Consider the following 397,152-nt stretch of genomic DNA (forward strand, 5'->3'; position numbering starts at 1 on the left):
ACCCCACCCGCGACTACCAACCTCAGGCAAACCCCAACACGACGAAACCCCCGAACCCGTAGGTTCGAGGGTTTCCGATGTCGTGCGACATCACACTGTCGGGGTGGCGGGATTTGAACCCACGACCTCTTCGTCCCGAACGAAGCGCGCTGCCAAGCTGCGCTACACCCCGGTGCACGCCGTCGTGCGCGTGCTTGGAAAAGTCTAGCGGACTTCCAAGGTGGTTGTGACCGCCTTTAGGGCCGGGGTACGAGGGTCAGCAGGGTCGCCTCCGGGAAGCAGGCGAAGCGGGCCGGGGCGTAGGGGGAGGTGCCGAGGCCGGCGGAGACGTGGAGCCAGGCCGAGTCGTGGCGGCTGAGGCCCTTGACCCGGGCGCGGTCGATGCCGCAGTTGGTGACCAGGGCGCCGTAGAACGGGATGCAGAGCTGGCCCCCGTGCGTGTGGCCGGCGAGCAGGAGCTGGTAGCCGTCGGCGGCGAAGCGGGTCATGTTGCGGGGCTCTGGGGAGTGCATGACGCCCAGGCGGAGGTCCGCGTCGGCGGGTGCGGGGCCGGCCACGAGGTCGTAGCGGTCGCGGTTGATGTGGGAGTCGTGGATGCCGGCCACGGCCACGTCGAGGTCGCCGACCTTGATGCGGGCCGTGGTGTTGTTCATGTCGAGCCAGCCCTCGGCCGCCATGCCCGCCCCGAGCTCCTCCCAGGGCAGGTTGGGCACGTGCTGGCGGCGGTCGTTCTTGGAGGTGCGCCACAGGTAGCGGGCCGGGTTCTTCGGCTGCGGGGCGTAGAGGTCGTTGCTGCCGTAGACGAACAGGCCAGGGCGCGAGAGCAGGGGCTCCAGGGCGTGCAGGAGCGAGGGCACGGCCTCCGGGTGCGCGAGGGAGTCGCCGGTGTTGACGACGAGGTCGGGCTCCAGGGCGCCCAGGGAGCGGACCCAGTTGATCAGCATCGTCCGGCCTGGCGTCAGGTGCAGGTCGGACAGGTGGAGCACGCGTACGGGCCGCTGACCGCGCTCCAGCACGGGCACGTCGAAACGGCGCAGACGGAACCAGTTGCGCTCCACCACGGAGGCGTAGCCCAGCCCGGCCAGGCCGAGCCCGAGCAGGGACAGGGGCAGTGCGACGGCTTTCCTCACGTACTCATGATGCCCGAGATCCGGCGCGAGGCGACCTGGTGGTCCGCGCAGACGGCAAGATGGAGCGCATGAGCGCATTGAAGGACAAGCTGAAGGCCGATCTGACGGCCTCGCTGAAGAGCCGGGACGAGGTACGCCTCCGGACCATCCGGATGGCCCTGGCCGCGGTGAACGTCGAGGAGGTCGCCGGCAAGCAGGCCCGCGAGCTGAGCGACGACGAAGTCGTCAAGGTCCTCACCAAGGAGGCGAAGAAGCGGCGCGAGGCGGCGGAGGCGTTCGGCAACGCGGGGCGGGCCGAGCAGGCTCAGGCGGAGCTGGACGAGCAGGCGGTGCTGGAGGAGTACCTGCCGGCGCAGCTCTCCGACGAGGAGCTGGCCGCGCTGGTCGACGCGGCCGTCGCCGAGACCGGGGCCTCGGGGCCGCAGGCCATGGGGCAGGTCATGAAGGCCGTGAACCCGAAGGTCGCCGGTCGGGCCGAGGGCGGCCGGGTGGCGGCAGCGGTCCGAGCCAAACTCGCCGCCAACTAGGTCGGTTGAATCCGGATAGGTAGGACGACTCGGCTGGGTCGAGGGGGCCTGCGTCGCGGGCTGACCGCCTGACCTATCGCGCCGTCGGTCAGCGCCGGACGTGTCCCGGTCGGTCGACGCCGCACACGTCGTAGTCGCCGGCTGGTCCCGCACGGTCGTCGCCGCCCCGGCCGATGCCCCACGAACGCACCGCCCCAGAGCGCCTGAGGGCTTCTCTGCGGGCCTGTGGGGCGCTCCTGGTCATCCGCAGGTCGAGGCCTCCCCCCACGCCGTGGGCGGAGGCCTCAGCGGCTTCAGCGGCCGGGTGTGATCGGTCCGGCGTCGCCGGCCGGGGCGATCGGTCCGGCGTCGCCGCCGCGACCGCGGCCGGGGCCGTCACCGAACCGGTCGGGGCCGCGCCCGTCGCGCGGCCCGTCCCCGTTGCCGAAGTCGAAGATGTCGAACGGGTCGCGCGGCCCGTCGCCGTCCTTCTTCTTCTTGGGCGGCTTGGGCGCGCAGTTGTCGGTGCACCCGCCGAACCGCGACCGGTCCACGGAGGCGAACTTGGGCGCCTCGACCCCCTTGAGGGCCTTGAGCATGGAGTCCTTCCAGATGCGCCCGGAGATGGACGAGCCGTACACGTACGGGTAGTACCGGCCGCCGATGGTGATCCCGATCAGCTTGTGGGCCGAGGTGCCGCGCGGGTCGCCCAGGCTGACGGCGGAGGCCAGGTTGGGGGTGTAGCCGGAGAACCAGGCCGACATGTAGTCGTCGGTCGTGCCGGTCTTGCCGGCCGCGTCGCGCCCGATGCCGCCGACGTCCTGCATGGTGCCCTTGGTGAAGACGCCGGACAGGATGCCGTTGACCGCGTCGGCGACCTCCTCCTCCAGCACCTGGGAGCACTTCGGCTTGTACTGCTTGGCCTTGCCGTCCCGGTCCTTGATCTCGGTGATGGCCAGCGGCCTGCAGTACTGGCCGCGCGAGGCGAAGACCGCGTAGGAGCTGGCGATGGTGACGGGGTCGACCTCGTTGACGCCGAGCGTGAACGTCTCGACCTCCTGCAGCTTCTGGCCGTCGGCCCGCTTGACGCCGAGCTTCTTGGCCATCTTGACCACGTCGCAGAGCCCGACCTTCTGCTGCAGCTTGACGAAGAAGGTGTTGACCGAGCCCCAGGTGCCGCTCTCCAGCGTCTTGAAGCCGCCGCCGCCCTCGCTGGAGTTGCGCACGGTGTGGCTCGGGTCGCCGACGTTCTGGCCCTTGCAGTTCTTGAACGAGCTGTAGGAGCCGGCCTTGTACCCGGACGGCGACGGGAAGCCGTCACCGTACTTGAGGCCCTCCTCCAGGGCGGCGGCCAGCGTGTAGACCTTGGCCGTCGAGCCCTGCTGGAACCCGCGGCCGCCACCGTGCGCCCCGTCGGCGACGATGTTGTAGCTCATCTCGTTCTTCTTCTTGCTGCGGCCGAACTTCCGCGAGGCGGCCATCGCCTTGATCTCGCCGGTGCCGGGGACGACCATGGCCTGCGAGGCCACGGGCTTGTCCTTCGAGCTGACGTACTTCTTGATCGCCTTCTCGGCGGCGGCCTGCATGTCGCGGTCGAGCGTGGTCTTGATCTGCAGGCCGCCGCGCTGGAGCAGCTTCCTGCGCTCCTCCTGGTTCTTGCCGAAGTCCTCGTTGTTGAGGATCTCGTACTGGACGTAGAGGCAGAAGTATGGATATTTGCTGGCCTCGCAGCCGCCGGGGACCTTGACGTCCTTCCAGCCCAGCTTCTTCGCCTTGGCGGCGGCGGCCTCCTGGACGGTGATCTTGCCGATCTCGGCCATCCGGTCCAGGACGAGGTTGCGCCGCTCCAGCAGCCGCTTGCGGGCGTCCGCGCCGACGTTGGGGTCGGTCCTGGCCGGGTTCTGCACCGCACCGGCGAGCGTGGCGGCCTCGACCAGGTTGAGCTTGGAGGCGGGCTTGTCGAAGAAGCGCTTGGCCGCCGCCTGCACCCCGTGGGCGCCCGCGCCGAAGTAGGCGATGTTGAGATATTTCTCGAGAATCTGGTTCTTGTCGTACTTCTTCTCGATCGCCATCGCGTACCGCAGCTCGCTCAGCTTGCGCGAGAGGGTGGGGGCGATGGCCGCGGCCTTCTCCTCGGGCGTCTCGGCCGCGTTGACCAGCACCTGCTTGACGTACTGCTGGGTGATCGACGATCCACCCTGCATGACGCCGCCGCTCGTGACATTCTTCACGAGCGCTCTGGCCGTTCCCTCCACATCGATCGGCCCGTGCTGGTAGAAACGGAAGTCCTCGATCGCGATCAGTGCGGTCTGCATGATCGGGGCGACCTGATCGAGGCGGACGACCTGCCGGTTCTCGAAGTAGAACTGCGCGATCTGCTTGCCGTCGGCGTCGAACAGTTCGGTGCGTTCGGGCAGAGGAGGTTCGTCGAGGTTCTCGGGCTTGAGGTTGAGCCCTTCGACCGCGGTCTTGGTGGACATGCCTGCTCCGCCGATCGCCGGCAGAGCCACAGCGGCAGCGAGCACCCCCGCCGCGGCCCCGGCGATGACGAGCCGCAGGACGTTGAGTACGGGGTTAGAGCGATCTTTGCGCTGCGCTTGCACGCTACCAAGGGTACGTCGAAAGACTGACCTATCCGGTAGCACGACACCATTTCGCCTTGACTGACGGGGGTGACTAGTCATTCCCGGTCAAGACTGCTGCGAGAAATTGGTCCTCTGGGGTCTGTCGGCCCGAACGTCTAGTTGCGTACGTTCTCCCTGCGGCAACTGAATACGGAGGCTCGGCGCCCGCGCCCGTCGGCCCCAAATGACGACTGACCACCTAAGGGGAGTGGGGTCGAACAATGTGGATCACGGATTGGACCTCCCGTGCCGCCTGTAAGGGTGCGGATCCGGATGCCCTGTTCGTGCAGGGCGCCGCGCAGAACAGAGCCAAGCTCATCTGCCGGGGTTGCCCGGTCCGTACCGAATGCCTCGCCGATGCACTGGACAATCGCATCGAGTTCGGGGTGTGGGGCGGTATGACCGAACGGGAACGACGTGCGCTGCTTCGACGGCGACCTGACGTGGACTCGTGGCGCGAGCTGCTCGAGTCCGCCAAGGAAGAGTACGAACGAACCAACGAGCTGATCGCGGGCTGACCCCAGCCCGGCGACCGTCGTACGGCCGGCGCCGCACGCCGGCCGTACTTCTATGCGGTCGCCAGCAGAGTCCCGATCTGTCGCAGACCCGACAGGTCGTGGACGTCCTCGGACATGGCGCGAACTTGGACCACGGGCACCGTGGGGTGAGCCGAGACGAAATGCTCCTGCTCGCGGCTCTCACGAGCGGCGAGTTGCATCCGCCCGGCGTGCAGCCGCAGCACGGCGGCGGTGAGCTCGTGCTCGCCCCTCGACTCAAGGTCCTCCGCAGCGGCGGCGCTGCGGGCGGCCGAGAGCGCCGGGGCGGGAGATTCGTGCACCCGGTTGACCACCAGGCCAGCCAGGGGCATGCGCTCCTCAGCCAGGCGCTCGACGAAGTAGGACGCCTCGCGCATCGCGTCGCGCTCGGGCGCGGCCACCACCACGAAGGCCGTGCCCGGGGCTTGGAGCAGCCGGTACGTCATCTCGGCCCGCTGCCTGAACCCGCCGAACACGGCGTCGAGCGCGGACACGAACGTCTGCAGATCCTTGATCACCTGGGCGCCCAGCAGCTTGGTCATCGCCCCGGCCATCAACCCGAACCCGACGTTGAGCAGCCGGAACGCGCTGCGCCCCCCGGCCTTGGCCGGAGCGGTCAGCAGTTTGATGAACCGGCCGTCCAGGAAGCGCCCGAGCCGCTCGGGCGCGTCGAGGAAGTCGAGCGCCGAGCGTGAGGGCGGCGTGTCGACGATGATCAGGTCCCACTCGTCCGAGCGGCGGAGCTGGCCGAGCTTCTCCATCGCCATGTACTCCTGCGTGCCGCTGAAGCTGGACGACAGGGACTGGTAGAAGGGGTTCGACAGGATCTGCCTGGCCCGGACCGGGTCGGCGTGCGCCTCGATGATCTCGTCGAACGTACGCTTCATGTCCAGCATCATGGCGTAGAGCTGGCCGTCGCCCTCGGGCGAGCTGACCAGGCGCGGGGTGTTGTCCAGCTCGGTCAGCCCCATCGACTGCGCCAGCCGTCTGGCCGGGTCGACGGTCAGCACGACCGCGCACCGGCCGCGTTCGGCGGCCCGCAGGCCGAGCGCCGCGGCGGTCGTGGTCTTGCCCACCCCGCCGGCGCCGCAGCAGACGATGATCCTGGTGCCGGGGTCGTCGAGGATCGCGTCGACGTCGAGTCTGGCGGGCTTCTTCACGCTGCTCCCTGGGTGCGCATGCTCTCGGCGAGCTCGTACAGGCCGGCCAGGTCGACGCCGTCGGCGAGGAGGGGCAGCTCGTAGTTCTTCAGCTCCGCCCCGGCCAGCGTCTCTCGCTCGGCGCGCTCCAGCTCGGTGCGGCGGGCGTGCTCGACGACCTCTTCGGCGAGCGCCTCGGCCAGCGCGGTGGCCTGCGCGCCGTCGGCCACGCCGCTCGCCTTGAGCCCGAGCGCGAGCTCGCCGGCGTCGAACCCGCCCTTGACAGCCGTGTCAAGAGTCGCCCGCGGCAGCAGTGACTCGCGCACCATGTTGATGAAGACGCCTCCGGCGGGCAGGCCCGCGGCGCGCAGTTCGGCCAGGCCGTCGAGGGTCTCCTGCACCGGCATCTCCTCCAGGAGGGTGACGAAGTGCACGGCCGTCTCCGGCGACTTGACCACGCCGCTGACCAGGTCGGAGTGGTTCTTGATCGGCCCGACCCTGGCCAGGCCCGCCACCTCCTGGGTGACGTTCAGGAAGCGCGTGATGCGGCCCGTGGGCGGCGCGTCGAGCACGACCGCGTCATAGATCCTGCGGCCGTTCCTGCCGCGCCTGCGCACCGCCTCGGTGGTCTTGCCCGTCACGAGGACGTCGCGGAAGCCGGGGGCCACGGTGGTGGCGAAGTCGACGATGCCCATCTTGGTCAGCGCCCGCCCGGCCCTGCGCATCCCGTAGAACATCTCCATGTATTCGAGCATGGCCTCCTCAGGATCGATGGCCAGCGCGTAGACGTCGCCGCCCGAGGGCGCGACCGCGATCTTGCGCTCCTCGTAGGGGAGCGGCGGCAGGTCGAAGATCTGCGCGATGCCCTGCCGGCCCTCCACCTCCACGAGCAGCACCTTGCGGCCGCCCGAGGCGAGGGCGAGAGCGAGCGCGGCGGCCACGGTCGTCTTGCCGGTGCCGCCCTTGCCGGTGACGACGTGGAGTCGTACGTCGGTCCAGTCCGTGTCCGGAGAGTCCACGTCTCGAGGCTACCGAACGGTCACTTGTCGTAAGCCGACGACCATCCTTTGAGATTGCTCACACTACGCTGATCCTCATGAAGAAATGGGAGTACCTCACGGCCCCCGTGCTGATCCACAACACGAAGATGATTCTCGACAACTTCGGGGCCGACGGCTGGGAGCTGGTTCAGATCGTCCAGGGCGCCACGCCCGAGCAACTCGTCGCCTACTTCAAGAGGGAGAAGCCGTGACGCCCGAGCAGAAGATCGCGGAGCTGGGGTTCACGCTGCCCGAGCCGGTCACGCCGGTGGGCTCCTACCTGCCCACCGTCCGTACGGGCGATCTCGTCTACACCTCCGGCCAGGTGCCGATGCTGGAGGGCAAGCTGCACCAGACCGGCAAGCTCGGCGTCGACCTGGGCGTCGACGAGGGCAGGGCGCAGGCCCGCATCTGCGTGCTCAACGCGCTGGCGGCGCTGAAGGGCGAGCTGGGCGACCTGTCGAAGATACGGCGGATCGTCAAGGTCGTGGTCTTCGTGGCCAGCGCGCCCGGCTTCACCGAGCAGCCCCAGGTGGCCAACGGGGCCAGCGACCTGCTCGCCGAGGTCTTCGGTGACCAGGGCAAGCACGCGCGCAGCGCGGTGGGGGTGGCCGCGCTTCCGCTGGACGCGCCGGTCGAGGTGGAGCTGATCGCCGAAGTCGGCTAAGTGGGCATATGTCACCATGACCGAGTGATGTTCTAGGAGGAGGTCATGTGACTGGATTGCCGCTTCCAGCCGAGCTAGCCGCCCGGGCTCGGGAAGTCCTGGCCGGGCGGGTCCAGCCGGTGCCGGCGCGGGACGCCGCCACGGTGGTGCTCCTGCGCCCGGGACCGGAGGTCTACCTGCTGCGGCGCAAGGCCACGATGGCCTTCGCCGCGGGCGCGTACGTCTTCCCCGGCGGCTCCGTCGACGCCCGCGACACCGACCAGGCCGTCGCCTGGGCCGGGCCGTCCCCGGCCGAGTGGGGCGAGCGCTTCCGCGCCGACGAGCGGCTGGCCAGGGGGCTCGTGTGCGCGGCCGTACGGGAGACGTTCGAGGAGTCGGGCGTGCTGCTGGCGGGCCCTGGGCCCGACTCCGTAGTGGCCGACACGACCGGGGACGACTGGGAGGCCGACCGGCTGGCGCTGATCGACCGCGGCCTCGGCTTCGCCGACTTCCTCGCCCGGCGCGGCCTGGTGCTCCGCTCCGACCTGCTCAAGCCGTGGGCCCACTGGATCACGCCCGAGATCGAGCACCGGCGCTTCGACACCCGGTTCTTCGTCGCCGTGCTGCCCGAGGGCCAGCGCACGCGCGACGTGGGCGGCGAGGCCGACCAGGTCGTCTGGCAGCGGCCCGGCGAGGCGATCGAGCTGGCGCACAAGGGGGAGATCTTCCTGATGCCGCCGACGTACACGACGCTGAGGGAGCTGAGCGGGTACGACGGCGTGGCCGGCGTGCTGGCCGAGCACCGGGAGATCGAGACGATCATGCCGAGGGCCGTGGAGATCGAGGGCGAGATGCGGCTGGTGACGCGATGAGCGGGCCGCGCATGTCGATCGGGCCGGGGACGCGATGAGCGGGCTCGCGCATGTGGATCGGGTTGGTGACGCGATGAGCGGGCGGCCGCGGAAGGAACTGACATGAGCGGGCTGCACATCCCGATCGACACGCCCGACGGATCCCGTACGACGCACGCCGAGAACCTGCTCGCCCCCAACCCGTCGGCGATGACCCTCGACGGCACCAACACCTGGCTGATCGGAGCCGGCGACGAGGTGATCGTCGTGGACCCCGGCCCCGAGGACGAGTCGCACCTGCGCCGCGTGGCCGGCCACCTGGGGGAGCGCCGGGTCACCCAGATCCTGCTCACCCACGGCCATTTCGACCACAGCGGCGGCGCCAAGCGCTTCGCGGGGATGGTGGACGCGCCCGTGCGCGCCCTCGACCCGCGCCACCGGCTGGGCGACGAGGGGCTCGCCGACGGCGACGTGGTTACCGTGGCCGGCCTGGAGATCCACGTGTACGGCACCCCTGGCCACTCGTTCGACTCGCTGTGCTTCTGGCTGCCCGAGGACCGGGCGATGCTGACCGGCGACACGATCCTCGGCAGGGGCACCACGATCATCGCCCGCGACGGCGGCCTGGCCGACTATCTGCGCAGCCTCGACCGCCTGCGGGCGGCGGCCGAGAGCCTGGACGCGCGGGCGCTGCTGCCGGGACACGGCCCGGTGCTGTCCGACCCGATCGGCGCGCTCGACGGCTACATCACGCACCGGCGGCAGCGGCTCGACCAGATCAGGGCGGCCAGGCGGCAGGGAGCGAAGACGCCGCGCCAGATCGTCAAGATCGTCTACGCCGACGTCGACCGCTCGCTCTGGCCCGCCGCCGAGATGTCGGTGGCGGCCCAGCTCGACTATCTGGACCGGTTGTAGAGCCGGTCGATGTCGAGGATCACCACGGCCTTGGCCTCGATCCGCAGCCAGCCGCGCTGGGCGAAGTCGGCCAGCGCCTTGTTGACCGTCTCCCGTGAGGCGCCGACGAGCTGCGCCAGCTCCTCCTGGGTCAGGTCGTGGTGGACCCGCGTGCCGTCGTCGGTCTTGGTGCCGAACCGCTCGGCCAGGTCGAGCAGCTGCTTGGCCACCCGTCCGGGCACGTCGGTGAAGACCAGGTCGGCCAGCACGTCGTTGGTACGCCGCAGCCGCTGCGCGAGCGCGCGCAGCAGGTGGAGCGCCACCTCGGGCCGGCCGGTCAGCCAGGGCCGCAGATCGTCGTGGCCGAGGCCGGCCAGACGCACCTCGGTCAGCGCCGTCGCCGTCGCCGTACGCGGCCGCGGGTCGAACAGCGACAGCTCGCCGAACATCTCGCTCGGCCCCAGCACGCTCAGCAGGTTTTCGCGCCCGTCGGGAGAGGTGCGGGAAAGCTTGATCTTGCCCTCCAGCACGACGTAGAGGCGGTCGCCCGTCTCGTTCTCGTGGAAGAGGGTCTGTCCCTTGGACAGCTGGACCTCGGTGATGCTCGTGCGCAGCGCCGCGGCGCTCTCGCGGTCCAGCGCGGCGAACAGGGGGGCCTTGCCCAGCACATCTTCGGTGTTCACTCTGCCTCCTCTGCTGCCATTGTGACTCACCCCACTCCGGGCGGCACACACAGGTTATGGGAATGCCGGAGTGTTCACGGCATGCCCCGGTGCGTGGCGTCCCGGGGGAAACGTACAGGATGGCCGTGCCTGTTCCGTGACCGGCACCGAACCGTCTCATCCCGCGGTACGCGGCGGTCTCATCCGGCGGTGCGCGGCGGTTTCATCCCGCGGTGCGCAGCAGGCCGTCCACCGAGGCCACCGCCGCGGACATCGAGCGGCTGAGCAGCACGCGCAGCACGTCCACGGACTTGGGGCGGGAGGCGGGGTCGGGGTGGCGGCAGCGCTCGACCGCGATGCGCAGCGCGGGCGTCAGCGCGGCGGTGTCGCCGTGCCCGTCGCCGGTCGCGGCGAAGACCACCAGGTCGGCCCAGTCGCGTACGTCCCGAGCCTCGGGCAGGTCGGCGCCGTCGTCGTCGCCGGTCCGCCAGCCGATGAGCACCTGGCCGCGCGTCCCCAGCGCCACGCTCTCTGGGCTGAGCCGCAGCCCCGCGGTGCCGTGGGCGTGCAGCTTGGCCATGGCCGCCACACAGCTCACGGCCAGCCGGTGCAGCGCCTGACCGCGCAGCGGCCCACCCGTCCTGACGAACTCCGCCAGCGTCGCTCCCTGATCGCCCACGGCCGACCCCCTTCCACGCGTCAGGTTGTACGCCGCTGAAGCCGTCCCGGGTTCAACCGTTCGCCGAAGCTTCTACTCTTGCCGCATGGCGACGAACGCGGCGGGGCGCAAGCCGGAGACCCAGCTCGCACTGGTGCGGCGCGCGCGCAAGATGAACCGCATCCTGGCGGAGACCTACCCTGACGCCCACTGCGAGCTCGACTTCCGCACCCCGCTGGAGTTGCTGATCGCGACCATCCTGTCCGCCCAGTGCACGGACAAGCGGGTCAACATGGTCACCCCCACCCTCTTCGCGAAATATCCCACGGTGGAGGACTATGCCGCCGCCGACCCGTCGGAGATGGAAGAGATCATCCGCTCGACCGGCTTCTTCCGCGCGAAGACCAACAGCATCATCGGCATGGCCAGGGCCGTCCGCGAGCGCTACGGCGGCGAGGTCCCCGGCAAGCTGAAAGACCTGGTCACACTGCCCGGAGTGGGCCGCAAGACGGCCAACGTGGTGCTCGGCAACGCCTTCGACGTGCCGGGACTGACCGTCGACACCCACTTCCAGCGGCTCGTCCGCCGCTTCGGCTGGACCGAGGAGACCGACCCGGTCAAGATCGAGCACATCGTGGCCGAGCTGCTGCCCAGACGTGAGTGGACGATCTTCTCCCATCGGGTGATCTGGCACGGCCGCCGCATCTGCCACGCCCGGCGGCCCGCGTGCGGCGTGTGCCCGCTGGCCGCGCTCTGCCCCTCGTACGGGACCGGCCCCACGGACCCCGTTCAGGCGGAGAAACTCGTCCGGCCGGGACCCTTCTCCTGAACGCGGGAAGTCATCGGGGATCGCGCGTGTTGGAGGATTCGTGACTGAAGTGCCCGACTGGCTGGAGACCCTTGCGGCGCAGGCGCAGCGGATCCGAGTGCCCCGCATCCTCCGGCCACCCGCCGGGCGCGGGCGCTCCGCGGCGGTGCTGATGTTATTCGGCGACGGTCCCCATGGGCCCGACGTGCTGCTGATCCAGCGCAGCACCCGCGGGCGCAGGCACGCCGGCCAGCCGGCCTTCCCTGGCGGCGGCGTCGATCCCGAGGACGCGGGGCCCGTCGAGGCCGCGCTGCGCGAGGCCGAGGAGGAGACCGGCGCCGACCCGCGCGGGGTGCACGTGCTGTGCACGATGCCCGAGCTCTACCTGACCCACAGCGACAACCGGGTCACGCCGGTGATCGCCTGGTGGCGCGAGCCGTCGGCCGTGCACGCCGCCTCGCCCGACGAGGTCGACTCCGTCGAGCGGGTGCCGATCGCCGAGCTGGTCGATCCGGCCAACCGGGTCACGCTCCGGCATCCCAGGGGCACGGCGGGGCCCGCGTTCCGGGTGCGCGGCATGCTGGTGTGGGGGTTCACCGCGATGCTGCTCGACACGGTGCTGCGTGAGGGCGGGCTCGAACAGCCCTGGGACCCCGAGCAGGTCGAGGACCTGCCGCCCGAGGCCGTCGCGCTCGCCGCACGCGGCTGAGCCGGGGGATCCGACAAGCAGCTTGCAGCGCTCAGCGGGCGGATCGCAGCGCCACCCCGAGCGCGGCCCAGCCGGCCACGTCGGCGTCGCTGTCGGAGGCCAGCGTGCGCAGCGTCTCCAGCCCTGCCCGGTCGGGAGGCTCGCCGAGCACGTGCTGGAGCGCGTACGCGGCCCCGTACCTGACCCTCGCGTCCTGATGACCGGCCAGGTCGATCACCGACGGCAGCGAACGCGGGTCGGCCAGATGCCCGAACGCGATCAGCACCGAGTAGAGCACCATCGCGTCGTCCTCGCTGGCGGCCAGAAAGCGCAGCACCGGCAGCGTACGGTCCGCGAACGGCCGCAACATGCCCATGATGTCCACGCCGAGCAGCCGCTCGGCGACCGTGTCCGCGGCGCACAACCGCCGCGCCTCGATGAAGGACTCCAGGTCACTGCGCTGGCGCAGCAAGGAGATCACGTGCCAGCGCAGGGGACCGTCGGGATCGGTGTCGCCCAGAGCAGCCTGGATGAGATCCTGCACTGTTCCCTCGTCCGGCGGCATACCGCTCAAGATAGCCAGCAGGGTGACGCCGTCCTGATCGAAGACGTGCACACTTGACCGTATCGCTGGTTACCTTTGAATCGTGCGCGGTGATCTGCTTGACCTCATTCTGATCGGCCTCGTGATCGCCTTCGGCATCTCGGGTTACCGGCAGGGCTTCATCATCGGGGCGATGAGCTTCGTGGGGTTCGTGGGCGGTGCCGTGCTGGGCGTCTTCATCGCGCCCCCGATCTCCAAGGCCGTCGTCGACGGCGACACGCCGCAGGCGCTGCTGGCCATCGTGATCGTCTTCCTGGCCGCGACCATCGGCCAGTTCGCCTCCTCGACGCTCGGCGCCGTCGTACGCAGCCACGTCACCTGGGAGCCGGCGAAGGTCGCCGACGCGGTGGGCGGCACGTTCGCCAGCGCGCTGTCCGTGCTGGTCATCGCCTGGCTGATCGGCTCGCTGATCGTCTCGACCTCGTTCAACCCGCTGGTCGACCAGGTCAAGAACTCCGCGCTGCTGACCACGGTCGACGACGCCATCCCGCAGGGCGCGCGCAACTGGCAGCAGCCGTTCAAGAAGTTCATCGACCGCTCGGAGTTCCCGCCCGTCTTCGACGCGATCGGCGCGGGGCAGCTCATCGACGTGCAGCCGCCCGACCAGAGCGTGCTCCAGGGGCCCAACCTCAAGCGGGCCCGCCGCGCGATCGTCAAGGTCCAGGGCAACGCGGAGAGCTGCAACAAGCACATCGAGGGCACCGGCTTCGTCTACGCCCCCGGGCGGATCATGACCAACGCCCACGTGGTCGCCGGCGTCACCCGCGACCTGCAGGTCATCGACTCCGAGAACGTCCGCCACAACGCCACCGTGGTGCGCTACAACCCGCGCCGCGACATCGCCGTCCTCTACGTGCCCGGCCTGCGCCTGCCGCAGCTCAGCTTCGACGGCGACGGCAGCCGCGGCGACAGCGCGATCATCGCCGGCTTCCCGAAGGGCAAGGGGTTCACCGCCGAGCCGGCCAGGATCGGCGGCCAGCTCGACGCCGAGGGCCCCGACATCTACCGCGAGAACACCGTGCGCAGGAAGGTCTACGCGATCAGGGGCCAGGTGCTGCCGGGCAACTCCGGTGGGCCGCTGCTCACGGTCAGCGGGCGGGTCTACGGCGTGATCTTCGCCGCCGCGATCAACGAGGAGCAGACCGGCTACGTGCTGACCGCCGAAGAAGTGGCCCCCGACGCCTCGGCGGGCCGCAACGACACCAGCCCGGCCAGCACCCAGGAGTGCGACTAGCCGTTTCCAGTAGGGAGTTTGCCCAGGATGAGCGCGATGGCCTCGCCGGGATCGCTGTCCTGGGTCAGACCTGAGGCCGCCTTGCCGACGGGGTCGTACGCGCCCCCGTACGACTGCGCCCTCGCCGCCCCCCTGCTGAACAGCGTCGCCGCGCCGCGCCCGTTGCCACGCTGCAGATGCGTCAGCCCGACGCAGATCTGCGCGAGCCCCTGCCACAGCTCCCGCTCCTCCTCGGGAGCGCACTTCCAGCGGCCCTCGAACACCTCGTGCGCGTTGAACGGCAAGCCCTCCTCCAGGAAGCGGCGGCCGTCGGCGAGCGCCTGCTCGGTGGTGGGGGCGTACTCGTCGGGGACCCTGGGCAGGCCGGCGGAGCCGTAGGGGAGCGGCCTGCCGTACGCGTCGCGCGGCCTGGCGTTGCGCGGCCGGCCCTCGGGGTCGCGATCTCTCATCGGTCGGGCTCCGGATCGTTCAGCCAGCCGAGCAGCTCGGTGTCGAACACGTCGGGAATCTCCTCATGGGGGAAGTGGCCGGCTCCTTCGAGCAGCCGCCACCGGTAGGGTGCCGCCACGTAGCGGCTCGAACCCTGCGCCGTACGGGGCAGGACGCTCGGGTCGAGCGCTCCGTGCAGGTGAAGAGTGGGGGCCTCGACCTCCGTACGCATCGCCCTGGCGTAGCGGCGGCCGTCGGGACGCAGCTGGGAGCGGCCGAACCAGCGGTGGTACTCCAGCGCCGAGTGCGCCACCGCCGGGATCATGAACGCCTCCCGGTACGTACGCGACTCCTCCGGCTCCGGCCAGCCCGGCCGCGACCAGGTGTCCAGCAGCCGGCCGACCAGCGCCGCGTCATGGCGGGTGAGCCGGCGTTCGGGCAGCAGCGGAAGCTGGAAGCCGAGCCTGCGCCCGCTCACCCTGAGCTGCCCGAAGGGGTCGGTCAGCAGCGCGTTGCGCAGCCGCAACGGATGGGGCGCCGACACGGCGACCAGCCGGCGCACGCACTTGGGGTCGAGCACGGCCATCGTCCAGGCCAGCAGCCCGCCCCAGTCGTGGCCCACCACGATCGCCCCGGTCTCGCCCAGCGCCCTGATCAGCCCGGTCGCGTCGGCGGCCAGCGTGGGCAGGTCGTAGCCGCGCGGCGGCTTGTCGCTGCCGCCGTAGCCGCGCAGGTCGGCCGCCACCGCCCGGAACCCGGCCCCGGCCAGCGAGGTCAGCTGATGCCGCCAGGTCCACCAGAACTGCGGGAACCCGTGCAGCAGCAGCACCAGCGGCCCCGAACCGGCCTCCACGACGTGGAAGCGGGTCCCGCCCGCGTGGACCGCGCGGTGCGTCCACGGCCCCTGGATCTCGACGACCGACTCGTCAGGTGCCATCGCGGGTCACCGGCTCGCGATCCGGGTCGAGCGCGGGCGGCGCCTGCTCGTCGGGCGTGGCGATCTCCTTGAGCCCCTTGATCGACCTGGCGGTGCGCTTCATCCCGGCCAGGCCCTTGAGCCTGCGGATCCCGATGAACACCAGCAGGCCCGCGACCAGCAGGTAGAACACGGTCACGATGAGGAAGGCGAGCCAGGTGGGCATGACCTGGGCCAGCGCGTACGCGATCGTGAACGAGGCGAGGATGAGGCACAGGTGCGCCATGAAGGCGGCGGCGGCGAACAGCCCTCCGGCCATGCCGACCCGCTTGGCGTCGAATCTGAACTCGGCCTTGGCCAGCTCGATCTCCGAGCGGACCAACGACGAGATGTGGCTGCTCGCCTGGGCGACCAGCGAGCCCAGCGATTCTTCTTCCTCGGGAGTCTGCGGCATGAACGTCTCCTATCGGGGCTCGGTGGCCGTGTCAAACATCATCCAGCGCGATGCGGCGGCGTACTGACAGCCAGGCACCGCCGAACTTATCTGGCACGAGTCCCGCCAGCACTCTCAGGACTACCCGATGAGAGGAGATCGCGCCCCGGCTCGACCCGGCGAGCATGACCATGAGGGGGCCGAGGCTTTCCCGGGGAGTGTGTCGTACGTCTCCGGGCACGGCTTCCCAGCGCGCCCCCGGGTATCCAGGAGGCCCCAGGTCCCGATTTTTCGGGACCTGGGGCCTCCTGGGGTGCGTCGCCGGTCGTCAGTCCTCCGACTTGGCGGAGGGGAGCTTCTCCGAGATGAGGTTCATCACCGTGCTGTCGGCCAGCGTGGTGACGTCGCCGATGCTGCGGTTCTCGGCCACGTCGCGCAGGAGGCGCCGCATGATCTTGCCGGAGCGCGTCTTGGGCAGCTCGGGCACCACCAGGATCTGGCGCGGCTTGGCGATCGGGCCGAGCGTCTTGGCCACGTGGTTACGCAGCTCGGCGGCGATGTCGTCGCTCTCCTCGGCAGACCCGCGCAGGATGACGAACGACACGATGGCCTGGCCGGTCACCGGGTCGGTCGCGCCCACGACGGCCGCCTCGGCCACCTTCGGATGGCTGACCAGCGCGCTCTCCACCTCCGTGGTGGAGATGTTGTGGCCGGAGACCAGCATGACGTCGTCCACCCGGCCGAGCAGCCACAGATCGCCGTCGTCGTCCTTCTTGGCGCCGTCGCCGGGGAAGTACATCCCCTCGAAACGGCTCCAGTACGTGTCGATGTAGCGCTGGTCGTCGCCCCAGATGGTGCGCAGCATGGACGGCCACGGCTCGCGTACGACGAGGAAGCCGCCGCCGCCGTTGGGGACGCTGTTGCCCTGGTCGTCGACCACGTCGGCGCTGATGCCCGGCAGCGGGCGCATGGCGGCGCCCGGCTTGGCCGCGGTCACGCCCGGCAGCGGGCTGATCATGATCGCGCCGGTCTCCGTCTGCCACCAGGTGTCCACGACGGGGCAGCGGTCGCCGCCGATGTGCTCGCGGTACCAGACGTACGCCTCGGGGTTGATCGGCTCACCGACGGAGCCCAGGACGCGCAGGCTGGACATGTCGTACTTGGCGGGGATGTCGTCGCCCCACTTCATGAACGTCCGGATCGCCGTCGGCGCCGTGTAGAGCAGCGTGACCTGGTACTTCTGCACGATCTCCCAGAAGCGGCCGCGGTGCGGCGTGTCCGGGGTGCCCTCGTAGATGACGCTGGTGGCGCCGTTGGCCAGCGGGCCGTACACGATGTAGGAGTGACCGGTCACCCAGCCGATGTCGGCCGTGCACCAGTAGATGTCGGTGTCCGGCTTGAGGTCGAAGACCGCGTCGTGAGTGTAGGCCGTCTGCGTCAGGTAGCCGCCGGTCGTGTGCAGGATGCCCTTCGGCCGGCCCGTCGTGCCGCTGGTGTAGAGGATGTACAGCGGGTCCTCGGCGTCGTGGGACTCGGCGGTGTGCTGGTCGCTCTGGCGATCCACCACGTCGTGCCACCACACGTCCTTGTCGCCGGCGGCGACGTCCTGGCCGGTGCGCCGGACGACGAGGACGTGCTCGACCTGCGGGCACTCGGCGACGGCCTCGTCCACGGTCGGCTTGAGCGCCGACGGCTTGCCCCTGCGGTAGCCGCCGTCGGCCGTGATGACCAGCTTGGCGTCGGCGTCGTCGATCCGGCTCTTCAGCGCGGTGGCCGAGAACCCGCCGAACACCACCGAGTGGATCGCCCCGATCCGGGCGCAGGCCAGCATGGCGATCGGCAGCTCGGGGATCATCGGCATGTAGACGGCGACCCGGTCGCCCTTGCGCACGCCCAGCTCCAGCAGGGCGTTGGTGGCCTTGTTCACCTCACGCTGGAGGTCGGCGTAGGTGAGCGTGCGGCTGTCGCCCTCGGGCTCGCCCTCCCAGTGGTAGGCGACCTTGTCGCCGCGCCCCGCCTCGACGTGGCGGTCGACGCAGTTGTAGGCGACGTTGAGCTCGCCGCCGACGAACCACTTGGCGAAGGGGGGATTCCACTCGAGCGTCGTGTCCCAGCGCTTGGTCCAGGTCAGCCGGTCGGCCGCCTGCTCCCAGAAGGCGAGGCGGTCCGCGGCGGCCTCGGCGTACGCGGCCGAGGTCACGTTGGCGGCGGCCGCCAGCTCAGCCGGTGGCGCGAACCGGCGATTCTCCTTCAGCAGGTTGGACAGCGCCTGGGTCTCGTTACCAGCGGGCTCCGGGGCCACCTCATGCTCCTTCTATGGCCAGATTGGACAGGTTCGTGTCCCACTTCACCAGCTCACGGCCTCCGTACACAAGAGGTCTAGACAGGTCTGTACCGTGTGTGCGGGCCGATCGCGATCTTATCCAGGTGAATGACAAACGCTATTGAAACGTTGTCATCTTGAAATGGAGTTATGTCGTGGGGCGCGTTATGGGCGGATGATCGATAGCGCGTACGTGCGAATCCTCCGGTGGTCTTCGGTCCAAATCGCCGTGTCTTTCGTGGTTTTCCGCTTGTCGGGCGGGTGCTTTCCGCGTGGCGGGCGGGCGTTTTGCCGGGTGTCGGGCTGTCGTTTTCGGGGTGGCGGCCCGCGTGCCGATGCCGACACAGACAGCCACCGCCCGTGGCGGTCCGCCCTGCCTTGCCCATGAGTCCGACCCGTAGGCGTTGCCCAGGGCGCCGACCCGTAGGCGTTGTCCAGGGGCCCCGACTCATGGGCCCGACCCATGGGCCCGGCTACCCATGCATCGGTCCCCGGCCTTACCCACGCGTCGGTCCCCTGCCTTACCCCATGCGCCGGTCCCGGCCCTACCCATGGGTAAGGTCAGGTCTCGTGAGTGACCCCTTGGCCGTGATCGCCCAGTTCCCCGGCGTACCGGAAGCGGTGGACGAGGCCCGCCAGGCGGTGGACCGGCTCTACCGCCACCGCGTCCTGCGCCGGGCCAGCCCCGCCGTCTCCACGGAGTCATCCCTGCGCGGGGCCCGCGCCTCCGCGGCCATCGAGGGCGTGGACGTGCCGCTCGACGCGCTGCGCCGCGACGAGGCGCACGACCCGCTCGTCCAGGGGGCGCTGCGGGCCTCGGCGGAGATGGGACGCATGGGCTCGACCTGGCGTGCCGCGCCTCGGCAGGTGCTGGCCAGGCTGCACGCGGTGGCCGCGGCCGGCCTCGCGCCCCAGGAGGAGCTGGGCCGTCCCCGTTCGCTCGACGAGGCCCCCGACCCCCTGTCCCTGGGCCCCGCGCCCGCCGCCGCGGACGCAGCGAGCCGCATGGAGGGCCTGCTCGGCCTGCTGGAACAGCCCACGAAGGCCCCCGCCGTGGTGCTGGCCGCCGTGGTGCACGCCGAGCTGGCGGTACTCAGGCCGTTCGGAACGGCGGACGGGATCGTGGCCCGCTCGGCCGGGCGGCTGACGCTGGTGGAGTACGGGCTCGATCCGAAGTCGCTGGTGGCGGTGGAGGTGGGGCATCTGGAGCTGCCGTATGGGGAGGCGCTGCGGGCATACCTGAGCGGGACGCCGGAGGGCGTGGCGGCCTGGGTACAACACTGTGCCTCTGCGGTAACCCTGGGAGTACGCGAGACGACTGCGATCTGTGAGGCCATGCAGAGGGGCTGACCGGCACTTCACGGCCTGACGCACCCGGGGCTGAACCGCCCCTACCGGAAGAAATCTGACACAGCTGACGGCGTCTCAGTCATGAGACGCCGTCTGCAGTGCATCACACCGGGTTACCAGGCGTGCACCTCAATCCGTCGGAGCGGGTCAAGCCCGTCACGACGCGCCTCCCGCGGCTGGTCGCACGTGGGTGCCCGGCTGATGCACCCGGACAAGTAGTCCGGTGACACCTTTCTACGTCGGATTCGCCCTGATGGGAACCCCTCGGGTCAAGACCTTTACCCACCCGTGGACCCTCGCGTCCTAGCCGGGGTCCTGGCCGCTTCGCTCAGGTCGGTTATCAACCCGTGACGATCACTCTCCGTGATCGCCTTTATGTGATCGTTATGGCGTTACGAAAAAACTTGGCGAAAATACGAGATTGCTCCTCGACGAAACTTGAGTGGATCGGGCAGCATACGTGGGTATCGCCAGTAACTGGAGCGAGCGTGCGGGGGTTGCCTTTGCGAGTCCCTTGCCAGGCTCCGGTGTAGTGATGAAAGCTTTCTTCTGAAACGGGACCGGCTCTACCCCCCCGGAGCCGGACCGATCAGGCGACCCCCGCTCTCCCCCCCGGCGGGGGTCGCCCCTTTTCCCCACCTCCCCGGGCCACGGCCCGCCCCCTACGGCCTGCCTCCCACAGCCGGCTCCTTACGGCCTGGTCGCCAGGTCCTGCTCCCTCCTCCCTACGGCCTGCGCCCTACGGCCGTACGCGTCTCACCGCTCGACAGCCATCGGGTGCCTGCCTGCGCAACCACCATGGCGCGACCTGACGACCTCCCTCCACGAACCCACTTCCTCGCCGCCTCCCACACTTGCTTCCACAGCAACCTTCTCCAGGAACCAGGAGCCAAGGAGCCAAGGGGCTGAGGGCTGAGGGCTGATGAGGCCAGAGGCCACAGAGCCGAGGCCACAGAGCCGAGGACTGAGGACTGAGGGCTGGGCTGGAAGCTGAGGGCTTGAAGGCCGGGAGTTGGCGCTGAGACTGGGAGACCCGCCACTCACGCTCTTGTCGTGGGAGACCCGCCACTCACGCTCTCGTCGTGAGAGGCCGGCTACTCACGCTGTCGTTGTGAGAGGCCGGCTACTCACGACGAGAGCGTGGGAGACCACCCCACTCATGCCGTCGACGCCCAGCGCCATCAGTCGGGTTACTCCCAACCGCGTCAGAGCCGCCTGCCACACCTTGCCCTGCGGGGGTCGTCTCCACGCCCTGCACGCCAGCCCAACTAAGTGCCGAAAGTCAGTCCGGCCGCCCTCGACTTGGCCTCCCTCATCGGCCGGTCCAACACCGCAGCCTGTTACCCGTACCGACTCGCCTGCCATCCCCTGGCCTCGCGTGGGTCGTGTCCAAGCCCTGCGCGTCGGCCAGCCAAGTATCCGCGCGTCAGTCCGGCCGTCATCGGCTGGCCTCTCGAATGGGCCGGTTCAGTGTCACCGCAGCCTGTTGCCCTGTACTGATCCGCCTGCCGCACCCTGGCCCTGTGTCGGTGTCTCTATGATCTGCATGCCAGCCCAGCCAGGTGCCGCACGCCGGTCCGGCCGTCATCGGCTCGGCCTCCCGTATCAGCCGATCCACCGCCACCGCAGCCTGTTGGCCGTACCGACCCGCCTGCCACTGCGCCCCATCGGGTCGTGTCCACGCCCTGCAGGCCGGCCTGCCAGGTGCCCGCGCGTCGGTGCGCCGCCCGTCGGCTTGGTCTCTCGCGTCGGCCGGTCCACCGCCACCGTCGCCTGTAGTCCGTACCGACCCGCCTGCCACTCCCGGTCTCGTGTGGGTCGTGTCCACGCCCTGCACGTCGGCCTGCCAGGTGCCCGCGCGGGCGGCGGCCGTCATCATCGGCGTGGTCTCGCGTCGGCCGGCCAGCGTCACCGCAGCCTGTTACCCGTACCGACCCGCTGACTTGCCACCTGCAGCGATGCGCGCCGGCCTGTCACTCGTGCTGAGGCGCGTCCGGGTCAGGAACCGGCATCGATCCGCACTGAGCCTGTAGCCCGCGCCCGACCTGCTCTGGCTCGCAACCCACATCGACCGGCTGTGACCTGCACCCGCGTGGTCCGCTGTGGCCTGCAACCCGCACCGATCCGCATTGCGCCCGTGAACCGTCCCGACCTGCCCGACTAGCCACCTGCACCGACCTGCCCCCGATCAGCTACTTGTACCGATCCGCCCTGACTTGCTACCCGCCCGTTCCCCGTACCGGCCTGTTCCCCGCACCCACCTGTTCTCCGTACCGGCCCGTTCCCCGCACTCGGCTGCTCCGGCCCGTCAGCCACAGCCTGGAGCCGCCTCCTGCTTCGCGCCCGCCCGCACGTCGTCCTGAGCCCGCTTCCATGCACGATCACCTTCACCCTGCCGCCACCCTCACCCTGCTCCCACCCTCACTCCTGCCGCCAGCTTCAGCCGAGCCGCTGGCTTCTCCCGTGCCGCCCGTTATCCACAGGCCCCACCACCCACCCACCCGTTATCCCCAGAACCGCGTTCGGAGCCCAACCACCTCCCACCCTTCCACCAGAGTTGCCCTCCCGACAGCACCCCGCCACCCACCGACCCATCAACGGACCGACACACCGATCCGCCGATCCGCTGACTCATCCGAGCCACTGACTTACCCACCCCCCTTCAGGCTGCTGGGAGGCCGACCTTGAACCGTCCGTTGGTCATCACCGAAGACCACGCCCTGCTAGACGACCTCGTCCGCATAGCCGCCGCAGCCGGCGCCCAGCTCGACGTGGCCCATGTCCCCGCCCACGCCCGCCCCTTCTGGAACTTGGCCCCACTCGTGGCCATCGGCGCCGACCAGGCAGACGCGGTGGCCGCGACCTCACCCCCGACCCGCGACCAGGTCCTCCTCGTCACCCGAGATCTGGAAGACCAGGACAGCTGGCGAAAATGCGTGGCAGTAGGCGCTCAGTCCGTCATAGCCCTCCCCGCCGACGAACGCAGACTGGTCGACCTGTTCGCGGACGCCATGGACCCCGATCCTCGCTCAGGGTCCGTGATCTGCGTGATCGGCGGCCGGGGCGGAGCCGGCGCCAGCGTGCTCGCCGCCTGCCTGGCCCTGAGAGCCTCGGCCGACCACCTCCGTACCCTCCTCGTGGACGCCGATCGCCTGGGCGGAGGCATAGACGCCCTGCTGGGCCACGAGGAGGCGCCGGGCGCCCGCTGGGGAGACCTGGTGGCCAGGGAGGGCCGGATCAATGCCAGCGCACTGCAGGCGGCGCTCCCCGCGTTCGGCGACCTGGCCGTGCTGTCCTTCCACCGAGGCGAGGTGCCGGCCATCCCGGCCCAAGCCATGCGCTCGGTCCTCGAAGCGGGCAGACGGGGCTTCGACCTCGTCGTGGTCGACCTCCCCCGGCACCTTGACGAGGCCGCCATCGAAGCCCTGACGAGGGCGAAGACCACTCTGACGGTGGCCACGGCCGACGTGCGCGGCGTCCTGTCGACGGTCCAGATCCTGTCCGAGGTACGCAAGCACACCGCCGACGTCCGCGCGGTCCTGCGCCCGGGCGTGGTCGACGACGACACGGTCATGATCTCCCTGGGCATCCCGTCCGCCGGCACCCTCCCCGACCAGCCCCGGCTCACCGCCACCCTCAACCGAGGCGAACTCCCCAGGCTGGGCCCCCGCACCGTACTCGGCGCCCTGTGCACCTCCCTCCTGCGCGACCTGCTCCCGGCGACATGACGACTCCCAGCACCCGCCAAGAGCCCCCCGAAGGCGTCGTCTCGCCGGACCTGGTCGAAGCCGTCCGCATCCGTCTGGCCCGTACCGGCGTGGAACCCAGCGCCGCCCAGGTGGCCGTGGCCCTGCGAGCCGAGAAGTCGGTGTACGGGGACGCGGAGATCCTCGCCGTGGCCCGGGCCCTCTGCGCCGACCTGATCGGCGCGGGACCGCTCGAGCCCCTCCTGGCCCGGCCCGACGTAACGGACGTCCTGGTCAACGGCCCCCGGGAGGTGTGGATCGACGACGGCACCGGCCTGCGCCGCACCTCCGTCGCCTTCGCCGACGACGGAGCCGTCCGCAGGCTGGCACAACGCCTCGCGACCGCCGCCGGCAGACGCCTGGACGACGCCTCCCCTTACGTGGACGCGCGCCTTGCAGGAGGTGTACGCCTGCACGCCGTGCTCCCGCCAGTAGCCTCCGGCGGTACCTGCGTCTCCCTGCGCCTGCCACCACGCCGCACGTTCACCCTGACGGACCTGGTCGCCGCCGGCACCATCGCCCCGGCCGCGATCCCGGTGCTCACGGCCATGGTCACCGCCAGACTGGCCTTCCTGGTAACGGGGGGCACCGGCACAGGAAAAACCACGCTCCTGTCCGCCCTGCTCTCCCTCGCCGACCCAGGCGAGCGCCTCCTCCTGGTGGAGGACTCAGCCGAGCTCCGCCCCCTCCACCCGCACGTCGTCCGCCTGGAAACCCGCCCAGCCAACCTGGAGGGTGCCGGCGGGGTGGAGCTGCGAGATCTCGTACGCCAGGCGCTCCGCATGCGCCCCGACCGCCTGGTGGTCGGAGAGGTGAGAGGCGCCGAGGTGGTGGACCTGCTGGCCGCCCTCAACACCGGCCACGAGGGCGGCTGCGGCACCCTCCACGCCAACACAGCCGCCGACGTACCCCCGCGCCTCGAAGCCCTGGGCTGCGCGGCCGGCCTGACCAGAGAAGCCGTACACAGCCAACTGGCAGCAGCCCTGGACGCGGTCATCCACCTCACCCGCAACCGCGCGGACGGCCGCAGACGCATAGCGGAGATCTGCCTACTCTCCAGAACGCCGTCCGGCCTCGTCGAGTCGATCCCAGCCCTGACCTTCACCACCGCCGGCCACCCCCACCCCGGCCCCGCCTACGACCGCCTGACAACCCAAACCACCACCCACCGGGCTCCGTCCACAACCCGTCCCACGCCTCTCACCACCGCTCCGGCGGTAGGTCGAAAGCTCACACCGCAGCGCTCAGCCGCAACCTTCGCTGCGTACTCCACCCCTGTTGCCCGCTCCAGCGACTCCAACCGAGCCGAGCCCTCATGACCAGCGCATTCCTGGCCGCACTGTCCACAGCCTGCGCCGTCTGGCTGTGGACAGGTCCAACGGTGGCCACCACCCGCTTGAGCAAACTCCTGACGCCCTCACACGACCTCAACCGGCGGCCTCACAACCAATCCCTGTCCAAGCTCCTCACCCGCCCCAGCCCCGCCCGCCGCGCCGAAGCCTGGCGACGAGCCTCGATCGAGCTGTGCCAATCCCTGTCGGCGGAGCTGTCCGCCGGCCGCACTCCAGGCGAAGCCCTCACCAGAGCCATCACGGCGGTGGAGTTCCCCGACCCCGACCTCCTCCGCCCGATCGTCGCCGCAGCCAGGGACGGCGGCGACGTACCAGCAGCCTTGGCCTCGTCAGCCCCACCTCAGGGAGGCGAGGGCCTACGTCAGCTGGCGGCCTGTTGGGAAGTCGGCACCACGGTCGGCGCCGGCATGGCCGCCTTGGTCGACCGGGTAGCGCACACGTTACGAGCGGCCCAAGCCCACCGCCAGGACGTCGCGGCACAACTGGCAGGACCGCGCACGACAGCCAGAATGCTGGCCCTGCTCCCCGCTCTCGGCCTCCTCATGGCAGGAGCCCTGAACATGCATCCCCTGGACTTCCTGTTCGGCAGCCTCCCGGGCTTCATGTGCCTGATCGCAGGCATCGCCCTCGACGCCTGCGGCCTATGGTGGACCAACCGCATGGCCACCCAAGCCCAAACCTGACCCCGCATGACCACCCAAACCAAGGCGACCCCGGTCAAGGCAAAGGCGCGGACCCGCGTTGCTACCCATACCCGGCGTGGAAGTACGTGGCCACCCAAGCCAAGGCGTCGGCCTACTCAAGGCAAGGCGTGGACCCCCATGGCCTCCTTGGCTCAGGCGCGGCCTTGCATGACCACTCAGACCAGGCACGTCCCGACCCTCAACCGTCCTCTGTGTAACCCATATCCGCTCACCAAGAGAGCGAGAGCGCCGAGTCCACGATGATCCAACTGCTGTCCGCTCTATGCGCCGGAATGGCGGCCTGGTTGTGGTTCTCCTCGAAGACCCCCACAGAGCGCCTCGCCCGCCTACACCCACAAACCGACGCCTCCCGAACCCCGGCCACTCCCCACCCCCAACAGCCCCAAAGCCTCAGAAACCAGTCCAACCAGATCCCAGACAGCAACCAGCCCCCTCCCTGGCTCACCACCCAAGGCCCGCGCCGCCGCCCGAGCCGCAAAACCCTGCTCACGGCCACCTGCACCGGTGTGATCTCGGGGCTCCTGATCGGCGGTTACACCGGCGTCATAGCCGTTATCGTCATCACCCCGGCAACGGCCTTCATCCTCCACAAAAAGGAGCCTCAGCAAAGCCACCACGATCGCCGCCGCATCACCACCGACCTGCCCTTCGCCGCAGACCTGATGACCGCCTGCCTACGAGCAGGCCGCCCCGTGAGCGCCGCCACCGAAATCACCGCCACCGCGATAGGCGGCCCTCTCGGCGAACGCCTGACCTGGGTGAGCAGCCAACTACGTCTAGGAGCCGACCCCGAACCAACTTGGGCAGCCCTGGCCGCAGATCCCGCCATGGGCCAACTGTCCCGAGCCATGGGCCGAGCAGCTCAAAGCGGCGCTCCCGTCGCAGACGTCCTGACCCGTCTGGCAGACGACGCCCGCGAAGCAGCCAGAGCCACGTCCGTCGCCGCAGCAAGAAGCGTAGGCGTAAAAGCCGTAGCCCCCTTGGGCCTGTGCTTCCTCCCCGCCTTCGTCCTACTCGGCATCATCCCGGTCATAGCAGGCCTGGCGTCGACCATCACCATCCCCTAACGTCACCCATCCACACACGGGAACTCCCGAACCCCGAACCTCCAGGCCTCGAACCTTCCAGCTCCGCCCCCGAACCCCCGTCCTTCGGATCCCCCGGGCCCCGAAACCCCTGAAGGACAAAACACCCCAGGACGAAACCACTGCGGGGCGGAACGCTCCCAGGACGAGAGTCCGCAGGACCGACACACGCCCTAATCCGGAACACTGTCGATCCACTCCCGCCAAGTACGCCCGCACCGCCCGCTCCTCGGCACCCCACCCCAACATCCCGCCGCACCCGGCACCCGGCACCCGGGCCCCACCAGGCACCCAGGCCCCCAACCGGCACCCAGGCCCCACCCGGCACCCCGCCCCACCCGACACCCGCTCCTAATCAGCACCTTGTTCACCGGCATGGCGTGGGGGGAGGGCTCCGCAGGCCGGCATGGCCCAGGGTGTCGCCGTGTCCACAGGCACCGTGCCCGCCTACCGCACGAGCCGACTCCGAAGCGCGGTTATATCCCCGTCCTCCAGCCCGTGCCCACGCAGATGAGCCTCCACATCCAACCCATCCAGCACACCCAGTAGCGCTGCCCGGGCAGTCGTGTCCTTGCTAGCGAGGATGTCCCGGATCTCCTCGGTCTGGTCATCGATACCGAGCACCTCGAACAGCGGAGGCAGACGCTCAGTGCTCAGCTCGTAATCCGACGCGATGTCAGCAGGCGCCACCCCGGCCAGGGTCAGCAACAACATCACGACGAGCCCGGTGCGGTCACGTCCAAGCCCGCAATGAACGAGCACTCCTCCCGGCCGCGCACGAGCGACGGCCGCGACAGCCGCCACGCACTGCCGCGCCTTCCGTTCGATGAAGACCCGGTAGTAGAGCGGCGAACCATCGAGCCGGTTGTCCCACAGGTAGTTCCAGAACGCGGTGTCCGCGGCATCATCCAGCGGTACGCGCACGGTGGTCAGACCGGTCGGCCGATCCCACTTATCCTCCCGGCGTTCGTCGTCGTTGCGCAGATCAACCACGGTCCGAACTCCGTGCTCGACGAGCGCCGACCACCCCTCCGAAGTCAGCCTCTCCGGGTTGTCCGAACGAACTACGGCCCCACCACGAATAGCGCCGCCCCCGGCCACCGGTATGCCACCAAGATCCCGCACATTGAAGCATCCCTCCCATTCGAGATGCCGTACAACGTCTCCGGAGCCCTCACCTGCAGAAACCGCGCGCAACTCGGGCATTTGCGTGGATTCATTCATGCATTCTGAGACGCGCCGTCGCAGACCTTTGTTGTCTCCCGTCGATCATCACGCAGGACCGATCACGCAGGGCCGGTCGCCAGGGCCGATCACGCAGGGCCGATCACGCAGGGCTGGTCGCCGGGGCTGGTCACCAGGGCCCGGTCATCCAAGGCCGATCGCTCAAGGCCGATTACTCGAAGCGTTCCACCCAAAGCTGCCCACCCAAAGGCGTCCACCAGAAACGGTGACCTTGACCCCCGGGCGAGCGCCACCCAGTTATCCACAACCGAGCACCCCAGTGCCGCACTTATCCACAGAACGCCGCTCGCCTCCCCAGCCTCAACCCGGGTTCGGCGACCCTTGGACTCCCGCCGGACAAGCCGCCGGCCCTTAACACCTGGAGGCAAGATGCAGAGTCCCGCCACCACGCCAGACGACATCGAAGCCACGCCAGACCACGCCTACCTCACCACGTCCGCTCATCCACGCCGCCACTTCATCCGCAGCCCGACAGCCACCCCACCCTCGCGCCCCAACCCGAAGCCCACAACGACACACGCCCAAACACCCGGCCTCATCGCCAAGGCCCACAGACCCCACACAGCCCCTCAAGCCGCCGCCGTCCAAGCCCCAAGGCAAGTGCGACCCTCAGCCGAAACGCATAATCCATCCCAAACCCGCAGGTCACCCTCAGTCCGACAGCAAACACCGATCTCAACGCAAGCCCCAACCCCAGCCTCGGCCCAAATCCTCATCCCAGCGACAGCCAAAGCATCACTTCATGCGTCAGCCAAGCCGCCGGCTCGGACGTCCGCTCGGACCTCGAATCCAGCGTCCACTCAAGCTCCTGTCCAAGCGTCCGCTCAAGCTCCTGTCCAAGCGTCAGCGTCAGCCCCTGATCCCGCATCAGCACCAGTCCACAGCCCTGTGCCCAGCCGGCCCGCCCGAATCACGTGGCCGCGTTTCAGTAAGTGGGTCCACTATGCGGCCGTCAATCGAGAGCGCGGCATGTCCACAGCCGAATACGCGGTAGGAACCATCGCAGCCTGCGCTTTCGCCGCACTCCTCTTCAAAGTCGTAAGCAGCCCTGAAGTGCAGGAAATGCTGACAGCCCTCATCAATCGAGCACTCAACACCACCAAGGAATGACACCCCGCCACACGGGGACCTCCATGAGCGCCAAGCGGACGGCATCGCGAGGTTCGGTCACTGCTGAGACCGCCGCGATGCTGCCCGCGCTCATGGTCGTCCTGGCGGCCGCTCTGTGGGCCATTCAGACGGTCAGCGTCCAACTCGAATGCGTGGACGCTGCTCGCGCCGCCGCCCGAGCCGCAGCCAGGGGTGAGGCACTGGACCAGGTCCACGAACTCGCCCGAGCAACAACGAGCCCGAACGCCCAAGTGGTCATAACCCGCGACACAGAGTTCACGAAGGTGCAGATCACCGTAGAAGTACGCCCCTCCTGGGCCCAGTCCCTCCCGGCAGTCAATGTCTCAGCCACGGCCACCGCGAGCACCGAAACCATGACCCAGCACGGCGATGCTCCCGGCCCCAGGCATGAACTGCCACCCTCGACAGACAGGAGCTGACCATCAAGCAGCACGAACGAGGCTCGGCCACCCTCTGGGGCGTGGCGCTCATGGGCCTGCTGATGGCGATCGCCACGGTGCTCGCCACAGTCGGTTCCGTACGCGTCGCCCGCCACCGCGTCAACGGCGCAGCGGACCTCAGCGCCCTGGCCGCCGCCAAGCTGGCGCTGATCGATCCAGAGAACGCCTGTGGCAGAGCTTCGGCAGTGGCCGCCCAGAACGGCGTCGAGTTAACGCGATGCGCCGTGAACGACGACGTCGCCGATGTCTGGACCGCACTCCCGATCTCACTCCCGTTATTAGGCACCCGCACCCTGACGGGCAGATCACGCGCCGGCCCAGCAGACCCCACCCCAACGTGAGTCCGGCCCATCCACGTACGAGCTGAAAGTGCCGCGCTGTGATCAGTGCGGCACAGGCCAGAAAGCAGAAGTAGCCCTCCGCCGCCCGCCATCGCTAAAGAGGCTTCGACGATCCTGGGCGCTCACGCTGGTTGGCCGAGCTGGCCAAACTCGTGCCGATGTGGGTGAACGGAAGACGGAGATGGAGATCGCGTGCGGGGGAGCACGTCAGTTCGCTGTTGCTGTTGCTGTTGGGACCGGGTCCAGCCGGGCTCGGCCGAGCAGGTCGCTTCAGTCGCCCCGATCCATGTCGGCCAGCTCAGGTAGCGCCAGGAGGGTCGATCGAGCTGAGTCAGGCGGGGCTAGGCCGAGCTGGCCCGAGCCAGAGCAGGTCGGTCCGAGTCACGCAGGGCCAGAAGGGTCGAGCCAAGTCAGGCCGCTCCAGGTCGAGCCAAGACGAGCCGCTACCGGTGGGGATGAGCCAGGCGGGGCTAGGGTCAGGCAGGGTCAGGAGGGCCGATCGAGCCAAGTCAGGCGGGCTAGATCAGGCAGAGCCGGGGAGAGTCGAACGAGCCGAATCTGGCGGGGCCAGGTCAGGCCGGACCGAGTCAGGCTGCTCGAGGCCGAAGCTTAGCCAGCGAGGGCAAGGTCAGGCGGGCCAGACCCGGACGACCCGAGCCAGAGCAGGACCAGGCTGGCCTTGCCCAAGTCAGTTCGGCCCAAGTCAGGTGGACCCGCGCCAGGTGGTCCCGAGTCAGGCGGGCCCGAGTCAGGTGGGCCCGAGTCAGGTGTGGGGCCGAGTCAGGTGTGGGGCCGAGTCAGGTGGGGTGGGGCCGAGTCAGGTCGGCCCAAGCTATGTGGGGCCAGGTCACGCAGGGCCAGAAAACCCGATCGAGCCACGTTAGGCGGGTCGGCCGGACCGGCCCGAGCCAGAGCGGGACCAGGCTGGGCTGGCCCGGACCAGAGCGGGACCAGGCTGGGCTGGCCCGGGCCAGAGCGGACCGGGCCAGAGCGGACCGGCCAGAGCGGGGCGGGCGACCGAGCTCATCATCCGGGTCTCCGCCAGGCCCGCGTCGCCACGAAGGACGCCGACCTGTCAGAGCAGGGCGCGGGCCAGAAAGTTGCCCCCCACGTCATGTGACGAATGGGGCCTACGGGGCTAGGTCGCAATCGAGTCACGACTTCTTGGACGTGGTGTCCAAGAATTGGTTATGTCCCGTAAGGTTCCGCTTACCCTCGGTCCATGCCGTATGTGACAGGGAGTCTGGGAGAGCAGGAACGCAGTCGCTAAGGTGCGGGTCCAGGGACGGTCGGTGACCGTATCGGCCGGCGCACTGCACTTCCGGTCGTCGCGTGAACGCCCCGAGGGTGCTCAGGCGGCGCGAGGCTCTCGTTGGAGGGAAGCGTCGTGACGGTAGTCGGCAGAATGGTGGCCGCAGGGACGATCGCGGTCGGATTCCTCGCCTTTTGCGGTTCCGCCCATGCGGCCGTCGCGACACGACAAACGGGCTCTGCGGGACATGGCGCTAGCGCCGGTTGGGCTCAGTCGGTGTTGCGAGCCGGTGCTCCCGGCATGGCCAACTCGACCTGGCGGGCCGGCTCAGCGGGGCAGATCACCTCGCCCTCTGACGGCCAGGTGGTGTCGAGCTCTTCTGTCACTGTTTCGGCGCGTACGGACCTGATGCAGTTGACGGTGGGGCTGTACGTCGAAGGGCCCTCCACGCCCAGCCAGAAGGTCGCCGCCGGCGGAGCCAACCAGACGATCTCCGGGACGTTCGAGGCCGGTGACGCACCCAACGGCTCCTTCACCGTGATCCTCAAGGGAGAGCTCACCGGGACCAAGTACGCGAGCAGCACGTTCAAGTTGCGCCGGCCCGCCGCGGCACCGGGGAACGTGCACGCGAGCAAGCAGGGGACCGAGAAGGTCGCCGTGACCTGGAGCAAGGGATCCGAGCCCGACCTGCAGTCCTACGAGGTCTCCAGCACCCAGTCCGGCGTCGTCGGGAGGCTGCCTGCCGACAGCGCGTGCTCCGGCTCCTCGTGCAAGGCGGTGCTCGCCGTGCCGGCCAAGGCGGCGGGGCAGAGGGTCGGCTTCACGGTGAAGGCATTCCGAGGGGACGGCGACGGCGGGTCGATCGCCTCCGACGACTCGGCGGCGGCGTACATCGCCTTCCCCGCCGCGCCGTCCGCCCAGCCGACGAAGAAGAAGACGACCGACAGTCGGCAGACGACGAGAAGTAGGGACCCGAGGGGCGTCGAAGCGCTGCCTACCCTGCCCTCCAAGAGACAGGCCGTTCCCTCGGCCAAGCCGACGACCCGCAAGCCGGCGACGACGAAGCTCCCTGGCATCCCCGATGCCGATCCGAACGGGAACCTGCCGATCCCCGAAGCAGACCAGCAGGGTGAGAACGGTGGGCTGGTTCCGGCGGACGCAAAGGGCGGCGACTATTCGGCTCCGGTACAGAGCGACGGCGTGAGGGCCCAGTCGAGTGAGTCGCCGATCGGGAACATCGGGCAGTACGGGCTCTACGTGGCGGGAGGAATCGTCCTGCTTCTGCTCGGCGCCCATGCGGGTGCGTGGGCACGGCGGCGCGCGCTCGCCACGGAAGGGGGCGCTTCCACGCCTCCATCTGCGGCCGCGGCCCAGGCGAGCGCACCGATCGGCGTGGTGTCGCCGGCCGCCAGGGTCGTTACCGGGGCGGAGAGTGCTCAGGCGGTGGGCGGTTCATCGCCGGCGGTGTCGGTGCGGCGTCGGCCCGCCGTCATTCTGGCGGTGGCCAGGACCCGTGTTCCCGAGGCGGATCCGTCCAGAACCGCACGACCGGAGCTGGACCCGGACGCCGACCTCGACGTGAAGACGCCGCTGTCGGCGGCGGCGGGCGTGGAAGCGCCGCAGGACGCTCGGGGACGGCAGCAGGCGGTGGCCGGTGAGCTGCCGTGGGAGATGCATGAGCGTCAATTGGATGCCGCCGACGGGTCGTCGTTGGAGGGTCCGGTGCATGAGGGGGAACGAGTTGATCGTCCGTCCTCCGATGCTCGTAGGCAGGGAGGGGAGACGACTGGTCGTTCGTCGGCCGGTGCTCGTATGCCTGAGGAGGAAACGACCGGTCGATTGTCGTCCGACGACCGTAGGCGAAGGGATGGGGCGGCTGGTCGACTGTCGTCCGATGCTCGTGAGCAGGAGTCGGGGGTTGTTGGGCGGTTGCCGTCCGATGCTCGTGGGCGAGAGCGAGAGCGGGAGCGGGAGCGGGAGCGGGAGCGGGAGCGGGAGCGAGAGCGAGAGCGAGAGCGGGAGCGGGAGCGGGAGCGGGAGCGGGAGCGGGAGGCGGCTGGTGAGGTGCCTTCAGGGGCTGGCGGGCGGCAGGTGAGGACCGTTGGTGAGCCGCCGTACAGCTCTCGGAGGCAGCGTCTGTCGTCGGGCGCTGAACAGTCGTCGAACGGCGGGGAGCCGGCGTCGAACGGAGGGGGCGGAGCGCGGTCGTCGTCATACGGCGAGGGCGTGGCGCGGTCGTCGCATGGGGAGGGATCGGCGCGGTCGTCATACGGCGAGGACGTGATGCGGTCGTCGTATGGCGAGGGGTCGGCTCGTTCGTCGCACGACGGCGAGTCAGGACGGTCGTCGTGCGGTGAGGCGGCGGTGCGGTCGCGTGCGGCGGGTTCGAGGCCGGATGGTGCTCGTCGGTCGGCTCATCTTGCTGACTCGGACTTCTACCTGCCGGGACCGTCGTCGCGGGTCGCGGCTCCGTCGCCGTATGTGGCCGACGCGTTCTCGGTTCATGTCGATGTGGAGCACGTACGGACGACGGATGTGGAGCGTGTACGGACGCGGGACGAGGGGCGGGGAGGGCAGGAGGCGCACGGGGTGGCGGTGCGGCTCGCTCTTCCTCGTTCGGCGGTGACCGATGTGACCGATGTGACCGATGTGCCCGAGTCGGCCGCGGCGGCGCTTCCGGCGCGACTTGAGGAGCGTTGGGACGACTATCTGCCGCCTGCGCCCAGGTCCATGGAGGACAGCGGGTTCTGGGAGCGTCCGCAGCCGGGGGCGGGTGATTTCTGGGCTGCCGATGATGATGCGGCTGAAGGTGATGACAAGGGCGGGTCGCGGAGTTTTGCGGGACGTCGGCATTCAGGGGGCGAGAGTTAGCAGGTCTGCCGGTGTGTGGAGGTGTTGGTCAGGTTTGGAAGGCGTGGGCCTGATCAGGTTTGAGGGCACATCTGAAGTCAGGTTCGTCAAACCTGAACTGCTTCGCTTCGGGCGTAGGTGTGGCCTTCCTTCGCTCTGAAGTCCCTGATGTCCGACAGGTGGCGGTTATGCGCGTAGCCATGGCGATCAGCCGGCCCACCCGGGCTTCGCCGAGGTCGCGACCGGTGTTGGTCATGGGTGACTCGGAAAGCGACGGGCTCTTGTCGGTGTGCTTGGTCCTGGATGTCTGGTCGGGGTGGTCGCGCTTTGGGGTTCATCGAGGAGGCAGGAGGGTGTCGAGGAGGCGGACGGCGCCTCGCTTGTGCAGGGGTTCGTTGCCGTTGCCGCACTTCGGGGACTGGATGCAGGACGGGCAGCCCCGTTCGCACTCGCAGGACAGGATCGCCTCGCGCGTGGCCGTGAGCCAGTCCGTGGCGCGGGCGTAGCCGCGTTCGGCGAAGCCGGCGCCGCCCTCGTGGCCGTCGTACACGAAGACGGTGAGTAGGCCCGTGTCGGCGTGCAGTTCGGTGGAGACGCCGCCGATGTCCCAGCGGTCGCAGGTGGCGAAGAGCGGGAGCAGGCCGATGGAGGCGTGCTCGGCCGCGTGGGCCGCGCCGCCGAGGTCGATGCCGGCTTCGGCGAGTGGGGCCACCGCGGAGGCGGGGAGCGTCCACCAGACCGCTCGGGTGCGGAGGGTGCGGGGCGGCAGTTCCAGGGGCTCGTCGCCGAGCATCTCGCCGGACTGGAGGCGCCGTTTGAGGTACGAGACCACCTGGCGGGTCACCTCGACCTCGCCGAAGTGCAGGGTGCCGGAGCCGAGAGCCGTGGAGCGTTCTGTGGAGAGGATGGAGATGTCGGTGATGTCGCGCGCGAACGTCGTGTAGTCGGGATTCGCGCTGGAGACCAGCGCGACGCCGGCTTCCAGGTCCAGGAGCTCCACCAGGAACGTCTCGCCCTGGTGGAGGTAGATCGCGCCGGTGTGGACCGTCGTGTGCGCGGAAGGCTCGTCCACGCTGCCCAGGAGGCGGCCTGTGGACGACTCCACGACCTGGATGGGGGCGCCCCCGCCGCCGCGGATGTCGGCGAGGTCGGTGGCGCGCTCGCGCCTGGTCCAGAACCAGCCCGCCGGACGCCGCCTGAGCAGGTTCTGCGCCACCAGGTCCGCGAGCACGTTCGGCGTGGTCGGCCCGAAGATCGGCAGATCGTCCTCGGTCAGCGGGATCTCGGCTGCGGCGGCGCAGAGGTGGGGGCCCAGGACGTACGGATTGCCCGGGTCCAGGACGATCGCCTCCACGGGCTGACCGAACAGCGCCTGGGGGTGGTGCACGAGGTAGGTGTCGAGCGGGTCGTCCCTGGCGATCAGTACGGCGAGGGCGTCCTGCCCGTCGCGGCCCGCCCTGCCTGCCTGCTGCCAGAGGGACGCTCGGGTGCCCGGCCAGCCCGCGATCAGGACGGCGTCCAGACCTGAGACGTCGACGCCGAGTTCGAGGGCGTTCGTGGTGGCCAGGCCCATGATGGTGCCCGCGCGCAGGGCCTTCTCCAGGAGGCGGCGGTCTTCGGCGAGGTAGCCGGCTCGGTAGGCGGCGATCTTGTTGGGGAGGTCGGTCAGGTCGGAGTCGAGGCTGGAAGGGGGGTGGGGAGCGTCGGGGATCGCCCAGGTCAGGGGGCTTTGCGGGGTGGTGATGTCTTGCTGGTTCTGCTGGGCTTGCCCGCTGTGAGGGTCGTCGCGCAGGTCTCGCTGACTCTGGGTGCTTTGCGCGCCTTGCGAGTCCTGTGGGCTTTGAAGGTCTTGCGGGTCTTGAAGATCCTGAGGATGCCGCGGGCTTCGGCGGTCCTGAAGGTTCTGCGGGTCCTGAGGATGCCGCGGGCTTCGGCTGTCGCGGGGGTTCTGCGGGTCCTGGGGATCCTGCGGGCTTCGGGGGTCCTGAAGGTGGTCTTGAGGGTCTTCAGGAGTGAGGTCCGGTGCGTCGGAGGCCTGCGTCGGGGTGGGGGCGTTTGTGGGGGTTGGGAGGGGGACGGGCGGTGTGTTGGGGGTGGGGAAGGGCGGGGAGATGGAGAAGGCTACGTCGGCCAGTTTGGCGCGGGCGGACAAGGCGACTGTTTCGGCTCCTCGGCGGGAGCGGATGAAGGCCAGTGTGCGTACGTCGGCGAGGACCAGGTCCGCCAGGAGGTCCGCCGCCTCGGCCGTGGCCGTCCGTCGTACAGGAGCCCCTCCTTCGCCCCGTAGCTCCGTCAGAGGCGGCTCCCACAGCGCGATGGTGGTCGACCCCTTGGGTGAGGCGTCCACCGTCACCTCGTCCATCTCAAGCCCCGTCAGCCTCATCGCGAACGCCCCGGGCTCGCTGGCCGTCGCGGAGGCGAGCAGGAACGTGGGGTGGGAGTTGTAGCGGGCGCAGGCGCGGCGCAGGCGGCGCAGGATCTGGGCCACGTGCGAGCCGAAGACGCCGCGGTAGCCGTGGCACTCGTCCACGACCACCATGCGCAGCCGGCGCAGGAACGACGACCACTGCGCGTGGCGGGGCAGGATGCCGCGGTGCAGCATGTCGGGGTTCGTTAGGACGTAGTTGGCGTGCTGGCGTACCCAGGTGCGTTCCTCGAACGGCGTGTCGCCGTCGAAGCAGGCCGCTCGCACCTGGGTGATGCGCAGTTCGCGCAGGCCGCGGAGCTGGTCTGCGGCCAGGGCCTTGGTCGGCGTCAGGTACAGGACGGTGCCGCCGTCGAGACACGAGGCGATCGCCGGAGTGAGGTACGCCAGGGATTTTCCCGACGCCGTACCCGTGGAAATGATCACGTTTCGGCCACGGAATGCCAGGTCGGCCGCTTCGTACTGATGAGGCCAGAGTCCTGTCACCCCGCGGTTCGCCAAGCGCGTAACAAGTACTTCAGGCGTCCAATCAGGCCATTGGACTTGACCCGCCTGACGTGCTGGAACATGCTCCACATGGGTGACACGCTCGTGACGTGCGGGAACGCCGAGCAGGTGCTGGAGGAGTGGACCTGCCTGTTGTGGGGAGGATCCGGAGGAAGTCACTGTTTCCAGTCTCGCATCGGTGGGCAGAGTCGCCGGGAATCGTGATTTCGTATAGACACAAGCCAGGCGCGTGGTTGAATGCCGCGCGTCAGGGTCGGACAGTCTGGGGCCACGCTCCAGATTGCCAGGCCCGCAAGAGTACTTTCGCAGGCGAGGCGCTGGAGGATCTGTGGATCTGAAGTTGGATCACCGCACCGAAGATCGACTCACCATCGTGGAGGTCGAGGGTGAGATCGATGTCTACACGGCGCCGAGATTGCGTGAGCTTCTCATCGACCTGGTCAACAAGGGCAACTTCCACCTTCTTGTGAACATGGAGAAGGTCGACTTCCTCGACTCCACGGGCCTCGGGGTCCTGGTCGGGGGGCTCAAGCGGGTACGCGCGCACGACGGCTCCCTGGAGCTGGTCTGCACGCAGGAGCGCATCCTCAAGATCTTCCGGATCACCGGTCTGACCAAGGTCTTCGGGATCTACGCTTCGGTCGACGAGGCCAAGGAAGCTCACGGCAAAGACAAGTAGCATGGCTACCGTCGAGCTGACGTTCAGCGCCCTTCCCGCACATGTGCGGACCGCCCGGCTGGTCGCCACGGCGATCGCCCGGCGCACCGGCGTGGAGGAATCCCTGCTGGACGAAGTCAGGCTCGCTGTGGGGGAGGCGTGTTCCCGGGCAGTCGAGGCGCATCGTGCGCACTGTCCGGGCGAGCCCATCCGCATCGAGCTACGTGACGACTCCGGGCGGTTCGAGGTCACGGTCAGTGACCTGGCCCCCAGCGATGAGATCAAGCAGGAACAGCCCCTCGACCTCGGCATGCTCTCCGACTCCTTCATGTCGAACTTCGGCATCGCGGTCATCGAGGGTCTGGCTGATGACGTCGAGGTGTTCCCCAGCCCCAAGGGGACGAACATCCGGATGAGCTGGCCGGCGGCTGTCGGCGTCTGACGAGGTCTGACGGATCGGCCGGGTGGGTCGGGTCGCCTGGGCCGGCCGGTTGGGGTCGGTCGGGTCGCCTGGGTGGTCGGGTCGCTTGGGTCGGTTCTTCGGTTGGATCGGTCAGAGCCGTCAGGTCGGTGGGTGGTCGGCGTTTCATCGCTGGCTGAACATGGTGCCCTTGGGGAGCCGCCTGGGGGTCGGCAGTTGGTTGGGGCAGCGGTTCCATGATCGACTGTTCGGCTGCTCGATTGTTCGGGGCTCTGTGCGTCTGTTGGTCGGGGAGTCGGCTGTTCGGCGGTACTGCGGGCGGTTTCGGGGGGCCTGGTGAGGGTTTCTCCGCGGCGTTCCTACCTCGTCTCGTGACTCTGCTGACGCCGCGTTGGTCTGGTCTTGCGTGGCCGGTTCCGGGTGAGTGGTTTCGGGTGACCGGAGCTGGCGGTTGGTTCGAGTGAGCCGGTTCACGGCGGTTGGTTCCGGGCGGGCTGTTTCGCGCGGGCTTGAGCGAGGTCGAAGGGCTGAGCGAGGGCAGGGCGGACTGGGGCATGTGCGGGGTGAACTGCTGTACGGGGCCGCGCGGGGTCGCGGATGGCAGACACCGGCCTCGGGTGGCGGGCGCCTGGTACAGGGCGGATCACGGCCACGTGTGTAGGCGGCTTGCCTAGGGGTGAGCGGAAGCACTGCGGACACGCGCTCGTGCAGGTTGAGCGGGGTTCAGGGCAGCCTTGCATTGGTACGGGGGCTGAGCCGGGCCGCTGTGGACGCATGCCTCTACGGGGTGAGCGGGCTACCCCGTTAGTGCGTGTACCCGTATGGGGCTGTGCAGGTCGTAGTGGATGCCGTCCTCGTCTGGGTGGGCTCGTACGGGCTGAGTTGGGTGGCTTGCGGACATGCTGCTCGTGTGATCCGCAGCTGTATGCGGGGTGGGGGTTGGCAAGCCGCGAGGGATGGATGGGCGGTGGTTTGGCTCCCTGCGGCCGGCTGTCATGATGTCTGGAATTCTGATGCGTTCTCCTTGGTCGCCACCTTCACCGGGACCGCCACCGTCTTCTCGACGGTTTCGCCCTTGGCGAGTTTGACGGCCGCGTCCACCGCTTCCTGGCCCAGCAGGCGGGGTTGCTGGGCGATGGAGGCGGCCATCGTGCCGGCCTTGACTGCGGCTATGCCGTCCGGGGTGCCGTCGAAGCCGATCACCTTGACCTGCTGCCCGGCCTTGGCACCGAGTGCTTTGATCGCGCCCAGGGCCATTTCGTCGTTCTCGGCGAAGACGCCTGTCACGTCGGGGTGTGACTGGATGAGGTTGGTCATCACGTCCAGGCCCTTGGTGCGGTCGAAGTCGGCCGGCTGCTTGGCCACGACCTTGATCCCCGGGTAGGCGGCGATGCCTTCGGTGAAGCCCTGGCCTCGGTCGCGGGAGGCGGAGGTGCCGGGGGTGCCCTGGAGGACGACCACGGTGCCCTTCTCGCCGAGTTGCTTGGCCAGCTCCTGCGCGGCCAGTTTTCCGCCCGCCACGTTGTCGGAGGCGACGGTCTGGGCCACCTCGGCTCCGTTGACGCCTCGGTCTGCGGCGACCACCGGGATGCGTACCCGTTCGGCCGCCTTGACCGCCGGAGCGGCGGCGTCGGAGTCGACCGGGTTGATGATGACCGCCTTCATGTTCTGGCTGGTGAAGTTCTGGACCTGGTTGACCTGCTGGGAGGCGTCGTTCTGGGCGTCGGTGACGGTCAGTTTGGCCCCGAGCTTGGCGGCCTGGGCCTGGGCGCCGTCACGGAGCTGGACGAAGTACGGGTTGTTGAGCGTCGACACCGACATGCCGATCTTGATGTCGCCCGCGCCCGCGCCTGGGGAGGCGGTGGAGCCGTCTCCACCCCCGGAGGTGCCGCACGCCGCCAGGCCCAGGGTGAGGCATAGGGCGGATAGGGAGAGCATGGTCAGGCGGAGTACGCCTCGATGGGTCCCTGGTTGTACGCCCAGAGAGGGCGCGGGGTGGTCGAGCGCGGGCTTGTGGAGTGCGGGTTGCTCCTGTCGGGGTGTGGCGGGACATGGCACGGCCTGGTGGTGCGCGGGCTGGTGAGATGCAGGCGAGTCGGACACGGGGCGGCAGGGCGCGACCGGGTGGGTCGTGGCCTGCTGGGGTGCGGCAGTTGGATAAGGCGTGGGTGGGTTGGACGCAGGGCGGTGGGAGGCGGCCGGGTCAGGCGCGGGTTCCTGGTATGCGACCAGGTCAGGTGTCAGTTGGTGGCGTTCGGGCTGGCTGGGCGTGAGCTGGTGCAGTGTGGGTTGGCTGGGCGTGGGTGGGTTGGGCGCAAGGTGGTGGGATGGGGCCAGGTCCAACGTCAGGCGGTGGGGTGCGGGCTGGTCCGGTGTGGGCTGGCTGGGTGTGGGTTGGACGGGCGTGGGCTGGCTCAGTGCGGGATTGCCGGGCGTGGGCTGGTTTGGTGCGGGGTGGCTGGTTGTGGGCTGGTTCCGTGTTGGTTGGGTTGGTGTGGGATGGCGCATGACTTTCTCCTAAGTGGTGGTTCGGCGGCGGAGGGTGTCGACGAGGACTGCTAGTGCGATGACGACGCCGATCACGACCTGCTGCCAGAACGCGGACACCGACAGCAGGTTCAGGCCGTTGCGCAGGACGGCCAGGATGAGGGCGCCGACGAACGTGCCCAGTGCGCGGCCCTTGCCGCCGGACAGGCTGGCGCCGCCGATCACCACGGCGGCGATGGCGTCGAGTTCGTAGCCGGCCGCCGCCTGTGGTTGGGCTGAGGCCAGGCGGCTGGCCAGGACGATGCCGGCCACCGCCGCGAAGCCGCCGGACAGTGCGTACGTGACCAGTTGCTGGCGGTCCACCTTGATGCCCGAGAGTCTGGCGGCCTCGGCGTTGCCGCCGATGGCGTACATGGCGCGGCCCGGGTAGGTGCGGTTGAGGATCACGGCCGTGATCACGCCCATGATCACCATGACGATGACGGGGATCGGCAGGTAGAGGCCGAGGGTGTCGCCGAGGTGGGAGACGGTTTCCGGCATCGCGATCGGGCTGCCCTGCGAGACGACCAGGGCCAGGCCGCGGGCGATGCCGAGCATGGCCAGAGTGGCGATGAACGGCGGCAGCTTCCCGTACGCGATCAGTGCCGCGTTGACGAGCCCGCACACGACGCCCACGGCCAGCGAGATCACGGTGGCCAGCGGCCACGGCAGCCCGGCGGTGGTGGCGGTCCAGGCCAGCGTGATCGCCGACAGTGCCGCCACCGAGCCGACGGACAGGTCGATGCCGCCGGTCACGATCACGAACGTGGAGCCGAATGCCAGGATCGCGGTGACGGCGGCCTGGACGCCCACGTTGAGCAGGTTCGTCACGCTGAGGAAGTCGGACGACAGAAGTGACAGCGCCACGACCAGCACGACGAGCGCCGCCAGCGCACCGTTCTCGGCGAGCCAGGCGGCGGCCGGTGACCGCCGCGCGAGCACGTGTGCGTCAGTGGGCATAGGGTCCCTCCAGCACGAGTACGTGAGCGGATGCGGGAGTCTCCGTCGTGGGTACGTGAGCGGACGCGGGAGTCTCCGTCGTGAGTGCGTGAGCGGGCACGGAATCCTCCGCCTCGGTGGTGGCCGGTGCCGTCACGTCGTTCAACCAGGTGGCGGTCGATGGTCGGTGCGCGAGGGCATGCGTGTCAGTGGGCACGGGAGCCCTCCACCTCCGTGACGGCGAGGGCCATCACGTCGTCCTGGGTGGCCTCGGTGGCGCGGAGTTCGCCGACGAGGCGGCCTCGGGCCATGACCAGGATCCGGTCGCTCATCCCGAGCACCTCCGGCAGGTCGCTGGAGATCATCAGCACCGCGTGCCCCGAGTCGGTGAGGGCGTTGACGAGCTGGTAGATCTCGACCTTGGCCCCGACGTCGATGCCCCGGGTCGGCTCGTCGAGGATGAGGACGTGGGCGTCGGCCACCAGCCACTTGCCGATGACCACTTTCTGCTGGTTGCCGCCGGACAGGGTGCGGACCTCCTGGTCGAGGCCCGTCATGCGGATGCCGAGCCGTTCGGCGACCTGGGCGGCGGCCGTGCGCAGCCGGGTCCGGTCCACGAAGCCGGCGCGGGTGGCGTCGCGCATGGTGACCAGGCCGAGGTTCTCGCCGATGCCGGCGCCCAGGACCAGCCCCTGGCCCTTGCGGTCCTCGGGCACCAGGCCGAGGCCCGCCTCCATGGCGGCGTGCACGTCGCCGGGCGGCAGTCGTTCGCCGCGGACGACGACCTCGCCCGAGTCGTAGCGGTCGGCGCCGAAGACCGCGCGGGCCACCTCGGTGCGGCCCGCGCCCACGAGCCCGGCCACGCCCACCACCTCGCCCGCGCGTACCTCGAACGACACGTCGTCGAACGCGCCCGCGCGGGTCAGCCCGGACACCCGCAGCAGCGGCTCGCCGCGAGGGGACGGACGGCGCGGGTACTGCTGGTCGATGGGCCGGCCGACCATGAGCCCGACGAGTTCGTCGCGGCGGGTGTTCGCCGGGACCTCGGCCACGGACCTGCCGTCGCGCAGTACGGTCACCCGGTCGCCGATCTCGGCGATCTCCTCCAGGTGGTGGGTGATGAAGACGATCGCGACGCCCTCGTCGCGCAGCTGCCGCACGATGGTGAAGAGTTTGGCGACCTCGCTGGTGGTGAGGACGGCGGTGGGCTCGTCCATGATGAGGACGCGGGCGTGCAGCGCCAGGGCCTTGGCGATCTCCAGCATCTGCATGCGGGCGATGCCGAGACGAGCGACCGGGGTGCGCGGGTGCACGTCCACGCCGACCCGGTCGAGCAGCCGGGCGGCGTCGCGTTCCATGCGGGCGACGTCCACGAAGCCGAATCTGCGTGGCGGGCGGCCGAGCGCCAGGTTCTCCGCGACCGTGAGCTGCGGCACCAGGTTGAACTCCTGGTAGATGGTCGCGATGCCGAGCCGCTGGGCGTCGCCGGCCGAGTGCGGGTGCACGAGACGGCCGTCCATGCGGACCAGGCCGCCGTCGGGGCGGTAGGCGCCGGAGAGGATCTTGATGAGGGTGCTCTTGCCGGCGCCGTTCTCGCCGAGGAGGACGTGGACCTCGCCGGTGCGCAGGCTCAGGTCGACGCCGTCGAGCGCGACGACGCCGGGGAAGACCTTACGCAGGCCTTCCGCTCTGAGAACTTCCTCCCCACTCACATAATGTAATTATCCGTTACGGACAGTGGTGAATCATCGGAGAGCCCGCGCCCGGGAGGTGTCGGGCGCGGGCCGTGTTACCGAGGGGTGGTCAGGGCTTGCTGATGCGGACCGCGTCCGCGATGACGTAACCGGTGCCGGACGTCCACCGGCTCACGCCGACGACGTTCTGTGTGCCGGCGTTCAGGGAGAACGTCCCGATGCTGCGCCAGGCCCCGCCTCCGGAGCGCTGGTCGACGTAGACGGTCTGGTTGCCGCCCGCCGTCGCCACGATGTACGGCGCCGAGCTGTTGTATCCGGTGTCGGCCGGGTACCAGACCTCGACCTGGTAGGTGCCGGCGCTGGGGATCGTGGCCGAGTACCAGGCCGGGTCGCTGGCGGAGACCGGGTCGGCGAAGCGGTAGTCGGCGCCGTGGCGCTGGCCGGAGTAGGTGGAGGTGCCCCAGTTGGCGCTGGCGGTGAACTGGCCGGAGGTGGCGTTGTCGACCGTGGTGGTCCACGAGGGGGTGCCGCCGCCACCGGTCACGTAGTTCATGTATGTGGTCCAGTTCCAGTGCGAGCCCGGGTCGGTGTGGGTCGCGCCGGGGACCTCGTTGTGGCCGATGATGCCGGTCCGGTTCTTGGGGATGCCGTACTTGTCGCACAGGGCGCGGGTGAGCGCGGCGGAGGCCCGGTACATGGCGTCGGTGAACCACGAGGCGTCGTTGACGAAGCCCTCGTGCTCGATGCCGATCGAGCGGTTGTTGTAGGAGGAGTTGCCGGCGTGCCAGGCGACGTCCTTGTCGCGCACCATCTGGGTGATGGCGCCGTTGGAGGACTTGACCACGTAGTGCGCGGAGACCTGGGCGCTCGGGTTCTGGAACCAGGAGATGGTGCCGGCGTACGAGCCCTGGGTGACGTGGATGACGACCTTGTCGATGTTGTAGCTGGTCTCCCGGTTGGAGACCCGGTAGTTGCTGGAGCTGGCCGCGACCCAGGCGGCCGGCGGGTAGTCGGGGCTGGCCACGGCGGCCTGGGCGTCCACGCCGCGGGCGTTCAGGTCGCGGGCCTTGGCCAGGTCGCCGCGGTCGGCGGTGACCTCCTGCGGCTTGACCCGCACGCCGCGCAGGTCGATGCCGAGGCCGAGCCCTTCGTAGACGGCGTCGGCGTACAGGCGGGCCAGCTCGGGGGAGGCGGCGTTGCCGTACTGGGCGACGGCCTGGTACCAGCGGCCGGCGTCCTTCCTGGCGCTCTCGTCGAGGCCGAGCTTGTCGGCGTGGGCGCGCAGCACGGCCGCGCCGCCGAGGATGTTGGCCGCGTCGTCCGACTTGAGCTTGTCGGCCGGGAGCCCGGTGAGGTCGGCGGCCCGTTCGAGCGAGTGGTTGGTCGGGTTGCTGACCAGGTGCATCACGCCGTAGCCGCCGCTGGCGCTGGGCTCGCCGGCGTGGCCGTCGAGGTGCGTCTCGGCGTAGGCGAGGGCGACGAGCAGGTCACGGGGTACGTCGTGCGCGGCGGCGGCCTTGGCGAACGCGGCCGGCAGTGCGGGCTCCTTCGCCTGGGACCAGGCGGGCTGGCCGGCGGCGACGAGGATGACGGCGAGGATCGAGGTGGCGAGGGCTGCTAATCGCGTGCGGGCGAGAGTCATGTGAGGTGCTCCTCGTTCACAGGTGACGGGTGCAACTTACGGCAGCTTCTGACTTATGTCGATAATTGACATTAACTCTGAGTTAGGTGAAACTTTTCGCCCTGTCATGTGGCGTCCGAGATTGGGCCCCCGTGAAACTGCTGAAAACTATTGCGCTCGTCGACGAATGCACTGAAACTTCCCTTCGTGACCGCGCTCCTGCGTACCCTCATGGCGGCGCTCACCGCCGCCGCACTCGTCAGCATCGTGGCCCCGTCCCAGCCGACCCCCGCCGCCGCAGCCGCCTGCGCCGTCGATCCCGCCACCCCGAAGCGCCAGCTCAGGGCCATGTGGATCTCGTCGGTGGCCAACATCGACTGGCCCAGCCGCACCGGGCTGAGCGTGGCGGCGCAGCAGGCCGAGTTCCGCGCCTGGCTCGACCTGGCCGTGGCCAAGCGGATGAACGCCGTGGTGGTGCAGGTCAGGCCGACGGCGGACGCGTTCTGGCCCTCGTCGTACGAGCCGTGGTCGCAGTGGCTGACCGGCACCCAGGGCGGCAACCCGGGCTACGACCCGCTGGCCTTCATGGTCGCCGAGGCCCACGCCAGGAACCTGGAGTTCCACGCCTGGTTCAACCCGTACCGGATCGCCAACCACGACGATCCGTCCAGGCTGATCTCCAGCCATCCCGCCCGGCGCAATCCCGGCTGGCGGTTCGCCTACGGCGGCAAGCTCTACTACAACCCGGGCATTCCGGAGGTACGCGACTTCATCGAGGACGCGATCATGGACGCGGTCTCCAGGTACGACGTGGACGGCGTGCACCTCGACGACTACTTCTACCCCTATCCGGTGAGCGGGCAGGCCATTCCCGACGCGGCGGCGTACGCGCAGTACGGCGGCTCGTTCTCCAACGTCGGCGACTGGCGGCGGGAGAACGTCAACCTGCTGGTCCGCGAGCTCGACCAGCGCATCCACGCGGCCAAGTCGCACGTGTCCTTCGGCATCAGCCCGTTCGGCATCTGGCGCAACAACGGCACCGACCCGCTCGGCTCGCGCACGTCGGGGCTGCAGTCGTACGACGCGATCTACGCCGACAGCAGGAAGTGGGTCAAACAGGGCTGGGTGGACTACCTCGCCCCGCAGATCTACTGGCACATGGGCTTCGCCACCGCCCCCTACGAGGTGCTCACCGCCTGGTGGTCCGACGTCGTCCGGGGCACGGGCGTGCAGCTCGTCGTCGGCCAGGCCGCCTACCGCGCCGGCGCCTCGGGGCAGGACGCCGCCTGGCAGGACCCGGCCGAGCTGAGCGACCACCTGACCGACAACCGGCAACATCCCGAGGTCGCCGGCGACATCTTCTTCAGCGCCAAGGACGTCAGGGCCGACCGGATCGGCGCGTTCACCAGGGTCGTCAACGCTCACTACACCAGGCCCGCGCTGCTGCCGGCCCGCGGCACGGCCGCCGCCCCCGCCGCGCCGTCGATCACCTCGGCCACGCGGGGCTCGAACGGCGTCCAGCTCGCCTGGACGGGCTCGGCCACGTCGTACGCGGTCTACCGGGTGGACGGCAGCCCGACGAGCGCCGACCCGTGCTTCTTCGCCGACGCCCGCAACCTGGTCGGGACCACCCGGCAGAAGACGTTCACCGACACCGGCGCCGGCGGATCGGCCTACACCTACTACGTGGCCGCGCTCAACCGCACCCACCAGGAGAGCGCGCCCAGCGCGGGCAAGGCCGTCGGCCAGGGCGGCGGCGGCGCGTTCAGCGTGGTGATCGACAACGCCGGGCCCGGGTTCGCCGCCGGCTCGGCCTGGGGCACCTCCACCTACTCCCCGCAGCTCCACGGCGCCGACTACCGCTTCGCCGAACCCGTCGCGGCGAGCGATCCGGCCTGGTTCAGCGCGGCCGTCCCGAGTGCGGGCGACTATCGGGTGGAGGTGTGGCATCCGGCCGATCCCGGCTACAACAGCGCGACGCCGTACATCGTCGCGGCTTCCGGGGGGAACCGGACGGTCACTCTCGACCAGCGCACGGGGGGTGGCGCCTGGCGCAGCCTGGGCACGTACCGGCTGGACGCGGGCACGTACAACGTGGTCGGGGTGAGCCGCTGGACCGCCACGACCGGGTACGTCATCGCGGACGCCGTCCGGATCACCCGGCTCTGACCGGCTACGAAAGTAGGGGTGGGCACGTACGGCGGGTGATCGTACGATGAGGCCGTGGACGGTGCCCGCCCGCGGCCGATCGACGCGGTCGCGGCCCTGGCCGCGGCGGGTCTGACGCCTGTGGCCGGCTACTCGGGCACGGGCCTGGTGCTCCTGCTGGCAGGGGTGCTGCCGGTGTTCTGGATGCGCCGGGCGCCCCTGGTCGTGGCCTGGATCGGGGCCGGCATCGCGGTCGCCGTGCCCGCCCTGTCGTTGCTCGCGCCGTCCGTCGTGCCCCTTCCGCCACCGGACACGCTGCTCTGGCCGCCCTTGGGGCCGTTCGCCGCCTACGCCGCGGTGGCGTACGCGCGCGACAGCCGCCCGCTCTGCCGCCGGCTGCCGGTGCTCGTGCTGGCCCTCGGCGTCCTTTCCCTGCCCGACCGGTTCGGGCTCGTCGCCAGGTCCGAGGCGGTGATCGCGCTCGCCGTCCTGTACGGCCTGTACGTCTCCGTCAGGGAACGCCTCCGCGCCGAGCTGGCCGAACGCGCACAGCGGATCGAACGCGAGCGCCTGGCCGGCCAGCTGCACGACGTGGTCACCCACCGGATCGGCCGCATCGTGCTCCAGGCCGGCGCGATGGCTCTGGCGGCCGGCGACGAACGCGCCAGGGCGGCGGCCGAGGACATCCGCACGACCGGCTCCGAGACGCTGGAGGAGTTACGCCACATGACCGCGCTGCTGCGGCGGGGCACCGGGGAGGGCTTCGACCTGGGGCTGCCCCTGCCGGACCTGCGGCCCCTGGTGATCGAATCGGCGCAGGCCGGCGTGCCCGTCGAGCTGTCGGTCGAGGGCACGCCCGTGCCGGTGCCCGGGCCGGTGGGGCGCAGCGCGTACCTGGTGGTCGAGGCGGCCCTGGCCAACGTGCGCGAGCACGCGCCGGGGGCGGACGTGCGGGTGCGCGTCCGCTACCCGCCCGGCTACGTGCGGATCGGCGTGCGCAACTCCGCCGGGCGGCCCGGCGCCTGGGTCAGCGTCGCCGGGCCGGGGCCGAGCCTGACCGACCTGCGGCGGCGGGTGGAGGTGGCCGGCGGGACGCTGGAGAGCGGGCCGCTGGAGGACGGCGGCTTCCACGTCGAGGCCACCTTCCCGGCCGCCTGAACCGGTGCGCCGCCCCTTCCCGGCCGCCTGAAGCGGAGGGCGTTCAGGAGCCGTAGATCACCGACAGAAAGCGCACCAGCACGTCCTCTCGCGAGGCGGGCGGCAGCGCGTCCAGCACCGCGTTGACCATCGCCATCTCCGGCTGCCCCGCCCCCGGCCGCAGGTCCACCCCTACCGACGCGCTCAGCTCGGCGAACGACGCGTCGTCGACGGCGTCCAGGTCCAGCCCCGCCACCAGCTCGACCAGCCCTTCCGGCAGCACGACGGGCCCGCGTTCCCTGGCCGCCTCGGCCGACTCGGCGATCACCTTGAGCATGGCCTCCACCCCGGCGAGCGTGACCCCGGTGACCGTGATGTGCAGGTTGGCGGGGATGCCGGCGTACGAGAGCTGGGGCTGCAGGAACCAGCCCCGCGCCCGCGCCTCGTCGGCCAGCACGAACACGTCGACGCCGTCGCCGGCGAAGGCCACCAGCGACGACTCGGGCTCGCCGAGCACCCGCAGCCCGGGGATGGCGGCCAGGCCGGCGCGCAGCCTGGTCGTCGCCTCCAGCGTGGCCCGGCCCAGCTCCGCGTACCCCTGCCGGCCCAGCGCCTGAAGGGTGGCCCAGGCGCCGCCCAGCGGGCCGGCCGACCGGGAGCTCTGCACGGTCGCGTTGATGATCGTGTACCCGGGCCAGGCGGCCGAGGCGAAGTACGCCCGCCGCCGCATCGCGGGATCGGCGAACAGCAGGACCGAGGCCCCCTTGGGCGCGTAGCCGAACTTGTGCAGGTCGCAGGAGATCGAGGTCACCCCGGGCACCGACAGGTCGAACGGCGGCACCGTCGCCCCCGCTTCACGTAACCAGGGCAGCAGCCAGCCGCCCACGCACGCGTCCACGTGGAACGGCACGCCCGCCGCCGACGCCACGGCGGCCACCTCCTCGATCGGGTCGATCACGCCCTGCGGGTAGGACGGCGCGGAGGCGACGACGAGGACGGTGTCCGGGCCGATCGCCGCCGCGACGTCGTCGGCGCGCACCTTGTACGTCGACAGGTCCACCGGCAGGGCGACGACCTCGACCCCGAGGTAGTGCGCCGCCTTGTGGAAGGCCGGATGGGCCGTGACCGGCAGGACCAGGTTGGGGCGGTCGCGTCCGGCCTGGTCGCGGGCCGCCTTGACGGCCAGCATGATCGACTCGGTGCCGCCGCTGGTGAAGATGCCGTGGCCGCCGCCGAGCAGGTCGGCGACCGCGCCGACGACCTGCCGCTCCATCTCGACCACGCTGGGGAACGCGGTCGGGTCGAGGCAGTTGACCTCCAGCATCTCCAGGTAGGCCCGGGTGGCGGCGTCGTTCACCTCGGCCCGCCCGGTGTCGTAGACGTAGGCGGTCACCTGGCCGCCGCGTACGGGCAGGTCGTGCTCCTTGAGCCGGGCGACCTCGGCGAGCAGGTCTTCCGTGGTCCTTCCGGCCGGGGGCAGGTTCACGCGGCCTCCTTCGTTCTCGTGGGGGTGAGCCTTCCGTACCTGACGACGAACGGCAGGCTGATCAGCATGAGCAGGGCGGGCAGCGCGGTGAAGCCGAGCAGCAGCCCGGTCAGCGCGCCGGGCGGCTGCGCGACCGGCGCCTCGGTCGGCGCCGAGGTGAATCCCGACAGGGTCAGCACCAGCGCGAACAGCCCGGGTCCGAGCGCCAGCCCGGCCGTCTCGCCCGCCGTCCACAGGCCGGTGAACGCGCCGGACTGGGCATGGCCCGTACGGGCGGCGTCGGCGTGCACGGTGTCGGGCAGGAGCGACAGCGGCAGCAGTTGCAGCGCCGCGTAACAGACCCCGGCCAGGGCGGTCAGCGCCAGCGTGGCGATCAGCCCGCCCGAGGCGATGGCCGGGATCAGCGCGACCGCGACGCCGCAGAAGCCGACGGAGGCGGCCAGGTAGCAGCGCACCGCCCCGTGCACGCGGGCCAGCCAGGCCCAGCCGGGCACCGCGAGCATGCTCGGCCCGACCAGGCAGACGAACATCACCGACGTCAGCCCGTAGTCGCCCAGCCGGTACGACGCCACGTACGGCGCGCCCGCCAGCATCACCGCCACGGCCAGCGCCTGCGTCACGAAGGCCGCCAGCAGCACGAAGAACGGCCGGTTTCCCCTGGCCAGCCGGAAGGCCGCCACGGGGCCGAGCTGCCTGGGCCCCGGCCTGGACGGCACCCAGCGGGTGGCCAGCGTCGAGCCGGCCAGCGCCGCCGCCATGATCGCGCCGATCGTCACGCCCATCACGGCGTATCCGGCCCGGCCGCCTCCGGCCAGATCGACCACGGCCGGGGCCAGGCCGCCGGCCACGAGGATGCCCACGGTCAGGCACACCACCCGCCAGGACATGATCCTGGTCCGCTCGCCCGGATCGGGCGACATCTCGGCCGGCAGCGCCACGTACGGGACCTGGAAGCAGGCGAAGGCCGTGGCCGCCAGCAGGAACGCCGCCCCGGCCCAGAGCGCCCCTGGAACGTCGCCCGGCACCGCGAACATCAGCGCGAACGCCACCGGCAGCGCGGCCGAGCCGGCCGTCAGCAGGCGCGTCCTGCGGCCGGTCCGCACCGCCTCGCGGTCGCTGGCGGCGCCCACCAGGGGGTTCAGCAGCACGTCCCAGATCTTGGGCGCGACCAGCACGGCGCCCGCCACGGCGGCGGGGACGCCGAGCATGTCGGTCAGGTAGTACAGGAGCAGCAGGCCGGGAACCGCCGAGAACACGCCGGTCCCGACGGAGCCGACGCCGTAACCGAGCAGCCGGCCCCTCCCGAGCCGGCTCACCGCGGGCGCCGGCGCCGGCCGGGCCGGCGGCTCCCGCCGAGCCGCAGCACCAGCCCGCCGAGCCGCAGCACCAGCCCGCCGCGCCGCAGCACCAGCCCGCCGCGCCGCAGCACCAGCCCGCCGCGCCGCAGCACCAGCCCGCCGCGCCGCATCACCGGCCGGTCGGGCCGGATCATCAGCCGGCCGGGCCGCCTCACCTCGGGTCGCCGGGGAGGCCGAGGGTGCGGTGCAGGCTGGCGTGCAGGTGGGCGCGGAAGCGGCGCAGCGCGGCCCGGTCGCCCGAGCCCCTGCGCCGGCCCTCGGCGTCCAGCACCCCGCCCTTGGCGAAGCCGTGCACGGACCAGATCACCGTCCACACGGTGTACTCCAGGTCGACCTCATCGGAGATCAGCCCGGCCTCGACCGCGGGCCGCAGCGCGCCGGTCACGGTGGCGAGCAGCGGCTGCACGTACTGGCGTTCCAGCTCGGTGATGTCGCTGGCGTCGGAGAGCCAGCGGTGCATCCACAGGGCGGGCACCTCGGGGTTGTCCACGCAGAAGTCGAGGTAGTCGTCGGTGAGCCCGTGGATGGCGGCGACCGGGTCGGCGGCGCCGGGCAACCGGGCGAGCGCCGTCTCCAGCGCCGCCTTCTCCGCCTGGTGGGCGCGCTCCATGACGGCCAGGTACAGCTCGCGCTTGCCGCCCACGTGGTAGTTGACGGTGGCGATGTTCAGCCCGGCGGCCTCGGCGATCTGCCGGGTGGAGGTGCCGTCGTAGCCGAGCGCCGCGAACAGGTGTGTGGCCACCTTGAGTATCAGGCCGGCCTGGGTGCTTTCGCCGGGTGTCATACCACCGAAGGTAGTTCGGTCACCCCTTCTCGGTCAATCGCTTGATGGAGACCTCAGGTCCGCGCGAGCTTCCAGGCCGGGCTGTCGAGGAAGTGGTTGTCGAAGCGCTCCTGGGACTCGAGCAGCTCCTCCAGCGTGGCCTCGCCCGTCTTCAGCCGCGCCAGCAGGCGGAAGTGCTCGAAGCGCTCGACACCCGGCGTGATCACGATCAGCAGGTCGGCCTCCGAGCCGGGGGCGGCGGCGAAGGCGTGCGCGACGTCGGGCGGCACCACGGCCACGTCGCCCTGCTCCAGGGTCACCACCTTCTCGCCGGCCAGCACCTGGGCCCGGCCGTCGAGCACGTAGAACAGCTCGGAGGCGGTGGTGTGGGTGTGCGGCACCGCGCCGTCGGCCCCTTCGCCGAGGGTGATGCGCACGGTGCTGAGCGCGCCGCCGGTGGCGCTGGAGTCGAGCAGCATGCGGCCCGTGCTCGGCGGCCCGCCGATGACCTCGGCGTCCACGGAACGGATCACGGCGGCGGTAGTGGGGTCGAAGATCGTCATGGTCTTACTCCTTCGGTACGGCGGCACCGCGCAGCGCGGTGTCCACCAGGCGTTCGGCGTAGGCGCGATCGACCGGCAGCCCGGTGATCAGGACGCGGTAGTAGAGGGCGCCGGCGAGCTGGTCGAACAGGGCCTCGACGTCGAGGTCCGGGCGCAGCTCGCCGCGTTCGACGGCCCGGTGCAGCAGGGCGTGGGCCAGGGCGTTGCGCTCGGCGTACATCCGGCGTTCGAGCGCGCCGACGTCGGGATGGCGGGCGGCGGCGGCGACCAGCTCGGCCACCGTGCCGGCGCCGCGATCGTCGTCGGGTTCGTCCTGGTCGCCGGCCTTGCGGTCGGGCTGATCGCCTGGACGGTCGTCAGGCTGGTCGCCGGCGGGGGCAGCGCCGCCTGCCGGGTCGGAGGCGGCGCCGCCGCGGCCGGCCGCTCGCATGCGGTTGAGACCGGCGGCGATCTTCTCCAGGTACGCGGGCAGGTCGCGGCGGATGTCGCCGCTGTCGGTGATCTCGTCGCCCGCCTGGAGCCTGGCCACCACGGCCAGGGCCAGGTGGTCCTTGGTGGGCCAGCGGCGGTAGAGCGTGGTCTTGGCGACCCCGGCCCGCTCGGCCACCTCGTCCGGCGACAGGCCGGCGTAGCCACGCTGGAGCAACAGCTCGGTGGCCGCGCTGAGCACGCCTTCGTCCACGTCGGCTCTGCGCGGCCGGCCTCGCGGGGTCATGTCACGCCTCTCTTTCGAAACTCGGGTAGCGAAAAAGACGCTACCCCGCGAGAGGCGTATTACGCAACCGGGGTTTCGTAATTAGTCCGGCGCCCAGTACTTCTCCATGATCTGATCGAGCAGCCGCACCACGGGCTGCCAGCTCCCGGGCAGCCGGTAGCGGGAGGCCCTGTGGTGGTCATACGCGAGCGTGTACTTGATGAAGTCCGCTCCCTGCGGCGGCCGCTCCGAGCCGCCGATCCGCAGACTCCGCAGCAGGCCGCGGAGCTTGCGCTGCTCCTTGGCGGTCAGGCACTTGTCGATCGTCGGCCCCGTCCGCCGGCTGAGCCGTACGCACCCGCTGCCGTACACGATCACGCGGTCGTTCAGCCCCGCGAAGCCGCCCTGCTTGCGGAAGTCCACCAGCGCCCGCTTCGGCGCGACCTCCGCCTGCGCCGGGGCCATGGACGTGTTCAGCGCCAGGAGGAGCACGGGCAGGAGCACTATTCGCCAGATCCTCATGCCCCTACGACGTACGCCGGCCGCGATCGGCTCACCGGAACGCGTCCCCTGGGCGTGCGGGGTGTCCCGCGACGCCCAGGGGACTCCCTCACGGCTACCCGCAGCGGGCGCCGTTGAGGTGGAACACCTCGGGATCCGGGTTGGGGCCTGAGGCGTTCGTACCGGTGAAGCCGAACGTCACCGACTTGCCCGGCTTGATCCGGTCGTGGCCGCCCAGCGCCTTCGCCGTCACCACCGAGCCCGACTGCGACAGCGCCGCGCCCCGGCCGTCACGGACGCGCTGGCCGCTCAGGAACGACCAGCGCAGGTCCCAGCCGTCCACGCTGTGCTTGCCGGCGTTCTCGATCACGACCTGCGCGGTGAACGTGTGCGAGCCGTGCGCCGAGTAGCGGACCCGGCAGTCCGAGCGCCCGCCGTCGTCGGTCAGGAAGGCGGAGACCCAGGCCAGCGGGGAGTTCCAGTTGATGGTCAGCTCGTTCGTCGACCACGACTCGATGTCGTCCACGTAGCAGAACTGCGGCTTGCAGCCCTGCAGCAGCCGCTGCGCGAGCGGGTCCTGGATGCTGGAGTTCGGGCCGCCCGACAGCGTGCCGCGCGGCGGGTTGGGCAGCGCGGGGTCGAGCTGGTGGGCGTACCAGCGGCTGTGCTGGTTCTTCGAGGCGACCTCGCCGTAGCCGGTGACGTACGACTGGTTGAGCGCGTTGCGGCCGAGGAGGTAGTCCATGCCCTCCTGTACGGCCGACCGGTACTTCTCCTCGCTGGTCAGGTCGTACGCGGTCGCCATGACGACCATGTTGTTCAGCACCAGGTTGTTGGAGCCCCAGTCGAAGTCGGGCGGGTTGTACGCCAGCCCGTACGGGTGCGCCCGCTGGACCGCCAGATACTTCTCGGCCCCCTCGACCACCGACCTGCGGACCCGGTCCCGGTCCGGCAGCGCGTTCGGCACCGTCGCCAGGTCCAGGCGGCCGAGCTGGGCCGTGTTGCCCCAGTCGAAGCCGCGCTCGCGCCAGATGTCGCCGGTGTGGTGCGGCGAGGCCAGCACGAAGTCCATGAACTCGCGCTCACTCGTGGTCAGGTACAGCTCGGCCGCCGCCCAGTAGAACTCGTCGCTCACGTCGTTGTCGTTGTAGGCGCCGCCGCCGGTGCCGTCGCTCGGGTCGGCGTACCGCTCCGGGTTCGCCCTGGCCGCCACCCACGCCTTGCGCGCCGCCGTCAGGTTCCTGGCGGCGAACGCGGCGTCGTACGGGGCGAACAGGCGGGCCGCCTGCGCCGCCGTCGCGGCCAGGTTCAGCGTCGCGGCGGTGGAGGTGGGGTGCAGCTCGCGCAGCTGCGGGTCCAGGTGCGGCAGCAGCGGAAGGCCGGTCCAGTTCTGGTCGTGGATCTTGTGGTGCGCCATGCCCGCGTACGGCTTGCCGTCCGGCACCTGCATGCTCAGCAGGAACTCCTGCTCCCAGCGGGCCTCGTCCAGGATGTCCGGCCGGCCGTTGCCGCTCTCCGGGATGTTCAGCTGCCGGTCCTTGAACGCGGTCTTGTCGCGCTCGTACGCGGCCATGAGCTGGAAGACCGAGATGCCGCCGTTGACGACGTACTTGCCGTGGTCGCCGGCGTCGTACCAGCCGCCCTTGACGTTCAGGCTGTAGTCGCAGACGCCCGGCTGGCACGGCACGCTCACGTCACCCTGGTTCGGCGCGACGCCGACGTGACCCGCCGGCCGGCCGTAGCCGGGGCGCAGGCGGTCGAGGATCTCGCTGCCGCTGCGCTGGGTGTAGTAGAACTTCAGCGCGTCGGCCGGAAGCTGCTCGTACAGGTCGGCCGCGATGTCGAACGGCCGGCTCGTCTCGCCGTCCGCCGTCACCGTGTACCCCTTGCCCGGCTTGCGGTAGGAGCCGAAGTCGAGCGTGTGCACGTTCTGGCCCGAGCTGGCGTCCACGCCCCTAGGGGTGGTCCTGCCCCGGGCCACGGTCACCTGGCCGGCGTTCTTGAGCTCCCATGCCAGGGCCGTGGTCGCCTCGGTCACGACCGTCGCCTTCTTCGGGCCCGTGGGGAGGTAGCCGACCATGTTCACGCGCACGCGGGGGCCCGTGTCCGGTTCGTACACCTCGGGCTCCGCGCCGCCCTTGAGCGACACGTCGTCCATGCAGAACCTCCAGGGCTCGGCGCTGCCGCCCAGCTGGAAGGCGACCTGGGCGTCGGGCAGCGACACGGGGGGGGTGAACGTGTAGGAGTAGGCGTTGCCCGAGACGCTCATCTCCGGCGCGGCCGACAGATACTGCGTGTAGGGGTCCACGGGGAGCTGGATCAGGGCCCGGCCGACCTTGGCGGGGGTCGCGGTGGCGAAGAACCGGTAGGCGTACGTCTCGCCCGCCACGAGCGGGAGGTCGTTCTGGCCGATGATCACGTCCCACGGGTTGGCGGTGCCGCCGGGGATGTCGGCGCACAGCCGGCCCTCGTCCACCGCGAGGGTGACGTTGCCGGTGCCCCACCAGGGGGCGGTGCCGGTGTCGAAGGTGCCGTTCACGATCTGCTCGGGTCCCTCGTCGGCGGCCTGGGCCGCTGGGGCGGGGGACAGGGCGACCATGGTGAAGAGGGCCAGTAAGGCGGCCCGGCGTCGGGTCATGGAGGTCCTTAGGGGGTGTGGGAGCGCTCCCAATGGAGCGACCCCGATCCTCCATTCCCCTCGCCGCCGCGTCAACGGGCGCGGAACTCCCGGCTGAAACTTTCTCGTGACGGTGACACGCCGCTCCCGGCCGCGATCTCCGGGTGCGGGATGGACGGCTGCCTGGTGGCGGTGCGGGTGAGGTGCCGGATGACCGCTTCGGCCCGGTCCCGGTCGTACGGTGCGGCCAGACGGTCGGCGGCGGCCAGCGCGCGGTAAGCCGCCTTTTCGGCCGGCCCGTTTCTGCCCGCGACGGCCAGCACGAGCGCACGGGCCCAGCCGATCCTGGCCGCCGCCCCCGGATTCCTGGCCTGGTACCTGGACAGGTGGCCGTGGAGCAGTCGCGCGGACGCCCGGTCCGGCGGGCCGGGCAGCGCCCAGAGCAGCTCCGCCAGCCCCGCCCAGCACTCCAGCATGCCGCGCTGCCCCGCCGGCAACCGCCCGGCCAGCACCAGCACCTCGGCCACCACCTTGGCCGGCACCTCCCGCACCGCCACCGCGTCGTCCGTCACCAGGGGCGCGCCGGTCAGGGCACGAGCGCGCGGGCCGAACGCGTCGTCGGGGTGGTGGGTGCGCAGGTGCAGGCGGGCGGTGGCGGTGCGCAGGCGCATGTCCTGAATGGTGCGCATGACCGGCCCGTCCCGCAGCCCGAGCTCCTTCTCCCGGGTACGGCGGCGCTCGGTGGACGCCCGGGCCGCCTCCAGCACCCGCCGGATCCGTTCCGGAGCCATCCCGTCGATCCGCAGCATCGCCTCGACCTGGCCGGTCAGGCACCAGTGCCGGCCGATGTCGTCCCCGCCCACGCGCCTGGCCGCCTGCTCGGCCGTGTCCGCGAACAGCTCGGCCGCCGTTTCGAAGTCCCCCTGCCACAGCGCGGTCTCGGCGAGCATGCCCGTGCAGTTCTCCGCCACGCGCGGCGTCAGCGTCCTGGCGCGGCACTCGGTGAACGAACGCCTGGCGGCCTCGAACGCGCCCGCATGAAGCTGGTCGAGCCCGCGAGCCAGCCGGGCCCGGTGCGCGGCCTCCGCGGCGTGCCCGACCTCGGCCAGGGCGCGGTCCGCCAGCGTGGCGTAGCGGTTGGCGGTCCGGTGCAGGCCGGCGACGCGGGCGATGGTGGCGGCGTTGGCGTGGGCCTCGGCGCGCAGGGCGGGATCCCGGGTCCGTTCGGCGGCGTTGAGCTGGCGTAACGAGGCGGCCAGCATCGTGAGCAGGTCCTGCTGGTGGTAGGCGAGCCTGGCCAGCATGGTCAGCGCCTGCGCGGCCTCCCGCCCACCGTTCTCCCGCCCACCGTCCTCCCGCTCGCGCCCGAGGCTGAGCAGGGGTGGGGTGAGGCGGTGCGCGGTCTGGCGGGTGGCCGCGGTCAGACAGGTGACGATCAGGCCGGTACGCGACTCGGGCAGCGGCTCGCCCAGCGTGTCCAGTGCCGCTCTGGCCAGCCGGGTGGCGTCCAGGTCGTTGGCCAGGTGGTGCTCGCTCGTTCCTGCCATCCACAGGTGCCGGGCCCGGAGCAGCCGGTTCTCGTGCGTGCCGTCGAGGTGCCGGCGCAGGATGGCCCGCGACTCCTCGTACAGGTGCAGCCGCAGGCACAGCGTCCAGTAGCGGTTCAGGAAATCCGGATCACCGGACGCGGCCCAGGCCGGCCTGATGTTGTCCAGCTCCGCTCCGAGCACGGCGGTGACCTCGGTGTCGGAGGCGTCCTGCAACGCGTCCGCGTGCCGGTCGAGCAGGCCGGCGAAGCAGGCGGCGTGACGTCTGCGCGCGGCCAGGAGGTCCGCCGGGCTCAGGCGTTCGGCGGCGAGCTGCTGGATCAGGGGGTGGATCACATACCGGCCGGCGGAGGTCAGCCGGATCATGCTGTGATCCACCAGGCGGACCAGCACGCCGAGGCTGGTGCGGGCCACCTCCAGGGCCGCCTCCAGCGTGCACCCGCCGCCGAACACCGACAGCGCCGCCAGCGCCCGCTGCCCGTCCGGGTCGAGCAGCCGCCACGAGGTCTCGAAGACCGTACGCATGCAGGCGTGCCGAGGCCGGGCGGCGGGCCCGGCGGCCGACAGCAGCCCGGGGTCCGCGCCGAGGCGCCGGGCCAGGGCGGCGCAGGGCACGGCGCGCAGCAGGCCGGCCACCAGCTCGATGGCCAGGGGCAGGCCGCCGGTGGCCGCGCAGATCGCCGCCACCGGGGCCGCCTCGCGATCGGGGTCGAACGCCGGTCGTGCCGCCCGTGCCCGTACCGCGAACAGCGCCTCGGCGGCCGGTCCCGGCAGCCCTTCCACGGTGACCGTCGCCTGGCCGGGCAGGCTCAGCCGCCGCCTGCTCGTGGCGAGCACCCGTACGGAGGGGGCGGCGCGCAGGACGGCGCCGATGACCGCGTCGAAGGCGGGCAGGTGTTCTAGGTTGTCGAGGACCAGCAGGAGCCGCCGGCGGCGGGCGGCGAGGTCGGCCAGGAGCAGGTCCAGGGCGGGACGCGGCGGCGCGAGATCGACGTCCAGGCGACGCGCCAGCGTGGTCACGGCCGCCTCGGCCCGCACCCCGGCGAACGACACGAAGACCGTCTCCCCGGGCGAGCCGTTCCCACCAGGAGAGCCGTTCCCGCCGGGAGAGCCGTTCCCGCCGGCCGTCTTCGCGAGTGAGCCGTTTCCGCCGGCGCCCGGCGGGGTCGTGGGGCCGGCTCGGGGCTTCGAAGTCGCGTCGGTACGGGGATTCGGGGCGGTGGCGGCGATGGCGAGGCGGGTCTTGCCGATGCCGCCGGGCCCGAGCAGCGTGACCAGCCGCTCGCGCGCCAGCAGCGCCCGCAGCGCGCCCACCTCGGCGTCGCGGCCGATCAGCTCCGTGCCGGGCAGAGGCGGGCCGGGCCGGGCCGGAGCGCGGGGCGCCAGCCCCCGCCGCAGCGCCTGGGTCCGCGGCGCGGGGGCGACGCCCAGCTCGTCCGCCAGCCGCCGGCGCAGCTCGTCGTAGCAGGCCAGGGCGGCGGCCCGGTTCCCCGTCCCGGCCAGGGACGCCATGAGCACCCGGTACGCCTCCTCGTCGTACGGATCGAGCCCGGTCATGATGCGCGCCAGCCGCGTCACCTCGTCGGACGCCCCCGACCCCGGCGGCGGGAGCAGCGAGCGCAGCAGCGTACGCATCCGCTGCCGTTCCGCGGCCACCCACTCGCCGAACGCCGGCGCGTCGCAGAACCCGACCCCGTCCATGAAGTCCCCGCGCCACAGCCGCAAGGCCGTGGTCACGGCCGGGGCCCCGGACAACACCCGGTGGTCCACGAAGTACTCGCCGGCCTCGCGGAACCGTACGTGCCCACGGGTGATCTCCAGCCAGCCGCCCACCTCCGCGCGCAACTCGGACAGCGCCAGCCGCAGACTGCCCCTGGCGTTGGCCTCGGGACGCTCGCCCCACAACAGCGTGGCCAGTGCGGAGCGCGGCTGAGGGCCGGTCGTGGTGGCCAGGTAGCAGAGCAGCGCGCGTGTCTTGGCGGAGCGGACGCGCAGGGACGTCCCTCCGACGGACAGGTCCGGTGAGCCGAGCAGGAGCATGGTCAGCGACTGCCTCATAGCCGAGCAGGCTAGGCGCGAGCCGGCCGGATGACTGTTCGAAAAGGCACATACGGGGTGTGTTCTGCGTGACTCACCTGCGCGTTAACGGTGTGCTCACGGTGGCCTGGCCACTCTGATGCCGCGCTCCGCGACCTCCGTGGGGCGTTCGACATCAAGGAGAACAGAGCATGCGCACTCCTCAGCTGATCGCCGCACTCACTCTCGTCGCGGGCCTGGCCGGGCCGGCGGTGGCCGCCGCGCCGGCCTACGCCATGGCGTCCTCGTGCGTCGTGACGCTCTACGACATCGACCTCAGCAACCCCAGAGAGAAGGACGGCGTCGACGAGCTCCGCTTCAAGGTCGACGGGAACTGGTTCCCGCAGAACGGCCACTTCGACATGAGCACCGCGCGGCCGGACGGCGACCCGGCGGACTTCGGCTTCCCGTCGACCATCGTCCAGCGGCAGGAGAACAAGTACTTCGAACTGCGCGAGGTCGACCCGCCGGTCATCACCGGCGGCCAGAACCTGGGCGAGGCATGGGCCTTCGGCTACGACTGCGACAACCTCGGCGTCGGGGACATCCACATCGAGGACACCGTCCTGTCCAGCAACAAGTACGCCTACACGGTCAGGCTCAAGCTGACCGGCCAGTGACCGTCCCTCTCCCGCCGGTCGGCCGCCGCCGAGGTGGCCGATCGGCTCACGGCGTCAGCACCCGTTCCGGCGAGTCGAGCCAGATCGACTGACCGCCCTCAGGGGAGACGGTCATGCCGAACCGCTCGCCCCACGACACCCCGCGGAAGTAGGCGTCCACCAGCTCCTTCAGGGGCCTTTATTGATGGCGTTCGATCTGGGAGTGTTCGAGCGTGGCTCTCACTCTGGCCGGGTGCCCCGTGCACGAGTTGCTTGAGCGGCAGTCCGCCAAGCTGGCCCGGCTGCTCGTGCGTGGGTTCGCCGAGCAGATTCCCGTCTACCGGCGGTTGCCGCAGGAGGAGCTTGACGGGGACATCACGGTCATCACCGAGCACAATCTGCGGCTGATCGCCCGGGTGTTCCGGGATCGGCGGCCGCCGGCCAGGGCTGATCTGGCGCCGTTGCGGGTGTCGGCGGTTCGGCGGGCCCAGGAGGGGGTGCCGCTGGAGGCGCTGCTCGCGGCCTATCACCTGGGGGCGCGGATGGTGTGCGAGCGGCTGTTCGCGCAGGCGCGGCCGGACGATCTGGGTGACGTGCTGGAGGCGAACCGGATCATCCTGCGGTACATGGAGTCCGTGACGGCCGCCGTGTGCACGGCGTACCTGGAGGAGCGGGAGAGTGTGCTCAGCCAGGAGCAGCACGCCATGCACGCCACCGTGGCGGCGCTGCTCGGCGGTGACCGGGCGGCGCTGGCGGGGATCCGGCTGGCGCCGCGCTACCTGGTGCTGGCCATCGCGGTGGGGCGGCATCCGGACGAGGACGGGCCGGGTGGGGCGGTGGCGGGGCGGCGCAAGCTGCACCGGATCAGGAGCGCCCTGCAGCGGCACGTGACCGAGCCCGTGCTGCCCGCGCTGGACACCTCGGGCGGGCTCGTGCTCCTTCCGTTGCAGGAGGCCGGCGATCCGGCGGTCGAGGAGCTGGCGGAGGCGGCGGGCCGGGCGGCGGGCGTGCCCGTGTGGCTGGCGGCCGAGCCGGCGCCGCCGGACGACGTGCCGGCGGCGGCGCGGCTGGCTGAGGAGGTGCTGGAGGTGGCCCGGGTCTTCGAGCAGCCGCCGGGCGCCTACCGGCTGGCCGACGTGCTGCTCGAATACCAGCTGACCCGGTCGAGCCAGGCCACGGCGCTGCTCGCGGGGCTGCTGGACCCGCTGCTCGACAATCCCGACCTGCTGCGGACGCTCACGGCGTACCTGGACACCGGGCTCGACCGGCGGCGCACCGCCGAGCTGCTGCACGTGCATCCGAACACCGTCGACTACCGGCTGCGCCGGGCCGCCACCCTGACGGGGCTCGATCCGATGGATCCGGCCCATCTGCAGCGGATCGGGGCCGCGCTGGCCGCCCGTCGCCTCACCGGATCCCGGTGAGACTGCCGCCCCGGTCGATGTCGGTAGGGCCGCTGCTTCACGGGATCCCGTAAGGCTGCTGCTGGGCTTAGCGGGCGCCGGTGACCGCTGTTGTCACGATGGTGGCGAAGTTGCGCATACCGAGGGCGTTCGGGTGGAAGGGTGCGGCGGGGGCGGCCGGGACGTAGGGCTCGATCCATCGCACGCCGGGCGACGCGCACGGGTCGTGTCCCGCGCTCGGCGTCTGCAGGTCGATGAAGCCCGCTCCGGCCGAGGCGGCCTGTTCGGCCAGCATCTGGTTGAAGTACATCAGCGTGGCCCTGATGTAGTTGGCGTCCGCGCGGATGATCGGGACGCGCGGGTAGCAGCCGTTCTGCCGCGCGTACGTGGCGTAGCCCACCACGAAGATCCGGGCCTGGGGGGCGCGGGCGCGGATGTCGGAGACCAGGGCGGTCAGGCGAGGGCGCAGGGCGTCGGTCGCGACCCGCCACTGATCCTGGCCGCCCGCGTTGTAGTCGTCGTTGCAGGCGTCGCCGATCGGGGGCGGCAGCAGGTTCAGGCAGTCCTCGATGAAGTCGGTCAGCCCGACGTCATTGGCGCCGATCTGGACCGTGACGAGCGTCGTGTTCTGGCTGAGCGCGTCGAGCTGGGGCGCCACGTCGCCGAGTTCGGTGTCCTGCGACTCGTACATGTCGGTGGTCTTGGCGCCCGAGCACGTCACGTCGCGGAGCGTGCTCGCGCCGATGGCCCGTGCGGTCAGGTGGGGGTAGTTGCGGTCGGAGCGCAGGCAGCCGTAGTCGGGGCCGATCTGGTTGGGCACCAGCGGGCCGGCGGCGGCCGAGTCGCCCAGCGCCACGTACACCTCGGCCAGGGCGGCGTGCGCGGGTGGCGGGGTGAGGCTGAGGACCAACCAGGCCGCGGCGAGGACACTGAGCGTTCTCCGCGCCCTTCGCCGGGCCGTGCTCCGGGCCGTTCGTGGCAGGCTGACCGTTCGCGCCATGAGGACTCCTTCGGGCAGAGGGTGGGGGGTGCGGAATCCGTGGGGCGGTCAGTGGCGGAAGGGGCCGGTCACCTCGTACGTGATGCCTCCGGTGCCGGCGGACTCGCCGCTGGTGCCGCGCTGGGAGGAGAAGTAGAGCCGGGTGCCGTCGGGGGAGAAGGCGGGGCCGGTGATCTCCGAGCTCGCGTGCCCGTCGAGGCGCATGATCGGGGCCACGACGCCGTCCGGCGTGATGATGTTGATCTCCATGTTGCCGCCGTCCTCGGCCACGTAGAGATCGCCCGACGGTCGGCCGGTGATGTTGTCGACGCCGTCGAGGGTGCCCGTGCCGTCGTAGATCGCGGTCACGGTCTGGCGGGCGGTGTCGTACGCCCAGACCCTGCGGTCCCCCTTCGCGGTGAAGTAGCAGACGCCGGCGGCGTAGTGGCAGCCCTCGCCGCCGTTGAAGTGCCTGGCCGCGGCGACCTGGTGCCTGGTCTGGCGTTCGAGCACGCCAGGCGAGGGGTCGGGGACCTGGCGCCACTCCACGGCGTCGCCGCCGAGCCCGCAGAGCACGTCGAGCCGGCCGCTGGACAGGTCACCCCAGGTCGTGGGCGTGAAGCGGTAGAAGCAGCCGTCGCTCTCGTCCTCGGTCAGGTAGATCACGCGGTGGTCGGGGTCGCACGCGGCGGCCTCGTGCTTGAAGCGGCCCATGGCCGGGCGGGCGCGGGCCGTCGTGCCGCCGAGCGGGTACGTCTCGTACACGCGGCCGCGGAAGATCTCCTCGCACGACAGCCAGGTCTGCCACGGGGTCGCGCCACCGGCGCAGTTGATGTTCGTGCCGCTGAGGATCCGGTACGCGCGCTCCACGGACCCGTCGGCCCTGAACCTGATCGCCGAGGCGCCGCCGATCAGCGGCACCTCGGAGTTGGAGACGTAGATCCAGCCGGCGCCGTCGGCGAAGCAGGCGCCGCCGTCGGGGGCCGGATGCCACAGTGTGCCGCCGACCAGCCGGCCCGACCTGGCCACGACGCGGCCGGTGAAGCCGGTGGGTAACGCCATGCCGTTGGCGTCGGGGGCGCCGAGCGGCCCGTACGGGCTCGCCCCGGCGGACACCGACGAGATCGACGCCGCCGCCTCGTGCCACACCGCCCCCGAGAACGCCACCGCCACCGGCACGGACACGAGGAAGGTACGGCGGCGCATGGCGGCTCCCCACTGGTCGCGGTTCGATTCGCAGACAAACGATGAGCCATGCTCGTCATTCTGTGAACTGGACCGTGGAGTAAATGTGAGCGGTCAAATCTGTGACGCCTCACAAAAGGCCAGGCGCCACTGTGCGTCAGACGTCGCCCGGCCGCCACATCGGCCAGTACAGTGCGCCGTCCGGCAGCGCGAACGGCTGCCGGGGCTGGTAGCCGTGCCGGGCGTACAGGTCGCGGTTGCGCGGGTCGCTGGCCTCCACGTACGCCGGCGCGCCCGCCAGCCGGGCGTGCTGGTAGCGCAGCAGGGCCGTGCCCAGCCCCTGGTTCTGCCGGTCGGGATGGACCGCCAGGAAGACCAGATGGTGGTACGGCGGCTGCGGCCGGTTCTGCTCGGACAACTGGTCAAGGGTGCGGAAACGGTCGGCCCACTCGCCGGTGGCCTCGCTCAGCCGCCGGTCGTAGTCCGTCGGCGCGGGCAGCTCGGCCGTCCGCTCGAACCACACGGCGACCGCCTGGCCGTCGTCGGCGAGATGGACCTCACCGTGCTCAAGGGCGTGCTCGACGAAGATGCGGTAGTCGGCGGCGAGGATCCGGTGCCGCGAGCGGCGGTCGGGCACGAGGTAGGTCGAGCACCTCAGCCCGGCGAACGCGGTCGCGATCAGCTCGGCGGCGGCCGCTCCCTCGTCGGCCGTGGCCCTGCGGACGGTCACCCGCAGCGCGAAGGGTCCTCCTGATGTGCGGTCGATGACCGGCCATGCTTCGAATGTCTCTTTCACGAGGCCCAGGTCTCCTCTCAATAGTGGTGCGGTGTCCTGGGCGGTGGCCGCCTCGGCGTCCATCCCCACCATCGCAGCGTAAACGGAGCGCGGTCGGGAACGCAGCACGAGGGTCCCGGTCGGGAGCGCAGCACGAGGGTCCGCCCCGGCCGGTCGCGCGGCGTTCGGCACGCGCTCGGCCGCCCGGCTGACGGGTCTCTTACGTGGTTGGGAGATCCACTTGTTCTGGCCTGGGGTAATCGGTGCCCGGGATCACGATCAGGAGGCACCGCGATGGCGGACTTTCCCATTGTTGTCGGTATAAATCGCACGCAGGATGGTTCCATCGCCGTCGCGGTGGGTGAGTCGGGCATGTACAGCCTGCAGAAGGAGCGCGTCAGCCGCCGCGAGCACCACTGGGGCCGCCTCGGTGACCTGCCGGACCGGTACGTGCCCGCGATGCCGCTGCTGAAGGAGCGGGTCGACCTGGTCGTGGAGGGTTACGCCGCCGACACCGAGATCGAGCACGCGGGGGCGTACGAGCAGGAGACCCGCCAGGCCCTCGGCCTCGGGGACGAGACGCCGATCGTGATGGTCTCCTCCCATCTGTCCCACGTCTACGGCGCGTTCCACCCCTCGCCGTTCGCGGAGGCGGCGGGGCTGGTGATCGACGCGCGGGGCAGCCGGGTCGGTGACCTCGTCGAGCAGGTCGAGCTGCCGCCCGACGCGGACGAGGACCTGCTGGAGGTCGCCTCCTACTACCGGTGCACGCGCGGGCGGATCGAGTGCCTGGCCAAGCAGTTCTGGGACGGCGACTGGGCCAGGCCCGCCGGGCTCGGCTGCTTCTACGCGCTGCTGGCCGAGATGACGTGGCCGGGCAGCGAGGGCGACGGGACCAAGGTGATGGAGCTGGCCCCGTTCGGCGACCCGGACGCGCTGGGCCTGCCTGACCTGGACGTACGCGGTCACGAGGTGCACATCCCGCCCGCCTGGACGGACCTGTTCCGGCGGGCCGGCGCGTCAGGGGAGGAGCCGGGAGACGACGTGTTCCGGCGCGCCGGCGCCTTCGGGGGCGACTCGGGCCGCGGGGAGTTCCGGCGGGCCGGTGCTTTCGCGTACGAGCCGGGTGGTGCGGAGTTCCGGCGGGCCGCGAATCTGGCCGCCGCCGGCCGGCGGGCCTTCGAGCGGGCGCTGCTCCAGGTCGTCGCGTGGCTGCACGCCGAGACCGGCCTGGACGCGCTGGCGTTCTCCGGCGGTACGGCGCTGAGCGCCTCGGCCAACGGCCGGCTGATCCGCGAGTCGCCGTTCCGCGAGCTGTTCGTCCCGCCCGCTCCGCACGCCGGCGGCACGGCCGTGGGCTGCGCGCTGTACGGGCTGGCCGCCTGCCTCGGGGTGCGGCCGGCGTTCCGCTGGACGGACGACTTCCTCGGCCCCGACCGGGACGACGACGACATCGAGGCCGCCGTCCGCGGCGTGCCCGGCGACCTGTACGTCGAGCGGCCCGCCGACCTGACGGCGGCCCTGGTGACCTTGCTGGAGAGCGGCCGGGTGGTCGGTTTGTACCAGGGGCGCAGCGAGTCGGGGCCGAGGGCGCTGGGCCACCGCAGCATCCTCGGCGACCCGCGCGACCCCGACCTCCAGGACTACGTCAACTTCGAGGTGAAGGGCCGCGAGTGGTTCCGGCCGCTGGCGCCCGTGGTGCCGGCCGAGCACGCCGAACGGATCTTCGAGCTGGATCGGCCGTCCCCGTTCACGCAGTACGCCGCAGACGTCCGCCCGGAGCACCGTGACCTGCTACCGGGCATCACCCACGTGGACGGCACGGCCACACCCCAGACGGTCGAACGGGAGACCACGCCGTTCCTGCACGCCCTGCTGACCGCCTGGCACGCGCGTACGGGCACGCCGGTGCTGGCCAACGCCACCCTCTCCGGTCCGGGGGAGCCGCCGGCCGAGACACCGGAGCACGCGATCCAGACCCTGCGCGAGACGGGCCTGCACGCGCTCGCGATGCCGCCGTACCTCATCCGCAAACGCGCGGAGCCGCCACTGCCGGGAGCGTGATCGCCGGGTACTGCGCGCGACACGACGGCGCAGGTCAGAGAGGTCTTGGGATTGTCGTCCCGGTCCCGGTACGGTCGATCCCATGCGCGTCTACCGAGCCGGATCCGTGACCCAGCTCACCCTGGCCGCGCTGCTCGCGCTGAGCGCCGGATGCGGCGGCGCGGCCGTGCCCGCCGCCCGTGAGGCGGCGTCGCCCGCGTCCCCGCCGCCGGCCGCCACTCCGGGGCTCCCGCTGGCGGGCAAGACCGTGGTGATCGATCCGGGGCACAACGGCGGCAACGCCTCGCATCCGGAGGAGATCAACCGGCTGGTCGACGTCATCACCGGCCGCAAGCCCTGCAACACCACCGGCACCCAGACCGACGCCGGCTTTCCCGAACACGCCTTCACCTGGGACGTCGCCGGCAAGCTGCGGCCCATCCTGGAGAAGATGGGCGCGAAGGTGGTGCTGACCAGGCCCAACGACAAGGGTGTGGGCCCCTGCGTCACCGAGCGGGCCGCGATCGGCAACGAGGCCAGGGCCGACGCGGTCGTGTCCATCCACGGCGACGGCGCGGCCCCGAGCGGGCACGGGTTCCACGTGATCATGCCGGGGCTGCTGCCCGGCCACAACGACGCCGTGGTGAAGCCCTCGCGCCGGCTCGGCCGGGCCGTCCGCGACGCCTACCGCAAGGGCACGGGCATGCCGTACGCCGACTACGTGGCGCGCAACGGCCTGCAGACCCGGGTCGACCTGGGCGGGCTCAACCTGTCGACGCAGCCGGCGATCTTCATCGAGTGCGGCAACATGCGTAATCCGGGCGACGCCGCCAAGATGTCCAGCCCCGCCTTCCGCAAGCGGATGGCCGCCTCCCTGGCCGACGGGGTCAGGAACTTCCTGAGCTAGCGTACGCGCGCAGGAACGCCGCGACGGCGGCCTGCGCGAGGTGCTCCAGGTCGGCCTCGGTGTAGTGGTCGGCGCCGCCCCAGAACATCGCCTTGTTCACCGGGATCCACAGCAGCAGGCCGACGAAGTGCTGCGCGGCCAGCTCCGGGTCGTCCGTGCGCAGCAGGCCGCGTTCGGCCAGCCGGGCGAAGCTGGCGGCCATGGTGCGCAGCGAGCGTTCGAAGCCCGCCTCGTACCAGGTGCGGCCGAGGTCGGGGAAGCGGTCGGCCTCGGCGACCACCAGCCGGCGCAGCCGCAGCACCTCGGGGCGCATGAGCTCGCCGAGGAAGCGGCGGGCCAGCTCGCCGAGGTCCTTGTCCAGGTCGTCGCTGTCGTCGAGGGTCGCGGTGACCATCTTGGCCAGGCCCTCCACCTGGCCGGTGGTGTCCATGATGATGCTGGTGAACAACTGCTCCTTGTCGGTGAAGTGCTTGTAGACGGTCTGCTTCGACACGGAGGCCAGCGCGGCCACCTCGTCCATGCTGGCGCCCACGTAGCCGTTGCGCAGGAAGACCGGGCGCGCGGCCTCCATGATCTGCCTGCGCTTGCGTGCCGTCCGGGTGTCCTCTTCCGCTGCCATGACCGCCCTCTCGTCGTCCGACGGAGACACAGTACTAGACAGTTCCGTACTGTTGTCAGTACTGTACCGTCTAGTTCCAACGACGAACGGGGATGAGAACACCATGAGTGACCTTCAGCGACAGGTGCAGGAAGCCGCGGACAAGCTGGTCGAGTCCGGCGAGGAGCGCGGGCTCCAGGTAGCCGTCTACCGGGACGGCATTCAGATCGTGGACGTGGTCGCCGGGGTGGCCGACCCCGAGACCGGCCGGCCGGTCACCTCCGACACGCCCTTCTACAACTTCTCGATCGGCAAGGGCGCCACCGCGACCGTCGCGCACGTGCTGGTGGAGAGGGGACTGTTCGGCTATGACACGCCGGTGGCCGAGCTGTGGCCGGAGTTCGCGCGGCACGGCAAGCAGGGCGTCACCGTACGGCACGTGCTCTCGCACACGGCGGGCGTGCCCGGCGTGCCGCTCGACACCACACCCGAGGACATCTGTGACTGGGGCCGGATGACCGCCGCGCTGGAGGAGGCCGAGCTGTGGTGGGAGCCGGGCACCAAGGTCGGCTACCACGCCTACACGTTCGGGTTCCTGGTCGGCGAGATCGTCCGGCGGGCGACGGGTCAGCCCATCTCTCAGGTGCTGAAGGAGCAGGTGGCCGGGCCGCTGGGCGTGGCCGGCGAGCTCTACTTCGGGATGCCCGCGACGGAGCACGCCCGGCTGGCCAGGCTGGAGGACGCTCCCGTGGACATGTCGGCCTTCGGGGAGATGCCGGCGGACCTGCCGATGTTCAAGGCCGGGCCGATGACGCTGATGCCGAGCGCCGAGCTGGGCAGTCGCTCCGACTATCTGTCGGCCGACATCCCGGCGGGCGGCAAGACCTCCGCCAGGGCCATCGCGCGCATGTACGCGGCGCTGCTCGGCGAGGTGGACGGAGTGCGGCTGATCACGCCCGAGCGGCTGCGGGAGGCGACGGCCGTGGTGTCGAGCGGGACGGACGAGGTGTTCGGCATGCCGGTGACGTGGGGGCTGGGGTACGGCATCGGCGGGCCCGCCTCGACGGCGGAGCGGAGCCCGAGCGTGTTCGGGGTGCCTGGCGCGGGCGGCAGCGCGGCCTGGGCCGACACGGCGACCGGCACCGCGTTCGCGCTCACCAAGAACCGGCTCACCAACGACTTCACCGCGGCCGGCCTCTTCGCCGACCTGGTCTCCCGCACGTCCTGACCGAGCTTCGCCGACCTGCTGGTCAGCCGTCGCGGCAGAGCGGTGAGCCGCCGACCACGCAGGCGATGTCGTCGAGCTCGCAGCTCAGCAGGGTGCCGTCCATTCCGAGCACGAGCACGAGGTCGCGCCGGTGGGAATGGGCCAGCACGACCCTGCCGACGACGCCGTTGTCCAAGATCACGGTGGGGCGGCCTGCCGCGTTGTCCATGCCCTCGTGACTCCTCTCAGGTCCGGAACGAGGCCCGCACCGGACCCGTCACCACCAGGATGCACAGGCTCGGGCCCTCCGCGCATCGGTCCGGCGGCTGTATTTCCGGTCCGTCCTGGGGAGGACGTTCGGGCGCCGGACCTCCTGCCTGGTCAACTGCGCGAGAACTTGTTCTATTTCGCCTGTCAGGGCAACTGAAGGAGATCCTCGGTCATCGGCGAGTAATATGACGTCCAAGTTGTTCGCGGCGGAGAGGGCGAAACACCGTGACCGAGCTAGAACGCGTTCCGCCCGGCGTCAACCCGAGGGTACCGAGTTCGGCCAGGGTGTACGACTACCTCCTCGGAGGCAAGGACAACCTGGCGGTCGACCGCGCCGTGGCCGAGAAGCTGCTCGCGGTCGCCCCCGACACCCGCCTCGTGGCCAGGGCCAACCGCCGGTTCCAGATCGAGGCGGTCGGTCATCTGGCCGAACGGGGCGTCAGGCAGTTCGTCGATCTCGGCACCGGCATCCCCACCGCGCCCAGCATCCACGAGACCGTCCGCGCGGTGCACCCCTCCTGCCGGGTGATCTACGTGGACAACGACCCCGTGGTCCGCAGGCACGCCCAGGTGCTGCTGGCCGACGCCCCCGGCGTCGCCGCCGTCGAGGCCGACCTGCGCCGTCCCGCCGAGATCCTGGCCGACCCGCACGTCACCGGGCTGATCGACTTCGACCAGCCGGTGTGCGTGCTCATGGTCGGGGTGCTCCACTTCGTCATGGACCAGGAGGATCCCCTGGGGATCGTGGCGGCCTTCAGGAAGCACATGGTGGCGGGCAGTCATCTGGTGCTCTCGCACGCGATGGCGGAGAGCGCGCCCGAGGCCGTCGCCCAGCTGCGGAAGGCCACGGCCGGTTCGCCGGCGCAGTCCAGTTTCCGCACGAGGGCGGAGGTGCTGCGCTTCTTCGACGGGTTCGAGCTGATCGGGCCTGGGTTCGTACCGGTCCAGGACTGGTGTGCCGATCCCGCCGAGGTGCGGGTGCCCTTCATGGACGCCCCGCCGCATCTGCTCGTGGAGGGCGGGGTCGGCCGGGTCAGAGCTTGATGCTCTGGATGATCTTGATCAGCTCGGTCTGGATGCCCTCGCTGGCGTGCACCGTGACGATGACGCCCCGGCGCTCGACCCATCCCGCGTACCGGCCGGTGCCGAGCGCGCCGTCGCTCCGCCTGACGAGCACCCGGCGCTGGCCGATCTTCATGCCCTTCTTTCCGCTCGTGAACCTGCCCTCCACCAGCGGGACCTTCTTCAGCTGCGTGCCGCTCCCGGCCTTCGGCCAGCACACCACCCGCACCCACAACGACCGGTGCGCGCGGTCGACGTCGTCACGGTCGTCGGACCAGCGGTAGCCGTACTCGGTGAGGCCGTGGTGCTTCGACGCCGTCACCGCGCCGTGGACGAAGCCCTTGGGCAGGTGGCCGACGCGGACCCCTTTGATCGCGGTGGCCCCGTTGGCCGGCCGGTCGGGCTCGGCGGCCCTGAGCGCCTTCGCCAGCGCGGCCTTGGGCGGGGCCGGGCAGGAGGGACGGGTCTCGGCCTGGGCCGGCAGGGCGATCAAGGCGGCGGCGACGGTGCCCGCGGAGAGGGCGGCCAGCAGGCGCGTGTTGTTCATGCCGGATTGGACGTGATCATGCCGGGAAAGGTTCAGTACGACTTCAGTTCGATGTGCGTGGCGTACTTGTCGGTCAGCTTCATCATGATCCCGAGCAGGAACTTCGACTTGAACGTCCAGTTGCGCAGCAACATCTTGGCGCCGCCGCCGGGAGCCAGGAAGGGGCCGGCGTTGCCGTTCTCCGCGATCTTGGCGTACGGGCGCATCTGCCGCTCGTACTCGGCGAAGGCCGCGCGGTGGTCCCCGTTCGCCGCGGCCAGCTCGCCCGCCAGCACGTACGCGCCCACCATGGCCAGGCCGGTGCCGAAACCGCCCAGGGTGTTGCCGTACGCCGCGTCGCCGAGCAGCGCCACCCGGCCCGCGCTGTAGCGGTCGATCCTGACCTGGCTGAGCGAGTCGAGGTAGACGTCCTCGGCCTGGCTCACCGCCTTCATGACCTCCGGGGTACGCCAGCCCATGCCTTCGTACCGCCGCGCCAGGATGGCCTTCTGCTGCTCTGCGTCGTAGCGGTCGTACTCGAGCGGGTCGGAGGCGAACACGAAGAACGCGGTCGCCTTGGTCCCGCCGACCGTGACCATCCGGCCGGGCTCGTTGTACATGGTCGCCGACTGCCCGAAGTCCGCGCCCAGCTCGACCAGGGCGTAGTAGTGGCCGAGGAACTTGACGAAGTCGGCCTCGGGGCCGAAGGCCAGGCGGCGCACGTTGGAGTGGATCCCGTCCGCGCCCACGACCAGGTCGAAGGTGCGGGGGGCGGCGCGTTCGAAGGTGACGTGCACGCCGGCCGGGGTCTCGGTGAGCGAGGTGATCGAGTCGCCGAAGACGTACTCGCAGTGGGGGGCGGTGCGCTCGTAGAGGAGCCTGGACAGGTCGCCGCGCCTGATCTCCAGGTCGCCGCCGGTGAACTCGCCGGGGATGACGGCCAGCACGCGGCCGTTCGCGTCCACGATCTCCTGGTCGGCGCCGCCGGTCTGCAGGCGGCGGACGTCGTCGAGGATGCCCATCCTGGTCAGCACGCTCTCGTGGGTCTCGCCCTTGAAGTCGACGGCCTGGCCGCCCTCGCGCAGGGTCCCGGCCTTCTCCACGACGGTGACCTTGAAGCCGTAGCGGATGAGCCAGTGGGCGAGGGCGGGGCCGCCGATGCTGGCGCCGGAGATGAGGACGTTCACGTTTCGCATGCCAGGAAGCCTCGCCGCACCCGCTGACAACCCGGCGACACCCCGCTGACAGCCCTGCCCCGCGCTGTCAGCGGGCCCTGTCGGCCGGTGGCGCCGCGCCGGGCGGCGGCTACCGGCCGATGACGTCGCGCGTGGCGGCCGTTACCGGCCGGTGGTGGTGCGCAGGACGGTTGTGGCTTCGTCCCTGGTCATGGCCGCGCCGCTCGCGTACGCAGCCGCGAACGCGTCGGGGCCGAGGACGCGGGTGGCCTCGGCGGCGGTGGCGGCGACGTCGCGGTCGCCGACCACGGCCATGCCCCGCACCGCCGCTCCCACCCCGAGCAAGACCGCCGCCTGTGCCGCCGCCCGCCGCCGTTCGACGACCTCATCGCCCCCGTCCCGCTCCACGCCGGCGTCCGCCGTCGGGCCGCCAGGGTCGGGTACGTGGGTCGTGAGGACGTCCTCAGCCAGGCCCTCCGCCTGGTCGGGTACGCGGGCGGTGAGGACGTGCCCGGCCAGGCCCTCCGCCGCCTCGGCCAGGTCGTTGGCCAAGGGCGAGCGCAACGCGATGGCCACGGCCTCGGCGTGCATGCGCGCCGCCCGGTCCCCGTCGCGCTGAGCGGTCGCCAACCGGCCCAGCGCCGTGTGCACCCGTGACGTCGTCCCGCCGGCGGTGAACGTCCCGGCGTCCGAGCCGGACAGCGCCGCCTCAAGCCGCTCGGCCGCCCCGGCGAGGTCGCCCTGGAGCCGCAGCATGTCCCCCAGCTCCAGCCGTACCCAGGCCAGCAGCTCCGGCCGGCCCAGCCGGCGCTCCAGCTCGCCCGCCCGCTCGCAGTCGGCGCGGGCCGCCTCGGCGTTCCCCGACCGCCAGTGCGCGTTGCCGCGTCTGAGCAGGATGTCCGCCAGCTCGTCCAGCGCCCCGAGCTCCGCGACCATGGCGAGCGCCCGGTCCCACAGCTCCATCGCCCGGCCCCAGTCGCCGCGCCAGCTCGCGAGCAGGGCCAGCCAGTCGAGCGCCTGCCCGGTGCCCCAGCGCTCGCCCACCGCGCCGAAGTTCGCCAGCACCTCCTCCATCTCGCCTTCCGCCTCGGCGAGCCGGCCGTCGTGCAGGGCCATGAGGGCCAGGCCGAGCTGTTCGAGTGCCCGGCTCCACGGGTCGGCCCGCGAGATCCGCCGATCCCGCGCCGCCCCCACCCCGCCTCTGGGCGGGCCGGCGATCATGCCCCAGAGCGCCACGCCGAACCGGTGCCGCAGCGGCCGGTCGAGCGCTTCGACGATGGCGCGCGCCCGTTCCCAGTGCGGCGAACCGGCAGCGGGTACGGCGTGCAGCACGGCCAGCACGTACTCCTCGGCCAGCTCGTCCCCCGGCTCGGGGCCGTCGAGCAGGCGTTCGGCGTGCCGGGTGGCCTGGCCGCGCCGCCCGCTCAGCCACCAGTACATGGCCAGCGCCGTCATCAGCCGGAATGCGGTCGGCCTGTCGTGCTCGACTCCCCAGCGCAGCGCCGCCCGCAGATTGGCGTTGTCGGCGGACAGCCGGGCCAGCCACTCCAGCTGCTCGGCTCGGTAGAGGTGGTCGTCGGCGCGCCGGGCGTACTCCAAAAACCAGATTGCGTGCGCCCGCCGCAGCGCCTCCTCCTCACCCGCCTCCGCCAGCCGTCCGGCACAGAACAGGCGGATGGTGTCGAGCATCTGGTAACGCTCGCCGTCGGTCTCGACGAGCGATTTGTCCACCAGATCAGCCAGCACCTCGGCCAGGTCCGCCGCCTCCGGCGCCTCCACCGGCTCCTTCGCCTGAGCTGGCTCCGCCCTTTCCCCAGGCGTTGGCGGGGTGGGTGCGGGCGTGGCGCAGACGTGCTCGATCGCCTCCAGGGTCGCGCCGCCGCTGAACACCGAGAACCGCCTGGCCAGCGCCTGCTCCCCGGCGTCCAGCAGGCTCCAGCTCCACTCCACGACCGCGTGCAGCGTCTGGTGGCGCGCCGCCGCCGTACGGTCGCCGCGCGAGAGCAGCCGGAACCGGCCGTGCTCGGCCAGGCGGTCGGCGATCTCCGCCACGCCGAACGTGCGCACCCGCGCCGCCGCCAGCTCGATGGCGAGGGGCAGGCCGTCGAGCGCCGCGCAGATCCGCAGCACCGCCGCCAGGGTGCCGTCATCGAGCGTGAACCCCTGCCGTACGGCCGCCGCCCGGTCCGCGAACAGCCGGACCGCCGGATAGCCGGCGGGGTCGGCCTCGCCCGGCGGCGGGGTGGGGAGGGGCGCGAGCGGGACCAGCTGCTCGCCGGTGAGGCCGAGCGGCTCCCTGCTGGTGGCCAGGACGCGCAGGCCGGGGCAGCGGGCGAGCAGGCGGCGGGTGAGCGCGGCGGCCCCGGCGATCACGTGTTCGCAGTTGTCCAGGATGAGCAGCACGTCCTGCTCGGCCAGCGCGGCGACCAGGCGGTCCGCGGGGTCGGGCCCGCCGGCGGCGGGCGGCTTGAGTCCCGATTCGCGCAACCCGAGCGCGCCCAGCACAGCCTGAGCGACCTGCGCCACCTGAACGGCCTGAGCCGCCGACGCCGTCTGCGCCGACGCCGTCTGAGCCGGTGCCGCCTGCGCGGTCCCGCCGTCCGCGATCGACAGGTCCACGAACGCCGGACCGCCGTCGCGTGCGGCGCGGGTGGCGGACTCGATGGCGAGGCGGGTCTTGCCGGTGCCGCCCGGCCCGACGATCGTCACCAGCCGGGCCTCGCGCAGCGCGTCCAGGCGGGCCAGCTCCGCCTCGCGGCCCACGAAGCTGGTGAGCTGCGCCGGCGGCGGCACCCGCGCGCTGCTCTCCCGTTCCCCACGCAGGATCTCCAGGTGCAGGGCGGCCAGCTCGGGCGAGGGGTCGGCGCCCAGCTCGTCGGCCAGCAGCCGCCGGCCCTCGTCGAAGACCGCCAGCGCCTCCGCCTGCCGTCCGGCCGCGTGCAGCGCGCGCATCAGCAGCCCGCGCGCCCGCTCCCGCAGCGGCTGCGCGGCCACGAGCTCGCGCAGCCCGCCCACCGGGCTGGCCGAGGGAAGCGACAGCTCGGCCTCGAACAGGTCCTCGGTGGCCGCCAGCCGCAGCTCCTCCAGCCGGACGGCCTGCGGCGGCGCGAACGGCGCCTCGGCCACGTCCGCGAACGCCGGCCCGCGCCACAGCTCCAGGCCCTCTCTGAGCACGGCGGCGGCGGCCGAGTGCCGTCCCGCGGCCAGCAGCCCGCGCCCCTCGCGGGACAGGCGCTCGAACCGGTGCGCGTCCACGCTGTCCCGGTCGACCGCCAGCCGGTAGCCGGAGCCGTGGAACTCGATCAGGTCCGCGGGCAGGTTGCGCCGCAGGCGGGAGACCTGCGCCTGGACGGCGTTGGCCGCGCCGGAAGGGGCCCGGTCGCCGTACTGGCCGTCGATGAGGCGTTCGATGCTGACCAGCCGGCCCGCGTCGAGCAGCAGCATCGCGAGCAGCGCACGCGGACGCGGCCCGCCGACGGCGAGCGGGTCACCGGCGGGCGGCCGGACCACGAGCGGGCCGAGGACACCGAACTGCACGCCCCGATTGTCCCGCACGACACCGGCGGAAAAGGAAACCGCTTTCTGTCTACAGCTGTAGACACCGTCCGGGGTAAGCTGACCGACATCATGGAAAGCACGCTGGGGCTGCGCGAACGCAAGAAGGCCGAGACCCGCCAGGCCGTCCACGAGGCGGCCCTGCGGTTGGTCGTCGAGCACGGGCTCGACGCCGTCACGGTCGAGTCGATCGCCGACGCGGCGAACATCTCGCGGCGGACGTTCTCCAACTACTTCTCCGGCAAGGAGGACGCGCTGCTCTACGGCGAGGAGCAGCGCATCCTGGCCCTGGTGGTGCGGGTGCGGGCGCAGCCGGAGGGGATGCCGGCCTGGCAGGCGCTGCGCGTGGCGATCGAGGAGCTGCAGCGGGAGGAGGGGGAGCCGGAGCGCGAGTGGGCGCTGCGGACCAGGCTGGCCAAGCGGCACCCCTCGCTGCTCGCCCGGCAGCTGGCGAACCACGCCGCCCTGGAACGAGACCTCTCGGCCGCCGTCGCCGAGCGGTTCTGCCCGGTCTCGCCCCAGGTGCTGGCGGCGGCCTTCCTGGTGGGGCTCCGGCTGGCCACGCACGTGTGGACCGAGGAGGAGCAGGCCCGCACGTTGCGCGAGGTCATCGACGAGACACTCGACCAGATCGCCCAGCCGTTCGCCTGACGCACGAGGACCCCTCACCACGAGGACCCGCACCACGAGATCCTCACCACGAGGACCCCCACCACAAAGGGTGAGGGTCCTTCAACGGTCAGGCCGGCAGGTTCCACTTCTGCGGGTCGAGGCCGTTGCAGTCGTAGATCTGCAGCTTGGTGCCGTTGGCGGTGGCGCCGCTGGGCGCGTCGAGGCAGCGGCCCGACTGCGGGTTCAGCAGCGAGCCGTCGGCCTGGGGCACCCACCGCTGGCCGCCGTTGGCGTTGCACTCCCAGAGCTGCACCTTGGTGAAGTTGGCGATGCCGTTGGCGTCGATGTCCAGGCACTTGCCGAAGGCGCGCAGGGTGCCGTCGGGGTGCCTGGACCAGCGCTGGCCGGTGGCGACGCCGCAGTCCCAGAGCTGGGCGGCGTTGCCGTTGGCGTTCGTGTTCGTGTCCACGTCGAGGCACTTGCCGGCGCCGGCCGGGCCGGTGATCTGGCCCGCCCGGCCGGGCAGCGTGCCGATGCCGTACCTGACCTGGCACTGGTTGCCCGTGAGGTGGGTGGCGGCCAGGTAGAGGAAGTCGGTGCCGTTCGCGGAGGGCACGATCGGAGAGCTGTAGCCGGGGCAGGACGGCACGCCGGGGGCGTAACCGCCGGTGGGCGAGATGTGCACCGGCGCCTCGATCTCGGTCCACGCGCCGGCGCCCAGGTCGGTGTTGGCGAACAGGACCTGGCCCGACTCGCCGAGCACGGTCTTGTTACCGGTCGGACCGGCGACGACGCGCTGTCCTGACAGCAGCAGCGTGCCGTTGGCCCCGCCGCCCGGCAGCCAGGCGACGTACGGGGTGTGCAGCAGCTCACGCTGGTCGGACGTGCGCACGAGCGTGCCCGCGCCCGAGCCCCAGGACAGGCCGTTGGAGCTGGTCTTGGTGTAGACCTCGCAGGCGTGGTCGGCGTTGGTGGCGTCCCGGCACAGCTCGTACGCCATCAGGAACGTGCCGTTCGGCAGCGCCGTCACGATCGACATGCCGGGCCTGGCCAGGTTGTCGGCGGGGAAGACGACGTCCTGCGTCATCGTGGCGCTCCACGACTGACCCCCGTCGCCGGAGGTGTAGTGGCCGATGACCTGGTTGTTCGTGGGGGAGTTCGCGGGCCGCTCGTCGGAGATGAAGCAGGCCAGCGTGTTGTTCGGGGTCAGCAGGAACCATGGCTCCCAGATGCCGTGCCCGATGCTGTTCGGCTGGCCGCTGGTCTGGGTGCAGTTCGACAGGTACGTCCACGTCACGCCGTGGTCGGTGCTCTTGAACACCTCGACCTTCTGGGCGGTGAAGTTCCCCTCGGCCCAGGCTGTGCCCGAGGCCAGCAGGTCGCCCTGGTTGAGGCCGTTCGCGGTGCGCGGCACCTCGTACAGGACGGGGGCGCCGAGGTCCCAGCCCGGCGTGTTCGAGGTGATCGTGGAGATGGGGTTCGCCGACCACGTACGCCCGCCGTCGGTGCTGCGGTGGATCGGGAACGACGCGCGCGCGTTGTGTCCCCGGCGGGCGTAGGTGGCCAGCATGGTCTCGTTCGGCGAGCCGTCATGGTCCAGCCGGATCGCCCTCGGGTAGCTGGCGTCGCCCTGGGGGAAGGCGGACAGGTTCGGGGAGTAGAGCACCTGGCCGGCGGGGGCGGCCGAGGCGGTGCCGGCCATCGGGCCGGTCAGCCCGACGAGACAGGCGGCGGTCAGGGCTAAGGCGGACAGGATCCGGGTGGGGGGTGTGAATCGCACTGATTGCTCTCCTCAGGGTTGGTCGGCTGGATCGGTCAGTGCTGGTCTCCGATGACGCGGCCGGTGAAGGTGTCCACGTCCACGGCCGAGCGGGCCACGATCGTGCCGTCGCTGACGAGGGCGACGTGCAGCCGGCCGCTGCTCCACCCGTCCGGCAGCGCGGCGCGGACCTCGGCGGGGCCGCTGAGCAGGAACGGCTTGGCCTCGACCCGAGGCCCCTGGGAGCCCTCGGAGCCCTCGGAAGCGGTGAAGGCGTCCAGGCCGGTGGGGGCGGCGCCGAGCACGGGGGTCCAGGCGGTGCGCAGGTGCCCGCTGACCGGCTCGCTCCCGTGGTGCGAGACCCGGACGGGCACGCTCACCTCGCCCGACTCGCTGAGCAGGTCACGCCCCGGGGCCACGGGGACGACGTCGAGCACGAGCGTGGTCGTGGCGTTCACGTCGGCGGGGGCGACGCCGCCCAGGTCCTTGGCCCGGCGCTCGAAGTCCAGCAGCCCGGCCGACTCGTGCTCGATGTCGTACATCTCGGTGTAGACGTAGCCGGCCACGCGATCGTGGCGGCGCAGCTCCTGGGTCTGCCAGCGCAGCTGCCAGCCCCGCTCGACGGAGGTGAAGCCGGTGCCGTACTCGCTGTTGAGGTTGGGCAGGCCGCGCAGCGGCTGCTCGGGCGTCCCGGCCAGCTTCTTGCGCACGACGAAGCCGGGGCCGAGGCCCACGGGGAAGTCGTCCTGGTCGCCGTTGAGCAGCGCGGCGACGGTCCGGCCCCAGGAGGCGGCGGACTCGTCGTAGTAGTGCCAGTCGAGCAGGTCGGTCTTGACGTGCGTCCAGCCGGAGTTGTCGACCGCGGGCCGGCTCGCGTCGATCGACTTGAGCAGGTCGTACGCCGCGGCCGCCGCCCGCTGCTTGGCCGGGTCGCCGGGGATGTCCCAGTCCAGGCCCCACTCCTCGTTGTACAGGCCCCAGATGACGATCGCGGGGGAGTTGCCGTCCCGCTCGACCATGGGTGCGACCTGCTCCTCGAACGCCGCCACCGAGTCGGCGGAGAAGCGGCCGGTCGCGGCCGGCTCGGCCCACACGAGCATGCCGAGCACGTCGGCGTGGTGGACGAAGCGCGGGTCCTCCAGCTTGAGGTGCTTGCGCACCAGGTTGTAGCCCGCCGCGGCGGCCAGTTCGATGTCCCGGCGCAGCGCGGCGTCGTCGGGCGCGGTGATGCCGGTGCGCGGCCAGTACCCCTGGTCGAGCACGCCGCGGACGAACAGGCGGGCGCCGTTGAGGTAGAGGTCCTCGCCGATCACCTCGATCCGGCGCAGCCCGGTGTAGCCGGCGACGGTGTCGGTGCCGTCGGCCGAGGTGAGGGTGGCGTCCACGTGGTAGAGGTGCGGGTCCTCCGGCGACCACAGGCGCGGCCCGGCCACCGGGATCACGGCCTTGACCCGGCCGTTCTCGACGTCCGCCGTGACGCTCGTGTCCGTGCCGCGCAGGCGCAGCACGAGCGTGGCCCGGGCCGTTCCCGAGACTTCCGCCTCGACCTCGATGGCGTCGAGCCCGGCAGAAGGACGCAGCCGCAGCGCCGACAGGTACGTCTCCGGCCTGGCCTCCATCCAGACGCTCTGCCAGATGCCCGACGACGGGGTGAAGCAGACGCCGTCGAAGTCGTCGCGCGGAATGCTGCGCTGCTTGCCGTGCGCGATCTCCCGCTTGTCCAGCGGGGCGGAGACCCGGACCACGACCTGCTGTGGGCCCGTGCCGTCCAGCGCGTGGGTGACGTCGGCCTCGAACGGGGTGTAGCCGCCCCGGTGGGAGGCCACCTCGACGTCGTTCACGTAGACGGTCGCCTCGTGGTGCACGGCGCCGAAGTGCAGCACGATCCGCTGCCCGGCCCAGCCGGCCGGCACGGTGAAGGAGCGGCGGTACCAGGCCACGGGCAGCCAGTGGGCCTCGATGCCCGACGCGGGGGTCTCCCAGGCGAAGGGCACGGTGATGGTCCGGTCCCAGCCGGGCTCGGTGTCGGCCCGGAAGTCCCAGTCGCCGTTGAGGCTCGACCAGGTGTGCGACCGGTCGAAGTGGGGCCGGGGGTATTCCGCACGCGGCGACATAGTGCTCTCTTTCATGATCGGGGTCAGCCCTTGACGCTGCCCGCGAGGATGCCGTTGATGAAGTGGCGCTGCAGCAGGACGAAGATCACCAGCAGCGGCAGCATGGCGATGCTTCCGGCGGCCAGCAGTTCGCCCCAGACGGTGGCGAAGTCGGCACCGATCCGGTTGCCGGTGACGTTCTGCGCCAGCGTGGACAGCACCACCTGGAGGGTCTGATGGGAGGTGTCGTTGACGGCGACGACCGGCCAGACGAAGTCGTTGTAGACGTTCATGGTGGTCAGCACCGCCAGCGCCGCCAGGCCCGGCCTGATGACGGGCAGCACGACCTTGGCGAAGATGCCGAACTCGCCGGCCCCGTCCACCCGCCCGGCGTCGATGAGCTCGTTCGGGATGGCGGCGATGGTCTGCCGCATCCAGAAGATGCTGAACGCGTCGATGCTGCCCGGCAGGATCAGCGCCTGGTAGGTGTTCACCCAGCCGAGCGCGCTCATCTCCAGCAGCAGCGGGATGATCAGCACCAGCGTCGGCAGCATCAGCGTGAGCAGCACCGTGCCGAAGAGCAGGTTCTTGAACGGGAAGTCGTACTTGGCGAACGCGTAGCCGGCCAGCGGGGCGAAGAACATCGTCATCGCGCCCTTGACCAGCAGCACCAGCGCCGTGTTCGCGAAGCCGGTGCCGATCGGCACGTCGGCGAACATGGCCCGGTAGTTGCCCAGCGTCAGCTCGCCGATGGACAGCGGGCTCGTGATGATCTCCGCGGCGGGCTTGAACGAGGAGCTGAGCGCCCACCAGATCGGGTACAGGAACACGATCGCGAGCAGCGCCAGCACCGCGTACTGCGCGAGGCCCGGTCTGGTGTTGTTCATGACACCTCGTCCTTCGGGCGCAGCAGCCTGACCGACACCAGCGACAGCCCGAAGACGAGCAGGACCAGCAGGAACGAGTTCGCGGCGCCGGTGCCGAGGTCGGAGGCGGTGATGTGGTTGTACAGGTAGAGCCCCGCGGTGGTGGTGGAGCCGTACGGGCCGCCCTGGGTGACCACGTACGGCTCGGCGAACATCTGGAAGACCGCCAGCGTCTGGATGACCACCAGGAAGGCCATGCTCCGCCGCACCAGCGGCACGGTGATCGACCAGAACTGGCGGGCGCGGGAGGCGCCGTCGAGCGCGGCGGCCTCGTACACGCCGCCGGGGACGGCCTGGAGGCCGGCCAGCAGGATGATGATCGCGAACCCGGTGGTCTTCCACAGGAACAGCAGCGCCAGCGTCGGCTTCGACCACGTCGTGGAGGTCAGCCAGGCCACGTCGGGCAGTCCCGCCAGGTTGAGCAGGTAGTTGATCAGGCCGTAGTCCTGGTCGAACACCACGATCCAGACCTGCGCCATGGCCACCAGCGGGGTCACGAACGGCGCGATGAAGGCCACCCGGAAGAACCCGCGCAGCCGCAGCCTGGCGTTGGCCAGCAGCACCGCGCCGCCCAGCCCGGCCACGACCTGGAGCGGCACGATCAGCACCCACATGACGGCGCTGTTGCCGAGCGAGGCCCAGAAGTCCGGGCTGGTCAGCAGGTAGAGGTAGTTGTCGACGCCGACCCAGCGGGCCGCGCCCGCGCCGCGCCAGCGCATGAAGCTGAGCTGCAGGGCATAGATCAGCGGATAGATCCCGAACGCCGCGAAGACCACGAAGAACGGGGCGATGAACAGGTACGGCGAAAGCCGAGTTGACCTCATGAGCGGTCGATCAGGTTCCGCTGGATCTTCTCGGCCGACTCCGAGATCACTTGGTCGGGCGACATCTTGCCTTCCATCAGGCGCTGCATGTTGTTGCCGAGGTAGTCCACCGACTGGGCCCACCACCACGGGATCGGCGTGGCGGCCGGGATGGTGGCGCCGGCCTCGACGGCGACCTTCCACAGGTCCTGGCCGCCGAGCGCCTCGATGGGCTGGAACAGGGGCTTGGCCGGATCGGCCGCCGGGATGTAGCTGGGGATCGAGGTGGACAGGCCGCCGGGGTAGACGTCGTTGGGGCCGTACACGGCGGTGTAGCCCGGCTCCTTGAAGCACAGGAACTCGTACAGCAGCCAGGCCAGCTCGGGGTTCTTGGCCTTGGCCGGGATGACGAAGCTGCTGCCGCCCATCGCGCCGCTGCGCGCGCCGCCGGGCGTCCAGGCGGGCAGCGGCGCGGCGCGCCACTTGCCCTTGGTGGCCTTGAGCAGTTGCTGCGGCGCGAACGACCACCAGATCGCCCACGGCACGAACACCTGCCTGCCGTCGTCGAGCGACTTGACGTCGGCCGGCTCCAGGTAGGGGGCGTGGGTGACCAGGTCGTCCTTGACCGCAGTCTGGATCCAGGTGAAGATCCGCCGGTACTCCTCGGAGTCGAGGCGCAGCTTGCCCTGCGCGTCGGTGAGGCTCGTGCCCTGCTGGCCGGCCAGCATCTCCAGCCAGAGCTGGCTCAGGAACGGCGTCTTCTCCAGGTGGATGGGCCGGGTCTCGGGGTCCTTCTCCTTGACCGTCCTGGCCGCCGTGATGAGGTCGTCGTACGTGGCCAGGCTCGCGGGGTCGACCCCGGCGCTGTCCAGGATGTCTTCGCGGTACCACAGCAGGCCCGGGTCGAGGTCCCACGGGACGCCGTAGATCTTGCCGTCCACGGTGTTCACCGACAGCTTGTACGGCGAGGTCTGGTCCTTGTACGGCGCGATCAGGTCGGTCAGGTCGAAGAGGTGCTCGGCCTGCCCGCCGATCTTGGCGTCGTCCCAGAAGCTGCCGTCGGGCACGTCGGTGCCGCTGATGAGGGTGTTGGCCAGCTTGGCGTCGATGTCGACGGCCTGGTGGTTGACCTTGACGTTCGGGTAGGCCGCGCGGAACTTGGCGATGGCCGCGTCGAAGACCTTGAACAGGTCGCCGGAGCGGTTCCAGATGGTGATCTCGCCCTTGGCCGCCGACGTGGACGCGCTCGGCGCGGCGAGCTTGCTGGGCTGGGTGGCCGTGCCGCCGGGGGCGCACGCGGCGAGGGAGCCGGTGGCGGCGAGCGCGCCGATGCCCAGGGCTCCCTGGAGAAACCCACGACGGCCAAGAGGGGGTGTGGACATGTGCGACTCCTCGCCGGACGGGAAATGACGTTGTGATGGCTCTGCAACGATGCAGACATCATGCATACTTGTCTGCAACGATGCAAGACCGGGTTTAGGATCTTCCCAAGCACGAGCGGTCGGAGGTATAGGAGACGCATGGCCGGTCCAACCCTGCGTGACGTCGCCAAGCGGGCGAACGTGTCCATCCGCACGGTGTCCAACGTGGTGAACGGTTACGCGCCGGTCTCTGACGAGCTGCGCGCCCGGGTGCAGGCGGTGCTCGACGAGCTCGACTACCGTCCCAACCTCATCGCCCGCAATCTCAAACAGGGGCGCACCGGGATGATCGCCCTCGTGGTGCCCGAGCTGGACGTCCCCTACTTCGCCGAGCTGGCCCGCGAGGTGATCACCGCCGCCAGGACGCGCGGTTACGTGGTCATGATCGACCAGACCGACGGCGACGGCGACAGGGAGCGCGAGCTGCTCGGCCGCGACTCGCGGGCCACCATGTTCGACGGTCTGGTGCTCAGCCCGCTGTCGGTCACCGCCGAGGAGCTGCGCGGCCGGGGCAACCGGGTCCCGATCGTGCTGCTCGGCGAGCACATCTTCAACGGCAGCTTCCCCCACGTGGCCATCGACAACGTGGCCGCCGCCCGCGACGCCACCGAGCACCTGCTCCGGCTCGGCCGCCGCCGGGTGGCCGCCATCGGCGACCAGCCGTACGCGACCGGCGAGACCGCCCAGCTCCGCACCGCCGGCTACCGGCAGGCCCACGCCAGGCACGGCCTCGAGGTGGACGAGGCGCTGATCGTGCCCACCACGCACTTCCACCGGCGGCTGGGCGCCGAGGCCATGGAGCGGCTGCTGGCCATGCCCGACCCGCCCGACGCCGTCTTCTGCTACAACGACCTGCTCGCCCTCGGCGCGATCAGGGCGCTGATCAGGGCGGGCCGCCGCATCCCCGAGGACGTCGCCGTGGTGGGTCTCGACGACATCGAGGAGGGCCAGTACAGCACGCCCAGCCTGACCACGGTCGCCCCCGACAAGGGCGAGATCGCCCGCCGGGCGGTGGACACCCTGCTGGAGTCGATCCGCGGCGAAATGGGCGCACCACCCGAGATCGTGGTGCCGCACCGGCTGATCGTCAGAGAGAGCAGCGCGGGCGAGGTTCGGCCGTCGATCTGATCGGGAAGAGTGAGGGGATGCCCGTCGCTCGCCAAGGTGTCCTGCTCGGCGTGGCGGCCTATCTGCTCTGGGGCCTGTCGGCGCTCTACTGGCCGCTGGTTCAGCCGACGGGCGCGATCGAGATCCTGGCCCTGCGCGTGCTCTGGTCACCCGTCGCGGTCGGGCTCCTGCTGGTGGCCACCGGCCGCACCGGGAAGGTGGCCGCCATCCTGCGCCGCCCCCGCGACCTGGGCATGCTCGCCCTGGCCGGCCTGCTCACCTCGGCCAACTGGGCGCTGTTCATCTGGGCCACGACCAACGGCCACGTGGTCGACGCCTCGCTCGGCTACTTCATCACCCCGCTGCTCAGCGTGGCGCTCGGCGTCGTGGTGCTGCGGGAGCGGCTGCGGGCCTGGCAGTGGGCGGCGATCGGCCTGGGGGCGCTCTCCGTCGGCCTGCTCACGGTCGAGTACGGCGGCCTCCCCTGGATCGCGCTCGGCCTGGCCGCCACGTTCGGCGGCTACGGCCTGATCAAGAAGCGGCTCGACGCCGGCGCGGCCGAGGGGCTCATGGTGGAGACCGCCGTGCTGTTCCCCTTCGCCCTGGCCTACACGATCTGGCTCCAGACCTCGGGCCAGGCCACGTTCGGCCACGTGTCGGTGGCCAACACGCTGCTCGGCGTCGGCTCCGGGTTCGTCATGATGGTGCCGATGCTGCTGTTCAACGCGGCGGCCACGCGGATCCCGCTCAGCCTGGTGGGCATGCTGCAGTTCATCGAGCCCGTCGTGCAGTTCCTCCTCGGGGTGCTGGTGTTCCGTGAGGTGATGCCGGCGGCCCGGTGGATGGCGTTCGCGCTGCTGTGGGCCGCGCTGGCGGTGCTCACCGGTGAGGGTCTCAGGAGACGGAGTCGGGCAGCTTCGGCTCGCCGATCTCCACCGCGCTCCGCTCGATCATCTCGAACTGCGTCATCAGCCGTTCGAGATCAGGGGGAGACACCGTGAAGGTGTCGTAGACCGCCTCGCCCGCGGCGGTGTAGCTGAGCTCGTGACCGCACGTGCCGTCCCACAGCCCGCTGATCACGCGCAGGGCGGGCGGCAGGCGCTCGGCCCGCACCTTGAGCACCTTCACGCCGGCGGCCAGCTGCTCGCGGGCCAGCGAGTCCAGCTCGGCCGTCCACTCCTTGTAGATGAACACCCGCCGGATCGTCACGCCCCTGGCCAGCGCGTCGAGCTGGGCCTGCCAGTACTGCCTGCCGACCGGCTCGTTCCACCAGTCGAGGTCCACCGAGGGGACGCTGGTGGCGCACATCGTGTGCTTCGTCTGGCCGATCAGGCGCTGGAAGACCGCGTTGTCGCCGTAGGTGCTGCGGAAGTGGCCGCGCTCCAGGTCGGCGAGCGTGCGCAGGCAGTCCTCGAACGCGGCCCGGCAGGCGTCCACGGCCGGGGTGGCGGCGTATTCGCGCTCGACGTGCTTGGCCGCGCGCAACATGGGGAGCATGAGGTCGGGCAGCCAGGGGATCTTCTCGATCGTGGCCACCATCTGCCCGACCTTCGTCTCGTGGTCCACCCGGCGCTTCTCCCTGAGCAGCGTCTGCACCTGTAACGTGATCACGCCGCCGATCAGCCCGGCGACCAGGGCCAGCCCCTGCGCGGTGTCCTCGCGCACGTAGAAGATCACGCCGAGCAGGACCGACAGGGCGGTGCCGATGATCAGGACGGGGTCGAGGGCGAGCGGATGCGGCTTCTTGCCGGGCCTGGGCATGGAACTCCTGAGGGACGAGCACGACACGACCGGCGGCCCCCGCGTGACGGACCCCGGGAGCCGTCGGTGGATGTACCCGCTTTCCCCCACGTCTGATCAAGCGCGGGCCGGCCGCCGCACGTTCCGCCGCTGAGGAGGCGGGCGCGGGCCGGCCGCGTCGCGTTCAGCCGAGGAGGAGCTTGGCGATGGCCACGACGCCGATGACCACGATCGCCGCGCGCAGGACCGAGGCGGGCAGCCTGCGGCCCAGCCGGGCGCCGAGGAAGCCGCCGGCCGTCGAGCCCAGGGCCACCAGCAGCACCGCGAGCCAGTCCACGTCGGCGACCAGGGCGTACAGGATGGCGGCCGCGCCGTTGACCACGACGACGAGCACGTTCTTGGCCGCGTTGACCCGCTGGAGCTCCTCGTCGATGAGGATGCCCATGAAGCCGATGAGCAGGATGCCCTGGCCGGCGCCGAAATAGCCGCCGTAGGCGCCGGCCGCCAGCGCGCCGAGCCACAACCACGGGCCGCCGTGCGCGCGCCGGGGCCGGGCGGCCAGCAGCCGGTTGAGCCGGGGCTGGATCACGACCAGCGTGCACGACAGCGCGATGAGCACGGTGATGATCACCGTGAACGTGGCCTCGGGCAGGTTGAGCAGCAGCAGGCCACCGGTCAGCGCGCCGGCCAGGGAGGCGGGGGCGAGCCGGAGCAGCCGCTCGCGCTGGCCCTTGAGCTCGGTCCGGTAGCCGATGACACCGCTCAGCCCGCCCGGGACCAGGCCGATGTTGTTGGAGACGTTGGCGGTGATCGGCGGCAGGCCCACCGCGAGCAGCGTGGGGAAGGTGATCAGCGATCCCGAGCCGACCACCGTGTTGATGGCTCCGCCCGCGAGGCCGGCCACGAGCACCGCGACCATTTCCCAGGGTGTCATGTCTGGGCACTTTAGATCATCGTCTTATAGAATAAGATGATTTATCCCGTTATGTGAGATATATCGCTCCCACGCTCAGCCGGAGCGCCCGCCGGTGGCCGGGCGGAGGAGCGCCCGCTTGAGGATCTTGCCGGTCGGGCTCATCGGCAGCTCGTCCACGAACGACAGCCGGCGCGGATACTTGTACGCCGCCACCCGCTCCCGGACGAAGTCGCGCAGTTCCTCCCCGGTCACCGGCGCGCGCAGGGCCACCACGGCCTCGATCTCCTCGCCCAGCCCTGCGTGCGGCACGCCGATCACCGCGGCCTGCCGCACCGCCGGATGCTCGTAGAGCACCTCCTCCACCTCGCGCGGATAGACCGTGTATCCGCCTCTGATGATCACGTCGCGGCGCCGGTCCACCAGGAAGAAGTAGCCGTCCTCGTCCACCCGGCCCAGGTCGCCGGTGTGGAACCAGCCGTCCTGGACGGCCTCGGCGGTGGCCTCGGGGTCGTTCCAGTAGCCCTTCATCACGTTCGGGCCGCGTACCACGATCTCGCCGATCGCGCCGGCGGGCAGCTCGCGGCCGTCCTCGCCGACCACCTTCATCTCGACGTCCCTGATGGGCCAGCCGATCGAGCCGGGCCTGCGGTGCCGGCCGCCCCGGTTGGTCGCGGCCACAGGGGAGGTCTCGCTGAGCCCGTACCCCTCGATGATCTCGCAGCCGAACCTGGCCTCGTACGCGCGCAGCACGTCCAGCGGCAGCGCCGCCCCGCCCGACGCGCAGACCCGCAACATCGACAGGTCGGAGGCGCCGGGATGGTCGAGCAGCGCGATGAACATGGTCGGCACGCCCTGGAAGACCGTCACCCCGTCGCGCCTGACCACCTCCAGCGCCCGGCCCGCCTCGAAGCGGCGCAGCAGCGTCAGCCGCGCGCCCGCGTGCACGGTCGCGTTCAGCGAACAGGTCTGGCCGAACGTGTGGTGGAGCGGCAGCGCCCCCAGCACCACGTCGTCCACGCCGAGCGCGTGCATGCGGGCCACGGTCGCGGCGTTGCCGCCCAGGTTGGCGTGGGTCAGCTCGATGCCCTTCGGTCGGCCGGTGGTGCCCGAGGTGTAGTGGATCACCGCGGTGGCGTCCGCCGCCATGGAGGCGATCTCGCGCTCGGCCGCCACGCCCCGCAGCAGCCGCCGGAACTCGCCCGGCACCACGAAGAAGCAGTCCGCCTTCGTGCCCGCCGAGCCCGCCTCCGCCGTCTCCGCGAACGCGTGCCAGGCGATCAGCAGCGTGGCTCCGCAGTCGCCCAGGTAGGCGGAGATCTCCCGGCGTTTGAGCAGCGGGTCCAGCGGCACCACCACGGCCCCGAGCCGCAGCACCCCGTAGTAGACGACGCCGAACTCGGGCACGTTCGGCAACATGATCGCGACCCGGTCGCCGGGGCCGATCCCGCGGCACCGCAGCAGCCCGGCGAGCCGCGCGCTCAGCTCCTCCAGCGCGCCGTAGGTCAGCTCCGCCTCGTCCAGCGTGAGCACCGCTCTGCCGCCCAGCCGGTCGGCGGCGGCGTGGAGCCGGTCAGCGAGGTTCATGGAAAGAAGGTACGTCCGCTCTCCCGCGCCCCTCATTGGTCGCGGTGCCCAGTCTTTCCCGCCCGGTATTGGTGGGAAGCGTGTCCTGGAGGGCTATGGCGACCAGCAGCTCGACCAGATCGTTGATCGAGCGCAGGCTGCGCCCGGTGCGCTCCTGAATCCGCCGCAGCCGGTATTGCGCGGTGTTGGGGTGGATCTGCAGCCGCTCGGCCGCCATCCGCAGGTTCAGGTCCGCCTCGGCGAACGCCCTGATCGTGGCGGTCAGCACGCCGCCGCGGGCCCGGTCCTCCGACAGCAGCGCGGTGATGCGCGCGTCCACCAGGTTGCGTGCCGTGTCGTCGGCCTTGAGCGCCAGATACTGGAACGGCGTGATCCTGGGCAGCGCCGCCACCCCGCCTTCCTCGGGCAGGAAGTCGAGCGCGGCCCTGGCCTCCTGGTAGGCCTGCGGAAGCTGCGCGGCGCCGGCCGCCACGGTGCTGACGCCCATGGCCAGCCTGATGCCCTCGGCGGTCAGGCCGCGCAGCACGCCCTGCAGCCGGTCGCACAACTCCTCCGCGCCATGAGGGGAGCCGAGCACGGGGATGGCCACGATCTCCGACTGGCGCACGACCGACAGCGTGCGCACGCCGTTCCCGCCGGTCCTGGCGATGGCCGCGCACGCCGCGTGCAGCGCGTCGGCGCCCTGGTCGGGGCCGCTCGGCACCGGGGCGGCCGGCCCGGCGAGCACCGCGAGCACCACCAGCAGCGGCGTGCGGGCGTCCGGTCCCAGGCCGTGCGCCTGCGCCGCGGCCAGCTCCCTGCCCCGGGTGGGCAGGCCGCCGGCCAGCAGGGTCTCCAGCAGATCGCGGCTCTCCCGCACGGCCTCGGCCGCCGCGTACTGCTGGAACTCCATGTACGCGTTCGCCGCGTGCGTGCTGGCGAAGTCGCAGTAGCGCATCAGCGGCGCGGCCAGCGACAGGGCCGCCTCGCGCCCCGCGTACGTGTGCCCGGCCCGCTCGACCACGGCCTCCCAGAACACCTGCTGCCCGACCCTGAAGGCGTTGATGTAGTCGGCCAGCGCCACCCCGGCCCTGGCCCGGCGCATGGCGGCGCGCCGGGTGAAGGAGATGTCCTCGAAGGTGACCGTCCGCTCCTCCAGCAGGACGCCCAGCTTGGCCCGGTAGTGCTTGACCACCTGGTCGCGCACGTCGGTGCGGAAGACCGCGTCCTGCGCCGCGTAGGCGGGGATCTCCTCCAGCATGGTGGCCAGGGCGACGACCGCCAGCGCGGGAAGGTCGCTCAGCAGCTCGGACAGGATTCGGGTGCGTTCCGCGCGGACGGCGGCTGCCACGGTGCTCGAACCGGTGGACATGCCGGGATGATCCATGCCCATGGCCGGGCGGTCAACGGGTCGTAACCGGTCCGAGACCCTCCCTGTGCTCAGCGGACAACTTGCCGGAAACATCTTGGGTCACCGTGCCCAATGCGGCTCCTGACGAGCGGCTCCTACGCTGAGCGCAACTTCAGAACATTGTTCTCCAGGAGGCCGGATGCTGGAGGTGCATGATCTTACCGTTCGCTTCGGCGGCATCACCGCGCTGGACGGCGTGGGGTTCGAGGTGGCGGCCGGCGAGATGGTGGGACTCATCGGGCCGAACGGCGCCGGCAAGACCACCCTGTTCAACTGCCTGACCCGGCGCTACGACGCCGACTCCGGCACCATCGCGTACGAGGGCCGTGACCTCACCGCCGTGGCCCCGTACGCCATCGCCCCGCTCGGCATCGCCAGGACGTTCCAGAATCTGGGCCTGTTCCCGCGCCTGTCGGTGCGCGACAACGTGCTGGTCGGCGCGCATCACCGGGGCCGCGCCGGCTTCCTGTCGGCCGGGCTGCGGCTGCCGGGCGTGCGCCGCGAGGAACGCGAGCTGCGCGCCGACGCGGACGCGGTGCTGGAGCGGCTGGGACTGACCGAGGTGGCCGGCCATCCGGCGACCGGGCTGCCGTTCGGCACCCTCAAACGGGTGGAGCTGGCCCGCGCGCTCATCGGCCGGCCCCGCCTGCTCCTCCTCGACGAGCCGGTGAACGGGCTGAACGCGGCCGAGGTGGAGGAGTTCGCGGGCACGCTCGGCGCGATCCGTTCCGAGCACGACCTGACCGTGATCGTGGTCGAGCACCACATGGGGTTCGTCATGGGGATCTGCGAGCGCATCGTCTGCCTGGACTTCGGCCGCAAGATCGCCGAAGGCCCGCCGGAGGAGGTCCAGCGCGACCCCGCGGTGATCGAGGCGTACCTGGGGACGGCGGCATGAGCGACCTCGTGGTGGCGGACCTGGTCGCCGGCTACGGGGACGCGCGGGTGCTGCACGGCGTGAGCTTCACCGTCCGCGAGGGCGAGGTCTGCGCCATCCTCGGCCCCAACGGCGCCGGCAAGACGACCCTGCTGCGCGCCCTGTCGGGGGTGGTCAGGGTCCGGGGCACGGTCACGCTCGGCGGCACCACGCTGGCCGGCCGCTCACCCGACACGATCGCCAGGCACGGCGTCGCCCACGTGCCCGAGGGCCGGGGCACGTTCATGCCGCTGACCGTCGAGGAGAACCTGCGCCTCGGCGCGTACGTCCGGCGCGGCGGAGCGGAGGTCGAGGAGGACCTCGGCCGCATCTACACCTACTTCCCGGTCCTGAAGACCCGGCTCAAGCAGGCGGCGGGCAGTCTGAGCGGCGGCGAGCAGCAGATGCTCGCCCTCGGCCGCGCCCTCATGCTGCGCCCCCGGCTGCTGCTGCTCGACGAGCCGTCGCTGGGCCTGGCCCCGCTGGTCACCCGGGAGCTGTTCCGCATCGTCCAGGCCATCAACGCAGAGGAGCGGACCACCGTGGTCGTCGTCGAGCAGAACGCCCATCTCGCCCTCGGCATCGCCCAGCAGGCGCACGTCCTGGAGACCGGGCGCATCGTGCTGTCCGGCACGGCCGCGGAGATCAGGGCCGACGAGCAGGTCGCGCAGTCCTACCTCGGGTACCGGGTGTAACGCGATGGCCGGATTCGTGCAGCAGGTCGTCGAGGGGCTCGGCGCGGGCGCCATCTACGCCAGCCTGGCGCTGGCCCTGGTGCTGATCTACCAGTTCACCGGCATCGTCAACTTCGCCCAGGGCGAGCTGGCCATGTTCTCCACCTACATCGCCTGGCAGTGCGTGGCGGCGGGACTGCCGTTCTGGCTGGCCCTGGTGCTGACGCTGGCGGTGTCGTTCGCCGGCGGCATGCTCATCGAACGGGTGATCATCCGGCCGGTCGAGGGAGCTCCCGAGCTCACCATCGTGATCGTCACCGTCGGCCTGTTCATCTTCGTCAACGCGGCGGCCGGGTGGATCTGGACGTTCCTCATCAAGGACTTCCCCAACCCCTTCCCCGGCGGCGCGCTGGAGGCGGCCGGGGTCAGCGTGAGCTTCTCCACGCTCGGCGTGCTCGGCGTGGTGGCGGCGGTCATGGGGCTGCTCTACCTGCTCTTCCAGCACACCAAGATCGGGCTCGGGATGCGCGCCGTGGCCACCAACCCCGCCTCGGCGCGGCTGGTCGGCATCCGCGTCGGCCGGACGCTGGCGCTCGGCTGGGGCCTGGCCGCCACCGTGGGCGCGGTGTCGGGGGTGCTCGTGGCGCCGCTGCTGTTCCTGGAGCCGAACATGATGGGCGGCGTCCTCATCTACGCGTTCGCGGCGGCCACGCTCGGCGGGTTCGACAGCCCCCTCGGGGCGGTCGCCGGCGGGCTCATCGTGGGCGTCGCGGAGACGCTCGCCGGGGCGTACGTCGGCGTCATCGGATCCGACCTCAAGGTGGGGGTGCCGCTGGTGATCATTCTCGGTGTCCTGCTGCTGCGGCCGCAGGGGTTGTTCGGCCGAGCGGTGGTGGAGCGGGCATGAGCGCCACCAAGGTCGTCACCGAGCCGGCTCCCGTGCGCGAGCGACGCCCGCCCGACCCCAGATGGCGGTGGGCCGGGCTGGCCCTGCTGCTCGCCGCCGCCGTCTACGCGCCCTTCCAGCTCGTGCCCTTCCACGTCTTCCAGCTCACGATGGTGCTGGTGTACGCGGTGGCGCTGCTCGGGCTCAACCTGCTCGTCGGGCACGCCGGGCAGATCTCGCTCGGGCACGGCGCGTTCTTCGCCGTGGGGGCGTACTCGGGGGCCATCCTGCTCGACCGCTGGGACCTGCCGTACCCGCTGACCCTGCCCGTGGCGGCCGGGGTGGCGTTCGTGCTGGGGCTGGCGCTCGGCGTGCCCGCGATGCGGCTGCGCGGCCTGTACCTGGCGCTCGTGACGCTGGCCATCGCGATCTTCCTCGTGCCGCTGCTGAAGCGGTTCGAGGCGGTGACCGGCGGCTCCATGGGGCTGACGCTGGCCAAGCCCGCGCCGCCCGGCTGGAGCGGCCTGGCCGAGGACCAGTGGCTGTACTTCCTCACCCTGATCGTCACCGTGGCCGCGTTCCTGCTGGCCGCCGGGCTGCTGCGCTCGCGCGTGGGCCGGGCGCTGCACGCGCTCAGGGACAACGAGACGGCGGCCGAGGTCATGGGCGTGCGCCTGTCGTTCTACAAGACGCTCGCGTTCGCCTGGAGCGCCATGTTCGCCGGTGCGGCGGGCTGCGTCTACACGTGGGTGATCGGCTTCGTCTCGCCCGACTCGTTCACCGTGAACCTGTCGATCACCCTGCTGGCCGGGCTGGTCGTCGGCGGGCTCGGCTCGCTGTCGGGGCCGGTGCTGGGCGGGCTGTTCGTCATGTTCGTGCCGAGCATCTCGCAGGACGTCAACGACGCCGCGCCCGGCGTCATCTTCGGCCTGCTGATCATCGTGGTGATGTACGTGGCCCCGACGGGGCTGGCCGGCCTGGCAGCGCGCCTGGCTGGGCGCTTGGTCAAGAAGATTCCCCGGAAGGAGTAAGAGGTATGCGAGTAACCGCGATCGGCTGCACGGCGTTGCTCCTGCTTGCCGTCGCCGCCTGCGGGGGACGGGACGGCGGCGGTGCCACCACCGGAGGCACGGCCGCGTCGGGCCAGTGTGCTGGACAGCAGACCACCGGCATCACCGACAAGAGCATCAAACTGGGCGGCATCTACCCGCTGTCCGGCCCCGCCTCCGCGTACGGCGACATCCCCAAGGGCATCAAGGCGTACTTCGACTACGTCAACGCCGAGAAGAACGGCATCGGCGGGCGCAAGGTCGAGTTCGTCGTCCGCGACGACGGCTACCAGCCGCCCAAGGCCGTCGAGGAGGCCCGCAGGCTGGTGGAGCAGGAGCAGGTCTTCGCCCTGTTCCAGACGCTCGGCACCCCCTCGACCTCCGCGACCTGGGACTACACCAACCAGCGCAAGGTCCCGCAGATCTTCGTGGCCACCGGCGCCTCCAAGTGGGGCTCCGACACCGCGCATCCGTGGACCATCGGCTGGCAGCCCAACTACATCTCCGAGGCCCGCGTCTACGCGGCCTACCTGAAGAAGGAGAAGCCCGAGGCCAAGGTCGCCGTCCTGTACCAGAACGACGACTTCGGCAAGGACCTGCTCGGCGGCTTCAAGCGGGCGATCGAGGGCTCGCAGGTCAAGGTGGTGGCCGAGCAGAGCTACGAGGTCACCGACCCGAGCGTCGACCCGCAGATGCGCAATCTGGCCGAGTCGAAGGCGGACGTCCTCCTCAACGTCACCACGCCCAAGTTCGGCTCGCAGGCGCTGGCGGCCGACGCCAAGAACACCAAGTGGAACCCGCTGCACATCGTCAACAACGTCGCCGCCTCGATCACCGTGCTGAAGCCGGTCGGGTTCCCGAACGTGCAGGGCGTCGTGTCGTCCACGTACTACAAGGACCCGAACGACCCGACGTGGGCGAGCGACGCCGAGATGACGCTCTACAAGGAGAAGATGAAGCAGTACGCGCCGGGGGCCGACCCCAACGTGCCCTACCACACGTTCGGCTGGGCCGTGGCGAGCAGTTTCCACAAGGCCATGGAGGCGGCCGCGTGCCCGACCCGTGAGGGGCTGCGTGACTCCGTACGCAACCTCAAGGGGGTCCAGGTGGACATGCTGCTGCCCGGGGTCACGCTCGACACGGCGCAGGGCGACGGGTTCCCGATCGAGTCGATGCAGCTCATGACGTTCAAGGGAGAGCGGTGGGAACTGTTCGGCGACGTGATCGACACCCGCAAGGAGTTCGGCCCGCTGACCGGCTGATCTCCTACGGCTTGATGGTGCCGGCTCGGACCAGCCAGTCGACCGCCTCGCGGATGGCCTCCAGGGAGGTGTAGCGGGGGCGGTGCCCGAGCATCCGCTCGGCCTTGGCCATGCTGCAGTGGGGGCTGTGCGCGATGTGGTCGTAGGTCACCTGCGCGTCGTGCTCGGACACCGTCTCCCGCCACCGCTCCCACGGCAGGTACGCCAGCCTGGCCGGCCTGCCGAACCAGCCCGCCACCGCCTCGGCGTACCCGCGCAGCGTCAGGGCGGTGGTGGCGACGGAGTGGAAGCTCTCGCCGACGGCGGCCGAGCGGGCGGCCATGGCGTCCATGAACAGGCGGGCCACGTCGTCGGCGTGCACGTGCTGGACGGTCTCCATGCCCAGGTTGGGCAGCGTGACCTCGGCGCCCTCGGCGAGCGCCTGGAACACGCCGGGATCGACGTTGCCCGCCGGGTTGACCGGCACCCAGCCGGGCCCGGTGATGTGGCCGGGGTGGATGATCGTGGCCGGGAACCCGTCACGCTGGGCCCGGTCGAGCAGGAACGCCTCGATGGCCGCCTTCTGGACGCCGTACTCGCCGAACGGCTCGCGCCTGGCGTCCTCGGTGGTCGGCACCTGCGCGCTCGGGCCGTGCACCCAGACCGTGCCGCAGTGCAGGAAGTGGCGCACCCGCCCGCTGAGCGCGTCGGCCATCGCGCGGGCGCTGCTCTCCGTGAAGCAGATCAGGTCGATCACCACGTCGGCGTCGAGCTCGGCGATCCGCCGCCCGAACGTGCCCTCGGCCTCCTCGGCCTGGCGGTCGGCGGTGACGGTGGCGACCTGCTGCCAGGCGCCGTGGGGGCTGTAGGGCTCGCGCTGCCCCCGGCTGACGTTGACCACCTCGTGGCCGGCGGCGACGAGCCGGGGGATGAGGTACGTGCCGATGTGTCCGCTGCCGCCAATCACCACTACGCGCATGCGAACAGCGTAGACCTCAGGACAGAACGGACGTCAGGCCCATGCTCGGCGCGACCCCCGTGCGCGTGAGCGTGGGGTCGGTCGGGGAACCCGAGCGTCACCCGCGAGCCGCCGGTCAGGCGTGTCCGAGCGCCATCCGCAGCGCGCCCGAGGGGTGGCCGGCGCGCCAGGCCACGTGCTGGTCGGGGCGGACCAGGGCGAGCGGCTCGCCGGGCAGGTCCACCACGCGCAGCGGCACGCCCAGCTCCCGCGCCTCCGCCACCAGCACGTCCGCCCCCGGCGCGCCGCGGTCGCCGACCAGGCTGAACGCGGGCCCGAGCCGGTCGTACAGGGACTCACCCGGCGTGAGCCAGCGGTGCGGCAGGCGCTCGCCGCAGCCGGGCGCGACGATCGGGGAGCCCGCGTAGGTGTAGCCGAGCACCAGGTCCAGGCTGTGGAACTCCCTGTCCTTGGTCCTGCGCACCGCCTCCGCCACGGCCGGGCGCACCCGCTCGAACTCCTCGTCGGGGCCCATCAGCGCCGGATCGGCCAGCTCTGGAGCGAGGGTGGACATGTTCGCGGCGGCGGTCTCGATCGTGTCGGCGGCGATGGGGCGGCGCTCCCTCTCGTACGTGGCCAGCAGCGCCTCCGGCGCCCACCCGCGCAGCACGGCGGCCAGCTTCCAGCCGAGGTTGACCGCGTCCCCGATGCCGGTGTTGAAGCCGTGCCCGCCGTAGGGCGGGTTCTGGTGCGCCGCGTCACCGGCCAGGAACACGCGCCGGCTGGCGTACCGGTCGGCCAGCAACATCCGGGCGGTCCACGGGTCGGTGGCCAGGATCTCCACCTCGATGTCGGCCCCGGCCAGGTTCCGCACCAGCCGGACGGGGTCGGCGTCCTGCTCCCGCACCCCCTGCGCGATGCACCACCAGGTCTCCTTCAGGTCCAGGCGGCCGACCATGCCGGGCTGCTCCGGGTTCAGCACCCAGTAGTGCACGGCGGGGCCGTGCGGCATGCGCTCGGCCAGGCCGGGGGCGCGGAAGACGATGTTGTAGTTGGGCCTGGCGTCCTGGCGGCCCTCGTACCGGGAGCCGATCGCCGCCCTGGTCACGCTGCGCGGGCCGTCGCAGCCGACTACGTACCGGGCGCGTACCTCCTGCTCGGCGCCGTCCGGCGACGCGATCCGCACCGTCACCCCGTCGGCGTCCTCGCGCAGGCCGGTCACCCGCCGCCCGGTCAGCAGCGCGGCACCGACCGCCTCGCGCAGCACCTCCTCGACCAGCGGCTGCGGCGCCTGCTGGCCGGACTCGGCGGCCAGGTCGGAGCCGACCAGGTCGAGGCCGAAACAGCCGCCGATCCTGGTGATCTCCCGGCCGAGCAGGCTGTCCACGAACACCGCCTGGTCCGACCACGACACCGCCAGCGGCGCCCGCGCCCGCAGCGTCTCCGCCAGCCCCCACCTGCGCAGCAGTTCCATCGAGCGGGCCGAGGTGGTCTTCGCGCGGGGGCGCAGCCACGACACCTGCTCGCGCGGCTCGACGACCAGGCATTCGACGCCCTGGTACGCCAGCTCGACGGCGGTGGCCAGGCCGACGGGCCCGCCTCCGGCCACCAGCACCGGTACGGAGTCGGGCACGTGCCGAACCAGGTCCATGGACGTCCTATTCGTCAGGATGATGAGAGGTATATTCCTGACGCCGTACGGCCCGCGTCAATGCGGCCATGATTCTGGTACGACCGCACAACGATTGAAGATCGCAACTAGAGGACCCGGGTCCCGATCAGTAGCGTGCTAGCAAAAACCGGGACCATCCAGGGGACTGCATGAGCGAGACCTCGACGATGCCGCTGCACATGCGGCGGGTGGAGTTCGATCCGGCGCCTGAGCTGGCGGCCGCGCGCGACGAGGAGCGGGTCAAGAGGGTACAGACGGCGTTCGGAGCCGACGCCTGGCTGGTGACGCGGTACGCGGACGTACGCGAGGTGCTGGGCGACGCCGAGCGGTTCAAGGTCGCCCCGCAGACCATCGCGCGGCTGCCGGGAGCGCCGCCGATGACGGAGGAGCAGCTCGCCAAGGTGCGCGCGGGCAACCTGCTCGGCCTCGACCCGCCCGAGCACACCCGGCTGCGCCGGATGCTGACGCCCGAGTTCACCATCCGCCGCATGCGCCGCCTCGAACCGCGCATCGACGCCATCGTCAACGACCACCTCGACGCCATGGAGGCCGCCGGGTCGCCCGCCGACCTGGTGCCGGCGTTCGCGCTGCCGATCCCGGCGCTGGTGATCTGCGAGCTGCTCGGGGTGCCGTACGAGGACCGGGAGGACTTCCAGCGGCGGACCAACAGGATGCTCGACATGAGCGTGCCGGGCGAGGAGCGGATGATGCTCCAGTTCCAGCAGCGCTCCTACATGGAGGGGCTGGTCGCCCGCATCCAGCAGGACCCGGGCGAGGAACTGCTGGGCATGCTCGTCCGCGAGCACGGCGACGACCTGTCGACCGACGAGCTGGTCGGGATCGGCGGGCTGCTGCTGTTCGCCGGGCACGAGACCACCTCCAACATGCTCTCCCTGGGCACGCTCGCCCTGCTGCGCCACCCCGAGCAGCTCGACCTGCTCAGGAAGGAGCCGGAGCGGATCGACGCCACGGTCGAGGAGCTGCTGCGCTGGCTCAGCATCGTCAACTCGGGCACCACCAAGGTCGCGACCGCCGACACGGAGATCGGCGGGCAGCCGATCGCGGAGGGTGACCTGGTCCTCGTCTCCCTGCCCGCCGCCAACCGGGACAAGGGGCTCATCCCCGACGCGGACACGTTCGACCTCACCCGCGGCGCCCCCGGCCACGTCGCCTTCGGCCACGGCGTGCACCACTGCCTGGGCGCCCCGCTGGCCCGCATGGAGCTGCGCACCGCGCTGCCCGCCCTGCTCCGCCGCTTCCCCGGGCTGCGCACCACGGACAACACCCCGCAGTTCCGCACGTCCAGCATCGTGTACGGCATGGCCTCCCTGGAGGTGGCCTGGTGACGCGGACGCTTCGGCGGGCCCGCCCTTAGCGGCGGCACTTCGGGGAACACTGTCAATGTAGGCACGCGGCTCTTAGCGGAGACGGCGATGACAGGCGAAGACGGCCGGCAGCCGACGGTGTCCAGGCGGGACCGGCCCCGGGCCCGCGAGCTCAGCGCACGGGAGCGCGACGAGCAGGGCGGCACGCGCGACCGTGCCGCCACCGAACGCGACGAGGCGGCGCGGCGGCGCGACCTGCGGGCCACCGCCAGGGACGAGGAGGCGCTGCCGCGCGTCCGGCGGCTGGAGCGGCTCCGCCAGGAGAACGACGAGCACGACCGCCGGGTCCACGACCTGCTCTGGGAGGCCGAGCGCCGCGACCGCGCGGCCGAGGAACGCGACCGGGCCGCCGCCGACCGGCACCGGGCGCAGGCCGAGCGGGGCGAGGGCACCGACGAGCTCTGGCGGCTGCTGGCCCTGGACCGTGACTCGGCGGCGGCCGACCGGGAGCGGAACCGGCTCGACCGCGCCGCGATCCGCGCCGAACTTGCCGCCCTGCGCGACGACCGGGTCCAGCTCGAACGCGAGCAGGGACAGGAGCGGCGCGTCGCCGCGCTGGATCGCTCGTCGAGCGCGGACGACCGCCGGGCCAGCGCCCGCGACCGGCAGGACGGCGCCCACGACCGCCACGCCAGCCTGCTCGACCGCCTCGCCAGCGCCCGCGACCGCCGCTACGCCCGCCTGTACCGGTTCCGGACACGGGAGGCCCGGCCGGATTACGCCGGCTACTACGTCAGATGGACCTTCAGCCACGCGCGGACCGACAGAACCCCCTGGCCCCGGTCCCGCTGAGCAGCCCACGTCGGAACGTGAAAGACAGCGGGTGGCCACGGAAACAAGACGGTGCCCGGAAGCGATGAACTGTATGACCTGCCGTCGATGCGCGGGCTCGTGCGCCGAAGACACGGTCGCGGGGCGAGGTACGGGCTGCCCCGTGAGACCTCGGACGATGCCGAGGCAGCTGGGTGAAGTGAGGCGAAGGGGGAATACCTTGGCCGATGACCTGCCTGCTCAAGCTCCTACGGGCGGCTCCGGTGACGACGATGCGGGACGTCGCGCTCGCATTCTCGGAATCGCGGTGGTCTTCACCAGTGTGGCAGGCGTCCTGCAGTGGTTCATCGGCGATGACGCCGGGTTGGTCCGGCGGCTGACGGGCCTGCTCGCGACCGCTGTCGCCGCGCTGTTCACCTTCGTGGCGTGGGAGCGAAGCGTCGCGCGCCGTCGCCGCGCGGCAGTCGGCTTCTGCACCGCCGCGGTGGTCATGACGGGTGTGGCCGCGATAGTCCTGTGGAGTGCGTCCCCACCGGCGGAGTCTCCACCTGCCGCGGCCCCGTCGAAGGATGCGCCCCCACCGTCGCCGCTGGCGATATTCACCCTGGCCGGCGATTTCCCGGCGGCCGTGTCGGACGAATTGGCCAGCTATCAACGACCGATGTACGCCGGGGACCTCGTCGTCACGTCGGACGGGAACCTGCTCGCGACCAGCGGAGCCACCATCGAGCGCATTACGCGGGACCGCGCTGTTGAGCTCGTGGCCGGTCGGCCCTTCGTCCACGGCACCACCGGTGACGGCGGAGCGGCCCTGGACGCGACCTTCGACTCCCCGGCAGGCGTCGCCGTCCGCCCTGACGGAGCCGTCGTCTTGACGGACGACCGGGCTCAGGCGCTCCGGATCGTAAGTGAGGACGGGAAAGTCAGCAGTATCCCGGCGGTCGGCGAGGACGAACTTAAGGCCCCCGGCGGCATCGCTGTGACCGCTGACGGCCGCACTGTGGTGGCGGACTTCGGCGGCCATCGGGTGGTGGCCGTCGACGACGAGGGACGGCTCACCGTGATCGCGGGGACAGGGTTCGCCGGCTTCGGTGGCGACGGCGGGCCGGCAGTGGCCGCACGGTTGAGGGAACCTTCTGATGTCGAGGTTCTTCCTGACGGATCGTTGATCATCGTGGACCAGGGGAACGCTAGGATCCGCCGGGTCTCCGCCGACGGGACGATCGACACCATCGCCGGAGCCGGGCCGAAAAAGGGCCGCCAGGGGAGCGGCCTGCCCGCGACCGCCAGCCGGTTCGGCGGGGCGATGGACGCGGCGGTGCGCCCTGATGGCGGCATCCTCATCGTCGACACGGAGAGCGATTTGTTACGCACGATCGCCGCCGACGGCACCCTGCGGACTCTCGCCGGCGATCGGACCCCGGTGGATCGTGGCGACGGCGGTCCTCCCGAGCAGGCCGGCCTCGCCGATCCGAGCTCGGTCGCCGTCGCGCCCGACGGGGTCGTCTTCGTGGCCACCGCCTCCCGCGTACGCGCGATCGGCCGACCCGAGCACTTCGGCAGGTGGACCGCGACGCCGACCACCGCCCAGAAGGTGGAGAAACCAACGTTCAGCGGCTGGTTGTGGCAAGGACCGGGCATGGCTGATCTACTCCTGCGCTACTTGGCCGAGCATCAGCACGAGACCGTCTATCTGGACGTTCGCATCGAGGCACCGGACAAGAAGATCTCCTCTTACGAGGAAGGCAGTAACACCATCCAGATCCCGGACGCCTGCAGTGCCGGCGGGAGCGGACCCGGCCCCGGGGAACTCGCCTGCGATCAGGACTACCTCACCGTGCACGGTGATCCCGGCGCCTTCGCCTACGAAAGCGGGTGGTTCGTCCTGCGCGGGGACTACCGCTGGCGAGGCTCCTACGGCCCTCGTGGCGATATGGATTCCCACGGCCCGACCCAGGCCTCGATGTACTACGCCCTCGAATCGGCGTGACGGCACCTGCCGCCCTCGGCCGGGCGCGGCAAGCGACTCACTTGCGGTGGCGGAGCGCCGTTCGCACGGCGGTGTAGATGATCAGCCAGAGGATCGCCACGAAGAGCAGGAACTGGATGATTTCAGGGAGACCGAGATTCATGCCCGCATCCTAGGGTTTCCGCGGTTGAGCATCCGTTGATTATCGGTGGAACCAGGCAGGCGGGGTCCTACGCGGCCGGGCGCAGGGTGTAGCCGACGCCGCGGACGGTGTGGATCATCGGCTCGCGCCGGGCGTCGATCTTTCTGCGCAGGTAGGAGATGTACAGCTCGACCACGTTGGCCCGGCCGCCGAAGTCGTAGGACCAGACCCGGTCGAGGATGTGCGCCTTGCTGAGCACCCGGCCGGGGCTGCGCATCAGCAGGCGCAGCAGCTCGTACTCGGTGGGCGAGAGCCGGATGTCCACGCCGTCCCGCCGCGCCCGCCGGGTCCGCTGGTCAAGGGTGAGGTCCCCGACGACGAGTCGGAGAGCGGGCGGGCGGCGCAGCAGGCCGTGCAGCCGGAGGACGACCTCCTCCGCAGTGAACGGTTTCGTCACGTAGTCGCCGGCCCCCGCGCGCAGCCCGGCCAGCCCCTCGTCCAGGCGGTCCGTCGTGGTCAGGTACAGGACGGGCACGCCGGGCAGCCTGACGTCGGCCGCGCCGGGCATGGTGGCGTCGAGCACGACCGCGTCGGGGCGCGCGCACCGGGCCGCGCGGGCGGCCGCGCCGCCGTCGTACGCGCCGCGGACCCGCCACGACGCCTGCCGCGCCAGCGTGGAGCGGAGCCTCGTCAGTGCGGGCTCGCCGGCCACGACGAGGATGTCGGCGGCACCGCCGGGCCGGCGCACGGGCTGGGCGGAAACGTTCGCGCTGGACGTGTGCATGCTCGTGACGATGACGCCCTTGCATGAGCGTTCGATGAACGCCGCTTAGTAATCCGCTGTGAACCGTGACCGGCACCCTCCGCGCCTTCATGACGGGCCGCCCGGCGGGGGCTTTACTCGGAACAATCCACCCCTAGAGTAATCGAATCACTACTCAACGTTACGATGGCGAAGTTCGCTCATCTATCACTCCAGGGGGCTGGAAAATGACTGACGAGACCCGGGCCGGCAAGGTCGGGACCGACACGGCCGAGGAGTCGGCGCTCGACGGTGAGGCCGTTCTGCTGCACTCTCAGGACGACCCGGTGGCCTCCGCCGCCGTCGACGCGGCCGTCGAGACGGAGCTGCTCGACGACGCCCCCGCCCGTCAGGTGGCCGACGCCAGGCGGGAGAGCGAGCGGCAGATCGCCGCGCTCACCCCCAAGGACCAGGAGCGGGTGCAGCGGATCCAGCGTGAGCTGCGCACGATGGGCGCCGACGTCTGGCCGGTGGCCAGGTGGTGGGGTTACGAGATCCACCTGAACGAGTCGGCCGCGCTGCTGGCCGCCGAGCTGCCGCAGCTCATCGGCGAGAGCGCGGGCACCGTGATCGGCTCCTGGCTGGCGCCGATCGTCGAGCGTTCCGTGCGGGCCAGGTCGGAGTGGATCGCCTCGATCGCCCGCCCGTACGGTGTCCGGCTCGTCTCGCCGTGGACCGCGCCCGGCATGCTCGTACCGGCCCGCCAGGACGGCAGGCCCGCCGGTGAGGCCGGCCTGCGCTGGGCGGTGCACGAGCCCGGCGAGGGCTGGAGCCGCGATCAGCGCTTCGTCGACCACTTCGGCGGGTCGAGCCCCGCCCTGGCCCAGTTCCAGGACCGGCTCTTCCTGGCGCACCGCGGCAAGGCGGGCGACTCCAACCTGTGGTGGACGGTCTACGACGCCGAGCAGGGCTGGAGCGACGACGAGCGATTCCCCCGGCACCTCAGCGCCGCGGCCCCGGCGCTGGCCGCGTACGACGGGCAGCTGTTCTGCGTGCACAGGGGCGCCGGTGCGGACGAGTCGCTGTGGTGGACCCGCTGGGACGGGGCTAGCTGGAGCGACGACGAGCGATTCCCGCAGCACTTCAGCCGGACGGCTCCGGCGCTGGCGGCGTACGACGGGCAGCTGTTCTGCGTGCACAGAGGCGCGGGCGCGGACGAGTCGCTGTGGTGGACCCGCTGGGACGGCGCCCGCTGGAGCCAGGACCAGCGGCTGCCTGGCCACTCTTCGCGCTCGAACCCGGCGCTGGCCACCTACCGCGGCCACCTCTACTGCGTGCACCGCGGCGCCGGCGGGGACACGGCGCTGTGGTGGACCCGTTGGGACGGCGGGAAGTGGAGCGCCGACCAGAAGCTGCCCGCGCACCACACCACCGAGGGCCCGGCCCTGACCGTCTACAAGGACCGGCTCTACTGTGTGCACCGCGGCGCCTCCGACCAGAGCCTGTGGTGGAGCAGCTTCAACGGCTCCGGCTGGCTCCCCGACGAGCGGCTGCCCGACCACCACAGCGCCGAGGGCCCGGCCGTCATCGCCTACCGCGACAAGAACGCCACCCGCGACCAGCTCCTGTGCGTGCACCGCGGCGTGCGCTGAACGCCGAGTGCCGGCTCGCGCGGCGAGCCGGCACTCTCCTTCGCCGCTCTACCAGCCGGCCAGCTGCTCCAGGAACCACTCGATCAGCGGTGCCGACACCGCGCTGTGCTCCGTGTCGGTCGTGTCGCAGCAGAACGCGTCCAGCTGCGTCTCGTCCTTGGGCAGGTCGCTGAGGTCCAGGTGCAGGTCGGCCTGCCACTGGTACGGGTCCCTGGCCAGGGCGACCGCGCTGACCGCCGGGACGAAGCAGCTGCTGCGGAAGCGCGGCTCGATCGTCAGCCCCATCGCGTCGGCGAGCCGGCCCCACGCGTCGAGCGTGCCGCCGGGCGCTCCGTCGAACGCCGGGACGTGCGAGGTGGCGCTCGTCCACACCGGGGCGCCGAAGCGCACGGTGCCGATGTTCTGCAGCTCACCCATGTCCGGCTGGAAGCGGGCGACGAGCTGCAGCGCGTCGAGGTTCAGGTCGAAGACCGGGGTGCCGGCGGGCAGGCCGTTGCCGACACCGTGGCCGGTGCCGTTGGCCATGCCCAGCTTGTACGGGCGCATCGGGAACCAGCCCACCCTGCGCAGATCCTCGATCCACTCCTGGCGCAGCGCGTTGTCCGTCACCGGGCCCGAGTAGTCGGCGTTCTGGACCCAGCCCCACAGCTGCTGCTGCGCGGCGGGGCTGCGGATCAGCTCGGCCTGGCCGGGCCCGTCGGAGCGCGGGTCGAGCGCCTCGTGCAGGTAGGCCAGCTGCTGGAGCACCAGCGGGATCCAGGCGCCGAGGTGCGGGCTGTCGTAGGAGAAGTACTTCTCCGTCTGGTGGTCGATGCGCTCGTTCTCCATGCGGGCCAGCGCGTACCTGGTGATCAGGCCACCCATGCTGACGCCGCCCACGACGAGCTGGTCGTCGCCCCAGCGCTCGTCGATGGCGCGCTGCACGGCGGTGACCGCGACGGCGGCGTTGGCCTGGATGGCGATGTGCCGCTGGTCGAAGCCCAGCAGGATGACGTCGATGCCCAGCGTGCTGAGCTGGTCGAGGAAGCCGGGCTTGCCGGGCGCGTACGGCTTGTTGAAGTGCCGCCACAGCTCGTCGAGGTCGCTCGGCCCGTAGTTGAAGCCGTCGGCCAGGATCAGCGGCCTGGTCAGCGCGTCGTGCCCCTCGGCCAGGTGCACGGCGGCGCGGCCGGTGGCCAGGCGGCCGTGGTGCGGGCTGTCGCCGACCAGCTCCCAGACCTGCTCGGGCGGGCGGGCCTGACCGGAGCGCTCCGGCGGGGCGGCGAACCAGACGCCCTGGTGGCCGAGCGCCTCGGCGATCCGCTCGACCTGTTCGGCGGACAGGCTGCTCTCGATCCCGTGGGCTCTGGTCTCGACGTCGATTCTCGGTTCCTGCGGCATTTCGATCCTCTCGCTTGCGGAGGGGCCACCTGGGGCCACTGAGCTCACCATACGGTCACTCTCCGTGATTGATCGCGGACGACACGTGATGCCGCATTAGGGTGTTTTCGCAGGTCAAGCGGGTGTACGGCGGCCCATGACGGTCAGGCCCGACAGGGGCGGGGTTCCTGCTCCCCGCACGGGGGTAGGCGGCTGCGTGGAGGGGCCGACCGGGGAGGAGTCTCGATGTCTTCCATGTCCTTGATCGACAAAGAGTGCGTCCGTCAGCTGCTCGAATCAGGCCATCCCGACGCCACGCTGGTGTTCGTCCGCGGTGACTGCGTGGTGCTGCCCGCATCGGACGTGGACGAGGCGCACAGGGGCCTGGTCATCGCGCGGCGTGACGAGGTGATCGCCCAGTTGCCGGCGGGCGAGCCGACGGAGGACGAGCTCGACCGGCTGGCCATCCGGCTCGACAACGTCGTCCGCGACCTGGGCGCCTGAGAACGGGGGCGTCCGCGGATCGGGTGGGTGGCGGCGGGTGGTCAGGCGCTTTCGAGGTACTGCAGCACGGCCGCCACCCGCCGGTCCGTCCCGTCGGTCGGGGCCAGGTCGAGCTTGGCGAAGATGCTGCGGATGTGCTTGTGCACGGCGCCGTCGGTGACGAACAGCCGCTCGGCGATGGCCGCGTTGCCGAGCCCCTCCGCCATCAGGGCGAGCACGTCGCGCTCGCGCGGGCTCAGCCGTTCCAGCCGGTTGTCCGGGCGGCTGCGGGTCAGCAGTTGCGCGACCACCTCGGGGTCGATGGCGGTGCCGCCGTCGGCCACCCGGTGCAGCGCCGTCAGGAACTCCCCGACCCGGCCGACCCGCTCCTTGAGCAGGTAGCCGAGGCGGGAGCTGCCGTGGGAGAGCAGATCCGTGGCGAACGCCTGCTCGACGTACGCCGACAGCACGAGCACGGCGAGCCCCGGCAGCCGCCGCCTGGCCTCGACGGCGGCCACGATGCCCTCGTCGGTGTGGGTCGGCGGCATGCGTACGTCCACGATGGCGACGTCCGGCTTGTGCGTGTCCACGGCTTCGAGGAACCCGGCGGCGTCGGGGGCGGTGGCCACCACGTCGAGCCCTTCCGCGCGCAGCAGCAGCGCGAGCCCTTCGCGCAGCAGGGCGTCGTCCTCGGCGATCACTATCCGCATGGAAGGCTCACATTCATGGTGGTCGGCCCGCCCGTGGGGCTGGTCAGCGTGAAGGTGCCGTCGAGCGCCTCGGTACGGCGGCGGATCCCGGCCAGCCCGGACCCGCCGTCCTCGACGGCTCCGCCGCGGCCGTCGTCCACGATCTGGATGCGCAGCCGGTCGTCGGTCCGCCGCACGGTCACGGTGGCGCGCCGGGCCTCGCTGTGCTTGGCGATGTTGGTGAGGGCCTCGGCCACCACGAAGTAGGCGGTGGCCTCGACGGAGACCGGGCAGCGCCCCGGCACGTCGGCGTCGACCTCGCACGGCACGGGGCTGGCCGCGGCCAGGCCGCTCAGCGCGTCGGCCAGGCTGCGATCGGCCAGCACCGGGGGCAGGATGCTGCGCACGACCGCGCGCAACTCGGACAGCGCCTGCTCGGCGGCGTCCTGGGCTCGTTCGAGCACGGCGTCGGCAGTGGACGGGTCACGTGCCAGCGCGCGGCGGGCCGCGCCCAGCAGCACGTTGACCGCCACGATCCGGTTCTGGGTGCCGTCGTGCAGGGACCGCTCGATCCGGCGCAGCTCCGCGGCGTGCGCGTCCAGCGCGGCGGCGCGGGTGGCGGTCAGCTGGGCCACCCGCAGGGCCAGGTCGGTGCCGGGGTCGGCGGCCAGCAGCCGGCGGCCGGGCCACGCCTGCAGCCGGGCCATGCCGGGGATGAGGGCCAGGGCGAGCCCGAGCCAGAACAGGCTCATCGGGCTCACCAGGAGTGCGCTCGGCAGGTCGTCGGCCGGCCAGATCTCCAGGATGGCGCCGGCCCGGTCCTCCGGACCGAGCAGCGGCCAGTAGAGCGGGAACACCAGGTCGAGTGCCGCACGGAACGGCAGCGTCAGCCCGATCGCGCCCAGCAGCAGCCCCACCGTGGCGTGCCAGGCCAGCCAGAGCAGCTCGCGGCCGGTGGCGGGCTGCCTGATGGCCGTCCGCCAGTCGGGGGGCACCGGATCCGGGTTGATGATCTCCGGGCCCCAGCGGGACAGCCGGGCCCGCTCCCTGTTGGCGACCGTACGCAGGCCGCGCAGGGAGGTCGGCACCAGGCGCAGGCCCACGCCCGTGAGGCAGAAGGGCAGGACGGCGGCCAGCCCGATCAGCGCGATGAGGGCCAGGGCGCTGGTGCCCATGCCGCCCACGAGGTGTTCCAGCCCGTCGAGGGTGGTGCGGGCGCGGGCGAACACGTCCCACGAACGGGCCCGCCGCCGCCCGGTCGCCGGGTCCTGGGCCTGCATCCGCACCTCCTTCGTCCGCTCAGACCCTAGGACAAGAGGTGCTGCATCGGGCAATCACCGGCCGAAAAGTACAGCTGGCTGTACCTCCGACTGTCCCGCTGCTGGGATCGTCTCGGCTCGCGCCGCTCCGTAGCGTTCTCGGTATGACAAACCGATCAAGGAGGGCATGATGACCGAGCACGGCACTGAGGCCCGTCCCGCCGGCGCCCTCGCCCGCGTACGCCGCCCCGTTCTCTGGCTGCTGCTGGCCGTCTTCGCGGTCTGCAACGCGGTGTCGTCCATCGCGGACGTCAACGTGTTCATCGGGGTCGGGTTCGGCCTGGCCACCCTGGGGTGCGCGGCGGCGCTGATCGCCCAGCACTACGAGACCCGCAGGGGCGGGCGGACCTGAGGACTTGCGGATCGGCCGATCCTGGTGTCGGATGCCGGACGACAAGTACCGATTTCGCCGGAGGGGCCGAGCATGCCGGAGCGCACCGAGGTCGTCGTCATCGGAGCCGGCCCGGCCGGCCTGACCCTGGCCAACCTGCTGCGGCAGGCGGGCGTCGCGTGCGTGGTGCTGGAGCGGCAGAGCCGTTCCCACGTGGAACGGCGTCAGCGCGCCGGCGTGCTCGATCACGCGGCGACGCGCGTCTTCGAGGACTGGGGCCTGGCCGAGAGCGTGCTGGCGGGCACGCACCGGGACTCCACGATGGAGATCAGGGTGGACGGCGAGCCGCGCTTCCTCGACGTGGTCGCGCTGGCCGACGGCAGATCGGGCCGGATCGTCCCGCAGCAGGTCCTCGTCGGCCGGCTCATCGCGGCCTTCGAGGCGGGCGGGGGAGACCTGCGCTTCGACGCCGCCGAGGTGAGCCCGCGCGGGGTCGAGGGTGACGCCCCCGTCGTGTCCTACCGGGATCAGGACGGCACCGTACGCGAGATCGCCTGCTCGTACGTGGCCGGCTGCGACGGCCACCACGGCGTCAGCCGGGCGAGCGTCCCCGAGCAGGCGCTGACCACGTACACCTACGACCACGGCATCGGCTGGTTCACGGTGATGGCCGACGTGCCGCCGCCGCGGCACCCGATGTTCGCGATCCACTCGGCGGGTTTCGCCGCCCACTTCCCGAGGGGGCCGCAGGCCAGCCGCTTCTACCTGGAGTGCGCGCCCGGCGACGCGCTCGACGGCTGGGACGACTCCCGGATCTGGGCCCAGTTACGGCTGCGCCTCGGCGACCCCGGGCTGCCCGAGGGGCCGATCACGGAGAAGGCCGTGGTGGACATGCGCAGTTTCGTCGTCGACCCCATGCGGTACGGGCGCCTCTTCCTGGCCGGGGACGCGGCCCACATCATCACCCCGATGGGCGGCAAGGGCATGAACCTGGCCATCGCCGACGCGGACGTGCTGGCCCACGCGCTGCGGGCGGCGCTGCGCGAGGGGGACGACGGGCCGCTGGAGGCGTACTCGGCCACGTGCCTCAAACGGGTGTGGAACCACCAGGAGTTCTCGCGCTGGCTGACCGAGATGACCCACGAATCCGGTGACGCGACGCTGGCGGGGCCGTTCCGGCGGGAGCTGGCCAGGGCGCGGCTGGAGCGGCTGTTCAGCTCGGGGGCCGCGGCTCGGGCCTTCGCCGACCTGATGGCCGGCGGGTAACATTTCCCCTTCTAGGGTCATGTTGCACTATGTGGGGATATTTGTGGATAAAACCTCTCAAGATCTGCCTGATCAGGAAATCTACATCCGCAAGGAGCTGCAGCGGCTGCGCGACAGCATCGACAACCTCGACGCCGCGCTCGTCCATCTGCTGGCCGAACGCTTCAAGTGCACGCAGGAGGTGGGCCGGCTCAAGGCCGAGTACCAGCTTCCTCCGGCGGACCCCGACCGGGAGGCGGCCCAGATCCGCCGCCTGCGCGCCCTGGCCGAGGAGTCGAAGCTCGACCCCGTCTTCGCCGAGCGCTTCCTAAACTTCATCATCGCCGAGGTCGTCCGGCACCACGAACTGATCGCCAGCAATCACGCCGCGGCCCGCGACAACTGACCCGCGACGCGGGGCCCGCCCCCCGAGCGCCCAGGGGTCCTGAGCATCCCCGGGCCCCGGGCTTCAGACGCGGACCACGGCCTCAGACGCGGACCACGGCTCAGGCGCTGGCCCCGGCCTCAGGCGTTCACCAGGGCGACCTTGACCGCGCGCGGGTCGTCGCCGACGAGGGGGACGGCGAAGACGGCCGTGCGGTCGCGGGCGCCGTACACGACGAAGCGCAACCCGTCCTCGTCCCATGTGTCGCGCACGTCCGAGGTGAGCTGGGCCGAGGCCGAGCAGTAGGCGGGGCTGCGGCGCAGCAGGTGCAGCGACGCCTCCAGCGGAACGCTCCCCGTGGGCGCGAGCGCGAGCGGCCGGCGCAGGCGGATCAGGAGGCGGCGCAGCGGGACGAGCCAGTAGCGGTCCAGCTCCGACGACAGAGCCAGCAGGGCCGCGATCTCCGCCAGGACCACGACCTCCGGCAGGCCGCCCGGCAACGTGACGGCCGGGACGAGGCCGGGCGCCGCCGCGAGCAGCACGGTGATCAGCGCGGCGGCCAGCAGCAGTCCCGCGCGGGCGAAGGACCGCGCGTCCACGGGCTTGGCATGAGTGCCCAGACAGCCGCACGACGCGGTGGGCGCGGCCACGTGGGCGTAGGTGAGATAGGCGAGGAAACCGGCCGACAGCAGCGCGGCGGCGACGCCGTCGAAGAGGTGGGTGGGTGGCAGTAGCAGGGCGGTGGCCACGGCGACTTCGGCCAGGCCGACGAGCCGCAGGACCGGGACCGCGCGCGCCGGGCCGGTGAGCCGGGCCAGAGCGGTCTGGCCGGCCTGTGCCCGCATCCGCCGGCTGAGCAGCTTCATCAGGCCCGCCCAGAGCAGGAAGAAAGCGATCACGTACGGCTGCGACGCGGCGATCCCGTTCATGAACTGCCTCCTAGTGCGGGGAGAAGACCGTTGCGATGTCCACTTCGTTCGTGTCCGGCCGCCAGGCGCCCAGGATCTGCACGTGCTGGCTCACTTTCAGCATCGACAGGTCCTCGGTGGGCGGCGACTCGGAGTGGATGGCCACCGACTTGCCGGCGACGACGTGACACAGCACTTCGTGGCCGTTGTGGTCGAGGTGGAGGGTCTGTCCGGTGATGTTCTTGATGTGACCCTTGATGTTGACGATGTTGAGCCACACGGACTCGGCGGCCAGCATTCCGTCCGGCATGCGCACACCCCTGGCGTACAGGCCGTCGCCCGGCTTGGCCTGGTCGAACGCGACGGGTCCGAGCTTCCACAGGCTCGTGCCGTCCACCACCCTGATGGTGTGGAAGACCAGGTTCGAGCCCAGGACGAGCAGCGTGTTCTCCTTGATCGAGCGGATCCGGCCCTCGGCGAAGTCGGGGTCGGGCGCGCCCGGCTCGACCTTCTGCGCGGGCGCGGGCGCGGTGGCGGCGAACGCCGCCTCGGGCCCCAGTGAGCCCATCGCGGTGGCGGCGACGACGCTCGCGCCTCCGCCGAGCACGGCGGACCTGAGCACATCTCTTCTGCTGCGCATCTGCCCCGCCTCCTCAGGCCGTCGAGATCTCGGCCGGACGCAGGCCGGAGGAGAGGCTGGCGATCTGGCTGTAGGCGGCGGGGGTGAGGTCGATCAGCCGGTTGCTGGCGCAGGTCGCGCCGCAGCAACTGCGCTCGCCGCAGAACAGGTCCGTCTGCGGGCCGCAGTCGGCGATGGCGGTGACGACGCTGCTTCCGCTGCACAGGGCCGTGATCCGGTGCCGGAACCCGCAGGTACGGCGGGACAGGCCGACGCCGCAGCTGTCGGGGCGGGTGATGGCCCAGCAGGCGTCGGAGGTGTTGGGCCAGGCGTGCTGGAGGTTGCCGGAGTTGCAGGTGCCGCAGGCTCCCTTGCCGGTGCTGCTGCACGGGCCCCATGCGGTGCCGCAGCAGAACCAGGAGACCTCTCCTTGGACGGGGCCGAGTAAGTCGGCGGGCGGGTCGGGGGCGGTGCTTCGCGCCATGGCGCGTCCTCCTTGGGTGAGCTCTGGACGATCTCAGCGAGGGGTGTGAAGCTTTCCGACTCGATCTACAACTACCATGTAAGGATTTTTCGTCAATGCCCGATTTTCAGGCGCAGAACTCGGTGATCGTCGCGGCCAGCACGTCCGTGACCAGTTCGACGGAGGCGATCTCGGCCCACTCGGTGTCGGCGTGCGCGCCGCCGCCGTCCACCCCGAAGAGCAGGCACGGGATCCCGGCGCGGGCCAGCAGGGCGCAGTCGGTCCAGAACGGCTCGGCGCGGATCACCGGCGGCCGGCCGAGCGCCCGCTCCACCTGCCGCAGCAGCACCCGGGCGATAGGGGATTCCTGATCGGCCTCGAACGGGTCGCGGTGCAGCCCGCCGCGCAGCTCGTAACGGAAACCGGGGACGGTGGCGGTCAGCCGGTCGAGGATCTCGGCCAGTTCGGCCCGTACGGTCTCGGCGCTCTCACCGGGAACGGTACGCCGCTCGACGGTGATCCGGCACCTGGCCGGATATGTCGATGGGCCCTCCCCGCCCTCGATCAGCGAGGCGTGCACGGTGCCGGGCCCCAGCAGCCGGTGCCCGCCCGAGGCGGCCAGGCGCAGGCCCAGCTCCTCCAGCGCGACGAGGAAGTGACCGGCCTTGGCGATCGCGTCCACGCCCAGGTCGGGGCGCGAGCCGTGGGCGGCCAGGCCCAGCACGTCGATCTCGAACCAGGCGAACCCCTTGTGCGCGAGCGTCACCTCCAGCAGGCTCGGCTCGGTCACGATCGCCGCGTCGGCGGTGAAGCTCTCCAGCACCTCCTCGGTGCCGGAACTGGCGTGCTCCTCGTCGGCCACGCAGGCCACGATGACGTCGCCGCGCAGGGGGCCGGCGGCGGTGGCGCGGGCGGCGGCGGCCATCATCGCGGCCACGCCGCTTTTCATGTCGAAGGCGCCGCGGCCGTGGATCCGGCCGTCCTCGACGCGCGGGGTGAGCGGGTCGCCGTCGTAGGTGCCGTACGCGACCGTGTCCAGATGGCCGTTGAGCATCAGCGACCGCCCGCCGCCGGTGCCGCGCGCCACGGCGACCAGGGACGGGCGGCCGGGCCGTCGTTCGAGACGGTGCAGCTCGAAACCGCGCTCGCCCAGCCACTGCGCGCAGAGGTCGGCCACCGCCGACTCGCCGGCGCCGCCGGGTGAAAGGTCGGGATTGACCGAGTCGACGGCGATGAGACGTTCGAGCAGCGGCAGCGGATCGCCGGAGGGCGGTCCTGCGGGTGACCCGGTGGGGGGTGTGGCGGGTGGTCCTGGGGGTGGGCCGGTGGGCGGTACGTCGGGTGGCACGACGGGCGGCATGGCGGGCCTCCTGGGGGATCCAGGCCCATCATGCCGCACCGCTTCCCGGCGGCCCCGCGCAGCTCAGGTGGCCTGCGAGTTCTGCGCCGTCTGGTAGACGGCCATCGCCTCGTTCCCGAAGAACGGGCCGAACATGAAGTTCGGGGCGAAGTTGTAGGTGAAGCTGTTGAGCGAGTTCAGCCAGCCGAGCCCGGTGGCCGGGTCGAAGCCCTGGAACCACGGCCCGCCGCTGGATCCGCCCGTCATGTTGCAGCGCAGCCCCTGGTCGTTGGTGGAGACGGTGTCGTTGAACGCGCGCCCGCTGCAGTAGATCAGCTCGGAGCCGTCGAACGGATCGGCCGCCGGATAGCCGAAGGCGAAGTTCTGCCGCTGCCTGGGCTGGTTGAACGCCACCCCCTGCCCGCCCACGACGTCGGTCAGCGTGCGGCCGTTCAGCGGCGCGACCACCACCGCGGCCACGTCGAAGTTGATGTCCTCGCGCGCGTTCCACTGCGGCGTGGTGAACATCTCGCTGGCCACCCAGGTGCCGAACGGGCGCCGGCCGTCGTCGAAGGCCGGGACGAACGCCCAGTTGCGGTGCGCCGCGCCGTTCAGCTTCACACAGTGTCCCGCCGTGATCACGACGCTCTCGTTCGCGCTGGTCACGGCCGAGCCCGAGCAGGAGGAGTTGCGGCCGTCGGCGGTGGTGAAGAAGACCCGGCCGGTGGTGCGCACGACGGCGCCGCCGTCGGTCCACTGCAGGCCGGGGCTGTTGGCCACCGCGGCCCGCAGCCTGCCGTTGCTGTCGCCCGTCGTGCCGCGGGTGGCCCACGGTCTGCCCTGGGACGGTGTGCGGGTCCGGACTCCACGCCGGGGCGCGGGCGCCTCCAGCGGTTGCGCGGCGACCATGCGACGCGGGGTCCAGTACTGCGAGACGGACCTGCGCTCCGACCAGGAATCCGTGGCCGACCAGGTGACGGGCCTGCTGGGGTCGGCCTGGGCGGCGCCCGCGGGGACGAGGGAGCCTGCCAGGGCGAGCACGAAAGTGGAGAGCAGGGCGACTCTGCGGTGCATACGTACCTCCTGAAACGCGGAATCTGCCGTAGGGAGGTACGTACGGCGCGATCCATCCGCCTCAACGCATGCACATTTAGATATGGCGACATACCTGTACGAAAGCAGTCGCGCACGGAGGGTAAGTTTCGGTTCGCCGCCCGGAGCCTGTTCTTTCTTTGCCGAATAGGCGTCGATTGATGAAGCTTTTTCACCACTCTTTTCCCGGTACGGGAAATTCGACTACGGCGTGGCGTTGTCATCTCGCTCGCGGCAACTGTAAGCATCGTACCGGTCTGGCGACTATAGGTCGCATGCGGAAAGGAACGGTAATGTTCACCCCACTGAGCGAAATGGCGAAGCCCGCCCTGCGCGGTCTCCTCGCGGCGACTCTGGCGGTCACCATGGCACCGGCGGCGAGTGCCGACTCCAAGGACGACGACCACCACCACCGCACCAGTGACAGAGGCTTCGTCGATCACCACGATGACGACGACGACGGGGGAAGGAACTGCAGGCCACGCACCTTCTTCCGGATCCACCAGATGTCGCCGCGGAACTTCTACCTGCCCCGCACCCGCTACATCGACGGCCCCGGCGGCTCCATGACGGTGTCGGTCACCCGTGAGGCGGAAATCACCGCCTTCCTCGAGACGGAAAACGAGAAGGGCAAGGACTTCTCCAAGACCATCGACACGAAAACCGTCGTCGACCATTTGCGCCGGCTCGGGCTGCCGCACCTGGAAGAGCGTCACATGGTCTTCTCCGGCCATGAATACACCAAGGAAATCAGCGACGGAATGTACGGCAACATGTGGTACCGGGTCTTCGGTTACCGCGTCGGCTGGTCGGCCTGGTCGGTGCTCGGCACCTGTGAGCGCAACAAGGTCGCGGCGGGCATCGCCAGCGTGCCGTCCCGCGTCGAGGGCTGGCGCTACTGGGAGACCAAGCACCCGATGTTCAAGCGCCGCAAGCTGTCCGTCAAGTAGGGGGAGAGGCTGAGGCGCAGGTCAGCGGGGATAGCCGGTGGGTTTCCGGGTAGAGCGTGACTCAGTCCGGTAGTGACCGGACGCGCAGCCGTCCGGTGCGCCGAACCTCACGGACTTCATGAGGGGGAACACCATGGCCATCCAGCGATATCTGGGTCTCACATCGTTCCGACTTCCCATGCTCCGGTTCCCGGAGCCGCCTCCGGGCGGCGAGAACGAGAGCTCCAGCCGCGCGCGGCGCCGTCGCCGTCGCCGCCGCTGAGCCGACAGCGCTGGAGAGGTGAGGGCGTCCGCCCTCACCTCTGGCGTCTCGGCCGATGCCGCTCTCCCGCCGGATGCTTCCGCCATCTCGGCCGGGAGAACGCGGCCGTGTTCTTCGTCAGGAGAACGCCGCCACGGCGATGCCCAGAGCCCGCTGGTTCTGGCCCGAAGCCTTGGCGTCCGTGGAGTTGACCGAGTAGACGAGCGTCCTTTCCAGGTCGCGCGTCGCGCCGACGCCGGCGGAGTAGCCGTAACGGGCTCCGGTCTTGCCGTACGCGACGAGCCCGCCGGGCAGCACCAGCCTCGTCATGCCCGAGGTGTAGACGGCCGGCTGGTCGCACGCGCCGAACATGGTCACGTCCGGCACCGTGAACATCGGCTCCAGCTGGGCCGGCGGCACCACCTTCCCGGAGAACAGCGCCCTGACGAACTTCTCCAGGTCCGCGGCCGTCGAGATCAGGTCGCCCGAGGCCCAGGTCGAGGTGACGCTGGTCTCGGTCATGTTCACCACATACCCGTCGCCGTACGGGACGGCGTCGTCGAAGCCCTCGGGCACGGACTGGTAGCCCTCGTGGTGCGGGCCGCGGACACGGACCGAGGCGCCGGGCAGGTAACTGTCCTTCATGCCCACCGGGCGCAGGATCCGGGTGGTGACCTCGCGCTCGTACGACCTGCCCGTGACCCGCTCGATCAGCAGCCCCGCCACGAACGTGTTGGTGTTGAGATAGTGCTGCGCGGTGCCGGGGGTGAACTCGATCGGGTTACGCACGGCCAGGGCCACGTACTCCTCGGGGGTCCACTTCTTGAACCTGGTCCGGTAGGCGTACTCCAGCGTGCCGGGCACGGCCGGCGCGGGCAGGCCGCTGGTGTGGTCGAGCAGCTGGCCGACGCGCACCTCCGGGTACGAGGCGGGCAGCAGTCCGGGCAGCCGGTCCTGCACCGTGTCGTCGAGCGACAGCCTGCGCTCGGCCACGAGCTGCAGCACCACCGCGGTGGTGAACATCTTGGTCACGCTGCCCGCCCGGAAGCGCGCGCCGGCCGCGGCCTTCCGCTTCGTCGCCAGGTCGGCCACCCCGCGCACCGCCCGCCACGAGCCCTTACGGCCGCCCACCCGGACGATCGCCGCCGTGGCGTCGGCCGCGGGCAACCCGGCGATCGACTCACGCAGCGCCGCCTCGTTGATCGGCGGCACCTGCACCGGCGGGTCGGCCGGCGGGGCACTCGGGTGGGCCGGGCCGGCGGTCGGCGCCGGACATGGCGTCGGTGTGGGCGTCGGTGTGGGCCTGGACGTGGGTGCTGACGTGGGTGCGGACGTGGGTGTGGCGGCCTGGGCGGGTGCTCCGACGAGCAGGGTGGCGAGGGCGAGGCCGGCGGCAGCGGTCTTCATCATGGTGAGCTCCAGGTGCTGTGGGATGCGGCAAGCCTGCTGCGCGCACCCCTCTCCGCGGATCGCCGGTACGAGCCATTCGTGCTCGCCCCCGAGAGGGAGCCGCCGGATCCCTCTCACCGGCGATGCCCTTCCCCCGTCCCGCGAGGAGGATGTCGCACCATGAGCGCTGGATCCGCCTTCCCGGCCGGACGGGCAAAATGGGGCGTTATGACCGAACCGCGGTATGTCACCCGGCTCCGCGGCTGGGTGGCCACGCTGCCCCCGACGCTGGTGGACGGCGCGCTCGCGGCGCTCGTGCTGGCCGCGCAGCTGTGGCCGTTCGTCAGCGCGGACAATCCATGGGGCCGGCCGTGGCACTGGTGGGGCTACACCGTGGTGGTCGCCGCCGCGATCCCGCTGATCTGGCGCCGCCGCGCGCCCGTGGCCGTGCTGCTCGGCGTGCTCGTCCCGACCGGCTGCTACGACTTCGTGGACGAGGTGGTGCGCCAGCCCATCTGGTACGGCAGCCTGGTCGCCTTCTACACCGTGGCGGCCCACAGCGCCCGGTGGATCCGCCGGCTCATGTTCGTCGTCACGATCTCCGGCGGCCTGCTCGTCGTCGGCTCGTCCGAGACCGCGTTGCGGGGAATCGTGCTCTTCGTCGCCGCGTACGCCATCGGCCGGGCCGCGGCCGCCTCCCGCGCGCACACCGCCGCGCTGGAGGAGCGCGCCGCTCAGCTCGCCCGCGAACGCGAGGCCGAGGCGGAGCGGGCCGCCGAGCGGGAGCGGGCCAGGATCGCCCGCGACATGCACGACATCCTCGCCCACGCGGTCAGCGTCATGGTGGTCCAGGCCGAGGCCGGGCCCGTCGCGGTGGCCGCCGCCCCCGACCGGGCCGTGGCCGCCTTCGACGCCATCGCCGCCGCCGGGCGCGACGCCATGGACCAGTTGCGCCGCATGCTGAACGTGCTCAAGGAGGAGCAGGGGCCGCGCGGGCCGCAGCCGACCATCGCCGCGCTGCCCGCCCTGGCCGAGCAGGTCAGGGCCGCCGGGGTGCGGGTGACCTGCTCCACGTCCGGTGAGCCGGGAGCGCTGTCGCCCGACGCGGAGGTGGCCGCGTACCGGATCGCCCAGGAAGCCCTCACCAACATCGTCAAGCACGCGGGCGCCGCCCGCGCCGCCATCTCCCTCGCCTGGCAGGACCACGCACTCATGATCGACATCACCGACGACGGAGGTTCCGCCGCGAGCGGCCGGGACCAGGAGCTGCCCTCAGGGGGCAACGGCCTGATCGGCATCCGCGAGCGCGCCGCGGCCTGCGGCGGCAGCGCGGTGGCCGGCCCGCGCGAGGACGGGCCCGGCTTCCGGGTGCGCGTCGTGCTCCCGCTGGCGGCGTCATGACGCTCCGCGTGGTCGTGGCCGACGACCAGGAGCTGGTACGCGCCGGGTTCAGCATGATCCTGGACGCCCAGCCGGACATCGAGGTCGTCGCCGAGGCGGGGGACGGCGCGCAGGCCGTCGCCGCCGTCCGCGAGCACCGCCCCGACCTGCTCCTGCTCGACATCCGCATGCCCGTCATGGACGGCATCGAGGCGGCCAGGATCGTGTGCGCGGACGGCGGCTGCCGGGTGCTCATGCTGACCACGTTCGACCTGGACGACTACGTCTACGACGCGCTGCGGGCGGGCGCCGCCGGGTTCCTGCTCAAGGACGTGCGCAGGGACGACCTCGTGCACGCCGTACGGGTGGTCGCGGCCGGCGAGTCGCTGCTGGCCCCCTCGGTCACCACGCGACTGATCGCCGACTTCACCTCAAGAGCGCCCAGGCCCGCCGCGCCGCCCTCGGAGCGGCTGGCCGTGCTGACCGGGCGCGAGCGGGAGACGCTGCGGATGATCGCGCGCGGGCTCTCGAACGCGGAGATCGCACGGGAGATGGTGGTCAGCGAGCACACGGTCAAGACGCACGTCAGCAACGTGCTGACCAAGCTAGGGCTGCGCGACCGGGTCCAGGCGGTGATCGTCGCGTACGAGACGGGGCTGGCGATCCCCGGCGAGCTCGCCTGAACCCTTGGGAGTCGGCGGTGGCCGGCGAGCCGGGTTGAGATCTTCACCCGTGGACCTGACCTGGTGATCGGGCTAGGGTCGGATCGCTTCGCGAGACCCGCGAACGATCACGCGACCGACGGGAGTGCGCCATCCACGCCGAACCGATCACCCGCCTGCTCCTGGGGCTGTCCGTCCCGCTCGCCCTCCTCGTGGCGGCGCCACCCGCCCGCGCGGACGTCCCGATGTGCCTGCCCGAGACCCGGGTGTGCGCGGGCCTCGACGACGGCCGCTTCGCCTTCACGATCCGGCCGCGGCCCACCACGCTCGCGGTGGACGCCACGGTCAACGGCACGCCGGTCACCGGCAGCCTCACGCACTTCACCGGCGACGACCACGTCCAGGGCTGGTACGAGCCCTACCCGCCGCTGGTCCCCGGCGACGTGATGTGCCTGGCGATCACCGCGCCGGAGGTGCCGCCGGGGCCGTACTGCGACACCGCGCCCTAGATTTTTTTCCGGCGGTGATGATCGCTCCTGCCAGGGGCGATAAGGCAGGTGTCAGGGCCGGTGCGGCCGGGAGATCGCCTGCTTAGCCGGGATTTACCTGGTGTTGGCCAACCTGGTGTCATCGGGACACTAGGAGATGACATGGACGCGAACGAGCCTCGTACCGGTGGCTGGAGCCAGTTCGGCGACAGGCCGCCCACCACCGGAGGGTTCACCCGGCCGACGAGCCCGTTGCCTCCGCCGCCGATGCCGCCGTCGCCCCCGGCGCCACCCAGGACGGGTTTCGTGCTGACCCGCAAGGCGATCGCCGGCCTCGCCCTGGCCGCCGTCGCCGCGATGTCGGTGGCGGCGCTGGGCGGCGGCGCGGTGGGCGCGTCCCTCGCGGGAGGAAACGGCCCGGCGGTGGTGACCGCCACGCCGGCGAACCCGAGCCCGGTGTTCCACACGGCGGCCGATCAGTACACGGTCGCGGAGGTGGCGGCGAAGGTGCAGCCGTCCGTGGTGATGATCCAGGGGCGGACGAGCGAGGGCTCGGGCGTGGTGCTGTCGGAGGACGGCCGGATCCTGACCAACAACCACGTCGTGTCCGGGCAGAACGCCGGTCTGACCGTGAAGTTCAACGACGGGAAGACGGCCAAGGCCACCGTGCTCGGCACCGACCCGGCCACCGACCTGGCCGTGATCAAGGCCGAGGGCGTCTCGGGGCTGGCCAAGGTGGCGCTCGGCGACAGCGACCAGCTCAAGGTGGGTGACGACGTGCTGGCCATCGGCAGCCCCCTGGGCCTGGACGGGACGGTGACCTCGGGCATCGTCAGCGCGCTCGACCGCACCGTGACCTCGGGTAACGCCCCGAACGAGCAGCAGCTCCCGCCCGGCTGGGGCGGCCGGCAGCAGGGCCAGGAGGAGACCACCACGCTCGGCGGCATGATCCAGACCGACGCCGCGATCAACCCCGGCAACTCCGGCGGCGCCCTGGTGAACGCGGCCGGCGAACTGGTCGGCATCAACAGCGCGGTGGCCGCCGACGGCGTCAACCTGGGCTTCGCCATCCCGGTCAACACCGCCAAGCACGTCTCCGAGCAGCTCATCAGCAAGGGGACGGTGAGCCACGTGTACCTCGGCGTGAGCGTCACCGACGCCGCCGGCGACGTGTCCGGCGCGCTCGTCCGCCAGATCACGGCGGGCAGCCCGGCCGAGAAGGCCGGGCTCAAGGAGGGCGACCTGATCACCAGGATCGGCGCGACGCCGGTCCAGGGCGGCGACACCGTCGTCGGCCAGGTCCGCGGCTACAAGGTCGGCCAGCGGGTCGAGATCACCTACCAGCGTGACGGCAAGGAGAGCACCGTGACCGTCACCATGCAGGAGAAGAAGAACTAGACCGAAGGCTCCCGATCGCCCCCTGCCCGCGCCCCGCGGGCAGGGGGCGATCCGCGTTCGCGTCGGCACTTAGTGCGATGAGCCGCGAAAGGTGAGCGATCGGTGGCGATTAGGCCCTCCTCGATCGGCGTAACTCGGGTTACATTCACGTTACTTTGCCCTCTCTTACACACCCGAGTAAACCGAAGGAGAGAGGCATGCGAGTGAGAACCACGATCGTGGCGTTGACTGCTGCGGCGATCCTCATGCCGCAGGCCGCACTGGCCGCCGGCGCCGGGGCGCCATCAGGCGCCGCGGCCCCGCCGCCCGACAGTCAGTTCCAGAAGGTGACGCTCAACGACAACCCCGGTGAGCCGATGGACCTGGCGGTGTTACCCGATTCGAGGGTCTTACACACCACCAGACCCGGCGAGGTCTGGTTACACGACCCCAAGACGGGCCTCAACACGCTCGCCGCCCGGCTCGACGTCTACCGGCACGACGAGGAGGGCCTGCAGAGCATCGCGCTCAGCCCCGGCTTCGGCAAGGGCTCCAAGAAGGACGACTGGGTCTACCTCTACTACTCGCCGCCGCTCGACACCCCCGTCGACGACCCGGCCACGCCGAACGTCAACGAGGGCGACGCCCCGTTCACCGGGACACCGCAGGACTTCGCGCCGTTCAAGGGCCTGATCCGGCTGTCCCGGTACCGCTGGAGCGGCAGCACCATCGACCTGCGCACCGAGCAGCGCATCCTCGACGTGCCGGTGGATCGCGGGATCTGCTGCCACGTCGGCGGCGACATCGTCTTCGACGCCGCGGGCAACCTGTACCTGTCCACCGGAGACGACACGAACCCGTTCTTCTCCGACGGCTACACCCCGATCGACGAGCGGGCCGACCGCAACCCGGCGTTCGACGCCCAGCGCAGTGCGGGCAACACCAACGACCTGCGCGGCAAGATCCTGCGCATCAAGGTCCGCGACAACGGCTCCTACGCGATCCCGCACGGCAACCTCTTCCGGCCCGGCACGAAGAACACCCGGCCGGAGATCTACGCGATGGGTCTGCGCAACCCGTTCCGCATCGAGCTCAACCGCCGCACCGGTGACCTGTACGTCGGCGACTACTCGCCCGACCAGCAGCAGGCCAACCCGCAGCGCGGCCCGTCGGGGACCGGCAAGTGGACCACGATCCGCAAGGCGGGCAACTACGGCTGGCCCTACTGCGCGACGGCGCGGCTGCCGTACGTGGACTACGACTTCGGCACCGGCGCGTCGGGGGCCACGTTCGACTGCGCAGCCCCGGTCAACGAGTCGCCGCACAACACCGGGCTGCGCCGGCTGCCGCCGGTGACGCAGCCGGACGTCTGGTACTCGTACGGGACGTCGGCCGAGTTCCCCGCCCTGGGCACGGGCGGCATCGGCCCGATGGGCGGGCCCGCGTACGACTACGACCCGGCCGACACCCGCGGCCCCCGCGCCGTGGCCTGGCCGAAGTACTACGACGGCGTCCCGCTGTTCTACGAGTGGACCCGCGACTACGTCAAGGCGATGTTCAACCGTGGTCAGCGGATCGAGAGCGTGCTGCCCTCGATCGTCTTCGACAACCCGATGGACATGGAGTTCGGCCCCGACGGCGCGCTGTACGTGCTGGAGTACGGGGACGGCTACTTCAGCGAGAACCCGGACGCCCAGCTGGCCAGGATCGACTTCACCGGCCACACCGGCAACCGCACGCCGATCCCGGCGGCGCAGGCGTCGGCGACGGGCGGGCTCGCCCCGCTGACGGTCTCCTTCACCAGCACCGGCACCAGCGACCCTGACGGCGACCGGCTCCGCTACGCGTGGGACTTCGACGCCGACGGCAGGGTCGACTCACGCAGCCCCTCGGCGTCGTTCACCTACCGGCAGGACGGCCTCTACCAGGCCACCCTCAGGGTCACCGACGACGCCGGCATGTCGGCCTCCACGTCGGTGCGGATCGTCATCGGCAACGCCGTCCCGGTCGTCGAGCTGGTCAGGCCCGTCGCGGGACAGCCGTTCAGCTTCGGCGACCTGATCGAGTTCGAGGTGCGCGTCACCGACGACCAGCCGGTGAACTGCGCGAACGTGACCGTGAACTACATCCTCGGCCACGACGACCACGGCCATCCGCAGACCACGGCGCGCGGCTGCACGGGCTCGATCCAGACCACCGTGCCGAGCGGCCACGACCCCGAGAACGACGAGCTGACCGGCGTCTTCGTCGCCACCTACACCGACCCCGGCACCGGCGACCTGCCAGGGCTGACCGGCAGCACCGAGGTCGTGCTCCAGCCCACGAGTTAGGAGATCCACCATGTGTTACGGGTACGAGCCGAGCAGACGCTCCCTGCTCGCCGCGGGCCTCGGGCTCGGGGCGGCCGCGCTGGCCGCCGCGTCTCCCGCCGCCGCCGCGGCCACGCCGCCGCACCACCATCACCCCAAGCGACGTGTCCCGTCGGGCCAGATCAGCATGCAGCTCTACACGGTGCGCGACGACCTCGCCCAGAACTACGACACCACGCTGACCTACCTGGCCGAGATCGGCTACCCGAAGGTCGAGGTCGCGCTCGGCTACTTCGGGCGGACGGCGCAGCAGCTGCGTACGTTCTTCGACGGGCTCGGGATCCAGGCCAGCTCCAGCCACGACGGCATCAGCCCCGACGACGCCGCCCTGGACACGAAGATCCAGAACGCGCTGACCCTCGGCCAGACGTACATGGTCGTGCCCTTCCTGCAGTCCGACAGCCTGGACGAGTGGAAGGGCTGGGCCGAGCGGATGAACGTCGAGGCGCGGGCCGCCCGCTCGGCCGGACTGCGGTACGGCTACCACAACCACGCCCACGAGTTCACCACCGACCTCGGCGGCGGCGTGACGCCGTGGGACGTGCTCACCCGTGAGCTCGATCCGCGCCTGGTCCACCTGGAGATCGACATCTACTGGGCGGTCACCGGCGGCGTCGGGCGCGGCGCCAGGGATCCGATCAAGTTCGCCATCGACGTCATCCGCAGGGCGCCGCAGCGCGTGCTGCAGTACCACGTCAAGGATCGGCACCTCGACGGCGACCATGCCGACCTCGGCACCGGCATGATCGACTTCCGCCGGGTCTTCGACGCCCACCAGGTGCGGGAGTACATCGTGGAGAACGACAGCCCGGACGTGACGCCGCGGCGTACGTCGGAGATCGGCTACCGCTACCTGCGCAAGCTCCGGTTCTGACCCGTTCCGGACTGACGTGACCCGAGCCCGGCCCGCACTGTGCGGGCCGGGCTCGGCGCTGGTCGGTCCCCCTGCGGCGGGACCGACCGGTGGCTCGTCGCGTCTGTCCCAAATCTTCGTCCGGATCTCCGCCGAAAGCGGTCTTTGACGCCTTTCTGGGCACATTTCCGCATAACTCGACATGGGGAGCACGCCTGGGGAGGACCATGTACCGCTCGCTCGGCGTCGCCACCGCCGTCACCCTGATCCTCACCGCCACCCCCGCCCTCGCCGCACCGCGCGACGACCTCGCCGACCGCGTCGGTCGTGCCGCTCACCCTGCCGCTCACCGTGCCGCTCCCCGTGTCGCCCATCGTGCCGCTCACCGCGTCGCCCATCGCGTCGACAACATCGCGCATCGGGGCGGTGCCGCGCACGCGCCGGAGAACACCATCGCGGCCTGCGCGCTGGCCAGGGCGCAGCGGGCGGACGTGTGCGAGTTCGACGTCCAGCAGACCAAGGACGGGCGGCTCGTGCTGATGCACGACGAGACACTGGAGCGCACCACCAACGTGGAGAAGGTCTTCCCCGGGCGCGCCCCGTGGCGGGTCGCGGACTTCACCCTCGCGGAGATCCGCCGCCTGGACGCCGGCTCCTGGTTCTCCCCGCGCTACCGAGGCGAGGGGGTGCCGACGCTGACGCAGGCCCTGCAGTCGGTACGCGGCACCGCCACGAGGCTGCTGGTGGAGGTCAAGCACCCGCCCTACCGCCCGGACATCGACCGGCGGGTGGCCGCCGAGCTGCAGGAGGCCCGCGAGCTCTGGAGCGGCGAACGGCTGACCGTGCAGGCGTTCGGCTGGCAGTCGATGCGGGTCCTGCGCGACATGGTGCCCGGCCTGCCCATCGCGCTGCTCGGCAAGCCCGCCGCCGACCGGCTCACCGAGCTGGCCCGCTACGCCGACGGGCTCACCGTGCCGCACGCCGGGCTCACCGCGGCCTACGTCAGGAAAGCCCACAAGCGGGGCATGCGGGTCTACACCTGGTCGGCGGACCGGTCGCCCCTCATCCGCCGGCTGGTCTCGTACGGGGTGGACGGCATCATGACCAACAGGCCAGACCGCCTCCACGAGGTCACAGGGCCGAGGCCCGCACGTTCCGCCAGCCGAAGGTGAGCGAACCGCCCAGCAGCACCACGCCGGACAGCACGCCGCTGATGATCGGCACCCACGCCAGCGCGGATCCGGTGGCCGCCAGCACCAGCCCGGCGGCGCCGAGCAGCGTGAGCACCACGCCGGGCACCGCGATGCCCCAGTCCTTCCACACCGGCGCCAGCGCGATGAAGTGCACGCCGACCACGAGCGCCACCCAGCCCACGTTGGCCTGCGCGGGCGCGCCCAGGGCGGCCATCACCCGCAGCCCGCCGAAGAGCAGGACGACCTCGGCGGCGACCACGATCAGGTATCCCCGGCCGAACATGTTCCCGGGCCGCTCCTCCTGCCCGGCGGGCCCTTCCTGCTGCCCGGCCGCCCCTTCCCCGCGTACGGCCGACCGCTCTTTCCTGGCCGTCATGAACCACATGGCGATCACCCCCGCGGCTGCCAGGCAGGCGGCCACCCGCAGGACGAGCGCCACCGGCGCGCTCAACGGGCTCTGCGCGTTGACGAGGATGAAGACCGCGCCGAAAATCGCGCCCACCAACAAACCAGACATTCGTTGCATGACTCTATCTAAGTGGTCATTCGCCCCCATTCGCGCTGGGGGTGGCGCGAGGTCGAGGTAGACCTGGCCCTACCCGGTCGCACCCTTCAAGGGGCCCCTCAGTGCCTGGCCCTACCTGGCCGCACCCCGCAGATAGGCCAGCACCGCCAGCACCCGCCGGTTGTCGTCCTCGCTCGCGGGCAGGTCGAGCTTGGTGAACACGCTGGCCACGTGTTTGCCGACGGCCGCCTCCGAGATCGACAGGGCACGCGCGACGGCGCTGTTGGAGCGGCCCTCCGCGATCAGCGCCAGCACCTCGCGCTCGCGCGGGGTCAGCCGCTGCCCCGGCTCCGTGACCTCCCTGGCCCTGATCCACGTCTGCTCGAACAGGTCGATGAGGGTGGTGATCAGGCTCTGCTGGCGGATCACCAGCGCGCCGGGAGCGAAGGGGACGGGCGTGATCCGGACGAACGCCACCGAGCGGTCGAAGACCAGCAACTGCTGGATCGGCTCGTCGATCAGGCGGTGCAGATCGCCCGCGGCGTGCAGCTCCCTGATCCTGGCCGCCTTGCGCGGGTCGTCGAGCACGCTCGAGTGGATGATCGTCCGCATCGACAGGCCCTGCCGCAGCGCGTCGAGCACGTGACGCCTGCTCCGCTGCTCGTCGCGACCCGTCTCCGTCGCGCCCAGCGGCTGCATGGCCCGCAGCTCGCGGGAGGAGTCGGCGGCCTGCGCGATCAGCCGGCGGACCAGGTCGTTGTCCTCCACCCGCTCGACCTCGACGGGGATGCCACGCAGGTCACCCACCACCTCTTCCAGCCGGCGGGCCAGCCGCGCCAGCGAGACGCTCTCCTCCACGCTCCGCTCCTCCTCCCCTCACCGACCGATCCTGCCAGGAGCCAGGGACAATTCACGGCCGGACGGCCGGACTCAACGGCCGGACTCAACGGCCGGACTCAACGGCCGGACTCAACGGCCGGACTCAACGGCTGGACTCAGACGAGCGCGGACTTGTAGAAGATGCTGGCCTTGCGCGCGCCCGTCACGCCCGAGGCCAGGCCGAGGCAGAGACGCGGGGCGCCGGAGACGAGCTGGATGCCCATGCCCTCGGGCTCGCGGTAGTCCAGGGACCGGCCCGCCTCGGTGCGCGCCCGCTGGACCTGCTCGCCCGTCCGCAGGTCCAGGCAGGTGATGTACGTGTTGCCCGGCGCGGGGTTGGCCTCGCTGTAGGCCTCGCCGGTCAGCATGTAGACGAAGTTCCCGTACGCCGCGTACCCCTGGAAGACGCCCAGGCCCGTGGGCTGCGCGATCTCGAACAGCGGCCTGGCCGTGCCCGCTTTGAGCGCCGGCAGCGAGTAGACGGCGTAACGGAAGCTGCTCCCGTCCGCGTACCGCATGATCAGCCGGTTGGTCGACGGATCGATCGCGCACGTGGTGTTCTCCGCGTCGGAGATCGGCTTGTACTTGGTCAGCGCCGGGGACGACGTGGTCAGCGTCTGGCCGTTCGCGAACTTGAACCTGGCCAACCGGCTGCCCCTGGAGCTGGTGCCGTCGCTCACCCCGTCCGTCTCCGTCCACAGGTACGCCGACGAGCCCGACGGCTCGACCCCGAACTGCACGCCGTGGCCGAAGCCCATGAGGTACATGTGGCCGAGCACCGTGCCGGTGAGGCTGAGCTTGGTCAGGCACAGGTTGCCCGCGGCGTTCTGGCCGGTGCCGTTCTTCACCTGGAGCGTGTAGATGTGCCCGTGGACGTTGTCGAAGGCGAGCGACTGCAGGACGGTCTCGTCGTACAGGCCCTTCTTCCAGATCAGCGGCGACGCCGGGGCGGTCAGCTCGAAGCGGCCCTCGGCGGCGGCGGCGGGACGCGCCGCCAGCGCGGCGGTCGCGGCGGCGCCGGCGCCGAGCTTGAGCAGGCCCCTGCGGGACATCGGCAGGTGGGAGGTCATTTGCCGTCCTTCCAACGGGGAGTCATGTCTTGATCAACACACCCTAGTCCGGACCGACGTGCTGATTTGGAGATTTCCGCACCGCCCTGGTACCGTTCGGGCCATGTTGATCAGTCGATTTTGGCGCTATGTGCCGGCTCCGGGTGGGGCCCAGAGTCACATGCGCTGACTTACTGATCATCCGGAGCCACGAAGCAGAGACGACCCGTCTCTGCTTTTCGTCATTTAGGCGGTCGGTTCCGGAGATCTGGGCGTGGGCCGTACCGCCGTCGAGCACGAGGGACACGACCCATGACCGAAACCAGCGATCTGCGCATCACCTCGTTCGAGGCCCTGCCGACGCCGACAGAGGTGCGCACGGAACAGCCGCTGGGCGAGGAACGCGCCGCGCTGGTGGCCGCCAGCCGCCGCGCCGCCCGTGAGGTGCTGACCGGCGCCGACGACCGGCTGCTGCTCGTCATCGGGCCGTGCTCGGTGCACGACCCGGAAGCGGCGCTCGACTACGCCCGCCGCCTGTCCGAGGCCACCAGGGACATGGACGACGCCCTGCTCGTGGTCATGCGCGTCTACTTCGAGAAGCCCCGTACCACGATCGGCTGGAAGGGGCTCATCAACGACCCCGACATCGACGGCGGCCACGACGTGCGGCGCGGCCTGCGCACGGCCCGTACGGTGCTGCTCGACGTGCTCAGCCTCGGCCTGCCGGTCGGCTGCGAGTTCCTCGAACCCAACAGCCCGCAGTACATCGCCGACGCCGTCACCTGGGGCGCGATCGGCGCCCGTACGCCGGAGAGCCAGGTGCACCGGCAGCTCACCTCGGGCCTGTCCATGCCCGTCGGCTACAAGAACGCCACGGACGGCGACGTGCAGGTGGCGATCGACGGCGTGCAGGCCTCCTCGCACCCGCAGGTCTTCTTCGGCATCGACGACGAGGGCCGCTCCGCGGTGGTCAGCACCACCGGCAACCCCGACTGCCACATCATCCTGCGCGGCGGTCGCGGCGGCCCCAACTACGACGCCGACTCGGTCCGCGACGCCCTCACCCTGCTGGCCAAGGCCGACCGGCCGAAGCGGCTGGTCGTGGACGCCAGCCACGGCAACAGCGGCAAGAACCACGTACGGCAGGCCGAGGTCGTCGGGGAGGTGGCCGCCCGCATCGCCGCCGGCGACACCGGGATCGCCGGGCTGATGGTGGAGAGCTTCATCGTGCCGGGCCGGCAGGAGCCGGGCCCGCGCGAGACGCTGACGTACGGGCAGAGCATCACCGACGCCTGCGTCGGCTGGGACGAGACGGAACGCCTGCTCGACGTCCTGGCCGAGGCCGTCCGCGCCCGCCGCGCCACCGCCGGCTAGCCGCGCCCGCGCACGTCGGCCGGGCTGACGTGCGCGGGAACGAACGCCAGGTCCAGATCTCCGCGCAGATCACGACGTGGCAGAGTGCTCCGCCTCAACCCAATTGCGGACGGCGGGGGAGTAGCCGTCCGGCTTGTCCCCGACCTTGACGCCCGGACTGACCAGCAGGCTCTGGTAGCCGCCGGTGAACATCCGGTAGAGCGAACGAGGCGGCTCCGCGCTCGCCTGGTCGAGCTCGGCCCGCAGCTCGGCGGGCAATTCGAAGTCGAGCGCCGCGAGGTTGGCGTCGAGCTGGGCCGCGCTGCCGGCGCCGACGATCGCGGAGGCGATGCCCGGCTGGGTGGCGACCCAGTTGAGCGCGACCTGGGCCATCGGCACGCCCAGCTTCCCTGCCACGCTCTCGACCGCCGCCAGGATCCCCCACTCCCGCTCGGACCACTCCGGTGTCTCGCCACTGAGCCGGCCGGGTCCGGCCAGCCCCTGGCCGGTGGGCCGGTACTTGCCGGTGAGGAATCCGCCGGCGAGCGGGCTCCACGCGGTGACGCCGAGCCCCAGCGCCTGACCCATAGGGACGTGTTCGCGCTCGATCTCCCTGTCGACGAGGGAGTAGGGCAGTTGCAGGCTGACCATCGGTTCGAGGGCGTGGGCCTCGGCGTAGGTCTGGGCGCGGGCGGCGTACCAGCTGGGCACGTCCGACAGGCCCGCGTGGCGGATCTTCCCGGCCCTGACGAGGTCGTCGAAGGTGCGCAGGACCTCCTCGACCGGGGTGATGCGGTCCCAGGTGTGCAGCAGGAACAGGTCGATGTGGTCGGTACGCAGGCGGCGCAGCGACGCCTCGACCGCCCTGATCAGGTGCTTGCGGCCGTTGCCGCCCGCGTTCGGATCGCCGGGATCGACGCTGTTGGTGTACTTCGTGGTCAGCACCACCCGGTCGCGCACACCGGCCTCGGCGATGAGCCGGCCGAGGATGGTCTCGCTCTCGCCGGCCGTGTAGAAGTCGGCGGTGTCGATGAGGTTGCCGCCGGCTTCGAGGTAGCGGCGGAAGATCGGGCGGGCCTCCTCTTCGGTCTTGCCGTACGCGGCGTGGTAGCCGCCGGTGCCGAAGTTCATCGTGCCCAGCGCCAGCGGGCTGACCCGCAGCCCGGAGCGTCCGAGCAGGTAGTAGCGGTCCATGGACATGGCCGTGTCTCTCTTTCTGATGGGGTGCGTTCAGCCTGCACATCAGAAAATGGACTGGCAAGTCCAGAAATGTCGATCAGGTGACGAGACGGCGGACGGCCTCCACGACCGCGGCGCGGTGCTGCTCCGCGTCCTCGCCGGCGGCGGCGACGGGGCTGGTCGGCATCCAGGCGTTGGTGAGGGCCAGGGTGAAGGCCAGCAGATCCTCGGGAGTGAATGCGGCCGGCACGCGCCCTCCGGCCTGGGCGGCCGCGATCGTCTCCGTCTTCTGCCGCATCGACGCGCGCAGCCCCTCGGTCTCGTGGCCGGTGCCCGACCGTTCGAGGCGGTGCCAGGTGGCCAGGCGCAGCTGGTCGGGGTGGGCGAGCAGGTAGTCGAACAGGCGGCCCGCGTAGCCCGGCAGGTCGTCGGCGGTGAAGGGCACCTGGTCGAGCACGCGGGACACGTGCGCGTCCATGACCGCGTCGAACAACTGCTCCTTGTTGCCGAAGTGGGTGTAGATCAGCGCCTTGTTGGCGTCGGCGGCGGCGCCGATGCGGTCGACGCGGGCGCCGGCGATGCCGTGGGCGGCGAACTCCGCCGTGGCCGCCTGGAGCAGGCGGGCCCTGGTCGCCTCGGCGTCGCGGATCCTGGCGGGCCGGGGTCGCTGCGACATGCCCTCAGTTTATGGCAACTAACCGTTTATTTGACAACTCGTCCGGCGCGACGCAGCATATAAATGACTGTTTAGTTAGAACGGAAGCAGGGACGTTCCATGAGCAAGATCTGGCTCATCACCGGCGGCTCGCGCGGCTTCGGCCTGGCGCTCGCGCGGGCCGTGCTCGACGGCGGGCAGCGTGCCGTCGTCACCGCCCGCCGCCCCGAGCAGCTCGACGACCTCGTCCGCGCGTACGGCGACCGCGTCCGCACCACGGCGCTCGACGTCACCGACGCGACGGCGGCCGAGGCCGCCGTGCGGCTCGCGCTCGACGCGTTCGGCCGGCTCGACGTCGTCGTCAACAACGCCGGCTACGCCACCAGCGCCTCCATCGAGGAGATGCCGGACGAGGAGTTCCGCGCCCAGATGGAGGCGAACTTCTACGGCGTGCTCAACGTGACCAGGGCCGCCCTGCCGGCCCTGCGCCGGCAGCGCTCCGGCCACTTCATCCAGTTCTCCTCCATCGGCGGGCGCGTCGGCGGATCGCCCGGCCTGGCCGCCTACCAGAGCGCCAAGTTCGCCGTCGAAGGCTTCTCCGAGGTGCTCAACGCCGAGCTGAAGCCGCTGGGCGTCAAGGTCACCATCATCGAACCCGGCGGATTCCGTACGGACTGGGGCGGTTCGTCGATGACCGCCCTGCCGGTGGGCGCGGACTACGAGGCCACGGTCGGCGAGATGAACCGCTACCGCGAATCCACCGTCGCGACCTGGCGCGGCGACCCGGTCAGGGCCGCGCGGATCATCACCGACCTCGCCGAGCTGGCCGAGCCGCCGCTGCGGCTGCTGCTCGGCGCGCAGGCGGTCGAGATGGCGCAGACCTCCTCCAGGGCCCGCGCCGCCGAGGCCGAACGCTGGGCCGAGGTCAGCCGCTCGGCCGACTTTCCGCCGGGTGAGTAGTATGGACCGCTGAGTCCATTTTGGGAGGAATGATGCCCACGCTGACCCGCAAGGGCGCCGCGACTAGGCAGCGCATCCTCGACGGCGCGGCCGCCCACATCCGCGAGTTCGGCGTGGCCGCCACGACCCTCGACGACGTGCTGAGCAGGACGGCGACCAGCAAGAGCCAGCTGTTCCACTACTTCCCCGGCGGGCGGGAGGAGTTGCTGCTGGCCGTGGCCCGCTTCGAGGCCGACCGTGTGCTGGAGGACCAGCAGCCCCAGCTCGGCTACCTCACCTCCTGGCAGGCGTGGCGGGAGTGGCGGGACAAGGTGGTCGAACGTTACCGCCGGCAGGGCCGTCATTGCCCGCTCAACTCGGTCATGTCCTACCTGGGCAACACCACGCCCGCCGCCCAGGCCGTGGTCTCCGAGCTGATGAGCCGGTGGCAGCGCGAGATCGGCGCCGGCGTACGGCACATGCAGGCCATCGGCGAGATCGCCCCCGGCCTCGACCCCGACCGCGCGGCGGCGGCCGTGCTGGCCTGCATCCAGGGCGGAGTGCTGATCCAGCTGTCCACCGGCGAGATCACGCACCTGGAGGCCGCGCTCGACATGGCCATCGCCCACCTCGGGGGCCCGGCCGCAGCCTGAGTACGGGGATACTCATGCCCACTCCGCCCCTCGCCCGCATCGTGGGGAACCGGCGTATTCGACGGTCGAGGAGGTCCCATGATCAGGGACGGGCGCTACGAGGGACAGAGCGGCGACCTCTCGGTCACGCTGCGGGTGGACGCGGACGGCTCGGGCGTGATCAGCGCGGACGTGTTCCGCACGGAGGGACGGCGCTACCTGGCGTCGGCGCGCACCGCGCCGGGAGCCAAGGTGGCGCTCGACGACGGGAGGTGGCCGGCCGTCTGGCAGGCGAGCCCCGCGAACAAGACGACGGGCTCGCTGGCCCTGGACTCGGCGGCGGACGGCACGGTGTCGGCCACGTTCGTCCTCGACGCCCCGCTGAACGGGCTGCCCGCGCGCACCGGCGTGATCGTCCCCGTCGAGCACGAGGACGACGCGCTGCGCCCGCTCGGCCTGGAGATCGAGCTGGAGCAGGGCGTCCCCGCGCCGAGCCCGGTGGTCGTCGAGGGCATCGAACGCACGGTCGGCGGCTGCCTGCGCGCCGCGGGCTTCGCGGTCCAGGAGATCGGACGGCAGAGCTCGATCCCCGCCGGGATCGCCGGCGCCTGGGACGACTCGCTGCTCTACACCATGCTGAGCGATCTCATGCTCATCACGGGGGACGCCTCGCTCCGGGGCCGGGCGTGGGAGCTGCACCTGCTCCTGCTGTCGCGGGCGGCCATCCCCGGGCTGGCCGGGGTGATGTTCGACGCCGACGGCCTGCTCCAGCGGCAGGGCGCGGCCGTCTTCACTGCCGGGTTCGCGGGTGCTGCCAGGGACCAGCGGATCATCAGGACGATCGTCCACGAACTGGGTCACGCGCTCAACCTCGCGCACCGCTTCGAGCGCGCGGTGGGCCGGGCCGACTCGACCTCGTTCATGAATTACGACTGGCGTTACCTGGGCGGCGGGCACGAGGCGGACTACTGGCGGAACTTCGCGTTCACCTTCGACGCCGACGAGCTGGCCTTCCTCCGGCACGGGCCGCTGACGTCGCTGATCCCGGGCGGCGAGCCGTTCCACTCCGTGCGGTACTGGGCCGACGGCGCCGGCGGGCACTCGCCGTACGCGCCGGAGATCCCGTTCGACGGGTACCGGCTGGCGCTCACCGCCCCCGAGGCCGGGCCGGTCTTCGCCTTCGGGCAGCCCGTCTTCCTCAAGGTCACCCTGGAGAACAGGACGGCGAAGGAGCTGCGGGTCGAGCGCTGGGTACTGGACCCGAAGGCAGGACCGCTGGAGCTCCTGGTACGCCGCCGCGGCGCGCCCCAGGACGAGACGGCCGCGTTCACCCCGATCGCCCAGCGGTGCATGGCCGCGATGGACGCCGAAGCCACGCTCACCCTGCCGCCCGGCGCGTCCCTCAGCAACAACGTCAACCTCACCTTCGGCTCGGCCGGCTTCACCTTCGCCGAACCCGGCGAGTACGACATCACCCCGGTCCTCGCCATCCCGGGCCGCGACCCGGCGGACGAGCCCGTCCAGTGGCTGGTCTCGGGCGAGCCGCTGCGCGTCCGCGTCGCGCCGCCGCAGGGCCTCGCCGAGGAACGCGACGCCGAGGTGCTGCGGACGGCGGACGTCGGCGCGTGGTTCGCCCTCGGCGGCAGCGACGCGCTCGGCTCGGCGAGGCAGGCCCTTGCGGAGGTACGCGAGCGCCGCCAGGCGGAGGCGGGGACGGGGGACCCGGTCGTCGCGGCGATCACGCGGACCGCCGCGCTCGACGCCGCCCGGCCCTCGATCCGGTTCACCGACGGGGAGTTCGTCCGCCACGACGGCGACCCGGAGCAGGCCGCGCGGCTGCTCGACGGCCTGGGCGCGGAGGCGTTGCGCACCTTCGACCCCTACACCGCCCAGCAGACGGCCGCCCTCGCCGACCGCTACCGCGACGCGGCGGAGCGGTAGCGCCCTCGCGTCATCGTTCAGGAGACCGCGCCGCCGGCGCCGTGCCGGCGGCGCTCCTGTCGAGCAGGGGCCTGATCAACGTGAGCTGGGCGGCGGCCAGCAGCAGACAGGTGCACGCCAGGGCGCTCCACAGCCCCACCGGTCCGGCGCGGTCGAGCAGCTGGGTGCTGCACAGCGGGGCCACGACGGTGGCGATGCCCCAGGAGGTGCCGAAGACCGACAGGTAGCGGCCGCGGGCGTGCTCGGGCGCGATGTCGGCCACCAGCGCGTAGCTGCGCCCGAACATCAGCACGTCCCCGACGCTCCAGACCACGGTGGCGGCGAGATGCCCGGGCAGGCCGTCCGCGACGGCGTAACCGGCGAGGCCGGCGGCGAGCAGCAGGTAGCCGCAGGCCATCGCCGCGTGGTGGGACAGCGTCGTCGCCGTCCGGCGCAGCAGCGGCTGGCAGAGCACCATGACGACGGCCGAGAGCGTCGACAGCAGCCCGGCGTCGGCGGCCTCCAGACCGCGCCGGGTGAGCGCCAGCGGCAGCGCCATCATGACCTGCATGTAGATCAGCGCGAAGAACGTCCCGGACGCCAGCAGCACCAGCAGCGACCGATCCCGCCACACCGCCCGGGCCTCCGCCCCTGCGACCTCGGCCCTGAACGGGGCGAAGACCCGCCGGACGAGCCGCTGAGCGGGGCGGTCCGCGGGCCGGTCCACCGGCAGGTCGGCGGCTCGCCGGGCGGGGGAGTCGGCGGGCAGGACGAGGCGGATGACGACGGCGCAGGCCAGGCAGGTGACGGCGTCCACGACGAAGAGCCAGCGCAGGTCCCATCGCCCCAGCCCGGCCGCGATCAGCCCGGCTCCCATGCCGCCCACCGCCAGGGCGGTGTTGAACAGGCTGAACGCCTGCGCCCGCCGCTCCGGCCGTACGGCGTCGGCGACCATCGCCTGGGACGGCGGCTCGTAGATCTCGAAGGCCAGCCCGAGCAGGACGGCGAACACGGCCACCATCGCCACGGACCCGGACATCGCGATGCCCGCCTGCGCCAGCGCGCAGCCGGTCAGCCCGGCTACGATCGTGCGGCGCCGGCCGAAGCGGTCGGCCAGGACGCCGCCGAGCAGGCGGGACGGGATGGTGGCCAGGCCGAAGGCGGCGGAGATCAGGCCGGCGGTCACCGTGTCCGCGCCGAAGCCGGCGGTGACCAGCACGGTGAGGAACGCCATGGAGAAGGCGCCCAGCCGGTTGATCGCCCGGGCCAGGACGAGCCACCACACGGTACGCGGGAGGCCCAGGACGGGCATGCGTGCTCCTTACGTGACCAACGAAACTGCTATCGTCGGTCACGGACACTACGACGCTAGGAGTGACCAGTCAAGTGATGTTCGATAGTCACGTGGCGATCCTGCTCGACACCGCCGCCGCGCTCGTGAACGTGCTGACCGACGGCGGCGACCGGGGCAGGCCGTACACGGCGCCCAGGGCGGACGCGCTGCCCGAGGCGATCGGCGCCGTGCTGCCGGGGGAGCCGGCGGTCTCCATGGAGGAGGCCCTCTACCTGGCCGGCACCACGCTCAAGGTCCGGCGCGTCTTCGAGGCCATGGACGGCGGGCGCGACGACGAGGCGGCCGGGATCGTCAACGCGCTCGTCATCAGCACGGGTGCCCGCCCCCAGCTCAACCGGGTGCCGGGCGAGCCCTGGCAGATGCACTTCCACGGGGCCGACGACACGCTGTCTGTGGGGTGGAGCGCGGGCTTCGCCTCCGCGCTGACGCTGGCCATCGGCAGCGACCTCGGCGGGCGGCTCGGTGTGTGCCAGGCCAAGGGGTGCGACCGTGTGTACGTGGACGCTTCCCGCAACGCGGTGCGCCAGTTCTGCTCCCGCTCCTGCCAGAGCCGGACGAAGGCGGCCGCCTTCCGCGCCCGCTCCGCCGCCCGCCCACCGGCTTGAGCAGCCTCCCGCGCCCGCTCCGCCGCCCGCCCATCGGCTTGAGCAGCCCCCGACCTGATGCGCCCCGGTGTGCCGCCTGACCTGACGCGCCCGTCTTCGCCGTTGTTGGTTCCGGGCGGAGATGGACGAGAGAATTCCCTCATGTCGCTGTACGCACCGCTCAAACCAGAGGACCCCAGGCGGCTCGCGGACTACGAGCTTCTGGGCAGGCTGGGAGAGGGCGGACAGGGCGTCGTGTACCTGGCGGCGTCCGAGTCGGACCAGCAGGTGGCGATCAAGTTATTGCGCCCCGAGGTCTCGTTCGATCCGGACATCGTCCAGCGTTTCCTGCGTGAGGCGCGGGTGGCCGAGCGGGTGGCCGCGTTCTGCACCGCCCAGGTCCTGAGCACAGGCGTCGAGGCCGGCCGGCCGTACATCGTCAGCGAGTACATCGAGGGCCCGTCGCTGCGGCAGGTGATCGAGAAGGACGGGCCGAGGACCGGGGGCGGTCTGCACCGGCTGGCCGTCAGCACCCTCACCGCCCTCGCGGCCATCCACCAGGCCGGCATCGTGCACCGCGACTTCAAGCCGTCCAACGTGATCATCGCCCCCGACGGGCCGAGGGTGGTCGACTTCGGTATCGCCCGCGCCCTCGACGCCACGTCGACGCTCACCTCGTCCGTGATGGGGACGCCCGCGTACATGTCGCCTGAGCAGTTCCTCGGGCAGCCGGTGGAACCGGCGGCCGACCTGTTCTCCTGGGCCTCCACCATGGTCTACGCCGCCACCGGGCGGCCGCCGTTCGGCGACGACAGCGTGCCGGCCGTGCTGGCCAGGGTCCTGTACAACCCGCCGGAGGTGCCCGGCTTCGACAGCCCGCTGCGCGAGGTGGTGATCGACTGCCTGAACAAGGATCCCGCCCGCCGGCCCACCCTCGACCAGGCGACCCGTCGCCTGCTCCAGGGCCCGGCCGCGGCCTCCGGGCCCGCGCGGGCGGGTCGCGCCTCCGTGCCGGGCCCGGCGAGCACCGCGGCGCCCGCCTCCGGCCGGCCGTCGTCCACCTCCCCACCGCCCGCTTCCCCGTCGTTCGCCCCGCCGTCGTCGGCGTCGTCGGTATCGTCGCCGGACACCTTGCCGCCGTCCGCCTCGCCCCCGTTCGTCCTTCCGCAGGCCGCCTCGACGCCGGCCGGTTCGACGCCGTCCACGTCGCTGTCGTCGTTGTGGCACGCCACCGCCTGGCGCCGGCGCAGGAAGAGCGTGCTCGCCGCGCTGTCCGCGGCGGCCCTGGTCACGATCGGCGTGACCGTGCCCTGGGGCCGGCTGGGCGCGACGAACGCCTCGTCCACGCCCCCGCCGGCGCGACCGTCCGCCTCGGCGCATCTTCCCTCCGCGCGGCCCCTGCCGGGCACGAAGACCACCGTGTACGACTACCCGGACCAGCCCATCGCGCTCACCAGCTACCAGCTGGACGTCACCGACGACGACGTCAGGGTCTACCTGCCGACGACGTCCGGCCTCTTCGATTACCACTCCGAACTCATCGAGGGTCTCGTCTCGCCCGACGGCCGTTACGTGGCGACCAGGAAGTCCACGTACGAGGACGACGGCTACGACTCGGTCACCGTCATGGAGCGGAGCACCGGGCACAGGTTCACCCTCAAGAGCGTGAAGGAACCGCAGGTGGGGACGATGGTGGGGTGGTCGCGCGACAGCTCGCGCATCCTGCTCAACCTGAGCCGCACCAAGAACGACGAGACGCGCTACTCCGGATTCGCCATCATCGACGTCGCGAAGAAGACCATCAAGAAGGTCCAGCCGACCGACGAGTACACCGCCACCTCGGCCTTCACCTGGGACGACAAGGACCGGGGCGTGGTGAACGAGCGCAAGGGGGTGATCCGCTTCTTCGACGAGAACGGGAACATGGACCACGCCCTGCTCGGCGTCGGCGCCCGCACCGAGAAGATCTGGGACGACTTCTCACCCTCCGGCGCTCTCGTGCTCACCGACTGCCCGAGCGGCGGCTACTGCGTCTCGGACGTCGTGACCGGGAAGACCGCGCACCAGTTCAGGACCGAGTGCGAAGACCTCCTCGGCTGGTACGACGACGCCCACCTCTACTGCTACGCGAAGGTGGCGCAGAAGGGGACGATCCAGGTCATCGACTTCACGGGGAAGTTCGTCCGCAAGCTCGCGGACACCGACGACTACCCCCGGCTCACGTTGACGTACACCCAGAAGACGTGAGCCGGAGGTCCGAACCCGCTGCCGTCAGGACTCCTCGGCCAGACCCAGGTACATCACCTTCGGGTTCGACGGGTTGAACGCGATCGAGGTGACCCGGTCGTAGGGGTTGTGGTTGGTGGTGACCCGCCCGCGCAGCGCGTCGTACCGGTAGAGGTCGGTGCCGAGGTCGGACCAGCCGGTGCCCCACGCGAAGTAGAGCACCAGCGGGTTCTTCGGATGGGCGGCGAGCAGCGGGCCGTTGGGCAGGGTGATCCCGTCGCCCTGGTCGACGACCGGGGTGAAGTGGTGACCGCCGTCGAAGGAGCGGTAGATGTGCCGGCCGTCGGACGGCACGTGCTCGTCCTTCTCCGCCAGATTCAGGCCCATCGCGTACACGACGTTCGGCGCGGCGGGCGAGATGGTCGCGCTGAACACGTTGACCCGGGTGCCGGTCCTGCTCAGGCCGGTGGCGGCGCGCCAGGTCCGCCCGCCGTCGTAGGTCACGCGGGCGCCCTCGGTCGCCACGCCCAGCACCACGTGGTTCAGGTTGTACGGGTCGAACGCCGCCGTGTAGATCATCAGCAGCTCGGTCTCAGGGAAGGCGGGCTTGCCCACGGGCTTCCAGGTCTGCCCGCCGTCACGCGATTCGCGCAGCTGCCCGTCGCCGTCCGCCACCCGCAGCCGGTCGCCGCGCAGCGGGTCGACGCCGAGCCCGGCGACGTCCTCGGCCGGTGCGGTGAGCGGCGTGATGCCGTTGGGCGTGACCAGCGACAGGTGGCCGTTCTGGTCCCAGGCGTAGGCCCGGCCGCCGCGGGCCGCCGTCAGCGTGAGGTTGGCGCCGTTCACCTGGCCCACCTGCGTCCAGCTGCAACCGGCGTCCTTCGAGGTCAGCAGCACGTTGTTGGACAGGGCCAGCAAGTGGTCGGGACGGTCGAGCGCGACGAGGCCACGGGTGTAGACGACGGGCTTCGGCGCCTGGCTGGTCGGCGTGAGCGTCCTGCCCTCGTCACGGGTGAAGGTCACCGTCCCGTCGCCGGTGACCGTCTCGCAGCCCGGCTGGTGCCAGCGGCCGAAACCGTCAAGGCCGGCCGCCGCCGGGTCGTCGGCGGCCACGGCCGGCGTCGCCGCCGACAGGACCGCGAACGCGGCCGCGACTCCCAAGGTGATCATCTTTCGCACGACTGCCTCCATGACAGGCTCAAACGGGAACATCCCGTCGTCCGTCCTACCGGGCGGAGAATCGCCTAGGCTAGGCAAAGCACTGGCAGATTTGTGACATTTCATGAAGAGGACACAGCGACGACGATGAACGCCGACGACAACGCACTCTCGGCCGTCGGCGTCGACGCCGACGACGAACGCGTCTACCGCGACCTGCTCCGCCGCCCGCGCGCGACCCTGCCGGAGCTGGCCGAGCACACCGGCCGCACCACCGTGGCCCTGCGCCGGGCCTTCACCCGGCTGGAGGCGCTCGGGCTGGTCAGCCGCATGGCGGGCCGCCCGGCCCGGTTCCTGGCGACCAGGCCCGACGTCGCGGTGGCCGCCCTCATCTCGCGCAGGGAGGAGGGCCTGGCCCAGGCCAGGCTGGCCTCGATCGCGCTGCTCGCCGAGACGCCGCGGACGGAGAACCAGTCGCCGGAGGAGCTGGTCGAGGTCGTCCAGGGCCAGGCGGCCGTGGTGCAGCGCTTCACGCAGTTGCAGCAGACCGCGACCGAGGAGCTCCTGGTGCTGGACCGCCCTCCCTACGCGCAGAACCCCACCGAGCAGAACGCCGAGGAGATGAACCGGCTCGCGCACGGCGTCCTCGTCCGCGGCATCTACGACGTCTCCGCCCTGGAGATCCCCGGCAAGCTGCGCCTGGCCCAGGAGGCGGCGGCGGCCGGCGAGCAGGCCAGGATCAGCCCCGAGGTGCCGATGAAGCTGGCCATCGCCGACCGCAAGAGCGCGATCCTGCCGCTGAGCACCACCGAGCCAGCGCACGCCGACAGCGCGGTCATCGTGCACTCCTCCACGCTGCTCGACGCGCTCGTCACGCTCTTCGAAGTCCTGTGGCGGGCGGCGCTGCCGCTGCCGTCCGCCCCCTCCACCGGGCATCCCGAGCTGCCCGATCCCGAGCTCTTCACCCTGCTCGCCGCGGGGCTCAAGGACGAGGCGGTGGCGCGGCAGCTCGGGGTGAGCCTGCGCACGATCCACCGGCGGGTCAGCGAGCTGATGGACCTGCTCGGCGCACGCACCCGCTTCCAGGCCGGCCTGCTCGCCGCCCGCCGCGGCTGGCCCGACTCGGCCTGATATGCCACCTTATGGTGGGGAGATGAGCCCTTCTGAGATCCGTACGGTGACGACCGAGGCCGAGCTGCGGGAGATCGTCGCGCCGCCCTCGCAGGCCATCTGGGACAAGGACATCGCCAGGATCGACGAGCACGCCCGTACGATCATCACCCACTCGCCCTTCCTGGTGCTGGCCACCGCCAACGAGAACGGCACCTGCGACGTCTCGCCGCGCGGCGACCCCGCCGGGTCGGTGCTGGTCCTCGACGACCACCGGCTGGTGATCGCCGACCGCCCCGGCAACCACCGCGTCGACGGCCTGCGCAACGTGCTCACCAACCCCCACGTGGGGCTGCTGTTCATCGTGCCGGGGATGAACGAGACGCTGCGGCTGAACGGGCGCGCCACGCTCGTCTCCGACGCGCCGTTCTTCGACGACCTCGCGGTCAAGGGCAAGCGGCCCCGGCTGGCGCTGCTCGTCGAGGTCGAGGAGCTCTACATGCACTGCGCCAAGGCGTTCCTGCGCTCGTCGCTCTGGCAGCCGGACACCTGGCCCGACCGCAAGAGCCTGCCCACGCTGGGCCGGATCGCCAAGGACCACATCGGCATCAAGGAGCTGTCCGCCGAGCAGCTCGACGAGGGGCTCGACCGCGACGCCGAGCAGAACCAGTATTGAACCCGGGCGGGAGGCCGGTCAGGGGGACGCGCTGACGCGGACGCGGTCGGAGGCGCCGTCGGAGAGGAACGACGCCATCGACCGGCCCTCCTCGGCCACCGCGTCCCGCTCTTCCCGGGAGAGCCGGCTGAGCGGGGTGACGGTCACGGTGTCGTCCTCGACCTGCCAGGTCGCGGCCACCCGGCCGTCCACGAGCGCGACGCGGGCGCCGCTGACCGACAGGTTGCGGTGCGCGTCGTCGATGATCCGGCCGCGGTCCTGGTAGCCGAGGATCGCGTTGTCGAAGGCGGGCAGGAACCGTACCGGGGCGGGGGTGCCGGGGTCCGGGCGCGGCGCGTCGGGCAGGTCCAGCAGCTCCCGGCCGCGTTCGTCCCGGAAGGAGATCAGCTCCGCGCGTACGGCGGCCACCGCGGCGGGCAGCCCGGCCAGGCCGGACCAGGCCCGCAGGTCGGCCGTGGTGGCGGGCCCGAACGCGGCCAGATAGCGCCGCACCAGCTCCTGCCCGACCGGGTCGGCGCCGTCCTGGGCCGGCGGATCCAGTTCGCGTCCCAGCCAGGCGGCGATCGGGACGTAACGCACCCCCGCCTTCTTGCGCCACAGCCCGCGCGGCGGCAGCTGCACCGTCGGGATGAGGGCGGCGGCCAGCATCTCGCCCAGCGGTCGCGGGCCCGGCGCGGGCCAGCGCCCGGCCACCGCCCGCGCGAGCTCGCCCATCGAGCGGGGCTCGCCGTCGGCCATGACCGCCAGGCCCGCCGCGGCCAGTTCGTCGAGGTCCACCCCGGCCAGCTCGCGGCGGTAGGTCCCGAGGACCCGCTGGCGCAGCATGCCGTCGTGCCGCGCCCGCCAGGCCACGACGTCGTCGGCCGTGAGGAGGTGCACCGTACGGCGCATGAGGTGCGTGCGCACCACGCGGCGCTCCGTGACCAGGTCGGACAGCGCCGCCGGGTCGAACGCGCGCAGCCGGGACCAGAGCCCGACGAACGGCTCCTGCGGCTCCTGCGCCTGCAGTCCGCACACGTGCGCGACGGCGTCGAGCACCGGCAGGCCGGAGCGATCGAGCAGTAACTGCCGGGCGAGCGTCGCGCGGTTGAGCGCCCGGGCGCTGAGGACGCTCATGCGCCCGCTCGCGGATCGAGAAGCCGCGTGGTCATGGTGGTTCCCTCCGGTATCTGTGCGTTTCAGCCGTGGTAGGTGCTGGCCACGTTGACCGCCCAGACCACGCCGAAGCGATCCTTGAGCATCCCGTAGAGCGGCGCCCACGGCGAGGGCTCCAGCGGCTGCACGACGTCCGCCCCGGCGGACAGCTTCTCCCAGTACGCGGTGATCTCCTCCGCGCTCTCGCCGGTCAGCGAGACGAAGAAGGAGTTCTCGCCGCGCTCGTACGGCATGGCCGCGGGGACGTCGTACGCCATCACGTGGAAGCCGTTCGCGGCGGCGACCTGGCCCCACATCACGTGGTCCGCCTCGGCCGGGTCCGCGACGCTGCCCGCGTCCTGGTACGTGACGACGCCGAGGTCGCCGCCGAACACGGACCGGTAGAACTCCAGCGCCGCGCGGGCCTCGCCACGAAAGTTCACATGAAGAACGGACTTGATCGACATATCGCTACTCCTGAGCCTGCAGCGAACGCCGGGTGGCGCCCGCAAAGGAACTCTCACAGGAGTAGCGGCCAGGTTGTGGCCTCTACTTACGGCAGGATGGAATTCGTGCCGAAAACCTCAGCGCGCCTGCTGGCCCTGCTCTCCCTGCTCCAGACCCGCCGGGACTGGCCGGGGGCGCTGCTCGCCGAGCGGCTGGACATCAGCCCGCGCACCGTGCGCCGCGACGTCGACCGCCTGCGCGAGCTCGGCTATCCCATCGTGGCCTTCAAGGGCCCCGACGGCGGATACCGGCTGGAGGCCGGCACGGAGCTGCCGCCGCTGCTGTTCGACGACGAGCAGGCCGTCGCACTGACCATCGCGCTGCAGATGGCCACCGGAACGGGCGCCGGCATCGAGGAGGCCGCCGCCCGCGCGCTGCACACCGTCCGGCAGGTCATGCCCGCCCGGCTGCGGCACCGGATCGACACCTTCCGGGTCACCGCCGTCGACCGGCCCACCTCTCGGGCGGACGTCCAGGTCGACAGCGGTGTGCTCATGACGCTGAGCGCCGCCGTCCACGCCCGCGAGGTGCTGCGCTTCGACTACGCCCGCGCATCCCCCGACGCCAGCCCGTCCCAGGACACCGACGCCTCCTCCGGCGGCGACTCGGCCTTCGCCCGCGACTCGGCCTCCGGCGGTGGCGAGCCGGGGCCGCCGCGCCGGGCGCAGCCGCACCACCTCGTCACCTGGGGCGGGCGCTGGTACCTCATCGCCTGGGACCTCGACCGCGCCGACTGGCGTACCTTCCGCGCCGACCGCATCACCCCCCGCACCCCCTCAGGCCCCCGCTTCACCCCGCGCGAGCTGCCGGGAGGCGACGTGACCGCGTACGTGACCAGCAAGTTCCGCGGCTCGGGCGGCACCGGCGACTGGCCCTGCCAGGGCGAGGTGATCCTCGGCCTGCCCGCGGCCGAGGTGTCGCGCTACGTCCGTGACGGGCTCGTCGAGGAGCTCGGCCCCGGCCGCTGCCGGCTCGTCATGGGCTCGTGGTCGTGGCCCGCCCTGGTCGCCGCCATCGGCAGGTTCGACGCCGGCATCGAGGTGGTCGGCCCGCCCGAGCTCAGAGACGCGTTCGCCCGCCTGGCACGACGCTACGCAGGCGCCGCAGCCGGTCGGAGCGGGCCAGACGCCGGCCCACCCCCTGTCCGGGAAGCTCGATGTAGCGGTGACTGACGAGGGCACAGGCGACCACCGCCGCCAGCAGCACCCAGAACCAGGTGATCCGCCAGCCGAGCGGGACCGGCACCGGATCGGGGATCGACCGCCGCAGCACCTGGATCAGGAGCGGATGCAGCAGATAGACGGAGTAGCTGATCAGCCCGAGGCGCACGATGAGGGCCGGCCAGACGGACGAGCGCAGCCGCCGCCCGATCAGGAACGTCAGCCACGCCGCCGCGACGGCGGTGGACCAGCTCCACCGGAACGCCACCGCCTGCTGGTGGGCCATGGACCAGCCGGGCCCGAACCAGGCCGCCGCGCCGACGGACACGACGGGCACCAGCCCGATCACCCACCCCGTCACGCCCCGCCGCACCTGCCCCTGGTCCAGCCGGTAGAGCGCGGTCCCGGCGAACATCGTGGCGACCACGGCCAGGCTCTGCCAGGCGCCGATCCGGCTGTTGACGACCAGCAGCACGAGGGCCACGGCGGCCACGGCGACCGCGCCGCAGAGCCGTACGCGATGAGCTCCGGCGAGGACCGCGGCCAGCCCCGCCACCATCACCCCGGTCACGACCAGCACGAGGACGTCGGAGCCGAAGGCGCGCGACAGGGCGCCGGCCGGCAGCAGACCGCCGACGAGCACACCCGCGACCGCGACCGCGAGCACGCCGGTTGTGCGCACGCGCCGCGCCCCGACCACGAAGATCGCCGTCACCAGCAGGTAGAACACCATCTCGTACGACAGCGTCCAGAACACGTTGACGACGCTGACCACCTGGAGGAAGTCCTGGAGCATGGTCAGGTGCGCCAGCCCGGCCGTCACCGGATGCTCGCCCAGCTGGTCGGGCAGCTCCGTGTAGACGGGGACGAGTGCGAACGCGGTGCCGATGACCGCGGCCACCATCCACAGCGGATAGATGCGGAACACCCGGCCGATCCAGAACCGGGTGACGCTGCCCCGCCGTTCGAGCGAGGCGGGCACCACGTAGCCGCTGATGATGAAGAACAGCATGACGCCGTACTGGCCGAAGTCGAACCAGGGGCTGGCGCCCGTGCGGACCTCGGGGAAGAGGGGGTCGAGGAGGTGCTCGAAGAGCACGGCGAGCACGGCCAGCCCGCGCAGGGCGTCCAACCAGGTCTGCCGGCGGGCCGGCGGGGCCGCCTGGGCCGTCCTGGTCTGGTGTCCGGTCCGCAGCTCACCGCCGTCTTCACGAGCGGCCAGGTCGATGGGCATCGTGTCAGGCTATGCGGTCAACCTGAGCGAAACCTTGGGGTCTGCTCAGGCGGCATGGACGAGCGTGCGCTTGCGGCCGGAAGGCGTTGTCAAGTTCACTGGTCAACCGCCGATTCCGGCCGGTTGACACGTGTCCGGCGGCTGTGGCTACATCGGGACGAGCGCGGATCTTCCCCGCAGGACCGGAGGCAGCGATGTCGCGAACGGCCGTACTCGAAGTGATCTCGCCCTCGGGCGAATCCCATCGATACGACCTGACGCGCACGCAGTACACGATCGGCCGCGCCGTGGCCGACCACCGCCCCGACATCGTGCTCGAACCAGACCCGCAGGGCTGGATCAGCCGGTTGCACTGCATCCTCGACTACGAGCACGGCCGCTGGTGGGTGACCGACCACGCCCGCAACGGCACCCTCATCGAACGCGACGACACCCCCGGCGGGCCGCAGGCGGTGAGCGGGCGCCAGATGCTGCACCACCAGGACACCCTGCTGATCATCGGTGACATGGCCGACGGCGACATCCCGCAACACTGGCGGCTGGTCTACATCGACGCCGACGAGCGCACCCTGCCCGCCCACCAGTGGTACACCACCACCACTCCCGCGCGGCTCGACCTGCCCGCGCCACGGGCCCGGCTGCGTTACGACTGGGTGGCCAGCCGGGCGTACCGGGTGGACCAGACCGGCGCCGAGACGCTCATCGAGGGGCTGCGCCCCAAGGGCCACCAGCTGCTGCGCTTCATGGTCGGCCGCGGCCGCAGCCAGTCCTCCGACGAGGTCGCCTGCGACCACGCGGAGCTCATCACCGCGTTGTGGGGCCCGAGGGAGGACTGGCCGGTGGGCCGCACGTACGACAACTCGGACGTCGCCGCCGTCGTGTACGCCGTCCGCAAGTGCGTCGAACCCGAGCCGGGCAACCCGGTCGTCCTGGAGACCGTCCCCACCCTCGGCTACCGCCTGCACATCCACCACGCCAGGTGACCCGGCCGCGAGGACGAATCTACGCATTGCGTACGCTTTGTCGCTGACGTTGCCGTGATGGAGGGGAAGCGATGACCGCGCGCGTACAGACCGGCGGCGGGATGAGCACGCGCGTGCGGATCAGCGTCGCGCTGGCCGTGTGGGGGCTGCTCTACAGCGCCTACCGGGCCTACTACGCGCTGGGCGGGACCGCCGGCATGTTCGGCACGCCGGTCTCGCAGGCGCAGTGGCTGGCGATCAACGCGGTCGGAGCCGGAATCCTGCTCGTCGCCGCCGTGCTGCCGCCGGCGACGCTGCCGCTGTGGCGGCACCGGTCCGGACGGCGCGCCATGCTGGCCCTCTGCTGGGTGGCGGCGGTGGGATGCGTCATGCACGCCCTGGTCGACAGCGTGCAACGAGCGTTGAGCCTGGCCGGGCTGCTGCACATCGAGCTGCCGTTCTGGCGCACCCTCGACCGGCGCACGGCCGACCTGCAGGATCTGCTGTTCAACGAGCCGTGGTTCCTGATCGAGGGCCTGCTGTGGGCGGCACTCGCGCTGACGAGCCTGGACGCGGGAACGCAGCGGCGCCGGTGGCTGGCCGGCGCCGGGATCGCGGTGGCCGCGCTCACCGCGATCGGCCTGCTGAGCGCGACCGGGGTGATCGGCACGTTCATCGTCGGGTAGGGGGATCGGACTCCTCAGCCCTCATGGAGGGGCAGGACTCTCGGCCGTCATGGAGGGTCAGGCTCCTTGGCCGCCGTGCCCGCCCTCCAGTTCCTCCACCGCGTCGATCAGGCCGCGCAGGCCGATCTCCTCGCGTTCGACGTCCGTCGGGTCGAACAACCAGTCGGTGACCGGCAGCTCCATCTCCTCCTCGGGACGGCTCGCCTCGGCCGTGATCAGCTCGATCTCGACCTCGGCCCGCAGCTCGTACAGGACGTCGTCCTCGCCGTTCGGCACGTTCATCTCCTACTCCAGGGGTGACTTCGAAAGGGGGGTCAGGCGGGCCGGCTGACCGCGTGGACCAGCCGCACCGCGATCTGGCCGGAGGCGAACAGGCGGGCGAAACGTTCGCCCTGGTGGGCGGCCAGCCGGAAGGCGGGGTCGGTCCGGTGGCGGCTGGCCACGACCGCGGCGACCTGCTCGGCCCGTCGCGTCCAGGACAGCGGCGCGCCGGTCTGCTGGTCGATCTGCTCGACGACCTCGAACCCGGCCCCGGCCAGCAGCCCGAGCAGTTCGCCGCCGGTGGGGAAGTGGTTGCCGTCGGGAGCGGGCAGGACCTGCGGCCCCCTCGCGAGGACCACCAGCAGTCCCAGGGAGGCGCCGGGCGTGAGCACCCGGTGGATCTCGGCCAGCATGGCCGCCTTGTCGCGCACGGTGCAGAGCACTCCCAGGCACCAGGCCGCGTCCACCGACGCCGTACGGAGCGGGATGCGCCGACCGTCGGCCGCGACGACCGGCAGCCCGAACAGCCGGACGGCGGCCCGGCCCGCGGCCGGCATCGGCTCCAGCAGGATCGGCGCCACCCCGAACCGCTCCGCCGCCCAGGCGGCCGGCCCGCCGGCTCCCGCGCCCACGTCCAGCAGCCTGATCCCCGGCGCGAGCTCGCACGCCTCGGCCAGCCAGGCCAGCGCCGCCGGGCTCGCGCTGCCGCGGCAGGCGGCGGGGATGGCGTGCCGCTCACCGAGCTGTTCGACGGCCTCGGCGGTCCAGCCGGGGACGTCGTCGAACTCGGCGGACATCGCCGATGCGCTCACAGGGCGCCTCCTGGCCGGGTGCTCAGGCGGGACGGGGAGCGCGGCGGTCCCTGCGCTGGGCCAGCTCCTCCTCGTCCACCAGGGCGAGCATCGGCTTGCCCGGCTCGCACAGCATGGTGACGGTGAACCGGACCCGCATGTCGTCGCGGTTGTTGCCGTCCTGGTAGTGGATGACGTCGCCGCCCGGCTCCCAGAACACCTCTCCCGCCCGGATCACCCGCTCGGGCTCGCCTTCCAGCTCGAACCGCATCTCGCCCTCCAGCACGTACCCGAACGCGGGCCCCGAGTGGCGGTGCGGCGGCGTGCCCGGGTCGCCGGGCGGGTACTCGATGACGATGGTCATCGCGTGCGCCCCGGCCGGGATGAACGGCGGTTCGACCTCCTGGAGCAGGGTCAGCGCCGACTGCCAGGCGGTCGAGCGCGGTTCGCGGGTCCGCGATGGGTTGTCGGACATGAGATTCACCTTTCGTTGCGGCCCGTACGAGCCGGTCGGCTCATGGCGAACGCCGGAGGGCCGGCGACGCGGCGCGAGCGGCGGGCGGTCCTGGGCGAGCGGCGGTCGCTTCAGCGGCCGGTGGCGTCGCGGCCGGGCCAGTCGGCGTAGCGGATCGTGCCGAGCGTCGCGCCGTCCTCCGGCACCAGCGACCGCTCCTTCAACTCCGCGCCGAAGTAACGCGCGTGCGGGTCGGTGACCACCTGGCGCGGGTCGCCCCAGCCGGCCAGCGTCTCGCGGAAGAACTCGTCCATCCGGAACAGGTCGGGCCCGGCGATCTCGATCCGGCCGTTCAGCGGCCGGTCCACCGCGACCCGGCCGACCGCGGCGGCGACGTCGTCGCCCGCGATGGGCTGGAAGAGCACGGGCGCGATCCGTACGGTGTCGTCCTGCGTGGCCTCGTCGGCGATGCCGCGGACGAACTCGAAGAACTGCGTCGCGTGCACGAGCGAGTACGGGATCCCCGACTTCTGGATCAGCTGCTCCTGGGCGATCTTCGCCGCGAAGTAGCCGTTCTCCGGCATGCGCTCCGTGCCCACCACCGACAGGGCGACATGGTGGCCGACCCCGGCGTCCGCCTCCGCGGCGAGCAGGTTTCGGGTGGAGGTCTCGAAGAACTCCATCACCGCGGCCGGCTCGAACGACGGCGAGTTCGACACGTCGACCACGACCTGCGTGCCCGCCATCGCCTCGGCCAGCCCTTCGCCGGTGAGCGTGTTGACGCCGGTGCGCGGGGAGGCCGCCACCGCCTCGTGGCCGTGCTCGCCCAGCTTCGCCACCAGCTTCGACCCGATCAGGCCGGTTCCGCCGATCACGACGACCTTCATGACATCCCCTTTCTGCCGCCGGGGCATCTTGTGCCCTCCGGTCGCCAGCTAAGACAGGACGCCTTCCTCACTTGTGACAGCGGCCGTTAAATTCTTCACAAGCCACCCCAGAAGCGACAGCCGCTCCCGTTCAGGAGACGGCGGCCCTGGGGGATTCCTGCACGCTCACCTGGAGTCCGACGTCCTGCTCGTCGGCCGCGGTCAGCACCGCGCGGAGCAGGCCGGGGAAGCGTTCCCGCAGGTCATGGACGCGTAAGGTGACGAAGCAGCGGGTACCCTCCTGCCGGGTGCGGGTCAGCCCGGCATCGCGCAGCACGCGCAGATGGTGGCTGAGCGTCGACTTGGCCACCGGCGCCCGCAGCTCGCCCCACCCGCGCTCGCGTCCGTCGGCCAGCACCCGCACCAGCCCGACCCGGATCGGATCGCTGAGCGCCCCCATGACCACCGTGAGCGAGATCTCGCCGACTTCGGGGTGGTGCACCTGTCTCATTTGTCCATGGTAGCTTGTTCGACGTTTCACGAACATCGAACAATGAGGGTGACATGACCGCACAACCCATCACCCATGAGCGGGAACGCGTCGCGATCGTGACCGGGGCCGGCTCCGGGATCGGCCGCGCCACCGCGCTCGCCCTGGCCCGCGCCGGAACGCACGTCCTCGGCGTCGGACGCCGCGCCGAGGCCCTGGAGCAGACCGCCGCCGCTAACCCCGGCATCGTCGCCCTGCCCGCCGACATCACCGCCGACGGGATCCCACGGGCCGTCGTCGAGGCGGCCGTCGATCGCTGGGGCCGGCTGGACGTGCTGGTCAACAACGCCGGCGCGACCGCCGTCATGTCGCTGGCCGACACCGACGCCGAGCGCGTCACCGGCCTGCTGGCCCTCAACGTCGTCGCGCCCAGCCTGCTCGCCCAGGCCGCGCTGCCGCACCTGCGGGCCGGCCGGGGCACGATCATCAACGTCTCCAGCACGTACGGCCACCGCCCCCTGCCCGGCGCCGCCCACTACGCCGCGAGCAAGGCCGCCGTGGAGCAGCTGACCCGCAGCTGGGCGCTGGAGCTGGCCTCCGACGGCATCCGCGTCAACGCCGTGGCCCCAGGGCCGACGGAGAGCGAGGCCCTGAGCGCCGCCGGGCTGCCCGAGGCGACCGTGGAGCAGATCAAGCAGGACGAGGCCGGCCGCATCCCGCTCGGCCGCCGCGGCCGGCCGGAAGAGGTCGCCGCCTGGATCGTCCACCTCGCCGACCCCGCCGCCACCTGGATCACCGGCCAGATCCTCACCGTGGACGGCGGCCTGGACCTCACCGGCTGACGCCCGGCGTCGCCGTGCCGGTCACAGGAAGGCACTGTGCTGTGGACGTCCAGGGTCAGGAGCGGCCGCCGAACTGCCAGTTGTGCACCTCGATGTCCGCGTACCGGTCGGCGGTCAGGACGGCGCGGGCCGTGTCCGCGTCGGGGGCCAGGACCAGCGCCGCCGTGCCCAGCCAGGCGGTCCCGTCGTCGGACGACAGCGGCCCGTAGGCGATCAGCGTGTCCTCGCCGGGCGGCAGGGCCAGGTCGGCGGGCTCTCCCGCGCCGAGGCCGAGCACCAGGTAGCGGTTGCCGGCCTCCCGGCCGCCGGGAAAGTCCCACATGGTACGGCCCAGCGTGTTGCGCCACCGTCGCAGCAGCACGTCCCGGTACGCGCCGGCCTGGTAGTTCGGCTCGTCGAAGGCGAACGCGCGGGCGGCGGCGGGATCGGGCAGGTCGACGACGTGCACGCTGCCGGTGGGCGTCTCGCCGTCGTCGGCCATGGTCGGGCCCCGGGCGATCAGCTCCTTCGCGTACCGGTCCATGTAGCTCCAGTGCGCTTCCACCAGCTCCTCACGCAGGGGCAGCGAGCCGGTCCGGTCACGGTGGTAGCAGAAGAACTCCATGCCGCGCAGTCTCCCACCCGCCCGGCCACCCGCGTCCGTGCGCGGGCGTCCCCCTGCAGGGACACCCGCGCACCAGCCACGTCGGCGGTTACTGCCCGACGTTCGCGTTGTACTTCTGGATGGCAGACTGCAGCCCGGTCGCCGCCGTCTGCATCGCCTGCTCCGCCGACGTCTTCGGCTCCTGGCCCTCGCCGGCCGGCACGGCCTGCTCAAGCCCGACCTCGGCCGCCTTCCTGGCCTCGGGCATGATGCCGAGCAGGCAGCCCGACGTGGCCGCCGACGGCTGCTGCGAGCGCAGCTGGGTCACCGCGACCTGGAAGTTCGGGTTGTCGTTCGACTTGGCCTGCGGGTTGACCGGCACGTAACCCGTCGCCGCGTGCCACTTCGCCTGCTGCTCGGGCGTGTTGGAGAACTTCACGAACTCCCAGGCGGCCCGCTTCTCCGCGTCGCTGTGACCGGCGGCGTTGATCCACAGGGAGGCGCCGCCGATGATCGTGCCGCCGCTGGAGGAGGCGGACGGCTTGGGGAACGGCGCGGTCTTCAGCTCGAACTTGCCCTCGGCGGCCGCGGTGTAGCCGCCCAGCGCGGAGGTCGACTCCAGGTGCAGCGCCACGGTCCCGGTCTTGAACGCGTTCTGGGCCTGGTCGGTGGGCCGGCCGGTGTTGGTGGCGTAACCCTCCTTGACCAGCGTGCCGAGCCACTGGGCGAACTTGGGCCCGGCGCCGGTGCCGAAATTCACCTTGGTGGCCAGACCGTTCCTGCCGTTGCCGTTGTCGCAGTACTCGGCGCCGTCCTGGGCGGTCAGCTGCTCGACGAACCAGCCGTAGAGCGCGGCGTTGAAGCCGTACTGCTTGACCGTTCCGCCCTCCTTGACGGTGAGCTTCTTGGCCCATTCGCCGATCTCGTCGAGCGTCGCCGGCGGCTTGTCCGGGTCGAGCCCGGCCTTCTTCACGGCGTCGGCGTTCATGTAGAGCAGCGGCGCCGAGGAGTTGAACGGCATCGACCAGAGCTTGCCCTTGATCGTGTAGTAGCTGGCGATGTTGGGCTCGATGTTGGCGTTCTGGTCGAACTTGTCGGCCTCGATGAACTTGTACATCGGCACGACCTGCTGGGCGTCGTACATGAAGCGTGAGCCGATGTCGTAGATCTGGACCAGCGGCGGCGTGGACTCCTGCTGGACGGCCTGCTTGTACGCGACGACCATCTGGTCGTAGTCGCCCTTGAACACCGGCTTGACGGTGATCTTGGGGTTGGCCTTCTTGAAGTCGTCCACCATGGCCTTGATGGCGAGTTCGTTCTTCTCCTTCATGGAGTGCCAGAACTCGATCTCGACCGGTTCGGTGATCGCGTCCGCGCCGGGCGCGGTGGCGGCCTCACCGCCTTCGCTGGAGCCGCCGTCGCCGCCGCAGCCCGCCAGGGTGAGGGACAGCGCGGCCGCCGCGGCCAGTGCGCCGCGCGTCCGCCGGGATCGGGGTAGTGCCATGGGGGGAACTCCGTTTCTGATTCACGATCACTTCACCGCGCCCGCGGTGAGCCCGCGGATGATGAAGCGCTGTCCGAAGATCACTAGTGCGAGGGTGGGGATCAGCGCCAGGGTGACTCCGGCCAGGATGAGCGTCGGGCTGGACGACTCGGCGTCGTTCAGCATGGACACGCCGATCTGCAGCGTCTTGTACTGGTCGTCGTTGCCCAGGATCAGCGGCCAGAAGTACTGGTTCCACGTGGTCATGAACACGTAGACGCCGACCGCCGCGATGGCCGGCTTCGACAGGGGGAGCAGGATCCGCCACAGGAAGCGCAGGTGCCCGCAGCCGTCCATCACCGCGGCGTCGCGTACCTCGACCGGGAACTGCAGGAACGACTGCCGCAACAGGAACGTGCCGAAGGCGTGGGCCAGGAAGGGCAGGGTGAGGCCGAGGTACGTGAGCGGCCCCTTGGTCAGGCCCAGGTCCGAGATCAGCAGGTAGTTCGGCAGGATGATCGCTTCCCACGGCACCATGAGCGTCACCATGAACAGCGCGAACATCGCCGTCTTGGCCCACATCCGCAGGAACGCGAACGCGTAGGCGGCCAGGACGCTCGACAGGAGCTGGCAGATGGTGACGATGCCGGTCTGGATCGCCGAGTTGAGGTACTGCCTGGCCAGCGGGATCGTGTCCAGCGCCGAGGTGAAGTTGCCGAGGTCGATCGCCGTCGGCAGCAGCTTCGGCGGATAGCTGGCCAGGTCGCCCGGCGTCATGATGCCGCCGACGAACGCGTAGTACAGCGGGAAGACCACGGGGATGGCGCACACGATGAGCACGAGATAGACGATGATCTTGCTCGTGACTGAGGAGGTGGCGGATCTGCTCATCGGTAGTGGACTTTCCTTTCCAGCACGCCGAACTGGATGCCCGTACAGACCAGCACGATCACCAGCAGGACGATGGCCGCGGCGCTGGCCGTGCCGAAGTCGGAGGAGCCGTAGCTGAAGGCCTTCTCGTAGATCCAGTAGACGAGCGTGGAGGTGGCCCCGTCGGGGCCGCCCTTGGTCAGGATGTGGATCTGCCCGAAGCTCTGCAACGCGTGGATCGTGGAGATCACGATGAGGAAGAAGAGCTGCGGCGACAGCATCGGGATGGTGATCCGGCTGTGCAGCCGCCATCCGGTGGCGCCGTCGAGCCTGGCCGCCTCCACCACCTCGGTCGGGATCGCGCCGACGCCCGCCGAGAGCACGAGGACGTTGTAGCCCAGCGTCATCCAGACCGTGGTGATCGAGATGGAGATCAGCGCCAGGTCCGGCTCGGTCAGCCAGCCGATCCGGTCCACGCCGAGGTAGCTGAGCACGCCGTTGGCCATGCCCACGGCCGGGTTGTAGATCAGCGCGAAGATCACCGAGGCGGTCGCCACCGAGAAGGCGAACGGCAGCGCGAACACCGTGCGGAACATGCGCTGCCCGCTGATCCGCGACTCCAGCAGGAGCACGACCACGAGGGCCCCGGCGATGGCGGGAACCACCGTGAAGAGGACGAAGAGCGCGGTCGTTCCCAGCGCCTTGAAGAACCCGGGATCGCCGAACATGGCCGTGAAGTTGTCGAGACCGACGAACTTGTTGGCCCGGCCGATGATGTCGGTGCCCATCGTGGACAGGTAGAAGGTCCTGCCCAGCGGGTAGAAGACGAAGATCGCGAACACGAGCAGCGAGGGCGCCAGGTACAGCAGCGATAACCGGCGCTCGCCCGTCGGTCCCCGTTCCCTGGTAGCGCGGGCTTCCATCGTCGTGCCGTCCCACTTTCGTTCACAGGTCATTCACATTCGTGCTTGCTGGATTCTGCCTACCCAGGTCAGCTTGCGGTAGGTCTGACCAGTGACTTCACAACGAACGTTCGCGGAACGTTATCCGCGACGGCCCTCCTGACCTGGTGCGCTGTGCACGTTCGGGGGCGACCTGGCGGGCTTCTTGTTACTCTCGTGGCCGGTCGGCTACCTCACGTGACGATGCGGCCGCTCGGGCCCACAGGGAGGCGGACGAGGTGGATGGAGAGCCGGGAAGCAGGTTCGGCGCGCGCTTCCGTGTGGCGGAGGAGACGTCCGTCGCCGAGGGCAGGGGCAGGGTGCTGTTCGCCTACGACGAGGAGCTCGGTCGCTCCGTCGTGCTCAAGCGCACCGACCCGGCCGAGGCGCGCGCCCTGGCCGGCCTCACCCACCCGCACATCGTCACCGTCCACGACGTCCTGACCGTCGGCGCGGGCTCCTGGGCGGGCACGTGGCTGGTCCTCGAACGGATGCCGAACGGCAGCCTGTCGGAGCGGACGTTCACCCCTCGGGAGGCGGCCAGGATCGGCGCGCAGATCGCCGACGCGCTGGCGGCGCTGCACCGCAAGGGGCTGGTCCACTGCGACGTCAAGCCCGCCAACATCGTCATGGACGCCGAGGGCACGGCCAAGCTCACCGACTTCGACGCCGTGTGGCGGATCGGCGGCGTGGAGACGATCTCGCCCGACCGGCCGATCTCCTACACGCCCGACTACGCCGGGCCGGAACTCGTCGGCGGACGCCCGGCCGCGGCCTCCGACGTCTTCTCCCTCGGCGCCACCGTCTACGCCCTGGTCGCCGGCCACCCACCCCGCCCCTGGGCCCACGACGGCGGCTCCGGCGCGGCCGCGCGCCGAGCGGACGGCGGCCGTTCCGGTGCCGCCTCGCACGAGGCGGACGGCGGCGGGTCCGTCGACGACGCGCGGATCGTCGGGCGGGCCGCGCACCACGGTGTCGTCGAGATGGCGGCGGACGTGGGGCCGTTACGCCCGGTGCTGGCGGCGATGCTGCGCGCCGAGCCGGAGCGACGCCCGGCCGCCGCCGGAGCCCGCGACGCCCTGCGCGACGTCGCCGACCCGCCGCCGCTGTGGCGCAAGGCGCGCGACACGGCCGTACGCGGGTGGCGGGCGCTGGTCGCACGCCGGTGGCCGGTGCCGGCCGGGGCCGTGGCCGCCCTGGCGCTGGCCGGGTCCGCGACCGTCTGGCTCACCGGATCCCCGGCCACCACCGCCCCACTCCCGCTGTCCGCCTCACCGCCCGCCTCACTGTCCCTCCCACCGCCCGTCTCATCGCCCGCCTCGCCGCCCGTCACACAGCCCGTGACGCGGTCCGGCTCGCCGCCCGCCTCTTCGCCGTCCTCCGGAAGCGAGGCACGGATCGTCGCCTCCAAGGGCGCGCGGACGACCTACGGCAGGAGCTGCCGCGAGAACTGCGCCTTCGTCGAGTTCCTGGCCACCGGCCTCAAGCCAGGCACCGAATACCATTTCCAGCCGTACACCAGCAATTGGGGCGCGTTCAACCCGGGTGCCGACCTGAGCGCCGACGAGAACGGCGAGCAGCACAGCGACGACCGGTTCCCCTGCAACGCCACCGGCCAGCAGGTGTGGATCGTCGCCGAAGCACCCGACGGCCACCGGATCGTGTCGAACAAGGTCACCTGGACCGCCGGTTGAGCCGGTGGCGGAGCCGCTCAGCGGACGACCGCGCAGGCGTCCCGGTTGAGCGAGAACCGGGCCGGCGGTGACGCGTCGCCCGTGTGGCTGACCAGGTAGCCCAGGGTGACGCTGCCGCCCGGGGCGATGGAGCGGTTGTGGCCCGCGTCGGCCGCGGTGATCATGTCTCCGCTCTGGGTGAGGTCGGTGTTCCAGTCCCCGATGACGCTCTGCCCCCGCGCGAGGGGGAAGCGCAGCGTCCAGCCGTCGATCGGGGTGGCGCCGGTGTTGGTGACGGTGAGGTCGACGGTCATGCCGCCGCCCCAGGTCCGCGTGGTGTACGCGATCCGGCAGGTGGGCTTCGCCCGTTCGAACGAGACGCGGTGCAGGCCGCCGGGCAGGTCGTTCACGACGTAGAGCTCGCCCTCAGGAGTCGCGCCGAACGCGGTGACCTGCGTGGGCGTCTGGCCGATCTCGGCCTGGGCGTAGCCGCCGGAGCCGTCCTCGCGCAGCGCCCACACGGTGGAGTAGCAGTAGTCGGTGGCGAGGTAGGTGCCGCCGACCAGGTCGGCGAACTGCTTGCCGCGATACACCTGCCCGCCGATGACCGCGCAGCCGCCGGTGTGCGGGGAGTAGGTGAAGACGGGCGCGGTGTACGCGGCTCCGGTGCGGCACTGGGCCTGGTCGAACACCTCCAGCCCCTCGTAGCAGGACCAGCCCAGGTTCGCCCCGGCCTGCCGTCCCTTCCGCAGGTGGTTGATCTCCTCCCACCGGCCTTGGCCGACGTCGGCGACCCACATCGAGCCGTCGGCGTGGTCGACGGAGAAACGCCAGGGGTTGCGCCCGCCGTAGAGCCAGATCTCCCCGCGCGCCCCCGCCACGCCGGCGAACGGGTTGTCGGCGGGAACGCAGTAGGCCAGCTCGCCGCAGCTCCTGCTGACGTCGACCCGGATGATCTTGCCCAGGAGCGTGTCCACGCGCTGGCCGCTGTCGAACGGGTCACCGGCGCCGCCGCCGTCGCCGATGCTCATGTAGAGGTGACCGTCGGCGCCGAAGGTGATCTGGCCGCCGTTGTGGTTGCTGTTCTCGGCGTGCTCCTGGGCGAGCAGGGGTTCGAGGCGGGCGTCGTCCAGCCGGTATCGGGCCAGGGTGACCGCGCCGTCCGGCAGCGCGGTGTAGGCGAGGTACAGGTCCTGGCTGGTGGCGAAGTCGGGGGAGAGGGCGATGCCGAGCAGGCCCCGTTCGTTGCCGGATTCGTCCACGGAGGCCGTGATGTCGATGATCGGCGTCTGCGCCAGGCCGGTGTCCGGATGGTAGACGCGTACCGTGCCGCGCTTCTCGGTGATGAACAGCCGCCTCGTGCCGTCGTCGGGGGCGGCGATGGCGGTGGGGCGGCGCAGCCCGAACGCGACCTGGGTGGTGATCGCGTTGATCTCCTCCAGCGGCACCGTGGCGGCGGGCGAGGTGGGCGAGCCGGTCGCGGCGGCGACCGATGGCGGGCTCAGCGGGGAGAGAAGTGGCAGGGACAGGGCGAGCAGCACGGGGGCCGCCCAGCGTCTTCCTGGCATGTCGAACTCCAGACCGGGGCATCGTCGGGATCCGCAGACCGGACGGTATCGGCCCGCCTGCCATCCCAACCAGATCCGCGATCACCGCGTCCGCCCGGTGCGCCGGCCCCGGGTCGCTGACCTGTGACGATGCGCGCACGCCCATGCCGGGTCCGGCGTCGATCAATGAAACGTACATTCGCCGCTTACCGCCCGCCCGGGTTCGCGCGCCCTGCCGGGGGCCCGCGTCCGACGACATCGGTTCGCCCGCCGCCCGTGTGGGACAGGGGCGCGCGGGAGCGGGCGGCGTATGGTGGGTGGACTGGGATCTTCCGCCTGCCCGACAACGGCGTCGGCGTCGCCCCGGCCGCACCCGGCCTCTCCGAGAGCGGCCGGCCTCTCCTAGCACGACGCCCGCTTCCTGGCCGAGCACCTCCGTATCTGCCGGCGCACCACCTCGACGAAGGGACACCGATCATCGCCATTCCTGCCGTTCCCCCGTCCGAGGAGCCGGCCCGGCGGGTACGCCCCCACGTGAGCGAGGCGAAGCTGAGCGCACGCGGCCAACCGGCCCCCGACGCCGTCCGCTGGACGTGCCCCCATGGACGTCACGCGGCCAAGGGCTGCGTCGCCTGCTACGAGGCCGCGACCGAGGCGGACCCGGCGCTGCCGTTGTGGCGGATCGCGGTGTGGTTCACCTCGGAGCGGCCGATGCCGATCAGGGTGCTGAAGGACGTGCGCCGTCACGGCCGCCACTTCGCGCTCGACCAGCCGTCCACGCCGCTCGTCTACCTCCTCAGCGGCCAGGCGCGGGCCGCCACGAGCGCCGAGGCCATCGCCGGCCTGGTCGGTTTCCTGGTCGGCAACCGGCACATCGTCGACGCGTTCACCGTCACGGAGATCCGCGCCGTCATCGCCCCCTGACCGGCGCGGCGCACCGGGCCCCAAGGGCCGCCGGAAGGCCATGAGGTAAACTGAAGCCACCGAGGACAAATCGAGCGTCGGCATTCAGGTCAGCGTCGCCCCCGGCGAACCACACCATCGGCCCCTCTTCAGCGGGCCTGGACAGGGTGAGCGACCATGACGCCGAAACCGATCCGCGCACACCGCTCAGCGGTGCCACGTCCGCGATCTTCCCGATCGGCTCTGGGCCAGGGCCGCCACGAGAGCTTCGCCGTGCTGCCGGCCGGCCGCTCCACCACCGACTTTTCCCTTCCCGTCGTTCCGAAGAGGAGACGAATGACCGTCATCGAAGCCGTAGCGCCGCTCGAAGCGAGCACCATCAAGCCCACCGTGGTCCACCTGTCGGGTGACATCGACATCTTCAACACCGCCCAGCTGCGCCAGCGGCTGTTGAACACCCTGAGCCACAGCACCAGCACCCTCGTTCTCGACCTGTCCCAGGTCACCTTCTGCGGCGCCGGCGGACTGGGCGTGCTGCTCGGCGTACAGGCCCGCGCCCGCGCGCTGGGCATCACGCTGACCCTGGCCGGCGTGCCCCCCTTCATGACCCGGCTGCTGCACATCACCGGCCTGGCCCGCCACTTCGGCCGCCCGGCCTGAGCGGCCCTATCCCTCCGGGTAGAAGAGGAAGAGCGTGCATCCCGTGGTCGTCTGCGGGACGTGCGAGGAGCCCGCGGGTGCGTGGATGAACGTGCCGGCGGGATAGTCCCGGTCGCCGTCGTTGAAGACACCGGAGACCACGAAGACCTCCTCCGGGCCCGGGTCGTGCACGTCGATGCCCTGCCAGTGCGTGTTCGCGTCCATCTCCAGCACGTACGCCTTCGCGTCCCCGCCGCTCCACAGCGGGCGTAGCCGGATGCCGGGGAAGAGCTCCCTGACGGGGGCGTCCTGGACGGCGGACCACACGTAGGCGTCCGCCTGCTGTTCTGTCGTCATGGTGCCAGCCTGGCGAAAGGTGGCCGCCCGGCCGAGTGTCAGGAAAGACATCATGAGGTACTTTTCTGACATGCACCGGGTAGTGGCGCTGGTCCGGCCACCGCAGTCCACCTTCGAGCTCGCCTGCGCGGCCCAGGTGTTCGGGATCGAGCGGGCCGGGCTGCCCACCCGGTACGCCTTCGGCGTGTGCACCGAGCGTCCCGGCCCGGTCGAGACGCACGCCGGCTACGACATGCTCGTGACCGACGGGCTCGACGCGCTCGACGGCGCGGACACCGTGATCGTCCCCGGCTGGCTGCCGGCCACCGAGCCGCCCTCACCGGCGGTCGTCGCGGCCCTGCGCCGGGCGCACGCGCGCGGGACGCGAATGGTCAGCATCTGCTCGGGCGTCTTCGCGCTGGCGCACGCCGGTCTGCTGGAGGGACGCCGGGCCACCACGCACTGGGCGCTGGCGGGCCAGCTCGCGGCGCGGTTCCCGTACGTACGGGTCGAGCCCGGCGTCCTGTACGTGGACCACGGCGACGTCGCGACCAGCGCCGGCGCGGGCGCCGGCCTCGACCTGTGCATGCATCTGGTCCGGCACGACCAGGGCGCCCGCTACGCCGCGCACGTCGCGCGCACCATGGTGATGCCGCCCCACCGCGAGGGCGGCCAGTTGCAGTACTCGGCGCCCGCGCGTCCCGCGCAGATCGACGGCACGCTCGCGCCGCTGCTCGACTGGGTGAGCGGGCGGCTCGGCGAGGCGGTGAGCGTGGAGAGCATGGCCGCGCACGCGGGCGTCTCGGCGCGCACCCTGACCAGGCGTTTCATCGAACAGCTCGGCATCAGCCCCGGGCAGTGGCTGCTGTCGCGGCGCGTCGCGGCGGCCCAGGACCTGCTCGAATCCTCCGATCTGCCGCTGGACGCCGTGGCCAGACGCGTCGGTCTCTCCTCGGCCGTCAACCTGCGCCGGCGCTTCGTCAACGTGCTCGGCACGACGCCGGGCGCCTACCGCAGGACGTTCCGCGCCAAGCGGGGCTGAGGCTCCGGGGCTGTCCCCCGTGCGAGCTACCGGCGATTGTCCACCGTGCGGTGACGCTGCCGGGGCGGCCGGATCCGTAGCGTAGCGGCATGGCCGCCGCGCTCCGGCCGGATCCCACCGCCGTGTGAACCGTCCCGGTGTCACTTCTCTCCCTGGAGGACTCGAATGCTCCGCAAGATCAAGCGGTCCCTTGTCGTCGCACTCTGCTGCACCGCGATCGGCGCGGGGCTCGCCGGTTGCGAGAGCGACGCGATGGACGACTGGGACCCCCTCGCCGGCACCGAGAAGGCCGACGGCGAGAAGAAGACCGACACGGACCTGTTCGACGGCACCCAGAAGATCAAGATCGAGGGGAAGTCGGTGAACGTGTCGTGCGCGGGCGACGCGGCCGAGGGCAAGCCGGTCGTCGTGCTGCTGCACGGGGCCGGTGACGGGGTGGACAAGCTGGCGGCGCTGCAGAAGGCGCTGAGCGGCAGGAACCGGGTCTGTTCCTACGACCGGCTGGGCTCGGGGGCGAGCGACCAGCCCGACGACCCGCAGACCTTCGCGAGCAGCGGAAAGGTGCTCACGGGGGTGCTCGACCGGGTCGCCGGTGAGGCGCCGGTCGTGCTCGCGGGTCACTCGCTGGGCGGTCTGATCGCCGCCAGGTACGCCCCCGAGCACAAGGACCGGGTCAAGGGCCTGGTGCTGATGGACGCCACCCCGTCCACGATGTCCGCCGACATCAGGAAGGCCATCCCGGCCTCCGCCAAGGGCCCGGCGGCCGAACTGCGCGCCCAGAACCTGGCCGTCTTCGCGGGGCAGAACCCGGAGAAGCTCGTCGTCCCGGACGGGAAGGTGCAGTCCGCCGGGGACATCCCGGTCGAGGTGATCAAGCACGGCAAGCCGTACCTCGCCGCGCTGCCCACGTACGGGCCGAAGCTGGAGAAGGCCTGGTCCGCGGGTCAGCGGGCCTGGCTCGCCCTGTCCACCAGCAGCAGGCTGACCACGGCCGAGAAGAGCGAGCACTACATCTACGTCGACCAGCCCGAGGTCGCGGTCAAGGCCATCGAGAGCGTCGCGGCGCTGGCCGGCTGACTCCGAAACTTTCGCTCGAAAAGAGAAACTTTACAGAGATCGTCAAACGCTCAATAATTCACGCGTAAGCCATCCACAGCACAAGCACCAAGGAGGCAGCCGTGAGAACGAGCAACCGAGCCGCCAAGCTCACCATCGGCGCGACGGCCGGGCTGGTGCTGGCGCTGGCCGGCAGCACCTCCGCCTCGGCGTCGAGCTGGGAGCTGCGCGACCTCGAACAGCGGATGTGCGTCACGTCGGACTTCGGCCACCCCAACACGTACTTCGTGGCCGCGGTCGTCGGGAAGTGGTCGAAGACGGTCCACGTCGGGCTGCGGAACCTGCCGCCCGGCACGACCAGCACGGACGACGCGATCCCGCCCGGTTCCAACTACCCCAACCCTGAGAACGGCGCGACGACGATCAACGGCTGGCTGCAGATCTCGATCGCCCCGCTTCCGGTCGGCGTCTACACCCCGACGCTGGTCGCCTACAGCGGGAAGGAGACCCAGTCCGTCCCCATCACGATCACCTCGCAGACGCGCTGCTAGTAGGCTTGGGGGTGTGGCCCGTGACCGGGTCACACCCCTGACGCCGGGAGGGGCGACCGAAACCGGTGAACAACGCCGTCCGCTCCCTCACTTGACCACTTCTTTACTAGGCTCGACCAGTGATCGATACGCGGCGAGTCAAGGAGCTGTGGCGGCGGTGCGACGTCACGGCACGAGATTTCCCGGTGGCGCTGCTCATGACCGTGGTCCCGCTCCTGCCGGAGTTCCAGGGCAACGGCACCCAGGTCGGCGGCCTGCCCACTCGGCCCTATGACGCGCTGGCCATCCTGGTCGTCGCCCTGGAGTGCCTGCCGCTGACCGTGCGCCGCCGGTGGCCGATCGTCTGTGTCGCCCTGGTGTCCATCGGTTTCACCCTGGACCAGGTCTTCGCCTTCCACTCGCTGGGGGGCACCGCGCTGCCCTTCGCGCTCGTCAGCGCGGGGGCTCATCTGCGCCGGGGGCGGCGCGTCACGATGGTGCTGCTGTCGCTCGCGTACGTGGGGTTCGCGTACGCGCTCGACCTGGCCGGCGGGCAGGAGACGCCGGCCAACCACGCGCTGTTCTACCTGTCGATGGTGCTCGCCTGGGGCGTCGGCGCCTGGCTGCGCAACACCAGGGCCGTCGAGGCCGAACGCCGCCGCCACGTCGCCGAGGCCACCCGTACCGCCGAACGCACCCGCATCGCCCGCGAGCTGCACGACGTGGTGACCCATCACGTGACCGCGATCGTCGTCCAGGCCGAGGCCGCCCGCTACCTGACCGGCGCGCCCGACCGGCTCGACGAGATCCTCGGCGCCGTCACCGACACCGGCCGGCGGGCCATCACCGACCTGCGGCACATGCTCGACGTGCTCGACCCCGAGCACGACGCCGGCGCCGAGACGCCGGCGGCCGGCGACCTGCGGGCCCTGGTGGAGCAGACGCGCCAGGCCGGGCAGCCGGTGGAGTTCACCGAGGAGGGCGTGGCCGCGGAGCCGTCCGGCGGCGCGCACTTCGTGATCTACCGGGTGGTGCAGGAGTCGCTGACGAACGCCCTCAAATACGCCCACGGCGCCCACACCTTGGTCCGCGTTCGCCATGGTGAGCAGGCGATCGAGGTGGAGGTCGCCGACGACGGCACCGGCTCGCGGTCCGGTTCGCCCGGCGGGAGCGGGCGCGGCCTGGCCGGGCTGCGCGACCGGGTCGAGGCGCTGGGCGGCGCGTTCAGCGCGGCCCGGCAGACGGACGGCGGCTTCGCCGTACGGGCTCACGTCCCCACGGCAGCGGCGGAGGCGGAACCGGCCGCGGGCCGGGACGAGCGGGCCACCAGCGTCGCCGGCGCGTAGAGCCGGCGGCGATCGCCGCGTCAGGCGAGCGGGTCAGCCCAGGGCCGCGCTGGCCGCGCGCAGGTCGTCCAGGGCGGCCAGGGCGTAGCCGGCCAGGTCGTCGTCGCCGTCGCGTTCGCCCTCCGACCACTCCTGGTAACCGCGCTTGAAGGCGAGCACGCCCAGCTCGCCCGCGAGCGCCGCGATCGGGTCGGGCACGCCGCGCGCGACCAGCGCGGTGGTCATCGCGGCCGCGAGGCTGACCGACTTGAGCGCGTCACGTTCCTGCAGCTCGCCGCTGGCGGCGATGGCCGCCTTCAGCCGGGGGGCGAACTCGCGGTTCGCCGGGCCCATCGTGCTCGACGCGCGCCGGAGACCGGCCGCGACCGCCTCCAGCGGGCTGGCGTCGGCGGGCGCCTCGGCGATCCCCTCGGCCAGCAGCCGGCTCAGCGTCTCCTGACCGGCCACCAGCAGCTCCCGTTTGTCGGGAAAGTGGCGGAAGAAGGTGCTCTTGGTGACTCCGGCGCGCTCGGCGATCTGCGCGACCGTGGTGGCGTCGTATCCCTGCTCGGTGAACAGGTCGACGGCGGCCACGACGAGGCGTTCGCGCGCACCTGGTTCCCATCGGCCCATGTGCTCCATCGTAACGTGATGGGACCTTAGTCCCATCACCCTGCTAGAGTGATGGGACAAGAGTCCCATGACTTGCGGGAGTGTTCCATGCGCGTCTTCATCACCGGCGGCACCGGCCTGATCGGCTCCGCCGTCGTCGCCGAACTGCTCGGCCACGGCCACACCGTCCTCGCCCTCGCCCGCTCCGACGCCTCGGCGCGGGCCGCCAAGGAGGCGGGCGCCGAGCCGCTGCGGGGAGGTCTCGCCGATCTGGACGTCCTGCGCGCCGGCGCCGGCCAGGCCGACGGCGTGATCCACCTGGCCTTCGCCAACGACTTCAGCAGCGCCGACGCCCTCACGCGGGCGGTCGCCGAGGAGAGCGCCGCCCTCGCCACCCTCGGGGAGGAACTCGCCGGCAGCGACCGTCCCTTCGTCGTCGCCTCTGGCACGCCGCACGTGCCGGGCCGCGCCTCCACCGAGACCGACCCGGTGTGGACCGAAGGACCGGTCGGCGGTCGCGGTCGCGCGGTCATGGCGGTCCTGGGCCTGGCCGGGCGCGGAGTCCGCAGCACGGCCGTACGCCTGCCGCGTACGGTGCACAACCAGGGCACGGGCGGATTCGCCGGCCTGCTCACCGGCATCGCCCGCCAGAGCGGAGTGTCCGGCTACCCGGGTGACGGCACCCAGCGCTGGCCGGCCGTGCACGCGCTCGACGCGGCGGTCCTGTTCCGGCTCGCCCTGGAGACGGCGCCGGCCGGCACGGCCTGGCACGCCGTGGCCGACGAGGGCGACCAGGTACGTGACATCGCCGCGGTCATCGGCCGCCGGCTGGGCCTGCCGGTCGAGTCGGTGCCGCCGGAGACCTACGGCCCGCTCGGCTCGATCTTCGTCACCGACCAGCCCTCGTCCAGCGCCCACACCCGGCAGGCGCTCGGCTGGGAGCCGAAGCACCCGAGCCTGCTCGCGGACCTGGAGAACGTTGGGCCCTGAGGGCCGGGCCGTTACCATGGCAGGGTGGCGACGGCACACGACCGGACAGGCGAGAGCACGACCGGCCCCGTCTCGCTCGATCCCGAGTCGGCCGGGTGGCTGCGCGCGCTGCGCGGCTCGGAGCCGGATCGGCGGGCGGCCGTCGAGCGGCTGCACGCGCTGCTCCTGCGCATCGGCAGAAGCGAGGTGCGCAGGCGGAGCGCACGGTTCGGCGTCACCGGCCCCGAGCTCGACGACCTCGCCCACCAGGCCGCGGCCGACGCGCTGCTGGCCATCATCGACAAGGTCGGCGACTTCCGCGGTGAGAGCCGGTTCACGACCTGGGCCTACAAGTTCGTCATCCTGGAGGTGTCGGCGAAGGTCAGCCGGCATTTCTGGCGCAATCCCCGCGTACCGCTCGAAATCGACGACTGGGAGCGGTTGCCCGACCGGTTCGGGCTCGACCCGGCCGCCGAGTCCGAATGGCGCGATCTGGTGGCCGCGCTGCGCCGGGCCGTCGAGGAGAAGCTGACCGAACGGCAACGCCGCATCTTCGTCGCGCTGGTGCTCACCGGGGTTCCGCCGGACGCCCTGGCCGCCGAGCTCGGCACCAACCGGAACGCGATCTACAAGACGATGTTCGACGCCAGGCGTAAGCTCCGGGCCGCGCTCGCCGCGGCCGGTCTCATGGACGACGGCATGGTGAGGCGATCGTGAACGGCTGGGCTGAGCTGGACCGCTTCCTGCGGACCGACCCGCGCGACGTGGGCTGCGCGCAGGCGATGGAACTGCTCCACGTCTACGTCGAGCTGGTGGCGCAGGACACCGGGGCCGAACGGCGCCACCCCGGCATCGCCGCGCACCTGCGCGCGTGCGGCCCGTGCTCGGACGACTTCGAGGGCCTGCTGGCCGCGGTCACCGGTCAGGACGACTGAGCCGACCGCCATGTCGTCGGCGTCCGGTCGGCGGCGTCGCTGTGATGAGCGTCACACAGGGGTAAGACTTCGCCGGTGGCCGCCGCCAACCGGGTATGACCGATTCAGTCAACGGCAAGGCCGCTCCGGCGAGCCTGCTGCACCCAGGTGACGCATTTCCGGCACTCACGCTGTCGCTGCCCGGCGGCGACGAACTCCGGCTGCCCGACGCCCTCGCCGGCGGCTTCGGCGTGGTGCTCTTCTACCGGGGCTCGTGGTGCCCGTACTGCAACGCCCAGCTGCGCGCGTTCCAGCGGTCGCTGGACAAGCTCGCCGAGCTGGACGTCAAGGTGGTCGCGGTCTCGGTCGACGACGAAGCCACCACCAAGGAGCTGATCGCCAAGCACGGCCTGACGTTCCCGGTGGGCCACAGCGCCGACGCGGCCGCGTTCGCGGCGGCGACGGGCGCGTTCGTGCACACCGATCCCGTCTACCTGGATTCGACCGGCTTCGTGCTCGGCCCTGACGGCAGGGTCATCGTCAGCGTGTACTCCAGCGGGGCCATCGGCCGCCTCGTCCCCGAGGACGTCGCCGGCATGATCCGCTACATCCGCGAGCACGCGGCGGGCTGATCCGCCGCCGTACCTCAGGGTCACTGCGTCAGAGGTCGAGCACCAGGTCGTGGCGCGGCCTGGCGCAGCAGATGAGGACCTCGCCGGCGGGCGGTGGCTCCAGCGGGTCGGGGGCGTATTCCACGTCCCCGGCCAGGAGCGGCGTCGTGCAGGTGTGGCAGACCCCCGTACGGCAGGACCAGCGGGTCGGCACGTCGCAGGCGTCCGCGAGATCGAGCACCGAACGGTGGCGTGGCGACCAGCGGACCGACAGGCCGCTGCGGGCGAAGGTGATCAGCGGCCCGGTGCCCGGCTCGCCCGGCGGCTGGTGCGGCGCCACCGCCGGCCTGGCCGTGAGGCCCGGGTTGATCGCGGCGAGCGCGCCGAACAGTTCGGTGTGGATGCGGTCGTCCGCCAGGCCGATCGTGGTGAGCGTCGTGCGCATGGCGGCCATGAACGGGGCGGGACCGCACAGGTAGGCGGTGGCGTCGGCGGGCAGCCCGAGCGCCGCCATGCTCTCCAGCGTGGGACGTCCCCGATGAACCTCGGCCAGCACCCCGTCCCCATCGTCGGTCGCGTCGTGCTGCGCCGTGTAGAAGACGTGTTCGTGGGCTTCGGGCAGACCGCGCAGCAGGGCGTGGGCCTCGCGGGCGAAGAGGTGCTCGCGGCGGTTGCGTGCCGCGTGGATCCACCAGACCGGCCGCGCCGTGTGCTCGGCGGCCAGGCGGTGCAGCATCGCCATGACCGGGGTCGCGCCGACGCCGGCCGAGACGAGGACCACCGGCCCGGCTTCCGGGACGAGGACGAAGTCGCCGCGCGGAGCCGCCACCTCCAGCACCGCGCCGACCCGCAGGCCGGTGTGCAGGTAACGGCTGACCAGGCCGAGCTCCTCCCGTTTCACGCTCACCCGGTACGCGGCCGCGCCGGGCGCGGAGGAGAGGGAGTAACTGCGTACCGGCGCCGGATCGCCGGCGCCGCCGACCCGGAGCGTGAGGTACTGCCCGGCCTCGGCGGCGGGCAGCGCGCCTCCGTCGTCCGCTGCGAGCTCGACGGAGAGCACGGACGGGGTCTCGTGCACGAGCCCGGTGACCCGCAGCGGCCGGAACCCCGGCCACGCCTCGGCCCGCGCCCCGACTCCAGCGCCGGCCCCAGCAGCGGTCCCAGCGGCGGCCCGGGCGGCGGTCATGTCGCGGAACGACTGCTGCCAGCCCGGGCTGAGCGCCGGGATGGCGAGCGCTCTGCGAAGGTGGTCCGGGTCGCGGCCCGGCAGGTAGAGCAGCGCGTCGATGTCGGCCACGCTGAGCGCCCCGGGCCCGGTCCGCGTCTTGACGATGTCGTCCCCCGCCCGCACCACACCCTCGGTGATGACACGCAGGTAGAAGCCCGGCCGATGGTGGGAGACGAGCAGGGCGGGCAGTTCCGGCTCGCCGAGCCGCATGCCGACCCGGTAACAGGTGACCCGCGGCTGGGTGACCTCGAACTCCGCCTCCCCGATGCGGTAGCGGTCGCCGACGCACACCTCGTCGTCGGGCAGCCCGTCGACGGTGAAGTTCTCCCCGAACTGGCCGTACTCGAAGTCGGAGCGGCCGAAGTGCTCCTGCCAGTGGGCGTAGGACTGGATCTGGTAGACGAGCACGGCCCGCTGCTCGCCGCCGTGCCCTTGGAGGTCGCCCTGGCCGTCGCCGTCGATGTTGAGCCGCCGGACCAGGCGCGGGCCGGTGACGGGATGTTTCCACACGCCCGTGTGCACGGTCCTGCCCTGCCAGGACACGTCCTTCGGCATCCCGACGTTCACCGACAAGAGCTTCGCCGTCATGATCCTCGTTGTGGTGTCGTTCACCCCACATGGCCGTTCACCTCCACACTAACCAGCGGCCGTCCGGCGACCGCGACCGCCACGCTGGACCGGCGGCGGCCCCGGACGCACTTCTTACGGACCGCGGACGGTACCGGCAGGGACGGCCACCGGAGCGCCCGGCGGTGTCAGGCTTCGAGACATGAGCAGGCGCTTGACAAGCATCGCGGTGACCTTCGGCCGGTCGTTGCCCGGCAGGTTCACCAGCCGGCTGCGCTCGGAACGGGTGGCGGCCAAGCTGGGGATGTGGCTGGGGATCAGCTTCACCGTCGCCTTCGCGACCGGCCTCTTCAGCCACTTCACCCAGCATCCGCCGGCCTGGCTGCTGTGGCCGTCGCGGCCGGTCAACCTCTACCGGGTGACGCAGGGTCTCCACGTCATCGGCGGCATCGCCACGGTCCCGCTGCTGCTGGCCAAGCTGTGGACGGTCTACCCGAAGCTGTGGCAGTGGCCGCCGTTCCGCTCCGCGGGACACGCGGCCGAGCGGCTGTTCGTGCTGCTGCTGGTCGCGGGCGCGCTGTTCCAGCTCGTCACGGGGCTGCTGAACATCGCCTACACCTACCCGTGGCCGTTCGGGTTCGTCCAGGCGCACTACTGGACCGCCTTCATCGTCTACGGCGCGCTCGTCATTCACGCCGTCAACGAGTGGTCCAAGGTGCGGCGGCATCTGTGGGTACGCGTGGAGGACCCCGACCGGCGCCGCTTCCTGGGCACGGTCGCCGCCGCGTGCGGCGTGGCGGCGCTGGTCACGGTGGGCGAGGCGGTCACGCCGCTGAGGGGGCTGGCGGTGCTGGCGCCGCGCGATCCGGACGCGGGGCCGCAGGGCGTGCCGGTCAACCGGTCGGCCGTGGCGGCGGGGGTGACGGTGGCGCCGGGCGATCCGGCGTACCGGCTGGTCGTGACGGGAGCCGTGCGGACGGAGTTGTCGCTCGCGTACGCCGACCTCGCCGCCCTGCCCCAGCACACGGTACGGCTGCCGATCGCCTGCGTGGAGGGCTGGAGCGTGGAGTGCGAGTGGACGGGCGTACGCCTGCGTGACCTGATCACCCGGGCGGGCGCCGCGCCGGACGCGTTCCTGACGGTCGAATCCCTCGAACGCAGCGGCTACTACCGCACCAGCGAGGTACGCCCCCCGCACTGGAACGACCCGCTGACCCTGCTGGCACTCAAGCTGAACGGCCGCACGCTGGACCCCGACCACGGCTACCCGGTGCGGCTGATCGCGCCCAACCGGCCCGGCGTCATGCAGACCAAGTGGATCGGCACGGTGAGGGTCGCATGAGGTGGGTCCTGTACGCGGCCGGCGCCGCCCTGGTGGGCCTCGGCTTCACCGGATTGTTCCTGGACAGCGCCCCGATCGGCTGGGCCCTGTGGTTCGGCGGCGTCGCGGTGGCGCATGACGGGATCCTGGCTCCCGTGGTCCTGCTGATCGGCCTGGCCCTGCGCCGGACGGGCCGGGCGGCGCGGGCCGCCGCGATCGTGGCCGGCACGGTGACGCTCGCGACCCTGCCGACCGTGCTGGCGCTGGGCCGGCGGACCGACAACCCGTCGATCCTCCCCCTCGACTACGTCCGCAACCTGCTGCTCCTCCTGGGCCTGCTCGCTCTCGCCGCACTGGCTCCCCGGCTGTGGAACGCGGTGCGACCCAAGCGCGGGGGCCGCACGCCCGAGCCGTCCGATCCGGATCGCTGACGCGGCTCGATCCCTTCCGACGCGAGATCCGGTACGGGCGGAGTACGGACAGCACCGCGCCAGCGGCGGTCCCTAGCGTTCAGGTCAAGACGCCCCAAGATCTGGACCTCGACCGGACCCGCGGCCGGGCAGCCGTATGAAGGGAAACCAGTGAAATCCGCCATCATCACGTCGGTCGTGGCCTTCTTAGCCGCGACCACCAGCGCCGTCTTCGTGCACGCGCCCTCCGCCTCCGCCGACGGCCTGAGCAACCCGAGCGGTACGCTCACCACCGAATGCGACGGCGCCAGGAGCTTCCTCCAGGTCGACTGGAAGGCCGGCGACAGGGTGACCGTCCGCTGGCGGGTCGACGACACCGGCACGGCGCCCGGCTTCTCCCCGGTGCTGCGGATCCAGGCTCATGACGCCGACCACGACGCCGCGCCGTTCGTGTTCCCCAGCGGCGACGCGCACTTCGTCCTCAACAGCGGCAACGGCACTCACGACGTGGGCCTGAAGTCCGACTGGAACCCCGCGAACATCGGCAACATCAACCACTTGAGGGTGCAGATCCAGAACGGCACCCAAGCGCAGGACATCGGGTGCACCCGGGTGCGAGAGATCTACAACTGGAGCATGATCGGCCACAAGAACGCCATGGCGAAGCGTGGCGTGGACTACGTGCTCGGCGGTGAGGGAACACCGGCCAAGCCCGGCTACGACTGCTCGGGCCTCGTCTACGCCTCCTACAACCCGATCGGCAACTTCCCCGGCTGGCCCGTCCGCCGTGCCGTCGACATGTGGAGGTGGGCGGAGAGCCACCAGTCCCCGTCGAAGTTCTACGCCAAGTCCGTCGCCTGGTCCGACCTGAAGGTCGGTGACCTGATCTTCTACAGGACGACCGATGAAGCCGTCGGCCACGTGTCGTTCTGGGAGGGGGACGGCAACGTGCTCGACGCGCTCGAACCGGGCACCAAGGTCTCCGTCCATCCCGAGGGCGGCCTGCGCAACGTCCGCGTCGCGGCCTTCCGCATCCTCGGCGTGGCGACCGTACCGACCGACTGACAGCTCTCGCCGAGGCCCAGTGTGCCGAGCTCGGCACACTGGGCCTCGGCGTGTTCCTGATCTAAGATCGTGCGGTGCCCCGAAGGCCGTGGACCGACGTTCCGCTCACTGGGTTCAGGCACGAGTGAGCGGGACCAGCTTCGGCGGGCTGCTGCGCGCCCATCGCCGCCGCAGCGGGCTGACCCAGCGGCAGCTCGCGGACCGCGCGGGCGTGAGCGCGGGCGCGATCCGAGATCTGGAACAGGGCAGGACGAGAAGCCCGAAGCGGGACTCGGTCCAGGCCATCGCCGTCGCGCTCGGGCTGAGCGGGCCCGACACCGAGCAGCTGCACGCCGCCGCCGAGGCGCGCCGCACCCGGCACGACGCGACCGATCCGGTTCGCGGCGGCCCGCTGCGCGTCCGCGTGCTCGGCCCGATCGAGGTCTGGCACGGCGAGGTCCAGGCGCCGCTCGGCTCCGACCTGCAACGCACGCTGCTCGCCCGGCTCGCGCTCGGCGCCGGCGCGGCGGCCGGTCAGGACGAGCTCATCGAGCTCCTGTGGCCGCACGGCGGCGCCTCTCGTCCGGGCCGACGTGCGGTCAGCCTGCTGCACACGCACGTGGCCAGGTTGCGGCGGCTGCTGGACTCCGGGCCGGGTACGGCAAGCGTGCTGCTCGGCGGCCGGCACGGATACCGGCTCGCGCTCACCGCCGATCAGCTGGACCTGCTGGAGTTCCGCGACCTCGCGGCGCGCGCGGCGTACGACGCGCCGGAGGAGGCGCTGGCCCGGCTGGCCGGGGCCGTGGCCCTGTGGCGCGGTGAGATCGACGCCGACCGGGTCGCGGCGAGCCCGCTCTACACCGCGGTGACCGGCGAGTACGCCGCCACCGTCCAGACGTTCGCCACCCTGGCCCGCGACCTGGGCAGGCCGGAGCGGGCACTGGGGCCGGTGCGCCGGCTCGCGCTCCGGCACGAACTGGACGAGCCGCTGTACGCCGAGCTGATCCTGACGCTGGCCGCGAGCGGCAGACAGGCGGAGGCGCTGGCCGCGTACGAGCGGATCAGGTCGGCACTGGCCGACCAGCTCGGCATCGATCCGGGCGAGCGGCTCAGGAACGCCCAGCTCGCGGTGCTGCGGCAGCAGGAGCGGCAGGCCCGGCGGGCGATGGGGCACACCGCGATCCAGCAGGCGCCCGCCGCGCCGCCCGACTTCGTCGGCAGGACGGACGAGCTGGCCGGGATCGAGGCCGCGCTCGCCAGGACGGGCCGGGAACCTGGATCGGCCGCGCCCCGGATCGTGCTGATCGACGGCATCGCCGGAGTCGGCAAGACCGCGCTCGCGCTCGCCGCCGCGCACCGGTTACGCGCGGAATACCCCGACGGCCAGCTCTACGCCGACCTGCGCGGTCCCACCGCGGCCGGGCCGGAGCCGATGCGGGTGCTCGGCCGGTTCCTGCGCGCGCTCGGCGTGCCGGGCCGGCGGATCGGGACCGACGAGACCGAGGCGGCCGCGTTGTTCAGGAGCGAGCTCGCCGACCGGCGGATGCTGGTGCTGCTGGACAACGCGCACGACGCCGGCCAGGTGCTGCCGCTGCTGCCCGGCGCGGGCGGCAGCGATCTGATCGTGACCAGCCGGCGCAGGATGCCCGGCCTGGCCGGCGCGAGCGCCGTACACCTCGAACCGCTCAACCCGGCGGAATCGATCGCGCTGATCGCCGCGACCGCGGGAGCGCACCGGATCGACGCCGACCCCGGCGCGGCCGGCGCGCTCGCCGAGGCGTGCGCCCGGCTGCCGCTCGCGCTGCGCATCGCCAGCGCGCGGCTGGCCACCCGGCAGGCGTGGACCATCGGCGACCTGACCCGCCGGCTGCACGACGACAACCGCAGGCTCACCGAGCTGTCCACCGGCGAGTCGAGCGTGCTCACCAGCTTCCAGCTCGGCTACGCCGACCTGAGCGCCGCGGCCCAGCGCGCGTTCCGGCTGTGCGGGCTGCATCCCGCCGACGACTTCGGCGCCGACAGCACCGGCGCCCTCCTGGCCATGCCGGCGCCCGAGGCCGACCGCCTGCTGGAGGACCTGCTCGAGGCGAACATGCTGATGCAGTACGCGACCGACCGCTACCGCTTCCACGACCTGCTCGGCCTGTACGCCCGGAGGTTGCTCGCCGACGACGCCGAGGGCGAGATCGCCCGCTCGCGGCTGTACACCTGGTACACCGACGCGGTGACGGCCGCGATGGAGTGGGTCTACCCGCAGCTCGTACGGCTCCACACGCACGCGGACCGGGAGTCGGTCTTCGCCACCGAGTCCGACGCCCTCGCCTGGCTGGACGCCGAGCTGCCCGCGCTGGTCGCCGTCGTCAAGCACACGGCGGCGACCGCCGACCGCGCGCCGGCCTGGCGGATCACCGACCAGCTACGCGGCTACTTCCTGATCCGCCGGCACATCGACGGCTGGTTGCCCGCGGCCGAGGCGGGCATGGAGGCGGCCGTCCTGGCCGGCGACGACGTCGCGCGTACCGCGATGCTGATCAGCCGCGGCCAGGCGCTGTGGTCGGTCGGCCGGGACGAGGAGGCGCTGGCGGACTCCCTCGCCGGTGAGCGGCTCGCGGTCGCCACCGGCTGGACGACGGCCGCGGCGTACCTGTCCCACCACATCGGCTGGCACCAGCTGGAGCAGGGCAGGCTCGCCGACGCGGAGAAGTGGATGCGCCGCGCGCTCGACCTTACCGAGGACGACCCGCTCGACCACGTACGGGCGGTCGCGCTCAACGGGCTCGGGGTGATGCGGTTGTGCCAGGGCGAGCTGTGGGAGGCCGCCGACCTGCTCGACGCGGCGCTGGAGATCAACGAGACGACGGGCAGGGAGACCTCGGCGCTGGCGAACCGGGGCAACCTGGCCAGCGCGCTGCGTCAGCTCGGCTCGGAGCGGCAGGCCTTCGAGCTGCTCACCGGCGTGCTGGCGGCCTACCGGAAGAGGGCCGACCTGCGTGGCGAGCTGTCCACCCTGGACGAGCTGAGCCAGCTGCACCTGCAGCGCGGGGACGCCGCCACCGCGCTGGAGGTGGCACGGCGGGCGTACGACATGGCGATCGCGGTCCACGACAGGAAGGCCACGGCGCACACCGCGGCCACCGCGGCCCAGGCTTACCACGCGCTGGGCGAGGTGCGGGCCGCCGCCGAGTGGTTCGAGCGCTGCGTGACGATCGCGCGCGGCATCTACCCGTTCGTGGAGGCGCGGGCTCTGGTCGGCCTGGCCACCACCCGGCTCTCCGCCGGCGATCCGGCTTCCGCGCGCCGCATCGCCGAGCGGGCCGTGGCGATCGCCGGCTCCTGCGGTTTCCGCCTGCTCGAAAGCCGCGCCCGGGCCGCGCTGGACGCGGCGAGCCGCTGAGCACCCGCCCCGCGTCAGGTCGCCTCGTGTGAGCCCCGCACGAGGCAGCGGGGAGGGTCAGCGGGCCGGCTAGGGATGCAGGGCGTCCACGAGCAGGTCGAGCAGCCGGCCGATCTGCTCGGGCGTGTCGAGGGCCGCCGTGGCCAGGAAGATCCCGAGGATCATCATGGTGACCTGCTCGGGGCCGACGTCCGCGCGCAGCGCGCCCGTGGCGGCGCCCGCGTCGAGGAACGCCGTGATGGCGGCGGTGATGCGTTCCCTGGTGGTGGCGGTCGGGATGCGGCCCGCGGCCTGACCGGCCCGCAGCGCGTCGGCCATGCCGTGCTTCATCACCGCGAACGCCGCGTACCGCTCCATCCAGGCGCGTAGTGCGACCTGTGGCGGGAGCCGTTCGAGCAGGTCGGGGACGCACGCGCTGAGCTCGTCGAGCTCGGCCGCGTAGACCGCCTCCACGAGCGCCTCGCGGGTGGGGAAGTGGCGGTAGAGGGTGCCGATCCCGACCCCCGCCTCGCGGGCGATGTTCTCCAGCGGGACGGTGTCGTCGGACGCCGCGAACGCGGAGCGGGCGACGGCGACCAGCTTGTCGCGGTTGCGCTGGGCGTGGGCGCGCAGCGGGCGCTGGGGTCCGGGCGTCGGTTCGAGCGCGGCCAAAGTGGAGGAACCTCCGGTATTGCCCTATAGTCGGGAGAGATAGCGGAGGATCCTCCGCTATCTCTGACATCCTACTTCGGACGGGATACCCATGCCTTCGATCAGTTCTCCCGGCGAGACGGACACCGCGCCGCGGCCCGGCGGCACCGCTCCGTTCGCCGGCCGTACCGTGTCGCGCATCGGCTACGGCGCCCTGCAGCTCGATCGCCTGCGCGGCGACCGTGCCACGGCCCTCGCGCTCGTCCGCCGGGCGATCGAGCGCGGCGTCGACCACATCGACACCGCGCAGTTCTACGGCGACGGCTACGCCAACGAGATCCTCCGCGAGGCCGTCGGGCCGGGGGACGACGTCATGATCGTCAGCAAGGTCGGCGCCACCGCCAACCCCGGCGGCCCGATCCCGCTGCGGCTGGCCCAGCGGCCGGAAGAGCTCCGCGCCGGCGTCGAGGACAACCTCGCCACCCTCGGCGTGGACCACATCCCCGTGGTGAACCTGCGCCGCTCGGACTCCGGCCCAGGGCTGCCGCCCGAGGGCGATCAGGTGGTCGACCTCGACGACCAGCTCGCCGAGATGACCGCGATGCGCGACGAGGGCAAGATCGGCGGCATCGGGCTGAGCGGCGTCGGCCTCGACGGGGTGCGCCGGGCCGTCCCCGCCGGAATCGCCTGCGTGCAGAACGCCTACAGCCTCGTCTGCCGCGACGACGAGGACCTGCTGCGGCTGTGCGCGGCCGAGGGCATCGCCTGGGTGCCGTTCTTCCCGCTCGGCGGGAACGTCTTCCCCGGCATGCCCAAGGTCACCGACGAACCGGCCGTCCGCGCCGTGGCCGAGTCGCTCGGCGTCACGCCCTCCCAGGTGGGTCTCGCCTGGCTGCTGCACCACGCCCCGAACGTGCTGCTCATCCCCGGCACCGGCGACCCCGCCCACCTGGAGGCCAACCTCGCGGTCGGCGACATCACCCTGGACGCCGCCGCCCTGGCCGCCCTCGACGCCGTCGAATCCCGTTCCAACCAGGTTTCGCTCGGCTGATCGGCGCAGGGCGGGTAAGACATAGGCACCGGACGATCACCGTGCCCGAGGGGCGCGCGCACCGATCACGAGAACGAGGACGAGACATCACATGAAGGCCATCATCTACCGCGACCACGGCGACGCCGACGTTCTGCAGCTCGTCGAGCGTGACGTGCCCGAGCCCGGCCCCGGCGAGGTACGCGTCCGGGTCGCCGTGTCCGGGGTCAACCCAACCGACTGGAAGAGCCGCTCCGGCGCCACCAGCAGGAAGAGCTTCCCCGAGGTCACCCCGCACCTCGACGGCGCCGGCGTGATCGACGCCGTCGGCGAGGGGGTCGACCGGAGCCGGGTCGGCCAGCGGGTCTGGCTGTACATGGCCACCGTCGGCCGGCCCATCGGCACCGCCGCCGAGTTCACCGTCGTGTCCGCCGAGCAGGCGGTGCCGCTGCCCGACGCGGCGGGGTTCGACGTCGGCGCCGCACTCGGCGTCCCCGCCCTCACCGCGCACCGCGCGCTCACCGTCGCCGAGGACGGGCCGAGCCGGCTGGGCCCCGGCGCGCTCGACGGCAAGGTGGTCCTCGCCGCGGGCGGGGCCGGAGCGGTCGGGCACGCGGCGATCCAGCTCGCCCGATGGGCCGGCGCCACCGTGATCAGCACGATCAGCGGCCCGGAGAAGGCCCGGCTGGCCACCGCCGCCGGCGCCCACCACGTGATCAACTACCGCGAGGGCGACGCGGCCGCCCGGATCCGCGAGATCGCCCCGGACGGCGTCGACATCGTCGCCGAGGTGGCGCTCGGCGCGAACCTCGCCCTGGACCTGGCCGTCCTGGCCACCCGCGGCACGATCGCGACGTACGCCAACGACGGCGACAAGCCGGTCAACCTGGACGTGCGGCAGAACATGACGCTGAACACGCGCTACCAGTTCCTGGTGCTCTACACGGTCGGCACGCGGGCGCTCACCGCGGCCGCCGAGGACGTCGCCGCCGCCGTCCGCGACGGCGCCCTGCCGGTCGGCGAGGACCACGGCCTGCCGCTGGTCCGCTTCCCCCTCGACCGCACCGCCGACGCCCACCGCGCGGTGGAGGCCGACACGGTCGGCAAGGTCCTGGTGGACATCACCCCGTGACGGCCTGGCGGTGACGGCCTCGTGATCGTCATGACGGGGAGCCTGCTACGGTGCTCCTCCACGAGCTGGAGATCGTCCGGTCGGCTCACCGCTCAAAGGAGAGACCCTGCGACGAGACAGACCGAGGCGGTCCCTTCCGATCATCGCGCTGGCGCTGGGCCTGCTCCTGCCCAGCGGCTGCGCCATCGACAAGGGCACCGCACTCGCCGCCGGCTTCGACGCGGACTGGGCCGGGACGCCGGACGTCACGACGATCGACACGACGGAGAACAACACCCTGCCCTTCGCCGGCTCGGCCGTCGGCACCCTGACCCTCAGGGACGGCACGCCGGCCGACCGGGTGAGCGCGCTGGCGAACGACCTGAGGCGGTACGTCACCGAGCACGGGAACGTCACCGGCCGGATCGCGGCGGGCACCGTCACCTTCACCGTCGTCGCCGGCCGCCGCCGCGCCGACGAGGCACTGGCGCTGTGGCGGTCACTGACGGCCGACCGCCGGCTGCTGACCGGCGACCTGCGCGACGCGCCCACGAAGGGGGTCGTCCGCTGGCGGATCGAGCTCACCGCGACCGACGCCGCCGCCGCGACGACCCTGTTCGAGGACCTGCTCACCGACGGCGGGCGGCACCGGCCGCTGTCGGACGTGGTGTCGCTGAAGGTCGGCACGGGCCGCGACACCCGGCCGAGGCTCTCGGTAGGGACCGACTTCGACGGCGCCCGCCCCACCGAGGCGCTCGCCGCCTACCAGGCGGTGGCCGCCCGGTACGCCGTCGCCGCCGCCACCCTGATGCCCGATCGGGCCGCCATCGTGGTCGCGAAGCAGGCGGACCTGGCCCGCGCCCGCGAACTGGCCGAGAAGGCGGCCCCCACCCTCGGGACCGCGCTCAAGGTCACCACCACGGGCGCCCCCTGATCCCCGGCCGGCCCGGTGAGACGGGGTCAGATGCGGTAGCCGGGGGTGAACTCGACCGGTAGTGACTCCAGGCTGCGCATCTGGATGGACGAGCGCCACTCCAGCGACGACTGCGGCACCGCGAGCACCACGTCGGGCAGCCGGTCGAGCAGGGTCTCCACCGCGATGTGCGCGATGATCTCGGCGATCTCCGGCGCGGGATGCGGGCAGCCGTGCGCGCCGTAGCCGAACGACATGTGCGCGTGGTTGCCCACGGAGCCCTCGTGGAAGTCGGGGCGCACCTTCGGGTCGAGGTTGGCCGCGGCCAGGCCGGAGACGAGCAGGTCGCCGGCCCTGATGCGGCGGCCCCCGACCTGGGTGTCCATGATCGGCCAGCGGCCGATGGCGATCTGGCCCGGGGCCTCCTTCCACAGCACCTCGTTCAGCGCCTGGCCGACGCTGCGCCGGCCGCCCGACAGGGTCATGGCGAAGCGGTCGTCGGTCAGCATGAGCTGCAGGGTGTTGCCGATCCAGGTGGCCGTCGGGTCGTGGCCCGCGGTCATGGTCAGCAGCAGGTCCTGGATGAGCTCCTCGTCGGTGAGGTTCGCGGGGTGGGCGAGCAGTCGGGAGGGCAGGTCGGGGCCGGGTTCGCGGCGCTTGAGTTCGAGCAGGCCGGTCATGATGGCCTGGACCCGGCCGTAGGCCTCCATGGCGGCCGGGCCGCCGTTCAGCGTGGTGGCGACCTCGCCGACCAGGGCGCGGGTGTCGGCGTCCGGCAGGCCCAGCATCGAGCCGAGCACGAGCAGCGGGATCGGGTTGGCGTACTGCGCCATCAGGTCGGCCCGGCCCGAGCCGATGAACGTGTTGATCAGCCCCTCGGTGACCCGCTCGCAGTTGGCGCGCAGCTCGAACTGGTCGGCCGCGGCCAGCGCCTCGCTGACCGCGCCGGCCCGGCGCTCGTGGGCCTCGCCGATCTCGAACAACATCGACGGCTGGTAGCCGACGTACGCCATGAGCGGCCAGTCGGGCGGGATGTTGTCCCACTGGTTCCAGTAGCGGGAGTCACGGACGAACAGCTTCGGGTTGCTGAGCACGTAACGCAGTTCGCGGTAACCGAGCACCAGCCAGCCGGGGACGTCGCCCTCCAGCAGGATCGGCACCACGGGCCCGTGCCGGCGCATCTCGTCGAAGGCGGCGGCGGGGTCCTGGTGGTACGCCCGGCCGTACATGGGGAACGCGCCTTCGAAGGCGTTCTGGTCGGGTCCTTCCGCTGGGTTGGCGAACCAGGAGGATTGCGTGAAGTCAGTCATGAGGTCACCTACCGGGCGGAGGACAGAGCGTAGAGATGGTTGACGAGGGTGATCAGCACGGCCTTGCTGGAGTCCCGCTGCCGCGCGTCGCACGAGACCAGCGGTACGTCAGGGGAGAGATCGAGCGCCTCGCGGATCTGGTCGAGGGTGTGCGTGGTCTCGCCGAACCGGTTGTGCGCCACGACGAACGGCATGCGGTGGTGTTCCAGCCGGTCGATGGCGTACCAGGAGTCGGCCAGGCGCCGCGTGTCCACCATGACCACGGCGCCGAGCGTGCCGGTGAACAGGCGGTCCCACAGGAACCAGAAGCGTTCCTGGCCGGGCGCGCCGAAGAGGTAGAGCACCATCTCCGGGTTCAGGCTGATCCGGCCGAAGTCGAACGCGACCGTGGTGGTGGACTTCCACTCCACGCCGCGCGGGTCGTCGATGTCCTGGCCGGCCCGGGTCAGGGTCTCCTCGGTGCTCAGCGGGCGGATCTCGCTGACCGACCTGACCATGGTGGTCTTGCCCACGCCGAACCCGCCGACGATGACGATCTTGAGTCCGGTGGTCGCGGAGCTCGCCAGGGGAGTTCGCGCGGCCGCTTCAGAGATTTTCGAGTCCAACGAGCACCTGTCTGAGAACGTCGGGGTCGGGCAGACGCGACTCGGCCGGCGCCGGACGCGGGTTCCTCGCGGTGATGCGTCCCGTGTCGAGCAGGTCGCAGAGCAGGATGCGCACCACGCTGACCGGCAGCCGCAGCTCGGACGCGATCTCCACGACCGCCGTCGGACTCGTGCACATCCGCAGGATCCGGACATGCTCGGACTGCATGCCTGGAGTGGGGTCGCACTCGCTCACGATGAGCGTGACCAGGTTGAGGCCGTCGTCGGCCACGTTGCTGCGCCCGCCGGTCACCATGTAGAGGCGGTCCGGGTTCTCGTCCTCCAGGCGCGGGGCCATCAGCTTCGGCTGCTCGTCTGTGGCGCACGAGGTGGCGCGGTCAGGTGTTCGCCGATCTGCTCCACCAGTTCGTTCATGTTGTGACCGATGACGCCGGGGTCGGCCTCGTCACCGGCCACCACGGCGAGGTGCGCGCCCTCTCCGGCCTCCACGATGAACAGTAAGCCGCCGTGGAACTCGGTCATCGACTGGCGCAGGCCGCCGGTGCCGTCGCCGAACTCGATCGAGGCGCCGTACGACAGGCTCTGGATCCCTGAGGCGATCGCGGCGAGCTGGTCGGCGCGGTCCACGGACAGCGCGGCGGTGTGGGAGAGCCGCAGGCCGTCTCTCGACAGCACCACGGCGTACCTGGCCTGCGGAGTCCTCTCCAGGAGGTTCTCGAGCAGCCAGGCGAGTTCCTGGTCCGATGTTCTCATCGAGTCTCTTCCTCACCCATCTGTCGTGCTTCGCTCGCCTGACTCTGTCGTGCCTTGCCGGCCTGGTGGAAGGCGCTGAACTTGTTGCCGGCGTCCGACGGGGCCCGCCGCGGCTCCTGTGCGGGGGCCGGACGGGACGGCGTCTGCGTGGACGAGGCGGCCGCGAACGTCTGTCCCCGGCGGCGGCGCGGCAGGCCGTGCAGCTCCCCGTCCGGCTCGGGGGACACCTGCGCGGGGATCTCCTGCCTGGCCTGGGCCTGCTTGGCCTGGACCGGCATGGCGGGTTGCGCCGGCACCGGCTGCGGGGCCGGCACGTTCTGGCTGATGAGCTGCTGCGGGATCATCACCACCAGCCCGGTGCCGCCCCGGGAGGACGGGCGGAAGGAGACGGTGAGCCCGTGCTTGCGGGCCAGGCAGCCGACGACCGCGAGGCCGAGCCGGGAGCCGGACAGCGTGGTGAAGTCCAGCGGTTCGGCCGAGACGGCCCGCTCCGCCCTGGCCAGCGCGGACGGGCTCATCACCAGGCCGCAGTCCTCGATCGTGATCACGACGCCCGCGGTGACCTCCTCCACGTAGACGTGGACCTCTTCGGTCGGCGGGGAGAAGCTGGTGGCGTTGTCCATCAGCTCGGCCAGGGCGTGCATGACGCCCTCGGCGGCGTGCCCCGCGATGGCGAACGTGCTGGTGGAGTGGACCCGGACCCGCTGGTAGGCGCTGATCCGGCCGATCGCGCCGCGCAGGATGCTCTCCATCACGATCGGCTTGGTCCAGCGCCGTCCGGAGCGCGCCCCGGTCAGGACGGCGATGCTGTCGGCGAGCCGGCCCGCCTGGGCGGTCGTGTGGTCCAGCTTGAGCAGGTCGCCGAGCGTGATCTGGTCGTGCCGGTCCTCCATCTCGCGCAGGTCGGCCAGCATGCTCGTGGCCAGGGCCTGCACCCGGCCGGCGGCGCTGGCGCAGGCGGAGGTGGTGGCGGCGCGGACGCGCCCCTCCCTGCTCACCTCGCTGACGAACGAGCGCAGGATCTGCTGCTGCGCCTTGTTCGCGGGACGGGGGAGCTTGGCGAGGACGGACTCGGCCGACATCCCCGTGCGGATGAGCTGCACCGTCTCGGGGAGCGTCTCGGCGGCGAGCCTGGTGAGTTCGGCGTCGCCGACCGCGATCCGGCCTCTGAGCTGCTGGATCTGACGTCTGTTCGAGGCCGCGAACGTGATCGCGGCGCAGACCAGGACGGCCGCGACGCCGAGGGCCCAGGCCAGGTGGCCGCGCGAGGAGTCCGGGGCGGTGAGGACCGCCGTCAGCGACGCGGCCCCCGTGACGGCGGCCGTGACCGCCAGGACGACCAGGGGATCACCCAGCCGCGGATGTGCCGCGCGATGGCGAGTACGTACCGATGCTGACATCTTGAGTTCCTCGTCGGCGAGTGGATCACGGTCACCGCGAACCCGACGGGGCCGAACGCGTAGCGACGACCGGTTCCCGACCTCCATGATCGCGGGGCGAGTGACATCGGATCTTACGACATTTCACTCCATGTGGTCATCAGGTTGCAGATTTTCTCGACATATTGATCAACGCGAAGTACGGTGCCCCTTTCTGTCCTTAGGAACAATCTTGGAGTCGCGCGCAAATGGCAGGTTCTCTCCTTGACGGCAGAGCGGCACTGATCACGGGTGCGGCGTCGGGCATCGGCGCCGCGACGGCGCTGGTGTTCGCCCGCCACGGGGCCAAGGTCGTGGTCGCCGACATCAACGAGGAAGGCGGCCGGCGTACGGTCGCCGAGGTCGAGGCGATCGGCGGCGAGGCCGCCTTCGTCCGGGCGGACGTACGGCGCTCCGGTGAGGTCAGGGACATGGTCGCCTTCACCGTGGAGCGGTTCGGCCGCCTGGACTGCGCGGTCAACAACGCCGGCGTGGACACCGCGGGCGACGGCCGCTTCCACGAGGTGAGCGAGGAGTCCTTCGACGCCTCGTTCGAGGTCAACCTCAAGGGCGTCTGGTGGTGCATGAAGCACGAGCTGGCCCAGATGGTGGCGCAGTGCTCGGGCTCCATCGTGAACGTGGCCTCGGTGGCCGGGCTGGTGGGCATCGAGGCGCCGTTCGTGTCGCCGTACATCGCGGCCAAGCACGGCGTCGTCGGGCTGACCAAGGCGGCCGCCCTGGAGTACGCCACCTCGGGCATCAGGGTGAACGCCGTGTGCCCCGGGGCAGTGCGGACGCAGATGGTGGACGACCTCATCGAGCAGGGCATCATGACGCTGGAGCAGACGGCGGCCTACCACCCGGTCGGGCGTTACGCGAACCCGCCGGAGATCGGCGAGGCGATCGCCTGGCTCAGCTCCGACGCCGCCTCGTTCGTCACCGGGCTGCCGATGGCGGTGGACGGGGCCATGACGGCCCGCTGACGAAAAGTCGCCTGGGGCGGTGATTTCTCTTTCGCCGCCCCGTCGGCACCGAAGAATCTCCTTATGTGGACAATTCCCGAATAACAACCTGAAAAGGGATTCTGGGCGCGTTTTCCGGCGAAGAGCGTCAGCCGGGAGGTGAGGCCCCAGGGGGATGCCACGACGGCGACGCCACCAGGCCGCTTCCTCGGCCGGCCCGGCGAAGTAGTGACCCCCGGGCGGATCGAGCTCTGGCTTGTAGATCGTTTTTGACGTACAAACCCCCTATGAGATCGTTTGTGCGTCGTACGCGCTTGCTGTCCGTTACCGGAGTGGTCGCGGTGGTCCTCGCCTCTTCCGCGGCGACCGCCGGCCCGTCCGCGGCGGCCACGAACGGCGCCTTACCGGCGACGGCGGCAGGCGCTGCCGCGCATGGCGGCGGCCTGACCTTCACCGTGCTGTCGTCCCGCCCGCAGGTCGTTTCCGCGCACGACGCTCTCATCCGCCTGGAGCTCCCGGCGGGAGTGCCCGCGGCGAAGGTACGGGTCGAACGCGACGGCACGGACGTGACCGGGAGCCTCCGGCGGGTCGACGCGGGCCGCGCGCTCGAAGGGCTGGTCACGGGCCTGCGGACCGGGCGCAACGTGCTCACCGCGACGGCCCCCGGCACCGGGAGGGCCCGGCTCGTCCTCGACGACCACCCGGTGACGGGACCGGTGTTCTCGGGGCCGCACGAGCAGCCGTTCATCTGCGACACGGCCGCGTTCACCACCGTCACCGGAGACAAGCTCGGCCCGCCCACGGACGCGGACTGCTCGATCGCCACCCGGGTCGACCACGTGTACCGCACCACGGCCGGCAGGTTCGCGCCGCTGCCCGCGAACGAGACCCGCCCCGCCGACCTCGCCTGGACGACGACGAGCGCCGGGCAGCGGGTGCCGTACATCGTGCGGGTGGAGACCGGCACCGTCAACCGGGCCGTCTACGAGATGTCGATGCTGGCCGACCCCGCCGCCGAGCCGCCGGACCCGTGGCGGCGCTCGCCCGGCTGGAACGGCCGGCTGATCTACACCTTCGGCGGCGGCTGCACCGGCGGCTGGTACGTCCAGGGCCGCAACACCGGCTCCGTCATGGACGACAGGATGCTCCGCCAGGGGTACGCGGTGGCGTCGTCGTCGCTCAACGTCTTCGGCAACAACTGCAACGACCTGCTGGCCGCCGAGACGACGAGCATGGTCAAGGAACGCTTCGTCGAGGCGTACGGGGCGCCGGCGTTCACGATCGGGTGGGGGTGCTCGGGCGGGTCGTACCAGACGCACCAGATCGGCGACAACTACCCCGGCCTGCTCGACGGCATCGTCTCGGGATGCAGCTTCCCCGAGGTCGGCTTCGCCACCGTGAACGCGATCACCGACGCGCGCCTGCTCGACCACTACTTCCGTGAGGTCGCGCCCGGCGCCTTCAGCCAGGAGCAGCAGCAGGCGATCTCCGGTTTCGGCCGGTGGGAGAGCATCGCGAACCTCGCCGCGGGCGGCGGCCGGATCGACCCGCGCATCTTCTGCCCGGGCCAGCTGCCCGCGGCGCTCCGCTACCACCCGGAGACCAACCCGGCCGGCGCGCGGTGCGACGTGTACGACCACACCGTGAACGTCTACGGCCGCGACCCGCACACCGGCTTCGCCCGGCGGCCCCTGGACAACACCGGCGTCCAGTACGGGCTCGGCTCGCTGCGCGACCGGACGATCACCGTCGACCAGTTCCTCGAACTCAACGAGGGGATCGGCGGCTTCGACGCCGACGCCAACCACGTGGCGGAGCGGACGCGGGCCGACCTGGCCGCGACGCGGGCGGCGTACCGGAGCGGGCGGCTGCTCAACGCGGGCGCGGGCCTGGCGAGCATGCCGATGATCGACTACCGCGCCTACACCGACGACGCGCCGGGCGGCGACATCCACATGCGCTTCCACTCCTTCGCCACCCGCGAACGCCTGCAGAAGGCGAACGGCACGTACGCCAACCAGGTCATGCTCGTCGAGGACAACCGCTACGGCGGCTTCTCGCTGTCGAGCCCCGTCCTCATGGAGGCCCTGACCCGGATGGACCAGTGGCTCACCGCCATCGCCGCCGACCACCGCCCCGGCCGCCCCGGCGCCAAGGTCGTCAGGAACAAGCCCCAGGACCTTACGGACGCCTGCTGGACCCGCGACGCCACCCCCCGCAAGATCGCCGAACCCCAGGTCGCGGGCAGCGGCACCACCTGCAACACGCTCTACCCGGTGTGGACCTCACCGCGCCTCGTGGCGGGCAGCCCGATGGCCGGCGACATCGTCAAGTGCCGCCTCCGCCCCGTGGACCCCACCGCCTACGGCACCCCTCTGACCGCCCCCCAGCTCACCCGCCTCAAGCACCTCTTCCCGAAGGGCGTCTGCGACTGGTCCGCGTCTGGCATCCAGCAACAACCCCTCGCGGGCACCTGGCAGTCCTTCTGACGGGTCAGCCATTCGAAGGGGCGCCTCGTCCACCGGCGAAAAGGCGCCCCTCCGCCCGCCGCACCCGATCCGCCGGAAACCCCGTGCCTGTCGGGGCTGGCGGGCATGATGGTCAACTATGCCAGCGAGCCGCCCGCCCGATCCCCGGCCGTCCAACGCCGGGCTTCCGGACGATGCCGTTCTGACCCAGTTCGGCAACATACTCAACCCAGGATTCTGCATCTTTCCCTTCCGGAGTCAGCTCCGGATAGGAGAGAAGGGCCTGTCCCTCACGATCGGTGAGCGAAGCGTCAAGGAGATGGTTGACTTGATGTATCGCGGCCGACGGAGCGCGAGCATGCATGACGGGGTCCGGCACACGACGGCCGGCGAACTGCGAGCGGCAGGCTTCCTGATTGTCCTAGATGGGGGCAAAAGAAACCCTGACCATGTGTCTGTCTGCCTGGACGGGGATACTGATTGGACCGACGATGAGAGTGCACGTTTCAGTGAGTGTTTCGGCCAACCAGTCTGGATGGAGGACGGCGATGCGTGAGCTGGTAAGTCTCCAGTTCGGCGCGAAGCCCTGGCAGCCCTCCGAGACCTCCAGGGTCATCGCGGTGTACGACAAGCATGACCGGCCGACCTGTGGGCTCATCGACCAGCAGGGGCGCACGTTCCTCTTCGACTGCATCGAGGGCCACGCCTGGGACGTCAACGTCTGGGCCTACGTCGAGGTCACCGAAGACCAGGTCGAGAAGCTGACGGCAGCCGAGGGCGCGGAGTTCGCCACGACAGTCGACCGGACCCTCAAAGGCGTGCCGCTGGTAGCGGCTCTCGCCGTGGGCGACCGCCTGGAGATGGCCCACGTCCTGGGTCCCCTGGAACCAGGATCGAACCTCTACCCCAACATCATGGAAGCCGTGCTGGCGAAGATCGAGCGCGGCACCGACGCGGCTGAGACGCTGCGCAAAGTCCAGCCTGTCAGTTGATCGCACCCGTAACGCCAAGGGCCTCGCCGAGGTGGGCATTTCGTTGTGCGTAGGCGAACGCCCGTACCCCGCTGCGCCGCGTCGGATGAGATCACGCAGGCCGCTGCTGGCTTCTCTGGTGACCGCGCCTCCTACGTCATCGGGCCGGTTCTGCGTGTGGACGGCGGCGTGTACGCCTGATCCCGGTACGCCCGGTTCTCTAGCTGGAGATGGGTGTCGTGGGTTGGATGACGCGGCTCAGCAGGGTCATGAGCTGGCGTAGTTCGCTTTCCGACAGCACCCCCAGCGGGGTCTTCTCCAGCGTCGTCCTGAGCAGCTCGGCGCGGACCTCGCGGCCCTTGGGGGTCATGACCAGGACGCGGGAGCGGCGGTCGGACGGGTCCACGGCGCGTTCCACCAGGCCCCGTTCGGTGAGCTGGTTGGTGATGAAGGTCAGGTTGGGGGCGTTGCAGTAGAGCCGCTCGGCCATCACCTTCATGGACGGCGGCGGTTCGTCCGGGTCGATGGCCCACAGCGCCTGGAACGTCGCCGGCGTCAGCCGGTGCCCGGCCAGGGCCTCCATGATCAGCGCGTTGGTGCGCATCCAGATCTCGTAGGTCGCCGTGACCACTGCGGTGAGCTCGTGCGCGGTCATGCCGCCATCCTACGACGTTTCGAGTATCGAAGTATCGTGCTAGCTTTTGCTTCGAGGCTCGAAACAATGGAGGTTCGGATGAGAGACGACTATCGAGGCGTCACCGCGCTCGTCACCGGCGCGTCCAAGGGGCTGGGGCGGGCGTACGCGCTGGAGCTGGCCCGCCGGGGCGCGCGGGTGATCCTGCTGGCCCGCTCGGAAGCGGACCTGCGCGAGCTCGCCGCCCAGATCGACGAGGCGCACGGCAGGCAGGACACCGAGGTGATCGTCGGCGACCTCACCGCCCAGGACGGCCCCGAGCGGATCGTACGGGAGCTGCACGACCGCGGCCTGACCGTCGACCTGCTGCTCAACAACGCCGGCATGGGCAGCGCGGGCCCGTTCCTCACCCGCCCGCTCCAGCCGCAGCTGAACTCCGTCAGCCTGAACGTCAGCGGCCTGCTCGCGCTGACCCACGCGATCGGGGCCGAGCTGGTCGCCCGCGGCTCAGGCGGCATCATCAACGTGTCGTCCACCGCGGCCTTCCAGCCCCTGCCCTACCAGGCCAGTTACGCCGCGACGAAGGCGTTCGTGCTCTCCTTCAGCGAGGCGCTGGCCGAAGAGCTGCGCGGCACCGGGGTGCACGTCATGGCCGCGCACCCCGGCGCGATCGCGACCGGCTTCTTCGACGGCACCTCCGCCACGATCGACTCCCGGGTGGCCGACACGCCGGAAGGCATCGCGGCCCGTACGCTGGACGACTACGCCAGGCGGCGCGCGGTCTCCTACCCGGGCCGGGCCGTGACCAGGGCCATGACCTGGCCCGCGCGCCTGCTGCCGCGCACCGCCGTGGTGCGGCTCGCCGCCGCGCTCAACCGCCGGATGCGCCTGCACGAGACCGTCGACCTCGTCTGACCGGCTGCTCACGGTCGCCGCCGATCGGCGAACGGGCGGCGATCAGCGAGACGATCAGCGCGTACGCGCAGAGCAGGACGAGCCCGGCCCACCACGGCAGCGGGAAATACCCGGCCGACGGCGCGTAGTGCTGCGTCACCTGCGGATACTCCACCAGCGTCTGCTGGACCGCGAACCCGGCCGCCGGCGTCAGCCGCAGCAGCCAGTCGGAGACCGTGTCGGGCAGCAGCGGGAACGCCGTGATCAGGTACGGCAGGGCGATCAGTGACACGCCGGCGACGATCGCCGTCCACCCGCGACGCAACCGCACGCCGAGCCCGTACGCGACGACGGCGCAGAGGGCGAGCACCGCCGCGAGACCGGCGACCACCCGGACGCCGGTCAGCACCGGCAGCGGCGGCACCACGATGCCGTTGCCCTTCATGCCCGCCAGGCCGGTGGGCAGGACGACCCCGACCGCGACCAGCCCGGTGGCGAAGACGGCCCCCGCGACGACCAGCGCCCGGATCAGGATCACCCGCCGCGACGCCGCCGAGCCGTGGCGGTCGGTCGGCTCGTCGGCGGTGCGGGTGTCGGGGGGGTCGGTCGGCTCGTCGGCCGTGCGGGTGCCGTAGCGGCCCCTCAGTTCGCCGGTCGTGCGGGTGCCGTAGCGGGCGGCCATGACGACCAGGATGATCAGGGCGATCGGCAGGCCGGGCAGTGTGTTGTCGACGGCCCGCGTGACGTCCTCGCTGACCGGCCCGATGTCGCCGGTGCCGCTGATCCTGATCACGCCGTCCTTCAGCACGGCCCCCGACGCGTTGTGGTGCTTCTCCCAGTCGGTGTGGTTCATGGAGCCGACCGCGTCGCTGTCCCATGTTCCGGCGGCGCCGCCCTCGACGGTGACGTGGTCGAAGACGCCCACCGCCTGGGTGAACCTGACCTCCTCGATCGCCCCGCCGAGTCCGGTCTCACGCAGCGTGAGGTCGCCGGGGGAGGCGGCGAAGAGGCCGACCCGCACGGTGTCCGGCAGCCCGTCGAGCGTCGCGGTCGCGACGGTGTGCCACCGGTTGCCGTCGGTGGACTCGGCGCCGGTGATCACGTCGCCGGAACGCGTCAGCCGCAGCCAGCGGGGCGAGCGGGCCGAGACGCCGCCGGGGCCGCCGGCGACGTCGTTCCGGTAGTCGTGCTGGAAGCGCACGCCGTGGCGGCCGGTCATCATCAGCGCCGCGTACCGCGAGCCCTGCCGCGTGCCGTCCTTGACGATGATCCCGGCCTTCGCCCACGGCACCAGCCCGGGCACGATCCGGTCGTGTTTCGGCGGCGGGTACGTGATCGTCCCCGTCATCGAGGTCATCCGCACGGTGATCGAGCCCTCGCGGCCCAGGTCACGATGGAGGAACCAGAACGTGTCACTGACCACGGACCCGTCGGCGGCGACGGGCACGGCCGGGCAGGCTCCAGGGCAGGACGAACGGTTGTTCAGCGCGAGCAGCAGCCCCAGCGCGACGACGGTGACGGCCGCGCAGGCCAGGGCGATCAGCCGCCCCGGGCGGCGGAACGCGGTCCATTCCCGCCGGAGCAGTTCGGTGGTCGACATGCGGTCGGTTGTACGGCCGCGCGCGTAACACGGCCCGAACCGGCCCCGTCATGCTGCTGTTAGGTTCCCCAGGGCATGCTGGCAGCATGGTCGGGCCGCGCAGTGGGACCGTGGGCGCACGGTTCACGATGTTGTACGCCGTTGTGTTCCTCCTGTCGGGCGTCGGGCTGCTGGCCCTGGCCTTCGTGCTCTCCGGCGGCAGCCTGACCGAGACCGCCCCGGCCGGCTCGGCCGGAGCTCCGCCAGGCCAGGGTGGCCTCACCGCGGCACACCAGCGCATCAGGGAGCTGGAGGGAGAGCTGGCCGCGGTGCACACGCAGCAGTCCCGGCAACTGCTGGTCGGCTCGCTGCTCGCGCTGATCGTGATGGCCGCCGTCTCGGTGCTGCTCGGCCGGGTGCTGGCCAGGCGCGTCCTGCGGCCGCTGCGGCTGATCACGGCCGTCACCCGGCGCATCTCCGCCGACAACCTGGATCGCCGCCTGGCCGTCACCGGCCCGGCGGACGAGGTGAAGGACCTCGCCGACACCATCGACGAACTGCTCGGACGGCTGGAGGCGTCGTTCACCGCGCAACGGCGCTTCGTCGCGAACGCCTCCCACGAGTTGCGTACGCCGCTGGCGACGATCCGGGCCTCGCTGGACGTCGCGATCGCCAAGCCCGATCCGGCTCCCTCGACGGTGGCGCTCGCGGCCCGCGTACGCCGGCAGCTCGACCGGCTCGACCACCTGCTCGACGGCTTCCTCGTGCTGGCCAGGGCGCAGCACGGCCCGCCGGCCGACACCGCGCCGGTCGACCTCGGCGACCTCGTCGACGCCGCGCTGCGGGAGAGGTCGGCGGACGTCGGGCGCAAGGAGCTGAGCGTCTCGGTGGACGTGCCGCGGGAGACGGCGGTCGTGGGCAGCCCGGCGCTGCTGGCGCGGCTGGTCGGCAACGTCGTCGACAACGCCGTGACCCACAACGAGAGCGGCGGCTGGATCGGGATCACCGGATCCGTGGACTCGCGGGAGACGGTGCTCGTCGTCGAGACCGGCGGACCCGTGTTCGACCAGCGGGAGGTGGACCGGCTGGCGCGGCCCTTCGAACGGCTCGGCGGCGAACGTACCGGCTCCTCCGGCCTGGGCCTGTCGATCGTGGCCGCCGTGGCCGCGGCCCACGGGGGCCGGCTCGACCTGCTGGCCCGGCCGGAGGGCGGCCTGCGCGTCTCGGTCACCCTGCCGATCGCTGGAGCGCCGATCGCTGGAGCGCCGGTCGCTGGAGCGCCGGTCGCGAAGGCGCCGGTCGGGGCATCATGAGGATTCTCGTGGTCGAGGACGACGACGCCCTCGCCGAGGTCGTCGCGGAAGGGCTGCGCGACCAGGGGATGGCCGTCGACCTGGCGTACGACGGGCTCACCGCCGCCGCGAAGGCGGACCTCACCGCGTACGACGTGGTGGTCCTGGACCGGGACCTGCCCGGGCTGCACGGCGACATCCTGTGCCGGCTGCTCACCGAACGGGTGGAGCGGCCGATGGTGCTGATGCTGACCGCGGCCGGCGCGCCCGGCGACCGGGTCAGCGGGCTCACCCTGGGCGCGGACGACTATCTCGCCAAGCCCTTCCACTTTCCCGAGCTGATCCTGCGCATCAGGGCGCTGGCCCGCCGCCGCCCGGACGCGCGGCCCCGGACCCTGCACGTGGCCGGGATCGTGCTGGATCCGGTAGGCCGTACCGTCGTCCGCGACGGGCGGCAGCTCGACCTCTCGGTGAAGGAGTTCGCCGTGCTGGAGGCGCTGCTGCGGGCGAGCCCGGGCTTCCTGAGTGCGGAGACCCTGCTGGAACGGGTGTGGGACGAGAACGCCGACAGCTTCACCAACACCGTCACGGTCACGGTCGGCCGCCTGCGCCGCAAACTCGGCGACCCACCGGCGATCACGACGGCCCGAGGAGTCGGCTACCGCATCGCCTGATCACCTCGCGTCGGTTCCGGGCGCGATGTACGGCTTGCGGCGGCGGTTCCTTCAGCACGGTCGCGTACGGGAAAGTCGGGCGCGGTGCCGAACCTGCGGTCGTGCGGATGCATCCAAAAGGGATGATGATCCGCAAACGCACCCCACGTGCCACCACCCCGCGGGTCGAGGTGACGCGCCTTCCCGACGACGTCGTGGCGCTCATCGACGCCCTGGAGCCCGGTGCGGAGATCATCCTCACCCGTGACGGCGCGTCGATCGCGACGGTCTCCAGCACGATCGACGTGGTCGAGGGCGCCGTCGTCGATCGTGCGGCCCCGGACGACGAGCCCGGCGAGCAGGCGCCGCCCGACTACGACGGCGTGACGGTCGTGGTCACCGCCATGGAGCTGTCGAAGGCGGCCAGGCTCGCGCTGTCCACCCAGCTCGGGGCCGACTACGTGGTCCTCGACCTGCACGCGGCCCCGGCCACGGCCGATGTGCTGCTGGTGCCCGCCGGCAGCCCGCAGCTGATCGCGGCGCTGCGGTCGAGCTTTCCGCGGGCGCGGGTCGTCGTCACCGAGATCGAGGATCCCGAACTCGGGGTCCGGTACCACGGACCGGTACGCCGGCTGCTCGACGCCGGCGCCGACGCGTATCTTCCTCCGGCGACCCTTCCGCTGCTGGCCAGGCAGCTCGACCACACCCTGAACCAGGGACGCGAGCTGGCCGCCGGCTCCGCCACGCCGCTGCAGATCGGGCCGGCGCCGGACGCGGATTGATCGCCGTGCTGCTCGGCACCGGACGCGGAACGAGCGTCGTGCGGCTCGGGGCGGTTCCGGAATGATCGCGGTGCTATGCGGGGCAGTTCCGGGGGTCGACGTGCTTGGCGGTGCCGGTGACGGTGACCTCGGCGCGGCCCTGGGGTGTCGCGGCGGCGGCCGTACAGACGATCTGCTCGACCGCCCGCTTGGACAGCTCGCCGGCTCTCGCTGACAGGGTCACCACGACGCGGCCGTTCGGGCCGGTGATCACCGAGAACGGGTCGGCTTCGAGCGGGATGTCGGTGGTGAGGCCGCGCGCCTGTTCCGCGGCGGTGGGCCCCGCCGCCAGCAGCGCGAGCGTGTCCGCCTGGGAGAGCCGGCGACCGGGTCGCGTCACCGGGCTGAGGCGACCCTTCTTCACCAGGTAGAGGGTGACCGGCCGGGCCGGTACGACGGCTCCGCTGGGCGGAGGACCGACGGGGATGACGTCGCTCGGCCGCACCCCACAGCCGGCCAGGGCGACGAGCGGCACGAGGCTGGCGGCGAGCACACGGCAGGCAAACCCTCTCCTCACTCGGAACCTCCCACGTCGATCCGCCCATCCGGGCCGTCCGCCGGTCGTGGCGGGCGTCCGGTCCGCTCGTCCGGGCCGGTCGCCCGTCGTGGCGAGAGTCTGGACCGCTCGTCCGGGCCGGTCGCCGGCTGTGGCGGGCGTCCGGTCCGTTCGTCGAGGTCGGGTGCCTGGCGGGGGAGGCGCAAGGTGAAGAGGGCGCCGCCGTCCGGGGCGTTGGCGACGGTGAGGTCGCCCCCGTGCAGGCGCGCGTTCTCCCGTGCGATGGCCAGGCCGAGACCGCTGCCCTCCGACCTGGCCCTGGTCGCGCTGGCCTTGTAGAACCGGTCGAACACGTGCGGCAGCACCGCTTCGTCCAGCCCGGGTCCGTGGTCGCGCACCTCGACGGTGACCCAGGACGGGTCGGTGCGCAGCCGCACCGACACCGGCGGCTCGCCGTGCCGCAGGGCGTTGCCGACCAGGTTGGCGAGGATGACGTCCACCCGGCGCGGGTCCAGCCGGGCCGTCACCCCCGAGGCGAGCTCGGTCCGCACCGACTCCGACCAGCCCCGGGCGCGCAGGGTCGCGCGGACCAGCTCGGCCATGTCGATCTCGTTCAGCGCGAGGGCCGCGACGCCGGAGTCGAACCTGCTGATCTCGATCAGGTCGTTCACCAGCCCGGTGAGGTTGAGCGTCTCCTGGCTGACCAGCCTGGCGGCCCGGCCGGCCGGCTCGGGCAGCCCGGCCGCCTCCTCGTCGAGGACGTCGGCGACGGCGGCGAGCGCGGCCAGCGGCGTGCGCAGCTCGTGGGACACGTCGGCCACGAACCGGCGGGCATCGGCCTCCATCTCACGCAACTGCGCGACGTGCCGTTCCAGCTCCGCCGCGGTGTGGTTGAACGTACGCGCCACGTCGGCCAGCTCGTCGGAGCCGCGGACCTCGATCCTGGTGCGCAGCTCGCCCTCGCCCAGCAGGCGGGCCGCCCGGCCGAGCTCGCGCACCGGACGCAGCACGCCACGGGTGGCCAGCGAGGCGAGCAGGACCGCGAACGCCAGCGCCGCCCCGCCGGTGAGCCAGGCGTACGTGGCGAGTTCGTCGATGCTGCGCTGCTCGGGAAGCAGGCTGAGCGCGGTGTAGACCTCGATGCCGGACACGCGCGGCGCCCGGTCCGCCTCGGCGTCGGCGATCAGCAGCGGCGCGCCGATGATCAGAACGGGCTGCCCGTGCCACACCAGGCGTTTCCACGCCATCTGGCCGCCGGCCACCGTCTGCCGCAGCCCGGCCGGGATCATCGAAAGATCGGCGACCGGCGCGTCCGGCGGCATGGCCGGCCGCCGCCGGAGCTCTGGCGATCCGTCCTCGACCGGGCCGTCCTGGACCGAGCTGTCTTGGGTCGGGCCGTCTTGGAGCCGGGGGCCCTGGGTCGGCTCGTCCTGGGGCGGCTCATCCTGGGCCGGGTCGTCCCCGAGCGGGTCGTTCTGGGGCCGGCGGTCCTGGGACTGGTGGTCCGGTGGTGGGTGGGCGGGTCGCAGCATGGATGGTGCGTGCATGTCGTGATAGACGGCGACCGTGAAGGTGTTGCCCTCGGTCATGGCGCGGGCGATCTCGTCCAGCTCGGCCTGCCCCGGCGTCGCGGTGCGCAACGGGTAGAGCGCTTCCAGCCGGCTCCGCATCGCCTCCACCGCGGCGTCCTGGGCCCGTTGCAGGATGTCGTTGCGGGCGTTGACGTAGCTCCCGCCGGCCACGGCAGCCGCGGTGACCACGCACAGCAGCGCGAACGCGAACAGCAGCCGGGCGCGCAACCCCAGGCTCGGCCGTGCTCTCACGGGCCGCTCACACCGGCCCGAACCGGTAGCCGAACCCCCGCACGGTCTGCACGTAGACGGGCGCCGTCGAGTCGTCCTCGATCTTCGCGCGCAACCGCTGCACGCAGGCGTCCACCAGGCGGGAGTCGCCGAAGTAGTCCTGCTCCCACACCGACTCCAGCAGCTGCTGGCGGCTGTGCACCCGGCCGGGCGTGCCGGACAGTTCGAGCAGCAGCCGCAGCTCGGTCGGGGCGAGGCTGACCGGCTCGCCGCGGTTGGTCACCACCAGCCCGGCCCGGTCGATGGTCAGATCCCGGTGGCGCTCCAGCTCCGCCTGGTCCCGGCCGATCCGCCTGAGCACCGCGCGGATGCGCGCCTCCAGCACCCTGGGCTGCACCGGCTTGACCACGTAGTCGTCGGCGCCCGCCTCCAGCCCGGCCACCACGTCCATGTCGTCGCCGCGCGCGGTCAGCATGATGATCGGCACCTCGCCGATGGCCCGGATGCGCCGGCAGACCTCGAACCCGTCCATGCCGGGCAACATCAGATCGAGCACGACGACGTCGGGAACGTCCGCACGCAGCCGGTCGAGCCCCAGCTCGCCGGACTCCACCGCGCGCACCCGGTGCCCGTGCCGGCTCAGGGCCAGCTCAAGGCCCTCACGCACGGCCGGGTCGTCCTCGATCAGCAACACTCGCGACACGCCGCCGAGTTTCACCACACGCTCCGTAACTCGTCCGCCGGTCAACCCCCGTCCATTGTCGGCCGGCCGTGTCTCCGCCTCGTCCGCGCGATGTCATGGTCGTGTCACGGCCCCGTCATGCCCGGTCGCGGCCGCGCGAGCGGGCCATGACGGCGGCCCATGACGGTGGCCGCCGTCGAGAAACGGTGACATGCGGCGGACGGCGCGCGCACATTCGCCACCAATCGTAATCGGCATGGACGAACCCCGCATGATTCCCCCGCGGCCCCGAGATCGGGTGTATGCCGTGGTCACGCTGGTGCTCGCCGTGCTGCTGCTGCCCGCCGCGCTCGTTCGCGACGCGGGCCGCGCCCGCGAAGTGGCCTGCCGCTGGGCGTTGCGGCTGCGCTTCCCCGCCGAGGATCTGACCGGGCTCACCGCCGGCGCCCTGGCGGCGTTCACGGCGGCGCGCACCGAGGCGCTCTGGCGTCACGGCCAGCTCATCGGCCTCACCTCGGGCTACCGCGATCCCGCCGCCCAGCAGCGGCTCTTCGACGAGGAGGTACGCCGCTCCGGCTCGACCGCCTCGGCCCGCATGATCGTGCTGCCGCCGGCGTTGTCACCGCACGTCAGGGGCCTCGCCCTGGACGTACGCCCGCACGAGGGCGCGCGCTGGCTGGAGGAGCACGGCGGCCGCTACGACCTCTACCGCGTCTATGACAACGAGTGGTGGCACTTCGAGTACCTTCCCGGCCGCGGCGGCACTCCGCCACCCCGGTTGCCGCACCCCGGCGTGATCAGCGGGCCGCTCTGAGCACTCCGGAATCTAGCGCCGCTAGCGCGAATGTCGTAGCTATGCTAGCTTCGTTCCTGTTCCTAGCAGCGCTAGATATTGGAGACGTTCATGCTCACCGTCATCGCCTACGGCCTTGCCATCGCGCTCAACCTCATGATCCTTTTCATCGGCCTGCGCTTCCTGTTCACGCCGGTGGCCGCGGCCACGGGGTACGGTGTCCCGGCCAAGGACGACCGCGCCTATCTGACCATCAAGGGTGTGCGTGACGGCACGTACGGGCTGGTCGGCCTGGCCCTGCTGATTTTCGTCGGGGCCTACGCCGAAGCCTGGTTCATGCTCGTCGTGGCCCTCGCGCCGCTGGCCGACACCGTGATCGTGCTGCGTAACGGCGGCACCAAGGCGGTGGCGTTCGGCATCCACTTCGCGACCGCCGTGCTCGTCCTGATCAGCGCCGCCCTGCTCTTCGCTCTCTGACCCCGTGACCCGGTGATCCCGCCGGTATCGGTTGAGCGAGGCAGCGGCTGCTGTTACCTTCGCACGGTGGACGACAGGCGTGCACGAGCGGAGGCGATCGAGAGCTTCGCGGCGACTCTGCGGGAGTTGCGCAACGCGGTCGGCAACCCACCTTTTCGTGAGATGTCCGGCAAGTCAGGGGCGATCTCCCACACGACGCTGCACGAGGCCACGAAAGGCAACCGGCTCCCGAGCTGGGAGACCACCGTCGAGTTCGTCAAGGCCTGCGACGCCGACCCGGCCGCGTACCGGGACCGTTGGGAGACGGCGAACCGTACGGTCAGATCCGTGAGCACCGGGGATCCCGCGACGCGCGCCCCGGCGGCCCCTCCGTCCGGTGAGCTCGCGGCCTCCGCCGCGGGCGGCCAGGACCTTCGCGCCGCACACCTCGCCACCGGGTCGCCGGCGACCCGGCCGACGGGCGAGACCCAGGCCCCCGCCTTCCCGCCGTCGCCGCCCGGCCACACGAACCACGTGCCGCTGAGGGACACGCAGCCGCCGTCCGGCCACGCGGGCGACGTACCCCCGCCATCCGGTCACACGAACGACGCACCGCCGCCCTCCGGCCACGCGGGCGACGGGCAGCAGTCGCCGCCCGCGCCGGGGAGCCGGGGGCGGCGATGGCTGACCCGCCCGGTCGCGCTCGCGACGGCGGCCGTCGTCGTCGCCGGGGCGGCCGCCGTCGTCGTGACCATCGTCAACAGCGGCTCCGAGCCGGCCGGACGCGCCCCGGGCCCGACCGGCGGCGCGTCGCCCGCCGCGCTGACGCCGGCCGACTGCCCCGTGCGCTCGACCAACCCGCCCTGGGCCCCGCCGCTGCACGAGGACGACAAAGCGGAGTTCATCACCGATGTCACGCTCTCCGACTGCACGCGCGTCGGCGCCGGCCAGACCATGACCAAGGTGTGGCGGCTGAAGAACGCCGGCTCGGTGGCGTGGAAGGGATATTCGCTGCGCCGCCTCGACCATCCCACGCAGCAGGCCGACCAGTGCCAGACCATTACCGACGTGCCGATCAAGGACACGATGCCGGGCGAGATCGTCGACATTCAGACCGTCGTCACCACGCCCAAGAAACCGGGCCTGTGTTACGTGCGCTTCAAGATGGTGGACTCCTCGGGAGAGGTCGTGTTCCCCGGCAACCGGCCGATCAATTTCCAGCTCATCGTCGCCGGAAGCTGAAATTCCCCGCCGTGCGGCACACGACGGGGAATTTCAGGCGCCGGGACGACCCCGGCGATCAGGAACCGATGGCGATTCCCGTGTAGTAGTTCCGCAGGATGCGCGCGTAGTTCCAGCCCGCGTTCGCCTTGTCGCGCGAGCCCTTCTGCGACATCCAGTCACCGTCGGTCCAGTTGCCGCACGCCGTCGTCGTGGAGCAGTACTGGGCCCGGAAGATCTTCCCGCTCCTGGTCAGCCGCATGCCCCAGGTGGCGTCCACCGCGGCGCTGGTCGACGCCCTGGCCGAGCCGGGCTTGTAGACCTGGCTGGAGGTGTGGTCGTAGACGTCGAAGCACCGGCCGTCCGGCGTCTTGCGGTTGGAGTGCAGCGCCCAGTACCAGCCGAAGTTCTTCACCGCCATCGCCCCGGCCTTGAGCGACTCGGCCGGCCAGCTCGCCACCCATTCATTGGGCAGGACGTCCTTGACGTAGCTCTTGAACTCCACCCGCTCCACGCGATCGAGCGACTTGCGGTAGACGAGGATCGTCGTGGGCAGCCGGGTGTCCGTGCCGTCGGTCTTGCATCCGGTCGGCGACCCTGAGGTCACGAACTGGTGCGAGGCGTTCTGGTTTTTCAGGCCGGACTTCAGGTTGGCTTTGGCGCCGGGGGCGAAGTCCTGGTAGGCGCCGCTGTAGCCGCTGTTGAAGTAGACGCGGACGGTTTTGCCGCTGCGGTTCCAGGCGGAGGCGGCGGCGTTCTTGATGCATTTGCCTTTGCCGTTGCCGGGGCCTTTGTAGTCGTAGCAGGTGGGCTGGGTGGTGTTGTAGTTGGGGACCGAGGTGGTGAAGTCGGAGAGCGATCCCTGGGTGTTGCTGTTGAAGTAGTAGCAGAACTCGCCGCTCTGGCAGACGCCGTCACGGGCAGCGGCCGAGGCGGGCGCCCCGGCGGCGAGTAACGTCCCGCCGAGCGCCGCCGCGACGCTCGCCGCGCCGAGCCGCGAGATCAGCCGTGCCGTTCGTGCAGACACGAGGAGTCTTCCTTCCGTCCGGAGGTCCAGGGTGGTCAGCGGCAGTGCCGAAGCGGCGCCGAGAGGGTGCCTGAGGCGGCGCTCCGGCACTGCCGAGGCCGTGTCATCGCACGGAGTAGCCCTGGGAGTTCCAGAACGAGGTCGGGTTCGGGTTCTCCAGGCGCGAGTCGCCGACGCTCTTGGCCGCCCGCGTCTGCCGGCCCGGGCGCATCTCCACGTGGGTGTGGGCGGCGCCCTTGCTCGACACGCCGTGCCACGACTCCTTGGCGATGACCTGGCCCTTGCGGATCGTCTGGCCCACGCGCAGCGAGGACAGCGGGGCGGAGTGCAGGTAGATGACCGTCTTGTTCAGCGAGGAGTTGTAGACGGCGATCGTGGACAGCCCCGACCGGCCGGTGCTGCCGCGCGCGACGTTGATCAGCTGGCCCGCCGTCAGGGCGTAGACGTTCGCCCCCACGCCCCTGGCGATGTCGATGCCCTCGTGCCGTCCCGCGGTGTTCTTGTAGCCGTCGAAACCGCAGGTGATCGTGCCGCTGGCCGAGTAGAGCGAGGTCGACATGGCCTTGCGCGACCCGGACCCGGAACCGGACCCCGGGCCGAACTCGTGCGAGGCGTTCTGGTTCTTCAGGCCGGACTTCAGGTTGGCTTTGGCGCCGGGGGCGAAGTCCTGGTAGGCGCCGCTGTAGCCGCTGTTGAAGTAGACGCGGACGGTTTTGCCGCTGCGGTTCCAGGCGGAGGCGGCGGCGTTCTTGATGCATTTGCCTTTGCCGTTGCCGGGGCCTTTGTAGTCATAACAGGTGGGCTGGGTGGTGTTGTAGTTGGGGACCGAGGTGGTGAAGTCGGAGAGCGATCCCTGGGTGTTGCTGTTGAAGTAGTAGCAGAACTCGCCGCTCTGGCAGACGCCGTCACGGGCGGCCGCCGACGCCGGCGCCGCGGTGGCGAGCAGCGAGCCGCCGAGCGCCACCGTGGCGGTCGTCGCGGTGAGGATCTTGGTGAGCATGGTCATGCTGTTCTCCTGTCTGCGGAGTTCGTCGTGCGAAGGGTGGTGAAGGTTCGGGTGTCGAAGCGGAGCACGGGGGGTCAGCGGCGCCGGCGCTCCTCCCAGGTGCGGATGGTCACCTTCGGGCCGTCGTCGGGCGCGCGGCCGGCCAGGCCGTTCAGGCCGAGGTAGTAGTCACCGACCTGGTGTTGCGCCTGCCCGGACAGGCTGGTGTCGCTGATGGCGACGGCGTGGATGTGCCACGGCCAGTCGTCCTGCTCGGGGTTGCGCACCCAGGCCGCGAAGCCGGCCAGGCGCAGCGCGCGGACGGCCGCGGTCCGGTCGGCGGCGCTCATCCCCTTGACCGAGATGTCCACGACGCCCCCGCCGTCGTGGGTGCCGGCCGAGGTGGGATCGCCGCCCGGGTTGTACGAGCCCTGATCCAGCTTGAGGTCCCGCTTGAACAGCCGCTTCGCCTCGGCCAGCATGTCCCGCGTACGGGCGTTGACGACGAAGCGGCCGAGGGACACCCGGGGCCCCGGATCGAGCACTCCGGTCACCTTGAAGCGGCCGGCCCCCAGCTTGCTGAGCGACATCTTGCCCGGCAGGCCGTTGGCGTCCAGTCCGGACAGGCCGAGGGACTTCTGGTACTTGCCGTAGGCGGCCACCGTGGTGGTGCCGAAGTAGCCGTCGACCCATTTCGCGTCCAGGAGTTTCCGGTCGCGCAGCGCCTGCTCGACGAGGAGCACGCCGGCCTTGGCGCCAGGGGTGAGCGTGTCGTCCGGCCGCCGCGGGTCGATCTGGGCCGCCTTGACGGTGGCCTCCATGTTCACGCTCGGAAGGCCCCGGAACTCGGCCGCCTGCGCCGCCGACGCCCCGAACGTGCCACTCAGCGAAGCGATCAGGACGCTCGGCATGAGGGCGGCGGCGTATGCGGGCAACTTCATCATCACTCCTGGTGCGAAAGGCTGAGGCGGTGCCGGTGCGGCGGAGTCCAACGTTGGCGGACCGCCTCGCGTGTCCGCCAGGAGATCGGTGTTGTCAGCCTGTTCGACGAACTCCCCTTACGGGCATAAGCGCAGGTGGCCGGCATTTCCCCGGCGGACGTGACGCCTTCGGACACGACGCGTCTGACACCCGCGGGCCCGGCGGACCGGGCGGTAGCAGCCGTCCTGGCGGTCCGACGGCGGGGCTAGGATGCCGCGCATGCAGCGCCCCCTCGCCCACGTGTCGGCCGTCGGCCTGCTCGTCGTCGTCTGGCTCGGTCTCATGGGCGGCATCGCGCTCGTCTGGCAGGACGGCGCCGCCCCCTTCGAGATCTTCGCGGGCGCGTTCTGGAGCCTGGTCTGGTTCTTCTGGCTCGCCCGGATCTGGCTGGGCGGTCCGATGGCGATCGGGCTGATGCGCAAGGCGCTGTTCGGCCTCTGCCCGATCCTGATCTTCGCCACCGGGCTGGCCATCGGGATCGGCGGCGGCGAGGTGTATCCGTCGCAACTGGTCGCCTTCGCGGTCGCGGTGTGCGGGATCTTCGCCGGGGTGCTGCTCATGCGCGGCGAGGTCCAGCGGTGGAGCCTGGCCACGGTCGCGGTACGGGTGGTCCGCCAGCCGCCCGACGGGACAGCCTTCGACCTGCGTTCCGCCGCGCTCCGGCAGAGCAGGGGCAAGTTCGGCTGCCTGATGATCGTGGTCACTGTGCTCATGCTGCTCGTGGTCGGCGCCATCGGTGCGACGTTGCCGGCGGACCGGGGAACGGACGCCCCGGACTATATCGCCTTCATGGTAGGCGTGGTGCTGGTGGTGCTTGCCGGAATTGCCGGATACGTCTGGATCGATGTCCGGGCCAGGGCGATGGGCGTCCTGACCGTCACCGATCGGCGCCTCGACGAGCATCCGTGGTCCAGGGTCCGTTCGGTGGCGCTGTCGTACAAGGGCGAGGCCAAGGTCGTGAACGGGGTCCGCCGGCACCGGTCGGCCCGGCTCGATCTGTCCCTCTACGATGAGCCGGACGCGCGCCGCCTCCGGCTGCCCGACGACGCCGCCCTGCACGGCTCGATCGCGGCGGCGCTGGCGGCGCACAGCCCCGAAGGGGTCTTCCGCGGCTGGGTTTCGCGAACTGGTTCCACGACATCCGGTCAGGTAAGTAGTTGACGCCTCGTCGGACCCGCCGGGCGAGGACGCGCAGGTAGTGAGCGGGCGGCGGACGCGGGGCGGAGCGCCGCACCCGTCCGCCGGGGTGCTGTGAGCGGAGTGACGGAACTACACACAGTTGACTAACGCGACTTAAGCGGAATACTGGTCACCCGATTGGGCCGTCGTTCTAGTGAGACGAGGATTCCCATGTCGTCGTTCGGCCTCGCGCTGCCTCCGGCAGAGCCGTATCAGGCACAGCCGTATCAGGCGGAGCCACGCCAGGCGGAGCCGTATCAGGCGAAGCCGCACCGGGCAGAGCCGCACCAGGCTGCCGGCGACGCGGACGACCCGGACGACGCGGAAAGGCACGCGCCAGATCGGCGCGGCTCCGACCGGCCACCGGACGGGACCGGCACTCCCCGCTAGCGCACCCTTTCGCGGTGGTCGACAGATCCCGACGACTCCCCCCGACCCCAGGATTTTCATGCCGCCAGACTCCTTCAGCGTCCCGACGGTGATCGGCATCGCCGTCCTCGTGCTCGCCCTCGCGGGCGTCCTGATCCTCTACCTGCGCGTACGCGGCCAGCTCGCCCAGGCCCGCGGGCAACTCGCGCAGAACCGTCAGGTACAGGACCACCTGACCCGAGAGTCCAGTGCCTGGAGCCAGCGCCTGCTCCAGGCGGAGCGCAAGGTCCAGGAGCACGCGGACCAGGTGCGCGACGCCCGCGCCCAGCACGACCTCGTCCGCGCCGAGACCGATCATCTGATCAACAAGCGGATCCCCGCCCTGCTGTCCCACCTGCGCGCCCCGCACGTGATCGTGCCCGGCATGCAGAACCAGGCGCTCGCCGGCACCGACGTCGACCGGCAGCACCGCGCCGTACTCGACGCCGTCACCCGTGGCATCCGCGACGAGGCCGAGCGCATCGACGAGAGCGCCCAGGCCGTCATCAGAGGCGCCATGTCGCGCGTGCAGAGCCAGGCCCTGCGGGCCCAGGACCTGCTCGCCGGCGTGCAGCAGCGCTACAGCGGCGACGAGCACACCGCGCTGCTGCGCGAGGTGCTCGGACTCGACATGTTCAACGAACTGATCATCCGCCGGATGCAGGTCACCGGCATCGCCTGCGGCGCCACCCCCGGCCTGTCGCGTGACGACACCTACCTGGTGGACCTGGTGGTGGGCGCCGTCTCGCGGGTGGAGAACTTCGAGCTGCGCATCGACGGCCCGGCCAATCACCTGCGCCGCCGGATCGGCGTCGCCGCCCGCGCCGCCGAGTCGATCCTGTTCATCACCGCCGAGCTGCTGGCCAACGCGGTGCACCACTCCCACGGCACGCTCAAGGTGACCATCGCCGTGCACGAGACCAACAACGGCGCCGCCATCGTCATCGACGACGCCGGCGTCGGCCTCAACGAGGACCAGTACGCCCGCGCGAGCCGCCTGCTCAGCGGCAACCACCCGGTCCGCCTGGTCGACCTGGGCAACCCGCCCCGCACCGGGTGGGCGGCCATCGGCCGTCAGGTCGCGCACTACGGGATGCAGGTCACGGTCAAGAAGAGCGCCTTCGGCGGCGTGCAGGCCGTGCTGAACATCCCCGGCGCGCTGCTGGTGGAGATGCCGGAGGACAGCCGGCCCTCGGTGCTCGCGCCCGAGCCGGTGCGCGCGGTCGCCCCGACCGTCGCCACGGCCATCCGCCGGGATCCCATCCCCGCCTCCATGGCCGCCCGGCCGGAGCCGGTGTCCGTGCCGACCGCCCGGCGCGAGCCGGCGGCGGCCCCCCGGGTCGAGCCGGTCGCCCCGGCGCCCCGTCCCGAGCCGGTCGCCCCGGCGCCCCGTCCCGAGCCGGTCGCCTCCGCCGCACGGCCGGAACCGGCCGCCTCTTCCGCGCGGCCCCAGCCCGTCACGGCGCCCCTGCAGCGGACGGCGGAGGAACTCGCGCCGCTGCCGCAGCGCCGCCGCCAGCAGCCGCGTGACACCAGCCCCCCGCCGGCCCCCGCGGGCGGCGGCTCCGGCGGTACGGGCGGCAGGTTGCTCACCACCCCGGAAGAGGCCCAGAAACGATGGGGTGACTTCCAGGTCGGAGCCGAAGCGGGCCGCCGCGAAGCGCTCCCCACCGAGCAGCACGACGCAACCGAAGGGAAATGACCGTTCCATGGACGCTCACAGCGCTTCCGGCCGGGTCCAGGCCAAGGGTCGCCCGTTGCCCCTCGACGTGTCCTGGGTCCTTTCACCCCTGCTCGCGCTGCCCGGTGTCGCCAGCGGCGTGGTGCTGAGCCGGGACGGGCTGATCCTCGGCGGCTCGGCCAACGTGACCACCGAGAGCGGCGAGCGGGCCGCCGCCATGACCAGCTCCGTGCTCGGGGCCGCGCGCGCCCTGTGCGCGGGCCTCAGCAACGGCGCCGACGACGAGGTGGTGGACATCGTCATCTCCGCCGGCAGCGGCTACTACTACGTCGCCCCGGCCGGCGACCGCGCCGCCATCGTGGTCGCCGCCACCGGCGGCGTCAACATCGGCACGCTCGCGTACGAGGTGCAGCTCCAGGTACAGAAACTGATCAAGGCTCTCGACGAGGCCAGTGCGGCCAGGACGCCAGGCGTCCGGGCATGACCTCCGGACGACAACGGCGGCGGGTCGTTCCGGACTACATGGCCGCCGCGCGACTGACCGTACCCGAGAACGTCCACGTCGAGCGCACGACTCTGGTCTACATCGCGCCCGACGCCGCCACCAACGGGCTCGACCCCCCGGGATCGCATCTGCTGACCCTGCTGCGGGACGGGCCCCTGTCGGTGTACGAGTGCGCCGCGCACTTGGGCCTGCCGTACTGCGTGGTGCGGTTGCTGGTCGCCGGGCTGGTCGGAAGCGGAACGCTGCTGACCCGCGATCCGCCGGCCACCGACCTGCCCGACATTGAGATCTTGGAGTTGGTGCTCAGTGGCCTCCGCGCTCTCTGAAAGCCGTATCAGTACTGAACACATACCGGTCAAACTGGTCATCGCCGGGCCGTTCGGCGTGGGCAAGACGACCCTGGTGGACGCTCTCTCGGAGATCAAGCCCCTCAACACCGAGGAGGTGCTCACCCAGGCGGGCACGCTGGTGGACGACCTGACCGGGGTGAACGAGAAGACGACCACGACCACCGCGATCGACTTCGGCCGCCTCACCATGCCCGGGGTGGTGCTGTACCTGTTCGGCGCGCCGGGACAGACCCGCTTCCAGGTCCTGTGGAACGAGCTGGTCCGCGGCGCGCTGGGGGTCCTGGTGCTGGCCGACACCCGCAGGATCGACGACAGCTTCGCCGTCCTCGACCTGGTGGAGAGCGCCGGCCTGCGCTACGCGGTGGCCGTCAACCACTTCCCCGACTCGCCGGACTACCCGCCGGACGCCCTGCGCCAGGCGCTCGACCTGCACGCGAGCACGCCGCTGGTGGTGTGCGACGCCCGCGACCCCGTCTCCGCCCGCGCCTCGCTGATCGCGCTGGTGGAGCACATCAAGGAGCTGGTGCTGTCATGACCATGCGCTACATGCCCGACGCGGGCCGCCTCTACGGTCCCGAGTACGCCAGGGACCCGCAGGCCGTCTACGCGGAGCTGCGCAAGCGGCACGGCGCGGTCGCGCCCGTGGAGATCGCCCCCGGCATCGAGGCGCACCTGGTGATCGGCTACCAGGCCGCGCTCGACGTGCTCACCAACGTCGGCGGCGTCTGGATCAAGAACGGCACCGCCTGGCAGGCGCGGGTCCCCGACACCCCCGAGGCCGCGGGACCCGTCGCCATGCTCGGCTACCGGCCGAACGCGCTGATGTCCGACGGAGCCGAGCACGCCCGGTTCCGCAAGGTGATCTCCGACTGCTTCGACCTGGTCCAGCCGCACAAGCTGCGCCAGATGGTGATCGAGGTGTCGGACTCGCTGATCAGCCAGTTCGCCGCGAAGGGCGAGGCGTGCCTGGTCTCCGAGTTCGCCCAGCCCATCCCGGCGCGCATCTTCAACGCGCTCTTCGGCCGGCCGGACTCCGACAGCGCCGGGCTGATCCAGGCCATGGCGGACCTGATGGAGGCCGACGGCGAGCGGGGCAAGCGGGGCAGCGACGCGTTCAGCCGCTACATCGGCGAGCTGGTCCAGTCCAAGCACGCGCAGCGGGGCGACGACCTGACATCCTGGTTCATCGACCATCCGGCCGCGCTCCAGCCCAACGAGCTGGCCGAGACGCTCGTGCTCGTGATGGCCGCCGCGTACGAGCCCACGGCCAACCTGATCTCCAACACGATCTCCCGGATGGTCAGCGACGACCGCTACTACAGCTCGCTCTCCAACGGGGCGCTCGGCACGTACGACGCCCTGATGGAAGCCCTGCGCGCCGAGCCGGCCATGTCGAACTACGGGCCCTATTTCGTCCGTCAGCCCGTGCACTTCCACGGGACGTGGATCCAGCCGGCCGAGCTGGTCCTCGTCTCCTACGCCGCGGCCAACACCGAGCCCACCAACGTGCCCGAGGAGCTGCGTTCCGACGGCGGCGCGTACCTGGGCTTCGGCGCCGGGCCGCACCGCTGCCCGGCCAGCGACCCGGCCATGATCATCGCGATGACCGCGATCGAACGCCTGACCTCGCACCTGTGTGACCTCGAACTGACCGTGCCGCGCGAGGAGCTCTCGTGGCGGCCCGGCCCGTTCCACCGCGCGCTGGCCCATCTGCCGGTGCGTTTCACCCCCATTCGACCTGATCAGCCAGGAGAATCCCCTTGGGCAGTTCAGCCCCCGTCGTCCTCGACCCCTTCGGCACCGACCTACCAGGGGAGGTCCGGCGACTACGCGACCTCGGCCCCCTGGTCCTCGTAGAGCTCGCCGGAGGCATCCCCGCCTGGGCGGTAACCCGGCACGACCTGCTCAAGCAGCTCATCCTCGATCCACGGGTGAGCAAGGACAAGCGGCACTGGGGGCAGCTGGACCGTGCGCTCACCACGCCGGGCTGGTCCTGGATCATCACCTGGATCGGCGTGTCCAACATGCTGAGCGCGTACGGCGACGAACACCGCCGGCTGCGCAAGCTGATCGCCCCCAGCTTCACCGCGCGGCGCAGCAAGGCCATGCAGCCGATCGTCGAGCAGATCGTCGCCGAGCTGCTGGACGCGATGGCCGCGCAGCCGCCCGGTCAGCCCGTGGACCTGCGCGCGGCGTACGCCCACCCGCTGCCGATGCGGGTGATCTGTGAGCTGTTCGGCGTTCCCGCGCACATGCGGGAGGAGATGGCCCAGGTCATGGAGGCCATCATGGACACCACGGCCACCCCTGAGCAGGCGGCGGCCACCGCTGCCAAGATCGGCACGGTGCTGCCCGCCCTGGTCGCCTACAAGCGCGAGCACCAGGGCGACGACCTGACCACCGAGCTGATCAACGTCCGTGACAGCGGTGACTCGCTCAGCGAGACCGAGCTCTGCGACACCCTGCTGCTGCTGATCGCGGCCGGGCACGAGACCACGGTCAACCTGATCGGCAACGCCGTGCACGCCCTGCTCACCCATCCGGACCACCTGCGCCGGGTGCTGGCGGGGGAGATCTCCTGGGACGCGGTGATCGAGGAGACGCTGCGCTGGGCGCCGTCGATCGCCAACCTGCCGCTGCGCTTCGCCATCGAGCCGATCGAGATCGGCGGCGTCCGGATCGAGGCGGGCGACGCGATCATCACCAGCTACATGGCGGCCGGGCACGACCCCGACCAGCACGGCGCGGACGCCGACCGGTTCGACCCGACCAGGGACTTCGCCGAGCACCTGGCCTTCGGCATCGGCGTGCACCGCTGCATCGGGGCTCCGCTGGCCCGCCAGGAGGCGCTGACCGCCCTGCCCGCGCTGTTCGCCCGGTTCCCTGAGCTGGGGCTGGCCGTGGAGGCGAGCGAGGTCGGGCACGTGCCGTCGTTCATCGCGCACGGGTGGAGCACCCTGCCGCTCACGCTGCACCGCTGATCCGCGCAGACGGGCGTCTCCTCCTTGTCGGAGGACACGCCCGTCTCCTGCTATCGGACGCTTCGTACCCGCAGGATCATGAGCGCTCCGACGAGCGCGAGCAGGCCGCCGGTCACGAACAGGGCCGGGTAGCCGCCGAGATGAGCCACGACCAGCGAGCCGCCGAACGGGGCCACGACCTGCGGCGCGTTCAACGCGATGTGGAAGACGCCGAGATCGCGCCCGCTGTCCTCGGCCGCGGGCAGGACCAGCGTGACCAGCGCCTGGTCCACGGAGAGATAGGCGCCGAAGCCCACTCCGCCGATGACGGCGGCGGCGAGCTGCTGGGTCCAGGTCGGTGAGACCAGCGGCAGCGCGACCGACACGGTGACCATCAGTGAGGAGATGAGCACGAACAACTTGTGCCGCCTCAGCCGGTCCGCCAGCGGGCCCGCGATGATCGTCCCGATGACGAGGGAGACCGTCTGGACCGTCACCTGCAGCGCCAGCGCGTCTTTCGGGTCCAGCCCGGCGGGCAGCCGGATGTAGTCGCTGAGGATGTAGAGGTTGAAGGAGGAGACGGCGAAGTAGCCGAGGAACATCACCGCCCGCGAGCTGAACGCCCACGCGTAGTCCCGCGAGCGGAGACCGGCCAGCGCCGACCCGAACTGGACGCGCAGCGGCACCCGTTCCGCGGACTCCGCGCCGGTGAGCCGCTCGCGGCTGAGCAGCGCCAGCAGCACGGACGCCGCCAGGAACACCACGCCGAACAGCGTGTAGGCGAGCAGCGCCGAATGGATCTGGGCGCCGGCCACCGTGCCCGCCAGCGAGCCCACCGGCACCCCGAGGCCGCCGACGGTGGAGGCCAGCCCGCGCCGGTCCTTCGGCACCTGGTCGGCCACCACGGCGATGAGGATGTTCAGCCCGATGTTGACCGTGCCCTGCACGAGGAACCAGCCGATCAGCAGGCCGGCGACCGTGGACATCCAGCCGAGCAGGACGAGGGAGGCGAGGGTGGCCACGCCGCCGTACAGGATCCAGGGGGAGCGGCGGCCCCAGCGCCCGCGCGTACGGTCGGACAGGGCGCCCACGATCGGCGGCACGCACACCGACGCGATCGCGCTGACGCCGGTCACCAGGCCGAACGCCGAGAGTTTGCCCACCGGGTCGGCCGCCTCGACCTGGGAGGGAAGCAGGACTTGCAGGGCGGCGCCGACGGCCGCGTAGCCGGCGACGTTGAACAGGAACATCGCGCCCAAGAGCGCGCCGAGAGGGCCCGTGCGGGCACCGGCGGCGCCCCGGCCGTCTCGGCCGTCTCGGCCGGAGGTGATGGTCATGCCTACTCCATGAGAGGGGGAAGGTCCAGCCCGAGGTCCAGTCGCCGCAGGGCTTCGTCGACCAGGCGGGCGCAGGAGTCGGGGTCGGCGTCGGGGGACCCGGCCCACTCCTGGAACGCGATGCGCAGGGCGGCGAAGGCCGTCGAGGCCAGCAGCCGGGCGTGGAAACTGTGACCCGCGCTCGATCGCTCGGCCAGGTGGTGGGCGAGCAGTTCCTCGCGTACGGCGAAGCGCCGCATGTTCTCGCCCATGAGCGCGGGATTGTCGGCCAGCAGGAGCTGGACGCGCTGCATCCGGGGCAGCTCGTGCCGGCGCCAGTGGGGATCGGCGAGGAGGGTGCGGAACACCGCGCGCAGGGCGGTGACCGGCGACTCGCCGCGCGGGCGGCCGTCGATCGCGGTGATCAGGTCCTCCATGACCTGGTCCTCGTGGGCGAGGACGACGTCCTCCTTCGAGGTGAAATAGCGGTTGAAGGTCCGCCGTGCCACCTGCACCTCGTCGGCGATCTGCTGGACTGTCGTGCCGTCGAAGCCTTGCCGTTCGAACAGGCTCAGCGCGGCCTCGATGAGGGCGCGGCGGGTGCCGGCCTTCTTGCGCTCTCGTAGTCCCTTGGACGTCTCGCCGCTGGTCATGGGGCCACGGTAGAGCAAAAGTGTCTCATTGGGACAGTAGGCTCAGCGGGAAATTTTCGGATGCGCTATAAAATGTCCCATTGAGACACTTCGACGTCTGGAGTCAGCGATGTTCACGCCCGAATGGATCCCCGCGGCCGAGGAGTCGCTGCGCCGGCTCGCCGGCCCGCTCGCCGAAGCCTTCGACGTCCGCGCACTGCCCGGCGCGGACGCCGGGGACCGCTTCGAGATCTGGGCGGAGAACGGCAGGACGGTGCTCGCGGGCACCGGTCCGATCGCCGTGACCAGCGCGTTCGCACACTACCTCCGGCACGTGGGCCGCGGCCAGGTCGGCCGCTGGGGTGACAACCTCCCGGCCAGCGCACCGCCACCCGCCCAGCCGCTGGCGGCGACGTCGCCGTACCGGTACCGGGTCGCCTACAACCTCACCGTCGCCGGGTACACGACGCCGTTCTACGACTGGGACCAGTGGGAACGCGAGCTCGACCTGCTCGCCGCCGCCGGCGTCAACGCCGCCCACCTCACGCTCGGGCAGGAGGCCGTGTGGCTGGAGGCGTTCGGCGAGTTCGGCTACACGGAAGACGAACTGCTGGCCTGGATCGTGCCGCCGTCGCACCAGCCGTGGCAGTGGCTGAACAACATCCACAGCTTCGGCGGCGGCACCACCCGTGACCTGGTCGAACGCCGCTCGTCGCTGGCCCTGCGGGTGCTGGCGCGGATGCGCGAACTCGGCATCAGGCCCATCCTGCCCGGCTTCTCCGGCACCGTCCCCGGCGGGTTCGCCGACCGGAACCCCGGCGCCACCGTCGTCCCGCAGGGCCTGTGGTTCATGGACGTGGCCGGCCCGGCCCGCCCCGACTGGCTCGACACCTCCACACCCCACTACGCGCGGGTCGCCGAGGCCTTCTACCGCCGCCAGCGCGAACGCTTCGGCCAGAGCGGCACCTGGGCGGTCGACCTGCTGCACGAGGGCGGCCGGATCGGTGACACCTCGCTCGCCGACGCCGCCTCGGGCGTCGAACGGGCGATGCGCGCGGCCGACCCCGGCTACCTGTGGGTGGTGCAGGCGTGGGCGGGCAACCCCCGCAAGGAGCTGTTCGACGCCTGCGACCGGGACCGGATGCTGGTCCTCGACCTGACCGGCGACACCTGGCGCGGCGAGGGCGGGTTCTGGGGCGCGCCGTGGGGGTTCGGCATCCTGCCCAACTACGGCGGCCGCCACGGCCTGTACGGCTCCCTGCCCGACATCGCCGCCGCCCCCGGCGAACTGGCCGGCCCGCTCGCCTCCGGCGAACTCGTCGCGCTGACCAACATGGCCGAAGGCGTGCACACCAACCCGGTGGTCTGGGACCTGTTCGCCGACCTCACCTGGACCGGCGAGCCCGTCGACCTGGACGCCTGGCTGGCGGACTGGGTCCACGCCCGCTACGGCTCCGCTGATCCCGACGCCCTGGCCGCGTGGCGCCTGCTGCGTTCGTCGGCGTACGCGACCTGGGGCGGGACGATCGCCGTAGAGGAGGAGTTCGACGACTTCGACGAGAAGCTGAGCGACTTCAAGGTCTACGCCGGCACCGACAGCGTCTTCGCCGCCACCCCCTCCTTCACCGCCGACCAGGCCTCCGCTGTCGGCCCGCACCGGCTGCACTACGACCCGGCGCAGGTGGAGGCCGCCTGGCGGCTGCTGCTCAGGGCGGCGCCGCGCCTGCGCGACTCCGACACGTACCGGCACGATCTGGTCGACGTCACCCGCCAGGTCATCGACGACCGGGGCCGCGCCCTCGTGCCCCAGCTCGCCTCGGCGGACGCCCAGCGGCGCTTCCTGCACCTGATCGAGCTCCAGGACCGGCTGCTCGCCACCCGCCCTGAGCACCTCCTCGGCCGCTGGCTGCGCGACGCCCGCCGCTGGGGCGCCGACGAGGAGGAGAGCCGCCTGCTGGAAAGCGCGGCCAAGCGGCTCGTCACGGTGTGGGGCGGCCCGGACGCCGCGATCCTCACCGAGTACGCCAACCGGAACTGGTCGGGCCTGATGGGCGACTACTACCGGGCCCGCTGGCAGACCTTCTTCGACCAGGGTCCGATCGACTGGAACGCCTACGGCCAGGAGTGGGCCGACCGGCTCACCGCGTACCCGACAGAACCGCACGGCGACCCGATCGAGATCGCTTCCGAGCTCCTTCAGGCCCCGTAGGGCTAGACATGAAACCAAATGGTTTCCTATAGTGGTGCGCGTGGAACTGGTCTTCAAGGCGCTGGCTGACCCGACCCGCCGCGAGCTGCTCGACGAGCTGTTCGAACGGGACGGGCAGTCGCTCAACGCGCTGGCGAGCCGGTTCGCGATGACGAGGGTCGCCGTGGCCAAGCACCTTCGCCTGCTGGAGGAGGCCGGCCTGGTGGTGTCGGACCGGCGCGGCAGGGAGAAACTGCACTTCCTGAACGCCGTGCCAATCCGCCTCGTCCATGACCGATGGGTCAGCAAATACACCTCGACCTGGGCCGCCGGCCTCGTCGACCTCAAACGACAACTGGAGGCACGCGTGGAGAAGGTGTTCGAGATCTTCATCCGCACCACGCCGCAGCGGCTGTGGCGGGCGATCACGGATCCGGAGACGCGGGCACGGTTCCAGTTCGGCGCGCGGGTCGACTCCGACTGGACCGCCGGATCCGCGTACCGGATCACGCACGAGGGCGCCGGCGGGTTGATCGAGGGAGAGAACCTCGAGGTCGACCCGCCGTGGCGGCTCGTGCAGAGCTACCACGCGATCTGGGACGACGACATCGCCGCCCAGGGCACCAGCCGGGTGACCTGGGAGATCGAGCAGGTCGGCGACAGCTGCCGGCTCGTCGTCCGGCACGACCAGCTCCCCGCCGACGCCGACGAGCACCTCTACGGCGGCTGGCCGATGATCATGTCCGGGCTCAAGACTTGGCTGGAGACCGGCACCGAACTCACCACACCCGGCTCACTCATGTACGGAGGCGACCCTTCATGACCGCACCAGCAAGCACCGAACTGGACAGGACGTTCACCGCCACCCTGCTCAAAAGCCCGGCCAAGGGCGGCTGGACCTATGTCGTGATGCCCGGCTCGGCCGACTTCTTCGGCACCCGCGGCCTGGTGAAGGTCCGGGGCCGCGTCGACGGCGAGCCGTTCCAGGGCTCGTTCATGGCGCTGGGCGACGGCACCCACAAGCTCGCGTTCACCGCCGGCACCCGCGCCCGCATCGGCAAGCAGGCCGGCGACACCGTCACCGTCACCCTCGACGAGCGGATCACGCGATGAGCGCACCGGCGAAGGTCATCACCGGCATCAGGACCGTCAGCGTCCCCGTCACCGACCAGGACCAGGCGCTGCGTTTCTACACCGGCACCCTCGGCTTCACCGTGCTGCGCGACGCCCCGATCCCGACCGGCCGCTGGATCGAACTCGCCCCCGGGACCGACGACGTCATCGTCACCCTGGACCACACCACCACGGACGTCACCCGCGGCCCGATCATGATCCGCTTCACCACCGACGACGCGTCCGCCGCCCACACCGCCCTCACGGCCGCCGGCGTCGACACCGACGACCTCCTCACCTGGCCCAGCGTCCCCCCGATGTTCTCCTTCCGCGACCCCGACGGCAACACCTTCTCCATCACGGAAACCTGACCACCCGCAACCGGCAGAACCTGCCGGGTAGCCTCTCTCCGTGGGCGACGATCGTTACCCGGGCCGGCTCGTGCTCCCGCTCAGCTTCCCGGGCCGCCGCTTCAGGATGTGGAGCTACCTACCCACACACAGCGAGCTCGTCCTGCGGACGGAGTTCGACCCGAGCGCGCCGCACATAGAGCTGCTCTTCAAGCCCGTCCACCGGATCGACCTCCCGGTGACGATGGACGGCGGCCTGATCATCGACGTCGGCGATCACCCCGCCGATGACGCCAACACCGCCGTGACCTTCACCGTCGCCAACGACCACTTCACCGGTCACGTCATCGCCGACCACCTGCTCCTGCGTGAAGAACAGCGTGCGAAGTACAGCCCGTTCTCCCTCTTCCACGGCTATCTGCGCAGCGACTTCACCCGCTGACACCCAGCACGCCCGCGCCGCCGAACCAGGGCCGAGCGTGCGTTGAACAGAAAACGAGGTGCGTCACGGCAATCGGCGGTGACACGATCCGGGCGTGGACGATGGCCCGGCTTTCCGGACAACCGAGGTGAGCGGCTCGACCGAGCTGGCGGACGTCACGGCAGGACTGATCGATCGGTTGCCGTCGTGGTTCGGCATTCCCGAGGCCAACGCGGCATATGTGGAGTCCGCCCGCCATCTTCCCGGCCTCGTCGCGCGCTGCCATACGGAGCCCGTCGGCGTCCTTCTGTACCGGAGACACTTCACCGAGGCGGCCGAGATCCACCTGATGGCGGTGGCCCCGTCGTGGCATAGGCGTGGCGTCGGCAGGACGCTCGTCGGCCTGCTCGCCGCGAACGTCGCCGCGGACGGCTGCCGCATGCTCCACGTGAAGACGCTGGGAGCCGCCCATCCGGATCGTGGCTACGCGTACACGAGAGCGTTCTACCATTCTGTCGGCTTCCTCCCCCTGGAGGAGACAGGGCACCTCTGGCCGGGCACCCCCTGCCAGATCATGGTGAAGTGGCTGCCGGCGCCTTGCTGAGGAGGTCCTTCTCCAGCGGTGATCAGCGTCGGTCGCCCTTCGGCCGCCGTTCAGGGGAGGCGGCGTACGGAGTGGGTGATCTTGCCGTCCCTTGTCTTGGCGGAGAGCTTGAACGGGCGGGACTTCGCTTCGGTGGAGAACCAGCGGACCCCGCCAGGACCGGCCGCCGGGCCGAGGGGCAGTTCTGCCGAGGTGCCGTCCGCGTACGTGATGCGCACCTCGCGTACGCCGGTCCCCGCGAAGCCGGCGAGGACGTTGTCGCTGGGCAGGCCGAGCTCCAGCACGTCACGCACGAGCGTCAGCGGCGCCCGAGCGTAGGCCGGCTTCCACTCGAAGGTCCCGCCGCCGCCGTCCACGATCGCGGCCCGGCGGGAGAGGACACGGAACACGGAGGTGAGGGTTCCGTCCTGGAGTCCGGCGCCCATGGCCCAGGCGTGCTCGGCGTTCCTGCCGTGTGTGACGACACGCAACGAGCGGTTCTCGCCGTCGACGGGCGGGAACAGCAGCTCGGCGGGGTAGTCCAGGATGCGGTCACGCGCCCGTTCGACGGCTTCGGGGCCGGCCGGGCGCAGCTCTCGTACGAACGCGTCCACCGCATGGTCGGCCAGCCCCAGCGCCGACACCTTGACGATCACGCCGTTCTCCCGCCAGAGCCGGACCTTGGGGATCATGAGGGCCCGGTCCCGGTGCACCCAGTCCAGGCCGAGCGATCCGCTGCTCAGCAGGTCGCCACCCGCCAGGCCGGTGGTGCCGCGGATCTCCCGGGGTTCTCCGCTGACTGTGGCGCCGGCGAGGACGGCCAGGTCGGCGTCGCCGGGCAGCTGGCTGACGACGACTCTGGCGCGGCGCTGCCGGTTGGTCCAGACCTGCTCCGTTCCGCCGAGTCTCGGCTCCCAGCCGGCGATCGGCAGCGCTCCGGTGGTGACGAGGTCCAGCCCCGGTGGCAGATGGGCGGCGTCGATGCGCGGCCGCCGGGGATCCGCCGCCACCCCGTTGGCCGCCCTGATCAGCTCGGCCTCCGACAGCCCATGGCCCAGGACCCCGAACGACTCGAAGTTCTCGCTCGTTCTGATCGGCCAGGTGATCCAGCGGTGCCGCCCCGATCCGCCCATGGTCGCCTCGTGCCTGTCCAGCTTGACCGGCTTGCCCTGGTGCGGCGGCTTCCAGTCGTACGGCTGCTCCCAGTCCTCCGACCGCGTCACGAGGACGGCCAGCGTCCGGTCGCCGGGCGTGTCACCTTCCGCGTACGCCGTGATCGCCTGCCGCTCGGCGTCCGAGGTGACGATCTGCTCCAGGTGGAGACCCGCCGGGTGCTCCGGTAACAGCAGCGCCGCGGACGCCGCCGTGTCGCCGCCGCATCCGGCCACCGCAGCGATGAGAGCAGCCGCCAGGAACATGCGAAAGGATCTCATTCCAGTTTGGACGCGATCTTCCGCGCGTGAGTTCTCCATGATTTCAGCGCCGAACCCGACGCCGACCAAGGGCTGAACCGGCAGCAGATCGCCTGCGGGCATCGTGGTGGGGCCGAGCCTGCCCGGTCCATGGAAGATCGGCTGGTGTTCCCATCGGAGAGTTCCCCGGTTATCGTGAAAGTGGTGCAATTCCAGGTGCGGTGGTGACAGCCCCCGGTTTCTCCCCAGGGAGGAACGATCCGGTGTGATTCCGGAGCCACGCGGTGATACCCCGCCCCCTCTCGGACCCCCATGACGGTCCCTGACGCCACCGGTCGCGACGGACGCGGCCGAGGCCGGCACGAGAGGAATGGCATGTTCACCGGAAGAATCGACGAGATCGGCGTGATCGAGTACGCCGACGCGAGCGGCCTCGGCATCCGGGCGGCCAAGAGCGCGGGGCGGCTGGTGCCCGGCGGGTCGCTCAACGTCGCCGGGGTCTGCGTGACCGCCGAACGCGTGGAGCACGACCTGATCAGTACGTCGATCAGCGCCGAGACCCGGCGGCGGACGACGTTCGACGAACTCCCGGCACCCGGACGGCGGGTGAACCTGGAGACGCCCCTGACCGTCGGCGATCCGCTCGACGGGCACTTGGTGCAGGGTCACGTGGACGGCGTCGGCAAGGTGGTCCGCGTGGAGGACGACCCCGGCAGAGGGCGGCGGCTGTGGATCCGCCCGCCGGACCGGTTCCTGAGCAGGATCGCGGCCAAGGGGTCGGTCGCGGTCGAGGGCGTGAGCCTGACGGTGGCCGAGATCGTCAAGGACCGGTTCTCGGTGGCGCTGATCCCGGCCACGCTGGCCGGGACGACCCTGGCCGGGCTGACCGAGGGCGACCGGGTCAACCTCGAATCCGACCTGGTGAGCCGCCTGGCCGAGGCCGGGCCCGCGTCCGCCGGCGCGAACGTCGCCCGCGCGGTCGCGGCGCTGGGCTGGGCCGGGCACCTGTCAGGGCGGGTCGGCGTGGAGAAGGCGGTGCGGCAGATCGCCGCCGGCGGCGCGGTGATGGTGTGGGACCCCGATCGCGAGGTCGAGGGCGACGTCATCTTCGCCGGCGAGAACCTGCGCCCGGCCGCCTTCACGTTCCTGCTGACCGAGGTGTACGGCTACCCGTGCGTCCCGTGCGCGCCGGAGGTCCTGGACCGGCTGGAGATCCCGGCGTTGTCCGGCGAGGGGGACCACCACGGCACGGCCTTCCGTACGCCGGTGGACCTGGCCGCCGCCACCGGCACCGGGGTCAGCGCCGCGGAACGCGCGGCCACCGTACGGCGGCTCGCCCACCCCGAGGCCAGGCCCGCCGACTTCGTCTCACCCGGCCACGTCGTGCCGATCGCCGCCCGCTCCGGCCTGCTGCGCGAGCGTGCCGGGCACTCGGAGGCGACGGTCGCCCTGTGCGTGGCGGCCGGCCTGCCGCCGGTGGGCGTGTGCTGCGAGGTGATGCGGCGCGACGGCGTCATGGCCGGCGCGGCCGATCTGGAGGCGTCCGCGCTGCGCTGGGGCCTGCCGCTGGTCGACATGGACGCGCTCCGCACCTGGCTGTGAGTCGCGACATGACCGCCGCCCGCACGCTCACCGCGGAGCGGGCCGACGCGGTGCCGCGGGCACAGCCGTTCGACGGACGGGTCCCCGGCCATGGGCTCTCGTCGTGGTAATAGGACGACCCGTTGTTCGGCAACAAGTCATTGCCGGCCGGAGGGCGGAGCCGGCGTTCCGCGCTGAGCGTCCCGGGGTAGATACGGCGGATAATCGTGGCGTCACTCCTCACCGACGCCGTCGCGCGTGCGAGGGCGGACGGGAAGGCGGATGCCACGCGGCCGTCGGCGGTCCTGGCCTCGCGGTGTGTGCGGGCGACGGCCGGCAGGACGTCCTGGAAGGTGATCAGCACCTTCCCAGGACCACGACCGGGCGAGTCTCGTCATACGGCGCGCCCAGCGGAAGAGAACTCGGCAATGCTCGATCCTGATCCACCGTTCCGCCCAGTACGCCGCCGGGACGGCTACCTGCCCCTGGAGGACCTGGGCCTGATCGGCGACGGTGCGACGGCGGCTCTGGTCGGCCTGGACGGTTCGATCCCGTGGTTGTGCCTGCCGCGTTTCGACGACGAGCCGTTGCTGTGCGGCCTGCTGGATCACGCGCGGGGCGGCCAGTTCGCGCTGACGCTGGACGATCTGCGCGCGGCCCGGCAGTTCTACGAACCCGACACCGCGGTGCTGGTGACCGAACTGCAGGGCCCGACCGGCCTGGTCAGGATCACCGACGCGCTGGCCCTGCGCGCGGGCGCCGACCTCAGCGACGACGCGGGCGCCGGCCGGGCCGAGCTCGTCCGGTGCGCCGTCGTCCTGGACGGGACCGTGCGCCTGCGGGCGGAGCTGGAGCCGCGCGGTGGCGGACAGGCCAGAGCCCTCGGCAGCGGCCTGGAGGTACGGGCGTTGCGGCGGCCCGACCTGCGCCTGCACCTGCGCTCCAACCGGCCGCTGACCGATCTGCGCACGGTGCACGACCTGGAGGAGGGCGACCGGCTCGATCTGGTGCTGTCCTGGGGGCGCATCCACCGCCACCACCGGTTCGCTCCCGAGGCGATGCTGCGGGACACCGCCGACGCGTGGCGGCGCTGGATGGCGACGTGCGCTTACGCCGGCCCGCAGGAGGCGCTGGTCCGGCGTTCGGTGATCACGTTGAAGCTGTGTGACGACTGGATCAACGGCTCGCTGGTGGCGGCCCCCACGTCCTCGTTGCCCGCGCCGATCGGGGGTGTCCGCAACTGGGACTACCGCTACACCTGGATCAGGGACGCGGCCTATGCCGTGTTCGCCCTGCGCCGGGTGGGTTTCGGGGAGGAGGCCGACGCCTTTCTCGGCTGGGTCCTCGACGCCTTCGAGCAGAGCCATCATCCGCGGATCATGTACACCCTGGGCGGCGCTCCCGTGCCGGACGAGATCGCGGACGCCGAGCTGGAGGGTTACCGGCGCTCTGCTCCGGTGCGATGGGGCAACGGGGCGGCCGACCAGCGCCAGCACGACGTCTACGGCGAGGTGCTGGACTGCGCCGACCAGTGGCTGCGTCCCGGCCGCGAGCTCCAGCCCGCGCTGTGGTCCGGCCTGGCCGAGCTGGCCCAGTCCGCCGCGACCATGTGGCGGCAGCCGGATCAGGGCATCTGGGAGGTGCGCGGCGAAGGCCGGCTCTTCACCTACTCGGCCGGCATGTGCCACGTCGCCCTCGACCGGGCCGCGGCGATCGGCGATCGGCTCGGTCTGCCGGGACCGATGCCGCGATGGCGCGCCGAGGCCGAGAAGCTGCGCGGGCTCATCCTGGACCAGTCCTGGGACGAGAAGGCTCAATGCCTGAGCGAGCATCTCGACGGCGGCGGAAGCCTGGACGCCAGCCTGCTCGCGCTGCCGCTGCGGCGGGTCGTCCCGCCCCGCCATCCGCGGATGGCGGCCACCACCGCGGCCATCGCCGAACGCCTGTCCGCCGGTGACGGCCTCGTCTACCGGTACCTGCACGAGCGCTCACCCGACGGCCTGCCCGGCGACGAGGGCGCCTTCCTGCTGTGCAGCTTCTGGCTGGTCGACAACCTGGTTCTGCAAGGTCACCTCGAACGAGCCGAGGACCTGTACGCGTCCCTGTGCGCCCGCGCCAGCCCGCTCGGCCTGTTGCCGGAGCAGATCGACCCGTCCACCGGCACGTTCATCGGCAACTTCCCGCAGGCGTTCAGCCACATCGGCATCATCGCCAGCGGCGTCAACCTGGCACGAGCGAGAGCAGGCCACACGGGATGATCAACCGGCTCGTCATCTTCGGTGCCACCGGCGACCTCAACGCCCGCTACCTGCTGCCGGCACTGACCGCCCTGCGCGCGGCCGGACACCTCGACGACCGCTTCACGTTGACGTGCGCCGGCCGGGTCGACTGGACCGGCGAGCACTTCAGGAGCTGGGCCGCCGATCAGCTCGACCGGCACGGCCTCGACTCGCCCGCCGAGGCCAGGGCGGCCGTCGCGGACCGCGCGCACTACCGGCGGATCGACGCCACCGATGCCGCCGACGTCGCGTCGGTCGTCGCCGGCGACGGACCCGTGGCCTTCTACCTCGCCCTTCCCCCGGAGATCTTCCCCGCCACGGTCGCCGCCCTGGGGGCCGCGAACCTGCCGCGGGGGAGCAGGATCGTGCTGGAGAAGCCGTTCGGCGTGGACCTGGACAGCGCGGTCGAGCTGAACCGGCTGCTGGCGGGGATCGTGCTCGAGCAGGCGGTGTTCCGCGTCGACCACTTCCTGGCCATGACGACCGTCCAGAACGTGCTCGGCAGCCGCCTGGCCAACCGCGTCCTGGAGCCCATCTGGAACAGCGCGCACATCCGCGAGGTGGAGATCGTCTGGGACGAGTCGCTGGCTCTGGAGGGCAGGGCGGGCTACTACGACGGGACCGGGGCGCTGAAGGACATGGTGCAGAACCACCTGCTGCAGGTGCTGTGCCTGGTGGCCATGGAACCGCCGCTCAGCCTCGGCGAGCGCGACCTGCGGGACCGGAAGATCGACGTGCTGCGCTCGGTACGCCCGCTCACGGACGACGACGTCGTACGCCGCACCCGCCGGGCCCGCTATCTGGCCGGCCGCGACGTTCCCGCCTACACAGAAGAGGAGGGTGTGGACCCGGAACGCGGCACTGAGACCTTCGCCGAGGTGGAGCTGGAACTCGACAGCTGGCGCTGGTCCGGCACCACCTTCCGGCTGCGCACCGGCAAGGCGCTCGGCCATGACCGCAAAGAGGTCGCGGTACGTTTCCGTTCCGTGCCGCATCTGCCCGCCGGCTTCGACGAGGAGGCCGCGCCCAACGTGCTGCGCTTCGGGCTGGAGCCGGAGAGCATGACCCTGGCGCTGACCGGCGTCGGGACCGGCGCCCACACCCTCGCCCCGCTCACCCTCGCCGCGCGGCCGACCGGCTCCGAGCTTCCCGCCTACGGCCGGCTGCTGCTGGACGTGCTGCACGGCGACGCCGCCCTGTCCATCCGCGGCGACGAGGCCGAAGAGTCCTGGCGCGTCCTCGAACCGGTCATGTCGGCCTGGTCCAGAGACGTGGTGCCGCTGGCCGGCTACCCGGCCGGATCGGACGGGCCTGACACGGTGAGGAGCGGCTGATGTCGCCGAAGGAGCGCGCCACGGGAGGTCTCCGCAGCCAGGCCTGGTGGGACAACGACGGCAATCCGGAGATGACGGCTCTCTATCTCGAACGTTATCTCAACTTCGGGCTGACCCAGGCCGAGCTCCAGTCCGGCCGGCCGATCATCGGCATCGCCCAGACGGGCAGCGACCTCGTTCCCTGCGACCGCCACCACCTCGCCCTGGCCGACCGGGTCAGGGACGGGATCCGCGACGGCGGTGGCATGCCGCTCGAGTTCCCCGTCCACCCGCTGCAGGAGACCGGCAAACGCCCGACCGCCGCGCTGGACCGTAACCTCGCCTACCTGGGGCTGGTCGAGGTGCTCTACGGATATCCCCTCGACGGAGTGGTCCTGACGACGGGCTGTGACAAGACCACGCCCGCGTGCCTGGCCGCGGCGGCGACGGTGAACATCCCGGCGATCGTCCTGTCCGGCGGGCCGATGCTCAACGGCTACCGGCAGGGCGAGCGGGTGGCCGCGTCGGGCTCGGGCCTGGTGATCTGGCAGTCGAAGCGGCTGCTGGCCACGGGGGAGATCGACTACCCCGAGTTCCTGGCGCGCGTGGCCGCCTCCGCGCCCAGCATCGGCCACTGCAACACGATGGGCACCGCGCTGTCGATGAACAGCCTGGCCGAAGCCCTGGGCATGTCCCTGCCCTGCTGCGCGGCGATCCCGGCGCCCTACCGCCGGCGGGGGCAGATGGCCTACGACACGGGCCGCCGGGCGGTGGACCTCGTACGCGAGGACCTCACTCCGCGCAAGATCATGACCATGCGGGCCTTCGAGAACGCGATCGTGGTCGCCTCCGCCATCGCCGCCTCGACCAACGTGCCCGTCCACATCAACGCCATCGCGCGACATGTCGGGGTGCCCCTGACCATCCAGGACTGGCAGCGCGTCGGAGCCGGCATCCCGGTGCTGACGAACGTCGCCCCCGCCGGTGAGTTCCTCGGCGAGGACTTCTACCGCGCCGGCGGAGTGCCCGCCGTCATGCGGTCGTTGCTGGCCGCCGGGCGCCTGCACGGCGACGTCGTGACCGTCTCCGGCCGTACCGTGGCCGAGAACCTGGCCGACGCCCCACCCGCCGACTCGGCCGTCATCCGTCCCTTCGACGAGCCGATCGCCGAGCGCGGCGGGCTCCTCGTCATGACGGGCAACCTGTTCGACTCCGCGGTCATGAAGACCTCAGTCCTCACCCCCGGCCTCCGCGCGGTGTCGGACTACCGCGCCGTCGTCTTCGACGGGCCGGAGGACTACCACGCCCGCATCGACGATCCCGGCCTCGGCCTGGACGAGGAGTGCATCCTCGTCATCCGCTACACCGGCCCGATCGGTTATCCGGGTTCGGCCGAGGTCGTGAACATGGAGGTCCCCGCCGCGCTGCTCCTGCGGGGCGTCACCACCCTGCCGACACTCGGCGACGGCCGCCAGAGCGGCACCTCGGACGCGCCGTCGATCCTCAACGCCACGCCCGAGGCGGCGGTCGGCGGCAATCTCGCCATCCTGCGCACCGGCGACCGCATCCGCATCGACCTGGACGACGCCCGCGTCGACGTCCTGCTGCCGGATGACGAGATCGCCGCCCGGTGGGCCGACCACACGCCGCCGGAGTTGGACAACCAGACACCATGGCAGGAGATCTACCGCTCCACGGTCGGGCAACTGGACAGCGGAGCCTGTCTGGAGCTCGCCCTGAAGTATCAGGATCTCGTCCGCACCAAGGGAATTCCTCGTGACTCGCACTGACGCCAGAGGCACCATCATGATCGCCGACTCCGACTTCGGCGATGTGGACATCGAACGCGAGATCGTCGAGGACGCCGGATTCGAGCTCCTCGCGGCGCAGTGCAAGAACGAGGACGAGGTGATCGAGCGGGGCCGGGACGTCGACGGCGTGCTGACCCAGTACGCCAGGGTCGGATCCAGGGCCATCGACGCCTTCACCCGGTGCCGGGTGATCGCCCGCTACGGCACGGGCGTGGACATCGTCGACGTCGACGCCGCGACCCGCCGGGGCATCCAGGTCACGAACGCGCCGAACGACTGGTGTGCCGAGGAGGTCGCCGACCACGCCGTGGCGCTCTGGCTGGCCGCGGCCCGCAAGATCTGCGCCTACGACCAGGCGACCAGGCAGGGGACCTGGCAGTGGCAGAGCGGGCAGCCGATCTGGCGGCTGCGGGGACAGGTGTTCGGGCTGCTGTCCTTCGGCGCCATCGCCCAGCTCGTCGCCGAACGCGCCAGAGCGTTCGGCGTCGAAGTGTGGGCGCACGACCCGTTCCTCGACGAGTCCGAGCTGCGCTCACGTCACGTTCGGCCGGTCTCCTTCGACCAACTCGTGGAGGGCTCCGACCATCTCGTGATCCAGGCGCCGCTCACTCCCGGCACCCGTCACGCCTTCGACCGTACGACGCTCCGCAGGATGAAGCCGTCCGCCATCCTGATCAACACCGCGCGCGGCCCGATCGTGGAGGACACCGCCCTGTACCAGGCGCTCACCGAAGGCTGGATCGCCGGCGCGGCCCTGGACGACCTGGAGGAGGAGCCCGCGAAACAGCGTGACTGGCGTCCGCACAACCCTCTGTTCTCGCTGCCCAACGTGATCGTCACCCCGCACGCCGCCTACTACTCCGAGCAGGCCGTCACGGCGGTGCGGCGCATCGCCGCGGAGGAGGCCGTACGGGTCCTGACCGGGCAGAATGCCCGCAGTCCTGTCAACGAGGTGCCGGCCCGGCTCTGACCGGCACGCGGCGTCCTCGTCGATCGGCCGGGGTGAACCCGCCCAGGCCGCGTGAGCCCACCACCACCAGATCGGCCGTCTCGCCGGCCTTGATCAGCGCCTGAGCCGGATGGCCGACGCCCTGCTCGCCGGTGATCTCGATGTCCTGGTTCTCCTGGCGCCACACGGACAGACGTTCGGCCGCCAGGTGTAGCTCCTGCTCGCAGCAGTTGGCCCGCAGCACGCCGTAGCCCGCGGGGTACGACAGCGTCACCGGCATCTGCCAGGCGTACGTGACGTGCATGGGCACGCCGCGGGCGCGCGCCTGCTCAGCGGCGTATGCCAGAGCGGTCTTGGCACACGGGGAGCCGTCGTCGCCGACGACCACGCGGCCGTGTTCCGTGCCGGTGGACCCGCGTACGATCACGACCGGGCAGGCGGCGTAGCCGGCGACGCCGATGCTCACCGAGCCGAGCAGGAGCCCCGTGAAGCCGCCGAGTCCCCGGCTGCCCAGCACGATGCTGTCGGCGGAGGCCGACTCGCCGACCAGGCAGTCGATCACGTTGCCGGTCGGCAGCGCGGTGGTGATCCGGTCGTCGTCCATCAGGGCGCGGGCCTGATCGTGGGCCGCCTCCAGCGTTCCGGCGCAGTAGTCCGTCGCCGCACGGCCGAAACGCGACTGCTCGCACACGTGCACGAGCCGCAGTCCGAGTCGTTTCCTTCGCGCCTCGGCGACCGCCCATTCCAGTGCTTCCATCGACGATGCGGAGCCATCCACCGCGACCACCACAGATCCCGCCATCACGCAACCTCCCCCGCTCTTTCCCTCCATACCCGGGGGCTGGACGTACCACGAGGCGGAAGTGCCAGGCGTAGGCCAACGGATCGGCATGATTGCGCAGACCCGCCGCGCCGGCTCAAGCCTTCCTGATCGCCTCGGCCACCTCGGCGGGCGAGACGCGCCAGGGGGCGCCGTGGCCGGGGAGCACCCAGGACGCCTTCAGCCCGGCGATCCGGTCGAGCGAGGCGAGCGCCTGCGCCGGGTCGTCGGTGAAGGGGGCGGGCTGCGGGCCCTCGCGCCCGGTGAGGACGTGCCGCGTGGTCAGGGCGTCGCCGACGAAGACGGCATCGGCCACCGGCACGTGCACCGCCACGCTGCCCGGCGAGTGCCCCGGCATGCCGATGATCACCGGGCTCCCCGGCAGGTCCAGGACGTCGCCGTCGCCGATCTCGGTGACCTCCTTGACGTACTGGGTGCGCAGGCCGTTCTTGCCGAGGGAGTAGCCGAAGAAGCCGAGCAGCGGGCCGATGCGCATGGGGCCGAGCGGGACCTTGGGCTTCTCGCCCGTACGGGTGCGGACGGCGTCGGCGGCGTGCACGAACACCGGCACGCCGTGATCGCGCCGCAGGCGTTCGGCGAAGCCGATGTGGTCGGAGTCGCCGTGGGTCAGCACGAGCCCGCGGATGTCCTCGACCGACTTGCCCAGGGAGCGCAGTTCGTGCTGCAGGTCGCGCCAGTGGCCGGGCAGCCCGGCGTCGATGAGCGTGATGCCGTCGGGGGTGTCGACGAGATAGCACGCCACAAGATCGTTACCGAGGCGGTGCAGGTTGGGCGCGAGTTTCATGGTCTTCTTTCCGAAGGTGGACGGGGCTGTTGATAGCTATGGTAATTAGCTATGATGGCTAACGTCAATAGCTTTCCCTTCGGGAGGATCAACGGTGCCGACCCCAGTGAAGACCTCGCTCGACCGAATCGTCGCCGCCGGACGCGACCTGCTGGAGGAGGGCGGCGGCCAGAGGCTGACGATGCAGAACGTCGCCGCGAAGGTCGGAGTGCGCGCCCCGTCCCTGTACAAGCACGTGGCCAACCACGCGGCCCTGCTGACCGCCGTCGCCGAGGCCACCATCGACGACCTGGTCGCCCGGATGGAGGCCACCGACGGGTCACTCGAAGGGCTGACGCGCAGCTATCGCGCGTTCGCCCAGGACTGGCCGGCCGGATTCCGGCTGATGCTCACCGCGGACGTGGCGCCCGAGACCCGCGACCGCGTGTCCGATCCGGTGCTGCGCGTCTCCAGGGAGATGGTGGGCGAACGGCACGCGCTCGAAGCCGCCCGCCTGCTGACGGCGTGGATCACCGGCTTCATCGAGATGGAACTCCTCGGCGCTTTCAAGCTCGGGGGCGATGTCGACCAGGCCTTCGAGTACGGCCTGGCCGGCATGCGCCGCGCGCTGGCGCCCGATCGCTAGGCAGGGCAGGGCCGTCGCCGAGCGCCCCACCCTCAAGAAGGGGCGCCGGCGCCGTTCTCACCGTGGAAACTCGTCCGTCCACTCGGTGGTCACCGTGGCGTACGAGCCGCTGATCGCCGCCCCACCTTCGGCGGTGAGCAGGACGTTGGCGCGGGTCACCCGGGCGGCCTCGGGATCGACGACCATCCTGACCTTCAACTTTCCGGACAGCGGGATCAGCAGCTCCTGCCCGTCCCCGACCGGCCCGGCGTTCTCGACCCCCGGCGTCGCGGCGAGCGCCTCGAACGCCGCGGCACGGACCTGCGCCGGCGTCGGCAACTCGGTGATCAGCGTGATCAGCGGGCTGACCAGCGCGCCCTCCCGATCGGAGAGCATCAGGGCGTTGTCATTGCGCGGCAACCCGGCGATGCGCTCCTTCAGCTGCTCAGGATCCGACGGCAGCCCTTCGAGCTCGGCGAACCCGATCTCCACCCCCATGAGCCGGAACGGGGCCGGAGTCTCGACGACGGCGCCGGGCGTGGCCTGCGGCTCGTTCCTGGACCAGCGGCGGCCGTCGCGGGTGGTCCAGCTCTCCTCGGCCATGGGCCCGTCCGGACCCTGCCACGTGCGCGTGATGTGCCAGTACGTCCCCGCACCCTGGGGGGTGTGCTCCGCGCTGGCCGCGGCCATGAGCAGCACGTTCCGGCCCGAGAGCGGCGCGGCGGCGGGCTGGAGCACGCCGGTGACGATCACGGCGACGGCCACCGCGGCGGCGACCGCCATGCCCATCACCGGCAGCAGCCGGAAGCGGCGCGGGCGGGCCTGGCCTCGCGCCATTCTGTCCCGCAGCCGTCCTCTGCTGCGGGTGATCGCCTCGGCGGGCGGCTCGGGTGTGGCCAGCAGGGTCGCGACGGCGTTCTTCAGGTCATCCACGGACGTTCCCCTTGTCGATGCGGGCCATGATCTTGGTACGGGCCCGGCTGAGCCGGGAGCCCACGGTGCCGACGGCGATGCCGAGCGCCTGCGCCACCTCGTCGTAGCTGAGCTGGCCGAGCGCCACGAGCAGCAGCACGTCGCGCTCGCCACCGGTCAGGGCCGCGAGCGCTCTGGCCAGGTGCGGCTGCATGCGCTCGGCGGCGACGGAGGTGACCACCCGGTCCTCGTGGCCTTCCACGACGGGCTGGGGGTCCAGCTTGGCCAGCGCCCGGTAGCGGCGGGTCTCCTTGCGGCGATGCCTGGCGATCAGATTGGTGGCGATGCCGAACAGCCAGGGCCGCAGCTCCCCGCGTTCCGGGTCGTACCGGTCGCGCCGGTCGAAGGCCACCAGGAACGTCTCGGCGGCCAGGTCCTCGGCGATCTGGATGTCCAGGCGGCCCGCGACGTACAGGTAGATGTCGCGGTGATAGCGGTCGTGTACGGCGGTGAACAGGTCGGGGTCGCGCTGACAGCGGGCGGCGAGCTCGGCGTCGGTCGTCTCTTCGCCCACGTCGGTGCTCACGTTCTCGTCTTCTGCATAGGGCCGGCCTTCCGGGTCAGCGGTCGCGATCACCCATCCTTCGCCGCAGGCCGGAATCGTCTTCCCGTACGCCGAGGAGCGCCCGTTCCCGCGCCGGAGAGCACTGGCCCTACGCCGAGGAACGCCTCTCAGGAGGAGATCAGGCCGGGGCCCGCGCGGACCTCCATCTCCTCCAGCGTCACCTCATGACCCTCCGCGCACACCAGCCGGACCCCGACCTCCGCCTCGCAACCCCGATGCACCGACAGCACCGGCGGCCCGTCGGCGTCGGCCGCCCAGGCGTCCCCCCACTCCCGCAGCGCCGCGATCACCGGGAACAGCGCCCGGCCCTTGCCGGTCAGCTGGTACTCGTACCGGGTCCGCTGGCCAGGCTCGCGATACGGCACCCGTTCCAGCAGCCCCAGCGCCGTCAGCTCCTTCAGCCGCGCCGCCACCGCGGGCTCGCCGACCTCCACCCGGCGGACGAAGTCGTCGAACCGCCGGGCGCCGAAGAACGCCTCCCGCAGCACCAGCACCGCCGAACGCGAGCCGATCACCTCGAACGCCCGCGCGATCGAGCAGTTCTCCATCGACCACGCGTCCCGATTCTCCAGCACACTCCCCATGCCCCGCATTGTACCGAGCTGGCTTGCGTCGACGATAGTCTGCTGGCTACGGATGGATGCCGAAGGGGCCGAGGATGCCCTGGTCGATCCGGGCGGAGTTGACCAGCGCCGTCGCGTTGGAGGTGGTGAAGACGTCCGCGCCGGCCAGCAGCCGGCTGTACTTGGCGATCACCGGGGCGGCGGCCTGCTCGGCGGCGGCGTCGAGATAGGACCTGAAGACGGCCCAGGCGTTGCCGGTGGGGCCGTACTCGGCGAAGAACGGCGTGGCGTCCAGCTTGCCGATGGTCGCGCGGGTGCTGGCGGACAGGTCCCGCATGTAGTCGCGTTGCAGGGTCACGTCGGAACGCGTGCCGAGGCGGCCGAGATGCCCGCCGATCAGCGTGCTCCACGAGGTCGCCAGCACGGTGTCATGGGCGGCGATCCACGCCGGGACGTCCTGCGACTCGGCCAGGTTCTTGAACGGCACCCAGCCGGGGAAGATCACGTCCACCACCATCAGCGTCGCCGCGGACGGCACCTGGATGAAGATGTTGTCCGGACTGTGGTTGGGGCCGTGGTGGCTGAGCACCAGCCGCTCGCCGCCCACCCGCAGCTCGTGCCGGTCGTCGAACGTCACCGTAGGGAGCGGGCGGTTGCCGTCCCTGGCGGCCTTGAGCAGGCGCTTCGTCTCCGCGTGTGCGACGCGGATGACGCCGCTGCCGAAGATGGACGCGGCGCCGATGTGGTCGGCGTGCGAGTGCGAGTAGACCAGGTGCGTCACGCGGCTGGGCCGGCGGCGGGCCCGGGTGACCTCTTCGATCGCCCGCAGCAGGTTCCGGCCGATGGTGGGCGGCGCGTCCACGACCACGACGCCTTCGGTGGTGGTCAGGAACATGGACTGGTAGAAGCCGTCGGTGACCCAGTACAGGTTCCCGCGTACGCGATCCACGAAATATCCGGACTCGTTGACCGCGGGGCCCAGCGCGCCGGCCGGCACGGGCGCGTAGTCCGGCAGGTCGTCCGCCGCGGCCGAGGCGGCACGGGGCAGGCCGAGGCCGAGGAGACCGGCCGCGGCCGGAACGGCGGCCGCGACGGAGGCCCGGCGCAGGAAGGCGCGTCGATCGGAGGAGGTCATGATGCGCTCCAAATGATTGCGTAGTGAAATATATGTGGCCCATGAGTGGTCGCCAGGGTTTGATCCTGCAGTGCGAAAGTCGCCGTCAAGCGAGGCTCTCTCAGGAAGGGGCTGGCGTCACGATCGCCAGTATGCGGCAGTTTAATTGCGAACGCAAGCAATTATCAGTCGCGCATCATCCAGCCGCACAGGCCCGATCGGGTTGGTCAGTCGTCGCCCGCGGCCTCGCGGAGCGCCACCAGAACGCGGGAGAGCGCCTCCGTCATCGCCCGCATCTCACTCCTCGTGACATGGTCGAAGACCAGCGAACGCACCCGGGCGAGATGCCCCGGATAGGCGGCGGCCAGCACGGCCGCGCCGGCCGGGGCGATGGCCGCGAGCGAACTGCGCGCGTCCTGCTCGGACTTCCGCCGCGTCACCAGCGAGCGGCGGACCAGGTCGTCGACCACCCGGCTGATCCGGCTGCGGGACAGCGCGGTCGCCTGGGCGAGCTCCCCCATGCGCAGTTCGCCGTCCGGAGCCTCGGACAGCGCGACGAGGACCGAGTACTCGGTCATCCCCACCTGGGCTTCCCTGGTGAACTGTTCGTCGAGCAGGCGGGGGAGCCGTACGAGCACTTCGATGAGGGATCGCCAGAGGATCTCCTCTTCGCGGTCCAGGCCGGTCACCGGGGTCGTCATCCGAGCAGGTTACCCTCCCGGTTGCGTCCGCCCGCAACCATCTCGGAGGGGCGGCGGCGAGGAAGCGGACGACCTGCCGCACGACCTCGGGATCGCGCAGGTTCCGCTCGGTCAGGCCAGGAAGGTCAGGACTTCCCGGCCGAAGTCCGCGGCGTGCTGGAACAGGAAGCCGTGACCGGCGTCGCCGTAGATCACCAGCTTGCTGTTCGGCAGCTTCTGCGACATCACCCAGCTGCCCCAGGCGTCGATCATGACGTCGTGCGCCCCGTTGGCCACCAGGATCGGCAGGGTCAGCTCCTCGACGCGGTCCCAGTAGCCGCCGAAGGTGGCGGCCGCCCGCATCTGCGCGGCCAGAGCCGCCGGGGTGAGGCTCGCCTTGGATTCGCTCAGCCGGGTGTCGAGGCGGCGCAGCGACCGCAGCCCCGCTTCGTCCTCGGGGAAGAAGAGGTAGAGGAAGTCGTCGTCCACGTTCTCCGGCTTGGTGGCGGTCTGCCAGGTCCGCTCGCTCATCCGCGGCATGCCGGGGATCGCGCCGCCCGGCCCGCTGCCGGCGATGACGAGGCGCCGGACGAGCTCGGGCCGGCGCAGAGCGACGCCCTGGGCGACGTACCCGCCCAGAGACCAGCCCAGCAGGTCGGCCTCGCGCAGTCCGAGCCCGTCGATGAAGTCGATGACGCCGTCGGCCAGCCCTTCGACGGAGTCGGCCGGCTCGCCGGTGGAGTGGCCGAGGCCGCGGTTGTCGAAGACGATGACGTCGCGCTCGGCGGCCAGGACGTCCAGCAGTTCTGGGTCCCAGTGGTCGATGGTGCCGCGGAAGCGCAGCACCAGGACCAGCGGCACGCCGCCCGTGGGTCCCAGCCGGCGGTAGCCGTAGGTGGCGGTGGCGGTGGTGAGGTGACGCGTCTCGGCCCGGTCGGCCGCGTACGTGGTGGTCATGGGAGAAGTCCTCAACCTTGCGTCGCCGGGCGGAGGGCGAGCGCGCCGTTCCAGAGGGCGCCGGGGTTGAGCAGCGCGGGGAAACGTTCGAGCATGGCGTCGAAGAAGCCGCGGGCGGTGTCGTGCCCGGCGAGCAGTTCGTCCATGGTGTCGAGATACAGGCGGGTCTGGGCGATGGCGCGCCGCGCGTCGTCGTCGAGGTCCTTGTTCTTGTGGCCGGCCACGACGAAGCGGGGCCGCAGGCTCTCGACGACGTCGATGGCCTTGCGCCACGCGTCGAGGCCGCCGTCCCCGGACTCGACGAGGAACTGGTGCACGCCGTTGTAGACGACGTCACCCGCCACGACCAGGTCGAGGTCGGGCACGTGCAGGACACTGGTCTCGTCGGTGTCGCTGTGGCCTACCTCGACGATGATCAGTTCGTGGCCTTCGAGGTCGATGCGGTTCCCGTCCGGGACGGTGGCGGTGACGGGCGAGTCGGGGATCTGGCCGGGCAGCAGCGCGTCCCAGAACCGCGGGCGGATGGCGACGTTGTGCCGCATCTGCTCGATCGTGCCGGCCGAGGCGACCACCCGGGCGCCGAAGCGCTGGGCGAGCAGGTCCGCCGTGAACCAGTGATCGCCGTGGCCGTGCGTGGCGAAGATGTGGGTGAGGTTCCTGCCGCTCGCCTCGACCCACTTCGTGACGTCCTCCGCCTGGTCCCTGGTCAGGGGCGGATCGACGAGCACGGCGTCGCGGTCGCCGTGGATCAGCGTGACCGACAGCGGGGAGAACTTCCGCTGGTCGCCGTTGGGCACCGGTTCGCGTACGTCGAGGGGTATGGGGTCGGCGATGAACACGTCGTAGCCGAGAGACATGACAGCTCCACAAGGTCGTCGATCGTCAGGGTGCGGCCGAAGGCGGCCGTCTGACTTGTCTTGACACAAGTTAGCCTCTGGCTATGGTGGAGGCAAGCCAGAAAGGAAAACGGCGCCGGGTGAGTGCCGGCGCCGTTCCTCGTCCTCGGGTCACCCGGCCTGGGGCACCGCGCCGACCTCCCACACCCGGGCGAAGTTGGCGCCGTACGCCCGCACGACGGAGCGTTCGGACAGTTCGACCATCGCCTCGTCGTTGCGGCGCAGCGAGGTGGCGTTGAAGTTGTGGCTGCCGGTCATCACCCAGCTCCGCCCGGGCGCCCGGTCGGTGACCACGATGTACTTGGAGTGGATCCGCCCGGCGGGGGTCGAACCGTCGAGCACCCGCCGTCCCACGTGGGCGGCGTCCAGCGCGGTGGTGACGGCGTCGTCGGCCGGGCCGTGCACCACGCGCACCTGGCAGCCGGCCCTCACCAGCGCGGCGAGCCGGTCGACGATCGCGAGCCGGGTGTCGTCCCACTCGGACTGGCCGATCTCGACCCGGGTGCCGTTCCTGGGCGCGCAGCGGACCTGGCCGAGCCGCTGCTCGATCGGGTCGCGGTCGGCGACCGGGTAGAACTGGGCGGTGATCCGGCCGCCCCGCCCGCCGGCGGTGACGACGGTGTCGTAGTCGGGGTTCTGCACCTCGGCGGCGAGGTCGTCGAAGTACTTCGCGTACCCCTGGAACAGCTCGCGGTTGCCGGGCAGCACGACCAGGTTGTTCCAGTAGCTGGTGGAGTTGACGTCGGTGAGGTTGTTCGAGGCCTGGACGACGACGTCACGCCGGCCGCCGGTCTCGGAGAAGAGCGAGATCTTGTTGTGCATGCCCTTGGTGCCCTGGCAGGAGGTGGTGTTGCCCTCCGGGCTCATGTGGCTGCAGACGTGCACCCACGAGGTGGCCGACCTGTCGGTGCCGAGGGTGCCGATCAGCTGTTCGGCGGCGGGGTTGTCGATCTGGTAGCCGTCGATGACCATGCGCACCTGGACGCCGCGCCGGTACGCGTCGAGCAGCACCGCCACGTAGTCGGCGCCGGCGTCGCCCGAGATGACGAACTCGGCGATCTCGATCGACGATCCGGCCGGGGCCTGCTTGATCAGCGAGCAGATGCGTTCCACGACCGCGGTCGGGGTGCCCGCGACGGGGTCGTTGAAGGCGGCGCCGGTGGTGACCGGCACCTCGGCGGCGTTACGGCAGGCGCTGCGGGCCGGCTCCGGCAGGGCGGCCTGCGCGGCGGGAACGTTGATCGCGGACACGGCGAAGGCGGTCAGGGCGGCGAGCCCGGCCAGGAGGGCGGGGCGGATTCGAGGCATGGGCGTTTCCTTGTGCTCGCTGTGCTGAGGGTGCTGTGCTGAGGGTGGGCGGATGGGCGTCAGCCCTGTTCGACGGAGACTCGTGAGAAGTCCGGCCGTCCGCTGACCGGCATCTCCAGCCCCTTGACGTTGTCGCGGACGGCGTAGTTGTTCTTCAGGTCCACCGGGAAGATGCCGACCGCCTCATCCCAGATGATCTTGCTGGCCTGGGCGTACAACGTCTTGCGCTCGTCCTGGTCCAGCGACCCGCGCGCCTTGGCCAGGATCGAGTCCAGTTCCTTGTTGCAGTAGCCCATGCGCTTGGCGTCACAGGTGTAGAGCCGGTTCAGGGTGAAGTCGGCGTCGCCGGTGCCGGTGGTGTTGGTCTGCAGGTTCATGTCCCACTTCAGGGCGGTGAAGTCCTTGAGCCAGGTCGCCCGCTCCTTCTCCTGCGGCTGCACCTTGATGCCGACCTTCTCCCAGGAGGAGATGAACGCCTGCGCCATGGCCCGGATGTTCGGCCCGCCCGCCAGCGGCCACTGGATCGTGGCGGTGATCCCGTCGGGATGCCCGGCCTCGGCGAGCAGCTTCTTCGCCCGTTCCGGGTCGTAGGCGTACGGTTCGAGCTGGGTCGAGCCGAAGACCGCCTGCGTGATCGGCGACCGGGCCACCGTGCCGAGGTCGCCGAACAGGCTGCCGACGACGCCCTTGACGTCGATCGCGTGCAGCATGGCCTGACGGACCTTGACGTCGTCGAACGGCTTGTTGTTCTGGTTGAACCAGATGAAGTAGTAGTTGAAGCTCGGGCCGGTCCCGTACGTGATGCCGTCCACGCCGGACACCTCGGCCACCTGGTCCGGCGGGATCGAGGCGAGCACGTCCACCTCGTCGTTGTTCAGCGCGGTGATCCGGGCCGAGACCTCCGGCATGTTGAGGATCTCCAGCTTGGCCACCTTGGCCTTCTCGCCCCAGTAGGTGTCGTTGCGGCTGAGCTCCACCTTGTCGTCGGGGCTGAACGAGGTGAACGTGAACGGTCCGGTGCCGATCGGCCGCTGCCAGTACGCGTCGTCGGCGACCTTGTCGCCCTGACCGATGAACACCAGGGACAGCGTGCTGGGCAGGGTGCCCAGCGGAGCCGAGGTGTGGAACGTCACCGTGCGGTCGTCGGTGGCGTCGACGCCGGTGATGGAGGCGAGCAGCGGGGCCAGCGACCCCTTGAGGCTGATCAGCCGCTCCACGGACCCCTTGACGTCCTTGGCGGTGAAGGGGGTCCCGTCGCTGAACTTCACCCCTTCGCGCAGGTGGAACACCCACGTCTTGTCGTCGGGGCTCTCCCATGACGTGGCCAGCTTCGGGGCCGGCTGACCGTCCTTCATCACCGTGAGCGTCTCCAGCCCCTGCTGGACGGTGGTCTGGACGGCCTCTTCCGCGGGGAACTGCTGGACGTCGAGCGACACGGGGAACAGCTGCGGCGCGTACCGCAGCACCTGCTCACCGCCGTCGGCGGCGCCGCCGCCGGAGCCGCCGCAGGCCGCGAGGCCGAGCACGAGGGCCATCGCGACGAGGCCGCCCTTGGCCCGGGAACGTGCGATCATTGCCTGTCTCCTTGCTTGGTTCTACGCCGTCACGGACGGCAGGGTGAAGGTCGCGGCGACGGGCTTGTGGTCCGACGGGGCGGTGCCTGCTGAGAAGAAGTCGACGACCTCGCTGGCCCGGGTGGCGATCGGGCCCTTGGCGAAGATCCAGTCGATGGCCTTGGACGGGGACCCCAGCGGCGACAGGCGCGTGCCGCGTTCGGTGACGAACGGCAGCGGCGACACGGGGTGGGTGACCGGCGACGTGCGTCCCAGGGCGGTGAACGAGTCGAGGAAGCCGCTGTTGCCGAGCACCCACAGCGGCTGGCCGATGTCGTTGATGTCCACGGTGAACAGGCAGGCCCCGTCGCCGGCGAGCTCGTCCAGGGCGGCGGCCACCTGCTCCGCCTGCCCGGTGCGCAGGTTGCGGCGGTCCTCCCGTTCCCGCTCGTGGCCCGGCCAGGTCAGGTGCGCGGTGGCGAACACCAGCGGGCGGGCTCCGTCGATCCTGGGGCGCAGCCGGACCCAGAACAACCGGGCGTCGGGGGCGAGGATGCCGACGTCCGTGGCCCCGTACTCCACCAGGTCGAACAGCTCTTCCCGCCACCACAGGTTGCTCTGCGTGCCCCATCCGGGGAAGTCGTCGTGCACGCGGGCGTGCCCCGGCATGGCCTCGTCGAGCACCGCGCGCGAGCGCGGCCGGAGCTCCTGGGTGGCGAGGAGGTCGGGCGGCCGGGTGGTGAACAGGTCGCGGATCGCCGGCTCGCGCTGCTCCAGCTCCCAGTCGCCCCACAGGTTGTAGGTCATGGCGACGAAGGTGAACGATCCGGTCAGCATGCTGATCCTTTCGATTCAGTCGGCCCGCGCGGCCTGCGCGGCCCAGGTGGTCGGCGCGTTGTACTCGACCACCGAGTGGTTCCGCCGCTCGCCCGCGTAGCCGATGACGGTCAGCGAGGTGTTCACCGGCGGGGCGAAGCTGAGGTGGCCGGGCACCGGCAGGCGCAGCGCGGCCGCGGCGGCCACCCGGATCGGGCCGCCGTGGGTGAACACCATGACAGTCGCGTCCCCGGCCACGTCGCCGGCCGCGAGGGCGGCCGCGTCGACGAGCGCCTGCCACACCCGCCGGCGCAACTCGGCGAACGTCTCGCCGCCGCCGCGCCGCACGTCCTCCCCGCGCCCGACGGCGGCGAGCACGTCCGGGTACTCCGCCGCGATCTCGGTGAAGGGCCGGCCGGCCCAGGAGCCGATGTCCGCCTCACGCAGCCGGGCGTCCAGCCTGGCCTCGAGGTCGAAGTGCCGCAGGTACGCGTTCGCCGTGTCCCTGGCCCTGGGCAGATCGCTGGCGACGACCAGGTCGGGCGGGCCGAACCGGGCCAGCAGCGCGGCCGCGGCCACCTCGGCCTGTTCGCGACCGGTGGCGGTGAGCCCCGAGTCGGACTGTCCCTGGTAGCGCTCCTCGACGTTCCACACCGACTCGCCGTGCCGGACAAGGACCAGGCGCACCCTGCCCGTCATCGCGCACCCGCCGCGGCGACCGGCAGTTCGGGGAAGTGACACGCGGACGAGTGCTCGCCCAGCCGGACGGCCAGCGCCGGCTCCTCCGTGGCGCACCGATCCTGCGCCTTCCAGCACCGGGTACGGAACCGGCAGCCGGACGGCGGCGACACGGGCGATGGAATGTCACCCTTGAGGAGGATCTGCTGCCGGGGCGGCGCGGCCCAGGGGCGGGGCACCGGCACCGCGGACAACAGCGCCTGCGTGTACGGATGCACCGGAGCGGCGAAGATCTGCGCCGTCGTCCCCGTCTCCACGACCTTGCCGAGATACATCACCGCGACCTCGTCACTGATGTGCCGCACCACGGACAGGTCGTGGGCGATGAACAGGAAGCTGAGCCCGAGCTCCTGCTGCAGGTCGACGAGCAGGTTCAGCACCTGCGCCTGCACCGAGACGTCCAGCGCCGACACCGCCTCGTCGCAGATCACCAGCCGGGGCCGCAGCGCCAGCGCGCGGGCGATGCCGACCCGCTGGCGCTGCCCGCCGGAGAACTGGTGCGGGTAGCGGTCGGCGTGGTCCGGGTTCAGCCCGACCCTGGCCAGCAGGTCCTTCACCTCGGCGGCCCACCGGTCGCGGGGCACGACCCCGGGGCTGATCAGCCACGCCTCGCTGATGATCTGTTCGACGGTGAGGCGGGGGTTGAGCGACGCGTACGGATCCTGGAAGATCATCTGGATCTGCCGGCGCGCCTGTCGCAGCTCGGCCGGGGGCAGGGTCAGCAGGTCCTGGCCGTCGAAGACCACCTGGCCGGACTCCGGTGGCTCCAGGCCGATGACGGTCCTGGCCAGCGTGGTCTTGCCCGAGCCCGACTCGCCGACCAGGCCGAGCGTGCGGCCCGCGGGCAGGTCGAACGAGACGCCCGAGACGGCCTGGACGGCGCCCGCCTTGCGCCGCAGCACGCTGGAGCGGATCGGGAAGCTGGTGCGCAGATCCCGTACCGACAGCAGCGGGTCAGTGGGGGACGACATCGGCGGCGACCTCCTTCGCGTGGTGGCAGGCGGCGCGGTGCGACCCGGGACGGCCGGGCACCGGGGCCAGCTCCGGCCGCTCGGTGCCGCAGACGTCGGTGGCGAAGTCGCACCGGGGCTGGAACGGGCAGCTCACGGACAGCCGGGTAAGGTCCGGCGGCGAGCCCTTGATCGGCGTCAGCCGTTCGCGCGGCCCGTCCAGCGCCGGGATCGAGGCCATCAGCCCGCGCGTGTACGGGTGCCCGGTCGTCTCGTAGACCTCGCGCAGCCCGCCGGTCTCCACCACGCGGCCCGCGTACATGAGCATGACCCGGTCGGCGACGCCGGCCACCACGCCCAGGTCGTGGCTGATGAGGATCATCGCCATCCGGTGCTCCGCCTTGAGCTCGGCGAGCAACGCCATGACCTGCGCCTGGACGGTGACGTCCAGCGCGGTGGTGGGCTCGTCGGCGATGAGTACGCGCGGCTGCAGCGCGATCGCCATCGCGATCATCACCCGCTGCCGCATGCCGCCGGAGAACTGGTGCGGATAGTCGTCCACCCGGCGGGAGGCCGCCGGGATGCCGACCCGGTCCATCAGCTCGATCGCCTGGCGCCGCGCCTCGGCGCGGGAGGCGCCGCGCCGGCGCCGGAACAGCTCGCCGATCTGCGCGCCGACCCGGAACACCGGGTTGAGCGAGCTGAGCGGGTCCTGGAAGACCATCGCCAGGTCGGTGCCGTTGAGCCGGCGGCGCTCTGAGCGCGGGCGGGTCAGCAGATCCGTGCCGGCGTACACGATCCGGCCGCCGGTCACCTCGCCCGCCGGGCGCGGGACCAGCCCCATCAGAGCCTGGGCGGTGACGCTCTTGCCGCTGCCGGTCTCGCCCAGGATGGCCAGGGTCTCCCCTTCGGCCAGGTCGAAGCCCACCCGGTCGACGGCGGTGACGGTGCCCGCCCGGGTACGGAACCGTACCGTCAGGTCCCGTACCGCCAACAGTGGATCGTCCATCACATGCTCCTCAGCCGCGGGTCGAAGCGGTCGCGCAGCGCGTCGCCCAGCACGCCGAAACTGATCACCAGGACGGCCAGGCCGATGCCGGGGATCGTGGAGATCCACCACGCGTTGGACAGGTAGTCCCGGCCGTTGGCGATGGTCAGCCCCCAGCTCGGCGTGCTGGCCGGGGTGCCGAGGCCGAGGAAGCTCAGGGACGCCTCGGCCAGGATCACGTGGCCCAGCTCCACGGTCGCGACCACCAGGATCGGCGCCGTCACCGACGGCAGGATGCTGCGCGTCACCAGGTGCCAGGTCCGGGCGCCGAGCGTGCGGGTGGCGTCGACGAAGTCGCGGCTCTTCAGCCCGAGCACCTGGCTGCGGGTGACCCGGGCGAACGTCACCCAGTTGGAGATGGACAGGACGATGACGACGTTCACCACACTGGGCCCGAGGATCGAGGCGATGAAGATGGCCAGCAGGATCGACGGGAAGGTGAGCTGGATGTCGGCCAGCCGCATCAGCACCATGTCGAGCCAGCCGCCGAAGTACCCGGCGGCGACACCGGCCGCGACGCCGATGACGCCGGCCAGGACCAGGGTCGCCACGCCGACGGTGATCGACACCCGCGCGCCCTGCAACATCTGGGCGAGCACGTCCTGGCCGACCTGGTCGGTGCCGAAGATCGCGGTGTGCCCGTCCGGCAGGACGAAGCCGGGCGGTTTCAGCCGGGAACCGAGGTCCGTCGCGACGGGATCGAACGCCAGCAGCATCGGCCCGACGACGGCGGCGACGACGTAGAAGGCGACCACCGCCAGCGAGACGATGATGCGCAGCCGTCCGATCCTGACCCGGCTCCTGGCCGCCGGGCGGACCTCGCCGGCCGGCGGGGTGGAGTCGTCGGCGCTCTGGGGCAGAACCTGCTCGGTCGACCTGTTCATCGTCACCGTCCCAGCCGAATGCGCGGATCGAGGTAGCCGTACAGGACGTCCACGACCAGATTGATCAGGACGAAGCCGCCGGCGATGAGCAGGATCGCGGCCTGCACCACGTTGTAGTCACGGGCCGAGATCGAGTCGATGAGCAGCCGCCCGACGCCGGGCCAGGAGAAGACCGTCTCCACGATGACCGCGCCGCCGAGCAGCTTGCCGAACTCCAGCCCGGCCACCGTCACGATCGGGATCAGCGCGTTGCGGATGGCGTGCTGGGAGATGACCAGCCGCTCGGAAAGGCCCTTGGCCCGCGCGGTCTGGATGTAGTTCTCGTGCACGACGTCGAGCAGGCCGCTGCGGGTCAGCCGGATCAGCACCGCGACCAGCGGCAGGGCGAGCGTGACCCCTGGCAGGATCAGCCGGTCGAAGCCGCCGTGCCCGCCGCTGGCCAGCACGTGCAGCTGCCGGGCGAACACCAGGATGAACATGATCCCGATCCAGAACGACGGCATGGACTGGGACAGCAGTGCGAACACCGAGACGATGCGGTCGGCCAGGCGGTTCACCCGCAGCGCGCCGAGCACGCCGAGCGCGACGCCGAGCACCAGGCCGATCACCATCGCCACGACGGCCAGTTGCAGGGTGAGCGGGAACTTCTCCGTCACCAGGCCCATGGCGTCACTGTGGTAGCGGTAGGAGTCGCCGAAGTCGAAGCGGACCACGTCGCCGAGGTAGATCCCGTACTGCACCGCCAAGGGGCGGTTCAGCCCCATCTGCTCGCGTAACTGGGCGATCTCGGCCTGGGTGGCGTCGGAGCCGAGGATGAGCTGGGCCGGATCGCCGGGAACCAGCCGGAGCACCAGGAACACAATGGTCACGGCGCCCCACAGCACGAAGACGGCGAACAGCGCGCGCCGGATGAAGTACGCGGTCATGGCCGGTCCGATCGCGGTCGGTCGGCGTCCCGTTTCAGCATCGCCAGGCAACTCCTGGGTGAGCCAGGACGCGGCGGGCGTCTGGCGGTGACGGCTTGAGGGTGGAGGAGGGCCGGCAGGCGAGCCGGCCGGACTTCGGAGGGTGGTCCACAGAGGCGGCGAGCCGTCGGCCGCGGGGGAGCGGCAGGATGACCGGCTCGCAACATTAACGTTAATGCGATTGGTGGCTGATGCTAGGACTGAGGATCCTGGGCGTCAAGGGTCGGGATCGGCTTTTCCGCTCGACGCCGTCCTGAACGATCTCAGTTTATCCGCTTTTACCTGCGCGAATACGATTCACCATGCCGTCGGACGGGACGTGAGGCGGTCACCCGCAGGGTTGACGTCCGTTCAACATGAACGTTAATGTCCGGCCAACCGTGTGATCCGCTCCGGTCGATCGGCCGGGCGTGGACCTTCGCCATTTCCGTATGGCCTCAACTTTTCCCAGGAGCCTCCGGCATGACCATGACGGAGCGGCCAGACCTGGCCGCAGAACTTCGCGCCGCGATATTGTCGGCGGACCCGAGGCTGTCGAAGTTCTCCCCGCTTCGGCGCATCCTCACCTACGACGACTTCAACTCCGGCGCCCATGGCTGGACCGAACTGCTGGGCAATTACAACGGCAACGGCGACCTGTCCACGGTCGACGACCACATGCGCGACTTCCGGCCGCCGCAGCTGTCCAACTGCTCGTTCTTCGACATCGGCAGCCACGGGGCGATGACCGGGTCGTACGCCCTCAAACTGGCCACCCGGCCCTACGAGGGGCACACCGCCACCGCCATCAGGCGGCTCACCATGAGCGGGCGCGGCCTGCTGCAGATCGAGGCGTACTTCACCTTCAAGGCCGAGGCGACCGTCGACGGCAGCGCGGGCGACCAGTTCGGCGACGTCACCTGGGACGGCAACCTGCACCCGTCGGAGGCGCAGTTCGGCTGCTTCACCGTGGCGACCGACCTGTGCGGCGACGGCGGCCTGCGCTACCACACGGTGGCCCGCTACCTGAACACCACGCTGGACAACACGCTGTCGCGGCAGTGGGTCTATCCGACCGTGCCGGAGCCGACGCCGCGCGAGCACCTTGAGGGCAAGGTCAAACTGGCCTACGGGGCCGACTTCACCGCGCCCAACCCGGAGGACTGGCAGCCGTTCGGCGAGCCGCAGGAGCTCTGCTACAACGAGGTGCCGACCAAGGTCAACTGGCACTACCTGCGCTGGGTCATCGACACCGGCGCCCGGCGCAGCGTCGAGTTGCAGGTCAACGACCGGGTCATGGACATGTCCTCGATTCCGGTGCCCCCGTACGAGGAGCGCTACGACTCGCTCGAGAACCTGCTGAACTTCTACTTCTCGGTGCGCACCCATTCGTCGGTGCGCAACTTCCTGTTCCTCGACTCGGTTCTCATTTCCACGGAGTGGTGACGTTCATGCGGCAGGTGCAGACGGCGGTTCTCGAACGGGACACGACTTTCGACGCCGATTTCGCGACGGAACCGTACGAGGTGGCGTGGGCCGGTGAGGCGCGGTGGTTCGTGCACACCCTTTCGGCGTCCGGTGAGGACGTCGCGGTGCGGCTGGTCACCCAGATCTCGCCGGACGGATTGACCTGGTGCGACCTCGACGGCCACGAGCACGTCGTCACCGGTCCCGGCCTGGTGACCTGGCCGGTCGAGCGGTTCGGCCAGTGGCTGCGGCTGCGCGGCACCGTGACCGGCGGAAATCCGTCGGCGAAGCTGCGCATCTATCTCACCGCCAAGAGCTGAGCGCGACCGGGAGAAGGCACGGGAGCGAGCGGGAGCAGGGCATGCGCAGGGCCGGGGGCCGGCGTCACACGCTGCGGGACATCGCCGCGGCGTTGAATCTGTCGGTCAACACCGTTTCGCGTGCCCTGTCGGGAAAGGACGGCATCGGGGAGAAGACCAGGGCGCTGGTACGCGCCGAGGCGGAGCGGGTCGGCTACGTGCCGAACAGCATGGCCAGGTCGCTCGTGACCGGCTCCGCGATGACCTTCGGCCTGGTCATCACCAACCCGTCCAACCCGTTCTACGCGCAGCTGATCTCCAGCATCGAGTTACGCGCGCGGGAGCACGACTATTCGCTGCTGCTGACGGTGACCGACGAATCGGCGGAGAACGAGGCGCGGGCCGCGGAGTCGCTGCTGCGGTCGTCGGTGAGCGGGGCGATCGTCGTACCGGTGCAGGCGGGCGCCGATCCGTGGCAGCGGCTCGGCGCGGTCGGCGTGCCCACCGTGCTGCTCAACCGGGACCTGCCCGACCTGGGCTACCGCTTCGTCGGCACCGACAACGAGCTCGGCGGCTATCGGGCCACCGCGCACGCGATCGCCTGCGGCGCCCGCTCGATCGTGGTGCTGGAGGAGGACCTGCCGATCACCACCATCGCCGACCGGATCGCCGGCTACCGCCGCGCCATGACCGAGGCCGGCCTGTCCATGCCGCGGGGCAGCGTCATGCGGGTGCCCACCCGCCGCCACGACCAGGCCGCCCTGCCGTGGCAGCCGCAGCAGGCCTACCAGGTGGCCCGCCGCATGCTACGCCGGGCCAGGCTGCCGGACGCGGTCGTGGCCGGCAACGACTACTTCGCCCTCGGCCTGTATCGCGCGCTGGCGGAGCACGGGCTCAAGGTGCCGGACGACCTGATGGTGATCGGCTTCGGCGACCATCCGTTCTCCGCGTTCCTGTCGCCGTCGCTGACCACGGTCCGGCTGCCCGCCGAGGAGGTCGGCGAGATCGCCGCCGATCTGCTCCTTGAGGAGATCGCGGGCGGGCGCAGCGCCCGTCCGCTGAAGCAGCTGATCGCCCCCACGCTGGTGGAACGCGACTCGACCGCCAGGAAACGCTAGTCCAGCGCGGCGAGCAAGGCCTTCGCCACGTCGTCCGGGTGCGTGAGTATCGTCTCGTGGGTGCCGGGCAGCGGCACCGGCTCGACGCCGACGCGGGCGGCGAGTTCGGCGCCGGGCGCGGCCAGCCCCCGGTCCCTCTCGGCGAGGAGGTAGGCGATCGGCAGGCCCGCGAAGTCCACGGTGTCCAGCGCGTCGAGCATGTAGTTCCCCGGCTGCGGGACCAGCAGGTCGTACACGAGCCGCTGCACCTGCTCCGGCTCGTCCTGCATGAGGGACTGGCGGAACGACTCGAAGTCCACGGAGACGGTGTGGTCCGGTGACGCCGCGATCGTCGAACGGAGGAAGGCGCCCACCTCCGGGCCCATCGCGTCGGCCATCGACTCACCGGCACGCGGGACGAACGCGCTGACGAAGACGATCCCGCGCAGGCGGCCGCGCAGCCGCGGCACGGCGCCGGCGATCGGGATGCCGCCCCAGCTGTGGCCGACCAGCACGACGTCGGTGAGGCCGCGGCGCTCGACCTCATCGACCAGGTACGTCACCGCGTCGGCCAGCCGCGGCTCACGCGCGTCGTCACCCGCCGAGAGGCCGGGCATGGTCAGCGCGATGCCCGCGTGACCGGCGTCGGCCACCCGCTGGGCCACCGGATGCCACGACCACCCGCCGTGCCAGGCCCCCGGAACGAAAACGTAGTTCACCTGCGACTCCAAGCCTATGAATAGAGACATGCTCTGCTCATCAGAGTCTAACTCTGATCAACAGGGCGGGTAGCATGCCTCCCGTGCCGACCAGGTCATCGAAGAGCGCCGGAGCGAGCAGGCGGGCGGAGTACGCCGCGGCGACCCGCCGGGCGATCCACGAGGCCGCGCGGGAGTTGTTCAGCGCCCAGGGTTACTTCGCGACCACCGTGGACGACATCGCGGCCGCCGCCCGGGTCGCGCCGGCCACGGTGTACGCGGTGGGCGGCGGCAAGCAGGGCCTGCTCAAGGCGATCATCGAGGCCAGGACCACCGCGCCGGACGTGGCCGAGACCCACGCCCGCATCGCCGCCGCCACGGACGCGGCCGAACTGCTGCGCTTCATCGTCAACGCCACCCGGATCCGCTTCGAGCACTCCCGCGACCTGATGCGGGTGGTCGCCGACACCGCCCCGCACGACGCGGGCGCCGCCCAGGCGCTGCGGACCGCGCAGGCCAGCCTCCGCGACGGCCTCACCCGTACCGCCCGGCGCCTGGCCGAACTGGGCGCCCTGCGACCCGGCGCCGACGCGGAGGAAGCCGCGGAGACGCTCTGGTTCTACCTGAACAACAACGCCTACTTCACCTTGACCGACGACAACGGCTGGTCGCTGGAGAAGGCCGAGCGCTGGCTGCGCGACTCACTCCACCACGCCCTGCTGAACGGCGTGAACACCACGCCCAGGCCGCCGGTGATCAGCGGGCCGAGATAGGCCGGCAGAACGAGGAGATCCGCGCGTCGCGCGGATCGGCCGGGTCGTAGGCGACGGACACGGCTTCGCCCTCCGCGTAGGCCGGCGGGTTGCTGCCGGTGGAGCTCTCGGCGCGCACGCGAGGTCACAGCTGGAAGCCGGTCCGCAGGCGGGCGACGGTCTCTTCCAGCACGGCGGGCAGGTCGAACGCGCCGCCGCTGCCGGCGGCGAGCCACGCCATCGTCATGGATCCGCAGAGCATCCTGGTGAGGCTGAGGATCTCCGGGTCGGTGGCGTCGCGGCCGGCCCGTTCGGCGAACAGCTCGGCCATCCCGCGCATGCTGGAGGCCAGGCTGCCCATGTTCGCCGCCCACACCTCCGGAATGGTCACCACCAGCCGGGCCCGGTCCTGGATCTCCACGTGCTCGGAACGGGCGGCGCCGGTCTCGTCGAAAGCGGTGCGGACGGCGTTGTGCAGCGCGGCCAGCACCCCCAGCTCCGGCGGCTGCTCGCGGAAGGCCGTGATGAACGGCCTGATCATCAGCAGGTCGTCGTCGAGCACCACCAGGTCGTGCTTGGTGGGGAAGTAGCGGAAGACCGTGCTCGGCGCGAGATCCGCGGCGGCCGCGACCTGCTCCACCGTGGTCGCGTGATAGCCCTGCTCGCCGAACAGCCGCAGTGCGTGCCGCTGGATCGCCTGCTTGGTCCTGGCCCGCTTGCGTTCCCAGGCTCCTCCGGACGATCGGCTTCCGGGCTGTTCACTCGTCACCACGTCGCGCTTCGCTCCTCAACGCACGGTCACAGCTGCAGCGGTCATCGTACGCCTCGCCTGCGCGATGCCCGCTGACCTGGGAGAACCGCGCCCACTCCAACCTTGGTGTAATCTCCGATTCTGAGAGTTAACTCTCAAACTGAAACTCAACTCCAGAACAGGAGCAGCCGATGACGACCAGGATCGAGGCCGACTACCTCGTGATCGGCGCGGGCGCGACGGCGATGGCCTTCGTGGACACGCTGCTGAGCGAATCGGACGCGACCGTGGTGATGGTCGACCGCTACCACCAGCCGGGCGGCCACTGGACCGTCGCCTACCCGTACGTACGGCTGCATCAGCCGTCCGCCATGTACGGCGTGAACTCCCGCCCCCTCGGCGACGACACGATCGACCGGACCGGCCTGAACGCCGGTTTCTACGAACTGGCCAGTGCCGCCGAGGTGTGCAGCTACTACGACCAGGTCATGCGGCAGACGTTCCTGCCCTCAGGCCGGGTGTCGTACTTCCCCATGGCCGAGTACGACGGCGCCGGCCACTTCCACCTGACGACCTCCGGCGACGCGTACGAGGTGACCGTACGCCGGAGGGTCGTGGACACCACCTACCAAGGGGTGACCGTCCCGGCGATGCGACCGCCCGAGTTCCCGGTCGCCGCCGGCGTCCAGGTGGTGCCGCCGAACGCGTTGCCCGCCATCCGCGACCCCTATGAGCGGTACGTCGTCGTCGGCGCGGGCAAGACCGGGATCGACGCCTGCCTCTGGCTGCTGGAGCAGGGCCTCGCCCCGGAACGCCTGACGTGGATCATGCCCCGCGCGCCCTGGCTCATCGACCGCGTCACCGTGCAGCCGATCCCGCTCCGCCGTGCCGAGGACATCGGGCGGGATTTCCTGGCCAAACACGAAGCCGTCATGAGCGCCGCCTCCCTGCCCGACCTCTTCGACCGGCTCAACGCCGCCGGGGCCCTGCTGAAGATCTTCCCCGACGACCGGCCGACGGCCTTCCGCTGCGCCACCGTCTCCCAGGCCGAGCTGGAACGACTACGCCGGATCGAGGACGTCGTCCGCCTCGGCCGGGTGAAGCGCATCACCGAGACGGAGATCGAACTCGACGGCGGCGCCGTTCCCGTCGGCCCGGGGGTGCTGCACGTGGACTGCACCGCCGACGCCGCCAAACAGCTCCCCGTCGTCCCGATCTTCCAGGACGGCCTCATCACCCTGCAGTCGGTCCGCGTCTGCCAGCCGGTGTTCAGCGCCGCCCTCATCGCGCACGTGGAGGCGGCCTATCCGGACGACACCGTGAAGAACGACCTGTGCCCCGTCACGCCGAACCCGAGAACCGACGTGGACTGGCTGCGCTTCGCGCTGTCCGCGAACGCCGAAGCGCTGCGCTGGGCCGGCAACGACGACCTCGACACCTGGCTGCGCACGTCCCGGCTGCAACCGAACATCGCCCCGCCGATGCCGGAAGACCCGGTCGAACGAGCCGCCTTCGCCCGCCAGTCCCTGACCATGCTCCAGGAACAGAACGGCCGCCTCGAACAACTCCTGCACGCGCACGAGGTGGGATGACAAGCGGCGTCACAGGGCGGGCTCGTCGCGCAGGATCGCCGTGTGCATGGTGCGCAGCACGTGACCCGGCTCCAGCCCCAGCTCCTCCACCAGCACGGCACGCCCCCGGCGGTAGACGCGCAGGGCGTCCGCCTGACGTCCTGACCGGTGGAAGGCGAGCATGAGCTGGGCCCGGATCCGTTCCCGCAGCGGGTGCTCGGCCACCGCCACGCCGAGCACCCCCACCAGGTCGCGGTGCCGGCCGAGGGCCAGCTCCGCCTCGGCCCAGTCCTCCAGCACGCTCAGCCGCAGCTCCTCCCAGCGGCCGGCGACCGCGCGCAACGGCTGACTGCTGATCCCGGCGAGGACCTGACCGCGCCACAGCCCGAGCGTCTCCCGCAGCAGCGCCGCCCTCCTGGCGGGCGGCGCCTGACGGGCCTGGTCGAGGTTGGCCTCCGCCTGATGGGCGTCGAGGTCGACGGCGCGGATCCGGTAGCCGGACGGCACGGTCTCGATCAGATCGGGATCGCCGCCGCCGATACGCAGCGCCTTGCGCAGCGCGCACACGGCGATCATCACCTGGTTACGCGCGGAGGACGGAGGATCGTCCCCCCAGACCTGGTCGATGAGCCGCTCCATGGCCACGATCCGCCCCTCGGCCAGGAGCAGCGCCGCGAGGGTTGCCTGGGCCCGCGGCCCGCCCATGTGGACCGGCCGCCCCCCGATGGTCACCATGAGCGGCCCCAGGATGCCGAACCAGGTGTCCGGCCGCGTCGCGGCGGCCGGTGCCACAGGCGCGGCGATGATTTCGTGCATGACGACGATCCCCCGATCCCGGTCCCGTGCACGGCGGCACGACCCGCCGTACGGTGGTCAGCACCACTCGCACTCACCTGCCTGAACACTGACAGGCGCCTGCTGCTGAGCGTCGATCTGGGCGGCCGTCCCGACGCTCGCCCCCGTGAGCGTGGAGAGCGCCAGCACGAGAATCGCGAGTTTCCGCTGGAACATGTGGTATTTCCTCCCTGCCGACTGTGATCAGTACGGATGCTGCCAGAATCCGATTTCAGTCCGTTTACAGAAGGCGTGGAGGGTGTCAGTCACCCTGGCGGACGGCTGTACCGGGGGGAGACGTATGGTTCACCAGGACGAACGCGCCATGCTCGCGATCGGCGTTCTCGGGGGCCTGGAGATCCGGAAGCTGGGCCGCGAGGTGACCGTCCCCGGGCGCAACGGTCCCTGGCTGCTGGCCGGGCTGGCTCTCGGAGGCGGCCGTCCGGTATCGGAGCACCAGCTGACCGAGTGGGTGTGGGGGCCGTCCGGGGCGAGCGTGGGCGCGTTGCGTACGGGGATCTCCCGCATCCGCACCTGGCTGCGCGACCGGATGTCGCTGCCCGGCGCGATCGAGCTGACCCCGCAGGGCTACCGGCTCGACCTCGCCCGCGTCCGGCTGGACGCCGCGCGTTTCACGGAGCTGGCCGAGGCGGCCGCGGCCGAGCGCGACGCCGAGCGCCGGCTCGGCCTGCTCCAGCGGGCGCTGGCGGAGTGGCGCGGCCCGGTATTGCTCGGCGCCCCGGAACGGCTGCGCGACTGCCCCGAGGCGCACCGGCTGGACACGGCGCAACTGACATGCGTGCTGGACGTGGCCGACCTCGCGCTCGCCCTCGACCGGCCGCAGGACGCCGTCGATCACGTGGTGCGTCTGGCCGGGCGGCACCCTTACGACGAACGCCTGCACGCGCGCCTCATCACCGTGCTCGGCGCGTCCGGCCGCAGGGCGCAGGCGCTGCGCTGGTTCGAGGCCACCAGGAAGAGGCTCGCCGACGAGCTCGGCGTGGACCCCTCGCCCGAGCTGCGCGACGCCCACGCCGCGCTGCTGGCGGAGGAGGCCCGCGCCGCCGGCCGGAAACCGGCCCGCCCGGCGGTGCCCAACATGCTGCCGCCGGACGTGACGGACTACACCGGGCGCGAGGAGATCCGGCGGGAGCTGCGGCGCCACCTGTGCGACCCGGGCCGGAACACCGTGGCGATCGCGGCGATCGCCGGTATGGGCGGCGTGGGGAAGACCGCGCTCGCCCTGCATCTGGCGTACGAGCTGCGGGCGGAGTTCCCCGACGGGCAGCTCTACATGGACCTGCACGGCACGGGAACCCAGACCGAGCCGGTCGATCCGGCCGAAGTGCTCAGCCGGTTCCTGCGCATCCTGGGCGTGGGCGGCGACTCGATCCCGCCGACGCTCGACGAGCGGGCCGAGCTGTTCCGTACGCAGATGGCCGACCGCAAAGCCCTGATCATCCTGGACAACGCGGCCGACACGGCCCACGTCATGCCGGTCCTGCCGGGAAGCCCGTCCTGCGCCGTCGTCGTCACCAGCCGCAGGCCACTGGGGTCGCTGACCGGCGCCCGGCAGGTGGATCTCGACGTGCTGAGCCCGGCGCAGGCCACCACGCTGCTGGAACGGATCGTGGGAGAGGAGCGGCTGGCCCGGGATCCCGCCGCGGCTCAGGAGCTTCCTTCGCTGTGCGGCTATCTGCCGCTGGCGCTGTGCATCGCCGGCGCCCGCCTCGCGGTCAAGCGGCACTGGACCGCCACCACGCTGGTGTCGCTGCTCAGCGACGAGCGGCGGCGACTGGACGAGTTCGCCTACGGGCCGCTGCACGTGCGGGCCGTGTTCGCGCTCAGCTACCAGGGCCTGGAGCCGGACGAGCAGCGCGCCTTCCGGCGGCTGGGGCTCATCGAGGCCACCAGCTTCGCCTCGTGGGCCGCCGCCGCGCTGCTCGACGTCGACGTACCCGAAGCGGACAAGCTGCTCGAAACCCTGGTCGACGCCCAGTTGCTGCAAGTCGCCGCGACCGACTCGACCGGGCGGACCCGCTACCTCTTCCACGATCTGGTACGGCTCTTCTCACGGGAGACGGGCGAGGCCGAGGACTCGGCCCAGGCGCGCAGGGACGCCGTCGAACGCCTGCTGAGCTGCCTGCTGTCGGTCAGCAGACAGGCGTACAGCGTCCTGTACGGCGGCGAGCACCAGATCGTCCGCGGTTCCCCCCGACGCCCGCGCCTGCCCGCCGACTACGTCGAGGAGCTGGTCGCCGATCCGGTGGAGTGGTTCGAGACCGAGCGGCTGACCATCGTCGACGCGGTGCACCTGGCCGCGAGCACCGGGCACGAGGAGCTCTGCTGGGACCTGGCCTGCACGACCGCGATCTTCTTCTCGCTGCTGAAATACCTCGACGACCAGCACACGATGCTGGAGACCGGCTACGCGGCGGCCGAACGGGCGGGCGACGTCCGTGGCATGGCGGCGGTGCTGCAGCGGCGGGGGATGCTGCACGTGGACAAGGCGCTCTACGACCTGGGGCGGGCCGACTACGACCGCTCGCTGGAGCTGTTCCGGCAGGCGGGGGACGTGCACGGCCAGGGCATCGCCCGCACGTACCTGGCCATGGTCGATCGCTTCGTGGGCCACTTCGACCAGGCCATGAGCCGCTACGAGCAGGCCCTGGACGAGCTGAGAGCGGCGGGCGACCTCGGCACCGAGGCGTTCGTCCTGCGCAACATCGCGCAGATCCACCTCGACCAGGACCGGCTCCAGCTCGCCAGGACCAATTTCGAGGCCGCCCTGGCGATCTACGAGCCGCTGGACACCCCGCGCGGCCTCGCGCAGACCCTCTACTGGCTGGGCAGCCTCGACCTGCGGGAGAAGAGGTACGACGAGGCCCGCGACGCCTTCACCAGAACCATGGCCGGCGCCCGCACGATCGGGGACCGCGTGGGGGAGTCGCTGGCCCTGCACGGGCTGGGGGAGTCGAGCATGCGGCAGGGCCTGCTGGAGGAGGCCGAGGTCGTGCTGACCCAGGCGGTGGACATCGCCCGGAGCCTGAAGAGCCGGCTCATCCAGGCCCGCGTGCGGACGTCACTCGGCGAGCTCTACCACGTGGCCGGCCGGCCCACGGAGGCCGCCGCCCAGCTGGAGACGGCCGTGGAGATCGCCAGAACCATCGGCACCAAGCCCATCGAGACCCGGGCCGCCGACCTCCTGAACGAGGTCCGCGGCTCCACCGCCTGAGCCCCGAAGCCGCGGTTCCACCGCCTGAGCCGCCCCGAAGTCGCGGTTCCACCGCCTGAGCCGCCGACCGAGTCGTCCCGGGTTCTCTCCCGTTCGATGTCCCCTTGCACCCGTTCGTGACCTCCACCTGCCGTGCGGCGCCGAGAACTCCGCACCATGAGATCAGACCCGCTCAAAAGGGGTCGAAGTCCCAGGAATGGAGGTGATTTCACATGCGCATCGTCATCCGTCGTCCCGAGAAGATCGAGGCCACCGCCTGGTGGATCGTCGCCTGATCCACGCCATACGGTTCAGCGCTCCCCGGGCGGCCACACGGCCGCCTGGGGCGCGCTTCCCGTCGGCATCTCAAGGACGCTGCCGACCCCGAAGGAAAGCTGACATCTCACGGAAAGCGAAAGGCGACATGGCCGGTCATCCTGCGAACCAGACGACCGATGCGGAGCCCGCGGCCGACGGGAATCCGCGCATCAAGGAGATCTACCCCCGCTATCGGCTCGACGACCGCCGATTCCGCATCGGCGCGCAGCTCGGCATCACCGCGGAGTTCGACGACGCCGGCGGTGAGGTGTGGGACCTCGCGGAGTCGCTCGACGGACGGCCGGTGCCGGAGGTCGTGGCGGCCGTACGGCGACGTCATCCCCACCTGAGCGTGTCCGACGTGCTGGACGGCATCGCCACCCTCGACCACGAGGGTTTCGTCGAGTCGGCGACACCGGGCGGGCACACCGAGGACGACTTCGACGCCCGCCTGCTGCCCAACATCCGCTACTTCAGCCGGTTCGAGGGGATAGCGGGCAACCGCTACCGGGCGCAACAGCGCCTTCAGGACTCCACCGTCCTGCTGCTCGGCCTGGGCGGCGCGGGCTCGAACTTCCTCACCCTGCTGTCCGGGGTCGGCGTCGGCCGCGTCATCGTGGCCGACCACGACTCCGTGGAGGCGGCGAACCTCGGCCGCCAGCTTCTCTACCGCGAGAAGGACATCGGCGTGCCGAAGGCGACCGCCGCCGCCGACGCCCTCGAGCAGATGAACTCCAGGGTCGAGGTGCGCCCGCACGTGCGGAAGGTCGACTCCGCCGAGGACGTCACCGATCTGCTCGACGGCGTCGACCTGGTGATCTGCGCGATCGACGAGCCGCCGTTCATCGCCCAGCGCCGGGTGAACGCGGCCTGCGTCGCGCGGAACGTCCCGTGCGTCTACGGACTGTCCCAGGTCACCAGGGGCCGCGTGTTCACCGTCGTCCCCGGCGTCTCCGGCTGCTTCGACTGCCTGAACATCAACTACAGCCAGAAGGACCCGGTGTTCGTCGCGCAGTTCGGGTTCATGCGCAGCGGCTGGGAGGCCCCGTCCATCGCCTACGCCCCCGCCCTCTTCCAGCTCTCGGCGGTGGCCGTGGACGAGGCCGTACGGGTCCTGACCGGCTACGCCCCGCCCCGCTCCGTCGGCGTGCAGTTCGAGATCGACTACGAGGAGGGCACCGCGTTCCACCTCAACGACTGGCCGCGGCTGCCTGAGCTCTGCCCGACCTGCGGCACGGGCACGGAGTCGGACTGGGAGGTCTTCCGTGAGTACCGGGAAGGCGCCTAGCCGAGCGGCGACCCCAGCGGCGACCTCAACAGCGACCTCAGCAGCGACTCCGGCTGTGGCTCCGGCGGTGACGCTGCGCCGGCGCGGGCCGGACGCGTGGGCGCTGGCCTCCCGGGACGGCCCGCTCATCGTGGACGCCCGCACCGCCGACGCGGTCCGGCACCTCCAGCAGGGCATTACCCCTGACGAACTGCCGGCGACGCTGACCTGGCTGACCCCGGCGGACGCCGAGGAACTGGCCAGGATCGTCGATGACGGCGCGGAACACGCGAGGGACCTCGAACTGACGGATCCCGCGCACCCGGCGCTACTGCGCGCGGTCGCGCCGATCGCGCTCGCCGGTCTCGTGCTCTCCGCGTCCGCGCTCCTCGTCGCGGGAACGGTCCCGGCGGGCGGCGCCTTCGCCCCGCCGGGCGTGCCCCCGCTGCTCGCGGCCGCCGTCGCCGTCCTGGTGGCGGTCGTCACGACGGCGCTGCACGAGAGCGCCCACGTGCTCACGGGACGTCCGCGCGGCGGCCCGCTGCCGAGGGTACGCCTGCGCTGGTGGCGGGCGGTCACGACGGCCGACCTGACCCACACGTGGGGGTGGGCCAAACCCCATCAACTCGCCGCACTCGGCGCCGGCGTGGCCGTCGATCTCGCCGTGCTGGCCGCGTTCGCGGGCTGGACCGCGCTCGGCGGCGGCTGGTTCCCCCGGCTCGTCGTCGCGGTGCTGGTGGCCCGGCTGATCTGGCAGGGCGGGACGCACCGCCGTACCGACGCCTACTTCGCGGTGGCCGCCGCCCTCGACAGCCCCTCGCCGCGGCAGGCCGGGTCGCCGCGCGTGCGCCGGCTGTTCGCGGCGCTCGCCGCACTGGGCGTGTGCCTCGACCTGGTCCTGCTGTACGGCTGGCTGTGGCGGTGGATCGCCGCCGTCGCCGGGCTCTGACGCTCCGGGAGGAAACGATGACAGCGTCCGGCTCCATCGTCATCGAGGGGCTCCGCAAACGGTACGAACACGGCAGACCGGCCGTGGACGGCCTCGACCTCGTCGTCCCCGGCGGCACCGTACACGCCCTGCTCGGGCCGAACGGCGCGGGCAAGACGACCACCGTACGCATCCTCGCCACCCTGCTGGCCCCGGACAGCGGCCACGTCCTCGTGGCGGGCGCGAACCTGCGGACGCACCCCCACCTCGTCCGCGAGCGCATCGGCCTGTGCGGCCAGCACGCCGCGCTCGACCACCGGCTGACCGGCAGGGAGAACCTGCACATGCTCGGCCGGCTCGCCGGGCTGAGCAGAGCGGCGGCCCGCGAGCGCACCGGCGAGCTGGCCGAGCGGCTCCGGCTAGCGGACTTCGCCGGCAAGACGGTCGCCGACATGTCCGGGGGCATGGCCCGGCGGATCGACCTGGCCGCGGCCTTCCTGGCCAGACCACGGGTGCTCTTCCTGGACGAGCCCACCACCGGCCTCGACCCCGTCGCCCGCCTGGACGTGTGGGAGCTGGTGGGCGAGCTCGTCGCCGCCGGCACGACCGTGCTGCTCACGACGCAGCACCTCGACGAGGCCGAACGGCTGGCCGACGCGGTCAGCGTGCTGCGCGACGGCCGGCTGATCGCGAACGGCACTCCCGGAGAACTGAAACGGCAGGCGGGCGGGCCCCGGCTGGAGATCGTCCTCCGGCATCCCGACCAGCGCCGCCCGGTGCTGTCCGTTCTAGAGACGCTCGCCCTGCCGGGGATCACCACCGGCGACCGCGCGATCGTGGCACACCTGGCCGCCACCGACCCGCTGGCGCTGCTCGGCACGGCCGTGCGGGCCCTCGCCTCGGCCGGCGTCGAGGTCGAGGAGCTGGCGCTGCGGCGGCCGTCCTTAGAGGACGTCTTCGTGGCCATGACCAGCGAGCCGAGGAAGCACCGGCAGGAAGAGAGATCGTTCACATGACCGCACCGTCGCTCGTCCGCGCGACGCGCGTGATCGGCGCGCGCAACGTGCTGCGCCTGCGCCGCTCACCCGACCTCATCGCCGTCGTCGCCGTGCAGCCCGTGCTGTTCGTGCTGCTGTTCGGCTTCGTCCTCGGCGGCGCCATCCAGGTGCCAGCGGGCGACTACCAGGCGTTCCTGGTCACGGGGGTGCTGGTGCAGACCGTCGTGTTCGGCTCGGCTCTGGCGGGCATCGGCATGGCCGAGGACCTCGAACGCGGCGTCGTCGACCGGTTCCGATCGCTGCCCGTGCCCCGTGCCAGCATCGTCATCGCCCGCGTCCTGTCCCAGCAGATCACGGGCGCGCTCGGGATCTCGGTCACGGCCGGCTGCGGGCTGCTCCTGCAGTGGCGTCCCCACGGGGGGCTCGCGGGGTCGCTGGCAGCGTTCGGGCTGCTGATGCTCTTCGGCCTGGCGATGAGCCTGGTCAGCGTCACGATCGGATGCGCCGTCCGCTCGACCGAGGCGGCGCAGGTGGCCTGCTACGCCTGGCTCTTCCCGGTGACCTTCGTGTCCGACGCGTTCGTCCCGACGGACCGGATGGCGATGCCCGTACGACTGATCGCGGAGTGGAACCCGATGAGCGCGGTCACCACCACGGTGCGCGCCCTTCTCGGCGACGGCGCCCCGGCGGCCGGCGGCTGGCCGCAGGAGCACGCCCCGATGCTGGCACTGGGCTGGTGCGCGGTTCTCATCGCGGCCTTCCTGCCCTGGTCGGTGCACGTCTACCAGCGGCGGACCGCCGGCCGGTCACGGCCTACGTCGGCAGGCCGAGCGAAAGGCGGAGCTGGTCACGGTAGGTGCGCCCGGAGATGAGGCTGTCGCCCGTGGACAGGAAGAGGCGCAGCTCGCCGTGCCGGAGGATCTCGACCTCGCGGATCCGGTCCAGGCGCACGATGAGCGAGCGGTGCACGCGCAGGAACGTCCGCGGATCCAGCCGCTCCTGGAGCAGCGTGAGCGTGCCGCGGACGAGGTGGGTCCGGGAGCCGACGTGGATGCGCGCGTACTTGCCCTCGGCCCTGATGTAGTCGATGGCGGCCAGGTCGAGGAACTGGATCCGACCGGCGCCCTCGATGGGCAGCCGGCCCAGCGGCGGCGGCCCGGCCACCCGCCCACCGCCGGAGAAGCGGTCCGGCGGCGACGTCCCGGCCGGTCGCCCACCAGCGGCCAGGCGGCTGACCACCCGGGCCAGCACGGCTTGGAGCGCGACCCGGTCGCACGGTTTGACCAGCCGATCGACCTCATGAACCTCCTCGGCACCCGGCAGAGGCGCACCTGCCGCCGCCATCAGCACGACAGCAGGCCACCGGCGGCCCCGGAGAACGTCGAACACCTTTAAGCCGCCCTCCTCCGGCCGCCCCGGATCCAGGAAGACCAGATCCGGTCGGCGCCGTTTCATCGCCTCAGCCGCGGCCCGCGCCGTCGCGCACGCGGCCACCAGCTCGACTTCCTGGTGGCGGCACAGAAGCCGCTCCAGCTGGGCACGCGTCGCGTGGTCGTGATCGACGATCAGCGTGCGCAGCCGCGCGGCGCGGGAGTGGGAAGACTGGCCCGGCATGTTCACCTTCCGCAAGTCGATGGCAGGTCGCGTGGAGCACGCTAGCGACGGCTGCTTTAACTAGGCTTTTGGCGATGACCGGACCCGAAAAAGCCGCGCTCGATCCGGCAGCTCTCCGGAACGCGGTGACCGACCAACCGGCGAGCACGGCGGGAGCCTGGGCCGGCGGGGCTGCCTCGGTCGAGGGGTTCCTCCGGCGGGTCGTCGCCGACCTCGACCGCATGCCGGCGTTGCGCGTTCACCATGCCGAGTTCGGGAACTACGGCTCGGGCTACGCGTCGTACATCGACGTCTTCGTCACCAGACGCGACGGCTCGGCGTGCCGCTCCGCGAACGGCTGGACGGAGGTCGAAGGGCTGCCGCTGGCGCTCTGCCGGCTCGCGCCGGTGGCGGTGCTCTTCACGCCCGGCAGTCAATCCTCGGGGCCGGACGGCGCCGGTAGCCGCGGCCTGCCGCAGCTGTCGCTGGTCGCGGACGATGCTCCGCCGGGATGGGCGGCGGAATACCGGCAGATCCGTCAGGTGCTCGATCGGCACGACCTCGGCCTGCTCGATGCTCGGCTACTCGGCCTGCCGTTAATGCGGGGGCTTCAGGTGGACACCGTTCTCGGGGATCCGCCGTACACCGTGTTCGACGCCTGGTTCCACTGGGCGGACTGATCCGGCGGATCCATCGATCGATCGTCTACCTGGATGACGAGTTCTAACACATAGGGAATCTCTCTTATCCCTGCCCGCATGACAACCGCATAGCGCCCCCGCCGGGTAGCCCGGCGATGCCGTGCTGATCGCTTATGTCCTGGATGTCGAAGACGTCATGATGGGCGGGTGGCTGTGAAGGATGGATCCGATGTCCCGCCGGCGATGCTGGAGTCGTTGCGGGGGCCGTTGACCGGGTACTGCTACCGCATCCTCGGTTCCGCGAGCGACGTCGACGACGCCGTGCAGGAGACGATGGTGCGCGCGTTGCGGGCCATCGACGGCTTCGACCCGGAGCGGGCGGCACTTTCGACCTGGGTGCACAAGATCGCCACGAATGTCTGCCTCGACATGCTCAGAAGCGCGCGGCGGCGGGCGCTGCCGTGGGACATGGGGCCCGCGTCGAGCGGCGGCGCCGACCTCGGCGTCCCGCTGCCGGCGGCACGGTGGGTGGAGCCGCTGGCGGACTCCCGGGTGATGGGGACCGCCGACCCGGCCGCCCTGGCGATGCGCGGGGAAACGCTGCGGCTGGCCTTCATCGCCGCGCTGCAGCGGCTGCCGCCGCGGCAGCGGGTCGCGCTGGTGCTGCGGGACGTGCTCGAGTTCAGCGCCGTCGAGGCGGCCGAGGTCATGCGGACGTCGGTGGCGGCGGCCAACAGCGCCCTGCAGCGGGCGCGGGCGACGCTGGACCGGCACCGGCCGCACCCGGCCGACACTCCGCGGCTGGACGACGTGACCCAGCTCGACCTCCTGCACCGCTACGTCAAGGCGTTCCAGACGCACGACGTGCACGAACTCGTCGCGGTGCTGGCGCACGACGCGCGGTCGGGGATGCCGCCTTTCGCGTGGTGGCTGGACGGGGCGGCGCACATCGCCGCGGTCATGTCGGCGTCGGACTCCTGTGGCGACGACCGGCTGATCTTCGGCGAACCGGCCAACGGGTGCTGGACGCTCGGTCAGTACCGGCCGGACGAGAACGGGGTATTGGTGCCGTTCGCCCTGCTGGTGGTCGAACTCAGGGACGGGCGGATCAGCGAGGTCGTCACGTTCCTGGGCTGGGGTGACCGTTTCGCCGAGTTCGGCCTGCCTGACCGGCCCGAAAGCTGATCAGGAAGGACCGATGAGTCCGGCTGCCTTCGGTCGTACAAGAGGCGACATGTCCACCACGACCCGAAGGCCACACCCATGTCACCGACCGACGCGGAACTCAAGCAGCACATCCACGCCGAGAGAGAACGACTGACCTGCCTGCTCACCGACCTCCCCGCCCAGGGCTGGGACAGCCCGTCCCTGTGCGAAGGATGGCGGGTTCGTGAGGTCGTCGCCCACATGACGGCGCCGTTCCGTACGAGCCTGCCCCGGTTCGTGGCAGGACTGGCGGCGGCCCGCTTCTCCTTCGACCGGTACGCCGACCGGTCCGCCCGCAAGGACACCACCCGGATGCCCGACGCCGCCCTCCTCGCCTGCCTGCGCGAGAACGTCACCAACGAGTGGCGGCCACCCGGCGGCGGGCTCGCCGGAGCGCTGAGTCACGACGTCATCCACGGCCTCGACATGACCGAGCCGCTGGGACTGCCCGCGCCGCCGGCCGAACGCGTCGCCCTCGTGCTGGCGAGCGCGGACGACCGGAGCCTGTCCTACTTCGGCGTCGACCTGACAGGTGTGCGGTTGCGCGGCACCGACGCCGACATCGAGCTAGGTACGGGCGAGCCCGTCGAGCTGCCGGTCAAGGACATCCTGCTGACCGTCTCAGGACGACGACCGCTGCCCTGACACCGGGCCGGGCGCCGGGGACAGCAGCGCGGCGGCGGCCAGGACGAGCGGGTCGAGGCGGCCGTCGGTGGCGCCGGTGGCGTCGGCGACCAGCATGGAGCGCATCCGGGGATCCCAGAAGGCCCGGACGTGCTCGGCGATCCGCTCGGCCGCCCAGGCCGGGTCGCGGTGCCTGAACTGCACCGCGATCTCGTTCGCCATGCGGATGTGCGGAGGCGTCCGCGTCATGGTCACGTGCTCACACCATCCCCGCCGGGGCCGGGTGCCGGAGCGTCACCTGGACCGCGGTCACCTTGTACTCGGGACAGTTGGTCGCCCAGTCGGAGTTCTCCGTGGTGACGACGTTCGCGCCGGTCACCGGGTGGTGGAACGTCGTGTAGACGACCCCGACCGGCATCCGGTCGTCGATCTTCACCCGGAGGCCGGTCTCCCCGACCCGGCTGGTCAGCGCGACGGTGTCGCCGTCGCGGATGCCGCGCACCTCGGCGTCGTGCGGGTGCATCTCCAGCACGTCCTCGGGATGCCAGGCGGTGTTGCCGGTACGCCGGGTCTGGGCGCCCACGTTGTACTGCGACAGGATGCGCCCGGTCGTCAGGATCAACGGGAACTTGCGGGTGCTGCGTTCCTGGGTAGGCACGTAGTCGGTGAGCACGAACCGGCCCCTGCCGCGGACGAACCCGTCGATGTGCATGATCGGGGTGCCTTCCGGCGCCGCGTCGTCGCACGGCCACTGGACGCTGCCGACCTGGTCGAGCTTGGCGAACGACACCCCGGCGAAGGTGGGGGTGGTCATCGCGATCTCGTCCATGATCTGCGCGGAGTCGTCGTACTTCATCGGGTAGCCCATCGCCTGCGCGATCTCGCAGACGATCTCCCACTCGTGCTTGCCGCTCTTCGGCGCCATCACCGGGCGGACCCGGTTGATCCGGCGCTCGGCGTTGGTGAACGTGCCGTTCTTCTCTAGGAACGAGGTGCCCGGCAGGAAGACGTGCGCGAACTTCGAGGTCTCGTTGAGGAACAGGTCCTGCACGACCACCAGCTCCATCGCCGACAGGGCGGCGCTGACGTGCTTGGTGTTCGGGTCGGACTGGGCGATGTCCTCGCCCTGCACGAACAGGCCCAGGAACGTGCCGTCGATCGCGGCGTCGAACATGTTGGGGATGCGCAGGCCCGGCTCGGGGTCGAGCACCCGGCCCCACAGCGTCTCGAACGTGCCGCGTACGACGTCGTCGGAGACGTGCCGGTAGCCGGGCAGTTCGTGCGGGAACGAGCCCATGTCGCACGAGCCCTGCACGTTGTTCTGGCCGCGCAGCGGGTTGACCCCGACGCCCTCGCGGCCGATGTTGCCGGTGGCCATGGCCAGGTTCGCCATGCCCATCACCATGGTGGAGCCCTGGCTGTGCTCGGTGACGCCGAGGCCGTACATGATGGTGGCGTTGCCCGCGCTCGCGTACAGGCGGGTCGCCGCCCGCAGCTCGGCGGCGGGGACGCCGGTGATCTCCTCGACCGCCTCGGGACTGTGCTCGGGGGCGGAGATGAACCGCTCCCAATCGGCGAAGTCCTCGCAGCGCTCCGCGACGAACTCCCGGTCCACCAGGCCCTCGGTCACCACGACGTGGCTCATGGCGTTGATCAGCGCCACGTTGGTGCCGGGCCGCACCCGCAGGTGGTGCTCGGCCTGGACGTGCGGGGACTTGACCAGGTCGATCCGGCGCGGATCGGCGACGATGATCTTGGCCCCCTGGCGCAGCCGGCGCTTGATCCGCGAGGCGAACACCGGGTGGGCGTCGGTCGGGTTGGCCCCTATGAGCAGGATGACGTCGGCCTTCTCCACGGACTTGAAGTCCTGGGTGCCGGCCGACGTGCCGTACGTCTGCTTGAGTCCGTAGCCGGTCGGTGAGTGGCAGACGCGGGCGCAGGTGTCGACGTTGTTGTTGCCGAAGGCGGCGCGGACCATCTTCTGCACGACGTACACCTCCTCGTTCGTGCACCGGGAGGAGCTGATGCCGCCGATCGCGCCGGCGCCGTGCCCGGCCTGGATCTCCAGCATCCGGCGGGCGACGTGGCCGATGGCCTCCTCCCACTCCACCTCCCGCCAGGGGTCGGTGATCCGCTCGCGCACCATCGGCTTGAGCTGCCGGTCGGGGTGCGAGGCGTAGCCGAAGGCGAACCGGCCCTTGACGCAGGAGTGTCCCTCGTTGGCCTTGCCGTCCTTGTACGGCACCATGCGCACGACCTCGTCCCCGCGCAGCTCCGCCTTGAACGAGCAGCCCACGCCGCAGTAGGCGCAGGTGGTGAGCACGGTGCGGTTCGGCATGCCGAGCTCGACCACGGACCGCTCCTGCAGCGTCGAGGTCGGGCAGGCCTGCACGCAGGCGCCGCAGGAGACGCAGTCGGACTCCATGAACGTGCCGCCGGCGCCGGCCGCGACCTTCGAGTCGAATCCGCGCCCCTCGATCGTCAGGGCGAACGTGCCCTGCACCTCGCCGCAGGCGCGCACGCAGCGCGAGCAGGCGATGCACTTGCTCGCGTCGAAGTCGAAGTAGGGGTTGGTGCTGTCGGTCGGCAGGTCGAGGTGGTTCTCGCCGTCGAAGCCGTAGCGGACCTCGCGCAGGCCGACCTGTCCCGCCATGTCCTGCAGCTCGCAGTCGCCGTTGGCGGGACAGGTCAGGCAGTCCAGCGGGTGGTCGGAGATGTACAGCTCCATGACGCCGCGGCGCAGCTCCGCCAGCTCCGGCGTCTGGGTGCGTACCTTCATCCCCTCGGCCACCGGGGTGGTGCACGACGCCGGCGAGCCCTTGCGGCCGTCGATGTCCACCAGGCACATGCGGCACGAGCCGAAGGGCTCCAGGCTGTCGGTCGCGCACAGCTTGGGGATGTCGATGCCGCACTCGGACGCGGCGCGCATCACCGAGGTCCCCTCCGGGACCCGTACCCGCTTGCCGTCGATCTCCACGGCCACGGTCGCCTCGCCCGAGCGCGCCGGAGTGCCGTAGTCCTGCTCCTTGATCAGGCTCATCGCCGTTCCTCCGTCGTCGCTCCGAAGTCGCCGGGGAAGTGGGTGAGGGCGCTGCGCACCGGCATCGGCGTCAGACCGCCCATCGCGCAGAGGGACCCCTCGGTCATCAGGTGGCACAGGTCGTCGAGCAGCTTCAGGTCGCGGGTCCTGTCCCGGCCCGCGACGATGCGGTCGATGACCTCGACGCCGCGCACCGCGCCGATCCGGCACGGGGTGCACTTGCCGCACGACTCGGCGGCGCAGAACTCCATCGCGAACCTGGCCTGCGCCGCCATGTCCACGGTGTCGTCGAACACCACCACGCCGCCGTGGCCGACCATCGCCTCCGCCGCCGCGAACGCCTCGTAGTCCATCGGCAGGTCGAACCTGGACGTCGGCAGGTAGGCGCCGAGCGGCCCGCCGACCTGCACGGCGCGCACCGGCCGGCCCGATCGGGTGCCGCCGCCGTACCCCTCCACCAGCTCGCCGAGGGTGACGCCGAAGGCGGTCTCCACGATGCCGCCGCGGGCGACGTTCCCGCCGAGCTGGAAGACCTGGGTGCCGCGTGAGCGGCCCACCCCGAGCCCGGCGAACGCCGCCGCGCCGGCAGCCATGATCATCGGCACCGAGCCCAGGGTGAGCACGTTGTTGACCACGGTGGGCCGGCCGAACAGGCCCTCCAGGGCCGGGATCGGCGGTTTGGCGCGGACCATGCCGCGCTTGCCCTCCAGGCTCTCCAGCATGGAGGTCTCCTCGCCGCAGATGTACGCCCCGCCGCCCACCCGGACGAACAGGTCGAAACCGAAGTCACGGTCGAGGACCCGCTTGCCGAGCCAGCCCCGCTCGTAGGCGGCGTCGATCGCGGTACGCAGCGTCGCCACGGCATCGGGATATTCCGAGCGGACGTAGACGTACCCCTCGCTCGCCCCGACCGCCCAGGCGGCGATCGCCATCCCCTCGATGAGGGTGAACGGGTCGCCCTCCATCAGCATCCGGTCGGCGAAGGTGCCGCTGTCGCCCTCGTCGGCGTTGCAGCAGACGAACTTGAGCTCCGACGCGGCGCCGAGCACGGTCTTCCACTTGATGCCCGCGGGGAAGCCCGCGCCGCCACGGCCGCGCAGCCCGGAGTCGGTGACCTCGGCCACCACCTGCTCGGGGGTGAGGGACAGGGCGCGGGTCAGCCCGGCCAGCCCGCCGTGGGCGACGTAGTCGTCAGGGGAGAGCGGGTCGACCACGCCGACCCGGGCGAACGTCACCCGCGTCTGGTCGCGCAGCCACGGGATCTCCTCGGCCGGGCCGAGGCGCAGGGGGTGCTCGGCGCCGTCCAGCAGTCCCGCGGCGAGCAGGCCGTCCACGTCGTCCGGGCGCACCGGTCCGTACGCCACCCGCCCGGCCGGGGTCGCCACCTCGACCAGCGGTTCCAGCCACAACATGCCGCGGGACCCGTTCCGCACGACGCGGACGCCTGGCCCCGCCGTCTCGGCGATGCGCTCGGCGACCTGGTCGGCGCCGACGGAACGGGCGGCCGAGTCGCGCGGGACGTACACGGTCGTCGGCTCGCTCGTCACGCGGCGCCCTCCAGGAGGCGGTCGAGCTGCTGCGCCCCCACCCGGCCGTACAGCCGGTCGCCCACCTGGACGGACGGGCCGAGCGCGCAGTTGCCGAGGCAGAAGACCTGCTCCAGCGTGATCGCGCCGTCCGGCGTGGTCTCCCCGAGTCCGACGCCGGTCCGGCTCTTCGCCCGCTCGACCAGCTCGTCCCCGCCCACCGCCTGGCACGCCTCCGCCCGGCAGATCCGGACCTTCGTCCGGCCGGGCGGCGTCTGCCGGAAGTCATGATAAAAGGTGACAACGCCGTGTACGTCGGCTCTCGACAGGTTCAACTCGTCGGCCAGAATCGGGATCGCCGCCGGATCGATGTGGCCCAGCTCTTCCATGAGGCTGTGCAGGACGGGCAACAGCGCGCCCCGGTCGTCACGGTGCCGCGCGACGACCGAGCGCACCTGATCTGCAAAAGACAGCGCCGGCGACGTCATGACCAGCCTTTCGGTCGGGGGGATCTCCCTGCACGGTCGTTCATCCGCGGGCGGGGCGTCCAATCGTTTCTTTCTCTCATCCGATAGGCGGCTTCTATCAGGGCAGGCCGCTGAGGTCCGGTCGGCGGCGTCGGGCGCGCGACGGGTAATCGCCCAGCTCGCGGTCTTGATCGGCCGCCGGAACGGGGTATCTCATGGATCTGAACGTTCGCGGAACGCCGCAGGCCGTCGCCGTCCTGCCGTGCAGCCCCCGGCCGATGCCGGGTGTTTTCCTGAGCAGGAGTGACGATGACGTACGAGGAGACCGCGCGACTCCCGGCACACGGCGTGCGGCCGGCCGGTCCGCGCAGTCGGGTCGGCGCGGTGAAGGCGCGCCCGGGGCCGACCACCCCGATGCGGATCAGGCAGCTGTCCGGCTCGACGGCCAGGGACCGCCGCGACGACCTGGCCACGGAGGAGCCGCTGGAGATCCGCGTGTCCGCCCCTGACGGCTCGCGCCGGACGGTGGCCATCACCATGCGGACGCCGGGGCACGACTTCGAGCTGGCGGCCGGGTTCATGAGCGGGGAAGGGCTGGCGGGGGCGGGGGACATCGCCGCGATCGCGTACTGCACCGACGACGACCTCCCGCCCGAGGCCCGCTACAACACGGTCACCGTGCACCTGAGGGGGCCCGTCCCCGACCTGCCCGCGCTCGACCGGCACTTCCTCACCTCCAGCGCGTGCGGCGTGTGCGGCTCGGCCAGCCTCGAATCGCTGCACGACCGCTGCCGCCCCCTCCCTCGGGGCGAGCTGCGGCTCACCGCCGGCCTGCTGTACGGGCTGCCCGGCGCGTTGCGCGCCGCCCAGGGCGGGTTCGGCAAGACGGGCGGCCTGCACGCCGCCGGGCTGTTCACGGCCTCGGGCACGCTCGTGGCGGCGCGGGAGGACGTCGGCCGGCACAACGCCGTCGACAAACTGGTCGGGTGGGCGGCGATGAGCGACCGGCTGCCGCTGAGCGACCACGTGCTCATGGTCAGCGGCCGGGCCAGCTACGAGATCATGCAGAAGGCCCTGTCGGCGGGCATCCCGGCGGTGTGCGCGGTGTCGGCGCCGTCGTCCCTGGCGGTCGATCTGGCCAGGGAGTTCGGCATCACGCTGGTGGGCTTCCTGCGCGACGAGCGCTGCAACGTCTACGCGGGCGGGGAGCGGGTCGCCGGCTAGGTCAGGTGCTGGGCGGCGAGCCGGTCGAACACCTCACGCAGGTCGAGGTCGCGGGCGACGTCCAGCACGGCACCGGCGATCACCGACTCCGGCCTCGAACCGGCCAGCACGAGCCCGACCCGCGGCTCCCGGGCGGGCCGCTCCAGCCGGACGACCCGCATCCCCTCGGGCACGCCGAACATGTGCAGCCACGCATGGGAGATGACGCTCGACCAGCGGTGGGTGGCCACGTGCGCGAACAGCGCCGAGACGGTGTCGGTCTCGATCGCCGGCACCGCCACCGCGCCGGCGTGCCGGAAGTTGGCGTCCAGGATCCGGCGGTTGCGCATCTCGGGGGCCAGCAGGGCCAGCGGCAGCGCGGCCACCTCGGCCCACCGGGCCACCTGCCGGTCCGCCAGCTCGCCGTCGGCCGGGGTGAGCAGCAGGTAACGCTCCTGGTAGAGCGGGCTGACGCGTACCTCGCCCCAGTCTTCCTCCTCGTCGTCATCGAGGTACGTCATCGCCATGTCGATCTCGAACTCGGTCAGCCGGCGGGCGATCTCCCGTGACGACAAAGAGGTCAGCAGCACTCGTACGTGCGGATAACGCTCGCAGAACGGCGTGGTCAGCAGTGAGGCGGCGGTCAGCGCGGTCGGGATCGCGCCCATCCGCAGCGTGCCGGACAGCCCTTCGCGCATGCGGGACAGGTCCTGGCGCAGGGAGTCGACGTCGGCGAGGATGCGGTGCGCCCAGAGCAGCACCCGCTCGCCCTCCGGGGTCAGCCCCGCGAACCGCTGCCCGCGCCGGATCAGCGGCACGTTCAGCTCGCGTTCCAGCTTACGGATGGCCGCCGACAAGGACGGCTGGGAGACGTGGCAGGCCGCGGCGGCACGGGCGAAATGGCGCTCCCTGGCCAGGACCACCAGGTACTCCAACTGGCGCAACAGCACGCTAAAGGATCGCCCACGCGCCCTCGCCGCGTCCATCCCCGATCTTCGGGGAGAACGGGATGAGCTGCGGCCGGCTACTCGGTCGTGAGGCCCGCGTCGTTGAGCCGTTTCATCAGGCTGGGCTTGCCCTGGTGCCGTTCGCGCAGGTGGGCGAGGCGCTGGGCGAAGACGCCGGCGTGCTCGTCACGGATGGCCAGGATGCGCAGGTCACGCAGGAGTTGCACGGCCTGGTCGTATTCGCGGGGTTTCTTCGTGCCGATGGAGTCCTCCACCCGGCCCCACGCCGCTTCGAGGTCTTGAGCGAGCCGGTTGAGGTGGAGCTCCTGTTCCCGCCGCCGCTCCTGCTCGCGCCGTTCCCGCTCTTCGGCGCGCCGGGCCGCCTCCTGATGCTCACGGCCGTGACGGCGGGCGGCGGCACCGTCCAGCAGTTCGGCGACCGTCCGTTCCGTCCCCGGCTCCGTCTCCTGGTCGGTGCCGCCGCCATCGAACTCCCGCAGCAACTCCCACCGCACCTTCGCGCCGTCGTCCTCGACGACCCGGAGCAGCAGCGCGTTCTTCCGCTTGGCGGGCAGAGCGCCGATCCAGACGGCCAGCGCCTTGCGATCATGTTGTACGGGCCGCGCCGGCGGGCTGGCCTCGGCGGCGGCCGCGAGCAGGTCGTCGTCCAGCCGCAGGAAATCGGCCAGAGCCCGTTGCGGCGCGCTGAGCGAGCCCAGCCCCGGTGGGACGGGCGGCTCCAGCACGTCCTCCTCCTCGTAGTCGAAGGCGTCCTCGTCGCGCTCCCACGTCCCGTATGCCGACAACCAGGCCAGATAGAGCGGCCGCAGATCACCGGCGGCCAGTTCGGCGCGGATGCCGGCGATCGCCGACAGCGAGCGCTCGACGTCGTCCTCGGAGGACTCCTCCTCCTCGCTGGTGAAGTCGAGGATGAGGTGCTCCCCACTGGTCCAGGCGCTCACCTGCTCGCCCACGCAGTACCGCTCGGCCAGCTCGGGATCGAGCACGGCTTCAGGGAGCCGCACCATGACCCGGTGGGTGCCCCAGCCGGCCAGATAGAGGTGGGCGTCGTAGTAACGCTCCACCATGCGGGACGGGTCGCCGCGGAAGTCGCCCCAGTGGTACTCGTTGGTGAAGCTGGTGGCGGTGATCTGCGCCCGGGTGGACAGCGCCCGCACTTCGGCCTGCTGCCGGCCGGTGAGCGGCCGGTCGATCGCCAGGAACTCGTAGTACTGGTATTCGCTCACACCCTCACCCGGCCGATCGCCTGCTCGCTGATCTCGACCAGATGATCATCAGGGGGCCGACGAGTCACACCAGCACCATACCCCGATGATCACCCCCGGACAGAGAGAACGCCGGACTGTCAGGCCCACGCGGCCGCCTCCGGATCACCGCCGACGATCAGCAGATGGCCGCGACACGCCCCATGCGGCTCTCCACTCCGATACATCAGACACCTCCACCCGCGTCGAAGGGCCGGCGGTACCGGATGTGTTCGTTGCGGCGTTGGAACCCCACGCTCTCGTAGAGGTCGTAGGAGCGGTGGGGATTGGTGGTGCTGGTGGTCAGGCGGGCGCTCGACGCCCCCTGCGCGCGCAGGCCGCGTAGACCTTCCAGCAGCAGGGCCCGTCCGACGCCCAGGCGTCGCCATTCCGCCCGGACGCAGAGCTCCTCGATCACGGCCGGCGAGTGATCGGGCGGGCGGAGGGAGCACAGGACCACGCCGGCCATGCGTTCGCCGTCCCACGCGGCGTACCGGCGGCCGGGCTTGGCCAGTTCCGCGCGGAAGCCCTGGTAGGACCACGGCTCGACGAAGGGATTGTGCGCGTAGGAGTCGACGACCACCTGCCAGGCGGCGCGGTGGTGGTGCGGTTCGACGGCGGCGAGGGTGATGCCGGGTGGCGGTGGCGGGCCGGGTGCGGTGAGTCGCCGCAGATCGGGAAATTCCAGCTCCATCAGCCGGAAAGCCTGGCGATATCCGGCCTCCAGCAGCAGCGCCGTCGCCTCGGTCGCTGATGCGGCGGCGTTCGCACCGAACACGGCCGTGGCCGCGGTTCCGTGTCGCCGGACGAGCGCGCGAATGTGCTCTTCGGCCCAGGTCAGCATCGCCGAGCCGATGCCGAGACCGCGATGCCCGGGCAGGACGTGACCGAGATGGAGATACACCCACGTCCCGTCCGACTCCTGCCACCGGGTGACCGCCGTGTGGCCCACGACGTCCGCACCGCGTACCACGAGGATCTGGTCCTCGGTGGGATCGTCGAGCGAGGCGGAGAAGCGGGCGATCTGGGCGGCCGTCGGGACGCCTTCCACGATCGAACGGGAATCGATGCCGTCTCGCGCGGCACAGCCCGCGCGCAGGGTGGCGATCGCGGCGTGGTCCTCGTCGCCCTGGTACGTACGGGAGGCATAGCCGGTGGGGAGGGGGCCGTGCATGTCTTCGCCCTCTCGGTCGCGCGGAAGGCCTACGGTCGCGGAGTCGCGGACACTCCTGATCGTAATGGTCCGGCGCGGACACGAGACTCTGGGCTTTCCGCGTACGGGCGGGCGTTCGGTGGTCAGGCTCTCAGGCGCCGCAGCTCCTCCAGGATCAAGCCGGCCGTTTCGTGCTCTGCCGACTCCTTGGGTGTCGCCTTCACGATCTGCCGGGCCAGCCGTTGCGCGGCGTCCGCGTGCCCGGCGGCGCCGGTGTGCCGGAAAGCCGCCAGGTGCGTCCGGCTCAGGTCCAGGGCGAGTTCGGGCAGGTTGTGATCCCCTTGCGGGGTGGCCGTGGCGGAGGGCGGGTCAGGGCGTCAGCACATGACCCAGGTGGCCGACTTCGACCGCCGCTGCGGCGAGGTGAGCTGGAAGACGACCTTGTGCGCGGTGCCCAGGTCCATCGTGACCTGCTTCTTGGAGCCGAAGTAGTCGCTCCGCCCGTACGACGGCAGCTTCCTTTTGCCCTTCTTGAAGACCTTGCCGTCCACGATCCACCGGTAGGAGAACCTGGCTCCCGGCTTGGGCCCGTCCAGGCCGATGCCGAAGCTCACCGGGCCCGAGTAACACGTGACCCCGTCCTGGTTGATCCTGGACGCGCCGGCGACCCGTACGTAGGCGAGGGAGAACGAGCCGGCCGCCGCGGCGGACCGGGCGGCCACCGGCCGCGGGGCGGCCTGCGCCGTCGCGGGAGCACTTCCGACGAGGACACCGGCTGCCACGGAAGCGGCGACCGCGGTGGAGATGAGCGGGAACCGTGGCTTCCGGCGAGGGGCGGCCGGGGAAGCTTCTGTGCCCAGGGTTTCTACGTTCGGCATGAAGAGAGCGGCTCCTGTTGCGGTGGAGATGATTTGCCGCACCCTAGCGTGATCTTGTGTGGTTTGGACCCGTTCCGAGCGAATAGTCGCACCATGGTGCATTGCCGGGGCATCTGGCGGCACGTACCCGAGCGAGAGCACTTACTGATGCGACGCTCCCGCGCGTTCCAGTAGTTCCATGGTCGCCTCCCACAGGCGCCGCTCCCGGTCGCGGTCGTGGGCGACCGGCCGCACCTCGGTCAGCCTGGTCTTCACCACGAACGCGCCCTCACGCAGATGCGCCCACGCGTCGTCGAGGGCCACCGCGGCCAGCAGCGGCCCCGAGCGTATTGGCGTCGACACGCCGGGCACCCGGCCCAGGGCGCGGCTCATCGCCTGAACCGCCTCAGGAGCGCCACGGCCGAGCGCGGTGCCGGGCATCCAGCCCGGTTCGAACACCGACACGTTGATCCCGGCGCCGGCGCGACGCTGCAGCTCATGGGCGTAGTACAGGATCGCCAGCTTGGCGTTGGAGTAGGCGACGCCGGACGCGGCCATGCCCGAGGCCCGCTCGCCGGTGGCGGGGCGGGCGAGCTCGATCGGATCGGCCCACCTGGCCCCGGGCACGCCCAGCAGCCTGCGCCAGATGTTGGCGTGGTAGGTGTTCGAGCCGAGCAGGACGACCCGCGCGGGGGCCGTGAACGAACGCAGCAGGTCGCCGATGAGCTGGGCGTGGGCGAGGTGGTTGACGGCGAAGGTCAGCTCGTAGCCGTCGTGCGAGGCCCGCCGGGTGTCGGCCGACATGGTGCCGGCGTTGGCGACCAGCGCGCGCAGCGGCCGTACGTCGCCGGCGGCGAGCAGGCCGCGCACGGTGGCCGCGGCGGCACGGACGTCGGCCAGGCGCGACAGGTCGCAGCCGATCTCGCGGACGGCGGCGCCGCGCGCGCGGGCCTCGTCGGCGACCGCCGTCAGGTCCCGTCCGGCCCGGCCGACCAGCAGCAGGTCGGGTCGCCGGCCGTCCGGGCGGCCGGCCATGGCCAGCACGGCGTGACGGCCCAGGTTGCGGGTGGGGCCGGTGATCAGCACGGTTCCAGGTTCGGTCATGGCCCGAGCCTGTGGGAACGGGCCGGCCGCGACCAGTCGTCAGGTTGTCGTAGGAAAGCCAGGGCCAGGACAACCCGTACGGATGCCCGCAGAATGGACAGCGTGGAAACGTGGGAGTTCGGCCCGACGGTGCGCCGCTGGCGCGACCGGCTGGCACCCGAGGCCGTCGGCGTGCAGGTGGGCCGCAGACGCCGGGCCGGCGGGCTGCGCCGCGAGGAGTTGGCCGCGCTGGCCGGCATCTCGGCCGACTACCTGACCCGCCTTGAGCAGGGGCGCGCGGCCGCGCCGTCGGCGCAGGTCGTGGAGTCGCTGGCGCGAGCGCTGCGCCTGTCCGACCCCGAACGCGACCTGCTCTACCGCCTGGCCGGGCAGATCGCGCCCGGCCCGGACATCGTGCCGTCGCGGGTCCCCCCGAGCGTGCAACGGCTGCTCGACCGGCTCTCGCACACCCCGGTCGTCGTGTACGACGCCAGTTGGACCCTCGTGCTGGCCAACGCACCCTACGACGCGCTCATGGGCGAGACGACCACCTGGCGCGGCCTGGAACGCAACGCCGTCTGGCGCAACGTCGCCCGGCTGCCCTCGCGGGTCGCGCACACCCCGCGGGAGCAGTCCGAGCACGAAGCCCGGCTCGTGGCCGACCTGCGCCTGACGGCCTCGCGCTACCCCGCCGACCGCACCCTGCGCCGCCTGATCACCGACCTGGCCGCCGGCAGCCCGCGCTTCACCGAACTCTGGGACGCCGAGACACCGCCACCCCTGGCCGACCCGTCCCGGCAGAAGACCGTCGACCATCCGGAGGTCGGCCCGATCACCCTCGACTGCGACACGCTGTTCGTCGCCCTGGACGACCTGCGCGTCACCGTCTACACCGCCGAGCCCGGCACCGAGGACGCCGACCGCCTGGCCCTCGCCATCGTCCTCGGCACCCAGTCACTCCAGCTCTGACGGGCGGGCCGCCATCGAGGTGGACGGCCCTGCCGGGAGTCGTCGGCGCCCTTTCGCGGTGGAGGTCACAGCGCCGCGCGCAGCAGGCCCACGACCAGCGGGTGCGGGGTCTCGGGGCGGGAGCGGGCCTGCGGCACGAACAGGGTGGCCACGTAGAAGGGGTGGCCGGGAATCTCCAGCACCCGGGCCTCGCCGTCGGCGTCCACGCCGGTGACGGCGAAGCCGCCGTCGTGCAGGGTGTCCCGCCGGCTGGGGTCGAGGCCGAAGTTGCAGTAGTACTCCTCCTCGACCTCGGTGCGTCCGTACAGGGCGGCCACCCGGGTGCCGGTGACCAGGGCGACGGGCATGGTCTTGCCGGCCAGTGAGCAGGTCAGTTCCGACACGAACAGGGTGGAGGCGTACGGGTCGTACTCCGCGTGCTGGGCGTCCTTTATGCCGAGCACGTGGCGGGCGTACTCGATGATCATGTGCTGGCAGCCGCCGCACGTCCCCAGGGTGGGGACGCCGTGCTCGCGGCCGTGCCGGAGTGCGGCGAGGGCGCCGCGCAGGCTGCGGTACGGGCTGCCGGGCGCGCACCACGACACGTCGGCGGCCTCGACCTCGGCCAGGTCGGATTCGAGCGGTTCCGTGGCCAGCCAGCGGACGTCCACCCCGACGCCCAGGTGCGCGGCAGCGTGCCGCAGCGCGTCGTCGGTGGCCACGTGCGTGGGAGCGGCGGGGTCGTGGTCGCCGATGACCGCCACGCGCAGAGATCGTTCCATGGCCTCAGTATGCGACGTGCCGGCACGTCAGGCCGGGCCTTATATCGGCTGACAGTGGCTCTCAGAGGGCGTTCGATGCCGGGGTGGCCCGGAGGTGAGGTCCTTCGGGCCACCCGGGTTCAGGCTCAGGAGGTCGGATCGTCGGGCGCCTCTTCGATCGAGGACACCTCGGTCGAGGGCACCAGGGTCTCGGTGCCGTCCGGCGCTATGGCGACCCGGGGTGAGCCGGTGAGGTTCCAGACGTAGTCGCCCTTGCCGTCGTTGTTGATGTTGTAGATGATCCTCCCGTCGGCGGTCCATCCGCCGTTGAGAGACGAGCTGTAGTACGCCAGGCAGTCCCACATCTGGCCCTCGGAGTCGCTGATGTTGTTGAGATCGCTCGTCCAGTTGCACTGCTCGTTCGCGTAGACGGTGTCGTTGCGCTCGACGCGTACCTCGGCGACGAACTTGTCGAACCGCTTGCCGGCCAGGAACGACCCGGACCAGTTGATGCTGAGCATGGCCGTCTTCTGATTGTTGCCCGACCCCCTGGTGTAGATGCACATTTCGGCGCCCACCCACACGTCCGGCTTGCCGGGCAGCGAGAAGGTCTTCTCCTGCGGCGAGGAACAGGCGGACGCCGCCCACGCACCGGTCGTGGGGGTGACGGTGAGGCTGGCGATGAAGAGCGTGCCGATGGCGGCAACCCGCCCAATCGTCCGGACCATGAAGCCCTACCCTTCTCGGAGGCCGCGCGTCGGGCGACCACGTTGATCATCTGCCCGAAAGGTAGATCAACAAGAGAGACCCCGCCAGACCCGATTCTTCACTGGAACGAACCATTTCCCGATGGATTCTCTGGGAACGATGCAGAGGCTCGAACGGCCCTCCGGCGTCGCCGTCGGTCGCCCGGAACGGGCTCCTTCCGGTGACCCGGGTGTGCTCAGCCGGGAAGTTCGGTGACGCCGAGGGAGAAGTCGAAGTTCCCCACCCCGTGGTTGGCCAGGCCCATCGTGAGCGCGCCCGCTCCTTCCAGCCAGTGCGCCATCTTCAGGCCGCCGACGTCCAGCGGACGCAGCCCGAGGCTCTCGACGAACGTCTCCACACGTGCCTTGGCCCGCGCGTCGTCGCCGGCGATGAAGACGTCGGGCCGGCCCTGCTCCAGGACGTGACGGAAGATGGTGTTGAACGCCTTCACCACGCCGGCGCCGGCCGGGGCCGCCTCGGCGACTTCCTGCGCGGTCGAGGTTTCGCCGCGGTGGTTCAGCCCGTCGAACGTGGCGTTGAAGGAGTTGCTGATGTCGACGATGACCTTGCCCGCCAGAGCGTCTCCGTACTGGGCGACGGCCGGCACGACACCCTCGTGCAGCAGGGCCAGGATGACGACGTCGCCGGCTGGAGCGGTGCCCCATCTGCCCGTCGTGGCGCCGCCGCCGAGCGCCTTGGCCAGGGCGTCGGCCTTGGCCTGATCGCGGCCCATGACCTCGACGGTGTTGCCGCCCGCCACCGCCCGCGCGCCGAGGGTGCGGGCCATGTTGCCGGTGCCGATGATGGTGATGCTGCTCATGAGATGTCCTGTCGTGGTGGTGGGTGGTTCGGTTCAGATGGCGGTGGTGCCGCCGTCGGCGACGAGCTCCATGCCGTTGACGTAGCTGGAGTCGTCGGAGGCGAGGAAGAGCGCGGCGGCGGCGATTTCCTCGGGGCGGCCCATCTGGCCACGGGGGATGAGCGACTCGAACTGGCGCTTGGTGGCCTCGTCGAAGAGCTCTTCCTGCTTGGCGGTGGCGACCTGGCCGGGGGTCAGGACGTTGACGCGGATGCGCCGGTCCTTGAGCTCGTTGAGCCAGACGCGGGCCCAGGCCTGGTGGACGGCCTTGCTGCCGGCGTAGACGCTCCAGCCGGGGAAGGCGCCGAGGGAGGCGTTGGAGCCGGTCATGAGGATGGAGCCGCCGTCGTTGAAGAGCGGGAGGGCCTTCTGGACGGTGAACAGGGTGCCGCGGGCGTTGAGCCAGAACGCGTCGTGGAAGTGGGCCTCGGTGATCTGCCCGAGCGGGGCGGGCGCGCCCATGCCGGCGCTGGCCCACAGCACGTCGATGCTGCCCTTCTCCCGTTTGACGGTGTCGTACAGGCGGTCCAGGTCGTCCAGGTCGGCGGCGTCGCCCTGGACGCCGGTGACGTTGCGGCCGATGTGCCGTACGGCCTCGTCCAGGGCGTCCTGGCGGCGGCCGGTGATGAAGACGTGCGCTCCCTCGGCGACGAACAGCTTCGCGCCGGCCAGTGCCAGGCCGGTGGTGCCGCCGGTGATGACCGCTACCTTGCCGTCGAGCTTTCCCATGGTCTCTCCCAGAGGTCGGTGGTGCCGTGGCGCGCTTGGGGTGACGGCGTTATGTAAACAGGTCTGTGTTCTTAAGCTAGCCGCCGGGCGGCGAGGGCGCAACTATGTACACCGGTCGTTACCCAACTCGGGTAGCATGGGGCTCATGACGGAGTTGGAGAAAGGCCCCACGGGCCGCCGCCGCGGCCGGGGCGCCCGCGAGCGCATCCTCAGCGCGTCCCAGCAGCTGTTTCGCGAGCAGGGCATCAACCGCACCGGCATGGACCAGCTCTGCGTGGCGGCCCAGGTGTCCAAGCGCACGGCCTACCAGCACTTCGCCGGCAAGGACGAACTCGTCGCCGAGTACCTGCGCCGGTTCGACCCCTCCGTTCTGCCCGGCGTGTTCGACCGCACCGACCTCACGCCCCGCGAACGGCTCCTCGCCGCCTTCGACATCCCGCCCGCCACGCCCTTGTGCCCCTACATCGGCGCCGCCGTCGAACTCCACGACCCCCAGCACCCCGCGTCGCAGTACGCGCGCGACTACAAGAAGGCCGTCGCCGCCCGGCTCGCCGACACCGCCCGCGAGGCCGGCGCCGTCGACCCTGAGCAGCTCGGCGAACAGCTCGCCCTGCTCCTCGACGGCGCCGCGGCCCGCACCCGGGTCCTCAACGCCGACGCCTTCCCCACGGCCGCCGCCATCGCCGCCGTCCTCATCGACAACGCCATCCCCGCCACGGCCGGCGACTGAGCCTGCGGGAGACCGCCGAGCGGCTCGCCACCGTCGCGCGGATGGCCATGAGGCCCGGGGTCGGGTGTCACTGCTCGCGTTCCAGCGCCGCCAGCCGTTCGCCTACCTTGTCGCCGATGGTGACGAGCACGGCCATCTCCGCCGCGGTCAGATGATCGATGAGTACGTCGCGGACGTCGGCCACGTGCTGCGGAGCCGCGACCTTGATCAGGTCACTGCCCCGGGGAGTGATGACGACTACCGCCCCCCGCTGGTCGCTGGGGCACCGCTCACGGGACACCAGGCCGCGATTCTGCATCCGGCCCAGGTGCTGCGACAGGCGGCTCTTCTCCCAGCGCAACAGCCGGCCTAGCTCGAACGACCTCAGCCGGCCTTCGGGTGTCTCAGAGAGATGGGCCAGGACCTGGTAGTCGGCGGAGGACAGTCCGTACCGGTTGCGCAGCTGCCGTTCGAGGAACTCCGACAGCCCGTCCTGCATCTTCATCAGGCTGCGCCAGGCCTGCTGTTCTCGCTCGTCCAACCACCGCGGCTCGGTCACGCACGTCACTTTACCGTCTGGTTGACATGTTAACCAAGTGCCGCGTACGTTCTGGTTCACAGGTTAACCAAATGGGGTGTCGAGCCCACAGCCGTTGACGACGGCGGTGGGCATGGCGTCCTCTCCAGCTCCAGAAAGCAGGCACACCCATGAGCAGCGTCAGCATCATCGGTCTGGGGAGTATGGGCCGCGCCATCGGCGCCCGCGCGGTCGAGGGCGGCCACGCCGTCCAGGTCGTCGGTCGCGACGTGGCCAAGGCCGAGGACCTGGCCGCCGCGCTCGGCGGCGGGGCCACGGTCGGGACGTTCGGCGCCGTCCCGTCCGGCGACATCGTCGTCCTGGCCGTGCCGTACGCCAGCGCCGTGCAGGTCGTCGCCCACTACGGGGACGCACTGGCCGGCAAGTTCATCATCGACATCTCCAACACGTTCAACGCCGACGCCACCGGGCTCGTCATCCCTGAAGGCACGTCCGGTGCGCAGGAGATCGCCAAGGCAGTCCCGGCGAGCGCGCACGTCGTGAAGGCGTTCAACACGGTCTTCGGCCACGTGCTGGCCCAGGGGCGTCCGTTGGACGTGTTCCTCGCCGGCGACGACGCGCGGGTCAAGGCCGACGTGTCGGCGTTCATCGAGAGCCTCGGACTGCGCTCGCTCGATGTCGGCGGCCTGGAGATGGCCCGCTGGCTGGAAGGAGTCGGGCCGCTGCTGATGGGCCTGGCCCGCAACGGCGCGGGGACCTTCGACATCGCCCTCGGCGTCGACCTCCCCGGCTGAGCGCACCCCTGCAAGCAGCCCGCGGCGCTCCCGCCGCGGATCCTCACGAAGGAGTCATCGTGCGTCTCATATGGCAGCTCTTGGCGGTTGTGGCGGTCTGGATCCCCGGCAGTCTGGGCACCGCGGCGATGAAGGACGACCCCTGGCCGGCGCTCGTCGCCGGCCTGCTGACGGCCGTCGTCGCGGTCCTGGTCTACGGCTGGGTGGTGCGGCGCACCGAGCACCGGGCCCCTGTCGAGGTGTCGTTGGAGGGAGCAGGCGCGGGGATCAGCTGGGGCACGCTGCTCGGCATCGCGCTGTTCGGGGCGGTCATCGCGAACATCGCCTTCTTAGGCGATTACACGATCAACGGCCTGGGCACGCCGGCGAGCGCCGTCGGCCTGCTCGGCATCATGGCGGGTGCCGCCGTGACCGAGGAGCTGGTCTTCCGCGGTGTCCTGTTCCGGAACGTCGAGCACTGGACCGGAACCTGGATCGCGCTCGTCCTGACCGGCTCGCTGTTCGGCCTGATCCACCTGCTCAACGCGAACGCCACCCTGTGGGGCGCCATCGCCATCGCCATCGAAGCAGGCGGGATGCTGACCGCCGCGTACATCGCCACCCGCAAGCTGTGGGTGCCGATCGGTCTGCACTTCGGCTGGAACATCGCCGCGAGCGCCGTCTTCAGCACCAAGGTGTCCGGCAGCAACACCCCGCAGGGCCTGCTGGACGCGACCATGTCGGGTCCCGCGCTGGTCACGGGCGGCGACTTCGGACCGGAGGGCAGTGTGTACGCCGTGGTGTTCGGCGTGGTGGCCACCGTCGTGTTCATGTGGCTGGCACACCGGCGTGGTCACGTGGTCCCCGTCCGCCGCTCGGCCCGGGCGGACGTCGGTACTTCTGCCTGAGCGGGCCCTTCTGCCTGAGCGCGCCCGCACCACCACTTCTCGCGCCACATCAATCACAAGGATCATCAGCATGCGCGTTTTCGTCACTGGCGGGACCGGCCATTCCGGTTCGTACATCATCCCCGAGCTCATCGCCGCGGGGCACGAGGTCACCGGCCTGGCCCGATCGGACACGGCCGCGGCGGCGCTGTCCGCGCTCGGCGCGAAGGTGCGCCGCGGTGACCTCCAGGATCTCGACGGGCTCAAGGAGGCGGTCGCGGACTCCGACGGCGTCATCCACGTCGCGCACCGGCAGGACCTGCTTCCCTCCGGCGGGATCCACGCCGTGGCCGCCGCCGAGCTCCCGATCATGCTCGCCTACGGGGAGGCACTCGCGCAAACCGGAAAGCCGCTGGTCGCGGCGGGGAGCATCGGCTCGCCCGGGCAGGGATTCCTGGGCCGGACGGCCACCGAGGAGGACCCGGCCCTGCCCAGTGGCGATGAGCACAAGGGCACCCTGCGGGCTCGAAACATCGTGGAAACCACCGTAATCGGCCTCGCCGAGCAAGGCGTGCGGTCCTCGGTCGTGCGGATCGCCAACATCGCGCACAGCACCACCGACCGTGCCGGATTCCTCCCCACGCTGATCGCGCTCGCGAAGGAGAAGGGCTTCGTCGGCTATCCCGGAGACGGCGCGAACCTGTGGAACGCCGTGCACGCCCGCGATGCCGCCTCCTTGTTCCGCCTGGCGCTGGAGAAGGGGCCGGCCGGCCGATATTGGCACGCGGTCGGGGACGGGGCCGTCCCGTTCCGCGAGATCGCCGAGGCCATCGGCAGCCGTCTGGGCCTGCCCGCCGTGAGCGTTCCGGTGGACGAACTGATGGTGCCGGGATACTTCGGGTTTCTCGCCAACATCGTCACGCAGAACTACCCGGCGTCCAACCTCATCACCCGCCGGACGCTCGGCTGGGAGCCCGTCCAGCCCAGCCTGCTCGCCGATCTGGACAACGGCCACTACTTCTCCGCCGGCTGACGGCAGGACCCAGGCAGGCCATCCGCGCGGCACCGGCCGTCGCAACGCGGTCATCTTCGGCGTGCCCGTCGACCGCTGCCGGAGGTTCAGGCATCGGATCGAGGGGCTGACCGTGCGGAAGGACGGTGGGCGCGGAAGAACTCGATGATGTCGTGGGCCAGCAGGTCGGGTTCTTCGTGGGCGGCGAAGTGGCCACCGCGCGGCATGTGCGTGTAGCGCGTGATGTTGTAGGTGCGCTCGGCCCAGCTCCGCGGGGGCCGGCTCAGGTCGGCGGGGAACAGGGCGACCGCTGTGGGCACGCTCACCCGCTCCACGCGCCTGGTCAGGCCGTGGACGTACTCGTAGTAGGGCCTGAACGAGGTGGAGATCGTGCCGGTGAACCAGTAGAGGGACGCCTGCGTGAGGATGAAGTCGTCACTGAAGCGCGAGGACAGATCGCCTCCGCTGTCGGACCAGGCCCGGTACTTCTCCACGATCCAGGCGAGCAGCCCGGCGGGCGAGTCGGCCAGGCCAGGGGCCAGGGTGAGGGGACGGGTGCTCTGCTGGTGCTGGTAGCCGCCTTCCTCCGCCTGCCAGGCCGCCACGGAGGCGAGGTGGTCCTGCTCCTGCGGGGTGAGGCCGTCCGGGTCGTAGGCGGACGGGGGCGCCACGGCCAGCAGGTGGATGCCGGCCAGCGCCTCGGGGTGGGCCTCGGCGAGCCGTGAGGTGACGCCGGCGCCCAGGTCTCCGCCGTGTGCCGCGTACCGCTCGAAGCCGAGTTCGTCGCGCATCAGCCGGTGCCAGAGGTCGTGCGTCTGCTCCGCGCCGGTGAGTGCGGGCCGCTGGGGCGAGAAGGCGAATCCGGGCAGTGAGGGGACGATCACGGTGAAGGCGTCCGCTGCCGCCCCGCCGTACCGGGAGGGGGTGGCCAGCCGGTCGGCGAGGGGGACGAGTTCGAGAAAGGAACTGGGCCAGCCGTGCGTGATGATGATCGGCAACGCGTCCGGGTGCTCGCCGTCGAAGCGGAGATAGTGCACCGGCGTCCCGTCGAGGTCCGCGAAATGTGACGGGAGGGCGTTGACGGCGGCCTCGTGAGCCCGCCAGTCGTAGCCGGAGGCCCAGTAGGCGACGAGGCGGCGGAGCTCCACGGCGTCGGTACCGGCCTCCCAGCCGTTCACCGGCCAGGGCCGGGGCCATCGCGTGGACGTCAACCGAGCGCGGAGCTCGTTCAGTTCCGCGTCACCGACCGCGATCACGGGTGCGCTGTTCGGCATGGGCTCTCCTCGCTGTGCTGCGTACGCGGCCCTCACCTCAGCCGCGGTCTCGCGCCGCCGCGAATCACCTGCGGCAACCGGGCGGCCCGCCTGGTGAGCGACGGACGCGATCGTCGTCCACAGCGTTCATCCTTACCGGAGGCCCGGCGCCGAACACATGACAGAGAGGGAGACGACCGGCGATTCAGCTCCCTCGGGCCGGATCGCCGATGCGGACATGCAGGTTCGTCAGCACGCGGAACTTCCAGCCGTGCAGGTCATGCGGCCTCCCGGGGTCCAAGGAGAGCCGTGGGTGTTGCTCGATCAACACGTCCAGCAGGGCCCCGATGATGGCGCCGACGACCGGGGCGGCGAGGCAGGCGTGGCGGGAGTACCCGAGGCCCAGGTTGGGGAAGGGAATCCGGTTGATGTCGAAGGTGTCCGGGTCGGTGAAGACGCCCTCGTCCCGGCTTGCCGAGGCGATGACCGCCATGACGGTCGCTCCGGCGGGGATCATCTGCCCGGCGAGGAGCACGTCTTTGGTCGCGCGGCGGCTGAGCGCGCCGTTCGGTGACAGCCAGCGCAGCGTTTCGTGCACGGCCTTGCGGATCAGGCGCGGATCTTCGCGGACGGCCCGCATCTGCGCGGGGTGCTGGAGCAGCGCGAGCAGCGTGAGCCCGGCGCCGGCCGCCGGTTCCAGGAACGCCGAGAGGATCTCGATGAAGGTGGGCACGACGTGCTCGGCGGATCGGACGGTATCGGGCGGGCAGCCGCTGTGGAGCAGCTGCGACAGGACCGAGCCGTCGGGCCGGTCCGCGGTCTTGCGGACGCAGGGCTCGATCGTCCGGCGGATCTCGGCGGCGGTGGCCATCGCCCGTTCGTGTACGGCCGGGTCCGCCGTGAAGTTGCTCATCCCGGCGGTGAGGTCGCGGGCCCAGCGCATGAGCGCGTCGGTGTCCACGTCCGGCAGGCCGATGAAACGGGCGAGGGCGACGCTCGCGGCGGGCTCGAAGTAGCCGGACATCAACTCGTCCCGGCCGCCGAGCCCGCCGGCGTACGGCAGTGCGGCCTCGCGGGTGAGTGTGGTGGCCCGTTCGATGCGTTCGGGGGCGAATCGCGTGTCCACGGCGGCGCGCAGCTCGGCGTGGGCGTCACCCTCGACCTTGAGCACGGACCGCTCCCCGAAGATCTGCGTGGCCATCGAGGGGAAGGCACTGGTGAACGACTCGCCGGCACTGAGGACCTGGCGCACGTCATCCCAGCGGGTGACCATCCACAGGCCGAGCTTCGGCAGCAGGACGACCGGCGCCTCGCGGCGCAGCCTGGCGAAGATCGGATAAGGGTCACTGACGAGCTGGTCGAAGGTGATGGACGCGGCGAAGTCGTTCATCGGCCTCACCCTCCCGTCGGCACACCGGGCTGCTCGGCGGCCGCCTCGTCGCCGCCGTGGCGAGGGCGCGGGACCGGATTGCCGCGCAGATACTCCACCTCCGTGCGCAGGTTCGCCAGCAGCTTGGCGGCGGTGTCCTGGCTGAAGCCGTTGCGGATGACGAAGCGGATGACGGCTATGTGCTCCAGGTCAGGCGGCAGATAGTACGTCGGGGCCTGCCAGCCGTGCATCTTCAGCCGGGCGGCCAGGTCGAAGACGGTGAAACCGTCGTAGCCGGGGGCGGTCCGCACGGCGAGCACCGGCAGCTCCGAGCCGTCGGCGATGAGCGAGAGCTCGGGAAGTTTCGCGATCTCCGCACCGAGGTAGGTCGCCACGTCCCGGCAGGTCTGCTGGACGGCCTGGTAGCCCTCGAAGCCGAGCCGCAGGAAGTTGTAGTACTGCGCGACGACCGGGGCGCCGGAGCGGGAGAAGTTGAGCGTGAAGGTGTCCATGTTGCCGCCGAGCAGGTCGCAGGAGAGCACCAGGTCCTGCGGCAGGGCGTCCGGCTCCTGCCAGACGATCCAGCCGACGCCGGGGTAGACCAGGCCGAACTTGTGCCCCGAGGTGTTGATCGACTGCACCCGGGGCAGCCGGAAGTCCCACACCATGTCGGGTTCCAGGAACGGGGTGATGAAGCCGCCCACGGCCGCGTCCACGTGCAGCGGGATCCTCAGCCCGCGCTCGGCCTCCAGCCGGTCCAGCTCGGCCGACATCTGCTCGATCGGGTCGTACTTGCCGCATTGCGTGGAGCCGAGCACGCCGATGACGCCGATGGTGTTCTCGTCGCAGAACTCGGCGAGCCGGGCCGGGTTCAGGGTGAAGGCGGGCTCCTCGATCGGTATCCAGCGCGGCTCGACGTCCCAGTACTGGCAGAACTTCGGCCAGCAGGTGTGGACGGCGGTGCCCATCACGAGGTTGGGGTTGGCGGTGGGCAGCCCGGCCGCCCGGCGCCGCTCGCGCCACTGGAACTTCATCGCCAGCGCGCCGAGCATGGCCGCCTCGCTGGAGCCGCCCGTGGAGCAGCCGACGCTGGCGCCGTTCGGGTCGCCCCACAGGTGATCGAGGATGTTGACACAGCGCGCCTCGATGTCGGCCGTCTGCGGGTACTGGTCGTGGTCGACGAGGTTGCGGTCGAGGGTCTCGGCGATGAGCTCGCGGGCCTGGGGTTCCATCCAGGTCGTGCAGAACGTGGCCAGGTTGAGCCGGGCGTTGCCGTCGAGCAGGAGTTCGTCGCGGATGAGCGCCTGGGCCGCCGTGGGACTCATCGGGCCGGCCGGCATCTTGAACCGGGGCACGCCCCCGTCCGGCACCAGCCCGTTGTAAAGGGGATTGACATCGAGTGATTCTTGCCACCGGTCGGATTCGACTCGCCTGAGCATGAGCTTCACCCCTCGCAAGAGCGTTTGGCCACGTCAAACACTTACGGTAGGCAAATGATTACCAAGAGTCAATGCTGTGGCCGGGGATCCCCGAGCGGGGCAGACGCTCCTTCGCGGCTCATGACGCCTCCCGTACCGGACGTGTCGCATTTCATCTTCCCGACGCTATGTTGGTATCTTTCCGACGACGCGTCGGCAACTAGGACGTCCGTCCCGTGAAATGTGAAGGAGTGCCATGTTCCTGGCCTGGCGCGAGCTGGTCTTCGCCCGCGCACGTTTCGGCCTGATGGGCGGAGTCGTCGCCCTCATCGCAATCCTCGTCGTCCTGCTGTCCGGCCTCTCCTCCGGGCTCGTCAACGACGGCGTCTCCGGGCTCCAACGGTTGCCCGTCAACGCGTTCGCCTTCGCCGAGGGCACCCAGACCGACTCCGCCTTCTCCCGCAGCACCGTCAACGTGAGCCAGGCCACGGCGTGGAAGGGCCGCGACGACGTCGGCGACGCCGCGCCGTTCGGCATCACGCTGGTCAACGCCAAGGCCACGACAGAAGCCGGCGCCCAGGTGCCGATCGACCTGGCCCTGTTCGGCGTCGAGCCCGGTTCGTTCCTCGCGCCCGCCGTCTCCGACGGCGCCGGGCTGGGCGACCTCGACGGGATCGTGGTCAGCCAGACCGTCCTGGACGAGGGCCTGGCGATCGGCGACACGGTCGCCATCGACCGCCTCGGCACACAGCTCAAGATCGTCGGGACCACAGGCGACCAGCGCACCTTCGGGCACGTCGACGTGGCGTATCTGCCGTTGCGCTCCTGGCAGCAGGTGCACGCCGGCGCGGGGCCGGGCGACGAGGCGCGTGCGGGAGCATACGAAGAGGTCACGGCCATCGCCCTGCGCGCACGGGACGGCGACCAGATCGACCTGACCGGCGGCGACGCCGCGGCGGGCACCGCGAGCATGACGCTCGACGAGTCCTTCGGAGCCTCGCCCGGCTACACCGCCGAGATCTCCACGCTCACGCTCATCCAGGTCTTCCTGTACGCCATCTCCGCGCTCGTCGTCGGGACGTTCTTCACCGTGTGGACGATCCAGCGCAAGCACGAGCTCGCCGTCGTACGGGCCATGGGCGCCTCCACCGGCTACCTCATGCGGGACACGATGATCCAGGCGACCGTCATCCTGGCCGTGTCCACCGCAGGGGGCTTCCTGATAGGGGTCGGCGGCGGCGCGATGCTCGCCACCACGCCCATGCCGTTCGCCCTGGAGGCGGGCCCGCTCGTCTTCGCCGCCCTGCTCCTGGTCGGCCTCGGCCTCGCCGGTGCGGCGGCGGCCGTGGGCCGCATCGTCCGCGTCGACCCGCTCGCAGCCCTGGGAGGGCAACGATGACCACCGGTTCCACGTCCCGGCGTCAGGACCTCCACCCGGCCGGCGCCCAAGAGCGCGGCGGCCTGCTGATGGAGGGCGTCACCCTGTCCCTCGGCGACGGCGACGCCACGGTCACCGCGCTCGATGACGTCGACCTCGCCGTGGCGGCCGGCGAGTTCGCCGCCATCGTAGGACCGTCCGGATCCGGCAAGTCGAGCCTGCTCGCCGTCGCAGGCGCGCTCACCACGCCTGACGCCGGCCGTGTCCTGGTCGACGGCGTCGACATCACCAGGGCGAGTTCGCGCGAGAAGGCGCGCCACCGACGCGAACGGATCGGGTTCGTCTTCCAGTCCGGCAACCTCATCCCGGCCCTCACCGCGCTCGACCAGCTCCGCTTCGCGCTCGACATAGCGGGCAAACGCACAGGTGGTGGTCACGACCCGCGAGAACTGCTCGACCGGGTCGGCATGGGGCACCGCGTCGGGCACCGCCCGCACCAGCTGTCCGGCGGCGAGCGGCAGCGGGTGGGCATCGCCCGCGCACTGGTCACCCGCCCGGCCGTGCTGCTGGTGGACGAGCCGACCGCCGCGCTCGACCGGGCCCGCAGCGACGACATCGTGACGCTGCTGGCGCACGAGGCGCACGGGTTCGCCGTCGCGACGATTATGGTCACCCACGATCACGAGGTGCTGAGCCACTGCGATCGCGTCCTGTCGATGGTGGATGGGAGACTGTCGGAGTAGGTCGACCATGGTTGGAGGAGGGCAGGTGCCGCGCATTCACGCCCCTACTGTCGCCGAGCATCGGGCCGCCCAGCGCCGGGCCCTGCTCGACGCGGCCAGGGAGATCCTCGCGGAGAGCGGCCGGCCACCGACGCTGACCCGGGTCGCGGCGCGCGCCGGGCTTGCCCGGCCCAGCCTCTACCAGTACTTCCGCTCATCAGAAGACCTGCTCAACGCGGTGGTGGAAGACGTCTTCCCGCGCTGGTCGGCCAGGGTGGCCGCGGCGATGGACGCCGCGGCCACCCCTGCCGACCGCGTACTCGCCTACGTGCTGACCAACTTCGAGCTCATCACCGAGGGCGAACACGCGCTGGCCACCGTCCTCGCCGAGGTCGTGCCGGGCGACACCATCGCCGAGCAGAGCCGTGCCATGCACGCGCAGCTCCTTGAGCCTCTCGTGGAGACGCTGCGCCTCCTCGGAGTCCCCGCAGTTCCGGAGACGGCGGAGATGATCAATGCCATCGTGTTCGCCGGGTCCCGGCTGATCGAGTCCGGCACCGACCTGCAGACCGTCTGGGAGTCCGCACAGGCCCTGCTGGAGCCGTTCGTCCGCGCCTGGGACCAGACGACGCCCTGAGCGCCATCGACCCGCTCGGAGCGGAGCCGGAACCCATCTTACCGACATAGTGTCGGCAAGATGGCGGCAGGCTCGGTTTTCGGAGGAACACCATGTACGTCGTTCACAACCGCATCGAAGTCACTCCCGATCAGGCGAGGGCCGGGAGGTGAACCCGAGTTCCTGAGAGATCAGCGCCGAGGTCTCCAGCAGGAGCGGAAGCTTCTCCTTCAGCTGCTCCAAACTCGCGATCACCTCGATCGCGGTCACGGAGACGGCCGCGATGACCTGTCCGCGCGAATCCCTGATCGGCACGGCGACGCACATGACATAGGCGTCGTGCTCGCCGTCGTCGACGGCCCAGCCGCGTTCGGCGACGCGGGTGAGCTCGGCCTCAAGGGATTCGCGGTCGGCGAGGGTGGTGCCGGTGTGCCGCTCGAAGGTGACGTGCGAGAGCAGGCGATCGCGTTCCTCCGGGGAGAGATGGGCGAGGATCACTTTGCCCACGGCGCTCGCGTGGATCGAGACGGCGCGGCCGATCCGTGACGGCAGCTTCACCGCGTCGAACGCGGGGCTGTCCACCTTGTCGACGTAGATGATCTCGTCGCCGGTCAACTGTGCCAGGTGCACGGTATGGCCCGTCTGCCGCTGAAGCGCACGGAGGTGCGGGGATGCGAACTGACGTAGGTCCATGGAGCCGAGCGCGAGCTCCGACAGCTCGATGAGCCCGCTGCCGAACACGTACGTCCCGGCTCCCGTCCTGCGCACGAACCGTGCGTTCTCCAGCGTCTGGAGGATGCGGAGGGCCGTGGACTTGTGGACTCCGAGCACGTCCGCGGCCTCGGAGAGGGTCAGTGGATGCTCCGCGGTCATGCGGATCAGGTCGATCGCGCGCCGGATCGTCTGCGCCACCTAACGCCTCCTTCGCGTTGCGTATGTTGCAATGTAGCGCATGACCTGCGCAATCGTCACTTGACAGCGTTGCACATGTCGCTACGATCGTTGCAATTCCGACAGGAAGTAACGAGTCATAACTCTGGAGCACAAATGAGGCTGCATCGCGTTCGCCGGAGCATGGTCGCGGCGGCCGGCGTCACCTGTATGGCCGCCGCCCTCTTGACCGGCTGCGGCTCCGACGACGGCGGATCCGAAGGCGGCGTGACCAAGCTGACGTTCGCCGCCTCGACCCTCGGCGACCCCGGCCGGGGCCCGCTACTCACGAAATGGCTCGAGGAGTTCAACAAGAGCCAGAACAAGATCCAGGTCGCTCCCGCGGCGGTGCCGTACCCGACGTTCGGCCAGACCGTCCTGACCCAGATGGGCAGCGGAAAAGGGCCCGATCTGATCCGCTTCGACATGCCGGAGTTCGAGTCCGCCGCGGATGCCGGCCTCATCGCACCGCTCGACGAGCTCGTCGACGTCAGCAAGTACGACCTGATCAAGCAGCCGGACCAGTTCATGGTCCACAACGGCCAGCGTCACGGGATCATCTTCGAGGCGTCGAACTACGCGATGTTCTACAACGCCGACCTGATCAAGAAGCCGCCCACGACCTATGAGGAGTTCGTCAAGACGGCCAAGTCGCTGACCAAGGGCGACACCTACGGCCTGGCGTTCCGCCAGACGGAGGCCGAGGAAGCCGGCGTGTGGCAGGACATCTTCAACTACGTCTACGGCTTCGGCGGCGCGTGGTCGGACGGCCAGAAGCTGACGATCAACTCGCCCGCGAACCTCAAGGGTCTGCAGGCGTTCAAGGACCTGTACGACGCCAAGGTGATCCCGCGTGGCACGGACGCGGCGACGTTCCGCCGCATGTTCGCCGAGGGCAAGGTCGGCATGGAGCTCAACAACGGCGGCTACGTGACGGCGACCCGCGGCCAGAACGCCGATCTGAACTTCAACGTCGCGCCCATCCCGTTCCCGGTCCGCAAGCAGGGCGCGATCCTCGCCCCCATCGTGATCAACGAGGCGAGCCCGGCCAAGGAGGCGGCGGCGACCTTCATCAAGTGGACGCTTGAGCCGGACAACCAGGTCAAGCTGCAGGAGATCCTCGGCGCCAGCAGCGTGGCGACGGTCACCAAGCGAAGCCCTGAGCAGCTCAAGGAGACGCCGTTCCTGACCGTCTTCGACGACCTCACCGAGACGAGCCTGCCGCAGATCGTCCAGGGATTCGAGGCGAAGACCCCGGACATCCGCAAGATCGTCGTGCAGAACGTGATCGCGGCGCTCCAGGGCACGGTCGACCTCAAGACCGCACTGGACCGCGCCCAGCAACAGGCGACCCAGCAGGTCGGCTGACCGGACGACACCGCCGGCGAGCCCCTTCCGCCGGCGGCGTCCTATTTCTCTAAGGACCACATTCGATGACCGCGCTGGAACAGCAGCAGCTTCCAGGGCCTCGAACCGGGACCCGGCGTCGAGGCAGCCCTCTGGGGAGCAAGTGGACGCCCTACTTCTTCCTGGCCCCCGCAGCCCTCTTCATCCTGGTCTTCCAGGTCGTTCCGCTGGCGCAGGAAGTCTTTCTGAGCTTCACGCGAACCTCGTTGCTGAACCCCACACACAGCACCTGGGTGGGGCTCGACAACTACACCCGCATCTTCGGCGACGCGGAGTTCCGCCGTACCCTCCTCATCACCCTCATCTACGTCGTCGTGTGCGTCGTCGCCGCCGTGGGAACCGGGCTCGCGGTCGCCCTGCTGCTCAACAAGGGCTTCCGCGGCCGGGGGGTGGCGCGGGCACTGGTGACCATTCCGTGGGCGGCGCCCGGCATCGCGGTCGCGCTCATCGCGATCTGGATGCTCAACCCGGACTACGGCATCGTGAACCGCTTCCTCGACACGGTCGGCCTCGGCGTCCCCGGCGGCGCCATCCTCGACAGCCCGCGATACGCCCTCCCGGCCATCCTCGTCACGACCATCTGGCAGCTGTTCCCGTTCACCTCGGTGGTCCTGCTGTCCGCGCTGCAGGCCGTCCCGTCGCACCTCACCGAGGCCGCGATGATGGACGGCGCGGGACGATGGTCGACCTTCCGCGCCGTCACCTGGCAGTCCATCAAGCCGACCGTCGGCCTGCTCGCCCTCCTCATGACCATCTGGTCGCTACGGCGGTTCGAGCTCATCTGGCTCATGACGAAGGGGGGACCGGTCGGCGCGACCGAGACGCTGGTCATCGACCTCTACTCGCAGGCCTTCGACTCCAAGCAACTCGGCTCGGCTGCGGCGGTCGGCATGGTCGGTGTGGTCGTCTCGCTCATCGTCATCGCCGGCAGCCGGTTCGTCGCCCGCGCCGCTGAAAGGGAGGCCGGCTGATGAGGCTGCCCCACATCGGTCTGACCCTGCGGATCGTCGGTGTCCTCGTCGTGCTCGGGGTCGCCGTCTTCCCGCTGTACTGGATGTTCGTCACCGCGCTGTCCGGCGATTCGGAGCTCTTCGCGGCCAAGGCCCGGCTCGTCCCCGACCTCTCCCAGTTCGGAGTCTTCATCGACGCGCTGGCCGAAGGCAAGGCGGCGACCTGGCTGCGCAACAGTCTGGTGATCGCCGCGGGCACGACGGTCCTGTCGATCGGTCTCGGCATCCCGCTCGGCTACGCCCTCTCGCGATTCTCGTTCCGGGGCAAGGTCCTCATGACCGTCGTGCTGCTGTTCACGCAGATGCTTCCCGAGGCGCTCATGGTCGTGCCGCTGTTCGCGCTCTTCCGGCGATTCGACCTGCTCGACTCCCTCGGCGGGCTCATCCTGGTCAACTCCGCCTTCGTCCTGCCGATCGTCGCCCTCATCCTCAAGGGCGCCTTCGACGGCCTGCCCCGTGAGATCGAGGAGTCCGCACGGGTCGACGGAGCACGACCGCTCACCGTGCTCACCCGCATCAACGTGCCGCTGATCGCCCCCTCGCTCGCCGCCAGCGCGGTCATCGCGTTCTTCCACGCCTGGAACGAGTACGTGTTCGCCGTGACGTTCATCTTCACTCCCGGGATGCAGCCGGCATCGGTCGGCATCGCCGGCTTCATCGGCGAACTCGGCACGCCCATCCAGACGGTCATGGCGGTCTCCTTCCTGTTCACGGCGCCGGCCGTCGTCTTCTACCTGTTCGTCCAGAAGTATGTGGTCGCCGGCATGACCGCCGGCGCCGTGAAGGGCTGAGCCGCACGTGAAGATCACCTCAGTCGACACTCTCGTCGTCGACTTCTACCGCACCAACCTCGTGATCGTCCGCGTCTCGACGGACGAAGGAATCGTCGGACTGGGTGAAGCGACCCTGGAGGGCAAGGAACGCGCCGTCCAGGGCGCCGTCACCGAACTGGCCGAGGCCGTGACCGGGCTGGACCCCACGCGCATCTCCGGCATCCTGTACGAGCTGGCCAGGGACTGGTACTGGCGCGGCGGCCCCGTCATCATGACCGCGTTGAGCTCGTTCGAGATGGCGCTGTGGGACATCTCGGCACGAGAGCTCGGCGTCCCGGTCTCCCGCCTGCTCGGCGGCGCCACCCGCGACCGGGTGCGCGCGTACGCCAACGGCTGGTTCTCCGGAGCCGCCACGCCCGAGGAGTACGCGGCCGCCGCGCAGAGGACCGTCGGCAGCGGCTTTCGCGGTCTCAAGTGGGATCCCTTCGAGAACTTCGACCTCACGATCACCTCCCGGCAGCTGGACCGCGTGCTCGCGCAGATCGACGCCGTCCGCTCCGCCGTCGGGCCCGACGTCGAGCTGTTCATCGAGGGCCACGGCCGGTTCGACGTCACTCACGCCATCAAGATCGCGCGAGAGATCGCGCAGTTCGATCCGGTGTTCTTCGAGGAGCCCTGCCCGCCGGACAACCTCGACGCTCTCGTCGACATCCGCCGGGCATCGCCGGTGCCCATCGCCGCGGGGGAGCGCTGGCTGGGACGGCAGGGTTTCGCGCCGGCGCTCGCCCGCCAGGCGGTCGACTTCGTCCAGCCCGATGTGACGCACGCCGGCGGCATCGCCGAGCTGGCCTTCATCTCGACGCTCGCCGCGACCGGCTACGTCGGGTTCGCGCCGCACAATCCCAGCGGACCGCTGAGCACGGCGGCGACGCTGCAGCTCGGGGCCGCCCTGCCCAACTTCCGTTACCTGGAGATCATGGCCACCGACGTCCCCTGGCGCCCGGAGATCACCAACGAGCGACTCGTGCTGACGGAGGAGGGTGACATCCTCATCCCGACCGGGGCCGGTCTCGGCATCGAGCTCGACCTGGAGGCGATCGCCCGGCATCCCTTCACCCCCCACCCCATGCGGTTGTTCCAGGACGCCGTCTTCGACATCCGGCCACCCGACGAGCGGTCCTTCTTCAACCTGGGAGACGGCGAATGAACCTGTCATCGTCCGATGAGACCGCCTGGTACGGGACGGCCGCGAACGCGCTGCCTGACGATGCCGCGGACGCCGTCCTGATCGGCCGGATCTGGGATCCCCGCGTCGAAGGGCCCTCACCCGTGGTGGTCCGCGACGGAGAGGTCATCGACATCAGCGCGGAGTTCCCGACGGTCCGCGACATCTGCGAACTGCCGGAACCCGCTGCCGTGGTCTCCGGGCTGAACGGCCGGCACGTCGGCGCCTTCGGGGACGTGCTCGCCAATACCGGGTCCCCCGCCCGCGACCGTACCCGGCCCTGGCTGCTCGCACCGGTCGACCTCCAGGCGCTCAAGGCCGCCGGGGTGACCTTCGCCGTCTCGATGATCGAGCGCGTCATCGAAGAACGGGCCGGCGGCGACATGGCACTCGCGGCGGACATCCGCAGCCGGATGCTCGCCGGCGTCGGCGCCGACCTTCACGAGCTCTCGCCGGGTTCCGAGGAGGCGGCGCGGCTGAAGACCCTGCTGGTCGCCGAAGGCATGTGGAGCCAGTACCTGGAGGTCGGGATCGGCCCTGACGCCGAGATCTTCACCAAGGGCCAGATCCTGTCCGCCATGGGAACCGCGGTGCCCGTCGGGGTGCTCGCCGCCTCGACCTGGAACAACCCGGAGCCCGAGGTGTCACTCATCGTCCAGTCGAGTGGCCGGATCGTGGGGGCGACGCTCGGCAACGACGTCAACCTCCGGGACGTCGAAGGCCGATCCGCGCTCCTGCTGCCGATGGCGAAGGACAACAACGCGTCCTGCGCGCTCGGCCCCCTCATCCGGCTCTTCGACGAGCGGTTCGACCTGGAACAGGTACGCGGCCTCGCGGTGCGGCTGGACGTCGAAGGCGAGGACGGCTTCCGCCTTGAGGCGGTCTCGGAGATGTCGCAGATCTCGCGTGACCCGGAAGCGCTGGTGCGGCAGCTGATCGGCCCGCAGCATCATTACCCCGACGGCGCGGTCCTCATGCTCGGCACGATGTTCGCCCCCATCCAGGACCGCGACCACCCGGGCGAGGGGTTCACGCACAAGACCGGCGACGTGGTGCGGATCAGCTCTCCCGCACTCGGCACCCTCGTCAACCGCGTCCAGAACGCCGAGGACTGTACGCCTTGGCGCTTCGGGATCCGCGACCTCATGGGAAATCTCCACGTCAGAGGACTGTTGTGAGCACTGTCCCGCGTCCGTCAAGCGGCGAGAAAGGGGAGTGAAAGGCGGGGCTGGAAGGGTCGTCACGTCTCTGAGAGAGAGGTGACCATGACGGTCCACACTCCTGCGCCATCCGGCACCGCACGTCGGCCGCGACGGCTCGGCCCCCTGGTGGCCGGCCTGATCGTGGGCGTCGTGCTGGGTGCGGGGGCGGTGATCGCGATGCGCTGGCCCGCCCAGCAGACCCTCTACACCGACAAGCAGCCGGGCACGGTCGCGTACGACGACGGCTCCGCGCACGTGATAGCGCTCATTCGCGATCACTCGCTGCTGGAGGACTCCTTTCGCCTGTACGCGGGACGCGATCCGTCGCTGCGCTACGGCCACTTCGTCGACGTCGACCTCCCGGGCATCGCCGACAAGCCGGTGCGGTCCACACAGTGGACTCCGGACGGCGTACGGGTCCGCTTCGGCACCGGGCACGAGCTGTTCGTCCCCGCCGCCTCCTTCACCGGCGGCCGGTAGCGGCGCCACCGCCGCCCTTGCCCGCCGGGGTTGGTCATGCACGACGGCGCATGTGCTAGATTGGGATCAGTTGCAGTTGTGGTACCCATAAAGACTTGTGTGCACCTGACGGTATGTAGCCTCAGGTGCATTTTTTGTTCTCCGGTCATTTCCGGGTGTGTGGTCCTATCACGGCGACGCGGAATCCGTTCGATGCGGATTCCGGCTTTGCACCCATCGAAGGAGATCAGCATGGCTTCCGGCACCGTGAAGTGGTTCAACGCGGAAAAGGGCTTCGGCTTCATCGAGCAGGACGGCGGCGGCGCCGACGTCTTCGCCCACTACTCCAACATCGTCGCCAACGGCGGCTACCGTGAGCTGCGCGAGGGCCAGAAGGTGGCCTTCGACATCACGCAGGGCCAGAAGGGCCCGCAGGCCGAGAACATCGTTCCCGCCTGACACCGCGCACCACGTAGCCGGGGCCCGCGCCGCAGGGCGCGGTCCCCGGCGCGTTGCTTTTGTGGCATCCATCGTGCCGTGATGACCTCACAACCCGAGAAGCACAGCGTGTCTGTTCTTCCGCCGCACACCGGATGCGCCACCGATGGCTCCGGTTCGGGCATCAGGCCCGCTCCAGTTCTACGGCGCGGCATCACAGCCGCCGTTTCTTCCGGCGAAAGCCGACCATTTCGACGTCCGAGCCCAGGCTGTCTCCGCCGGTTCGGCTCGTCTTTTCTTCGGCTCGTGCTCGCTGTTCTTGTGCCGCTTGTCGCCCCGAGAACCACCTGACACGTGCCGCATTGAGGAAGGTTCTGCATGAACCACGCAACTCGCGCGCACGATCGCAACTCTTCGTCCCGTTCGGGCGGCTCTGCCCGAGGCAGGGGCGGCCGATTCGGCTCTCCGGCTCAGGGCCGTTCAGGCGCCTCCAGCCGGTCCGGCAACGGGCGGCGTCCCGCCGCGCTCCAGAGAGAGTTCGCGCTGCCGGTCACCGTGACTCCGGCTCTGCCGGCGGCCGCGACATTCGCTGAGCTGAGCATGCCGCCCGCACTGCTGAAGGTGCTCACCAGCCTGGGCATGAACGAACCGTTCCCGATCCAGGCGGCCACGCTGCCGAACTCCCTGGCCGGCCGGGACGTACTGGGGCGGGGGCGCACCGGGTCGGGCAAGACACTCGCCTTCGGCCTGGCCCTGCTCGCCCGCACCTTCGGACAGCGGGCACAATCGCGGCGACCGCTCGCCCTGATCCTCGTTCCCACCAGGGAACTGGCCCAGCAGGTCACCGATGCGCTCACGCCGTACGCCCAGGCACTGAAGCTGCGACTGGCCACGGTCGTCGGCGGCATGCCGATCAGCCGCCAGGCCCATGCGCTGCGCGGCGGTGCCGAAGTCGTCATCGCGACCCCGGGACGGCTCAGGGATCTCATCGAGCGCGGCGACTGCCGCCTGGACCAGGTCGGCATCACCGTGCTGGACGAGGCCGACCAGATGGCCGACATGGGCTTCATGCCGCAGATCACCCATCTGCTCGACCAGGTGCGCCCGGACGGCCAGCGGATGCTGTTCTCCGCCACTCTGGACCGCAACGTCGATCTGCTGGTCCGTCGCTATCTGAACGACCCGGTGGTCCATTCGGTCGACCCCTCGGCGGGCGCGGTCACCACGATGGAGCACCACGTGCTGCACATCCAGGGTGCCGACAAGCAGGCCACCACGGTGGAGATCGCTGCTCGCGACGGCCGGGTGATCATGTTCCTGGACACCAAGCACGCTGTGGACCGGCTCACCGATCAACTGCTGAACAGCGGAGTGCGCGCCGCCGCGCTGCACGGAGGCAAGTCCCAGCCCCAGCGCACCCGCACCCTCGCCCAGTTCAAGAGCGGCCACGTCACGGCGCTGGTGGCGACCAACGTCGCGGCCCGCGGCATCCACGTCGACAACCTGGACCTCGTCGTCAACGTCGACCCGCCGAGCGACCACAAGGACTATCTGCACCGCGGCGGCCGCACCGCCCGCGCCGGCGAGTCCGGCAGCGTCGTCACCCTGGTGTTGCCCAATCAGCGCCGTGACATGACCCGCTTGCTGGCCGACGCCGGTATCGTCCCGCAGACCAGCGAGGTCCGTTCGGGCGAGTCCGAGCTGAGGCGTATCACGGGCGCCCAGGCTCCCTCAGGTATCCCCGTGACCATCACCGCACCGGCTGCCAGTCGTCGATCGGGACGGAACGGCAGACGATACCGGTAGCAGCGGATGGAGGCCCGCCAAGGCCAGGTAGTCGAGGCTTCCGGGCTGTTGGCAAGAGTGCTGCAGTTGGTCTGACCATCACGTGGCGCGGGGGTGGTTCTGTTCGCGCCAGGCCCGCGGTGAGATCCCGTACGTCTGTTTGAACACCTTGCTGAAGTGGGTCGCGTCCGCGAAGCCCCAGCTCCGCCCGATCGCCGCGATGGTCCGCAGCCGCCCGTTCTGGCCGGCCAGTTCCCGCCTGCATTCGGCCAGACGGCGGGTGCGGATCCAGTCTCCGAGGCTGATTCCCGAGCGGGACAGCACGGCGTAGAGATGGCGTACGGAGATGTCGTGCGCGGCGGCTATCCGCGCCGCCGACAGATCCCGGTCGGCCAGATGCTCGCGGATGTAACGAGTGACCCGCAGGCTGAGCGTCGCCTCCAGCGGCGCCTTGGCCGAGCCGGAGTCGCCGTGCTGGGACGTCAGGACGGCACGGAGGAGTTCGACGCTGGGTTGCACGGCGGCGTCGGCGTGCACACCCTGGTGCAGTTCGTCGGCGACGGCCAGTTGGGAGAAGTAGGTGAAGGCGAGACGCGCGATGGGGTTGCCGGATCCCAGAGGGACCGCGGTGACGTCTCTCAGCGATCTGTCGGGGAGCGCGAGCGCAGCGCGGGGGAAACGGATGAAGCGGTGGTCGACTCCCTCGTCGAAGAGAAGCGTGTAGGGAGCGACCGACTCGAAGACGGCGCAGTCTCCTGGCCTCAGCACGCACTCGCGACCGTTCTGCACCACCATGCTGCTGCCCGTCATCTGAACACCCAGAGTGACGGCCGGCTCCTCATCCTCCCGGGCGAGCCGCTCCGTCCGACGGAGCGTGACCGCGGTCGCCCGTGCCGAACAGACCCTGAGGGGCCCGACGGCGCCGAGCCCTATGCGAACGGCGATGTCCTCAGCCGGCGGACCGTGGTCGATGTCGACTGCCACCATGGATTCCCACACCGCGTTCCGGATCGCTTCCTCCCGGTCCCGCGGCGGTATGAACGCGGTGTCGAGGACCGGGCTCATGAGGCGGACCTTCGTCCGCGTCGGTCACAGAGCCGGCCTGGCGATACCTCGGCCCGTTCCCCCACAAGACTCCCCTCGACACGGTAGGGCCCTCGCCTGATACGGCGCCTGAAGCCGTGCACCACTGACCAAGTGCCCAGCATGCATGACAAAGTCCGAAGCCCACGATGACCCTAAGGTCTATGGACGAGGTCAGGGAAGGGAGAGCGCCGCGCAGGCTGCCCTCCACCGACGCGATCGCCTGGCGTCCACGGCGTCGAGCGGAGCTTGCGCCGTCGCCGTATCGAGCACGCGGTCGCCCCCCGGCATCCTGATCTTTTTCTCATCACCCACAAACAGGGGAACTCATGTGGCATACGGAGCGTAACAAGAGGATTGCGGCCGCGGCGGCGCTGGGCGCACTGACGGTGCTTCTCGCCACCGGATGCTCCTTCAGTTTCGGCGACGTGGGAAAGAGGAGTGAGGCGACGGCCGGCGAGGAAGCAGCCGCTGCCGAGGAGGCCCCCACCGAGAAGCGGCCGACGGCTGAGGAGCAGCGAGTCGGTGACGACCCCGCAGAGCCCGAGGACACGGGCGTCAGCGAGGGCGGGGCCGTCCACAAGGCCCGAGTCGCGCAGACGATCTCCGACAAGCTCGCCGCGAACTCCGGCAAGCGCCCCGACAGGGTCACCTGTCCTGAGCACCTCCCGGCCCGGGTCGGCGCCACGATCCGCTGCGAGCTCACTGCCGGCGGCGACACCCTCGGTGTCACCGTCACTGCCACCTCGGTCAGCGGCAAGCAGGTCAACTACCACTTCAAGGTCGAGTAAGCACAGAGTGGCCAGGTGGGCGTTCGTGACCGGGCCTCGGCGGCCCGACGAGGGCCCGGGTCGCCGGCACCACCTCGGCGACGCCGATCGCTTCGGGCAGCCGGTCGACGATGGGCCGGTCCACCGTGCCGTACGTGCGGGACCGCCATGGTGTCGGCTCGGTCCAGGCCGTGACCGCGGCGATCATCAAGTCGTCGCGAGCGTCCGGGTCGTCGGCGCGGAAGTCCTCAGGGAGGCGTCGCCGCGCTCGCTTCAGGAGCGGCCGTCACGGCGTAGCGTGGATTTGTCCGTAACGTCGGACCCGGCAGCGAGGAAACATCTGAAAGCACATTCCTCGGCGAGGGCCGCCCGCGCCCCCTCAGGCCCGGCGGTCGCCGACCCATCAGGGAGAGATCTTGACGCAGAGTGGCAAAGAGACGGACCCGCAGCATCCGGAGTACGCCGGCGCCCTGGCTGCAAGGATCAATCCGCACATTCCTCACCCCGCCCGGATCTATGACTTCTTACTGGGCGGCAAGGACAACTTCGCCTCCGACCGTGAGGCCGCCGAGGCGCTCATCAAGCTGTCGCCGGGCACCCGTGAGGGCGTGCGCGCTCACCGTGCCTTCGTGAGCCGGGCCGTACGGTATCTGGCGGCCGAAGCCGGCATCACCCAGTTCCTCGACATCGGCACCGGGCTCCCCACCCAGGACCCCACCCACGTCATCGCCCAGCGAGCCGTGCCCGAGGCCCGGGTGGCCTACGTCGACAACGACCCCATCGTCCTCGTGCACGGGCGTGCCCTGCTGACCGGTGACCCGGCGGGCGCGACGGAGATGATCGAGGCGGACCTGCGCCAGCCACAGAGGATCCTGTCCGACCCCGCGGTCCGGAAGGTGCTCGACTTCACCCGTCCCGTGGCCGTCGTCGTGGCCGGGCTCCTGCACTTCGTCACCGATGACGAGGACCCGTACGGGGTGGTCGAGCAACTCAAGGCGGCGGTGCCCAGCGGCAGCCACCTGCTGCTGTCGCACATCACCATGGACTTCGCCGACAACCTGAGCCGCGAGGAGTTCACCAAGCCGTACGACAACAGCTCCGCCCCCATGGTGCCGCGCAGCCACGACGAGACGCTGCGCTTCTTCGAGGGCTGGGACCTCCTCGACCCGGGCCTCGTCGAGGTCGTCACGTGGCGGCCGGATCCGGTCGAATATCAGGAACAGATCCCCGGCGGCCACGCCTGGGCCTACGGCGGCCTCGCCGTCAAACCCTGAGACACCCCCGCCGCGCACGTCACGCCACTCCACGAAGTCCGGTGCCCGCCGGCCGTTGGCACCGCCTCCAGGATGCGGCCCTCCCCGGCCGGTACAGAGCGCACAGCAGCGTGTGCCCGCCCGCCTGGCGTGCCGGTTGGCACCACCGCGGCGGCACCGAGGTCGGCGTCAACGGTGCCGGTGCGGCTTCGTCCGGCCGTTCAGGCGGGCGGGAGTCATGGGGGAAAAGGGGCGCGGGAGGGTAGGGACGCGGCGTTTCTCCGGCCGATCGAGGGCAGGCGCCATGGCCGCGGCGACGTGGAACCGGTCGATCAGGCGGGCGGGGGGCTCAGGGACGGGGTGCGAATCTCGGGGACGGGTCCTGAGGGCTCAGGTGGACCCGCCATCACTCGCCGAGTCGGCGGCGTGACCGTCGGTACGAATGTGGTCCACGCTCCTCCTCGATCAAGTCAGGTGGCTAGCCGCATTAAAAGAGGGGACTTTCGCCGACACAAGGGTTAAAACGTTTGCACTTTAGGTCACGTTCCGGTAACAAACGCCGAAACGATCGCTGAAATGCGCAGACATCAGCGATGCCAACTCGTTACGCGACGAAGGGGTTCACGGTCGGACATCCGCGTGTTACAACCCGATTAATTGATCTCAGAGATAAACAAAGCGGTAGGTGGTGCGCATGTCGTACAAGCCGCCCAATCGCGCCCCGGGCGGCGCTCCACCGGCGGGACCTGCCGCGCTGCGCCGGGCGAACCTCTCGCTCGTGCTGCGCGAGCTGCGCGACCACAGGGTCCTGTCCCGCGCCGACATCGCCGAGACGACCGGGCTGCACCGCGCCACCGTCTCCAACCTGATGGCCGAGCTGCTGGAACGGCGTCTCGTACGCGAGGTCGGCGTCAGGCACGCCGGCTCCGTCGGCCGCCCCAGGCGCGCGGTGGCCTTGCACGGCGCGCACGTCGGCGCGCTCGGCATGGAGATCAACGTCGACTACATCGCGGTCCACGGCACCGACCTCAGCGGCCGGGTCCTGGTCGAACGCCGGATCGTGCACGACGCCGTGGGCAGCGGCCCGGACGGCTCCGTGCGGCGGCTCGCGGCCGTGGCAGGGCAGGCCGTCGAGGCCATGCGGCGGGCCGGAGCGACCCCCGCCGGCATCGCGGTCGCCGTCCCCGGGCTCGTGGACGTCACCCGCGGCGTCGTGACGCTCGCCCCCAACCTGTCCTGGCACGAGCTGCCCCTGGCCGAGCGGCTGACCTCCGTGCTCGGCCCGCTGCGCCTGCCGGTACGGGTGGACAACGACGCGAACCTCGCCGCCCTGGCCGAGTACACCTCCGGCGTCGCGGCCGGCACGCCCTACCTGGTGTACCTCACCGGCGAGGTCGGGGTCGGCGGCGGCATCATCCTGGACGGCCGGCTGCTGCGCGGCGCGGACGGCTTCTCCGGCGAGGTCGGGCACCTCCAGGTGGACCCCCACGGCACCCAGTGCGGGTGCGGCCGTGCCGGATGCTGGGAGACCAAGGTCGGCCTGGCCGCGCTCGTCCGCGCGGCGATGCCCGAGCAGGCGTACGGGCTGCCCGGCAGGCCGGTGCCCGACCCCGGCGAACGGGTGAGCGACATCGCCGGCGGCCTGGCCGCGGGCGACCCGCGGATGACGGCGGCGGTGGCGCAGGTCGGCGAGTGGCTCGGGCTCGGCGGCTCGATCCTGGCCAACCTGTTCAACCCGCGCGTGATCGTCATCGGCGGCTACTTCGCCTCGCTGGCCCGGTGGCTGCTGCCGCACGCGCAGGACCAGCTGGACCGGCTCGTGGTGGCGGGGCCCGCCGCCCGGTGCCGCCTGGTCGCCTCCACGCTCGGCTTCGGCGCCGCCTCCCGGGGCGCCGCCAGCATGGTGGTCAGCGACGTCATCGACGACCCGACGGCGATCATCGGCACGCCACCCCGGCCGGCACCCGTCTGACGGCCCCGCAGACCTGGAGACGGCACCCTCCAGCACCCCGCAAGATCCGCTCCACGAAGTGGCAACAGCGCGGCGGCGCGCGCCTTGCCTGACGTCCCCCCGGTCAGGAAGGGTTTTCCATGTCACCACGTCATCGCACGTGGGCCAGGCTGCTCCGTGCGGCCCTGTCGTTACGCGGACGGCGCCTCAGGCGCCGAGCCGTGACGACGATGGCCTTATCCGCCCTCGTCGCCCCCCTCGCCGTCCCTCTCGTCCCGATCCTCGCGGCGCCCGCGAGCGCCGAGGCCGCCACGGCGGCCGAGCCCGCCTACAAGGTCCTCGTCTTCTCCAAGACGACCGGTTTCCGGCACGACTCCATCCCCGAAGGCATCGCGGCCGTGCAGCGACTCGGCCAGGACAACGACTTCGCGGTCGACACGACCGAGGACAGCGCCCTGTTCACGGACCAGAACCTGGCCCAGTACAAGGCCGTGATCTTCATGTCCACGACCGGTGACCCGCTGAGCACGCAGGACCAGAAGGACGCCTTCCAGCGCTACATCCAGAACGGCGGTGGCTTCGTCGGCGTCCACGCGGCCGCCGACAGCGGCTACACCTGGGAGTGGTACGGCAAGCTGGTCGGCGCGTACTTCAAGAGCCACCCGGCGATCCAGCAGGCCACGGTCAAGGTCGAGGACCCGGCGCACCCGTCCACCAAGGACCTGCCGACGACCTGGACCCGTACCGACGAGTGGTACGACTACCAGGCGAACCCGCGCCAGACGGTCCACGTGCTGACGTCGATGGACGAGACCTCCTACACCGGCGCCACGATGGGCGCCGACCACCCGAACACGTGGTGCCAGGACTTCGACGGCGGCCGTTCGTGGTACACCGGGCTCGGCCACATGAAGGAGAACTACAGCGAGCCGAACTTCCTGAAGCTGCTGCTCGGCGGCATCCAGACCGCCGCGGGCGTCGTCAAGGCCGACTGCTCGGCCTCGCAGAGCTCCAGCTTCGAGAAGGTCACCCTCGACGACGACACCTCCAACCCGATGATGGTGGACGTCGCGAAGGACGGCCGGGTCTTCTACATCGACCGCCTCGGCGAGGTCAAGATCATCAAGCCGGCCGGCGGCACCGTGACGGCGGCCGATCTGGACGTCTTCACCGCCAACGAGAGCGGCCTGCTCGGCCTCGCGCTCGACCCCGGCTTCGACACCAACCACTGGGTGTACCTGTACTACTCGCCCACCGGGACGAACGTCGACCGGCTGAGCCGCTTCACCGTCACCGGCGACACCCTGGACCTGGCGAGCGAGAAGAAGATCCTCGACGTCCCGGTCCAGCGGGCCGAGTGCTGCCACCACGGCGGCGGCATGGTGATCGACCCGAAGACCGGCGACCTCTGGCTGGGCACCGGCGACAACACCAACCCGTTCGCCTCCGACGGCTACACGCCGATCGACGAGCAGTCGGGCCGGTCGAGCTGGGACGCCCAGCGCAGCGCGGGCAACACCAACAGCCTGAGCGGCAAGCTGCTGCGCATCCACCCCGAGGACGACGGCACCTACACGATCCCGTCGGGCAACCTGTTCGCAGCGGGCACGGCGAAGACCAAGCCGGAGATCTACGGCATGGGCTTCCGCAACCCGTTCCGCATAGGTCTCGACCGCAAGACGGGTCACATCATGCTCGGCGAGTACGGCCCCGACGCCAACTCCGCCAGCGCCACCCGCGGTCCACAGAACACCGTCGAGTGGAACATCGTGTCCGAGCCGGGCAACTACGGCTGGCCGTACTGCGTCGGCGACAACACCCCGTACATCGACTTCAACTTCGCCACGAGGCAGTCGGGGTCGGCGTTCAACTGCGCGGCGCCGGTCAACGACTCGCCGAACAACGACGGCCTGACCAGCCTGCCGCCGGTCATCCCCGCGACGGTCTGGTACCACTACGCGGCCGACCCGCAGCACTTCCCGGAGCTGAGGGGCGGCGCCCCCATGGGCGGCCCGGTCTACCGTGACGACCCCGACCTGCAGTCGGACGTCAAGTGGCCGGCGTACTGGGACGGCAAGGCCATGTTCGGCGAGTGGAACAACGACAAGATCTGGTCGTTCCAGCTCGACGAGGACGGCACCGAACTCGTCGAGATGAACCCGATCCTCGGCACGTTGTCGTTCAAGAAGCCGATGGACATGAAGTTCGGCCCCGACGGCGCGCTCTACGTGATCGAATGGGGCTCCGGCTTCGGCGGCGACAACGCCGACTCCGGCATCTACCGCATCGAGTACACCAAGGGCACCCGCCCGCTGATCGCCCGCGCCACCGCGGACAAGACGGACGGGCCGCTGCCGCTGGCCGTCACGTTCTCCAGCGAGGGCAGCAGGGACCCGGACGGCAAGCCGATCACCTACGCCTGGGACCTCGACGGCGACGGCGAGACCGACTCCACCGACCCGAACCCGTCCTTCACCTACGAGGAGGGCGGCGACTACAACGCCGTCCTGACCATCACCAACCCCGACGGCAGGACCGGCACCGCGAGCGTGGCGATCAGCGCGGGCAACACCCGCCCCACCGTCTCGGTGGACCTGCCGCCGAACGGCTCCTTCTTCGAGTTCGGCGACCAGGTGAAGTTCGAGGTCACCGTCACCGACCCCGAGGACGGCACGATCGACTGCGACCGGGTGCAGATCCAGGCGATCCTCGGCCACGACAGCCACGGCCACCCGCTCGACCAGCACAAGGGCTGTGAAGGCGTGCTGCAGACCCAGCAGGCCGGCCACGGCGAGTATGACAACCTCTTCTACGTCATCGAGGCCAGCTACGCCGACGACGGCGCCAACGGCGCCAAGTCGCTGACCGGGCGGGGCGAGGTCCTGCTGGAGCCCAAGCGCAAGCAGGCCGAGCACTTCTCGCGGACCGGCCGGGTGAGCGGCGGCACCGGCACCGACGCCGCGGGCGTCGCGGCGGAGACGACCAGCGACACTCAGGGCGGCAACGAGCACATCGCGTTCATCCAGGACGGCGACTGGTGGTCCTTCGACCCGGCGAACCTGTCGAACCTGACCGCGATCCGGCTGCGCGCCTCCTCCGGCGGCCCCGGCGGGACCGTGCAGATCCGGGCGGGCGACCCCGAGACCGGCACGCTGGTCGGCTCGGTCGAGGTGCCGCCCACCGGCGGCTGGCAGACGTTCACCGACGTCACTCTCGACCTGACGGAACCGCCGTCGGCGAGCGGGCCGCTGTACTTCGTCGTACGCAAGCCCACGAACGCGGCCGACGACGCCTACCTGATCAACGTCAACTGGGTCGACTTCGTCGGCAAGGGCGCGACCGACAACCAGCACCCGGTGGTGACCGCGACGGCCACCCCGGTGACGGGCGTCGCCCCGCTCCAGGTGGCCTTCACGGCGACGGCCACCGACCCCGAGGACGACCCGCTCACCTACAAGTGGAACTTCGGCGTGGCCGGCGCACCCGAGCCCACCACCGCCGAGGCGAGCCACACCTACACCGCGCCGGGCACCTACACCGCCGTGGTGACCGTCACCGACGACAAGGGCGCCTCGGCCACCGCGCAGGTCCAGGTCAAGGTGGACGCCCAGGCCACGGTGTGCTTCACCGGCCGGTCCGACGACTTCCTCGGCGACCAGCTCGACCGTGACCGCTGGTCCGTCGTCCGGGAGAACCAGGACCTCAAGGTCGAGGACGGCAAGCTGGTGATCCCGACCTCGACCACCGACATCTACAGCACGGGCGGCAACACGCCGAACATCGTGCTGCAGCCGGCCCCCTCGGGCGCCTGGACGGCCACGGCCAAGCTCACGCTGGACGCGCGGGACGCGTACCAGCAGGCGGGCCTGGTCATCTACGGCGACGACGACAACTACGCCAAGATGGTGCTGCAGGCGCGCTCGACCTCGGGTCCCGACCACGCCAGCCGCATCTTCCAGTTCATCAGGGAGGAGAACGCCGCCCCCAACGAGGTGTCGGAGAGCAACACGGCCTCCCTCGGCGACGCCTACCCCGACACCGTGTACGTGCGGTTCGTCAGCGACGGCAGCACCATCACCGCCCACTACTCCTCCGACGGCAGCACGTTCACCGCGATGCCGCAGACCAAGTCGCTCACCGGGATCACCAGCCCGAAGATCGGCCTGATCTCGCTCGCCGGGGCCAACCACCCGGTGGTGGACGCGGCCTTCGACTGGTTCCACATCACGCCGGACGACACGGCGACCGCGCCCGCCCCGGACGACGAGTTCGACGGCACCGCGCTCGACACGTGCCGCTGGAGCGCGGTCGTGCGCCCCGACGCCACCGCCGCGCGGGTGAGCGGCGGCAAGCTGGAGCTGGACACCACGACGGGTGACATCTACGGGACCACCAACACCGGCCCGAAGAACCTCATCCTGCAACCGGCCCCGGACGGCGACTGGACGCTGGAGACCAAGCTGGACGCCTCGGCGCTCAACGAGCAGTACCAGCAGGGCGGCCTGATGGTCTACACCGGCGACGACGACTACGTGAAGCTCGACTTCCTCACCACCAACTCGCCGGGAGCCACGGTGGCGCGGGCCATCGAGCTGCGCAGCGAGGTCGGCGGCACTGTGCAGAGCCCGCAACCGCAGGCGAACAACCTCACCGGCGGCGAGTGGCACCTGCGGCTGAAGAAGGAGGGCGACACCTTCACCGGCTCCTACTCCTCCGACGGCCAGACCTGGACGGACCTGTCCGCTCCGGTGGAGAACAGCGCCGTGGCCGAAGACGCGAAGGTCGGCGTCTACACCATCGGCACCAACCAGACGGCCTCGAAGACGGTCACGTTCGACTTCTTCCGCCTGACCGGGGCGGCGCAGGTCGAGCTGGCGGTCTCCGCCGCGTCCCGCTGCGTCGGCACCTCGGCGTACGTGGCTGTCACCGCCGTCAACACCTCCGAGACGGCGGCGACGGTGACGCTGACCACGCCGTACGGCACGAAGACCGTGGCCGGCGTGGCCCCGGGCAAGCAGGCGTACCAGTCCTTCAACAGCCGGGCCGGGCAGATCGACGCCGGCACGGTGACCGTGAAGGGGACGGCGACGATCGGCGGCCAGGAGGTCACCTCGTCGTACGACGCCGCGTACCCGGCGCTCGACTGCGGCTGAGACAGAACCCCCGGGGCCGGCCGCTGGGCCGGCCGGCCCCGCCCACTCATAGATGGAGCGATCACATGAGAATCAACAAGGCCGCGCGGCTGCTCGCCGCCGCGGTGGTGGGTGTCGCGCTCGCCGGCGCCGGCCTGGCCGGTCCCGCCGTGGCCGAGGACGATCCCGAGGACGGCATCGACGTGTCGGTGACCATCGAGCCGGGCACCACCACCGGCCAGGTGTCCATGACCGTCGCCGACAACGGCGGGGTGGCCCTGCAGGAGAGCGGCTCCGACGCCGCCGCCCGCCAGTTCGTCGGCACCCTGCCGACGGTCACGGTGACCGACACCCGCGATCCCGGGGAGATCCCCGACGGTGACTTCTGGGCGGTCGTGGGCCAGGCCGGCGAGTTCACCGCGACGGACGGCTCCGCGCCGCCCATCGGCCCGCAGTACCTGGGCTGGCGGCCGCGGCTGCTGAGCGACTCCTCGACCGGCGCGGTCGCGGCCGGCGAGCCCGTCTCCAGCGTCATCTCCGACGGCTCGGGAGCGCCCACCGTCGGCCTGCAGGGCCAGGAGCTGCTGGTGTCCACGGCGAACTCCGCCGACGAGATCGGCACCTGGGAGGTGAACGCCGACCTGGCGTTGCGCACGTCCACCGACGTCGCCGCCGGCGAGTACCACTCGACGCTGACGCTCTCCCTGTTCAACCAGTCCTGAGCCATCTTCCGGGGCGCGGGACGCCATCGCCGCCCGGGACCCTGCGGGGTTCCGGGCGGCCACGACGACGAGACTGGAGACATCCTCTGTTGACCATCAGCCGTGCGCGGGGCGTCCTCGCCCGCCTCGCCGTCCTCGCCGTCCTCGCCGCCCTGCCGGCCGCCGTCCTGGTGGGGCCGGCGGCCCCGTCGCACGCCGACACCACCTGGTCGGTCGTGCCGGCCAACGCGGGCGGGCCCGACGGCCGCAGCGTCATCGACCTCGAACTCCCCGGTGGTGGGCAGGCGGTCGAGCACGTCGCGGTCATCAACCGCTCCACCGAGCCGGTCGAGTTCGGGATCGACGCCAACGACGGCTACCTGACCTCCAAGGGCTACTTCGACATGCGGCCGTCGGACGTCGCGCCGGTGGACGGCGGCTCGTGGATCACGGTGCCCGAGAAGGTGACCGTCGCCGCCGGCGCCACCTCCGTCGTGCCGGTGACGGTGTCGATCCCCGGCAACGCGACGCCGGGCGACCATCCCGCCGGAGTGACCGCGTCCCTGGAGACGGTCTCCGGGCAGGTACGGGTCCAGAACCGGGTGGGCGTCCGCCTGAACATCCGGGTCACCGGCGAATACGTCGCCAAGGTGGCCGTCAGCGGGGTGCGGGCGGAGTACACGGGCTCGTGGAATCCCTTCGTCCCTGGGACGGTCGAGGTGACGTACACGGTGGCCAACGCCGGAAACATCCGGCTCGTCAGTGACAACCGGGTGGTGTCGTCCACGCTGTTCACCGAGAACTCCTGGAGCGACCCGTCCGCGGCCAGGGCCAGGGAGCTCATGCCGGGCGGCAGCCGTACGTACGTCGCGCGGGTGGCGGGGGCCTGGCCGCTGGGGCCGGTCCGTACGACGGTCGTGGCGGTCCCCTCCCTCGCCGGTGCGGCGGTGCCGGACGTCGCCGTGCGGCAGGTGGCGGTCGCCACCACGGTCTGGGCGCTGCCGTGGCCGCAGCTCGGCCTCGCCGTCCTGCTCGTCCTCGCCTTCTTCGCCCTCCGGCTGAACGCCGCCCGGCGCCGCAGGCGCATCGAAGAACTGATCAGGCTCGCCCGTGAGGGCAGGCCGCAGGAGACGTGAGTCTCGTCACCCGCCCTCAGAGGTGGCGGCCGTCAACCGGCCCGGACGCCGGCATCGAACCTCAACCGGCCCGGGCGCCGGCATCGAACCTCAACCGGCCCGGGCGCCGGCATCGAATCGCAAGGGAGCCATGTTCCGTGAAGAAGGCATCGGCCTACGTCCTGACCGTCCTGCTGTCCTGGGCCGGGCTGGTGCTCGGCGCACCGGCCGCCCACGCGCACGGCGGGCCGATCAAGCTGGAGGTGACGGGTGACGGGGCCGACAACGTCAACGTGCTCGTGACGTACAAGAAGGACGGCCATCCCGTCACCGAGATCGTCGCGGCGACGCTGACCGCCACCTCGTCCGACGGCCGTGCCTTCGGCCCGGTCCCGCTCCGGTCGGCCGGCGAGGGCCAGAACCTCTACCGCTCCGCCGAGCCGCTGCCCAGCGGCGAGTGGCGGGTGACGGTGCGGGCGACCGAGCCGGCCAAGGCGAAGAAGACGGTGAAGGTGAAGGCAGGCGTGGTCGCCGCGCCGGTGGCGGCGACGGCCGCACCGGGCCCGACCGCTCCCGCGCCGGGCCCGACCACCTCTCCCGCACCGGGTACGACGGCCGCCCCCGCTCCTGGCCAGGCGTCCGCACCCGCCCACCTGCACGAGGCCGCGGCGGGCGCGGCGGGTAAGACGGACGGGGACGGCGCGATGGGGAGCGTACTGCGGATCGGCGTCATCGTCCTCGCGGCGCTCGCCGCCCTCGCGGCCTGGCTCTTCCTGGCCCACCGACACCGGCAGACCCGCCCCTGAGCAACAGCTCTGAACGGCGTCGTATTGCAACCCAAACTGCAGCTTGGCGGTGCTGTGGTGGTGGTTCGCGACCGATGACCAGCGCCAGCTTGATCGGCATGTACGCCAGGCTCTTGATCGCTATGAGCAGGCCCTCGCCAGTGATGGCCTCAGCGCTACACCTACACGCCCTTCGGAAAGCAGCTACGCTCCCACGCTCGATCTCGTTCTTGTAGAGGGCGTCACTGTTCATCCTGACGGAAGGACACTCACCGCCGAGTTCGTCGGGGCACCGATCACTGGTCCATGTGGCGCGGCTTACACCGCCCGAGCCGTCGAATCCGAGCATGCGGCCCTGATCGTGATAGAGGGGCACCCTCACGAGCGGGGAAGGATCTGCCCAATGGTGGGGTATGGCAGACAGGCAGCCGTACGGCTCAGCCGTCCCCTGAACGGGCGCGCGGTGTTGGCGGCCACAACCGGGGATGCCGGTCCCGAACCACATGCGCCGACCAGCCACGCTCTCCAGTGAGCCATGGTGAGGAACGAACCCTGGATCGTCGATCGCCCGCCCCCAACGTACGGCGTCCAGCCATGCAGTGGCGATCGTAGGGCTGCCTCTGTGCGGCGGTGTGGCGTGCCTGAAGGACTGTCCCAAGGCCAAGCGCACTTCCGGCCGTAAGCTCAAGCTCCACCAACAAGCCCAAGAGGCCGAGAAGGAAGCGGCGGGGGAGCGCTGGCAGGCGTCTGGTGCCACCCGGACGGACGCCCCATAGACGCCGGTCAGGACTGGGATGAATGGAAAACTCCTCCGCGTGGCCGAGGCCGACAAGGACGCCCGTGTCCACGACGCCCGGCACACGGCCGCGACGCTTCTCATCGAGCAGGGCGTGGGCATCAGCGTCGTTCAGGAGATTCTCGGCCACTCACAACTGACCACGACCAAGCGCTAACCCACATCACAGCGACACTTTCGACCGAGGCAGCAGCTCGCATGGGCCGCGCGTTCTGGTGCTAACTGCAACTGAAAATGCAACTGGGCGGGCTTCCAGATCATGGAGATCAGGGAGTCCGCCCAGGTCATTGTGGGTAGGGCGCCCGGGGCTCGAACCCGGAACCTACGGATTAAGAGTCGCGAGAGTTTATGTCAACCCATGCCTCGGTGCGCTGAATTGTGTCACTCCGGCTACAAATGTCGGGTCTCAAAATGTCCAAGAATGCCGCCTGATGTTGGGGCGTATCGCGGGCCGAAGAGCATGTAACGAGCATTTTGATCATGGTGACGCTGGCGGCGCCCAGCGGCATCCTTGGCGGCTTGACCGCCGGCTCAACCTCGCCTTGAACACCGTCAAGAAGTATGCCCGCGCCCCACGGTTCGAGCAGTTGATCGGCGGCGCGAAACGGGATACCACGCTGGTCGACCCGTTTCGCGACCACCTGCGCAGCCGCCGGGCCGCCGAACCCGGCGTGCCCGTGCAGACTCTGCTGAAGGAGATCAAGTCGATGGGGTATCAGGGCGGCTCCACGCTGCTGTATCGCTACCTGGGCCAAGGACGCGCCGAAGCCGCCCAGCCGCCGCCCTCGGCCCGCCGGGTCGCCATCTGGATCATGACCGACCCGGCCCACCTCAGCGCTGGCCGCGCGGTCCGGCTGCAGGAAGTGCTGGACGGCTGCCTGGAGTTGAAGCAGGCCACCGAGCACGTACGCACCTTCGCCGACCTGCTCACCCAGCGCCAGGGACACCGGCTCGACGAGTGGATCAACGAAGTCCGCGCCAGCGAGCTTCGACCCCTGCGCTCCTTCGCCGAAGGACTGCTTATCGACCACGACGCCGTCGTCGCCGGACTCACGCTGCCCTACAGCAACGGCCCCACCGAAGGCGTGATCAACAAGGTTAAATCACTGAAACGGCAGATGTACGGGCGAGCCGGTCTCGCCCTGCACCGCAAACGAATACTTCTCACCATTGCTAGAAACTGAGCGTTACCACGGGAATCTTGGCAGAGCCAGTGAAGCGACCGTGAGACGCATCCTGCGTTCGCGCCGACACGGTCCGGCTCCTCGAAGCTTCGACACCTCCTGGTGGACATTTCTACGCCTGCAAGCGAAGGGGTTGTTGGCCTGCGACTTCTTTCACGTCGATACGATCTTCTTAAAACGCCTGTACGTGTTGTTCGTGATGGAGGTGGAAACACGCCGCGTGCACGTCCTGGACGTGACTGCCAACCCCACCGGCGTATGGACCACTCACCAAGCCCGTAATCTGTCATGAACCTCGGGCAGAAGGCCGACTCGTTCCTCATTCGTGACCGGGACGCCAGGTTCACCGCCGCCTTCGACGAGATCTTTACCGGCGAGGGTGTCAAGGTGATGAAGACGCCACCGCAGACGCCCCGAGCCAATTGCTACGCCGAACGCTGGGTGCGCACCGTCCGAGCCGAATGCACCGACCGCATGCTCATCTACGATGAACGCCACCTGCGATCATTTCTCCCCGAATACACTGAGCACTACAACTCGCACCGTCCGCACCAGTCCCGCCAGCAATTCCCACCCGATCAAGACGAGGGAATCGTCGTGCCGAAGGAGGGGCCGATTCAGCAGCGTAAGGTGCTCAGCGGAGCGATCAACGAGTACCGCCGAGCGGCCTAATTGATGGGAAGAAACACCAGCTCAGACTATGTGCATGAGTTTTGAAGCGGTGCAGGCGCCTCCGATGGCCGTGCCGCGGGCGCGGGCGGATTCGTGGCCTTCCAGGGTGCGGTCGCGGATGTATTCGGCCCGCAGAGAGATTCGGTACGGGATCCGGCGGTAAGGGCGACATACCTCCGCCATACCGCGTCTCCGTATGGTCTCACCTAGACGGGAAATCAACGGAGGGAACCATATGAAGAGCATGCGTGCCGCGCTCGTCGTCGGGGCCATGGGGGCCGTGGCCATGATGGGCGCGCCCGCGTCGGCGTCGGTGACCGCGTTCGCCTCGGCGTCCACGCCGGCGGCGTCGGTGACCACGTCGGCAGCCGAAGCCCTCGTCGCGACCTGTTCGAAGGGGTCCTACAGGCTGAAGGTGATCGTCACCTACATCAACACGACGTTTGGGCACCGCTTCAGCCGTGTCCACTGGACGGCCTCCGGAGGCCCCACCACGGTCAAGGTCAGCCTCGTCCAGGACCGCGGCGGCCTTCCGGACGCCGAGTTCCTGGCGACCGTGATCACGGGCAACTCCGGCAGCAGGGCGATCTCGGCGACCCGGCCGATGGCGCATCGGGTCTTCGTAAAGCTGGCAGGTAGGAACGGTGTCACGAGCTGCGTCGGGCAAAGCGGCGTCGTCTGATCCCGACCGCTCGGCGCCCGCCGTCGCGAGAGACGGCGGGCGCCGGAGGTCAGGGCGAGGGGGAGTTCGAGGTCGGGATCACCAACGCCGGCCGAGGGCACCAACTGCGTGATCAAGACCATCGCTCGAGACGCCTACGCGACCACCCGACGATTTCGCGGATGGCTCAACCCCGCTTAACTTCGAAGAGCCGACATATCCAGCCTATGCCGGCCCATACCGGAGACATACCGGGGCCTCCTAAGCTCAGCGATGAATCCTCCAATTTGGGCGATCGCAGGACAGAACGGGACCACGTAAGGGGACTCGATGCGAAACTTTCCCAAGCTCTTAACCGTGGCGGTCGTGGCATTAGCCGCCGTCATCGCGCCGACCACCGCCGCCCATGCCGACGCCAACGGCTGCACTCAGCTCGGATCCTGGATTACGGACTCGGTGTGCATCGCGGTCGTAGGTAAAGGCCAGTACGTGAAGACAGCGACGGCCAAGCTTCTCGCACCCATCGGAAAGCCCTGCAATACCAAGCTGTACATCACGTTCTTCGATCTGAAGCAAACGAAGTACTCGCAAAGCATCAGCGCGTCCGACAGCAAGTGCCAAAGCGCGCGCTTCCACACGCAGAGCTACTACGCCACCATGCGGGTCGGCCGCGTTTGCGCTGCGGTTTCCATCAACGGGGCGATGAAGCTCGGAGCCTGCGTGAGCATTGTCAAATGATCAAGAACAGAGTGGGCTACGCAATGTAAGGAGCGACTCCATGCGAAACAGCTTCAAGATCTTAACCGTGGCGGCCGTGGCACTAGCCGGCGTCGTCGCTCCGGCCACCACTGCACAAGCCAACGCCACTGGCTGCACCCAACTCGGATCCTGGAAGACGGACAGCGTATGCATCGATGTCAGAGGCAAGGGAACCTACGTTAACTACGCGTCAGTCTATATTCATGCACAATTAGGATATCCCTGCAACGTCAGGCTCTACATCACGTTCTTCGACCTAAAGGGCGCGAAATACTCGCAAAGCGTGAGCGCGACCCACGATGGCTGCTACGGCTTCAAGGGGCACCAGCAGACTTATAAGGCAAACATGCGAGAAGGTCGCGTATGCGGTGCGGTTTCAGTCAATGGGGTGATGAAGCCCGGAGCATGCGTGAACATTCGCAAGTGACTTTCTCGCGCCTGGATGCCAACCTCGCGACAGACGCTCCTGTCAACCCCGCTGACTTCGAAGAGCAAGATGACCGCAGCCAAGGCCGCGAAGCCAACCAGGCCGATCAGCACCGGCAGCCGGAACTCCGCGCCGCCCAGGCCGATCATCCCGCCCAGCACGCCGACTGCGGCCCCGGCCACGAACACCAGCGGCGCCGAAGCCGCCCTGCGGTTGAAGAGGGTGCCTTCATTCGTGCTCACAGCCACCCACGCTCCCTCACCACCGCTCGCGCACCTGTGTGCGTGATCGGCGTCCAGGATCTCTCACGCCCCGTTCGACGCAGGACTTTGGGAATCCCTGAGATTCGCGCGGTGATGACCAGGTTTCTCGTGATCGCTGGCCTGTTGTCCCCTCAACGTGCCCGCGCAGGCTCCAGTGGTCCACGTGATGAAGTGGAACGCCTGCGCCAGCACGTACGCGAGCTGCCCCTGTTCCGGCGCACCACCGCCGAGTTGGCCTGGCACATCGCCGTGTTGGCGACCAAAGCGGACGTGATCTTGCTGCAGGAGTACTGCACGGGTGAGGATGCCAACCTGGAGCGCGAACTGAAGACACGCACCGGCCGGGGTGTGGAGCATCATTATGGCCGTGGCTGAGTCGGACGCCCGCTTCGAGGTGCACGCGCTGACCTCGCCGCCGTGGGGCACCCACAGGTACGCGATCTGCACGGCCGACCGAACGTTCTGCACCGCGCACCTCTCCTCCAGCTCGATCTACGACGACAGGCAGAAGGGCGCCCTACCGGCTGTGGGTGCCGAATATTGGGTCTCCTCACGCGACCTGCGCGTACTCGTGGAGGAGGCCACCGAGCCGGTCTTGTCGGGTGACCTTGATGTCGGCGTCGACTGGATCGGGTAGCGCACGTAGCGGGCTGGCCTGCTGCAAGGCCCGGTGCGGACGATGTCCATTGAAGTGGGTCTCGTACCCGGCAAGAACCTTGCGCAGGTGGCGTTCGTTCAGGATGAGGATCCGGTCGAGCAGCTCGCGCCGTACGCTGCCGACCCACCGTTCCATGATCGAGTTCATCCGAGGAGCCTGGGGCGCGGTGAGTACCACGCGGATGCCCTCGGTCGTGAACACCTCATGGAACAGAGCGGTGTACTTCGTGTCCCGGTCTCTGATCAAGACCCGGAAGTCGCCGATTCGATTGCCCAGGTCGAGCATCAGGTGCGGGCTTGCTGGGCGACCCAGCCGGCGGTGGGGTTCGCCGTGACCCCCAGCACGTGCACTCGTCGGCTGGCGTGCTCGACCACAGCGAAGCAGTACAAACGTGTGAGCATGACCGTCTCCACGCTGAAGAAGTCGCAGGCAAGGATCCCGGACGCCTGAGCCTTGAGGAACTGCGCCCAGGTCGGACCGCTGCGCCGGGGCGCTGGATCGACGCCGGCCCTCTTCAAGATTGCCCACACGGTGGCCGGGGACACCTTCCGGCCCAGGCCGGCGATCTGCCCGGCGATGCGCCGATACCCCCAGTCCGGATTTTCGGCGGCCAGGCGTAGTACCAGGGCGCGAATGGTTGGGCGGATCGGTGGCCGTCCCGGCCCGTGCTTGGGGTAGGTCCAGCGTCGCTTCACCAGATCGGCGTGCCAGCGCAGGAGCGTGCGCGGGGTGACGAATAGGTGGCATCGGCGGTGTCGGGGCAGGAGTCGCGCGAGGGCGGAGAGGATCGCCCGGTCCGCCCACGACGGCCGGGGCACGGCGACCTGGCGGCGGAGCACAGCCAGTTGATGCCGTAATGCCGTAGTACCAGAATCTCTACGTCTTTGGACGCCTGTGATCGGGCGAGCAGCGCGATCCAGCCGAATACGCGTAAGACGATCAAGTAGAGCAGCCGCAGAGCCATCCAGCGATCCTGCCGGAGGTGAGCCGGCGAACGCGGCAAAACCCCAGATCAAACCCTGTGACCCGATATTCGGCACCCACACCAACGATTCTCAGGTGACACTGCAGGTCCCCAAGGGACTGTTGCAGGACGGCGAGAAAGTGAGACGGAGGGCGAGGGCAGGCGATAACGGTGCGTGGTCGCCTTGGGCTGGTCTAGCTGTCGATCTTGAGCAAGGCGCCACTGCCGACAAGACATCGAACGGCCCTCGCGGCATCGCTCCCGCGCCTGCCGCTGCTCTCGCGGATGACGACTCCCGTGTGCAGGAGTGCTGGAGGAACGAGCAGCGAGCCAGAACCAGCGCACAGGACGGTACCGACGGCTACTACATGAATCGAAACACCTGGTGCGCCATTCATCAGCTCGTCCGTGGCGACGCCCAGATAAATTCCCGGCCGGGAACTCTCGTCAACGGGATCATCGCAGATGCCACCATTTTAGGAACTGCCGGCGGCAACGGCGAGGATACTCCCACGAAAATCGCTTTAGCCGTTTCATAATTTCCCTGAAGAATGTAACCGCATTCGGAGAGGTTTACAGCAGGCAAGCGATGATAGTCTTCGGAGCCAGCACCTACAACACCGCCTGCAAAATAGACGGCGACTCGTATGTCCAGGGCTCCTGGCAGCAATGGCGAGATGGGAAGGTTGTCGAGTTCAGCGTAGTTTCCGACGAGGCGAACGGCGGTGGGATCGACAAGCTCGAGCGCTGCTTCCCGAAGTTCTACGCCAAGATATGGCTCGACGGAATCTCCACCACTCCTCCGAAGACCTACTGGTCTGACGCCAGGCCCGAGGTGCGGTGCGACTCCGCAATCTACCTCACCAGCCACTACGGTAGCGGCTGCATCTTCGATAAGGTTGCAGCAGTCTATGAGACAACAGAGACTAGGCTAGGCGTCCCATGGAGCGGCATGGGAGACCCAGACAACGTGAACGTGGCATATCGAAGCGTCGCGTCCCATATCTGGACCGCCCAGCACAAGAAAGAGCTCACCCTCCCCAAGAGGGCCGATAAGAGCATCCCAGGGCATTGGCTAGGCGCCAGCGGACCACTCAGTCGAAATGTGAACGCAAGGTGGAAGATCAAAAATAACGGAAAAAGCAGAAATATGTGCCGCCTCCTATTCAAGGACTACGACCGAAAAGACGTCGAACTCGGCAAGGGGCCCAAGCACAAGGTCTATGAGTGCGATGAATTTCCCTTCCAGTCCACCATGCAAGGAACATGGGTCAGCGTCGAGCGCCTGAACAGCCCAGATGCTTACGCATACTCAAATAGACCTGTGTGGTGGAAGCGCAACACAGAAGACGGGCGACGGCTTGGCGCCTTCTACGGGAGCCGGCGGATCCTAGGCGAAGACGGAACTCGCCGGAAGACCACCTATGATCACTTCTGGGTGGAGGCCCACGTTCCCGGACAAAATCCGCACTAGTATCTAGGCATCAGGTAGGCAGTCCCCCAGAAGCCGAGGTACGCCTCGATCCTGGGGGCTGCCTCTTTTCGGAGAAGGTCAAAAACATGCTGGATGAGGTCGTCGCCCATTACACGGAGATTTTGGATTTTCTCGGCGAGGACATGGCATACACGGTCACGCTTCCCAACGCAGGCATCCTCACCGTCGAAGAGGCTGTGCGGCGCATGGGATTCGACCCTGTAGAGATAGAGGCTCCCGAAGCCGTACCCCACAGCGGCAACAGTATCCGCCTCCACCAGGTGGGCACCAGTGTCGTCACACTGGACGGGGTCTACCCCATGCCTGAACGCAAGCAGATAACCGATCAACTCGGCGGCGACGGTTTCCGGCACTGGTACGTGGCATTTGACATTAACGGCAACGCCAGCATGTACGCCAACTATGGGGGAGCGCAGGGCATGCTTGAATATCCCGAGCCGATCGACCTTCCTTTCACACGTTGGACAGAGCTCCTTGGCCCTTTGCATTCTTACGCCGATTTCCTCACACGCGTCTACGACAGCGAGGAGGAAGAGGCCACCGTGGACTTCGTCGCAGCATGCCTTGCCGTGACTGAACTGGAGAGCGGTGTACGGCTGGATCCAGAGCTGCTGCATACCCCTTACTCGGCTCTACCCATCCCACCTCCTAACTTTGATTAGGCGCGTCTCCAGGATCAGAGAACCTTTTCAGGCTCTGCGGCAGCTGCCCTGGTCACAGCCTGATCGCGATGCCGGTGTCCGGCCGGTGACATGAAGAAGCTCCTGGTAGACGGGTTGATCACCACAATCCACACCGTCGCAACCAGGGGCCGTGGGTGGCGCAGCAGGCTAGGAACCTGATGATCGAGTTGGGGGACAGGGCGCAGGGGTTCAGGTTCCTCATCCGCGATCGGGATACCAAGTTCACCACGATGGTCGACGAAGTCTTCACGGCCGAGGGCATCCGCATTCTCAAGAGTCCGCCTCGCGCTCCGCGGGCCAACGCGTTTGTCGAACGCTGGATCGGTGGTCTGCGCCGAGAACTGCTCGATCGGATCCTCATCGTCAACGCCCGCTACTTACGGTGCGTGTTGGCTGCGTACGAAACCCACTTCAATGAGCATCGCCCGCATCGCTCCCTGGGCCAGGCCGCCCCGCTGCGAGCCCTTCCCCGACCCGGTCGAGGACGATATCAAGGTCATCCGACGTGACCACCTCGGCGAGGCTGATCCACGAATACGCGCAGGTCGCATGCAGCGGCCGAGTTCTTGGCACCCACAGGCGCAGGGGCAGCTCGGGCACGCCAGCATCGTGCTGACCTCCGACACTTACACCTCGTTCTGCCCGAACTCCATCACGCGGCGGCGGAGGCCGCGGCACACCTGGTCCTCACCACAGCGCGTAGAACAGGTCAAAGGCTACAGAAACGGACGATCCAGTTTCGGCGTCGTTCCACGAGTCGACCGCCACGTAGCGCCTTTGCCGGAAAGGTGTCGCGGTGTCGGTTTGTCCCAGGCGTGACCCAGCTATGACCCACCTCTTGATTCTTTGATCAAGATGGTGAGTGAATCTGCAGGTAGGAGTGGTAGGGCGCCCGGGGCTCGAACCCGGAACCTACGGATTAAAAGTCCGCAGCTCTGCCAATTGAGCTAACGCCCCTCGCACCAGCAAGGGTACAGAGATTACCGCCCTGTCCGCGACGTCTCCATCACCGGTAGGCCGCCAGCCCCGTCAGCGCCTCCCCGAGCACCAGAGTGTGCACTTCCTGGGTGCCTTCGTACGTCAGCACACTCTCCAGGTTGTTCATGTGCCTGATCACAGGGTACTCCAGGGTGATCCCGTTGCCGCCCAGGATCGAGCGGGCCTGGCGGGCGATGTCGAGGGCGGCCCGTACGTTGGCCAGTTTGCCGAAGCTGATCTGCCGCGGCTCCAGCGTGCCCGCGTCCTTCAGTTCGCCGAGGTGCAGGGCGGTGAGGCCGGCCTGGGTCATGCCGACGTACATCCAGGCGAGTTTCTCCTGCGTCAGCTGGAACGCCCCGATCGGCTTGTCGAACTGGACGCGCGTCTTCGAGTATTCGACGGCCGCCTCCAGGCAGGCGCGGGCGGCGCCGACGACGCCCCAGATGATGCCGAAACGGGCCTCGGAGAGGCAGGAGAGCGGGCCGCGCAGGCCCACGACGCCGGGGAGCGCGGCGGAGGCGGGCAGGCGTACGTCATCGAAGTAGAGGGAGGAGGTGACCGAGGCCCTCAGGGACAGCTTCTTGTGGATCTCAGGGGCGGAGAAGCCGGGGGTGGAGGTGGGGACGACGAAGCCGCGGACGCCCTCGTCGGTCTGGGCCCAGACCACGGCGACGTCGGCGATCGAGCCGTTGGTGATCCACATCTTGGCGCCGTTCAGGATCCAGTCGGAGCCGTCCTTCTTCGCGTACGTCCGCATCCCGGCCGGGTCGGAGCCGTGGTCGGGCTCGGTCAGGCCGAAGCAGCCGATGGCCTGACCGGCGGCCATGCGGGGCAGCCACTCGTCCTTCTGCTCGTCGGAGCCGTACCGCCAGATGGGGAACATGGCCAGCGAGCCCTGCACCGACACGAAGGAGCGCAGCCCCGAGTCGCCGGCCTCCAGTTCGCGGCAGGCCACGCCGTACGACACCGCGTCCGTCCCCGCGCAGCCGTACCCTTCGAGATGCATGCCGAGCAGGCCGAGCGAGCCGAGCTCGGGCGCCAGCTCGCGCGCGGGGAAGACGGCCTCCTCGAACCAGTCCCCGACGTGCGGAAGGACGCGGTCGGCGACGAAGGATCTGACCGTGTCGCGGATGAGCCGCTGGTCAGGGCCGAGGCGGTCGTCCAGGCGCAGCAGGTCGTCCATGGGTTGGGTCCTCTCCCTCGTACATAGGGGGCTACCAGGGTTGTACCAGGGGCAATCCTGATGTGCGAACACCGGCCCGGCGGGCAGTCTTGAGGCATGAGCGAATACAACGTCAAGAAGCTGCGCCGGACGCACAAGGGCCGGATCATCGCGGGCGTCTGCTCGGGCATCGGCGAGTACGTCGGGATCGACGCCAACCTGGTACGGATCGCGCTGGCGATCACGACCCTGTTCGGCGGCCTGGGCGTCGGCGTCTACGCGGTCGGCTGGCTCCTCATGCCGGACGAGGACCACGACACCTCGATCGTCCAGGACCTGATCAACAAGCAGCAGGCCAACCGGTCGGCGACGGACTGGAGCGGCGAGCAGAAGCCCCAGCAGTGATCAGGCGGTGGCCTGGGCACTCACCCGGGCGGCCTTGTCACGAGACTCGGTCCAGACCATGGCGAGCACGGCCGCGCTGATCACCCCGGCGATCCCCGCCAGCGCGACCACCGGCTCGGGGCCGAGTCTCTCCGCCGCGAAACCGCCCACCAGGATGCCGATCCCCTGCACGGTCATCAGCCCCGACTGCACGAGGCCGAACGCCTGAGCGCGACGCTCAGGCGGTACGGACTGAACGAAAGCCGCATTGGCCGCGAGCTGGTACGCCCCACCGATCCCGGACAGAACCCACGCCGCCAGCACCACGGCCAGCGGCGGCCGGATCGCGGTGACGATCAGGGGCGCGCAGCTCAGCATGGCCATCCACCCCATGAGCCGCAGCCGCCTCGGCGGCGAGACGAACCTGCTGAACAGGAACGCGCCCACCACAGTCCCGGCCGGCATGGCCGCCATCAGCAGCCCGGTGATCACCGGCACCGGCAGGGCGCCGGTGTGCAGGGCGGCGGCGTAGGGGGCGGCGAGGCCCTCGGGCAGGATGTAGAAGCCGCAGAGCCAGGCGAACAGCACCAGCGTGCGCAGTTTGCGCGACCCGAAGACCAGCCGGGCTCCGCCCTTGGTCATCGTCCACATGGACGGCTTGGCGCCGTCGGGCTGGGCGGCGGGACGGCGGCGTACGCCCGAGACCAGGATCAGCGCCGATCCGAGGAACGTGGCCGCGTCGAGGGCCAGCGCCCGGTACGGGCCCATCGTGGCGATCAGCGCTCCGCCGGCCGCGAAACCGAGCATCTGCACGGCCTGGTTGGTCATGTTCTGCAGGGCCGAGCCCATGACGTACGCGTCGCCTTCGAGCACTTCCGGCAGCAGCGCCGCCCGCGCGGCCGAGAAGGGGGCGCTGAGCAGCACCACCAGGAAGACGAGCGCGCACAGCGCCCAGAACGGCACGCCCGGCACCGCCATCACGCCCACCAGCACGGCCCGCAGCAGGTCGCAGGCCAGCATGACGCCCCGGCGCGCGAAGCGGTCGGCCAGGCCGGCCAGCAGCGGCCCGCCGACGATGCCGGGCAGATAGGTCAGCGCGTAGACGGCGGCCGTGGCCAGGGGGGAGCCCGTGCGATCGTAGACGAGCACGGCCAGCGCCACCTGCGCGAGCTGGTCGCCGAGGAGTGAGAGGCCCTGGCCGTACCAGAGCGCCCGGAACTCCCTGACGGCGATGACCTCTCGATATGTGACTTGTCGTTCTTGTCCGGCACGGCGATGCCGTCCCGGCGGCCGTCTCGCCCGCATGGCCCCCATTGGACTCCGCTGTACCTGACGCAGGGTGCTCGCTATGTCACCTAAGGTGCCCGAACACAGGGTCGGCCGCAACCCAAAGCAGCCAACCAAAAGCAAAGGGTTACCAGCCCAATTCGTGAAGCCGGGCGTCGTCGATGCCGAAGTGATGCCCGACCTCATGCACGACCGTGATGCGGACCTCGTCGATCACGTCCTCTTCGGTGGCACATATTTGGCATATCGGATTGCGGTAGATCTCGATCCGGTCGGGCAGGACAGCCGAGTACCAGTCGCCACGTTCGGTGAGGGGGATACCGGTGTACAGGCCGAGCAGGTGGGGCTCCGGCGGGTCATCGACGACCGTGACGACGACGTTGCTCATGGCGCGCGTGAGGTCCGGAGGGATCGTGTCCAATGCCTCGGCCACGAGTTCCTCGAATCTCTCCCGCGAAACCTCGATCACACTTGCCATTCTGCCCCGCCGGTGGGGTAAGCAAGAATCTGTATGAAGTTCGCGCACAGGGCAAAGGCAGTCATTCGCTCACGAGGGGCGTCACGGGCGGCGAGGATCGCCGCCGTGCTCCTCGTGGCCGCCGTGGGCGCCTGGCTCGGCATCTTCCTCAGCGGCACCGTACGTACGCAGGTGGGTCCGGTGGAGACCGGAATGTCGCTGCGGCCGGCCTGGGGCGGCGAGACGGTCGTCGACGCCAGCCCGCTCGGCACCCTCACCTTCCGCACCCATGATGCGCCATTGCGGCTGCGCATCACGCTCGAGAACATCGACCAGGAGCGTGCCAAATCGCTCCTGGAGGACCCGCGCCTGGCCGACCGCCTGCCCGGCGTGATCGAGGACGACCTTCTCGACGGCGTGCGCGCCCTCGTCATCCGCTCGCTGCTCTGTGCCGGGGCCGGAGCCCTGCTCGCCGTGCTGATGGTCTTCAGACGTCCGAAAGTGGCGCTGATGGGCCTTCTGGCGGCTTCTGTGGCCCTGGCCGCCACCGGAGCCCTCGCCGCGCTCACGTTCCGCCCGAACTCGCTCGTCGAGCCGCGCTACTCGGGCCTGATCGCCGCCGCGCCCTCGCTCGTGGGCAGCGCGGAGTCGATCGTCAGCAAGTTCGAGTCGTACCGGTCACAGCTCACCAAACTCGTCACGAACGTCTCCAAGCTCTACGACACCGTCTCGAACCTGCCCCTGTACGACGCCAACCCCAAGACCATCCGCGTCCTGCACGTCTCCGACATCCACATCAACCCCATCGCCTGGAACGTCATCCGCTCGCTCAAGGACCAGTTCGCCGTGGACCTGATCGTCGACACGGGCGACATCTCCGACCACGGCACCAAGGCGGAGAACAAGTTCGTCGACGAGATCGGCACGCTGAAGGTCCCGTACGTGTTCGTCCGCGGCAACCACGACTCGATGACGACCCAGAAGGCCGTCGAGAGGCAGAAGAACGCCATCGTCCTCGACGACCAGACCAGGAAGGTGGCGGGCCTGACCATCTACGGCCTCGGGGACCCCCGCTTCACCCCCGACAAATCGGTCAACGTCGCCGGCGACCCGCAGGCGCTGGCCCGCTTCGGCCGCTCCCATGTGCCCAAGGTCAAGAAGGCGGACGTGATCGCCGTACACGACGGGGAGGTCGGCAAGGGCTTCTCGGGCGCGGCCCCCATGATCCTGGCCGGACACACCCACGAACGCCGGACGAACATGTTCCCGACCGGCACCCGCATGCTCATCCAGGGCTCGACCGGCGGAGCCGGCCTGCGCGCGCTCGAACACGCCCAGCCGACCCCCGTACAGGCGTCCGTCCTGTACTTCGACAAGGAGACCAAACGGCTGCAGGCATGGGACGACATCACCCTCGGCGGGCTCGGGGAGCAGTCGGTCTACATCCAACGTCACGTGGAGCCCGACCCACAACGTATGATTTCCCCAGAGCCAACGACCGCCCCGTCGCCAACGGGATCGATCACTGGCGCCCGGTCACCGGCCGCGGGCCCGCCGCTTTGGCATCAGGGGCGATCGTCCCCTATGCTTCAGAGGTCTCCGACGGAAGGCGACAGGGAATCCTGAGCCCCCATCGTCTAGCGGCCTAGGACACCGCCCTTTCAAGGCGGCGGCACGGGTTCGAATCCCGTTGGGGGCACTGCGAGCGCCTGGCGCACCCGCAAAACGGATGGTCTAAGGCCACCGAAGAGCTGGTAAGCTAAGCGAGCGCAAACAGCAAGAAACGCAACACCACGCAAGGTCCTGTAGAGCAGTTTGGAGTGCTCGCCACCCTGTCAAGGTGGAGGTCGCGGGTTCAAGTCCCGTCAGGACCGCTCTGGGTCAGGTAGCTCAGTTGGTACGAGCGTCCGCCTGAAAAGCGGAAGGTCGGCAGTTCGACCCTGCCCCTGACCACAAGCATTGAACAGCAAGAATGCCCCGAACGACTTGTCGTTCGGGGCTTTTGGTTTTCGCTGACAGCAACAGTGACAGCAACGTGGGAAGCACCTGAGGGCTTTCACCTGAAGGGCCGAGGTACGCGCCCACGCTTACCCGCCTGGTTGGAGATCGACTTGTGGCAGGCGCTGAGCCAGCGGAGGCGGCGTGTCTCCAAGTGCGGTTCACAAGCCGAGCTGACCAATGCGACCAGCTTCAAGATCACAGGACAGGCCGTCAGCTGATGTTGGGTAAGTGGCTGCACCCTGGACCAAGATCGGACCTGCTCACGCAGAGCCGAACTGGCCCGGGTGTTCGCCCGTTGCTCTACTTGTAGAGCGTGATCATGAGGCGCCCCCGTCAACGGGCTCACCCTCCGCAGGCCTCCTGGAAGACCTCACGGGCGACGCGATAGCTGTCGAACGCCCGGGCCGCGCCCGCGTACGCCTCGATGTGCACGAACGCCTCCACGATCTCCTCCGGGGTGACGCCGTTGTTGAGCGCGATGCGCAGCTGCCCGCGCAGCGGTTCGAGCGTGCCCAGGGTCGCGGCGATCGTCACGGAGACGAGGGCGCGGGTGCGGGTGTCGAGGACGTCGGTACGCGGCCACGCGTCGCCGAAGGTGTGCCGGGTGGCCAGGCGCATGAAGTCGGCGGCGTTGGCGGGCTCGCCGGGGCCGGGTTCCAGGAACGGCTCCAGTCTCCTGCCGAGCAGGCGCGCGGCGGTGTCGAGCGCTGCCTCGTAGCCGGGTTCGCGCAGGGTGTCGGTCATGGTGATGCCTTCCGGATCAGTGCTGGGGACGCGCGCTGAGCTCGCCGTACTGCCCGCCGCGTACCCGCGCGGGGTCGAACAGGCCCGACAGGTGGGCGACGTCGTCCGCGCTCAGCGGCACGGCGGTGGCGGCGGCGTTCTGGCGCGCGTACTCCGCCCGTTTCGTGCCGGGGATGGGCGCGATGTCGTACGGCTGGGCGAGCAGCCAGGCCAGGGCGACCTGGCCCGGGGCGTGTCCCCGCTCGTCGGCGAACGCCTTCAGCCCCTCGACGAGGCGGAGGTTGTCCGCGAAGTTCTCCATCTGGAACTTGGGCAGGGTCGAGCGGAAGTCGTCACTGGTGAACGCGGTCTCGCGGGTGAAGCGCCCGGCGAGCGCGGCCCGCCCTAGGGGGCTGTACGGGACGAAGGTGATGCCCAGCTCGCGGCAGGCGGGCAGCACCTCCTGCTCCACCTCGCGGGCCCAGAGCGAGTATTCGCTCTGGAGGGCCGAGATCGGCGCCACGGCGGACGCCCGGTGCAGGATGTCCGGACCGACCGCGCTGAGCCCGATCGCGCGCACCTTGCCCGCGGTCACCAGCTCGGCCATCGCGCCGACGGTGTCCTCGATCGGCACGGTGGTGTCGTGGCGGTGGACGTAGTAGAGGTCGATGTGGTCGACGCCGAGGCGGCGCAGGCTGGCCTCGCAGGCGGCGGTCACGTACTCCGGGCGGCCGTCGTAGACCACCCCGCCCTCCTCCAAGGGCCGCGCTCCGAACTTGGTCGCCAGGACCACCCGGTCGCGCAGGCCGCGCACGGCGCGGCCGAGCAGTTCCTCGTTGTGGCCGAAGCCCTTCTGGGACTGGCCGGTGGCCGCGCCGGCGGCGCCGTAGATGTCGGAGGTGTCGAAGAAGTCGATGCCGGCCTCGACGGCGGCGTGGATCGTGGCGACGGACTCCGCCTCGTCGGCGTCGCCGTAGAACTGGGACATCCCCATGCAGCCCAGGCCGATCGGCCGGACGGAGATGTCGGTGTGTCCAAGGGTGACACGGGCTTCCCGCATGATGGTTCCTCCTCGTCAGGCTGCGATGGTCTTGTACTCGACGTACTGGGCGAGGCCGGCGACGCCGAACTCGCGGCCGATGCCGCTGCTCTTGTAGCCGCCGAAGGCGCCGTCGAAGGTCGGCGCGGCGCCGTTGACGGTCATCCACCCGGTACGGACCCTGCGGGCGACCTCGATGCCGTGCTCGCGGTCGGCGGCCCAGACGCCGCCGCCGAGGCCGTACTCGGAGTCGTTGGCGATGCGGACCGCGTCGTCCTCGTCGTCGAACGGGATGACGACCAGGACCGGGCCGAAGATCTCCTCACGGGCGATCCGCATGCCGCTGTCGACGTCGGCGAACAGCGTCGGGCGGACGTAGTACCCGCCCTCCAGCCCGTCAGGGGTCTCGAGTCCGCCGGTCACCATCCGGGCGCCTTCGGCGATGCCGAGCTCGATGTAGGAGCGCACCCGCTCCAGTTGGTCGGCGCGGACCATGGGCCCGATGAAGGTCTCGGGGTCGGAGGGGTCGCCGACCCGGACGTCCTCCATCATGGCGGCCAGCGCCGCGACGACCTCCTCGTAGCGGCTGCGCGGGGCGAGGATGCGGGTGTGGGCCACGCAGTTCTCGGCGTTGTTGCCCAGCGACAGGGCCCTAAGGCCTGCCACGACCGCCGTCAGGTCGGCGTCCTCAAGGATGATCGAGGCAGACTTGCCGCCCAGCTCCAGGCTGACCCGCTTGAGCTGCTCCCCGGCGACGGAGGCGATGCGCCGGCCGGCCGCGGTGGAGCCGGTGAAGGCGATCTTGTCGACGCCGGGGTGGGCGACCAGGTACTCGCTGGTCTCGCGGCCCGCGGGCAGGATGCTCACCACGCCTTCGGGCAGCCCGGCCGCGTCGAAGACCTCGGCGAGCGCCAGGGCGTCCAGCGCCGTCTCCGGGGAGGCCTTCAGGACGACCGTGCAGCCGGCTAGCAGCGCGGGAACCAGCTTGACCAGGGCCGACTGATGTGGAGCGTTCCACGGGATCACCGCCGCCACCACGCCGACGGGTTCCCGGCGCAGCAGCGTCGTGGCGTCGCCGACGGCGCCCACCTCCTCCTCCCAGCCGAGAGCGGCGGCGGCGCGCACGTACGCCTCCGTCATCTCCGGGAGGGACTGCAGGTGCGTCCAGCGGGTGAACCACAGCGGCGAGCCGTTCTCGGCGGTGACCAGGGCCGCGAACTCCTCGGCGCGGACCGCGTAGAGCTTGGAGAACCGCTCCACGACGGCGCTCCGTTCCTGCGGGCTCATCCGGGGCCAGGGGCCTTCGTCGAACGCCCGGCGGGCGGCGGCGACCGCGCGGTCGACGTCGGCGGGGGCGGCGTGCGGCGCGGTCCCGACCAGCGAGCGGTCGTGCGGGGAACGCACCTCCAGGACGTCCGCGGTGGCCGGGGCGACCCACTGGCCGCCGACGTACAGGTTCGGGTAAGTGATCACGGAAAGGCTCCTCATATGCGTGTCCATTGGACCTTTATGACTATAGCGGTCCAGTGGACACGTATCAAATGTCCGATGGACCGCTAATGTGGGAGCTGCCATGATCCGCGGTGCGCGAGGAGGTTCGATGGACGAGGTGGAGGCGCCGTCCTTCCAGCGGGCCAGGCGGCCCGAGCACCGGGAGCTCCGCAAGCAGGAGATCCTGGACGCCGCCGAGGCACTGCTGGCCGAGATGCCCGCCGACGAGATCAGCCTCCGGGAGCTGGGGCGCCGGCTCGGGGTGTCCAAGACGCATGTGGTGCGCTATTTCGAGAGCCGGGAGGGCGTCTTCCTAGGGCTGCTCGCCAGGCTCCGGCTGGCCTGGCTCGACGCGCTGGCGGATGAGTGGCCGGCCGCGCCGTGCGAGCCCGGCCAGGTGATGCGGGCCTGGGCCGATTCGCTCGCCGCCCGGCCGGTCCTGTGCCAGCTGTGGAGCCTGCTGCCGACCGTCCTGGAGCGGAACGTCTCCGCCGGCACCGTGCGCGCCTACAAGTTCATCGACCTGGAGCACCGCACCCGGCTGGCGGGGCTGGTCAGGGAGCGGGTGCCGGCCCTCGGCGCGGGTGACGCTCTCACGCTGACGGAGTACGCCGTCGTCGCGCTGGTGGGCCTGTGGTCGTTCAGCAACCCGACCCCGACCATCGTCGAGGCCACGTCCGACCCCCGGCTCGCGGGCTCCCGGGTGGACTTCGCCACCATGTACGGCGAGATCCTGCAGACCACCCTCGCCGGGCTGCTCGCCCGCGCATGAGCCGCCCGCGGTTCAGCGGACGGCCGGACGTACTCGGCGTGCGCCGGTCGTGGTCGGGGCGATCGACGCGAAGTTCCTCCCTCGTGGGGAACCGGCACTGGGTGGCCATGCCGATCAGCCGGCTTGCGGCCCCTGAAACGAGGCGAACCCCGCCGCCTGCTCATCGGACAACAACTCGACCGGCACCGTGAATCTCCATGGGGTCTACGGCAAGACCCTCGAAGAGTCCCGGGCCCTCCCGCCACCCCGAGGCGGTGGTCGCGGGTCGAGAACCTGATCGCCGGCAACGGCGGTCAGGCCCTCGATCGTTCGGCCGTCATGGGGCCGTCCCTGGGGCGCCGACGGATTCAGGGTCTCGTGGGTGCGGCGTCAGCAGGGCCGGGTGACGGCGGTGGATGGACGTACCTGTGCCCGCGGGATCAGCAGGAGAGGGTGTAAGTCGCGGACCCGCCGCTCATCACGAGCGGCGAGTTCGCGTAGCCGGCCTTCGTGAATTGCGCGGCCCCCAGGGACTGGTAAGTGGCGCTTCCTCCCGGGCACGCGACGGATCTGGAGTTCCCCACTTGCGAGACGTTACTCCCCGTCGTGATCTGCCAGGGCAGTCCGGTGCCGTTGACGACGAAGGTCATGGCGAGGTCGATCGTGTCGACGAGGGCGTCGCACTGCGCGGAGGCGGTGGCGACCACCTGGGCGCCGACCACGGTCGGGTTGGAGATGCCCCCACCGCAGGTGATGATGGCCGGCAGAGCCTGCCCGCTCGTCGGCACCGCGGCGGCCGTCCGGACGAGAGTCACGGTGTACGAGCGGTTGTAGCCCTTCCAGGGGGTGTTCTGGTTCTCGGTGGTGAAATGCGTGGACGGGGTACGGTCCGCGTCGGCCGGGCTGGTGGTGAAAGCGGCGATCAGGGCGCAGTTCATGGCCACCAGGGCAGCCAAGCGCATGGCGCGCGTTCGGAAATGCATGGTGATCCCTTCGCGTGAGTGGGTTCTTTTTGCCGGACTGTTTCTGAATGGGATCCGGTCAGGAGCGCGCGGTCGATCGAGCATGCCGGGATGTGCGAGAGTAAGCGACTTCAAGAGTCGCTGCTCTATTTACTCCTGACCTCGTGCGCAGTCACAAGAAACGGCTTACGACGAAGCCTGTAAGGGTGTCATCAAATCCGGCTGCTGAGGCCAAGGATAACTCAGAAATGCGCCGGGAAGAATGCGCTGTACCTGGCTGGTTCCGGCCGGATCGAACGGTCACGAAAGAAGGCGCAGCTCATCAGGGTCGGCCACTAGTTTGGCACGGTTCCGAGATTGGTGCAGGCCAGGGCCGGATTCATTGATCACAGGCCATAACCTGTGATGTGGAAATTCCGTATCATCGGAGTAAGTTGTTATCAGTAACTGAAGATCACGTTACGTGATGGCGGCATGGTCCGGTCATGCTCGTGATGAAGCAGGACGAGCGCTGCCAGGAGGATTTTCCGATGCGCCAGGGATCGAGGCTGACCCGGCGCAGAGCTTTGAAGGTGACCGTGAGCAGAGCACGCTGCCGCAAATGAGTCAACCTTCGAACCGGTGCTGGATGACTTGCGAAAAAAGCCCATCGACTCTGGTGGGCGCCATGGAAGCGACTACACTCATCCGCGCCCAAGAAGCTCTCAGTAGTGAGCAATACGAAGAGCAGATCCTCGCGCAGATCCAGGGCTTGTCCTAACCGCAGGTGCCTCGAATGAGCGTCCCGAATGGCTTGGCCTGTTCGGGACGCTCCATCGTCTGCCGGATGTTCAGGCGACAGCACCGCTGACAGCAACGTCCCCGCACGTAGACTCACCGTGATCGGCCCCGCGCCCACCGCGCCGGGGCGCATGGTCAAGGCGTTTCCGGCTCGAAGCGCGGGGAGATTGCACGCCGACTTCGAGGCTGATGTCGCGGCGGCCCGTGTGGCGATCGACGACGAGATGAGGGGCACGTGGCCCGGCGCCTGATCATGGACACGGGTGCGCTCATCGCCGCCGAGCGAGGCAACGCATCCGTGGGCGCCGTGCTCGAAGACGCCGGCTGCGGCCACTGCGAGAACGGTGATCACGAGCACGGCCGTGACGGATGGCGTCCAGCACGCGAGGAACCGCCGGCCCGGGTAATGCGCTGGACGGGATCAAAAGCGAATTTAAAGCGACGCACTCTACCGTGACTATAGGAACAAGGGGACATCAGCCAGAACCGCATCACGGGGAGAATTCAGCTCATGAATCTGTCAAGGTCGACTGCTGTCGCACTGGCGGCTATCGCGATGACCGGGCCGCTTCTGTCGACGGCGGGGCCGGCGGCGGCCCGGTCGGCGAGTGCATGGAACTGCACCAGCCTCAGCGGTTCCAGCGATTCGACTTCGGACAAGGGGGGCAGAGACGTATGGGCCGAGTGCCATAAGGGCAATGAATGGGTGCGGGCGTATTTCCGGGCCTACAAAGAGACCCTGGAGCTCGAAGACCACCACGGCAGCGACCCCAACAGCGTGGTGGCCTACCTGACCGTGGCAGGCGTGGGGACGGCGAGGTTCGAAGGCGCGGGTCTCCGGGACCGGAGTTACGACGAAGGCAAGGCCGTCTCCGTGAAAGTGTGCACCTCCGATTCATCGACGAAGGTCTGCCACACGCAGGGCGGGGGAAGGACCTGACCGGAGTGATGAGTGGCCGGCCATAGACGGGGTTCTCGGCTGGTGAAACGTTAGGGGATTGGCGCGCGTCGCGCTTTCAGCGCGTATTCGAAATGCTCGCCATTCTTGTTTTTCGGCTTTGCCGGAGAGCGTGGCAGTACGTTTTCCGGAAGTCTTGGGAGAGTGCGTCGAAATCACGCCGGGGTTGGTGCGAACTTCGGGGCGGCTGGGCACGGCTCGTCAGCACCGCTGAGGGCCGACTGAGAAGCTCGTACGCCGGCTAACCCCGGACGTGATCCATGAAACGCCGTCGTCGCGGTAGCCACTGCTTGGTTCGGCCGGACACGCAAGCGTCAGCGAAGGCGCAGAGCTCGTCCATGTACAGTTTCTGCTCGGCGGGATCCCCGTCACGCATGGGGGACCGGGCCCAAGGGCCGTCAGGAACAAGGAAGCGAGCGGCGTGGTCGGTGCCGCGCTGGTCGTCGAGGTGGAGAAGCGCGCCCATCGCATCGGTCTGGTGGTGATCGTGGTCCGGCCGCGCGAAGTAGCGGTCCAAGTAGGCCGACAGGATCGCCGCGTCTTCATCCTCGCCGAATCGGGCCAGGGCGAAGCAGTATCCGTCCGCCGCGTAGGAGCCCTGGCTTTCCATGAGCATCCCGCCGAGCTGGTCACGGAAACGGATGCGCCGGTCCATGCCGATCAACCATGCCGCGGTCAATCCTGACCGCCACTCTAAGTCCAGCAGCAGCTTGAGATCGTGGTCGGTGATCCGCCGCGCGTCCCTCGCCAGGGACCTGCCGAAGCGCACCACCTGCCGATCCGACAACAGTCCTATGAACCCGCTGCTCAGCAACGTCAGGTACCGGCGTACCGGTCCTCTGCCCTTGGCGACGTAGCGGCGGGCCAGGAGCATTTGTCTGAGGTCGGGTGAGAGCGGCAGGCGCATGAGTCCATCATCTCGGCGTCGTACGGGCCTGCCCATACTTAACCCGTTCGGCGTTCGAAGGTGCGGTGAGATCAGCTGCCGGATGGGTGTTTGGAGAGCCAGTCGGCGTGGGGTTGGTGAAGCCTTCGTCCATGACGTACGTGACCGTGGTGACGTACACCTCTTGGCCGGCGAACAGTTCGGTCAGGACGGTGTTGTAGCGGTGGAGCACCGTACCGATGGGTGGGCAGTCCGGGAATTCGGATCGCCACAGAGCCGAGAGTTCGGGCAGGGCCGAACCGGGTAATTCGTGCGAGGGCATGCGGCTCAGAGTAGGGCCCAGGAGTCTGTGCGGCGATCTTGTTTTCGGTGGAGCGGCAGGCTTGTCGATCGGCGGGGGCCGGTTGAGGCGGCGGCGATGGCACTGTGCGCTCGTATGATCATCGGGCTGAAGGCGCTGCGGCAGGATGAGATGGGGTGATCTTGGGTCGGTGGTGTGTCTCCTTGCTTGCGGCGGTGGTCGTCGTGCTCTGCGGCTCGGGGTTGCGAAGGGCTGTGGGAGGTGATCGCTCGTGAGGGTTTATGCAAGGAACGAGCGGATTATGAGAACGCGCTGGTCCGTGAGGCGCTGAGTCCGGTTCTGTCCCAGATGGGGATGGGCGGGCCCATGGAAGATCAGGATGACTGTGATTCGTCGTCCTACGGGTCGTATGTCTCTGTCCATGTGGCGAATGCGGAGCCGGAGGATGTCGTGGCCGCCTTCGTGCGGGCGGGGTGGAGTGGCGGGCCGGTCTCTGAGCGCAGTCGGGACTGTGTCGCGTGGTGCCGGGCGTATGAACTGAGCAAGAAGGTCGGCGGGGAGCGGGTTGTCGGCGTGAGCCTTGAGAGGTCGACGGACGTGGACATTTGGGTCTCCGCGGCTGATGACTGCTGGGATGCCGATGGGTACCGGTGTCCTGCGTGACTGCTCGCTAGGCGCGCCGGGAACGCCGTACTGAGTTTCAGGAGAAGGGGTCGAGGCCGGTGAGGGCTGTGCTGGCGGTCCATATGCGGGCCGCCAGGTCGGCGTCTGCCAGGTTGCCGCGGACGGGTTCGAGGACGGGCAGGCCGCGGATGCCGAACATGCGGGGGCCCCAGAGCTGGCCGCCCCGTACCGCAGGGTCGAGGACGGCGCGGACGGCGGGCCAGGCGGCGGACTGTTTGCCCTGAAGGAGGAGGCCGGCGGGCAGGGCGCGCAGTCGTTCGGCGGTGGTGCGGTGGTGGACCCCGGGGCGCGCCGGAGTGAGGGAGTCGAGCGCGCCTCCCGGATGGGTCACCACGCTCAGCGTGGTGCCGCCGGCGGGGCGCAGGCGACGGTCGAGTTCGAAACCGAAGAGCATCTGCGCGAGCTTGGAGCGCGCGTACGTGCGCTTCGGGCGGTAGTCGCGCGTGCTCTGCAGGTCGTCCAGATCGAGGGTCTCGGACTTCGCCGTGAAGCTGCCGGTGGTGACGACGCGGCCGGCGGGCGTGGCCGCGAGCAGGGGTGCCAGCCGGGAGATCAGCGCGAAGTGGCCGAGGTGGTTGGTGGCGAACATCAGCTCGTGGCCGTCCGGGGTCTCGCGCCGGGGCGGGCGGTCGAGCAGCACCCCGGCGTTGCAGACGACCGCGTCGAGCCGGTCCAGGCGCAGGGCCCGCACCGAGGTGCTGAGGGAGGAGAGGTCGGCGAGGTCGAGGCGGACGTGCTGGACGCGCGCGCCGCGGACCCGGGCCCGGATCGAGGCCCGCGCGGCCTCGGCCTTCGCGGGGTCGCGGCTGCCCAGGACGACGGTGGCGCCGGTGCCGGCCAACTGTTCCGCGACGAAGTAGCCGATGCCTCCGTTGCCGCCGGTGATGAGGAAGTTCTTGCCGTCGGCGGCGGGAAGACGTCGTACGTCCCAGGGATGGGTGGAGCGAAAGGACATGGTCGATTCCTCGTCGGAAGATAGGTGGAATGACTCTGAAACTATAGTCACTTCAGAATCAGAGTTGTTTCAAGTTCGCTAGGATGAGGCGCATGGCGACGGGGCGCCGCGAGCGCAAGAAGGCACAGACCCGGCAGGCGTTGTCCGACGCCGCGCTGCGGTTGTTCGGCGAACGTGGCTACGACGGCGTCACCGTGGCGCAGATCGCCGAGGAGGCGGACGTCTCGATCGCCACCCTGTTCGCGCACGTCCCGGACGGCAAAGAGGCGCTGATCTTCGACGACGGCGCCGAACGGCACGTCTGGCTGGCCGCCGCCGTCCGCGAGCGGCCCAGCGGGCAGTCCGTGCTGGAGGCGCTGCGCCGCTGTCTGGCCGGCAGCGGGCCCTTCGCCGGCGATCTCCCGCCCGGCCAGCGCCGCAAGCGCGACCTGATCGTCAGTACGCCCGCGCTGCGGGAATACTCGCGCAAGCTCTGGATCGCCGGCGCGGCGGCGCTGGCCGAGACCATCGCCGCCGAGAGCGGCCGCGACCCCTCCGACATGACGGTTCGCGCGCTCGCCCGCTATGTGCTGGAGATCCCCGAGCTCGCCGGCGCGGAGCCGGACCCGCTCGCCGCCATGAACGCCGTCTTCGACCTGCTCGAATCGGGCTGGCCCACGACGTGACGGACGCCCGCATTTCGGCTGGCGCGGGCGGTTCAGCGCCGGCGGTCGAGGAGGCCCAGGTCGTACGCCGCCGCGACGGCCGCCGCCCGGTCGTTGACCGCGAGCTTGCCGTACACGTGCAGCAGGTGCGTCTTCACGGTCGCCTCCGTGATGAACAGTCTGCCGGCCACCTCCCGATTGGTCGCCCCCCGCGCGATGAGCCGCAGCACCTCCAGCTCGCGCGGGCTCAGCGTGCGCGGCTCCGGCTCGCGGGCCTTGCGGGTGAGGATGCCGGCCACTGTGGGGGACAGGACGGTCTCGCCCCGGGCCGCCGCGTGCACCGCGCGGCGCAGTTCGTCCCGTGGCGTGTCCTTGAGCAGGTAGCCGGTCGCGCCCTCCGCGATGGCGGGCAGCACGTCGGCGTCGTCGTCGAAGGTGGTCAGGACGAGGACGTGGACGCCGGGCTGCTGCTCGCGCAGGCGGCGGATGACCTCGGCGCCGCTCATCCCCGGCATGCGCAGGTCGAGGAGCACCACGTCGGGGGCGGTGCGGAGGGCGACCGCCAGCGCCTCGGGGCCGTCGGCCGCCTCGCCGACGACCTCGAAGTCGTCCGTGTCGAGGATGCCGCGCAGCCCGTCGCGGACGATGGGGTGGTCGTCGACGATGATCAGACGGATGATCGGCATGGCTCACGGCCTCGGGTCGGCGGGGATGGCGGGTACGGTGGCGGAGATCCCCGTGCCCTGGCCGGGGGCGGTTTCGAGCTCGAACGTGCCCGCCAGCCGGGTCACGCGCTGGCGCATGCCGACCAGGCCGAAGCCGTCCGACGCGCCCGGGGTGAAGCCGGCCCCGTCGTCGCGTACGTCCAGAGCCACCACGTCCTCCATGTACGACAGCGTCAGGCCGACCCGCCCGGCCGAGGCGTGCTTGGCCACGTTGGCCAGCGCCTCCTGCGCCACCCGCAGCAGCGTGCTCTCCACCTCCCCGTGCAGGGGAAGCGGCTCGCCGGTGACGGCCACGGAGGCGGGCACCCCGGACACCCGTGACCATCGCTCGGCGATGCCGGACAGCGCCGCGCCGAGCTGGGCCTCCTCCAGCGGCGCCGGGCGCAGCGCCTGCACCGAGCGGCGGGCCTCGGTCAGGCTCTCCTTGGCCAGCGCGCGTACCGTCTCCAGCCGCTCGCGCGCCTCCGGCACGTCGCCGAGCGCCTCCAGCTGGGTGAGGATGGCGGTCAGGCTCTGGGCGATGGTGTCGTGGATCTCCCTGGCCATCCGCTGCCGTTCACCGAGCACTCCCGCCTCGCGGGCCTGGGTGAGCAGCCGGGCCTGGAGGCTCGCGTTCTCCTCGGCGAGGGCGGCCAGCCGGGCGCCGTTCTCCTTCAGCCGCCGGTTCTGGTCGCTGATCGTGTGGAAGACCAGCCCGGTCATGGACGCGATCAGCACCCCGACGACGGCGGAGGTCACCAGCTCGGCCGGCGTACGGCCTGCCATGGGACGGGCGGCGACCAGGACGCCCACCGTCACCGCCACCCCGCCGTACGCCCACAGTCCGGGCAGCAGGGCGAAGCACTGCAGGAACGTGCCCACGCCGGTCACCGTGAACACCGTGTCGATCCTGACCAGCGCCGCGACGACGGCCAGCAGCACGGCGAAGTAGCCGGCCAGTGCCCAGGGGCGGGCGAGCCGGTCGGGGTGCGCGGTGACGAGCAGCCAGTGCCACGCCGCCGCGAACAACGCCAGCGCCAGCACCTCGGGCCGCCACTCGCGCAGGAGGGAGAACAGCGCGGGCAGCAGGATGAGCGCGTACGGCAGCGCGGCCTGGACCCGGTCCCACCGCCTCACCACCGGAGCCTCATGATCTCCAGCGTAACCGGGGGAGCCGGGACGGCCACAGGGGTCGAAGTGCGTCACAGGTCGAGCGTCGTCGGCGGGCGGTGCTCCGGGCATCCACCGATCGGCTGACCTGCCCGCCGCCGGTCAGCCGATCCGGCGCACGGGCTGCCCGGTCAGGCGGGCGACGGTGTCGAAGTCGCCGTCCGCGTGCAGGACGGTGAGTTTGTGGTGCTGAGCCGTCACAGCGATCAGCAGATCGACTGGGGAAGCGCATTGGTGCCAGCCTCTTACGGCGAGGTCGTGCTGCAGCTCACTCGCCTCGTGCCAGGCCGAATCGGGGATCACGTAGTACGGGTACGTCTGCTGCAGCAGGCTGTCGGCCTCGTAGAAAGCGGCCCGCCCTCCGACGGAGCGGAGGTATTCCTGCCGGACCAGCTCGCAGATGCCCACAAGCCCCGCGCAGATGGTCTCGTCCCACTCCGCACCGGTTTGGCCACGGTAGAAACGGACGAGTGCGCTGGTGTCGATGAGATAGAGCTCGCTCACGCTACGTCACGACGGGTGCCGCCGTCCTTGTCTATGATGGACAGGTCGATCTCGCCCTCTGCCACCATGGCACGCATGCGGGCCACGGCCTCCGCTCGACTGCGCCGGTCGACGATCTCGCGCAGGGCCGCGTTGACCGTGTCCTTCTTGGTGGAGGTGCCGAGAACGCGTGCGGCCTCGGCAAGGGCCTCTTCGTCGAGGTCGATCAGGGTTTTCGCCATGTGGCCACCTCACTTGTATATATACGAATCCAGATCAGTATATACGTCGGAGTGCTCTTGAGTGCGACCGTCTGTCAGTGGAGGGTGCAGGTGTCGCCGTTCAGGGTGAAGATCTTCGGGAGGACGTTCGGGCCGGTGTAGTCGCCCACGTAGCCGATCGTGGTCGTGGCGCCCGTGGGGAGGGTGCCGTTGCCGGGCTCGTTGACGACCTTGACCTGTGCGCCCGTCTGCGTCCACACGCCGCTCCAGCCGCTGTTCAGCCGCTGCCACGGCCGCGGCCAGTCGAACGTCAGGGTCCAGCCGCTGACGGGGGCGCCGTGGTTGGTGAGGTCGAGGGCGGCGACGTAGCCGCTGGCCCAGTCCGTCTGGATGGTCAGGCGGACGGAGCAGGAGCTGGTGGCGGGGGTGCCGGTGGTGAAGGTGAGCGGGGGTGAGGGCTCCGACTGGGCGCCGGCGGCGTTCCTGGCGATCACGTTGACGGTGTAGCGGGTGCCGGGCTTGAGGTTGCGGACCGTGAGGGTGGTTCCGGTGGTCTCGCCCAGCTGCTCGGTGACGGCTCCGTTCTGGCGGTGGACCTCGTACTTGATCCCTGGCCTGGATGCGGGCCAGGTGATCGTGGCGGTCGTGTCCGTGACCGCGGTCGCGGACGGTTTGCCGGGGGTGGCGGGCAGGCCGGTGGGTGGGGTGGCCGGGCGCAGGAGGACGGTGGTGAGGGAGAGCGGCGGCAGGGTCTGGCTCGTCGCGGTGCCGGTGGTCGTGGTGGTGATCGAGGTGGCGCCGTTCGTGTGGGTCAGGACGGTGGGGGCGCCGGCGGCGGGGGTGAAGCCGGCGTAGTCGATCGCCACGGGGTGGGAGGTGGTGGACGAGGCGTTGATCAGCAGGACGGCCAGGTCGCCGTTCGGACGGCGGACGGCGTGAGCGGTGACCTCCGGCTGGTCGGACGCGGCGTGGGCGGTGCCCTCCGGCTGGTCGGTCACAGCCTGGTCGGTCGCGGCGCGGATGAAGCGGTCGCCCGGGCGGGCGAACCGGCTCATCATCCGCAGCGCGTGGTACGGCGCGAAGGGGGTGTTGAGCGCGGGCTCGCAGACGCTGCCGTCCGAGGTGCAGGCCGCGCTCGACAGCAGGCCGAAGTCGCCGTAGTCGGTGTGCCCCTCGACCTCGGTGACCGCGCCGATGCCGTTGTGCACGTTCCACCAGTCGACGGTGAACACGCCGGCGGCCAGCAGCGTGGCGTAGGCGTCGGCGGCGGCCAGGGCGCCGGGCTGGGTGTTGCTGCCGTTGCTGCTGCTCCCGGTGTTGAACTCGGTCATCGCGATGCCGATCCGGTCCGAGCCGGGGCCGGCGTGCCTGGCGATCTGCTCGCGGGTGAGCTGGATCATGTCGGGGACGTGGCCGGCCCGGTCGAGGGCGCCGGGGTACCAGTGCAGGACGACGAAGTCGATCTTCGAGCCGGCGGTGGCGAGGACGACCTCGTTCCAGCTGCCGCTGTCGCCCTCGGCGACGATCGCGTCGGGCCAGTTCGCGGGGGTGGTCAGCACCGCGCCGATCTTGAGGGTGGGGTCGACGGCCTTCATCGCGTCGGCGTAGGCCACGACGTGGCGGGCGTACTCGGCCGGGCTCTTGTCGGCGTGCTCGTCGGCCTCCCAGGCGGTGCCGTAGTGGCCGTTGCCGTAGTTCTCGTTGCCGATCTCCCAGTACTTGACGCCGTACTTCCTGACGATGTTGGCCTGGCGCACCCAGGCGGCGGCCTCCGCGGCGGTGCCGGTGCCGTAGTTGGCGGTCACCATCGCCTGCGCCCCGGTCCGCCGTACGCCGCTCATGAACGTGTCGAAGTCGGTGCCGGGCGCCACGTAACCGCCGGGAGCGGTGTGGTCGGCCCAGTGGTAGATGTCGGAGTAGGAGCCGCCGGGATAGCGCAGCAGCTTCATGCCCGCGTTCTTGAGCAGGTCGGCGGTGTCGTTCGTGCCCAGGTTCGCGTCCCAGATCGCGTGGTTCGCGCCGAGGCCCGTCTCGGGGACGGTGGCGAGCGCGGCGCGGGCGTTGACGGTGACCTCGACGGGCGCGTCCCCGTCGGCGTGCGCGATCGGGGTGCTCAGGGTGGCCAGTGTCAGGACGGCGGCTGACAGGGCTCGTACGAGGGTTCTACGCATCGGCGCACCTCACCATGAACGCACAGGAACGGGGGATTCGTGCGAAGCACCATGATCCTGAGGGGAGCACCAGGAACCCGTCAATCAAGCCTGAAACTTTCAAGTAAAGGCCGGCTGTCATGATGGACGGCATGTTGGAGGTTGCCGGACTGGGTGAGCTGGAGGAGCGGGCGTACCGGCTGCTCGTACGGGCGGGCGAGGCGGACGCTCCGGGCCTGGCCGAGGAACTGGGCCTGACCGCGGAGGCGGCGGAGGCGGCGCTGACGGGCATGCGGAGCGCGGGCCTGGCCCGCGAGGTGGCGCCCGGCAGGTTCGCGCCGGTGGCGCCGGACGTGGCGCTCGGCCCCAGACTCGTACGCCGGCAGGAGACGATCGACTGGGCCAGGCAGGCCGTGGAGCAACTGGCCGAGGAATACCGGGCCAGCGCCCGCAGGAGGGACGCCGACGGCCTGGTGGAGGTGCTGCCGAGCAGGGAGGCGCTGCGCGAGCAGGTCAGGCACCTCCAGGACAGCGCCAAGGAGGAGGTCCTCTACTTCTGCCGGGCCGGCCACGTGGTGATGCCGTCGGAGGACAACACCGAGGAGCTGGAGGCGCTCGGCCGGGGCGTGAGCTACCGCGTCATCTACGAGCGGGCCCTGCTGGAGCAGCCGGGGATGGTGGCCAACGTCGCCTACGGGATCCAGTTAGGCGAGCAGGCCCGCGCCGTACGGGTGCTGCCGGTGCGGATGATGATCGCCGACCGGGCCACCGCGCTGCTGCCGCTGGTCCAGCACGCGGGCGGGATGACCGAGCCCACGGCCGCACTCGTGCGCGGCAGCAGCCTGCTGGAGGCGCTGATCGCGCTGTTCGAGGCCCAGTGGGAGCGGGCCACGCCGATCAGGTTCCTGGAGGACGGCCGGGTCACGGAGGCGCCGCCCTGCCCGCTGGACGCCGACGAGCTCTATCTGCTGTCGCTGCTGGTGGCGGGCGTGCCGGAGAAGACGATCGCGAGCCAGCTCGGGCTCAGTCTCCGTACGGTGCAGCGCCGCGTCTACCACCTGATGCGGCTCGCGGGCGCGCAGACCAGGATGCAACTTGCCTGGCATGCGGCCCGCGAGCGCTGGTTGTGACCTATCTGACTACTTGACCCCGTACGCCCGGGTCACGGTCTGCTCGAACTTCTCACCTGACGCGCCCGTCGCGGTGACCCGCAGGGACACCCCGGCCGAGGTGGCGCGGTGCGCGACCAGCGTCGTGTAGCGGCCCTGGCCGAGCGGGACGAGCGCCAGGCGATGCCAGGACTTCCCGTCGTCGTAGGACAGCTCGGCCGTCAGCTTGCGCGCCTGGCGGGCGGTGAAACCGATCGGGACGGGCAGCGTCCTGTGCACCCTGCCCTCCAGGTCGGCGGGCACGTCGTAGTCCACGCCGAGCAGGGGGAGCGCCTTGGCGCCCTCGGTGCGGGCCGACCTGAACGTCCACGCCGACTGGGTGGCGGTGGCGTAGCGCCACTCCTCCGAGGTCCTGGTCGTGGCCAGCTCCAGGCGGTACTCGGCGTTCTGCGCGACGGTCTCGAACGTGCCGCGCAGGTTGGCGCGCTCCTCCACCAGCTGCCCGTCACGCAGGATGCGGGCCGTGCTGGTGTCCTTGTCGCCGCTGCCGCCGCTGTAGCCGTAATGTCCGTTCCTGTCCACGAACTCGGGGACGTGCAGCGAGAGCACGTCGCCCGTGCGGGTGGACTCGAGCGCCGCCGGGCGGACGACCGGGCCGAACCAGTTCTCCTTGACGACCTCGCCCGCCCGGTACGACCGCGGCGCGTCGGTCACGCCGCCGCGCAGCCGGCTGCTGGACTCCCAGGTGAGCATGTGCTGGACGACGTGCTGCCACTGGGTGTCGCCGGAGCTGACGTACTCGGCCCTGCTCAGCGGCGTCGGCACGATGCGCTGGGTCTCCATCTGCAGGCCCAGGTCGTACCCCTGCCAGGGCCGCCAGCCGAAGCGCTGGTCCTTGCCGTAGCGCTCGCCGCCCGACTCGTGGTAGCCGGAGCTCACCAGAGCGGTGTTGCGCCAGTTCACCTCGTGCACGATCCGCTCGGGCACCCGGCCCTGGGCGACCTGCATGACCTCGTACAGGTACGGGGTGTCGAACGCGCCCTTCACCTCCAGCGTGCCGCGGCCCGCCCGCGCCTGCTTCAGCAGCTCCTGACCACGGTCATGGGTGATCATCAGCGTGGGCAGCGGATCCCGGTCGCCGGTCGGCTGCCAGGGCTGCCACATCGCGCGCCCGTCGGGCCCGACCACGACCGCCGCCGCCGCGCCGGCCGCGGCCAGCGCGTCGAGCTTGCCGGTCCAGTCGCCGAAGGACTCGCTGGTGATGACCGCGGCCTTGCCCTTGAGCTTGCCTGCCGTTCCCTCGGCCAGTGGCCAGCGCTTGGTGCCCTCGATCCGCGGCGACCTGATCGTCGGCCGCACCACCAGATCGTCCCGCTCGAGCTTGGCCGTCACACGGGGCGCGGCCAGCTGCCAGCGGGAGGCGAACTCGAAGGTGCCGTTGGTCACCGGCTTGGTGGGGGTGACCGCGAGCTGCTCGACCGAGGGGAAGTTCATGGCGCCGAGGCTGATCTTGCGGTTGCCGTACTCGCGGTGGGTGAAGTAGGTGGCGATGCCGTCCTGGGCCACCGGCTGCGAGGTCCTGATCTCGATCGGCACGGCGGTCCTGGCGTCGAGGACGACCTCCAGGTCCTTGTCGACCCGCAGCTCGGGGACGACGACGAGGGAGTCGACGGGCAGCTCGTCGTGCGTCTCTCCCATGATGGCCTGCATGTGGTACGTGCCCTCAGGCACCTCCACCGTCCAGCCCTCGTTCTCCTTGAGGATGTAGCCGTAGGCGTCGTCCAGGCTGCTGGCGCCGTACAGGGCGATGAGCGGTACCCGGGCGGCGTTGCCGTCGCGCTCGACACCGGTGAAGTGCACCGTGCGCGTCTTGCCGCGGCGCGTCAGCGCGATCGTGGTGTGCGCGACGGCCGCGCCGTCGGCCGTGGTGGCGGTGACGTAGCCGGCGTGCCGGCCGTGGTTCAGCTTGGCCAGGTCCACGCTGAGCCGCGCGGTCGCGCTCGCTCCCGGCTCGACCGTCAGCGTCGTCGCCGACAGCGTCACGGCGCCCTCGCCGGGGGTGGTCCCGTCCAGGTTGGTCAGCACGGGGGCGAGCGTGAGCGTCACGGCGGACTCACCCGAGTTCGTGTACGTGATCGTGCCGCCGGGGGTGCCGGTGTCACCGTCCTCGTGCACGCCCATGCTGATCGAGGCGGTGGCCGTGACCGCCTGGCGCAGGGCCCGCGGCACGTCGAGGCGTCCGCCGCCCTGCTCGAACGGCGTCTGACCGGCGATCGTCTTCGCCGTGGACACGAGCGCGTCCTTGAGCCGCCCGGCCTCCCAGTCGGGGTGGCGCTGGGCCAGGATCGCCGCCGCGCCCGCCACGTGCGGGGTGGCCATGGAGGTGCCGTTGAGCTTGGTGTAGAAGTCGTCCACAGGCGTGCCGAGGCCGGTGCCCGCGGCCCTGGCGGCCGTGATGCCGACGCCGGGCGCGGTGATGTCCGGCTTGATCGCCTCGTCCAGGCGCGGGCCGCGGCTGGAGAACGACGCGAGCGCGTCGTTCCCGTCCACCGCGCCGACGGTCAGCGCCGAGCTGGCCGCGCCGGGGGAGCCGACCGTGTAGGCGTCGCCCTCGTTGCCCGCCGCGATGACGAACAGGGTGCCGGTCTGCTCCGTCAGCGTGTCCACGGCGACGCTGAGCGGGTCGGTGCCGTCCGTGGCGCCGCCGCCGAGGCTCATGCTGATGATGTCGGCGCCGCTCTCCTGGGCCGCCCACTCCATGCCGGCCAGCACCTGCGACTCCGAGCCGCTGCCCCTGCTGTCCAGGACCTTGCCGATCAGCAGCTCGGCGCCGGGGGCGACGCCCTTGCGCAGGCCGTTCGAGCCCGCGCCGGTGCCCGCCACGGTGGCGGCGACGTGGGTGCCGTGGCCGTGCTCGTCCTTGGCCGACGGGTCGGCGGTGAAGTTCCGGGCCTGGGTGATCTTGCCCGCGACGTCGGGGTGGGTCTCGTCGATGCCGGTGTCCAGCACCGCGACCTTGACGCCCTTGCCGTCGTAGCCGTCCTGCCACGCCTGCGGCGCGCCCACCTGCGGCACGCTGTGCTCCAGCGAGGCGCTCACCTTGCCGTCCAGCCACACCTTGGCCAGCCCGTCACGCAGCTTCGGCTCGCCGCCGTCGCCCCACAGGGTGGGCAGGGCGTCCTTGTCGGCCCGCATCGCGCGCGCGTTCACGCTGTGCAGGGTGACGGCCTCGGCGCCGCGGTCCTTGTAGGCCAGGATGAGCGGCAGCACGTCGCTGCTCTCGTCGTCGTAACCCTGCTCGATCAGCTCACCGACCGAGAACAGCCGCTCGTCCATCAGGCCGCGCGACAGGTACGGAACCATGTCGGCCGGCGTGATCACCAGGTCGCCGTTCTCCTCCTTGGTGAAGAACCTGACGGCCTCCCTTCCCTTGCCGGGTTCCACGGTCGCGGCGCGCTTTCCGCCGGCGAACTCCTGTACGGTCACCACGTCACCGGTGATCAGCGTGACCCGGTGCAGCTCTCCGCCTTGCGCGGGCCCTGGCTCCGCGGCCTGCGCGGGCACCGGGACGGCGAGCATCGCCAGGCCCACGCCGGCGGCGGCGAGGCGGGGGATCCATCTCATGAGCGAACCGATCTGTCGTGCTGCTTCAGTCGCTCATGAGAATGAGGGATCACGTGCGCGCGGAGGAGTCTTTTGTCCTGGTCAAAGGGCGACATGTCATGAACACGACAGCTCGTGGGCGGGCGATGCGCCCGCCCACTGCCCGCCGGCGGCTCAGTTGTACTTGTACAGGCGCGTGCCCTTGCGGCGGTTCTCGTCGAACAGCGAGGCCCGGTACATGCTGATGGACAGGTCGCCGTGCTCGGCCTTGCCGCACGTGCCGGCGCCGGCCAGCTGGTGGATCTCGTAACGGGTGGTCGGGTCGCCGCCCACGAAGTACTCGGCGCGGGCCTGGTAGCGGTCGGCGCCGGTGTCGCAGGCGTAGACGAAGGTGTGCCGCTCGGCGAAGCACACGCTCGCCGCGCCCTTGGTGGCGGTGCACACCTTGGACTTGGCGCGGGCGGCCGCGGGGGTGGTGCGGGAGTCGCGCTTAACGGGATATTTCGCGACATTTCGTACGGTCTTCCAGCGGCCGTAGCCGACCCGGCGGTCACCCCGGTAGAGGGCGGCCCGGAAGGTCACGACCTTGCCGATCTCCCGGCTGCCGCGTACCTCGCCCTTGCGGCCCAGGTTGTGGATGACGTACTTGGTGCCCAGGTAGCCGTTCAGGTAGTACTCGACGGCCGGATGCATGTGGTCGTCCCGGGTGTCCTCGACCGTGACCCCCGGACGGCTGCTGCTGTCGGGCCCCACGCACGCCTCGACCCCCTTGAGCCGCGCGCACACCGGCTCCGCCTCCGCCTTGGCCGCCGCCACGGGGGCCGCGACGGGCGTGCCGGTCGCGGCCGGGGGAGCGGTTCTGACGGACTGGACCGCCGGCACCGCAGGGGCCTCCCGGATCGCCGGACCGGCCGCCACCTTGGCGGCGGCCCCGTCGGCGCTGATCGCGGTGGCTGCCATGACGGCAGCGGCGATGACCATGCGACGTAATGCCACAACTTCACCAGCCTCAGTTGTCACAAAGCTTGCCTGAATGTGACGCGGATAACAGCCGGGAAGTTCGGAAAGAGTACGAAATCGTCTAGCCGGTGTTCAGAGACGCGGGTGCCGGGGACGGACGCCGGCTGAAAAGGCGACGCCGGCGCCCCCGTGGAGGGAGGCCGGCGCGGAGCCGGAGCGGTCAGGTGAGGTTCTGCCGCCTCTTCGGGGTCACGCTGGCCAGCAGCAGAAGCAGCGCGCTCTGGGCCAGCATGCCGGGCGCGAGCGGCGGCGCCGCCCCCACCGACTTCGTCAGCGCGTACCACCACTGGGTGAGCGGCGAGTAGGTGTCCCAGTCGGCGTCCACCACGCCCATGCCGTGGTTGACCGACACGTGCACGAACACGCCGTACGCCGACGCCACCAGCACGACGGCGGCCAGCACGCGCGCCACGGTCAGCGCGCTGCCCGAGTCGCGTACCGCCAGCAGGATCAGCGCCACCACGAGCAGCGCCAGCGCGGCCCAGGGGATCAGCTGGGTGGGGGTCTGCCAGTGACGCTCGAAGGCGAGTTCGAGAGCGGCGCCCAGAACGCCGATCACGACCAGCGCCAGCAGTCCCAGCCGCAGCATCGTGGTGCCGGCCGGGGCGCGCCGGCGGGTCGGCCGCTCGGTCGTTTCAGGGGGAGTAGAGGTCATGTGCGGGACCACCGTCCGTGCGAGGGGTCTTCGTCCGCCTCCAACGTCTCCAGGCATCCTCAGAGGAGTCTCAGCGAATTCTGAAGATCTGGTGAGAACTCGCCCCCGCGTACGGCTGCACGAGATCTTCACGACATCCGCACACCGGCCTGGTGGAACGGAACGGCCGTGCGCGGTGTGCTCGGAACGTACGCCGTCGCGCCACGGAAGTCACGTGCTCTCGACGCTCGCCCGAGGGAGAGTGACCCCATGACCGAGCAGAGCCGTCACCGCCCGCTGATGTCCGCCGAGCACGCCGAGCGCATCCGCCGCTGGCACGAGAACGCCTACCGCGCCGCGACGGAAGAGGGCGCGGAGGAGCTGACGTTCGCCTATCTGAGCAGGACCATCGTCGTCCCGCCCGGCGTGCAGCCGATCACCGGCATGTCCCACCTGCTCGGCGAGGCGGTGCTGGCCGAGGTGAAGGAGGGCGACCGGGTGCTCGACATGGGCACGGGCAGCGGGGTCAACGCCGTGCTGGCCGCGTCCAAGGCCGCCGAGGTGCTGGCGGTGGACGTCGACCCGCGCGCCGTCGAGGCGGCCCGGCGCAACGCGGAACGCAACGGCGTCCAGGTCGAGGTGCGGGTGAGCGACGTCTTCAGCGCCGTCGAAGGCGTGTTCGACCTGATCGTCTTCGATCCGCCGTTCCGCTGGTTCGCGCCCCGGGACCCGTTCGAGGCCGCCACCACGGACGAGGACTACCGGGCCATGACCGCGTTCTTCCGCGACGTCCGCGGCCACCTCGCGCCGGACGGCCGGATGCTGGTGTTCTTCGGCACCTCGGGTGACCTGGAGCATCTGCGTTCGCTGGCGCGCGCGGCCGGGTTCGGCGCCGAGGTCGTGGCCCATCGGGACCTCGACAAGGAGGGCTGGCGGGTCGATTACTACACGTTCTTGATGAGGTGGGTGACGCCGGGTGGAGAACTGGATTGAGCAGCCGATCGTCGATCCGGAGATCCCCGAGGGGGACCGGCGGCGGATGGCCGTCGCGCTGCCGGCGCTGCTCGCCCGGCCCGATCCGGAGCCGCCCCGATGGGTGCGCCGCCTGTTCGCCGCCGGGGCGGTCCTGTCGGCCACGGCCGCCGTGGCTTTGGCCGGGGTGGCGGGCGGAACCGGCCGCGGGAGCGCGATGCTGGCCGCCATGATGCTGCTGTTCGTCGCGATCGTCTGCACCGGCGTGGCCCGCTCCCACGAGGGGACGCGGCTGTCCCGTCGGTACGCGGGCCGCTACGTCATCCCGGCCACCCTCGACGACCCCGCGCTCGACCTGCTCGCCCGGGCCAGGCGGGCCGTCGGGGACGTGTCCGGCTCCCGCGCGCACCGCCTGGGCCTGCTGGACGCCGTCGCCAACGACGTCGTGCTGCCCCGGCACCTGTGGGAGATCGCCGGCCTCGTCCGCGTCCACGCCGACCTGCGGGCCGAACAGGCCGAGGCGCTCGGCGAGGCGATGACCCCTGGCCTGGCCGCCGTGCTGCGCCCCCAGCAGGAGGCGCTGCGCCGCTCGGTGGCCGCGGTCACCGAGCGGGTGCGGGAGCTGGAGGCGTACGCGGACCAGGTGCGCGCGGCCGACTCCGCGCTGCGCGCCGGTGACCTGCGCAGGAGCGACGACCGGTATCTCGACCTGCTGGCCCGCGCCGACGACACCTCCGACCTGCGCGCCCTCACGGCCGAGGCCGCCGCCCTGACCGCCGGCCTGCACACGGACAACGCCTCAGGACCGGGCGCGGCCGGCCTGCACACGGACAACGCGCCAGGACCGGGCGCGGCCGGTTTACGCGCGGGCAACGTCCCGGGTCCGCGCCCGGACGACGGCCCCGGAGGGTCCGCTACATGTTGATCATGTGTCCGGCGAGCCCGTGGACGGCCTCCTTGACCGCCTCGCCGAGCGTCGGGTGCGCGTGCACGTTGCGCGCCACCTCGTGCACCGTCAGGTCCCACTGCTGCGCCAGGGTCAGCTCCGGCAGCAGCTCGGTGACCTCGGGCCCGATCAGGTGGGCCCCGAGCAGCTCACCGTGCGTGTTGTCACTGATGATCTTGACGAAGCCGGCCGAGTCGCCCAGCCCGTGCGCCTTGCCGTTCGCGGTGAACGGGAACTTCGCCACCTTCACGTCATGACCCAGCTCACGGGCCTGCGCCTCGGTGTAGCCGAAGCTGGCCACCTGCGGCTGGCAGTACGTCGCCCGCGGGATCATCACGTAGTCGAGCTCCATGGTCTCCGCGTCGGCGATCGTCTCGGCGGCGATGATGCCCATGGACTCGGCCGCGTGGGCCAGCATCAGCTTGGCCGTGACGTCGCCGATGGCGTAGATGTGCGGCACGCTCGTCCGGCACCGCCCGTCGACCGCGATGGCGCCCCGGTCGGTCAGCTCCACGCCGGTCTTCTCCAGCCCGTAGCCGTCGACGCGCGGCTGGAACCCGATGGCCTGCATGACCTTGTCGGCCTCCAGCACCTGCGTCTGGTCGCCGCGGGTGACGGTGACCTTGACGGAGGAGCCGGTGTCCTCGATGCCGTCGACGCGGGTGGAGGTCAGCACCTCGATGCCGAGCCGCTTGTACCGCTTGGCCAGCTCGGCCGACACCTCCTCGTCCTCCAGCGGCACGACCCGGTCGAGGAACTCGACGATCGTCACCTTCACGCCGTAGTTGTGCAGCACGTACGCGAACTCGACCCCGATCGCGCCGGCGCCCGCGATGATGATGCTGGACGGCAGCTCCTCGGTGAGGATCTGCTCCTCGTACGTCACCACCCGCTCCGACAGCTGCGTGCCGGGGATCAGCCTGGTGGTGGCGCCCGCGGCGATGATGCAGTGGGAGAACGTGATCGTCTCGCCGTTCACCTGGAGCGTGTTGGCGTCGAGGAAGGTGCCCCGGCCGTCGTACTCGGTGATGGCGTTCTTCTTCATCAGGTAGTGAACGCCCTTGACCCGCCCGTCGGCCACCTTGCGGCTGCGCTGGAAGGCCGCGCCGTAGTCGAAGGTGACCTCGCCGCTGATGCCGAAGGTCTTGGCCTCGCTGTGGAAGATGTGGGCCAGCTCGGCGTTGCGCAGGAGCGCCTTGGACGGGATGCAGCCCACGTTCAGGCAGACGCCACCCCAGTACTTCTCCTCGACGACCGCGGTGCGCAGTCCGAGCTGGGCGGCGCGGACCGCGGCCGTGTATCCTCCCGGACCCGCGCCGAGAACGACGACGTCATAGTGAGTGCTCATGAGTCGGACCATACCGCCCGGCCGTACCTGCCCCCGACCTCAGACCTCTACCTTGTACGACAGGTCGAGCTCATCGGCGGGGACACCCCTGATCCCCCAGTTCGCCCGGGGCATCTCGATGATCGTGATCTCGACGTCCTGGGGGTCGTAACCGGAGGTGGCGTAGATCTCCCTGATCAGCGCCCGCTTGGCGGCCTCGCTGCGGCCGGTGAAGCAGATCACCTCGATGATCAGGTAGCGCTCGCTGCGCGCCGGGCAGACGAAGTCGTCGGCGTCCATCAGCAGGAACCGGTGGAACCGCTTGTCCTCCGGCAGCCCCCACGCGTTCACCAGGCACGACTGAATGAGGTCGGAGACCTCCCGCTGCCGTCCCGCCCACACGTCCCTGCGCCCGTACACCTTCACCTGAGCCATGTCGGCCAATATAGAGGGCGTGATCCGCATACTGCTGGCCGACGACGAGGCCATGATCAGAGCGGGGGTCCGGGCGATCCTCCAGTCCGATCCCGAGCTAAACGTCGTGGCGGAGGCCGGAGACGGCAGGCAGGCGGTGGACCTGGCCATCAGCCACCACCCCGACGTGGCGCTGCTCGACATCCGCATGCCGAGGCTCGACGGGCTGGCCGCCGCGGCCGAGCTGCGCAGGGTCGCGCCGGGCACCGCGGTGGTGATGCTGACCACGTTCGGGGAGGACGACTACATCGCCAAGGCGCTCGACGTGGGGGCCAGCGGGTTCCTGCTCAAGTCGGGTGACCCGCGCGAGCTCATCGCCGGCATCCACGCGGTGGCCGACGGGGCGGCGTACCTGTCGCCGAAGGTCGCCCAGCGCGTCATCACCCAGCTCGCGGGCGGGAAGATGGCCAGGGGCGCGGCGGCCCGCGACCGCATCGCGGCGCTCACCGAACGCGAGCGCGAGGTGCTCGCCCTGCTCGGCGCCGGGATGTCCAACGCGGAGATCGCCCGCCGGCTGCACATCGTGGAGGGCACCGTGAAGGCGTACGTGAGCGCCATCTTGACCAGGCTCGACGTGCGCAACCGCGTACAGGCCGCGATCATCGCCCACGAGGCCGGCTTGATAGCCTGACGCGTGATGTATCGCCTCGTGTTCTCGCAGGTCTTGCGGCGTTTCGACGCCGAGGCCGTGCACCGTCTCACCGTGAGCGCCCTCGCGCTCCTCGCGCGGCTGCCGCTGCTCAAGCGGCTGCTGCACCGGGCGTTCGCGCCGCACGACCCGGCCCTGCGGGTGAGCGCGTTCGGCGTGCACTTCCCCGGGCCGCTCGGTCTGGCGGCCGGCTTCGACAAGGACGCCGCGTGCGCCGAGGGCATCGCCGCGCTCGGCTTCGGCCACGTCGAGGTCGGCACCATCACGGCGCACGGCCAGCCGGGCAACCCGCGCCCCCGCCTGTTCCGGCTGGTCCGCGAGCGGGCGGTGATCAACCGGATGGGCTTCAACAACGACGGCGCCCACGCCGCCGCGCGCAGGCTGCGCCGCCCTCGCGGCATCCCCGTGGTCATCGGGGTGAACATCGGCAAGACCAAGGTCGTCCCCGAGTCCGAGGCCACCGCCGACTACGTGGCCAGCGCCAGGAAGCTCGCCCCGCTGGCCGACTACCTGGTGGTCAACGTCAGCTCGCCCAACACGCCGGGGCTGCGCAACCTGCAGGCGGTCTCGCTGCTGCGCCCGCTGCTCACGGCGGTCAAGCAGGTGGCCGACGCGACGCCGCGGCGTACCCCGCTGCTGGTCAAGATCGCGCCCGACCTGGCCGACGAGGACGTCGACGCGGTCGCCGAGCTGGCCCTGGAGCTGGGCCTCGACGGCATCATCGCGACCAACACCACGATCAGGCACGGCGGCGAGACCGGCGGCCTGTCGGGCCGCCCGCTCAAGGAGCGCTCGCTGGAGGTCCTGCGGCGCCTGCGCGCCAAGGTCGGCGACCGCCTGACGCTGGTGTCGGCGGGCGGGGTCGAGGACGTGGACGACGTCTGGGAACGCATCCTCGCCGGCGCGACCCTGGTCCAGGGCTACACGGGCTGGATCTACGGCGGCCCGCTGTGGGCCGCGCGCATCCACCGCCAGCTGCTGCGCCGGGTGCACCGCCACGGGCTCAAGTCCGTCACGGAGGCCGTCGGCCGCACGGCGTGACGACGTGTCGGCCTATCGTGGAGCGGTGATCGAAGAAGTCAAGCTCGCCGGCGACGTCGTGCTCCGCCCCGCCACCGAGCACGACGCGCGGCCCCTGCTGGACGCCTACCTGCGCAACCGCGACCACCTGCGGCGCTGGGAGCCGCGCAGGCCGGAGGAGTTCTTCACCGAGCGGGGGCAGACCAGGCGGCTCACGAGCCTGCTGGAGCAGCAGGCCGCGGGTCAGGCGGTGGCGTGGGTGCTGGCCGAGGGCGAGAGCGTGGTGGGCCGCATGACGCTCAGCAACATCGTCAGGGGCCCGTGGCTCAGCGGCGACCTCGGCTACTGGACCGACGCCGGCCACACCGGCCGCGGCCTGGCCACCCTGGCCGTGCGCGAGGTGTGCCGCATGGCCGACCAGGAGGTGGGGCTGCACCGGGTGGCGGCCAGCACGCTGCTCGACAACGCCGCCTCCCAGAGCGTCCTGCGCAAGGCCGGCTTCGAGGCGTACGGCACCGCCCCGCGCTACCTGGAGATCGACGGCCGCTGGCAGGACCACCGGCTGTTCCAGCGCATACTCAACGACCGGCCGGCCTTCTGACGGTCCTGATCACAGGCTCGGCCGGGTCGACTCCGCGTCGTACGTCATGGCGTCGATCCTGGCCATCACCTCGGTGACGGGCACCCGGCCCGGACGGTGCGGCCGGCGGCGCTGCCACGGGTGCGGCCCGGCCGCGGGCCGGTATTCGACGCCGAGCGCGTCGAGCCGGGCGAGGTGCTCCGTCAGCCGCCCGTCGAAGCCGGGGGAGGCCGTGCCCGACCAGGCCACCTCGGCCAGCGCGCAGGCCCTGGGCCACAGGCGGTAGTCCACGGTACGGGCGTCGGGCACCCGCTCGGTCCAGAGCTGGGCCTGCACCCCCAGGACGCGGGCCCGCTCCTCCTCCGTCCAGTCCGCCGGGGCGGGCTCGAAGGCGGCCACGTCCTCGACCGTGGTCGCGTCCCCGATGGCCATCGGCTCGTCGGGCGAGGAGGATTCGGCGTAGTCGAAGTAGAGCGGGAAGACCGGCGTCGCCACCACGTCGTGTCCCGCGGCGGCGGCCCGGCGGCCCACGCCCATGCCGCGCCACGGCATCACCACGGTGTCCTGCCGCAGCCGCCCGCTGACGAACGCCTCGTCCCACACCACGGCGCGGGCGCCCCGCTCGGCCAGCGCGTCCGCCAGCCGGCGCAGGAACCACGCCTGCAGGTCGTTGACGCTCTCCAGCCCGAGCGAGTCGCGGTAGGCGCCGATCTCGGCCGACTCGGCCCAGTGGTCGAGCACGACCTCGTCGCCGCCGATGTGCACGAAGGGGGTCTCGCCCAGCGCCCCGATGATCTCGTCGAAGATCGTGGTCAGGAACTCCACGGTCGGCGGCAGCGGCGACAGGATGGCGGGGGAGATGCCCCAGCGGTCGAGCACGTCGTAGGGCTCACCGGTGACGCCGAACGCCGGGTAGGCGGCCAGGATCGCCGACGCGTGCCCGGGGACGTCGATCTCGGGGACGATCGTGACGTGCCGCGAGCGGGCGTACGCGCCCATCTCGGCCAGGTCGTCGAGCGTGTAGTAGCCGCCGTGCGGGAGGTCGTCGTAGCTCTCCGGCTCGCGGTGGAAGTTCGTCGCCGTCCGCGGCCGGTGCGAGGAGACCTCGTGCAGCAGCGGATAGGCCGGGCTCTCCACCCGCCACCCCTGGTCGTCCACCAGATGGAGGTGCAGCCGGTTCAGCTTGTGCAGCGCCATCAGGTCGATCAGCCGCAGGATCTCCCGCTTGGGGAAGAAGTGCCGGGCCACGTCGAGATGCAGCCCGCGCCAGGCGAAACGCGGCGCGTCCTCGATCCGCACCCCCGGGATGGGCCACGACGCGCCGGCCGAGAACCGGAAAGAGGCCGGGGGCAGCAGCTGACGCAGCGACTGCGCCGCGTAGAACGCGCCCGCCGGGCCGCCCGCCACGATCTCCACGCCCCGCGACCCGGTCGTCAGCCGGTACGCCTCCTCACCCAGCGCGGGATCGCGGCGCACGTCGATCTCACCGGAGTCGCCCGGGAGCGGGTCGAGCCCGGCCAGAGCCGTGCGTACGGGGTCGACCAGGTCGCCGGACACCGTCACGCCAGAGGTCAGCACAGAGGAGGCGGACAGATCACTGAACAACTGCGGGCGAGGAATCATGCTTCGAGATAGTGCTGCAATCCGTTGGCCAGCGCCAGGGCGATCCGCTGCCGGAACGCGGGGTCCTTGAACTTGGCCGCCTCGGCGGCGTTGCGCATGTTGCCGGTCTCGATGAAGATCTTCGGCACCGTGGACAGGTTGAGCCCGCCCAGGTCGTTGCGGTAGTCGAGCGCCTTGGTGCCGATGTAGGTGGAGTAGGGCAGGCCCGTGCCCTTGCGGTAGGCGTCGCGTACGGCGATGCCGAGCCTGCTGGACGCGCCCACGACCTTGTCCACCGGGCCCTTGATCTTCTTCGGCATGATGACGTGGAAGCCGTGGTTGGCCGGGCCCGAGCCGTCGGCGTGCACGGAGATGGCGGCGTCGGCCCTGGCCTTGTTGCCGATGGCGGCCCGCTGCGTGATGCACGGCCCGACGCTGTTGTTGTCGCCGCGGGTCAGCTTGACCGTGGCGCCCCGGCCCTTGAGGATCTTCACCATCCGCTTGGACACGTCCCAGGTGAAGGCGGCCTCGCTGTAGCCGTCGTTGGTGGCGGTGCCGGTCGTGTCGCAGGGCTTCCACTTGGTCAGCACGTTGACCTTGCGGTTGACCGCCGTGGGATTGCGGTAGTTGCCGCCGTTGTGGCCGGGGTCGATGACGATGACCTTGCCGTCGAGCGGCTTGGCCTCCGGCGGCGCCTCCTTCGCGGGCGCGGAGGAGGAGGAAGCCTGCCCCGCCGGCGTCGCGGGGGCGGCCTGACCTGCCGCGGCGTCACCGGAGCCGGTGCCGCCACACGCGGAGGCGATCAGGCCGCAGACGGCGAGGACTGTGGCTGGTAGAGCACGCATGCCGTCCAACTTACGGCAAACCAGGAGCTCAAGCCTGTCTTATGCCAAGCGTGGCGCAAGGCGGCACGCCGTCAGCCCTCACCGGACACGCCCCCTCAGAGGCGTCTCATCGGATACGCCCTCTAAGAGGCGTCTCATCTGACACGCCCCCGTCTGAGGCGTGTCACCAGGCGCGCCTCACCAGACGCGCTCTCCGACCTCCTGCCGTTCGAGCAGGGCGGCCAGCTCCCGCGCGTCCTCGGCGTCGAGCCCGAGAACGACGCGGGGGCGGCCCCACGGATGGTCCAGCGAGTGGGCGACGTAGCTGGCGACCGACTCGGCGCCGCCATCGGTGCCCCGTCCCCTGCCCGCTCGCCATTGCCCCCAAGCGCGCTCTAGCTCGGCCGCGGCGCGCTGGGCGCAGGACACCAGTTCCGGATCACGCATGACTGTTCCCCCCGGATCAGATCGTGACCGGACCGAATCCGGCCACAATTAGCATGACCCTGACGAGTAAACCGCCGTGCGGCCGCGTCTCCACACGGCTTGACCCAGGCTTGGCCCGCTCTTAAGCCGGGCCCGTGCTACGCCGCACGATCAGCTCAGGGCGTACCTCCCTCAGTCGCGCGACCTTGCCCGGATCGCCGATCCGGTCGCTCAGCAGCGCGGCGGCCGAACGGCCCATGGCCCGGCGCGGTTGGTCGACCGAGGTGAGCGAGATGTGGTGGGAGGCCGACAGGTGCGTGTTGTCGTAGCCGACCACCGACAGGTCCTCGGGCACGCGCAGGCCCAGCTCGCTCGCGGCGGACAGCACGCCGAGAGCGACCACGTCGTTGGCGGCGAAGATCGCCGTGGGCCTGGGGTCGCGGGTCAGCAGCGCGACGGCCGCGTCCCTGCCGCCCTCCTCCGTCGAGTCGGCGGCCTCGACCATGATGTACGGCGCCAGCGAATGCCTGCGCATCGCCACGAGATAACCCTCGCAGCGTGACGAGCGCCGGCCCTCGATGTGCGCGATCCGCTTGTGGCCGTGTTCGACCAGGTGATCGATGGCCAGCCGGGCGCCGAGCTGGTCGTCGTCGACCACGATGTCGACGCCGTCGAGCTCGATGTCACGTTCCCCTACGACGACCGTGGGGGTGTACGCGGTGGCCTCGATCAGCGTCTCGCTGGTCGGCGCGATGCCGAGCAGGACCAGCCCGTCGACCCTTAATTCGAGGAAGGCTTCCACGGCCTCGTCCTCGAACGCCGGGTCCCACTGGCTGTTCCCGATCAGCATGCGCAGGCCGTCGCCGTGCAGGCTCTCCTGCAGTCCGTCGAGGAACTCCGCGTAGAACGGGTTGTGCAGGTCGGCGACGAGCGCGCCCACCAGATGCGTACGACCTTCGACCAGGCTGCGCGCGACCGCGTTCGGCCGGTAGCCGAGCTCGCGGGCCGCCTGCAGCACGGCCTGGCGCCGGTGCTCGCTCACGTGCGGGGATCCGCGCAGCACGAGAGAGACCAGCGATTTCGAGACGCCGGCTCGTTCGGCGACGTTACGGATGGTCGGTCTGGGCCGAGGCAGTGTGTCTACCTCTCTGAGCTCGGCGATGGTTGAAGAATTGACGGGCGGTCCTGACATGTGTCTCCCCCGCGATGCGGATATGGGCACCTGTCTCACCAAACGATCGAGTTAGCCGCAGGGTACGGCCTTCGTTACGGATTGGCGCAACCTTGCTCACCCCGAGGTCGGTGTTGACTGGGCGGTCGCGCGTCCGCTATTGGGCAGGCCGTCGGATACTGTGCAGGTGTGACACCCGGGAAGGCAGCCGAGACGGCACGGCCGGCGCGGCGCAGGCTCAGCGTGGACCGGCGCAGGGAAGAGCTGATGGCGGCGGCGCTGGAGCTGTTCAGCACCCGCGACGCGGAAGACGTCTCGATCGACGACGTGGCCTCGGCGGCGGGAGCTTCGCGGGCGCTGGTCTACCACTACTTCGGCGGCAAGCAGGAGCTCTACGTGGCCGCGCTGCGGAGCGCGGCGGAGCAGCTGGAGTCCCGGCTGCGGCCCCACGGGGGCGGCAGGCCGCTCGACGAGCTGGCCTCCGGGCTCAGTCGCTACTTCGACTTCGTCGAGGAGCACGCGGCGGGCTTCGCGGCGCTGCTGCGCGGCGGCCCGGCCAACAGGAGCGGCGAGGTCGGTGAGATCGTCGACGGCGTGCGCCGCCGGCTCTTCCGGTTGATCCAGAAGCAGATGGGCGTCGAGGATCCCAGCCCGGTGCTGCGCACGACCCTGCGGTCGTGGATCGCCTCCGTGGAGACGGCCGGCCTCGACTGGCTCGAGTATCGCGACATAGAGCGGCCGACACTCGAGAAGCTGCTCGTCGATCACATGATCGCGCTGCTCGGCGTCGCCGCCGCCCATGACGGTGACGTCGCCAGGCTGCTCGAGCGGCTGGCGTGACAGCCTCGGGTCGGCTGCCTCACTGAAGGTGACGTGCCTGAGGCGTCGTTCCCGCGACGGCGTCCGCGGGTCTCGCTCCCGCGTGCCGTCACCGTTTTCGTCACCGTGTGTCGTCGTCGCGGCAGCGCGCGACGGCGGGACGGCGTGCCTCGGGGAGGTGGCGCCGGGCGGGCGGCGCCAACTTCCCGTGCGACGTCATGCCGTCACAGCGGTGGACCGGGCCGGTGCCGGCCTGGTCCACCCCTTCAAACCCCCCTGAGGTCCGTGACGACCCCTCCAGCTACTCGGAGCGCTGCTGCGGAATCCCCGCGAGCAGTGCTCGAACCTCGGTCTCCCGGTAACGCCGATGACCGCCGAGGGTACGAATCGACGTCAACTTGCCCGCCTTGGCCCACCGCGTAACGGTCTTGGGGTCGACCCTGAACATGGTCGCGACCTCAGCGGGCGTGAGCAGCGGCTCGGCCTCGGGTGTACGAGCTGACATTTGTGCGGCCTCTCCTCCGTGTGGACCGGCTTAGCGATCCTGTGACTGCCTTTGCGCGTGTCACGGATGTCCCCCTATGGCGCAGAGCGTGCGGCTTTTCCGAGCCATATGCGGCATCACCCGATGTGACCATACCGCCACGCAGAGCGATTGGCGAGCCCTTCTTTGACCCAACTGCCCGCCCCCGTGGCCATGTCACGCTCGGTGATTCTAGCGACACGTTTCGTGGTATCGCAGTGAAAACGGCAAACTACTCAGTTCGCAGAAGAGAGCAGCCGCGAGACGTGACCTACTCATGCAGGTCAGACGGCCGTATTGGGGTTCAGTTGGCAGATTCCAGTAGTTGCATTGACTTCCACCGGAGGATGACCCTCTGGTACATGGCGTAGGCAAGTTCTTCTTGACCCGTGTCCAGGCCCGTCAGGGCCGCGGAGAGCTCCGCGACGGACTGGTCCGCCTGCAGCGCGTCGTCGTCCATGAGGTGCACGAGCCCGCCGTAGTCGAGTTCGACCAGGCTGTGGGGGTGGAAGTCCTCCAGCCACCTGGCGATGTCCTCGACGTCGAAGTTCGAGGCCACGTCGCCCAGATGGCGGCGCAGGACGTTGAGCGCGCGCGCCGCCCGCCTCCTGGCCTGCGCCATGGAGGTGACGTAGATCAAGTTACGCCCCGTAGTGGTGGTCACGTCCTGCCCCGGATTGGCCGAGCCGAGCACCAGCCAGCGCTCGTTCCCATCAAACGGCACGAACCACGACGGCGGCACGTGCCACGCCGTGGTGCGGATGTGGGTGCGCAACGCCGACGATCCGGCCCTCCGCTTGTAGCGGTCGAAGTCGTCGGCCGTCTGCTCGGCGATCGGCTTGGGCACGAGGTGGTCCATCAGTTTCACGGGCGTGGTGCCACGAAGCCGTGAGAACGCCAGCCACGAGCGCAGCCGGGTCTGCCAGGGACACACATAGAGCCGGTCCTCGACACGCCGGAGATAGGCGTTGGGGCTCTCCTGGGCGGGAACGGGTTGAGGGGGCATGCCGAGCAGGCGCGTGACGGACTCGCCGTGCTCCGCATTGAGCGCGTTCGCGCGGCGCGGGCGGTCCCGTGAGTCGGCGTAGTCGGCCCACACCTTGCGCTCGGACTCGGCGAACGCGGTCAGTGGCTCATAGACACGGAGGTAGGCGGCATAGGGCAGCACGGAGGCATCGTGTCACGAAGCGATCCTGCGCGCACCGTCGAGGCTTACTACTCTGTGAGGTGATCTCCGCCGCGAAGGTGCGGTGGACCGGACAGGGAGTCACTACCGTGACCGACGTCTTCGGAGCGTCCCACAAGGACGTCCATGAGCAGGTCGTGTTCTGCGCCGACGAGCAGAGCGGCCTGCGTGCCATCATCGCCATCCACAACACGGCGCTGGGGCCGGCACTGGGAGGCACCAGGTTCTATCCGTACGAGAGCGAGCAGGCGGCCCTGGCCGACGTGCTCAACCTCGCCAAGGGCATGGCGTACAAGAACGCGCTGGCGGGCCTCGATCTGGGCGGCGGCAAGGCCGTCATCATCGGCGACCCGGCGCGTGACAAGAGCGAGGCGCTGCTGCGCGCCTACGGCAGGTTCGTCCAGTCGCTCGGCGGGCGCTACATCACCGCCTGCGACGTGGGCACCTACAGCGAGGACATGGACATCGTCGCGCGCGAGACGCGCTTCGCCACCGGCCGCACCCTGGCCCACGGCGGGGCCGGCGACTCCTCGATCCTCACCGCCTTCGGCGTGTTCCAGGGCATGCGGGCCTCGGCCGAGCGGGTCTTCGGCACACCGTCGCTGCACGGCAGGCGGGTCGGCGTGGAGGGGGTCGGCAAGGTGGGCCACCGCCTGGTCGGGCTGCTCCGCGAGGACGGCGCCGACGTCGTGGTCTGCGACGTCGACCCGAGAGCGGTCGAACGGGTGCGCCAGCGTCATCCCGAGGTCGAGGTGGTCGCCGACGCGCGTGCGCTGACGACGGCCGACATCGACGTCTTCGCGCCCTGCGCGCTGGGCGGCGCGCTCGACGACGACTCGGTGGCCGCGCTCAAGGCGAAGATCGTCTGTGGTGCGGCCAACAACCAGCTCGCCCATCCGGGCGTCGAGAAACAACTCGCCGAACGCGGCATCCTGTACGCGCCCGACTACGTCGTCAATTCCGGCGGTGTGATTCAGGTCGCTGACGAGATCGACGGTTTCGACATGGAACGAGCCAGGTCGAAGGCGACCCAGATCTACGACACGACTCTGAAGATCTTCGGAATCGCCGCCGAGGAGGGCGTTCCGCCGGCGGTGGCAGCAGATAGGCTGGCCGAGCGCAGAATGTCGGAAGTCGGGCGGATTAGGGGCATTTGGCTGGGCCGCTGACGCCCCACGTCCATACGACGTACCGAGCTGGGCACAAAACAGGTACGGTAATAGGCGAACGATAGGCTGACGCCCAAAGTCAGGCGGCGTCAGTGTGTGGTGCGTTAGCGACGAGGGGTCGGGGACGACCCCACACGAGGGGGTCGAGCCAATGGGGCGCGGCCGAGCAAAGGCCAAGCAGGTCAAGGTTGCTCGCCAGCTGAAGTACAACAGCGGTGGCACGGATCTTGACCGTCTTCGCGACGAACTCGGGGTCGGCGACCCCGGCAGCAATGACGACGCCGACGACCGCGATGATGAGCTGGCGGATCGCTATGCCGATTACGCCGATGACTATGGCGCCGGAGAAGACGACGACGGCCGTTCGCCCGGCCGCCGTTAGACGTTCTCCTGGTTGAGGTGGCCGAGGGCCCGGCATGCCGGATCCTCGTCCACACTCGTCGGGCCCCACGGGTGACCGTGGGGCTTTCGTCACGTGGAGCGAAGTCGGAAAGGCTCCCGATCCCGGAGCGGGGCTCTCCCGCGCATCCGTTCGGTGCGCCGTGCGCTCATGACGATCCGGCATGTCCTGTGCGAGGGCCGAGGTGACGCCGTGGCGTGCACCCCGGCTCCGTGCGGACGGCGTCAGCGGTAGCGGGCCTGGCCGGTGCCGGGCACGATCTCACCCAGCACCCACGCGTCCAGCCCGCGGCCGGCCAGCAGCCTGATCGCCGCGTCGGCGACGTCGGGGGCCACGACGGCCGCCATGCCGATCCCGAGGTTGAACGTGCGGTCCATGTCCCGCTGGGCGATCTTCCCGTGCCCGGCCAGCACCCCGAAGACCGCGGGTGGCGTCCAGGACGAGCGGTCGAGCAGCGCGTCGAGGCCGGCCGGCAGCGACCTGGACAGGTTGTTCTCGATCCCGCCGCCGGTGATGTGCGCGTAGGCGTGCACGTCGACCGCGCGGGCCAGCTCCAGGCAGTCGAGCGAGTAGATCCGCGTCGGCTCCAGCAGCTCCTCTCCCAGCGGCCGGTCCAGCTCGGGCAGCACGGTGTCGAGCGAGAGCGAAGCCTCGCGCAGCACGTGACGCACCAGCGAGTAGCCGTTGGAGTGGACGCCCGACGAGGCCAGCGCCAGCACCACGTCACCGGCCGCCACGCGGTCGGGGCCGAGCATGGCCGCCGCCTCCACGACGCCGGTGCCCGCGCCCGCCAGGTCGTACTCGTCCGGGCCCATCGCCCCCGGGTGCTCGGCCGTCTCGCCGCCCACCAGCGCGGCCCCGGCCAGCCGGCAGCCCTCGGCCACGCCGCCGACGATCTCGGCGACGCGCTCGGGCACCAGCTTGCCGCAGGCGATGTAGTCGGTCATGAACAGCGGCTCGGCCCCGCAGACCACCAGGTCGTCGAGGACCATGCCGACCAGGTCGATGCCGATCGTGTCGTGCTTGCCGTACCGCTGGGCGATCATGACCTTGGTGCCGACGCCGTCGGTCGAGCTGGCCAGCAGCGGACGCCGGTAGCGCAGCAGCGCGGAGGCGTCGAAGAGCCCGGCGAAGCCGCTGGCGTCGTCGACCACCTCCGGCCGCCGCGAGCGCGCCACCTTGTCCTTCATCAGGGCCACGGCCCGCTCGCCCGCCTCGATGTCGACCCCGGCGGCCTCGTAGGTGCTCACGCCTTGCTCTCCAACACGAACTTGCCCACGTTGTCCTGGTCGATCGGGATCGGATAGGTGCCGTCGAAGCAGGCCCTGCACAGGCGCTCGGACGGGATGGTGGTGGCCTTGGTCAGGCCCTCCAGGGAGATGTAGCCGAGCGAGTCGGCCCCCAGGGAGGCCCTGATCTCCTCGACCGACAGCGAGCCCGCGATCAGCTCCGCCCTGGTGGCGAAGTCGATGCCGTAGAAGCACGGCCACTGCACGGGCGGGGAGGAGATGCGTACGTGCACCTCACGCGCTCCCGCCTCGCGCAGCATCTTGACGATGGCCCGCTGGGTGTTGCCGCGCACGATCGAGTCGTCCACGACCACCAGCCGCTTGCCCTCGACGACCTCGCGCAGCGGGTTGAGCTTGAGCCGGATGCCGAGCTGGCGGATGGTCTGCGACGGCTGGATGAACGTGCGGCCCACGTAGGAGTTCTTCACCAGGCCCTGGCCGTAGGGGATGCCGCTCTCCTCGGCGTAGCCCACGGCGGCGGGCGTGCCGGACTCGGGCGTCGGGATGACCAGGTCGGCCTCGACCGGGTGCTCGCGGGCCAGCACGCGGCCCACCTCGACCCGGGTGACCTGCACGCCGCGCCCGGCGATGGTGGTGTCGGGGCGGGCGAGGTAGACGTACTCGAACAGGCAGCCCTTGGGCTCGGCCAGCGCGAAGCGGCGCGACCTGACGCCGCGCTCGTCGATGGTGAGCATCTCGCCCGGCTCGACCTCGCGCACGAACGTGGCGCCGACGATGTCGAGCGCCGCCGTCTCGGAGGCCACCACCCAGCCGCGCTCCAGGCGGCCGAGGACCAGCGGGCGGATGCCCTGCGGGTCGCGGGCGGCGTAAAGGGTCTTCTCGTCCATGAAGACCAGCGTGTAAGCGCCCTTGACCTGCGGGAGCAGCTCGGCGGCCGCGTCTTCGACGGAACGGGTGCGGTCCTGCGCGAGCAGCGTGGTCAGGACCTCGGTGTCGGTGGTCGCGCGGATGGAGCCGGGCTCAAGCCGCTGGGCCAGCTCCGGGGTGTTGATCAGGTTGCCGTTGTGGGCCAGCGCGAGCCCGCCCACGTCGGTCGAGCTCAGCGTGGGCTGCGCGTTCTCCCACACACTGGATCCGGTGGTGGAGTAGCGGCAGTGACCGATCGCCAGGTGGCCGCGCAGGGTGCTGAGCACCGACTCGTCGAAGACCTGGGCCACCAGGCCCATGTCCTTGTAGACGAGAATGCGGCTGCCCTCGCTGGCCGCGATGCCCGCGGACTCCTGCCCGCGGTGCTGCAACGCGTACAGCCCGTAGTAGGTGAGTTTGGAAACTTCCTCGCCCGGAGCCCAGACGCCGAAGACGCCACAGGCGTCTTTAGGTGCGCGGTCGTGGGGGTCCAGGTCATGGCCGAGCCGGCCGTCGCCCTTCAGCACATGCCTCAGTCTAGGTCGGCGGCTTCCGTGCTCGCACACCCGGGGCCGATATCGGGGCCCCTGGGCCGCCTCCGACCTGGAACTTTGGCACATGGTGGCCCAAGGTTGGGCACGGTATTACCGTGTCGCGCGGTTTAGCGGACCGCTTCCGCGAAAGGGTGAAGTATCCGGCATGCTGACCCGGCGGGAGACGCAGACGTGAGCACACCTGGGGACCCGAACGAGCCCCGCCAGGGGCAGGACCCGCGCGAAGGCCGCCACGACGAGGGCGAGCCCGCGTGGTGGAACGAGGGCATGCCGCCGCAGGAGCCGTCCAGGGGCGGTGAACGGAGCGAGGGCAGGCCGCCGGAGGAGCCGTCCCGTGGTGACGAGCCGTCCAGGGGCGGCGAGCCGGCGCAGGGGGAGGAGCCGCGGCCGGGCGGAGAGCCGATCGCGCCCAGGCCGCCGGTGGCGCCGCGGCCGGACGCGCCGGAGCCCGACACGCCGCCGGTGCACGAGCCCCGGCCGGGCGACGGGCCGTCCCATCCCGATCTGCCCACCTCGCCGGAGACCCCGCCGCCCGCCGCGGGCGCGGACGCCGAGTCGACCCAGGTGTTCCCGGTGCCCGGCGCGACCCCGTCCTATCCGGGCTGGAGCGGCACCCCGCACGAGGAGGAGCCGCCGCCCAGGCAGGCGCCCTCACGCTACGAGCAGAGCCCCTCCCAGGACCCCTCCCAGGGCCCGTCGTACGGCGGGCAGGAGGCCCCGCCGGCGTACCAGGGCGGGACGGCACGGGAGCAGGACCAGCCCGTGCCCGGCACGATGCCCTCCAGCCCGTACGGCGGCCCGCCCGGCTACCCGCCACCCCCCGGATCCCCCTACGGCGCCCAGCCGTCCCCGTACGGCGGATACCAGCAGCCGGCCCCCGGCAGCGGCCTGGCCACCGCCTCGCTCGTCCTGGGAGTGGCCAGCCCGTTCCTGGTCTTCGTCTGCTTCACCGGCCTCATCACGGCCATCCTGTCGATCGTCTTCGGCTGCGTGGCCCTGGTCAGGCACGTCGGCAGGGGCCGCGCCATCGCCGGCATCGTGATCAGCGTCCTGTCGCTGATCCTGTTCGCGATCGTGGCCATCTGGTTCTGGAACGTGGTGCAGGAGTGCGCCCACCTGCCGGGCCAGCTCGCCGACCGCTGCTTCGAGTCGAAGTTCCCCTGGATGAACGGCAGCCGTTAGAGCGGCGGCTGCGCCGGCAGGTCGGCCCGCGCCGTCAGAGCGGCAGGTGCGCCGACAGGTCGGCGCGCGCCCCGCTGGCGGAGATCGCGCCTTTGGCCATGGCCTCGTCCCAGGTCAGCCGGCCGAGGGCGAGCTCGATCCAGGTCCGCCCGTCGGTCTCGACCACGTTCGGCGGGGTGCCGCGGGTGTGGCGGGGCCCCGCGACGGCCTGGACGGCCGCGTAGGGGGGCACGCGCACCTCGACGGTGCGGCCCGGCGCGGCCGTCGCCAGTCTGTCGAGCAGGTGGCGCACGGCCTGCCTGGCCGCCTCACGTTCCGGCCGCAGCCCCCGGTCGTAGGCGGCCAGCACGGCGGCCACGAGCGCGCCGGGCAGGGCGGACGCCGGGCCGTCGTAGGGCGGCTCGTCCAGGGCGACGAGCTGGGCGTCGAGGGCCGATCTCAGCTTTTCCGGATCCATCTTCCGTGGTGGCACCCCACCATTGTCTCCCGGGAAGCGTTCATCGAGACGGAGGTCGTCGTTCACCTCCGGTTTCGACAGTGGCCGTAGCGTCCCCGCCGTACAACTGCGCACATTCATGGAGGACCTGTGGCGAACCCCAACGCGGGACGGCGGCTGCTGCCGTTGCTGTCCGCTCCGCACCAAGGTGGCCGATCCGCGCTGACGTGTCAGTTCCGCTGCGGCAACGCGTGCGCGCATGAGGTGGCCAACACCACCGCCAACGCCTACTTCGGCGACGTGGTGCGTGAGGCGCTGTCGCGGCGCGGCGTGCTGCGGGCCGGCGCGCTCGGCGCCCTCGTGGCCGGCGCGGGAGTGGCGGGGGTGGCGGGCGCGGGCGTCCCGGCCTTCGCGGACGAGCCGGGGGAGGCCGCCGCCAGAGGCGGGGGGCACGGCGGCGGCGACCTCCGCTTCACCCCGGTGCCGCCGAACAAGGACGACAAGCTGAGCATCCCGGACGGTTACCGTTCCTCCGTGGTGGTGCGCTGGGGCGACCCGGTGCTGCCCGGCGCGCCGGAGTTCGACTTCGACGCCCAGAGCGCCGACGCGCAGAGCAAGCAGTTCGGCTACAACTGCGACTACGTGACGCTGCTGCCCATGGGCAGGGACCGGGCGCTGCTCTGGGTGAACCACGAGTACACCGACGAGAGCCTGATGTTCCGCGGCTACACCGGCGGCGCGGAGGCGACCGAGGAGCAGATCAGGATCGGGCTGGCCGCGCACGGCGGCTCGGTCGTGGAGATCGAGCGCTCCGGCGGCAAGGGCGAGTGGAAGCTGGTCACCAGGGGCCGCCGCCGCTACAACCGGCGCATCACGGCTCAGACGAAGATGCGCTTCAGCGGCGCGGCGGCCGGGCACGCCCTGCTCAGGACGGCGGCCGACCCCAAGGGCGTCAGCCCCGTCGGCATGCTGAACAACTGCTCGGGCGGCACCACTCCGTGGGGCACGGTGCTGACCGCCGAGGAGAACTTCGACCAGTACTTCATCAACGGTGACAAGGTGCCGGCGGCGCAGAAGCCGTACATCACCCGCTACACCATCCAGACCGGCGTCCCGTCGAGCAGCCGCAGGTTCGACCGCGTCGAGGAGCGCTTCGACCTGGCCAAGCACCCGAACGAGGCCAACAGGTTCGGGTGGATCGTCGAGATCGACCCGTTCGACCCCGACTCCACGCCGGTCAAGCGCACCGCGCTCGGCCGGTTCAAGCACGAGGCCGCCAACACCACGCTGGCCCGTGACGGCCGCCTGGTCGTCTACATGGGCGACGACTCGCGCTACGAGTACGTCTACAAGTTCGTCTCCAAGGAGCGCTACAAGCCCGGTTTCGACCGGCACAACCGCACGCTGCTGGACGAGGGCACCCTGTACGTGGCCAAGTTCACCGGCGACAGCCCGGCCGCCGAGATCGACGGCTCCGGCAAGGCGCCCGCCGACGGCGAGTTCGACGGCTCGGGCGAGTGGATCCCGCTGGTCTCGGGCGACAGGTCGTACGTGGACGGCATGTCCGCCGCCGAGGTGCTCGTCCACACCCGTTCGGCCGCCGACAAGGTGGGCGCGACCAAGATGGACCGCCCCGAGGACATCGAGCGCAACCCGGTCACCGGCGGCGTGTACGTGGCCCTGACCAACAACACCAACCGCACCGCGGCCGAGGCCGACGAGGCCAACCCGCGTTCGGCGAACAAGCACGGCCACGTCCTGGAGATCGTGGAGCGGCGCGGCGACGCCGGCGAGAAGAGGTTCGCCTGGTCGATCCCGCTGGTCTGCGGCGACCCGGACGACCCCGCCACCTACTTCGCCGGCTACAACAAGAGCGAGGTCTCGCCGATCTCCTGCCCGGACAACGTCACGTTCGACAAGGACGGCAACCTCTGGATCTCCACGGACGGCAACGCGCTGGGCGCGAACGACGGCCTGTTCGTGATGCCGGTCAAGGGCAGGGAGCGCGGCCACCTGCGCCAGTTCCTCACCGTGCCGGTCGGCGCCGAGACCTGCGGCCCGCTCGTCACGGCGGACCAGCGCAGCGTCTTCGTGGCGGTGCAGCACCCGGGCGAGACCGACGGAGCGAGCCCGGACGCGCCGAGCAGCCACTGGCCCGACGGCGACCAGCCGCGCCCCTCGGTCGCGGTGGTCTGGCACGGGCAGGGCAAGAAGATCGGCGGTTGACCTCAGCTTAACTTGAGGTCATAGGGTCCATGCCATGAGCATGGAAATGACCGCCTGGCACCAGCTGTACTCGATGAACAACCAGCAGCAGCGCCGCAGCGTCTCCAGGGAGACGCTGCGGCGCATCGGCGGCTTCGCCCGCCCGCACCGCCGCAGGCTGGCCTGGTTCCTGGTGCTCAGCGTCGTGACGGCGGGCCTGGCGGTGGGCGCGCCGCTGCTCGCGGGCCGGGTGGTCGACGCCATCTTCACCGGCGAGCCGCTTCAGGTGGTCGTCACGGTGGCGCTGGCGATCGCCGCCCTGGCCGTCGCCGAGGCCGGTCTCGGGCTGGTGAACCGGTGGCTATCGGCGGGCCTGGGCGAGAGCCTCATCCTCGACCTGCGCACGGCCGTCTTCGACCACGTGCAGAAGATGCCGATCGCGTTCTTCACCAGGACCCGCACCGGCGCGCTGGTCAGCCGGCTCAACAACGACGTGATCGGCGCCCAGCGGGCCTTCACCGACACGCTGTCGGGCGTGGCGGGCAACGTCGTGACGCTCGTGCTGACGCTGATCGCGATGATCGGCATCTCCTGGCAGATCACCCTGCTCGCGCTGCTGCTCCTGCCCGTCTTCGTGCTGCCGGCCCGGCGGATGGGCACCAGGATCGCCCGGCTGCGACGCGAGGCGGCCGACCACAACGCGGCCATGGGCACGCAGATGACCGAGCGCTTCTCCGCGCCGGGCGCGACGCTGGTCAAGCTGTTCGGCCGGCCCGCGCACGAGTCGGCCGAGTTCGCGAGCAGGGCCCGCCGGGTGCGCGACATCGGGGTGCGCTCGGCGATGACCCAGTCGGCCTTCGTCACCGCGCTGACGCTGGTGTCCGCGCTGGCCCTGGCCCTCGTGTACGGCCTGGGCGGCTTCTACGCCCTGCGCGGCCAGCTCGCCCCCGGCGCCCTGGTGTCGATGGCCATGCTGCTCACCCGCCTCTACGCGCCCCTGACCGCGCTGGCCAGCGCCCGCGTGGACGTCATGAGCGCGTTCGTCAGCTTCGAGCGCGTCTTCGAGGTGCTCGACCTCAAGCCGCTCATCCAGGAGCGGCCGGACGCCCGCGAGGTGCCGGAGGGCCCGGTGTCGGTCGAGTTCGACGACGTGCGCTTCGCCTACCCCTCGGCCGACAAGGTCTCGCTCGCCTCGCTGGAGGAGGTCGCCACGCTCGACACGCGCGGCGGCGAGGAGGTGCTGCACGGCGTCTCGTTCCGGGCCGAGCCCGGTCAGATGGTGGCGCTGGTCGGCTCGTCGGGAGCGGGCAAGTCCACGATCGCGCAACTGCTGCCCCGCCTGTACGACGTCGACTCGGGCGCGGTCCGGCTCGGCGGGGTGGACGTCCGCGACCTGAGCGCCGACTCCATCCGCGACACGCTCGGCATGGTCACCCAGGACGGCCACCTGTTCCACGAGACCATCCGCGCCAACCTGCTGCTGGCCAGGCCCGAGGCGAGCGAGGAGGAGATCTGGGACGCGCTCTCCCGCGCCCGCCTGGCCGCCCTCATCGAGTCGCTGCCCGACGGGCTCGACACGGTCGTCGGCGAGCGCGGCTACCGGCTGTCGGGCGGCGAGCGCCAGCGCCTGACGATCGCCCGGCTGCTGCTGGCCAGGCCCAGGGTGGTGATCCTGGACGAGGCCACGGCGGCGCTCGACTCGACTTCGGAGGCGGCCGTGCAGGCGGCGCTGGGCGAGGCGGTGGCCGGCCGGACCGCCGTGGTGATCGCGCACCGGCTCTCCACGATCAGGGCCGCCGACGTCATCCTCGTCATCGAGGACGGCCGGGTGGTCGAGCGCGGCACGCACGCCGAACTGCTCGCCGCCGGCGGCCGTTACGAGGAGCTCCACCACACTCAGTTCGAGGACCCCACGGTGACGGGGGCGGCGGCCTGAGGCTCGTCCGGCTCGGCCGGGTCGCGCAGCGAGTAGAGCGCGATCGGGATCGCCGCCACCACCACGGCGGCCGCGATGACGAGCGTGAACTGGTAGGCGTCCAGGAAGGAGGGCAGCGGCGGCAGGTCGCTGCCGCTCTGCCTGGAGCTGAGGAACGCGCCCAGCACGGTGATGCCGAGCAGCCCGAAGACCTCGCGGGAGACGTTGAGCACGCCCGAGGCCACCCCGGCGCGGGTCTTGGGCATGCCGCCGAGCACGGCGGAGGTCAGCGGGACGAGCAGGCCGCCGCCGAGGCCGTACAGGAGGAACCAGGGGGCGACGTCGGCGAAGCCGCCGTCGGCGCCGACGCGGGAGATCAGGAAGATCGCCGCTCCCATGAGCGCCATCCCGAGCGCCACCGTGCGGCCGATGCCGAGCGCGGCGCTGATCCGCTGCGACAGGAGCGCGACCACGGCCATGGTCAGCGCCATCGGCACGAACGACGCGCCCGCCTGGGTGGGGGTGAAGCCGAGCACGTTCTGCAGCCACAGGGCGCTGAAGAAGTAGATCCCGAACACCCCGAACGACCAGATCCCGCTCGTCAGCAGCCCGCCGCTGAACACCCGTGACCTGAACAGCGACACCGCCACCATCGGCTCCGCCGCGCGCGACTCGGCCAGCACGAACGCCACGGCCGCGAGCACGAACACGCCTGCCGCGGCCAGGATCTCGGGGGAGGTCCAGCCGGCGCTCTCGCCCTCGATGAGCGCGTACGTCAGCGCGAACAGCGCCACCGCCGAGGTGACCAGGCCGGGCACGTCGAGGTGGTGGCGCACCCGCTCGAACGCGGGCCTGACCGCCCACAGCGCCAGCCCCGCCGTCACCACGCCGATGGGGACGTTGACCAGGTAGATCCAGCCCCAGTGCAGGTTCTCGCTGATGAAGCCGCCCACGACCGGCCCGAGCGCCATCGACAGCGCCCCCGCCATGCTCCAGACGCCCACGGCCCGGCCGCGCTCGGCGGGGTCGGGGAAGATCTGGCTGATCAGCGCGAGCGCGGTGGGGGTGAGCAGGGCCGCGCCGACTCCCTGGACGGCTCGCGCCGCGATCAGCATGCCGCCCGAGGTGGCGAGGCCGGCCGCCAGTGAGGCCAGGGTGAAGACGGCCAGGCCGCCGAGGAAGACCCGGCGGGCGCCGTACACGTCGGCCAGCCGCCCGCCGACGAGCATGAGGCCGGCGAAGACCAGGATGTACGAGCTGACGATCCACTCCAGCCCCGAGATCGTCAGCCCCAGGTCGCGCTGGATCGTGGGCAGGGCGACGTTGCCCACGTTGTTGTCCAGGTAGGTCATGAAGGTGCCCAGAGTCACCGCGGCCAGGGCCCACCATCGCATGGGATCTCCTCCTATACAGCGTACTTGTACGTCGTACAGTTGAACTTGTACGTCGTATAGTTGTCAACCGTGATGGGAAAACTGACCGCGCGGGCGATCGCGGAGCGGGCCCTGGAGATCGGCGACGCCGAGGGCCTCGAAGCCGTGACGATCCGCCGCCTGGCCACCGACCTCGGCGTGACTCCGATGGCCCTCTACTGGCACTTCAAGAACAAGGAGCAACTGCTCGTCGGCATGGCCGACCACCTGATCGGCGGCTTCGCGCCCAAGCCCGCCGACGAACGCCCCTGGCAGGACCAGCTCCGCGACCTGATCGAGGGCCTGATCAGGACGCTGCGCACCCACCCCTGCGCCAAGAGCGTGATCGAGCAGATCGACCCGGTCGAGGTGGAGCACTTCCTGGTGGTCTGGGACCGCGCACTAGGGCTGGCCCGCACGGCCGGCTTCAGCGTGGACGAAAGCTGCCTGATCACCAAATATCTGCTGCAGAGCGCCATCGCCATCGCGGACGCGCCCGTCCACGTCCGGGCCGACTGCAACTGGGAGGAGCAGGTGCGGATCAAGCAGGTGGGCCTTTCGTCACTGCCCGTGCAGCGCTACCCCCACCTGGTGGAGAGCGCCGGCGCGCTGGCCGGGGGGACGCCTCCCGGCCTGTACGACACCTTCGGCGTCGACCTCGTCCTGTCCGGCATCGAGTCGCTGGCCGCCAGGCGTTAGGGTCATGATCGTGACCTTCGAGCTGATCTGCGAGATCGAACCTCCGACCAAGCCCGATCTGAAGCACGTCAGGCACCAGATCGGCACGATGAGCACGATCGCCCACTCGTTCCTCATCCCCGACAACCACATCGGCCGCGCCACGGTCTCCAGCGTGGCCGTCGCCCACGAGGTCGAGTCCATGGGCGGGCGCGGCATCGCCTGCCTCAACTCGCGCGACCGCAACCTGCTCGGCTTCCGCCGTGACCTGCTCACGGCGGCGGCGTACGGGGTCGAGCGGTTCCTGTTCGTCTACGGCGACAAGCCGACGAGCGGCAACCGCACCAGCGATCTGACGGTGCGCTCGATGATCGCCGAGGCGCGCGAGTTCTCGCCCGGCTTCCGCGTGGGCGCCGCCGCCGCGCTGCGCCCGCTGCCCGCCTGGAAGCGCTCGGCCGACTTCCTGTTCAGCCAGGTCAGCTACTCGGTCGAGGCGCAGGTGCGCTGGCGCGAAGAACACCCCGCCGACCTGCCCGTCTACGCCGGCGTCATGGTCCTGGCCAGCGAACGGCACGCCCGCACCCTGGCCGCCGCCATCCCCGACATCGCCCTGCCGGAAGACCTGGTACGCCGCGTGGCCGCCGACCGCATGGCCGGCGTGGAGGCGGCCTGCGAACAGGTCCTCGCCCTGCGCGACTCAGGCGCCTTCGCCGGCGTCCACCTCATCCCGGTCTCCCGCTACCGCGACGTCGAATCCAGACTGGCCCCGGCCCTCAAGTAGCCCCTTTGACGCGGTCTCCATGGCCGCGTCGGTGCGCATCCTGAGCCATCCCATGGCCTCAGTGCCACACAGCGTCAGCGACGCGGTGACCGGGCCAGGGCGGCGAGGACGGTGCCGGTGAGGGCGACGGCGAACAGGACGCCGTACGCGCGCTGGAACCCGTCCATCAGCTGTCCCACCGCCACCGGCGAGAGGGTGGACAGGGTGCCCGCGTACACCTGCGCCCGCAGAGCCGGGCCCACCGACGCGGTCAGGACGCTGAGGGACAGGCCGACGCTGATCACGATGCCGACGTTCATCACCATCACCCGGAAGCCGTTGACCACCCCCAGGCTGTCGGCCGGCAGCGCCCGCATGACCTGCGTGGTGTTCCCGGTCAGGAACGTTCCGCTGCCGCAGCCGGCCACGAACAGCCCGCCCCCGATCACCCAGTACGGCGTCGCCGGATCGGCCGCCAGCGCCAGCACGCCGAGCCCGGCCGCGCTCATCGCCGCCCCCACGATCGACAGCGCGTACGGCGACACCCGCCGCCCCAGCATGCCCACGACGGGCGAGGCCAGGCCGATCCCGACCGGCACCGGCAGCACGCTCAGCCCCGCCGCGAACGCGTCCAGGCCCTTGGCCGCCTGGAAGTACAGCGCCACGACCAGGATCAGCGCGGAACGGGCCAGCGCGTTGCAGAAGGAGGCCAGGTTCGCGCAGGCCAGCAGCCGCCCGCCGAAGAGCCGCAGATCCAGCACCGGACTGGGCGAGCGCCGCCCGGTGAGGACGATGAGCGGCACCAGCAGCACGAAGAGGCCCGCCCCGATCAGGAACACGGGGCTGGACAGCCCGCTGGAGCCCGCCTCCGACAGGGCCAGCAGCAGCGCCGACAGTGCGGCGAACACCAGCACGTTGCCCAGCGCGTCCACCGGCGCCTTCGGCCGCCTGGGCATCTTGCGCAACAGCCCCGCCCCCACGCCGAGCGCGATCAGCCCGGCGGGCACGTTCAGCCAGAAGATCCACTGCCAGCCGGCCGTCTCCGCGATCAGCCCGCCCAGCGTGGGCCCCGCGAGCTGGGCCACCGACAGCGTGCCGATGTAGACGCCCATGCCCTGGCTGAGCCGGTCGGGCGGGAAGGCGTCGGTGATGATCACGGTGCCGTTCGCCAGGATCATGGCCGCGCCGATCGCCTGTAAGGCACGGGTCCCGATGAGGAACCACACGTCCGGCGACAGCCCCGCCAGCAGCGAGGCGAGCGTGAACAGGGCGAACCCCGTCAGATAGACCTCACGCCGGCCGAGCAGGTCCGCCACGCGGCCGAAGAACACCAGGCTCGCCGTGTTGACCAGCAGGAACGCCAGCAGGATCCAGGTCGACTCCAGCGCGTTCGCCCCGAAGTGCCGCACGACCGTCGGGAGCGCCACGTTGAGCGTGCTGCCGGCCACGCCGATCAGGACGATGCCCAGGCTGGTGACCGCGCACACGCGCCAGGCGTAACGCAGGCGAGTGTCGTCCTGGGGGGTGACGGCGGCCATGCCCTCCACTATGACGTACGACGTACGTCCGATTTGTACCAGGGGTCACCTGGCTCGCTTGCGCAACCCCTCAAGATCGTGGATCACCACGCGCCGCCTGCCGGTCTCGATCAGGCCCCGGTCGCGCAGCGTCCGCAGCGCCTTGCTGACCGCCTCGCGGGAGGCGCCGGTCCAGCCGGCCAGCTCGTCCTGCGACAGGGGCAGCGCGACGCGCACGCCGCTGTTGGTCTTCTCGCCGTAGCGTTCCGCCAGTTCGAGCAGCCGGGTGGCGACCCGCCCCGTGGTGTCGAACGCGCCGTACTCGATCCGCTTCCTGTCGGCGTCGCGCAGCCGCCCGCTGACGAGCTTCATGAGCAGCACCGCCACGCGCCCGTGGGCCTCCAGGAACGTGGAGAAGTCGCGCACCACGATGCCGGAGATCGGCTCCAGCGCGGTCACGGTGGTCGAGCGGGGGGATCCGTCGATGGCCGAGAGCTCGCCGAGCAGCGCCCCGGGACCGCGGACGGCCAGCACCACCTCGGTGCCGCCGCTGGTGTGGGAGGAGCACTTGACCCGGCCCTCCATCAGCAGGAGCACCCAGTCGGACGTGTCGCCCTCGGTCATGATGGTGGTGCCCCGATCCCAGCGCCGCGGCCGGCCGGCCGAACGCAGGGCGTCGACCTCCTCCGGGGTCAGCATGGAAAGAAATTCACCGGGCTCTGGATCCATGCGCCTGATTATGTCGGTACCGCTATCACCGTTCTATGTCATTTCGGTCAGAACATAGGCCTCGACGAGCTCTTCCTTGCCCTTGAGGCTGAGCCTTCCCAGCGGCGTCACCGAAACGTCATCGCCCAGTTGCCGCAGCGTCGTCTCGCCGATCACGACCGTGCCGGGCTCGGCCACGCCCTGGAGCCTGGCGGCCACATTGACGCAGTCGCCCATCGCGTTGAAGCCGCGCAGCTCCGGGCTGCCGATGTTGCCGACGAGCGCGGGACCGGTGTTGACGCCCACCCGGAACGTCGGCCACTCGATGTCGTCCTCCCGCTTCCACGACATCTCCTCGGCGATCTCGGACGCGGCCCGCTGCATCGCCAGCGCGGCCTTGCAGGCGGAACGCGCGTGCCCGGTCTGCGTCGCCGGCGCGTTGAACAGGGCCAGCAGCGCGTCACCGACGAACTGCACGATCGTGCCGCCGTTGTCGAGGATGCACGGCACCGCGGCCGTGTGGTAGCGGTTGAGCATCTCGACGATCTCGCCCGGCGTGACCTTCTCCGAGAACGTGGTGAAGCCCTTGAGGTCGGCGAAGAGCGCGGTCAGCTCCTTCAGCTCGCCGCCCAGCGCCGCCTGCCGCGGGTCGGCGAGCAGCGCGTGCGCCACGTCGGGCGACATGTACTGGTGGAAGAGCGTGTGCAGCTCCTGGTAGAGGCGGGCGTTCTCCAGCGAGATGGACAACTGCCCGGCCAGCGTGGCGGCCAGCGCCTCGTCCTGGTTGGTCCGCCCGATCGGCACCTCCAGCACGCCCGCCAGGTTGCCCTTGACGGTCAGCGGAAAGGCCAGCAGCTGGTCACGCTTGATCGGGTTGCCGTCGGCGAACTGGTAGTCGCGCGAGCCGATCTGGGTCCTGCCGTCGGCCACCAGCGCGATCTTGACGTCGCCGTACGCCTGCCGCACCCGTTCGAGCGAGGAGGTCAGCAACTGGTCCTCCGGCAGCCCGATCCTGGTCTGCGCGCTCACCGACACCAGCGCGGCCAGCCGCTCCGACAGCGCCCGCTCGTTGGCCAGCGCCTCGCCCGCCCGGTCGAGCACCGCGGCCTGGCCCTCGTTGAGCCGGAACTTGCCCGACAGCCGGGTCGCGGCCAGCGGCTCGCCCTTGCGTACGTGCTCGACCATCTCCTCCAGCGCCTTGTCGTAGTCGCGCTGGATGCGCCGCACGGTCGCCGACAGCGCCACCGAGTCGAACAGCCCCGCGCTCGACCCCTCCCGCCGGAACTGCAGGTAAGAGCTGTAGGCCACGAAGACGAAGGCGAACACCAGCAGAACGTGCCATTCCCACCAGGACAGGTGCCAGTTGAGCTGCGACATGCCCGCGATCATCGACTCGGCCAGCAGCGCGTAGGCGGTGATCAGGCTGATCAGCATGGCCGACGGCCGCCGCCGGTGGAGCAGGAACATCATCACGCTGGCCGCCGCGTACAGCAGCAGCCCCGGCACCGACGCCCACGCCAGCCAGGACATCGGTGACTCCAGCGGCGGCTCGCTGAGCGAGGTCAGGCCGGGCACGAGCGAGATCACGCCCCAGAGCACCATGATGCCGACGAGCGCGGCGCGCACGAAGTGCTGCGCGCCCAGCACCGTCTTGGCCTGCTGCTCGCCGAGCGGCAGCGCGGAGGCGAACGCGAACAGCGCCGCGATCGACAGCCCCACCTGCTGGCCGATGTCGAACCCGGCGGAACCGGATTCGAGGATCACCTTGGGGGTGGACAGCCCGTGCAGGAAGAAGAACCCGGCGCTGGTCAGGAAGACCATCGAGACCAGGAACAGCCGCGCGTCCTGGCGCCGGCGCGAGGCCTCGCTGATGAGGCCGCCGAGCACGACGTTGACCCCGGCCACCAGGATGATCATCCAGAAGTGGCTGGCGTTGTGCTGCCAGGGGACGTTGAGGTGGGGCTGGGCGAGCAGGAGCCAGAGCCCGAGCATGGGCACGACGAGGTGGATTCCCCACACCACGCCGCGCACGGGCTGGGTGGCGGGCGGGAGATAGGACGCGGGAGCGGGGGTTGGCACAGACCGATTATCCACGCCCGATCGCTGTCGCGACTGCGTCGTTTTACTCACCACGGTCGCCGACAAATCGTCAACATCGTCAGTAACCCTCTGTTCTGTGATCAATACGTTACGTAATCACTGTCATCCATTGGAACGTTTGATGCGTGAATCTCATGCATCCCATGCGCATCACCGGACCCTCTGGAGGGAATCGTGCCTAGCCAGGTTCGCCGCGGACGTACGCTCACGCTCGCCACCATGGGGGCACTCGCCGCCTCGCTGCTCGCCACGGGCGGCGTCGCCACCGCCTCGTCCGCCGTCTCCGCCGCCGTCCCGGCGGGTGCCGCGGCCGGCACGGTAGTCGCCTGCGTGCACCGGAAGTCGCGTTACGCCCGCATCGTCAACGCCACGGCCAAGTGCAGGAAGACCGAGGTGCGCGTGCTCATCGGCGGGGGTGGCACGTCCACGACCGTCGAGACGGGCAGCCAGGGCCCGGCGGGCCCCGAGGGTCCCGCGGGCCCGCAGGGGGCGCAGGGCGTCAAGGGCGACCGTGGCATGCCCGGACGTCCCGGACGGCCCGGCCCGCAGGGCAAGCAGGGCGTGGCAGGCCCTCAGGGCCCGCAAGGACCGCAGGGCGAGCAGGGTCCCAAGGGCGAACAGGGCTCCAAGGGCGAACAGGGGCCGAAGGGCGACCAGGGCGTCAAAGGTGAGCAGGGCGAGCCGGGCAAGCAGGGCACCCAGGGCGAGCCGGGCAGGCCCGGCACCCCGGGCCCGAAGGGCGATCGCGGCCCGCAGGGCCCCAAGGGCGACACCGGGCAGCGCGGCCCGCAGGGACCCCAGGGCCCGAAGGGCGAGCCCGGCGGCGGCGCGGCCTACACCACCTACGTCGTCACCGATCGCTTCAACGGCAACTCCGGCACGGCGACCTGCAAGAAGGGCGACGCCGTGACCGGCGGCGGCTTCCAGGTGGACTCGCGCTACCAGGTGACCAGCAGCATGCCCACGAGCGGCGGCTGGTCGGTCGCCGTCACCAAGGCCGACTTCAAGACCGCCGACGGCCAGGCCGGCTCGCAGACGTCGGGCGGTGGCAGCGGCGGTGGCACGGTCTACGCCGTCTGCCTGGAGAAGAAGTAACGACCACGCCGGCAGGCGTCCAAGCGCCTCACGACCAGAAGGAAGGGGCCCGCACGTGCGCGTGCCGCCCGCCGGACACAGGCCGGCACCCAGGTGCTGTGGGTGGCGGCCGTCGGACGGTGGCAGGCACAAGTGGTGACCGTCGGACAGGCGCATGACGCCCGTCAGGCGGGCGCCGGCACGTGCGGGATTGCGGTCGTGGGTGACAGGGCCGGTACGGATCTCCGTACCGGCCCTGGAAATCGCCTCTGAAAGGGACCTCAGCCGAACAGCGCCGGCAGCGCCGCCGTGTGCGTCTCCCGCAGCTCCTCGACGGGAACCTCGAACACGTCCTTGACCACCAGCGCGTTCCCGCCGGTCGTCCCGAGCCCGTAGCAGGGCACGTCGTGCCGCCCGCACAGCGAGGCGAACTCGGCGTAGGCCTCGGGCCGCACCGCGACGAGCGCCCGCGACGCCGACTCGCTGAACAGGTCGGTGAAGGCGTCACCGGTCAGCTCCACCGTCGCCCCGACGCCCCGCGCCAGGCAGGACTCGGCCAGCGCGACGGCCAGCCCGCCGTCCGACAGGTCGTGAGAGCCGGCCAGCAGCCCGCGCCGGGCCGCCTCGACCAGCACGGTGGCCAGCGCCTTCTCCGCCTCCAGGTCGGCCTGGGGCGGCAGCCCGCCCAGGTGGCGGTGCGCGACGTGCGCCCATTCGGAGCCGCCGAACTCGTCACGGGTGTCGCCCAGCAGCACGACGCGCAGCCCCTCGGCGACGAACCCCGTCGGCACCCGCGCGGCCACGTCGTCGATCACGCCGAGCACGCCCACGACCGGCGTCGGGTGGATGGCGGTCGAGCCCGTCTGGTTGTAGAAGGAGACGTTTCCGCCGGTCACCGGCACGCCCAGGGTCCGGCAGGCGTCGGCGAGCCCGCGCGTGGCCTCCGCGAACTGCCACATGACCTCGGGGTCCTCGGGGGAGCCGAAGTTGAGGCAGTTGGTCACGGCCAGCGGATTGGCGCCGGTCACGGCCACGTTGCGGTAGGCCTCGGCGAGCGCGAGCTGCGCCCCCGCGTACGGGTCGAGCTTGGCGTAGCGCCCGTTGCCGTCGGTGGCGAGGGCGATGCCCCGTGTCGTCGGCTCGGCGTGTTCGATGGTCGCGCCCGCTTCGGCATCCGTTGGCGTCGCAGGCTCGCTCTCTCCTGCCGAGCTCCTGCGCTCCGGCTCGATGACCTCGGAGATCCGCAGCATGCCCGCGTCGGCCGGTTGCGCCAGCACGGTGTTGGAGCGGACATAGCGGTCGTACTGGTTGGTCACCCACTCCTTGGAGGCCAGGTTGGGCGAGCCGAGCAGCTTGAGCAGCGTCTCGCGCAGGTCGCCGGGCCGCTCCAGCCGGTCGGGGGTGTCGGCGTTGAGCGCGGCCTGCCCGGCGGGCTCGTGGAAGGGCCGCTCGTAGACCGGGCCATCGTCGGCCGCGGTGCCCGGCGGGATGTCCACGATGACCTCGCCGTCCCAGGTCATGACCAGGCGGCCGGTGTCGGTGACCTCGCCGATGACGGCGGCGGGCACGTCCCACCGCCGGCAGATCGCCATGAACGCGGGGATGTCGTCGGGCCGGACCACGGCCATCATCCGCTCCTGCGACTCGCTCATGAGGATCTCCTCGGGCCTGAGCGAGGGGTCGCGGAGCGGGACCAGGTTGAGGTCGACGGTCATGCCGCCGGTGCCCTTGGCGGCCAGCTCGGTGGTGGCGCAGGAGACGCCGGCCGCGCCGAGGTCCTGGATGCCCACGACGACGTCGGCCGCGTAGAGCTCAAGGCAGCACTCGATGAGCAGCTTCTCCATGAACGGGTCGCCCACCTGCACGGCCGGCCGCTTGGCCTGTGACTCGTCCTCGAACGTGGCGCTCGCCAGCACCGAGGCGCCGCCGATGCCGTCGGGGCCGGTGGACGCGCCGAACAGCACGACCTTGTTGCCAGGCCCGGGAGCGGTGGCGAGCTTGATCTGGTCCTTGCGCAGCAGGCCCACGCACAGGGCGTTGACCAGCGGGTTGCCGAGGTAGCAGGGGTCGAAGACGACCTCGCCGCCGATGTTGGGCAGGCCCAGGCAGTTGCCGTAGCTGCTGATGCCCTCGACCACGCCGGGCAGCACCCTGCGGGTGTCGACGGCGTCGGCGGCGCCGAAGCGCAGCGCGTCCATGACGGCGATCGGGCGCGCGCCCATCGACATGATGTCGCGCACGATCCCGCCGACGCCGGTGGCCGCACCTTGGTGCGGCTCCACGTAGGAGGGGTGGTTGTGCGACTCGATCTTGAACGTGGCCGCCCAGCCGTCGCCGATGTCGACCACGCCGGCGTTCTCCCCCATGCCCACCAGCAGCGCCTCGGACGCGGGCGCCTTGGTGGCGAACTGCCGCAGATGCACCTTGGAGGACTTGTACGAGCAGTGCTCGGACCACATGACGCTGTAGATGGCCAGCTCGGAGCCGGTGGGACGGCGACCCAGGATCGCCTTGACCCGGTCGTACTCGTCGGACTTCATCCCCAGCTCGGCGAAGGGCATCGGCTCGTCGGGGGTTTCCGCGGCCCGCTTCACGCTGTCGGCCATGTGCCTGCCGGCTCCCTCGCTCACGTGTTCACCAGATTCTTCAGGATGGAGGTGAAGAAGCCCAGACCGTCGGTGCTCGGGGCCCCGACCAGCTCTTCGACGGCGTGCTCCGGGTGCGGCATGAGGCCGACCACGTTGCCCGCCTCGTTGCGGATGCCGGCGATGTCGTTGAGCGAGCCGTTGGGGTTGCCGCCCACGTAGCGGAAGACCACGTGACCGCCCGCCTCCAGCGCGGCGAGCGTCTCGTCGGAGGCCACGTAGCGGCCCTCGCCGTGCTTGACCGGCAGCAGGATCTCCTGGCCGGACGCGAACGAGTTGGTCCACGCGGTCGCGGTCTGCTCGACCCTGACCAGCTGGTCGCGGCAGACGTAGTGCAGCGAGGCGTTACGGGTCAGCGCGCCGGGCAGCAGATGGGCCTCGCACAGGATCTGGAACCCGTTGCACGTGCCGATCACCGGCAGCCCCGCCTTCGCGGCGGGAACGAGCTCGTCCATGAGCGGCGCGAAGCGCGAGATGGCCCCGCAGCGCAGGTAGTCGCCGTAGGAGAAGCCACCGGGCAGGAAGACGGCGTCGACTCCCTTCAGGTCGTGGTCGGCGTGCCACAGCGGAACCGCCTGCGCGCCGGCGAGGCGCACGGCTCTGGCGGCGTCCTGGTCGTCGAGAGTCCCTGGAAACGTGACAACGCCCACACGGGCAGCGCTCATGACAGTCGTCCCCTCCGGAGGAATGCGCGCGCCACCGTCCGATCGGGGTGGACGGCGGTCTCACCAGGTTATCGGGTGCTTCCCCATGGTCCGCATCGGCTCGGCCACGAGCGGACGCGCCGGCCGGAGTGGTGCGCGCCGGCTCCGCGACGAGCGGACGTGCGGCTCAGACCGCGGCCAGCTCGCGCGGACGGGCTTGTGCCTCTTCGTCCCTGTCGAGCAGCTTGCGCAGATGGACGGTCGTGCCCCGCCCTGGCGTGATGCCGAAGGAGATCTCGTCGACCACGGAGCGCATGATCAGCAGGCCGCGGCCGTTCTCGGTGTCGGGAGGAGGGAACTGGCGCGGCATCGACGGCACCCCGGCGCCGTTGTCGGCCACGCGTACGTCGCAGCGGTCCGAGCCGATCGCGGCCGTCACCTCGTAGCGGTTGGCCGGCCCTCCGTGCCGGACCGCGTTGGAACACGCCTCGGAGACGGCGAGCAGCATGTCGGCGATGCACGTCTCACTCACGTTGAGTGAACGCATGGCGTCGCCTAGCACCCGCCTGACCATCGGTATGCCGATCGCATCCCGAGGCAGGGCCAACGAGAACTCAATATCCACCGGACTCCTCCGGGCTCCGGAATGTCACCTGGAGTAGGTTTCCCTGAGAAAACGGGGCTAACCGCAAAATCACGTTGTTGTTATTTACTGTTGGCAAGCCCGTGGCATTGTGGCACGGCCGAACCCGGCTTTAACCGCCGCGGGGGAAATCCGGCGGCAAAAGTGCCTTCAGGGGCTCTGACCTAGGCTTCGACCCGGACGTCGTAGTCCTCGATCACCGTGTTGGCCAGCAGCGTCTCGGCCATCTTGCGCACTTCCGCGAGCGCCGCCTCATCGGCCGGGCCCTCGATCTCGACCTCGAAACGCTTGCCCTGGCGCACGGCGGAGACGCCGGAGAAGCCGAGCCTCGGCAGCGCCCTGGCGATCGCCTGGCCCTGCGGGTCGAGGATCTCGGGCTTCAACATGACGTCCACGATGACGCGGGCCACTGCGTTCCTCCTGGAAGCGGGTGGTGGATGGGAAGCACAGCCTACCGGCGCGTGTGGCTGCCGACACAACGGGAACGGGGAGGACATGGGGCTTGCGCACAGGGCTGTGACGTCTGCCACGATGGCCCCGAGAGCGGGCGAACCACCACCTAACGGTTCGCCGCGAAGAAGGCTGGCCTAAGGTGGCAACCCCATCGACACCAGCCCCGACCAGCAGGAGTGGCATGACAACCGACGCCTCTCGTGGTGCCGAAGCACCTCCGGAGCTCGTCCAGCTGCTCACCCCCGAGGGCGAGCGGGTCGAGCACCCCGACTACGACATCGACCTGAGCCCGGAGGAGGTCCGGTCGCTCTACCGCGACCTGACGCTCGTCCGGCGCATCGACCTGGAGGCCGTGGCGCTGCAGCGCCAGGGCGAGCTGGGCATCTGGGCCTCGCTGCTCGGCCAGGAGGCCGCCCAGATCGGCTCGGGCCGCGCCCTGACCGACTCCGACATGGCCTTCCCCACCTACCGCGAGCACGGCGTCGCCTGGTGCCGCGACGTGGACCCGGTGAAGCTGCTGGGGCTGTTCAGGGGGGTCAACCACGGCGGGTGGGACCCCGAGGAGCACAACTTCCACCTGTACACGATCGTGATCGGCAGCCAGACCCTGCACGCGGTCGGCTACGCCATGGGCATCCAGCGCGACGACGCCAACGCCGCCACGATCGTCTACTTCGGTGACGGCGCCACCTCGCAGGGCGACGTCAACGAGTCGTTCATCTGGGCCAGCGTGTTCAACGCGCCGATCGTGTTCTTCTGCCAGAACAACCAGTGGGCCATCTCCGAGCCGCTGGAGAAGCAGACCCGCATCCCGCTCTACCGCCGGGCCTCGGGCTTCGGCTTCCCCGGCATCAGGGTCGACGGCAACGACGTGTTCGCCTGCCTGGCCGTGACGCGCAAGGCGCTCGAAGCCGCCCGTACGGGGCAGGGGCCGACGCTCATCGAGGCGTTCACGTACCGGATGGGCGCCCACACCACGACCGACGACCCCACCCGCTACCGGGTGGCCAGTGAGCTGGAGGCGTGGAAGCTCAAGGACCCGATCGAGCGGGTCAAGTCCTACCTGTTCAAGAACGAGCTGGCCGACCAGGCGTTCTTCGACTCCGTGGAGGCCGAGGCGGACCAGCTCGGGGCCGACCTGCGCAGGCGCTGCCTGGCCATGCCCGACCCGGAGCCGCTCGACATCTTCGACCACGTCTACCGCGAGCCCCACTCCCTGATCGACCGGGAGCGCGCCCAGTTCGCCGGGTACTTGGAGGGGTTCCGTGACTGAGTCGTACCGGCCGGCCGTGGTGGCGGTCGCGAAGGAGGCGTCGTGACGATCCTGAGCCTGTCCAAGGCGCTCAACGAGGGCATGCGCAAGGCCATGGAGGACGACCCCAAGGTCCTCATCATGGGCGAGGACGTCGGCAAGCTGGGCGGCGTCTTCCGGGTCACCGACGGCCTGCAGAAGGACTTCGGCGAGGACCGCGTGATCGACACGCCGCTGGCCGAGTCGGGCATCATCGGCACCGCGATCGGGCTGGCGCTGCGCGGCTACCGGCCGGTGTGCGAGATCCAGTTCGACGGGTTCGTCTTCCCGGCCGCCGACCAGATCATCACGCAGCTGGCCAAGATGCCGATGCGCTCGCTGGGCGCGATCAAGCTGCCCGTCGTCGTCCGCATCCCCTGCGGCGGCGGCATCGGCGCGGTCGAGCACCACAGCGAGTCACCCGAGGCGTACTTCACCCACACCGCGGGCCTGCGCGTCGTCTCCTGCTCCAACCCGGCCGACGCCTACACCATGATCCAGCAGGCCATCCGCAGCGACGACCCGGTGGTGTTCTTCGAGCCCAAGCGCCGCTACTGGGAGAAGGCCGACATCGACACCGCCGCCACCGACTGGTGGACGCCGCTGCACGCGGCCAAGGTGGTGCGGCCGGGCGCCGACGTCACGCTGCTGGCGTACGGGCCCATGGTCAAGACCTGCCTGGAGGCCGCCACGGCGGCCGAGGACGACGGGCGCTCGCTGGAGGTCGTCGACCTGCGCTCGCTCAACCCGCTGGACGAGCCGCTGATCATGGAGTCCGTACGCCGTACGGGCCGGGTCGTGGTGGTCCACGAGGCGCCGGTCAACAGCGGCCTCGGGGCCGAGCTGGCGGCGCGGATCACCGAGGAGTGCTTCTACCACCTGGAGTCACCCGTGCTGCGGGTCGGCGGCTTCTCCACCCCCTACCCCCCGTCGAAGCTGGAGGAGCACTACCTGCCCGACCTGGACCGGGTGCTCGACGCCGTCGACCGGGTCTTCGGGTACTGAGGGGGTTGTCGATGCGACGCGAGTTCAAGCTGCCCGACGTCGGCGAGGGGCTGACGGAGGCGGAGATCGTCCGCTGGCACGTCAAGGCCGGCGACGACGTCAAGGTCAACCAGATCGTGGTCGAGATCGAGACCGCCAAGTCGATCGTCGAGCTGCCGATCCCGTGGGACGGCGTGGTGGCGGACCTCATGGCGGGTGAGGGCGACACGGTCGACGTGGGCGCCCCGATCATCGCCGTGGAGACGTCCGAGCCCGGCGCCGGCGGCCCGGGGGAGACGACCGCCGCGCCGCCGAAGGCCGTCACGGGTGCGGGAGCCCCGGCCAGGAGCGCGGTCGAGGCGCTGGCCGACGACCTGGTGCCGAAGCCGCCCGCCGAGGGCGCGGTCGAGCCGGGCGCGCACGGCAGCCCCGCCCCCAAGGAGGAGCGCCAGGCGGTCCTGGTCGGCTACGGCGTCAAGACCGGCACCACCAAGCGCCGCCCGCGCAAGGGCATCCCCGCCAACCCGGTCGCCAACCCGTCCAGGGTGGAGCTGGACACCCCACCGGCCCAGCCCTCTCAGCCCGACCCTCAGACGGCTCCTCAGCCCGCCCCTCAGGCGGCCCCGGCCGCCCCGACGCCCGCCCGGGTCGCCGTGCTGGCCAAGCCTCCGGTACGCAAGCTGGCCAAGGACCTGGGCGTCGACCTGACCGCCGTCACCGGCACGGGCCCGCAGGGCTCGATCACCAGGGACGACATCCAGGCGGCGGCCAGTGCCGAGGAGCCGGCGGCGCCCGTTCAGGCGCCCGTTCAAGTGCCCGGGCAGAGGCCCGTTGGGGAGCAGCGCGAGGAGCGCGTCCCCGTCAAGGGCGTCCGCAAGATGACCGCCCGCGCCATGGTCACCAGCGCCTTCACCGCCCCGCACGTCACCGAGTTCCTCCAGGTGGACATGACGCTCACCATGGAGGCGGTCCAGCGGCTGCGGACGATGGCGGAGTTCGCCGAGGTCAAGGTCTCCCCGCTGCTCCTGGTGGCCAGGGCCGTGCTCACGGCGGCGCGCCGCCACCCGATGATCAACTCCTCCTGGGACGAGGAGACCCAGGAGATCGTGGTCAAGCACTACGTCAACCTGGGCATCGCCGCCGCCACCCCGCGCGGCCTGGTGGTGCCCAACGTCAAGAACGCCCACGAGCTGTCGCTCCCCGACCTGGCCAGGGAGCTGGCCCGGCTGGCGGAGACGGCCAGGGCGGGCCGTACGCAGCCGGCGGAGATGTCCGGCGGCACCATCACCATCTCCAACGTCGGCGTGTTCGGCGTGGACGGCGGCACCCCGATCATCAACCCCGGCGAATCGGCCATCCTCGCCGTCGGTCAGGTCAGGGACATGCCGTGGGTGGTGGACGGCGCGCTGGCGGTGCGCAAGGTGGCGACCCTGTCGCTCTCGTTCGACCACCGGATCGTGGACGGCGAGCTCGGCTCGATGTTCCTGCGCGACGTCGGCGCGATGCTGGAGGACCCCGTCCGCATGCTCGCCTGGAGCTGAACCCCCAACAGGCCGCGAGACCGGTACGGCGATCGCCGGGAGGACCCCTCTCCCGGCGATCGCCGTACGGTGGGGACGCCCGCACCCCGAACACGTCAGAGCGGCCGGGACCCGGATTTGATACACGGTTAAAGTGGCTTTCATGATTCGCCACATCGTGCTGTTCACCTGGACCGAAGAAGCGACCGACGAGCAGAAGGCCAGGGTGGTCACCGAGCTGGGCAAACTGCCCGGCCAGATCCCCCAGCTGCGCTCCTACACGGCCGGCGCCGACGTGGGTGTCAACCAGGGCACGTGGGACTTCGCCGTGGTGGCGGACTTCGACAACGTGGACGACTACCTCGTCTACCGCGACGACCCCGGCCACCAGGCCGTGATCGCCGAGCACATCAAGCCGATCGTGGCCGGCCGCGCGGCCGTGCAGATGAGCGTCTGACCCGCACCCGGGCCTCTCGCCGGGCAAAGCCCCGTCAGAGGTCCGGCGGGTTGTTCTCGCGGTGCATCAGCCTGCCGTCGGACGTCTGGCCCCGCCGGGGAGCCAGCACGATGCTCAGCACCACGCCCACGCCACCGACGATCATGAAGATCACGCCGATGATGTCCATGTGGACGGACTCACCGAACACGTCGGGCTCGATGGCGAATTTCAGGATGGCGCCAAGCGTGAGGAAGAAGATGCTGACCCCGACCCCCATGACGACCTCCAGGCAAACGGCGAGTACAGCCACGGTCATACCCGGCTATAGCCGATCACACCCTCCAGTCGTCAGGCGAGACAAGACAGTGGCCGGCCGCCGTTGTAGGTGATCATGTCGAGCACGGCCGTGACCACGTCGATCGGGGCGCCGAGAGGCTGTCCGTCGAGTTCGGCGTAGGCGCGGTGCAGGTTGCCCACGATCCGCTCGGAGTCGAGCAGCCCCGCCCATTCGCCCAGATCGCTCTCCCTGGCCGCCTCCAGCGGCGTCAGCCCCGCCTGGCGCCCGCGCCTGGCCGTCTCCTGGACGAAGCGCAGATAGGCCGCCACGGGCTCGTACGCCTCCGGCCCGCACACCTCCCCGTGCCCCGGCACGACCGTCTCGGCCCCCAGCTCACTGAGCTGTTCGAGCGCCTGGAGCGTCCCGGCGACCGAACCCATGAGCACGAACGGCGTCCCGCCGTTGAAGACCAGGTCGCCCGAGAACAGCAGCCGCCGCTCGGGGATCCACACGTAGGAGTCGTTGGTGGTGTGCGCCGCGTGCCCCACGTGCCTGACCTCGCAGCGCAGGTCGTCGGAGTGCAGCGTGATCCGGTCGGTGAAGGTGAGGAACGGCGGCGCGAGTTCGAGCCTGCCCCACTCCACCTCGGGCGACCAGGCGGCGCGGTAGGCGGGCATCCCGTCGGCGATGATCTGCTCACGCACGCCCTCGTGCCCGACGATCGTGGCCTCGGGGAAGAGCCAGTTGCCGAACGTGTGGTCGCCGTGGTGGTGGGTGTTGACCAGCGTGGTGATCGGCCGGTCGCTGACCTTGCCGATCGCTTCGCGAAAGGCCCTGGTGCGGCGCTCGGTGGAGCAGGCGTCGATGACGACGACGCCGCGCCGCCCGGCCAGGAACCCGGTGTTGTTGATCCACCAGCTGCCGTCGGGCTGCACGTAGGCGTACACGCCGTCCGACACCTCTTCGACCCGCGGCGGCGGCAGGGCGGCCGGTTGGTGATCGTCGTGCGGGGATGAGCTCATGCCGGGGAACCTACTCGCCCGGCGGGCCGGCGGGCTGTGTCCCCGACGACAGAACGCCCGCACGGAGGTGCGGGCGTTCCTGGGACGGGAGGGGGCCTAGAAGGCCTCTTCCGGCAGCTCCATGAGCTCCTGCCCGGTGGAGTCGAGCACGCGCCGCTCGGCGGACAGCCGGGGCAGCACGGTCTTGGCGAAGAAGGACGCGCCCGCGACCTTGCCGAGGTAGAAGGGGTCCTCGCCCTCGGCCAGCCTGGCCAGCGCCACCTCGGCCTGACGCAGCAGCAGCCAGCCGATGATCAGGTCGCCCAGCGCGAGCAGCAGCCGGGTGGTGTTCAGGCCGACCTTGTAGATCTCCTCGGGCTTGTCCAGCGAGCCGAGCGCCCAGCCCGCCATGGTGTCGCCCATCGCCTTGACCTCGGCGGCGGCCTCGAGGAGCAGCTTGCGCTCCTCCTTGAGCCGGCCGTTGCCCGCGTCGGAGCCGGCGAACTCGGTGATCTCGCTCAGCAGCGCGCCCACCGCCGCGCCCTGGTTGCGCAGGATCTTCCTGAAGAACAGGTCCTGACCCTGGATCGCGGTCGTGCCCTCGTACAAGGAGTCGATCTTGGCGTCGCGGATGTACTGCTCGATCGGGTAGTCCTGCAGATAGCCGGAGCCGCCCAGGGTCTGCAGGGAGCGGGAGAGCAGCTCGTACGACCGCTCGGAGCCCACGCCCTTGACGATGGGCAGCAGCAGGTCGTTCATCGCGTGGGCGTGCCGGTCGGCGGGGTCGATGAGCAGCGTGTCCTGGTACGTGGCCGTGTAGAGCACCAGGGCGCGCATGCCCTCCGCGTACGTCTTCTGCAGCATGAGCTCGCGCCGCACGTCCGGGTGGTGGGTGATGGTCACCCTGGGCGAGCTCTTGTCGGCCATCTTGGCCAGGTCGGCGCCCTGCTTGCGGGACTTGGCGTACTCCAGGGCGTTCAGGTAGCCGGTGGACAGCGTGGCGATGGCCTTGGTGCCGACCATCATGCGGGCGTGCTCGATCACCATGAACATCTGCTTGATGCCCTCGTGCACCTCGCCGACCAGCCAGCCGACGGCCGGGTGCCTGTCGCCGAAGGTCAGCTCGCAGGTCGTGGAGACCTTCAGGCCCATCTTCTTCTCGACGTTGGTGACGTAGACGCCGTTGCGCTCGCCCAGCTCGCCGGTCTCCAGGTCCACGTGGTACTTCGGCACCAGGAACATCGACAGGCCCTTGGTGCCGGGGCCGTGGCCCTCGGGGCGGGCCAGCACGAGGTGGAAGATGTTCTCCGTCAGGTCGTGCTCGCCGCTGGTGATGAAGCGTTTGACGCCCTCGATGTGCCAGGTGCCGTCGGGCTGCCGCACCGCCTTCGCGCGCCCGGCGCCCACGTCGGAGCCGGCGTCCGGCTCGGTGAGCACCATGGTGGCGCCCCAGTTGCGCTCGATGGCCAGTTCGGCGAAGCGCTTCTGCTCGGGCGTGCCCACCTGCCACAGCGTGTAGGCGAAGTTGGGGCCGGCCGCGTACATGTAGAGCGCGGGGTTGGCGCCCAGCACCATCTCGGCGGTGGCCCACGCGAGCGTCCTGGGGATGCCGGGGCCGCCCAGGTCGGCGGGCAGGTCCTGGTGCGCCCAGCCGCCGTCGATCAGCGCCTGGTACGACTTCTTGAAGCCGGGGGGAACGGTCACGGACGCGGTGGCCGGGTCGAACACGGGCGGGTGCCGGTCGCCCTCCTCGAAGGAGTCGGCCAGCACGCCGGTCGCCAGGCGGTTCATCTCGTCCAGGACGCTGCGGGCGACGTCCTCGTCCACTTCCGCGAACGGCCCCGTGCCGAGGATCTCGCTTCTCCCGAAGACCTCGAAGAGGTTGAATTCCAGGTCACGCAGGTTGCTCTTGTAGTGGCCCATGGGCGTCGATCTCCTTGAACCGAGACATCTGTACTGGCGGGTAACCTTACTCTGAAATGCTACCCGCGGGTAACCCGCGCCATGCATGGCATGCTCGTCTCCATGGACGCCGAAGAACTCGCCGCCAGGTGGCGAGAGCGACTCGAATCCTGGGCGATTCCGGACGAGATCCTGGCCAAGGCTCCGGTGGACCCGTGGAGTCATTCGCCTGAGAGGTTCGGCACCCGTACCGACAGGGCGCTGGCCGAGCCCGACGACGGCCCCACCATGACGCGCCTGTCCGAGGCCCTGCCCGACCACGGCACCCTGCTCGACGTGGGATCGGGGCCCGGCGCCGCCTCGCTGCCGCTGCACAAGCGCATCGGCCACCTCTACGCGGTCGACAGCTCCGCCTCCATGCTGGAGGGGCTGGCGGCCAGGGCGGAGAAGCTGGGCGTGCCCGTCACGACGGTCCACGGCCGCTGGCCGGACGTCGCCGACCAGGTGCCGACGGCCGACGTCACGGTGGCCGCGCACGTGGTCTACAACGTGCCCGACCTGGCCGGCTTCCTGCGCGCGCTCGACGCCCGCACCCACGGGCGGGTGGTGCTGGAGCTGCCGCACCGCCACCCCATGAGCTGGATGACGCCGCTCTGGCAGCACTTCCACGGCGTCGACCGGCCCGTGCGGCCCATCGCGGAAGACTGCGTGGCGCTGGTGGCCGCGCTCGGGTTCGCGGTGCGGGTGGAGGAGAGGGAGGCTCCGCTGGAACGTTTCAGCTCACTTGACGAGCTGGCAGCCAGCGCTGTCAGACGGGTCTGCCTCGATCCGTCCAGGGCCGAGGAGGTGGGTCAGACGGCGGCCGAGCTGGGCATGTGGCCGTTGCCGCGCGACCGCTGGGTCACGATCTGGTGGGAATGACCCCCGCGCGGGCGCCGTTGGCCTAGATGAGCCGCGATCGGCTCCCGGACGAGACGCGCCGTACCCGGAAAGCGAAGACGACGCACCGAGTCAGTCTCGTTCCGGAGGAGTTCGTCATCATGGCGTGGATCATCCTGGTGCTGGCCGGCGTCTTCGAGGTCGCCATGGCCCTGTCACTCAAGCTCAGCAGCGGCTTCACCCATCTGTGGTGGACGCTGTCGTTCCTGCTCACCGCCGTGCTCAGCTTCGGCCTGCTCTCGTACGCGCTCAGGACGCTGGAGGTCGGCACCGCCTACGCGGTCTGGACCGGCGTCGGCGCGGCGGGCACCGCGATCCTGGGCATGATCGCCATGGGCGACGAGGTGTCGTGGCCCCGGCTCGTCTCCATCGCCCTGATCCTGGCCGGGGTCATCGGCCTGCGAACACTGGCTTGACGTCTTCGGTGGTGTCGGGTTGGGTGACGGCGTGATCGAAATTCATGCCGTCACCATCGACGCCCACGACCCGTACGAGATCGCCACCTGGTGGAGCAAGGCCACCGGGCTGCCTCTGGGCGAGGGCGACAAGCCCGGCGACGACGAAATCATGCTGCGCACGAAGCAGGACCCGTTCGTGCTGTTCATCCGCGTCCCCGAGGGCAAGACGGTCAAGAACCGGCTGCACCTCGACGTCAACGCGACCGAGGGCAGGACTCGTGACCAGGAGGTCGAGCGGCTGGTCGAGATGGGCGCGACGATCTTCGACGACCTGCGCAAGCCGGACGGCACCGGCTGGGTCACCATGCTCGACCCCGAGGGCAACGAGTTCTGCGTCTGCAGGAGCCAGGCGGAGCGGGAGGCCACCGCCGGCTGAGCCGGGGCTCACCGGCTCGATCGCGCGCGTCCCTGCATCGTGAGCGTCAGGACGGCGGAGATCAGGTAGACGAGCGCGCCGTGCCACGCGGCGTCCCAGGCCGAGCCGAAGACCCCGTCGCCGTCCAGGACGAGCTGCACCGGGTAGTCGAGCACGGCCACGATGGCGGCGGGCAGGAGCGAGAAGCGCCACGGATGCTGCAGCGACCAGAGCCGGGCCTGGCGGGTGACCCGGTCGCCCACCTCCGGCTTGGACACCGCGCCGATGGCGGCGATCAGGGCGAACAGGCTGATGCCCAGCCCCAGCGCCCACACCGGGTCGCCGCCCTCGGTGAGCAGGCTCACGCCGAAGCCGGCCGCGGCCGCGACGCCGCCGCCGACCGCGGCGGCCTTCCAAGGAGCGCCACGCAGAGCGGCGCCGGAGAGCGATACCTCATCGCGTCGACTGATTTCGTTCATGTCAGCAATGCTGCCTTTTGTCCTACCCTGGGGGCATCGGGGACGGACCCTGAGCTGTCCCTGACATGATTTCCGACATGCAGGACATCGACATTGTGCGGCTCGGCCCCGCCGAAGGGCCCCGGCTACGCGAGGTGCGGCTACGCGCGCTGCGCGACTCACCGGACGCGTTCGGCTCCTCGTACGACCGAGAGCTCGCGTTCGAGCCCGAGACCTGGACGGAACGACTGGCGAACCCGGAGTCGCGCTGGTGGGTGGCCACCCGCGCCGGCCAGGACGTCGGCCTCGTGTGCGTGCTGCTGGAGGAGCAGGGCGCGCACCTGCTGTCCATGTGGGTCGCCCCCGAGGCCAGAGGCGCCGGCGTGGGCTCCCGGCTCGTGGACGAGGCCGTGGAGTGGGCCAGGGGCACGGGAGCCGGGCGGATCGGCCTGTGGGCCGTGGACGAGAACCACGCCGCCAGAGCCCTCTACACCCGCAAGGGCTTCACCCCCAGCGGTGAGATCATGGCCCTGCCGTCCAACCCCGCGCTGATGGAGTCCCACTACGTGCTGAACCTCGTCTTCCGCCAGGCCCGCAGGCAGGACGTGCCCGCCGTCGTGGCGATGCTGGCCGACGACCACCTCGGCGCCGCGCGCGAGGGCGACCCGAACGACGAGCGCTATCTCGCCGCGTTCGACCGGATCGACGCCAACCCCCACGACGAGCTCATCGTGGCCGAGCGGGACGGCAAGGTGGTGGGGACGATGCAGCTCACCTACCTGGCCGGGCTGTCTCGGCTGGGCGCCGAGCGGTGCCAGATCGAGGCCGTCAGGGTCGCCGCCTCCACCCGCGGCCAGGGGCTCGGCCGCGAGATGATCACGTGGGCGATCGACCGGGCGCGGGCGCGCGGCTGCGCGGTGGTGCAGCTCACCTCCGACAAGTCCCGTACGGGCGCGCACCGCTTCTACGACTCGCTCGGCTTCACCGCCTCCCACGAGGGATACAAGCTCACACTGGGGTGATCTCCACCAGGTTGTCGTGGAAGGCCGGCCCCCTGCCCATGTCGCCGTCCCGCTCGGCCACGACCGCGTTGGGGCCCGCGCCGCCGGGGCTGAGCTTGGGCCAGTGCCCCTTCCGCGAGGCCACCACCCCGGCCGCCACCCGGTCGCTGACCTCCACGTCGGCCAGGAACTCGCCGCCGTCGTTGTGCACGCGCACGCGCCGGCCGTCCGCCAGCCCGCGGGCCGCCGCGTCGGCCGGGTTGACCAGCACCACGGGGTCCTTGGCCCGCCGGCGCAGCTCGGGGTTGTTGCCGAAGGTCGTGTTGAGGAACGTGTGCGAGGCCGGCGTGATCAGCGTCAGCGGGTACGGCGAGCCGCCCGCCGCGGCGGCCGTGTGCGACGGCACGTACGCCTGGTCCGGGGGCGGGAAGCGCAGCCGCCCCGACGGCGTCGGGAAGCCCTCGGCGAACGGCGTGAAGGGCCGCGGGTAGCTCATCCGCATCCAGCCCTCCTTGCGTAGCCTGTCCAGGGTGATGCCCTCAAGCGACGGATGCCCGCTGGACAGCAGCTGCTCGGCCAGCTCCAGGTCCGAGTCGAACAGCGACGGCTCGGTCATCCCCATGTGCGCCGCCAGTCGCCGGAACGTCTCCGTGGTGGACAGGCACTCGCCCGGGGGCGGCACGGCCTGCTCGTTCCACAGCAGGTACATGTGCCCGTATCCGGCGTGCAGGTCGTGGTGCTCGGTCTGCATGGTCGCGGGCAGCACGATGTCGGCGTAGTCCACGGTGTCGGTCGGGAAGTGTTCCATGACCACCGTGAACAGGTCCTCGCGGGCCAGGCCGCGCCTGATCGCGTTGGCGTCGGGGGAGGAGCCGGCCGGGTTGGCCGCGTACACCCACAGGCACTTCACCGACTCCAGCTGGGAGGCCAGCTTGGTCATCACCAGCGTGCGCACGGGCTTGGCCAGCAGGTCGTCCCGCCGGTCGATGTCGAGGTGCACGTGGTCGCTGGTGGAGAAGGCGAGGCCGCCGCCGGGGTGGCGCCAGTCGCCGGTGACGCCGGGGATGGCGGCGATCGTGCGCAGCGCCGCGCCGCCGCCGGCGTGCCGCTGCAGGCCGTGCGTGGCGCGCAGCGCGGTCGGGCGCGTGTGGGCGAGCCTCATCCCCAGCCTGTGGACGGCCTCGGCCGGGATCCCCGTGATCTCGGCCACCCGCTCGACCGGGTAGCGCAGGATCTCCTCGCGGAACTCGGCCCAGCCCTCGGTGTGCTCGGCGAGATACTCCTCGTCCTGCGCGTTCTCGGCCAGCACGACGTTGAGCAGCCCGAGCGCGAGCGCCCCGTCCGTGCCCGGCCTGATCGCGAGGTGCTCGTCGGCCTGGTCGGCGGTCCTGGTGCGGATCGGGTCGATGGCGACGACGTGAGCGCCGTCCGCCCGCGCGTCCTGGATGAACTTCCACAGGTGGTGCCCGGTGGTCAGGGTGTTGGTGCCCCAGAGCAGGATGAGCTTCGACAGCGCGAAGTTCTCCGGGTCCATGCCGCCCGCGGTGCCGTTCGTCCGGCGCAGCCCGCTGTTGCCGGCCGCCGAGCAGATGTTGAGCCAGTGCTTGGAGGCGCCCAGCATGTTCCAGAACCGCCGCCCCGCCACGCCTTCGCACCCTTGCAGGTAGCCCAGCGAGCCGGTGCCCAGATACGGCCAGATCGCCTCGCCGCCGTGTTCCTCGACGATGCCGCGCAGCCGTACGGAGATCTCGTCGAGCGCCTCTTCCCACGTGATCCGCTCGAACTGCCCCGAGCCCTTCGGCCCGACCCGGCGCATCGGATGGAGGATGCGGTCGTCCGCCCTGGTGTGCTCCAGGTAACGGTTGACCTTCACGCACAGCGCGCCCCTGGTGTAGGGCTGGTCGGGGTTGCCGCGCAGCTTCACCGCCGCGCCGTCCTCCACGGTGACCACCCAGGAGCAGGTATCCGGACAGTCAAGCGGACATGCTCCCAAAACCCTCAATTCACCCGACATGAGAAACAGCCTACGTCCCAGGGGAGCGCCGGGAAATCGGAGATGAAGGGTGGGAACTTCAGCGTGTAGCCTGCCCCCTGCGACGACTGGAGAACGATCGACGACACTGGGGGGCGGAGATCGTACGGTCCGGCACGGGAAGGGGCAGAATCTCTCTCGGTGGCCGATATCAGGGAACGAGACAACACGGAGGACCTCACCGAGGAGGATCCAGCCGTGGCTGAGTCGCGCCAGGAAAACGACGTCTACGTCGTCGAGCCACTACTGCCCCAGCGCCTGCGCCGCCCCTCCGACCTGCTGCGCTTCATCGCCACGATCCTCGTCCTCGCCGCCGTCGTCCTGCTCGCGCTGGTCGCCAAGCAGACGCTGATCGGGCTGGAGGCCGACGTCAAGGAGGGCGCGGAGCTCGTCCCCCTGCTCAGCAGGATCGCCGCCTTCCTCGGCGGCGCCGCCGTCCTCATCGTGCCCGCCGCCTTCGCGGTCGAGCGGGTCTTCCACCGCGACGGGCTGCGCGTCGCCGAAGGGCTGATCGCCGCCATCGTCGGCATGGCCGGCTCGTTCCTGCTCGGGCAGTGGCTCGTCGGGGGCAACGCCAACGACCTGCGCGTCCTGCTCACCGGCGGGCGCGAGATGGAGCCGCTCAACACGCTGCTCACCTCGGTCATCGCCTACGCCACCGCCGTCCGCATCTCCCGCCGCCCCACCTGGCGCATGCTGATGTGGACCACGATCGCCCTGTACATCCTGGCCTTCTTCTCCGGCCGCCAGATCACCATCCCCAGCGCCATCGTCACCGTCCTCGTCGGCATGGCCATCGGCTACGCCACCCTCTACGGCGTCGGCAGCCCCAACACCAGACCGGCCGGCAGCGCCGTGGTCGCCGCGCTGCGCAAGCTGTCGTTCTCGCCGGTCTCCGCCCGCCGCATCGAGGACGACCACCAGGGCAGCCGCCGCTACGCCATCGGCCTGCGCGACGGCTCCAGCCTCGACGTGACCGTGCTCGACCGCGACCGGCAGGTCGCCGGGCTCCCCTACCGGCTGTGGCGCCGCTTCCGGCTCAACTCCGAGACCAGGCGGCGGGCGATCAGGTCGCTGCGGGCCGAGCTCGAACGCGAGGCGCTCATGGCGTACGCGGCCCAGGCGGCCGGCGCCAGCACCCCCCGCCTGCTCGGCACCAGCGAGATCGGCACCGAGGCCGCGCTGCTCGCCTACGAGCACATCGAGACCCGCCCGCTCGACGAGGTCCCCGACGAGGAGATCGGCGACGACCTGCTCGCCCAGATCTGGGAGCAGGTCGAGCTGCTGCAGATCCAGCGCCTGGCCCACCGCCGCCTCACCGGCGACAGCATCCACGTCGACGGGGCGGGCCGGGTGATCCTCACCGACGCCCGCAGCGGCGAGGTCGCCGCCGGAGACCTGCTCCTGCGGCTCGACGTCGCCCAGCTGCTCACCTACCTGGCGCTGCGGGTCGGCCCCGAACGCTCCGTGCGCGCCGCGTCCGCCGTGATGGGCCCCGACGCGCTGGCCGCCGCCATGCCGCTGCTCCAGCAGATCGCGCTGACCAGGGAGACCCGCTCGGCGCTGTCGAAGGCCAAGAACGTCCTGCCCGGCATCCGCGAGCACATCGTCGCGCTCAAGCCGCAGAGCAAGGTCGAGGAGGTCCGCCTCGAACGGTTCCGGCCACGCACCCTGATCACGATCATCGCCAGCGCCATCGCCGCCTACATCGTGCTCTACCAGCTCAGCCAGGTGGACGTCTACCAGGTCGTCACCACGGCCAACTGGGCCTGGTCGGGACTCGCCCTGGTGGCGTCCTTCGCCAGCTTCGTGGCCGCCGCGTTCATGCTGCGCGGGTTCGTCCCCGAGCACCTGCCGCTCTGGCGCACGGTGCTCGTGCAGTTCGCGTCGTCGTTCGTGAAGCTGGTCGCGCCCGCCGCCGTCGGCGGCGTCGCGATCAACACGCGCTACCTGCAGAAGCGCGGCATCCCACCGGCCAGCGCGGTGGCCAGCGTGGGCGCCTCGCAGCTCATCATGCTCGTCTTCCACATCTCGCTGCTGGCCCTGTTCGCCTACATCACCGGCTCCACCACCGCGACCTCGTTCACGCCGTCACGCGGCCTCGTCCTGGTCATGCTGGCGGTCGCCGTGCTGGTGGTGGCGGTGCTCGGCATCCCGCCGCTGCGCCGGCTGCTCACCACGCGGATGAGCAAGCTGTTCTCCAACGTGCTGCCCAGGCTGCTCGACGTGCTGCAGTCGCCGCGCAAGATGATCGAGGCGTGCGTCGGCACGCTCATGATCACGCTGATGTTCGTGCTGTGCCTGCACGCCTGCATCGCCGCCTTCGGCCACGAGATCAGCTTCACCGCCGTGGCGGTCGTCTTCCTCACGGCCAACGCGATCGGCTCGGCCGCGCCCACACCGGGTGGTCTGGGCGCGGTCGAACTGGCGCTGGTGGGCGGCCTGGTGCTGGCCGGGGTGCCGAAGGAGCTGGCCACCTCGGCCGTGCTGCTGTACCGGTTGCTCACGTTCTGGCTCCCGGTCCTGCCCGGCTGGGCCTCCTTCACCTACCTCCAGCGGCACGAAGCCCTCTGAGCCCAGCGCCGCGCTTACGCCGAGCCGGTGATCTTGTCGATGGCCTGGAGCTCGTCCTGCGTGAACGCGGGCCCGTCCACGCACGCCACGTTGTCCTCCAGCTGCTTCACGCTGCTCGCCCCGATCAGCACGCTCGTCACCCGCGAGTCCCTGAGCACCCACGACAGCGCCATCTGCGCCAGCGTCTGCCCCCGGGTCCGCGCGATCTCGTTGAGGTCGCGCGCCAGCTGCACGTCGATCTGCTCGGCGTTCAGGAACCTGCTGGTCGCCGCACGCGAGTCGGCGGGAACGCCGTCGAGGTAACGGTCGGTCAGCAGCCCCTGCGCCAGCGGCGAGAACGCGATGCAGCCCATGCCCGCCTCCTCCACCGCGTCCAGCAGCCCGTCCTCGACCCACCGGTTGACCATCGAGTAGGACGGCTGGTGGATCAGCAGCGGCGTGCCCAGCTCCCGCATGATCCGCGCGGCCTGCGCGGTCTGCTCGGCCGAGTAGTTGGAGATGCCGGCGTAAAGGGCCTTGCCCGAGCGCACGGCCCGGTCGAGCGCTCCCATGGTCTCCTCCAGCGGCGTCTCCGGGTCGGGACGGTGGCTGTAGAAGATGTCCACGTAGTCGAGGCCCATGCGCCCCAGCGACTGGTCCAGGCTGGCCAGCACGTACTTCCGCGAGCCCCACTCCCCGTACGGGCCCGGCCACATGTCGAAGCCCGCCTTGGTGGAGATGATCAGCTCGTCCCGGTAGGGGGCGAAGTCCTCGCTGAAGATCCGGCCGAAGTTCCGCTCCGCCGAGCCGTACGGCACGCCGTAGTTGTTGGCCAGGTCGAAGTGCGTGACACCGAGGTCGAACGCGCGGCGCAGGATCGCCCGCGAGTTCTCGATCGGCCGGTTGTCGCCGAAGTTGTGCCACAAGCCCAGCGATACCGCGGGCAGCTTGAGTCCGCTGCGCCCGCTGCGGTTGTACGGCTGGCGCTCATAACGCCCCTCGTCGGCCTGATAGGTCATGCTGTGCCCCTTTCGATGATCCACGACAGCGCGAACGCCTCTTCCCGCCAGGCGTCGTAACGCCCGCTGCGCCCGCCGTGACCGGCGCCCATCTCCGTCTTCAGCAGGAACGGCCCGCCGCTCGCGGAGGCCCGCAGCCGGGCGATCCACTTGGCCGGCTCGTGGTACAGCACGCGCGTGTCGTTCAGGCTCGTGATCGCCAGGATCGGCGGGTACGGCCCGCCGTCAACGTTCTCATAGGGCGAATAGCTCTTCATGTACGCGTACACGTCCGGGTTGTGCAGGGGATCGCCCCACTCGTCCCACTCGATGACGGTGAGCGGCAGCGACGGATCGAGGATCGTGTTCAGCGCGTCCACGAACGGCACCTCGGCCACCACGCCCGCGAACAGCTCGGGAGCCAGGTTCGTCACCGCGCCCATCAGCAGGCCGCCCGCGGAGCCGCCCCTCGCGATGATCCGCTCGCTCCAGCCCGACGCCTTCATGTGCCTGGCCGCGTCCACGAAGTCGGTGAACGTGTTGCGCTTCCTGGTGAGCTTGCCCTCCTCGTACCAGCGGCGGCCCATCTCACCGCCGCCGCGCACGTGCGCGATCGCGAAGACGAACCCGCGGTCGAGCAGCGACAGCCTCGGGACCGAGAAACCGGGGTCGATCGAGGTCTCGTAGCTGCCGTACCCGTACAGGAGGGTCGGGGCGGGCTTGGCCGCGTCCTTGCGCTTGACGATCGACACCGGGATCCGCGTGCCGTCCTCGGCCGTGGCCCACTCGCGGAACTGCTCGTAGTCGCCCGCGTCGTAGCCGCCGAGCACCGGGCGCTGCTTGAGCAGGATCAGCTCGTGGCTGTCGAGCTCGTAGTCGTACACGCTGGGCGGGGTGATCATGCTCGTGTACGCCAGCCGCAGCCGCGTCGTCGTGAACTCCGGGTTGCCGGCCGGCCCGACGTCGTAGAGCGGCTCGGGGAAGTCGATCTCGTACGCGTTCCGCTCCGACGCCTCGACCCGCTCGCGCCAGGTGCCGCCGGCCGAGCCGTACGGGAGCACGCGCAGCCCGGTCAGGCCGTCGCGGCGCAGGTGCACCACGGCGTGGTCGGAGAACGCGTCGATCTCCAGCAGCCTGGTGTCCTCCCCGTGCGCGATGAGCGGCGTCCAGGTGCCGGGGTCGTCGAGCGGGGCCGTGGCCAGCTCGAAGTTCTCGGCGTTCTCGTTGTGCAGCACGTAGAAGAAGTCGCCCGCGTGCTCGACGCCGTACTCGACGCCCGTCGTCCGCGGGCGGACCACCCTGAACTCGCCCGCGGGGTCGTTCGCGTCGAGGATCCGCACCTCGCTGGTGATCTTGCTGCCCGCGCCCAGCACCAGGTACTTCTCGCTGCGCGTCAGCCCGATGCCGACCCAGTAGCGCTCGTCGGACTCCTCGTAGACGAGCACGTCCTCCTGGGTGCCCAGAGCGTGCCGGTAGACCTGGAAGGGGCGCCAGGCGTCGTCCACCCGCGTGTAGAAGAACGTCGACCCGTCGGCCGACCAGGCGCCCCCATAGAAGATGTCGGTGATCTCGTCGGGGAGGACCTCACCGGTCGTCAGGTTCTTGAACTTGAGCGTGAAACGCTCGTCGCCCTTGTAGTCGGTGGAGAAGGCCAGCATCGTGCCGTCGGGGCTGACGGAGCTGGCGCCGACCGAGAAGAACGGGCTGTCGCCGGCCAGCTCGTTGCCGTCGAGGATCACCTGCTCGCGATCGAGCCGCTCGCCCGGGGTGATCTCCGGGGGCGCGTCGCTGTCGGCCGGGACCCGGCAGGAGACCGCGTACTGCTTGCCCTCCTCGGTGCGCGAGAAGTACCACCACGCGCCCTTGCGGCTCGGCACCGACAGGTCGGTCTCCTGGGTGCGGCCCTTGATCTCCTGGAACACCTGCTCCTGGAGGTCGGAGAGGTGAGCGGTCTGCTGTTTGAGAAAATCGTTCTCCGCCTCCAGATAGGCGGTCGTGTCGGGATCTTCCTTGTTGCTCAGCCAGGCGTACTCGTCGATGACGGTGTCGCCGTGATGGATGCGCTTCGTGGGAACCTTCTTCGCCACTGGCGGCGTGTTGCTGCTCACGTGGGGAGTCTATGTTCGGTCGTGATCGTTCTGTTGCCGGAGAAGACGGCGAAGCGGCACGAGGGCTCGGAAGCGCTGCTAATCTTTAGGAGCCGACGCGGTGCGGCGCAACCCTCCTCTCTCACTCAGGTGACTTTGGTCTGTTGTGTCACGCTTGTCGGCAAACCCGTCTGACGCGCCGGTCCGGAGATCGATTCGCAGAACGGCCGAGCGGCTGGTAAGTTAGAGGGGTTGTCTCCGAAAGGGGGCAGAGCTTAATTCCCGCAGGTCGAGCGAGTCCGGTCAATTTGACAGAGACTTGAACGGCTGAAAGAATTAAGACACAACGGAAGAACGAACGGAGTGAACGCCTCCGAGCGGGGATCACGCAAGTGGTTCCGGTGCGGATGTACGCGTCCGTTTCTTGAGAACTCAACAGTGTGTTAAAAGCCAGTGCATGATTTTCATGCAACACCTCGTCAAGTCATTTGTACTTGATGGATTTTTGTTGGGATTGTTTCCAGACATTGTTTGGAGAGTTTGATCCTGGCTCAGGACGAACGCTGGCGGCGTGCTTAACACATGCAA

Annotated in this window: 372 protein-coding genes, 5 tRNA genes, 1 rRNA gene, 1 pseudogene and 1 riboswitch; of the genes and pseudogenes, 194 read left to right on the forward strand and 185 right to left on the reverse strand. The window is 70.7% G+C overall.

Annotation, left to right across the window (positions count from 1 at the left end; genetic code table 11):
• Positions 1–98: 98 nt before the first annotated feature.
• Positions 99–172 (reverse strand) — tRNA-Pro (locus B0I32_RS19180).
• Between the two features lie 64 nt (positions 173–236).
• Positions 237–1,130, reverse strand: coding sequence for a metallophosphoesterase (locus B0I32_RS19185; RefSeq protein WP_106241088.1), 894 nt, complete (start codon positions 1,128–1,130; stop codon positions 237–239).
• A 68-nt stretch (positions 1,131–1,198) separates the two neighbouring features.
• Between B0I32_RS19185 and B0I32_RS19190 the strand changes: the two genes are divergently transcribed.
• Positions 1,199–1,657 carry a GatB/YqeY domain-containing protein gene (locus B0I32_RS19190; protein ID WP_106241836.1) on the forward strand — a complete coding sequence of 153 codons (459 nt, stop codon included), beginning with the start codon at positions 1,199–1,201 and terminating at the stop codon, positions 1,655–1,657.
• A 293-nt stretch (positions 1,658–1,950) separates the two neighbouring features.
• Here the strand turns inward: B0I32_RS19190 and B0I32_RS19195 are convergent, their stop codons facing one another.
• Entirely contained in the window at positions 1,951–4,116 is a 2,166-nt protein-coding gene (locus tag B0I32_RS19195; RefSeq protein ID WP_245955915.1) for a transglycosylase domain-containing protein, read from the reverse strand.
• Between the two features lie 365 nt (positions 4,117–4,481).
• Here B0I32_RS19195 and B0I32_RS19200 point away from each other — a divergent pair, with 365 nt between their 5' ends.
• Complete coding sequence (locus B0I32_RS19200; protein WP_020542548.1) at positions 4,482–4,778, forward strand: WhiB family transcriptional regulator; 297 nt, start codon at positions 4,482–4,484, stop codon at positions 4,776–4,778.
• A 50-nt stretch (positions 4,779–4,828) separates the two neighbouring features.
• Here B0I32_RS19200 and bagB read toward each other — a convergent pair whose 3' ends face one another.
• Positions 4,829–5,956 carry an ATPase BagB gene (gene bagB, locus B0I32_RS19205; protein ID WP_106241093.1) on the reverse strand — a complete coding sequence of 376 codons (1,128 nt, stop codon included), beginning with the start codon at positions 5,954–5,956 and terminating at the stop codon, positions 4,829–4,831.
• Positions 5,953–6,954 (reverse strand): ATPase BagA, encoded by a 1,002-nt coding sequence (bagA, locus tag B0I32_RS19210; protein ID WP_106241096.1) that lies wholly within the window; start codon positions 6,952–6,954, stop codon positions 5,953–5,955. The genes bagB and bagA overlap by 4 nt, the downstream gene beginning before the upstream one ends.
• A gap of 77 nt (positions 6,955–7,031) precedes the next feature.
• On the opposite strand from bagA, the gene sp36 reads away from it, so the two are divergent.
• The 4 genes from sp36 (at position 7,032) to B0I32_RS19225 (ending at position 9,387) form a co-directional block, all read left to right on the forward strand.
• On the forward strand, positions 7,032–7,187 hold the full coding sequence (sp36, locus tag B0I32_RS58845; RefSeq protein WP_157549052.1) for a Sp36 family protein: 156 nt from the start codon (positions 7,032–7,034) through the stop codon (positions 7,185–7,187).
• Positions 7,184–7,642, forward strand: coding sequence for a RidA family protein (locus tag B0I32_RS19215; protein WP_219911894.1), 459 nt, complete (start codon positions 7,184–7,186; stop codon positions 7,640–7,642). Before sp36 ends, B0I32_RS19215 begins: the two co-directional genes overlap by 4 nt.
• A 56-nt stretch (positions 7,643–7,698) precedes the next feature.
• Entirely contained in the window at positions 7,699–8,493 is a 795-nt protein-coding gene (locus tag B0I32_RS19220; RefSeq protein ID WP_106241101.1) for an NUDIX hydrolase, read from the forward strand.
• Between the two features lie 102 nt (positions 8,494–8,595).
• Positions 8,596–9,387, forward strand: coding sequence for an MBL fold metallo-hydrolase (locus B0I32_RS19225; protein ID WP_106241104.1), 792 nt, complete (start codon positions 8,596–8,598; stop codon positions 9,385–9,387).
• On the opposite strand, the gene B0I32_RS19230 is transcribed toward B0I32_RS19225, so the two are convergent.
• The gene (locus B0I32_RS19230; RefSeq protein ID WP_106241107.1) at positions 9,369–10,049 is read right to left on the reverse strand and encodes a Crp/Fnr family transcriptional regulator; all 681 of its coding nucleotides are present in this window, start codon (positions 10,047–10,049) and stop codon (positions 9,369–9,371) included. The two genes, B0I32_RS19225 and B0I32_RS19230, sit on opposite strands and share 19 nt — an antisense overlap.
• Positions 10,050–10,251: 202 nt before the next feature.
• Entirely contained in the window at positions 10,252–10,707 is a 456-nt protein-coding gene (locus B0I32_RS19235; RefSeq protein ID WP_106241109.1) for a protein kinase family protein, read from the reverse strand.
• Positions 10,708–10,792: 85 nt separating this feature from the next.
• Here B0I32_RS19235 and nth point away from each other — a divergent pair, with 85 nt between their 5' ends.
• Both nth and B0I32_RS19245 read left to right on the forward strand, forming a co-directional pair.
• The gene (gene nth, locus B0I32_RS19240) at positions 10,793–11,515 is read left to right on the forward strand and encodes an endonuclease III (RefSeq protein WP_106241112.1); all 723 of its coding nucleotides are present in this window, start codon (positions 10,793–10,795) and stop codon (positions 11,513–11,515) included.
• Between the two features lie 40 nt (positions 11,516–11,555).
• Positions 11,556–12,203, forward strand: a complete 648-nt coding sequence (locus tag B0I32_RS19245; protein WP_106241114.1) for an NUDIX hydrolase — start codon at positions 11,556–11,558, stop codon at positions 12,201–12,203.
• Between the two features lie 31 nt (positions 12,204–12,234).
• Here the strand turns inward: B0I32_RS19245 and B0I32_RS19250 are convergent, their stop codons facing one another.
• Positions 12,235–12,747, reverse strand: a complete 513-nt coding sequence (locus B0I32_RS19250) for a HEAT repeat domain-containing protein (RefSeq protein ID WP_106241838.1) — start codon at positions 12,745–12,747, stop codon at positions 12,235–12,237.
• A gap of 82 nt (positions 12,748–12,829) precedes the next feature.
• Here B0I32_RS19250 and B0I32_RS19255 point away from each other — a divergent pair, with 82 nt between their 5' ends.
• Positions 12,830–14,020 (forward strand): MarP family serine protease, encoded by a 1,191-nt coding sequence (locus tag B0I32_RS19255; protein WP_106241117.1) that lies wholly within the window; start codon positions 12,830–12,832, stop codon positions 14,018–14,020.
• Here B0I32_RS19255 and B0I32_RS19260 read toward each other — a convergent pair.
• From B0I32_RS19260 to acs, 4 genes are all read right to left on the reverse strand, one after another.
• Positions 14,017–14,469, reverse strand: a complete 453-nt coding sequence (locus B0I32_RS19260) for a DUF309 domain-containing protein (protein ID WP_106241119.1) — start codon at positions 14,467–14,469, stop codon at positions 14,017–14,019. The genes B0I32_RS19255 and B0I32_RS19260 overlap by 4 nt on opposite strands.
• Positions 14,466–15,386, reverse strand: coding sequence for an alpha/beta fold hydrolase (locus B0I32_RS19265; protein ID WP_106241121.1), 921 nt, complete (start codon positions 15,384–15,386; stop codon positions 14,466–14,468). Before B0I32_RS19265 ends, B0I32_RS19260 begins: the two co-directional genes overlap by 4 nt.
• On the reverse strand, positions 15,376–15,819 hold the full coding sequence (locus B0I32_RS19270; protein WP_106241123.1) for a phage holin family protein: 444 nt from the start codon (positions 15,817–15,819) through the stop codon (positions 15,376–15,378). The genes B0I32_RS19265 and B0I32_RS19270 overlap by 11 nt, the downstream gene beginning before the upstream one ends.
• Before the next feature lie 307 nt (positions 15,820–16,126).
• A complete protein-coding gene (gene acs / locus B0I32_RS19275) occupies positions 16,127–18,100 on the reverse strand; it encodes an acetate--CoA ligase (RefSeq protein WP_106241126.1) in 1,974 nt (657 codons plus the stop codon).
• Positions 18,101–18,691: 591 nt separating this feature from the next.
• Here acs and B0I32_RS19280 point away from each other — a divergent pair.
• The 5 genes from B0I32_RS19280 to B0I32_RS59955 all read left to right on the forward strand — a co-directional run bounded on the left by B0I32_RS19280 (position 18,692) and on the right by B0I32_RS59955 (position 26,340).
• Positions 18,692–19,471, forward strand: coding sequence for a Fic family protein (locus B0I32_RS19280; RefSeq protein ID WP_181307556.1), 780 nt, complete (start codon positions 18,692–18,694; stop codon positions 19,469–19,471).
• A gap of 2,684 nt (positions 19,472–22,155) precedes the next feature.
• On the forward strand, positions 22,156–23,199 hold the full coding sequence (ssd, locus tag B0I32_RS19285) for a septum site-determining protein Ssd (protein WP_106241130.1): 1,044 nt from the start codon (positions 22,156–22,158) through the stop codon (positions 23,197–23,199).
• The gene (locus B0I32_RS19290) at positions 23,196–24,536 is read left to right on the forward strand and encodes a TadA family conjugal transfer-associated ATPase (protein WP_106241132.1); all 1,341 of its coding nucleotides are present in this window, start codon (positions 23,196–23,198) and stop codon (positions 24,534–24,536) included. The genes ssd and B0I32_RS19290 overlap by 4 nt, the downstream gene beginning before the upstream one ends.
• On the forward strand, positions 24,533–25,252 hold the full coding sequence (locus tag B0I32_RS19295) for a type II secretion system F family protein (protein WP_106241135.1): 720 nt from the start codon (positions 24,533–24,535) through the stop codon (positions 25,250–25,252). The genes B0I32_RS19290 and B0I32_RS19295 overlap by 4 nt, the downstream gene beginning before the upstream one ends.
• Before the next feature lie 260 nt (positions 25,253–25,512).
• Positions 25,513–26,340, forward strand: coding sequence for a type II secretion system F family protein (locus tag B0I32_RS59955; protein WP_245955916.1), 828 nt, complete (start codon positions 25,513–25,515; stop codon positions 26,338–26,340).
• A 465-nt stretch (positions 26,341–26,805) separates the two neighbouring features.
• Here B0I32_RS59955 and B0I32_RS19305 read toward each other — a convergent pair whose 3' ends face one another.
• Positions 26,806–27,582, reverse strand: a complete 777-nt coding sequence (locus B0I32_RS19305; protein ID WP_342751754.1) for a tyrosine-protein phosphatase — start codon at positions 27,580–27,582, stop codon at positions 26,806–26,808.
• A gap of 390 nt (positions 27,583–27,972) precedes the next feature.
• On the opposite strand from B0I32_RS19305, the gene B0I32_RS61415 reads away from it, so the two are divergent.
• From B0I32_RS61415 to B0I32_RS57750, 4 genes are all read left to right on the forward strand, one after another.
• Positions 27,973–28,713 carry a DUF4244 domain-containing protein gene (locus B0I32_RS61415; protein WP_342751755.1) on the forward strand — a complete coding sequence of 247 codons (741 nt, stop codon included), beginning with the start codon at positions 27,973–27,975 and terminating at the stop codon, positions 28,711–28,713.
• Between the two features lie 23 nt (positions 28,714–28,736).
• Positions 28,737–29,153, forward strand: a complete 417-nt coding sequence (locus B0I32_RS58855; RefSeq protein WP_281262611.1) for a TadE family type IV pilus minor pilin — start codon at positions 28,737–28,739, stop codon at positions 29,151–29,153.
• Between the two features lie 2 nt (positions 29,154–29,155).
• Positions 29,156–29,515, forward strand: coding sequence for an Rv3654c family TadE-like protein (locus B0I32_RS19320; protein WP_281262613.1), 360 nt, complete (start codon positions 29,156–29,158; stop codon positions 29,513–29,515).
• Between the two features lie 1,552 nt (positions 29,516–31,067).
• The gene (locus B0I32_RS57750; protein WP_181307558.1) at positions 31,068–33,638 is read left to right on the forward strand and encodes a hypothetical protein; all 2,571 of its coding nucleotides are present in this window, start codon (positions 31,068–31,070) and stop codon (positions 33,636–33,638) included.
• Positions 33,639–33,951: 313 nt separating this feature from the next.
• Here the strand turns inward: B0I32_RS57750 and B0I32_RS19340 are convergent, their stop codons facing one another.
• Entirely contained in the window at positions 33,952–36,468 is a 2,517-nt protein-coding gene (locus tag B0I32_RS19340; protein WP_245955917.1) for a DEAD/DEAH box helicase, read from the reverse strand.
• 409 nt (positions 36,469–36,877) lie between these two features.
• On the opposite strand from B0I32_RS19340, the gene B0I32_RS19345 reads away from it, so the two are divergent.
• Positions 36,878–37,228 carry an STAS domain-containing protein gene (locus B0I32_RS19345; RefSeq protein ID WP_043629845.1) on the forward strand — a complete coding sequence of 117 codons (351 nt, stop codon included), beginning with the start codon at positions 36,878–36,880 and terminating at the stop codon, positions 37,226–37,228.
• Between the two features lies 1 nt (position 37,229).
• Entirely contained in the window at positions 37,230–37,649 is a 420-nt protein-coding gene (locus B0I32_RS19350; protein ID WP_106241154.1) for an ATP-binding protein, read from the forward strand.
• 972 nt (positions 37,650–38,621) lie between these two features.
• Here the strand turns inward: B0I32_RS19350 and B0I32_RS59960 are convergent.
• The 4 genes and pseudogenes from B0I32_RS59960 to B0I32_RS19370 all read right to left on the reverse strand — a co-directional run bounded on the left by B0I32_RS59960 (position 38,622) and on the right by B0I32_RS19370 (position 44,429).
• On the reverse strand, positions 38,622–39,566 hold the full coding sequence (locus tag B0I32_RS59960; RefSeq protein WP_245955918.1) for a D-ribose ABC transporter substrate-binding protein: 945 nt from the start codon (positions 39,564–39,566) through the stop codon (positions 38,622–38,624).
• Positions 39,567–40,154: 588 nt separating this feature from the next.
• A pseudogene (locus B0I32_RS19360) lies at positions 40,155–41,114 on the reverse strand (ABC transporter permease); the annotation flags it as partial.
• A gap of 185 nt (positions 41,115–41,299) precedes the next feature.
• The gene (locus B0I32_RS19365) at positions 41,300–42,805 is read right to left on the reverse strand and encodes a sugar ABC transporter ATP-binding protein (protein ID WP_106241161.1); all 1,506 of its coding nucleotides are present in this window, start codon (positions 42,803–42,805) and stop codon (positions 41,300–41,302) included.
• 91 nt (positions 42,806–42,896) lie between these two features.
• Complete coding sequence (locus B0I32_RS19370) at positions 42,897–44,429, reverse strand: golvesin C-terminal-like domain-containing protein (protein WP_106241163.1); 1,533 nt, start codon at positions 44,427–44,429, stop codon at positions 42,897–42,899.
• A 186-nt stretch (positions 44,430–44,615) separates the two neighbouring features.
• Here B0I32_RS19370 and B0I32_RS19375 point away from each other — a divergent pair, with 186 nt between their 5' ends.
• Both B0I32_RS19375 and B0I32_RS19380 read left to right on the forward strand, forming a co-directional pair.
• Complete coding sequence (locus B0I32_RS19375; protein WP_106241166.1) at positions 44,616–46,577, forward strand: family 10 glycosylhydrolase; 1,962 nt, start codon at positions 44,616–44,618, stop codon at positions 46,575–46,577.
• A 54-nt stretch (positions 46,578–46,631) separates the two neighbouring features.
• Positions 46,632–47,714, forward strand: coding sequence for a sensor histidine kinase (locus tag B0I32_RS19380; protein ID WP_106241168.1), 1,083 nt, complete (start codon positions 46,632–46,634; stop codon positions 47,712–47,714).
• Positions 47,715–47,757: 43 nt separating this feature from the next.
• Here the strand turns inward: B0I32_RS19380 and B0I32_RS19385 are convergent, their stop codons facing one another.
• From B0I32_RS19385 to B0I32_RS19425, 9 genes are all read right to left on the reverse strand, one after another.
• Positions 47,758–49,179: a pyridoxal phosphate-dependent decarboxylase family protein gene (locus B0I32_RS19385; protein WP_106241170.1), complete on the reverse strand. Its 1,422-nt coding sequence runs from the start codon at positions 49,177–49,179 to the stop codon at positions 47,758–47,760.
• Complete coding sequence (locus B0I32_RS19390; RefSeq protein WP_106241172.1) at positions 49,176–50,495, reverse strand: MFS transporter; 1,320 nt, start codon at positions 50,493–50,495, stop codon at positions 49,176–49,178. The genes B0I32_RS19385 and B0I32_RS19390 overlap by 4 nt, the downstream gene beginning before the upstream one ends.
• Positions 50,492–50,671 (reverse strand): hypothetical protein, encoded by a 180-nt coding sequence (locus B0I32_RS19395; RefSeq protein WP_146178225.1) that lies wholly within the window; start codon positions 50,669–50,671, stop codon positions 50,492–50,494. The genes B0I32_RS19390 and B0I32_RS19395 overlap by 4 nt, the downstream gene beginning before the upstream one ends.
• A 17-nt stretch (positions 50,672–50,688) precedes the next feature.
• Positions 50,689–51,321 (reverse strand): TetR/AcrR family transcriptional regulator, encoded by a 633-nt coding sequence (locus B0I32_RS19400; RefSeq protein ID WP_106241176.1) that lies wholly within the window; start codon positions 51,319–51,321, stop codon positions 50,689–50,691.
• A gap of 53 nt (positions 51,322–51,374) precedes the next feature.
• Positions 51,375–51,863 (reverse strand): cupin domain-containing protein, encoded by a 489-nt coding sequence (locus B0I32_RS19405; RefSeq protein ID WP_106241179.1) that lies wholly within the window; start codon positions 51,861–51,863, stop codon positions 51,375–51,377.
• Between the two features lie 4 nt (positions 51,864–51,867).
• On the reverse strand, positions 51,868–52,578 hold the full coding sequence (locus B0I32_RS19410; RefSeq protein WP_106241181.1) for a TetR/AcrR family transcriptional regulator: 711 nt from the start codon (positions 52,576–52,578) through the stop codon (positions 51,868–51,870).
• A gap of 81 nt (positions 52,579–52,659) precedes the next feature.
• Entirely contained in the window at positions 52,660–53,079 is a 420-nt protein-coding gene (locus tag B0I32_RS19415; protein ID WP_146178226.1) for a hypothetical protein, read from the reverse strand.
• A gap of 94 nt (positions 53,080–53,173) precedes the next feature.
• Positions 53,174–55,696 (reverse strand): glycoside hydrolase family 9 protein, encoded by a 2,523-nt coding sequence (locus tag B0I32_RS19420; protein WP_106241185.1) that lies wholly within the window; start codon positions 55,694–55,696, stop codon positions 53,174–53,176.
• Positions 55,697–55,767: 71 nt separating this feature from the next.
• On the reverse strand, positions 55,768–59,280 hold the full coding sequence (locus B0I32_RS19425) for an ATP-binding protein (RefSeq protein WP_106241188.1): 3,513 nt from the start codon (positions 59,278–59,280) through the stop codon (positions 55,768–55,770).
• A gap of 170 nt (positions 59,281–59,450) precedes the next feature.
• Here B0I32_RS19425 and B0I32_RS19430 point away from each other — a divergent pair, with 170 nt between their 5' ends.
• Positions 59,451–59,918: a hypothetical protein gene (locus tag B0I32_RS19430; protein ID WP_106241191.1), complete on the forward strand. Its 468-nt coding sequence runs from the start codon at positions 59,451–59,453 to the stop codon at positions 59,916–59,918.
• A gap of 212 nt (positions 59,919–60,130) precedes the next feature.
• Positions 60,131–61,321 (forward strand): PucR family transcriptional regulator, encoded by a 1,191-nt coding sequence (locus tag B0I32_RS19435; RefSeq protein ID WP_146178227.1) that lies wholly within the window; start codon positions 60,131–60,133, stop codon positions 61,319–61,321.
• Positions 61,322–61,388: 67 nt separating this feature from the next.
• Here the strand turns inward: B0I32_RS19435 and B0I32_RS19440 are convergent, their stop codons facing one another.
• The 3 genes from B0I32_RS19440 to B0I32_RS19450 all read right to left on the reverse strand — a co-directional run bounded on the left by B0I32_RS19440 (position 61,389) and on the right by B0I32_RS19450 (position 64,260).
• Complete coding sequence (locus tag B0I32_RS19440) at positions 61,389–62,300, reverse strand: SGNH/GDSL hydrolase family protein (RefSeq protein ID WP_106241195.1); 912 nt, start codon at positions 62,298–62,300, stop codon at positions 61,389–61,391.
• A 48-nt stretch (positions 62,301–62,348) separates the two neighbouring features.
• Positions 62,349–63,485 (reverse strand): alkaline phosphatase PhoX, encoded by a 1,137-nt coding sequence (locus B0I32_RS19445; RefSeq protein WP_106241197.1) that lies wholly within the window; start codon positions 63,483–63,485, stop codon positions 62,349–62,351.
• 136 nt (positions 63,486–63,621) lie between these two features.
• Complete coding sequence (locus B0I32_RS19450; RefSeq protein ID WP_219911896.1) at positions 63,622–64,260, reverse strand: GNAT family N-acetyltransferase; 639 nt, start codon at positions 64,258–64,260, stop codon at positions 63,622–63,624.
• 351 nt (positions 64,261–64,611) lie between these two features.
• Between B0I32_RS19450 and B0I32_RS19455 the strand changes: the two genes are divergently transcribed.
• Positions 64,612–66,303 (forward strand): carbamoyltransferase C-terminal domain-containing protein, encoded by a 1,692-nt coding sequence (locus B0I32_RS19455; RefSeq protein ID WP_245955919.1) that lies wholly within the window; start codon positions 64,612–64,614, stop codon positions 66,301–66,303.
• Between the two features lie 82 nt (positions 66,304–66,385).
• Entirely contained in the window at positions 66,386–67,189 is an 804-nt protein-coding gene (locus tag B0I32_RS19460; protein ID WP_106241204.1) for an N-acetylmuramoyl-L-alanine amidase, read from the forward strand.
• Here B0I32_RS19460 and B0I32_RS19465 read toward each other — a convergent pair.
• Complete coding sequence (locus B0I32_RS19465) at positions 67,170–67,808, reverse strand: TetR/AcrR family transcriptional regulator (RefSeq protein WP_106241206.1); 639 nt, start codon at positions 67,806–67,808, stop codon at positions 67,170–67,172. The two genes, B0I32_RS19460 and B0I32_RS19465, sit on opposite strands and share 20 nt — an antisense overlap.
• Positions 67,809–67,911: 103 nt before the next feature.
• On the opposite strand from B0I32_RS19465, the gene B0I32_RS19470 reads away from it, so the two are divergent.
• Positions 67,912–69,015 (forward strand): serine hydrolase domain-containing protein, encoded by a 1,104-nt coding sequence (locus tag B0I32_RS19470; protein WP_106241208.1) that lies wholly within the window; start codon positions 67,912–67,914, stop codon positions 69,013–69,015.
• A gap of 22 nt (positions 69,016–69,037) precedes the next feature.
• Here B0I32_RS19470 and B0I32_RS19475 read toward each other — a convergent pair whose 3' ends face one another.
• Entirely contained in the window at positions 69,038–69,223 is a 186-nt protein-coding gene (locus B0I32_RS19475) for a hypothetical protein (protein ID WP_106241211.1), read from the reverse strand.
• 266 nt (positions 69,224–69,489) lie between these two features.
• Between B0I32_RS19475 and B0I32_RS19480 the strand changes: the two genes are divergently transcribed.
• Positions 69,490–70,308 carry an SAM-dependent methyltransferase gene (locus B0I32_RS19480; protein WP_106241213.1) on the forward strand — a complete coding sequence of 273 codons (819 nt, stop codon included), beginning with the start codon at positions 69,490–69,492 and terminating at the stop codon, positions 70,306–70,308.
• Here B0I32_RS19480 and B0I32_RS57755 read toward each other — a convergent pair.
• The 3 genes from B0I32_RS57755 to B0I32_RS19495 all read right to left on the reverse strand — a co-directional run bounded on the left by B0I32_RS57755 (position 70,298) and on the right by B0I32_RS19495 (position 75,564).
• The gene (locus B0I32_RS57755) at positions 70,298–70,873 is read right to left on the reverse strand and encodes a hypothetical protein (RefSeq protein ID WP_181307560.1); all 576 of its coding nucleotides are present in this window, start codon (positions 70,871–70,873) and stop codon (positions 70,298–70,300) included. The genes B0I32_RS19480 and B0I32_RS57755 overlap by 11 nt on opposite strands.
• Positions 70,874–70,905: 32 nt before the next feature.
• Positions 70,906–72,048 carry an FAD-dependent monooxygenase gene (locus tag B0I32_RS19490; protein WP_106241216.1) on the reverse strand — a complete coding sequence of 381 codons (1,143 nt, stop codon included), beginning with the start codon at positions 72,046–72,048 and terminating at the stop codon, positions 70,906–70,908.
• Positions 72,049–72,189: 141 nt separating this feature from the next.
• Positions 72,190–75,564 carry an AfsR/SARP family transcriptional regulator gene (locus tag B0I32_RS19495; protein ID WP_106241218.1) on the reverse strand — a complete coding sequence of 1,125 codons (3,375 nt, stop codon included), beginning with the start codon at positions 75,562–75,564 and terminating at the stop codon, positions 72,190–72,192.
• 90 nt (positions 75,565–75,654) lie between these two features.
• On the opposite strand from B0I32_RS19495, the gene B0I32_RS19500 reads away from it, so the two are divergent.
• A complete protein-coding gene (locus tag B0I32_RS19500; RefSeq protein WP_106241219.1) occupies positions 75,655–76,233 on the forward strand; it encodes a TetR/AcrR family transcriptional regulator in 579 nt (192 codons plus the stop codon).
• A gap of 88 nt (positions 76,234–76,321) precedes the next feature.
• On the opposite strand, the gene B0I32_RS19505 is transcribed toward B0I32_RS19500, so the two are convergent.
• Genes B0I32_RS19505 through B0I32_RS19525 form a run of 5 tightly spaced genes read right to left on the reverse strand, consistent with a single transcriptional unit; the run spans position 76,322 to position 83,157 of the window.
• Positions 76,322–77,974, reverse strand: a complete 1,653-nt coding sequence (locus B0I32_RS19505; RefSeq protein WP_219911897.1) for a ricin-type beta-trefoil lectin domain protein — start codon at positions 77,972–77,974, stop codon at positions 76,322–76,324.
• Positions 77,975–78,009: 35 nt separating this feature from the next.
• Positions 78,010–80,067, reverse strand: a complete 2,058-nt coding sequence (locus B0I32_RS19510) for a glycoside hydrolase family 2 protein (protein ID WP_106241221.1) — start codon at positions 80,065–80,067, stop codon at positions 78,010–78,012.
• Between the two features lie 23 nt (positions 80,068–80,090).
• Positions 80,091–80,933 carry a carbohydrate ABC transporter permease gene (locus B0I32_RS19515; protein ID WP_106241223.1) on the reverse strand — a complete coding sequence of 281 codons (843 nt, stop codon included), beginning with the start codon at positions 80,931–80,933 and terminating at the stop codon, positions 80,091–80,093.
• Positions 80,930–81,796, reverse strand: a complete 867-nt coding sequence (locus B0I32_RS19520) for a carbohydrate ABC transporter permease (RefSeq protein WP_106241225.1) — start codon at positions 81,794–81,796, stop codon at positions 80,930–80,932. The genes B0I32_RS19515 and B0I32_RS19520 overlap by 4 nt, the downstream gene beginning before the upstream one ends.
• Positions 81,793–83,157: an ABC transporter substrate-binding protein gene (locus B0I32_RS19525; RefSeq protein WP_106241228.1), complete on the reverse strand. Its 1,365-nt coding sequence runs from the start codon at positions 83,155–83,157 to the stop codon at positions 81,793–81,795. Before B0I32_RS19525 ends, B0I32_RS19520 begins: the two co-directional genes overlap by 4 nt.
• A 138-nt stretch (positions 83,158–83,295) precedes the next feature.
• Between B0I32_RS19525 and B0I32_RS19530 the strand changes: the two genes are divergently transcribed.
• Both B0I32_RS19530 and rarD read left to right on the forward strand, forming a co-directional pair.
• On the forward strand, positions 83,296–84,324 hold the full coding sequence (locus tag B0I32_RS19530; RefSeq protein WP_106241230.1) for a LacI family DNA-binding transcriptional regulator: 1,029 nt from the start codon (positions 83,296–83,298) through the stop codon (positions 84,322–84,324).
• Between the two features lie 17 nt (positions 84,325–84,341).
• A complete protein-coding gene (gene rarD / locus B0I32_RS19535) occupies positions 84,342–85,304 on the forward strand; it encodes an EamA family transporter RarD (protein WP_106241232.1) in 963 nt (320 codons plus the stop codon).
• Here rarD and B0I32_RS56540 read toward each other — a convergent pair.
• The 4 genes from B0I32_RS56540 to B0I32_RS19560 form a co-directional block, all read right to left on the reverse strand.
• Entirely contained in the window at positions 85,198–86,064 is an 867-nt protein-coding gene (locus tag B0I32_RS56540) for a hypothetical protein (protein WP_146178228.1), read from the reverse strand. The genes rarD and B0I32_RS56540 overlap by 107 nt on opposite strands.
• A gap of 163 nt (positions 86,065–86,227) precedes the next feature.
• Entirely contained in the window at positions 86,228–86,977 is a 750-nt protein-coding gene (locus B0I32_RS19550) for a sulfite exporter TauE/SafE family protein (RefSeq protein ID WP_106241238.1), read from the reverse strand.
• 75 nt (positions 86,978–87,052) lie between these two features.
• Complete coding sequence (locus B0I32_RS19555) at positions 87,053–88,543, reverse strand: long-chain-fatty-acid--CoA ligase (protein ID WP_106241241.1); 1,491 nt, start codon at positions 88,541–88,543, stop codon at positions 87,053–87,055.
• Positions 88,530–89,894, reverse strand: a complete 1,365-nt coding sequence (locus tag B0I32_RS19560) for a PucR family transcriptional regulator (RefSeq protein WP_106241842.1) — start codon at positions 89,892–89,894, stop codon at positions 88,530–88,532. Before B0I32_RS19560 ends, B0I32_RS19555 begins: the two co-directional genes overlap by 14 nt.
• Before the next feature lie 178 nt (positions 89,895–90,072).
• Between B0I32_RS19560 and B0I32_RS19565 the strand changes: the two genes are divergently transcribed.
• From B0I32_RS19565 to B0I32_RS19585, 5 genes are read left to right on the forward strand one after another with little or no spacing between them, the layout of a single operon-like run.
• Positions 90,073–90,831 (forward strand): ABC transporter ATP-binding protein, encoded by a 759-nt coding sequence (locus B0I32_RS19565; RefSeq protein WP_106241243.1) that lies wholly within the window; start codon positions 90,073–90,075, stop codon positions 90,829–90,831.
• Positions 90,828–91,544 (forward strand): ABC transporter ATP-binding protein, encoded by a 717-nt coding sequence (locus B0I32_RS19570; protein ID WP_106241246.1) that lies wholly within the window; start codon positions 90,828–90,830, stop codon positions 91,542–91,544. Before B0I32_RS19565 ends, B0I32_RS19570 begins: the two co-directional genes overlap by 4 nt.
• A 4-nt stretch (positions 91,545–91,548) precedes the next feature.
• Positions 91,549–92,430, forward strand: a complete 882-nt coding sequence (locus B0I32_RS19575) for a branched-chain amino acid ABC transporter permease (protein WP_106241247.1) — start codon at positions 91,549–91,551, stop codon at positions 92,428–92,430.
• Positions 92,427–93,440, forward strand: coding sequence for a branched-chain amino acid ABC transporter permease (locus tag B0I32_RS19580; protein WP_106241250.1), 1,014 nt, complete (start codon positions 92,427–92,429; stop codon positions 93,438–93,440). Before B0I32_RS19575 ends, B0I32_RS19580 begins: the two co-directional genes overlap by 4 nt.
• A 5-nt stretch (positions 93,441–93,445) precedes the next feature.
• Complete coding sequence (locus tag B0I32_RS19585) at positions 93,446–94,720, forward strand: ABC transporter substrate-binding protein (RefSeq protein ID WP_106241253.1); 1,275 nt, start codon at positions 93,446–93,448, stop codon at positions 94,718–94,720.
• A 4-nt stretch (positions 94,721–94,724) separates the two neighbouring features.
• On the opposite strand, the gene B0I32_RS19590 is transcribed toward B0I32_RS19585, so the two are convergent.
• Together B0I32_RS19590 and B0I32_RS19595 are read right to left on the reverse strand one after the other, a co-directional pair.
• Positions 94,725–95,678 carry an NAD-dependent epimerase/dehydratase family protein gene (locus B0I32_RS19590; protein WP_106241254.1) on the reverse strand — a complete coding sequence of 318 codons (954 nt, stop codon included), beginning with the start codon at positions 95,676–95,678 and terminating at the stop codon, positions 94,725–94,727.
• A 115-nt stretch (positions 95,679–95,793) separates the two neighbouring features.
• Positions 95,794–97,308 carry an FAD-dependent monooxygenase gene (locus B0I32_RS19595; protein WP_106241256.1) on the reverse strand — a complete coding sequence of 505 codons (1,515 nt, stop codon included), beginning with the start codon at positions 97,306–97,308 and terminating at the stop codon, positions 95,794–95,796.
• A gap of 170 nt (positions 97,309–97,478) precedes the next feature.
• Here B0I32_RS19595 and B0I32_RS19600 point away from each other — a divergent pair, with 170 nt between their 5' ends.
• The 3 genes from B0I32_RS19600 to B0I32_RS19610 all read left to right on the forward strand — a co-directional run bounded on the left by B0I32_RS19600 (position 97,479) and on the right by B0I32_RS19610 (position 101,475).
• The gene (locus B0I32_RS19600) at positions 97,479–98,675 is read left to right on the forward strand and encodes a cytochrome P450 (RefSeq protein ID WP_106241258.1); all 1,197 of its coding nucleotides are present in this window, start codon (positions 97,479–97,481) and stop codon (positions 98,673–98,675) included.
• An 87-nt stretch (positions 98,676–98,762) separates the two neighbouring features.
• Complete coding sequence (locus tag B0I32_RS19605; RefSeq protein ID WP_106241261.1) at positions 98,763–99,506, forward strand: hypothetical protein; 744 nt, start codon at positions 98,763–98,765, stop codon at positions 99,504–99,506.
• Between the two features lie 199 nt (positions 99,507–99,705).
• Complete coding sequence (locus B0I32_RS19610; RefSeq protein ID WP_146178229.1) at positions 99,706–101,475, forward strand: NHL repeat-containing protein; 1,770 nt, start codon at positions 99,706–99,708, stop codon at positions 101,473–101,475.
• A gap of 209 nt (positions 101,476–101,684) precedes the next feature.
• Here the strand turns inward: B0I32_RS19610 and B0I32_RS19615 are convergent, their stop codons facing one another.
• A complete protein-coding gene (locus B0I32_RS19615) occupies positions 101,685–102,380 on the reverse strand; it encodes a response regulator transcription factor (protein WP_106241266.1) in 696 nt (231 codons plus the stop codon).
• A 206-nt stretch (positions 102,381–102,586) separates the two neighbouring features.
• Between B0I32_RS19615 and B0I32_RS19620 the strand changes: the two genes are divergently transcribed.
• Complete coding sequence (locus B0I32_RS19620) at positions 102,587–103,990, forward strand: PLL family lectin (protein WP_106241268.1); 1,404 nt, start codon at positions 102,587–102,589, stop codon at positions 103,988–103,990.
• Between the two features lie 48 nt (positions 103,991–104,038).
• Here the strand turns inward: B0I32_RS19620 and B0I32_RS19625 are convergent, their stop codons facing one another.
• Positions 104,039–105,370: a hypothetical protein gene (locus B0I32_RS19625; protein ID WP_106241271.1), complete on the reverse strand. Its 1,332-nt coding sequence runs from the start codon at positions 105,368–105,370 to the stop codon at positions 104,039–104,041.
• 225 nt (positions 105,371–105,595) lie between these two features.
• Here B0I32_RS19625 and B0I32_RS19630 point away from each other — a divergent pair, with 225 nt between their 5' ends.
• On the forward strand, positions 105,596–105,853 hold the full coding sequence (locus B0I32_RS19630; RefSeq protein WP_106241274.1) for a hypothetical protein: 258 nt from the start codon (positions 105,596–105,598) through the stop codon (positions 105,851–105,853).
• Between the two features lie 41 nt (positions 105,854–105,894).
• Here the strand turns inward: B0I32_RS19630 and B0I32_RS19635 are convergent, their stop codons facing one another.
• Both B0I32_RS19635 and B0I32_RS19640 read right to left on the reverse strand, forming a co-directional pair.
• A complete protein-coding gene (locus B0I32_RS19635; RefSeq protein ID WP_106241276.1) occupies positions 105,895–106,542 on the reverse strand; it encodes a response regulator in 648 nt (215 codons plus the stop codon).
• Complete coding sequence (locus B0I32_RS19640; protein ID WP_106241278.1) at positions 106,533–107,801, reverse strand: sensor histidine kinase; 1,269 nt, start codon at positions 107,799–107,801, stop codon at positions 106,533–106,535. Before B0I32_RS19640 ends, B0I32_RS19635 begins: the two co-directional genes overlap by 10 nt.
• 166 nt (positions 107,802–107,967) lie before the next feature.
• Between B0I32_RS19640 and B0I32_RS19645 the strand changes: the two genes are divergently transcribed.
• From B0I32_RS19645 to B0I32_RS19655, 3 genes are all read left to right on the forward strand, one after another.
• Positions 107,968–108,192, forward strand: a complete 225-nt coding sequence (locus tag B0I32_RS19645; protein WP_219911898.1) for a hypothetical protein — start codon at positions 107,968–107,970, stop codon at positions 108,190–108,192.
• 72 nt (positions 108,193–108,264) lie between these two features.
• Complete coding sequence (locus B0I32_RS19650) at positions 108,265–109,437, forward strand: 4-hydroxybenzoate 3-monooxygenase (protein WP_106241280.1); 1,173 nt, start codon at positions 108,265–108,267, stop codon at positions 109,435–109,437.
• A 19-nt stretch (positions 109,438–109,456) separates the two neighbouring features.
• A complete protein-coding gene (locus B0I32_RS19655) occupies positions 109,457–109,822 on the forward strand; it encodes a chorismate mutase (protein WP_106241283.1) in 366 nt (121 codons plus the stop codon).
• A 119-nt stretch (positions 109,823–109,941) separates the two neighbouring features.
• Here the strand turns inward: B0I32_RS19655 and B0I32_RS19660 are convergent, their stop codons facing one another.
• The 5 genes from B0I32_RS19660 to B0I32_RS19680 all read right to left on the reverse strand — a co-directional run bounded on the left by B0I32_RS19660 (position 109,942) and on the right by B0I32_RS19680 (position 114,204).
• A complete protein-coding gene (locus B0I32_RS19660) occupies positions 109,942–110,730 on the reverse strand; it encodes a MauE/DoxX family redox-associated membrane protein (RefSeq protein WP_106241285.1) in 789 nt (262 codons plus the stop codon).
• Positions 110,731–110,740: 10 nt separating this feature from the next.
• The gene (locus B0I32_RS19665) at positions 110,741–111,349 is read right to left on the reverse strand and encodes a cell wall protein (RefSeq protein WP_106241288.1); all 609 of its coding nucleotides are present in this window, start codon (positions 111,347–111,349) and stop codon (positions 110,741–110,743) included.
• 13 nt (positions 111,350–111,362) lie between these two features.
• Positions 111,363–111,812, reverse strand: coding sequence for an RlpA-like double-psi beta-barrel domain-containing protein (locus B0I32_RS19670; RefSeq protein ID WP_106241291.1), 450 nt, complete (start codon positions 111,810–111,812; stop codon positions 111,363–111,365).
• Positions 111,813–111,918: 106 nt separating this feature from the next.
• Positions 111,919–113,151, reverse strand: a complete 1,233-nt coding sequence (locus tag B0I32_RS19675; protein WP_106241294.1) for a M20/M25/M40 family metallo-hydrolase — start codon at positions 113,149–113,151, stop codon at positions 111,919–111,921.
• Positions 113,152–113,214: 63 nt separating this feature from the next.
• A complete protein-coding gene (locus B0I32_RS19680; protein WP_106241296.1) occupies positions 113,215–114,204 on the reverse strand; it encodes a trypsin-like serine peptidase in 990 nt (329 codons plus the stop codon).
• 311 nt (positions 114,205–114,515) lie between these two features.
• Here B0I32_RS19680 and B0I32_RS19685 point away from each other — a divergent pair, with 311 nt between their 5' ends.
• Entirely contained in the window at positions 114,516–115,172 is a 657-nt protein-coding gene (locus tag B0I32_RS19685) for a hypothetical protein (RefSeq protein WP_106241298.1), read from the forward strand.
• A 379-nt stretch (positions 115,173–115,551) separates the two neighbouring features.
• Here the strand turns inward: B0I32_RS19685 and B0I32_RS19690 are convergent, their stop codons facing one another.
• Positions 115,552–116,823, reverse strand: coding sequence for a serine hydrolase domain-containing protein (locus tag B0I32_RS19690; protein WP_106241300.1), 1,272 nt, complete (start codon positions 116,821–116,823; stop codon positions 115,552–115,554).
• Positions 116,824–117,030: 207 nt separating this feature from the next.
• Between B0I32_RS19690 and B0I32_RS19695 the strand changes: the two genes are divergently transcribed.
• The 7 genes from B0I32_RS19695 (at position 117,031) to B0I32_RS19725 (ending at position 125,103) form a co-directional block, all read left to right on the forward strand.
• The gene (locus B0I32_RS19695) at positions 117,031–118,203 is read left to right on the forward strand and encodes a sensor histidine kinase (RefSeq protein WP_106241303.1); all 1,173 of its coding nucleotides are present in this window, start codon (positions 117,031–117,033) and stop codon (positions 118,201–118,203) included.
• Positions 118,200–118,865: a response regulator gene (locus tag B0I32_RS19700; RefSeq protein WP_106241306.1), complete on the forward strand. Its 666-nt coding sequence runs from the start codon at positions 118,200–118,202 to the stop codon at positions 118,863–118,865. Before B0I32_RS19695 ends, B0I32_RS19700 begins: the two co-directional genes overlap by 4 nt.
• A gap of 191 nt (positions 118,866–119,056) precedes the next feature.
• Complete coding sequence (locus B0I32_RS19705; protein ID WP_146178230.1) at positions 119,057–119,353, forward strand: hypothetical protein; 297 nt, start codon at positions 119,057–119,059, stop codon at positions 119,351–119,353.
• Between the two features lie 141 nt (positions 119,354–119,494).
• On the forward strand, positions 119,495–120,730 hold the full coding sequence (locus B0I32_RS19710; protein WP_106241311.1) for a S1C family serine protease: 1,236 nt from the start codon (positions 119,495–119,497) through the stop codon (positions 120,728–120,730).
• A 197-nt stretch (positions 120,731–120,927) separates the two neighbouring features.
• Positions 120,928–123,039, forward strand: a complete 2,112-nt coding sequence (locus B0I32_RS19715) for a PQQ-dependent sugar dehydrogenase (RefSeq protein WP_106241313.1) — start codon at positions 120,928–120,930, stop codon at positions 123,037–123,039.
• Positions 123,040–123,049: 10 nt separating this feature from the next.
• Entirely contained in the window at positions 123,050–123,952 is a 903-nt protein-coding gene (locus B0I32_RS19720; protein WP_106241316.1) for a sugar phosphate isomerase/epimerase family protein, read from the forward strand.
• A gap of 206 nt (positions 123,953–124,158) precedes the next feature.
• Positions 124,159–125,103 carry a glycerophosphodiester phosphodiesterase gene (locus B0I32_RS19725; protein ID WP_106241318.1) on the forward strand — a complete coding sequence of 315 codons (945 nt, stop codon included), beginning with the start codon at positions 124,159–124,161 and terminating at the stop codon, positions 125,101–125,103.
• On the opposite strand, the gene B0I32_RS19730 is transcribed toward B0I32_RS19725, so the two are convergent.
• From B0I32_RS19730 to B0I32_RS19740, 3 genes are all read right to left on the reverse strand, one after another.
• Positions 125,063–125,641: a hypothetical protein gene (locus B0I32_RS19730; RefSeq protein WP_106241321.1), complete on the reverse strand. Its 579-nt coding sequence runs from the start codon at positions 125,639–125,641 to the stop codon at positions 125,063–125,065. The genes B0I32_RS19725 and B0I32_RS19730 overlap by 41 nt on opposite strands.
• 120 nt (positions 125,642–125,761) lie before the next feature.
• Positions 125,762–126,487, reverse strand: a complete 726-nt coding sequence (locus tag B0I32_RS19735) for a helix-turn-helix transcriptional regulator (RefSeq protein ID WP_245955920.1) — start codon at positions 126,485–126,487, stop codon at positions 125,762–125,764.
• 137 nt (positions 126,488–126,624) lie between these two features.
• Entirely contained in the window at positions 126,625–127,578 is a 954-nt protein-coding gene (locus B0I32_RS19740) for a phage baseplate protein (protein ID WP_106241323.1), read from the reverse strand.
• A 291-nt stretch (positions 127,579–127,869) separates the two neighbouring features.
• On the opposite strand from B0I32_RS19740, the gene B0I32_RS19745 reads away from it, so the two are divergent.
• Positions 127,870–128,931: a 3-deoxy-7-phosphoheptulonate synthase gene (locus tag B0I32_RS19745; protein WP_106241326.1), complete on the forward strand. Its 1,062-nt coding sequence runs from the start codon at positions 127,870–127,872 to the stop codon at positions 128,929–128,931.
• A gap of 69 nt (positions 128,932–129,000) precedes the next feature.
• On the opposite strand, the gene B0I32_RS19750 is transcribed toward B0I32_RS19745, so the two are convergent.
• Both B0I32_RS19750 and B0I32_RS19755 read right to left on the reverse strand, forming a co-directional pair.
• Positions 129,001–130,110 (reverse strand): aldo/keto reductase, encoded by a 1,110-nt coding sequence (locus tag B0I32_RS19750; protein WP_106241329.1) that lies wholly within the window; start codon positions 130,108–130,110, stop codon positions 129,001–129,003.
• A 76-nt stretch (positions 130,111–130,186) separates the two neighbouring features.
• Complete coding sequence (locus tag B0I32_RS19755) at positions 130,187–130,765, reverse strand: TetR/AcrR family transcriptional regulator (RefSeq protein ID WP_106241331.1); 579 nt, start codon at positions 130,763–130,765, stop codon at positions 130,187–130,189.
• A 99-nt stretch (positions 130,766–130,864) separates the two neighbouring features.
• On the opposite strand from B0I32_RS19755, the gene B0I32_RS19760 reads away from it, so the two are divergent.
• From B0I32_RS19760 to B0I32_RS19770, 3 genes are all read left to right on the forward strand, one after another.
• Positions 130,865–131,704 (forward strand): oxidoreductase, encoded by an 840-nt coding sequence (locus B0I32_RS19760; RefSeq protein ID WP_106241333.1) that lies wholly within the window; start codon positions 130,865–130,867, stop codon positions 131,702–131,704.
• Between the two features lie 29 nt (positions 131,705–131,733).
• Positions 131,734–132,336 (forward strand): TetR/AcrR family transcriptional regulator, encoded by a 603-nt coding sequence (locus B0I32_RS19765; protein WP_106241336.1) that lies wholly within the window; start codon positions 131,734–131,736, stop codon positions 132,334–132,336.
• 78 nt (positions 132,337–132,414) lie between these two features.
• Entirely contained in the window at positions 132,415–134,256 is a 1,842-nt protein-coding gene (locus B0I32_RS19770) for a zinc metalloprotease (RefSeq protein WP_106241338.1), read from the forward strand.
• Between the two features lie 10 nt (positions 134,257–134,266).
• Here the strand turns inward: B0I32_RS19770 and B0I32_RS19775 are convergent, their stop codons facing one another.
• Positions 134,267–135,547 carry an MDR family MFS transporter gene (locus B0I32_RS19775; protein ID WP_106241341.1) on the reverse strand — a complete coding sequence of 427 codons (1,281 nt, stop codon included), beginning with the start codon at positions 135,545–135,547 and terminating at the stop codon, positions 134,267–134,269.
• A gap of 77 nt (positions 135,548–135,624) precedes the next feature.
• On the opposite strand from B0I32_RS19775, the gene B0I32_RS19780 reads away from it, so the two are divergent.
• Together B0I32_RS19780 and B0I32_RS59965 are read left to right on the forward strand one after the other, a co-directional pair.
• Complete coding sequence (locus B0I32_RS19780; RefSeq protein ID WP_106241849.1) at positions 135,625–136,194, forward strand: CGNR zinc finger domain-containing protein; 570 nt, start codon at positions 135,625–135,627, stop codon at positions 136,192–136,194.
• 141 nt (positions 136,195–136,335) lie between these two features.
• Positions 136,336–138,420 carry a serine/threonine protein kinase gene (locus B0I32_RS59965; protein ID WP_245955921.1) on the forward strand — a complete coding sequence of 695 codons (2,085 nt, stop codon included), beginning with the start codon at positions 136,336–136,338 and terminating at the stop codon, positions 138,418–138,420.
• A gap of 24 nt (positions 138,421–138,444) precedes the next feature.
• On the opposite strand, the gene B0I32_RS19790 is transcribed toward B0I32_RS59965, so the two are convergent.
• The gene (locus B0I32_RS19790) at positions 138,445–139,578 is read right to left on the reverse strand and encodes a sialidase family protein (RefSeq protein WP_146178231.1); all 1,134 of its coding nucleotides are present in this window, start codon (positions 139,576–139,578) and stop codon (positions 138,445–138,447) included.
• Positions 139,579–139,704: 126 nt separating this feature from the next.
• Here B0I32_RS19790 and B0I32_RS19795 point away from each other — a divergent pair, with 126 nt between their 5' ends.
• Both B0I32_RS19795 and B0I32_RS19800 read left to right on the forward strand, forming a co-directional pair.
• Complete coding sequence (locus tag B0I32_RS19795) at positions 139,705–140,688, forward strand: helix-turn-helix domain-containing protein (RefSeq protein ID WP_106241347.1); 984 nt, start codon at positions 139,705–139,707, stop codon at positions 140,686–140,688.
• 22 nt (positions 140,689–140,710) lie between these two features.
• Complete coding sequence (locus B0I32_RS19800) at positions 140,711–141,343, forward strand: pyridoxamine 5'-phosphate oxidase family protein (protein WP_106241348.1); 633 nt, start codon at positions 140,711–140,713, stop codon at positions 141,341–141,343.
• A gap of 18 nt (positions 141,344–141,361) precedes the next feature.
• Here B0I32_RS19800 and B0I32_RS19805 read toward each other — a convergent pair whose 3' ends face one another.
• A complete protein-coding gene (locus B0I32_RS19805) occupies positions 141,362–142,459 on the reverse strand; it encodes a winged helix DNA-binding domain-containing protein (protein WP_106241350.1) in 1,098 nt (365 codons plus the stop codon).
• 62 nt (positions 142,460–142,521) lie between these two features.
• A complete protein-coding gene (locus tag B0I32_RS19810; protein ID WP_106241352.1) occupies positions 142,522–142,944 on the reverse strand; it encodes a VOC family protein in 423 nt (140 codons plus the stop codon).
• Positions 142,945–143,049: 105 nt separating this feature from the next.
• Between B0I32_RS19810 and B0I32_RS19815 the strand changes: the two genes are divergently transcribed.
• Positions 143,050–144,156 carry a helix-turn-helix transcriptional regulator gene (locus B0I32_RS19815; RefSeq protein WP_106241851.1) on the forward strand — a complete coding sequence of 369 codons (1,107 nt, stop codon included), beginning with the start codon at positions 143,050–143,052 and terminating at the stop codon, positions 144,154–144,156.
• Here B0I32_RS19815 and B0I32_RS19820 read toward each other — a convergent pair.
• Positions 144,044–145,378, reverse strand: coding sequence for an acyltransferase family protein (locus B0I32_RS19820; protein WP_106241353.1), 1,335 nt, complete (start codon positions 145,376–145,378; stop codon positions 144,044–144,046). The genes B0I32_RS19815 and B0I32_RS19820 overlap by 113 nt on opposite strands.
• Positions 145,379–145,572: 194 nt before the next feature.
• Here B0I32_RS19820 and B0I32_RS19825 point away from each other — a divergent pair, with 194 nt between their 5' ends.
• Together B0I32_RS19825 and B0I32_RS19830 are read left to right on the forward strand one after the other, a co-directional pair.
• Positions 145,573–146,361, forward strand: a complete 789-nt coding sequence (locus B0I32_RS19825) for an FHA domain-containing protein (RefSeq protein WP_106241356.1) — start codon at positions 145,573–145,575, stop codon at positions 146,359–146,361.
• A gap of 71 nt (positions 146,362–146,432) precedes the next feature.
• Positions 146,433–147,026: a hypothetical protein gene (locus tag B0I32_RS19830; protein WP_106241358.1), complete on the forward strand. Its 594-nt coding sequence runs from the start codon at positions 146,433–146,435 to the stop codon at positions 147,024–147,026.
• A 57-nt stretch (positions 147,027–147,083) separates the two neighbouring features.
• On the opposite strand, the gene B0I32_RS19835 is transcribed toward B0I32_RS19830, so the two are convergent.
• The 5 genes from B0I32_RS19835 to B0I32_RS19855 form a co-directional block, all read right to left on the reverse strand.
• Complete coding sequence (locus tag B0I32_RS19835) at positions 147,084–147,308, reverse strand: hypothetical protein (protein ID WP_106241361.1); 225 nt, start codon at positions 147,306–147,308, stop codon at positions 147,084–147,086.
• A gap of 32 nt (positions 147,309–147,340) precedes the next feature.
• Entirely contained in the window at positions 147,341–148,099 is a 759-nt protein-coding gene (locus B0I32_RS19840; protein ID WP_146178232.1) for a class I SAM-dependent methyltransferase, read from the reverse strand.
• Between the two features lie 22 nt (positions 148,100–148,121).
• Complete coding sequence (locus B0I32_RS19845; RefSeq protein ID WP_106241366.1) at positions 148,122–148,553, reverse strand: cupin domain-containing protein; 432 nt, start codon at positions 148,551–148,553, stop codon at positions 148,122–148,124.
• Positions 148,554–148,663: 110 nt separating this feature from the next.
• On the reverse strand, positions 148,664–149,419 hold the full coding sequence (locus tag B0I32_RS19850; RefSeq protein ID WP_106241369.1) for an SDR family oxidoreductase: 756 nt from the start codon (positions 149,417–149,419) through the stop codon (positions 148,664–148,666).
• A gap of 130 nt (positions 149,420–149,549) precedes the next feature.
• Positions 149,550–149,909, reverse strand: coding sequence for an ArsR/SmtB family transcription factor (locus tag B0I32_RS19855; RefSeq protein WP_106241372.1), 360 nt, complete (start codon positions 149,907–149,909; stop codon positions 149,550–149,552).
• A gap of 53 nt (positions 149,910–149,962) precedes the next feature.
• On the opposite strand from B0I32_RS19855, the gene B0I32_RS19860 reads away from it, so the two are divergent.
• Complete coding sequence (locus B0I32_RS19860; RefSeq protein WP_106241375.1) at positions 149,963–150,730, forward strand: SDR family NAD(P)-dependent oxidoreductase; 768 nt, start codon at positions 149,963–149,965, stop codon at positions 150,728–150,730.
• A gap of 55 nt (positions 150,731–150,785) precedes the next feature.
• On the opposite strand, the gene B0I32_RS19865 is transcribed toward B0I32_RS19860, so the two are convergent.
• The 4 genes from B0I32_RS19865 to B0I32_RS19880 form a co-directional block, all read right to left on the reverse strand.
• The gene (locus tag B0I32_RS19865; protein WP_106241378.1) at positions 150,786–151,334 is read right to left on the reverse strand and encodes a YciI family protein; all 549 of its coding nucleotides are present in this window, start codon (positions 151,332–151,334) and stop codon (positions 150,786–150,788) included.
• A gap of 88 nt (positions 151,335–151,422) precedes the next feature.
• Entirely contained in the window at positions 151,423–152,817 is a 1,395-nt protein-coding gene (locus tag B0I32_RS19870; protein WP_106241380.1) for an ABC transporter substrate-binding protein, read from the reverse strand.
• A 27-nt stretch (positions 152,818–152,844) separates the two neighbouring features.
• Positions 152,845–153,687, reverse strand: a complete 843-nt coding sequence (locus B0I32_RS19875; RefSeq protein WP_106241382.1) for a carbohydrate ABC transporter permease — start codon at positions 153,685–153,687, stop codon at positions 152,845–152,847.
• Positions 153,684–154,622, reverse strand: a complete 939-nt coding sequence (locus B0I32_RS19880) for an ABC transporter permease subunit (protein ID WP_106241384.1) — start codon at positions 154,620–154,622, stop codon at positions 153,684–153,686. The genes B0I32_RS19875 and B0I32_RS19880 overlap by 4 nt, the downstream gene beginning before the upstream one ends.
• A gap of 224 nt (positions 154,623–154,846) precedes the next feature.
• Here B0I32_RS19880 and B0I32_RS57760 point away from each other — a divergent pair, with 224 nt between their 5' ends.
• Positions 154,847–156,301 carry a serine/threonine-protein kinase gene (locus tag B0I32_RS57760; RefSeq protein ID WP_181307562.1) on the forward strand — a complete coding sequence of 485 codons (1,455 nt, stop codon included), beginning with the start codon at positions 154,847–154,849 and terminating at the stop codon, positions 156,299–156,301.
• 17 nt (positions 156,302–156,318) lie between these two features.
• Here B0I32_RS57760 and B0I32_RS19890 read toward each other — a convergent pair whose 3' ends face one another.
• Positions 156,319–157,848: a PQQ-dependent sugar dehydrogenase gene (locus B0I32_RS19890; protein ID WP_106241390.1), complete on the reverse strand. Its 1,530-nt coding sequence runs from the start codon at positions 157,846–157,848 to the stop codon at positions 156,319–156,321.
• A 513-nt stretch (positions 157,849–158,361) separates the two neighbouring features.
• On the opposite strand from B0I32_RS19890, the gene B0I32_RS19895 reads away from it, so the two are divergent.
• Positions 158,362–158,751, forward strand: a complete 390-nt coding sequence (locus B0I32_RS19895) for a hypothetical protein (protein WP_106241391.1) — start codon at positions 158,362–158,364, stop codon at positions 158,749–158,751.
• A 315-nt stretch (positions 158,752–159,066) separates the two neighbouring features.
• Entirely contained in the window at positions 159,067–159,390 is a 324-nt protein-coding gene (locus tag B0I32_RS19900; RefSeq protein WP_106241394.1) for an STAS domain-containing protein, read from the forward strand.
• A gap of 6 nt (positions 159,391–159,396) precedes the next feature.
• On the opposite strand, the gene B0I32_RS19905 is transcribed toward B0I32_RS19900, so the two are convergent.
• Positions 159,397–159,726 carry a cupin domain-containing protein gene (locus B0I32_RS19905; protein WP_219911900.1) on the reverse strand — a complete coding sequence of 110 codons (330 nt, stop codon included), beginning with the start codon at positions 159,724–159,726 and terminating at the stop codon, positions 159,397–159,399.
• Positions 159,727–159,796: 70 nt separating this feature from the next.
• On the opposite strand from B0I32_RS19905, the gene B0I32_RS19910 reads away from it, so the two are divergent.
• The 4 genes from B0I32_RS19910 to B0I32_RS19925 all read left to right on the forward strand — a co-directional run bounded on the left by B0I32_RS19910 (position 159,797) and on the right by B0I32_RS19925 (position 163,679).
• On the forward strand, positions 159,797–160,747 hold the full coding sequence (locus B0I32_RS19910; protein WP_106241396.1) for a GlxA family transcriptional regulator: 951 nt from the start codon (positions 159,797–159,799) through the stop codon (positions 160,745–160,747).
• 165 nt (positions 160,748–160,912) lie between these two features.
• Positions 160,913–161,824: an alpha/beta fold hydrolase gene (locus tag B0I32_RS19915; RefSeq protein WP_106241398.1), complete on the forward strand. Its 912-nt coding sequence runs from the start codon at positions 160,913–160,915 to the stop codon at positions 161,822–161,824.
• Positions 161,825–161,925: 101 nt separating this feature from the next.
• Complete coding sequence (locus B0I32_RS19920; protein ID WP_106241401.1) at positions 161,926–162,354, forward strand: DUF5980 family protein; 429 nt, start codon at positions 161,926–161,928, stop codon at positions 162,352–162,354.
• 119 nt (positions 162,355–162,473) lie between these two features.
• Positions 162,474–163,679 carry a sensor histidine kinase gene (locus B0I32_RS19925; RefSeq protein ID WP_106241402.1) on the forward strand — a complete coding sequence of 402 codons (1,206 nt, stop codon included), beginning with the start codon at positions 162,474–162,476 and terminating at the stop codon, positions 163,677–163,679.
• 33 nt (positions 163,680–163,712) lie between these two features.
• On the opposite strand, the gene B0I32_RS19930 is transcribed toward B0I32_RS19925, so the two are convergent.
• The gene (locus B0I32_RS19930) at positions 163,713–164,291 is read right to left on the reverse strand and encodes a TetR/AcrR family transcriptional regulator (RefSeq protein WP_106241857.1); all 579 of its coding nucleotides are present in this window, start codon (positions 164,289–164,291) and stop codon (positions 163,713–163,715) included.
• Positions 164,292–164,378: 87 nt separating this feature from the next.
• Between B0I32_RS19930 and B0I32_RS19935 the strand changes: the two genes are divergently transcribed.
• The 4 genes from B0I32_RS19935 to B0I32_RS19950 all read left to right on the forward strand — a co-directional run bounded on the left by B0I32_RS19935 (position 164,379) and on the right by B0I32_RS19950 (position 166,785).
• Entirely contained in the window at positions 164,379–165,260 is an 882-nt protein-coding gene (locus B0I32_RS19935; protein WP_106241405.1) for an SDR family oxidoreductase, read from the forward strand.
• Between the two features lie 24 nt (positions 165,261–165,284).
• Positions 165,285–165,956 carry a sigma-70 family RNA polymerase sigma factor gene (locus tag B0I32_RS19940; RefSeq protein WP_106241408.1) on the forward strand — a complete coding sequence of 224 codons (672 nt, stop codon included), beginning with the start codon at positions 165,285–165,287 and terminating at the stop codon, positions 165,954–165,956.
• Complete coding sequence (locus tag B0I32_RS19945) at positions 165,953–166,174, forward strand: hypothetical protein (protein ID WP_106241409.1); 222 nt, start codon at positions 165,953–165,955, stop codon at positions 166,172–166,174. Before B0I32_RS19940 ends, B0I32_RS19945 begins: the two co-directional genes overlap by 4 nt.
• Positions 166,175–166,269: 95 nt before the next feature.
• Positions 166,270–166,785, forward strand: a complete 516-nt coding sequence (locus B0I32_RS19950; RefSeq protein ID WP_106241412.1) for a peroxiredoxin family protein — start codon at positions 166,270–166,272, stop codon at positions 166,783–166,785.
• A gap of 28 nt (positions 166,786–166,813) precedes the next feature.
• On the opposite strand, the gene B0I32_RS19955 is transcribed toward B0I32_RS19950, so the two are convergent.
• Complete coding sequence (locus B0I32_RS19955) at positions 166,814–168,580, reverse strand: MOSC and FAD-binding oxidoreductase domain-containing protein (protein ID WP_106241414.1); 1,767 nt, start codon at positions 168,578–168,580, stop codon at positions 166,814–166,816.
• A 181-nt stretch (positions 168,581–168,761) separates the two neighbouring features.
• Here B0I32_RS19955 and B0I32_RS19960 point away from each other — a divergent pair, with 181 nt between their 5' ends.
• From B0I32_RS19960 to B0I32_RS19975, 4 genes are all read left to right on the forward strand, one after another.
• On the forward strand, positions 168,762–169,901 hold the full coding sequence (locus B0I32_RS19960; RefSeq protein WP_106241417.1) for a molybdopterin-dependent oxidoreductase: 1,140 nt from the start codon (positions 168,762–168,764) through the stop codon (positions 169,899–169,901).
• On the forward strand, positions 169,898–170,311 hold the full coding sequence (locus tag B0I32_RS19965) for a hypothetical protein (protein ID WP_106241420.1): 414 nt from the start codon (positions 169,898–169,900) through the stop codon (positions 170,309–170,311). The genes B0I32_RS19960 and B0I32_RS19965 overlap by 4 nt, the downstream gene beginning before the upstream one ends.
• A gap of 150 nt (positions 170,312–170,461) precedes the next feature.
• Positions 170,462–171,355 carry a C40 family peptidase gene (locus tag B0I32_RS19970; RefSeq protein ID WP_106241422.1) on the forward strand — a complete coding sequence of 298 codons (894 nt, stop codon included), beginning with the start codon at positions 170,462–170,464 and terminating at the stop codon, positions 171,353–171,355.
• Between the two features lie 124 nt (positions 171,356–171,479).
• Positions 171,480–174,728, forward strand: coding sequence for a BTAD domain-containing putative transcriptional regulator (locus tag B0I32_RS19975; RefSeq protein WP_181307564.1), 3,249 nt, complete (start codon positions 171,480–171,482; stop codon positions 174,726–174,728).
• 69 nt (positions 174,729–174,797) lie between these two features.
• Here B0I32_RS19975 and B0I32_RS19980 read toward each other — a convergent pair whose 3' ends face one another.
• Positions 174,798–175,379: a TetR/AcrR family transcriptional regulator gene (locus B0I32_RS19980; RefSeq protein WP_106241427.1), complete on the reverse strand. Its 582-nt coding sequence runs from the start codon at positions 175,377–175,379 to the stop codon at positions 174,798–174,800.
• A 91-nt stretch (positions 175,380–175,470) separates the two neighbouring features.
• Between B0I32_RS19980 and B0I32_RS19985 the strand changes: the two genes are divergently transcribed.
• The 3 genes from B0I32_RS19985 to B0I32_RS19995 all read left to right on the forward strand — a co-directional run bounded on the left by B0I32_RS19985 (position 175,471) and on the right by B0I32_RS19995 (position 178,433).
• Entirely contained in the window at positions 175,471–176,409 is a 939-nt protein-coding gene (locus B0I32_RS19985) for an aldo/keto reductase (protein WP_106241430.1), read from the forward strand.
• Between the two features lie 91 nt (positions 176,410–176,500).
• A complete protein-coding gene (locus tag B0I32_RS19990) occupies positions 176,501–177,520 on the forward strand; it encodes an NADPH:quinone reductase (RefSeq protein WP_106241432.1) in 1,020 nt (339 codons plus the stop codon).
• Positions 177,521–177,860: 340 nt separating this feature from the next.
• A complete protein-coding gene (locus B0I32_RS19995) occupies positions 177,861–178,433 on the forward strand; it encodes a hypothetical protein (RefSeq protein WP_106241434.1) in 573 nt (190 codons plus the stop codon).
• 26 nt (positions 178,434–178,459) lie between these two features.
• Here B0I32_RS19995 and B0I32_RS20000 read toward each other — a convergent pair whose 3' ends face one another.
• Genes B0I32_RS20000 through B0I32_RS20020 form a run of 5 tightly spaced genes read right to left on the reverse strand, consistent with a single transcriptional unit; the run spans position 178,460 to position 182,480 of the window.
• Positions 178,460–179,722, reverse strand: a complete 1,263-nt coding sequence (locus B0I32_RS20000; RefSeq protein WP_245955922.1) for a cytochrome P450 — start codon at positions 179,720–179,722, stop codon at positions 178,460–178,462.
• A gap of 8 nt (positions 179,723–179,730) precedes the next feature.
• On the reverse strand, positions 179,731–180,327 hold the full coding sequence (locus B0I32_RS20005) for a GTP-binding protein (protein ID WP_106241437.1): 597 nt from the start codon (positions 180,325–180,327) through the stop codon (positions 179,731–179,733).
• The gene (locus B0I32_RS20010) at positions 180,308–180,664 is read right to left on the reverse strand and encodes a DUF742 domain-containing protein (protein WP_106241439.1); all 357 of its coding nucleotides are present in this window, start codon (positions 180,662–180,664) and stop codon (positions 180,308–180,310) included. The genes B0I32_RS20005 and B0I32_RS20010 overlap by 20 nt, the downstream gene beginning before the upstream one ends.
• On the reverse strand, positions 180,664–181,080 hold the full coding sequence (locus B0I32_RS20015; protein ID WP_106241442.1) for a roadblock/LC7 domain-containing protein: 417 nt from the start codon (positions 181,078–181,080) through the stop codon (positions 180,664–180,666). Before B0I32_RS20015 ends, B0I32_RS20010 begins: the two co-directional genes overlap by 1 nt.
• On the reverse strand, positions 181,077–182,480 hold the full coding sequence (locus B0I32_RS20020; RefSeq protein WP_106241444.1) for an ATP-binding protein: 1,404 nt from the start codon (positions 182,478–182,480) through the stop codon (positions 181,077–181,079). The genes B0I32_RS20015 and B0I32_RS20020 overlap by 4 nt, the downstream gene beginning before the upstream one ends.
• Positions 182,481–182,707: 227 nt before the next feature.
• Between B0I32_RS20020 and B0I32_RS20025 the strand changes: the two genes are divergently transcribed.
• The 3 genes from B0I32_RS20025 to B0I32_RS20035 all read left to right on the forward strand — a co-directional run bounded on the left by B0I32_RS20025 (position 182,708) and on the right by B0I32_RS20035 (position 186,920).
• Positions 182,708–183,481 (forward strand): glucose 1-dehydrogenase, encoded by a 774-nt coding sequence (locus B0I32_RS20025; protein ID WP_106241446.1) that lies wholly within the window; start codon positions 182,708–182,710, stop codon positions 183,479–183,481.
• Between the two features lie 266 nt (positions 183,482–183,747).
• The gene (locus B0I32_RS20030; protein ID WP_106241448.1) at positions 183,748–185,949 is read left to right on the forward strand and encodes a DUF6351 family protein; all 2,202 of its coding nucleotides are present in this window, start codon (positions 183,748–183,750) and stop codon (positions 185,947–185,949) included.
• 527 nt (positions 185,950–186,476) lie between these two features.
• Positions 186,477–186,920, forward strand: coding sequence for a hypothetical protein (locus B0I32_RS20035; protein WP_106241451.1), 444 nt, complete (start codon positions 186,477–186,479; stop codon positions 186,918–186,920).
• A 199-nt stretch (positions 186,921–187,119) separates the two neighbouring features.
• Here B0I32_RS20035 and B0I32_RS20040 read toward each other — a convergent pair whose 3' ends face one another.
• Entirely contained in the window at positions 187,120–187,554 is a 435-nt protein-coding gene (locus B0I32_RS20040) for a MarR family winged helix-turn-helix transcriptional regulator (protein WP_106241454.1), read from the reverse strand.
• Positions 187,555–187,632: 78 nt separating this feature from the next.
• Between B0I32_RS20040 and B0I32_RS20045 the strand changes: the two genes are divergently transcribed.
• Complete coding sequence (locus B0I32_RS20045; RefSeq protein ID WP_106241457.1) at positions 187,633–188,448, forward strand: SDR family NAD(P)-dependent oxidoreductase; 816 nt, start codon at positions 187,633–187,635, stop codon at positions 188,446–188,448.
• Here the strand turns inward: B0I32_RS20045 and B0I32_RS20050 are convergent.
• The gene (locus B0I32_RS20050; protein WP_106241460.1) at positions 188,405–190,027 is read right to left on the reverse strand and encodes a hypothetical protein; all 1,623 of its coding nucleotides are present in this window, start codon (positions 190,025–190,027) and stop codon (positions 188,405–188,407) included. The two genes, B0I32_RS20045 and B0I32_RS20050, sit on opposite strands and share 44 nt — an antisense overlap.
• Positions 190,028–190,155: 128 nt before the next feature.
• Between B0I32_RS20050 and B0I32_RS20055 the strand changes: the two genes are divergently transcribed.
• From B0I32_RS20055 to B0I32_RS20065, 3 genes are all read left to right on the forward strand, one after another.
• Positions 190,156–191,319: a sensor histidine kinase gene (locus B0I32_RS20055; protein WP_245955923.1), complete on the forward strand. Its 1,164-nt coding sequence runs from the start codon at positions 190,156–190,158 to the stop codon at positions 191,317–191,319.
• Positions 191,316–191,972 carry a response regulator transcription factor gene (locus B0I32_RS20060; protein WP_181307566.1) on the forward strand — a complete coding sequence of 219 codons (657 nt, stop codon included), beginning with the start codon at positions 191,316–191,318 and terminating at the stop codon, positions 191,970–191,972. Before B0I32_RS20055 ends, B0I32_RS20060 begins: the two co-directional genes overlap by 4 nt.
• A gap of 122 nt (positions 191,973–192,094) precedes the next feature.
• Complete coding sequence (locus B0I32_RS20065; RefSeq protein ID WP_245955924.1) at positions 192,095–192,733, forward strand: hypothetical protein; 639 nt, start codon at positions 192,095–192,097, stop codon at positions 192,731–192,733.
• A 73-nt stretch (positions 192,734–192,806) separates the two neighbouring features.
• Here B0I32_RS20065 and B0I32_RS20070 read toward each other — a convergent pair whose 3' ends face one another.
• From B0I32_RS20070 to B0I32_RS20080, 3 genes are read right to left on the reverse strand one after another with little or no spacing between them, the layout of a single operon-like run.
• A complete protein-coding gene (locus tag B0I32_RS20070; protein ID WP_146178233.1) occupies positions 192,807–193,289 on the reverse strand; it encodes a GerMN domain-containing protein in 483 nt (160 codons plus the stop codon).
• Complete coding sequence (locus B0I32_RS20075) at positions 193,286–195,091, reverse strand: sensor histidine kinase (RefSeq protein ID WP_245955925.1); 1,806 nt, start codon at positions 195,089–195,091, stop codon at positions 193,286–193,288. Before B0I32_RS20075 ends, B0I32_RS20070 begins: the two co-directional genes overlap by 4 nt.
• Positions 195,092–195,098: 7 nt before the next feature.
• Positions 195,099–195,773: a response regulator transcription factor gene (locus B0I32_RS20080; protein ID WP_181307568.1), complete on the reverse strand. Its 675-nt coding sequence runs from the start codon at positions 195,771–195,773 to the stop codon at positions 195,099–195,101.
• Positions 195,774–196,008: 235 nt separating this feature from the next.
• Between B0I32_RS20080 and vanY-N the strand changes: the two genes are divergently transcribed.
• The 3 genes from vanY-N to B0I32_RS20095 all read left to right on the forward strand — a co-directional run bounded on the left by vanY-N (position 196,009) and on the right by B0I32_RS20095 (position 198,243).
• Positions 196,009–196,566 (forward strand): D,D-peptidase/D,D-carboxypeptidase VanY-N, encoded by a 558-nt coding sequence (vanY-N, locus tag B0I32_RS20085; protein ID WP_106241470.1) that lies wholly within the window; start codon positions 196,009–196,011, stop codon positions 196,564–196,566.
• 90 nt (positions 196,567–196,656) lie between these two features.
• A complete protein-coding gene (locus tag B0I32_RS20090) occupies positions 196,657–197,022 on the forward strand; it encodes a DUF4267 domain-containing protein (protein WP_106241472.1) in 366 nt (121 codons plus the stop codon).
• A gap of 66 nt (positions 197,023–197,088) precedes the next feature.
• Entirely contained in the window at positions 197,089–198,243 is a 1,155-nt protein-coding gene (locus tag B0I32_RS20095) for an NBR1-Ig-like domain-containing protein (RefSeq protein WP_146178234.1), read from the forward strand.
• 58 nt (positions 198,244–198,301) lie between these two features.
• Here B0I32_RS20095 and B0I32_RS20100 read toward each other — a convergent pair whose 3' ends face one another.
• From B0I32_RS20100 to B0I32_RS20110, 3 genes are all read right to left on the reverse strand, one after another.
• Positions 198,302–199,249, reverse strand: coding sequence for a SpoIID/LytB domain-containing protein (locus B0I32_RS20100; protein ID WP_146178235.1), 948 nt, complete (start codon positions 199,247–199,249; stop codon positions 198,302–198,304).
• A 103-nt stretch (positions 199,250–199,352) separates the two neighbouring features.
• A complete protein-coding gene (locus tag B0I32_RS20105; RefSeq protein WP_219911904.1) occupies positions 199,353–200,255 on the reverse strand; it encodes a peptidase inhibitor family I36 protein in 903 nt (300 codons plus the stop codon).
• 74 nt (positions 200,256–200,329) lie between these two features.
• A complete protein-coding gene (locus B0I32_RS20110) occupies positions 200,330–201,175 on the reverse strand; it encodes a peptidoglycan-binding protein (protein ID WP_106241481.1) in 846 nt (281 codons plus the stop codon).
• Positions 201,176–201,434: 259 nt separating this feature from the next.
• On the opposite strand from B0I32_RS20110, the gene B0I32_RS20115 reads away from it, so the two are divergent.
• The 7 genes from B0I32_RS20115 (at position 201,435) to B0I32_RS20145 (ending at position 208,319) form a co-directional block, all read left to right on the forward strand.
• Complete coding sequence (locus B0I32_RS20115) at positions 201,435–202,376, forward strand: hypothetical protein (protein ID WP_106241484.1); 942 nt, start codon at positions 201,435–201,437, stop codon at positions 202,374–202,376.
• A 466-nt stretch (positions 202,377–202,842) separates the two neighbouring features.
• Positions 202,843–204,504: a histidine kinase gene (locus tag B0I32_RS20120; protein ID WP_106241486.1), complete on the forward strand. Its 1,662-nt coding sequence runs from the start codon at positions 202,843–202,845 to the stop codon at positions 204,502–204,504.
• A 7-nt stretch (positions 204,505–204,511) separates the two neighbouring features.
• Positions 204,512–204,967, forward strand: coding sequence for a roadblock/LC7 domain-containing protein (locus tag B0I32_RS20125; protein ID WP_106241488.1), 456 nt, complete (start codon positions 204,512–204,514; stop codon positions 204,965–204,967).
• Positions 204,964–205,314 carry a DUF742 domain-containing protein gene (locus B0I32_RS20130; RefSeq protein ID WP_106241491.1) on the forward strand — a complete coding sequence of 117 codons (351 nt, stop codon included), beginning with the start codon at positions 204,964–204,966 and terminating at the stop codon, positions 205,312–205,314. The genes B0I32_RS20125 and B0I32_RS20130 overlap by 4 nt, the downstream gene beginning before the upstream one ends.
• Positions 205,295–205,873, forward strand: a complete 579-nt coding sequence (locus tag B0I32_RS20135; protein WP_106241493.1) for a GTP-binding protein — start codon at positions 205,295–205,297, stop codon at positions 205,871–205,873. The genes B0I32_RS20130 and B0I32_RS20135 overlap by 20 nt, the downstream gene beginning before the upstream one ends.
• The gene (locus B0I32_RS20140; protein ID WP_181307570.1) at positions 205,870–207,195 is read left to right on the forward strand and encodes a cytochrome P450 family protein; all 1,326 of its coding nucleotides are present in this window, start codon (positions 205,870–205,872) and stop codon (positions 207,193–207,195) included. The genes B0I32_RS20135 and B0I32_RS20140 overlap by 4 nt, the downstream gene beginning before the upstream one ends.
• A complete protein-coding gene (locus B0I32_RS20145; RefSeq protein WP_106241496.1) occupies positions 207,099–208,319 on the forward strand; it encodes a cytochrome P450 family protein in 1,221 nt (406 codons plus the stop codon). The genes B0I32_RS20140 and B0I32_RS20145 overlap by 97 nt, the downstream gene beginning before the upstream one ends.
• 50 nt (positions 208,320–208,369) lie before the next feature.
• Here B0I32_RS20145 and B0I32_RS20150 read toward each other — a convergent pair whose 3' ends face one another.
• Positions 208,370–209,635 (reverse strand): MFS transporter, encoded by a 1,266-nt coding sequence (locus B0I32_RS20150; protein ID WP_106241498.1) that lies wholly within the window; start codon positions 209,633–209,635, stop codon positions 208,370–208,372.
• 2 nt (positions 209,636–209,637) lie between these two features.
• On the reverse strand, positions 209,638–210,267 hold the full coding sequence (locus B0I32_RS20155; protein ID WP_106241500.1) for a TetR family transcriptional regulator: 630 nt from the start codon (positions 210,265–210,267) through the stop codon (positions 209,638–209,640).
• 109 nt (positions 210,268–210,376) lie between these two features.
• Between B0I32_RS20155 and B0I32_RS20160 the strand changes: the two genes are divergently transcribed.
• The 6 genes from B0I32_RS20160 to B0I32_RS20185 all read left to right on the forward strand — a co-directional run bounded on the left by B0I32_RS20160 (position 210,377) and on the right by B0I32_RS20185 (position 214,922).
• Positions 210,377–212,455, forward strand: a complete 2,079-nt coding sequence (locus tag B0I32_RS20160) for an alpha-N-acetylglucosaminidase (RefSeq protein ID WP_106241503.1) — start codon at positions 210,377–210,379, stop codon at positions 212,453–212,455.
• Between the two features lie 40 nt (positions 212,456–212,495).
• A complete protein-coding gene (locus tag B0I32_RS20165) occupies positions 212,496–213,257 on the forward strand; it encodes an ArsR/SmtB family transcription factor (protein ID WP_106241871.1) in 762 nt (253 codons plus the stop codon).
• Positions 213,254–213,547 carry a DUF1905 domain-containing protein gene (locus B0I32_RS20170; RefSeq protein WP_181307572.1) on the forward strand — a complete coding sequence of 98 codons (294 nt, stop codon included), beginning with the start codon at positions 213,254–213,256 and terminating at the stop codon, positions 213,545–213,547. Before B0I32_RS20165 ends, B0I32_RS20170 begins: the two co-directional genes overlap by 4 nt.
• Positions 213,544–213,918: a VOC family protein gene (locus tag B0I32_RS20175; RefSeq protein WP_106241505.1), complete on the forward strand. Its 375-nt coding sequence runs from the start codon at positions 213,544–213,546 to the stop codon at positions 213,916–213,918. The genes B0I32_RS20170 and B0I32_RS20175 overlap by 4 nt, the downstream gene beginning before the upstream one ends.
• Positions 213,919–213,958: 40 nt before the next feature.
• Positions 213,959–214,339, forward strand: coding sequence for a hypothetical protein (locus B0I32_RS20180; protein ID WP_146178236.1), 381 nt, complete (start codon positions 213,959–213,961; stop codon positions 214,337–214,339).
• A gap of 94 nt (positions 214,340–214,433) precedes the next feature.
• The gene (locus B0I32_RS20185) at positions 214,434–214,922 is read left to right on the forward strand and encodes a GNAT family N-acetyltransferase (RefSeq protein ID WP_219911905.1); all 489 of its coding nucleotides are present in this window, start codon (positions 214,434–214,436) and stop codon (positions 214,920–214,922) included.
• Between the two features lie 50 nt (positions 214,923–214,972).
• Here B0I32_RS20185 and B0I32_RS20190 read toward each other — a convergent pair whose 3' ends face one another.
• A complete protein-coding gene (locus tag B0I32_RS20190; RefSeq protein ID WP_181307575.1) occupies positions 214,973–216,334 on the reverse strand; it encodes a hypothetical protein in 1,362 nt (453 codons plus the stop codon).
• A 354-nt stretch (positions 216,335–216,688) separates the two neighbouring features.
• Between B0I32_RS20190 and B0I32_RS20195 the strand changes: the two genes are divergently transcribed.
• From B0I32_RS20195 to B0I32_RS20215, 5 genes are all read left to right on the forward strand, one after another.
• Positions 216,689–217,915 (forward strand): riboflavin synthase, encoded by a 1,227-nt coding sequence (locus B0I32_RS20195; protein WP_106241511.1) that lies wholly within the window; start codon positions 216,689–216,691, stop codon positions 217,913–217,915.
• Positions 217,916–218,322: 407 nt separating this feature from the next.
• A complete protein-coding gene (locus tag B0I32_RS20200) occupies positions 218,323–220,152 on the forward strand; it encodes a glycoside hydrolase family 15 protein (protein ID WP_106241513.1) in 1,830 nt (609 codons plus the stop codon).
• Positions 220,149–221,507 carry a glucose-6-phosphate dehydrogenase gene (locus B0I32_RS20205; protein WP_106241516.1) on the forward strand — a complete coding sequence of 453 codons (1,359 nt, stop codon included), beginning with the start codon at positions 220,149–220,151 and terminating at the stop codon, positions 221,505–221,507. The genes B0I32_RS20200 and B0I32_RS20205 overlap by 4 nt, the downstream gene beginning before the upstream one ends.
• Positions 221,507–223,276: an IlvD/Edd family dehydratase gene (locus B0I32_RS20210; protein WP_106241518.1), complete on the forward strand. Its 1,770-nt coding sequence runs from the start codon at positions 221,507–221,509 to the stop codon at positions 223,274–223,276. The genes B0I32_RS20205 and B0I32_RS20210 overlap by 1 nt, the downstream gene beginning before the upstream one ends.
• Positions 223,263–224,267: a C-terminal binding protein gene (locus B0I32_RS20215; RefSeq protein WP_181307577.1), complete on the forward strand. Its 1,005-nt coding sequence runs from the start codon at positions 223,263–223,265 to the stop codon at positions 224,265–224,267. Before B0I32_RS20210 ends, B0I32_RS20215 begins: the two co-directional genes overlap by 14 nt.
• On the opposite strand, the gene B0I32_RS20220 is transcribed toward B0I32_RS20215, so the two are convergent.
• Positions 224,242–225,048 carry a universal stress protein gene (locus B0I32_RS20220; RefSeq protein WP_181307579.1) on the reverse strand — a complete coding sequence of 269 codons (807 nt, stop codon included), beginning with the start codon at positions 225,046–225,048 and terminating at the stop codon, positions 224,242–224,244. The genes B0I32_RS20215 and B0I32_RS20220 overlap by 26 nt on opposite strands.
• A gap of 115 nt (positions 225,049–225,163) precedes the next feature.
• A complete protein-coding gene (locus tag B0I32_RS20225) occupies positions 225,164–225,871 on the reverse strand; it encodes an MBL fold metallo-hydrolase (protein WP_106241523.1) in 708 nt (235 codons plus the stop codon).
• 94 nt (positions 225,872–225,965) lie between these two features.
• On the opposite strand from B0I32_RS20225, the gene B0I32_RS20230 reads away from it, so the two are divergent.
• Positions 225,966–226,496: a TetR/AcrR family transcriptional regulator gene (locus B0I32_RS20230; protein WP_106241526.1), complete on the forward strand. Its 531-nt coding sequence runs from the start codon at positions 225,966–225,968 to the stop codon at positions 226,494–226,496.
• 57 nt (positions 226,497–226,553) lie between these two features.
• Here B0I32_RS20230 and B0I32_RS20235 read toward each other — a convergent pair whose 3' ends face one another.
• The 15 genes from B0I32_RS20235 to nikB form a co-directional block, all read right to left on the reverse strand.
• A complete protein-coding gene (locus B0I32_RS20235) occupies positions 226,554–227,408 on the reverse strand; it encodes a CU044_5270 family protein (RefSeq protein WP_106241527.1) in 855 nt (284 codons plus the stop codon).
• Positions 227,401–227,973 (reverse strand): RNA polymerase sigma factor, encoded by a 573-nt coding sequence (locus B0I32_RS20240; protein WP_106241884.1) that lies wholly within the window; start codon positions 227,971–227,973, stop codon positions 227,401–227,403. Before B0I32_RS20240 ends, B0I32_RS20235 begins: the two co-directional genes overlap by 8 nt.
• Before the next feature lie 146 nt (positions 227,974–228,119).
• Positions 228,120–228,596: a winged helix-turn-helix transcriptional regulator gene (locus tag B0I32_RS60980; protein WP_106241529.1), complete on the reverse strand. Its 477-nt coding sequence runs from the start codon at positions 228,594–228,596 to the stop codon at positions 228,120–228,122.
• A gap of 46 nt (positions 228,597–228,642) precedes the next feature.
• The gene (locus B0I32_RS20250) at positions 228,643–229,710 is read right to left on the reverse strand and encodes an MBL fold metallo-hydrolase (protein WP_106241531.1); all 1,068 of its coding nucleotides are present in this window, start codon (positions 229,708–229,710) and stop codon (positions 228,643–228,645) included.
• A gap of 206 nt (positions 229,711–229,916) precedes the next feature.
• Positions 229,917–230,390: a MarR family winged helix-turn-helix transcriptional regulator gene (locus B0I32_RS20255; protein ID WP_106241532.1), complete on the reverse strand. Its 474-nt coding sequence runs from the start codon at positions 230,388–230,390 to the stop codon at positions 229,917–229,919.
• Between the two features lie 111 nt (positions 230,391–230,501).
• The gene (locus B0I32_RS20260) at positions 230,502–231,326 is read right to left on the reverse strand and encodes an alpha/beta fold hydrolase (protein WP_106241534.1); all 825 of its coding nucleotides are present in this window, start codon (positions 231,324–231,326) and stop codon (positions 230,502–230,504) included.
• Between the two features lie 11 nt (positions 231,327–231,337).
• Positions 231,338–232,183 carry an MBL fold metallo-hydrolase gene (locus B0I32_RS20265; protein ID WP_106241536.1) on the reverse strand — a complete coding sequence of 282 codons (846 nt, stop codon included), beginning with the start codon at positions 232,181–232,183 and terminating at the stop codon, positions 231,338–231,340.
• Positions 232,184–232,333: 150 nt separating this feature from the next.
• Positions 232,334–233,530, reverse strand: coding sequence for a phospholipase D-like domain-containing protein (locus B0I32_RS20270; RefSeq protein WP_106241538.1), 1,197 nt, complete (start codon positions 233,528–233,530; stop codon positions 232,334–232,336).
• Positions 233,531–233,589: 59 nt separating this feature from the next.
• Positions 233,590–235,104, reverse strand: a complete 1,515-nt coding sequence (locus B0I32_RS20275) for an ABC transporter substrate-binding protein (protein ID WP_106241540.1) — start codon at positions 235,102–235,104, stop codon at positions 233,590–233,592.
• A 21-nt stretch (positions 235,105–235,125) separates the two neighbouring features.
• Positions 235,126–235,920, reverse strand: a complete 795-nt coding sequence (locus B0I32_RS20280) for an endonuclease/exonuclease/phosphatase family protein (protein ID WP_106241542.1) — start codon at positions 235,918–235,920, stop codon at positions 235,126–235,128.
• A 15-nt stretch (positions 235,921–235,935) separates the two neighbouring features.
• The gene (locus tag B0I32_RS20285) at positions 235,936–236,598 is read right to left on the reverse strand and encodes a histidine phosphatase family protein (RefSeq protein ID WP_106241544.1); all 663 of its coding nucleotides are present in this window, start codon (positions 236,596–236,598) and stop codon (positions 235,936–235,938) included.
• Positions 236,595–237,608, reverse strand: a complete 1,014-nt coding sequence (locus tag B0I32_RS20290; protein ID WP_106241546.1) for an ABC transporter ATP-binding protein — start codon at positions 237,606–237,608, stop codon at positions 236,595–236,597. Before B0I32_RS20290 ends, B0I32_RS20285 begins: the two co-directional genes overlap by 4 nt.
• On the reverse strand, positions 237,592–238,596 hold the full coding sequence (locus tag B0I32_RS20295) for an ABC transporter ATP-binding protein (RefSeq protein WP_106241548.1): 1,005 nt from the start codon (positions 238,594–238,596) through the stop codon (positions 237,592–237,594). Before B0I32_RS20295 ends, B0I32_RS20290 begins: the two co-directional genes overlap by 17 nt.
• On the reverse strand, positions 238,596–239,519 hold the full coding sequence (locus B0I32_RS20300) for an ABC transporter permease (protein ID WP_106241551.1): 924 nt from the start codon (positions 239,517–239,519) through the stop codon (positions 238,596–238,598). The genes B0I32_RS20295 and B0I32_RS20300 overlap by 1 nt, the downstream gene beginning before the upstream one ends.
• A 2-nt stretch (positions 239,520–239,521) precedes the next feature.
• Positions 239,522–240,445, reverse strand: a complete 924-nt coding sequence (nikB, locus tag B0I32_RS20305; protein WP_106241553.1) for a nickel ABC transporter permease — start codon at positions 240,443–240,445, stop codon at positions 239,522–239,524.
• 501 nt (positions 240,446–240,946) lie between these two features.
• Here nikB and B0I32_RS20310 point away from each other — a divergent pair.
• From B0I32_RS20310 to B0I32_RS20320, 3 genes are read left to right on the forward strand one after another with little or no spacing between them, the layout of a single operon-like run.
• A complete protein-coding gene (locus B0I32_RS20310; RefSeq protein WP_106241555.1) occupies positions 240,947–241,909 on the forward strand; it encodes a DUF6772 family protein in 963 nt (320 codons plus the stop codon).
• Between the two features lie 5 nt (positions 241,910–241,914).
• Positions 241,915–242,250, forward strand: coding sequence for a hypothetical protein (locus B0I32_RS20315; protein WP_106241886.1), 336 nt, complete (start codon positions 241,915–241,917; stop codon positions 242,248–242,250).
• 41 nt (positions 242,251–242,291) lie between these two features.
• A complete protein-coding gene (locus B0I32_RS20320; RefSeq protein WP_106241557.1) occupies positions 242,292–243,347 on the forward strand; it encodes a LacI family DNA-binding transcriptional regulator in 1,056 nt (351 codons plus the stop codon).
• Here the strand turns inward: B0I32_RS20320 and B0I32_RS20325 are convergent.
• Entirely contained in the window at positions 243,344–244,045 is a 702-nt protein-coding gene (locus B0I32_RS20325) for an alpha/beta fold hydrolase (RefSeq protein ID WP_106241889.1), read from the reverse strand. The genes B0I32_RS20320 and B0I32_RS20325 overlap by 4 nt on opposite strands.
• Positions 244,046–244,128: 83 nt before the next feature.
• On the opposite strand from B0I32_RS20325, the gene B0I32_RS20330 reads away from it, so the two are divergent.
• Positions 244,129–244,797, forward strand: a complete 669-nt coding sequence (locus B0I32_RS20330; protein WP_106241559.1) for a TetR/AcrR family transcriptional regulator — start codon at positions 244,129–244,131, stop codon at positions 244,795–244,797.
• Here B0I32_RS20330 and B0I32_RS56550 read toward each other — a convergent pair.
• Positions 244,781–244,915, reverse strand: a complete 135-nt coding sequence (locus B0I32_RS56550; RefSeq protein ID WP_146178237.1) for a DUF3592 domain-containing protein — start codon at positions 244,913–244,915, stop codon at positions 244,781–244,783. The two genes, B0I32_RS20330 and B0I32_RS56550, sit on opposite strands and share 17 nt — an antisense overlap.
• Positions 244,916–244,921: 6 nt before the next feature.
• The gene (locus B0I32_RS20335) at positions 244,922–245,548 is read right to left on the reverse strand and encodes a TetR/AcrR family transcriptional regulator (protein WP_106241561.1); all 627 of its coding nucleotides are present in this window, start codon (positions 245,546–245,548) and stop codon (positions 244,922–244,924) included.
• Between the two features lie 170 nt (positions 245,549–245,718).
• On the opposite strand from B0I32_RS20335, the gene B0I32_RS20340 reads away from it, so the two are divergent.
• Entirely contained in the window at positions 245,719–247,119 is a 1,401-nt protein-coding gene (locus B0I32_RS20340) for an NAD(P)/FAD-dependent oxidoreductase (protein WP_106241563.1), read from the forward strand.
• Positions 247,120–247,128: 9 nt separating this feature from the next.
• On the opposite strand, the gene B0I32_RS20345 is transcribed toward B0I32_RS20340, so the two are convergent.
• Complete coding sequence (locus B0I32_RS20345) at positions 247,129–247,914, reverse strand: AfsR/SARP family transcriptional regulator (RefSeq protein ID WP_106241565.1); 786 nt, start codon at positions 247,912–247,914, stop codon at positions 247,129–247,131.
• A 57-nt stretch (positions 247,915–247,971) separates the two neighbouring features.
• Positions 247,972–248,109 (reverse strand): hypothetical protein, encoded by a 138-nt coding sequence (locus tag B0I32_RS57765; RefSeq protein ID WP_181307583.1) that lies wholly within the window; start codon positions 248,107–248,109, stop codon positions 247,972–247,974.
• Positions 248,110–248,233: 124 nt separating this feature from the next.
• On the opposite strand from B0I32_RS57765, the gene B0I32_RS20350 reads away from it, so the two are divergent.
• The 5 genes from B0I32_RS20350 to B0I32_RS20370 all read left to right on the forward strand — a co-directional run bounded on the left by B0I32_RS20350 (position 248,234) and on the right by B0I32_RS20370 (position 255,529).
• Complete coding sequence (locus B0I32_RS20350; RefSeq protein ID WP_181307585.1) at positions 248,234–251,167, forward strand: AfsR/SARP family transcriptional regulator; 2,934 nt, start codon at positions 248,234–248,236, stop codon at positions 251,165–251,167.
• A 403-nt stretch (positions 251,168–251,570) separates the two neighbouring features.
• Positions 251,571–252,752 carry a ThiF family adenylyltransferase gene (locus B0I32_RS20355; RefSeq protein WP_106241570.1) on the forward strand — a complete coding sequence of 394 codons (1,182 nt, stop codon included), beginning with the start codon at positions 251,571–251,573 and terminating at the stop codon, positions 252,750–252,752.
• 55 nt (positions 252,753–252,807) lie between these two features.
• Positions 252,808–253,680 (forward strand): hypothetical protein, encoded by an 873-nt coding sequence (locus B0I32_RS20360; protein ID WP_106241572.1) that lies wholly within the window; start codon positions 252,808–252,810, stop codon positions 253,678–253,680.
• A 17-nt stretch (positions 253,681–253,697) separates the two neighbouring features.
• A complete protein-coding gene (locus B0I32_RS20365) occupies positions 253,698–254,675 on the forward strand; it encodes an ATP-binding cassette domain-containing protein (protein WP_106241575.1) in 978 nt (325 codons plus the stop codon).
• Entirely contained in the window at positions 254,672–255,529 is an 858-nt protein-coding gene (locus tag B0I32_RS20370; RefSeq protein ID WP_106241576.1) for an ABC transporter permease, read from the forward strand. The genes B0I32_RS20365 and B0I32_RS20370 overlap by 4 nt, the downstream gene beginning before the upstream one ends.
• Here B0I32_RS20370 and B0I32_RS20375 read toward each other — a convergent pair.
• Positions 255,471–256,271 carry a LytR/AlgR family response regulator transcription factor gene (locus B0I32_RS20375; RefSeq protein ID WP_106241578.1) on the reverse strand — a complete coding sequence of 267 codons (801 nt, stop codon included), beginning with the start codon at positions 256,269–256,271 and terminating at the stop codon, positions 255,471–255,473. The genes B0I32_RS20370 and B0I32_RS20375 overlap by 59 nt on opposite strands.
• Before the next feature lie 74 nt (positions 256,272–256,345).
• Between B0I32_RS20375 and B0I32_RS20380 the strand changes: the two genes are divergently transcribed.
• From B0I32_RS20380 to B0I32_RS20390, 3 genes are all read left to right on the forward strand, one after another.
• The gene (locus B0I32_RS20380; RefSeq protein ID WP_106241892.1) at positions 256,346–256,930 is read left to right on the forward strand and encodes a hypothetical protein; all 585 of its coding nucleotides are present in this window, start codon (positions 256,346–256,348) and stop codon (positions 256,928–256,930) included.
• Between the two features lie 168 nt (positions 256,931–257,098).
• Complete coding sequence (locus B0I32_RS20385; protein ID WP_245955926.1) at positions 257,099–258,076, forward strand: RNA polymerase subunit sigma-70; 978 nt, start codon at positions 257,099–257,101, stop codon at positions 258,074–258,076.
• Between the two features lie 78 nt (positions 258,077–258,154).
• Positions 258,155–258,742, forward strand: a complete 588-nt coding sequence (locus B0I32_RS20390) for a maleylpyruvate isomerase family mycothiol-dependent enzyme (protein WP_106241583.1) — start codon at positions 258,155–258,157, stop codon at positions 258,740–258,742.
• Here B0I32_RS20390 and B0I32_RS20395 read toward each other — a convergent pair.
• The 4 genes from B0I32_RS20395 to B0I32_RS20410 are packed head-to-tail and all read right to left on the reverse strand — an operon-like array spanning position 258,719 to position 263,775.
• Positions 258,719–258,970 carry a formate dehydrogenase subunit delta gene (locus B0I32_RS20395; protein WP_245955940.1) on the reverse strand — a complete coding sequence of 84 codons (252 nt, stop codon included), beginning with the start codon at positions 258,968–258,970 and terminating at the stop codon, positions 258,719–258,721. The genes B0I32_RS20390 and B0I32_RS20395 overlap by 24 nt on opposite strands.
• 10 nt (positions 258,971–258,980) lie before the next feature.
• Positions 258,981–261,761, reverse strand: a complete 2,781-nt coding sequence (gene fdhF / locus B0I32_RS20400) for a formate dehydrogenase subunit alpha (protein WP_106241587.1) — start codon at positions 261,759–261,761, stop codon at positions 258,981–258,983.
• A complete protein-coding gene (locus tag B0I32_RS20405; protein ID WP_106241589.1) occupies positions 261,758–263,308 on the reverse strand; it encodes a formate dehydrogenase beta subunit in 1,551 nt (516 codons plus the stop codon). Before B0I32_RS20405 ends, fdhF begins: the two co-directional genes overlap by 4 nt.
• The gene (locus B0I32_RS20410; RefSeq protein ID WP_106241895.1) at positions 263,305–263,775 is read right to left on the reverse strand and encodes a formate dehydrogenase subunit gamma; all 471 of its coding nucleotides are present in this window, start codon (positions 263,773–263,775) and stop codon (positions 263,305–263,307) included. The genes B0I32_RS20405 and B0I32_RS20410 overlap by 4 nt, the downstream gene beginning before the upstream one ends.
• 288 nt (positions 263,776–264,063) lie before the next feature.
• Between B0I32_RS20410 and fdhD the strand changes: the two genes are divergently transcribed.
• Positions 264,064–264,978 carry a formate dehydrogenase accessory sulfurtransferase FdhD gene (gene fdhD, locus B0I32_RS20415; protein WP_245955927.1) on the forward strand — a complete coding sequence of 305 codons (915 nt, stop codon included), beginning with the start codon at positions 264,064–264,066 and terminating at the stop codon, positions 264,976–264,978.
• On the opposite strand, the gene B0I32_RS20420 is transcribed toward fdhD, so the two are convergent.
• From B0I32_RS20420 to B0I32_RS20440, 5 genes are all read right to left on the reverse strand, one after another.
• Positions 264,975–265,907: a LysR family transcriptional regulator gene (locus B0I32_RS20420; RefSeq protein WP_106241592.1), complete on the reverse strand. Its 933-nt coding sequence runs from the start codon at positions 265,905–265,907 to the stop codon at positions 264,975–264,977. The two genes, fdhD and B0I32_RS20420, sit on opposite strands and share 4 nt — an antisense overlap.
• 74 nt (positions 265,908–265,981) lie before the next feature.
• Entirely contained in the window at positions 265,982–267,151 is a 1,170-nt protein-coding gene (locus tag B0I32_RS20425; RefSeq protein ID WP_106241594.1) for a hypothetical protein, read from the reverse strand.
• A gap of 205 nt (positions 267,152–267,356) precedes the next feature.
• Entirely contained in the window at positions 267,357–268,343 is a 987-nt protein-coding gene (locus B0I32_RS20430) for a GNAT family N-acetyltransferase (RefSeq protein WP_106241597.1), read from the reverse strand.
• A gap of 356 nt (positions 268,344–268,699) precedes the next feature.
• Entirely contained in the window at positions 268,700–269,200 is a 501-nt protein-coding gene (locus B0I32_RS20435) for a hypothetical protein (protein ID WP_146178239.1), read from the reverse strand.
• A gap of 141 nt (positions 269,201–269,341) precedes the next feature.
• Entirely contained in the window at positions 269,342–270,283 is a 942-nt protein-coding gene (locus tag B0I32_RS20440; RefSeq protein WP_106241603.1) for an SDR family NAD(P)-dependent oxidoreductase, read from the reverse strand.
• Between the two features lie 102 nt (positions 270,284–270,385).
• Here B0I32_RS20440 and B0I32_RS20445 point away from each other — a divergent pair, with 102 nt between their 5' ends.
• Positions 270,386–271,231 (forward strand): helix-turn-helix transcriptional regulator, encoded by an 846-nt coding sequence (locus B0I32_RS20445; RefSeq protein WP_106241900.1) that lies wholly within the window; start codon positions 270,386–270,388, stop codon positions 271,229–271,231.
• 65 nt (positions 271,232–271,296) lie between these two features.
• Here B0I32_RS20445 and B0I32_RS20450 read toward each other — a convergent pair whose 3' ends face one another.
• The 4 genes from B0I32_RS20450 to B0I32_RS20465 form a co-directional block, all read right to left on the reverse strand.
• On the reverse strand, positions 271,297–271,992 hold the full coding sequence (locus B0I32_RS20450; RefSeq protein WP_106241606.1) for a CTP synthase C-terminal region-related (seleno)protein: 696 nt from the start codon (positions 271,990–271,992) through the stop codon (positions 271,297–271,299).
• A 125-nt stretch (positions 271,993–272,117) separates the two neighbouring features.
• Positions 272,118–272,699, reverse strand: a complete 582-nt coding sequence (locus B0I32_RS20455; RefSeq protein WP_106241608.1) for a hypothetical protein — start codon at positions 272,697–272,699, stop codon at positions 272,118–272,120.
• A gap of 215 nt (positions 272,700–272,914) precedes the next feature.
• Complete coding sequence (locus tag B0I32_RS20460; RefSeq protein WP_106241611.1) at positions 272,915–273,538, reverse strand: NADPH-dependent F420 reductase; 624 nt, start codon at positions 273,536–273,538, stop codon at positions 272,915–272,917.
• 33 nt (positions 273,539–273,571) lie between these two features.
• On the reverse strand, positions 273,572–274,306 hold the full coding sequence (locus B0I32_RS20465) for an SDR family NAD(P)-dependent oxidoreductase (RefSeq protein ID WP_106241613.1): 735 nt from the start codon (positions 274,304–274,306) through the stop codon (positions 273,572–273,574).
• A gap of 145 nt (positions 274,307–274,451) precedes the next feature.
• Here B0I32_RS20465 and B0I32_RS20470 point away from each other — a divergent pair, with 145 nt between their 5' ends.
• Positions 274,452–275,036: a TetR/AcrR family transcriptional regulator gene (locus B0I32_RS20470; protein ID WP_106241616.1), complete on the forward strand. Its 585-nt coding sequence runs from the start codon at positions 274,452–274,454 to the stop codon at positions 275,034–275,036.
• Between the two features lie 67 nt (positions 275,037–275,103).
• Here B0I32_RS20470 and B0I32_RS20475 read toward each other — a convergent pair whose 3' ends face one another.
• A complete protein-coding gene (locus tag B0I32_RS20475; RefSeq protein ID WP_106241620.1) occupies positions 275,104–275,574 on the reverse strand; it encodes a MarR family winged helix-turn-helix transcriptional regulator in 471 nt (156 codons plus the stop codon).
• A gap of 149 nt (positions 275,575–275,723) precedes the next feature.
• Between B0I32_RS20475 and B0I32_RS20480 the strand changes: the two genes are divergently transcribed.
• The 3 genes from B0I32_RS20480 (at position 275,724) to B0I32_RS20490 (ending at position 278,246) form a co-directional block, all read left to right on the forward strand.
• The gene (locus B0I32_RS20480; protein ID WP_106241623.1) at positions 275,724–276,347 is read left to right on the forward strand and encodes an NADPH-dependent F420 reductase; all 624 of its coding nucleotides are present in this window, start codon (positions 275,724–275,726) and stop codon (positions 276,345–276,347) included.
• Between the two features lie 59 nt (positions 276,348–276,406).
• The gene (locus B0I32_RS20485) at positions 276,407–277,234 is read left to right on the forward strand and encodes a CPBP family intramembrane glutamic endopeptidase (RefSeq protein WP_106241626.1); all 828 of its coding nucleotides are present in this window, start codon (positions 276,407–276,409) and stop codon (positions 277,232–277,234) included.
• A gap of 70 nt (positions 277,235–277,304) precedes the next feature.
• The gene (locus B0I32_RS20490) at positions 277,305–278,246 is read left to right on the forward strand and encodes an SDR family oxidoreductase (RefSeq protein ID WP_106241628.1); all 942 of its coding nucleotides are present in this window, start codon (positions 277,305–277,307) and stop codon (positions 278,244–278,246) included.
• An 86-nt stretch (positions 278,247–278,332) separates the two neighbouring features.
• On the opposite strand, the gene B0I32_RS20495 is transcribed toward B0I32_RS20490, so the two are convergent.
• The 3 genes from B0I32_RS20495 to gad form a co-directional block, all read right to left on the reverse strand.
• A complete protein-coding gene (locus B0I32_RS20495; protein WP_181307587.1) occupies positions 278,333–279,499 on the reverse strand; it encodes an epoxide hydrolase family protein in 1,167 nt (388 codons plus the stop codon).
• 184 nt (positions 279,500–279,683) lie between these two features.
• Positions 279,684–280,868: a cytochrome P450 gene (locus tag B0I32_RS20500; protein WP_106241631.1), complete on the reverse strand. Its 1,185-nt coding sequence runs from the start codon at positions 280,866–280,868 to the stop codon at positions 279,684–279,686.
• Between the two features lie 5 nt (positions 280,869–280,873).
• Positions 280,874–282,286 (reverse strand): glutamate decarboxylase, encoded by a 1,413-nt coding sequence (gad, locus tag B0I32_RS20505; protein WP_106241634.1) that lies wholly within the window; start codon positions 282,284–282,286, stop codon positions 280,874–280,876.
• Between the two features lie 235 nt (positions 282,287–282,521).
• Here gad and B0I32_RS20510 point away from each other — a divergent pair, with 235 nt between their 5' ends.
• From B0I32_RS20510 to B0I32_RS20520, 3 genes are read left to right on the forward strand one after another with little or no spacing between them, the layout of a single operon-like run.
• Positions 282,522–283,664: an FtsX-like permease family protein gene (locus tag B0I32_RS20510; protein WP_106241636.1), complete on the forward strand. Its 1,143-nt coding sequence runs from the start codon at positions 282,522–282,524 to the stop codon at positions 283,662–283,664.
• Positions 283,661–284,386, forward strand: a complete 726-nt coding sequence (locus B0I32_RS20515; protein WP_106241639.1) for an ABC transporter ATP-binding protein — start codon at positions 283,661–283,663, stop codon at positions 284,384–284,386. Before B0I32_RS20510 ends, B0I32_RS20515 begins: the two co-directional genes overlap by 4 nt.
• 25 nt (positions 284,387–284,411) lie before the next feature.
• Positions 284,412–285,002: a TetR/AcrR family transcriptional regulator gene (locus B0I32_RS20520; protein WP_106241641.1), complete on the forward strand. Its 591-nt coding sequence runs from the start codon at positions 284,412–284,414 to the stop codon at positions 285,000–285,002.
• A gap of 120 nt (positions 285,003–285,122) precedes the next feature.
• On the opposite strand, the gene B0I32_RS20525 is transcribed toward B0I32_RS20520, so the two are convergent.
• On the reverse strand, positions 285,123–285,893 hold the full coding sequence (locus B0I32_RS20525) for an IclR family transcriptional regulator (protein ID WP_146178240.1): 771 nt from the start codon (positions 285,891–285,893) through the stop codon (positions 285,123–285,125).
• A 135-nt stretch (positions 285,894–286,028) separates the two neighbouring features.
• On the opposite strand from B0I32_RS20525, the gene B0I32_RS20530 reads away from it, so the two are divergent.
• From B0I32_RS20530 to B0I32_RS20565, 8 genes are all read left to right on the forward strand, one after another.
• Positions 286,029–287,279 (forward strand): ABC transporter substrate-binding protein, encoded by a 1,251-nt coding sequence (locus tag B0I32_RS20530; protein ID WP_181307590.1) that lies wholly within the window; start codon positions 286,029–286,031, stop codon positions 287,277–287,279.
• A 65-nt stretch (positions 287,280–287,344) separates the two neighbouring features.
• Positions 287,345–288,289, forward strand: a complete 945-nt coding sequence (locus tag B0I32_RS20535) for a carbohydrate ABC transporter permease (protein ID WP_106241648.1) — start codon at positions 287,345–287,347, stop codon at positions 288,287–288,289.
• Positions 288,289–289,119 carry a carbohydrate ABC transporter permease gene (locus tag B0I32_RS20540; protein ID WP_106241650.1) on the forward strand — a complete coding sequence of 277 codons (831 nt, stop codon included), beginning with the start codon at positions 288,289–288,291 and terminating at the stop codon, positions 289,117–289,119. The genes B0I32_RS20535 and B0I32_RS20540 overlap by 1 nt, the downstream gene beginning before the upstream one ends.
• A gap of 7 nt (positions 289,120–289,126) precedes the next feature.
• Positions 289,127–290,308, forward strand: a complete 1,182-nt coding sequence (locus tag B0I32_RS20545) for a mandelate racemase/muconate lactonizing enzyme family protein (protein ID WP_106241653.1) — start codon at positions 289,127–289,129, stop codon at positions 290,306–290,308.
• Positions 290,305–291,504, forward strand: a complete 1,200-nt coding sequence (locus tag B0I32_RS20550; RefSeq protein ID WP_106241656.1) for a fumarylacetoacetate hydrolase family protein — start codon at positions 290,305–290,307, stop codon at positions 291,502–291,504. Before B0I32_RS20545 ends, B0I32_RS20550 begins: the two co-directional genes overlap by 4 nt.
• Before the next feature lie 87 nt (positions 291,505–291,591).
• Positions 291,592–292,008, forward strand: a complete 417-nt coding sequence (locus tag B0I32_RS20555; RefSeq protein WP_146178241.1) for a hypothetical protein — start codon at positions 291,592–291,594, stop codon at positions 292,006–292,008.
• Positions 292,009–292,239: 231 nt separating this feature from the next.
• The gene (locus B0I32_RS20560; protein ID WP_106241661.1) at positions 292,240–292,446 is read left to right on the forward strand and encodes a cold-shock protein; all 207 of its coding nucleotides are present in this window, start codon (positions 292,240–292,242) and stop codon (positions 292,444–292,446) included.
• A 357-nt stretch (positions 292,447–292,803) separates the two neighbouring features.
• Positions 292,804–294,231 carry a DEAD/DEAH box helicase gene (locus tag B0I32_RS20565; RefSeq protein ID WP_106241664.1) on the forward strand — a complete coding sequence of 476 codons (1,428 nt, stop codon included), beginning with the start codon at positions 292,804–292,806 and terminating at the stop codon, positions 294,229–294,231.
• A gap of 78 nt (positions 294,232–294,309) precedes the next feature.
• On the opposite strand, the gene B0I32_RS20570 is transcribed toward B0I32_RS20565, so the two are convergent.
• Positions 294,310–295,275 carry an AraC-like ligand-binding domain-containing protein gene (locus B0I32_RS20570; protein WP_106241666.1) on the reverse strand — a complete coding sequence of 322 codons (966 nt, stop codon included), beginning with the start codon at positions 295,273–295,275 and terminating at the stop codon, positions 294,310–294,312.
• 446 nt (positions 295,276–295,721) lie between these two features.
• On the opposite strand from B0I32_RS20570, the gene B0I32_RS20575 reads away from it, so the two are divergent.
• From B0I32_RS20575 to B0I32_RS57775, 15 genes are all read left to right on the forward strand, one after another.
• Positions 295,722–296,084 (forward strand): DUF4333 domain-containing protein, encoded by a 363-nt coding sequence (locus tag B0I32_RS20575; RefSeq protein ID WP_245955928.1) that lies wholly within the window; start codon positions 295,722–295,724, stop codon positions 296,082–296,084.
• Between the two features lie 395 nt (positions 296,085–296,479).
• A complete protein-coding gene (locus tag B0I32_RS20580) occupies positions 296,480–297,337 on the forward strand; it encodes an SAM-dependent methyltransferase (protein WP_245955929.1) in 858 nt (285 codons plus the stop codon).
• A gap of 673 nt (positions 297,338–298,010) precedes the next feature.
• A complete protein-coding gene (locus B0I32_RS20585; RefSeq protein WP_106241671.1) occupies positions 298,011–299,288 on the forward strand; it encodes an ROK family transcriptional regulator in 1,278 nt (425 codons plus the stop codon).
• 209 nt (positions 299,289–299,497) lie between these two features.
• On the forward strand, positions 299,498–304,420 hold the full coding sequence (locus B0I32_RS20590; protein ID WP_245955942.1) for a ThuA domain-containing protein: 4,923 nt from the start codon (positions 299,498–299,500) through the stop codon (positions 304,418–304,420).
• A gap of 65 nt (positions 304,421–304,485) precedes the next feature.
• Positions 304,486–305,121: a hypothetical protein gene (locus B0I32_RS20595; protein ID WP_106241675.1), complete on the forward strand. Its 636-nt coding sequence runs from the start codon at positions 304,486–304,488 to the stop codon at positions 305,119–305,121.
• Positions 305,122–305,210: 89 nt separating this feature from the next.
• Entirely contained in the window at positions 305,211–306,236 is a 1,026-nt protein-coding gene (locus B0I32_RS20600; protein WP_106241678.1) for a COG1470 family protein, read from the forward strand.
• 137 nt (positions 306,237–306,373) lie between these two features.
• Entirely contained in the window at positions 306,374–307,021 is a 648-nt protein-coding gene (locus B0I32_RS20605; protein WP_106241680.1) for a hypothetical protein, read from the forward strand.
• 794 nt (positions 307,022–307,815) lie between these two features.
• A complete protein-coding gene (locus B0I32_RS20610) occupies positions 307,816–307,953 on the forward strand; it encodes a tyrosine-type recombinase/integrase (RefSeq protein WP_245955930.1) in 138 nt (45 codons plus the stop codon).
• Positions 307,954–308,227: 274 nt separating this feature from the next.
• Positions 308,228–308,980, forward strand: coding sequence for a transposase (locus B0I32_RS20615; protein ID WP_106241684.1), 753 nt, complete (start codon positions 308,228–308,230; stop codon positions 308,978–308,980).
• Between the two features lie 40 nt (positions 308,981–309,020).
• The gene (locus tag B0I32_RS56555; protein WP_146178242.1) at positions 309,021–309,272 is read left to right on the forward strand and encodes a hypothetical protein; all 252 of its coding nucleotides are present in this window, start codon (positions 309,021–309,023) and stop codon (positions 309,270–309,272) included.
• Positions 309,269–309,652: an integrase core domain-containing protein gene (locus B0I32_RS20620; RefSeq protein WP_106241686.1), complete on the forward strand. Its 384-nt coding sequence runs from the start codon at positions 309,269–309,271 to the stop codon at positions 309,650–309,652. Before B0I32_RS56555 ends, B0I32_RS20620 begins: the two co-directional genes overlap by 4 nt.
• Positions 309,653–309,896: 244 nt before the next feature.
• Positions 309,897–310,334 (forward strand): hypothetical protein, encoded by a 438-nt coding sequence (locus tag B0I32_RS20625; RefSeq protein WP_146178243.1) that lies wholly within the window; start codon positions 309,897–309,899, stop codon positions 310,332–310,334.
• A 309-nt stretch (positions 310,335–310,643) separates the two neighbouring features.
• Positions 310,644–311,051: a hypothetical protein gene (locus tag B0I32_RS20630; RefSeq protein ID WP_106241691.1), complete on the forward strand. Its 408-nt coding sequence runs from the start codon at positions 310,644–310,646 to the stop codon at positions 311,049–311,051.
• A 40-nt stretch (positions 311,052–311,091) separates the two neighbouring features.
• Positions 311,092–311,499 carry a hypothetical protein gene (locus tag B0I32_RS57770; RefSeq protein WP_181307592.1) on the forward strand — a complete coding sequence of 136 codons (408 nt, stop codon included), beginning with the start codon at positions 311,092–311,094 and terminating at the stop codon, positions 311,497–311,499.
• On the forward strand, positions 311,478–312,137 hold the full coding sequence (locus B0I32_RS57775) for a hypothetical protein (protein ID WP_181307594.1): 660 nt from the start codon (positions 311,478–311,480) through the stop codon (positions 312,135–312,137). Before B0I32_RS57770 ends, B0I32_RS57775 begins: the two co-directional genes overlap by 22 nt.
• Before the next feature lie 175 nt (positions 312,138–312,312).
• Here B0I32_RS57775 and B0I32_RS58860 read toward each other — a convergent pair whose 3' ends face one another.
• Positions 312,313–312,705, reverse strand: coding sequence for an integrase core domain-containing protein (locus B0I32_RS58860; protein WP_219911911.1), 393 nt, complete (start codon positions 312,703–312,705; stop codon positions 312,313–312,315).
• A complete protein-coding gene (locus B0I32_RS58865) occupies positions 312,705–313,259 on the reverse strand; it encodes a helix-turn-helix domain-containing protein (protein WP_219911912.1) in 555 nt (184 codons plus the stop codon). Before B0I32_RS58865 ends, B0I32_RS58860 begins: the two co-directional genes overlap by 1 nt.
• A gap of 220 nt (positions 313,260–313,479) precedes the next feature.
• Here B0I32_RS58865 and B0I32_RS56560 point away from each other — a divergent pair, with 220 nt between their 5' ends.
• From B0I32_RS56560 to B0I32_RS20660, 4 genes are all read left to right on the forward strand, one after another.
• Positions 313,480–313,923 carry a hypothetical protein gene (locus B0I32_RS56560; RefSeq protein ID WP_146178246.1) on the forward strand — a complete coding sequence of 148 codons (444 nt, stop codon included), beginning with the start codon at positions 313,480–313,482 and terminating at the stop codon, positions 313,921–313,923.
• 50 nt (positions 313,924–313,973) lie between these two features.
• On the forward strand, positions 313,974–314,858 hold the full coding sequence (locus tag B0I32_RS56565) for a NucA/NucB deoxyribonuclease domain-containing protein (protein WP_146178247.1): 885 nt from the start codon (positions 313,974–313,976) through the stop codon (positions 314,856–314,858).
• 86 nt (positions 314,859–314,944) lie between these two features.
• Positions 314,945–315,541: a hypothetical protein gene (locus B0I32_RS20655; RefSeq protein WP_106241697.1), complete on the forward strand. Its 597-nt coding sequence runs from the start codon at positions 314,945–314,947 to the stop codon at positions 315,539–315,541.
• 179 nt (positions 315,542–315,720) lie between these two features.
• The gene (locus B0I32_RS20660) at positions 315,721–316,071 is read left to right on the forward strand and encodes an integrase core domain-containing protein (protein WP_106241700.1); all 351 of its coding nucleotides are present in this window, start codon (positions 315,721–315,723) and stop codon (positions 316,069–316,071) included.
• A 372-nt stretch (positions 316,072–316,443) separates the two neighbouring features.
• On the opposite strand, the gene B0I32_RS20665 is transcribed toward B0I32_RS20660, so the two are convergent.
• Positions 316,444–316,519: transfer RNA gene (locus tag B0I32_RS20665), tRNA-Lys, on the reverse strand.
• A gap of 49 nt (positions 316,520–316,568) precedes the next feature.
• A complete protein-coding gene (locus B0I32_RS20670; protein ID WP_106241703.1) occupies positions 316,569–317,723 on the reverse strand; it encodes an acyl-CoA dehydrogenase family protein in 1,155 nt (384 codons plus the stop codon).
• Positions 317,724–317,819: 96 nt separating this feature from the next.
• On the opposite strand from B0I32_RS20670, the gene B0I32_RS20675 reads away from it, so the two are divergent.
• Positions 317,820–318,107, forward strand: coding sequence for a PspC domain-containing protein (locus B0I32_RS20675; RefSeq protein WP_106241704.1), 288 nt, complete (start codon positions 317,820–317,822; stop codon positions 318,105–318,107).
• Here the strand turns inward: B0I32_RS20675 and B0I32_RS20680 are convergent, their stop codons facing one another.
• Both B0I32_RS20680 and B0I32_RS20685 read right to left on the reverse strand, forming a co-directional pair.
• A complete protein-coding gene (locus tag B0I32_RS20680) occupies positions 318,108–319,391 on the reverse strand; it encodes an MFS transporter (RefSeq protein WP_245955931.1) in 1,284 nt (427 codons plus the stop codon). It lies immediately after the preceding gene.
• A 109-nt stretch (positions 319,392–319,500) separates the two neighbouring features.
• A complete protein-coding gene (locus B0I32_RS20685) occupies positions 319,501–319,851 on the reverse strand; it encodes a metallopeptidase family protein (protein ID WP_393274861.1) in 351 nt (116 codons plus the stop codon).
• 105 nt (positions 319,852–319,956) lie between these two features.
• Between B0I32_RS20685 and B0I32_RS20690 the strand changes: the two genes are divergently transcribed.
• The 4 genes from B0I32_RS20690 (at position 319,957) to B0I32_RS20705 (ending at position 321,783) form a co-directional block, all read left to right on the forward strand.
• Complete coding sequence (locus tag B0I32_RS20690) at positions 319,957–321,456, forward strand: metallophosphoesterase family protein (RefSeq protein ID WP_342751757.1); 1,500 nt, start codon at positions 319,957–319,959, stop codon at positions 321,454–321,456.
• Positions 321,457–321,529, forward strand: a tRNA-Glu gene (locus tag B0I32_RS20695).
• Positions 321,530–321,629: 100 nt separating this feature from the next.
• Positions 321,630–321,704 (forward strand) — tRNA-Asp (locus B0I32_RS20700).
• Positions 321,705–321,709: 5 nt separating this feature from the next.
• Positions 321,710–321,783, forward strand: a tRNA-Phe gene (locus tag B0I32_RS20705).
• Positions 321,784–322,173: 390 nt separating this feature from the next.
• On the opposite strand, the gene B0I32_RS20710 is transcribed toward B0I32_RS20705, so the two are convergent.
• Genes B0I32_RS20710 through B0I32_RS20720 form a run of 3 tightly spaced genes read right to left on the reverse strand, consistent with a single transcriptional unit; the run spans position 322,174 to position 325,066 of the window.
• Positions 322,174–322,575 carry a carboxymuconolactone decarboxylase family protein gene (locus tag B0I32_RS20710; RefSeq protein ID WP_106241709.1) on the reverse strand — a complete coding sequence of 134 codons (402 nt, stop codon included), beginning with the start codon at positions 322,573–322,575 and terminating at the stop codon, positions 322,174–322,176.
• A 16-nt stretch (positions 322,576–322,591) separates the two neighbouring features.
• Positions 322,592–323,614 (reverse strand): aldo/keto reductase, encoded by a 1,023-nt coding sequence (locus B0I32_RS20715; RefSeq protein WP_106241711.1) that lies wholly within the window; start codon positions 323,612–323,614, stop codon positions 322,592–322,594.
• Between the two features lie 15 nt (positions 323,615–323,629).
• On the reverse strand, positions 323,630–325,066 hold the full coding sequence (locus B0I32_RS20720; protein WP_106241713.1) for an aldehyde dehydrogenase: 1,437 nt from the start codon (positions 325,064–325,066) through the stop codon (positions 323,630–323,632).
• Between the two features lie 127 nt (positions 325,067–325,193).
• Between B0I32_RS20720 and B0I32_RS20725 the strand changes: the two genes are divergently transcribed.
• Positions 325,194–325,856 (forward strand): TetR/AcrR family transcriptional regulator, encoded by a 663-nt coding sequence (locus B0I32_RS20725; RefSeq protein ID WP_181307598.1) that lies wholly within the window; start codon positions 325,194–325,196, stop codon positions 325,854–325,856.
• A 419-nt stretch (positions 325,857–326,275) separates the two neighbouring features.
• Here the strand turns inward: B0I32_RS20725 and B0I32_RS20730 are convergent, their stop codons facing one another.
• Complete coding sequence (locus B0I32_RS20730; protein ID WP_146178248.1) at positions 326,276–326,902, reverse strand: hypothetical protein; 627 nt, start codon at positions 326,900–326,902, stop codon at positions 326,276–326,278.
• Positions 326,903–327,263: 361 nt separating this feature from the next.
• Here B0I32_RS20730 and B0I32_RS56570 point away from each other — a divergent pair, with 361 nt between their 5' ends.
• On the forward strand, positions 327,264–327,557 hold the full coding sequence (locus B0I32_RS56570; RefSeq protein WP_181307600.1) for a hypothetical protein: 294 nt from the start codon (positions 327,264–327,266) through the stop codon (positions 327,555–327,557).
• A 531-nt stretch (positions 327,558–328,088) separates the two neighbouring features.
• On the forward strand, positions 328,089–328,517 hold the full coding sequence (locus tag B0I32_RS56575; protein ID WP_146178250.1) for a hypothetical protein: 429 nt from the start codon (positions 328,089–328,091) through the stop codon (positions 328,515–328,517).
• Between the two features lie 259 nt (positions 328,518–328,776).
• On the opposite strand, the gene B0I32_RS20745 is transcribed toward B0I32_RS56575, so the two are convergent.
• From B0I32_RS20745 to B0I32_RS20755, 3 genes are all read right to left on the reverse strand, one after another.
• A complete protein-coding gene (locus tag B0I32_RS20745; RefSeq protein ID WP_181307602.1) occupies positions 328,777–329,442 on the reverse strand; it encodes a DUF6000 family protein in 666 nt (221 codons plus the stop codon).
• A 7-nt stretch (positions 329,443–329,449) separates the two neighbouring features.
• Positions 329,450–329,743 (reverse strand): DUF3885 domain-containing protein, encoded by a 294-nt coding sequence (locus B0I32_RS56580; protein ID WP_146178251.1) that lies wholly within the window; start codon positions 329,741–329,743, stop codon positions 329,450–329,452.
• A gap of 679 nt (positions 329,744–330,422) precedes the next feature.
• Complete coding sequence (locus tag B0I32_RS20755; RefSeq protein ID WP_106241727.1) at positions 330,423–331,361, reverse strand: SDR family NAD(P)-dependent oxidoreductase; 939 nt, start codon at positions 331,359–331,361, stop codon at positions 330,423–330,425.
• Positions 331,362–331,453: 92 nt separating this feature from the next.
• Between B0I32_RS20755 and B0I32_RS20760 the strand changes: the two genes are divergently transcribed.
• Positions 331,454–332,026, forward strand: coding sequence for a TetR/AcrR family transcriptional regulator (locus B0I32_RS20760; protein ID WP_106241730.1), 573 nt, complete (start codon positions 331,454–331,456; stop codon positions 332,024–332,026).
• A gap of 32 nt (positions 332,027–332,058) precedes the next feature.
• Here B0I32_RS20760 and B0I32_RS20765 read toward each other — a convergent pair whose 3' ends face one another.
• From B0I32_RS20765 to B0I32_RS20785, 5 genes are all read right to left on the reverse strand, one after another.
• Entirely contained in the window at positions 332,059–332,691 is a 633-nt protein-coding gene (locus B0I32_RS20765) for a response regulator (RefSeq protein WP_106241733.1), read from the reverse strand.
• 3 nt (positions 332,692–332,694) lie between these two features.
• Positions 332,695–333,846 carry a sensor histidine kinase gene (locus B0I32_RS20770; RefSeq protein WP_219911915.1) on the reverse strand — a complete coding sequence of 384 codons (1,152 nt, stop codon included), beginning with the start codon at positions 333,844–333,846 and terminating at the stop codon, positions 332,695–332,697.
• Between the two features lie 135 nt (positions 333,847–333,981).
• On the reverse strand, positions 333,982–334,383 hold the full coding sequence (locus B0I32_RS20775; protein ID WP_106241740.1) for a PIN domain nuclease: 402 nt from the start codon (positions 334,381–334,383) through the stop codon (positions 333,982–333,984).
• Positions 334,380–334,604, reverse strand: coding sequence for a type II toxin-antitoxin system VapB family antitoxin (locus B0I32_RS20780; protein ID WP_106241743.1), 225 nt, complete (start codon positions 334,602–334,604; stop codon positions 334,380–334,382). The genes B0I32_RS20775 and B0I32_RS20780 overlap by 4 nt, the downstream gene beginning before the upstream one ends.
• A 74-nt stretch (positions 334,605–334,678) precedes the next feature.
• On the reverse strand, positions 334,679–336,754 hold the full coding sequence (locus B0I32_RS20785; RefSeq protein WP_106241746.1) for a cellulose binding domain-containing protein: 2,076 nt from the start codon (positions 336,752–336,754) through the stop codon (positions 334,679–334,681).
• A 131-nt stretch (positions 336,755–336,885) separates the two neighbouring features.
• Here B0I32_RS20785 and B0I32_RS20790 point away from each other — a divergent pair, with 131 nt between their 5' ends.
• Complete coding sequence (locus B0I32_RS20790; RefSeq protein ID WP_106241914.1) at positions 336,886–337,863, forward strand: helix-turn-helix domain-containing protein; 978 nt, start codon at positions 336,886–336,888, stop codon at positions 337,861–337,863.
• A gap of 9 nt (positions 337,864–337,872) precedes the next feature.
• Here the strand turns inward: B0I32_RS20790 and B0I32_RS20795 are convergent, their stop codons facing one another.
• From B0I32_RS20795 to B0I32_RS20805, 3 genes are all read right to left on the reverse strand, one after another.
• Entirely contained in the window at positions 337,873–341,466 is a 3,594-nt protein-coding gene (locus tag B0I32_RS20795; RefSeq protein ID WP_106241749.1) for a S8 family peptidase, read from the reverse strand.
• 153 nt (positions 341,467–341,619) lie between these two features.
• Positions 341,620–342,426, reverse strand: coding sequence for a hypothetical protein (locus B0I32_RS20800; RefSeq protein ID WP_106241752.1), 807 nt, complete (start codon positions 342,424–342,426; stop codon positions 341,620–341,622).
• A gap of 199 nt (positions 342,427–342,625) precedes the next feature.
• On the reverse strand, positions 342,626–343,120 hold the full coding sequence (locus B0I32_RS20805; protein WP_219911916.1) for a hypothetical protein: 495 nt from the start codon (positions 343,118–343,120) through the stop codon (positions 342,626–342,628).
• A gap of 249 nt (positions 343,121–343,369) precedes the next feature.
• Between B0I32_RS20805 and B0I32_RS20810 the strand changes: the two genes are divergently transcribed.
• Together B0I32_RS20810 and B0I32_RS20815 are read left to right on the forward strand one after the other, a co-directional pair.
• Positions 343,370–344,092, forward strand: a complete 723-nt coding sequence (locus B0I32_RS20810) for a methyltransferase (protein ID WP_106241755.1) — start codon at positions 343,370–343,372, stop codon at positions 344,090–344,092.
• On the forward strand, positions 344,076–344,996 hold the full coding sequence (locus tag B0I32_RS20815; RefSeq protein ID WP_106241757.1) for a hypothetical protein: 921 nt from the start codon (positions 344,076–344,078) through the stop codon (positions 344,994–344,996). The genes B0I32_RS20810 and B0I32_RS20815 overlap by 17 nt, the downstream gene beginning before the upstream one ends.
• On the opposite strand, the gene lpdA is transcribed toward B0I32_RS20815, so the two are convergent.
• Both lpdA and B0I32_RS20825 read right to left on the reverse strand, forming a co-directional pair.
• Positions 344,986–346,365 carry a dihydrolipoyl dehydrogenase gene (gene lpdA, locus B0I32_RS20820; protein ID WP_106241920.1) on the reverse strand — a complete coding sequence of 460 codons (1,380 nt, stop codon included), beginning with the start codon at positions 346,363–346,365 and terminating at the stop codon, positions 344,986–344,988. The genes B0I32_RS20815 and lpdA overlap by 11 nt on opposite strands.
• A 39-nt stretch (positions 346,366–346,404) precedes the next feature.
• Positions 346,405–346,779 carry a tautomerase family protein gene (locus tag B0I32_RS20825; RefSeq protein ID WP_106241923.1) on the reverse strand — a complete coding sequence of 125 codons (375 nt, stop codon included), beginning with the start codon at positions 346,777–346,779 and terminating at the stop codon, positions 346,405–346,407.
• A gap of 19 nt (positions 346,780–346,798) precedes the next feature.
• Between B0I32_RS20825 and B0I32_RS20830 the strand changes: the two genes are divergently transcribed.
• From B0I32_RS20830 to B0I32_RS20840, 3 genes are read left to right on the forward strand one after another with little or no spacing between them, the layout of a single operon-like run.
• Positions 346,799–347,449: a response regulator gene (locus B0I32_RS20830; protein ID WP_106241760.1), complete on the forward strand. Its 651-nt coding sequence runs from the start codon at positions 346,799–346,801 to the stop codon at positions 347,447–347,449.
• A gap of 6 nt (positions 347,450–347,455) precedes the next feature.
• Positions 347,456–348,508 (forward strand): quinone-dependent dihydroorotate dehydrogenase, encoded by a 1,053-nt coding sequence (locus B0I32_RS20835; RefSeq protein WP_106241763.1) that lies wholly within the window; start codon positions 347,456–347,458, stop codon positions 348,506–348,508.
• A gap of 25 nt (positions 348,509–348,533) precedes the next feature.
• A complete protein-coding gene (locus tag B0I32_RS20840) occupies positions 348,534–349,088 on the forward strand; it encodes a GNAT family N-acetyltransferase (protein WP_106241766.1) in 555 nt (184 codons plus the stop codon).
• Positions 349,089–349,097: 9 nt separating this feature from the next.
• On the opposite strand, the gene B0I32_RS20845 is transcribed toward B0I32_RS20840, so the two are convergent.
• The 4 genes from B0I32_RS20845 to B0I32_RS20860 form a co-directional block, all read right to left on the reverse strand.
• Positions 349,098–350,690 carry a beta-N-acetylhexosaminidase gene (locus B0I32_RS20845; protein WP_106241768.1) on the reverse strand — a complete coding sequence of 531 codons (1,593 nt, stop codon included), beginning with the start codon at positions 350,688–350,690 and terminating at the stop codon, positions 349,098–349,100.
• A complete protein-coding gene (locus B0I32_RS20850) occupies positions 350,687–351,514 on the reverse strand; it encodes an N-acetylmuramoyl-L-alanine amidase (RefSeq protein ID WP_106241925.1) in 828 nt (275 codons plus the stop codon). The genes B0I32_RS20845 and B0I32_RS20850 overlap by 4 nt, the downstream gene beginning before the upstream one ends.
• A 177-nt stretch (positions 351,515–351,691) precedes the next feature.
• Entirely contained in the window at positions 351,692–351,940 is a 249-nt protein-coding gene (locus B0I32_RS20855) for a hypothetical protein (protein WP_106241771.1), read from the reverse strand.
• A gap of 121 nt (positions 351,941–352,061) precedes the next feature.
• On the reverse strand, positions 352,062–353,111 hold the full coding sequence (locus B0I32_RS20860; protein WP_397026502.1) for a LacI family DNA-binding transcriptional regulator: 1,050 nt from the start codon (positions 353,109–353,111) through the stop codon (positions 352,062–352,064).
• Positions 353,112–353,279: 168 nt separating this feature from the next.
• Here B0I32_RS20860 and B0I32_RS20865 point away from each other — a divergent pair, with 168 nt between their 5' ends.
• Complete coding sequence (locus tag B0I32_RS20865) at positions 353,280–353,930, forward strand: TetR/AcrR family transcriptional regulator (protein WP_245955933.1); 651 nt, start codon at positions 353,280–353,282, stop codon at positions 353,928–353,930.
• Between the two features lie 280 nt (positions 353,931–354,210).
• On the opposite strand, the gene bldC is transcribed toward B0I32_RS20865, so the two are convergent.
• Positions 354,211–354,414, reverse strand: a complete 204-nt coding sequence (gene bldC, locus B0I32_RS20870; protein WP_013133571.1) for a developmental transcriptional regulator BldC — start codon at positions 354,412–354,414, stop codon at positions 354,211–354,213.
• Between the two features lie 322 nt (positions 354,415–354,736).
• The gene (locus B0I32_RS20875) at positions 354,737–355,600 is read right to left on the reverse strand and encodes a DUF8083 family protein (protein WP_106241777.1); all 864 of its coding nucleotides are present in this window, start codon (positions 355,598–355,600) and stop codon (positions 354,737–354,739) included.
• 107 nt (positions 355,601–355,707) lie between these two features.
• Between B0I32_RS20875 and B0I32_RS20880 the strand changes: the two genes are divergently transcribed.
• Together B0I32_RS20880 and B0I32_RS20885 are read left to right on the forward strand one after the other, a co-directional pair.
• A complete protein-coding gene (locus B0I32_RS20880; protein ID WP_106241931.1) occupies positions 355,708–356,787 on the forward strand; it encodes a Glu/Leu/Phe/Val family dehydrogenase in 1,080 nt (359 codons plus the stop codon).
• Positions 356,788–356,938: 151 nt separating this feature from the next.
• On the forward strand, positions 356,939–357,169 hold the full coding sequence (locus tag B0I32_RS20885) for a DUF3073 domain-containing protein (protein ID WP_106241934.1): 231 nt from the start codon (positions 356,939–356,941) through the stop codon (positions 357,167–357,169).
• 242 nt (positions 357,170–357,411) lie between these two features.
• Here the strand turns inward: B0I32_RS20885 and purM are convergent, their stop codons facing one another.
• Both purM and purF read right to left on the reverse strand, forming a co-directional pair.
• Positions 357,412–358,437: a phosphoribosylformylglycinamidine cyclo-ligase gene (gene purM / locus B0I32_RS20890; RefSeq protein WP_106241779.1), complete on the reverse strand. Its 1,026-nt coding sequence runs from the start codon at positions 358,435–358,437 to the stop codon at positions 357,412–357,414.
• Positions 358,434–359,870, reverse strand: coding sequence for an amidophosphoribosyltransferase (gene purF / locus B0I32_RS20895; protein ID WP_106241782.1), 1,437 nt, complete (start codon positions 359,868–359,870; stop codon positions 358,434–358,436). Before purF ends, purM begins: the two co-directional genes overlap by 4 nt.
• A gap of 198 nt (positions 359,871–360,068) precedes the next feature.
• On the opposite strand from purF, the gene B0I32_RS20900 reads away from it, so the two are divergent.
• Entirely contained in the window at positions 360,069–361,079 is a 1,011-nt protein-coding gene (locus B0I32_RS20900; protein WP_106241785.1) for a DUF4190 domain-containing protein, read from the forward strand.
• Between the two features lie 34 nt (positions 361,080–361,113).
• Here B0I32_RS20900 and B0I32_RS20905 read toward each other — a convergent pair whose 3' ends face one another.
• Positions 361,114–361,536: a sterol carrier family protein gene (locus tag B0I32_RS20905; RefSeq protein ID WP_106241787.1), complete on the reverse strand. Its 423-nt coding sequence runs from the start codon at positions 361,534–361,536 to the stop codon at positions 361,114–361,116.
• A gap of 129 nt (positions 361,537–361,665) precedes the next feature.
• Here B0I32_RS20905 and B0I32_RS20910 point away from each other — a divergent pair, with 129 nt between their 5' ends.
• Together B0I32_RS20910 and B0I32_RS20915 are read left to right on the forward strand one after the other, a co-directional pair.
• Complete coding sequence (locus B0I32_RS20910) at positions 361,666–363,741, forward strand: PhoX family protein (protein WP_106241790.1); 2,076 nt, start codon at positions 361,666–361,668, stop codon at positions 363,739–363,741.
• Positions 363,742–363,775: 34 nt separating this feature from the next.
• Entirely contained in the window at positions 363,776–365,656 is a 1,881-nt protein-coding gene (locus B0I32_RS20915; RefSeq protein WP_106241792.1) for an ABC transporter ATP-binding protein, read from the forward strand.
• On the opposite strand, the gene B0I32_RS20920 is transcribed toward B0I32_RS20915, so the two are convergent.
• On the reverse strand, positions 365,617–367,029 hold the full coding sequence (locus tag B0I32_RS20920) for a DHA2 family efflux MFS transporter permease subunit (protein WP_106241794.1): 1,413 nt from the start codon (positions 367,027–367,029) through the stop codon (positions 365,617–365,619). The genes B0I32_RS20915 and B0I32_RS20920 overlap by 40 nt on opposite strands.
• A gap of 72 nt (positions 367,030–367,101) precedes the next feature.
• Here B0I32_RS20920 and B0I32_RS20925 point away from each other — a divergent pair, with 72 nt between their 5' ends.
• The gene (locus B0I32_RS20925; protein WP_106241797.1) at positions 367,102–367,746 is read left to right on the forward strand and encodes a TetR/AcrR family transcriptional regulator; all 645 of its coding nucleotides are present in this window, start codon (positions 367,102–367,104) and stop codon (positions 367,744–367,746) included.
• 10 nt (positions 367,747–367,756) lie between these two features.
• The gene (locus B0I32_RS20930) at positions 367,757–368,506 is read left to right on the forward strand and encodes a methylenetetrahydrofolate reductase (RefSeq protein WP_219911917.1); all 750 of its coding nucleotides are present in this window, start codon (positions 367,757–367,759) and stop codon (positions 368,504–368,506) included.
• Positions 368,507–368,580: 74 nt separating this feature from the next.
• Here the strand turns inward: B0I32_RS20930 and B0I32_RS20935 are convergent, their stop codons facing one another.
• From B0I32_RS20935 to B0I32_RS20945, 3 genes are read right to left on the reverse strand one after another with little or no spacing between them, the layout of a single operon-like run.
• A complete protein-coding gene (locus B0I32_RS20935; protein ID WP_106241801.1) occupies positions 368,581–370,023 on the reverse strand; it encodes an MFS transporter in 1,443 nt (480 codons plus the stop codon).
• Between the two features lie 45 nt (positions 370,024–370,068).
• Entirely contained in the window at positions 370,069–370,731 is a 663-nt protein-coding gene (locus B0I32_RS20940) for a Crp/Fnr family transcriptional regulator (protein WP_106241803.1), read from the reverse strand.
• A 33-nt stretch (positions 370,732–370,764) separates the two neighbouring features.
• Entirely contained in the window at positions 370,765–372,789 is a 2,025-nt protein-coding gene (locus tag B0I32_RS20945; RefSeq protein ID WP_245955934.1) for an adenylate/guanylate cyclase domain-containing protein, read from the reverse strand.
• A 195-nt stretch (positions 372,790–372,984) separates the two neighbouring features.
• Between B0I32_RS20945 and B0I32_RS58870 the strand changes: the two genes are divergently transcribed.
• Positions 372,985–373,905, forward strand: a complete 921-nt coding sequence (locus tag B0I32_RS58870; RefSeq protein ID WP_219911918.1) for a collagen-like domain-containing protein — start codon at positions 372,985–372,987, stop codon at positions 373,903–373,905.
• A 260-nt stretch (positions 373,906–374,165) separates the two neighbouring features.
• Here B0I32_RS58870 and purL read toward each other — a convergent pair whose 3' ends face one another.
• From purL to purS, 4 genes are all read right to left on the reverse strand, one after another.
• Positions 374,166–376,490, reverse strand: coding sequence for a phosphoribosylformylglycinamidine synthase subunit PurL (gene purL / locus B0I32_RS20955; RefSeq protein ID WP_106241939.1), 2,325 nt, complete (start codon positions 376,488–376,490; stop codon positions 374,166–374,168).
• 20 nt (positions 376,491–376,510) lie between these two features.
• Positions 376,511–377,194 (reverse strand): phosphoribosylformylglycinamidine synthase subunit PurQ, encoded by a 684-nt coding sequence (purQ, locus tag B0I32_RS20960; RefSeq protein ID WP_106241806.1) that lies wholly within the window; start codon positions 377,192–377,194, stop codon positions 376,511–376,513.
• Positions 377,195–377,360: 166 nt separating this feature from the next.
• A complete protein-coding gene (locus B0I32_RS20965) occupies positions 377,361–377,747 on the reverse strand; it encodes an ATP-binding protein (protein ID WP_106241808.1) in 387 nt (128 codons plus the stop codon).
• 233 nt (positions 377,748–377,980) lie between these two features.
• Positions 377,981–378,226: a phosphoribosylformylglycinamidine synthase subunit PurS gene (gene purS, locus B0I32_RS20970; RefSeq protein ID WP_106241811.1), complete on the reverse strand. Its 246-nt coding sequence runs from the start codon at positions 378,224–378,226 to the stop codon at positions 377,981–377,983.
• Between the two features lie 224 nt (positions 378,227–378,450).
• Here purS and pdhA point away from each other — a divergent pair, with 224 nt between their 5' ends.
• The 4 genes from pdhA (at position 378,451) to B0I32_RS20990 (ending at position 382,521) form a co-directional block, all read left to right on the forward strand.
• A complete protein-coding gene (pdhA, locus tag B0I32_RS20975) occupies positions 378,451–379,542 on the forward strand; it encodes a pyruvate dehydrogenase (acetyl-transferring) E1 component subunit alpha (RefSeq protein WP_106241814.1) in 1,092 nt (363 codons plus the stop codon).
• Between the two features lie 42 nt (positions 379,543–379,584).
• Positions 379,585–380,565: an alpha-ketoacid dehydrogenase subunit beta gene (locus B0I32_RS20980; RefSeq protein WP_106241816.1), complete on the forward strand. Its 981-nt coding sequence runs from the start codon at positions 379,585–379,587 to the stop codon at positions 380,563–380,565.
• An 11-nt stretch (positions 380,566–380,576) separates the two neighbouring features.
• Complete coding sequence (locus B0I32_RS20985; RefSeq protein WP_181307604.1) at positions 380,577–382,085, forward strand: dihydrolipoamide acetyltransferase family protein; 1,509 nt, start codon at positions 380,577–380,579, stop codon at positions 382,083–382,085.
• A gap of 142 nt (positions 382,086–382,227) precedes the next feature.
• Complete coding sequence (locus B0I32_RS20990; protein WP_106241818.1) at positions 382,228–382,521, forward strand: Dabb family protein; 294 nt, start codon at positions 382,228–382,230, stop codon at positions 382,519–382,521.
• Positions 382,522–382,555: 34 nt separating this feature from the next.
• Here the strand turns inward: B0I32_RS20990 and B0I32_RS20995 are convergent, their stop codons facing one another.
• The 3 genes from B0I32_RS20995 to B0I32_RS21005 form a co-directional block, all read right to left on the reverse strand.
• A complete protein-coding gene (locus B0I32_RS20995) occupies positions 382,556–382,780 on the reverse strand; it encodes a hypothetical protein (protein ID WP_106241820.1) in 225 nt (74 codons plus the stop codon).
• 71 nt (positions 382,781–382,851) lie between these two features.
• On the reverse strand, positions 382,852–383,802 hold the full coding sequence (locus B0I32_RS21000; protein ID WP_106241821.1) for an MBL fold metallo-hydrolase: 951 nt from the start codon (positions 383,800–383,802) through the stop codon (positions 382,852–382,854).
• A 96-nt stretch (positions 383,803–383,898) separates the two neighbouring features.
• Positions 383,899–385,704 (reverse strand): acyl-CoA dehydrogenase, encoded by a 1,806-nt coding sequence (locus B0I32_RS21005; protein ID WP_106241823.1) that lies wholly within the window; start codon positions 385,702–385,704, stop codon positions 383,899–383,901.
• 102 nt (positions 385,705–385,806) lie between these two features.
• Between B0I32_RS21005 and B0I32_RS21010 the strand changes: the two genes are divergently transcribed.
• The 3 genes from B0I32_RS21010 (at position 385,807) to B0I32_RS21020 (ending at position 387,456) form a co-directional block, all read left to right on the forward strand.
• A complete protein-coding gene (locus B0I32_RS21010; protein WP_245955936.1) occupies positions 385,807–386,604 on the forward strand; it encodes a class I SAM-dependent methyltransferase in 798 nt (265 codons plus the stop codon).
• Positions 386,605–386,629: 25 nt separating this feature from the next.
• Positions 386,630–386,691, forward strand: a riboswitch (guanidine-III (ykkC-III) riboswitch).
• A 32-nt stretch (positions 386,692–386,723) separates the two neighbouring features.
• Positions 386,724–387,038 carry a DMT family transporter gene (locus B0I32_RS21015; RefSeq protein WP_106241944.1) on the forward strand — a complete coding sequence of 105 codons (315 nt, stop codon included), beginning with the start codon at positions 386,724–386,726 and terminating at the stop codon, positions 387,036–387,038.
• Between the two features lie 31 nt (positions 387,039–387,069).
• A complete protein-coding gene (locus tag B0I32_RS21020) occupies positions 387,070–387,456 on the forward strand; it encodes a VOC family protein (protein WP_106241946.1) in 387 nt (128 codons plus the stop codon).
• Positions 387,457–387,464: 8 nt separating this feature from the next.
• Here the strand turns inward: B0I32_RS21020 and B0I32_RS21025 are convergent, their stop codons facing one another.
• On the reverse strand, positions 387,465–387,914 hold the full coding sequence (locus B0I32_RS21025; protein WP_181307606.1) for a hypothetical protein: 450 nt from the start codon (positions 387,912–387,914) through the stop codon (positions 387,465–387,467).
• A 77-nt stretch (positions 387,915–387,991) separates the two neighbouring features.
• Between B0I32_RS21025 and B0I32_RS61420 the strand changes: the two genes are divergently transcribed.
• Complete coding sequence (locus B0I32_RS61420) at positions 387,992–388,915, forward strand: GNAT family N-acetyltransferase (protein WP_181307609.1); 924 nt, start codon at positions 387,992–387,994, stop codon at positions 388,913–388,915.
• Here B0I32_RS61420 and B0I32_RS21035 read toward each other — a convergent pair.
• Positions 388,902–390,908 (reverse strand): molybdopterin-containing oxidoreductase family protein, encoded by a 2,007-nt coding sequence (locus B0I32_RS21035; protein WP_106241829.1) that lies wholly within the window; start codon positions 390,906–390,908, stop codon positions 388,902–388,904. The two genes, B0I32_RS61420 and B0I32_RS21035, sit on opposite strands and share 14 nt — an antisense overlap.
• Positions 390,909–391,124: 216 nt before the next feature.
• Here B0I32_RS21035 and B0I32_RS21040 point away from each other — a divergent pair, with 216 nt between their 5' ends.
• Positions 391,125–393,500, forward strand: a complete 2,376-nt coding sequence (locus tag B0I32_RS21040) for a lysylphosphatidylglycerol synthase transmembrane domain-containing protein (protein WP_106241951.1) — start codon at positions 391,125–391,127, stop codon at positions 393,498–393,500.
• A gap of 14 nt (positions 393,501–393,514) precedes the next feature.
• Here the strand turns inward: B0I32_RS21040 and mgrA are convergent, their stop codons facing one another.
• Together mgrA and B0I32_RS21050 are read right to left on the reverse strand one after the other, a co-directional pair.
• Positions 393,515–394,498 carry an L-glyceraldehyde 3-phosphate reductase gene (gene mgrA / locus B0I32_RS21045; protein WP_106241832.1) on the reverse strand — a complete coding sequence of 328 codons (984 nt, stop codon included), beginning with the start codon at positions 394,496–394,498 and terminating at the stop codon, positions 393,515–393,517.
• Positions 394,495–396,585: a S9 family peptidase gene (locus B0I32_RS21050; protein ID WP_106241834.1), complete on the reverse strand. Its 2,091-nt coding sequence runs from the start codon at positions 396,583–396,585 to the stop codon at positions 394,495–394,497. Before B0I32_RS21050 ends, mgrA begins: the two co-directional genes overlap by 4 nt.
• 507 nt (positions 396,586–397,092) lie before the next feature.
• Here B0I32_RS21050 and B0I32_RS21055 point away from each other — a divergent pair.
• Positions 397,093–397,152: ribosomal RNA gene (locus tag B0I32_RS21055) — 16S ribosomal RNA — on the forward strand; the annotation flags it as partial.

The organism is Nonomuraea fuscirosea (assembly GCF_003001935.1).
Lineage (GTDB): Bacteria > Actinomycetota > Actinomycetes > Streptosporangiales > Streptosporangiaceae > Nonomuraea > Nonomuraea fuscirosea.

Excerpts from the sequence above, each read along its gene's own strand:
- B0I32_RS19190 (WP_106241836.1), top strand. The coding sequence starts at position 1,199 with ATGAGCGCATTGAAGGACAAGCTGAAGGCCGATCTGACGGCCTCGCTG.
- B0I32_RS19195 (WP_245955915.1), bottom strand. The coding sequence starts at position 4,116 with ATGTCCACCAAGACCGCGGTCGAAGGGCTCAACCTCAAGCCCGAGAAC.
- B0I32_RS19200 (WP_020542548.1), top strand. The coding sequence starts at position 4,482 with ATGTGGATCACGGATTGGACCTCCCGTGCCGCCTGTAAGGGTGCGGAT.
- sp36 (WP_157549052.1), top strand. The coding sequence starts at position 7,032 with ATGAAGAAATGGGAGTACCTCACGGCCCCCGTGCTGATCCACAACACG.
- B0I32_RS19225 (WP_106241104.1), top strand. The coding sequence starts at position 8,596 with ATGAGCGGGCTGCACATCCCGATCGACACGCCCGACGGATCCCGTACG.
- nth (WP_106241112.1), top strand. The coding sequence starts at position 10,793 with ATGGCGACGAACGCGGCGGGGCGCAAGCCGGAGACCCAGCTCGCACTG.
- B0I32_RS19250 (WP_106241838.1), bottom strand. The coding sequence starts at position 12,747 with ATGCCGCCGGACGAGGGAACAGTGCAGGATCTCATCCAGGCTGCTCTG.
- B0I32_RS19260 (WP_106241119.1), bottom strand. The coding sequence starts at position 14,469 with ATGAGAGATCGCGACCCCGAGGGCCGGCCGCGCAACGCCAGGCCGCGC.
- B0I32_RS19265 (WP_106241121.1), bottom strand. The coding sequence starts at position 15,386 with ATGGCACCTGACGAGTCGGTCGTCGAGATCCAGGGGCCGTGGACGCAC.
- B0I32_RS19270 (WP_106241123.1), bottom strand. The coding sequence starts at position 15,819 with ATGCCGCAGACTCCCGAGGAAGAAGAATCGCTGGGCTCGCTGGTCGCC.
- B0I32_RS19290 (WP_106241132.1), top strand. The coding sequence starts at position 23,196 with ATGACGACTCCCAGCACCCGCCAAGAGCCCCCCGAAGGCGTCGTCTCG.
- B0I32_RS19295 (WP_106241135.1), top strand. The coding sequence starts at position 24,533 with ATGACCAGCGCATTCCTGGCCGCACTGTCCACAGCCTGCGCCGTCTGG.
- B0I32_RS59955 (WP_245955916.1), top strand. The coding sequence starts at position 25,513 with ATGATCCAACTGCTGTCCGCTCTATGCGCCGGAATGGCGGCCTGGTTG.
- B0I32_RS19305 (WP_342751754.1), bottom strand. The coding sequence starts at position 27,582 with ATGAATGAATCCACGCAAATGCCCGAGTTGCGCGCGGTTTCTGCAGGT.
- B0I32_RS61415 (WP_342751755.1), top strand. The coding sequence starts at position 27,973 with ATGCAGAGTCCCGCCACCACGCCAGACGACATCGAAGCCACGCCAGAC.
- B0I32_RS58855 (WP_281262611.1), top strand. The coding sequence starts at position 28,737 with ATGAGCGCCAAGCGGACGGCATCGCGAGGTTCGGTCACTGCTGAGACC.
- B0I32_RS57750 (WP_181307558.1), top strand. The coding sequence starts at position 31,068 with ATGGCCAACTCGACCTGGCGGGCCGGCTCAGCGGGGCAGATCACCTCG.
- B0I32_RS19350 (WP_106241154.1), top strand. The coding sequence starts at position 37,230 with ATGGCTACCGTCGAGCTGACGTTCAGCGCCCTTCCCGCACATGTGCGG.
- B0I32_RS59960 (WP_245955918.1), bottom strand. The coding sequence starts at position 39,566 with ATGCTCTCCCTATCCGCCCTATGCCTCACCCTGGGCCTGGCGGCGTGC.
- B0I32_RS19370 (WP_106241163.1), bottom strand. The coding sequence starts at position 44,429 with ATGACTCTCGCCCGCACGCGATTAGCAGCCCTCGCCACCTCGATCCTC.
- B0I32_RS19395 (WP_146178225.1), bottom strand. The coding sequence starts at position 50,671 with ATGATCCGGCCCGACCGGCCGGTGATGCGGCGCGGCGGGCTGGTGCTG.
- B0I32_RS19400 (WP_106241176.1), bottom strand. The coding sequence starts at position 51,321 with ATGACACCCGGCGAAAGCACCCAGGCCGGCCTGATACTCAAGGTGGCC.
- B0I32_RS19405 (WP_106241179.1), bottom strand. The coding sequence starts at position 51,863 with ATGACGATCTTCGACCCCACTACCGCCGCCGTGATCCGTTCCGTGGAC.
- B0I32_RS19410 (WP_106241181.1), bottom strand. The coding sequence starts at position 52,578 with ATGACCCCGCGAGGCCGGCCGCGCAGAGCCGACGTGGACGAAGGCGTG.
- B0I32_RS19415 (WP_146178226.1), bottom strand. The coding sequence starts at position 53,079 with ATGAGGATCTGGCGAATAGTGCTCCTGCCCGTGCTCCTCCTGGCGCTG.
- B0I32_RS19420 (WP_106241185.1), bottom strand. The coding sequence starts at position 55,696 with ATGACCCGACGCCGGGCCGCCTTACTGGCCCTCTTCACCATGGTCGCC.
- B0I32_RS19425 (WP_106241188.1), bottom strand. The coding sequence starts at position 59,280 with ATGAGGCAGTCGCTGACCATGCTCCTGCTCGGCTCACCGGACCTGTCC.
- B0I32_RS19430 (WP_106241191.1), top strand. The coding sequence starts at position 59,451 with ATGCGCACTCCTCAGCTGATCGCCGCACTCACTCTCGTCGCGGGCCTG.
- B0I32_RS19440 (WP_106241195.1), bottom strand. The coding sequence starts at position 62,300 with ATGGCGCGAACGGTCAGCCTGCCACGAACGGCCCGGAGCACGGCCCGG.
- B0I32_RS19445 (WP_106241197.1), bottom strand. The coding sequence starts at position 63,485 with ATGCGCCGCCGTACCTTCCTCGTGTCCGTGCCGGTGGCGGTGGCGTTC.
- B0I32_RS19455 (WP_245955919.1), top strand. The coding sequence starts at position 64,612 with ATGTACAGCCTGCAGAAGGAGCGCGTCAGCCGCCGCGAGCACCACTGG.
- B0I32_RS19460 (WP_106241204.1), top strand. The coding sequence starts at position 66,386 with ATGCGCGTCTACCGAGCCGGATCCGTGACCCAGCTCACCCTGGCCGCG.
- B0I32_RS19465 (WP_106241206.1), bottom strand. The coding sequence starts at position 67,808 with ATGGCAGCGGAAGAGGACACCCGGACGGCACGCAAGCGCAGGCAGATC.
- B0I32_RS19470 (WP_106241208.1), top strand. The coding sequence starts at position 67,912 with ATGAGTGACCTTCAGCGACAGGTGCAGGAAGCCGCGGACAAGCTGGTC.
- B0I32_RS19475 (WP_106241211.1), bottom strand. The coding sequence starts at position 69,223 with ATGGACAACGCGGCAGGCCGCCCCACCGTGATCTTGGACAACGGCGTC.
- B0I32_RS57755 (WP_181307560.1), bottom strand. The coding sequence starts at position 70,873 with ATGAACAACACGCGCCTGCTGGCCGCCCTCTCCGCGGGCACCGTCGCC.
- B0I32_RS19490 (WP_106241216.1), bottom strand. The coding sequence starts at position 72,048 with ATGCGAAACGTGAACGTCCTCATCTCCGGCGCCAGCATCGGCGGCCCC.
- B0I32_RS19500 (WP_106241219.1), top strand. The coding sequence starts at position 75,655 with ATGGAAAGCACGCTGGGGCTGCGCGAACGCAAGAAGGCCGAGACCCGC.
- B0I32_RS19510 (WP_106241221.1), bottom strand. The coding sequence starts at position 80,067 with ATGTCGCCGCGTGCGGAATACCCCCGGCCCCACTTCGACCGGTCGCAC.
- B0I32_RS19515 (WP_106241223.1), bottom strand. The coding sequence starts at position 80,933 with ATGAACAACACCAGACCGGGCCTCGCGCAGTACGCGGTGCTGGCGCTG.
- B0I32_RS19520 (WP_106241225.1), bottom strand. The coding sequence starts at position 81,796 with ATGAGGTCAACTCGGCTTTCGCCGTACCTGTTCATCGCCCCGTTCTTC.
- B0I32_RS19525 (WP_106241228.1), bottom strand. The coding sequence starts at position 83,157 with ATGTCCACACCCCCTCTTGGCCGTCGTGGGTTTCTCCAGGGAGCCCTG.
- B0I32_RS19530 (WP_106241230.1), top strand. The coding sequence starts at position 83,296 with ATGGCCGGTCCAACCCTGCGTGACGTCGCCAAGCGGGCGAACGTGTCC.
- rarD (WP_106241232.1), top strand. The coding sequence starts at position 84,342 with ATGCCCGTCGCTCGCCAAGGTGTCCTGCTCGGCGTGGCGGCCTATCTG.
- B0I32_RS56540 (WP_146178228.1), bottom strand. The coding sequence starts at position 86,064 with ATGCCCAGGCCCGGCAAGAAGCCGCATCCGCTCGCCCTCGACCCCGTC.
- B0I32_RS19550 (WP_106241238.1), bottom strand. The coding sequence starts at position 86,977 with ATGACACCCTGGGAAATGGTCGCGGTGCTCGTGGCCGGCCTCGCGGGC.
- B0I32_RS19555 (WP_106241241.1), bottom strand. The coding sequence starts at position 88,543 with ATGAACCTCGCTGACCGGCTCCACGCCGCCGCCGACCGGCTGGGCGGC.
- B0I32_RS19560 (WP_106241842.1), bottom strand. The coding sequence starts at position 89,894 with ATGTCCACCGGTTCGAGCACCGTGGCAGCCGCCGTCCGCGCGGAACGC.
- B0I32_RS19565 (WP_106241243.1), top strand. The coding sequence starts at position 90,073 with ATGCTGGAGGTGCATGATCTTACCGTTCGCTTCGGCGGCATCACCGCG.
- B0I32_RS19570 (WP_106241246.1), top strand. The coding sequence starts at position 90,828 with ATGAGCGACCTCGTGGTGGCGGACCTGGTCGCCGGCTACGGGGACGCG.
- B0I32_RS19575 (WP_106241247.1), top strand. The coding sequence starts at position 91,549 with ATGGCCGGATTCGTGCAGCAGGTCGTCGAGGGGCTCGGCGCGGGCGCC.
- B0I32_RS19580 (WP_106241250.1), top strand. The coding sequence starts at position 92,427 with ATGAGCGCCACCAAGGTCGTCACCGAGCCGGCTCCCGTGCGCGAGCGA.
- B0I32_RS19585 (WP_106241253.1), top strand. The coding sequence starts at position 93,446 with ATGCGAGTAACCGCGATCGGCTGCACGGCGTTGCTCCTGCTTGCCGTC.
- B0I32_RS19590 (WP_106241254.1), bottom strand. The coding sequence starts at position 95,678 with ATGCGCGTAGTGGTGATTGGCGGCAGCGGACACATCGGCACGTACCTC.
- B0I32_RS19595 (WP_106241256.1), bottom strand. The coding sequence starts at position 97,308 with ATGGACCTGGTTCGGCACGTGCCCGACTCCGTACCGGTGCTGGTGGCC.
- B0I32_RS19600 (WP_106241258.1), top strand. The coding sequence starts at position 97,479 with ATGAGCGAGACCTCGACGATGCCGCTGCACATGCGGCGGGTGGAGTTC.
- B0I32_RS19605 (WP_106241261.1), top strand. The coding sequence starts at position 98,763 with ATGACAGGCGAAGACGGCCGGCAGCCGACGGTGTCCAGGCGGGACCGG.
- B0I32_RS19615 (WP_106241266.1), bottom strand. The coding sequence starts at position 102,380 with ATGCACACGTCCAGCGCGAACGTTTCCGCCCAGCCCGTGCGCCGGCCC.
- B0I32_RS19620 (WP_106241268.1), top strand. The coding sequence starts at position 102,587 with ATGACTGACGAGACCCGGGCCGGCAAGGTCGGGACCGACACGGCCGAG.
- B0I32_RS19625 (WP_106241271.1), bottom strand. The coding sequence starts at position 105,370 with ATGCCGCAGGAACCGAGAATCGACGTCGAGACCAGAGCCCACGGGATC.
- B0I32_RS19630 (WP_106241274.1), top strand. The coding sequence starts at position 105,596 with ATGTCTTCCATGTCCTTGATCGACAAAGAGTGCGTCCGTCAGCTGCTC.
- B0I32_RS19635 (WP_106241276.1), bottom strand. The coding sequence starts at position 106,542 with ATGCGGATAGTGATCGCCGAGGACGACGCCCTGCTGCGCGAAGGGCTC.
- B0I32_RS19640 (WP_106241278.1), bottom strand. The coding sequence starts at position 107,801 with ATGCAGGCCCAGGACCCGGCGACCGGGCGGCGGCGGGCCCGTTCGTGG.
- B0I32_RS19645 (WP_219911898.1), top strand. The coding sequence starts at position 107,968 with ATGATGACCGAGCACGGCACTGAGGCCCGTCCCGCCGGCGCCCTCGCC.
- B0I32_RS19650 (WP_106241280.1), top strand. The coding sequence starts at position 108,265 with ATGCCGGAGCGCACCGAGGTCGTCGTCATCGGAGCCGGCCCGGCCGGC.
- B0I32_RS19655 (WP_106241283.1), top strand. The coding sequence starts at position 109,457 with ATGTTGCACTATGTGGGGATATTTGTGGATAAAACCTCTCAAGATCTG.
- B0I32_RS19660 (WP_106241285.1), bottom strand. The coding sequence starts at position 110,730 with ATGAACGGGATCGCCGCGTCGCAGCCGTACGTGATCGCTTTCTTCCTG.
- B0I32_RS19665 (WP_106241288.1), bottom strand. The coding sequence starts at position 111,349 with ATGCGCAGCAGAAGAGATGTGCTCAGGTCCGCCGTGCTCGGCGGAGGC.
- B0I32_RS19670 (WP_106241291.1), bottom strand. The coding sequence starts at position 111,812 with ATGGCGCGAAGCACCGCCCCCGACCCGCCCGCCGACTTACTCGGCCCC.
- B0I32_RS19675 (WP_106241294.1), bottom strand. The coding sequence starts at position 113,151 with ATGCCGCCCGTCGTGCCACCCGACGTACCGCCCACCGGCCCACCCCCA.
- B0I32_RS19680 (WP_106241296.1), bottom strand. The coding sequence starts at position 114,204 with ATGCACCGCAGAGTCGCCCTGCTCTCCACTTTCGTGCTCGCCCTGGCA.
- B0I32_RS19685 (WP_106241298.1), top strand. The coding sequence starts at position 114,516 with ATGTTCACCCCACTGAGCGAAATGGCGAAGCCCGCCCTGCGCGGTCTC.
- B0I32_RS19690 (WP_106241300.1), bottom strand. The coding sequence starts at position 116,823 with ATGATGAAGACCGCTGCCGCCGGCCTCGCCCTCGCCACCCTGCTCGTC.
- B0I32_RS19695 (WP_106241303.1), top strand. The coding sequence starts at position 117,031 with ATGACCGAACCGCGGTATGTCACCCGGCTCCGCGGCTGGGTGGCCACG.
- B0I32_RS19700 (WP_106241306.1), top strand. The coding sequence starts at position 118,200 with ATGACGCTCCGCGTGGTCGTGGCCGACGACCAGGAGCTGGTACGCGCC.
- B0I32_RS19710 (WP_106241311.1), top strand. The coding sequence starts at position 119,495 with ATGGACGCGAACGAGCCTCGTACCGGTGGCTGGAGCCAGTTCGGCGAC.
- B0I32_RS19715 (WP_106241313.1), top strand. The coding sequence starts at position 120,928 with ATGCGAGTGAGAACCACGATCGTGGCGTTGACTGCTGCGGCGATCCTC.
- B0I32_RS19720 (WP_106241316.1), top strand. The coding sequence starts at position 123,050 with ATGTGTTACGGGTACGAGCCGAGCAGACGCTCCCTGCTCGCCGCGGGC.
- B0I32_RS19725 (WP_106241318.1), top strand. The coding sequence starts at position 124,159 with ATGTACCGCTCGCTCGGCGTCGCCACCGCCGTCACCCTGATCCTCACC.
- B0I32_RS19730 (WP_106241321.1), bottom strand. The coding sequence starts at position 125,641 with ATGTCTGGTTTGTTGGTGGGCGCGATTTTCGGCGCGGTCTTCATCCTC.
- B0I32_RS19740 (WP_106241323.1), bottom strand. The coding sequence starts at position 127,578 with ATGACCTCCCACCTGCCGATGTCCCGCAGGGGCCTGCTCAAGCTCGGC.
- B0I32_RS19745 (WP_106241326.1), top strand. The coding sequence starts at position 127,870 with ATGACCGAAACCAGCGATCTGCGCATCACCTCGTTCGAGGCCCTGCCG.
- B0I32_RS19750 (WP_106241329.1), bottom strand. The coding sequence starts at position 130,110 with ATGTCCATGGACCGCTACTACCTGCTCGGACGCTCCGGGCTGCGGGTC.
- B0I32_RS19755 (WP_106241331.1), bottom strand. The coding sequence starts at position 130,765 with ATGTCGCAGCGACCCCGGCCCGCCAGGATCCGCGACGCCGAGGCGACC.
- B0I32_RS19760 (WP_106241333.1), top strand. The coding sequence starts at position 130,865 with ATGAGCAAGATCTGGCTCATCACCGGCGGCTCGCGCGGCTTCGGCCTG.
- B0I32_RS19765 (WP_106241336.1), top strand. The coding sequence starts at position 131,734 with ATGATGCCCACGCTGACCCGCAAGGGCGCCGCGACTAGGCAGCGCATC.
- B0I32_RS19770 (WP_106241338.1), top strand. The coding sequence starts at position 132,415 with ATGATCAGGGACGGGCGCTACGAGGGACAGAGCGGCGACCTCTCGGTC.
- B0I32_RS19775 (WP_106241341.1), bottom strand. The coding sequence starts at position 135,547 with ATGCCCGTCCTGGGCCTCCCGCGTACCGTGTGGTGGCTCGTCCTGGCC.
- B0I32_RS19780 (WP_106241849.1), top strand. The coding sequence starts at position 135,625 with ATGTTCGATAGTCACGTGGCGATCCTGCTCGACACCGCCGCCGCGCTC.
- B0I32_RS59965 (WP_245955921.1), top strand. The coding sequence starts at position 136,336 with ATGTCGCTGTACGCACCGCTCAAACCAGAGGACCCCAGGCGGCTCGCG.
- B0I32_RS19795 (WP_106241347.1), top strand. The coding sequence starts at position 139,705 with ATGAACGCCGACGACAACGCACTCTCGGCCGTCGGCGTCGACGCCGAC.
- B0I32_RS19800 (WP_106241348.1), top strand. The coding sequence starts at position 140,711 with ATGAGCCCTTCTGAGATCCGTACGGTGACGACCGAGGCCGAGCTGCGG.
- B0I32_RS19805 (WP_106241350.1), bottom strand. The coding sequence starts at position 142,459 with ATGAGCGTCCTCAGCGCCCGGGCGCTCAACCGCGCGACGCTCGCCCGG.
- B0I32_RS19810 (WP_106241352.1), bottom strand. The coding sequence starts at position 142,944 with ATGTCGATCAAGTCCGTTCTTCATGTGAACTTTCGTGGCGAGGCCCGC.
- B0I32_RS19820 (WP_106241353.1), bottom strand. The coding sequence starts at position 145,378 with ATGCCCATCGACCTGGCCGCTCGTGAAGACGGCGGTGAGCTGCGGACC.
- B0I32_RS19825 (WP_106241356.1), top strand. The coding sequence starts at position 145,573 with ATGTCGCGAACGGCCGTACTCGAAGTGATCTCGCCCTCGGGCGAATCC.
- B0I32_RS19830 (WP_106241358.1), top strand. The coding sequence starts at position 146,433 with ATGACCGCGCGCGTACAGACCGGCGGCGGGATGAGCACGCGCGTGCGG.
- B0I32_RS19835 (WP_106241361.1), bottom strand. The coding sequence starts at position 147,308 with ATGAACGTGCCGAACGGCGAGGACGACGTCCTGTACGAGCTGCGGGCC.
- B0I32_RS19845 (WP_106241366.1), bottom strand. The coding sequence starts at position 148,553 with ATGTCCGACAACCCATCGCGGACCCGCGAACCGCGCTCGACCGCCTGG.
- B0I32_RS19850 (WP_106241369.1), bottom strand. The coding sequence starts at position 149,419 with ATGAAGGTCGTCGTGATCGGCGGAACCGGCCTGATCGGGTCGAAGCTG.
- B0I32_RS19855 (WP_106241372.1), bottom strand. The coding sequence starts at position 149,909 with ATGAGACAGGTGCACCACCCCGAAGTCGGCGAGATCTCGCTCACGGTG.
- B0I32_RS19860 (WP_106241375.1), top strand. The coding sequence starts at position 149,963 with ATGACCGCACAACCCATCACCCATGAGCGGGAACGCGTCGCGATCGTG.
- B0I32_RS19865 (WP_106241378.1), bottom strand. The coding sequence starts at position 151,334 with ATGGAGTTCTTCTGCTACCACCGTGACCGGACCGGCTCGCTGCCCCTG.
- B0I32_RS19870 (WP_106241380.1), bottom strand. The coding sequence starts at position 152,817 with ATGGCACTACCCCGATCCCGGCGGACGCGCGGCGCACTGGCCGCGGCG.
- B0I32_RS19875 (WP_106241382.1), bottom strand. The coding sequence starts at position 153,687 with ATGAGCAGATCCGCCACCTCCTCAGTCACGAGCAAGATCATCGTCTAT.
- B0I32_RS19880 (WP_106241384.1), bottom strand. The coding sequence starts at position 154,622 with ATGACCTGTGAACGAAAGTGGGACGGCACGACGATGGAAGCCCGCGCT.
- B0I32_RS19890 (WP_106241390.1), bottom strand. The coding sequence starts at position 157,848 with ATGCCAGGAAGACGCTGGGCGGCCCCCGTGCTGCTCGCCCTGTCCCTG.
- B0I32_RS19900 (WP_106241394.1), top strand. The coding sequence starts at position 159,067 with ATGACCGTCATCGAAGCCGTAGCGCCGCTCGAAGCGAGCACCATCAAG.
- B0I32_RS19905 (WP_219911900.1), bottom strand. The coding sequence starts at position 159,726 with ATGACGACAGAACAGCAGGCGGACGCCTACGTGTGGTCCGCCGTCCAG.
- B0I32_RS19910 (WP_106241396.1), top strand. The coding sequence starts at position 159,797 with ATGCACCGGGTAGTGGCGCTGGTCCGGCCACCGCAGTCCACCTTCGAG.
- B0I32_RS19915 (WP_106241398.1), top strand. The coding sequence starts at position 160,913 with ATGCTCCGCAAGATCAAGCGGTCCCTTGTCGTCGCACTCTGCTGCACC.
- B0I32_RS19930 (WP_106241857.1), bottom strand. The coding sequence starts at position 164,291 with ATGGGCCGATGGGAACCAGGTGCGCGCGAACGCCTCGTCGTGGCCGCC.
- B0I32_RS19935 (WP_106241405.1), top strand. The coding sequence starts at position 164,379 with ATGCGCGTCTTCATCACCGGCGGCACCGGCCTGATCGGCTCCGCCGTC.
- B0I32_RS19950 (WP_106241412.1), top strand. The coding sequence starts at position 166,270 with ATGACCGATTCAGTCAACGGCAAGGCCGCTCCGGCGAGCCTGCTGCAC.
- B0I32_RS19955 (WP_106241414.1), bottom strand. The coding sequence starts at position 168,580 with ATGACGGCGAAGCTCTTGTCGGTGAACGTCGGGATGCCGAAGGACGTG.
- B0I32_RS19960 (WP_106241417.1), top strand. The coding sequence starts at position 168,762 with ATGAGCAGGCGCTTGACAAGCATCGCGGTGACCTTCGGCCGGTCGTTG.
- B0I32_RS19965 (WP_106241420.1), top strand. The coding sequence starts at position 169,898 with ATGAGGTGGGTCCTGTACGCGGCCGGCGCCGCCCTGGTGGGCCTCGGC.
- B0I32_RS19985 (WP_106241430.1), top strand. The coding sequence starts at position 175,471 with ATGCCTTCGATCAGTTCTCCCGGCGAGACGGACACCGCGCCGCGGCCC.
- B0I32_RS19990 (WP_106241432.1), top strand. The coding sequence starts at position 176,501 with ATGAAGGCCATCATCTACCGCGACCACGGCGACGCCGACGTTCTGCAG.
- B0I32_RS20000 (WP_245955922.1), bottom strand. The coding sequence starts at position 179,722 with ATGACTGACTTCACGCAATCCTCCTGGTTCGCCAACCCAGCGGAAGGA.
- B0I32_RS20010 (WP_106241439.1), bottom strand. The coding sequence starts at position 180,664 with ATGGCCCCGCGCCTGGAGGACGAGAACCCGGACCGCCTCTACATGGTG.
- B0I32_RS20015 (WP_106241442.1), bottom strand. The coding sequence starts at position 181,080 with ATGAGAACATCGGACCAGGAACTCGCCTGGCTGCTCGAGAACCTCCTG.
- B0I32_RS20020 (WP_106241444.1), bottom strand. The coding sequence starts at position 182,480 with ATGTCAGCATCGGTACGTACTCGCCATCGCGCGGCACATCCGCGGCTG.
- B0I32_RS20025 (WP_106241446.1), top strand. The coding sequence starts at position 182,708 with ATGGCAGGTTCTCTCCTTGACGGCAGAGCGGCACTGATCACGGGTGCG.
- B0I32_RS20030 (WP_106241448.1), top strand. The coding sequence starts at position 183,748 with ATGAGATCGTTTGTGCGTCGTACGCGCTTGCTGTCCGTTACCGGAGTG.
- B0I32_RS20035 (WP_106241451.1), top strand. The coding sequence starts at position 186,477 with ATGCGTGAGCTGGTAAGTCTCCAGTTCGGCGCGAAGCCCTGGCAGCCC.
- B0I32_RS20040 (WP_106241454.1), bottom strand. The coding sequence starts at position 187,554 with ATGACCGCGCACGAGCTCACCGCAGTGGTCACGGCGACCTACGAGATC.
- B0I32_RS20045 (WP_106241457.1), top strand. The coding sequence starts at position 187,633 with ATGAGAGACGACTATCGAGGCGTCACCGCGCTCGTCACCGGCGCGTCC.
- B0I32_RS20050 (WP_106241460.1), bottom strand. The coding sequence starts at position 190,027 with ATGTCGACCACCGAACTGCTCCGGCGGGAATGGACCGCGTTCCGCCGC.
- B0I32_RS20055 (WP_245955923.1), top strand. The coding sequence starts at position 190,156 with ATGTTGTACGCCGTTGTGTTCCTCCTGTCGGGCGTCGGGCTGCTGGCC.
- B0I32_RS20060 (WP_181307566.1), top strand. The coding sequence starts at position 191,316 with ATGAGGATTCTCGTGGTCGAGGACGACGACGCCCTCGCCGAGGTCGTC.
- B0I32_RS20065 (WP_245955924.1), top strand. The coding sequence starts at position 192,095 with ATGATGATCCGCAAACGCACCCCACGTGCCACCACCCCGCGGGTCGAG.
- vanY-N (WP_106241470.1), top strand. The coding sequence starts at position 196,009 with ATGGACGAACCCCGCATGATTCCCCCGCGGCCCCGAGATCGGGTGTAT.
- B0I32_RS20090 (WP_106241472.1), top strand. The coding sequence starts at position 196,657 with ATGCTCACCGTCATCGCCTACGGCCTTGCCATCGCGCTCAACCTCATG.
- B0I32_RS20105 (WP_219911904.1), bottom strand. The coding sequence starts at position 200,255 with ATGACCATGCTCACCAAGATCCTCACCGCGACGACCGCCACGGTGGCG.
- B0I32_RS20110 (WP_106241481.1), bottom strand. The coding sequence starts at position 201,175 with ATGAAGTTGCCCGCATACGCCGCCGCCCTCATGCCGAGCGTCCTGATC.
- B0I32_RS20115 (WP_106241484.1), top strand. The coding sequence starts at position 201,435 with ATGCAGCGCCCCCTCGCCCACGTGTCGGCCGTCGGCCTGCTCGTCGTC.
- B0I32_RS20120 (WP_106241486.1), top strand. The coding sequence starts at position 202,843 with ATGCCGCCAGACTCCTTCAGCGTCCCGACGGTGATCGGCATCGCCGTC.
- B0I32_RS20125 (WP_106241488.1), top strand. The coding sequence starts at position 204,512 with ATGGACGCTCACAGCGCTTCCGGCCGGGTCCAGGCCAAGGGTCGCCCG.
- B0I32_RS20130 (WP_106241491.1), top strand. The coding sequence starts at position 204,964 with ATGACCTCCGGACGACAACGGCGGCGGGTCGTTCCGGACTACATGGCC.
- B0I32_RS20140 (WP_181307570.1), top strand. The coding sequence starts at position 205,870 with ATGACCATGCGCTACATGCCCGACGCGGGCCGCCTCTACGGTCCCGAG.
- B0I32_RS20150 (WP_106241498.1), bottom strand. The coding sequence starts at position 209,635 with ATGACCATCACCTCCGGCCGAGACGGCCGAGACGGCCGGGGCGCCGCC.
- B0I32_RS20155 (WP_106241500.1), bottom strand. The coding sequence starts at position 210,267 with ATGACCAGCGGCGAGACGTCCAAGGGACTACGAGAGCGCAAGAAGGCC.
- B0I32_RS20160 (WP_106241503.1), top strand. The coding sequence starts at position 210,377 with ATGTTCACGCCCGAATGGATCCCCGCGGCCGAGGAGTCGCTGCGCCGG.
- B0I32_RS20170 (WP_181307572.1), top strand. The coding sequence starts at position 213,254 with ATGACCGCACCAGCAAGCACCGAACTGGACAGGACGTTCACCGCCACC.
- B0I32_RS20175 (WP_106241505.1), top strand. The coding sequence starts at position 213,544 with ATGAGCGCACCGGCGAAGGTCATCACCGGCATCAGGACCGTCAGCGTC.
- B0I32_RS20190 (WP_181307575.1), bottom strand. The coding sequence starts at position 216,334 with ATGAGATCCTTTCGCATGTTCCTGGCGGCTGCTCTCATCGCTGCGGTG.
- B0I32_RS20195 (WP_106241511.1), top strand. The coding sequence starts at position 216,689 with ATGTTCACCGGAAGAATCGACGAGATCGGCGTGATCGAGTACGCCGAC.
- B0I32_RS20200 (WP_106241513.1), top strand. The coding sequence starts at position 218,323 with ATGCTCGATCCTGATCCACCGTTCCGCCCAGTACGCCGCCGGGACGGC.
- B0I32_RS20205 (WP_106241516.1), top strand. The coding sequence starts at position 220,149 with ATGATCAACCGGCTCGTCATCTTCGGTGCCACCGGCGACCTCAACGCC.
- B0I32_RS20210 (WP_106241518.1), top strand. The coding sequence starts at position 221,507 with ATGTCGCCGAAGGAGCGCGCCACGGGAGGTCTCCGCAGCCAGGCCTGG.
- B0I32_RS20220 (WP_181307579.1), bottom strand. The coding sequence starts at position 225,048 with ATGGCGGGATCTGTGGTGGTCGCGGTGGATGGCTCCGCATCGTCGATG.
- B0I32_RS20225 (WP_106241523.1), bottom strand. The coding sequence starts at position 225,871 with ATGAAACTCGCGCCCAACCTGCACCGCCTCGGTAACGATCTTGTGGCG.
- B0I32_RS60980 (WP_106241529.1), bottom strand. The coding sequence starts at position 228,596 with ATGGGGAGTGTGCTGGAGAATCGGGACGCGTGGTCGATGGAGAACTGC.
- B0I32_RS20250 (WP_106241531.1), bottom strand. The coding sequence starts at position 229,710 with ATGACCTCCTCCGATCGACGCGCCTTCCTGCGCCGGGCCTCCGTCGCG.
- B0I32_RS20255 (WP_106241532.1), bottom strand. The coding sequence starts at position 230,390 with ATGACGACCCCGGTGACCGGCCTGGACCGCGAAGAGGAGATCCTCTGG.
- B0I32_RS20260 (WP_106241534.1), bottom strand. The coding sequence starts at position 231,326 with ATGACCACCACGTACGCGGCCGACCGGGCCGAGACGCGTCACCTCACC.
- B0I32_RS20265 (WP_106241536.1), bottom strand. The coding sequence starts at position 232,183 with ATGTCTCTCGGCTACGACGTGTTCATCGCCGACCCCATACCCCTCGAC.
- B0I32_RS20270 (WP_106241538.1), bottom strand. The coding sequence starts at position 233,530 with ATGCCTCGAATCCGCCCCGCCCTCCTGGCCGGGCTCGCCGCCCTGACC.
- B0I32_RS20275 (WP_106241540.1), bottom strand. The coding sequence starts at position 235,104 with ATGATCGCACGTTCCCGGGCCAAGGGCGGCCTCGTCGCGATGGCCCTC.
- B0I32_RS20280 (WP_106241542.1), bottom strand. The coding sequence starts at position 235,920 with ATGCTGACCGGATCGTTCACCTTCGTCGCCATGACCTACAACCTGTGG.
- B0I32_RS20285 (WP_106241544.1), bottom strand. The coding sequence starts at position 236,598 with ATGACGGGCAGGGTGCGCCTGGTCCTTGTCCGGCACGGCGAGTCGGTG.
- B0I32_RS20290 (WP_106241546.1), bottom strand. The coding sequence starts at position 237,608 with ATGTCGTCCCCCACTGACCCGCTGCTGTCGGTACGGGATCTGCGCACC.
- B0I32_RS20295 (WP_106241548.1), bottom strand. The coding sequence starts at position 238,596 with ATGGACGATCCACTGTTGGCGGTACGGGACCTGACGGTACGGTTCCGT.
- B0I32_RS20300 (WP_106241551.1), bottom strand. The coding sequence starts at position 239,519 with ATGAACAGGTCGACCGAGCAGGTTCTGCCCCAGAGCGCCGACGACTCC.
- nikB (WP_106241553.1), bottom strand. The coding sequence starts at position 240,445 with ATGACCGCGTACTTCATCCGGCGCGCGCTGTTCGCCGTCTTCGTGCTG.
- B0I32_RS20310 (WP_106241555.1), top strand. The coding sequence starts at position 240,947 with ATGACCATGACGGAGCGGCCAGACCTGGCCGCAGAACTTCGCGCCGCG.
- B0I32_RS20315 (WP_106241886.1), top strand. The coding sequence starts at position 241,915 with ATGCGGCAGGTGCAGACGGCGGTTCTCGAACGGGACACGACTTTCGAC.
- B0I32_RS20320 (WP_106241557.1), top strand. The coding sequence starts at position 242,292 with ATGCGCAGGGCCGGGGGCCGGCGTCACACGCTGCGGGACATCGCCGCG.
- B0I32_RS20340 (WP_106241563.1), top strand. The coding sequence starts at position 245,719 with ATGACGACCAGGATCGAGGCCGACTACCTCGTGATCGGCGCGGGCGCG.
- B0I32_RS20345 (WP_106241565.1), bottom strand. The coding sequence starts at position 247,914 with ATGCACGAAATCATCGCCGCGCCTGTGGCACCGGCCGCCGCGACGCGG.
- B0I32_RS57765 (WP_181307583.1), bottom strand. The coding sequence starts at position 248,109 with ATGTTCCAGCGGAAACTCGCGATTCTCGTGCTGGCGCTCTCCACGCTC.
- B0I32_RS20350 (WP_181307585.1), top strand. The coding sequence starts at position 248,234 with ATGGTTCACCAGGACGAACGCGCCATGCTCGCGATCGGCGTTCTCGGG.
- B0I32_RS20355 (WP_106241570.1), top strand. The coding sequence starts at position 251,571 with ATGGCCGGTCATCCTGCGAACCAGACGACCGATGCGGAGCCCGCGGCC.
- B0I32_RS20365 (WP_106241575.1), top strand. The coding sequence starts at position 253,698 with ATGACAGCGTCCGGCTCCATCGTCATCGAGGGGCTCCGCAAACGGTAC.
- B0I32_RS20370 (WP_106241576.1), top strand. The coding sequence starts at position 254,672 with ATGACCGCACCGTCGCTCGTCCGCGCGACGCGCGTGATCGGCGCGCGC.
- B0I32_RS20375 (WP_106241578.1), bottom strand. The coding sequence starts at position 256,271 with ATGCCGGGCCAGTCTTCCCACTCCCGCGCCGCGCGGCTGCGCACGCTG.
- B0I32_RS20380 (WP_106241892.1), top strand. The coding sequence starts at position 256,346 with ATGACCGGACCCGAAAAAGCCGCGCTCGATCCGGCAGCTCTCCGGAAC.
- B0I32_RS20390 (WP_106241583.1), top strand. The coding sequence starts at position 258,155 with ATGTCACCGACCGACGCGGAACTCAAGCAGCACATCCACGCCGAGAGA.
- B0I32_RS20395 (WP_245955940.1), bottom strand. The coding sequence starts at position 258,970 with ATGACGCGGACGCCTCCGCACATCCGCATGGCGAACGAGATCGCGGTG.
- fdhF (WP_106241587.1), bottom strand. The coding sequence starts at position 261,761 with ATGAGCCTGATCAAGGAGCAGGACTACGGCACTCCGGCGCGCTCGGGC.
- B0I32_RS20410 (WP_106241895.1), bottom strand. The coding sequence starts at position 263,775 with ATGACGTCGCCGGCGCTGTCTTTTGCAGATCAGGTGCGCTCGGTCGTC.
- fdhD (WP_245955927.1), top strand. The coding sequence starts at position 264,064 with ATGACGTACGAGGAGACCGCGCGACTCCCGGCACACGGCGTGCGGCCG.
- B0I32_RS20430 (WP_106241597.1), bottom strand. The coding sequence starts at position 268,343 with ATGCACGGCCCCCTCCCCACCGGCTATGCCTCCCGTACGTACCAGGGC.
- B0I32_RS20435 (WP_146178239.1), bottom strand. The coding sequence starts at position 269,200 with ATGCCGAACGTAGAAACCCTGGGCACAGAAGCTTCCCCGGCCGCCCCT.
- B0I32_RS20440 (WP_106241603.1), bottom strand. The coding sequence starts at position 270,283 with ATGACCGAACCTGGAACCGTGCTGATCACCGGCCCCACCCGCAACCTG.
- B0I32_RS20450 (WP_106241606.1), bottom strand. The coding sequence starts at position 271,992 with ATGGAACGATCTCTGCGCGTGGCGGTCATCGGCGACCACGACCCCGCC.
- B0I32_RS20455 (WP_106241608.1), bottom strand. The coding sequence starts at position 272,699 with ATGGTCCGGACGATTGGGCGGGTTGCCGCCATCGGCACGCTCTTCATC.
- B0I32_RS20460 (WP_106241611.1), bottom strand. The coding sequence starts at position 273,538 with ATGAGCAGCATCACCATCATCGGCACCGGCAACATGGCCCGCACCCTC.
- B0I32_RS20465 (WP_106241613.1), bottom strand. The coding sequence starts at position 274,306 with ATGGGAAAGCTCGACGGCAAGGTAGCGGTCATCACCGGCGGCACCACC.
- B0I32_RS20470 (WP_106241616.1), top strand. The coding sequence starts at position 274,452 with ATGACGGAGTTGGAGAAAGGCCCCACGGGCCGCCGCCGCGGCCGGGGC.
- B0I32_RS20480 (WP_106241623.1), top strand. The coding sequence starts at position 275,724 with ATGAGCAGCGTCAGCATCATCGGTCTGGGGAGTATGGGCCGCGCCATC.
- B0I32_RS20490 (WP_106241628.1), top strand. The coding sequence starts at position 277,305 with ATGCGCGTTTTCGTCACTGGCGGGACCGGCCATTCCGGTTCGTACATC.
- B0I32_RS20495 (WP_181307587.1), bottom strand. The coding sequence starts at position 279,499 with ATGCCGAACAGCGCACCCGTGATCGCGGTCGGTGACGCGGAACTGAAC.
- B0I32_RS20500 (WP_106241631.1), bottom strand. The coding sequence starts at position 280,868 with ATGAACGACTTCGCCGCGTCCATCACCTTCGACCAGCTCGTCAGTGAC.
- gad (WP_106241634.1), bottom strand. The coding sequence starts at position 282,286 with ATGCTCAGGCGAGTCGAATCCGACCGGTGGCAAGAATCACTCGATGTC.
- B0I32_RS20510 (WP_106241636.1), top strand. The coding sequence starts at position 282,522 with ATGTTCCTGGCCTGGCGCGAGCTGGTCTTCGCCCGCGCACGTTTCGGC.
- B0I32_RS20515 (WP_106241639.1), top strand. The coding sequence starts at position 283,661 with ATGACCACCGGTTCCACGTCCCGGCGTCAGGACCTCCACCCGGCCGGC.
- B0I32_RS20530 (WP_181307590.1), top strand. The coding sequence starts at position 286,029 with ATGAGGCTGCATCGCGTTCGCCGGAGCATGGTCGCGGCGGCCGGCGTC.
- B0I32_RS20535 (WP_106241648.1), top strand. The coding sequence starts at position 287,345 with ATGACCGCGCTGGAACAGCAGCAGCTTCCAGGGCCTCGAACCGGGACC.
- B0I32_RS20540 (WP_106241650.1), top strand. The coding sequence starts at position 288,289 with ATGAGGCTGCCCCACATCGGTCTGACCCTGCGGATCGTCGGTGTCCTC.
- B0I32_RS20550 (WP_106241656.1), top strand. The coding sequence starts at position 290,305 with ATGAACCTGTCATCGTCCGATGAGACCGCCTGGTACGGGACGGCCGCG.
- B0I32_RS20555 (WP_146178241.1), top strand. The coding sequence starts at position 291,592 with ATGACGGTCCACACTCCTGCGCCATCCGGCACCGCACGTCGGCCGCGA.
- B0I32_RS20560 (WP_106241661.1), top strand. The coding sequence starts at position 292,240 with ATGGCTTCCGGCACCGTGAAGTGGTTCAACGCGGAAAAGGGCTTCGGC.
- B0I32_RS20565 (WP_106241664.1), top strand. The coding sequence starts at position 292,804 with ATGAACCACGCAACTCGCGCGCACGATCGCAACTCTTCGTCCCGTTCG.
- B0I32_RS20570 (WP_106241666.1), bottom strand. The coding sequence starts at position 295,275 with ATGAGCCCGGTCCTCGACACCGCGTTCATACCGCCGCGGGACCGGGAG.
- B0I32_RS20585 (WP_106241671.1), top strand. The coding sequence starts at position 298,011 with ATGTCGTACAAGCCGCCCAATCGCGCCCCGGGCGGCGCTCCACCGGCG.
- B0I32_RS20590 (WP_245955942.1), top strand. The coding sequence starts at position 299,498 with ATGGCCTTATCCGCCCTCGTCGCCCCCCTCGCCGTCCCTCTCGTCCCG.
- B0I32_RS20595 (WP_106241675.1), top strand. The coding sequence starts at position 304,486 with ATGAGAATCAACAAGGCCGCGCGGCTGCTCGCCGCCGCGGTGGTGGGT.
- B0I32_RS20615 (WP_106241684.1), top strand. The coding sequence starts at position 308,228 with ATGTTGGGGCGTATCGCGGGCCGAAGAGCATGTAACGAGCATTTTGAT.
- B0I32_RS20620 (WP_106241686.1), top strand. The coding sequence starts at position 309,269 with ATGAACCTCGGGCAGAAGGCCGACTCGTTCCTCATTCGTGACCGGGAC.
- B0I32_RS20625 (WP_146178243.1), top strand. The coding sequence starts at position 309,897 with ATGCGTGCCGCGCTCGTCGTCGGGGCCATGGGGGCCGTGGCCATGATG.
- B0I32_RS20630 (WP_106241691.1), top strand. The coding sequence starts at position 310,644 with ATGCGAAACTTTCCCAAGCTCTTAACCGTGGCGGTCGTGGCATTAGCC.
- B0I32_RS57770 (WP_181307592.1), top strand. The coding sequence starts at position 311,092 with ATGCGAAACAGCTTCAAGATCTTAACCGTGGCGGCCGTGGCACTAGCC.
- B0I32_RS57775 (WP_181307594.1), top strand. The coding sequence starts at position 311,478 with ATGCGTGAACATTCGCAAGTGACTTTCTCGCGCCTGGATGCCAACCTC.
- B0I32_RS58860 (WP_219911911.1), bottom strand. The coding sequence starts at position 312,705 with ATGCTCGACCTGGGCAATCGAATCGGCGACTTCCGGGTCTTGATCAGA.
- B0I32_RS56565 (WP_146178247.1), top strand. The coding sequence starts at position 313,974 with ATGATAGTCTTCGGAGCCAGCACCTACAACACCGCCTGCAAAATAGAC.
- B0I32_RS20655 (WP_106241697.1), top strand. The coding sequence starts at position 314,945 with ATGCTGGATGAGGTCGTCGCCCATTACACGGAGATTTTGGATTTTCTC.
- B0I32_RS20660 (WP_106241700.1), top strand. The coding sequence starts at position 315,721 with ATGATCGAGTTGGGGGACAGGGCGCAGGGGTTCAGGTTCCTCATCCGC.
- B0I32_RS20670 (WP_106241703.1), bottom strand. The coding sequence starts at position 317,723 with ATGGACGACCTGCTGCGCCTGGACGACCGCCTCGGCCCTGACCAGCGG.
- B0I32_RS20675 (WP_106241704.1), top strand. The coding sequence starts at position 317,820 with ATGAGCGAATACAACGTCAAGAAGCTGCGCCGGACGCACAAGGGCCGG.
- B0I32_RS20680 (WP_245955931.1), bottom strand. The coding sequence starts at position 319,391 with ATGCGGGCGAGACGGCCGCCGGGACGGCATCGCCGTGCCGGACAAGAA.
- B0I32_RS20685 (WP_393274861.1), bottom strand. The coding sequence starts at position 319,851 with ATGGCAAGTGTGATCGAGGTTTCGCGGGAGAGATTCGAGGAACTCGTG.
- B0I32_RS20710 (WP_106241709.1), bottom strand. The coding sequence starts at position 322,575 with ATGACCGACACCCTGCGCGAACCCGGCTACGAGGCAGCGCTCGACACC.
- B0I32_RS20715 (WP_106241711.1), bottom strand. The coding sequence starts at position 323,614 with ATGCGGGAAGCCCGTGTCACCCTTGGACACACCGACATCTCCGTCCGG.
- B0I32_RS20725 (WP_181307598.1), top strand. The coding sequence starts at position 325,194 with ATGGACGAGGTGGAGGCGCCGTCCTTCCAGCGGGCCAGGCGGCCCGAG.
- B0I32_RS20730 (WP_146178248.1), bottom strand. The coding sequence starts at position 326,902 with ATGCTCGATCGACCGCGCGCTCCTGACCGGATCCCATTCAGAAACAGT.
- B0I32_RS56570 (WP_181307600.1), top strand. The coding sequence starts at position 327,264 with ATGGCGGCATGGTCCGGTCATGCTCGTGATGAAGCAGGACGAGCGCTG.
- B0I32_RS56575 (WP_146178250.1), top strand. The coding sequence starts at position 328,089 with ATGAATCTGTCAAGGTCGACTGCTGTCGCACTGGCGGCTATCGCGATG.
- B0I32_RS20745 (WP_181307602.1), bottom strand. The coding sequence starts at position 329,442 with ATGCGCCTGCCGCTCTCACCCGACCTCAGACAAATGCTCCTGGCCCGC.
- B0I32_RS56580 (WP_146178251.1), bottom strand. The coding sequence starts at position 329,743 with ATGCCCTCGCACGAATTACCCGGTTCGGCCCTGCCCGAACTCTCGGCT.
- B0I32_RS20755 (WP_106241727.1), bottom strand. The coding sequence starts at position 331,361 with ATGTCCTTTCGCTCCACCCATCCCTGGGACGTACGACGTCTTCCCGCC.
- B0I32_RS20760 (WP_106241730.1), top strand. The coding sequence starts at position 331,454 with ATGGCGACGGGGCGCCGCGAGCGCAAGAAGGCACAGACCCGGCAGGCG.
- B0I32_RS20765 (WP_106241733.1), bottom strand. The coding sequence starts at position 332,691 with ATGCCGATCATCCGTCTGATCATCGTCGACGACCACCCCATCGTCCGC.
- B0I32_RS20780 (WP_106241743.1), bottom strand. The coding sequence starts at position 334,604 with ATGGCGAAAACCCTGATCGACCTCGACGAAGAGGCCCTTGCCGAGGCC.
- B0I32_RS20785 (WP_106241746.1), bottom strand. The coding sequence starts at position 336,754 with ATGCGTAGAACCCTCGTACGAGCCCTGTCAGCCGCCGTCCTGACACTG.
- B0I32_RS20790 (WP_106241914.1), top strand. The coding sequence starts at position 336,886 with ATGTTGGAGGTTGCCGGACTGGGTGAGCTGGAGGAGCGGGCGTACCGG.
- B0I32_RS20795 (WP_106241749.1), bottom strand. The coding sequence starts at position 341,466 with ATGAGATGGATCCCCCGCCTCGCCGCCGCCGGCGTGGGCCTGGCGATG.
- B0I32_RS20800 (WP_106241752.1), bottom strand. The coding sequence starts at position 342,426 with ATGGTCATCGCCGCTGCCGTCATGGCAGCCACCGCGATCAGCGCCGAC.
- B0I32_RS20805 (WP_219911916.1), bottom strand. The coding sequence starts at position 343,120 with ATGACCTCTACTCCCCCTGAAACGACCGAGCGGCCGACCCGCCGGCGC.
- B0I32_RS20810 (WP_106241755.1), top strand. The coding sequence starts at position 343,370 with ATGACCGAGCAGAGCCGTCACCGCCCGCTGATGTCCGCCGAGCACGCC.
- lpdA (WP_106241920.1), bottom strand. The coding sequence starts at position 346,365 with ATGAGCACTCACTATGACGTCGTCGTTCTCGGCGCGGGTCCGGGAGGA.
- B0I32_RS20825 (WP_106241923.1), bottom strand. The coding sequence starts at position 346,779 with ATGGCTCAGGTGAAGGTGTACGGGCGCAGGGACGTGTGGGCGGGACGG.
- B0I32_RS20835 (WP_106241763.1), top strand. The coding sequence starts at position 347,456 with ATGTATCGCCTCGTGTTCTCGCAGGTCTTGCGGCGTTTCGACGCCGAG.
- B0I32_RS20845 (WP_106241768.1), bottom strand. The coding sequence starts at position 350,690 with ATGATTCCTCGCCCGCAGTTGTTCAGTGATCTGTCCGCCTCCTCTGTG.
- B0I32_RS20850 (WP_106241925.1), bottom strand. The coding sequence starts at position 351,514 with ATGCGTGCTCTACCAGCCACAGTCCTCGCCGTCTGCGGCCTGATCGCC.
- B0I32_RS20855 (WP_106241771.1), bottom strand. The coding sequence starts at position 351,940 with ATGCGTGATCCGGAACTGGTGTCCTGCGCCCAGCGCGCCGCGGCCGAG.
- B0I32_RS20860 (WP_397026502.1), bottom strand. The coding sequence starts at position 353,111 with ATGTCAGGACCGCCCGTCAATTCTTCAACCATCGCCGAGCTCAGAGAG.
- bldC (WP_013133571.1), bottom strand. The coding sequence starts at position 354,414 with ATGTCAGCTCGTACACCCGAGGCCGAGCCGCTGCTCACGCCCGCTGAG.
- B0I32_RS20885 (WP_106241934.1), top strand. The coding sequence starts at position 356,939 with ATGGGGCGCGGCCGAGCAAAGGCCAAGCAGGTCAAGGTTGCTCGCCAG.
- B0I32_RS20905 (WP_106241787.1), bottom strand. The coding sequence starts at position 361,536 with ATGGATCCGGAAAAGCTGAGATCGGCCCTCGACGCCCAGCTCGTCGCC.
- B0I32_RS20915 (WP_106241792.1), top strand. The coding sequence starts at position 363,776 with ATGAGCATGGAAATGACCGCCTGGCACCAGCTGTACTCGATGAACAAC.
- B0I32_RS20920 (WP_106241794.1), bottom strand. The coding sequence starts at position 367,029 with ATGCGATGGTGGGCCCTGGCCGCGGTGACTCTGGGCACCTTCATGACC.
- B0I32_RS20925 (WP_106241797.1), top strand. The coding sequence starts at position 367,102 with ATGGGAAAACTGACCGCGCGGGCGATCGCGGAGCGGGCCCTGGAGATC.
- B0I32_RS20935 (WP_106241801.1), bottom strand. The coding sequence starts at position 370,023 with ATGGCCGCCGTCACCCCCCAGGACGACACTCGCCTGCGTTACGCCTGG.
- B0I32_RS20940 (WP_106241803.1), bottom strand. The coding sequence starts at position 370,731 with ATGGATCCAGAGCCCGGTGAATTTCTTTCCATGCTGACCCCGGAGGAG.
- purL (WP_106241939.1), bottom strand. The coding sequence starts at position 376,490 with ATGGCCGACAGCGTGAAGCGGGCCGCGGAAACCCCCGACGAGCCGATG.
- purQ (WP_106241806.1), bottom strand. The coding sequence starts at position 377,194 with ATGAGCGCTGCCCGTGTGGGCGTTGTCACGTTTCCAGGGACTCTCGAC.
- B0I32_RS20965 (WP_106241808.1), bottom strand. The coding sequence starts at position 377,747 with ATGGTCAGGCGGGTGCTAGGCGACGCCATGCGTTCACTCAACGTGAGT.
- pdhA (WP_106241814.1), top strand. The coding sequence starts at position 378,451 with ATGACAACCGACGCCTCTCGTGGTGCCGAAGCACCTCCGGAGCTCGTC.
- B0I32_RS20985 (WP_181307604.1), top strand. The coding sequence starts at position 380,577 with ATGCGACGCGAGTTCAAGCTGCCCGACGTCGGCGAGGGGCTGACGGAG.
- B0I32_RS20990 (WP_106241818.1), top strand. The coding sequence starts at position 382,228 with ATGATTCGCCACATCGTGCTGTTCACCTGGACCGAAGAAGCGACCGAC.
- B0I32_RS20995 (WP_106241820.1), bottom strand. The coding sequence starts at position 382,780 with ATGGGGGTCGGGGTCAGCATCTTCTTCCTCACGCTTGGCGCCATCCTG.
- B0I32_RS21000 (WP_106241821.1), bottom strand. The coding sequence starts at position 383,802 with ATGAGCTCATCCCCGCACGACGATCACCAACCGGCCGCCCTGCCGCCG.
- B0I32_RS21005 (WP_106241823.1), bottom strand. The coding sequence starts at position 385,704 with ATGGGCCACTACAAGAGCAACCTGCGTGACCTGGAATTCAACCTCTTC.
- B0I32_RS21010 (WP_245955936.1), top strand. The coding sequence starts at position 385,807 with ATGGACGCCGAAGAACTCGCCGCCAGGTGGCGAGAGCGACTCGAATCC.
- B0I32_RS21015 (WP_106241944.1), top strand. The coding sequence starts at position 386,724 with ATGGCGTGGATCATCCTGGTGCTGGCCGGCGTCTTCGAGGTCGCCATG.
- B0I32_RS21025 (WP_181307606.1), bottom strand. The coding sequence starts at position 387,914 with ATGAACGAAATCAGTCGACGCGATGAGGTATCGCTCTCCGGCGCCGCT.
- B0I32_RS61420 (WP_181307609.1), top strand. The coding sequence starts at position 387,992 with ATGCAGGACATCGACATTGTGCGGCTCGGCCCCGCCGAAGGGCCCCGG.
- B0I32_RS21035 (WP_106241829.1), bottom strand. The coding sequence starts at position 390,908 with ATGTCGGGTGAATTGAGGGTTTTGGGAGCATGTCCGCTTGACTGTCCG.
- mgrA (WP_106241832.1), bottom strand. The coding sequence starts at position 394,498 with ATGACCTATCAGGCCGACGAGGGGCGTTATGAGCGCCAGCCGTACAAC.